At 68.7% G+C, this 458,550-nt stretch carries 407 protein-coding genes, 5 tRNA genes, 1 other RNA gene, 1 pseudogene and 3 riboswitches (2 of these 417 cut by a window edge); of the genes and pseudogenes, 230 read left to right on the plus strand and 184 right to left on the minus strand.

Annotation, left to right across the window (positions count from 1 at the left end; translation table 11 throughout):
• On the plus strand, positions 1–503 hold the 3' portion of the coding sequence (locus E0H92_RS34670; protein WP_131499243.1) for a GNAT family N-acetyltransferase. Its footprint begins 13 nt before the window's first position; 503 of the gene's 516 nt are visible here — the last part of the coding sequence; its start codon lies off the left edge, out of view; it ends in the stop codon at positions 501–503.
• On the opposite strand, the gene E0H92_RS34675 is transcribed toward E0H92_RS34670, so the two are convergent.
• The gene (locus E0H92_RS34675; RefSeq protein WP_165550159.1) at positions 480–1,295 is read right to left on the minus strand and encodes a TIGR03620 family F420-dependent LLM class oxidoreductase; all 816 of its coding nucleotides are present in this window, start codon (positions 1,293–1,295) and stop codon (positions 480–482) included. The genes E0H92_RS34670 and E0H92_RS34675 overlap by 24 nt on opposite strands.
• Before the next feature lie 114 nt (positions 1,296–1,409).
• Between E0H92_RS34675 and ffs the strand changes: the two genes are divergently transcribed.
• Positions 1,410–1,506: signal recognition particle sRNA small type (gene ffs / locus E0H92_RS34680), an RNA gene on the plus strand.
• A 45-nt stretch (positions 1,507–1,551) separates the two neighbouring features.
• On the plus strand, positions 1,552–2,370 hold the full coding sequence (gene nadE / locus E0H92_RS34685) for an ammonia-dependent NAD(+) synthetase (RefSeq protein WP_131499245.1): 819 nt from the start codon (positions 1,552–1,554) through the stop codon (positions 2,368–2,370).
• Here the strand turns inward: nadE and E0H92_RS34690 are convergent.
• The 3 genes from E0H92_RS34690 to E0H92_RS34700 are packed head-to-tail and all read right to left on the minus strand — an operon-like array spanning position 2,363 to position 4,120.
• Entirely contained in the window at positions 2,363–3,211 is an 849-nt protein-coding gene (locus E0H92_RS34690; protein ID WP_131499246.1) for an alpha/beta fold hydrolase, read from the minus strand. The two genes, nadE and E0H92_RS34690, sit on opposite strands and share 8 nt — an antisense overlap.
• Before the next feature lie 25 nt (positions 3,212–3,236).
• Positions 3,237–3,641: an SRPBCC family protein gene (locus E0H92_RS34695; protein WP_131466754.1), complete on the minus strand. Its 405-nt coding sequence runs from the start codon at positions 3,639–3,641 to the stop codon at positions 3,237–3,239.
• Positions 3,642–3,643: 2 nt separating this feature from the next.
• A complete protein-coding gene (locus E0H92_RS34700; protein ID WP_131292777.1) occupies positions 3,644–4,120 on the minus strand; it encodes a MarR family winged helix-turn-helix transcriptional regulator in 477 nt (158 codons plus the stop codon).
• A gap of 163 nt (positions 4,121–4,283) precedes the next feature.
• Here E0H92_RS34700 and E0H92_RS34705 point away from each other — a divergent pair, with 163 nt between their 5' ends.
• A complete protein-coding gene (locus tag E0H92_RS34705; RefSeq protein ID WP_165550160.1) occupies positions 4,284–5,909 on the plus strand; it encodes a long-chain fatty acid--CoA ligase in 1,626 nt (541 codons plus the stop codon).
• Between the two features lie 6 nt (positions 5,910–5,915).
• On the opposite strand, the gene E0H92_RS34710 is transcribed toward E0H92_RS34705, so the two are convergent.
• On the minus strand, positions 5,916–6,731 hold the full coding sequence (locus tag E0H92_RS34710) for an aminoglycoside 6-adenylyltransferase (RefSeq protein ID WP_165550161.1): 816 nt from the start codon (positions 6,729–6,731) through the stop codon (positions 5,916–5,918).
• Positions 6,732–6,801: 70 nt separating this feature from the next.
• On the opposite strand from E0H92_RS34710, the gene E0H92_RS45320 reads away from it, so the two are divergent.
• The 6 genes from E0H92_RS45320 to E0H92_RS34740 all read left to right on the plus strand — a co-directional run bounded on the left by E0H92_RS45320 (position 6,802) and on the right by E0H92_RS34740 (position 13,801).
• On the plus strand, positions 6,802–9,672 hold the full coding sequence (locus E0H92_RS45320; protein WP_131499248.1) for a DNA polymerase III subunit gamma and tau: 2,871 nt from the start codon (positions 6,802–6,804) through the stop codon (positions 9,670–9,672).
• A gap of 178 nt (positions 9,673–9,850) precedes the next feature.
• On the plus strand, positions 9,851–10,519 hold the full coding sequence (locus E0H92_RS45680; protein WP_338068886.1) for a YbaB/EbfC family nucleoid-associated protein: 669 nt from the start codon (positions 9,851–9,853) through the stop codon (positions 10,517–10,519).
• 1 nt (position 10,520) lies between these two features.
• Positions 10,521–11,120, plus strand: coding sequence for a recombination mediator RecR (recR, locus tag E0H92_RS34725; RefSeq protein ID WP_131292783.1), 600 nt, complete (start codon positions 10,521–10,523; stop codon positions 11,118–11,120).
• Positions 11,113–11,757, plus strand: coding sequence for a DUF5063 domain-containing protein (locus E0H92_RS34730; RefSeq protein ID WP_131292785.1), 645 nt, complete (start codon positions 11,113–11,115; stop codon positions 11,755–11,757). The genes recR and E0H92_RS34730 overlap by 8 nt, the downstream gene beginning before the upstream one ends.
• 4 nt (positions 11,758–11,761) lie before the next feature.
• Positions 11,762–12,409 carry a hypothetical protein gene (locus E0H92_RS34735; RefSeq protein ID WP_131499249.1) on the plus strand — a complete coding sequence of 216 codons (648 nt, stop codon included), beginning with the start codon at positions 11,762–11,764 and terminating at the stop codon, positions 12,407–12,409.
• Between the two features lie 21 nt (positions 12,410–12,430).
• Positions 12,431–13,801 carry a serine/threonine-protein kinase gene (locus E0H92_RS34740; protein ID WP_131499250.1) on the plus strand — a complete coding sequence of 457 codons (1,371 nt, stop codon included), beginning with the start codon at positions 12,431–12,433 and terminating at the stop codon, positions 13,799–13,801.
• Here E0H92_RS34740 and dinB read toward each other — a convergent pair.
• Positions 13,798–14,994 (minus strand): DNA polymerase IV, encoded by a 1,197-nt coding sequence (dinB, locus tag E0H92_RS34745; RefSeq protein ID WP_131499251.1) that lies wholly within the window; start codon positions 14,992–14,994, stop codon positions 13,798–13,800. The two genes, E0H92_RS34740 and dinB, sit on opposite strands and share 4 nt — an antisense overlap.
• Positions 14,995–15,075: 81 nt before the next feature.
• On the opposite strand from dinB, the gene E0H92_RS34750 reads away from it, so the two are divergent.
• Positions 15,076–16,287 (plus strand): MFS transporter, encoded by a 1,212-nt coding sequence (locus E0H92_RS34750; RefSeq protein WP_238153275.1) that lies wholly within the window; start codon positions 15,076–15,078, stop codon positions 16,285–16,287.
• On the opposite strand, the gene E0H92_RS34755 is transcribed toward E0H92_RS34750, so the two are convergent.
• Together E0H92_RS34755 and E0H92_RS34760 are read right to left on the minus strand one after the other, a co-directional pair.
• Positions 16,170–16,754 (minus strand): dihydrofolate reductase family protein, encoded by a 585-nt coding sequence (locus E0H92_RS34755; RefSeq protein ID WP_131466748.1) that lies wholly within the window; start codon positions 16,752–16,754, stop codon positions 16,170–16,172. The two genes, E0H92_RS34750 and E0H92_RS34755, sit on opposite strands and share 118 nt — an antisense overlap.
• 31 nt (positions 16,755–16,785) lie before the next feature.
• A complete protein-coding gene (locus E0H92_RS34760) occupies positions 16,786–17,106 on the minus strand; it encodes an ArsR/SmtB family transcription factor (RefSeq protein WP_131292795.1) in 321 nt (106 codons plus the stop codon).
• Between the two features lie 161 nt (positions 17,107–17,267).
• Between E0H92_RS34760 and E0H92_RS34765 the strand changes: the two genes are divergently transcribed.
• The gene (locus E0H92_RS34765) at positions 17,268–18,536 is read left to right on the plus strand and encodes an aspartate kinase (RefSeq protein ID WP_131466747.1); all 1,269 of its coding nucleotides are present in this window, start codon (positions 17,268–17,270) and stop codon (positions 18,534–18,536) included.
• A gap of 5 nt (positions 18,537–18,541) precedes the next feature.
• Entirely contained in the window at positions 18,542–19,639 is a 1,098-nt protein-coding gene (locus tag E0H92_RS34770; protein WP_338068887.1) for an aspartate-semialdehyde dehydrogenase, read from the plus strand.
• Between the two features lie 7 nt (positions 19,640–19,646).
• On the opposite strand, the gene E0H92_RS34775 is transcribed toward E0H92_RS34770, so the two are convergent.
• Positions 19,647–20,636, minus strand: coding sequence for a helix-turn-helix domain-containing protein (locus E0H92_RS34775; RefSeq protein WP_131466746.1), 990 nt, complete (start codon positions 20,634–20,636; stop codon positions 19,647–19,649).
• Between the two features lie 1,219 nt (positions 20,637–21,855).
• Here E0H92_RS34775 and E0H92_RS34780 point away from each other — a divergent pair.
• The 14 genes from E0H92_RS34780 to E0H92_RS34845 are packed head-to-tail and all read left to right on the plus strand — an operon-like array spanning position 21,856 to position 37,830.
• Complete coding sequence (locus E0H92_RS34780; RefSeq protein WP_131466745.1) at positions 21,856–22,722, plus strand: ABC transporter permease; 867 nt, start codon at positions 21,856–21,858, stop codon at positions 22,720–22,722.
• Between the two features lie 16 nt (positions 22,723–22,738).
• Complete coding sequence (locus E0H92_RS34785; protein WP_130386923.1) at positions 22,739–23,527, plus strand: ABC transporter ATP-binding protein; 789 nt, start codon at positions 22,739–22,741, stop codon at positions 23,525–23,527.
• A gap of 3 nt (positions 23,528–23,530) precedes the next feature.
• The gene (locus E0H92_RS34790; RefSeq protein ID WP_131466744.1) at positions 23,531–24,625 is read left to right on the plus strand and encodes a glycosyltransferase; all 1,095 of its coding nucleotides are present in this window, start codon (positions 23,531–23,533) and stop codon (positions 24,623–24,625) included.
• Positions 24,622–25,944: a glycosyltransferase gene (locus E0H92_RS34795; protein ID WP_238153274.1), complete on the plus strand. Its 1,323-nt coding sequence runs from the start codon at positions 24,622–24,624 to the stop codon at positions 25,942–25,944. The genes E0H92_RS34790 and E0H92_RS34795 overlap by 4 nt, the downstream gene beginning before the upstream one ends.
• Positions 25,941–26,588 (plus strand): hypothetical protein, encoded by a 648-nt coding sequence (locus E0H92_RS34800; RefSeq protein WP_131466743.1) that lies wholly within the window; start codon positions 25,941–25,943, stop codon positions 26,586–26,588. The genes E0H92_RS34795 and E0H92_RS34800 overlap by 4 nt, the downstream gene beginning before the upstream one ends.
• Positions 26,588–27,781 carry a hypothetical protein gene (locus E0H92_RS34805; RefSeq protein ID WP_131499252.1) on the plus strand — a complete coding sequence of 398 codons (1,194 nt, stop codon included), beginning with the start codon at positions 26,588–26,590 and terminating at the stop codon, positions 27,779–27,781. The genes E0H92_RS34800 and E0H92_RS34805 overlap by 1 nt, the downstream gene beginning before the upstream one ends.
• Positions 27,778–28,389, plus strand: a complete 612-nt coding sequence (locus E0H92_RS34810) for an acyltransferase (RefSeq protein WP_131499253.1) — start codon at positions 27,778–27,780, stop codon at positions 28,387–28,389. The genes E0H92_RS34805 and E0H92_RS34810 overlap by 4 nt, the downstream gene beginning before the upstream one ends.
• Positions 28,386–29,477, plus strand: a complete 1,092-nt coding sequence (locus tag E0H92_RS34815) for a DegT/DnrJ/EryC1/StrS family aminotransferase (protein ID WP_202874001.1) — start codon at positions 28,386–28,388, stop codon at positions 29,475–29,477. The genes E0H92_RS34810 and E0H92_RS34815 overlap by 4 nt, the downstream gene beginning before the upstream one ends.
• 1 nt (position 29,478) lies before the next feature.
• Positions 29,479–30,480 (plus strand): Gfo/Idh/MocA family protein, encoded by a 1,002-nt coding sequence (locus tag E0H92_RS34820; protein ID WP_131499254.1) that lies wholly within the window; start codon positions 29,479–29,481, stop codon positions 30,478–30,480.
• Positions 30,481–30,482: 2 nt separating this feature from the next.
• Positions 30,483–31,535: a non-hydrolyzing UDP-N-acetylglucosamine 2-epimerase gene (wecB, locus tag E0H92_RS34825; protein WP_131292815.1), complete on the plus strand. Its 1,053-nt coding sequence runs from the start codon at positions 30,483–30,485 to the stop codon at positions 31,533–31,535.
• A gap of 4 nt (positions 31,536–31,539) precedes the next feature.
• On the plus strand, positions 31,540–32,730 hold the full coding sequence (locus tag E0H92_RS34830; RefSeq protein WP_131466738.1) for an acyltransferase family protein: 1,191 nt from the start codon (positions 31,540–31,542) through the stop codon (positions 32,728–32,730).
• A gap of 25 nt (positions 32,731–32,755) precedes the next feature.
• A complete protein-coding gene (locus E0H92_RS34835; RefSeq protein WP_131466737.1) occupies positions 32,756–34,057 on the plus strand; it encodes a nucleotide sugar dehydrogenase in 1,302 nt (433 codons plus the stop codon).
• Positions 34,054–36,678: a glycosyltransferase family 4 protein gene (locus tag E0H92_RS34840; RefSeq protein WP_131499255.1), complete on the plus strand. Its 2,625-nt coding sequence runs from the start codon at positions 34,054–34,056 to the stop codon at positions 36,676–36,678. Before E0H92_RS34835 ends, E0H92_RS34840 begins: the two co-directional genes overlap by 4 nt.
• Positions 36,679–37,830 carry a glycosyltransferase gene (locus tag E0H92_RS34845; RefSeq protein ID WP_131499256.1) on the plus strand — a complete coding sequence of 384 codons (1,152 nt, stop codon included), beginning with the start codon at positions 36,679–36,681 and terminating at the stop codon, positions 37,828–37,830.
• A 59-nt stretch (positions 37,831–37,889) separates the two neighbouring features.
• Here the strand turns inward: E0H92_RS34845 and E0H92_RS34850 are convergent, their stop codons facing one another.
• Positions 37,890–39,779: a CocE/NonD family hydrolase gene (locus E0H92_RS34850; protein ID WP_131499257.1), complete on the minus strand. Its 1,890-nt coding sequence runs from the start codon at positions 39,777–39,779 to the stop codon at positions 37,890–37,892.
• A 147-nt stretch (positions 39,780–39,926) separates the two neighbouring features.
• Here E0H92_RS34850 and E0H92_RS34855 point away from each other — a divergent pair, with 147 nt between their 5' ends.
• Genes E0H92_RS34855 through E0H92_RS34865 form a run of 3 tightly spaced genes read left to right on the plus strand, consistent with a single transcriptional unit; the run spans position 39,927 to position 42,681 of the window.
• The gene (locus E0H92_RS34855; RefSeq protein ID WP_238173730.1) at positions 39,927–40,820 is read left to right on the plus strand and encodes a hypothetical protein; all 894 of its coding nucleotides are present in this window, start codon (positions 39,927–39,929) and stop codon (positions 40,818–40,820) included.
• A gap of 21 nt (positions 40,821–40,841) precedes the next feature.
• Positions 40,842–41,762: a hypothetical protein gene (locus E0H92_RS34860; protein WP_131499258.1), complete on the plus strand. Its 921-nt coding sequence runs from the start codon at positions 40,842–40,844 to the stop codon at positions 41,760–41,762.
• 1 nt (position 41,763) lies between these two features.
• Positions 41,764–42,681 (plus strand): hypothetical protein, encoded by a 918-nt coding sequence (locus E0H92_RS34865; RefSeq protein ID WP_238153270.1) that lies wholly within the window; start codon positions 41,764–41,766, stop codon positions 42,679–42,681.
• On the opposite strand, the gene E0H92_RS34870 is transcribed toward E0H92_RS34865, so the two are convergent.
• Positions 42,657–43,472: a helix-turn-helix transcriptional regulator gene (locus tag E0H92_RS34870; RefSeq protein ID WP_131466729.1), complete on the minus strand. Its 816-nt coding sequence runs from the start codon at positions 43,470–43,472 to the stop codon at positions 42,657–42,659. The two genes, E0H92_RS34865 and E0H92_RS34870, sit on opposite strands and share 25 nt — an antisense overlap.
• 89 nt (positions 43,473–43,561) lie before the next feature.
• Between E0H92_RS34870 and E0H92_RS34875 the strand changes: the two genes are divergently transcribed.
• Positions 43,562–44,308, plus strand: coding sequence for an SDR family oxidoreductase (locus E0H92_RS34875; RefSeq protein ID WP_131466728.1), 747 nt, complete (start codon positions 43,562–43,564; stop codon positions 44,306–44,308).
• 142 nt (positions 44,309–44,450) lie between these two features.
• On the plus strand, positions 44,451–45,392 hold the full coding sequence (locus tag E0H92_RS34880) for a hypothetical protein (RefSeq protein ID WP_202873988.1): 942 nt from the start codon (positions 44,451–44,453) through the stop codon (positions 45,390–45,392).
• On the opposite strand, the gene E0H92_RS34885 is transcribed toward E0H92_RS34880, so the two are convergent.
• Both E0H92_RS34885 and E0H92_RS34890 read right to left on the minus strand, forming a co-directional pair.
• On the minus strand, positions 45,341–46,216 hold the full coding sequence (locus tag E0H92_RS34885) for an NAD(+)/NADH kinase (protein WP_131499259.1): 876 nt from the start codon (positions 46,214–46,216) through the stop codon (positions 45,341–45,343). The genes E0H92_RS34880 and E0H92_RS34885 overlap by 52 nt on opposite strands.
• Positions 46,213–47,211 (minus strand): SPFH domain-containing protein, encoded by a 999-nt coding sequence (locus E0H92_RS34890; RefSeq protein WP_131499260.1) that lies wholly within the window; start codon positions 47,209–47,211, stop codon positions 46,213–46,215. The genes E0H92_RS34885 and E0H92_RS34890 overlap by 4 nt, the downstream gene beginning before the upstream one ends.
• Positions 47,212–47,289: 78 nt before the next feature.
• Here E0H92_RS34890 and E0H92_RS34895 point away from each other — a divergent pair, with 78 nt between their 5' ends.
• Together E0H92_RS34895 and E0H92_RS34900 are read left to right on the plus strand one after the other, a co-directional pair.
• Positions 47,290–47,973, plus strand: a complete 684-nt coding sequence (locus E0H92_RS34895; RefSeq protein WP_131499261.1) for an NUDIX hydrolase — start codon at positions 47,290–47,292, stop codon at positions 47,971–47,973.
• 51 nt (positions 47,974–48,024) lie between these two features.
• Positions 48,025–48,540 carry a hypothetical protein gene (locus E0H92_RS34900; protein WP_131499262.1) on the plus strand — a complete coding sequence of 172 codons (516 nt, stop codon included), beginning with the start codon at positions 48,025–48,027 and terminating at the stop codon, positions 48,538–48,540.
• Between the two features lie 113 nt (positions 48,541–48,653).
• On the opposite strand, the gene E0H92_RS34905 is transcribed toward E0H92_RS34900, so the two are convergent.
• Positions 48,654–49,547 carry a carbohydrate kinase family protein gene (locus E0H92_RS34905; RefSeq protein ID WP_131466724.1) on the minus strand — a complete coding sequence of 298 codons (894 nt, stop codon included), beginning with the start codon at positions 49,545–49,547 and terminating at the stop codon, positions 48,654–48,656.
• Between the two features lie 87 nt (positions 49,548–49,634).
• On the opposite strand from E0H92_RS34905, the gene E0H92_RS34910 reads away from it, so the two are divergent.
• On the plus strand, positions 49,635–50,855 hold the full coding sequence (locus E0H92_RS34910) for an alpha/beta hydrolase family protein (RefSeq protein WP_131499263.1): 1,221 nt from the start codon (positions 49,635–49,637) through the stop codon (positions 50,853–50,855).
• Here the strand turns inward: E0H92_RS34910 and E0H92_RS34915 are convergent.
• The 9 genes from E0H92_RS34915 to E0H92_RS34955 form a co-directional block, all read right to left on the minus strand.
• Positions 50,845–51,474 carry a CoA transferase subunit B gene (locus E0H92_RS34915; protein WP_131499264.1) on the minus strand — a complete coding sequence of 210 codons (630 nt, stop codon included), beginning with the start codon at positions 51,472–51,474 and terminating at the stop codon, positions 50,845–50,847. The genes E0H92_RS34910 and E0H92_RS34915 overlap by 11 nt on opposite strands.
• A 1-nt stretch (position 51,475) precedes the next feature.
• Positions 51,476–52,231, minus strand: coding sequence for a CoA transferase subunit A (locus E0H92_RS34920; RefSeq protein ID WP_131499265.1), 756 nt, complete (start codon positions 52,229–52,231; stop codon positions 51,476–51,478).
• A gap of 130 nt (positions 52,232–52,361) precedes the next feature.
• The gene (locus E0H92_RS34925; RefSeq protein ID WP_131466720.1) at positions 52,362–53,294 is read right to left on the minus strand and encodes a tetratricopeptide repeat protein; all 933 of its coding nucleotides are present in this window, start codon (positions 53,292–53,294) and stop codon (positions 52,362–52,364) included.
• A gap of 43 nt (positions 53,295–53,337) precedes the next feature.
• Entirely contained in the window at positions 53,338–54,036 is a 699-nt protein-coding gene (locus E0H92_RS34930) for a carbohydrate-binding family 9-like protein (protein WP_131466719.1), read from the minus strand.
• Positions 54,029–54,514: a hypothetical protein gene (locus tag E0H92_RS34935; RefSeq protein ID WP_131466718.1), complete on the minus strand. Its 486-nt coding sequence runs from the start codon at positions 54,512–54,514 to the stop codon at positions 54,029–54,031. The genes E0H92_RS34930 and E0H92_RS34935 overlap by 8 nt, the downstream gene beginning before the upstream one ends.
• Positions 54,515–54,523: 9 nt before the next feature.
• Positions 54,524–55,153, minus strand: coding sequence for a lipoyl(octanoyl) transferase LipB (lipB, locus tag E0H92_RS34940; protein WP_131466717.1), 630 nt, complete (start codon positions 55,151–55,153; stop codon positions 54,524–54,526).
• Between the two features lie 4 nt (positions 55,154–55,157).
• Positions 55,158–56,546: a J domain-containing protein gene (locus E0H92_RS34945; RefSeq protein ID WP_131499266.1), complete on the minus strand. Its 1,389-nt coding sequence runs from the start codon at positions 56,544–56,546 to the stop codon at positions 55,158–55,160.
• A gap of 67 nt (positions 56,547–56,613) precedes the next feature.
• Positions 56,614–56,690 (minus strand) — tRNA-Pro (locus E0H92_RS34950).
• A gap of 24 nt (positions 56,691–56,714) precedes the next feature.
• On the minus strand, positions 56,715–57,650 hold the full coding sequence (locus E0H92_RS34955; protein ID WP_131466715.1) for a metallophosphoesterase: 936 nt from the start codon (positions 57,648–57,650) through the stop codon (positions 56,715–56,717).
• 26 nt (positions 57,651–57,676) lie between these two features.
• On the opposite strand from E0H92_RS34955, the gene E0H92_RS34960 reads away from it, so the two are divergent.
• Complete coding sequence (locus E0H92_RS34960; RefSeq protein ID WP_131499267.1) at positions 57,677–58,144, plus strand: GatB/YqeY domain-containing protein; 468 nt, start codon at positions 57,677–57,679, stop codon at positions 58,142–58,144.
• Positions 58,145–58,192: 48 nt separating this feature from the next.
• Here the strand turns inward: E0H92_RS34960 and E0H92_RS34965 are convergent, their stop codons facing one another.
• The 4 genes from E0H92_RS34965 to bagA all read right to left on the minus strand — a co-directional run bounded on the left by E0H92_RS34965 (position 58,193) and on the right by bagA (position 65,247).
• Complete coding sequence (locus tag E0H92_RS34965) at positions 58,193–60,604, minus strand: penicillin-binding protein (RefSeq protein WP_131499268.1); 2,412 nt, start codon at positions 60,602–60,604, stop codon at positions 58,193–58,195.
• 131 nt (positions 60,605–60,735) lie between these two features.
• Entirely contained in the window at positions 60,736–63,087 is a 2,352-nt protein-coding gene (gene lon / locus E0H92_RS34970) for an endopeptidase La (RefSeq protein ID WP_131499269.1), read from the minus strand.
• 94 nt (positions 63,088–63,181) lie between these two features.
• Positions 63,182–64,300: an ArsA family ATPase gene (gene bagB, locus E0H92_RS34975; RefSeq protein WP_131499270.1), complete on the minus strand. Its 1,119-nt coding sequence runs from the start codon at positions 64,298–64,300 to the stop codon at positions 63,182–63,184.
• Complete coding sequence (bagA, locus tag E0H92_RS34980; protein ID WP_131499271.1) at positions 64,297–65,247, minus strand: ATPase BagA; 951 nt, start codon at positions 65,245–65,247, stop codon at positions 64,297–64,299. Before bagA ends, bagB begins: the two co-directional genes overlap by 4 nt.
• 50 nt (positions 65,248–65,297) lie before the next feature.
• Between bagA and E0H92_RS34985 the strand changes: the two genes are divergently transcribed.
• The 5 genes from E0H92_RS34985 (at position 65,298) to E0H92_RS35005 (ending at position 68,606) form a co-directional block, all read left to right on the plus strand.
• Complete coding sequence (locus E0H92_RS34985; RefSeq protein ID WP_130386959.1) at positions 65,298–65,459, plus strand: Sp36 family protein; 162 nt, start codon at positions 65,298–65,300, stop codon at positions 65,457–65,459.
• The gene (locus E0H92_RS34990; RefSeq protein WP_131499272.1) at positions 65,456–65,917 is read left to right on the plus strand and encodes a RidA family protein; all 462 of its coding nucleotides are present in this window, start codon (positions 65,456–65,458) and stop codon (positions 65,915–65,917) included. The genes E0H92_RS34985 and E0H92_RS34990 overlap by 4 nt, the downstream gene beginning before the upstream one ends.
• Before the next feature lie 30 nt (positions 65,918–65,947).
• Positions 65,948–66,766, plus strand: a complete 819-nt coding sequence (locus E0H92_RS34995) for an NUDIX hydrolase (protein WP_131499273.1) — start codon at positions 65,948–65,950, stop codon at positions 66,764–66,766.
• Positions 66,763–67,527: an MBL fold metallo-hydrolase gene (locus E0H92_RS35000; RefSeq protein WP_131466708.1), complete on the plus strand. Its 765-nt coding sequence runs from the start codon at positions 66,763–66,765 to the stop codon at positions 67,525–67,527. Before E0H92_RS34995 ends, E0H92_RS35000 begins: the two co-directional genes overlap by 4 nt.
• Positions 67,528–67,670: 143 nt before the next feature.
• Positions 67,671–68,606, plus strand: coding sequence for a type IV toxin-antitoxin system AbiEi family antitoxin domain-containing protein (locus E0H92_RS35005; protein WP_131466707.1), 936 nt, complete (start codon positions 67,671–67,673; stop codon positions 68,604–68,606).
• Between the two features lie 202 nt (positions 68,607–68,808).
• On the opposite strand, the gene E0H92_RS35010 is transcribed toward E0H92_RS35005, so the two are convergent.
• Positions 68,809–69,486 (minus strand): Crp/Fnr family transcriptional regulator, encoded by a 678-nt coding sequence (locus E0H92_RS35010; protein ID WP_130386963.1) that lies wholly within the window; start codon positions 69,484–69,486, stop codon positions 68,809–68,811.
• A 249-nt stretch (positions 69,487–69,735) separates the two neighbouring features.
• Here E0H92_RS35010 and E0H92_RS35015 point away from each other — a divergent pair, with 249 nt between their 5' ends.
• The 7 genes from E0H92_RS35015 to E0H92_RS35045 are packed head-to-tail and all read left to right on the plus strand — an operon-like array spanning position 69,736 to position 74,955.
• On the plus strand, positions 69,736–70,287 hold the full coding sequence (locus E0H92_RS35015) for a hypothetical protein (protein WP_131466706.1): 552 nt from the start codon (positions 69,736–69,738) through the stop codon (positions 70,285–70,287).
• A gap of 44 nt (positions 70,288–70,331) precedes the next feature.
• Complete coding sequence (gene nth / locus E0H92_RS35020; protein WP_131499274.1) at positions 70,332–71,108, plus strand: endonuclease III; 777 nt, start codon at positions 70,332–70,334, stop codon at positions 71,106–71,108.
• A complete protein-coding gene (locus tag E0H92_RS45325) occupies positions 71,105–71,752 on the plus strand; it encodes a TlpA family protein disulfide reductase (RefSeq protein ID WP_238153266.1) in 648 nt (215 codons plus the stop codon). Before nth ends, E0H92_RS45325 begins: the two co-directional genes overlap by 4 nt.
• On the plus strand, positions 71,749–72,513 hold the full coding sequence (locus E0H92_RS35030; protein ID WP_202873989.1) for an NUDIX hydrolase: 765 nt from the start codon (positions 71,749–71,751) through the stop codon (positions 72,511–72,513). Before E0H92_RS45325 ends, E0H92_RS35030 begins: the two co-directional genes overlap by 4 nt.
• Positions 72,510–73,682 carry a MarP family serine protease gene (locus E0H92_RS35035; protein WP_131466704.1) on the plus strand — a complete coding sequence of 391 codons (1,173 nt, stop codon included), beginning with the start codon at positions 72,510–72,512 and terminating at the stop codon, positions 73,680–73,682. The genes E0H92_RS35030 and E0H92_RS35035 overlap by 4 nt, the downstream gene beginning before the upstream one ends.
• A 54-nt stretch (positions 73,683–73,736) precedes the next feature.
• Positions 73,737–74,249, plus strand: coding sequence for a SigE family RNA polymerase sigma factor (locus E0H92_RS35040; protein WP_238173731.1), 513 nt, complete (start codon positions 73,737–73,739; stop codon positions 74,247–74,249).
• The gene (locus tag E0H92_RS35045; protein ID WP_131466702.1) at positions 74,242–74,955 is read left to right on the plus strand and encodes a hypothetical protein; all 714 of its coding nucleotides are present in this window, start codon (positions 74,242–74,244) and stop codon (positions 74,953–74,955) included. Before E0H92_RS35040 ends, E0H92_RS35045 begins: the two co-directional genes overlap by 8 nt.
• Here the strand turns inward: E0H92_RS35045 and E0H92_RS35050 are convergent.
• The 3 genes from E0H92_RS35050 to nhaA (E0H92_RS35060) are packed head-to-tail and all read right to left on the minus strand — an operon-like array spanning position 74,924 to position 77,547.
• On the minus strand, positions 74,924–75,844 hold the full coding sequence (locus E0H92_RS35050; RefSeq protein WP_131466701.1) for an alpha/beta fold hydrolase: 921 nt from the start codon (positions 75,842–75,844) through the stop codon (positions 74,924–74,926). The two genes, E0H92_RS35045 and E0H92_RS35050, sit on opposite strands and share 32 nt — an antisense overlap.
• Positions 75,841–76,278 carry a phage holin family protein gene (locus E0H92_RS35055; protein WP_131466700.1) on the minus strand — a complete coding sequence of 146 codons (438 nt, stop codon included), beginning with the start codon at positions 76,276–76,278 and terminating at the stop codon, positions 75,841–75,843. Before E0H92_RS35055 ends, E0H92_RS35050 begins: the two co-directional genes overlap by 4 nt.
• 54 nt (positions 76,279–76,332) lie before the next feature.
• Positions 76,333–77,547, minus strand: coding sequence for a Na+/H+ antiporter NhaA (nhaA, locus tag E0H92_RS35060; RefSeq protein WP_131466699.1), 1,215 nt, complete (start codon positions 77,545–77,547; stop codon positions 76,333–76,335).
• A gap of 307 nt (positions 77,548–77,854) precedes the next feature.
• Here nhaA (E0H92_RS35060) and E0H92_RS35065 point away from each other — a divergent pair, with 307 nt between their 5' ends.
• Both E0H92_RS35065 and E0H92_RS35070 read left to right on the plus strand, forming a co-directional pair.
• Positions 77,855–78,301, plus strand: coding sequence for a CBS domain-containing protein (locus E0H92_RS35065; RefSeq protein ID WP_131466698.1), 447 nt, complete (start codon positions 77,855–77,857; stop codon positions 78,299–78,301).
• A gap of 40 nt (positions 78,302–78,341) precedes the next feature.
• Positions 78,342–79,631, plus strand: coding sequence for an ArsB/NhaD family transporter (locus E0H92_RS35070; protein ID WP_131466697.1), 1,290 nt, complete (start codon positions 78,342–78,344; stop codon positions 79,629–79,631).
• Here E0H92_RS35070 and E0H92_RS35075 read toward each other — a convergent pair.
• The gene (locus E0H92_RS35075) at positions 79,613–80,284 is read right to left on the minus strand and encodes a haloacid dehalogenase type II (RefSeq protein WP_131499275.1); all 672 of its coding nucleotides are present in this window, start codon (positions 80,282–80,284) and stop codon (positions 79,613–79,615) included. The two genes, E0H92_RS35070 and E0H92_RS35075, sit on opposite strands and share 19 nt — an antisense overlap.
• A 50-nt stretch (positions 80,285–80,334) precedes the next feature.
• Here E0H92_RS35075 and E0H92_RS35080 point away from each other — a divergent pair, with 50 nt between their 5' ends.
• Positions 80,335–80,916 carry a TetR/AcrR family transcriptional regulator gene (locus E0H92_RS35080; RefSeq protein ID WP_131499276.1) on the plus strand — a complete coding sequence of 194 codons (582 nt, stop codon included), beginning with the start codon at positions 80,335–80,337 and terminating at the stop codon, positions 80,914–80,916.
• On the opposite strand, the gene E0H92_RS35085 is transcribed toward E0H92_RS35080, so the two are convergent.
• Entirely contained in the window at positions 80,909–81,856 is a 948-nt protein-coding gene (locus E0H92_RS35085) for a glutathione S-transferase family protein (protein WP_131499277.1), read from the minus strand. The genes E0H92_RS35080 and E0H92_RS35085 overlap by 8 nt on opposite strands.
• Before the next feature lie 198 nt (positions 81,857–82,054).
• Between E0H92_RS35085 and E0H92_RS35090 the strand changes: the two genes are divergently transcribed.
• On the plus strand, positions 82,055–82,813 hold the full coding sequence (locus E0H92_RS35090; protein WP_131292892.1) for a GntR family transcriptional regulator: 759 nt from the start codon (positions 82,055–82,057) through the stop codon (positions 82,811–82,813).
• A 47-nt stretch (positions 82,814–82,860) separates the two neighbouring features.
• Here the strand turns inward: E0H92_RS35090 and E0H92_RS35095 are convergent, their stop codons facing one another.
• Together E0H92_RS35095 and E0H92_RS35100 are read right to left on the minus strand one after the other, a co-directional pair.
• Positions 82,861–83,535, minus strand: a complete 675-nt coding sequence (locus tag E0H92_RS35095) for an SIS domain-containing protein (RefSeq protein WP_131499278.1) — start codon at positions 83,533–83,535, stop codon at positions 82,861–82,863.
• 133 nt (positions 83,536–83,668) lie between these two features.
• A complete protein-coding gene (locus E0H92_RS35100; RefSeq protein WP_131499279.1) occupies positions 83,669–84,271 on the minus strand; it encodes an NAD(P)-dependent oxidoreductase in 603 nt (200 codons plus the stop codon).
• 73 nt (positions 84,272–84,344) lie between these two features.
• On the opposite strand from E0H92_RS35100, the gene E0H92_RS35105 reads away from it, so the two are divergent.
• Entirely contained in the window at positions 84,345–84,701 is a 357-nt protein-coding gene (locus E0H92_RS35105; protein WP_131499280.1) for a winged helix-turn-helix transcriptional regulator, read from the plus strand.
• A 50-nt stretch (positions 84,702–84,751) separates the two neighbouring features.
• Complete coding sequence (locus E0H92_RS35110; protein WP_131499281.1) at positions 84,752–85,192, plus strand: MarR family winged helix-turn-helix transcriptional regulator; 441 nt, start codon at positions 84,752–84,754, stop codon at positions 85,190–85,192.
• 1 nt (position 85,193) lies between these two features.
• Here E0H92_RS35110 and E0H92_RS44415 read toward each other — a convergent pair whose 3' ends face one another.
• Positions 85,194–85,343 carry a hypothetical protein gene (locus E0H92_RS44415; RefSeq protein ID WP_165550162.1) on the minus strand — a complete coding sequence of 50 codons (150 nt, stop codon included), beginning with the start codon at positions 85,341–85,343 and terminating at the stop codon, positions 85,194–85,196.
• Positions 85,344–85,610: 267 nt separating this feature from the next.
• Here E0H92_RS44415 and acs point away from each other — a divergent pair, with 267 nt between their 5' ends.
• Entirely contained in the window at positions 85,611–87,545 is a 1,935-nt protein-coding gene (acs, locus tag E0H92_RS35115; protein ID WP_131499470.1) for an acetate--CoA ligase, read from the plus strand.
• A 3-nt stretch (positions 87,546–87,548) separates the two neighbouring features.
• Here acs and E0H92_RS35120 read toward each other — a convergent pair whose 3' ends face one another.
• From E0H92_RS35120 to glnII, 3 genes are read right to left on the minus strand one after another with little or no spacing between them, the layout of a single operon-like run.
• On the minus strand, positions 87,549–87,986 hold the full coding sequence (locus E0H92_RS35120; protein WP_131499282.1) for a ribonuclease FAU-1 family protein: 438 nt from the start codon (positions 87,984–87,986) through the stop codon (positions 87,549–87,551).
• 56 nt (positions 87,987–88,042) lie between these two features.
• Entirely contained in the window at positions 88,043–88,759 is a 717-nt protein-coding gene (locus tag E0H92_RS35125; protein WP_131499283.1) for a class I SAM-dependent methyltransferase, read from the minus strand.
• Positions 88,760–88,814: 55 nt separating this feature from the next.
• Entirely contained in the window at positions 88,815–89,834 is a 1,020-nt protein-coding gene (gene glnII / locus E0H92_RS35130) for a glutamine synthetase (RefSeq protein WP_131466686.1), read from the minus strand.
• A gap of 147 nt (positions 89,835–89,981) precedes the next feature.
• Here glnII and E0H92_RS35135 point away from each other — a divergent pair, with 147 nt between their 5' ends.
• The 4 genes from E0H92_RS35135 to E0H92_RS35150 all read left to right on the plus strand — a co-directional run bounded on the left by E0H92_RS35135 (position 89,982) and on the right by E0H92_RS35150 (position 93,687).
• Entirely contained in the window at positions 89,982–90,422 is a 441-nt protein-coding gene (locus tag E0H92_RS35135; protein ID WP_131499284.1) for a hypothetical protein, read from the plus strand.
• 125 nt (positions 90,423–90,547) lie between these two features.
• The gene (locus tag E0H92_RS35140; RefSeq protein WP_238153263.1) at positions 90,548–91,714 is read left to right on the plus strand and encodes an MFS transporter; all 1,167 of its coding nucleotides are present in this window, start codon (positions 90,548–90,550) and stop codon (positions 91,712–91,714) included.
• Between the two features lie 162 nt (positions 91,715–91,876).
• Positions 91,877–93,193: a GGDEF domain-containing protein gene (locus E0H92_RS35145; RefSeq protein WP_165550163.1), complete on the plus strand. Its 1,317-nt coding sequence runs from the start codon at positions 91,877–91,879 to the stop codon at positions 93,191–93,193.
• 77 nt (positions 93,194–93,270) lie between these two features.
• On the plus strand, positions 93,271–93,687 hold the full coding sequence (locus E0H92_RS35150) for a MarR family winged helix-turn-helix transcriptional regulator (RefSeq protein ID WP_131499285.1): 417 nt from the start codon (positions 93,271–93,273) through the stop codon (positions 93,685–93,687).
• Here E0H92_RS35150 and E0H92_RS35155 read toward each other — a convergent pair.
• Positions 93,684–94,595: an SMP-30/gluconolactonase/LRE family protein gene (locus E0H92_RS35155; protein ID WP_131499286.1), complete on the minus strand. Its 912-nt coding sequence runs from the start codon at positions 94,593–94,595 to the stop codon at positions 93,684–93,686. The two genes, E0H92_RS35150 and E0H92_RS35155, sit on opposite strands and share 4 nt — an antisense overlap.
• 98 nt (positions 94,596–94,693) lie before the next feature.
• Here E0H92_RS35155 and E0H92_RS35160 point away from each other — a divergent pair, with 98 nt between their 5' ends.
• The gene (locus tag E0H92_RS35160) at positions 94,694–95,713 is read left to right on the plus strand and encodes an ArsR/SmtB family transcription factor (protein WP_131499287.1); all 1,020 of its coding nucleotides are present in this window, start codon (positions 94,694–94,696) and stop codon (positions 95,711–95,713) included.
• An 83-nt stretch (positions 95,714–95,796) separates the two neighbouring features.
• Here the strand turns inward: E0H92_RS35160 and E0H92_RS35165 are convergent, their stop codons facing one another.
• The 10 genes from E0H92_RS35165 to pseB form a co-directional block, all read right to left on the minus strand.
• Entirely contained in the window at positions 95,797–96,309 is a 513-nt protein-coding gene (locus E0H92_RS35165) for a hypothetical protein (RefSeq protein WP_131499288.1), read from the minus strand.
• A 164-nt stretch (positions 96,310–96,473) separates the two neighbouring features.
• Positions 96,474–100,046: a discoidin domain-containing protein gene (locus E0H92_RS35170; protein ID WP_131499289.1), complete on the minus strand. Its 3,573-nt coding sequence runs from the start codon at positions 100,044–100,046 to the stop codon at positions 96,474–96,476.
• A gap of 184 nt (positions 100,047–100,230) precedes the next feature.
• Positions 100,231–101,871 (minus strand): solute symporter family protein, encoded by a 1,641-nt coding sequence (locus tag E0H92_RS35175; protein ID WP_131499290.1) that lies wholly within the window; start codon positions 101,869–101,871, stop codon positions 100,231–100,233.
• Entirely contained in the window at positions 101,868–102,212 is a 345-nt protein-coding gene (locus tag E0H92_RS35180; protein WP_131499291.1) for a DUF485 domain-containing protein, read from the minus strand. Before E0H92_RS35180 ends, E0H92_RS35175 begins: the two co-directional genes overlap by 4 nt.
• A gap of 80 nt (positions 102,213–102,292) precedes the next feature.
• Entirely contained in the window at positions 102,293–103,129 is an 837-nt protein-coding gene (locus E0H92_RS35185) for a class I SAM-dependent methyltransferase (protein ID WP_131466678.1), read from the minus strand.
• Between the two features lie 38 nt (positions 103,130–103,167).
• Positions 103,168–103,908, minus strand: coding sequence for a cytidylyltransferase domain-containing protein (locus tag E0H92_RS35190; protein WP_238173732.1), 741 nt, complete (start codon positions 103,906–103,908; stop codon positions 103,168–103,170).
• Positions 103,905–104,720: a hypothetical protein gene (locus tag E0H92_RS35195; RefSeq protein ID WP_131499292.1), complete on the minus strand. Its 816-nt coding sequence runs from the start codon at positions 104,718–104,720 to the stop codon at positions 103,905–103,907. The genes E0H92_RS35190 and E0H92_RS35195 overlap by 4 nt, the downstream gene beginning before the upstream one ends.
• Complete coding sequence (locus tag E0H92_RS35200) at positions 104,720–106,108, minus strand: hypothetical protein (protein WP_238173733.1); 1,389 nt, start codon at positions 106,106–106,108, stop codon at positions 104,720–104,722. Before E0H92_RS35200 ends, E0H92_RS35195 begins: the two co-directional genes overlap by 1 nt.
• Before the next feature lie 10 nt (positions 106,109–106,118).
• Positions 106,119–107,243 (minus strand): DegT/DnrJ/EryC1/StrS family aminotransferase, encoded by a 1,125-nt coding sequence (locus E0H92_RS35205; protein ID WP_202873990.1) that lies wholly within the window; start codon positions 107,241–107,243, stop codon positions 106,119–106,121.
• Position 107,244: 1 nt separating this feature from the next.
• Positions 107,245–108,228: a UDP-N-acetylglucosamine 4,6-dehydratase (inverting) gene (pseB, locus tag E0H92_RS35210; protein WP_131499293.1), complete on the minus strand. Its 984-nt coding sequence runs from the start codon at positions 108,226–108,228 to the stop codon at positions 107,245–107,247.
• A gap of 134 nt (positions 108,229–108,362) precedes the next feature.
• On the opposite strand from pseB, the gene E0H92_RS35215 reads away from it, so the two are divergent.
• Positions 108,363–109,379, plus strand: a complete 1,017-nt coding sequence (locus tag E0H92_RS35215; protein ID WP_131499294.1) for a PseG/SpsG family protein — start codon at positions 108,363–108,365, stop codon at positions 109,377–109,379.
• Here the strand turns inward: E0H92_RS35215 and E0H92_RS35220 are convergent.
• Positions 109,372–111,600 (minus strand): hypothetical protein, encoded by a 2,229-nt coding sequence (locus E0H92_RS35220; RefSeq protein ID WP_131499295.1) that lies wholly within the window; start codon positions 111,598–111,600, stop codon positions 109,372–109,374. The genes E0H92_RS35215 and E0H92_RS35220 overlap by 8 nt on opposite strands.
• A gap of 95 nt (positions 111,601–111,695) precedes the next feature.
• Here E0H92_RS35220 and E0H92_RS35225 point away from each other — a divergent pair, with 95 nt between their 5' ends.
• From E0H92_RS35225 to E0H92_RS35240, 5 genes are read left to right on the plus strand one after another with little or no spacing between them, the layout of a single operon-like run.
• Positions 111,696–112,448: an N-acetyltransferase gene (locus E0H92_RS35225; protein WP_131499296.1), complete on the plus strand. Its 753-nt coding sequence runs from the start codon at positions 111,696–111,698 to the stop codon at positions 112,446–112,448.
• Positions 112,449–112,483: 35 nt separating this feature from the next.
• Positions 112,484–114,757: a glycosyltransferase family 2 protein gene (locus E0H92_RS35230; RefSeq protein ID WP_131499297.1), complete on the plus strand. Its 2,274-nt coding sequence runs from the start codon at positions 112,484–112,486 to the stop codon at positions 114,755–114,757.
• A complete protein-coding gene (locus tag E0H92_RS35235; protein ID WP_131466670.1) occupies positions 114,757–115,575 on the plus strand; it encodes a DNA replication complex GINS family protein in 819 nt (272 codons plus the stop codon). Before E0H92_RS35230 ends, E0H92_RS35235 begins: the two co-directional genes overlap by 1 nt.
• On the plus strand, positions 115,568–117,250 hold the full coding sequence (locus tag E0H92_RS44420) for a hypothetical protein (protein WP_165550164.1): 1,683 nt from the start codon (positions 115,568–115,570) through the stop codon (positions 117,248–117,250). Before E0H92_RS35235 ends, E0H92_RS44420 begins: the two co-directional genes overlap by 8 nt.
• Positions 117,247–119,394 carry a glycosyltransferase gene (locus tag E0H92_RS35240; RefSeq protein ID WP_165550165.1) on the plus strand — a complete coding sequence of 716 codons (2,148 nt, stop codon included), beginning with the start codon at positions 117,247–117,249 and terminating at the stop codon, positions 119,392–119,394. Before E0H92_RS44420 ends, E0H92_RS35240 begins: the two co-directional genes overlap by 4 nt.
• Before the next feature lie 256 nt (positions 119,395–119,650).
• On the opposite strand, the gene E0H92_RS35245 is transcribed toward E0H92_RS35240, so the two are convergent.
• Positions 119,651–121,141, minus strand: coding sequence for a class I SAM-dependent methyltransferase (locus E0H92_RS35245; RefSeq protein WP_238173734.1), 1,491 nt, complete (start codon positions 121,139–121,141; stop codon positions 119,651–119,653).
• A gap of 40 nt (positions 121,142–121,181) precedes the next feature.
• On the opposite strand from E0H92_RS35245, the gene E0H92_RS35250 reads away from it, so the two are divergent.
• Complete coding sequence (locus E0H92_RS35250; protein ID WP_131499300.1) at positions 121,182–121,541, plus strand: hypothetical protein; 360 nt, start codon at positions 121,182–121,184, stop codon at positions 121,539–121,541.
• Here the strand turns inward: E0H92_RS35250 and pseI are convergent.
• Together pseI and E0H92_RS35260 are read right to left on the minus strand one after the other, a co-directional pair.
• Positions 121,538–122,587 carry a pseudaminic acid synthase gene (gene pseI / locus E0H92_RS35255; RefSeq protein ID WP_131499301.1) on the minus strand — a complete coding sequence of 350 codons (1,050 nt, stop codon included), beginning with the start codon at positions 122,585–122,587 and terminating at the stop codon, positions 121,538–121,540. The two genes, E0H92_RS35250 and pseI, sit on opposite strands and share 4 nt — an antisense overlap.
• A gap of 10 nt (positions 122,588–122,597) precedes the next feature.
• Positions 122,598–123,107 (minus strand): GNAT family N-acetyltransferase, encoded by a 510-nt coding sequence (locus E0H92_RS35260; RefSeq protein WP_131466665.1) that lies wholly within the window; start codon positions 123,105–123,107, stop codon positions 122,598–122,600.
• A 98-nt stretch (positions 123,108–123,205) separates the two neighbouring features.
• Here E0H92_RS35260 and E0H92_RS35265 point away from each other — a divergent pair, with 98 nt between their 5' ends.
• A complete protein-coding gene (locus E0H92_RS35265) occupies positions 123,206–124,783 on the plus strand; it encodes a glycoside hydrolase family 10-like protein (RefSeq protein WP_131499302.1) in 1,578 nt (525 codons plus the stop codon).
• A 4-nt stretch (positions 124,784–124,787) separates the two neighbouring features.
• Here E0H92_RS35265 and E0H92_RS35270 read toward each other — a convergent pair whose 3' ends face one another.
• Positions 124,788–127,193 (minus strand): hypothetical protein, encoded by a 2,406-nt coding sequence (locus tag E0H92_RS35270; RefSeq protein ID WP_202873992.1) that lies wholly within the window; start codon positions 127,191–127,193, stop codon positions 124,788–124,790.
• A 122-nt stretch (positions 127,194–127,315) separates the two neighbouring features.
• Here E0H92_RS35270 and E0H92_RS35275 point away from each other — a divergent pair, with 122 nt between their 5' ends.
• Genes E0H92_RS35275 through E0H92_RS35290 form a run of 4 tightly spaced genes read left to right on the plus strand, consistent with a single transcriptional unit; the run spans position 127,316 to position 129,725 of the window.
• A complete protein-coding gene (locus E0H92_RS35275; RefSeq protein WP_165550156.1) occupies positions 127,316–127,537 on the plus strand; it encodes a hypothetical protein in 222 nt (73 codons plus the stop codon).
• Complete coding sequence (locus tag E0H92_RS35280; protein ID WP_238153254.1) at positions 127,530–127,745, plus strand: acyl carrier protein; 216 nt, start codon at positions 127,530–127,532, stop codon at positions 127,743–127,745. Before E0H92_RS35275 ends, E0H92_RS35280 begins: the two co-directional genes overlap by 8 nt.
• Positions 127,742–128,983 carry an AMP-binding protein gene (locus E0H92_RS35285; RefSeq protein ID WP_131499304.1) on the plus strand — a complete coding sequence of 414 codons (1,242 nt, stop codon included), beginning with the start codon at positions 127,742–127,744 and terminating at the stop codon, positions 128,981–128,983. Before E0H92_RS35280 ends, E0H92_RS35285 begins: the two co-directional genes overlap by 4 nt.
• Positions 128,976–129,725, plus strand: a complete 750-nt coding sequence (locus tag E0H92_RS35290) for an SDR family NAD(P)-dependent oxidoreductase (protein ID WP_131499305.1) — start codon at positions 128,976–128,978, stop codon at positions 129,723–129,725. The genes E0H92_RS35285 and E0H92_RS35290 overlap by 8 nt, the downstream gene beginning before the upstream one ends.
• Here E0H92_RS35290 and E0H92_RS35295 read toward each other — a convergent pair.
• Both E0H92_RS35295 and E0H92_RS35300 read right to left on the minus strand, forming a co-directional pair.
• Positions 129,722–131,116, minus strand: a complete 1,395-nt coding sequence (locus tag E0H92_RS35295) for an FAD-binding oxidoreductase (RefSeq protein ID WP_131499306.1) — start codon at positions 131,114–131,116, stop codon at positions 129,722–129,724. The two genes, E0H92_RS35290 and E0H92_RS35295, sit on opposite strands and share 4 nt — an antisense overlap.
• Positions 131,117–131,171: 55 nt before the next feature.
• Positions 131,172–132,551, minus strand: coding sequence for an FAD-binding oxidoreductase (locus tag E0H92_RS35300; protein WP_131499307.1), 1,380 nt, complete (start codon positions 132,549–132,551; stop codon positions 131,172–131,174).
• A 152-nt stretch (positions 132,552–132,703) separates the two neighbouring features.
• On the opposite strand from E0H92_RS35300, the gene E0H92_RS35305 reads away from it, so the two are divergent.
• Together E0H92_RS35305 and E0H92_RS35310 are read left to right on the plus strand one after the other, a co-directional pair.
• Complete coding sequence (locus E0H92_RS35305; RefSeq protein ID WP_238173735.1) at positions 132,704–133,909, plus strand: DUF2786 domain-containing protein; 1,206 nt, start codon at positions 132,704–132,706, stop codon at positions 133,907–133,909.
• Positions 133,906–134,424, plus strand: a complete 519-nt coding sequence (locus E0H92_RS35310) for a dTDP-4-dehydrorhamnose 3,5-epimerase family protein (protein WP_131499309.1) — start codon at positions 133,906–133,908, stop codon at positions 134,422–134,424. The genes E0H92_RS35305 and E0H92_RS35310 overlap by 4 nt, the downstream gene beginning before the upstream one ends.
• Here E0H92_RS35310 and E0H92_RS35315 read toward each other — a convergent pair.
• Positions 134,405–134,983, minus strand: a complete 579-nt coding sequence (locus tag E0H92_RS35315; RefSeq protein WP_131466657.1) for a TetR/AcrR family transcriptional regulator — start codon at positions 134,981–134,983, stop codon at positions 134,405–134,407. The two genes, E0H92_RS35310 and E0H92_RS35315, sit on opposite strands and share 20 nt — an antisense overlap.
• A gap of 123 nt (positions 134,984–135,106) precedes the next feature.
• Here E0H92_RS35315 and E0H92_RS35320 point away from each other — a divergent pair, with 123 nt between their 5' ends.
• Positions 135,107–136,582 (plus strand): MFS transporter, encoded by a 1,476-nt coding sequence (locus tag E0H92_RS35320; RefSeq protein WP_131466656.1) that lies wholly within the window; start codon positions 135,107–135,109, stop codon positions 136,580–136,582.
• Here E0H92_RS35320 and E0H92_RS35325 read toward each other — a convergent pair.
• The 4 genes from E0H92_RS35325 to E0H92_RS35340 form a co-directional block, all read right to left on the minus strand.
• Positions 136,571–137,551: a GNAT family N-acetyltransferase gene (locus E0H92_RS35325; RefSeq protein WP_131466655.1), complete on the minus strand. Its 981-nt coding sequence runs from the start codon at positions 137,549–137,551 to the stop codon at positions 136,571–136,573. The genes E0H92_RS35320 and E0H92_RS35325 overlap by 12 nt on opposite strands.
• 36 nt (positions 137,552–137,587) lie before the next feature.
• Positions 137,588–138,628, minus strand: coding sequence for an alpha/beta hydrolase-fold protein (locus E0H92_RS35330; RefSeq protein WP_131499310.1), 1,041 nt, complete (start codon positions 138,626–138,628; stop codon positions 137,588–137,590).
• Between the two features lie 15 nt (positions 138,629–138,643).
• The gene (gene argS / locus E0H92_RS35335; protein WP_131466653.1) at positions 138,644–140,320 is read right to left on the minus strand and encodes an arginine--tRNA ligase; all 1,677 of its coding nucleotides are present in this window, start codon (positions 140,318–140,320) and stop codon (positions 138,644–138,646) included.
• Between the two features lie 117 nt (positions 140,321–140,437).
• Positions 140,438–142,495 (minus strand): bifunctional glycosyltransferase/CDP-glycerol:glycerophosphate glycerophosphotransferase, encoded by a 2,058-nt coding sequence (locus E0H92_RS35340; RefSeq protein WP_131466652.1) that lies wholly within the window; start codon positions 142,493–142,495, stop codon positions 140,438–140,440.
• A gap of 24 nt (positions 142,496–142,519) precedes the next feature.
• Here E0H92_RS35340 and E0H92_RS35345 point away from each other — a divergent pair, with 24 nt between their 5' ends.
• A complete protein-coding gene (locus E0H92_RS35345; RefSeq protein WP_131499311.1) occupies positions 142,520–143,296 on the plus strand; it encodes a Fic family protein in 777 nt (258 codons plus the stop codon).
• Between the two features lie 285 nt (positions 143,297–143,581).
• Here the strand turns inward: E0H92_RS35345 and E0H92_RS35350 are convergent, their stop codons facing one another.
• The gene (locus E0H92_RS35350) at positions 143,582–144,379 is read right to left on the minus strand and encodes an HAD family hydrolase (RefSeq protein WP_131499312.1); all 798 of its coding nucleotides are present in this window, start codon (positions 144,377–144,379) and stop codon (positions 143,582–143,584) included.
• A 417-nt stretch (positions 144,380–144,796) separates the two neighbouring features.
• Here E0H92_RS35350 and E0H92_RS35355 point away from each other — a divergent pair, with 417 nt between their 5' ends.
• Both E0H92_RS35355 and E0H92_RS35360 read left to right on the plus strand, forming a co-directional pair.
• Positions 144,797–146,473: a chitinase gene (locus E0H92_RS35355; RefSeq protein WP_131499313.1), complete on the plus strand. Its 1,677-nt coding sequence runs from the start codon at positions 144,797–144,799 to the stop codon at positions 146,471–146,473.
• Positions 146,474–146,475: 2 nt separating this feature from the next.
• A complete protein-coding gene (locus E0H92_RS35360) occupies positions 146,476–147,378 on the plus strand; it encodes a helix-turn-helix transcriptional regulator (RefSeq protein ID WP_131499314.1) in 903 nt (300 codons plus the stop codon).
• Positions 147,379–147,410: 32 nt separating this feature from the next.
• Here E0H92_RS35360 and E0H92_RS35365 read toward each other — a convergent pair whose 3' ends face one another.
• A complete protein-coding gene (locus tag E0H92_RS35365) occupies positions 147,411–147,860 on the minus strand; it encodes an aminoacyl-tRNA deacylase (protein ID WP_131499315.1) in 450 nt (149 codons plus the stop codon).
• A gap of 4 nt (positions 147,861–147,864) precedes the next feature.
• Complete coding sequence (locus tag E0H92_RS35370) at positions 147,865–149,076, minus strand: MFS transporter (protein WP_131466646.1); 1,212 nt, start codon at positions 149,074–149,076, stop codon at positions 147,865–147,867.
• A gap of 71 nt (positions 149,077–149,147) precedes the next feature.
• On the opposite strand from E0H92_RS35370, the gene E0H92_RS35375 reads away from it, so the two are divergent.
• Positions 149,148–150,035, plus strand: a complete 888-nt coding sequence (locus E0H92_RS35375; RefSeq protein ID WP_131499316.1) for a LysR family transcriptional regulator — start codon at positions 149,148–149,150, stop codon at positions 150,033–150,035.
• 89 nt (positions 150,036–150,124) lie between these two features.
• A complete protein-coding gene (locus E0H92_RS35380) occupies positions 150,125–150,898 on the plus strand; it encodes an SGNH/GDSL hydrolase family protein (protein ID WP_238153248.1) in 774 nt (257 codons plus the stop codon).
• A 36-nt stretch (positions 150,899–150,934) separates the two neighbouring features.
• Here E0H92_RS35380 and E0H92_RS35385 read toward each other — a convergent pair whose 3' ends face one another.
• Positions 150,935–152,476, minus strand: coding sequence for a glycoside hydrolase family 18 protein (locus E0H92_RS35385; protein WP_131466644.1), 1,542 nt, complete (start codon positions 152,474–152,476; stop codon positions 150,935–150,937).
• Positions 152,477–152,504: 28 nt separating this feature from the next.
• A complete protein-coding gene (locus E0H92_RS35390; RefSeq protein ID WP_131466643.1) occupies positions 152,505–154,232 on the minus strand; it encodes a glycosyl hydrolase family 18 protein in 1,728 nt (575 codons plus the stop codon).
• Between the two features lie 202 nt (positions 154,233–154,434).
• Between E0H92_RS35390 and ssd the strand changes: the two genes are divergently transcribed.
• The 8 genes from ssd (at position 154,435) to E0H92_RS35430 (ending at position 160,839) form a co-directional block, all read left to right on the plus strand.
• Positions 154,435–155,505, plus strand: a complete 1,071-nt coding sequence (gene ssd / locus E0H92_RS35395; protein WP_131466642.1) for a septum site-determining protein Ssd — start codon at positions 154,435–154,437, stop codon at positions 155,503–155,505.
• A gap of 14 nt (positions 155,506–155,519) precedes the next feature.
• Positions 155,520–156,698 (plus strand): TadA family conjugal transfer-associated ATPase, encoded by a 1,179-nt coding sequence (locus E0H92_RS35400; protein ID WP_131466641.1) that lies wholly within the window; start codon positions 155,520–155,522, stop codon positions 156,696–156,698.
• Positions 156,695–157,510 carry a type II secretion system F family protein gene (locus E0H92_RS45685; RefSeq protein ID WP_131466640.1) on the plus strand — a complete coding sequence of 272 codons (816 nt, stop codon included), beginning with the start codon at positions 156,695–156,697 and terminating at the stop codon, positions 157,508–157,510. Before E0H92_RS35400 ends, E0H92_RS45685 begins: the two co-directional genes overlap by 4 nt.
• Positions 157,495–158,211: a type II secretion system F family protein gene (locus E0H92_RS45335; protein ID WP_238153246.1), complete on the plus strand. Its 717-nt coding sequence runs from the start codon at positions 157,495–157,497 to the stop codon at positions 158,209–158,211. The genes E0H92_RS45685 and E0H92_RS45335 overlap by 16 nt, the downstream gene beginning before the upstream one ends.
• Before the next feature lie 174 nt (positions 158,212–158,385).
• Positions 158,386–158,841 carry a DUF4244 domain-containing protein gene (locus E0H92_RS45605; RefSeq protein WP_275670122.1) on the plus strand — a complete coding sequence of 152 codons (456 nt, stop codon included), beginning with the start codon at positions 158,386–158,388 and terminating at the stop codon, positions 158,839–158,841.
• 121 nt (positions 158,842–158,962) lie between these two features.
• Positions 158,963–159,601, plus strand: a complete 639-nt coding sequence (locus E0H92_RS45610) for a TadE family type IV pilus minor pilin (protein WP_131499317.1) — start codon at positions 158,963–158,965, stop codon at positions 159,599–159,601.
• Entirely contained in the window at positions 159,598–160,032 is a 435-nt protein-coding gene (locus E0H92_RS35425) for a pilus assembly protein TadG-related protein (RefSeq protein ID WP_131466637.1), read from the plus strand. The genes E0H92_RS45610 and E0H92_RS35425 overlap by 4 nt, the downstream gene beginning before the upstream one ends.
• A gap of 186 nt (positions 160,033–160,218) precedes the next feature.
• Positions 160,219–160,839, plus strand: a complete 621-nt coding sequence (locus tag E0H92_RS35430) for a response regulator transcription factor (RefSeq protein WP_131466636.1) — start codon at positions 160,219–160,221, stop codon at positions 160,837–160,839.
• Positions 160,840–160,959: 120 nt separating this feature from the next.
• Here E0H92_RS35430 and E0H92_RS35435 read toward each other — a convergent pair whose 3' ends face one another.
• Positions 160,960–161,682, minus strand: coding sequence for an SDR family oxidoreductase (locus E0H92_RS35435; RefSeq protein ID WP_131466635.1), 723 nt, complete (start codon positions 161,680–161,682; stop codon positions 160,960–160,962).
• An 88-nt stretch (positions 161,683–161,770) separates the two neighbouring features.
• Here E0H92_RS35435 and E0H92_RS35440 point away from each other — a divergent pair, with 88 nt between their 5' ends.
• From E0H92_RS35440 to E0H92_RS35450, 3 genes are all read left to right on the plus strand, one after another.
• A complete protein-coding gene (locus E0H92_RS35440; protein WP_131466634.1) occupies positions 161,771–162,364 on the plus strand; it encodes a TetR/AcrR family transcriptional regulator in 594 nt (197 codons plus the stop codon).
• A gap of 2 nt (positions 162,365–162,366) precedes the next feature.
• Positions 162,367–163,188, plus strand: coding sequence for an SDR family NAD(P)-dependent oxidoreductase (locus tag E0H92_RS35445; protein WP_131499318.1), 822 nt, complete (start codon positions 162,367–162,369; stop codon positions 163,186–163,188).
• Between the two features lie 104 nt (positions 163,189–163,292).
• Positions 163,293–163,709 carry an NYN domain-containing protein gene (locus E0H92_RS35450; protein ID WP_202873993.1) on the plus strand — a complete coding sequence of 139 codons (417 nt, stop codon included), beginning with the start codon at positions 163,293–163,295 and terminating at the stop codon, positions 163,707–163,709.
• A gap of 13 nt (positions 163,710–163,722) precedes the next feature.
• On the opposite strand, the gene E0H92_RS35455 is transcribed toward E0H92_RS35450, so the two are convergent.
• Entirely contained in the window at positions 163,723–164,382 is a 660-nt protein-coding gene (locus E0H92_RS35455; RefSeq protein ID WP_131499320.1) for a TetR/AcrR family transcriptional regulator C-terminal domain-containing protein, read from the minus strand.
• Positions 164,383–164,515: 133 nt separating this feature from the next.
• On the opposite strand from E0H92_RS35455, the gene E0H92_RS35460 reads away from it, so the two are divergent.
• Both E0H92_RS35460 and E0H92_RS35465 read left to right on the plus strand, forming a co-directional pair.
• A complete protein-coding gene (locus E0H92_RS35460; protein WP_238153239.1) occupies positions 164,516–165,481 on the plus strand; it encodes an NAD(P)-dependent alcohol dehydrogenase in 966 nt (321 codons plus the stop codon).
• Between the two features lie 56 nt (positions 165,482–165,537).
• Positions 165,538–166,161, plus strand: a complete 624-nt coding sequence (locus tag E0H92_RS35465; RefSeq protein ID WP_131499321.1) for a DUF4386 domain-containing protein — start codon at positions 165,538–165,540, stop codon at positions 166,159–166,161.
• A 7-nt stretch (positions 166,162–166,168) separates the two neighbouring features.
• Here the strand turns inward: E0H92_RS35465 and E0H92_RS35470 are convergent, their stop codons facing one another.
• From E0H92_RS35470 to E0H92_RS35505, 8 genes are all read right to left on the minus strand, one after another.
• A complete protein-coding gene (locus tag E0H92_RS35470; RefSeq protein ID WP_131499322.1) occupies positions 166,169–167,416 on the minus strand; it encodes a CehA/McbA family metallohydrolase in 1,248 nt (415 codons plus the stop codon).
• Positions 167,417–167,450: 34 nt separating this feature from the next.
• Complete coding sequence (locus E0H92_RS35475; protein WP_131466627.1) at positions 167,451–168,551, minus strand: ABC transporter ATP-binding protein; 1,101 nt, start codon at positions 168,549–168,551, stop codon at positions 167,451–167,453.
• Positions 168,551–169,372 (minus strand): carbohydrate ABC transporter permease, encoded by an 822-nt coding sequence (locus tag E0H92_RS35480; protein ID WP_131293011.1) that lies wholly within the window; start codon positions 169,370–169,372, stop codon positions 168,551–168,553. Before E0H92_RS35480 ends, E0H92_RS35475 begins: the two co-directional genes overlap by 1 nt.
• Complete coding sequence (locus E0H92_RS35485; protein ID WP_131466625.1) at positions 169,369–170,277, minus strand: carbohydrate ABC transporter permease; 909 nt, start codon at positions 170,275–170,277, stop codon at positions 169,369–169,371. The genes E0H92_RS35480 and E0H92_RS35485 overlap by 4 nt, the downstream gene beginning before the upstream one ends.
• The gene (locus E0H92_RS35490; RefSeq protein ID WP_131499323.1) at positions 170,277–171,704 is read right to left on the minus strand and encodes an extracellular solute-binding protein; all 1,428 of its coding nucleotides are present in this window, start codon (positions 171,702–171,704) and stop codon (positions 170,277–170,279) included. Before E0H92_RS35490 ends, E0H92_RS35485 begins: the two co-directional genes overlap by 1 nt.
• A 529-nt stretch (positions 171,705–172,233) precedes the next feature.
• Positions 172,234–173,001, minus strand: coding sequence for an RICIN domain-containing protein (locus E0H92_RS35495; RefSeq protein WP_165550167.1), 768 nt, complete (start codon positions 172,999–173,001; stop codon positions 172,234–172,236).
• A 330-nt stretch (positions 173,002–173,331) separates the two neighbouring features.
• Positions 173,332–173,766: a hypothetical protein gene (locus E0H92_RS45345; protein WP_238173737.1), complete on the minus strand. Its 435-nt coding sequence runs from the start codon at positions 173,764–173,766 to the stop codon at positions 173,332–173,334.
• 37 nt (positions 173,767–173,803) lie between these two features.
• The gene (locus E0H92_RS35505; RefSeq protein ID WP_165550168.1) at positions 173,804–176,113 is read right to left on the minus strand and encodes a DEAD/DEAH box helicase; all 2,310 of its coding nucleotides are present in this window, start codon (positions 176,111–176,113) and stop codon (positions 173,804–173,806) included.
• Between the two features lie 161 nt (positions 176,114–176,274).
• Between E0H92_RS35505 and E0H92_RS35510 the strand changes: the two genes are divergently transcribed.
• From E0H92_RS35510 to E0H92_RS35550, 9 genes are all read left to right on the plus strand, one after another.
• Positions 176,275–176,634 (plus strand): STAS domain-containing protein, encoded by a 360-nt coding sequence (locus tag E0H92_RS35510; protein ID WP_272948521.1) that lies wholly within the window; start codon positions 176,275–176,277, stop codon positions 176,632–176,634.
• A 237-nt stretch (positions 176,635–176,871) separates the two neighbouring features.
• Entirely contained in the window at positions 176,872–179,175 is a 2,304-nt protein-coding gene (locus tag E0H92_RS35515) for a sodium-translocating pyrophosphatase (RefSeq protein WP_131499325.1), read from the plus strand.
• A gap of 94 nt (positions 179,176–179,269) precedes the next feature.
• Positions 179,270–180,475, plus strand: a complete 1,206-nt coding sequence (locus E0H92_RS35520; RefSeq protein WP_131499326.1) for a DUF4142 domain-containing protein — start codon at positions 179,270–179,272, stop codon at positions 180,473–180,475.
• A gap of 275 nt (positions 180,476–180,750) precedes the next feature.
• A complete protein-coding gene (locus tag E0H92_RS35525) occupies positions 180,751–181,743 on the plus strand; it encodes an ABC transporter ATP-binding protein (protein WP_131499327.1) in 993 nt (330 codons plus the stop codon).
• Position 181,744: 1 nt separating this feature from the next.
• A complete protein-coding gene (locus tag E0H92_RS35530) occupies positions 181,745–182,509 on the plus strand; it encodes a hypothetical protein (protein ID WP_131466619.1) in 765 nt (254 codons plus the stop codon).
• A gap of 176 nt (positions 182,510–182,685) precedes the next feature.
• Positions 182,686–183,480: a DUF2785 domain-containing protein gene (locus tag E0H92_RS35535; protein WP_131499328.1), complete on the plus strand. Its 795-nt coding sequence runs from the start codon at positions 182,686–182,688 to the stop codon at positions 183,478–183,480.
• A gap of 306 nt (positions 183,481–183,786) precedes the next feature.
• Complete coding sequence (locus tag E0H92_RS35540) at positions 183,787–185,091, plus strand: cytochrome P450 (RefSeq protein ID WP_131293189.1); 1,305 nt, start codon at positions 183,787–183,789, stop codon at positions 185,089–185,091.
• 633 nt (positions 185,092–185,724) lie between these two features.
• Positions 185,725–187,296 (plus strand): GGDEF domain-containing protein, encoded by a 1,572-nt coding sequence (locus E0H92_RS35545; protein ID WP_238153236.1) that lies wholly within the window; start codon positions 185,725–185,727, stop codon positions 187,294–187,296.
• Positions 187,297–187,315: 19 nt separating this feature from the next.
• A complete protein-coding gene (locus E0H92_RS35550) occupies positions 187,316–188,884 on the plus strand; it encodes a GGDEF domain-containing protein (protein ID WP_131466616.1) in 1,569 nt (522 codons plus the stop codon).
• Here the strand turns inward: E0H92_RS35550 and E0H92_RS35555 are convergent.
• Entirely contained in the window at positions 188,878–190,320 is a 1,443-nt protein-coding gene (locus E0H92_RS35555; protein WP_131466615.1) for a DUF7059 domain-containing protein, read from the minus strand. The two genes, E0H92_RS35550 and E0H92_RS35555, sit on opposite strands and share 7 nt — an antisense overlap.
• An 83-nt stretch (positions 190,321–190,403) precedes the next feature.
• On the opposite strand from E0H92_RS35555, the gene E0H92_RS35560 reads away from it, so the two are divergent.
• The gene (locus tag E0H92_RS35560; protein WP_131466614.1) at positions 190,404–191,108 is read left to right on the plus strand and encodes an Imm52 family immunity protein; all 705 of its coding nucleotides are present in this window, start codon (positions 190,404–190,406) and stop codon (positions 191,106–191,108) included.
• 43 nt (positions 191,109–191,151) lie between these two features.
• Here E0H92_RS35560 and E0H92_RS35565 read toward each other — a convergent pair whose 3' ends face one another.
• Complete coding sequence (locus E0H92_RS35565; protein WP_131499329.1) at positions 191,152–194,805, minus strand: NPCBM/NEW2 domain-containing protein; 3,654 nt, start codon at positions 194,803–194,805, stop codon at positions 191,152–191,154.
• A gap of 156 nt (positions 194,806–194,961) precedes the next feature.
• Between E0H92_RS35565 and E0H92_RS35570 the strand changes: the two genes are divergently transcribed.
• Positions 194,962–196,356 carry an alpha/beta hydrolase gene (locus E0H92_RS35570; RefSeq protein WP_131499330.1) on the plus strand — a complete coding sequence of 465 codons (1,395 nt, stop codon included), beginning with the start codon at positions 194,962–194,964 and terminating at the stop codon, positions 196,354–196,356.
• A gap of 287 nt (positions 196,357–196,643) precedes the next feature.
• Positions 196,644–199,343 carry a type I DNA topoisomerase gene (gene topA, locus E0H92_RS35575; RefSeq protein WP_131499331.1) on the plus strand — a complete coding sequence of 900 codons (2,700 nt, stop codon included), beginning with the start codon at positions 196,644–196,646 and terminating at the stop codon, positions 199,341–199,343.
• Between the two features lie 5 nt (positions 199,344–199,348).
• On the opposite strand, the gene E0H92_RS35580 is transcribed toward topA, so the two are convergent.
• Positions 199,349–199,762 (minus strand): hypothetical protein, encoded by a 414-nt coding sequence (locus tag E0H92_RS35580; protein WP_131466611.1) that lies wholly within the window; start codon positions 199,760–199,762, stop codon positions 199,349–199,351.
• A gap of 104 nt (positions 199,763–199,866) precedes the next feature.
• Between E0H92_RS35580 and E0H92_RS35585 the strand changes: the two genes are divergently transcribed.
• Both E0H92_RS35585 and E0H92_RS35590 read left to right on the plus strand, forming a co-directional pair.
• Positions 199,867–200,295 carry a Fur family transcriptional regulator gene (locus E0H92_RS35585; protein ID WP_131466610.1) on the plus strand — a complete coding sequence of 143 codons (429 nt, stop codon included), beginning with the start codon at positions 199,867–199,869 and terminating at the stop codon, positions 200,293–200,295.
• An 84-nt stretch (positions 200,296–200,379) separates the two neighbouring features.
• A complete protein-coding gene (locus tag E0H92_RS35590) occupies positions 200,380–203,145 on the plus strand; it encodes a glycoside hydrolase family 2 TIM barrel-domain containing protein (RefSeq protein ID WP_238173739.1) in 2,766 nt (921 codons plus the stop codon).
• Positions 203,146–203,365: 220 nt separating this feature from the next.
• Here E0H92_RS35590 and E0H92_RS44430 read toward each other — a convergent pair whose 3' ends face one another.
• Both E0H92_RS44430 and E0H92_RS35595 read right to left on the minus strand, forming a co-directional pair.
• A complete protein-coding gene (locus E0H92_RS44430; protein ID WP_165550169.1) occupies positions 203,366–203,521 on the minus strand; it encodes a hypothetical protein in 156 nt (51 codons plus the stop codon).
• A gap of 21 nt (positions 203,522–203,542) precedes the next feature.
• Positions 203,543–204,955, minus strand: a complete 1,413-nt coding sequence (locus E0H92_RS35595) for an aminotransferase-like domain-containing protein (RefSeq protein WP_131499333.1) — start codon at positions 204,953–204,955, stop codon at positions 203,543–203,545.
• A 63-nt stretch (positions 204,956–205,018) separates the two neighbouring features.
• Between E0H92_RS35595 and E0H92_RS35600 the strand changes: the two genes are divergently transcribed.
• From E0H92_RS35600 to E0H92_RS35630, 7 genes are all read left to right on the plus strand, one after another.
• Positions 205,019–206,110 carry a pyridoxal phosphate-dependent aminotransferase gene (locus tag E0H92_RS35600; protein WP_131466604.1) on the plus strand — a complete coding sequence of 364 codons (1,092 nt, stop codon included), beginning with the start codon at positions 205,019–205,021 and terminating at the stop codon, positions 206,108–206,110.
• 57 nt (positions 206,111–206,167) lie between these two features.
• Entirely contained in the window at positions 206,168–208,153 is a 1,986-nt protein-coding gene (tmk, locus tag E0H92_RS35605; protein WP_131499334.1) for a dTMP kinase, read from the plus strand.
• The gene (locus E0H92_RS35610; protein WP_131466599.1) at positions 208,150–209,358 is read left to right on the plus strand and encodes a DNA polymerase III subunit delta'; all 1,209 of its coding nucleotides are present in this window, start codon (positions 208,150–208,152) and stop codon (positions 209,356–209,358) included. Before tmk ends, E0H92_RS35610 begins: the two co-directional genes overlap by 4 nt.
• Positions 209,359–209,481: 123 nt before the next feature.
• The gene (locus E0H92_RS35615) at positions 209,482–210,147 is read left to right on the plus strand and encodes a DUF4190 domain-containing protein (protein ID WP_131499335.1); all 666 of its coding nucleotides are present in this window, start codon (positions 209,482–209,484) and stop codon (positions 210,145–210,147) included.
• Between the two features lie 28 nt (positions 210,148–210,175).
• Entirely contained in the window at positions 210,176–211,123 is a 948-nt protein-coding gene (locus E0H92_RS35620; protein ID WP_131499336.1) for a DUF4190 domain-containing protein, read from the plus strand.
• 563 nt (positions 211,124–211,686) lie between these two features.
• A complete protein-coding gene (locus E0H92_RS35625) occupies positions 211,687–212,688 on the plus strand; it encodes a PSP1 domain-containing protein (protein ID WP_131499474.1) in 1,002 nt (333 codons plus the stop codon).
• A 23-nt stretch (positions 212,689–212,711) separates the two neighbouring features.
• The gene (locus E0H92_RS35630; RefSeq protein WP_238153231.1) at positions 212,712–214,223 is read left to right on the plus strand and encodes an alpha/beta hydrolase; all 1,512 of its coding nucleotides are present in this window, start codon (positions 212,712–212,714) and stop codon (positions 214,221–214,223) included.
• Between the two features lie 161 nt (positions 214,224–214,384).
• On the opposite strand, the gene E0H92_RS35635 is transcribed toward E0H92_RS35630, so the two are convergent.
• On the minus strand, positions 214,385–215,014 hold the full coding sequence (locus E0H92_RS35635; protein ID WP_131466591.1) for a hypothetical protein: 630 nt from the start codon (positions 215,012–215,014) through the stop codon (positions 214,385–214,387).
• 89 nt (positions 215,015–215,103) lie between these two features.
• Here E0H92_RS35635 and E0H92_RS35640 point away from each other — a divergent pair, with 89 nt between their 5' ends.
• From E0H92_RS35640 to E0H92_RS35665, 6 genes are all read left to right on the plus strand, one after another.
• Complete coding sequence (locus E0H92_RS35640) at positions 215,104–215,442, plus strand: sterol carrier family protein (protein ID WP_131466804.1); 339 nt, start codon at positions 215,104–215,106, stop codon at positions 215,440–215,442.
• A 46-nt stretch (positions 215,443–215,488) separates the two neighbouring features.
• Positions 215,489–216,775 (plus strand): MFS transporter, encoded by a 1,287-nt coding sequence (locus E0H92_RS35645; RefSeq protein ID WP_131293061.1) that lies wholly within the window; start codon positions 215,489–215,491, stop codon positions 216,773–216,775.
• A gap of 13 nt (positions 216,776–216,788) precedes the next feature.
• Complete coding sequence (locus E0H92_RS35650; RefSeq protein ID WP_131499337.1) at positions 216,789–217,766, plus strand: hypothetical protein; 978 nt, start codon at positions 216,789–216,791, stop codon at positions 217,764–217,766.
• Between the two features lie 30 nt (positions 217,767–217,796).
• A riboswitch (cobalamin riboswitch) is annotated at positions 217,797–217,980 on the plus strand.
• A gap of 27 nt (positions 217,981–218,007) precedes the next feature.
• Entirely contained in the window at positions 218,008–219,030 is a 1,023-nt protein-coding gene (locus tag E0H92_RS35655; protein ID WP_131466587.1) for an ABC transporter substrate-binding protein, read from the plus strand.
• Positions 219,027–220,001 carry a FecCD family ABC transporter permease gene (locus E0H92_RS35660; protein ID WP_238173740.1) on the plus strand — a complete coding sequence of 325 codons (975 nt, stop codon included), beginning with the start codon at positions 219,027–219,029 and terminating at the stop codon, positions 219,999–220,001. Before E0H92_RS35655 ends, E0H92_RS35660 begins: the two co-directional genes overlap by 4 nt.
• Entirely contained in the window at positions 219,998–220,963 is a 966-nt protein-coding gene (locus tag E0H92_RS35665; RefSeq protein WP_131499338.1) for a FecCD family ABC transporter permease, read from the plus strand. The genes E0H92_RS35660 and E0H92_RS35665 overlap by 4 nt, the downstream gene beginning before the upstream one ends.
• 18 nt (positions 220,964–220,981) lie before the next feature.
• Here E0H92_RS35665 and E0H92_RS35670 read toward each other — a convergent pair whose 3' ends face one another.
• Positions 220,982–221,638 (minus strand): TetR/AcrR family transcriptional regulator, encoded by a 657-nt coding sequence (locus E0H92_RS35670; RefSeq protein WP_202873994.1) that lies wholly within the window; start codon positions 221,636–221,638, stop codon positions 220,982–220,984.
• Positions 221,639–221,742: 104 nt separating this feature from the next.
• On the opposite strand from E0H92_RS35670, the gene E0H92_RS35675 reads away from it, so the two are divergent.
• Positions 221,743–223,824: an MMPL family transporter gene (locus E0H92_RS35675; RefSeq protein WP_131499339.1), complete on the plus strand. Its 2,082-nt coding sequence runs from the start codon at positions 221,743–221,745 to the stop codon at positions 223,822–223,824.
• Here E0H92_RS35675 and pdxR (E0H92_RS35680) read toward each other — a convergent pair.
• Complete coding sequence (gene pdxR, locus E0H92_RS35680) at positions 223,817–225,307, minus strand: MocR-like pyridoxine biosynthesis transcription factor PdxR (protein WP_131499340.1); 1,491 nt, start codon at positions 225,305–225,307, stop codon at positions 223,817–223,819. The two genes, E0H92_RS35675 and pdxR (E0H92_RS35680), sit on opposite strands and share 8 nt — an antisense overlap.
• A 28-nt stretch (positions 225,308–225,335) precedes the next feature.
• Between pdxR (E0H92_RS35680) and E0H92_RS35685 the strand changes: the two genes are divergently transcribed.
• From E0H92_RS35685 to E0H92_RS35690, 3 genes are read left to right on the plus strand one after another with little or no spacing between them, the layout of a single operon-like run.
• Positions 225,336–226,136, plus strand: a complete 801-nt coding sequence (locus tag E0H92_RS35685; protein WP_131499341.1) for a methyltransferase — start codon at positions 225,336–225,338, stop codon at positions 226,134–226,136.
• Positions 226,133–226,273: a hypothetical protein gene (locus E0H92_RS44435; RefSeq protein WP_165547302.1), complete on the plus strand. Its 141-nt coding sequence runs from the start codon at positions 226,133–226,135 to the stop codon at positions 226,271–226,273. The genes E0H92_RS35685 and E0H92_RS44435 overlap by 4 nt, the downstream gene beginning before the upstream one ends.
• A gap of 21 nt (positions 226,274–226,294) precedes the next feature.
• Complete coding sequence (locus tag E0H92_RS35690; protein WP_131499342.1) at positions 226,295–227,782, plus strand: CYTH and CHAD domain-containing protein; 1,488 nt, start codon at positions 226,295–226,297, stop codon at positions 227,780–227,782.
• Positions 227,783–227,904: 122 nt separating this feature from the next.
• On the opposite strand, the gene E0H92_RS35695 is transcribed toward E0H92_RS35690, so the two are convergent.
• The 9 genes from E0H92_RS35695 to E0H92_RS35735 all read right to left on the minus strand — a co-directional run bounded on the left by E0H92_RS35695 (position 227,905) and on the right by E0H92_RS35735 (position 237,086).
• Positions 227,905–229,536, minus strand: coding sequence for a solute symporter family protein (locus E0H92_RS35695; protein WP_131466801.1), 1,632 nt, complete (start codon positions 229,534–229,536; stop codon positions 227,905–227,907).
• Between the two features lie 11 nt (positions 229,537–229,547).
• On the minus strand, positions 229,548–229,880 hold the full coding sequence (locus E0H92_RS35700) for a DUF485 domain-containing protein (protein ID WP_131466575.1): 333 nt from the start codon (positions 229,878–229,880) through the stop codon (positions 229,548–229,550).
• A gap of 187 nt (positions 229,881–230,067) precedes the next feature.
• Positions 230,068–231,606, minus strand: coding sequence for a sodium/solute symporter (locus E0H92_RS35705; protein WP_165550170.1), 1,539 nt, complete (start codon positions 231,604–231,606; stop codon positions 230,068–230,070).
• 2 nt (positions 231,607–231,608) lie between these two features.
• On the minus strand, positions 231,609–231,989 hold the full coding sequence (locus tag E0H92_RS35710; RefSeq protein WP_131466573.1) for a hypothetical protein: 381 nt from the start codon (positions 231,987–231,989) through the stop codon (positions 231,609–231,611).
• Position 231,990: 1 nt separating this feature from the next.
• A complete protein-coding gene (locus tag E0H92_RS35715; protein WP_131466571.1) occupies positions 231,991–232,734 on the minus strand; it encodes a LytR/AlgR family response regulator transcription factor in 744 nt (247 codons plus the stop codon).
• Positions 232,735–232,744: 10 nt separating this feature from the next.
• Positions 232,745–233,875, minus strand: coding sequence for a histidine kinase (locus tag E0H92_RS35720; protein ID WP_131293088.1), 1,131 nt, complete (start codon positions 233,873–233,875; stop codon positions 232,745–232,747).
• 17 nt (positions 233,876–233,892) lie between these two features.
• A complete protein-coding gene (locus E0H92_RS35725; RefSeq protein WP_131499343.1) occupies positions 233,893–234,630 on the minus strand; it encodes a metallophosphoesterase family protein in 738 nt (245 codons plus the stop codon).
• Positions 234,631–234,685: 55 nt separating this feature from the next.
• On the minus strand, positions 234,686–235,915 hold the full coding sequence (locus tag E0H92_RS35730) for a hypothetical protein (RefSeq protein WP_131499344.1): 1,230 nt from the start codon (positions 235,913–235,915) through the stop codon (positions 234,686–234,688).
• A gap of 1 nt (position 235,916) precedes the next feature.
• A complete protein-coding gene (locus tag E0H92_RS35735) occupies positions 235,917–237,086 on the minus strand; it encodes a hypothetical protein (protein WP_165550171.1) in 1,170 nt (389 codons plus the stop codon).
• 113 nt (positions 237,087–237,199) lie between these two features.
• Here E0H92_RS35735 and E0H92_RS35745 point away from each other — a divergent pair, with 113 nt between their 5' ends.
• Positions 237,200–238,615: a serine/threonine-protein kinase gene (locus E0H92_RS35745; RefSeq protein ID WP_131499347.1), complete on the plus strand. Its 1,416-nt coding sequence runs from the start codon at positions 237,200–237,202 to the stop codon at positions 238,613–238,615.
• Here E0H92_RS35745 and E0H92_RS35750 read toward each other — a convergent pair.
• Positions 238,612–239,547: a hypothetical protein gene (locus E0H92_RS35750; protein ID WP_131499348.1), complete on the minus strand. Its 936-nt coding sequence runs from the start codon at positions 239,545–239,547 to the stop codon at positions 238,612–238,614. The genes E0H92_RS35745 and E0H92_RS35750 overlap by 4 nt on opposite strands.
• 117 nt (positions 239,548–239,664) lie before the next feature.
• Between E0H92_RS35750 and E0H92_RS35755 the strand changes: the two genes are divergently transcribed.
• From E0H92_RS35755 to E0H92_RS35770, 4 genes are read left to right on the plus strand one after another with little or no spacing between them, the layout of a single operon-like run.
• Entirely contained in the window at positions 239,665–240,999 is a 1,335-nt protein-coding gene (locus E0H92_RS35755) for a dipeptidase (protein WP_131466557.1), read from the plus strand.
• 43 nt (positions 241,000–241,042) lie between these two features.
• Positions 241,043–242,164 carry an NAD(P) transhydrogenase subunit alpha gene (locus E0H92_RS35760; RefSeq protein WP_131293104.1) on the plus strand — a complete coding sequence of 374 codons (1,122 nt, stop codon included), beginning with the start codon at positions 241,043–241,045 and terminating at the stop codon, positions 242,162–242,164.
• Complete coding sequence (locus tag E0H92_RS35765) at positions 242,161–242,466, plus strand: NAD(P) transhydrogenase subunit alpha part 2 (protein WP_131293106.1); 306 nt, start codon at positions 242,161–242,163, stop codon at positions 242,464–242,466. Before E0H92_RS35760 ends, E0H92_RS35765 begins: the two co-directional genes overlap by 4 nt.
• Positions 242,463–243,833, plus strand: a complete 1,371-nt coding sequence (locus E0H92_RS35770) for an NAD(P)(+) transhydrogenase (Re/Si-specific) subunit beta (protein WP_131499349.1) — start codon at positions 242,463–242,465, stop codon at positions 243,831–243,833. The genes E0H92_RS35765 and E0H92_RS35770 overlap by 4 nt, the downstream gene beginning before the upstream one ends.
• Here the strand turns inward: E0H92_RS35770 and E0H92_RS45830 are convergent.
• The gene (locus E0H92_RS45830; RefSeq protein ID WP_420843845.1) at positions 243,820–244,692 is read right to left on the minus strand and encodes a helix-turn-helix transcriptional regulator; all 873 of its coding nucleotides are present in this window, start codon (positions 244,690–244,692) and stop codon (positions 243,820–243,822) included. The genes E0H92_RS35770 and E0H92_RS45830 overlap by 14 nt on opposite strands.
• On the opposite strand from E0H92_RS45830, the gene E0H92_RS45350 reads away from it, so the two are divergent.
• The gene (locus tag E0H92_RS45350) at positions 244,576–245,148 is read left to right on the plus strand and encodes a hypothetical protein (protein WP_238173741.1); all 573 of its coding nucleotides are present in this window, start codon (positions 244,576–244,578) and stop codon (positions 245,146–245,148) included. The two genes, E0H92_RS45830 and E0H92_RS45350, sit on opposite strands and share 117 nt — an antisense overlap.
• A gap of 182 nt (positions 245,149–245,330) precedes the next feature.
• Here the strand turns inward: E0H92_RS45350 and E0H92_RS35780 are convergent, their stop codons facing one another.
• Positions 245,331–246,314 carry a helix-turn-helix transcriptional regulator gene (locus E0H92_RS35780; protein ID WP_238173743.1) on the minus strand — a complete coding sequence of 328 codons (984 nt, stop codon included), beginning with the start codon at positions 246,312–246,314 and terminating at the stop codon, positions 245,331–245,333.
• A 258-nt stretch (positions 246,315–246,572) separates the two neighbouring features.
• Between E0H92_RS35780 and purF the strand changes: the two genes are divergently transcribed.
• A complete protein-coding gene (purF, locus tag E0H92_RS35785) occupies positions 246,573–248,135 on the plus strand; it encodes an amidophosphoribosyltransferase (RefSeq protein WP_131466551.1) in 1,563 nt (520 codons plus the stop codon).
• Between the two features lie 16 nt (positions 248,136–248,151).
• Positions 248,152–249,225, plus strand: a complete 1,074-nt coding sequence (gene purM / locus E0H92_RS35790) for a phosphoribosylformylglycinamidine cyclo-ligase (protein ID WP_131466549.1) — start codon at positions 248,152–248,154, stop codon at positions 249,223–249,225.
• Positions 249,226–249,411: 186 nt separating this feature from the next.
• Here the strand turns inward: purM and E0H92_RS35795 are convergent, their stop codons facing one another.
• The 3 genes from E0H92_RS35795 to E0H92_RS35805 all read right to left on the minus strand — a co-directional run bounded on the left by E0H92_RS35795 (position 249,412) and on the right by E0H92_RS35805 (position 251,514).
• The gene (locus tag E0H92_RS35795; protein WP_131293116.1) at positions 249,412–249,597 is read right to left on the minus strand and encodes a DUF3073 domain-containing protein; all 186 of its coding nucleotides are present in this window, start codon (positions 249,595–249,597) and stop codon (positions 249,412–249,414) included.
• 195 nt (positions 249,598–249,792) lie between these two features.
• Positions 249,793–250,602, minus strand: coding sequence for an ABC transporter permease (locus E0H92_RS35800; protein WP_131499351.1), 810 nt, complete (start codon positions 250,600–250,602; stop codon positions 249,793–249,795).
• 27 nt (positions 250,603–250,629) lie between these two features.
• Positions 250,630–251,514 (minus strand): ABC transporter ATP-binding protein, encoded by an 885-nt coding sequence (locus E0H92_RS35805; protein WP_131499352.1) that lies wholly within the window; start codon positions 251,512–251,514, stop codon positions 250,630–250,632.
• Positions 251,515–251,656: 142 nt separating this feature from the next.
• Here E0H92_RS35805 and E0H92_RS35810 point away from each other — a divergent pair, with 142 nt between their 5' ends.
• Both E0H92_RS35810 and E0H92_RS35815 read left to right on the plus strand, forming a co-directional pair.
• The gene (locus E0H92_RS35810) at positions 251,657–252,874 is read left to right on the plus strand and encodes a sensor histidine kinase (RefSeq protein WP_131466543.1); all 1,218 of its coding nucleotides are present in this window, start codon (positions 251,657–251,659) and stop codon (positions 252,872–252,874) included.
• The gene (locus E0H92_RS35815) at positions 252,871–253,527 is read left to right on the plus strand and encodes a response regulator (protein WP_131293124.1); all 657 of its coding nucleotides are present in this window, start codon (positions 252,871–252,873) and stop codon (positions 253,525–253,527) included. Before E0H92_RS35810 ends, E0H92_RS35815 begins: the two co-directional genes overlap by 4 nt.
• A gap of 144 nt (positions 253,528–253,671) precedes the next feature.
• Here E0H92_RS35815 and E0H92_RS35820 read toward each other — a convergent pair whose 3' ends face one another.
• A complete protein-coding gene (locus tag E0H92_RS35820) occupies positions 253,672–254,532 on the minus strand; it encodes a C40 family peptidase (protein WP_131466541.1) in 861 nt (286 codons plus the stop codon).
• Positions 254,532–254,699, minus strand: a riboswitch (cyclic di-AMP (ydaO/yuaA leader). It overlaps the preceding gene by 1 nt.
• Positions 254,700–254,994: 295 nt before the next feature.
• Positions 254,995–255,951 (minus strand): pyridoxal-phosphate dependent enzyme, encoded by a 957-nt coding sequence (locus E0H92_RS35825; protein WP_131466539.1) that lies wholly within the window; start codon positions 255,949–255,951, stop codon positions 254,995–254,997.
• A 101-nt stretch (positions 255,952–256,052) separates the two neighbouring features.
• Between E0H92_RS35825 and E0H92_RS35830 the strand changes: the two genes are divergently transcribed.
• Positions 256,053–256,415: a YciI family protein gene (locus E0H92_RS35830; RefSeq protein ID WP_131466537.1), complete on the plus strand. Its 363-nt coding sequence runs from the start codon at positions 256,053–256,055 to the stop codon at positions 256,413–256,415.
• Between the two features lie 101 nt (positions 256,416–256,516).
• Here E0H92_RS35830 and E0H92_RS35835 read toward each other — a convergent pair whose 3' ends face one another.
• Both E0H92_RS35835 and E0H92_RS35840 read right to left on the minus strand, forming a co-directional pair.
• Positions 256,517–256,702 (minus strand): YegP family protein, encoded by a 186-nt coding sequence (locus tag E0H92_RS35835; RefSeq protein ID WP_131466535.1) that lies wholly within the window; start codon positions 256,700–256,702, stop codon positions 256,517–256,519.
• A gap of 80 nt (positions 256,703–256,782) precedes the next feature.
• Positions 256,783–257,448 carry a TetR/AcrR family transcriptional regulator gene (locus E0H92_RS35840; RefSeq protein ID WP_131293128.1) on the minus strand — a complete coding sequence of 222 codons (666 nt, stop codon included), beginning with the start codon at positions 257,446–257,448 and terminating at the stop codon, positions 256,783–256,785.
• Between the two features lie 94 nt (positions 257,449–257,542).
• On the opposite strand from E0H92_RS35840, the gene E0H92_RS35845 reads away from it, so the two are divergent.
• The 4 genes from E0H92_RS35845 to E0H92_RS35860 all read left to right on the plus strand — a co-directional run bounded on the left by E0H92_RS35845 (position 257,543) and on the right by E0H92_RS35860 (position 261,329).
• Positions 257,543–258,967, plus strand: coding sequence for an MFS transporter (locus E0H92_RS35845; protein WP_131499353.1), 1,425 nt, complete (start codon positions 257,543–257,545; stop codon positions 258,965–258,967).
• 40 nt (positions 258,968–259,007) lie between these two features.
• Positions 259,008–259,619 carry a tyrosine-protein phosphatase gene (locus E0H92_RS35850; RefSeq protein ID WP_238173744.1) on the plus strand — a complete coding sequence of 204 codons (612 nt, stop codon included), beginning with the start codon at positions 259,008–259,010 and terminating at the stop codon, positions 259,617–259,619.
• Between the two features lie 79 nt (positions 259,620–259,698).
• Positions 259,699–260,748: a serine hydrolase domain-containing protein gene (locus E0H92_RS35855; RefSeq protein WP_131466525.1), complete on the plus strand. Its 1,050-nt coding sequence runs from the start codon at positions 259,699–259,701 to the stop codon at positions 260,746–260,748.
• A 107-nt stretch (positions 260,749–260,855) separates the two neighbouring features.
• Positions 260,856–261,329 (plus strand): GNAT family N-acetyltransferase, encoded by a 474-nt coding sequence (locus E0H92_RS35860; RefSeq protein WP_165550172.1) that lies wholly within the window; start codon positions 260,856–260,858, stop codon positions 261,327–261,329.
• On the opposite strand, the gene E0H92_RS35865 is transcribed toward E0H92_RS35860, so the two are convergent.
• A complete protein-coding gene (locus E0H92_RS35865; RefSeq protein ID WP_131466521.1) occupies positions 261,279–262,475 on the minus strand; it encodes a hypothetical protein in 1,197 nt (398 codons plus the stop codon). The genes E0H92_RS35860 and E0H92_RS35865 overlap by 51 nt on opposite strands.
• Positions 262,472–263,602, minus strand: coding sequence for a helix-turn-helix domain-containing protein (locus E0H92_RS35870; protein ID WP_165550173.1), 1,131 nt, complete (start codon positions 263,600–263,602; stop codon positions 262,472–262,474). Before E0H92_RS35870 ends, E0H92_RS35865 begins: the two co-directional genes overlap by 4 nt.
• A gap of 325 nt (positions 263,603–263,927) precedes the next feature.
• Here E0H92_RS35870 and E0H92_RS35875 point away from each other — a divergent pair, with 325 nt between their 5' ends.
• The 5 genes from E0H92_RS35875 (at position 263,928) to E0H92_RS35895 (ending at position 268,429) form a co-directional block, all read left to right on the plus strand.
• Positions 263,928–264,701 (plus strand): hypothetical protein, encoded by a 774-nt coding sequence (locus E0H92_RS35875; protein WP_131499356.1) that lies wholly within the window; start codon positions 263,928–263,930, stop codon positions 264,699–264,701.
• Between the two features lie 144 nt (positions 264,702–264,845).
• The gene (locus tag E0H92_RS35880) at positions 264,846–266,129 is read left to right on the plus strand and encodes a hypothetical protein (RefSeq protein ID WP_131466515.1); all 1,284 of its coding nucleotides are present in this window, start codon (positions 264,846–264,848) and stop codon (positions 266,127–266,129) included.
• A 105-nt stretch (positions 266,130–266,234) separates the two neighbouring features.
• Positions 266,235–266,756, plus strand: a complete 522-nt coding sequence (locus E0H92_RS44440) for a hypothetical protein (RefSeq protein WP_165550174.1) — start codon at positions 266,235–266,237, stop codon at positions 266,754–266,756.
• 32 nt (positions 266,757–266,788) lie between these two features.
• Positions 266,789–267,451 carry a DUF4386 family protein gene (locus E0H92_RS35890; RefSeq protein WP_131466513.1) on the plus strand — a complete coding sequence of 221 codons (663 nt, stop codon included), beginning with the start codon at positions 266,789–266,791 and terminating at the stop codon, positions 267,449–267,451.
• Positions 267,452–267,472: 21 nt separating this feature from the next.
• Positions 267,473–268,429, plus strand: coding sequence for a hypothetical protein (locus E0H92_RS35895; protein ID WP_131466511.1), 957 nt, complete (start codon positions 267,473–267,475; stop codon positions 268,427–268,429).
• On the opposite strand, the gene E0H92_RS35900 is transcribed toward E0H92_RS35895, so the two are convergent.
• Positions 268,358–270,505 (minus strand): MMPL family transporter, encoded by a 2,148-nt coding sequence (locus tag E0H92_RS35900; protein ID WP_131499357.1) that lies wholly within the window; start codon positions 270,503–270,505, stop codon positions 268,358–268,360. The two genes, E0H92_RS35895 and E0H92_RS35900, sit on opposite strands and share 72 nt — an antisense overlap.
• A 155-nt stretch (positions 270,506–270,660) precedes the next feature.
• Between E0H92_RS35900 and E0H92_RS35905 the strand changes: the two genes are divergently transcribed.
• The gene (locus tag E0H92_RS35905; protein WP_131499358.1) at positions 270,661–271,803 is read left to right on the plus strand and encodes a sensor histidine kinase; all 1,143 of its coding nucleotides are present in this window, start codon (positions 270,661–270,663) and stop codon (positions 271,801–271,803) included.
• A complete protein-coding gene (locus E0H92_RS35910; RefSeq protein ID WP_131499359.1) occupies positions 271,800–272,456 on the plus strand; it encodes a response regulator in 657 nt (218 codons plus the stop codon). The genes E0H92_RS35905 and E0H92_RS35910 overlap by 4 nt, the downstream gene beginning before the upstream one ends.
• 11 nt (positions 272,457–272,467) lie before the next feature.
• Here E0H92_RS35910 and E0H92_RS44445 read toward each other — a convergent pair whose 3' ends face one another.
• The 6 genes from E0H92_RS44445 to E0H92_RS35940 all read right to left on the minus strand — a co-directional run bounded on the left by E0H92_RS44445 (position 272,468) and on the right by E0H92_RS35940 (position 274,955).
• A complete protein-coding gene (locus E0H92_RS44445; protein ID WP_165550176.1) occupies positions 272,468–273,250 on the minus strand; it encodes a VOC family protein in 783 nt (260 codons plus the stop codon).
• A gap of 202 nt (positions 273,251–273,452) precedes the next feature.
• The gene (locus tag E0H92_RS35920) at positions 273,453–273,929 is read right to left on the minus strand and encodes a GNAT family N-acetyltransferase (protein ID WP_165550177.1); all 477 of its coding nucleotides are present in this window, start codon (positions 273,927–273,929) and stop codon (positions 273,453–273,455) included.
• 132 nt (positions 273,930–274,061) lie between these two features.
• A complete protein-coding gene (locus E0H92_RS35925; RefSeq protein ID WP_131499361.1) occupies positions 274,062–274,340 on the minus strand; it encodes a hypothetical protein in 279 nt (92 codons plus the stop codon).
• Between the two features lie 284 nt (positions 274,341–274,624).
• A tRNA-Phe gene (locus E0H92_RS35930) sits at positions 274,625–274,700 on the minus strand.
• Positions 274,701–274,746: 46 nt separating this feature from the next.
• Positions 274,747–274,823: transfer RNA gene (locus E0H92_RS35935), tRNA-Asp, on the minus strand.
• Positions 274,824–274,882: 59 nt separating this feature from the next.
• Positions 274,883–274,955 (minus strand) — tRNA-Glu (locus E0H92_RS35940).
• Between the two features lie 93 nt (positions 274,956–275,048).
• On the opposite strand from E0H92_RS35940, the gene E0H92_RS35945 reads away from it, so the two are divergent.
• Positions 275,049–275,390 carry a metallopeptidase family protein gene (locus tag E0H92_RS35945; protein WP_131499479.1) on the plus strand — a complete coding sequence of 114 codons (342 nt, stop codon included), beginning with the start codon at positions 275,049–275,051 and terminating at the stop codon, positions 275,388–275,390.
• 95 nt (positions 275,391–275,485) lie between these two features.
• The gene (locus tag E0H92_RS35950) at positions 275,486–276,382 is read left to right on the plus strand and encodes a hypothetical protein (protein ID WP_131499362.1); all 897 of its coding nucleotides are present in this window, start codon (positions 275,486–275,488) and stop codon (positions 276,380–276,382) included.
• On the opposite strand, the gene E0H92_RS35955 is transcribed toward E0H92_RS35950, so the two are convergent.
• Together E0H92_RS35955 and E0H92_RS35960 are read right to left on the minus strand one after the other, a co-directional pair.
• Positions 276,379–277,107, minus strand: a complete 729-nt coding sequence (locus E0H92_RS35955) for a polyprenol monophosphomannose synthase (RefSeq protein WP_131466450.1) — start codon at positions 277,105–277,107, stop codon at positions 276,379–276,381. The genes E0H92_RS35950 and E0H92_RS35955 overlap by 4 nt on opposite strands.
• Before the next feature lie 43 nt (positions 277,108–277,150).
• Positions 277,151–277,534, minus strand: coding sequence for an STAS domain-containing protein (locus tag E0H92_RS35960; protein WP_131295316.1), 384 nt, complete (start codon positions 277,532–277,534; stop codon positions 277,151–277,153).
• Between the two features lie 198 nt (positions 277,535–277,732).
• Between E0H92_RS35960 and E0H92_RS35965 the strand changes: the two genes are divergently transcribed.
• Entirely contained in the window at positions 277,733–278,476 is a 744-nt protein-coding gene (locus E0H92_RS35965; RefSeq protein ID WP_131466448.1) for an SDR family oxidoreductase, read from the plus strand.
• Positions 278,428–279,198: a DNA alkylation repair protein gene (locus E0H92_RS35970; RefSeq protein WP_275670124.1), complete on the plus strand. Its 771-nt coding sequence runs from the start codon at positions 278,428–278,430 to the stop codon at positions 279,196–279,198. Before E0H92_RS35965 ends, E0H92_RS35970 begins: the two co-directional genes overlap by 49 nt.
• Before the next feature lie 174 nt (positions 279,199–279,372).
• Here E0H92_RS35970 and E0H92_RS35975 read toward each other — a convergent pair whose 3' ends face one another.
• Positions 279,373–280,851, minus strand: coding sequence for an MFS transporter (locus E0H92_RS35975; RefSeq protein ID WP_131466446.1), 1,479 nt, complete (start codon positions 280,849–280,851; stop codon positions 279,373–279,375).
• 4 nt (positions 280,852–280,855) lie between these two features.
• Complete coding sequence (locus tag E0H92_RS35980; protein ID WP_238153220.1) at positions 280,856–281,581, minus strand: hypothetical protein; 726 nt, start codon at positions 281,579–281,581, stop codon at positions 280,856–280,858.
• Between the two features lie 228 nt (positions 281,582–281,809).
• Between E0H92_RS35980 and E0H92_RS35985 the strand changes: the two genes are divergently transcribed.
• From E0H92_RS35985 to E0H92_RS35995, 3 genes are all read left to right on the plus strand, one after another.
• Positions 281,810–282,625, plus strand: a complete 816-nt coding sequence (locus tag E0H92_RS35985; RefSeq protein WP_238173746.1) for a DUF4397 domain-containing protein — start codon at positions 281,810–281,812, stop codon at positions 282,623–282,625.
• A gap of 110 nt (positions 282,626–282,735) precedes the next feature.
• Positions 282,736–283,269: a class F sortase gene (locus E0H92_RS35990; protein WP_238173747.1), complete on the plus strand. Its 534-nt coding sequence runs from the start codon at positions 282,736–282,738 to the stop codon at positions 283,267–283,269.
• A gap of 11 nt (positions 283,270–283,280) precedes the next feature.
• Positions 283,281–283,898, plus strand: a complete 618-nt coding sequence (locus E0H92_RS35995; protein WP_131295311.1) for an L-threonylcarbamoyladenylate synthase — start codon at positions 283,281–283,283, stop codon at positions 283,896–283,898.
• A gap of 32 nt (positions 283,899–283,930) precedes the next feature.
• On the opposite strand, the gene E0H92_RS36000 is transcribed toward E0H92_RS35995, so the two are convergent.
• The gene (locus tag E0H92_RS36000; protein WP_131466438.1) at positions 283,931–284,578 is read right to left on the minus strand and encodes a nitroreductase family protein; all 648 of its coding nucleotides are present in this window, start codon (positions 284,576–284,578) and stop codon (positions 283,931–283,933) included.
• Between the two features lie 126 nt (positions 284,579–284,704).
• Here E0H92_RS36000 and E0H92_RS36005 point away from each other — a divergent pair, with 126 nt between their 5' ends.
• Together E0H92_RS36005 and E0H92_RS36010 are read left to right on the plus strand one after the other, a co-directional pair.
• Positions 284,705–285,664 carry a penicillin-insensitive murein endopeptidase gene (locus tag E0H92_RS36005; protein ID WP_131499364.1) on the plus strand — a complete coding sequence of 320 codons (960 nt, stop codon included), beginning with the start codon at positions 284,705–284,707 and terminating at the stop codon, positions 285,662–285,664.
• A 13-nt stretch (positions 285,665–285,677) separates the two neighbouring features.
• Positions 285,678–286,325, plus strand: a complete 648-nt coding sequence (locus E0H92_RS36010; RefSeq protein WP_165550178.1) for a nitroreductase family protein — start codon at positions 285,678–285,680, stop codon at positions 286,323–286,325.
• Here the strand turns inward: E0H92_RS36010 and E0H92_RS36015 are convergent, their stop codons facing one another.
• Positions 286,326–286,817, minus strand: a complete 492-nt coding sequence (locus E0H92_RS36015) for a DNA polymerase ligase N-terminal domain-containing protein (RefSeq protein WP_131499365.1) — start codon at positions 286,815–286,817, stop codon at positions 286,326–286,328. It lies immediately after the preceding gene.
• Positions 286,818–286,943: 126 nt separating this feature from the next.
• On the opposite strand from E0H92_RS36015, the gene E0H92_RS44450 reads away from it, so the two are divergent.
• On the plus strand, positions 286,944–287,120 hold the full coding sequence (locus E0H92_RS44450; protein WP_165547402.1) for a hypothetical protein: 177 nt from the start codon (positions 286,944–286,946) through the stop codon (positions 287,118–287,120).
• Positions 287,121–287,149: 29 nt separating this feature from the next.
• Here E0H92_RS44450 and E0H92_RS36020 read toward each other — a convergent pair whose 3' ends face one another.
• Together E0H92_RS36020 and E0H92_RS36025 are read right to left on the minus strand one after the other, a co-directional pair.
• Entirely contained in the window at positions 287,150–288,211 is a 1,062-nt protein-coding gene (locus E0H92_RS36020) for a serine hydrolase domain-containing protein (protein WP_131499366.1), read from the minus strand.
• A gap of 30 nt (positions 288,212–288,241) precedes the next feature.
• Complete coding sequence (locus E0H92_RS36025) at positions 288,242–289,141, minus strand: TIGR03564 family F420-dependent LLM class oxidoreductase (protein WP_131499367.1); 900 nt, start codon at positions 289,139–289,141, stop codon at positions 288,242–288,244.
• 88 nt (positions 289,142–289,229) lie between these two features.
• On the opposite strand from E0H92_RS36025, the gene E0H92_RS36030 reads away from it, so the two are divergent.
• The 9 genes from E0H92_RS36030 to E0H92_RS36070 all read left to right on the plus strand — a co-directional run bounded on the left by E0H92_RS36030 (position 289,230) and on the right by E0H92_RS36070 (position 301,129).
• Positions 289,230–290,081, plus strand: coding sequence for a LysR family transcriptional regulator (locus tag E0H92_RS36030; RefSeq protein ID WP_131499368.1), 852 nt, complete (start codon positions 289,230–289,232; stop codon positions 290,079–290,081).
• A gap of 284 nt (positions 290,082–290,365) precedes the next feature.
• Positions 290,366–292,816, plus strand: a complete 2,451-nt coding sequence (locus tag E0H92_RS36035; protein WP_131499369.1) for an MFS transporter — start codon at positions 290,366–290,368, stop codon at positions 292,814–292,816.
• Positions 292,817–293,426: 610 nt separating this feature from the next.
• Positions 293,427–294,557 carry an SWIM zinc finger family protein gene (locus tag E0H92_RS36040; protein ID WP_238173748.1) on the plus strand — a complete coding sequence of 377 codons (1,131 nt, stop codon included), beginning with the start codon at positions 293,427–293,429 and terminating at the stop codon, positions 294,555–294,557.
• On the plus strand, positions 294,554–295,957 hold the full coding sequence (locus tag E0H92_RS36045) for a DUF5691 domain-containing protein (RefSeq protein WP_131499371.1): 1,404 nt from the start codon (positions 294,554–294,556) through the stop codon (positions 295,955–295,957). The genes E0H92_RS36040 and E0H92_RS36045 overlap by 4 nt, the downstream gene beginning before the upstream one ends.
• A complete protein-coding gene (locus tag E0H92_RS36050; protein WP_131466418.1) occupies positions 295,954–297,036 on the plus strand; it encodes an ATP-binding protein in 1,083 nt (360 codons plus the stop codon). Before E0H92_RS36045 ends, E0H92_RS36050 begins: the two co-directional genes overlap by 4 nt.
• Positions 297,033–299,204 carry a DUF5682 family protein gene (locus tag E0H92_RS36055; protein WP_131499372.1) on the plus strand — a complete coding sequence of 724 codons (2,172 nt, stop codon included), beginning with the start codon at positions 297,033–297,035 and terminating at the stop codon, positions 299,202–299,204. Before E0H92_RS36050 ends, E0H92_RS36055 begins: the two co-directional genes overlap by 4 nt.
• Positions 299,201–300,349: a VWA domain-containing protein gene (locus E0H92_RS36060; RefSeq protein ID WP_131466414.1), complete on the plus strand. Its 1,149-nt coding sequence runs from the start codon at positions 299,201–299,203 to the stop codon at positions 300,347–300,349. Before E0H92_RS36055 ends, E0H92_RS36060 begins: the two co-directional genes overlap by 4 nt.
• A gap of 18 nt (positions 300,350–300,367) precedes the next feature.
• A complete protein-coding gene (locus tag E0H92_RS36065) occupies positions 300,368–300,655 on the plus strand; it encodes a hypothetical protein (protein WP_131466412.1) in 288 nt (95 codons plus the stop codon).
• 42 nt (positions 300,656–300,697) lie between these two features.
• On the plus strand, positions 300,698–301,129 hold the full coding sequence (locus tag E0H92_RS36070; RefSeq protein WP_131466410.1) for a GNAT family N-acetyltransferase: 432 nt from the start codon (positions 300,698–300,700) through the stop codon (positions 301,127–301,129).
• Here E0H92_RS36070 and E0H92_RS36075 read toward each other — a convergent pair.
• Positions 301,126–301,470: a YciI family protein gene (locus E0H92_RS36075; RefSeq protein WP_131466408.1), complete on the minus strand. Its 345-nt coding sequence runs from the start codon at positions 301,468–301,470 to the stop codon at positions 301,126–301,128. The genes E0H92_RS36070 and E0H92_RS36075 overlap by 4 nt on opposite strands.
• Positions 301,471–301,543: 73 nt before the next feature.
• A complete protein-coding gene (locus E0H92_RS36080; protein ID WP_131499373.1) occupies positions 301,544–302,488 on the minus strand; it encodes an aldo/keto reductase in 945 nt (314 codons plus the stop codon).
• 187 nt (positions 302,489–302,675) lie between these two features.
• Between E0H92_RS36080 and E0H92_RS36085 the strand changes: the two genes are divergently transcribed.
• Positions 302,676–303,245, plus strand: coding sequence for a TIGR03086 family metal-binding protein (locus E0H92_RS36085; protein ID WP_131466404.1), 570 nt, complete (start codon positions 302,676–302,678; stop codon positions 303,243–303,245).
• A gap of 1 nt (position 303,246) precedes the next feature.
• Here the strand turns inward: E0H92_RS36085 and E0H92_RS36090 are convergent, their stop codons facing one another.
• From E0H92_RS36090 to E0H92_RS36115, 6 genes are all read right to left on the minus strand, one after another.
• On the minus strand, positions 303,247–304,395 hold the full coding sequence (locus tag E0H92_RS36090) for a hypothetical protein (protein ID WP_131499482.1): 1,149 nt from the start codon (positions 304,393–304,395) through the stop codon (positions 303,247–303,249).
• Positions 304,379–305,431 carry a glycosyltransferase family 2 protein gene (locus tag E0H92_RS36095; RefSeq protein WP_131499374.1) on the minus strand — a complete coding sequence of 351 codons (1,053 nt, stop codon included), beginning with the start codon at positions 305,429–305,431 and terminating at the stop codon, positions 304,379–304,381. Before E0H92_RS36095 ends, E0H92_RS36090 begins: the two co-directional genes overlap by 17 nt.
• Before the next feature lie 100 nt (positions 305,432–305,531).
• A complete protein-coding gene (locus E0H92_RS36100; protein ID WP_131499375.1) occupies positions 305,532–306,080 on the minus strand; it encodes a GrpB family protein in 549 nt (182 codons plus the stop codon).
• 115 nt (positions 306,081–306,195) lie between these two features.
• Positions 306,196–306,399 carry a hypothetical protein gene (locus E0H92_RS36105; protein WP_131499376.1) on the minus strand — a complete coding sequence of 68 codons (204 nt, stop codon included), beginning with the start codon at positions 306,397–306,399 and terminating at the stop codon, positions 306,196–306,198.
• Positions 306,396–307,052: a hypothetical protein gene (locus E0H92_RS36110; RefSeq protein WP_131499377.1), complete on the minus strand. Its 657-nt coding sequence runs from the start codon at positions 307,050–307,052 to the stop codon at positions 306,396–306,398. The genes E0H92_RS36105 and E0H92_RS36110 overlap by 4 nt, the downstream gene beginning before the upstream one ends.
• A 119-nt stretch (positions 307,053–307,171) precedes the next feature.
• Complete coding sequence (locus E0H92_RS36115) at positions 307,172–309,712, minus strand: winged helix-turn-helix domain-containing protein (protein WP_131499378.1); 2,541 nt, start codon at positions 309,710–309,712, stop codon at positions 307,172–307,174.
• A gap of 100 nt (positions 309,713–309,812) precedes the next feature.
• Between E0H92_RS36115 and E0H92_RS36120 the strand changes: the two genes are divergently transcribed.
• The 5 genes from E0H92_RS36120 (at position 309,813) to E0H92_RS36140 (ending at position 315,743) form a co-directional block, all read left to right on the plus strand.
• Positions 309,813–312,695 (plus strand): S8 family serine peptidase, encoded by a 2,883-nt coding sequence (locus tag E0H92_RS36120; RefSeq protein WP_131499379.1) that lies wholly within the window; start codon positions 309,813–309,815, stop codon positions 312,693–312,695.
• Positions 312,696–312,734: 39 nt separating this feature from the next.
• Positions 312,735–313,292 (plus strand): TetR/AcrR family transcriptional regulator, encoded by a 558-nt coding sequence (locus E0H92_RS36125; RefSeq protein ID WP_131466386.1) that lies wholly within the window; start codon positions 312,735–312,737, stop codon positions 313,290–313,292.
• Entirely contained in the window at positions 313,289–314,146 is an 858-nt protein-coding gene (locus E0H92_RS36130) for an LLM class F420-dependent oxidoreductase (protein ID WP_131466384.1), read from the plus strand. The genes E0H92_RS36125 and E0H92_RS36130 overlap by 4 nt, the downstream gene beginning before the upstream one ends.
• A 71-nt stretch (positions 314,147–314,217) precedes the next feature.
• Positions 314,218–315,054 carry a hypothetical protein gene (locus E0H92_RS36135; protein WP_131466382.1) on the plus strand — a complete coding sequence of 279 codons (837 nt, stop codon included), beginning with the start codon at positions 314,218–314,220 and terminating at the stop codon, positions 315,052–315,054.
• 230 nt (positions 315,055–315,284) lie between these two features.
• Positions 315,285–315,743, plus strand: a complete 459-nt coding sequence (locus E0H92_RS36140; RefSeq protein WP_131499380.1) for a hypothetical protein — start codon at positions 315,285–315,287, stop codon at positions 315,741–315,743.
• Here the strand turns inward: E0H92_RS36140 and E0H92_RS36145 are convergent.
• Positions 315,724–316,746: a LacI family DNA-binding transcriptional regulator gene (locus E0H92_RS36145; RefSeq protein WP_131499381.1), complete on the minus strand. Its 1,023-nt coding sequence runs from the start codon at positions 316,744–316,746 to the stop codon at positions 315,724–315,726. The two genes, E0H92_RS36140 and E0H92_RS36145, sit on opposite strands and share 20 nt — an antisense overlap.
• Positions 316,747–316,884: 138 nt before the next feature.
• On the opposite strand from E0H92_RS36145, the gene E0H92_RS36150 reads away from it, so the two are divergent.
• The 11 genes from E0H92_RS36150 to E0H92_RS36200 all read left to right on the plus strand — a co-directional run bounded on the left by E0H92_RS36150 (position 316,885) and on the right by E0H92_RS36200 (position 330,566).
• Positions 316,885–318,186: an ABC transporter substrate-binding protein gene (locus tag E0H92_RS36150; protein WP_165550179.1), complete on the plus strand. Its 1,302-nt coding sequence runs from the start codon at positions 316,885–316,887 to the stop codon at positions 318,184–318,186.
• Between the two features lie 5 nt (positions 318,187–318,191).
• Complete coding sequence (locus tag E0H92_RS36155; protein ID WP_238153212.1) at positions 318,192–319,124, plus strand: carbohydrate ABC transporter permease; 933 nt, start codon at positions 318,192–318,194, stop codon at positions 319,122–319,124.
• Complete coding sequence (locus E0H92_RS36160) at positions 319,121–319,936, plus strand: carbohydrate ABC transporter permease (protein ID WP_131295283.1); 816 nt, start codon at positions 319,121–319,123, stop codon at positions 319,934–319,936. Before E0H92_RS36155 ends, E0H92_RS36160 begins: the two co-directional genes overlap by 4 nt.
• Positions 319,933–321,396: a glycoside hydrolase family protein gene (locus E0H92_RS36165; RefSeq protein ID WP_131499383.1), complete on the plus strand. Its 1,464-nt coding sequence runs from the start codon at positions 319,933–319,935 to the stop codon at positions 321,394–321,396. Before E0H92_RS36160 ends, E0H92_RS36165 begins: the two co-directional genes overlap by 4 nt.
• Positions 321,393–323,423 carry an alpha-amylase family protein gene (locus E0H92_RS36170; RefSeq protein ID WP_238173749.1) on the plus strand — a complete coding sequence of 677 codons (2,031 nt, stop codon included), beginning with the start codon at positions 321,393–321,395 and terminating at the stop codon, positions 323,421–323,423. Before E0H92_RS36165 ends, E0H92_RS36170 begins: the two co-directional genes overlap by 4 nt.
• A 9-nt stretch (positions 323,424–323,432) precedes the next feature.
• Positions 323,433–324,998 carry a malate synthase A gene (gene aceB / locus E0H92_RS36175; protein ID WP_131499384.1) on the plus strand — a complete coding sequence of 522 codons (1,566 nt, stop codon included), beginning with the start codon at positions 323,433–323,435 and terminating at the stop codon, positions 324,996–324,998.
• Between the two features lie 133 nt (positions 324,999–325,131).
• Positions 325,132–326,919: a peptide ABC transporter substrate-binding protein gene (locus E0H92_RS36180; protein ID WP_131499385.1), complete on the plus strand. Its 1,788-nt coding sequence runs from the start codon at positions 325,132–325,134 to the stop codon at positions 326,917–326,919.
• A gap of 1 nt (position 326,920) precedes the next feature.
• The gene (locus tag E0H92_RS36185; protein ID WP_131466366.1) at positions 326,921–327,898 is read left to right on the plus strand and encodes an ABC transporter permease; all 978 of its coding nucleotides are present in this window, start codon (positions 326,921–326,923) and stop codon (positions 327,896–327,898) included.
• Positions 327,885–328,814 (plus strand): ABC transporter permease, encoded by a 930-nt coding sequence (locus E0H92_RS36190; RefSeq protein ID WP_131499386.1) that lies wholly within the window; start codon positions 327,885–327,887, stop codon positions 328,812–328,814. The genes E0H92_RS36185 and E0H92_RS36190 overlap by 14 nt, the downstream gene beginning before the upstream one ends.
• Complete coding sequence (locus E0H92_RS36195) at positions 328,811–329,788, plus strand: ABC transporter ATP-binding protein (protein ID WP_131499387.1); 978 nt, start codon at positions 328,811–328,813, stop codon at positions 329,786–329,788. Before E0H92_RS36190 ends, E0H92_RS36195 begins: the two co-directional genes overlap by 4 nt.
• Entirely contained in the window at positions 329,781–330,566 is a 786-nt protein-coding gene (locus E0H92_RS36200) for an ATP-binding cassette domain-containing protein (RefSeq protein ID WP_131466360.1), read from the plus strand. Before E0H92_RS36195 ends, E0H92_RS36200 begins: the two co-directional genes overlap by 8 nt.
• 86 nt (positions 330,567–330,652) lie before the next feature.
• Here E0H92_RS36200 and E0H92_RS36205 read toward each other — a convergent pair whose 3' ends face one another.
• From E0H92_RS36205 to E0H92_RS36220, 4 genes are all read right to left on the minus strand, one after another.
• Positions 330,653–331,807, minus strand: a complete 1,155-nt coding sequence (locus E0H92_RS36205; protein WP_131499388.1) for a DegT/DnrJ/EryC1/StrS family aminotransferase — start codon at positions 331,805–331,807, stop codon at positions 330,653–330,655.
• The gene (locus E0H92_RS36210; protein ID WP_131499389.1) at positions 331,789–333,564 is read right to left on the minus strand and encodes a polysaccharide deacetylase family protein; all 1,776 of its coding nucleotides are present in this window, start codon (positions 333,562–333,564) and stop codon (positions 331,789–331,791) included. The genes E0H92_RS36205 and E0H92_RS36210 overlap by 19 nt, the downstream gene beginning before the upstream one ends.
• A 69-nt stretch (positions 333,565–333,633) precedes the next feature.
• Positions 333,634–334,938: a transcriptional regulator gene (locus E0H92_RS36215; protein ID WP_131466353.1), complete on the minus strand. Its 1,305-nt coding sequence runs from the start codon at positions 334,936–334,938 to the stop codon at positions 333,634–333,636.
• A gap of 9 nt (positions 334,939–334,947) precedes the next feature.
• On the minus strand, positions 334,948–335,316 hold the full coding sequence (locus E0H92_RS36220; RefSeq protein ID WP_131466351.1) for a cupin domain-containing protein: 369 nt from the start codon (positions 335,314–335,316) through the stop codon (positions 334,948–334,950).
• Positions 335,317–335,377: 61 nt separating this feature from the next.
• On the opposite strand from E0H92_RS36220, the gene E0H92_RS36225 reads away from it, so the two are divergent.
• Positions 335,378–335,599, plus strand: a complete 222-nt coding sequence (locus tag E0H92_RS36225; RefSeq protein ID WP_131466349.1) for a hypothetical protein — start codon at positions 335,378–335,380, stop codon at positions 335,597–335,599.
• A gap of 39 nt (positions 335,600–335,638) precedes the next feature.
• Here E0H92_RS36225 and E0H92_RS36230 read toward each other — a convergent pair whose 3' ends face one another.
• The 4 genes from E0H92_RS36230 to E0H92_RS36245 all read right to left on the minus strand — a co-directional run bounded on the left by E0H92_RS36230 (position 335,639) and on the right by E0H92_RS36245 (position 339,426).
• Complete coding sequence (locus E0H92_RS36230) at positions 335,639–336,295, minus strand: Rid family hydrolase (protein WP_131499390.1); 657 nt, start codon at positions 336,293–336,295, stop codon at positions 335,639–335,641.
• Positions 336,292–337,872: a flavin monoamine oxidase family protein gene (locus E0H92_RS36235; RefSeq protein ID WP_131499391.1), complete on the minus strand. Its 1,581-nt coding sequence runs from the start codon at positions 337,870–337,872 to the stop codon at positions 336,292–336,294. Before E0H92_RS36235 ends, E0H92_RS36230 begins: the two co-directional genes overlap by 4 nt.
• Positions 337,873–337,986: 114 nt before the next feature.
• Positions 337,987–338,745, minus strand: coding sequence for a S1 family peptidase (locus E0H92_RS36240; protein WP_131499392.1), 759 nt, complete (start codon positions 338,743–338,745; stop codon positions 337,987–337,989).
• Between the two features lie 3 nt (positions 338,746–338,748).
• Complete coding sequence (locus E0H92_RS36245) at positions 338,749–339,426, minus strand: DUF4386 domain-containing protein (protein WP_131499393.1); 678 nt, start codon at positions 339,424–339,426, stop codon at positions 338,749–338,751.
• 67 nt (positions 339,427–339,493) lie between these two features.
• Between E0H92_RS36245 and E0H92_RS36250 the strand changes: the two genes are divergently transcribed.
• The gene (locus E0H92_RS36250; RefSeq protein WP_131466339.1) at positions 339,494–340,156 is read left to right on the plus strand and encodes a TetR/AcrR family transcriptional regulator C-terminal domain-containing protein; all 663 of its coding nucleotides are present in this window, start codon (positions 339,494–339,496) and stop codon (positions 340,154–340,156) included.
• Here E0H92_RS36250 and E0H92_RS36255 read toward each other — a convergent pair.
• Positions 340,146–342,266, minus strand: a complete 2,121-nt coding sequence (locus tag E0H92_RS36255) for a bifunctional polysaccharide deacetylase/glycosyltransferase family 2 protein (RefSeq protein WP_238153209.1) — start codon at positions 342,264–342,266, stop codon at positions 340,146–340,148. The two genes, E0H92_RS36250 and E0H92_RS36255, sit on opposite strands and share 11 nt — an antisense overlap.
• Positions 342,263–342,799: a hypothetical protein gene (locus E0H92_RS36260; protein ID WP_131466336.1), complete on the minus strand. Its 537-nt coding sequence runs from the start codon at positions 342,797–342,799 to the stop codon at positions 342,263–342,265. Before E0H92_RS36260 ends, E0H92_RS36255 begins: the two co-directional genes overlap by 4 nt.
• A gap of 143 nt (positions 342,800–342,942) precedes the next feature.
• Here E0H92_RS36260 and glgX point away from each other — a divergent pair, with 143 nt between their 5' ends.
• The 4 genes from glgX to E0H92_RS36280 all read left to right on the plus strand — a co-directional run bounded on the left by glgX (position 342,943) and on the right by E0H92_RS36280 (position 349,533).
• Entirely contained in the window at positions 342,943–345,060 is a 2,118-nt protein-coding gene (glgX, locus tag E0H92_RS36265) for a glycogen debranching protein GlgX (RefSeq protein WP_131499394.1), read from the plus strand.
• The gene (gene treY / locus E0H92_RS36270; protein WP_131499395.1) at positions 345,057–347,453 is read left to right on the plus strand and encodes a malto-oligosyltrehalose synthase; all 2,397 of its coding nucleotides are present in this window, start codon (positions 345,057–345,059) and stop codon (positions 347,451–347,453) included. The genes glgX and treY overlap by 4 nt, the downstream gene beginning before the upstream one ends.
• Positions 347,454–347,458: 5 nt before the next feature.
• The gene (treZ, locus tag E0H92_RS36275; RefSeq protein ID WP_131499396.1) at positions 347,459–349,186 is read left to right on the plus strand and encodes a malto-oligosyltrehalose trehalohydrolase; all 1,728 of its coding nucleotides are present in this window, start codon (positions 347,459–347,461) and stop codon (positions 349,184–349,186) included.
• 158 nt (positions 349,187–349,344) lie between these two features.
• On the plus strand, positions 349,345–349,533 hold the full coding sequence (locus E0H92_RS36280; protein WP_131499397.1) for a hypothetical protein: 189 nt from the start codon (positions 349,345–349,347) through the stop codon (positions 349,531–349,533).
• Positions 349,534–350,130: 597 nt separating this feature from the next.
• Here E0H92_RS36280 and E0H92_RS36285 read toward each other — a convergent pair.
• Genes E0H92_RS36285 through E0H92_RS36300 form a run of 4 tightly spaced genes read right to left on the minus strand, consistent with a single transcriptional unit; the run spans position 350,131 to position 355,257 of the window.
• Positions 350,131–351,756 carry a right-handed parallel beta-helix repeat-containing protein gene (locus tag E0H92_RS36285; protein WP_131499398.1) on the minus strand — a complete coding sequence of 542 codons (1,626 nt, stop codon included), beginning with the start codon at positions 351,754–351,756 and terminating at the stop codon, positions 350,131–350,133.
• A complete protein-coding gene (locus tag E0H92_RS36290) occupies positions 351,753–352,394 on the minus strand; it encodes a helix-turn-helix transcriptional regulator (protein WP_131466324.1) in 642 nt (213 codons plus the stop codon). The genes E0H92_RS36285 and E0H92_RS36290 overlap by 4 nt, the downstream gene beginning before the upstream one ends.
• Positions 352,391–353,662: a type VII secretion protein EccE gene (locus tag E0H92_RS36295; protein WP_131499399.1), complete on the minus strand. Its 1,272-nt coding sequence runs from the start codon at positions 353,660–353,662 to the stop codon at positions 352,391–352,393. Before E0H92_RS36295 ends, E0H92_RS36290 begins: the two co-directional genes overlap by 4 nt.
• Entirely contained in the window at positions 353,659–355,257 is a 1,599-nt protein-coding gene (locus tag E0H92_RS36300) for an AfsR/SARP family transcriptional regulator (protein WP_165550180.1), read from the minus strand. The genes E0H92_RS36295 and E0H92_RS36300 overlap by 4 nt, the downstream gene beginning before the upstream one ends.
• A 53-nt stretch (positions 355,258–355,310) precedes the next feature.
• Here E0H92_RS36300 and E0H92_RS36305 point away from each other — a divergent pair, with 53 nt between their 5' ends.
• From E0H92_RS36305 to E0H92_RS36340, 8 genes are all read left to right on the plus strand, one after another.
• Positions 355,311–355,997, plus strand: coding sequence for a response regulator transcription factor (locus E0H92_RS36305; protein ID WP_131466318.1), 687 nt, complete (start codon positions 355,311–355,313; stop codon positions 355,995–355,997).
• Complete coding sequence (locus tag E0H92_RS36310; RefSeq protein ID WP_238153207.1) at positions 355,994–357,262, plus strand: sensor histidine kinase; 1,269 nt, start codon at positions 355,994–355,996, stop codon at positions 357,260–357,262. The genes E0H92_RS36305 and E0H92_RS36310 overlap by 4 nt, the downstream gene beginning before the upstream one ends.
• Before the next feature lie 81 nt (positions 357,263–357,343).
• Positions 357,344–358,306 carry an AAA family ATPase gene (locus tag E0H92_RS36315; RefSeq protein ID WP_131466316.1) on the plus strand — a complete coding sequence of 321 codons (963 nt, stop codon included), beginning with the start codon at positions 357,344–357,346 and terminating at the stop codon, positions 358,304–358,306.
• A 1-nt stretch (position 358,307) separates the two neighbouring features.
• Positions 358,308–360,362, plus strand: coding sequence for a fibronectin type III domain-containing protein (locus tag E0H92_RS36320; protein WP_131499401.1), 2,055 nt, complete (start codon positions 358,308–358,310; stop codon positions 360,360–360,362).
• Positions 360,359–361,495, plus strand: a complete 1,137-nt coding sequence (locus E0H92_RS36325; protein ID WP_131499402.1) for a DUF58 domain-containing protein — start codon at positions 360,359–360,361, stop codon at positions 361,493–361,495. Before E0H92_RS36320 ends, E0H92_RS36325 begins: the two co-directional genes overlap by 4 nt.
• Positions 361,492–363,609, plus strand: a complete 2,118-nt coding sequence (locus E0H92_RS36330) for a transglutaminase TgpA family protein (RefSeq protein ID WP_131499403.1) — start codon at positions 361,492–361,494, stop codon at positions 363,607–363,609. The genes E0H92_RS36325 and E0H92_RS36330 overlap by 4 nt, the downstream gene beginning before the upstream one ends.
• 88 nt (positions 363,610–363,697) lie before the next feature.
• The gene (locus E0H92_RS36335) at positions 363,698–364,522 is read left to right on the plus strand and encodes an SAM-dependent methyltransferase (RefSeq protein ID WP_131499404.1); all 825 of its coding nucleotides are present in this window, start codon (positions 363,698–363,700) and stop codon (positions 364,520–364,522) included.
• A gap of 676 nt (positions 364,523–365,198) precedes the next feature.
• Positions 365,199–365,678: a pyridoxamine 5'-phosphate oxidase family protein gene (locus E0H92_RS36340; protein WP_131499405.1), complete on the plus strand. Its 480-nt coding sequence runs from the start codon at positions 365,199–365,201 to the stop codon at positions 365,676–365,678.
• A 20-nt stretch (positions 365,679–365,698) separates the two neighbouring features.
• Here the strand turns inward: E0H92_RS36340 and E0H92_RS36345 are convergent, their stop codons facing one another.
• From E0H92_RS36345 to E0H92_RS36360, 4 genes are read right to left on the minus strand one after another with little or no spacing between them, the layout of a single operon-like run.
• Positions 365,699–367,996 (minus strand): fibronectin type III domain-containing protein, encoded by a 2,298-nt coding sequence (locus tag E0H92_RS36345; RefSeq protein WP_131499406.1) that lies wholly within the window; start codon positions 367,994–367,996, stop codon positions 365,699–365,701.
• A 52-nt stretch (positions 367,997–368,048) separates the two neighbouring features.
• Complete coding sequence (locus E0H92_RS36350; RefSeq protein ID WP_165550181.1) at positions 368,049–369,410, minus strand: serine/threonine-protein kinase; 1,362 nt, start codon at positions 369,408–369,410, stop codon at positions 368,049–368,051.
• A gap of 4 nt (positions 369,411–369,414) precedes the next feature.
• On the minus strand, positions 369,415–369,987 hold the full coding sequence (locus E0H92_RS36355) for a hypothetical protein (protein ID WP_131499408.1): 573 nt from the start codon (positions 369,985–369,987) through the stop codon (positions 369,415–369,417).
• Positions 369,984–370,607, minus strand: coding sequence for a hypothetical protein (locus E0H92_RS36360; RefSeq protein ID WP_131499409.1), 624 nt, complete (start codon positions 370,605–370,607; stop codon positions 369,984–369,986). Before E0H92_RS36360 ends, E0H92_RS36355 begins: the two co-directional genes overlap by 4 nt.
• Positions 370,608–370,704: 97 nt before the next feature.
• Between E0H92_RS36360 and eccD the strand changes: the two genes are divergently transcribed.
• Positions 370,705–372,087: a type VII secretion integral membrane protein EccD gene (eccD, locus tag E0H92_RS36365; RefSeq protein ID WP_131499410.1), complete on the plus strand. Its 1,383-nt coding sequence runs from the start codon at positions 370,705–370,707 to the stop codon at positions 372,085–372,087.
• Between the two features lies 1 nt (position 372,088).
• Complete coding sequence (eccB, locus tag E0H92_RS36370; RefSeq protein WP_131499411.1) at positions 372,089–373,510, plus strand: type VII secretion protein EccB; 1,422 nt, start codon at positions 372,089–372,091, stop codon at positions 373,508–373,510.
• A 49-nt stretch (positions 373,511–373,559) separates the two neighbouring features.
• On the opposite strand, the gene E0H92_RS36375 is transcribed toward eccB, so the two are convergent.
• From E0H92_RS36375 to eccCa, 3 genes are read right to left on the minus strand one after another with little or no spacing between them, the layout of a single operon-like run.
• Positions 373,560–375,119 carry a hypothetical protein gene (locus E0H92_RS36375; protein ID WP_131499412.1) on the minus strand — a complete coding sequence of 520 codons (1,560 nt, stop codon included), beginning with the start codon at positions 375,117–375,119 and terminating at the stop codon, positions 373,560–373,562.
• Positions 375,119–375,535 carry a hypothetical protein gene (locus E0H92_RS36380; RefSeq protein ID WP_131466290.1) on the minus strand — a complete coding sequence of 139 codons (417 nt, stop codon included), beginning with the start codon at positions 375,533–375,535 and terminating at the stop codon, positions 375,119–375,121. The genes E0H92_RS36375 and E0H92_RS36380 overlap by 1 nt, the downstream gene beginning before the upstream one ends.
• Positions 375,535–379,479 carry a type VII secretion protein EccCa gene (eccCa, locus tag E0H92_RS36385; RefSeq protein ID WP_131499413.1) on the minus strand — a complete coding sequence of 1,315 codons (3,945 nt, stop codon included), beginning with the start codon at positions 379,477–379,479 and terminating at the stop codon, positions 375,535–375,537. The genes E0H92_RS36380 and eccCa overlap by 1 nt, the downstream gene beginning before the upstream one ends.
• A 154-nt stretch (positions 379,480–379,633) precedes the next feature.
• Between eccCa and E0H92_RS36390 the strand changes: the two genes are divergently transcribed.
• Entirely contained in the window at positions 379,634–379,951 is a 318-nt protein-coding gene (locus E0H92_RS36390) for a hypothetical protein (RefSeq protein ID WP_131466286.1), read from the plus strand.
• 21 nt (positions 379,952–379,972) lie between these two features.
• On the plus strand, positions 379,973–380,275 hold the full coding sequence (locus tag E0H92_RS36395) for a hypothetical protein (protein WP_130388674.1): 303 nt from the start codon (positions 379,973–379,975) through the stop codon (positions 380,273–380,275).
• A 65-nt stretch (positions 380,276–380,340) separates the two neighbouring features.
• Here the strand turns inward: E0H92_RS36395 and mycP are convergent, their stop codons facing one another.
• The gene (gene mycP, locus E0H92_RS36400; RefSeq protein ID WP_238173750.1) at positions 380,341–381,648 is read right to left on the minus strand and encodes a type VII secretion-associated serine protease mycosin; all 1,308 of its coding nucleotides are present in this window, start codon (positions 381,646–381,648) and stop codon (positions 380,341–380,343) included.
• A 120-nt stretch (positions 381,649–381,768) separates the two neighbouring features.
• On the opposite strand from mycP, the gene E0H92_RS36405 reads away from it, so the two are divergent.
• The 5 genes from E0H92_RS36405 (at position 381,769) to E0H92_RS36425 (ending at position 399,431) form a co-directional block, all read left to right on the plus strand.
• Positions 381,769–382,152 (plus strand): YbaB/EbfC family nucleoid-associated protein, encoded by a 384-nt coding sequence (locus E0H92_RS36405; RefSeq protein WP_131466284.1) that lies wholly within the window; start codon positions 381,769–381,771, stop codon positions 382,150–382,152.
• Positions 382,152–382,499 (plus strand): hypothetical protein, encoded by a 348-nt coding sequence (locus tag E0H92_RS36410; protein WP_131466282.1) that lies wholly within the window; start codon positions 382,152–382,154, stop codon positions 382,497–382,499. Before E0H92_RS36405 ends, E0H92_RS36410 begins: the two co-directional genes overlap by 1 nt.
• Positions 382,499–398,095 (plus strand): WXG100-like domain-containing protein, encoded by a 15,597-nt coding sequence (locus E0H92_RS36415; protein ID WP_131499414.1) that lies wholly within the window; start codon positions 382,499–382,501, stop codon positions 398,093–398,095. Before E0H92_RS36410 ends, E0H92_RS36415 begins: the two co-directional genes overlap by 1 nt.
• Positions 398,092–398,607 (plus strand): hypothetical protein, encoded by a 516-nt coding sequence (locus E0H92_RS44455; RefSeq protein WP_165550182.1) that lies wholly within the window; start codon positions 398,092–398,094, stop codon positions 398,605–398,607. The genes E0H92_RS36415 and E0H92_RS44455 overlap by 4 nt, the downstream gene beginning before the upstream one ends.
• A 68-nt stretch (positions 398,608–398,675) precedes the next feature.
• Positions 398,676–399,431 carry a DUF4328 domain-containing protein gene (locus E0H92_RS36425; protein WP_131499415.1) on the plus strand — a complete coding sequence of 252 codons (756 nt, stop codon included), beginning with the start codon at positions 398,676–398,678 and terminating at the stop codon, positions 399,429–399,431.
• On the opposite strand, the gene E0H92_RS36430 is transcribed toward E0H92_RS36425, so the two are convergent.
• Positions 399,412–401,982: a GNAT family N-acetyltransferase gene (locus E0H92_RS36430; RefSeq protein WP_238153203.1), complete on the minus strand. Its 2,571-nt coding sequence runs from the start codon at positions 401,980–401,982 to the stop codon at positions 399,412–399,414. The genes E0H92_RS36425 and E0H92_RS36430 overlap by 20 nt on opposite strands.
• Before the next feature lie 83 nt (positions 401,983–402,065).
• On the opposite strand from E0H92_RS36430, the gene E0H92_RS36435 reads away from it, so the two are divergent.
• Together E0H92_RS36435 and E0H92_RS36440 are read left to right on the plus strand one after the other, a co-directional pair.
• Positions 402,066–402,770 (plus strand): siderophore-interacting protein, encoded by a 705-nt coding sequence (locus E0H92_RS36435; protein ID WP_131499416.1) that lies wholly within the window; start codon positions 402,066–402,068, stop codon positions 402,768–402,770.
• Positions 402,771–402,780: 10 nt separating this feature from the next.
• Positions 402,781–403,242, plus strand: coding sequence for a GNAT family N-acetyltransferase (locus E0H92_RS36440; protein WP_131499417.1), 462 nt, complete (start codon positions 402,781–402,783; stop codon positions 403,240–403,242).
• Positions 403,243–403,260: 18 nt separating this feature from the next.
• Here the strand turns inward: E0H92_RS36440 and arfA are convergent, their stop codons facing one another.
• The 5 genes from arfA to E0H92_RS36465 all read right to left on the minus strand — a co-directional run bounded on the left by arfA (position 403,261) and on the right by E0H92_RS36465 (position 408,995).
• Positions 403,261–404,760, minus strand: coding sequence for an arabinosylfuranosidase ArfA (gene arfA / locus E0H92_RS36445; protein ID WP_131499418.1), 1,500 nt, complete (start codon positions 404,758–404,760; stop codon positions 403,261–403,263).
• A gap of 35 nt (positions 404,761–404,795) precedes the next feature.
• Positions 404,796–405,653 (minus strand): carbohydrate ABC transporter permease, encoded by an 858-nt coding sequence (locus E0H92_RS36450; RefSeq protein ID WP_131499419.1) that lies wholly within the window; start codon positions 405,651–405,653, stop codon positions 404,796–404,798.
• A complete protein-coding gene (locus E0H92_RS36455; RefSeq protein WP_131499420.1) occupies positions 405,650–406,591 on the minus strand; it encodes a carbohydrate ABC transporter permease in 942 nt (313 codons plus the stop codon). The genes E0H92_RS36450 and E0H92_RS36455 overlap by 4 nt, the downstream gene beginning before the upstream one ends.
• Before the next feature lie 11 nt (positions 406,592–406,602).
• Positions 406,603–407,892 carry an extracellular solute-binding protein gene (locus E0H92_RS36460; RefSeq protein WP_131499421.1) on the minus strand — a complete coding sequence of 430 codons (1,290 nt, stop codon included), beginning with the start codon at positions 407,890–407,892 and terminating at the stop codon, positions 406,603–406,605.
• A gap of 92 nt (positions 407,893–407,984) precedes the next feature.
• Entirely contained in the window at positions 407,985–408,995 is a 1,011-nt protein-coding gene (locus E0H92_RS36465) for a LacI family DNA-binding transcriptional regulator (RefSeq protein ID WP_131499422.1), read from the minus strand.
• Positions 408,996–409,087: 92 nt separating this feature from the next.
• On the opposite strand from E0H92_RS36465, the gene E0H92_RS36470 reads away from it, so the two are divergent.
• A complete protein-coding gene (locus E0H92_RS36470; protein ID WP_131460806.1) occupies positions 409,088–410,206 on the plus strand; it encodes a peptidoglycan-binding protein in 1,119 nt (372 codons plus the stop codon).
• Between the two features lie 66 nt (positions 410,207–410,272).
• Here E0H92_RS36470 and E0H92_RS36475 read toward each other — a convergent pair whose 3' ends face one another.
• Positions 410,273–411,310 (minus strand): aldo/keto reductase, encoded by a 1,038-nt coding sequence (locus E0H92_RS36475; RefSeq protein WP_131499423.1) that lies wholly within the window; start codon positions 411,308–411,310, stop codon positions 410,273–410,275.
• A gap of 144 nt (positions 411,311–411,454) precedes the next feature.
• Between E0H92_RS36475 and E0H92_RS36480 the strand changes: the two genes are divergently transcribed.
• On the plus strand, positions 411,455–412,495 hold the full coding sequence (locus E0H92_RS36480) for an aminotransferase class V-fold PLP-dependent enzyme (RefSeq protein WP_131499424.1): 1,041 nt from the start codon (positions 411,455–411,457) through the stop codon (positions 412,493–412,495).
• 9 nt (positions 412,496–412,504) lie between these two features.
• Positions 412,505–412,930 (plus strand): MerR family transcriptional regulator, encoded by a 426-nt coding sequence (locus E0H92_RS36485; protein ID WP_131460803.1) that lies wholly within the window; start codon positions 412,505–412,507, stop codon positions 412,928–412,930.
• 1 nt (position 412,931) lies between these two features.
• Here E0H92_RS36485 and E0H92_RS36490 read toward each other — a convergent pair whose 3' ends face one another.
• The 11 genes from E0H92_RS36490 to alr form a co-directional block, all read right to left on the minus strand.
• A complete protein-coding gene (locus E0H92_RS36490) occupies positions 412,932–414,047 on the minus strand; it encodes a MerR family transcriptional regulator (RefSeq protein ID WP_202873995.1) in 1,116 nt (371 codons plus the stop codon).
• A gap of 19 nt (positions 414,048–414,066) precedes the next feature.
• On the minus strand, positions 414,067–414,558 hold the full coding sequence (locus tag E0H92_RS36495; RefSeq protein ID WP_131499425.1) for an SRPBCC family protein: 492 nt from the start codon (positions 414,556–414,558) through the stop codon (positions 414,067–414,069).
• Positions 414,555–415,412 (minus strand): formate dehydrogenase accessory sulfurtransferase FdhD, encoded by an 858-nt coding sequence (fdhD, locus tag E0H92_RS36500; protein WP_131499426.1) that lies wholly within the window; start codon positions 415,410–415,412, stop codon positions 414,555–414,557. Before fdhD ends, E0H92_RS36495 begins: the two co-directional genes overlap by 4 nt.
• Positions 415,400–416,710, minus strand: coding sequence for a molybdopterin molybdotransferase MoeA (locus E0H92_RS36505; protein ID WP_202873996.1), 1,311 nt, complete (start codon positions 416,708–416,710; stop codon positions 415,400–415,402). Before E0H92_RS36505 ends, fdhD begins: the two co-directional genes overlap by 13 nt.
• Positions 416,707–416,928, minus strand: coding sequence for a formate dehydrogenase subunit delta (locus tag E0H92_RS36510; protein WP_131460799.1), 222 nt, complete (start codon positions 416,926–416,928; stop codon positions 416,707–416,709). Before E0H92_RS36510 ends, E0H92_RS36505 begins: the two co-directional genes overlap by 4 nt.
• A complete protein-coding gene (fdhF, locus tag E0H92_RS36515) occupies positions 416,925–419,747 on the minus strand; it encodes a formate dehydrogenase subunit alpha (RefSeq protein WP_131499427.1) in 2,823 nt (940 codons plus the stop codon). The genes E0H92_RS36510 and fdhF overlap by 4 nt, the downstream gene beginning before the upstream one ends.
• Positions 419,744–421,276: a formate dehydrogenase beta subunit gene (locus E0H92_RS36520; protein WP_131499428.1), complete on the minus strand. Its 1,533-nt coding sequence runs from the start codon at positions 421,274–421,276 to the stop codon at positions 419,744–419,746. Before E0H92_RS36520 ends, fdhF begins: the two co-directional genes overlap by 4 nt.
• Positions 421,273–421,767, minus strand: a complete 495-nt coding sequence (locus tag E0H92_RS36525; protein WP_165550183.1) for an NAD(P)H-dependent oxidoreductase subunit E — start codon at positions 421,765–421,767, stop codon at positions 421,273–421,275. Before E0H92_RS36525 ends, E0H92_RS36520 begins: the two co-directional genes overlap by 4 nt.
• A gap of 314 nt (positions 421,768–422,081) precedes the next feature.
• Positions 422,082–422,702 (minus strand): M15 family metallopeptidase, encoded by a 621-nt coding sequence (locus tag E0H92_RS36530; protein ID WP_131499429.1) that lies wholly within the window; start codon positions 422,700–422,702, stop codon positions 422,082–422,084.
• The gene (locus E0H92_RS36535; RefSeq protein ID WP_165550184.1) at positions 422,699–423,664 is read right to left on the minus strand and encodes a D-alanine--D-alanine ligase family protein; all 966 of its coding nucleotides are present in this window, start codon (positions 423,662–423,664) and stop codon (positions 422,699–422,701) included. The genes E0H92_RS36530 and E0H92_RS36535 overlap by 4 nt, the downstream gene beginning before the upstream one ends.
• Positions 423,661–424,797 (minus strand): alanine racemase, encoded by a 1,137-nt coding sequence (gene alr, locus E0H92_RS36540; protein WP_131499431.1) that lies wholly within the window; start codon positions 424,795–424,797, stop codon positions 423,661–423,663. Before alr ends, E0H92_RS36535 begins: the two co-directional genes overlap by 4 nt.
• Positions 424,798–424,909: 112 nt before the next feature.
• On the opposite strand from alr, the gene E0H92_RS36545 reads away from it, so the two are divergent.
• Positions 424,910–425,452, plus strand: a complete 543-nt coding sequence (locus E0H92_RS36545) for a CGNR zinc finger domain-containing protein (protein ID WP_165550185.1) — start codon at positions 424,910–424,912, stop codon at positions 425,450–425,452.
• Here E0H92_RS36545 and E0H92_RS36550 read toward each other — a convergent pair.
• From E0H92_RS36550 to E0H92_RS36560, 3 genes are all read right to left on the minus strand, one after another.
• Positions 425,390–426,040 (minus strand): GNAT family N-acetyltransferase, encoded by a 651-nt coding sequence (locus E0H92_RS36550; RefSeq protein WP_131499433.1) that lies wholly within the window; start codon positions 426,038–426,040, stop codon positions 425,390–425,392. The genes E0H92_RS36545 and E0H92_RS36550 overlap by 63 nt on opposite strands.
• Before the next feature lie 35 nt (positions 426,041–426,075).
• Entirely contained in the window at positions 426,076–427,221 is a 1,146-nt protein-coding gene (locus E0H92_RS36555; protein WP_131499434.1) for an ROK family transcriptional regulator, read from the minus strand.
• Positions 427,222–427,376: 155 nt separating this feature from the next.
• Positions 427,377–428,075, minus strand: coding sequence for a GAF and ANTAR domain-containing protein (locus E0H92_RS36560; protein ID WP_238173751.1), 699 nt, complete (start codon positions 428,073–428,075; stop codon positions 427,377–427,379).
• Between the two features lie 141 nt (positions 428,076–428,216).
• Between E0H92_RS36560 and nhaA (E0H92_RS36565) the strand changes: the two genes are divergently transcribed.
• The 3 genes from nhaA (E0H92_RS36565) (at position 428,217) to E0H92_RS36575 (ending at position 431,553) form a co-directional block, all read left to right on the plus strand.
• Positions 428,217–430,103, plus strand: coding sequence for a Na+/H+ antiporter NhaA (nhaA, locus tag E0H92_RS36565; protein ID WP_131499436.1), 1,887 nt, complete (start codon positions 428,217–428,219; stop codon positions 430,101–430,103).
• Positions 430,104–430,160: 57 nt separating this feature from the next.
• Positions 430,161–430,598: a rhodanese-like domain-containing protein gene (locus tag E0H92_RS36570; protein ID WP_131499437.1), complete on the plus strand. Its 438-nt coding sequence runs from the start codon at positions 430,161–430,163 to the stop codon at positions 430,596–430,598.
• Between the two features lie 112 nt (positions 430,599–430,710).
• A complete protein-coding gene (locus E0H92_RS36575) occupies positions 430,711–431,553 on the plus strand; it encodes an SAM-dependent methyltransferase (RefSeq protein ID WP_202873997.1) in 843 nt (280 codons plus the stop codon).
• A 5-nt stretch (positions 431,554–431,558) separates the two neighbouring features.
• On the opposite strand, the gene E0H92_RS36580 is transcribed toward E0H92_RS36575, so the two are convergent.
• Genes E0H92_RS36580 through E0H92_RS36590 form a run of 3 tightly spaced genes read right to left on the minus strand, consistent with a single transcriptional unit; the run spans position 431,559 to position 433,723 of the window.
• Positions 431,559–432,062, minus strand: coding sequence for a tetratricopeptide repeat protein (locus E0H92_RS36580; protein WP_238152568.1), 504 nt, complete (start codon positions 432,060–432,062; stop codon positions 431,559–431,561).
• A 7-nt stretch (positions 432,063–432,069) separates the two neighbouring features.
• Entirely contained in the window at positions 432,070–432,420 is a 351-nt protein-coding gene (locus E0H92_RS36585) for a DUF1622 domain-containing protein (protein ID WP_131499438.1), read from the minus strand.
• Positions 432,421–432,436: 16 nt separating this feature from the next.
• The gene (locus E0H92_RS36590) at positions 432,437–433,723 is read right to left on the minus strand and encodes an FAD-binding oxidoreductase (RefSeq protein ID WP_131499439.1); all 1,287 of its coding nucleotides are present in this window, start codon (positions 433,721–433,723) and stop codon (positions 432,437–432,439) included.
• Positions 433,724–433,807: 84 nt separating this feature from the next.
• On the opposite strand from E0H92_RS36590, the gene pdxR (E0H92_RS36595) reads away from it, so the two are divergent.
• A complete protein-coding gene (pdxR, locus tag E0H92_RS36595; protein WP_238173752.1) occupies positions 433,808–435,196 on the plus strand; it encodes a MocR-like pyridoxine biosynthesis transcription factor PdxR in 1,389 nt (462 codons plus the stop codon).
• Positions 435,197–435,278: 82 nt separating this feature from the next.
• Positions 435,279–435,980, plus strand: a complete 702-nt coding sequence (locus E0H92_RS36600) for a GNAT family N-acetyltransferase (RefSeq protein ID WP_165550186.1) — start codon at positions 435,279–435,281, stop codon at positions 435,978–435,980.
• Here the strand turns inward: E0H92_RS36600 and E0H92_RS36605 are convergent.
• On the minus strand, positions 435,970–436,896 hold the full coding sequence (locus E0H92_RS36605) for an MBL fold metallo-hydrolase (RefSeq protein ID WP_238152566.1): 927 nt from the start codon (positions 436,894–436,896) through the stop codon (positions 435,970–435,972). The genes E0H92_RS36600 and E0H92_RS36605 overlap by 11 nt on opposite strands.
• A 115-nt stretch (positions 436,897–437,011) precedes the next feature.
• On the opposite strand from E0H92_RS36605, the gene E0H92_RS36610 reads away from it, so the two are divergent.
• Together E0H92_RS36610 and E0H92_RS36615 are read left to right on the plus strand one after the other, a co-directional pair.
• Positions 437,012–437,884, plus strand: a complete 873-nt coding sequence (locus E0H92_RS36610) for a LysR family transcriptional regulator (RefSeq protein WP_131460782.1) — start codon at positions 437,012–437,014, stop codon at positions 437,882–437,884.
• Entirely contained in the window at positions 437,881–438,753 is an 873-nt protein-coding gene (locus E0H92_RS36615) for a serine hydrolase (protein WP_131499442.1), read from the plus strand. Before E0H92_RS36610 ends, E0H92_RS36615 begins: the two co-directional genes overlap by 4 nt.
• Here E0H92_RS36615 and E0H92_RS36620 read toward each other — a convergent pair.
• Positions 438,750–439,136, minus strand: a complete 387-nt coding sequence (locus E0H92_RS36620) for a RidA family protein (protein ID WP_131499443.1) — start codon at positions 439,134–439,136, stop codon at positions 438,750–438,752. The genes E0H92_RS36615 and E0H92_RS36620 overlap by 4 nt on opposite strands.
• A gap of 60 nt (positions 439,137–439,196) precedes the next feature.
• Between E0H92_RS36620 and E0H92_RS36625 the strand changes: the two genes are divergently transcribed.
• Positions 439,197–441,059: a DUF6807 family protein gene (locus E0H92_RS36625; RefSeq protein ID WP_202873998.1), complete on the plus strand. Its 1,863-nt coding sequence runs from the start codon at positions 439,197–439,199 to the stop codon at positions 441,057–441,059.
• Here the strand turns inward: E0H92_RS36625 and E0H92_RS36630 are convergent.
• From E0H92_RS36630 to E0H92_RS36640, 3 genes are all read right to left on the minus strand, one after another.
• Positions 441,034–441,807, minus strand: a complete 774-nt coding sequence (locus tag E0H92_RS36630; protein WP_131460778.1) for a thiazole synthase — start codon at positions 441,805–441,807, stop codon at positions 441,034–441,036. The two genes, E0H92_RS36625 and E0H92_RS36630, sit on opposite strands and share 26 nt — an antisense overlap.
• A 1-nt stretch (position 441,808) precedes the next feature.
• Complete coding sequence (gene thiS, locus E0H92_RS36635; protein WP_131460777.1) at positions 441,809–442,012, minus strand: sulfur carrier protein ThiS; 204 nt, start codon at positions 442,010–442,012, stop codon at positions 441,809–441,811.
• Positions 442,003–442,114: riboswitch (TPP riboswitch) on the minus strand. It overlaps the preceding gene by 10 nt.
• 15 nt (positions 442,115–442,129) lie before the next feature.
• Positions 442,130–443,074, minus strand: coding sequence for a DUF5937 family protein (locus E0H92_RS36640; protein WP_131499445.1), 945 nt, complete (start codon positions 443,072–443,074; stop codon positions 442,130–442,132).
• Between the two features lie 77 nt (positions 443,075–443,151).
• On the opposite strand from E0H92_RS36640, the gene E0H92_RS36645 reads away from it, so the two are divergent.
• Positions 443,152–443,556 carry a pyridoxamine 5'-phosphate oxidase family protein gene (locus E0H92_RS36645; protein WP_165550187.1) on the plus strand — a complete coding sequence of 135 codons (405 nt, stop codon included), beginning with the start codon at positions 443,152–443,154 and terminating at the stop codon, positions 443,554–443,556.
• A gap of 31 nt (positions 443,557–443,587) precedes the next feature.
• Positions 443,588–444,088 (plus strand): YceI family protein, encoded by a 501-nt coding sequence (locus E0H92_RS36650; RefSeq protein WP_131499447.1) that lies wholly within the window; start codon positions 443,588–443,590, stop codon positions 444,086–444,088.
• Positions 444,089–444,117: 29 nt separating this feature from the next.
• On the opposite strand, the gene E0H92_RS44810 is transcribed toward E0H92_RS36650, so the two are convergent.
• A complete protein-coding gene (locus tag E0H92_RS44810) occupies positions 444,118–444,762 on the minus strand; it encodes a G5 domain-containing protein (protein WP_202873999.1) in 645 nt (214 codons plus the stop codon).
• 178 nt (positions 444,763–444,940) lie between these two features.
• Between E0H92_RS44810 and E0H92_RS36660 the strand changes: the two genes are divergently transcribed.
• The 3 genes from E0H92_RS36660 (at position 444,941) to E0H92_RS36670 (ending at position 448,033) form a co-directional block, all read left to right on the plus strand.
• Positions 444,941–445,016: transfer RNA gene (locus tag E0H92_RS36660), tRNA-Lys, on the plus strand.
• Between the two features lie 242 nt (positions 445,017–445,258).
• Entirely contained in the window at positions 445,259–446,689 is a 1,431-nt protein-coding gene (locus E0H92_RS36665; protein WP_131499448.1) for a helix-turn-helix domain-containing protein, read from the plus strand.
• A 462-nt stretch (positions 446,690–447,151) separates the two neighbouring features.
• A complete protein-coding gene (locus tag E0H92_RS36670) occupies positions 447,152–448,033 on the plus strand; it encodes a hypothetical protein (RefSeq protein ID WP_131499449.1) in 882 nt (293 codons plus the stop codon).
• Positions 448,034–448,058: 25 nt separating this feature from the next.
• Here E0H92_RS36670 and E0H92_RS36675 read toward each other — a convergent pair whose 3' ends face one another.
• Positions 448,059–448,907, minus strand: coding sequence for a hypothetical protein (locus E0H92_RS36675; protein ID WP_131499450.1), 849 nt, complete (start codon positions 448,905–448,907; stop codon positions 448,059–448,061).
• A 103-nt stretch (positions 448,908–449,010) separates the two neighbouring features.
• Here E0H92_RS36675 and E0H92_RS36680 point away from each other — a divergent pair, with 103 nt between their 5' ends.
• From E0H92_RS36680 to E0H92_RS36705, 6 genes and pseudogenes are all read left to right on the plus strand, one after another.
• Positions 449,011–449,247 (plus strand): helix-turn-helix domain-containing protein, encoded by a 237-nt coding sequence (locus E0H92_RS36680; protein ID WP_131499451.1) that lies wholly within the window; start codon positions 449,011–449,013, stop codon positions 449,245–449,247.
• Positions 449,248–449,512: 265 nt separating this feature from the next.
• A pseudogene (locus E0H92_RS36685) lies at positions 449,513–450,949 on the plus strand (DUF2397 domain-containing protein); the annotation flags it as partial.
• Positions 450,946–452,196, plus strand: coding sequence for a TIGR02678 family protein (locus E0H92_RS36690; protein ID WP_131499453.1), 1,251 nt, complete (start codon positions 450,946–450,948; stop codon positions 452,194–452,196). The pseudogene E0H92_RS36685 and the gene E0H92_RS36690, both read left to right, overlap by 4 nt.
• Entirely contained in the window at positions 452,193–455,915 is a 3,723-nt protein-coding gene (locus E0H92_RS36695) for a TIGR02680 family protein (RefSeq protein WP_131499454.1), read from the plus strand. Before E0H92_RS36690 ends, E0H92_RS36695 begins: the two co-directional genes overlap by 4 nt.
• 5 nt (positions 455,916–455,920) lie before the next feature.
• Positions 455,921–456,412, plus strand: a complete 492-nt coding sequence (locus E0H92_RS36700) for an SbcC/MukB-like Walker B domain-containing protein (RefSeq protein WP_165550189.1) — start codon at positions 455,921–455,923, stop codon at positions 456,410–456,412.
• Complete coding sequence (locus E0H92_RS36705; protein WP_131499456.1) at positions 456,412–457,683, plus strand: TIGR02679 family protein; 1,272 nt, start codon at positions 456,412–456,414, stop codon at positions 457,681–457,683. The genes E0H92_RS36700 and E0H92_RS36705 overlap by 1 nt, the downstream gene beginning before the upstream one ends.
• On the opposite strand, the gene E0H92_RS36710 is transcribed toward E0H92_RS36705, so the two are convergent.
• Positions 457,676–458,550: the final stretch of a YobI family P-loop NTPase gene (locus E0H92_RS36710; protein WP_131499457.1), read on the minus strand. It continues 2,809 nt past the right edge of the window; the window shows 875 of its 3,684 coding nt (coding positions 2,810–3,684); its start codon lies beyond the right edge, outside the window; the stop codon is at positions 457,676–457,678. The genes E0H92_RS36705 and E0H92_RS36710 overlap by 8 nt on opposite strands.

Raw genomic sequence — 458,550 nt, forward strand, 5'->3', positions numbered from 1 at the left:
CGATCACCCCGGGGGACGTCGACGCGGTGCAGGAGCTGATCGAGTCGGATCCGGCGTACACGGAGCGGATCACCGGGTACCCGCCCGGCGAGGCGGATGCGCAGAGTCTGTTGATGATGCGGCCGGACGGCCTCGCTGAGGACGCGAAGGTCGTGTTGGGCGCGTTCGCCGGGCGTCAACTCGTCGCCGTTGTCGATCTGCTCAGGGGGTTCCCGAACGAGCGCACCGCGTTCATCGGTCTCCTCGAGGTGCACTCGGACCACCAGGGCCGCGGCCACGGCAGAACGACGTACGAGCTCGTCCAGCGGTACGTCGAGAGCACGTGGCCTGAGATCCGGATGATGCGGCTGGCCGTGGTGGACACGAACGCACAGGTCGCTACCGGTTTCTGGCAGCGCCAGGGTTTTCAGGCGACTGGTGAGGCACGCCCGTACCGCTACGACAAGCTCGAGTCGACCGCCCGCCTGTACGAGAAACAGCTACCCGAGGAGGGTGGGGGCTAGTGCGCGCCACTGCTCGATTGGCTGGGGGCCGGTGACTCCGGTGATGACGTTGACTGCGACGTGGTCGGCGCCTGCGTCGAGGTGCTCGGTCAGCTTGGTCCTGATGTCGGCCGGGCTGCCCCAGGCGGCGAGTGAATCGATCATGTGGTCCGGCAGCGAGGACAGGTCGCTTTCACTGAACCCCTGGCGCTTGAGCGAGCTCATGTAGCCAGGGATGGTCGTAAAGAAGCTGATGGTGTCCCGTGCGATCGCCCGGGCTCGGTCGGCGTCTGACTCCAGTACCACGAGGTGGCTGACGGCGAGGAGCTTGTCCGGCCCCAGGACCTTCCGTGCCTCGGCGGAGTACGCCGCACTGGTCAGGAACGGGTACGCGCCGGCGGACCGGTCCGCAGCGAGCTTCAGCATCCGGGGACCGAGCGCAGCGAGCAGCCGGTGCTCGACAGGTACGTCAAGCTCGTCCAGGTACGCGTTGAGCGTGGCGATCGGCTTGGCCCCATGTGCTCCACCCAGACCGACAGTGAACCGTCCCGGCGCGGAAGCCTCCAGCGCGGCGTACGTCGTACTCACGTCGACCGCGCTGTACTTCACCACCGCCAGGATCCCGCTGACGAACTTGATCGCCGTCGTCGCACCCACCAGATCGGTGATGGTCTGCAACCCGGGCAGCGGCCCGCCGGACAGCCAGATCGCCGGGTACCCGAGCTCCTCGGCCGCCCGCGCCGCCGCAATGGACTCCGCACTGCTGTCGAGCCCTGTCGTGATCCCGAAAGGCCCGAATTGATGATCCGTCACCCACCAAGCTTGACCCTCACACCCGGACCGCGCACGTCTGTTCGCTGAGAGCTCAGAGGCCGGCGAATGCACCGGCGGATTTCGGTCGCGGTGATGGGATCCCGTACACTCATGGCTGGTTCCCCGCGTGGCGGTATCTTGCCCAATCCCCCCAGGGCCGGAAGGCAGCAAGGGTAAGTGAGCTCTTCCGGGTGCGCGGGGAATCCTCATGTCCGGGCACTGTCTAGGCTTGGTCCTCCCGAGACAGAGGAGCGCGATGAACCCCGAGAGCCGTTACCTGCAGGAACTGATCATCGCGGAGCTCGGTGTGCCCGCGGCGTTCGACGTGGACAACGAGGTCGAGCAGCGGGTGGAGTTCCTCGCCGACCGGCTCCGGCGGACCGGCGCGACGGCGTACGTGCTCGGGATCAGTGGCGGTGTCGACTCCGCCACGGCGGGCCGCCTCTGCCAGCTCGCGGCGGGGCGGGTCCGGTCGGAGGGCGGTCAGGCGACGTTCGTCGCGATGCGGCTGCCGTACGGCGTGCAGGCCGACGAGGCGGACGCCCAGCGCTCGCTCGAGTTCATCAAGCCCGACGAGACCCTGGTGGTCGACGTGAAGCCGGCGACGGACGCCATGGTCGAGGCGGTGCGGCACTCCGGTCTGGGCGACCGGGAGGACTTCCACGTCGGCAACATCAAGGCTCGTCAGCGCATGGTCGCGCAGTACCTCGTGGCCGGCGCCCGCGGCGGTCTGGTGGTCGGCACGGACCACGCGGCAGAGGCGGTGATGGGGTTCTTCACCAAGTACGGCGACGGCGCCTGCGATCTGACCCCGCTGTCCGGGCTCTCCAAGCGTCGCGTTCGCGCGGTCGGCGAATGGCTCGGCGCCTCCCCGGAGATCACGGGCAAGGTGCCCACCGCAGACCTGGAGACCAATAACCCGGGCGTCCCCGACGAGGCCGTGCTGGGCGTGACCTACGACGAGATCGACGACTTCCTCGAGGGCCACGACGTGGACGAGAAGGCCGCGACCACGATCATCGCGACGCACCGCCGTACGGCTCACAAACGAGCCGTCCCCCTCGCCTTCAGCTGAGGAACTCGGTCACCAGCCGCGCGAAGAGCTCGCCCTGCTCGGCGTGCACGAAGTGCCCGGCGCCGGCCGCGTAGTAGTAGGTGCCGTCCGGTACGTCGGAACGGAACAGCTCGAACTCCCGCGGGCTGGTGGCCGGGTCGTGCTCGCCCTTGATCAGGAGAGCCGGCTGGGTCAGCTGAGCGAAGTGCTGCAGGAGGGGCTCGACGAAGCTGGGTGACTTGGTGATCTCGCCGGAGAACTGACCGGAGCGCTCGTGGTACTCGTCGGAGAGCTCAGTGCCGGCGGGTAGCTGCAGGTCCTGATAGTCCGGGCCGAGGTACATCCCCATGCGCTTGTCGCCGAGCTGGGCGAGCAGTGCGATCCGCTCGTCCCACATCTGCTTGGTTGCCGGCCCGGTGTGCGGGGGGAGCTCGGCTCCCGGTAGCAGCGGCAGTGCGGCGCGGACGAGGTTCTCGGTGGCGAGTGCCATGTCCCAGGCGGGGTTCTCGAAGACGACCCGGGTGATCGAGCCTGGGTGCCTGACGGCGTACCGGAGCGCCAGGCGTCCGCCGTACGAATGACCGAGCAGCGCCCACCGCTCGATGCCTAGCTGCTCGCGTAGGGCCTCGAAGTCGGCGATCAGGTCTTGTTCGTCGACTGGTCCGGTGAGTGGGTCGGACCGCTGCACGCCGCGCTGGTCGACACCGATCAGGTGGAAGTCGCCGGCGAGCCGGTCGCCCTGGAACGCCATGAAGTCGTACGAGCCCGCACCAGGGCCGCCGTGGATGAAGAGCAGTGGCGGCGCGTCGGTACTGCCGCGCTGGTCGACGTACAGCCTGGTGTCGCGGACCTCCGTCAGCATGAGCGGAGCGTAGTGCGTGCCTGGCTCAGGCGGTGTGGGCGAGTTGGAGTTGGCGGACGCGGTTGGCGAGGCGGGCCAGGCGGATGGTGGCGATGTTCCGGTACGCGGGGCGTAGGACGGTCGCGAGCGGTCCGGACTGCTCGAACGTGTGGGTCACGCGGCTGTCGGCTCCGATGGTCCAGGTGCCGACCTCACGGAAGCCCGGGACCTGCCAGACGATCTCGACGCGGTCCACCTCGACCACCGTGTACTGCAGCTCGCCGGAGAAGCCCGGGCGCACGCGGAGCGCGTAGCGGGTCCCCGGGTTCGTCTCGCGGGGGCCGTCGATCGCGATGAACGCCTCGTTCCACTCCGGCAGGCCCAGGGCGTCCAGCAGCACCTGCCGGATCGCCGCCTGGCCGGCGTGGATGGTCTCGGTGGCCTGTTCCATGACTAGTTCTCCTGGTGGGCGAGTGCGGGACCCCGACGGCGGGCCAGGGCAGCCCCGGTCGGGAAGGCGTCGGCGAGCGAACGAAGGGTCGAGATCGTCTCGTCGAGCGCCTGGCCGGCGAGACGGTCGTCCATGGTGCGGTGCAGCCGGTTCTCCGCGGTGATGATGCGGCGGTGCAGCGCGCGGCCCTGCGGAGTCAGGCTGAGCGCGAGATAACGCCGGTCGATCGTGTCGATGCCCCGTTTCACCAGGCCCTGGGCGACGAGCCGGTCGACGAGACGGCTCGGGCTGTTGCCTGTCTCGCAGACGAGCAGTCCGCCGAGCGCGTTCAGCGTCAGTGGGCCGTGGTCACGGAGCACGCGCAGAACCTCTGCCTGGGAAGGCGTGATGCCCAGCGGGCGCAGCTCCGCGGCGAGCAGGCGGTTGCCCTCACGCTGGATCGCCAGCACGAGATAACGAAGCTCCTCGACAACCTTCATGCCAGACATATTACACGACACGTGTGTCATGTCATCTATTGATTCTGAGTGTCTCGCGGACTGTTGCCTGAGGCGACAGTTCCGGAAAAGTTCCGGATGAGTGCCGGAGAAAGTCCGGTTGAGGTCATGGTCAAGGTGACATCGCGACTGGCACAGTGTCTGCATGAAGGGTCTGATGCAGAGTTACCAGCTGTCCCTGGACACGATCTTCCGGCGGGCTGAGCAGTTCTACCCGGACAAGACCGTCTATACGGGCGGTCCGGCGCCGACAAAGGTGACGTACGGCGAGTGGGCGGACCGGACCAGACGCCTGGGCGGGGTGCTGGACACGCTCGGGATCAGCCCGGACGGCCGCGTCGCCACCTTCGCGTGGAACTCGGGGCGTCACCTCGAGCTGTACTTCGCGGCGCCCTGCACCGGCCGGGTGCTGCACACGCTGAACATCAGACTCTTCCCCGACCAGGTCGTGTACATCGCGAACCATGCGGAGGACGAGGTCGTGTTCGTCGACCGGTCGCTGCTCGGGTTGTTCTTGCCGTTGCTGGAGCGACTGCCGGAGGTTCGTCACGTCGTCGTGATGGACGACCTGCCACCCGGCGCGCCGTCGGCGGAGATCCCGGACGACCCGCGGTTCCACGACTACGAGGAACTGCTCGCCGCGGCCCAACCGGTGGAGTTCCACGTCGAGGACGAGAACCAGGCCGCCGCGATGTGTTACACGAGCGGTACGACGGGAAACCCGAAGGGCGTCGTTTACTCACACCGGTCCACCTGGCTGCACTCGATCGGTGTCCTGACCAACGCCGGGATCGGACTCGCCGAGACGGACACAGTGATGCCGGTCGTGCCGATGTTCCACGCGAACGCCTGGGGTCTGGCGCACGCGGCGCCGATGGCCGGCGCGTCACTGGTGTTCCCAGGACCGGACATGAGCCCGCAGGGGATTCTCAAACTGCTCCAGGAGCAGGAGGTCACGCTGTCGGCGGGCGTACCAACGATCTGGCAAGGGCTGCTGCCGCTGCTGGACGGGGTGGAGCTGCCGAAGCTGCGGCGGATTCCGTGCGGTGGTTCCGCCGTACCGGAGGCGCTGTCGGAGGCGTTCCGTGCGAAGTTGGGCCGGCCGATCCTGCAGGCGTGGGGGATGACGGAGACGAGCCCGGTGGCGACGGCGGCGCACGTCGCCGCGCGGAACAAGGACCTTCCCGAGGAAGAGCAGGCGCACCTGCGAGCGCGGGCCGGTCTGCCGTTGCCGGGCGTCGAGGTGCGGATCGTCGAGCCCGGTTCGATCACGCCGTTGCCGTGGGACGACGACGTGACTGGCGAGCTGCAGGTGCGTGGTCCGTGGATCGCCGCGGAGTACTACCGGCCGGACGACGGGGTGCAGCTGAACACCGAGGACGGGTGGATGAAGACCGGGGACGTCGCCGCGATCGATCAGTACGGGTCGGTGCGGATCGTCGACCGGACGAAGGACCTGGTGAAATCCGGCGGCGAGTGGATCAGCTCGGTCGAGCTGGAGAACCTGCTGATGGCCCATCCCGCGGTGAAGGAGGCCGCGGTGATCGGCGTACCGCATCCGAAGTGGGACGAGCGGCCGCTCGCCTGCGTCGTCCTCCAGGAGGGCGCGAGCGCGACGGGCGACGAGATCCTCGAGTACCTGCAGCCGCTGGTGGCCAAATGGTGGCTCCCGGACGCGGTCGAGTTCATCGACGAGGTGCCGAAGACGTCAGTCGGCAAGTTCTCGAAGAAGGACCTCCGCAGCCGCTTCGCCAACTACCACCTCAAGTAAAAATGGTCAGTCGAAGCTCGTGCCGAAATGGTTCTGGAGGTGGGCGAGGGTCGCCTCCACGAACTTGGTAGGCCATTCGCCACCGGTCCGTTCGGCGAGCGCGGTACCGCGGGTGATGAACTGGCGGCAGATGTACTGATTCGCCGCGATGATGTCGGCGACATCGGTGCCGGCGGCCGGGATCGACTCCAGCGTTGCGCGTTGCTCGTCGGACAGGAACGCGTTCAGGCGTTTGGCGCCGCTGTTTCGGCGTACGCCGCGCTCGGCGAGCATCAGCGCGATGAGTTGGTCGCGGACGGCGCCGATGCCCTGGTTGCCGACGATCCGCTCGTCCCGTCCGAGGACCGTGACCAGGTTCCCGAGGAAATAGAAGAAGAGGTTCACGGTGGCGGCGGGCCAGTACGGCTCGCCGGCCCGACCACCCTGCGGCGGGAGATCGCCCTCTGGAAACAGGGTGCCCTCCCGGTCGAACAGCACCCGCACCCCGTCGTACTGGAACCGGTCGAACGACGCGAGCGGGTGCACGATCAGGTCGACATGCAACCAGTCCGCCGTGATCCCGAGTCCGCCGATCATCCCCGGCAGCCGATCCGCCAGCACAGTCGGCCCGGTGAGCTCCCGCAGTACGTCGGCCCAGTGCTCCCTGAACCACTCGGTGCTGTCGTCCGTCACCACCAGGTGTACGTCGACATCACTGAAGCGGTCGGCTGCTCCTGTCGCGTAACTACCGATCAGGTACACGCCCAGCACCCGCTTGTCGTCGCGCAGTACCTCTCCCGCGCGGGCGATCACCGCCTGCTGCCGCTCATCCCCAGTCGTCACCCGCACCACCCTAGGACGCGCAGCAGGGCGGGGGCAGGGAATTGTCCGGGGGCGGCGCTAGGGTTGCGGCGTGGAAGCGCCCCTTGCCTTGTATCGCCGGTACCGCCCGGAGACGTTCGCGGAGGTGATCGGGCAGGACCATGTCACGGCGCCGCTGCGGAACGCGCTGAGTAACAACCGGGTCAATCACGCCTACCTGTTCTCCGGGCCGCGCGGGTGTGGAAAAACCACCAGCGCGCGGATCCTCGCCCGGGCGATCAACTGCGAGAAGGGACCGATCGCCGAGCCATGCGGGGTGTGCAAGTCCTGCACCGACCTGGCCCGCGGCGGGCCCGGCAGCATCGACGTGATCGAGATCGACGCGGCGTCGCACGGTGGTGTGGACGACGCCCGTGACCTGCGCGAGCGGGCGTTCTTCGCGCCGGTCGAGAGCCGCTACAAGATCTACATCATCGACGAGGCGCACATGGTGACCACGCAGGGCTTCAACGCCCTGCTGAAGCTGGTCGAGGAGCCGCCGCCGCACCTCAAGTTCATCTTCGCCACCACCGAGCCCGACAAGGTGATCGGGACGATCCGGTCGCGTACGCACCACTACCCGTTCCGGCTCGTGCCGCCGAAGGCGCTCGCGGACTACATGGCGACCCTGTGCCAGGCCGAGGGCGTGTCGATCGAGCCCGCCGCGCTGCCTCTCGTAGTGCGGGCCGGCGCCGGGTCGGTGCGTGACTCGCTGAGCGTGCTCGACCAGTTGATCGGTGGCGCGGGGCCGGCGGGGGTGACGTACGAGCTGGCGGTCGCGCTGCTCGGATTCACGCCGGACTCGCTGCTCGACGCGTGCGTGGACGGGTTCGCGGCGCATGACAGCGCGGCGGTGTTCGAGACGGTCGAGAAGGTCATCGAGACCGGCCAGGACCCGAAACGGTTCGCCGAGGATCTGCTGCGGCGGCTGCGGGATCTCGTGGTCCTGTCTGCCGTGCCGACTGCTGTGACTTCTGGGCTGATCGAGGCTGCGGAGGACCAGGCTGAGCGGCTGCAGACGCAGGCCGCCGGGATCGGCGCGGCTGAGCTGACGCGAGCGGCGGACATCGTCGCTGAGGGTTTGCTGGATATGCGCGGGGCGACTGCTCCTCGTTTGCAGCTCGAGCTGATCTGCGCCAAGGTGCTTCTCCCCGGCGCCGACGACTCAACAAACGGCATTCAGGCGCGCCTCGACCGCATGGAACGCCGCCTCGCGATCGGGGTCCCTGGGGGGACGGCAGAGGCTGGCGCGGTCGGCGGAGGTACGCCGGACTCTGCTCAGGCATCTGCTGGTACACCGGGCGCTGCCGCCACAAGCAGAGCAGCCGCCCGAGCAGCCGCAACCTCAGGCAACAGGTCGGCCCCAACCGAACCCCCCGCCGCGGCACAGACCCCAGGCGGCCCAGACGGCAATTCGGCTCCGGTTGGCACGAGTCCCGTTGGCACGAGTCCCGTTGGCACGGCTCCGGGTGGCGCGGGTCCAGGTGGTCCGGCCGGAGTGAGCGATCGGGCCGGTGGTGGTGCGGGGCATGCTGGCGAACAGTCCACCGCGAGCCAGGACGGTGGCGGCGCCGAGTCGACAGGCAGCCTGCAAGGCACGTCCGGTGGTGCCACCGAGTCCGCGAGCGATGGCTCCCGGGGCCCGGCGGGGGTTGGTGCCGAGTCGACAGGCAGCTCGCAGGGTGCGTCCGGTGGTGCCGCTGGATCGGCGGGCGGTGGCTCGCGAGGTGCGGCCGGGCGTGGTGCTGAGTCGGCAGGCGGAGGCTCGGCGGGTGCGTCTGGTGGTGGAGCGCGTACGGGAGCCTGGGGCGACGAACCAGTCGCCCAGGTCAGTCCGCCCGCTCAGGCCGGTCCAGCCGCGCAGGCGGGTTCGCCTGTGCAGGCCAGTTCGCCGGCGCAGTCTGTCCAGGCCCCGGCGGCTGGTGGCGTTGGGGCTGTGGGGTTGGGGGATATTCGGCGGTTGTGGCCTGAGGTTTTGGAGGCTGTGAAGGCTCAGCGGCGGTTCGCTTGGATCATGCTGAGTCAGAACGCTCAGGTGATCGCGATCGACGATCAGACGCTGACGCTCGGGCTGGTGAATGCCGGTGCTCGGGAAAGCTTTGCGCGGTCCGGGAGTGACGAGATTCTTCGTCAGGCGATGATCGACACGATTGGTGTCGACCGTCGAGTCGAGGCTGTAGTGGACCCGTCGACCGATCCGGGGGCGGGAGGTGGCGGCTCTGCGGGGCGGCCAGGTCCGCAGTCCGGCGGACCTGGCAACTCGGGCGGTTCCAGCCCGCAGCCCGGTGGTGGCGGCCCCGCCGTTGCAGGTCCCAGCAGCCCGACAGCCGCTCCAAGCGGCGCAGGCACGACTGGATCCGGCACCGACGGCCCAGCAGCACGTGGTCCGGGGACAGACGGTTCGGGCGCAGCTGGTCCTGCGGCTGACGGCCCGGGTGCAGGTAGGCCGGGGCCGAGTGGTTCGAGTGCAGGCGGGTCCAGTGGGCCGGAAACAGGTGGTGCCGGCGTGAGTAGTTCCGGCGTAGCCGCCGCTGCGGGTCTTGTGGGGGGAGCCGCGGCTGTCGGAGGCGCTGCGGGGGCGGTTGCTTTGCAGGAGCCGCCTGATTCTGAGTACGACGTACCGCCGGAAGATCCTTGGGAGGACGGGCCGGTGGCTCGGCCCTCGCGGCAGCAGGCGGGCGGGGTGGAGCAGCGGGAGCCGGCGGGGAGTAAGCGGCGGGCGGCTGAGGCTGCTGTTGCCGCTGAGCAGAAGCGGCAGGCGGCGTCTGCGGCCGCGGCTGCTCCTGAGGTACCGCTGACGCCGGAGGAAGAGGCGGACTCGATCGGGGAGGACGACATGGTGCTGGAGGAGGACTCCCGCTCGCACACCGACCTCTTGCGCGAAACCCTCGGCGCCCAAATCATCACCGAGGAACCCAACTAGAACCCAACTAGCTGGTGTGGACACTCGGGGTCGTCCACACGGGGTGTGGGGGACTTGCACTGGGGGTCCACAGGATCCACAGGGCTGTGGAAAGAGATGTCCACAGACCTGTGGATAAGTGTGGGGAGACTGGTCGGTTTCTGGGGGTGGGTGGGGTTGTCGGGAGGACCGGCTAGTGTTGAGGCTCCGGTTGTTGGGTGGTTCGGGCGAGGAGATCGCGGTGTTCGACGGTGGCGGTGCTGGGGGCTTCGACATGTCCAACCTGCTCGCGCAGGCGCAGGCGATGCAGAACCAGTTGATGGAAGCGCAGGCCGACCTGGAAGGTCAGGAGATCGAAGGATCCGCCGGCGGTGGTCTGGTGACTGCCCTGGTGTCCGGCACGGGCGAGCTGCTGAGCCTGAACATCAAGAAAGAGGCCGTCGACCCGGACGACACCGAGACGCTGGCCGACCTGATCGTCGCTGCGGTCCGGGATGCCTCGGAGAACGCGAAGCAGGCCGCGGCCGCCGCGATGGGACCGCTGGCCGGTGGGCTGGGCGGCGCGTTCGGCGGTGAGGGCGGCTTCCCCGGTTTCGGCGGTGACGCACCGACGGCTCCCGCGGGCTTCGGCCTGCCCAGCGCTCCCCCAGCGGTCGCGCCGGCTGAGCCGGACAGCGACGCCGACGAGGACAACCGCGCCGGCGGCGCCACGCGGGACGGCGGCGACAAGCTGACCGGTGGCGACAGCCGGGACGGCGGCGACAAGCGAGTCGGCGGCGACAGCCGGGACGGTGGCGACAACCGTGGCGGCGTCGGGTTCGTGAACCCGGGGAATTCGGCCGGCGAGCCCGGCCAGAACCCAGGCTGACGTGTACGAGGGGGCCGTTCAGGATCTCATCGACGAGCTGGGGCGGTTGCCCGGTGTGGGGCCGAAGTCCGCGCAGCGGATCGCGTTCCACCTGCTCGCGGCCGACGAGACCGACGTACGGCGGCTCGCGCATGTGCTCGTGCAGGTGAAGGAGAAGGTCAAGTTCTGCGAGATCTGCGGCAACGTCTCCGAGGAGACGCAGTGCCGGATCTGCCGGGACCCGCGCCGCGACCTGAGCCTGATCTGTGTGGTCGAGGAGGCCAAGGACGTGGTCGCGATCGAGCGCACCCGCGAGTTCCGCGGCCGGTACCACGTGCTCGGCGGGGCGATCTCGCCGATCGAGGGCATCGGGCCGGACGAGCTGCGGATCAAGGAGCTGATGCAGCGGCTGGCGAGCGGTGAGGTGACCGAGATCATTCTGGCCACCGATCCGAACCTCGAAGGTGAGGCGACCGCGACCTACTTGAGCCGCCTGCTGCGGCCCATGGGGTTGCGCGTGACCCGATTGGCTAGTGGACTTCCAGTAGGCGGTGACCTCGAGTACGCCGACGAGGTGACCCTCGGACGGGCGTTTGAAGGGCGACGATCGATCGATGACTGAACCGACAGATATTGCAGAGCGGGCACTGAGCACGGACTCCGAGGATCTGGAGGAGTTCGCCGAGCAGATCGCCGACCAGGTCCGGAGCTTCCTGATCTCGGTCCGCGACATCGCGGCGCAACCGGACGAGGACGGGGTCGACGAGGGCCTCGCCTCGCTGCCGTACCTGCTGCTCGAGGTGAGCCAGTTGCTGCTCGCCGGCGGCCGGCTCGGCGCGTTCGAGGACTTCGTGCCGGAGGAGCGTTTCGAGAGCGACGCCGGCCCGGACCCGGACCTGGACGCGATGCGGGACCGGCTCGCGGTGCTGTTCGAGGGCCTGGACGAGTACGCCGAGGTCTTCGACCCGTACGCCGCTCCGCCGGAGATCACCGTCAACCGGCTCTCCGACGACCTCACCGCGATCGCGACCGACCTGGTGCACGGCCTCGCGCACTACGAGGACGGCCGGGTTGTCGAGGCGCTGTGGTGGTGGCAGTTCTCCTACGTGTCCACGTGGGGTGCGGCCGCGAGCGCCGTACTGCGGGCCATTCAGTCGCTGATCGCGCACGACCGGCTGGAGCCGGCGCACGACGCGGAGACCGAGGCGACCGATCGTGAACTCGTCGAGGTCGCCGAAGAGGCCGTCCAGCGGCGCTGACGGGATGTCTGTTCACGAGCTGGTTCGGCGGTTGCCCGAGCCGGAGGTCGTACGGCGGGTGAGCCGCGCGCTCGCGGTGCTCGATCTGGTGCTGAACGACGACGCGTCGACCAGGTACTACGAGTTCGACGCGCGCTGGTCCGCGACCGAAGAGGCTGCCCTGATGCGGGACGGGTCGGGGAACGAGTACTCGATCGTGTTCTCGCCGGACGGGGCGTTCGCGTACGGGTTCGACCATGAGTCGCCGATGTCGCCGTACGTGAACGAGATGCGGCCGTGGCCCGGACTGCTGGACGGCGTACCCGAGGTGTTCCACGCGCAGCGGGACGACAAGGCATTCTGGGACGAGGCGCCGCGGGCGACGGTGTGCTTCTGGCGTACGACGGACGACACCGCCTGGCGTTGCGGGCCGGTGAAGAACGCCGGTACGGACGGCGCGGATGAGCTGTTCGAGCTGGTCGCGGACGGGCGCCCCGAGGCGTACCTGTCCTTCGCCGAGGACTACTACGAGCAAGCGCTGGACCTCGACGCCGTCCGGCACGTGTACGCGCTGATGCCGCTGACGGAGTACGTCGTCACGTCGCTCAATCGTCAGCGCCGCTTGGCGGATCTCAAGGAATCCATCGCCGAGATCGGTTACCCGCGGTCCTGAGGCGCGTTAGCGTGACGCCTGATGACAACGCATCCACAGGATCCGGCGGTGGTCGGGCCGTTCGCGATCCAGGGGCGGCTCGGCCGTGGTGCGATGGGTGCGGTGTACCTCGCGCGCTCGCCGGGCGGGCGGCTGGTCGCGGTGAAGGTGGTGCGCGACGAGCTCGCCGGCGACTCGGGATTCCGGGCGCGGTTCGCTCGCGAGATCGATGCGGCGCGGCGGGTCAGCGGCGCGTTCACGGCGCCGGTCGTCGATGCCGATCCGTCGGCGGATCGGCCCTGGCTGGCGACGGAGTACCTGCCGGGACCCACGCTGCAGAAGGCGATCGAGACGTCCGGGCCGTTGCCGCCGGACGCGGTGCGATCGCTGGCGAGTGGGCTGGCCGAGGCGCTGGCGGCGATTCACGCGAGCGGTCTCGTGCACCGCGATCTCAAACCGTCGAACATCGTGCTGACCGGCAACGGGCCGCGGGTGATCGACTTCGGGATAGCGCGGGCGCTGGAGGAGGCGAGCCTGACCGCGACCGGGATGGTGATCGGTACGCCGGGGTACTTGTCGCCGGAGCAGATCACCGGGACGGGGGTCGGACCGGCGAGTGACGTGTTCGCTCTCGGCGCGGTGCTGGTGTTCGCCGCGTCGGGGCGCGGTCCGTACGCGACCGGGAGTCCGGCGTCGCTGCTCCATCGGATCGTCAACGAGCAACCACAGCTCCCGCCGCTGCCGGAGCCGGTGGCAGACGTCGTACGCCGATGCCTCGCCCGCGACCCCGCCCACCGGCCGACGCCCGCCGAGGTACTGCGAATCCTCGGCCCCACAACTACAAACCCGCCGACGACCCTGCTCCCACCACCCACCAAAGTCCTGCCACCAACCAAAGTCCCGCAACCGCAGCTCGTCGAGGCGACCTTCGCGACCAGCCGAACGCGACCAACCGTCTTCGCGGCGATCAGCACTTTCCTCTGGCTGGCGTTCATCCCCGCCGACCCACAGGTCAAAGCCCTCCACCCGGTCCTGTCATCGCTCTCCGCCCTGATCTCCCTCGCCTTCTTCTGCCTGGCCGTCCGCTACTGGATCCTCGCCCTCCGACCAAAGGTCGTATTCCGCCTCTCGTCAGCAGGACTGACGGTCAACCGCAGACGTCGCCAGGCCACCGTCCCGTGGCAAGGCGTGACGAGGCTCCGCGTCGGCGGAGACATGAAGCGCCCGTGGCTGGTCGCCTGGCTCGAGCCGCCGTACCAGAACCAGCTCCCGGTCTCCCGGCACCATCACGGCGGTCTCCGCCTCTACCCGATCGCCCACGGCGGATCGCCGAACAACCGCCGAACCCAGGTGAACGAACTCCGCGCCGCCCTCAACTGGTACGCCCCCAACCTCCACGACAAAACCTTCTAGTCCGGCAACATCGGCATCTCCAGGCCCTGCGACTTGCCGAGGAGGACGCCCCGGGTGATCGCGTTGGTGCCGAACTTGTCCTTGACCTGGTCGAGGGCGGAGTCGAGCTCGTTGTTGGCGGCCTTGTCGAACGGGAGCGCCAGCTGGAGGGCGGCCTCGTTCTCCAGGTTGCCGACGGAGATGCCGATCATGGTCAGGCCCTGGGCGGTGATCAGCGGGTTGGCCGCGCGGAGCAGCGCGCGGGCGGTAACCAGGATCGCGCGTGTCTGATCTGTTGCCTGCGGCAACGTATGGGAGCGGGTGGCGCGGGTGAAGTCGTCGAACCGCAGCCGCAGCGTCACGGTCCGGCCGGAGCGGCCCGCGGAGCGCATCCGGCGACTGACGCGATCGACGAGCCCGGCGAGGACGGCGTCCAGCGTGGCCGGGGACTTCGGCGAACGCCCCAACGCCCGTTGCGATCCGATCGAGCGGCGCCGGCGGCCGACTTCGATCGGACGCGGGTCCCGGTTGTGCGCGAGGGCGTGCAGATGCCGCCCGGAGGCCCGCCCGAGCATCGCGACCAGCGCCGCCTCGGGCAGCATCGCGACGTCGCCCACCTTGGTCAGCCCGCGATTCCGCAGCTTCTCCGCGGTCACCTCGCCGACGCCCCACAGCCGCGAAACATCCAACGGGTGTAGGAACTCCAGCTCCCGCTCCGGTGCCACCTCGAGCAGGCCGTCCGGCTTCGCGACGCCGCTCGCCACCTTCGCCAGGAACTTCGTCCGCGCCACGCCGACGGTGATCGGCAGCCCGACCCGGGACATCACCTCGGCGCGCAACCGCACAGCGATCTCCAGCGGCGTACCGCGGATCTTTCGCAGGCCGGCCACATCCAGGAACGCCTCGTCGATCGAGAGCCCTTCGACCAGCGGTGTCGTGTCCTCGAAGACCTTGAACACCGCCTTGCTGGCCTCGGAGTACGCCGACATCCGTGGTTCGACCACGATCGCGCCCGGGCAGCGGCGCAACGCCTGCCCGCCGTTCATCGCGGTCCGCACGCCGAACGCCTTCGCCTCGTAGCTGCAGGCGAGCACCACACCGGCGCCGACGATCACCGGCCGCCCGCGCAGGCGCGGGTCATCGCGCTGCTCGACCGACGCGTAGAACGCGTCCAGATCGGCATGCAGAATCGTCGCCAGCCCGTGCACGAACATATGTTCGCATATACCACCGACAAAACAGATAGGGAGAATTCCTGACGCGGTGGACATCGATGTCAGGAAAGAATGAGCCTTATGGACCTGACGGCATACCGCGATCTCTGGCAGACCCAAGGCGTGATGGCGCTGCTCGCCTCCGCCTTGATCGCGCGGCTGCCGGTGCTGGCGACGATGGTCCCGCTGGCGTTCCTCGCCAAGGACGCCGCCGGCAACTTCGGCTGGGCTGGTGTGGTCGCAGGCGCCTACTCGGTCGGTACGGCGGTTGCGAGTGTCGTCTGGTCCCGGATGGCGGACCGTAAGGGTGCACGCAAGGTAGTGATCGGCACCGGGATGGCCTGGGGCGTCTGGATGGCCGTGCTCGCTCTACTGCCGTACAGCTGGTATCGGGTGCTCCCGGTCGCGGCTGTGCTGGCTGGTGTGTTCGTAGCGCCCGTCACGTCCGCGCTCCGCGCCAACTGGCCGCGGATCGTGCACGGCTCCCGCCTCCGTGCGGTGTACTCGCTGGACGCCACCGCACAGGAGCTGCTGTTCGTCTTCGGCCCGATGCTCGGCGCGATCATGGTCAGTTTCGCGAGTCCACGGGCCGGTCTGCTGGCCTGTGCGGTCACGGCGGCGGCAGCGATCTGGTGGTTCGGTCTCAACCAGCAAGCCGGCGTACCGCATGACGAGGAGGCCGGTCCGCGGCCCACTGCCTGGCAGTTGATCTTCCATCCGCACCGTACGCCGATCCTGTTCGCCTGGGCGTGTCTGGTGATGGGGTTCGCGTCGATGTCACTCGGTATGGTCGCGGTCGCCGACGAGCACGGGAACCGGCTGATCGCCGGCATTCTCGAGACGGTCGCGGCGGTCGGCAGCGTGACCGGCGGTGTGATCAACGGCGCCCTGCCCGGCGGGCGTACGTCGGCCGTGTGGCGGCGGATGTTGTTGCTTGCCGCACTGGTCGCGGTCTGCATCTTCGTGACGTCGTCCGTGGTCGCGCTGGCGATCGCGATGTTCGCCGCCGGCTGCATGATCGCGCCGACGGTCGCCGCGCTCTACGAACGTGTCGGCGCGCTCACGCCGACGTCCGCGCACACCGAGATCTTCGGCTGGACGCAGAGCGGTGGAATGGTCGGGTCGGCCGTCGGATCCGCCGTCGCCGGTGCGGTGGTCGAGGGGTTCGGCGTTCGCTACGCGTGGGTCCTGACCGCGGGCCTCACGGTGCTCGCGACCCTGTCCCTGCTGCGGGTCCCGCCCCATCGGCCGGTCGACACCAGTGCGGTCGACGGCGCTGCGGTCGCGGCGTAGCGCACACGGTAGTTCGCCTCCAGTACGCCGCCGTCGCGGGCGCACATCGAGATCAGCTGCAGGTGCCGCCGGTCCAGGAGCATGCCGCGACCCGCGGCGACCGGGTGGATCAGCAGGGAGATCTCGTCGAGCAGCCGCCAGCGCAGCAGCGAGCGGACCAGCGTCAGGCTGCCGACCACGTGCAGGTCGTCGCCAGGAACGGACTTCAGCGCGTTCAGCACCCGGCGTGTGTCGCCCTGCAGCATCTCGGTGCGGGGGCGAGCCACCACGGGATGGGATCCGACCACGAGGTTCCGGGTGTCGTCGAGTCCCAGCGAGCCGGCGTACCGCTCGAACGTCCGCCGGCCGAACAGCACGCTCCCGGTCGACGGCATCAGCTGGCCGATCGCCGGCCGCGCCAGCCACTGCTCCGGGCGTTCGACGATTCCGTCCTCGGACATGCACAGTCTGGCCACGATGTTCCGCATACCAACTGAGATGCAGCTAATGCCTCGAAGGTTATGTCCGGCGGCCGCGGTGCAGTTCGGTCTCCAGGGCGTCGAGCCGGTTCGTCCAGAACTTGCGGTACCGGTCCAACCAGCTGTCGATCTCCCGCAGCGGCCCGGGATCGACGGCGTACAGCCGCCGGGTGCCGTCGACGGTCACGGTCGCGAACCCGTTGTCGCGCAGCACCCGCAGGTGTTGGGACACGGCCGGCTGGCTGATGCCGAACTCCGCGCCGATCGTGCCGGCGATACTGCCGGCCGGCAGCTCGCCGTCGGCGAGCAGCTCCAGGATCCGGCGCCGGACCGGGTCGCCGAGAATGTCGAACGCGTGCACCGGTACAGTATTTCAGTGATGACTTATATGGACAAGTACCGCTGACCGGTTGCTGGTCAGCCGGTAGGCAACGGTCAGGTCACGGCTAGAATGAACCGAACGACTACGCCTGGTGCAACGCCGCACGGCGTACCGCAACCAGTGGTTTGAGGAGAAACACTGTGGGACGCGTCGTACACAAGTACGGCGGTTCTTCGGTCGCCGACGCCGATTGCATCAAGCGCGTGGCCCAACGGATCGTCGCGACGAAGAAGGCCGGGAACGACGTCGTGGTGGTGATCTCCGCCATGGGCGACACCACCGACGAACTGATGGACCTGGCCCAGCAGGTCTCTCCGCTGCCGCCGCCGCGCGAGCTCGACATGCTGCTCACCTCGGGTGAGCGGATCTCGGCCGCGCTGCTGGCGATGGCGATCGCGAACCTGGGCTACGAGGCGCGCAGCTTCACCGGCTCGCAGGCCGGCGTGATCACGACCGCCGCGCACGGCAACGCGCGCATCATCGACATCACGCCCGGCCGGATCGAGGCCGCGCTGGGCGAGGGCCACGTCGCGATCGTGGCCGGTTTCCAGGGCGTCGCCCAGGACACCAAGGACATCACCACGATGGGCCGCGGCGCCTCCGACACCACCGCGGTCGCGCTGGCCGCCGCGCTGGAGGCCGACTACTGCGAGATCTACACCGACGTGGACGGCATCTTCACCGCGGACCCGCGGATCGTGCCGGCCGCCCAGCAGATCCCGAAGATCTCCTACGAGGAGATGCTCGAGATGGCTGCCTGCGGCGCCAAGGTGCTGCACCTGCGCTGCGTGGAGTACGCGCGGCGTTACAACGTCCCCGTCCATGTGCGTTCCTCCTTCTCGCAGAAGGAAGGCACCTGGGTCGTCGATGCGAAGGAACTGGATCAGATGGAACAGGCGATCATCTCCGGCGTCGTGCAGGACCGCGGCGAAGCCAAGATCACGGTGGTCGGCGTCCCCGACAAGCCGGGTGAGGCGGCCCGGATCTTCGAGACGGTCGCCGGTGCCGACACCAATATCGACATGATCGTGCAGAACGTGTCGGCGGTCGCCACCAACCGCACCGACATCTCGTTCACGCTGCCCCGCGCCGACGGCGCCCGGGCGATGTCCGCGCTGGCGCGGATGAAGGACGAGGTCGGCTACGAGCAGTTGCTGTACGACGACCAGATCGGAAAGGTCTCGGTCGTCGGGGTCGGAATGCGCTCGCACCCGGGCGTTTCCGCGAAGTTCTTCTCCGCGCTCGCCGACGCCGGCGTGAACATCGAGATGATCTCCACCTCGGAGATCCGGATCTCGGTGGTCGTGGACGAGAACCTGGTGGACGCTGCCGTGACCGCGGCGCACACCGCATTCGACCTGGACGACGAGCACACCCAGGCTGTCGTGTACGGAGGAACTGGACGGTGACCCCTGTGAGCGCATTGGACAACGAGATCGACGACCGGACGGGCCTGCCTTCGCTGGCGGTGGTGGGTGCGACCGGTGCCGTCGGGTCGGTGATGCTGGCCCTGCTCTCGACCCGCGAGAACGTGTGGGGAGAGATCCGGCTGATCGCGTCCGAGCGCTCCGCGGGGAAACGGCTGAAGGTCCGCGGCGAGGAGGTCGAGGTCGTCGCGATCAGCGAGCAGGCCTTCGACGGGATCGACGTGGCGATGTTCGACGTCCCCGACGAGGTGTCGGCGCAGTGGGCGCCGATCGCGACCGCCAAGGGCGCCGTTGTGGTGGACAACTCCGGCGCGTTCCGGATGGACCCGGACGTGCCGCTGGTGGTCCCCGAGGTGAACGCCGAGGCGGCCCGGAACCGGCCGAAGGGCATCATCTCCAACCCGAACTGCACGACGCTGTCGATGATCGTCGCGATGGGCGCGCTGCACCACCGCTACGAGCTCGAGCAGCTCGTGGTCGCGTCGTACCAGGCCGCGTCGGGTGCCGGGCAGTCCGGGATCGACGCGTTGCACGACCAGCTGGCGAAGGTGGCCGGGAACCGGGAGCTCGGGAGTACGCCGGGTGACGTGCGGCGGGTGGTCGGGAACGACCTCGGCCCGTTCGCGGCCCCGCTGGCGCTGAACGTCGTACCGTGGGCCGGCTCGCTCAAGGACGACGGCTGGTCGTCGGAGGAGCTGAAGGTCCGCAACGAATCCCGCAAGATCCTCGGGCTGCCGGATCTCAAGGTGTCCGCGACGTGTGTGCGGGTCCCGGTCGTCACCACGCACTCGCTGTCGGTGCACGCCCGGTTCGTCCAGGAGGTCGACGCCGACGGCGCTCGCGAGGTACTGCGGGACGCTCCCGGCGTGCTGCTCTTCGACAACCCGGCCGAGGGCGAGTTCCCGACGCCGGCCGACGTTGTCGGCACAGACCCGACCTGGGTCGGCCGGATCCGCAAGTCACTCGACGACCCGAACGCCCTCGAACTCTTCGTCTGCGGCGACAACCTCCGCAAGGGCGCCGCCCTGAACACGGCCCAGATCGCAGAGGTCGTCGCCAAGGAGTTCATCCCCGCCGAAGCCTAGGAACGGCCTACAACCAGTTCTCCCGGGCTGCGTGCAGGGCTAGTTGGAAGCGGGTGCTGGCGCCAGTGCGGTTCATCAGGCGCTCCAGGTAGCGGAAGAACGTCCGGCGGCTGATGCCGAGGGTGCGGGCGATGGTGTCGTCGGCGGCGCCGGTCGCCAGCAGGGCCAGCAGGCGGCGCTCGATCGGCTCCAGGCGGTCGTCCTCGGCGCCGACGGACGCGTGCAGCGGCAGCGCGTTGCGCCAGCACAGCTCGAACATCCCGATCAGCGCGGACAGCAGGCTGCTCGGCCGGATGATCAGCAGTGACCGGTTCACGTCGGTGTCGCGCGCGGACATCGACACGAACGCGATCGCGCCGTCGATGATCGTCAGCTTCGCCGGTACGTCGGGCAGCACCCGCGCCTGCTCGCCGGCCTCCACACACGGGAGGATGTTCTCGGTCAGGTACCCGGGCACCTCGACCGATTCCGGTGAGTACACGACCCGGTAGGACACACCGCGACGGAGCTGGTCGATCTCCTCCTGGTTCGGTCCGCCGATGTAGTACGGCGGGGAGTCGATGGCCAGGATCTCGCGCTGTACGCCGCTCTTGATCTGGTGGATCCGCTCGACGATCGCGCTGCCGGTGACCACCTCGATCAGGTGCGTCGTCGACTCGTTGTGCACGGTCCGGCGGAACTCGTCGTACGCGTTCAGGACCTCGATCCGGGCCTGCTTCAGCTCGGACTCGCGGCGCAGTGTCATCGCCTCCAGACCCGCGTCCGGCGGCACCGGCAGGTAGCGCGAGTGGTCCGAACCGGATCGCCGTGCCAGCCCGGCCTGCACCAGGCCGCCCAGGGTGGCGTCGATCGAGCGCTCCCGGTCGGGGACCGCCTCGCCCAGTTCGGTGATCGACGACGGGCCGGTCCGCAGCAGATGCTGGTAGACCTTGATCTCGTCGTCGTTGAGCCCGAGCACCTTCAAATGGCCGATACGCTCCGTGTCCGTTGTGCTCACAACGCTCCCCTCCCTTCCGGCTGCTGTCACCGTCCGCTACCGCCCCTCCAGCCTAGACGGGGCGATCCAGAGCCGTCGGCACTGAACGTGTCGACCCAAATGCACGCAGCGATATTTGTTGTCCTGTCAGCATTGTTGTGCCGTGTCACCATCTGGCCACCATTTCCGCGCAGTCGTGAGCGAGAATTGAGGTCCAGCAGCCCGGCGACGGACCACCTGAGCGCCGCCGGGCTGCTGTTCCAATTCTGGCCCGAGTTGGCTGTCTCGTCAGCGGAGCCTGTTTCGGTTGGGTCTCGATCCCGGCGCATCGGTGCCCTCGCACTTCCGTGCCATCACTGGCTGTGCTGGAGGGTGTACAAAATGTGGCATCTCCAATCGTGAGGCCGATGAGGAGGAGTGCCCGATGCGACCGGTTCCGCCCTGTGCCGCCGACCGTACCGGTGCCGCCGTCCCCAGCGCCCGCGGGTCCTTGCAGGGATCCCGGCGGGCGTTGTCCTCCTGCGGTCTCCGGTCCGTCCCCACACCTGCTGCGCGCACCTGCCGGCGAACGCAGCACCTCTGGGGACGGACGAACGAGCTCGTCTCCCGACGGGCTCGATGCGCGATGACCGCCGCCCTGGTCATCGTGCTGCCCGATCCGGCGCGGCTGTCCGCTACCGCCCACTGCGGACGTGCTCCCGGATCGACGGTGGAACCCCAGGGGGTGCTGAAGGGTGCTCCGTGGATGGTGAGGCTGTCCATGGGGAGCGCGGATGTGATGTTGCGTGTCACGTCCGCCGCCCGGCACGCCCCGGCCAGGACGCACTTCCTGGGGTCCCGCTCGTAACACCCGTCCCCGTTGACCTCGCTGATCACACGGCCGGTGTGACAGGTCACGTCAACTTCGCGCGCCGGGGTAGCGTCGTACCTCGTGAATTGACCGCGATTTGACTTGGCTGGAAGGCGTTTTGGTCGTCCCAGGCTGTCAAATGTATATTCCGGATAACGATCGGCGAAGGACGACGCAGGTGTTGTGGACGCAGCGGGGTACGACGTTTGGTAGCCGTCCGTACGTCGTTGCTCACTAAGGAGGACCGCTGTGTCGTCGGCGTCCGTGCCGATCCGCTACTCTGCTTCCCGGTCTGCGTGGCACGTCGCCGTACCCCGGGCGGCTACCGCCGAAACCCAGGTGATCGGCCATCGTGGATCCAACTTTCCGGCAGAGAGAGGCATCGCCTGAATGAACGCGACTAGCGTCGACGAGGAGTTCAACCCGTCGGTGCACGTGTACGAACCACACAAGGTCGGCCTGCCGAAACTGCGCCCGTACTTCAAGGCGCTGTGGCAGCGGCGGGAGTTCGCAGCGGAGATGTCCCGGACCAACATCCGGGCCGCCAACACGAACACCTTCTTCGGCCAGGTGTGGCTGGTGCTGAACCCACTGCTCCTGGCAGCGGTCTACTACCTACTGGTCGACATCATCGCCGGTGGGAGTTCCAAGATCGATGCCGGCGAGCGGTTCGCGCACATGTGCGGCGGCCTCTTCGCCTTCTACTATTTCTCCGGTGCCATGACGGCCGGTGCGGCCAGCGTCGTCGGTGGCGGCAAGCTGCTGATGAACCAGTCGTTCCCGCGGATGCTGTTGCCGTTGTCCGCGGTGCGGACGGCGTTCTTCCGCTTCCTGCCGACCCTGGGCGTTTACCTCGTCATCCACCTGGCGATGCGGCAGCCCTTCCATTGGGCGATGCTGCTGGCTCCGGTGTTCCTGATCATGCTGACGGTCTTCGCCGCCGGCATGGGCATGATCTTCGCGGCCCTGCAGGTGTACTTCCGGGACACGACCAGCTTCCTGCCGTACTTCGTGCGGATCTGGCTGTACCTGTCGCCGGTGCTGTGGTTCGCCGAGCAGGCCCCGGAGAAGTTCAAGGGCTTCATCCAGTACAACCCGCTCTACCCGCTGATCGGCGGCTGGGCGGACCTGCTGGTGCGTGGCGACATCCCGAAGTGGCAGATGTGGGCCGGCGGTGGGTTCTGGGCGATCGTCGCCTTCGTGGTCGGCTCGCTGTTCTTCATGTCGAGGGAGCGTGAGTTCGTTGTCCGTCTCTGACACTGAGAAGAAGCCGATGCAGAAGAGCCCTTCGGACATTCCGGCCGTCAAGGTGCAGGACGTGTCCATCACCTACCGGACCACGTTCGAGCGGGTGCCGACCTTCAAGAGCGCCCTGGTGCGTTTCGGTCGCGGCGAGCGGGCGGTCCGTGAGGTCAAGGCCGTCCAGAACGTCTCGTTCGACGTCAACCACGGGACCACGATCGGCATCATCGGCGCGAACGGCGCCGGCAAGTCGACGCTGATGCGCGCGGTCGCCGGCATCCTGCCGCCGACCTCGGGCCGGATCGAGGTGCACGGCCGGGTCTCCACGCTGCTGTCGCTGGGCGTCGGCTTCAACGCCGCCCTGTCCGGCAAGGAGAACGTGGTCCTCGGTGGACTCGCGGCGGGCCTGAGCCGCAAGGAGATCGAGGCCCGGTACGAGGAGATCGCGGAGTTCGCCGAGCTCGGTGACTTCATGGAGATGCCGATGCGGACGTACTCGTCCGGCATGTTCAGCCGGCTGGCGTTCTCCGTCGCGGTGCACATGGACCCGGACATCCTGCTGATCGACGAGGCGCTGTCCGCCGGTGACGCGTCGTTCAAGACCAAGGCCGCGGCCAAGATGTCGGAGCTCGTCACCAACAGCCGCACGATGTTCCTGGTCAGCCACGCGATGAGCAGCGTCCGCGAGCTGTGCAACGACTGCATCTGGTTGCACAAGGGCAAGCTGATGATGCGCGGCGAGCCGAACGAGGTCATCCAGGCCTACACGAAGTTCCTGCAGGTCGGCGAAGCAGAAGCTGTCTCACTCGAGGACCTCTGACCAATGTCACGCAGCACCGCGCCGGACGTGGGGATCATCACGACCGGCCACGACGTGGCCGATGCGCGCCTGCACAAGATCACCGCTGCCCTGCAGCACCGTGACCTGTCGGTCGAGCTGTGGGGCCTCGGCGACGCCGACGGTGGACCGGCGGGTGCTGTGGTGCACGCCGGACCGCGCGGCAACATGGTGCAGCGGCTCGCGCGTACCGCCGTACTGCCGTGGCGCACGAAGGCCAAGGTGGTGATGACGGTCGACCCGGACATGATCCCGGTCACCCGGCTCGTCACCGCGCTGCGGCGGCGCAAGTTCGTGGTCGACGTGCACGAGGACTACGAGCGGCTTCTCGCCGACCGTGCCTGGGCGCAGGGCCCGGCGGGACTGCCGGCCCGGATGATCGTGCGCGCCGGCTCCAAGCTGGCCGCGGGCGCCGACCTCACCGTCGTCGCCGACTCGCATCTCGCACCGCACCAGGCGAAGCACCGCATCGTGGTGCAGAACCTTCCCAACCGCGGCTTCCTGGCCCCGTCCCCGCCCACCGGCGCCCCGCGCGCGGTGTACGTCGGGGACCTGCGCAGGAGCCGTGGACTGTTCGACATGGTCGAGACCGTCGCCGCGGCGCCGGACTGGTCTCTCGATCTGATCGGCCCGGTCGCACCGTCGGACCGGGACGAGCTGGAGACCCGGGTCGCACGGCCCGACCTGAACGGTCGGGTCCGGCTGCACGGGCGCCAGCCACCGGCGGACGCGTGGCAGCTCACCAAGGGAGCTTGGGCGAGCCTGGCCATGCTGCAGCCGACCCCGGCGTTCGTGGAAGCGATGCCGTCCAAGATCTACGAGTACCTCGCCAGCGGTCTTCCCGTGCTCTCCACGCGCCTGCCCCGGCAGACGAAGGTGATCGAGGAGTCCGGTGGCGGAGTCCTGGTGGACTCGGTGGCGGAGGCGTCCGAGACCCTGCGGCGCTGGTCCGCGGACCCCGGTGAGCTGGAGAAGCTGCGCGACCACGCGCTGCAGTGGGCGGCGGACCATCTGCCCACGAACACGCCGTACGACGACCTGGCCGACGCGATTCTCAATCTTTTAAGAGGAACTGCATGACCGACCGCCCACACCTGCTGTACGTCGCCTGGGGCTTCCCGCCCTGCCGAGGCGGCGGCGTCTACCGGGCCCTGGCCACGGCCAACCGGTTCGCCGCGCTCGGCTGGAAGGTGACCGTGCTGACGGCCGACCGCGACACGTTCTTCCGGTTCACCGGTGCGGACCTGACCCTCGAGGAACGGGTCGACCCGTCCGTCGAGGTTGTCCGGGTCCCGTTCGAGTGGCCGATTCTCGAAGCCGACCTGCGCCGCTGGTCCAAGCGCCGGGCGTCGAACCCGAAGCTCTGGGCCAAGTGGCGCACGAAGCAGGACCAGATCCCGTTCCCGGAGAGCGGCTACGGGCCGTGGCGTTCCGTGATCGAGAAGGCCGCGGAGCGCATCCACCAGGCGCACAAGGTCGACCTGACGGTCGCCACCGCCAACCCGCACGTCGCGTTCACCGCGGCGTACCACCTGCACAAGAAGTTCCAGGTGCCGTACGTCATGGACTACCGCGACGCGTGGCTGCTGGACGTGTTCACCGGTGACCGGCTGCACGAGCCGAACAGCCGGGCGGCCAAGTGGGAGAAGAAGCTGGTCGAGTCCGCCCGCGAGGTCTGGTTCGTGAACGACCCGATCAAGGACTGGCACGAGAAGCTCTACCCGGCGCACGCGAGCAAGATGCACACGGTCGCCAACGGCTTCGACCCCGACCTGGTGCCGGACACGCAGGACCGCGGCGCGGTCACCGACCGGCCGCTGGTCTTCGGGTACGTCGGAACGGTGTCGCCGAAGGTGCCGCTCGCGGACTTCGTCAAGGGCTGGCAGCTCGCCAAGGAGCAGTCAGAGGAGCTCGCCGGCGCGAAGGCGAAGATCTACGGCTACCTCGGGTACTACGCGCAGCCGCGGGCGGACATGCTCGCGACGATCAACGCTGCGACCGAGGACGGGGTCAGCTACGAGGGCCCGGTCGGCAAGGCGGAGATCGCCAAGGCGTACGACGAGTTCGACGCGCAGCTGCTGATGCTGGGCAAGGGGCGGTACGTGACGAGCGGCAAGGTGTTCGAGTACCTCGCCACCGGGTTGCCGGTGGTGTCGGTGCACGACCCGGAGAACGCGGCGTCCGACGTCCTGCGGGGGCATCCGTTGTGGTTCCCGGTCGCGGACGTGACGCCGGAGGCCATCGCGGCGGCGCTGATCGAGGCGGCGCACGCGGCGCGGACCGCGGACGAGGGGATCCGGGCGAAGGCGCGCGAGTTCGGTGCGTCGTACCGGCGGGACCTGCAGCTGGATCCGCGGATCGAATCGCTGGCCGCGAGTGTGAAGGGGGTCGCCGCATGAGCAAGGTTGTTCTGCTGTCCACGCGGAAGTTGCCGCCGACGTACTTCGACCAGGTTCGTGAGGACCTCGGCGACCAGGACATCACCATCGACGTCGTCGGCTGGGTCGCTCCGTCCGCCTGGGTCGCCGACAAGGTCAACACCTTCACGCTGATCGGCCCAGGCCGGATGCCGGCCGAGCCGGCGCCTGAGGAAACAGTTGTTGAGGAGAAGCCTGCTGAGGTAGAGGCCGAGAAGGCTCCTACCCCTGCAGCTCCCACTCCTACCCCGCCGCCCGCGGCGCCAACCCCGAAGCCGAAGCCCACGGGTGCCAAGCGGGTGGTGAAGGCTGTTGAGTGGCGCGCGCGGCGGGCCAAGAAGGTTGCTGGGCGGATGTTGCCTAAGGCAATCAAGACTTCGGCGCCGGTGAAGTTCCTGCGCGGGCAGCGGGCGACCAGCGACCTCGGTAAGACGTACTGGGAGCGGGTGCTCAGCCGTCGCGACGTGCTGTCGACCATCGACCAGGCCGATGTCGTGATCGCGCTCGACGCCGGCGCCATCTGGGCCGGCTGGAACCTCGGCCAGCGGAAGGCGAGCACCCCGGTGGTGCTCGGTCTGCCCGCGGCCCGTCGCGAGCTCGACATGATGAAGGTCCCTTCTGCGTAATGGGTGACACGACGACGATGACGATCCGCGAGCACCTGCCGGCGCCCTTGGCCCGGACCGCTGGAGCGGTCCGGCGGCGCCTGCGGGGCTTGCGGTACTCGTACGCGCAGCTGCCGGCCTTCCCGCCGGCAGCGGCGACACGGGTACGGATGCTGGTCGGACCGACCAACTCCGCCGGTCAGGGGTACGCCTGGGCACAGGCCGCCAAGACCCTGCCGGACGTCAGCGCCGTCGCGTTCTCCCTGCACCGCAAGGGACAGTTCCAGTTCGCCGACGACTACGGCGTACCGCTGGCGTGGTTCGGTCAGCCGCGCTGGCAGCGCGCCCAGGAGCAGTACGTCGTCGAGAACTACACGCATGTGATGGTCGAGTCGCTGCGTCCGCTCTTCGGCGCCCGCGGCGTCTCGGACGCGTCCGCGGACATCGAGACGATGCTCGCCAAGGGCATCAACCTGAGTCTGCTGTTCCACGGCTCCGACATCCGCCTGCCCAGCCGGCACGCGCAGCGCGAGCGCTGGTCGCCGTTCACTCCGGGTGACGAGCTGACCGACCGCCTCGAGCCGCAGGCCCGCCGGCACGCGGAGCTCGTCGAGTCGCTGCAGCTTCCGGTGTTCGTCTCCACGGTCGACCTGCTGGACGACGTACCGAACGCCCAGTGGCTGCCGGTCGCGATCGATCCGGCGCCCTGGCAGCAGGCCGCACGGCCGTTGTTCTCCGGTGCGAAGCCGGTCGTCGCGCACGTCCCGTCGAACGCGAAACTCAAGGGCACCGAGGAGATCGACGCGGTGCTGACCCGGCTGCACGAGAGCGGCGCGGTCGAGTACCGGCGGATCACCGGCGTACCGCACGAGCAGATGGCAAGCGTCATCGGTGACGCCGACATCGTTGTCGATCAGCTCCGGATCGGCCTGTACGGCGTGGCAGCCGCGGAAGCGCTGGCGGCCGGGCGGATCGTGGTTTCGTACGTCGGTGACGGGGTGCGCCACCGGGTGCGTAGTCTGGCCGGGCGAGAGGTGCCGATCGTGGAGGCGGATCCCGACACCCTGGGTGATGTCGTCAGCGGTCTGATCGCGGATCGTGACGCGGCTGCCGAGCGGGCGGCCACCGGCCCCGAGTTCGTGGCGGCGTTGCACGACGGACGCCGCTCGGCCGAAGTACTGAGTAGTTGGCTCACCAAGAAGGAGACCCTGTGACGGCCCGCATCGCGCCCTCCGCCGACGTCGACGACAGCGCCCAGATCGGCGACGGTTCGTCGGTCTGGCACCTGGCCCAGATCCGCGAGAACGCGGTCCTCGGCGAGAACTGCATCATCGGCCGCGGCGCCTACGTCGGGACCGGGGTCCGGATGGGCGACAACTGCAAGATCCAGAACTACGCGCTGGTGTACGAGCCCGCGTCCCTCGAGGACGGCGTGTTCATCGGCCCGGCGGTGGTGCTAACCAACGACTACTTCCCGCGCGCGGTGAACCCGGACGGTACGCCGAAGAGCGGGCACGACTGGGAACCGGTCGGGGTGACGATGAAGGAAGGCTGCTCGCTCGGTGCGCGCAGCGTGTGCGTGGCCCCGGTCACCATCGGCCGCTGGGCGACGGTCGCCGCGGGTGCGGTCGTCACCAAGGACGTGCCAGACTTCGCGCTGGTCGCGGGGGTCCCGGCGCGCCGGCTCAAGTGGGTCGGCAAGGCCGGGGTTCCGCTGCTCTCCGTCGGGGACGGCGAGTGGAAGTGCCCGAACACGGGCGAGATGTACATCGAAACCGACGGACGGCTGCGGCCGGCCGATGAAGCACAGGAGGAGAACTGATGGTGCAGCCGATTCCGGCCGCGAAGCCGATCATCGGGAAGGAGGAGCGCGAGGCTGTCGACCGTGTCATGCAGTCCGGCATGCTCGCCCAGGGTCCTGAGGTGGCGGCGTTCGAGCAGGAGTTCGGCGCAGCGCTGGTCTCCGGCCGTGCGTGCGTCGCGACGAACTCGGGCACGTCGGGTCTCCACCTCGGCCTGCTGGCCGCGGGCGTCGGACCGGGTGACGAGGTCATCGTCCCGTCCTTCACCTTCGCCGCGACCGCGAACAGCGTCGCGCTGACCGGTGCCACCCCGGTGTTCGTCGACATCGAGCCGACGTACTTCTGCCTGGACCCGGTCGCGGTCGAGGCCGCGATCACCGAGAAGACCAAGGCCGTCATGCCGGTGCACCTGTTCGGTCACCCGGCCAACGTCACCGCGCTGCAGGCGATCGCCGACAAGCACGGCATCCAGATCTACGAGGACGCCGCGCAGGCCCACGGCGCCACCTGGAACGGTGCGCCGGTCGGTACCTTTGGCGAGTTCGCGATGTTCAGCCTCTACCCGACCAAGAACATGACGTCCGGTGAGGGCGGTATGAACTCGGTCGCGAACGCCGACCTCGAGCGCCGGATGCGGCTGTTCCGCAACCAGGGCATGCTCAAGCAGTACGAGAACGAGGTCGTCGGCCTGAACAACCGGATGACCGACCTGCACGCCGCCATCGGCCGCGTGCAGCTGACCAAGGTCGGCGGCTGGACCAAGCAGCGGCAGGAGAACGCGGCCTTCCTGGACGCGAACCTGCAGGGTGTCGCCGTTCCGGCGGTCGCCGCCGAGGCGACCCACGTGTACCACCAGTACACGATCCGCGTGACCGAGGACCGCGACGGTTTCGCGAACGCGCTGCGGACCGAGTACGGCGTCGGCTGCGGCGTGTACTACCCGATCCCGAACCACCGGCTCCCGTCGTTCCAGCGTGAGCTGGACCTGCCGGAGACCGAGAAGGCCGCGGCCGAGGTGCTCTCGCTGCCGGTCCACCCCTCGCTGTCCGAGGAAGACCTGAACCGGATCGTGGCCGCGGTGAACACCGTGGCGAAGGCGGGTGCGTGAGATGGCGAACCTGCGTGCGGGCCTGATCGGCCTGGGCATGATGGGCCGGCACCACGCCCGGGTGCTGGCGTCCCTCGAGGGCGTCGACCTGGTCGCGGTCGCCGACCCGGGTGGTGACAAGTTCGGTGTCGCCGGCGGTCGTCCGGTGCACGAGAACATCGAGCAGCTGATCGCCGAGAAGATCGACTACTGCATGGTCGCGGTACCGACGCAGTACCACGCCGAGATCGCGAAGTCGCTGGCCGAGGCCGGCGTGCACGCGATGATCGAGAAGCCGCTGGCCGGCTCCTCGGCCGAGGCGACCGAGATCGCGAAGGCGTTCGAGGCGGCCGGTCTGGTCGGCGCGGTCGGCCACATCGAGCGGTACAACCCGGCGCTGCAGGCGCTGCGGGTGCGGCTGGAGGCCGGTGAGCTGGGCGACATCTACCAGATCACCACGCGCCGCCAGGGCCCGTTCCCGGCCCGGATCGCCGACGTCGGCGTGGTGCTGGACCTGGCCACCCACGACATCGACCTGACCGCCTGGGTGACCCAGTCGCCGTTCGTCTCGGTGTCGGCGCAGAGCGCCCACAAGTCGGGCCGGCAGTACGAGGACCTGATCGCGGTGACCGGCAAGCTGGCCGACGGCACCGTCACCAGCCACCTGGTCAACTGGCTGTCCCCGATGAAGGAGCGGCTCACCGTCGTCACCGGTGAGAAGGGCGCGTTCATCGCCGACACCCTGCTGGCCGACCTGACCTTCCACTCCAACGGAACGGTCGCCACCGCGTGGGACGACGTCGCGCACTTCCGCGGTGTCAGCGAGGGCGACATGATCCGCTACGCGATCAGCAAGCCGGAGCCGCTGAAGACCGAGCACGAGCAGTTCCGCGACGCGGTGCTCGGCAAGGAGGCGGACATCGTCACGCTGCAGCAGGGTCTGACCACCGTGCGGGTCGCCGAGGCCGTTCTGCAGTCGGCGTCCGAGGATCGAACCGTCAAGGTCGCCGGGGAGTCCCAGTAGCCATGAAGGTTCTGAGCGTTGTCGGGGCGCGCCCGCAGTTCGTGAAGCTGGCACCCGTGGCGGAGGCGTTTGCCGCCACGGAGCACCAGCACGTGATCGTGCACACCGGGCAGCACTACGACAAGAACATGTCCGACGTGTTCTTCGCCGACCTGCGGATCCCGGACCCGGACGTCCACCTGGGCGTCGGGTCCGGCAGCCACGGTGTCCAGACCGGCGCGATGCTGGCCGCGATGGACGCCGTACTGGACGAGCACAAGCCGGACTGGGTGCTGGTGTACGGCGACACGAACTCGACGCTCGCCGGCACGCTGTCCGCGGTGAAGATGCACCTGCCGGTCGCGCACCTCGAGGCCGGCCTGCGCTCGTTCAACCGGCTGATGCCGGAGGAGCACAACCGGGTACTCACCGACCACGCGGCAGACCTGCTGCTGGCCCCGACCCAGGTCGCGATGGACCACCTGGCGAACGAGGGCCTGAAGGACAGGTCGCGGCTGGTCGGCGACGTGATGACCGACGTGTGCTTCCGGGTCCGCGACGCGGTGGCGGACAAGCCGCTGGACCTGCCGTTCAAGCGCGGTGAGTACGTCGTTTCGACCATCCACCGGGCCGAGAACACCGACGACCCGGCCCGGCTGGCCGCGATCGTCGACGGTCTCGCCGGGGCCGGTACGCCGGTTCTGCTGCTGGCCCACCCGCGGCTGGTCGCGAAGTGCGCGGAGCACGGCATCAAGCTGGAGCGTCCGGACGGTTCGCTGCACGTCCGGGAGCCGCTGGCGTACCCGGAGATGGTCGCGGCCGTCCTCGGTTCGGCCGGTGTCGTGACCGACTCCGGCGGTCTCCAGAAGGAGGCTTTCCTGCTCGGCCGGGTGTGCACCACGCTGCGCACCGAGACCGAGTGGGTCGAGACGCTGGACGACGGATGGAACGTGTTGACATCCGACGTGAGTAAGCTGCCCGAGTTGGCCGCACGGCCGACGCCCACGGGGGACCGCCCGATGCCGTACGGCGACGGCCACGCTGCAGAGCGTGTCGTCTCCACTCTCGCGGAGTAACTACATGACGAAGGCCGCCGAAGAGAACCAGACGCCGCCGACCCAGGAAATGCCCGGGTCGGCCGGTGTCACGAGCCCGTCTTCGGGCGCGCCTGTCACCACCACCTCACCGCCGGATCCCGGCAAGAGGTTGCCACGAGTCGAGTCGCTCACCGGTTTGCGCTGGTGGGCGGCCTTCTTCGTGTTCTGCCACCACATGACGCAGCTGGCGCCACTGCCGATCTACGACTTCCTGAAGTACGGCACGTCCGGCGTCACGTTCTTCTTCGTGCTGTCCGGCTTCGTGCTCACCTGGTCGTCGCGGCCGGGGACGAAGATCAGCACGTTCTACCGGCGGCGGTTCGCGCGGATCTTCCCGCTGTACTTCCTGACGCTGGTCGCGGCGATCTTCGTCTTCTACCGGTTCGAGCCGCCGACCGGGATGTCCTGGATCAAGCCGGTCTCGATGACCGTGCTGGTGCTGTCGGCGTTCCTGGTCCAGGGCTGGTCGAACAACCCGACCATCCTGTACGGCGGTAACCCGGCCGGCTGGACGCTGTCGGTCGAGGCGTTCTTCTACGCGTACTTCCCGTTCGTCTGGCGGGCCACGCAGCGGCTGAAGACGGTCGGCGGTCTGATCCTGTGTGTCTCGGTGCTCGTGCTCGGCGGGGCGTACCGCCTGGCGCTGTTCCATTACAAGGCCGACGTACCGGTGTTGCCGCAGCCGGTGCTGCACTCGGTGGCGTTCCTGTTCGGCATCGGCCTCGCGATCTCGCTGCGATCCGGCTGGAAGCCGCGGATCCCGGTGTGGTTCGCGTTCCTGGTCACCGGCGGCGGCCTGTACCTGCTCTGGTACTCCGGTGCGCACCCGACGCAGGTCCCGGGCGCGGTCACGATGGGCCTGTGCCAGAAGGAAGTCCTGACGTTCCTGTACGGCTTCCTGATCCTCGCGGTCGCCGCCCGCGACATGCGCGGCGGCCGGTCGATCCTGCGCAGCAAGCCGATGGTGGCGCTCGGCCAGTGGTCGTACGCCTTCTACCTCGTGCACGCCACGATCCTGTACGCGATCAAGGAGCAGCACGGTATCGCCGGCCCGATCGGCTGGTCCAACCTGACGTGGTACGCCGGTGTCCTCGTCCTCTCGATCATTGCCTCGTGGCTGCTCTACAAGTTCGTCGAGCACCCGCTGGAACGAAAGCTCCGAGGCCCCCGATGAAGAATCACTACCTAGTGGAGTTGCTGTGCGTGTCAGTGTTGTTGCCTTAGGCAAGATCGGACTGCCGTTGGCGGTCCAGTTCGCGGCCAAGGGCCATCAGGTCGTCGGCGTCGACATCAACGAGAAGTTCGTCGAGCTGGTGAACGCCGGCCAGGAGCCGTTCCCGGGTGAGGCCCACCTGCAGGAGCTGCTGTCCGAGACCGTGGCCGACGGCCGCCTGCGGGCGACCACGGACTACGCGGACGCGATCCCGAACAGCGACGCGGTCGTCGTGGTCGTGCCGCTGTTCGTGGACGAGCAGACCGGGCAGCCCGAGTTCGGCTGGATGGAGAACGCGACCCGTTCACTGGCCGAGCACCTGAGCCCCGGCACGCTGGTCAGCTACGAGACCACGCTCCCGGTCGGCACCACCCGGAACCGGTGGAAGCCGATGCTCGAGGAGATCTCGGGCCTGACCGAGGGCACCGACTTCCACCTGGTGTTCTCGCCGGAGCGGGTGCTCACCGGCCGTGTCTTCGCGGACCTTCGCAAGTACCCGAAGCTGGTCGGCGGCCTGTCCGAGGAGGGCGCGAAGCGCGCCACCGCGTTCTACGAGGCCGTCCTGGACTTCGACGAGCGCCCGGACCTGGACCGCGCGAACGGTGTCTGGGACCTGGGTTCCGCGGAGGCGGCCGAGCTGGCGAAGCTGGCCGAGACCACCTACCGCGACGTGAACATCGGCCTGGCGAACCAGTTCGCCCGGTTCGCCGGCCAGAACGGTATCGACGTGCACGCCGTCATCGAGGCGTCGAACTCGCAGCCGTACAGCCACATCCACCGGCCGGGCATCGCGGTCGGGGGTCACTGCATCCCGGTCTACCCGCGGCTGTACCTGTACACCGACCCGGACGCCACCGTCGTACGGGCCGCCCGCGAGGCGAACGCCGGTATGCCGGACTACACGATCGGTCTGCTCGAGGGCGCGTTCGGTGACCTCAAGGGCGCCAAGGTCGTCGTGCTCGGCGCGTCGTACCGTGGTGGCGTGAAGGAGACCGCCTTCTCCGGAGTCTTCCCGGCTGTCGAGGCGCTCAAGGCGCGCGGTGCCGAGGTGTCCGTGCACGACCCGCTGTACACCGACGACGAGCTCCAGGGTCTCGGCTTCACGCCGTACACGCTGGGCGCGCCGGTGGACGCGGCGGTGCTGCAGGCGGACCACGCGGAGTACGCACAGCTGAGCCCGGCCGACCTGCCGGGCGTGAAGGTGCTCGTCGACGGTCGCGACCGCACCGACCCGGCCAAGTGGGCCGGCGTGCGTCGGATTGTGATCGGAAGGTCGGTCAGCCAGTGACACATGCCGACCTGCGGGTCGTGATGATGGTCGCCAACGACGTCACCAACGACAGCCGGGTCCGCAAGGAGGCCGCAGCACTGGCCGAGACCGGAGCAGAGGTGACTGTGCTCGGGGTCTCGGCCAGCGGCCTGCCGTCGAGGGAGATGCTCGACGGAGCGCTGATCGTCCGGGTAGCGGTGCCTTTCACGCTGCGTGAGGAACGGAAACGAAGCCGTACGGCGCGCCGCAACTGGCGGCCGCCACTGGTGGGGTACCGGTACCGAGCAACCTATGTGGCGCGCAGCCAGCGGATCGCGGCCGAGCTCAAGGAACTCAAGGCGGACTCCGGGCACGCGATCGCGCGCGCCAAGGCGGGCCAGGGCAACCCGGTCAAGTTCAAGGCCGGTGTCGCCACCCGGCTGCTCCGCCGCGCGCGCTGGCAGGCCGCCGAGCGCGCCGCCTGGGTCCGCAAGGGCGTCGGCAACAAGGCGGACGGACCGTTCAAGTTCGGCTGGCGGGCGTACGACGGCGTACTGCACCGGCTGCCCTGGCCGGCGCCGTGGCGCAAGCTGCACCCGGAGGCGCTGGACCTGGAGATCGCGTTCGGCGACCTGATCGACCGCCTTGAGCCGGATGTCGTGCACGCCCACGACATGCACGTGATCGGCGTCGCGACCCGCGCCGCCGGCCGCGCCAAGCTGCGTGGGCGGACGCTGAAGGTCGTGTACGACGCGCACGAGTACGTCGCCGGACTCTCGCAGTACGGCGCCCGGACCCGGCGTTCGATCGCGGCCTGGGCCAACCACGAGGCCGAGTACATCGGCGACGCGGACCGGGTGATCACCGTCAGCCCGGCCATCGCGACCCGGCTGCGGCGCGAGCACAACCTGCGGCAAGAGCCCACCGTGGTGATGAACACGCCGAACCCTGCTGACGTGTCGGTCGAGGTGTCCGACATTCGCAGCCAGATCGGTCTGGCCTCCGACGTACCGCTGCTGGTCTACAGCGGCGGGGTGACGCGGGCGCGTGGCATCCACACCGCCGTCCAGGCGCTGGTGGACCTGCCGGACGCGCACCTGGCCGTCGTGTGCGTCCCTGGCGTGGCGACGGACGCGGTCCGCGAGCTGCAGGCGCAGGCCGCGCAGCTGGAGGTGCAGGACCGCCTGCACTGCCTGGACCCGGTGAAGCCGGACGAGGTGGTCGCGTTCCTGCGAACCGCCGACGTCGGGCTGATCCCGATCCTGCGCTACCCGAGCCACGAGATGGCGCTGCCGAACAAGCTGTTCGAGTACGCGTTCGCGGGGCTGCCGGTAGTGGTCAGCGACATGCCGAGCATGAAGGAGTTCGTCGACCGCACCAAGATCGGCGAGGTCTTCACCGCGGCCGACGCGCACGACCTGGCGTCGAAGGTCCGCACGGTGCTCGGCGATCTGGACACCTACCGCGAGCGGGTCGCCGATCCGGCGTACCAGCAGGAGGTGTCCTGGGCCGGGCAGGCGACCAAGCTGCGGGAGCTGTACGCCGAGCTGACCGGGCGGCAGCTCGACATCACGCGGCCGGGCGGCAAGGCGCACAAGACCGGGCGGCACCTGCTGCTCGGTCCGGTCAACAGCGCCGGCCAGGCGTGGTTGTGGGCGACGGCGCTCGAGCGTGAGGTGCCGGACGTCAAGGCCGAGTCGCTCACCACGGGCAGCGGCGCGTTCGACTTCCGCGTGCACCGGACGGGCACCTACCGGCAGTACCGGTCGGATCTGCGCTGGCAGCTGGAGCTGACGGCGTACGCGTTGCGTGAGGTCACCCACGTGCTGTTCGAGGCGGGCCGGCCGATGTTCGGCCAGCAGCGCGGGCAGATGTGGACGACCGACGTACCGATGCTCGACCAGGCCGGGATCAAGCACGGTCTGGTGTTCCACGGGTCGGAGATCCGCGATCCCGCCCAGCACCGCGAGCAGTACCGGTACTCGCCGTTCCGCAACCCTGACGACGAGCTGACGGTGCGCCTGCAGGCCGCGAACAACCTGATGCGGCACCACCTCGAGGGCTACCGCGGACCGGTCTTCGTCACCACGCCGGACCTGCTGGAGTTCGTCGACAACGGCATCTGGTTGCCGCTGGCCGTCGACGTCGAAGGGTTCGTGTCGACGCAGCCGGTGCTCGAGCGCGAGGTTCCGGTGGTGCTGCACGCGCCGTCGGCCTCTGCTTTGAAGGGTTCGGCGTACGTCGACCCGGTACTGACGGACCTGGATGCACGAGGCCTGATCAAGTACAACCGGGTCCAGGGCGTACCGCACGCGGAGCTCGCCGAGATGGTGAAGAGCGCCGACATCGTGGTCGACCAGCTGCTGCTCGGTTCGTACGGCGTGTTCGCCTGCGAGGCGATGGCGGCCGGCCGGGTCACCGTCGGGCACATCGCGGACCCGGTCCGGGACCTGCTGCCGACCGACCTGCCGATCGCCGAGGCGACGCCGGACGACCTGTCGGAGGTGATCGAGCGGCTGGTCGCCGAGCGCGACACCGCCCGCAAGATCGCCGACGCGGGACCGTCGTTCGTGCGCGACCTGCACGACGGGCGGAAGTCGGTCGCGGAACTGCTGCCGTTCCTCAACAACGAACTGGTTTATGAGGACGAGAGCGAGTAAGTGCGGATTCTGATGATCGCGCAGTCCCCGATCGCCGGGGACTCGCGGATCCTGCGGGAGGCGACGGCGCTCGCCGCGGCCGGTCACACGCTGCATGTGATCGGCCGGGACGTCCCTGAAGGCTTCGAAGTGGGGCCTGGGATCACGGTGGAGTCGGTCTCCCGCTCTTCCGGTCTGCGGGCCGGGAACGGCGGGCTGACGGTCGGGCACGGGCATACCGGGCCCAAGGTGCTGGCCAAGCGGTTCGGGCGCTGGCTGTTGCTGCCGGAGCACCGTTTGCGCACCGAGAAGCAGTGGCGCGTCGCCGCGGCGCCTCGGGTGGCTGACGCCGGTCCGGTCGACGTGGTGCATGCGCACGACTTCAACACGCTGGAGCTCGCCGCTGAGTACGCAGCTCGTTGGTCCGCGGCGCTGGTGTACGACAGTCACGAGCTGTGGTTCGACCGGGCGCTGCCCGGACGGCCGACGCCGCTGTGGCGGGCGCGCGGTCGGCGGTACGAGGTGTCGTTGGCTTCTCGTGCGCGGGTGGTTTTCACCGTGTCGGACGGGATCGCGGCGCGGCTGCGGTCACGTGGGTTGACCGATGTGCGCGTCGTACGGAACACGTTCCCGCGTGCGGACGACGTACCGCCGGCACCCGAGCAGCCCGAGGGCTTGCTGTACGCCGGACGCGTCGGCGCCGGGCGTGACCTGCCGACTGTTGTCGCGGCGGCCCGTGAACTGGCGCCGTTCCGCACGGTGCTGATGGGGTCGGTGGACCCCAACTATCGCTTGGATCTGGGCCCGGTGGAAACCGTCCCCGAACGCTCCATCGACGAGGTCGACGACACCCTCCGCTCCTACGGCATCTCCCTCGTCACCCTCACCAACACCTGCGAGAACCACCGCCTCGCCCTCCCCAACAAACTCTTCCACGCAGTCCGAGCCGGCGTCCCGGTCGTGGCGGCCGACCTCCCCGAACTGCGCGCGGTCGTCACCCACTACAAACTCGGCGCCCTCTACGAGCCCGGCAACCCCCACTCCCTGGCGACCGCAGTCCGCACGGTGATCGAGAACTACCCGACCTACACCGACGGAATCCGCGCCGCCGCCAAAGAGCTCAACTGGGAACACGACGCAGCCGCTCTGGTCGCAGCGTACGAAGACCTCTGAACCCGCAACGTCCGAAGAAGTGCGGCGTATAGCCCACACTTCTTCGGACGTTAGCTCGGTCAGCGGGACGCTTCGACCATCTGTTGCATCAGTTTGACGGGGTCTTTCTCCGGCTCGGGCTGGGCCAGGCGGGTGGAGGGGACTCGGGCTTGTTCGGCTGTTTGGAGGGACGAGGTGTAGCTCGTCAACGGGAGGGTGAGGGAGGAGCGGGTGGGGTCGAGGGTGATTGTCGCTCCAGTGAAGGGGATGGAGGGGTTGTCGGGCTCGACCGTCAGGACGAGGCCCAGGCGGTGGCCGGCGGTGAAGACCACATCGTCCGCGTTCAGCTCGAATGATAGGTCGTACCAACGGTCTGAGCGGAGCGATTCCTTCACGTACGGGGACTTGTAGTGCCCGATGTCCGCCAGTGTGCGTACGACGACTGACGTGTCGGAGACCGCGGTGTTGATCTGGGTGTTCGCGTAGCAGCCAGTGTCGAGGGCGTTGCCGTCACCCCAGCACACGCGCGTGTCCGGCACGTTCGTGACGTTTACGTACCGGTTCGCCGTACCGTAGTCGACCAGCCGCGCCTTGATGCCTGCGGCAACCTTGTTGACCTTGACCCGCACCGACACCTTCCCGGTGCCGCTGACCCGAACAGCCTTCTCCAGCTCGTCGCTGAGGAACACGGCCCGGTCGGTGCGCGGCGTGGTCGGATCGAGTACGACGGTGTCCGCCGACTCCTTGTCCGTCCCGGTGAAGCTGACCGGGCTGCTCGTACCGGTCAGCTTGCTGAGCTTCAGCATGGTCTGCTTGGCGCCGGCCGCCGGCCACTTCGCCTCGTCGACGAACGAGCCGTCCTCTCGCTGGACCGTCGCCTGCGGTGTGTCCATCACGCCGTTCTTCAGGCCCTGCAGCCAGTAGTCGAACCACGGGTGCAGCTTGTCCACCCACTCGTCGCGGAAGCTGAACCCGTCCAGGTGCACGCCCTGGTGCAGGAAGATCTTCCGCGGCACGTTGCGCTTCGCGAGCTCGTCCCACCACTCGCCGAACTGGCGGGTCTTCACGTTCTCGTCGCCGAGCCCGTGCACGACGTACACACTGGAGTGGACCGTCGAGGCGTCGAGGCGGTAGTTCCGCGGGTCCCACCACTTGCTGTAGGAGCCGGTGCGGGTGTCGGAGTCCTGCTCGATCTCGTTCGTCAGCTCCTCGCACCGCGGCGAGGCGTCGTTGCTGACGTAGTCGTGCAGGAAGCCCATGTACTCGTCGTAGAACGGCACCCCGAAGCCGCGGGTGTAGTCGTACCAGCTGGAGATCGCCGCGATCGGCACGATCGTCTCCAGGCCGCGGACGCCGGTGCTCGCGACCGAGTTCGCGATCGTCCCGTTCCAGGACACGCCGATCATGCCGGCCTTACCGGTCGACCAGTCGGCCTTCGCGGCGCTGCCGTCCGGCTTGTGCCCGGTGGTCCGGTTGTTCAGCCAGTCGATGACGGCCTTGGTGCCGAGTACCTCGAGGTCGGCGCCGACGTCGGAGCAGCCGGTCGACCGGAACGTCCCGGGCATGTCGACGAACGCGACGGCGTACCCCCGGGGCACGAAGTAGTTGTCCAGCCAGCTCCCGAACACCTGCCGGGTGCCGGTCGCGTCGAAGTAGGTGGTCGGGTCCCCCGCGTAGTACGGCGAGGCCTGGATGATCACCGGTACGTCGATCCCGGCCTGGGCCGCCTCGCCCGGCCGGATGATGTCGACGGTGATCTGGTCGGTGATTCCGTTCGCGTCCCCGTCGAGCCGGGGTACGTCGACCTGTACCTTCTCCCGGATCGCGTTGTCGTAGTCGTACGCGGCCACCGTCGCGGTGCCCTGCACGAAGGGTCTGGACGGTACCGCGACCGCGGTCAACGAGGCGGCCGGTGCCACCATAGCCGCGAGCACCAGGGCCATCCCGGCCCGAAACCGAGTTCTGCGCATACGTGAATCCCCCTATGGGCGGTAGGTGAGGCTCTATTCTGTGCACAGAACTCACTCGCGCGCTCACCTTTCGTGAACAGCACGGGTAATACTTCACCCGCAACTTTCCGTGCCCGCCTCGTATCAGATCTTCTGAGAGGGGGCGACATGAACCGACGACTGACTGCCCTGGCGGGAGCCGCAGTACTCACGCTGACCGCGCTGGTTCCGATGAGCGCCCAGGCCGCTAACCCGGTCTGCGCCGTCTGGCAGGGTTCGGTTACCGCCGACGGTGCGCACGGCAAGCTCGGTGTGGAGACGACGGTGCCGATCAGCACGTCACACGACCTGGCGCCCATCGTGTACAAACCCGGGCAGGTCCGGCTCAGCGCGCGGCAGACCGAGGAGCCGGTGCCGCAGGGTACGCAACGCGGCGGGTACGTCGTGATCGGCGACGCGCTCTACTGGAGCGTCTACCTGACCTTCAACGGGCAGGTGATCGACCAACCGGTGCTCCGGCGGATCGGCGGCGGCTGGGGCAACTTCCGGACGCTCGAGGTCTCGCAGTACCAGGCGCCGTACCCGGGCAAGCTCCGCCGGGGGGCGGCGTACGCGCTCCGGAACGACGGCGTGCTGTACCGCTGGACGGTCGACAACGGCACCTGGCGCGCGGCCGGTTCGTACGCCGGATTCGCGGCGGTGAAGTCGATGACGCTGATCGCGAACACGGCGACGTACGACACGTTCCTCGCGAACACGCGAGGTGGTGCGCTCTACACGATCCGGATCCCCGTCGGTACCGCGAAGCCGATCGTGACGCCGGTGCGGACCCGGACCTGGCAGGGTTTCGAGACCCTGTCCGCGGCCGCCTGCGGCCGGAACAGCACGGTCCTGCTCGGCATCGACAGCGACACGAAGACGGCCTACCTGTACGCCGTCGGGCACGCGAACGGCCTGTCGACGCTGATCCAACCCCGCGGCAAGGTCCGCGCGACCTTCGCGGACCCGGTCTACTTCCGCTGGGTCCCGATCCCCGAGTTCGACGTCGCCAACGGCGACTGACCCCCTCCGAAAGGAATCTGCATGATGTTCCGTAAGGCCCTTGGGCTCGTCGGCGCCGCCGGCTTGGCGCTCACGCTCGGCCCGGTGGTCCAGCCGGCCGCGGCCACACCCGCGGCGGCCACGGCGGCCTGCGCACTCGGGCTGGGGTCGTGGGACTCGTCGTCCAACGTCAACAGCCGGGTCGTCACCGCGACCGCGCCGCCGACGGTGAGTCCGGCGCTGCAAACTCCGGACGTGTACACGTCGCCGTACGCCGTGATCAATCCGACCTCCTTCACCGCGGTCCCCGCGGGCAACGGCCGGACGACCCGCAGCGGCAAGGTCGTCTGGGGCGCCGGCTACCTGATGGAGAGCACGTACACCATCGGCAGCGACGGGAAGCTCGTCGGTACGCCGGTGTTCAAGCGGATCGGGAACGGGTGGGGCGGCCGGTTCCTGATCCAGTCGCAGTACAAGGCGTCCGCGACCAGCAAGCCGACCCGGACGATGCTGTACTCGCAGGATATGTACGGCAAGTTCGGGCGCTGGACCGATGTCGGCCAGGGCTTCCGCAACACCGGGTACGTGACCGGGATGAGCACGATGAAGTCGTTCGCGCTGATCGCCACGACACCGACGTACGACATGTTCCTGGCGAACAACCGCGCGGGCGGGCTGTACACGGTCAAGATCCCGACCAGCGTCCCGCTGAAGCCGGTCATCACACCGGTGCGGACGTCGAGCTGGCAGATCTTCGAACAGCTCGTCGCGGCGCCGTGCGGCAAGACCGGTTCGATCCTGCTCGGCATCGACAAGGACACGAAGACCGCCTACCTGTACGCGGTCGGCCACGCGAACGGCGCGTCCACCGTCATCAAGAGCCTCGGCAAAGCCCCGGGCGCCTTCACCGACTGGGAGCACTTCCGCTTCACCCCGGCCTACGACCCCCTGAACGGAGGCTGACATGTGGCGACGCATGGTGGCCGTGGCAGGGTGCGCGGTCCTGGCGGCGGGATTCGTCCCGTCGGCCGCTTCAGGCGCCCCGCAGGCGACAACGCAGGCGTGCTCGGCGGGGATCGGCGCGGTCACGGCGCAGGGTGAGCACGTCTTCCGCGGTTTGAAGGCAACGAACCCGCCGTCGCTCAGCGGGGGCTCAACGGCCTTGAAGCTGTACGCGCCCGGGGCAGTTCGGCTCAGCACCTACTTCGAGGACTACCCAGGGGCCGGCAACGACACCTCGCGGTCCGGGTACGTCGTGATCGGGGACGGGCTGTACAACAGCGGGTACTACCTGAACGGCGACCGCGAGGTCGAGCCGGGATGGGCGCCGACGCGGATCGGCGGCGGCTGGTCGAACTTCACCCAGGTCGAGCGGGCCACGTTCGACAAACCGGTCGGGTCCGGGATCGTCCCGCGGACCGAGCTGTACGGCTTGCGCAAGGACGGGGTGCTGTTCCGCTGGCATTGGACGTCCGCGGGCCTGCGCGCGAGTGGTTCGTACCCGGGCTTCTCCGCCGTCAAGTCGATGGCCGTGATCAGCAAGACGCAGACCTACGACACCTTCATCGCGAATACCCGCAGCGGTGGGCTCTACACGATCCGGATCCCCACCACGTCGCCGATGAAGCCGATCGTGAAGCAGGTCCGGGCCGGCACCTGGCAGGGCTTCGAGACGCTGATCGCCGACGCGTGCGGGCAGTACGGCACGCTGCTCCTCGGCATCGACAAGGACACCGGCGCCGGCTACGCGTATGCCGTTGGTCACGCCAACGGAACCGCCACGGTCATCAACGGCCTGGGCAAGGTGAACGGCACCTTCACCGACCCGGTCCACTTCCGGCTGTCGGGGGTTTCCTTCTACGACTGGCTCAACGGCGAATGAAGGTCGGTCAGCCAGGTTGTGGTGGCGGGATCGGCGGGGGTGTAGGTGATGACGTACTGACCGTCGTCGCCGGGCAGCTGCAGTGACTCCAAGGTGAAGGTCAGCTCGCCGCCCGTCGGGTGGTTGAGGGTCTTCGGGCAGTGCGACCGGTTCTGGACGTTCTGGGTGGTCCAGAACCGGTCGAAGTCGGGGCTGGCGGTGCGGAGCTCGTCGACGAGATCGTCGAGCTCCGTGTCGTCGGCGTACTCCGCCGCTGCTCGCTGAAGCAGTGCGACCGCGTCTTGCGCCACGGTCTCCCAGTCGGCGTAGTACTCGCGTGAGCTGGGGTCCAGGAAGTACAGGCGCGCCAGGTTGCGCTGGGCCGGGTCGTTGAAGTCCGCGACGACCTCCAGCGCGGCGGCGTTCCAGGCGAGCACGTTGCTGAGCCGGTCGACAAGGATCGCCGGCCCGGGCATCGCCTCGATCATCGCCTTCAGCTGCGGCCGTACGGGCGCCGTCGGCGGTACGGCGGGCGGCGCCGAGCAAGCCAACTGGCGGAGGTGGTCACGCTCGGCCTGGTCCAGCCGCAGCGCGTCGGCGACCGCGGTCAGCACGGCGGTCGACGGGTTCCCGGCGCGGCCCTGCTCCAGCCGGACGTAGTAGTCGACGCTGACGCTGGCCAGCAGCGCGACCTCCTCGCGACGCAGGCCCGCGACCCGTCGGTCGTTTCCCGGCCGCAGGCCGACGTCCTCCGGCCGCACCCGGGCGCGTCGGCTCTGTAGGAACTCTCCCAGCTGCGGTCGCGCGCTCATCTGACCAGTATCGCCGACTGGGTGGTACTGCCAGACCTACGGTGGAAGGGGATCTCCTGCGCTCGCGTGATCCCGGCGAGGCTGAAGCCATGAGCACAGCACGCATCGCCCTCGTCACCGGCGCCGCCAGCGGAATCGGCGCCGCCGTCGCCACTCGTCTCGCCGCCGACGGCGCGTCCGTCGCACTCCTCGCCCGGCGCCGCGACCGGCTCGAGAAGGTCGCCGCCGACATCGCGGAGGCCGGCGGAACGGCGCTCGTCGTACCGGCCGATGTCACCTCCGACGAGTCCGTCGCCGCGGCCGCCGACCTCGTCCAGAGCCAGTTCGGCGACATCGACCTGCTGGTGAACAACGCCGGGCTCATGCACGTGGAACCGTTCGCCGATGGTCCGATCGACGCGTGGCGCCGGACGGTCGACGTGAATCTGACCGGCGTCATCAACGTCACGCACGCGTTCCTGCCGGCCCTGCGCCGGTCGGCCGCGGCCCGCACGACCGATCTGATCAACGTGTCGTCGCTGGCCGGTGAGCGCATCAACCCCGGCATGGCGGTGTACGGCGCCTCGAAGGCGGGCGTCAGCCACCTGACCCGGACCCTGCGCGCCGAACTGGCCGGCGACGGGATCCGCGTGACCGACCTCGAGCCCGGCATGATCGACGGCACCGAACTCGCCGACAGCTTCCCGCCCGAACTCCAGGCGGCGGTCAACGACCTCCGCGCAACCCTCCCCGCCGTACCCGTCGCCGAGGTCGCCGAACTGATCGCGTACGTCGTCAGCCGTCCCCGGGACGTGAATCTCCCGCACCTGATCATCCAGCCGTCGAAGGAGGTCTAACGTTTGTTCACCGGGGATTCGTAGGGTCGCGGGCATGATTGCGACGCGACGTACGGTGTTGAAGGCCGGGGCACTCGGGGTTGGGCTTGCGGCTGTGCCGGGGCTTTCGGTGGCTGCTCGGCCCCGGCGGACTCGGGTGCTGTTGGCAACGAATGAGCCGTGGGGGACCTATCACGCGCAACCGTTGCTGGCCGAGGCTGCGCGGCGCGGGTGGGAGCTGGTGCAGGTCGTTCCGGATCTGACCCAGATCAAGCCGGGCGACCCGGTACCGGTCGCGACGCTGAACGACGTACCGCAGGCTGATCTGCTGGTGGTGAACGGCGCTTCGGACTGGCCCGCAGACGTCGCGGCGGCGTTGAAGCGGTTGCCGATGGCGGCCAGTTCGCTGGCGTATCTCAAGCCGGTCGAGGCGCCGCGAGCCAAGGAGTTCCGGTCGCGGCTGGAGCTCGTGACGGCCGCGTCGCCGGCCGAGTCGGACGTGTTCGCGGCGTACCTGGGCTTGCGGCGTCGGGTGCGGATGGTGGGGTCGCCGCAGACCGACAACCTGCCGGCGTACGCGCCGCGGAAGGACCGGGTGCTGGTGCTGACCAGCGTCACGCACCCCGACCAGACCGGCGACGCGGCGCCCGGCACGCAGCTGCTGCTCGACGCGGCCGCGAAGCTGGAGGCAGCGGGCAAACACATCGTGGTCGGCCTGCATCCGCGGGAGGACCGGACGCTCTGGGAGCAGTACGAGATCAGCGCGCTGGGTTCGGTACCGGAGTCGGCGACAGTGGAATGCGCGGTGGGGATCCCCGGCACGGTGTTCCCGATCGTCGCGGCCGTCGGAGTACCGCTGGTCGGCTGCGTCGACCCGAAGCTGCAGGTGCCGGGCTACATCCTGGACGTCTGCTCGTCGACGATCGCCGCGCCCGAGCAGGCCGTCGAGGCGATCGAGAACGCCAAGCCGGCTAGCCGGGGAGCGGTGTTCAACGCGGTCGGCCCGATCGGTGGGTCGGCGCGGCGGCTGTACTCGGCGTGGCACGCCACGATTCAGACCACCAGGTGCAACTTGACCGGGGCGACGCCGATCTCGATCCGCTGACCCCAGCCGATGCTCAAGGTGTCGGACTCCATTCCGTCACCGAACACGACCAGGTCCGACTCGGCCGTGATCGTCAACGTATCCGGTGCCTTCAGCAACCCTTCGGTGTTGTCGGTGCCGGTCGCCGGCGACGGCCAGGCCTCGCGGACGAACCAGCACAGCACCGGATCGGTCGGCGTTGGCAGCGCCAACGGACTGCGGCGTTCCTGCCACGCCGATCGGCACCAGCCGGTCGATCCGGTGCCGGTGCCGACCAGGATCCCGGACGAGGACTGCCGCTCGGGTAGTCCGTCGGGGGAGCTCAGCCGGTAGCGCGCGGACTGGTGCGTCCGGTGGCCGACGTACACCTCGTTCAACGCGATCAGTTGCTGGCCGTCGTCGGTGCTCGCGGCAACCATTGTCCGCTCGGCGACCTGACGCTCGGACAGGAGATCGGCGATAGCGGAGGGCTCGTGCGGGACGAGTACGCCGGGGTTGCGGGCCGGCTCGGGGTTGATCCCGATCACCGGCTGCCCGTCCAGGTACTTCGCCACGTTCGCGACCAGCCCGTCCTGGCCGACCGCGATCACCACGTCCTCCGGCCCGAACCCGAACCTGTCCAGGTCGTTGCGCTCGGCAACGGCACGCCGCCAGTCGAGCGGGATCGCCGCCGACACGGTCGCGAGCGCGTCCTGCTGCGCCTGATGTCGCGCATCCAGTTCCGCCAGATCCCGCCCACGCCCAGCCAAAAAGAACCCAGCCTGCTGCCGCGTCCCATGCCGAGCAACCAACTCCGCCAACTCAGTCGCCCGATGCACAATCACTGCCCGAGGCGGAAGACTCACGCGTCTGCTCCTGCTGTCAGTTTGGTGAGGAGTGGGGTGATGAGGTCTGGGGTCAGGTTGAGGGTGCCGATCTCCGGTAGAGCGCCCTGCTTGATGGCGAGCGCGAGGATGGTTGCCTGGTCGAGGTCGGCGTACGCCTCCAGCAAGGCCTTCTCGGCCGCGGCCTCCGCCGCCCCGATCGCCCGCTTGGCATCCGCTTCCGCCTCGGCCAGCGCCCGCTGACGAGCGGCCGCGGCCTGCGTCTCGATCTGACCCGCCGCCGCGGCCTCGGTGGCCCGCGTGCGTTCGTTCTGACCGCGCTGGTTGACCAGTTGCTCCTCGCGACGGGCGAGCTCGATCTGGTTCTGCAGTTCGTTCTCCGCGATCGACCGCTCGCGCTCGACGGCCATCGCACGGCGTTCGTACGTCGCCTTGTCCGCGGCCTGCTGCACCATCTCGCGCGTCGGCGTCTGCAGCGCCTTCTCCACGTCCCGCTCCGCGCGGACCGCAACCACACGCACGTCCTCCACGCCGATGCCGAGCCCGGTCAGCCGCTGGTCCTCCCGCAGGCCGGTGCCGACCGCCTGACGCAGCGCGGTCATGCCCTCCGACAGCGCCTCGGTGAGCGTCATCCGGGCCAGCAGATCGAGTGCGGTCTGTTGCGCCAGCTCCGTCAGCAGCCCGCCGAGCTGCTCGAGCGGGGTCGACCGCCAGAGCCCGGTGTCCGGGTCGATGCCGAAGTCCAGCCGGGCCGAGGCCAGCGCCGGGTCGGTCACCCGGTACGTGACCGTGGCCTGCACTACGACGTCCTGGAAGTCCTGCGTGCGGCCGTGGAACAGCAGCGGCTGCTCACGGTCGTCCACCGGGATCTCGCTCAGCGACGAGTTCAGCGCCCGGAACCAGAACGCCTGGCCGGCGCCGTCGTGCGCGACCTTGCCGTTGCGCAGGTGCCGCACGTGGGTGGTCGGGTTGGCCCGCAGGTGGCTGATGAACCGGAACCGGGTGATGTCTGCCATCTCTTCGTTCTCCTTGTCGTCACTATGACGATAAGGGGTCGAGTGACTTCTCGTCAAGATGACGATTAGAGTATGACGATGGACTTCGAGCCGCTCGGCCTGGCCACCGACCTGGTCATCCTGACCGTCCGCGACGGCCGCCTCCAGGTGCTGCTGATCCGCCGCGGCATCCCGCCGTACCAGGGCCGGTGGGCCCTACCCGGCGGGTTCGTGCGTCCGGACGAGGACCTGGAGACAACCGCCCGCCGCGAGCTCGCGGAGGAAACCGGGCTGTCCGCGGAGCGCATTCACCTCGAGCAGGTCGCGACGTACGGCGCTCCCGATCGCGACCCGCGCGGCCGGGTGGTCAGCGTGGCGTACCTGGCCCTGGTACCCGATCTGCCCGCGCCCGTCGCGGGCTCCGACGCAGCGTCGGCGAGCTGGGTCGACGCCACCGACGTACTGGACGACTCCGGTCGGCTGGCGTTCGACCACCACCGCATCCTCGCCGACGCCGTCGAACGCGCCCGCGCCAAACTCGAGTACTCACCCCTGGCCACCGCGTTCTGCCCCCCGGAGTTCACGATCTCCGAACTCCGCGGCGTCTACGAAGCCGTCTGGGGCCTCCCGCTCGACCCCCGAAACTTCCACCGCAAAGTCACCAAAACCCCCGACTTCGTCACCCCCGCCGGCACCACCACAACCAGAGACGGCGGCCGCCCCGCCCAACTATTCCACCGAGGCACAGCCACCACCCTCCACCCACCCATGACCCGCCCCTGACCTGTTGACGGTGACTTTGTGCTGTAGATACAGGCACTTAGAGTTCTCTCCATGCCTGCGCACGTGTTTGTCGACGAGAGCAAGGCCAAGGGCCTGCTCATGGCGGCAACCGTTTGCCCCGCGGTGGATGTGAACGCATACCGCCGAACGATGGCAAGCCTTCTGCTGCCTCGCGAGCGCCGGATTCACTTCACCAAGGAGTCCCCGCCTCGGCGGCGGAAGATTCTCGGTGTGATTGCCGAGTTCGGGATCGCGGCGCGGCTGTACCAGGCAGACAAGAACGATGTCGCCGCTCGCCGAGACTGCCTGGCCGCGATGGTGCGTGACATCGCGGGGTCGGCGGAGCGGCTGGTGGTCGAACGCGACGAGTCCACCGCGACCTTGGACAAGCAGGTGTTGTTCCGCGCCGCGCGGCGCTACGACTGCTCCGAGAGTCTGCAGTACGAGCTGCTCGCTGCCCACGCGGATCCGTTGTTGTGGATACCCGACGCGGTGGCCTGGTCGTGGGCGAAGGGTGGTGAATGGCGCGATCTCGTCGCGCCGTACTCGACCGTGATCCGGGTCTAGACGCGCGAAACCCGGCTCGCCAACCGTCCGGATGACTGCCGGGTTCACTTCCCGAGGGCTACTGCCCTGAGCTACGCACCACTATACAGGCCGTCACCTCGATCCACGTGGGTTCATGCGAGCTCTCTGGTGCGGAGGGCGAGGTCTTCGGCGGTTATGAGGTTGGTGTGGGTGCCGGGGGAGGTGCAGGCCCAGCCGGCGGCTACGGTGCCGGCGGTGGCGGCGGCTTGCCAGGGGGCTCCGTCGAGGTAGCGGGCCAGGAAGGCGGCCACGTAGGCGTCGCCGGCGCCGTTGGTGTCGACGACGGGGCGGTCGGGGAACGTGATCGCGGGGACGTGGTGGACCGGTTCGCCGCGGACATGCAGGTAGCTGCCGTCGGCGCCGGCCAGGGCGACCACAACGTCGGCGCGGCCGTTGGCGAGGATCCACTCGACGCCGTCGGGGGGCAGGGCCGCGGCGGAGACGAAGACGATGTCGGACGCGGTCGCGAAATCCTTGTGGTGGTCGTTGCGGCCGTCCCAGTCGTGCAGGTCGGTGGAGATCGAACGGTCCGCGGCGATCGCGTCCCCAAGGGCGTCGCGGGCGAAGTCCATGATCGAGACGTGCACGTGCTGCGCGTGCCGGATCACCGGGCGCCAGAGGTTCGGGTCGACGCGGAGGCCGTGCGGGTGGCGGCCGTCGTACATCGAGAGCCGGCGACCGTCCGGGGAGACCAGGTTGACCGACCGGCGGGTGCCGCTCGGGTGCAGGACGACGCGCAGCGGGATGCCGAGTTCGTCGTACGTACGGCGGATTCGCGCGCCCTCGGGGTCGTCGCCGATCACGTCCACCAGCCCGGCGTTCAGCCCGAGCAGGTGGCAGCCGAGCGCGACGCCGTGACCGGTGTGCGCCAGGTACGACTCGATCGGTTCGACCGGAACCGTGTCCACATCCGCCAACGGCAGGCTGGGCACCCGCACGATCGTGTCGATGCCTACTCCGCCGATGACCAGCACATCCAACTCCACCCGTCCCGTAATACCCGACTTTCGCCAGGGATCACAGGTGTCTTTCGCAAGCTGAACGGATAGTTGGTCTTCGGGCACAGTCGGTCCATGCTCAACCGCCGAAAGCTCATCGCCTCAGCCGTCCTCACCCCACTCGCCGGCCTCGCCGGCTCGTCACTGAGTGGAGGAGCCGCGTTCGCTGCCGCCGGTGCCGTGCCGATTCGCTTGCCTCGACCGACGGGGCCGCATCCGGTCGGCACGACCGAACTGCACCTGGTCGACGCCGGCCGCGACGATCCGTTCGTTCCCGGTCGCCCGCGCGAGCTGATGATCAGCGTCTGGTACCCGGCGAGCCGCGTGACCGCGCCCGCGCCGTACCTGCTCCCGCTGACCGCGGAGGTGTTCGGTGAAGGCGCCGCGATCGCCCTGCAGCAACCGGTCGGGACGGTCGACTGGGCCGGGGCCAAGAGCCACGGTGGGCTGCTGGCCCCGGTGTGCCGGGGGAAGCGGCCGGTGGTGCTGTTCTCGCCCGGGTTCGGTGTGCCGCGGGGGCTGGCCTCGATCGGGGTGGCCGAGTTGGCGAGCCGCGGGTACGTCGTCGTCACCGTCGACCACACGTACGAAGCCGCGGCGGTCGAGTTCCCGGGCCACCGCGTCGAGGTGCAAACCCTTCCGCCCAAGCCGTACGCCCTGCTCGCCCGCAGCACGCGGTACGCCGACCTGCGCTTCGTCCTGGACTGCCTCGAAGGCCTCGACCGCGGCGAGAACCCGGATGCAGAGCAGCGCCGCCTCCCGGCCGGTCTCGGCGGCATCCTCAACCTCGACCGCGTCGGTTCGTACGGCCACTCGGCCGGTGGGCTCAGCTCGATCGACCTCCTGGTCGCCGACCCGCGGGTCCGCGCCGCGATCGACCTCGACGGCGAGCTCGGCTACGGGTACGACGACCCGGCCGACGCGCCGACCGTCGCGCAAGGCACGAACCGCCCGTTCCTGCTGATGGGCTCAGGCGCGATCGGCCCAGGCCCGCACGACCACCACACGGACCCGTCCTGGGGGTTGTTCTGGGACCACTCGAGCGGCTGGAAGCGCGACCTGAACCTGCCGAACGGCCGCCACTACAGCTTCGTCGACTACCAGGCGCTGATCCCGTGGTTCCAGCGCTTCTTCACCGTCCCGCCGGAGCTGATCGCAAACACCATCGGTACGGCGAACACGGACCAGGTACTCCGCGCCATGCGCACCTACATCCCGGCGTTCTTCGACCAGCACCTCCGGCACCGCCCGTACGACTGGACCCGCGCGCTGCCGGAGACGAAGTTCATCGCTTGATCGGGGCTCCGGTCTTTTCCTGGAGTTCGTCGAAGGTGACGCCTTCCGCGAGTTCGACCAGTTGCAGGCCGTCGTCGGTGACGTCCAGGACGGCGAGGTCGGTGATGATCCGGTTCACGACGCCGCGGCCGGTGTACGGGAGGTCGCACTCGGCGAGGATCTTGTGGGAGCCGTCCTTGGCGACGTGTTCCATCAGCACGATCACGTTCTTCGCGCCGTGCACCAGGTCCATCGCGCCGCCCATCCCCTTGACCATCTTGCCGGGGATCATCCAGTTCGACAGGTCGCCCGTGGCCGAGACCTGCATGGCGCCCAGGATGGCCGCGTCGATCGCGCCGCCGCGGATCATCCCGAAGGACAGCGACGAGTCGAAGAACGAGGCGCCGGGCAGCGTGGTGACGGTCTCCTTGCCGGCGTTGATCAGGTCCGGGTCCTCCTCGCCGTCGACCGGGTACGGGCCGACGCCGAGGATGCCGTTCTCGGACTGCAGGACGACGGTGACGCCGTCCGGGATGTAGTTCGGGACCAGGGTCGGCAGACCGATGCCGAGGTTCACGTACGAGCCGTCCTCGAGTTCGGCGGCGGCCCGGGCGGCCATCTGCTCACGCGTGAGTGGCATCTCAGACCTCTTTCCGGACGGTGCGCTTCTCGATCCGCTTCTCGATGTCCTTGCCGACGGCAACCACGCGCTGGACGTAAACCCCGGGCAGGTGGATCGAGTCCGGGTCCAGCTCACCAGGCTGGACCAGCTCCTCGACAGAGGCGATCGTGACCCGGCCGGCCATCGCGGCCAGCGGGTTGAAGTTCCGCGCGCTGCGGTCGAAGACCAGGTTCCCGTGGGTGTCGCCCCTGAGCGCGTGCACCAGCCCGAAGTCGGTGGTGATCGAGTCTTCCAGCACGTACGTCGTACCGTTGATCTCCCGCGTCTCCTTGGGCGCCGACGCCTTCGCGACCGAACCGTCCGCGTTGTACTTCTGCGGCAGCCCACCCTCGGCGACCTGCGTCCCGACACCGGCCAGCGTGTAGAACGCGGCGATCCCGCAGCCGCCGGCCCGGAGCTTCTCGGCCAGCGTGCCCTGCGGGGTCAGCTCGACCTCCAGCTCACCGGACAGGAACTGCCGGGCGAACTCCTTGTTCTCCCCGACGTACGACGACGTCATCTTGGCGATCCGCTTGTCGGCGAGCAGGATACCGAGTCCCCAGTCGTCGACGCCGCAGTTGTTCGACACGACGCTGAGCCGGGAGACCCCCTTGTCGTGCAGAGCGCTGATGAGCTGCATCGGGTTGCCGCACAACCCGAAGCCGCCGACGGCCAGACTCGCGCCGTCCCCGATGTCCGCCACCGCTTCCTGCGGCGACCCGTACGTCTTGTCCATCAGCTGCTCCGTTGCAGTGGCCGGTGTTGTTGTCGTCCGATTCGCTCCGACTCTAACCAGCCGACCCGTGTCCCGCGATGTGGGCGGTGCCACAGTGTGGTGGCGTACCACCGCGAGGTGTGGTCAGGTCCTACGCCGAGGCTTCGGAGGCGTTCAGCGCGGCCAGTTCGAGGATCGCCTCGTCGTGGGCGAGCTCCAGGCCGGGGATCGCGAGGACGGCGGACAGATGCGCACGCGCCGCCGGGAGATTGCCGGCGCCACGAGCGGTCCGCGCGAGCCCGACGCGCGCCGCCGCCACGGTCTCCGGGAGATCGGCGTGCTCACCGATGGAGAGCGCCTGGCCGTAGTCCTCGTGCGCGTCCTCCAGCTTCCCCATCCGCCGGTAGAGTTCGGCGCGCTCACACAGCAGCAGCCCGGTCTCCTCCGCGAGGCACAGGTGCTCCGCGAGCCTCAGGGCCTCCGTCGTGACGTCCAGCGGCTCGTCGACGACCTGACGGAGCGCGTTCACGGCCAGGAACATGCCCCACCGGTCCTCCAGCATCCGGAAGCGGCCCAGCGCCGTACGCAGGCTCTGTGCCGCGTCACCCGGTGCTGCTGTCGTCAGACCGGGGTAGCCACGGCACAGCTCGACGGCTGCGCGCGTCCAGGCGTCACCGGCCTCGTTGCGCTCCAGTACGTCCTCGACCACGGCCGCCGGCTCGAACGGTCCGAACACGAGTGACCACAGCAGCACCGTCACGGAGTACCGGAACGGGCCGGTCGACGTCAGCACGACCTGTTGGGCCAGCTCCACCTGCTCCTGCTCGGCCGACGCCGCACCGTGGATGACGGCGAGCAGGTACTCCTCGTCCAGCCCGACCGGGACGGTCCGGCCGAGCATGCTGAGCACCCGCTCTGCCGCCGCGGCGGCCTCGTCCTGGAGCCCGTTCGACCACCAGTACGCCGAATAACGCGCAACGAGCCGTAGGGCGGTCCGCAGGTCGCTCTCACACGCGCGCTCGATCGCGCTGACGACCTGGTCCGCCTCCAGACTGTGTGGTTCGCCGGAGCCCCCCAAGTTCACGTGCTTCATTGTCGCTCGCCCGTGTTAACGCCGTGTCACGGGGTCAGAAACGGAGCACACCCCAGGTCGCCGGGCGGTGCATGTCCGCGATGCCCTGTGGCGACCAGACCCAGAACTCGCAGTCGTCGCCCTTCACGTACGCACCGTCGACGACCTCGTGCGGCCACTCGCAGCGCATCAGGTTCATCCGCCACTCGTCACCCGGGTTCGGCGGCGTCGCGCGGCCCTTGTTGTACGGCGCCAACTCGGCCCACGGTACGGCGATCTCCGCCGACCATCCCGTATCGGTGTCGGACGGGTCGTTGAGGGTGCCGTCGACGTGGATCGCGGTCCGTAGACCGGCCAGATTCGTCGGGTCGATCGGGACGCCGCCGTCGACGTACGGCTTCGGCAGGGTGAGCTCCCAGATCGTCCCGAGCGGGTTGATCTCGAACTCGTAGTAGTTCTGCCCGTCGCCGTCCGGGTCGAGGAACAGTTCGAAGTTGTTCTCGTGGAACAGCTTGCTGTTGTGCTCGGTCATCGTCGACCAGACGTGCGGCTCCTCGAGCAGGCCGCCGACGTACAGGTACTGGTCGTCGTACATCAGCTTCGCCCGGGTCAGGAACCGCGGCGTGGGGCCGTCGTGGATCGGGACGAAGCCGGTCGTCCACGGCGCGGTCTCCCAGGCCGGGTCGGTCAGGGTGCCGTCGAGATTCGGCGTGGTGGCGGTCCGCGGGCACTCGTAGACGGGCAGGTCAGGCATCGGCACGCTCCAGCAGTCGGGCGAGAAGGTTGGCGAGCAGGAAGGTCACGGCGGTCAGCACCGGTACGACGGCGAGGATCCACGGCGAGTCCAGGTGGCCGGTCAGGAACGCCACGACCAGCGCGACCATGAACGCGACGCCGAGGAACGGGATCAGCTTCGGGTGCGGCATCGCCAGCCGGCTGAGCGCCGTACCGCCGAGCACCATCGTGACGACCACGATCACGATCAGCAGCGGCAGCCCGAGGGCGCCGCAGTTCGTGGTGTCCCGGAACCGTTCGCAGCCGCGCTCACTCAGCCACACCAGCGCGATGGTCGCGAACCCGCACAGCAGCCCGACAACGGCCAGAATCAGCCCCGGCGGCAGCGGCGGCGCGTCGTACCGCCCCGGGCGGGCCTCCTCCGCCTCGTCGTCGGCGGCCTCCAGCACGGCTTCCAGATCGTCCGGCATCCGGTCGCCGTCCTCCTCCTGACTCATTGCGGCAGGCTATCGGGCTCCCAGGTTGTTCGCGATGGCATCGCGCACGTCGGCGTCGGTGGGTGCGGCCAGGCCCTGTTCCGCGGCCAGCTCGGCGAGCGAGACCATCGTGACGTCGTGCAGCCCGCAGCTGGTGAACGTGTGAAACACGGTCATGTCCGGGTTCACGTTGACCGAGAACCCGTGGCTGGTCACGCCGCGCCGGATCCGCATGCCGATCGAGCACAGCTTCCGGCCGTCCTCGGTCCAGACACCGACCAGGCTGCTGGCGCCCTTCGGCGTGTCCCGGCGGACCAGCGGGAAACCGAGCGACCCGAGGGCGTCGATCAGGCCGTTCTCGACCCAGCGCACGATGTCGACCGGGCCGCGCTGACGCAGATTGATCACCAGGTACCCGACCAGCTGGCCGGGGCCGTGGTACGTCGCGAACCCGCCGCGGTCCACCTGCACAGCCGGGATCGCGGCCGCTTCCGCGGGCAGGTCGTCGAGCACCGTCCGCGGTCCGTAGGTGATCACCGGCGGATGACTCAGCAGGAACAGCCGGTCCTCGGCCCTGCCCTCAACACGCTCCTCGACCCAGCCACGCATGTCCTTCGCGGCAACGTCGTACTCCACCTCACCGAGATCAACCCGCTGCATACGTTCACATTAGGCCGTACGGCGCGCGGCGTAGGACGTCGTACAGCAGGCGGCGGTCGAGGACGTTGCCCTCCGGCTCCAGCCAGTTGAGGAGTTCACGATCGGCGGACCGGGCCGACAGGCACGTCACGGCGGCCTCGGAGCCGCCCTGCGTCATGATCCCGCCCTGCCCGTCCACGGTCGGGTGAACGATCAGGAAGCCGCGCACCTGAGCCGTTCGGAGCCGCCCGCTCCAGGCGGTGACAGCGGCCTCGAGCGCGGGCGCCGGGCTGTCGATCGGCTGGCCGTTGAAGACGAGCGACCCGTAGGCGTCGAGGGAGTAGGCACCGGGCGGTCCCGTGAGCGAGACGATCAGCGCGACGCGGTTCCCGTTGAGCAGCATGTGATCGACGGCGACCGCACCGAGCTGCGCACCGTGCACCAGCTTCGCGGCAGGCAGCGCTCCGATCACAGGGTCGAGGAGGTTGGCCGTACGCCGCTGCAGGAGCACGTCGTACGCCGAGATCGGGGCCGCCAGCGCATCGTCGATGAGCGGCTCACCGGGACGGCCCCACAGGTTGAACTCGTACGCCGCGGTCCGGTCGATCGCCTGATCCAGCGCATGCGCCGTCGACCAGCGCCCGGTGAGGATCCGTACGACGATCAGGCCGGCGACCACCACTCCGACCAGAACTCGACCGACTGTGGAGACGCCACTCGCCGCGAACGGGTTGAACGTCAGGAACAGTGCCACGAGGAGGAAGGCCGCCGTGAGGACGCCGAGCACCTTGAACAGGCCGCCGAGAGGCACCCGCCTGCTCCAGTGCGGTGGCATCGCGACCACGATCATCGCGGCGGTGCCGACTCCGAAGACGACGTCCCAGAAGCCGTTGTAGTCGGTGGTGGCGAGGATCCAGATGATCAGGGCGGCGAAGACGGTCAGCGCGACGAGGGCGGGGACTCGCCAGCGGCCGAAGGTCGGGGTGGCGTGGATCGGGCCTGTGTTGACCGGCTGGGTCCGCTCACCGGTTGTCCTGGACTGCTCCGGCTGCTCACTCGACGCCTGCTCGCTGGACGGCTCGTTCGACCAGGGCTGGTCGGTCGACCAGGTCCAGGTGGGCTCAGGCTCAGGCTGTGGATCGGGCTGTGGATCGGGTTCTCGCCGCGGATCGGGCCGGGGCCGCGGATCCGGCTCGCGGGTGGTCGACTGGCCGGCGAGCAGGCGGTCGTACGACGCGCGCTTGACCGGGTCCGACAGCGTGGTCCAGGCCTCCTGCACGAGGCGGAAGAGCGCCGCGTTGCCGCCCTGGTCCGGGTGCACCTGACGGACCAGCTTCCGGTACGCGGTCTTGATCTCGGCGGCGCTGGCCGTGCGCTCGACGTTCAGCACTTCGTAGTGATCGGCCCCGCCCACCCCAGCACCTCCACGACACGACAGAACGCACTGAGGGTCAGTCACCGCAGTGACTGACCCTCAATGGTGGTCGGGCTGACAGGATTTGAACCTGCGACCTCTTCGTCCCGAACGAAGCGCGCTACCAAGCTGCGCCACAGCCCGAAGTCGCGAGTAGCTTACATGGGCTCAGCGTCCGGACGAAATCGGGTTATTGCGCGGGACGAGGGTGAGCAACGTCGCCTCCGGACGGCAGGCGAAACGGACCGGCGCGTACGGCGACGTACCGAGCCCTGCCGACACGTGCAGGGCTGCCTGACGGCCGTCGTACCCCCAGGTCGACAGGCCCTTCACGCGGGACGTGTCGAGGTCGCAGTTGGTCACCAGCGCGCCGTAGAACGGCACCGCGAGCTGACCGCCGTGGGTGTGCCCGGCGAGGACCAGCGGATAGCCGTCGCCGACGAAGCCGTTCAGGACCCGCTGGTACGGCGCGTGCGTGACGCCGATCGACAGGTCCGCCGTCGGGTCGATCTCGCCCGCGACCTCGTCGTACCGGTCGCGCTTGATGTGCGGGTCGTCGGTGCCGGCGAAGTCCAGACGCAGGCCGTTCACCTTCAGCGTGGCCTTGGCGTTGTTCAGGTCCGTCCAGCCGGCGCCGCTGAACGCGCGGCGCATCTCCTCGTACGGCAGGTCGGGTCCGTGCGGCTTGTGGCGCTGCTTGTTCGCGGGCAACAGGTACTTGCCCGGGTTCTTGAAGTGCGGCTTCCAGTAGTCGTTGGAGCCGAACACGAACACGCCCGGCAGGTCGAGCAGGTCGCCGTACGCACGGAGCAGCGGAGGGACCGAGTACTCGCTCGCGAGGTTGTCGCCGGTGTTGACGATCAGGTCCGGCTCGAGCGCGGCCAGTTCGTTGACCCAGCGGATCTTCTTCTCCTGCGTCGGCATCAGGTGCAGGTCGGACAGATGCAGCACCCTGAGCGGCGCGGTCCCCTCGGGCAGCACCGGCACCGTCACTCTGCGCAGCGTGAACCACCGCACCTCGATAGCGGCCGCATACGCGACACAAGCGGCCCCCATGGCGGTTGTCACCGCTGCGGTCTTGAGGGCGGTCCTGACGAAGCTCATTTCACCAGCCTGCCACAATCGTGGTCATGTCCAACTCCGGAATGAAGCAGCGCCTGCACGACGACATGACCGCCGCCCTCAAGGCGCGCGACGAGATCCGCAAGTCGACCCTGCGGATGGCGCTCACCGCGATCACCAAGGCGGAGGTGGCCGGCAAGGAGGCCCGCGAGCTCACCGACGCCGAGATCGTCGACGTACTCAGCTCCGAGGCCAAGAAGCGCCGCGAGTCCGTGGTCGCCTACCGCGACGCCGGCCGCGCCGAGCTCGCCGAGAAGGAGCAGGCCGAGGCGGACATCCTGGCCGACTACCTGCCCGAGCAGCTCTCCGAGGACGAGATCAAGGCCCTGGTGACCGAAACCATCGCCGCCACCGGCGCCGCCGAACTCGGCCCGCGCGGCATCGGCAAGGTCATGGGCGCCCTCCAGCCCAAGGTCAAGGGCAAGGCCGACGGCTCCGTCGTCTCCGCCGAAGTCAAACGCCAACTCGGCGCCTGAGCGAACGACTGAGGGCCTCGTCCAGAGTGGACGAGGCCCTCAGTGCTGTCAGCCTTGGCCGCGGCCGCCGCAGTTGGGGTATTTCGGGTTCCACGGTGGGCAGTTGGGGTTGAGGGTGGTCGGGGTGCCGGGTGGTTTCGTCGTGCCCGGCGGTTTGGTCGTGTTCGTCGGCGTTGTCGGCTTGCTCTTGCTGCCGTTGGAGACGTAGATCGTCACCAGGGAGCCGTCCGGGGCGCCGTCGCGCTGCCGCGGATCCGTGTACGCGACGGTGCCGGCGGTCTCCTCGGAGTTCACCGTGCCGGAGGCGATCGCGACCTCGAAGCCGGCCTGCCGCAGCTTGTTCGCCGCGTCCTCGGGGTTCATGCCGTTCACGAACGGCAGGTCCTTCACGTTGCCGCGCTGGACGACGCTGGACGGCGCGACGAAGCGCGTGGTCGGGAGCCCCTGCAGGGCGGCCTTCATCGCGGCCTCCCAGATCGGTCCGGCTGTGCCGGAACCCGACGGGTCGTTGATCTTCTTGCCGTTCAGGGTCTGACCCTGCAGCTCGTGGTACGGCGGGGACGCGTCGGCCACCGTGGCGGCCGCGGCGAGCTTCGACGAGTAACCGGCGTACCACACGGCCTTGGCCTCGTTGATGGTTCCGGTCTTGCCCGCGAGGTCGCTCTTGCCGAACTTCAGCTTGCTGCCGGTACCGCCGGTCTCCATGACCTGGTGGAGTACGGCGTTGACGCCGTCGGCAACCTCCTGCGACAGCGCCTGCTTGCACTGCGCACCGGGGATGCTCACGGCCTTGCCGGCCGAGTCCTTCACCGCGGTGATCAGCCACGGCTGGCAGTACATCCCGCGGGCCGCGAAGGCGGCGTACGCGTTCGCCAGCTGCAGCGGCGAGATGTTGTCGATGCCCAGCGTCATCGACGGGACCTGATGGAGCGCTTCGCCCGTTTGGGCCTGGTACAGACCCAGGGACGCGGCGATCTTGGCGATCGGGCACAGGCCGGTGCGCTGCGAGAGCTGCAGGAAGTAGGTGTTGGTCGACTTCTGCGCCGCCTGGATCATGTTCGGGACCGCGACGTTCTGCGTCGAGTTCTTCGGGTCGTACGGCTTGGTGATCTTGTACGGGCCGTCGCAGGTGCTGAACGTCTGGCCCTCGAGGTGGACCGGGCTCGGCGAGTTGATCTTGTAGTTGAGCGGGATGCCCTTCTGGATCGCCGCCGCGATCGTGAACGCCTTCATCGTCGAGCCGTTCTGCCAGCCGCCGTACCCGCCCGGGTAGCTCTTCGGGACGTTGTAGTTGTACGACGTCTGCCCGCGCTTGCTGCCGTACCCGCGGCTCTGGGCCATCGCCTTCACCAGACCGGTGCCCGGCTCGACGATCGTGATCGCCGCGACCGCCTGGTCGGTGGTCTGGGAGTGCGTGTCGATGGACCGCTGCGCGTCGGCCTGGATCTTCCGGTCCAGGGACGTCCTGACGGTCAGGCCCGCGGTCTTGATGTAGTTGGCGCGCTCGGCCTTGGTCTTGCCGAATGCCGGGTTGTCCTCCAGCAGCGAGACGACGTACTCGCAGTAGAAGGGGTACGGGCCGTTCGCGCAGCCGAGCTTGTTCGGGCGGACCTTGTTCGGGTCGATGACCGGGGTCTTCAGGGCCGAGTTGGCCTGGGAGACCGAGATGACGTTCAGCTGCAGCATCCGGCGCAGCACCACGTCGCGGCGCTCCTTGGCGCGGCTCGGGCTGTTGGTCGGGTCGTAGCCGGTCGGGTTCTTCACCAGGCCGGCCAGCATCGCGGCCTGCGGGAGCGTCAGCTGGGAGGCGTTCACCGAGAAGTAGTGCTGCGCGGCGGCCTGGATCCCCCACGCGCCGTCGCCGAAGTTGGCGAGGTTGAGGTACTTCTCCAGGATCTCGTTCTTCGAGTACTGCTTCTCGACCGCGATCGCGTAGCGCAGTTCGGCGACCTTGCGCTGGTAGGTGTCGGCGGTCGCCGCGGCCACCTCGGCCGGCGTCTTCGCCTTCTCCACCAGGCTGATCTTCACGTACTGCTGGGTGATGCTCGAACCACCCTGCTGCACCGAGCCCGACGACTGGTTCTGCAGCAGCGCGCGCAGCGTGCCCTTTGCGTCCAGCGCGCCGTGCTCGTAGAAACGGTCGTCCTCGATCGCGACGATCGCCTTCTGCATGATCGGCGCGACGTCCTTGAGCTTGACCGGGACCCGGTTCTGCTCGGCGAGCGTGGCGATCACCGACCCGTCGGCGGCCAGGATGGTGCTCTTCTGCTTCAGCGGCACCTCGTCGAACTGCTGCGGCAGGTCCTGCAGCGTGTCGGAAGTCTTCTCCGTGGTGAATCCGGCGAGGCCGGCGAACGGGATGGCGAGACCGGCGGCCAACGCCCCCGACAGCACGCTCACCCCTAGGAACAGAACCACAGATTGGACGACTCCCCGGTCGCCCTTTTCCCTGACGCGCATGGTTGTTAAGACTACGTGACCGCTGATTCGGGTTACCGCTGCGGCTGTGAGTTCGGTCACTCTGTCTGGACAAAGTTCATCCAAAAGGACGAGGCCCCGAGCAATCGCTCGGGGCCTCGTCCGGTACGTCGTTACGCGGCGTACTGGTGTGCCTGCACCTCGGCCGGCTCCAGGGCCAGCTCCAGCACCTCACGGACGTCGCTCACCGGGTGCACGGTCAGCTCCGCGAGCACGGACGCCGGTACGTCGTCCAGGTCCGGCTCGTTCCGCTTCGGGATCAGGATCGTGGTCAGCCCGGCCCGGTGCGCGGCGAGCAGCTTCTGCTTCACCCCGCCGATCGGGAGCACCCGTCCGGTCAGCGACACCTCACCGGTCATCGCGACCTCCGAGCGGACCGGCCGCCCGGACAGCAGCGACGCCAGCGCCGTCGTCATCGTCACACCCGCCGAGGGTCCGTCCTTCGGGACGGCACCGGCCGGCACGTGGATGTGTGCGTTCCGCTCGGCCAGGTCGCCGACCGGGAGCCCCAGCTCCGCGCCGTGCGAGCGCAGGTACGACAGGGCGATCTGCGCCGACTCCTTCATCACGTCACCCAGCTGCCCGGTCAACGTGACCCCGGTCGGGCCGGTCTCCTTGTCGGCCAGCGACGCCTCCACGAAGAGCACGTCACCACCCGCACCGGTCACCGCCAGCCCGGTCGCCACACCCGGAAGCGCCGTACGCTCCGCCGACTCCGGTGTGAACTTCGGCGACCCCAGGTACTCCTTCAGACCCGTCCCACCGATCGTCAGGCTGCCCAGGTCCTCACCAAGAGCCAGCTTGGCCGTCACCTTCCGCAGTACGCGGGAGATCGACCGCTCGAGCTGCCGTACGCCGGCCTCCCGGGTGTACTCACCCGCGAGTACCCGGAGCGCCGAGTCCTCGATGGTCACCTCGTCCGCCGTCAGGCCCGCCCGCTCCAGCTGACGCGGGAGCAGGTGGTCACGGGCGATGACGACCTTCTCGTCCTCGGTGTACCCGTCCAGCTGCACCAGCTCCATCCGGTCCAGCAGCGGCGCCGGGATGGAGTCCAGCACGTTCGCCGTGGCCAGGAACACCACGTCGGACAGGTCCAGCTCGACCTCCAGGTAGTGGTCCCGGAAGGTGTGGTTCTGTGCCGGGTCGAGGACCTCCAGCAGCGCGGCCGTCGGGTCGCCCCGGTAGTCCGCACCGACCTTATCGATCTCGTCCAGCAGTACGACGGGGTTCATCGAGCCTGCCTCGGTGATCGCCCGGACGATCCGGCCCGGGAGCGCACCGACGTACGTACGCCGGTGGCCACGGATCTCGGCCTCGTCGCGGACACCGCCCAGGGCGACCCGGACGAACTTCCGGCCCATCGCACGCGCCACGGACTCACCCAGCGAGGTCTTACCCACACCAGGAGGACCGACCAGGGCCAGTACGGCGCCACTGCGGCGACCGCCGACGACACCGAGACCACGGTCCGCGCGACGACGCCGTACGGCCAGATACTCCGTGATGCGCTGCTTCACGTCGTCCAGACCGGCGTGGTCCGCGTCCAGCACGGCCCGCGCCTCGCGGATGTCGTAGCTGTCCTCGGTGCGCTCGTTCCACGGCAGTTCGAGGACGGTGTCCAGCCAGGTCCGGATCCAGCCGACCTCGGGAGACTGCTCAGAGGTCCGCTCCAGCTTGTCGACCTCCGAGAGCGCCGCCTTCTTCACGTGCTCGGGCAGGTCGGCCGCCTCGACGCGGGCCCGGTAGTCCTCTTCCTCGGACTCGGCCTTACCGTCGAGCTCGGCCAGCTCCTTGCGGATCGCGGCCATCTGCTGGCGCAGCAGGAACTCGCGCTGCTGCTTCTCCATACCCTCCTGGACGTCCTTCTGGATCGTCTCGGAGACCTCGAGCTCGGCGAGGTGGTCCTTCACCCAGCCGATCAGCTTCTCCAGCCGCTCGGACACGTTCGCGTTCTCGACCAGCCAGGACTTCTGCTCGTTGTTCAGGTAGGACGCGTAGCCGGCCAGGTCGGACAGCTCCGCCGGGTCGTCGACGCCCTTGATGGAATCGATCACCTGGTAGGCGCCGCGACGCTGCAGCACGGAGGTGGTCAGAGTCTTGTACTCGCGGGCCAGCTCGACGGAGCGGTCGTCGGTGATCTCGTGCATCACCGTCGCGCCCACCCAGAGCGCCGCACCCGGGCCGGTGGTCCCGGCGCCGATGCGGACCCGCTGGGCCCCGCGGATCACAGCCGCCTGGGCACCGCCCGGCAGCCTGCCGATCTGCTCGATCTCACCGAGCACCCCGGCCTTGGCATATTTACCGTCCAGCCGCGGCACCAGGAGGACCTGGTCCGAACCCGCGGCCTGCGCGGCGTCGATCGCCGCCCGGGCCTCGCTGTCGGCGAGTCGGACCGGCACGACCATTCCCGGCAGGACCACGACGTCGTCCAGCGGCAGTACCGGAAGATTCAACGTATCGGTCACGCTGTCACACCCTTTTCCAAGTTGAGTCTGATGGGCTCAACCACGGGTGTAAGCAAGTAATTCCCGGCGCTTCAGGTGTTCGCTGACGGTGAAATCAGGCGGTGAGCAGCTCGCCGATCCGGCGCAGACCGGTCAGGTCATGGACGTCGTCGGCCAGTGCGGGCACCTCGACGATCCGGATCGAGCGATGACCTCGCCGGAACCGTTCGGCCCGCTTGTGGTCGCCGACGACCTGCTGCATCTTGTCCGCGTGCAACCGCAGTACGGCGGCCGTCAGCGGCGACTTGTCCGCTTCCTCCAGCTTCTCGGCCGCGGCGAGTGACCGCTCCGCCGACAGTTCCGGCGCCTGCGTGTTCGTCACCCGGTTCAGCACGACGCCGGCCAGCGGCATTCCCTCTGCCCGCAGCCGCTCCGCGAAGTACGACGCCTCCCGGAGCGCGTCGTTCTGCGGCGCGGCTACGACGAGGAACGAGGTGTGCGGCTCCCGGAGCAGCGCGACCGTCTGCTCGGCCCGCTGCCGGAACCCGCCGAACAACGTGTCGAACGCCGCCACGAACGTCTGTACGTCGGTCAGCACCTGGGCGCCGAGGACCTTGTTCAGCACCGACATCGCCATGTTCACGCCGGCCGACATCAGCTTGAACGGGCCGCGCGCCGGCGCCAGCAGTAGCCGGAGGAAACGGCCTTCGAGCAGTGACGCCAGCCGCTCCGGCGCGTCCAGGAAGTCCAGCGCCGACCGCGACGGGGGAGTGTCCACCACGATCAGGTCCCACTCGCCGGTCCGCTCGGCCTGCTTGTGCAGTTGCCCGAGCTTCTCCATCGCCATGTACTCCTGCGTACCGGCGAACGACGAGGAAAGCGCTTGATAGAAGGGATTCGCGAGAATCTGCTCCGCCTTCTCCGGCGTCGCGTGCTGCAGCACGACGTCGTCGAACGTGCGCTTCATGTCGAGCATCATCGCGTCCAGCCGGCCGCCGTTCGCGGCGTTCACCTCGGCCACCGCACGCGGGGTGTTGTCGAGCTCGGTCAGCCCCAGCGACTGCGCCAGCCGCCGGGCCGGGTCGATCGTGAGTACGACGACCTTCCGCCCCCGCTCCGCCGCCCGCAGCCCGAGCGCGGCCGCCGTCGTGGTCTTGCCCACACCGCCCGACCCACAGGTCACGACGATCCGCGTGTCCGGGTCGTCGATCAACGCATCCAGATCCAGATTCATGCCCGGAACTCCTCAGCCAGGTCGAGCAGGACGCCCTGGTCGATCCCGTCCGGCTGGAGCGTCAGCTCCGTCACCTGTTTGCCCAGGGCATCGATCCGGTCGCGGTTCTCGCGTTCGAGCCCGACCCGGATCGCGTGGTCGTGCGCCTCGCCGGCGAGCGTCTCCACCAGGTCGTCGCCGATCGTGAGCCCGGCCGCCTTCAAACCCCTGGTCAGCTCGGCGATGGGCAGTTTCTCCTTCACCGCAAGGGCCAGTGCGTCGTCGTCCAGTGGACTGTTCCGGACCAGGTTCACCACGATCGACCCGATCTGCAGGTCCAGCGCCTCCAGTTGCCCGACCGCGTCGAGGGTCTCCTGGACCGGCATCTCCTCGAGCAGCGTGACCAGATGGATCCGGGTGATGTCCGAGCGCAGCATCCCCATGATCGCGTCCGCCTGGTTGCGGATCGGCCCGACCTTGGCCAGTCCGGCGACCTCGGTGTTCACGTTCAGGAACGGCGCGATCCGCCCGGTCGGCGGGGCGTCCACCACCACGGCGTCGTACGCGAGCTTCCCGTTCACCTTGCGGCGGGTGGCCTCGTACACCTTGCCGGTCAGCAGTACGTCGCGGAGTCCCGGGGCGATCGTGGTGACGAAGTCGATCGCGCCGACCTTCTCGAGCGCCTTCCCGGCGCGGCCGAGGTGGTAGTACATGTCGAGGTACTCCAGCAGCGCGGCCTCGGCGTCCACGGCCAGCGCGAACACCTCACCGCCGCCGGGGCCGTGCGCGATCCGGCGTTCGACGTACGGCAGGGGAGGTACGTCGAAGAGCTGGGCGAGACCCTGACGGCCCTCGACCTCGACCAGCAGGATCCGTTTCCCCTGCTCGGCCAGCGCGAGCGCCATGGCGGCCGCGACGGTGGTCTTCCCGGTGCCGCCCTTGCCGGTCACCACGTGCAGTCGCGCCATAGGTCCCAGGGTAGGGCGTGGTCCACACCACACCGTTAGAGTCCCGTTCTATGAAGAAGTTCGAGTACTTCACCGCGCCGTTGCTGGTCCACTCGACCAAGGAGATCCTGGACAACTTCGGCCAGGACGGCTGGGAGCTGGTCCAGGTCGTCCCGGGCATGAACCCGGAGAACCTGGTCGCCTACTTCAAGCGGGAGATCGAGGACAAATGAGCCACCCCGAGGAGAAGCTCGCCGAGCTCGGCCTGAAGCTGCCCGAGGTGGCCAAGCCGGTCGCCGCGTACGTCCCGGCCGTCCGGACCGGTGACCTGGTCTACACATCCGGCCAGCTGCCGCTGCGCGAAGGCACGCTGATCGCCACCGGCAAGGTCGGCGACGCGGTCACGCCCGAGGTCGCCAGTGAGTGCGCCCAGCAGTGCGCGCTGAACGCCCTGGCCGCGGTCAAGGCGCAGATCGGCGACCTGGGGAACGTGAAGCGGATCGTCAAGGCGGTCGCGTTCATCGCCTCCACGGCGGACTTCACCGGCCAGCCGCAGGTCGCGAACGGCGCCTCCGAGCTGTTCGGCCAGGTCTTCGGCGACGCCGGGCAGCACGCCCGCAGCGCCGTCGGCGTCCCGGTCCTCCCGCTCGACGCCCCGGTCGAGATCGAACTGATCGTCGAGGTCGGCTAAACCCTCGTGCGGGACCTGAAGTCGCAACGGATGACCGGCCGCATGCTCGAGGCAGCCCTCGAGCATGCCGCCGGCACCCGCCCCCCAACCTCCGCCCGCCCCGCCGCCACCGTCATCCTCCTCCGCAACACACCCCCCATCCCTGCGGCGGCCGGACCGGAGGTTTACCTGCTGCGGCGGCAGCGGACGATGGCGTTTGCTGCTGGGATGACCGTCTTCCCGGGTGGGCGGGTCGACGCGACAGACTCGACGGTCGCCGACTCCTGGTCAGGGCCGTCGCCGGACTGGTTCGGCAAGCGCCTCGGTTGCTCCGCGGACACGGCAGCGGCGTACGTCGCGGCCGCAGTACGGGAAACCTTCGAGGAATCCGGCGTACTGCTGGCCGGCCCAACCCCGGACGCCGTGGTGGGCGACACCACCGGCGCCGACTGGGAAGCCGACCGGGTCGCCCTCGAAACCCGCGGACTCGGCTTCTCCGAGTTCCTGCACCGCCGCGGCCTGGTCCTCCGCGCCGACCTGCTCGGCCCGTGGGCGCACTGGATCACCCCAGAATTCGAGCCCAAGCGCTACGACACCGCGTTCTTCGTCGCCGCGCTCCCCGCCGGCCAGGTCACCCGCGACGTCACGAGCGAGTCCGACCAGGTCACCTGGATCCGCCCCGCGGACGCGGTCACCTCGGTCGACGCGGGCGAGATGCTGATGCTGCCCCCGACGTACATCTGCTGCCACGAACTCTCGCAGTACGGCGACGTCGCGGCGATCCTGAACGCGGCCGGCGAGCGCGAGATCCGGGCGATCATGCCCACCGTGCGCGTCGACGGCGACCAGGCCTATCTGGAGACCCAATGAACGTCACCGAGTACGCCACCCTGGTGCGGGCCGACAACCCCGGCCCGATGACTTTGGAGGGCACCAACACCTGGATCCTCCGCGCCCCCGACGCGGAACAGTCGGTGGTCGTCGACCCCGGCCCGATGCTGGAGGACCACCTCCGCGCGGTCCTGGACGCGGCGGGCAAGGTCGCCGTCGTACTGCTGACCCACAAGCACCCGGACCACTCCGAGGGCGCGGCGTGGTTCGCCAACCAGGCCGGCTGCGGCGTACGCGCGGTGGATCCCGAGTTCCGCATCCCCACCGACCACGCCCACGGCCTGTCCGAGGGCGACGTGATCACCGCCGACGGCCTCCGGATCGAGGTCCTCCCGACACCCGGCCACACCCTCGACTCGGTCTGCTTCTGGCTACCCCAGGACGGCTCCCTCCTCACCGGAGATACCGTCCTAGGCCGCGGCACGTCGGTCGTCGCGTACCCGGACGGTGCCCTAGGCCCCTACCTCGACTCCCTGGAACGCCTCCGAGCCTTCGCAACCTCCCCCGCCGACGTACTCCGCCTACTCCCCGGCCACGGCCCCGTCATCGACGACCCCACCGCAGTCCTCACGTACTACCTGGACCACCGCCAAGACCGCCTGAACCAAGTCCGAACCGCCCTATCCGAAGGCCACACCACCCCCGAGTCGATCGTCGCCCACGTCTACGCCGACGTCCCCCAACCCCTCCGCCCCGCCGCCGAACGCTCAGTCCGCGCCCAACTCGACTACCTGAAATAGGGGTTGCCCCCTGAGCTACCGCCTTGCCCCCTCAGATTCTCAGTAGGCAACCCTCCAACTGAGGGGATGCCCCCTGAGCGGAGTTATCCACAGGCGGTGGCAAGCGGCAGCGCGGGCGGGGTGGATCGCCCCATGCTTGGTGGATGAATCCGAAGTTGAAGCTGCTCGCTGAGAAGCAAGGCGGGGTGTACAGCCGTCGTCAGGCCGCGGACTGCGGTTACACCCGGGGGCAGATCCACGACCGGATCCAGGACGGCCGCTGGGAGCGGATCCGCTACGGGCAGTACGCCGAAGCGGTCGAGCTGGGCCTGCTCCAGCCGTGGGACCGGGACCTTCTGAAGCACCGCCGCCTCGTCCACGCGGTGATGAACTCGATGCGCCCCAGCACCGTTGCCGTGAGCCATCAGTCCGCCCTGGCGCTGCACGGCGTACCGCTGTGGGGCCCTGACCTCGCAGAAGTCCAGGTCAGCCGTCTCGACCGGCACCGCGGCGGCCGGATCGCCGGCGTTCGGCACCATCGCGGCAAGCTCACCGACGCGGACCTGACCGTGGTGGCCGGTCTGCCCGCGACCACGGTGCCGCGGGCCCTGTTCGAGATGGGGTGTACGTCGTCCTTCGAAGCGGCCGTGGTCAGCGCGGACGCCGTACGGCGTGATCATCCGATCAACGAGGCCGTCGTACAAAGGTTGCTTCAGGTCACCGAGTTCTGGACCGGGAGCGCGACGGCGCGAGCGGCCCTGAAGTTCAGCGATCCGTCGTCGGAGTCCGTCGGCGAGTCGCGGCTGAGAGTGCTCCTGCACACCCACGGGCTGCCGACGCCGGTGCTCCAGGCCGTGTTCGACGATGCCGCCGGCTTCATCGGGCGGGTGGACTTCTTCTTCGCGGCCGAGCGGACGGTCGTCGAGTTCGACGGCTTACTCAAGTACGGCGACGGCGCGCGGGAGACGCTGATCCGGGAGAAGCTCCGGGAGGACCGGCTCCGCGCCCTCGGACTGCAGGTCGTGCGCGTCACCTGGGCCGACCTCAACCACCCCGAGCAACTCATCGCACACATCCGCCGCGCCTTCGCCCGCGCGTGACTCCCGCCGCGTGGCTCCCGGGGTTGCCCCCTGAGATGCAGCGTTGCCCCCTGAGATTCTCAGTGGGCAACCCTCCAACTGAGGGGATGCCCACCGAGTTGGAGGGTTCGCGCAGCGGGCGGGCGGGGCGTGCGGGGGTGCGGGCCGGCGCGAGGTGCGGGCGCGGGGCGCGCGGCGCGGGCGGGGTGGCGGGCGGTGGGGGTTAGCGGGCTCGGCGTTGGAGGCGGTCTACGTCTAGGAGGACTACTGAGCGGGGCTCCAGGCGGACCCAGCCTCGGGAGGCGAAGTCGGCGAGGGCCTTGTTGACGGTTTCGCGGGAGGCGCCGACCAGTTGGGCGAGCTCTTCCTGGGTGAGGTCGTGGTGGACGTGGACGCCGTCGTCGGCGGTGCGGCCGAAGCGGCTGGCGAGGTCCAGGAGGGCCTTCGCGACTCGGCCCGGTACGTCGGAGAACACGAGGTCGGCCACTACGTCCGAGACCTTGCGGAGCCGGCCGGCGAGCTGCAGCAGCAGGCCGCGGGCGACCGCCGGGCGGCCGTCGAGCCAGCGGAGCAGCTCGTCGTGGGTCAGCGACATCAGCTGGGCGTCGGTGACGGCGGTGACGGTCGCGGACCGCGGTCCCGGGTCGAACAGCGACAGCTCACCGAACATCTGTCCCGGGCCGAGGACCGCGATCAGGTTCTCCCGGCCGTCGGCGGAGGTACGGCCCAGCTTGACCTTGCCCTCGACCACGACGAACAGCCGGTCACCGGAATCGCCCTCGTGGAACAGCACCTGACCGCGGCGCAGCCGGCTCTCGGTCATCGACGCGGCCAGGGCGTCGGCCGCCTCGTCGTCGAGCTGACTGAACAGCGGTGCCTGTCGGAGCACTGCGGCATCCACTTCTGGGCCTCCTAGGACCTTCGACCACGACTACGAACGTGGGATCCGCCACGTCCGTCGACCGATATGTGTACACCCGGTCGCCCCAAAACCGTAGCTCCTCCGGTGTCGGCACCGCCATGTAGGCTCGCCTCGACTCGCCGGAGCACCACACAGTGTGCCCTTCAGCACCCTCGGTAACCCCCGACCCGCCGACTACCGCGCCGCTGCCCCGCTCCCTGCTGGAGGATTGGCGGACGAGGGGGCGAAATGGACGACAAGCGGGACAACGGCGAGCGGATCCTTCGGACCCTGGTCGGGGAAGGCCGGCTCGAGGAGGCCATCGAGTACGCGCAGGACAAGGTGGGCGCCGGCGAGCAGTGGGCGACCGACTGGATTCCGGCCGTTCGGGCGGCCGACCGCGATCAGGTCTCCGCGATTCAGTACTTCCTCACCAAGAGGGCCGATGAAGCGCTGCCCGACCTGCTGGCGAACAAGCAGGGCGGTCGCACGAAGCTCTGGATGGCCGACACCGACTGGGCCGCGTACGGCGACCTGCGCGTACGCCGTACCGAACCCGGACGGGCTGAGATCGCGCTGGCGTGCTGGCACGTCTACCGGGATTTCGCGCGGTACGTAGGGAACAACCCGCCCGACGACGCCGAGACCGAGTTGGCGCCTGAAGGTACGGCAGTTGTGGACCTCGCGCTGACTGTCGGAGTCGTGAACGACCTGGCGGCTCGGCACGAGGCGGTCGGTGTGCCGCGGCCGCTGGGGAACGGCAGCCATCTCGCCGTCGTCGTGCCGTTGCCGACGTCCTAGCCGGGCGGCGCGGGCTGTCGGCGGGCGGACGTAGGCTGGCCTGCATGCCATCCCCGCTTGCCGCGGAACCAGTCCCGGGAGCCCTCCCGACGGTCTCGCTGAACCTCCCTCGTAAGGCCCCGGTGTACGTCGACGAGACGCACACCCAGCTGGTCCGCCGGGCCCGGAAGATGCACAAGGTGCTGACCGAGACCTACCCGGACGCGCACTGCGAGCTGGACTTCACCACCCCGCTCGAGTTGCTGGTGGCCACCATCCTCTCGGCCCAGACCACCGACGTCACGGTGAACAAGGTGACCCCCACCCTGTTCGCGAAGTACCCGACCGCGCAGGCGTACGCCGAGGCCGACCGGGACGAGATGGAGGCGATCCTCAAACCGACCGGGTTCTTCCGGGCGAAGACCAACAGTGTGATGAAGCTCGGTCAGGCGCTCGTCGACGACTACGACGGCGTCGTACCGGGCAAGCTCGAGGAGCTGGTGAAGCTCCCCGGCACCGGGCGGAAGACGGCGAACGTGGTCCTCGGGAACGCGTTCGGTGTCCCCGGGATCACGGTCGACACGCATTTCGGCCGGCTGGTGCGCCGGTTCGGCTGGACCGCCGAGGAGGATCCGGTCAAGGTCGAGCACATCATCGGCGACCTGTTCCCGAAGAAGGACTGGACGATGCTGTCGCACCGGCTGATCTTCCACGGCAGGCGCCGGTGTCACGCGAAGAAGCCGGCCTGCGGCGCCTGCCCGATCGCCCAGTGGTGCCCGTCGTACGGCACCGGTCCCACGGACCCCGAGGCCGCCGCGAAGCTGGTGAAGGTCCCCGCGTGACACCCCCATCCGGTACGCCGCCCCGCACCCCGCCGGCGCACCGCGCCGACAGCGGGCGGGTGTGGCGTACTGCTGTGGGGTTGGCGGTGGCGGTGGTGCTGGTGGGGACTGCGGCTTGTGGGTCGGAGACGCCGGCCGGGGCGGGTACGCCGTCAGCGGGGCGGAGCAAGGTGGCGGGGGCGGACCAGCTCAAGGCGTGTCCGTCGGCGCCGTCGAAGCCGCCGGTGAGTAACGGGCTGCCGGACATCAGCCTGCCGTGTCTCGGCAGCGGCCCGGACGTCCGGCTCGCGGATCTCCGTGGCCCACTGGTGATCAACGTGTGGGCCCAGTGGTGCGGCCCCTGCCGCGACGAAGCGCCGTACCTGGCTGCGCTCGCGAAGTCCGGCAAGGTGACGATGCTGGGAATCGACTACGACGACCCAAGGCCGGAGCTCGCGGTGAAGTTCGCCGGCGAGGAGGGCCTGGCGTACCCGCATGTGACCGACCAGGACAAGGCGATCCAACGGGCGCTCAAGGTCGGCGGCCCGCCGCTCACCGCCTTCATCGACGACAAGGGCACCGTCGCCTACGTGCACCGCGGCGTACTCACGTCCCAGCAGCAGCTAGACCAATTGGTCAAGGACAAGCTCGGGGTGACGCCGTGATCGACGCCGAGATCCCCGACTGGCTGAAGCCGCTGGCGAAGGCCTCCGAGAACGTGGATCCGAACGTGCTGTCCCGGTTCCTGCCGCCCGACGACCCGTCGGTGCGGAAGTCCGCCGTCCTGATCTTGCTTGCTGACGGCAACGACGGGCCGGAGGTGCTGCTCACCGAGCGGGCCTGGACGCTGCGCAAGCACGCCGGGCAGATGGCGTTCCCGGGCGGCGGCGCGGACCCGGAGGACGGCCCCGGGGACAGTGGTCTGGTCCGTACGGCGTTGCGCGAGGCCGAGGAGGAGACCGGTCTCGACCCGGACGGCGTCGTACCGTTCGCGATCTGGCCGGCGCTCTGGGTGCCGGTGAGCAACTTCGGCGTGTCGCCGGTGCTGGCCTGGTGGCGGGAGCCGTCGCCGGTCGCGGTGGTCGACCCGGCCGAGGTCGCGTCCGTGCACGAGGTGCCGATCAGCGCGCTCGCCGACCCGGCGAATCGGATCAGCTGCCTGCATCCGAGCGGTTTCACCGGCCCGGCGTTCACCGTCGGTGACCTCTACATCTGGGGGTTCACGGCCGGGTTGCTGGACAAAATGCTGCAGCTCGGCGGCTGGTACCGCGACTGGGACCCCTCGAACGTCGTACCGTTGCCCGACCGACTGGTCGAGGCGGCCTGGCGGAGCGAGGGACGACGGCCGGAGGACGTGCGGCGGATGACCGCCATCGAGCACGATCTCGGCCGGGCGCCAGGTGACAAGTCGGAAGGCGTGGAATGAGCTGGCTCGACTGGGCGGTGCTGGGTACGGCGGCACTTGTGGCGATCTCGGGGTACGTCGAAGGATTCGTGCTCGGGGCGTGCGCCACGCTCGGCCTGCTCGGTGGCGCGGCCATCGGCGTCTGGGGTGTGCCGAAGGCGCTGGACCATTTCTCACCGAGTGTGACGGTGTCGTTCGCGGCGCTGGTGCTCGTGGTGGGGCTCGCCGCGCTCGGCCGAATGCTCGGGGCGCTGGTCGGCACCAAGGTGCGCAGACAGTTGTCCTGGCGGCCGATCCGGTTCCTGGACGCGCTCGGCGGCGCCGTCCTGGCCGCGGCGAGTGTGCTGATCGTGGCCTGGGTCCTCGGTGTCGCGGTGAGCGGCGCCCGGATCCCGAGCGTGACGTCCGCGGTCCGCGGGTCGGAGGTGCTCGCGAAGGTCGACGAAGTACTGCCGGACAGCGCCGACCGCGCATTGCAGTCCTTCAACGACGTGGTCAACACGGACCTGTTCCCGCGGTTCCTGGACCCGTTCGTGCCGGAGCGGATCCGCGAGACGCAGCCGCCGGACAGCGCGATCGCCCGGCAGCAGTCGGTCCGGGACGCCTACACCCGGATCGCCAAGGTCACCGGGGTCGCCAGCTGCTCGCGCGGCCTGGAGGGCAGTGGGTTCGTCTACGCGCCGAAGCGCGTGATGACCAACGCGCATGTCGTCGCCGGGGTCAGCTCGCCGCAGGTCGAGGTGAACGGGAAGAAGTACGACGCCAAGGTCGTGGTGTTCGACCCGGAGACCGACATCGCGGTGCTGTACGTGCCGAAAATGACCGAGGCGCCGCTGGCGTTCGATCTCACCGGTAAGGCCGACGACCCGGCGGTCGTGCTCGGCTACCCGGAGAACGGCCCGTTCGACTCCGAGCCGGCCCGGATCCGCTCCGAGGAACGGCTCCGCGGACCGGACATCTACGGCGACAAGACGGTCACCCGCGAGGCGTTCTCGATCTGGGCCTCGGTCCGCCCGGGCAACTCCGGCGGTCCGCTGCTGTCCGCGAAGGGCGTCGTGTACGGCGTGGTCTTCGCGGCCTCCGTCGAGGACAACCGCACCGGCTACGTCCTCACCGCCCAGCAGGTCGCCGCCGACGCCCGCGCCGGCGCCAACGCCACCCAAGAGGTCTCCACCCAGTCCTGCACCTGATTTTGCAGCAGCTTGCCGCGGTCACCACGTTGATGTGGTGTGACGGTGCTGATGATGAATGATGTGGGGCCGGTGCTCTCGTACGTCGATCTGGTGCGTGCGAGCGAGCGCCGGTTACTGCGGCTGGGCGTGATGCTGGCCGGGAACGAGCACACCGCGGAGGACCTGGTCCAGACGGTCCTGGCGCGGGCTCATCGCAAGTGGGAGCGGATCAGCGGACTCGACCGTCCGGAGGCCTACCTGCGGACGATGGTGGTCAACGAGTTCCTCAGCTGGCGCCGCCTGCTGAAGAACAACGAGGTACTGCTGGCCGAGCCGATCGAACGGCCGGCCCACGACGATCTCGGCCTCCGGCAGGCGCAGCGCGACGCGACGTGGCAGTTGCTGGCCAGGTTGCCGCGCAAACAACGCGCCGTCCTGGTCCTGCGGTACTACGAGGACCTCCCGGACGCGGAGATCGCTGAAGTGCTCGGCGTCGCGGCCGCGACCGTCCGATCGAATGCCGCCCGCGCGCTGGCGACCTTGCGCGAACATCTGACTGCCGAGGAGGCGAACGGACATGCCTGATCCGACCGACGAAGAGCTGGGCACCCTGCTCCGGGAGACCTTCGCGGCCCGCGAGGCCCTGATCCCCCGCGCGGTCCTGGACGACCGCTCCGTGCAGGCGGCAACGAAACCCGGCAGGGCGATGCCTGCCCTGCTCGCGGCGGCAGTGGTTCTCGTTGTGCTCACGGGAGCCCTCTACGGCGTCCAGCGCCTGCGTCCGGCCGACGCAGGCGAACCTGCCGCCGGCGTGAGTGCGGCGGTGACCCCCACCGCATCATCTGCCTACACGACCAGGGACGCCGATGTCTGGGGCCTGGCGATCGGAACGATGCTCCGGTCGTTCCAGCTGCCGGGCAAGAAGCCGAGAGGCTTCAGCCCTTTCACGAAGGCCATGGTGGTGGACAGCCCGAGCACCGCGCCAGGCCGGGTGCGACCCGGGCCGCAGTTCTCCCCGAACCAGCGCGTGGTCATGTTCTCGCACACGCTCCGGATCATGCCGGTGACGATTCTCAGCCGGTCGCTACCGGAGAACGCGAGTTGTACGACGTACCCCAAGACGGCGATCATCCGGCTCAGCGACGTCCTCGACAAGGGCGACCATCTGGAAGTCGACGTCGCGCTGTCGATGCCGGCTGGGTGCAGTGGGGCGACCTCGGCCAGGTACCGGGTCGAGCCCAGGGACGCGCACTGGGTCATCACCCAGAACCTAGGCCCGTGGAACCGCTGAGCCAGTCCACCAGGAGCGCGTTGAACACGGCCGGCGCTTCCTCGTGCGGGAAGTGGCCGGATGGGGTGATCAGTTCGTGGCGGAGTGGTGCTGTGACCAGGTGGGGCGGTGTGGTCGAGGTGGGGGAGACAGCTGGGTCTTGAGCGCCATGGAGTTGCAGGACGGGTACGGCGATCGGTGTGCGCATCCTTGCCGAGTACTTCCGCCCATCCGGTCGCAATCGTGACCGGGCGAACCAGCGGTGGTACTCGAGCGCACAATGCGGCGCCGGCCAGACCTGGAGCGCCGCGCGGTACCGCCTGGACACCTCCGCGTCGGGGAACGTGCCGCCGGGCGCGGCCCAGGCGCGGAGCAGGCGCTCGATGTGGATCCCGTCCTGCGCGAGCAGCCGGCGTTCGGGCAGGATGGGCAGCTGGAACCACGCGCTGCGTGTCAGCGCCTTCGTCTGGCCGGACCGGGTGAGCAGCAGCGGGTGCGGTGCTGACACGGCAGCCAACCCCCGGACCTGTCGTGGCGTCAGTACGGCGGCCGACCACCCGATGAACCCGCCCCACCCGTGCCCGACGATCACGGCATCGGTCGCCCCGAGCGACCGGATCACGCCGGATACGTCCGCGGCCGCGGTGTACGGGTCGTAACCACGAGGCGTCTTGTCGCTGGCGCCGTACCCCCGCAGGTCCATCGCCACCGCGCGGTACCCGGCGGCCGCGACAACGGGCAGCTGATGCCGCCAGGCCCACCAGAACTCGGGGAAGCCGTGCAGGAACAGGACAAGCGGATCGTTCGCCGCGCCACACTCCGCGACGTGGAACCGGGCCCCGTTGGCCGCGACCAGTGAGTGCGACCAGGGGCCGTCGACCAGGAGGTCGACGACTCCTGCCGGGCTCAGCGCCGTACGCCCGGTTCAGGCAGGGCGTACGTCTCGTCGTCGCCCTTACCGATCGCCTTGAGGGCCTCGACCGATTCCTTCGAGGTCTCGATCGCGCGCGTCGGGCCCTTCGCGCTCTTCAGCGCCCGCATCCCGATGAACACCAGGATCGCGCCGATCAGCAGGAACGCGCCGGCCACGATCAGGAACGCGATCGCCGGGTGCAGCCCGGCCGCGGTCAGGCCGTAGGCCGCGGAGATGCACAGCAGGATGACCGCGAGCAGCGCCAGGAACCCTGCCGCCGCGAACATCCCGGCTCCGGTACCGGCCGCGATCGCGGTCTTCTTCAGCTCGGTCTTCGCGAGTTCGATCTCGCTGCGGACCAGGCTGGACAGGTCCTTGCTGGCATTCGCGACCAGCTGGCCGACCGTGGGCTCGTCCCCGTTCATCGACATCGCGACTCCTTCCCGCACGTCCTGTGGCTCGACACTACCGTCCACGCCCGCGCGTCAATCGGTGTACGCGCGGTTCCGGCGAGCCAGCAGCAGCGCGGCGATCAGGGCAGCCAGCACCGAGGCGATCAGTACGGCGGCCTTCGCGCGTTCGACCTGGGCGATGTCCGACCCGAACGCGAGCTGCGCGATCAGCAGCGCGACCGTGAACCCGATCCCGGCCAGTACCGAGACCGCGGCGACGTCCCGCCAGGCCAGATCGGAGTTCAGCTCGGCCCGGGTGAAGCGCGCGGTCAACCACGATCCGCCGAACACCCCGATCGCCTTCCCGGCCAGCAGCCCGGCGACGATACCGATCGCGACCGGGTCGGTCAGCAGTTGCCGTACGGCGCTGCCGCTCAACGTCACCCCGGCGGCGAACAACGCGAACAGCGGTACGGCGACCGCCGCGGACCACGGCCGCAGCCGGTGCTCGATCCGCTCGGCCGGTGCCTCGTCCTCACCGGGATCGGCGACCACCCGCGTGACGAGCCCGAGCGCGACACCGGCGATCGTCGCGTGGATCCCCGACTCGTGCATGAACCACCAGGCCCCGATCGCGATCGGCACGTAGAGGAACGGCGTACGGACGCGACGGCGCTGGAGGACGTACCAGAGTGCGATCAGGGCGACCGCGGCGAGCAGCTGGAGCGGGTGGAACCCGTGCGAGAAGAACACGGCGATCACCAGGATCGCCCCGAAGTCGTCGACCACGGCGAGGGTGAGCAGGAACGCCCGCAGCGCGCTCGGCAGCGACGAGCCGACGATCGCGAGGACGGCGAGCGCGAACGCGATGTCGGTGGCCGTCGGCACCGCCCAGCCGTGCGGCTTGCCGTCGTCCGCCACCAGGTTCGTGACCAGGTAGATGATTGCCGGGAGCACCATTCCGGCGATCGCGGCCGCCACCGGGACGACAGCTTCGCTGAGCTTCGACAGGGTGCCGACCACCAGCTCGCGCTTCAGTTCGAGGCCCGCCAGGAAGAAGAACAGTGTGAGAGCCCCGTCAGAGGCCCAGGCCTCCACGGTGAGCGGCCCGACCTCGATCTCGCGCAGGTGGTGGTAGGCGTCCTGCCAGGGCGAGTTGGCCCAGACCAGGGCGACCACCGCGGCCGCCATCAGCAGCAGGCCACCGGTCGTCTCGGCCCGGAGCGTATCGGCCAGGAAGGCCCGTTCCCGGCCCAGGATCCGTGGAAACGCGCGCTTCTTCTGCGAGGTCCTGCGGGTCTGGCTCATGCTGGCGGCCCTTTGTTTGGGGTCGTTGCGGACATCGCCGACCAGACTTCCCGGCACACCGTGAGCCCGAGCCGCCGAGTCCGTCGGGCGGCGACTCCGACCGTCCGATTCTAACGGTTGGTGTTTGCCTGCGCCGGGTGTTTCCGGCAGGGTTGGGCGCGGTGCGCCGGGAAGTCTGGTCGGCATGCTCGTGCCCGCCCCGGGTACGAGCCGATGACCGTTGCCCCGGGAGGTCGTGTGCGCACTCTGTGTCAGAGCCGCGTGAGAGAGATCACCAATCGGTTCGCTCCGGACGTACGCTGCTGGCGTGCACGGAGAGCAGATGGCCGAGGAGTTCCCGGTGGTCGGGCTGGACGACGACGCCCGGGAGGCAGTGGAGCTGCTCGCGTCGCGCCGGCTGCCCGGGCTGATCGTGACGCAGGCCGACGGGAGCCCGTGCTGTGTGCTGCCGGCCTCACAGGTGGTCCGCTTCCTCGTCCCGTCGTACGTTCAGGACGATCCCTCGCTGGCCCGGGTAATCGACGAGTCGCTCGCCGACCGGGTCGCGGACAAGCTGACCGGCCTGACCGTTCGCAAGCTGCTCCCGGACGAGCCGCGGGAGATCCCGGTGGTCAACCACGACGACACGATCCTGGAGATCGCCGCGGTGATGGCCCGGCTGCGGAGCCCGCTGGTCGTGGTTGTCCGCGACCGGCGCATCATCGGCGCGGTCACCGCGTCCAGGCTGCTGGAACTGGCCGTCACGCCGCACTGACAGCGGCGACGACCTGGGCGACGGCCGCGGGGACGGTTCGATGACCGTTGTCGCGATCGCGGTCTTCGTGATCGCCTACGTGCTGATCGCGACCGAATGGACGCACAAGCTGCTCGCGGTCCTGGGCGGTGCCGGTGTGCTGTTCGCGCTCGGCGTCACCGACTCCGACCACGCGTTCTACTCGCCCGACACCGGGATCGACTGGGACGTCATCTTCCTGCTCTTCGGGATGATGGTGATCGTCGGCGTGCTCCGGCGTACCGGTGTCTTCGAGTACGTCGCGATCTGGGCGGCCAAACGGGCCAAGGGATCGCCGCTGCGGGTGATGATCCTGCTGACGCTGATCACGGCGACGGCCTCGGCCTTCCTGGACAACGTGACGACCGTGCTGCTGATCGCCCCGGTCACGCTGCTGGTGTGCGACCGGCTCGGCATCGACCCGGTCCCGTTCCTGATCGCCGAGGTGATGGCGTCCAACATCGGCGGCGCCGCGACGCTGATCGGCGACCCGCCGAACATCATCATCGCCAGCCGGTCGGGGCTCACGTTCAACGACTTCCTGCTCCACATGACGCCGCTCGTGGCCATCGAACTGCTGGTGTTCACGCTCGTCCTGCCGTGGCTGTTCAAGGGGTCCTTCACCGTGGATCCGGACCGCGTCAACGACGTCCTGCGGCTGAACGAGCGCGAGGCGATCGAGGACCGCGGGCTGCTGATCAAGTGCGGCGTCGTCCTGCTGCTGGTGTTCGTGGGCTTCATCGGGCACTCGGCCTTCCACATCGAGCCGTCGATCGTGGCGCTCCTCGGGGCCGGTGTGCTGGTGCTGGTCTCGAAGGTGCCGACGCGTGCCTACATGTCCGCGGTCGAATGGCAGACGCTGCTGTTCTTCGCCGGGCTGTTCGTGATGGTCGGCGCGCTGGTGAGGACGGGCGTCATCGCGGACCTGGCCGGATGGGTCGGCGGGGCGACCGCCGGCCACACGTTGCTCACGGCGATGCTGATCCTGGTGGTGTCGGCGCTGCTCTCGGGCGTCATCGACAACATTCCGTACGTCGCGACGATGAGTCCCGTCGTACTGGAGCTGACCAAGGGCGTCACGGACCCGGCGCACTCGGACGCGCTCTGGTGGGCGCTCGCGATCGGCGCCGACTTCGGCGGCAACGCGACCGCGATCGGCGCCAGCGCCAACGTGGTGGTGATCGGTCTGGCGCTCCGCGCGGGTCACCCGATCAGCTTCTGGACGTTCACCCGCAAGGGCGTGGTGATGACCGCGATTACGATCCTCGTCGCGGCGCCGTACCTCTGGTTGCGCTACTTCGCCTTCTCCTGAAGCAGTTCGGCCAGTGCCTCGAAGTCTGCGACCGTGTGATCCGGCGCGCCGAACACCTTCGGGTACGGCGTTTTCCGGCGGTCGATGTAGAAACCCTGCAGCCCGGCGCGCTGGGCGCCGTCGATGTCCCACGGGTGGACGGCGGCCAGGCCCATCCGTTCGATGGGCACTCCGCAGACCTCGGCGGCGTACCGGTAGGCGTCGGCGTGCGGTTTCCACCGTTGCGGCGCCGACACGTCGAGCCGGTGCTCGAGCAACGGCCGGATGCCGCCGTCCCTGAACACGTTTTCTGACATCGCCGCCGCGCCGTTCGTCAGGGTGACGATGCGCACGCCGGCCTCGTGGATCTTGTGCAGGCCCGGTGCGACGTCGGGGTGCAACGGGAGGCGGGTGAATCCGGAAAGTACGTTCTCGATGGTTTCCTCGGTGGGCTCGATCCCGGCGGCGACCAGTTGCGCCTCGAGGAGCTCGGCGGCCAGGTCGCGGAAAGCGCCGTACTTGTTCACCACGGCCAGCGCGAACCCGTCTCGCAACGTCGCGGCGAACCACGCGTCGAGGCTGTGCCGGGGCAGCCCGGCCGCCTCGAACCCGTCCCGCAGCGGCTCCATATCGGTCAGGGTCTCGTTGACGTCGAGCACCAGTACGTCGATCATCACGACTCCTCGCTATCTTGGATCGGTCGTTCCAAGATATGATGCCGGGTATGCCGGATGTCAAACATTTCGACGAGGCGGAAGCGCTGGCCGCCGTCGAGCAGTTGTTCTGGCGCCGCGGGAGTGCGGCGACCGGGATCCAGGACGTGGTCGCGGCGACCGGGCTCAGTCGGTCGAGCCTCTACAACGCATTTGGCGGCAAGGACGACCTGTACGCGGCGGCAGCAAAGCGGTACCTCGAGCATCGGTCGCGACCCATGTTCGACCAGCTGGCCGCGGACGGCCGGGGGCTGGTTGCGGTGCGCGGGTTCTTCGACCAGTTGCTGAGGTTGCGGTGTTCGGGGGAGTACGCCGGCTGGGGGTGCATGATGGCGAACGCGAACGCCGAGAACCCGCCGGACGCCGTACGGGCGGTGCTGTCGGAGCATCACGCCGTACTGCGGGATTCGCTGGCCGCTGCGCTGAAGGTTGCTCAGGGCAATGGGGAGTTGCAATCCGGCGTGGAGGTGAGTGGTGCGGCGGAGTTGCTGACGCTGCTGGCGTACGCGATCAACCTGCGGTCGCGATCCGGGGCGACCCGCGCGCAGTTGAGGTCCGCGGTCACCGCGGCGCTGGCCGCACTCGCTACCTGATCCAGGCCAGCGGGTCCGGGCCCTTCGGGACGATGCCGGTCGGGTTGATGTTGTGGTGGGTGACGTAGTAGTGCCGCTTGATCTGGCCGAAGTCGACGGTCTCCCCGAAGCCGGGCAGCTGGTACAGGCGGCGCGCGTACGCCCACAGGTTCGGGAACTCGGTGAGCTTCTGGCGGTTGCACTTGAAGTGCCCGTGGTACACCGCGTCGAAGCGGACCAATGTCGTGAACAGCCGGATGTCGACCTCGCGGAACGTGTCGCCGAGGAGATACGTGCGGTCCTTCAGACGGTCTTCCAGTACGTCGAGCCGCGCGAACAGTGCGTCGTACGCCTCGTCGTACGCCTCCTGGCTGGTCGCGAAACCGCAGCGGTACACGCCGTTGTTCACGTCCCGATAGATCTCCTCGATCAACTCGTCCATCTCCGCGCGGTCGGCCGGGATCAGCTGCGGAGCATCGGCGCGGTGGAACTCCGTCCATTCGGTGGAGAGGTCGAGAGTGATCTGCGGGTAGTCGTTCGTGACCACTTCACCCGTCGTCGTGTCGACGATCGCGGGCACCGTCACACGGCCGTCGTACGTCGGGTCGGTCCGCAGGTACGCCTCGGACAGGTACGCGATGCCGAGCACCGGGTCGCGGTCCTCCGGGTCGAGCGTGAACCGCCAGCCGCGCTCGTCGCGGACCGGGTCCACTACCGCGAGACTGATCGCGTCCTCGAGCCCGAGCAGCCGGCGGACGATGATCGAGCGATGCGCCCACGGGCAGGCCAGGCTGACCACCAGCCGGTACCGGCCCGGCTCGACCGGCCACCGGCCCTGCGCGTCCGGGCCCTCGCCGGGCGCCGCCGCGGAATCCCGGGAAATCCGGCCGGTGAATCTGTTGCCCTGCCGCTTCCACTCACCGGTCGACGACGTCTCCTGCACGAACTGTCCCGGGGTCATAGCGTTAAAACTACCCCCGCTGGGATTTGGCTGAGCCTGTGGATCGTCACTGGCCGTGAGGCGGCACCGGACGTTACAGTCAGGCTGACAAGGACGTCCGGGACAACGTGGTCGCGGGCCCCTTGCGCGGTACGACACACCGCGGCCCGCGCCCCCCGGCACTGGTTTGCCGGGCAAATTCCCAGGGATACTGACCTCATGGCCCGCCCACGGAACAACCCCGGCGATCTAGCCGAGCTCCCTACCGAGCTGCGGCCCGATCGACCGAAGGGTGACCAGATTCGCGAGATTCTGGAGAACCTCACCCGCTCGCTGGCCGTCGGCACCGTGCTGCCGTCCGAACGCGTCCTCGCCGAACGCTTCGGCGTCGCCCGGATGACCGTCCGGCAAGAGGTCGACCGCGTCGTGGCCGAGGGCCTGGCCAACCGCCGCCCCGGCGGCGGCACCTTCGTCGCCGAACCGCGCCCGTCCCGGATGCTCGCGTCCTCGTTCAGCCAGGACATGATCAACCGCGGCATCGAGCCCGGCGCCAAAGTCCTCGAACACCGCGTCGGCGCCGCCGACGAGCACCTCGCCCGCGAACTCGAAGAGGCCGTCGGCGCGCCCGTCCTGCACCTGGTCCGGCTACGCACGGCGGACGGCGACCCGATGGCGATCGAACGCACCGCCCTGTCACTCAACCGCTACCCCGGGCTGGACGAGATCGACTTCGCGGAGAAGTCTCTCTACACGGTCCTGGCCACCAGGTACGGCGTCTCACTGGGCATGGTCTCCGCCTCCATCGTCGCCGCCCCACCCGAACCAGGCGACGCCGAACTCCTGGAGATCGACAGCTCGACCCCCTGTCTGATCATCACGTCAGCTCCCCGAACCGCCACCGACCAGGTCATCGAATTCGGCCGCTCCATCTACAGGTCAGACCGCTACGACATCACGGTCGCGTACCGCGCTACCTGACAGCGGAAATACCTGGAGGATTTCTGGCTCCAGGTGCGGAAATCCTCCTAGACGTTCAGGCTGCGGAGGACGTTGGGGGTTTGGCCGCGGGCTGTTAGGCGGGTGATTACTTCTACGGTCAGGGCCTGGAGGAGCAGGGCGCCTACGAGGGTGGAGGTGGCACCGGTGGGTTCCGGCGTACCGGGGACTGTGATGAGGGCGTCGCCTGGTACGCCGCAGTTGTCGATGACGACGTCTGCGGTTTCGAAGAGGCGTTGGCCGCCGGGGGCGCGGGACGTGGTCGCGTTGGAGTGGGCGAGTGAGGTCAGGGCGATGACCTTCACTCCACGTGCGCGCGCGCCGAGGGCGAATTCGACGGGTACGGCGTTCCGCCCGGAGTTGGACGCGATGAGCAGCACGTCGCCGGACTCCAACGGGTTGATCTCCAGCAGAACGTCGGCCAGACCCGGAAGGCGTTCGAGGAGGGAGCTTTTCTGCAGGCCCTCGTGGAGCATCAGCCCGGGTTCGAGGATCGCCCGTACGTCGGCCAGTCCGCCGGCGCGCCCGTACAGCTCCTCGGCCAGCGTGTGGCTGTGCCCCGTCCCGAACACCCAGAACCGCTTCCCGTCGGCAAGAGCATCGACGACCAGCTCCGCCGCCACCCGGATCGCGCCCACCTGCGTTTCAGCCGCCTGCTGCGCGATCGCCAACGCCTTACCCAGGTATTCCTCAGCCCCAGCCATACGGCGAACCTATCGTCAATCCCGACTAGACCACTAGCCGCGATCTGCACGCGGACAGTACGTATACGCCCACGGACCCCGCCCGCACGCCTGAAGCTGGCGCAGTGGGCGTATACGTACTGTCGAGCTGCAGCTAAACAGCCACTCCGATCGCCTCGCCGTGATGTGCTGGGTGGTCGACCTCGTCGACGAGCGCGATCGCGAGGTCGGCGTACGAGATCAGGTCCTGGGCGTTCGCCGGTGCCACGCGGTAGCTGCCCTTGCGGGACGGGTCGGCGTGGTTGAAGTCGCCGGTTGGTGCGATCGAGACCCAGTCGAGGGACGACTCCGCGAAGACGTCCAGCGCCGCCTGGTGCGCGAGGAAGAACGAGCGGTACTCCTGTGGATATCCGTCGGTGTTCATCAGCAGCGTGCCGTCCGCGGTCGGGAGGATCGACGCCAACCCGACCCATACGAGCCGCTGTACGCCGGCCTTCTCGAGCCCGTCGACGAGCGCCCGCGCGGCCCGCGGGAAGAACTCACCCGGGTCGCTCCCACCGTCGTACACCCCCGCGATCACCGCATCACACCCCACCGCCAACTCCGCCACCCGCCCCACATCGGTCACATCCCCAACGACCTGACCCGCAGACGCCGTACGAGCGACGCCGATCACGGAATGCCCGCGGTCCCGGGCCTCCGCGACGGCCGCTGATCCGGCGCGTCCGCGGGCGCCGATCACCAGAATCTTGCTCACCGCAACCTCCTCGACAAAGTGGTACGGCGACCGTAGAAGGAGGGGTGGTTACCGATTGGATACCGTGGTGAGCATGGTGGCGTTGCGAGCGGACATGTTCGAGGAGATCTGCCCGTCGACGCTCCTGCCGTTCCGGATCGGCGCCGAGAAATGGGCGGGGATGGTGTTGCGTTGCCTGGAGGACGGCCCGCGCCGGTACTCCGAGCTCCGGATCCCGATGGCCCGCGTCAGCCCGAAGGTCCTGACCCAGTCGCTGCGCACGCTCGAACGCGACGGATTCATCTCCCGGACGATCGACGGCCGGCGCGTGAGCTACGAGCTCACCGCCCTCGGCCGCAGCCTGCTCGAACCGCTGCGGCTGATCTGCGCATGGGCGGAGAACCACTGGGACGAGTTGCTCGACGCCAAAGAATCTGTCAAGGAATCGTAGGTCGAGCCAACATCGACGGAAGCGAACCGTTGACGACCTAGACTGCGCGGGTGGATGAGCAGACCCCGACCGCCCTGACCGAATTGCCGAGCTGGTTGCTGACCCAGAGTGCGGCCCAGGCGCACCGGATCGTCACCGAGTCGTTCGCCGCCGGAGGTGCGCGGGCGTACCACTTCCGGCTGCTCGCGACGCTGGTGGAGTTCGGGCCGGCGAGCCAGGCGACCCTGGGGCGGCGCAGTTCGATCGACCGCAGCGATGTGGTTGCCGCGCTCAACGAACTCGAGGCCGACGGGTACGTCGAGCGCAGCGCCGACCCGGCCGACGGCCGCCGGAACGTCATCACGATCACCACGGCCGGCAAGCGCCACTACCGGCGACTCACGACCCTGGTCGGCAAGGCGCAGGAGGAGATCTTCGCCCCGCTGTCGGCCACCGACCGTACGCGGCTGACCACGATCCTGGGCAAGCTACTCGCGTACCACCAGGAGTAGATCAGAGCGGAAGCGCGGCGCGGGCCGTCTTCTGCGTCCGGCGGACCCGCAGTTCCCGGGCGTGTACCCGGCGGCGCGCGGCCCGCGAGATCTTCCGGCGTCCCTCGGCGTCGAGCGTCTGCGGCTGCGCGATCGGCTGCATCGGGTTCATACCAGGTCCGATGCACGGTGCGGGCGTTTGGTTCCGCCGTACGCCGGAATTCCGCGGCCGCCCGTCCTCTGACGGGGGCTGTTCGGCGCAGATTCGGAGCGGCTGGGCGCTACCGCGGTTCCCGTGGCGGGGTCGGCGTTGGTAGAAAGGTAACCGGGCGCGCCGGCGCGCCGAAGCCAGCGATGAGGAGTCGTCGACGTGACGAATGCAGAGTCACCCCAGGCCGAGGGCCAGTCCGGGGCCCAGTCCGAGGCACTGTCGAACCTGATGCACGAGGAGCGCCGGTTCGAGCCGCCCGCCGAGCTCGCGGCGAACGCGAACCTCAAGGCCGACGCCTACGACCGGGCCGCGGCCGACTTCGAGGGGTTCTGGGCGGAGCAGGCCAAGCGGCTGACCTGGGCGACGGAGCCGACCGAGACGCTGGACTGGAGCAACCCTCCGTTCGCGAAGTGGTACGCCGACGGCAAGCTGAACGCGGCGTACAACTGTGTCGACCGGCATGTCGAGAACGGTCTCGGCGACAAGGTCGCGTACTACTTCGAGGGCGAGCCCGGTGACACCCGCGAGATCACGTACGCGCAGCTCAAGGACGAGGTCAGCAAGGCCGCGAACGCGCTGCTCGAGCTGAACGTGAAGCCCGGCGAGATCGTCGCCATCTACATGCCGATGATCCCCGAGACCGTGGTCGCGATGCTCGCCTGCGCCCGGATCGGCGCGCCGCACACGGTGATCTTCGGCGGCTTCTCCTCGGACGCCCTCAAGGGCCGGATCCTGGACTGCGACGCCCGCGTCGTCATCACCTCCGACGGCGGCTACCGCCGTGGCGCCCCGGCCGCGCTGAAGCCGGCCGTCGACGCCGCGCTGACCGACTGCCCGGACGTGCGCAACGTGGTCGTCGTGAAGCGCACCGGCCAGGAGACCGAAATGGTCGAGGGCCGCGACCTCTGGTGGGAGGACTTCGTCGCCAAGCAGTCGACGGAGCACACCCCGGAGGCGTTCGACGCCGAGCACCCGCTGTACGTGATGTACACCTCGGGCAGCACGGGCAAGCCGAAGGGCATCCTGCACACCACGGGCGGCTACCTCGTCGGTACGTCGTACACGCAGTGGGGTGTCTTCGACCTCAAGCCGGACACCGACGTCTACTGGACCGCCGCCGACATCGGCTGGGTCACCGGCCACAGCTACATCGTGTACGGCGCTCTCGCGAACGCGACCACCTCCGTGCTGTACGAAGGCACGCCGGACACGCCGCACCAGGGCCGCTGGTGGGAGATCGTCCAGAAGTACAAGGTCTCGATCCTGTACTGCGCGCCGACCGCGATCCGGACGTTCATGAAGTGGGGCGCCGACATCCCGGCGAAGTTCGACCTGTCCTCGCTGCGCGTGATCGGGTCGGTCGGCGAGCCGATCAACCCGGAGGCCTACGTCTGGTACCGCGAGCACATCGGCGGGAACAACGCGCCGGTCGTCGACACCTGGTGGCAGACCGAGACCGGTATGCACATGATCTCGCCGCTGCCGGGCGTGACTGCCGGGAAGCCGGGCGCCGCGATGAAGGCGATCCCGGGTGTCAGCGTGGACGTCGTCGACGACGCAGGCAAGCCGGTGCCGGACGGGTCCGGCGGCTACCTGGTCATCACGAAGCCGTGGCCGGCGATGCTCCGGACGCTGTGGGGCGACGACCAGCGGTTCGTCGACACGTACTGGTCGCGCTGGCCGGGCGTGTACTTCGCCGGTGACGGCGCGAAGAAGGACGAGGACGGCGACCTGTGGCTGCTCGGCCGGGTCGACGACGTGATGAACGTGTCCGGTCACCGGTTGTCGACGACCGAGATCGAGTCCGCGCTCGTCTCGCACCCGAAGGTCGCCGAGGCCGCCGTGGTCGGCGCGTCCGACCCGACGACCGGCCAGGCGATCGCGGCGTTCGTGATCCTGCGCTCGGAAGCCGGTGACGGCGGACCGGACGTGGTGCAGGAGCTGCGCAACCACGTCGCGAAGGAGATCGGCCCGATCGCGAAGCCGCGCCAGATCATGGTCGTCTCGGAGCTCCCGAAGACCCGCTCCGGCAAGATCATGCGCCGCCTGCTCCGCGACGTCGCCGAGAACCGTGAGGTCGGCGACGTCACCACGCTCGCCGACTCCACGGTCATGGACCTGATCAAGACCAACCTGGAGGCCGGCAAGTCCGACGAGGACTGAAGGTCAGAGGAACGAGGGGAGTTGTTCGAGCGCAACGACCTCGGGTGGCGGGAACGTCGCGGAGGGCCCGTTCGGGCCTTCTGCGGCGCCCCGGAGGTAGCGGTGCACGAACTGCTGGGTCGCGGTCAGCGCGCCGGCGCATTGGGCGGTCGAGATCTTCCCGTCGGTGAGGGCGTCGGCCAGCTCTTCCAGGTCCAGGATCTGGTACCGGTTCAGGGCGGGCGGAAACAGTAGGTCGACGTACATGTCGTGGACGACCAGCCCGTCATCGGTGCGCTCGATCTCCACCAGGTCGACGTACCACCAGCCCTCGACGGGCCCCTCGAAAACAGCCGGCTTCGTCAGTTGCACCGCTTCGTCGAGCAGCAGGTAACACCGGTCGACAGTCGGCCGCCCAGCCACCTGGTACTGCGGCAAGATCCGCAGGTCGTACGCAACCACATCCCCGACACGCTGCCCCGGACACCACTGTCCGCTGCGATGAAGGACCTGGACGTTCACACCGGCCTCGCGCGGAAAACGATGATTCCGACGTACTGCGCGAGCCATGCCTGCTTGTGCGGAAAACGCTGTTTCTTCTCCTCGGACAGCTGCGGTTCGAGGACCTGCTCGACCCGGAAACCGTTGTCGGTCAAGGAGTTGTGGATCGACGAGAACGTGTCCGTGGTGTGGGTGATGGTCACGTCCTCGTTCCATCGCGACGGGTACGAGTACGGGCCGACCGTGTGGTACGCGTCCCCGAGTCCGATCGCGTCCCGTTCGGAGCGTTCCACGGCCCAGCGGATCGGGTGCGCCATCGAGACGACGAGTACGCCGTCATCGGTCAGGAGCGACCGCGCCGCGCGAAGCGTCCGCCCTCGGTCCTGCGCGTAGGCGAGGCACTGCAGGAACAGCACCACGTCGAACCGGCGGCCGTCGAGCGCCGGGATCTCGTCGAGGGTCGACAGGTCGCCTGGGAGCAGAGTGACGTCGACGCCGTCAGGTGGGGTGAGGAACTGGCCGGCGATGTCGACACCGACCACCGACGTCGCGCCGTGGTCGCGGGCGAGCTCGATCGCCTTCTCGCCGTTGCCGCAGCCGATGTCCAGAACGGTCTTGCCTTCGACCGGGCCGATCAGTGAGCGCTGGGCGTCCCACTCCATCAGCTGGTCGAGGGAGTCTTCGCGGGCCCGGGATTGTTCGTACGCGGTGGTCAGCGTCTGCCACGGGTCCATGGCGGGAGGCTACAACAGCCCCCGGCTACCGGGGGCTGTTGTGCGGGCGTGGATGTCAGACCTGGCCGGCCTTCTCCAGTGCGGCGCAGCAGGTGTTCACCAGGAGGCGCGTCACCTCGTACGGATCGATGTTCGCGTTCGGGCGGCGGTCCTCGATGTAGCCCTTCTTGTCGACCTCCACCTGCCACGGGATCCGGACCGAGGCGCCGCGGTCGGAGACGCCGTAGCTGAAGACGTCGTGCGGAGCGGTTTCGTGTGCTCCGGTCAGACGTTCCTCGATGCCGTGCCCGTAGCCCGCGATGTGCTCGTCGACCTTGCCCGGGGCCCCGAGCGCCTCGCAGGCGGTGATGATCGCGTCGTACCCCTCGCGCATCGCCTTGGTCGAGAAGTTCGTGTGTGCGCCGGCGCCGTTCCAGTCGCCCTTGGCCGGCTTGGCGTCCAGCGTCGCAGCGACGTCGTACTCCTCGGCGATGCGGTACAGCAGCCAGCGGGCCATCCACAGGTGGTCGGCCACGTCGACCGGACCCGCCGGGCCGACCTGGAACTCCCACTGGCCGGGCATGACCTCGGCGTTGATACCGGAGATCGCGAGGCCCGCCTCGAGACACGCGTCCAGGTGCTTCTCGACGATCTCGCGGCCGAAGACCTCGTCGGCGCCGACACCGCAGTAGTACGGGCCTTGCGGCGCGGGGAAGCCCACGGCCGGGAAGCCGAGCGGGCGGCCCTCCTGGAAGAAGGTGTACTCCTGCTCGATGCCGAACCAGGAGTCCTGCGCGGCGTACGCCTCGGCAACCGGAAGTAGCTCGGCCCGGTGGTTCGTCGGGTGCGGGGTACCGTCCACGAGGTAGACCTCGCACAACACCAGCTTGTGGTCTCCGCCGCGGATCGGGTCCGGGCAGCTGAAGACCGGCTTGAGCACGCAGTCGGAGTTGTCACCCGGCGCCTGGTTGGTGCTCGAACCGTCGAAGCCCCAGTCGGGCAACGCGGCGCCGTCAGGCAGGATCTTCGTCTTCGAACGCAGTCGTGCGCTCGGCTCGGTCCCGTCGATCCAGATGTACTCGGCTTTGTAGCTCACCGGCGGTCCTTTCCTCACAGCCGACGCATCGGGCGGCCAGCCTGCTTCGACAGTGCCAACCGGCCATTTCGGACCTGTTGATTCGATGTGACGGGCGTGTTAACCGCGACGTGACCTCGATAACCCCGCTGGCTCTAGGGTCGTGGCATGACTGTGCTTCTGGCGATCGTTCACGTCGGCCTCGCCGCCGCCTGGGTGGGTGGGATGGCGTACTCGTTGTTTGTGGTGCAGCCGAAGTTGAAGAAGTACTTCGGGGCGGACCAGGAAGGTCGCGAGATGCTGACGGCGGTGATTGCCTCGGGCAACCGGTGGAAGGTGGTCGGGTTGATTGCCGCGATCGCGGTGAGCGGTGGTGGGCTGCTCGCGATCAACCACGAGCACTGGTGGATCCACGCGGTCAAAGGGCTTCTGTTGCTGATTGCGACCGCGATCTTCTGGTACGTCTCCTGGCGGCACTGGCCGCAGCGCGTGTTCGCGACCGCGGCCGAGTTGCCCAAGCTGCAGGCGCGGCTCATCACGCTCGCGACCACGATGCTCGGCCTCGCCGGCACTGCCTTCGCGCTGGGCGTCATCGCCGTACACCTCTGAACGACCCACCGGTGCGTGCGCGGGTGGTTGCGGATCGTGGGTATTTTGACGGGGTGACCCGCCCCGCACATCCATCGTCCGCAGATCCCGCCGATCAGCCCGCCACGTACGGCGAGGTTTTCGGCGTGGCCGAGTTCCGGTGGCTGTGGCTGGCGCAGCTCGGGTCGGTGATCGGGGATCAGCTGGCCCGGGTCGCGCTCGCCGTACTCGTCTTCGACCGGACCGGATCGGCCGGGCTGTCCGCGGTCACCTACGCGCTGACCTTCCTGCCCGACATCGTCGGCGGCCCGTTGCTGTCCGGACTGGCCGACCGCTATCCGCGCCGCCGGCTGATGATCGCCTGCGACATCGCCCGGGCGGTGCTGGTCGCGGCGATGGCGATCCCCGGCGCCTCGCTGTGGATCCTGTGCGTGCTGCTCGTCGCGGTGCAGTTGCTCGCGTCGCCGTTCCAGTCCGCCCGAGCCGCCTTGTTGCCGTCGATCCTGACGGGCGACAAGTACGTCCTGGCGAGCTCGGTGTCGAACATCACCGCGCAGGCCTCGCAACTGGCCGGATTCGTGACCGGCGGCACCCTGGTAGCGGCCTTCGGCGTCGGCAACGCACTGCTGGCCGACGCCGTGACGTTCGCACTGTCGGCGCTCCTGCTGAAGCTCGGAGTTCGCGAACGCCCGTTGCCAGGTACGACGGATGCGCGCCCGGGATGGTGGCCGTCGTTGTCGGCCGGTGCACGCCTCGTCTGGGGCGACCGGCGGCTCAGGTACCTGGTCGCGCTGGCGTGTGTCGCCGGTTTCTACGTGAGCATCGAAGGACTCGCCGCGCCGTACGCCGCGGTGGTCGGAGGCGGACCGGCCGCTGTCGGGGTCCTGCTCGCCGCCAACCCGGCCGGGCAGATGGTCGGAATGCTGCTGCTGACGCGGGCCGCGCCGCCGCGGCGGCTCACGCTGATGGGCCCGCTCGCGATCGGGTCCTGTGCACCGCTGATCGGCTGCATCGCCGAGCCGGGTCTGTGGGTGACGGTCGCGTTGTGGTTCGTATCGGGGTTGTGTGCGTCGTACCAGCTGGCCGCGAGTGCGGCGTTCGTGCTGAACGTGCCGGACGCGCAGCGCGGCCAGGCGTTCGGCCTGGCGCGCACTGCGCTGATCGTGTCCCAGGGAATAGGGGTGCTGGTTGCCGGAGCCGCGGCGGACCGGTGGACGCCGGCCCTGGTGGTCGCGGCTGCGGGAATTCTGGGCGTTCTGGTCGCGGCGGGCGCGGCGTACGGGTACGTCGGCGCCACGCGGCAACCTGCGTGACGGTTCACCAGTCGTTGTTCTGCATGGCGGCGGCCTCCTCTCGCGGGATCTGGGCGCATGTGGGGGTGAGCGCAGCGAGGCAATAACAGGGAAGCCATGACATTGCGTGCACATCACGGCTACTCTGTGACAAGGACCGACTGTGAGGCGGAGGTCTTTTTCATGAGTATCCGGCATCGGCTGGCGCGGCGTCGCCTACGCCGGCGTCAGGACGTGGGCTGGAGCCCGGCCAGGTGGGCGTTGTGGTCGCAGCCCCGGAGCGTGCTCGGTTACGTTCTCGCGGTCGAACTCATCACCGTCGTGGTCGTCGCGTCGACGTTCGACCTCGTCCCGGTCACTGGCGGTGACTGGATCCGGCTGCTCGTGCTCGCCGGCGGATCGGCGATCCATCTCGAGGCCGCGCGCGACATCGAGCGGCTGCGCAAGGTCGGCGCCGAAGGCATCCCGTACGTGAACCTCAAGGGGATGTGGACCTTCGCCGGCGTCCTCATCCTGCCGCCGCCGCTCGCCGCGGCGCTGATTTTCAGCACCTATCTGCATTCCTGGCTGCGGGTACGACGGGTTCCGCCGTACCGCTCCGTCTTCACCGCGACGACACTCGTGCTGGCCGGTGCGGCAGGGGCTGTCGTCCTGGCCACGATCCGTCCCGGTGTCTACCCGGGCTACCCGTCCGGCCCGCTCGGACTTGTCGCCGTCGTCGCGGCCGGCCTGGCGTACTGGTTCGTGAACTACGCCCTGGTCGCGGGCGCGATCATGATGGCCAACCCCGACTCCCCGGGCCGCAACGCACTCGGGCGGCTCTCGGACCAGCTGATCGTGGCCGGCTCGCTCGGTCTGGGAGTCGCGACCGCGGCGTTGCTGCTCAGCCAGCCGTGGGCCGTCGCAGTCCTGCTCCTCACCATCCTCGGCCTGCACCGTGCGCTGCTGGTCGAGCAGTTCCAGACCGCGTCCCGTACCGATCCGAAGACCGGCCTGGCCAACGCCGCCTTCTGGCACGAGATCGCCCGCCGCGAGTTCGCCGGCGCCGAACGCACGAACTCCCGGCTCGGCGTGCTCTATCTCGATCTCGACCACTTCAAGGCCATCAACGACACCTACGGTCACCACGCCGGTGACGAGGCGCTGAAAGCAGTCGCGGCCGAGCTGCGTCACGAGGTCCGCGACAACGACCTGGTCGGGCGGCTCGGCGGTGAGGAGTTCGCGATCCTGCTCCCGCAGACCTCGGCGGCCGACACCGCCCTGGCCGCCGAGCGGATCCGCCGCCGCATCGCGGGTCTCGCGGTCACCGTTGCCGCGCCCAACGGCCCGGTGCTGTGTGGGCCCATCACGTGTTCGATCGGCGCCGCGACGTACCCGGAGTCCGGTACCAGCCTCGACGAGCTGCAGATGGCCGCCGATCTGGCCATGTACCAGGCCAAGGACGCCGGGCGGAATCGCGTCGTCGCCGCACCCGCCAACGGCGAGCCGCCGCCCTCCTGACCCCGGCATCGGACCGGCTGGTAGGAGATGTTTGGGTGCCTGTGCCAGGATTGCGCTTCCCGACGGAGGTGATCTGGATGGCGCAGGAGGCACTGCAGCTGCTGGTCAGCATGCACCGAATCGTCAGACATCTGCGCCGGAGCAGGACCACCACGCTCCTGCACCCGACGCAGTTCCTGGCGCTGATGCTGATCGCCGACGAGCAACCGATCCGGATCGGCGAGATCGCCGCCCGGGTCCCGTGCTCGCAACCCACCGCGACCACAACGGTCGCGGGACTGGAGGAAGCCGGCCTGGTCCGGCGCGAACCGGACCCGGTCGACGGCCGGGCGACCGCGGTCGTGCTCACCGACGCGGGCGCCGAGACGGTCGAGGCCTCCGGCCGTCAGGCCGCCGAGGAGCTCGCCAATCTCCTCAGCCGCCTCGACGACGCCGACCGGACCCTTGTTCTGCAGGCAGGAGTGGTTCTGGCGCGGGTCACCGACGATCTCTAACGCAAACCCGGTACGACGGTCACCGTGTACGGCGGCGTACCGGGTGCGATGTCCAGCTGGCTGTTCACCCACAGCAGCCGGCCGTGGTCGCGGGCGATCGTCGTCGGAGTCGCACCGGTCGCACCCGGGCCCGAGTCCGCGACCAGGGTCGCTGCGGTGAGATCGTCGTTCAAGATCGCTAGCCGGGTCACGTACTTCCCGCCGCCGGCGTTGTAGACGGTGTACAACCGGCGTCCTTCCAGCAGGTACCCGTCGCCGGACAGGATCCCGTTCGGGACGTCTAGGACCGTGACCTGCTTGGTGCGGAGGTCGACCCGGTACGTGACGTCCTGGCCCTGCTCGCCGACAAGGAGGACGCGTCCGTCGGTGACGATGCCGTTCAGGAAGTACGGCGTCGGTTTGATCTGGTCGCGGGTGATCCATGGTTCGAGCTCGCCGAGACCGGCGCGGGTGAGCGGTGCCCGCCAGATCTGGTTGTGCGCCGAATCGGTCACGTAGACGGCGTCGCCCGCGATCGTGAAGTCGTTGAGGAACGAACCGTCCGACGCTTTCCGTACGCCGAGCAGCCGGCCGCGGGCGTCGTACAGGAAGAGCTTCGACGTACCCGCGCCGGCGACGAGGACCCGTCCCCAGCGGTCGAGGTGGATGCCGGTCGCGGCGGTCCGTCCGTCGCTGCCGGCCGGGAGGAACAGGCTCAGCCGGGACGAGTGGGTGGTGCCGCGGTACACCGCGCCGGTGGCGACGCTGGTGACGTACATCGTGCCGCCGGGCGTCACCGCGATCCCCTCGAGGTTCTCGCCGGGAGTGGTTGAGACGACGTACTGCGTTGGTCGGTGGACGGCTTGTGCTGTGGCCGATGGGGTGGCGGCGGCGAGGACCAGGACGGTGAGGAGCGCTAGACGTTTCATCGGGCCAGCGTGGGAGCGTACGGCGGCGCGTCGCGACCGGATTCGGTCTGAACCGAAGAGGTCTGTCCGAGGGGCCTAGCGACCGTCACAATCGGGGGATGATCCGCGTCCACTTCACCGCGGCGGACCTCGGCCGAGTCACGTTCCCGACCGCGCCGCACCCGCTGTGGGAGGCCGCGCTCGCGGCCCGCGCGCTCGGTGACCGGTCGATCTCGCCGGTTGCACGGCGCTGGCGGCGTACCGCGGCGCCGCGGGTGCGGGGGTCGATGCGTCCGCTGTTCAAGCTGATCTCGCCGGGCGGACTGTTTCCGGACTTCCTGATTCCGGACGTGGCCGGGCCCGGTCTGGAACCGGCCGTCGAGGCGTTGATGGAGACGCCTGCCTCCGTCATCCGGGACGAGTTGGAGCCGTGGCTGCCGCCGGAGATCGACCGGTACATGCGGGGACTATTGGACGGACGCGCCGGGTCGCGGCGGGCGCTGGGCGGCGCGGTCCGGGACTTTCACCAGGAGGTGCTGGGGCCTTCCTCGGGGGAGTTGCAGCGGCGGTACGGCGCTGACCTCGGGATCCGGTCCCGCGCGGTACTGCACGGTGGCACCGATGCGCTGCTGTCGTCGCTGCATCCCGATGTCGAGTGGACGACCCCGGTGCTGACGACGTACGGGCCGGTCGACGACTGGACCGCGGACATCCACCTGAACGGCCGCGGGCTGGAGCTCTACCCGTCCCCGCTGGTCAGCAACTGCCTCGCGATGGACACCCCCGGCCGGCGTCCCGTCCTCGTCTACCCCTGCGCCGACCTGACCGACCCGACCCCCGACGACCCCGGAACCGACGCACTAGCTGACCTACTGGGCCGCACGAGAGCCGCCGTACTCCGCTCCCTCACCCACCCCGCCACCACCACGCAACTGGCCCGCCGAGTAGGCATCTCCCTCGCCTCCACCTCAGACCACACCAAAACCCTCCGAGCCGCCGCCCTGATAACCACCCACAGAACCCAAGGCACAGCCCTCCACGCCCTAACCCCCACCGCCCACAACCTATTAACCGGGGCATCCAGGGGCATCCCGGGGCAGATCGCAAAAACGGCTGCCCAAACGGATGGCAGCCGCTAAAGTGGTACTTGCTTGCGGACAGAATAGTCCCCTGAAGTGGACCCGGCAGCTCACCGGACGGTGGACGAGCCGGGTCTCGCGTTTCAGAGCTCGCGTTCCTCGCAGAACTGCGCGACCCGCTGTCGCCACAGCCCGCCGCGAGCCCAGGCCCACGCCACCGCATCAGGCATCCACAGCAGCGGGTCGAGCTTGGGGGCGATGAGCGCCCAGCTCAGGTCGTAGCACCTGCGTTGGAGGACCGCGGCATGCAGAGTGCGGCGGTCGTGGTCGTAGCTCGACTCCTCTCGCTCGATCACCAAGCGCTCCGCCGTGCCCGCGACATCGCGCACGATCGCTTGCAGGCAACGCGTGCGGCCCGCCAACGTATCCCGGTCGGCGCGGTAGAGGTCCACCACCGGATGAGACTCGGCCACCACGCCGAGAATCTGCTTACGCCGAGCATCGGTCTCGTGGTTGAAGTGCAGGCGTTCCTGGCCTGGTAGGAGGAGGGCTCGGAGCGACTTTCGGTTGACGGCTACGTCGCCGGCTGGGCAGCGGGCGGCGGCCATCAGGAGGCCCCGGGACTTGGTTTCGTCGACGAATACGTGGATTGGCATTTCCTCGCCTTGGTGGGTGGCAAGGGTTGAGCTTCACACGTGGGGTGACGGGTTGGTGGGTGTGACACCGGGGCATCTCGGGGCAGTGTGGGGCAGATCAGAAGTGTGTGAAACAAGGGGTTGTGGCCCAGGGGCCGCCGGGGGTGGCGGCCCCTGGGATGGGGTTAGTTGCGGTTGATGGTGAAGGTTGTGGTGGTGTTTTGGATGTCTTTGGTGTTGTTGGTGAGGGTTAGGTTGTTGAAGGTGACCGAGCCTACGGCGGGGCCTTGGCCGGGTTCTGGGAGTTCGTTGGCCCAGATGCCGAAGCCGGACTTGGCGTCGAGGGCGTCGCCGGATTTCTGGGCGCCGGAGATGGTCGTGTTGGTGAAGACGGTGTCCGCGACCGGGAACTGCGGCTGGCCGCCGACATAGTTGGTCTGGAACATGATGCCGCTGTACGTCGGATCGACGATGTCCAGATCGCTGACGCGGATGCCCTGGAAGATCTTCGACGCCGAGAAGACCCACACCGCGGGGAACGCCTGGTTGCCCCAGAAATGCCCGCCGGAACGTACGACGGAAACGTTCTGGAACTGTGTCGGCGGCGTCGCCCCGAACCCGTTCATCGGGATCCCGAAGTCCAGCGAACTGATCGTGATCCCGGGGTAGGTGAGCATGTCCGCGGCGTACAGGTTCCGGAAGATGTTGTTCGTTCCGCCGTACACCGCGAACCCGGCGGCCCGCCAGGTCAGCGTTGCGGACAGGTTCTCGAACACGTTGTCCCGGACCTCGCCGCCGCCGTTGTCGGTGGCGTTGAACAGCGCGAAGCTGTCGTCACCCGTCGACCGCGCGTCGTTGTTGCTGACGGTGTTGCCGGCCGACCCGTTGGTCATGTTGATGCCGTCGGCAAACGTGTCCCGGATCCGCGAGTTCTTGATCGTCGAGCTGTCGGTGTTCGAACCCCAGTACAGGCAGACCATGTGCTCGACCCAGATGTTGTCGATGGTCATGTTCGCCGTACCGGAGAAGTCGAACACCTTCCCGGGACCGTCGATCCGCGACGTGTAGTTGCCGAAGTACGCGAACCCGCTGAACGTCGACCCGTTCGCGGACGCCTCGGACCGGAACCCGACGTCGGTGTTGTCCTGCGTGGTCGGCGCGTGGAACCGGGTGAACCACGGACCGGCCCCGACGACCTTGACCGCCTTGCCGTACACCTGGAACTTCGACGACGTGTCGTAGTCACCGGCCGGCAGGTACACGCCCTGCAGGTTGCTGTCCTGCCGTACCTGGTCGAGCGCGTTCTGCACGTCCTGGTGGCTGAAGCCGGCCGGCGTGACGAATCCCGCGCCGGGGTTCGGGACCGGTGTCGCGGCCTCGGTGTCGAGGAAGTCGATCGTGTACGTCAGGCTGTTCGCCGGATCCTTCTGCAGCCGGATCTTCGTCCCGGCCGGGTAGGTCTGGCCGAGCATCAGGTTGGCCTCGTCGTAGATGTGCCGCGCCGGACCCGACCCCGGTGAGTTGTTCGGCGAGGCCTCCGCGCCGTACAGCCAGGCGTACTTCGAGGTCAGTGGCAACGTCTTCGCGAAGCTGCCGTTCACGTACACGCTGATCGACGACGTCTGCCCGCCGCCGCCCGACGAGTCCGGCATCGAGAACCGGGTGACGAGCGTATTCGTGCTGGCGCGGGTGGTGAACTCGACGTACGCGCCGTTCGCGCCGAGGGTGACCGCGCGCCGCCCGGAGGCCTCGCCGGCCAGGTCGCCGATGGTGCGGTTGGGCCCGATCACGGACGCGCCGCCGCCGACCGCGGCGTCTTCCGCCTCGAGGTGGTCGTAGGGCATGTTCGCGCCGCGTCCGACGAAGAACGGCCGCTCACTGGTGTTGTTCGACCGCTTCACCGGCAGCTCGTTGGCGTCCTCGGCCAGCACCACACGCACGGTGTAGCGCCCGTTCGCGGCCGTCCAGTTGCCGAGAGCAACAGCTGGCGTGGTCACGCCGGCGGCGATCGAGCCGTTGTACGAACCGGTCAGCGTCGTCACCACGGACGACCCGTTCAGCACCGTCAGCGTGATCCCGTGCGCACCAGACGCAGAGGCGACACTGCCTTGGTTCTTCAGCGACACGGAAAACGCGACGGAATTTCCGGCCGACGGATTTCCGGGCGTCCAGTTGACCGCGGCGGCGACCAGGTCCGAGCTCGCCACCGGCGTCACCACGAGCGGGCCGGAAGCGGCCGCCGTGTTGTTCCCGTCGTTCTGCTCGATCACCGAGCCGCCCTCGTCGACCTTGGCGCTCAAGGCGTACGAGCCCGCGTCGCGTGTCCCGATCGTGGCGCTGACCGTCGTCGACGCCCCGGCCGCGAGCGCGCCGACCGCCGCCGTACCGACCTTGGCCGTGCCGAGGTAGAAGTTCACGTCGGTCGCCGCGGACCCCGCCGTACCGCCGTTGTTCACCGTCGCGCGGACCGTGATCGCGTCCGTCTCGACCGGTGACGTGGGCGTCCACGTGACGTTCGAGAGCGTGAGATCCGGGTTCGGCGCCGGTACGCCGAGCACCTGCAGCTCAGCGACCTGCCCGGCCGGTGCGCCGGTGTTCCCGGTGAAGTTCAGCCGTACGTCGGCCACGCGCGCGCTGACGGGGATGGTCACGCTGTTGCCGCTCGCCGGATCGAAGGAATAGGTGGCCGAACCAACGATCGTGGTGAATCCGGACGCACTCTGCTCGCGTCCGAGGATCGAGAACGTCTGCGTTCGCGGGCCCCACACCGGATCCGGGTTGAGCCGCACCACGATCGAGCTGAGGTCGGCGTTCGCGCCGAGCTGCGTGGTGAGCGTGGCCGGGTTGGCGTTGCCTTCCCAGTACGTCGTCACGTTGTCGTCGTTCGCGTTCTCCGGGACATAGGTGAACGTGGACCCGGACGCCGTGATCGGCTTGTGCAGCGCCAGGTTGCTGCCCGGACCGCCGCTACCGTTGCGGGTGACCGTGTTGCTGTTCGGCGACTGGTTGCCGGCAGCATCCTTCGCTCGGACGAAGTACGACACCGACACGTTGGCCGGCTGATTGTCCGTGTACGTGAGCCCGGTCAGGCTCGTGCGCAGCTGCCCGTTCGCGTAGACGTCGTACCCGGTGACGCCGACGTTGTCGGTCGAGGCGGCCCAGGTGAGTTTGATCTGCCCGGCGCCGGGCTCGGTGAAGGCCAGGCTGCCCGGGGCGGTAGGAGCCTGGGTGTCACCGGTCGCCGGTCCGTAGACCTCGAGTTCGGAGAGTTGTCCGGCCGGCCAGCCGGTGTTGGCGGTGATCCGGATCCGGACGTACCGCGTGGTGGCGGTGCCGTAGTCGACGGTCACCGTGTTGGTCGGCGGGCTGAACGTGCGCGCCGCGGACGCGGACAGGTCGGTGAAGTTCTGCCCGTCGGTGCTGCCCTGAACGGCGAAGGTCTGGTCGCGGGCGCCCCAGTTCGCGGTCGGCAGCTTCAGCACGACCTGGTTGGTCGCGACCGACGTACCGAGATCGACCTGGACCCACTGCGGGAACGCGTTGTTCGCGCTCTCCCAGTAGGTGCTCTGGTTGCCGTCGGTCACGTTCGGCGCGGCATAGCTCTGGGTGCTGCTACTGGCCGAGGCGGCCTTGCCGGCGGCGAGATTGGGACCGGCGAGTACGGCGGCCTGCGCGGCGGGCGCCGGGCGGGCGAGTGGGGCCGCCGCGAGACTCGCGGCCAGCAAGGCGGTCAGCAACCGCCATTTCGGGATTCGCATGGGCCTCTCCTGGTGGGCGGGACAGGAAGAACCGCCGCCTGAGAGTCCAAAAGTTTCGTAGGCTTGCTCAATTCTTGCGCGGCGATTGGCTCATTGTTACGGCACCGTCAACCGTGCGTCAACGGTTCGTGACAGCGAAGGGCCGGCTCGCAATGAATGCGAGCCGGCCCTTGGGTGTACTGCGTCAGTGCTTGGCGGCACCCTCCGCGCCGGCGCCGGTGAGGGCGCGGACCGAGAGTTCGCTGTAGCGGGTCTCGCTCGACTTGTCCCGGCCGAGGTACGTCCCGAGCACGCCGAACAGGAAGCCCAGCGGGATCGACACGATGCCCGGGTTCGACAGCGGGAACCAGTGGAAGTCCGCGCCGGTGATCATCGACTTGTCGCCGTTGCCGGACACCACCGGCGAGAAGACCACCAGCACGACGGCCGAGATGAGGCCGCCGTAGATGCTCCAGACCGCGCCCGAGGTGTTGAACCGCTTCCAGAACAGGTTGAACAGCAGCGCCGGCAGGTTCGCCGAGGCCGCGACCGCGAACGCCAGCGCGACCAGGAACGCGATGTTCAGCTTCTGTGCCGGGATCGCCAGCCCGATCGCCACCGCGCCGATCCCGATCGCGGCGAACCGCGCGACCCGCAGCTCCTGCTTTTCGGTCGGCTTCGTCTTCGAGATGACGTTCGCGTACAGGTCGTGCGCGAACGACGATGCCGAGGTCAACGTCAGCCCGGCCACCACCGCGAGGATGGTGGCGAAGGCGACCGCCGCGATCAGCGCGAGCAGGATCGCACCGCCGGTCGAGCCGGCCCCGCCTCCGACGGCTTCAGCCAGTAGTGGTGAAGCCACGTTGCCCTTCGACGTCTCGACCGCGGAGCCCTTGGCGGTGTCCAGCAGCGCCGCGGCGCCGAACCCGAGGGCCAGCGTCATCAGGTAGAACACGCCGATCAGGCCGATCGCCCACTGCACCGAGCGCCGCGCGGACCGCGAGTCCGGCACCGTGTAGAAGCGGATCAGGATGTGCGGCAACCCCGCCGTACCGAGGACCAGCGCGAGGCCGAGGGACAGGAAGTCGATCTGGCCGGTGAGGTCCTTGCCGTACAGCAGGCCCGGCTGCAGGAACTCCTCGCCCTTTCCGGACTTGGCGGCGGCCGAGCCGAGCAGCTCGGAGAGGTTGAAGTTGAACTTCAGCAGCACCAGGAACGTGATCACCACGGTGCCCGCCATCAGCAGGACGGCCTTGACGATCTGCACCCAGGTGGTGCCCTTCATGCCGCCGATCGTCACGTAGACGATCATCAGCGCGCCGACGAGCACGATCACGGCGGCCTTCAGGCCCTCGCTCTTCACACCCAGCAGCAGTCCGACCAGCGAACCGGCGCCGACCATCTGGGCCAGCAGGTAGAAGATCGAGACCACGATCGTCGAGGTCGCGGCCGCCGTACGAACCGGTCGCTGCTTCATCCGGAACGCGAGCTGGTCGGCCATCGTGAAGCGGCCCGAGTTCCGCAGCAGCTCGGCGACCAGCAGCAGTGCGACCAGCCAGGCCACCAGGAAGCCGATCGAGTAGAGGAAACCGTCGTACCCGTAGAGGGCGATCTGGCCGGAAATGCCCAGGAACGATGCCGCGGACATGTAGTCGCCGGCCACCGCCAGGCCGTTCTGCGCGCCGCTGAACGAGCGGCCGCCGGCGTAGTAGTCGGCCGCGGTCTTGTTCTGCCGGGACGCCCACCAGGTGATGTACAGCGTCACGGCGACGACGGCGGTGAACAGCGAGATCGTCAGTGTCCGGTTGCCGGGCTCGGTGGCCAGCGGGACGAGAAGGACGTTCACCGGCGGCGCTCCCTCTTGTACTTGGCGTTCAGGCCGTGGGCCAGCGGATCGAGCTTGCGGTTGGCGAACCGGCCGTACAGCGCCGCGATCACGAACGTCGACACGAACTGCAACAGGCCGAAGACCAGCGCGACGTTGATGTGGCTGCCGCCGATCCGGTGGTCCATGAACCCGCGGGCCCAGTTGTTGCAGGCGACATACGCGAGGTACCACGCCATGAAGGCGATCGTCCACGGTACGACGAAGTTCTTGTACCGCCGCTTCAGTTCCTTGAAGTCGGCCGCGTCGTGCACCGCCTCATAGGCGCGGGCGTCCCGCTCGCGCACCACTTCCTCGTCCATGAGTTCCCCTTCACTGGACACGAACAGGTGCACGTTAGCCGCAAGTCGCCTGTTTGTGACCTTCCGCAACCAAAATGTTTCTACAGATGCGGGGCGACCGGGCCGTCGACCGTACGGCGGTAGTTCGCGAACTCGCTGGGGTGGGCCCGGAAGCAGTCGGTGAAGTACGGCATCCGCAGCGCCTCGGGCGGCCGTGCGGTGTGCTCGTAGATCAGGTCGATCTGATCCAGGACCTGATCACGCCGGGTGTCCTTCAGTACGGCGACCCGCGAGTGCGACTGGGCCAGCTGCCGCAACCCGTCGCGGTTCAGGTCGTGCCAGTGCCGGAACCGGCCGCTCTCCAGCAGCGTGAACAGGTTCGACTGTTCGATGATCGGCACCGGGTCGAACCGGTCGGTCCCTCCGAAGCCGTCACCTTGCAGCACCTGGAAGATCCGGCGGACCCACGGGACCACGGTGTCGGCGTTGTTCCAGAGCAGGCCGAGGACGCCATTCGGGCGCAGTACCCGGGCGATCTCCGGCAGCGCGCGGGCGTGGTCGAACCAGTGGAAGGCCTGCCCGACGATCACCGCGTCCACCGAGGCGTGCGCGAGCGGGATCGACTCCGCGGCCCCGACCATCGTGTCGATCCCCGGTCGCCGGCGGCAGACCTCGAGCATCTCCTGCGACGGGTCGACGGCGATCACGTCGTGCCCGAGGCTCGCGGCGACCGCGGCGAGCTTGCCGGTGCCGGCGCCCAGGTCGAGCACCTGCAGACCACGGCCCGGGCCCAGGATCCAGGTCAGCGCCTCGACCGGGAACGTCGGCCGGCCCACGTCGTACGCCGCCGCGACGGCGCCGAACGACTTGGCCCGCGCGGCGTGCGCGCCGTTGTCCGGGGCAGCGGCGGAGTCCCCGGCCGGATCATTGGTGGTCATCACGGTAAATCATGCCGTAGCGCACGGCATGAAACCTGTTACTCGCCGAGTTTCTTCTGTTCGATGTGCGCGTTCAGCGCGGACAGCTCCGGGTGCTCGTCCAGAATCGCGACCAGTTCGGCACAGCCGAGCGTGCTCGCGCCGAAGTCCTCGATGAGGGCGTCGAGCAACTTCCAGTCGTCCGCGGTGTCCAGGGTCAGCCGGTACTGTGCTCCGCCTCCGGACCACGGCAGGTTCAGCAGCCGCATCGCGCCGGACCGGTTCTGGTGCAGGTACGGAGTGACGTGCTCGCGGTCCGCGGTGAGGGTGGCGTTCGCCTCCGCGTCGTACAACCGGGCGGTGGAGAAGATCTCGAAGTCCATGCCGCGCGGGTAGGTGCGCTCGAGGCAGTTCGAGATGTAGAGGTCGGGGTCGTTCTCGGCGCGCCACCGATCGACGCCCGCGGCAACGATCTCCGGATCGATCAGCGGGCAGTCCGAGGTGACCCGGACGATGGCGTCCAGGTCGTGCTCGCGGGCGGCGCCGGCGAACCGGCTGAGGACGTCGTCCTCGCTGCCGCGGAACACCGGGAACCCGTCTTCCTCGCAGAGCTTCTCGACCAGGTTGTCGTTGAAGTTCGTGGTGGTCGCGACGATCACCGGCAGGCCGGTCCGGCTCAGCCGGTCGAGGTGGTGCTCGAGGTACGAGCGGCCGCCGACGGTCAGCAGCACCTTGGCCGGCAGTCGGGTGCTGGTCACGCGGACCTGCGTGACGATGCCGATCTTCAGTGCTGGTGTCACGGGTTCCATCGGAACATCTCCCGGATTTCTGCGGGTCCGGCGACGTGGTCGACGCCCAGTTCGGTGTCGGTGAACTCACGGGCGACCGCCGGCGGGACGTACGGCTGGTCCATCTCCGGCCACAGCCGCTTGATCCGCGCCTGTCCGCCGAACGACGGGTGCTCGTTCTCCAGCACCATGGGATCACCGTAGACCCCTGCCCCGAGTCCGAGCGAGGCGCCGTACAGAACGGCGGAGCTGAGCCGGTTGGAGGCGACCCGCTCGTGCTTGCGGAGCTCGCGCAGCTGCTTGACCAGGAACTTGGCGTCGGTCTTGCGCCAGTGCAGGCCGCGGTAGCCGTGCGTGATGACCCGGAATCCGGCGTTTTCGTAGACGTTCCGGATGGCCGGCTTGTCGAACTCGTTCCAGTACAGGCAGACGGTCACCGGGCCGGTCTCGTGCTCGTTGATCGAGGCAACGATCCGGGCGTGGTCGCCGAGGACGTGCTGGCCTTCCCAGCCGTGGAACGGGTAGAAAATGGTGCCTTTGGCCCGTTTCTCTCGCGTGGCCAGCTCCGGATGGGTCTTCAGCAGGTACAGCCAGACCGAGCCGATCACCGAGTAGTTGCGCAGGCCGAGGGCGTGGCCGCGGCGGCGGACGCTGTCCGACCAGACGAACTTCGGCATCCCGGGCGCGAAGTTCGTGCCGTGCGCGAAACCGTCGAGGATGTTCCAGCCGTGCTGCAGGTAGCCCCAGATCCGCGGCGGTTTCGGGAGTCCGGCGTACGTCGCCATGATGTTGGCGTGCCCGTAGAAGTGGTTGGCGTGGTGCATCAGCGGCGGACCTTCCGCAGCACCCGCTTCAGGCGGCGGCGGATCACGCGGGCCGGGTTGAGTACGGCGTGGCCGACGCGATAGGGGAGTGAGCGTCGGATGCCGCTGACGGTGCCTTCGAACAGGATCGCGCGGGCGCTCGCATGGGCGAGTTCGTCGGCGAGCCGGGCGACGGTGGTCAACTGCTCGGCGCTGCCGCGCGGGCGGACGACCTCGTCCGGCGCGAACTCCTGCTCCGGCACGGTGATCCCGGCCATCGCCGCGAGCCGCGCGGTCAACGCGTGCGGGTCGCCCGCCGCAGGCCACGGCTGCCGCGAGCCACTTTCCAGGGCCCGCCGAGCAAACCGCGCCAGATGCTCCACCACATCCAGCTCTTGCGACTCCCCGAACAGCCGGTACGACGTCCCGTCCACGATCACGTTGTCGGGCGAGCCGGCACCGCCCGTCCCCAGCCACGCCACGTACGCCGGGACCACCCGCCGGAGCTCTGCCTGATCATCACAGCGCAGGGCCGCCAGGAGGTGCTCCTCCAACAGAACGCCTGCGCCCTCGGGCACCACACCTGCAGGCAGTACAGCAGGTGCGTCGGCGCCGATCACGAAGTACCAGGCCGGCGCCAGCTCGAAGGCCAACCCGGCCGCGGCCGCATCCAGCACGACCCGGTACGGGTCCATCAACACCGGACCTTCGTTGCGCGCAGCAACAGCCCGCGCCGCGACAACAGCCGCGAACCCGTCAACCGAGGTAACCGCAACATCAGCCTGCACAAGCGACGGGAAGACGGCAAAGGTCTGAAGGTCGGAGGTGTTCAGAGCAGAGCGGAGGGGTTTGAGACCTGCCGGCGCTCTGTCCTCGACTGCGCGGCCCCAGTCCTCGTCGCGTGGGAGGGCTGCGGTGATGTCCGGCTGGATCAGTCGCTCGAAACCGAAGGAGTTGGTGGCGCCGAGGAACAGCCGTCCGCCCGGCCGGAGCCGCACGCGTAGCCGGTCCAGCGCCTCCGCCCACGGGAAGTTCGCCGTGTCAGGCCCGACCAGCCGTTCCAGTCCGTCCAGCGCCACGATCACGTCGTACGTCTCGCTCCCGTCCTGCGCCGCGAATCGGTCGAGGGAGCCGCAGTGGACCTGGCCCTTCGTCTCGGTCAGGAGTTCGGCGAGTTCCTCGGCGTCGGGCGCCGAGCGGAGCAGGAGGTCGACCGACGTGACCTGCGCGGCGGCAGCCGTGATCAGATCGGCGGCGTGCGGGCCGGCGATCAGGACGGCGTCGTCGGGCTGGAGGGCGGCGGCCAGGAGTGCCGTGGCTGCGGGTCCGGCGGCCGCGGGACGGGCGTCGCCCGGGTGCAGGTCCGACCAGTTGAGCATCTCGCCGCCGATCAGGTTCGACCGGGTCACATCCGACACGTTAACCAACCAAGTTCAAGAGGGTCTCGATCACCCGGTCGACCTCACTGTCGGTGAGGTCCGGGTAGAGGGGGAGGGAGAGTTCTTCGGCGTAGAAACGCTCGGCGTTCGGGCAGAGGCCGCGCTGGTAGCCCTGGTGGGCGAAGACCGGGTGCCAGTACACCGGGATGTAGTTCACCTGGACGCCGATCCCCGCGGCGCGCATCGCCTCGAAGACCTCGCGCCGGCGGCCGTCGAGGACGCGGATCGGGTACAGGTGCCACATCGGGTCGACCCCGGCGCGCTGCACCGGCGTACGGAGTCCGTCGGTTCCGGCGAACGCCGCGTTGTAGCGGGCGGTGATCTCGGTCCGGCGGCGCTTGAACTCCGCGAGCCGACGCAGCTGGGACAGCCCGAGTGCGGCGCCCAGGTCGGTCAGGCGGTAGTTCACGCCGTACTCGTGAACCTCCTGGTGCCACGGTCCTTCGTCCGTGAGCTCGAAGCGCGAAGGATCCCGGACCAGGCCGATGAAGTGGAACTCGTGGGCCCGCTGCCCCACAGCCGGGTCCTTGCAGACGACCGCGCCGCCCTCGCCGGTCGTGAGGTTCTTCGTCGGGAAGAAGGACATGGTGGTGACGTCGGCCAGGTCGCCTACCGGACGGCCGCCGGCCGATCCGCCGACGGAGTGGGCCGCGTCGGCCACCGTGTGAGCGCCTACCTGATCCGCCAGCGTTTGAAGTGCCGGGTAGTCGGCGGCTTGGCCCGCGTAGTCGACTGCGCTGACGACCTTGGTCCGTTCGGAGAGGCAGGAGGCCGCGGCGGCCGGATCGATCAGGCCGGTGTCGTAGTCGATGTCGGCGAAGATCACGCGAGCGCCGAGCATCGCGGCGCAGGAGGCGGTGGCGACGAAGGTCATGGGGGTGGTGACGACCTCGTCGCCCGGGCCGACCCCGAGAGCGGCGTACGCGATGTGCAGTGCCGCGGTGCCCGACGTACAGCTCACTGCCCGGTGTCCGCCGGCGAGCTCGGAGATGGCGTCCTCGAAGGCAGTGACCGCGGGTCCGGTGGTCAGCCAGTCGCCCCGCAGTACGGCGGTGACCGCCTCGATGTCCTCCTCCGAGATCGACTGGCGCCCGTACGGCAGCACGTCAGCAATCGCTCTCGAGGATCTTGCGGATCTCCTCGATCGAGTACCACTGGTCGTTGGTGTCCGACGCGTAGTGGAAGCCGTCCGACACCGCCGCACCGCCGGTCGGCGGCTGGTAGCCCCAGGTGGCGAGGTCGGGCTGCAGGACGAAGCGGTCGCCGAGGGACAGCGCGCGGCGGCCTTCCTCCGGGCTGATCATCTCCTCGTGCAGCTTCTCGCCCGGGCGCAGGCCGACGTCGTGCATGGTCGCGCCGGGCGCGATCGCCTCGGCCAGGTCGGTCACCTTCATCGACGGGATCCGCGGCACGTACAGCTCGCCGCCGGTCATCAGGTCGAACGAGTCGACCACGAACTCGACCGCCTGCGGCAGCGTGATCAGGAACCGGGTGCAGCGCAGGTCGGTGATCGGCAGCGACTCGCCGGCCGCGTGCAGCGCGCGGAACTTCGGGATGATCGAGCCCCGGCTGCCCATCACGTTGCCGTACCGGACGACGCTGAAACGGGTGTCGTACGCCGCCGCGTAGTGGTTGCCGTTGATGAACAGCTTGTCCGCGGTCAGCTTGGTCGCGCCGTACAGGTTGATCGGGCTGGACGCCTTGTCCGTGGACAGCGCCACGACCCGCTTCACGCCGGAGTCGATGGCCGCCTCGATGACGTTCTGCGACCCGATCACGTTGGTCTGGACGAACTCCCACGGGTTGTACTCGCCGCTGTCCACCTGCTTCAGCGCGGCCGCGTGGACGACGTAGTCGACCCGGTGCATGGCCCGCAGCAGCCGGGCCCGGTCGCGGACGTCGCCGAGGAAGAACCGCAGCCGCGGGTCGTCGCCGAACGACTGGCGGACCTCCCACTGTTTCAGCTCGTCGCGGCTGAAGACGATGATCCGTCGCGGGTTCAGGTGGTTCAGCGCGTGCCGCACGAACGACCGGCCGAACGACCCGGTACCGCCGGTGACCAGGATGTCGGAGCCGGTAAGGATTGACACGCGAGCGGGACCCTTCTGACGGACAGTTCCGAACCGCACACACGCGGTACGGACCTCGAAACAATAGCTGCCCGTTGAAGGACCCCTTCAATCCACCGTCTCAGCGGAACGTGATCAAACGTACGCTGGGCCCCGTGAAACGCGTCGGGGTGCGATGTGATGTGGGGCCGTCCCGGGGCGTCGGTCATGTGATGCGCTGTCTGGCGCTGGCCGAGGAGGTACGTCGCCGCGACGTCGAGCTCGTTTTCGTGTGTGACGCGCACACCGTGCCGTGGGCCGCGGAGCAGATCGCGGCCCGTGGGATCGCCGTACATCCCGCGGTCTGGGGGCCGGCCGAGCACGTCGAGCTGGTCGCCCGGTTGGACGCTCTGGTCTTCGACTCGTACGACTTGGACGCGGCGGTCTACACAGCCGTCCGCGCGACCGGTGTGCCGACGCTGGCGATCGTCGACGGTGATCTCCGCGGCGCCGAGGCGGACGTGCTGGTGGACCAGAACCTCGCCGCCGAGCTAGACCACCCGCCGCTGCCGCGGGACTCGATCCGGCTCGCCGGCCTGCCGTACGTGATGATCCGCGACGAGATCCTCGACCATCGTCCCGCCGCGCCACCCAGCGATAGGCGCAGCGCCGTACCGCAGGTGTTCGCGTTCTTCGGCGGCACGGATGCCTTCGGGGCCGGTCCGTACGTCGCTCGTGCGCTGGCCGCGACCGGTCTGCCGTTCGAGGCCACCGTGGTCGCGCCCGGGGCGGATCTCGCCGCGAAGCTCGCTGCTGTCGGGCTGCAATCGCACCAGCACCTCGACGTCATCGGACCCACGACCGAGCTCGCGGCCCGCGTGCGCGAGGCGGATCTGACGATCAGTGCATCCGGTACGTCGACCTGGGAACTGCTGTGTCTCGGGGCGACCGCGGGACTGGTGTGCGTGGTCGACAACCAGGAGATGGGGTACGAGCGCGCCATCGACACCGGCGCGGCGGCGGGACTCGGCCTGTTGAGCGTGCTGCAGCAAGACAACTCCGAAGCGGTCCCGATGCTCAAACGTCTGCTCACCGACACGGCCGAACGCGGGCGACTGGCGAGAGCCGGCTGGGAGCTGGTCGACGGCCGAGGCCGAGAACGAGTAGCCGACGCCCTCCTGCAGCTCATCTGAGTTCGTAGATCGTGGCGTCCAGCGTCGCGTGCTTCAGGCGGACGTAGTTGCGGAGCGCTGGTGACACCTCGCCGGCGCGATGGTCGGCGTACAGCCAGCGCACTCCGGCCTCTCGCAGGCGTTCGATCGCCGCCGGCGTGGGCGCCTTGAACGCGATGTCGTTCGCGGCGAGCTCCTCGCTGTTCCAGTACGGGATGAGGCTCGGGTTGCTGTCGCTGGCGAGAGCGATCCGGTTCGCCTGGTTGGAGTACGACCAGCCCTCGATCAGCACCGGCCGCTCGGACAGGGCGGCGAGCCAGAAGTGCCGGCTGTCGCACAGACCGTCGCGCTGGATGATGCAATGCGCGTTCGTCGCGATCAGGTCCCCGGGATTGCTGTTCCGCCGCAGCCACTGCGCCGCTCCGGCCTCGGCCGCTGTCGCGCCACCGCGGAACGGCCGCGCGAAGACCAAGCTCGACGCCTTGTCCGACACGAACCCCTGCAACGGCACCAGAGTCGCGCCGATCATGCACGCCGCCACCGCGCCCCCGAGCAAGGCGACGAGGAAGTTGCCCGGTCGCCGCGCCACCTTCCAAACAACCGCCACCAGCACCCCGACGGCCCCTGCCGCAGCCAGCGTCCACAACCACGGACCCCTGATGCCCGGCATCGAGGCGGACTGCGAGCGAGCAATCGCGAACGCGACCAGACCCAGCACCCCGGCCACGCCGACGAGGACCACAGCCCGTCGATCCCCGAGCCGCCCGACCAGATTCGCCAGCCCGACAGCCGCGAGTACGGCGATGACCGGGAAGGCCGTCCGCAGGAAGTACAGCTGACTGACGCCCGACTGCGTCGTGAGCACCGTGCCCAGCAAACCCGCGACCGCGACCCCGGCGAGGAACACCGCGCCGGTGTCCCGCCACCTCCGGCCGAGGAAGAACAGCCCCGACGCGGCCAGCGCCCAACTCAGCAGAGTCGTTGCCCCCGACAACAGTTGGGCGTGCGGGTTCGCCATCAGCATCGGGTACGGCGCCAGCTGGACGAACGTCTCGAACGGCTTGATCTCCGTCCCCCACGTGCTCCCGCCGAAGATCGCGATCAACGCCGCCACGAACACCGTCAACGACAACAGCCCACCCAGAAACGCGGGCCGGGTACTCCGCCGCGCCAACCCCAACTGCAGGAACGCGAACGCGAAGCCCGCACCCACCAACGGCAGGATCGTCGACTTCGCCCCGGCCGCGATCAGCGCGAGCAGGACCAGCAACACCCACCGGCCGCGCGGCCTGCCGTCGGCCCGCAGCAGGTCCACCGCCACCACGCAGAGCGCCAGCGCGATCAGGACGCCGAGGTTCTGCGTCGGACTCAGGTACGCCGCCACCGCGGTCGAGATCCCGCCCAGCCCGGAACCGGCCAGCGGCTGCACGGCCCCACCGAGACCGGCGACGAACACCGCCAGCGGTCCGGCCCACGTGGCACCGGACTCGGCGGTCGGCGCCAGCCGGCTGGTGAGCGCGAACACCAGCCCGCACCCTGCGAGGAACAACGGCAGCCAGCTCAGCGAATGGATCAGATCGGTCAGGTCGATCCGCGTCCCCCACTGCGTCGCGGCCGTCGCCTGGTGGAAGAACGTGTGGTACCTCATCGGCTCGCCGCCGAGCCACAACGTCGAGATCGGTACGTCGTACTTCGCGCTGGCGGCCAGCGCCTGCTGGAAGGCGAGATCGGGATACGCGCGCAGCGGATCGGTGTACGCCGGCAGGAACTGTCCCGGACCGCGCCGGTACACGATCAGCAGCACCGCCGCTGTCGACGCCGCGAGCAACCAGGCCTGCAGGGGGCGCAACGGCTGCTCGACCCGCCGCCACACCCGGGCCCGCGCGTCGCCGTCCACGAAGGCGATCACCAGAACCACGGGCGCCCACACCCACGACCACGCCTGCAGCCCGATCGACGCACTGGCGAGGTAGACCAGAACCTGCCCTGCCGTGCCGACCGCGAACCCGGCCGCGAGGTCCTCGACCAGGTTGCGCCCGTACCCGCCGATCAGCCGCCACAGCGCGAACCCGGGAAGCAGCACCGCGACCACCGTGAACAGCGCGAACCGGGCCAGTTCGAAGACCGTCGAATGCAGCGCGAGCAGCACGATCGCCAGCACCGCGACCGCGAGCCCGGCCAGCAGACCGGAAAGGGAAGGCCCCGCGGTCCGCGGCCCCCGCCGCCTCGCTTTCGCGCGCATGCCGTAACACTAATGTGAAATCAGTCGCGCTACGAATGCAACGTGTCGCTGCCAGTGAAGCGCGATCTACCTTGATGCTTTAAGCTCGGCGGCCTATGAGTTGGTACGACGCCCTCGAAGCCGGTGAGCTGACCATTCGGCCGTCTGTGGACGCGGCGAAGCGGTTCGGGGTGTCGATCGACCGCATGTCGGTGTCCGCCTCGGCCGGTACGCCGCTCGCGGAGGTACTGGCCGCCGTCGAGAAGTCGACCGCGGACGTGATCGTGCTGCGCTACCCGGCGCGGGAGACCACCTGGTTCGCCGCGCTGGCCGACGGGCCGCGCCGGGCGCTGCTCGCCGACGCCGTCACCGCCTGGGCGCTGCCGGTCGGCAAGGGCCGGCGCCCCGCGCCGCTGGCCGGCTTCACCGCGCAGCTCGAGCCCGAGGTCGACGACGATCTGGTGGACGACCTGGTCGCGGACGTCTTCGGCGACTCCGGCAACCACTACTGCTCCAACCCGATCTTCGACCGGGCGCTGGCGCTGGCCGGGCGCCAGGAATGGGCCCGGCGGCGGATCGGTGCCGCGGGCGCCGTCGTACTGCGGGGTCCGGACCGGCGGGTGCTGGCGCTGGCGGCCGTCGACGAGCAGCGGTCGTGGACCGAGATCCAGCTGGCCGGTGTCGTCCCCGCCGAGCAGGGCCGCGGCCGGTACGGCCACCTGCTGGCCGCGATCGAGGACGTCTGTACGACGCGACGCCTGGTCGTCACCGCCCAGGCCCACCAGATCGGCATCCAGCGGGTCTGGTCCCGCTACGGGTTCGAACCCGTGCATAACCTCCTGACACTCCACCTCGTTGCGGCTACGTAGAGATTCGTAGCAACCGCGGAGGAGGGCACACCGGAGTGACCCCGCGGTTGAGCGTTGTGGTGCCCTTCTACGGCGTCGGCGAGTACCTCGGGGACTGCCTGGATTCGATCGCCCGGCAGGCCTGGTCCGACTTCGAGGCGATCCTCGTCGACGACGGCTCGCCTGATGACAGTGCTGTCGTCGCCAAGGAGTTCTGCGCCCGGGACCCCCGCTTCCGGCTGATCCAGCAGGACAACGCGGGCCCCGGTCCGGCCCGGGACGCGGGCATCCGGGAGGCCACCGGCGAGTACCTGGCGTTCGTCGACGGCGACGACCTGGTCTCGCGGTACGGGTTCGCCGCGCTGGTCCGGACCCTGGATCGCACCGGTTCGGATATCGCCGGCGGTAACGCGCGGCGGTTCAACAACAGCTTCGGCGTCCGCCCGTCGTGGCTGCACAAGCAGCCGTTCGCGCGCGTCCGGCACGCGACGCACGTCACCGAGTTCCCCGATCTGGTCCTGGACCGGATGCTCTGGAACAAGGTCTACCGCCGGTCGTTCTGGACCGAGAACGGCTACACGTTCCCCCCGATCCGGTACGAGGACTACCCGGTCGCCCTCAAGGCACATCTGGACGCGGTGACCGTGGACACGATCACGCAGGCCGTCTACTACTGGCGCGAGCGCGAGTCCGGCGAGTCGATCACGCAGCAGAAGTTCCAGCTCGGCAACATCCGGGACCGGGTGACCTCGGCCGGGATGGTCGTCGACCTGGTCGAGGACGCCGTACCGGTGGTCCGCCGGCGGGTGCACGCGCATCTCGCGCAGATCGACGTACTGACGCTGATGTCCGCATTCGGCTCGGTCCCGAGTGCGGACGAGCAGGCCCTGGTGGATCTGTCCCGCGAGCTGCTCGACCAGCTCGACGAGGACGTTCTGGCTGCCACCCACCGGTACGACCGGATCCAGCACGCCGCGCTCCGGGCCGGCGACGTGGAGCTGCTCCGGCGGCTCGCGACCTTCCGGAACTCGGGCGGTCTCCGCGGCGGGGCGCGCGCCGTACCGCGGGGCTGGCGGCTTGAGTACAACTACCCCGGCCTGGGCGAGCCCGCCGTACCTCAGGCGCTGTACAAGCTCCGCGACCAGGACCTGACCCTCGCGACCAGCGTGCGCGAGGTCGGCTGGATCGACGGCAAGCTGTCGGTCAAGGGCACCGCGGAGATCCGCCACCTGGAGACGCTGCGTACGTCGACCCTCGAGGTCGCACTGGCCGTCGGTACGACGAAGTACCCGCTGGAGGTACGCCGGTACGACGCGCTGGACCTGCACGGGGACAAGACGCTCGTCGGGTTCGAGGTGCTGCTCGACCAGGAGACGCTCGGCCTGTGCACGGGCGCACCGGCGCATTTCGAGGTGCGGATGCGGTCGGGCCGGCGGGAGCGGAAGGGCATGCTCGGCGGACAGGGCCCGGGGAGCCCCGGCTGGCCGCCTGGCGCTTGGATCGACGCGGAGAACTGGATTCAGCCGGGGCCGGGGAAGTACGGCTGGTTCTCGCTGCGGCGGCTGACCGATCCGTGCCGGTTGACCGCGGTCGAGCAGTCGGGCGACGAGCTGGTGCTGCACGGGCGGGCCTCGTTCGACGAGCCGGAGCTGTACCTGAGCCGGCCGGTCGTCGGCGGTGAGGAAGAGGTTCCGTTGGAGATCGACGGGCGTGACTTCACCGCCCGGGTGCCGGTCCGGGACATCCTCGCGGCCGCGAACCACGACGACCCCTTCGGCCAGCGGACGACCCGGGTGTTCCGGGTCCGCGGGCCCGAGCGCCAGCAGCGCGTGCTGCTGTGGACCGCGAGCGACACCGCGGTCTCGCGGGTCGTCGACGACCGGGTGGTCACGCTGACCCGCTCGACCGGCGGGTACGTGAACCTGCACGAGTCACCGATCCGGACGACCGCAGTTACAGCGTTTTCCGACGGTCGGGAGTTGACGGTGCGCGGGTCGGAGGGTCGCGATGTCGCGTTCGGCTGGCGGCGGTACCTGGCCGACTCCGACGATCATCTCGACGTCGAATGTCGTCGTACCCGCACCGCAGACGGCTGGTCCGCGACGGTTTCCTTGGATGCCTTGATTCCGGTGACCGCGGTGCAGGTCTCGGTCGATCCGCTGGCCGCGCTGGCCGACTGGATCCTGTTCGCCACCCCTCCTGACGGTGCGGCCCACGCCGTACAGTGCGAGCCGTTCCTGTGCAGCCGGTTGCCGTTGGCAATCACTCACGGGTCGCACGCACTCGCTGTCCGACCCCATGCCGGCACTCTGCACGTCGAGGTGCGCTGATGCATCACCACAACCATTACTACGGTCAGACGCACATCCTGTCCCGGTACGCCGGATTCGACTTCGACCACCCGCCGCGGCTACGGGGCTACCTGCAGCACGGCTGGAACATCGGCTGCGGCTGGAACCCGGTACACGAGTTCTACGACGGCGCCTGGCGCTTCACCTGGAGCGACGCGCCGCGACGTCGCGGGCATGCGCTCGGCCGGCGGAACTACCACAGCATCGGTGCGCCGTTCCTTTACCTGCAGGAGCTGGAGCAGGCCGAGCCCGTCGAGCGTGAGGGCACGCTGTGGTTCCTCTTCCACGGGTGGGAGGGCGGCAAGATCCACGGCGACCACCAGCGGCTGATCGACGAGATCCGCGAGACCGAGCCCGGTCCGGTCACCTTCTCGTTGTACTACACGGAATACGACAGGCCCGAGGTGCGCGGCTTCTACGAGGACGCGGGGTTCCGGGTGGTGTCGTTCGGGCGCCGCGGGTTCTCGTACGAGGGCACCGACCGGCGGTTCCTGTTCAAGCAGCTGGCCGAGCTGCGCAAACACAAGCGGGTCGCGGCCAACCGGCTGTCGACCGCGATCTTCTACGGCGTCGCGGCCGGCTGTGAGCCCGCGGTGTACGGCGACCCGATGGAGATGGACGGCGAGAACCCGTTGTTCGGCGGCCAAAGCCGGATCGAGCGGCTGTGGCCGGAGATGCTCGGAAAGACCGTCGATCTCGAGGCGGCCCGGGCGACCACCGACCTGGAGCTCGGCAAACCCTGGATGATGCCGCCCGCGGAACTGCGGTCGCTGTTCGATTGGAGAGAGCGTGTCTGAGCTGGCTTCTGGGGTCCAGGTGGTCCGCGGGGAAATGCAGCCGTGGACCGATCGCACGGCGCCGCGGCCGGCGCTTGCCGCGCTGCTGACCGACGTCGTACCCGCCAACCGGCGGACGCTGATCCTCGGGCCGCATGCCCCGCAGCTGATCGAGTCGGTGCTCGCGCACTCCTCGGACGTGACGATCCTGGTCCGCTCGGTCGCGGACGCGCAGCAGTTGGGCGACGATTTCGGGCCGTGCCTGCAGGTGATCGCCGGTGCGCTGGACGGTCTGCAGACGGAGCCGTACGACGTGATCATCGCTTCCGACGGGCTCGATCGGGTGCTGGGGTACGACAGCGCCGACCTGTCGTGGACCGCGCGTCTGGACGCGCTTGCCGCGTTGGCGGCTCCGGACGCGGTCGTCGTACTCGGGCTGGAAAACGAGTTCTCGCTGCTCAACCTGCTGGACAGCCGTCCCGCGGACGAACGTCACGGCGACGACGAGTGGCGTCCGCTGCATGACGACCCGACCCGCCCGGTGTCGGTCGAGCAGCTCAGGTCCGCGCTTCCGTGGGCGTCCGAGGTGTACGCCGACTTCGGCTCCCGCACCTTCGTCCGGGCCGACGTCGCCGCCACCGCCCGCCCCGGCGAACTCGCCACCCGCCTGGCCGGCGCCGCGCTCGAGACGGTCGACGTCCCGCTGCTGTCCCCCGCCGCCGAGGGCGTAGACACCGCCGCCCGAGCCGGCCTCCTCGCCGCAATCCCCACTGGCTGGCTGGCCATCGTCGGCGCCCAACCCCCACACGACCTCTACGCCCAAACCGCCACCACAACCCTCACCGCCACCCAAACCCTCACCGGCTGGGACACCACCATCCCCACCGACGCCACACCCACCAGCGTCGGCTCGCTCTCCTTCGACCCCTCAGCTGTCCCCGCCACCGTCCCCTCGGGTGTGTCGGTTGAGAGTGTGCTGTTCCGCCTGGCCTCCGCCGAAGACGTGCCCGCTTTCCGCAAGCTGGTCGCCGACCTGGGCGAATGGGTGACAACCTCTCGCGTGATCGTCCGATGGGACGACGTGATCTACGACGGCGACTCCTTCGCATACGGCGTCTCCGGCTGGGTAGCCGAGGACTCGGTCGAGAAGGAGGACCTACTGGCCGCCGCCTGGGCGAGGTTCCACGACCGCCTGATCGGCCAGCACCGCCGCCACCCCTGGCCACCGTGGATGCTGGGCGACGACCTCATCTCCGCCTGGCTCGGCATGTCCGGCGTCGAGGCCCCCGAACAGACCCAGGCCACGTCACCCGACTCCCTCCCCGCCACCACCGAACAAGTTGCCCGCGGCAAAGACCTGGCCGCTGCACTGGACGTCGCACTGGAAACAACCACAACCAAGGTCGACGTCCGCACCGCCCTAGCCGAAGCCGAAGAGGCCAAGCAGGAGCTGTTCGAACTGAAGGGCCATGTCTACGGCCTGGAACGCACCCTCGGCTTCCGCAACAAGGCGATGAAGACCCGCGAGAACCGCATACGCGAACTCCGCGGCCAGCTCCAGCGGCTGACCACTGCCCACGAGCGGATCCGCGGATCCCGCACGTACGCCGTCTCCCGGGTGATCTTCCACGCCGCCCAGGTCCGCAAGCCGAAGGTGGTCGCCCGCAAACTCATCCGCCGGATCCGGAAGCGATGACGACGCCGCGTCTCAGCGTGGTAGTGCCGTTCTACAACGTCGGGGCCTACATCGAGGACTGCCTGGACTCGATCGCGCGGCAGACCTTCGGTGACTTCGAGGCGATCCTGGTCGACGACGGTTCACCGGACGACAGTGCCGTGATCGCGAAGGAGTTCTGCCTCCGGGATCCGCGGTTCCGGATCGTGGAGCAGCAGAACGCCGGGCTCGGACCGGCGCGGAACACCGGCGTCGAGCACGCGTCGGGGGAGTACGTCACGTTCGTCGACAGCGACGATCTGGTGACCCGGCACGGGTTCGGGATGCTGATCCGGTCGCTCGACCAGACCGGGTCGGACTTCGCGGCCGGCAACGCGCGACGGTTCAACAACAGTTACGGCGTACGGCCGTCGTGGTTGCACGCACAGGCCTTCACCGCCGACCGGCCGGCCACGCACATCTCCGAGACGCCACAGCTGGTGCTGGACCGGATGGTGTGGAACAAGGTGTACCGGCGGTCGTTCTGGGACGAGTACGGCTACCGGTTCCCGGCGATCCGGTACGAGGACTATCCGGTCACGCTGAAGGCGCATCTCGACGCGGTGACCGTCGACACCGTCGCGGCGCCGGTGTACTTCTGGCGCGAGCGCGAGTCGGGCGACTCGATCACGCAACAGAAGTTCCAGCTCGCGAACATCCGGGACCGGGTCGTCTCGGCCGGTCTGGTGCTCGACGAGATCGAGGACGCACTGCCGACGATCCGGCATCGGGTACATGCGCATTTCCGGCAGATCGACCTGCACGCGATTCTTTCGGCCTTCGGCACGGTCCCGCCCGAGGAGGAGCAGCACCTGGTCGAGCTCACCACCGAGCTCCTCGACCGTCTCGACGAGGCCGTGCTGGCGAACTCGCCACGCCTCGCCCAGCTGCAGTTCGCGGCCCTGCGAGCGGGCGATCTCGAACTGCTGCACAAGGTCGCACTCGACCCGGACGCGGCCCAGCACCACCTGCAGCTCACCAACGACGACCTGACGATGGCGACCAGCGTGCGCGAGGTGAACTGGATCGACGGCGAGCTGTCGATCCGCGGCACCGCCGAGATCCGCCACCTGCAGTCGAAGCCGTCGAACCTCCGGATCGGCCTGGTGATCGCCGGCAAGAACTACCGGCTTCCGGTACGGCGCTGTCCCGCGACCGACCTCCGCGGCGAGGAAAGCCTGGTGGGGTTCGAGGTTCGCGTCAGTCGCGAACTGCTCGCCAAGTGCACGGCCGGTCCGTCGCACTTCGACGTACGGCTCCGCGTCGGCGGGATCCGGCGACGGGACCTGCTGCGCGGGCAGAAGGCCGGTAGTCCAGGGTGGCCGCCGGGGTCGTGGATCGACGGCACGAACTGGATCCAGCCCGGTCCGGGCAAGGACGGCGCGTTCGCCGTACGGCGGTTGACGGATCCGTGCCGGTTGACGTCGGTCGAGCAGACGCCCGACGCGCTGGTGCTGCACGGGCGGTCGACGTTCGACGAGCCGTCGTTGTTCGTGAGCCGGCCGTTGGCGGGTGGTGAGGAGGCGGTGCCGCTCACGGTGCACGGCCGGGACTTCACCGCGTGGTTGCCGATCGGCCCGATCCTCGCGGAGATCAATCCGGACGACCCGTTCAGCCAGCGAACGACGCGGGCGTTCCGGGTCCGTGGGCCGGAGGGGCAGGAGCAGGTGCTGCTGTGGACGGCCGGCGATCGCCTGGTCTCACACGCCGAGAACGGGCGTGCGGTGATGCTGACCCGGTCGACCGGCGGGTACGTGAACCTGCACGAGTCCCCGATCCGGATGACCGCCACCGCAGCGGTTGCCGCGGGCAACATGTTGGTGGTGCGCGGCCCGGACTGGGGCGACGTCGACTTCAGTTGGCGGCGGTACCTACCGGATTCCGACGACCACGTGGACGTCGCGTGCCGACGTACCGTCTCGGACGACGGCTGGGCCGCCGTGGTGGAGATGGCCGCACTGGAGCCGGCCGAGTGGATCCTGTTCGCCACCGCCCCTGACGGCACGTCCCACGCGGTCCAATGCGAACCGTTCCTCTCCACCCGCCTACCCCTGACCACCCGCCGAGCCCACCACACCTTCACCATCCGCCCCCTAGCCGGCACCCTCCACCTCGAAGTCACGTAACCGACCGGCAGCTCGACAGTACGTATACGCCCACTACGCCGAAAACCCCGCTCACCTGAGCGTGGACACCCCACACCCGTCGCGACACCTCCTGTCGACCTGCACACCCTCACCCGCCTCGTCCCACCGTCCGCAGGCCGATCGCATTTGGTGGGTAGGCCAGGCAAATTCGTGGGTGGGCCAGGCAAATCGGGGGTTTGCTACCCGTGATCAGGGTGTGGAACCCCTCATTTCGCTGGCTGACCCAGCAAATGAGTTAGCGGCGGGCGATCAGCAGTTGGTGGGTGACTGGCCAGTCGATGGGGGCGCCGTCGGGGGTGGCGATGGTGGCTACCGGGGCGATGCGGTGGTCGATGACCCAGTCGTTGCGCCAGGCAGTTGAGGACGGGTCGATGGTGAAGCCGGCGCGTTCGGCGACGGCGGTCCAGCCGGCGAAGTTCAGGCCGCAGAACTGTTCGTGGGTCTCGCTCAGCCAGTTGTCGACGTAGTCCTTCCGGGTGAGGAAGTCCATCGCGTCCGCGAGCCGCAGCACCAGCCCGTCCCCACGTACGGCGTACTCGAACGGCACCCGAGCGTTCCGCCGGAAGTCGTGGGCGAACTGGAAGAAGCGCGCCCGCGTGGACAGCTTGCCGACGTACGCCGCAGGGTCGCCGAGCGCCTCGAGTTCCGCAACGCTGGACGGGTTCGCGCCGTCGCTGTCGTCGAGGCGCAGTACGACGGGACGGTCCGGCTCGTCGGGGCCGCAGACGTCGGAGTTGATCCAGACACCGTTCGGGGCGGTGTGCGCGGCGAGCGCGTCGGCGAACCGCTGGACCGTGGCGGGCCGCGAACCGTCGGCGTACGACCAGATCTCGTGGGTGAGCGCGAGCGTCAGCGTCGTGTCGATCGATCGCGGCGGGAACACGGCGGATCCGAGCATGTTGCGCTGGTAGAAGTAGACGTTCGGGTTGCTGAACAGACCCTGTTCCTTCTTGTGCTCGCATTCCGCGAACAGGTGCCGCGCGACCTCCACGCCGATCAGATCGGATTCGTGAAAGCGCGGGTCCGCATCGACCAGTTGCAGAGTCGCGCCGGTCGCGCAACCGATGTCGAGAATCCGGCCTGGGCGGACAAACGCCTTGATTTGCTGCCATTTCCGGTCGGCGGCGGTCTCGAACGCGTCGGCGTACGTCTTGTAGTCGCGGGTCGTGGTGAGCCCGCCGTCGTCGCCGACCACCGGGTCGTTCACGCAGCGCGCGACGTGCGCGTCCAGGGCGTAGCGCTCGAACACGTTCACGGTCGCCGGGTGCGCGAGCTCCTTCCACTGCTCGTTGCCCGCAGCAATCATCAGCAGCACGTCCCACGGGCGCGCCGTACCTTCGGGCTCCACCCCGATCACGGCGTACCCGAGCTGCTCGTACAGCTTGCTCACCTCAGGCGTCGAGCAGGCGACGACCGTGTTCTCCGGCGTCAACCGCACGAGATCGTCGGTCCCGGCCTCGATCGCCTTCACCGTCACCTCGGCGAACTCGTCCGTCGGCGGCGTGTCGACCACCCCCACCACCAGCGACCGAATCCCCTCCGCCACACTGAACCGCTCGATCGCCGCCTCCCGCCGATCGAACGCCACCGGATTCCGCTTCGTCGTCCGATGATTCGCCGACGTCACCGCCCACACCACAGTCCGATCCGCAAACCGCTGGAGAAACTCGCCCTGAAACCGGGTCAGGACGTGATGCCGTCCCGGAAACAGCAAGTATTCGGCCACGGAAGCCAACCTTTCCTGCGTTGCATGCGTTAGACAGAGCATGATCCTAAGGGCGCGCTGGATCTCGGCGGCCGGATGCCTGGTGCTGGTGCTCGCCGGTTGTACGACGCGGACCGCCGACCCGACCCGTCATCCGTTCCCGGGGCGTCCCCGGCGTCATCGGCGACCTCGTCGATCCGCGGACACCGTCAGCCGGCGGGGATGCCACGGCGTCCGGGCGCGCTACTACGTCCGCACCCTCCCGGTGGGCGACGAGATCTGCACGGAGCGCCTGCTGCAGTACCGCACCGACCAGTACGTCGTATCGATCCGCCTGGACGCCTTCGACAACCCGGAGGCGACATTCCTTGCCTTCGCCCAGCAGACCCGCGATCGGCTCGCCGCTCAGCTGAAGGGCTAGAGCAGGTCCCATGTCAGGGGCGTGCCGGCCTTCACGTCGATCCGGAACGGCCTGCCGTCGACCTGGGTGAAGAGGTCGGGGGCGAGGCCGCCGGCGGGGCGGATGGAGCGGACGTTCTCGAAGGTGATGAGGTCGCCTGCCCGGACGTCCTGGGTGACGAAGAGGGAGCGGCGGAAGCGGAGGACGTTCTGTTCGGCTTGTTTGGGGCCGATGACCGGCTCACCGAGTGACAGTTGTGCGACCCGCGTGCTCTCGACGAGCAGTTCGAGCTCCCACGGCTCCAAGGAAAACGCTGCATCTACGCCGCCGTCGATGCGTTTCAGCGTCACGTGCTTCTCGATCACCGTCGCACCGAGCGCGACCGCGGCCACGGCGGCGCCGATGCCCATCGTGTGATCGGACAGGCCGACCTGTACGCCGAGCGCGTCGCGAAGGACCGGGATGCCACGCAGATTGGACTGCTCGGGCGGCGCCGGGTAGCTCGCCGTACAGGAGAGCACGATGATCTGCTCGTTACCGGTCGACCGCGCGGCCCGGACCGCGGCGTCGATGTCGGTGAGGGTCGCCGAACCGGTGGAGATGATGATCGGCTTCCCGGTCTCCGCCATGCCGCGGACCAGCGGGAGGTCGCCGATCTCGTTCGAGGCGACCTTGTACGCCGGGACGTCGAGCTTCTCCAGGAAATCGATCGCGGTGCTGTCGAACGCGGACGAGAACGCGACCAGACCGAGGGACTTCGCGAGCTCGAAGATCGGCTCGTGCCACGCCCACGGCGTATGCGCCTCCTCGTACAGGTCGTAGAGTCGCGCGTCGCTCCACAGTTCGTGCTCGGCCGGCAGCCGGAACGCCGGCAGGTCGAGGTCGAGCGTCATCGTGTCCGCGGTGTACGTCTGCAGCTTGATCGCCTGCGCACCGGTCTCGGCGACCGCACGGACGATGTCCAGCGCGCGTTCCACGTCACCGTTGTGGTTTCCGGACATTTCCGCGATGACGAACGGCTGGTGCTCGGGCCCGATCGGCACGCCGCCGATCTCGATGGTGCTCATGCCACGCCTTTCATGTGCTCTGCCCCTTGCGTCGATCCTGCTTGCGCAGGCTGATCGGGATCACGGTGATCTCGCGGCCGCCGCCGTACAGCGTCTCCGGCGTACCTTCGACGAACCGGAACCGCCGGTTCATCTGCCGGACCACGGTGTTGTGTTCGAGCACCTCGCCGGTGAGCACCTCGAGGCCGAGCTCGTCGAACGCGTACGCCGTGGCCTCGCGCATGATCTCGATCCACGCCGGCAGTGTCTCGCCGCGCTCCGCTAGCCCGTCCGCGTCGAGGAAGAACCCCCACGCGCCGGTCGTCCCGTCGAGGTCGAAGAAGTTCACGACGCCGGCGGTCGCGCCGTCGCGCGTGTAGATCAGCACCCGCCGGGCTGGATCCACGGAGGTCTTCGCCCACCACGCCGCGTGTTCGTCGGCGGTGATCTCGTGCGAGGTGATGCTCACGTCACGGTTCGCCTGCTGGTTCCGCAGTCGCCGAATCGTGCCGACATCGTTTTCCGTCGCGGCGCGCAGCATGCTCCTAACCTAGCGCCAAGAGACCGAGCACTGTTCTTCAAGCACGTGGATGTGTAAACATCTTTCGACTTCACCTTGAACGACGGTCGGAGAGTGACATGAGAGTCTGGCGAGCCATGGGTGTTCTGGGCGTGACAGCGGGGCTGTTGCTGAGTGGTCTGAGCGGTACGGCGTCCGCGGTACCGGCGCCGGCCGGTCAGCAGACGTGTGCGCCGAGCGCGTCCACCCCGCTCCGGCAGTTCCGGGCGAGCTGGGTCGCGTCGGTGGTGAACATCGACTGGCCGTCGAAGACCGGGTTGAGTGCCGCCCAGCAGCAGGCCGAGCTGGTCGGCTGGCTCGACGACGCGGTCCGGCAGCACCACAACGCGGTCATCCTGCAGGTCCGGCCGACCGCGGACGCGTTCTGGCCGTCCAAGGTCGAGCCCTGGTCGAAGTACCTGACCGGTGTGCAGGGCGGCGACCCCGGCTACGACCCGCTGGCCTTCGCGGTCGCCGAGGCTCACAAGCGCAACCTCGAGCTGCACGCGTGGTTCAACCCGTACCGGCTCTCGATGGACACCAACATCAACGGCCTGCTCCCGACCCACCCGGCGCGGCAGCACCCGGACTGGGTGGTCACGTACGGCGGGAAGCTCTACTACAACCCCGGCATCCCGGCCGCCCGGAAGCTGGTCGAGGACGCGATCATGGACGCGGTCTCGAACTACGACATCGACGGTGTCCACTTCGACGACTACTTCTACCCGTACCCGGTGGCGGGTCAGGTCTTCGACGACGCCGCGACGTTCGCACAGTACGGCGCCGGCTTCGACAACCTGCAGGACTGGCGGCGGAACAACATCGACCTGCTGATCCAGGAACTCAGCCAGAAGATGCACGCGGTCAAGCCGTGGATCAAGTTCGGTATCTCGCCGTTCGCCGTCTGGCGGAACAAGGCGACCGACCCGGAGGGCACCGACACCACGGCCGGCGTGCAGACGTACGACGACCTCGCGGCGGACACCCGCAAGTGGGTCCGCGAGGAGTGGATCGACTACATCGTCCCGCAGGTGTACTGGGCCGGCGGGTTCGCACCGGCGGACTACAACAAGATCGTGCCGTGGTGGGCGGAGCAGGTCCGCGGTACGCACGTCCACCTCTACATCGGCGAGGCGACGTACAAGGTCGGTACGTCGACGCAGTCACCGGACTGGTCGGACCCGGCCGAGCTGAGCGACCACCTGGCGTTCGACAGCGCGATCCCCGAGGTGAAGGGCAACATCTACTTCTCCGCCAAGGACGTCCGCGCGGACCGCCTCGGCGCGACCACGCTGCTCAACAACACCTGGTACACCCGCCCGGCACTGATCCCGGCGATGCCCGCCCTCGACGCCCGGGCGCCGCTCCCGGCACACGCCGTCCACGCGTCGCGCACGAGCAACGGCGTACAGCTCAAGTGGTCCAGAACGTCGAAGGACACCACGTCGTACGCGATCTACCGCCGCGAACTCCGCAGCGGAGACCACTGCCCAGACAACGACGCCCGCAACCTACTAACCACCCTCCGCTCCACCGGCACCACCCAGTCCTACACGGACACCACAGCGACCCCGGGCACGGCGTACATCTACTCAGTAACCGCCCTGGACCGCCTCGCCAACCAGAGCATCCCCATCCCAGCCGTCACCCTCCGCTGAGCCGCTACGGGCTTGTGGGTCCCGGCGTGGTTGTGGATTGCGTCGGGATCGGGGTGGTGGGGAAGGTGCCGGTTGTCGGGAGAGGGCCGGTTGGGGAGGGTTGTGTTGGTTGGGTCTCACCGGGGGACTGGGTGCCTGTTGGGAAGCCGGTTGTCTGGGAGGTGGGCGTGCTCGACGGGGAACTCGGTGTCCCGGGGGTTGGGGTTCGGGTGGGGAAGGGGTTTTCTGGGGGTGGTGGGTAGATCTGGTAGACGCGGACGGTGCCCAGTTGGAAGCGGAGTTCGGTTAGTTTGTCGAGGTTTTTCGGTGGGGCGCTGACGCGTTCGTCGAGCAGGAGCCATTGGACGCCGTACGTCGTTCGCAGCGTCTCGATCAGCTGGCGGCTCGGGTTGCTGAACACCTCGTCGTTCAGGCGCAGCTCGTCCTGGTTCCAGTACGGGCCCTGCACGCCCGCGGGGTAGGTGTCGTCGACGCGTGCCTGGTACGCCCAGCCCTGCACGAGGACGCGGCGTTCGGCGTACCCGGCGATCCAGTACGAACCCGTACCGCAGTGCGACGCGCGCGCCTGGTGGCAGTGGATGTTCGTGGCGATCCGGTCGTTCGAGCCGGAGTTGCGCCGGATGAAGCGCGCCGCCTCGATCCCGCCAGGGGCGATCGACTCGTACGACGTCAGCGGCGGGTTCGCGAACCGCCGTACGGACGCCACCGTCGGGGACACCGTCGTACCGACCAGCACTGCCACCGCGATCACGGCCCAGGTACGCCGGGAACCGCGCAGGACCAGCCCGAAGACGCCGATGCCGAGCACCGCGATCACCAGCGCGACCGCGAGGCCCTGCCCGAAGCAGTCGTTCGACGTGCAGGTACGCGGCGTCTGGTGCCGGCCCCAGTAGATCGCGGCGACCCCGATCGCGCCCGCGATCCCGGCGATCCAGTACTGCCGGCGTTCGAGCGAACCCAGTCCCCAGGTCGCGAGCAGGACGCCGAACACGAACCCGGTCCGCACGAAGAACAGTTGGGTGTCCCCACGATCGGCCAGCAGCGAGGCGCCCAGTACCGCGGCCACGAACCCGGCCAGCAGGAACACCACCATCGGGTCCCGCGCCACCCGCCGCTTGATCAGCAACGCGCCGATCACCGGCATGGCCCAGCCGACGACGACCACGACCGCGATCACCGTGACCGCGGATCCACCGCCCATCCGATCCGCGAGGCTCTCGAACGTCGCGCCCGGATCGAACCGCACGCTCGACGCCGCGCCCCGCAGTACGAAGAAGAACGTCAACGTATAGGCCGCCGCGACGCCGATGCCGAGCACCAGCGCGCGCAGGTTCAGCCGGCCGCGACGAACCGTCAGATAGATCCAGGCCACCGCGAGCCCAGTCGCGTACACAGGCAACGTCGTCGCCTTCGTCAACGCCAACGCAGCGACCAGCACACCCGCCGCGACAAAGAGCCGGAACAACTCGGCCCGCGTCGTCCCCGCCCGCCGTCGCAACAGCACCGTCGTCACCGCGATCAACGGCAGCAGCAACACCGTCGAGAACGCCTGCGGCGGATTCGTCAGCCCACCGAGCGAGAACGGCCCGTCCGCGAACACCCGGTCCGACACGGCCCACGGCCAAGCCACGAGATCGCCACCAGCCACCACGAGCCCGGCAGCGATCGGAGCGGCGACCGCACGACCGGTGAGCAGCATCCCGACCGCAGCGGCCCCCAGCACGGTCAGCAGAATCCACGCGAACGGCGCCATCCGGTGCGTCAGTACGTCGAGCGGGATGCTGGTGATCCAGTGCGTGGACGCGATGTGGTCGTACGCCGCCCAGTGGCTCGTCAGCCACCCGCCGTCGGCGTACGGCACCTTCGGCGGGAAGTGGTGTGTGATCTCACCCGCCAGCGCGAGATTGTGCGGGGTGTCCGAGTTCGGCCGCAGTGCGTCCGGACCGTCGAGCGGGACGAGTTGCGAGCCGACGCGGACGAACCAGGCGGCCGCGACCCCGACCGCGACCATCATGCCGGCCATCGACCACCACGGCGTCGGCCGCTCCGGCAGTGTGCGTCGCGGCAGCGCCCGCCACATCCCGAACGCCAGCGCAGGCATCAGCAACGCCGCGAACGGCATCTTGAAGACCATCCCGAGCGGGTAGAGCAGCGCCTCGACGGCCAGCCCGAACGCCGTACCCAGGATCACGTCGGCCGACAACCAGCCGACACCGCCGGTCAGCCGCCGCCAGAACATCGTGCCCGGTATGACGATCACGACCAGCAGATAGCCGAGGTACGCGGCCGGCATCCACGGCGGGTGCTCCTGCAACGCCACGAACCACGCCAGTGGGAGCACGGGCAAGCTCACCAGCGCCGCGGTCCGCTTCCCGCGCCCGGGCGCGCGCCGCCTGCCCGCTCTGATCATCGCGCAAGTGTATGAGTCGGAGAAGATCGATCTGTGGCCGGTGAGGCGTTTACCGGTGGGAAGTTCACGTTTACACTCTGTAATCTCCCAGCCCCCGCAGCGTTCGGGAGGTTCGAATGGTCGTGCAGCACATCGCCGGCCTGCCGGTGGAGGAGGTCCTGCTGGCGGCGCTCGCCGCGGCGGGCCCGGTGATCGCCCTGATCGGCTGGGAGATCAGCAGCCGAATCAAACGCCTGAAAGCCCGGGTGCGTGGTCGGAGGAACGGAACGGACCCGATCGGGGACGCTAGGCTTCGGACTTATGAGTTCGGTGGATCGGAGTCGGGTCAGGGAGTTGATGGGTGAGGTGATGACGGCCCAGGGCCGGTCATTGCCGGCCGAGGACACGGCGGACCTGCGGGAGATCGGGTTCCGATCGCTGGACTTCTCCGAGCTGGCCCTCCGGGTGGAGGACGAGCTCGGCGACGAGCTGAACTTCGATGCCCCTGGGCTGCGCCGGATCGCGACGGTCGGCGACGTACTGGATTTCATCGAGCAACTCCAGTCAGCGTGAACACGCGGCGCCGCACCACCGCCTTGATCGGTGACGACAACACCGTCGTCGTCGCGGGCAAGCGCCTGACCTGGCGGACGCTGCGCAAACTTCCGCAACTGCCGTCGCCGGCGGCCGTCCTGGTCGACAACGGCGCCGACGCGCTCGCGGCTCTGCGCCATCATGCGGTGCACGGCACCGAGTTGCTGGTCGCGACCGAGTCCCGCGTCGACGAGCGCATGCGAGAGGAACTGGGTGAGTCCGGTTTCGCGATCGTCCTGCCCGATGGGGCAGTCACTCTCCCGCGACTGAAGCGGGTCGAGGAGTCCGGCCGGGCCTGGCTGCTCACCTCGGGCTCGACCGGCCGGCCGAAGCGCATCGGCCACACCCTGGAGTCGCTGACCACCGTCACCGCCGACCAGCCCCCGCGGACCTGGCTACTGCCGTACTCGCCCGGGACCTACGCCTGGTGGCAGGTCGTCACGCTCTCGCTGACCCAGGCCGATCAGGGTCTGGTCGTGATCGAGCCGCACGAGCTGGACGAATGGCCGAAGATCGCCGCCGAGCACGGCGTCACGGCAGCCTCCGGTACGCCGACCTTCTGGCGCCAGGCGATCTACCGCGACGCCGACGCGCTCGCCGGCGTACCGCTGGAGCAGATCACGCTCGGCGGCGAGCCCGTCGACCAGGCGATCCTCGACCAGCTCCGGGAGATCTTCCCGGCGTCGCGGATCTCCTGGATCTACGCGTCGTCGGAGGTCGGCGCCTCGATCGTGGTGCACGACGGCAAGGCCGGGTTCCCGCGGAGCTGGCTCGATCGCGACCCGCACCCGGAACGCCCGGTCCTGAGCGTCGAGGGCGACGAACTCGTCATCCGCTCACCGCACCACGGCGCCGGCCTGATCGGCCCGATCCACACCGGCGACCGGATCGAGTACGACGGGGACCGGGTGCTGATCACCGGCCGCCTGGACACCGACGAGATCAACGTCGGCGGGTCCAAGGTCTCGGCCGGCGTGGTCCGCAACGTGCTGATGGGGCACCCGGGGGTGTCCTGGGCGCGGGTCTTCGCCCGCAAGGCGCCGCTGGTCGGCCGGATGGTCGCGGCCGAGGTGGTCCCGAACCGGTCGCTCGGCCCGATCACGGACGCCGACCTGGTCCAGTGGTGTTCGACCCGGTTGCCGGACTACGGCGTACCGCGGCGGATCAAGTTCCTCGACCAGATCCCGCAGAAGGAAACCCTGAAGAGCGATGTCTGAAGCCCCCAGTACCGTCCCGCCGGCCTCGGTCGTGCTGGTGTCGGGCGGTTCCCGCGGTCTCGGTCTGGCGATCGTCACCGACCTGCTCACAGCAGGTCTCAAGGTCGCCGCGTTCGCCCGGACCGTCACACCGGAGCTGACCGCGCTCGGCGAGAAGTACCCGGACCACCTGCACTACGGCTCCGTCGACGTGAACGACAGCGCGGCCGGGCAGGCGTTCGTCAAGGCGGTCGAGAGCAAGCTTGGGCCGATCGATGCCTTGGTCAACAATGCGGCGATCGGCCAGGACTCGTTGCATGTGCACACGTCCGCCGACCACCTGGCCGAGATCATTCAGACGAATCTGACCTCGCCGCTGATCCTCACCCGCTTCGTCCTGCGCCGAATGCTCGCGAAGGGCCTGAAGGGCCGGATCGTGAACATCACCTCGATCTGCGCGCAACGCGGCTACCCCGGCCTGGTCGCGTACTCGGCCACCAAGGGCGGGATGGACGCGGCCACCCGTTCACTCGCGCGTGAACTCGGTGGCCGCATCCTCGCCAACGCCGTCGCACCGGGCTTCTTCGCCTCGGAGATGTCCGCGGTCCTCGGTCAGACCCAGCTCGACCAGATCGTCCGCCGGACCCCGACCGGTCACCTGACCGAGCCGGAAGACGTCCTTCCGGTCGTCCGCATGCTCCTGCTGGAGAACACGAACCTCAACGGCCAGGTGCTGGTGGTCGACGGCGCCGCTTCTATCTAGGCCGGCTTGATGTTCGCGTTCCGGTGGAAGATGTTCTCCGGGTCGTACGTCGCCTTGATCGCCGCCAGCCGGTCGTACTTCGCGCCGTACGACGCCCGCACCCGGTCGTCGACGTCGATGTCGCTGATCGCGTTCACGTAGCTCCCGATCCCGCGGCCGACCGGTACCGTCGCCGCCCAGAACGCGCGGGCCCACTCCCGGTCGCGCTCGAGCAGTTCGGGCGTCGGGCAGACCGCGATGATGAAGCCGGCGTACCCCGGCGCCCGGCTGCCGCTGAAGGCGGTGGCGTCGTCGGGCACCTCCGAGTAGGCGTTGTCGAGCCGGTACAGCAGCATCGCCGAACCCGGCGACTGCTTCAGCGGTACGTGCTCGGTGATCACCGCGATCGCCTCGTCGGTGAAGTCGTCGAGGTAGAAGCCCTTGTCGTAGGAGTGGAATCCCCAGCCGTTCGCCTCGTCGAGCATCTGCTGCAGCGCGACGTACGGCATCGGGGTCGCGAACTCGAACAGCGGCGGCAGTGCCGCGCGGATCTCCGCCATCACCGCGGCGTGCTCGTCGGCCGACCCGAAGCTCGGGATGATCAACGCGTACCCGGGCCGGAAGTGGTACTCCTCCGCCACGAACGGAGCCGGCGGAGCGCTGATCGCGCCGACCACCATGTTCACCTCGGGCGGCAGCTTCGCGATCACCTCGCGCGCCGTCCGCAGCACCTCGGCGCCCTTGTCCAGCTCCCAGAACATCAGGCCGAACTGGATCATCGGCGCGACCTCGTGCAGCCGGAACTCGAACTCGGTGACGACGCCGAAGTTCCCGCCACCGCCGCGAACGGCCCAGAACAGATCGGGATTCTCGTCGTCGGAGGCGCGCAGGATCCGGCCGTCCGCGGTGACGACCTCCACCGACAGCAGGTTGTCGATGCTGAGACCGAACTTCCGGCTCAACCAGCCCATCCCGCCGCCGAGGGTCAGACCGGCGACACCGGTGTGACTCACCATGCCGGCCGGGGTGGCCAGCCCGTACTCCTGCGCCGCCGCGTCCAGCTGGCCGAGCAACGCGCCGCCGGCCGCCCGGGCCTGGCGGGCCTCCGGGTCGACCGTGACCTCGTTCAGCTCGCTCAGGTCGATCATCAGCCCGCCGTCGACCGAGCTCATCCCGCTGATGCTGTGCGCGCCGCCACGGACCGCGATCTCGAGTCCGTGGTCGCGCGCGAACAGCACCGCCCGGCTGACGTCGGCCGCGCTCCGGCACCGGGCGATCACGGCCGGGTGCAGGTCCTGGTTCGCGTTCCACAGCCGCCGCGCGTCGTCGTACCCGTCGTCGTCCGGTCCGAGCACCGGTCCTTCGAATGTTTGTCGCAGATCGCCGATCCCACTGTCGGCCAGTTGAGTCATGACGAAGCCTCCCCCTGAGAGTTCCCCTCCAGGCAGGATCGTCCTGAAGTGGGGCTCAAAGCAACGGTTTGATGTTCTGATTCCGGTGGAACGCGTTGTCCGGGTCGTATTTCGCCTTTAATTGTTGAAGCCGCAGGTACTTGTCGCCGTACGCGGCCCGGATCCGGTCGTCGTCGCCTTCGGTCATTCCGTTGACGTAGCTGCCGATCCCGAGGGTGTGCGGTCGCAGCGCGTCCCAGAACGAGCGCACCCAGGCACGTTCCGCCGCGTACGGCTCCGGTGTCGGGCAGACGGCGACCATGACGATGGCGTACCGATCGGTCCGTCCGCCGCTGAACGCAGTGGCGTCGTCCGGCACCGCGGAGTAGGCGTGGTCGAGCCGGTACAGCAGGGAGATCGACAGCGGCGAGCTCTTCCGCGGGAACTGGTCGGTGATCACGTCGATCGCGCCGTCACTCAGGTCCTCGAGGTAGCTGCCCCGCTCGTAGCAGTACTGACCCCAGCGGTTCGGCTCGTCGAGCGTTTGCTGCAGGGCGACGTACGGCATCGGGCTCGCGAACTCGAACAGCGGCGGCAGCGCGGTCCGGATCCTCTCGAGCACTTCCCCGTGCTGCTCGGGCGAGCCGAAGCCGACCACGACCAGGCCGTAGCCCTGCTGGAAGTGATGCTGTTCAGGGACGAACGGCGCGGGCGGTGCGTTGAGACAGGCGATCACCACGTTGATCTCCGGCGGCAGCGCCGGAATCAGTTCCCGCGCGAGCCGCAGTACGTCGGCGCCTTGCTCGAGGCCCCAGAACTGCAGGCCGTACTGCACCATCGGCCCCGCCTCGTGCAGCCGGAACTCGAACTCGGTCACGACCCCGAAGTTGCCTCCTCCGCCGCGGACGGCCCAGAACAGGTCCGGGTTCTCGTCCTCGGCCGCGCGCAGAATGCTGCCGTCGGCGGTGACAATCCGGACCGACTCCAGGTTGTCGATGCTCAACCCGAACTTCCGGGTCAGCCAACCCATTCCACCGCCGAGCGTGAGCCCGCCGACCCCCGTGTGACTGATCATTCCGGCCGGTACGGCGAGACCGTGCGCCTGCGTGGCCGCGTCGAGGTCAGCCAGCTTCGCGCCGCCGCCGACCCGCGCCCGGCGGGTTTCCGGGTCGACCGTGACCGTGTTCAGCAAACTCAGATCGATCATCAGGCCGTCGTCCACCGACGACGCCCCGGACAGGCTGTGCGAGCCGCCGCGCACCGCGAGCTCCAGTCCCTGGGCAACCCCGAACCGGACGGCGGCCTGCACGTCCTCGGCCGTCCGCGGTTGCGCGATCACGGCCGGCCGCCGGTCGTGCGCGGCGTTCCACAACCGCCGCAAGTCGTCGTAGCCGTCCTCGCCCGGTGTGATCACGCGGCCGCTGAGGGCCGCACGCAATTCGTCGAAATCCGTCATTCCGTTTCCTCCCCGATTGTGCTGTTGCCAGGCTAGGGAGCGGCGTCGGCGGTGACAGCGGACCTTCGGGCAGACCTTCGGGCGACGAAGTTGTCCACAGGGCGAGCGAACTCCGTTTGGGTCGAAGGACACCGACTGTCAGACTCGTCCGCGTGACAGATCAGGAAATCCTGCGGCTGCTGCCGATCGCGGCGGCCGCAGTGGCCGTCGGCGACGACCGCGCGGACGCCCAGCTGGCCAGGCTGGGGGCGTACGACGAGGTCGACCAGGCGAGTGTGGATCGTTGCCTGCAAGGATTTCTGAACGCGCTGGTCCGCGGCGCCTGGGAGCGTGGCTGGGCGCCGGCTGACGTGGTCCAGCACGGCCGCCGCACGCTGGAGGCCGGCGTCGAGCCGTTGCTGCTGGCAGCGATCTCGGCCGAACACCGCGGCTACCGGCCCTCCACGATCGACCCCAACTGGCTCGGCCAACTGACAGATCTCGGCGTTCCGCAGCCCTTCACCGAGCTGAGCCTGACCGCCTGGGCCGCCGGCGCCCGCGTCGGCCGCTACCTCACGCTGCATCACGCCTTGTCCCTGGCCGGTTTCCTGCAGACTCTGCCGGTCCTGGCCCGGCTCTACCCCCTGCCCGGTACGACGGTCCGCCGCGCGCAGCCCGCCGTACCGGCGAACGGGAAGATGCTGGCGCGGATCCGGGGTCTGCTCGCGAAGGCGGAGGCGACCGAGTTCCCGGACGAGGCGGAAGCGCTGTCCGGCAAGGCGCAGGAGCTGATGGCGAAGTTTTCGCTGGACAGTGCCCTGGTGGAGGCGGAGGTGCAGATCCCGGACGATTCGGCCGGCCGGCGGTTGTGGGTCGAGACGCCGTACGTCTCGGCGAAGGCGCAGTTGGTCGGCGCGGTCGCCGCGGCGAACCGGTGCCGCACTGTCGTGATCGACGACCTGGCCGTCGTCACCATCGTCGGCGCCGAGGTGGACCTGCAGCACACCGAGATCCTCAGCACCTCCCTGCTGGTGCAGGCGAATCGCGCGATGCTTGCCGCTGGCAAACACATCGGCCACCGGGGCGAGTCCCGGACGCGCTCCTTCCGGCAGTCGTTCCTGATGGCCTACGCGCAGCGGATCGGTGAGCGCCTGGAGCAGACTGCCGCGGCGACCCAGGCCGCCGTACCCGAAGCGGCGGCGGACCGTCTCCTGCCGGTGCTGGCGAAGCGCGAGGAGCAGGTCGACGCGTTGTTCGCCCAGCTGTTCCCGAACACGACCACCCGGCGGACCCGCATCACCAACGGCGCCGGGTGGAACGCGGGCGTCACGGCCGCCGACCAGGCCCAGCTCGAGGGTCGCCGGCAGGTGCGCCGGTGAAGGTCGAGGAGACCGCGATCCCCGGCGTACTGCGGATCGAGCAGGAGCTGCAGCCGAACCCGGACGGATGGTTCAAGGAGAACTTCCACCGCGAGAAGCTGGCCGAGCTCGGGATGGACGTCGTACAGCACAACGTCGCGTACTTCGAAACGGCAGGGATCGTCCGCGGGATTCACGCGGAGCCCTGGGACAAGTACTTGTCGCCGTCGTCCGGGCGGGTGTTCGTCGCGATCGTCGACCTCCGCTCCGGTGACGGCTTCGGCCAAATGGAGACGTTCGAGCTGGGTACGTCGGATGCGCTCTACGTGCCCCGTGACGTCGGGAACTCGTTCTGCACGCTGACGCCGCACACGACGTACAACTTCCTGGTGAACGAGCACTGGTCGCCGGAGCGGACCGCCGTGGACCTGTTCGATCCGGAGCTGGCGATCGCGTGGCCGCTCGAGCAGCTCAAGTACACCGAGCGGGACGCCGGGAACCCATCGCTGGCGGAGCTCAGGAGGCAGCGGGCCTGAGCCCGCAGAGCACGATGTCGAGCAGGCGGTGGGCCTGCTCGGGCTCGATGTCGCGGCCCATGTTGATCCCGCCGACGAGCCGCATGACGTCCATCAGGTCCACGTCGGCGCGGACCTCGCCCGCGGCCTTCGCCTTGTCCAGCAGGAGATGCCCGGCCTCCTGCACGTTCGCCTTGCAGATCTGGAAGAACGGCGATTCCTTGCCCAGCGCAACGGTCAGCTCGCCGGCCAGGCTGCCCTTGGACAGCCCGTACCCGAGGAAGCTGCGCAGCCACGCCGCCAGCGCCTCGAACGGCTCCAGCTCCCGGGCGAAGTCGTACGCGCGGTCGCAGACGGACTGGATCTCGTCGACGTAGACCGCCTCGAGCAGCGCGGTCCGGCTCGGGAACCGGCGGTACAGCGTGCCGATGCCGACGCCGGCGCGGCGAGCGATCTCCTCGAGTGAGGTGTCGGTGCCGTGCTCGGCGAACGTCTCCCGCGCGGCCGTCACCAGGCGGTCGTAGTTCCGGGCCGCGTCCGCACGGGTCGGCCGTGCGCACGGCAAGGGTTGTGGCGCCATCCAGCCTCCTCGCAGCGTCCGCCCAACATATCGCTTGCAAAGCGGAGGATGCCTCCGTATCGTATCCGGAGGAGCGCTCCGCTTTTCTCTCACAACTGTAGCCCCTCCGGGGTAAGGAGCAATATGTCGGCAACATCCACGGCGCCAGGCGCCGGCTCCGGCGCGCCTGCTCGGCGTCCGGGGGTAGTTCTCGCGGTCATCCTGGTCACCCAGTTGATGGTCATCCTCGACGGCACCGTGGTGAACATCGCGATGCCGCACATCCAGCAGGCCCTGCACTTCAGCCCGTCCAGCCTGTCGTGGGTGCAGAACGCCTACGCGCTCGCGTTCGGCGGCCTGCTCCTGCTCGGCGCCCGCGCCGGGGACCTGCTCGGACGCCGCCGCGTGTTCATCACCGGTATCACCGTCTTCACGCTCGCCTCGCTGCTCGGCGGGCTCGCACCGAACGCCGAACTGCTGCTCGCCGCGCGCGTGCTGCAGGGTATCGGCGGCGCCATCGCGGCTCCGGCCGCACTGACCCTGCTCATGCTCACCTACCGCGAAGGTCCCGAGCGGATGAAGGCACTCGGCTACTACAGCCTCGTGTCGTCCGGCGGCGGCAGCGTCGGCCTGGTGCTCGGCGGCATGCTGACGGACTGGGTGTCCTGGCGCTGGGGTCTGTTCATCAACGTCCCGATCGGTATCGCGCTGGTCTTCGCGGCCCGTCGTGTGCTGACCGAGACCGAGCCGGAGACCGGCCGGTTCGACGTGGCCGGCGCGCTCACCTCGACGCTGGGCATCACCTCGCTCGTGTTCGGGTTCATCCGGGTCGCCGAGAAGGGCTGGTCGTCGCCCGAGGTGCTGGTCGCGTTCGCGGTCGGTGTCGTGCTGCTGGTCTCGTTCGTGCTGATCGAGCGGCGCGTCAGCCACCCGATCGTTCCGCTGCGGCTCTTCCGGTCGCCGGTGCGTTCGGCGTCGTACCTGACCATGCTGCTGGTGGTCGGCACGATGTTCGGGATGTTCTTCTTCCTCACGCAGTACCTGCAGGGCGTGCTCGCGCTGAGCCCGCTCACGGCCGGCCTGGCGTTCCTGCCGCTCACCGGTCTGCTGTTCACCGCGTCGCGGATCGTGCCGAAGCTGGTCGCCCGGATCGACGGCGGGAAGCTGCTGCTGGCCGGGTCCACGCTGGTCGCGCTCGGTACGGTCTGGCTGACGCGGCTCGACGCGCACAGCACGTACCTGCACGACGTGGTCGGTCCGATGCTGCTGTTCGGAGCGGGCGCCGGGATGATCTTCATCCCGCTGGTCGGCCGTGCCATCGCGGGTGTCGCGCCGGAGGACTCGGGCGCCGCGTCCGGCATGCTGAACGTGGTCCAGCAGGTCGGCGGCGCGCTCGGCCTGGGCATCCTCGTCACGGTCTTCGGTACGGCGAGCCGCAACTCGACGGCGACAGCGCCCCGGGAGGTCCTGGTGGACGGCGTACATGCCGCGTTCATCGGGGCGCTCGTCTACGCGGCGGTGAGCCTGGCGATGATCGTCTTCACCGTCCAGCCGTGGAAGTGGTTCCGCGGCGCGCCGGAGCCGGTCGAGACCCCGGCGGTCGTGGACTCACACGTCTGACTTGATCGGTAGCGCGTAGCTGGTGAACTTGTTGTGAGTGGTGAAACCGAGGTTCTCGTACAGGCCGAGCGCACCGGTCGGGTTGTCGGCGTCCACGCCGAGCGCAGCCCGCTGGTACCCGGCCTGTGCGGCCTCGGTCAGCACCTTCGCGATCGTCGCGCGGGCCAGACCGCGGCCGCGGTACGCACGCCGCGTGCCGACCTGGCCGATGTACAGCTCCCGCACCCCGGTCGCCTCGGTGTCCGCCTCCCACTCGTAGCCGTTGACGTACGCCGCGACGGTCTCCCCGTCGAGCACCAGGTACGACTGCGCGCTGCGGAACGCCCGCGATCCGACGTTCCGGGATCGCCAGACCTCCGGCTTCGGCGGGGCCCAGCCCCAGTGGTCGGAGAAGGCCTCGAAGTGGGCCAGCCGTAGTGCCTCCTCGTACGACGGGTCGTACGACGTCAGCCGCAGCCCGTCGGCGATCGACGCCTCGGGCACGGACTGGTCGAGCGGCCGCCGCATGTCGAAGAAGAACCGCTCGGCCTTGAAACCGAGGCCTTCCAGGAGGCTGATCGCGCTGACGTTGCTGCTGCTCGTTCCGGCGCCGACCTGGCCGGGGAACTCCGGGTGGGTGGCGGCGTGCAGCTCGCCGGCGCGATGGATCAGCCACTGCATCAGCGTCGTACCGAGGCCGCGCCGGCGCCACTCCGGGTCGATGGTGCCCTCGGCGCGCACCCGGTCGACGTCCACCACGGACGGCGAGACGTGGGCGATGCCGTAGCCGATCATCCGGCCGTCGGCCCACAGGCTGATGCTGTTCCTGGTCAGGTCGAGGCCGGGTCTGTCCAGCTGTTCGGCGAGATCGTCCGCGCTGAAGTTCTCGCCCTCCTGGTCGACCTTCTCCTTGGCAGCGGTCAACGCCGCCCATGCCTCGACGTCGCCCTTGTCGATCGGACGCGCCTGGATCCCCTCCGGCCAGTTCATGGCTCGACGGTACGACGTCCGCTCGGGGACAGCACGTCAATTAGTGAGCTGTTCGGCGAGCCACCGCACCGCCATCGGGTACCGGTACTCGATGCCGCCGTGGGTGCCCTCGAACAGCTCGAAGTGCAGTCGCTCGTCCTCGACACCGGCCTGTTTCGCGGCGCGGTGGAACGCGGTGGCGCCGAGGTCCAGGTAGTACTCGTCCTGGCGTCCCGCGTCGATCCACACCGCACGCAGCGAGCGCAGCGCGTCGGCGTACTGCGGCTCCTTCACCATCTCGACCGGGTCGCGGGACAGCCAGCGCGCCCAGATGTCCGGGACGATCGCGCCGAGGTCGTCGAACGGCAGTAGTACGGTGCCGTCGGCCTCGGCGGAGTACGCCGACGCGTAGCCGTACATCTCCAGCAGGTGCAGGTCCTCGTTGGTGGTCCGGCCGGTCTTGGTCGCGAGCACCTCGAAGTACTTCTCGTAGCTGCCGTCGTACTTGTCCCGCAGCGTCCGGGCGCGCTCGGGGAACTCCGGGCGGTAGCAGACCTCGAAGAGCGCGTCACCGGCATGGGTAGCGAGCGCCCCGAACACGTCCGGCCGCAGCAGCGGCGTCACCATCGCGGTGTAGCCACCACTCGACTTGCCAGTGACCGCACGGTGGTCGCGGTCCGGGATGGTCCGGTAGGTCGCATCGACCCACGGCACGATCTCGTCGCAGAGGTACGACTGGTACTGCCCGGTCCCGGGGGAGTCGAGGCACTGGCTGCCGCCGTACTTCGTCCACGAGTCGACGAACACCACGACCGCCCGCGGCACGGACTCGTCCTGGAACATCGCGTCCAGCAGCTCTGGGTACGGCTGCCGGAACGGGACCCGGTTGAACCACATGCCGACGTGGCCGGTGTAGCCCATCGTCACGTAGATCGACGGGTACCGCTCGCCTGAATTGTCAGGGTCGTCGTACCCGGGCGGGAGGTAGACGAGCACCGGGCGCTCGTGCGGGTCGCCCAGCGGGTTCCCGCGGAGCAACTCACTCGTGTACGTCGTCTGGTCCAGGCGTCCCTTGAACTCGGCCGACCACGGCAGCATTGGTCCTCCAGTGACTCACATCGCGTCGGGGGCCTCGATCCCGAGCAGGCCGAGTCCATCCTGCAACACCTTTCGGGTCGCGGTGCAGAGGGCGATCCGGCTTGCTCTGGTCTCGCCTTCGCTGCTCAGCACCGGGCACTGCTCGTAGAAGACGGAGAGCGCGGACGCGACGTCGTACAGGTAGGTGCAGAGCCGGTGCGGCTGGAGCGTCTCGGCGACCTGCTCGACGGTCGCGGCGAAGCCGGTGAGCAGGAGGGCCAGCCGTTGCTCGGCGGGGTCCTTGAGCGTGGTGATGGTTGTTGAGGGACCTGTTTTGGACAGGAGCCGGGTGAGCCGGGCGTGCGCGTACTGGAGGTACGGGCCGGTGTTGCCGGTCATCGCGACCATCCGGTCCAGGTCGAACACGTAGTCGTTGCCGCGGTCGCTCGACAGGTCGGCGTACTTGACCGCGCCGATCCCCACGGCCCGTGCGGTCGCGGCCCGGTCGACACCCTCCCGGCCGGCCAGCAGCGCGTCGGCCCGGGCGACCGCGCTCTCCAGTAGGTCGACGAGTTTGACGGTGCCGCCTTCTCTTGTTTTGAAGGGCTTTCCGTTCGGCCCGAGTACGGTGCCGAACGAGACGTGCTCGGCCGGCACGTCCAGCCAGCCGGCCGTCCTCGCCAGCGTGAAGATCATGTCGAAGTGCAGCGCCTGCCGGTGGTCCACGACGTACACGATCCGGTCGGCGTGCAACGTGCTCACCCGATGCCGTACGGCGGCGAGGTCGGTCGCGCTGTAGCCGAATCCGCCGTCGGACTTCCGCACGATCACCGGCAGCGGATCGCCGTCGCGGCCGAGGAATCCTGGCAGGAACGCGCACATCGCCCCATCGGACTCGGTCAGCAGGCCGTCTTCCTCCAGCTCCGCGACCACCCGCGGCAGGTCGTCGTTGTAGGCGCTCTCGCCGACGACATCGGTCCGCTCGAGGTTGCTGCCGAGCAACTCGTACACCTGGTCGAAGTCGTCCAGCGACACGTCGACCATGTGCCGCCACATCGCCCGCGTCGCCGGATCGCCCGACTGCAGCGCGACGACCCGGAGCCGTGCCTTGTCCGCAAAGGTGCCGTCGGCATCGAAATGTCTCCGGCTCCGCTCGTAGAGCAGCTGCAATCCCTGCAGATCCAGCGAATCCGCGGCGAGATCCTCCTCGAGCAGCTGCTCGATCATCATCCCGTACTGCGTTCCCCAGTCGCCGACGTGGTTCTGCCGGATCACGTCGTACCCGGCGAACTCGAGCACGTTGCACAGCGCGTCGCCGATCACCGTCGACCGGAGATGGCCGACGTGCATCTGCTTCGCGACGTTGGGCTGCGAGTAGTCGACGACGACCCGCCGGCCCTTGCCGGCAAGGGTTTCCGGGCTGTTGACGGCCGTCGCCAGCGTCTGCGGCAACAACGTCAGGTTGATGAATCCGGGGCCGGCGATCTCTGGTGTCTCGCAGAGGTCATCGAGCTGCAGACTCTCCACCAGGCGCGCGGCAACAGCCCGCGGCGGCTGGCCGACGGCGTTGCCGATCCGGAGCGCGAGGTTGCTCTGGTAGTGGCCGAACTCGGGCTTGGTCGCCGCCCGGAGCTCGGGATCGTACGGCGTGCCGAAGGCGGCCGCGGCGGCAGCGGACAGTCTGGCGGACAGGACAGGCAGAAGTGCAGACATAACGTGATCCTTGAAGGAGACGCGACTGGAACAGGCTGAGGTGTTCAGACAGTGCGTCGTCGTCGCAGGCTGAAGCGCACGCGCCGGGCGTGGACAGGCTTCAGGCTGATCGACATGTCAGCCATTATGCACGAAGTACGCCGACGGCGCCGGGGACCGCTCGGCCAGCGGCGCGATCGCCGGTACGTCGGTCTCGCCCAGGAACACCCGCCGTACGACGCGTTCCGCCGCGCGGCCGTCGTCGAACTCGCAGAACTTCTCCCGGTACAGGTGCCGGTGCTTCGCCGCCTCGGGTGCGGCGAACGTGCCGTTCCGGAGCGCGGCGTACAGCTCCTCCGCGGACCGGGCCACCACACCGGGCGGGAACTCGGCGATGTCGAAGTACGTGCCGCGCCGGCTGTTCTGGTCGAGGTGCAGCAGGATCGGCCGGTCGAGGTTGGCATAGTCGAACGTGATCGACGAGTAGTCGGAGATCAGTACGTCCGCCGCGAGCATCAGGTCCTCGATCCGCGGATGCTGCGACGCCACCAGCACGCGGGCGTGCGCACCCGCCGCGGCGGCCAGTTGGCGCAGGTCGACCCGGTCGGGGAGCGTCGGCGCGTACAGGATCACCAGGTGCGAGTCGTCGTACCCGAACCGGGCCCGGATCCCCCGGACCTCGTCGAGCGTCGCGGTCAGCAGCCGGTCGTTGCGCGGGTAGCCGTACTCGAGCTCCTCGAAGTACGACGGGTAGGTGCGCTCCCAGATCTCCGAGGAGTACCGGTTCGAGGACAGGTTGAAGTCCCAGCGGTCGACCTCGCGCATCACCTCGTCCTGGCCCTCGTCCGGCAACGTCACGGTCCTCAGCGGCGTACCGTGCTGGGTCTGCAGGTGGATCTGGCCCTCGCGCTTGTCCAGGTTCTTCGGCCAGTTCATGTTGCTGACGAAGTACGTCGCCTTGCCGAGCAGCTTCTCGTACGCCGGGGACTCCGCGACGACGTACTCGACGCCCTCCGGGATCGCGCCGACGTGCTCGTTGTCGACGACCCACACGCCGCGCAGGTGCGGCGCCAGCTCGGCCGCCTTCTCGTAGATCGCGCGCGGATTGCAGGCGTACTGCTTGAACCAGTAGGCGGCGTACGCGACCAGGTTCGGGTCGAGCTTGCTGCGCCGCAGCAGCTTGCCGACCGTCTTGCGCGGGCTCGGGACCTGCAGCATCCGCGCGCTCAGCTTGAGCGTCGAGTAGGTCGCGTAGTCGTCGTGGATCAGCAGCCAGCGCTTGAACCCCCGGGCCGTCCGGTCGGCGCCGTACCCCTCGGGCTTCCAGCGCTTGGCGAACGCGTGGGCCGCGTGGAAGAACTCGGCCCGGTCGTCGGTGTCGATCCGCTCCGGCTTGGCGAGGACGGCGAGGATGTGGTCCAGCGACCGGTCGAACGCGAACCGGCGCCACCCGGCCAGCTCCGGGTCGGACTGGATGAACGCGTGCACCCGGTCGTACTGGTCGAAGATGTCCCACTGCCGGCGGCCGCTGGTCGCGTGGATGTTGCCGCCGGTCCGGTGCTGCCGGTAGTGCACGACGAGCCGGTCGAGCGTGGCGATCCGCTCGGCGGTCAGCATCGTCGAGTAGGTCCAGGGCGCGTCCTCGTAGAAACCGCTCGTGAACGCGAAGCCGTGCCGGGTGAGGAACTGGCGGCGGTAGGCCTTGTTCCAGACCACCTCGAGGAAGGTCAGGAAGATCGGCCGCTCGGCCGCCGTGAACACCCCGGCGCCCTCACGCGCGAACGCGTCGTGCCGCTGGCTGCCCAGCACCCGGCCGTCCCAGAAGACCCGCTCGTAGTCGAACAGCACGATGTCCGGCCCGCGAGTGTCGTCGATCCGCTGGGAGATCGCCGCCAGGGACCCCGGCGCGTAGGTGTCGTCCGCGTCCAGGAACAGCACGTACTCGCCGCGGCACTCCTTCAGACCGGCGTTCCGGGCCAGTCCGAGGCCGACGTTCTCGTCCAGGTGCAGCGCCCGGACCCGCGCGTCGGCGGCGGCGTACTCGTCCAGGATCCGGCCGGAGCCGTCCGGGTCGGCGTCGTCCACCCCGATCACCTCGAAGTCGGTGAACGACTGCCCGAGCACCGAGTCCAGGCACGGCCGCAGCCAGGCCCGCGAGGCATGACACGGGACCACGATGCTGAACTTGGGGGCCATGCCTCGTCATCTTAAGGTCAGGGCATGAGTGTTGATGTGTTCGAGCCACTGGCCGGTCTCGAGGGGGTCGGGTCGGCGGCCCAGGCGGCCCGGGACGCGGTCGACGTACTGCTCCGGGATCGCGGTCTGCGCCGGGTCGGTTCGGACATGACCGCCGAGGCGCTGCTGCGCGGCGCGCACGCCTCCGCGGCGCTGGCCGGCAGCACGGCTGGTTTGGACGAGGTACGGCGAGGTGACGCCGACGGACTGGTCTCAGGCGCGGTCCGGATGACCAGCGAGCTGATGGCACTGGCGTCGCAGGTGGACAAGGCGCCGGTGCAGGTCTGGACCAGACTGCACCAGTTGGCCGCGGCCGATCTGGTGTCAGAAGACCAGTTGGGCCACCTCCGGACCAGTGCGGAGCCCCTGCCCGACGACATTCCGGGGCTGCCGCCCGCGCCCGGTGCCGACGAGATGTGGGAACGGCTGAGCGCCCTCGCGCAGAACCTGACCCGGCCGACCAAGGCGCCCGGTCTCGTGGTCGCGGCGATCGTCCACGCCGAGCTCGCCGTCCTCCGGCCCTTCCCGGCGGCCAACGGACTCGTCGCCCGGGCCGCCGAACGCCTGCTGTTGGTTGCCCGAGGCATCGACCCGGTGGCGGTCACGGTCCCGGAGGGTGGTCACTATGTGTTGCGGGCGACCTATGTGTCCGGCCTCACCGACTACACAGCGCGAGGATTGACCGGCGTTCGTGATTGGTTGCTGCGGTCCTGCGAGGTCGTGACAAAAGGTGCCGAGCTCTCGCCGCTGTCCACCTCGTGAGTCTGTCTTCGCAGAACGTGCGAACGGCGCTCTCGAGTGAGAACGCCGTCGCTGGCACGTCGCCCTGGTTACCATGCGTGCACCTGTTTGCCGCCACAGGACAAAGCCTGGGTCGCGCTGCCCGTTTGGGATGGGCTGGTCGCCGCGTGGGTACCTGGGTTGCCGTGCAATCTCTACCGGACCCGAAGGCCCTTTGTTGATTCCTTTGTACTCCTGAAACCCCTTTCTGGGAAGGGGATACGGAGTCCTACATGGAGTTGAGAACAATGAAGCCGGCTTCAGGTTTCAGCTCGTCCGCGACCGTCGCCGGGAGGCCAGCAGCAGCGCCCCGGCAGCGATCGCCGCGACCAGACCGGCCGCCAGCGCGGGTCGCCGTACGGCGGGGAGACCGACCCGCTCGCCAGGCTCCGCGAACTCCAGGACCGGCCAGCCGCGCTCGACCGCGACCCGGCGCAAGGCCTTGTCCGGGTTGACTGCGTGGGGGTGCCCAACGGCCGCCAGCAGCGGCTCGTCGGTGATCGAATCCGAGTACCCGTAGGAGCTGGCGAGGTCGTAGCCCTCGGTCGCGGCCAGGACCTCGATCGCGGTCACCTTGAGCGGACCGTACGCGTACTCGGCGATCTCGCCCGTGTACTTGCCGTCGGCAACAACCATCCGGGTGGCGATCACCCGGTCGGCGCCGAGCATCGCGCCGATCGGCTCCACCACCTCGGCGCCGGACGACGACACGATCACCACGTCCCGGCCGGCCGCGTGGTGCTGCTCGATCAGCTCCACCGCCTCGGCGTGGATCATCGGGCGGACGATGTGGTCCAGGGTGTCGGCGACGATCGCCTTCACCGTGGCGACGTCCCAGCCGGTGCACATCGCGGAGATGTACTCCCGCATCCGCTCCATCTGGTCGTGGTCCGCGCCGCCGAGCAGGTAGACGAACTGGGCGTAGGCGCTGCGCAGGACGGTCCGGCGGTTGATCAGGCCGCCGGCGTAGAACGGCCGGGAGAACGCCAGCGTGCTCGAGCGGGCCAGAATGGTCTTGTCCAGATCGAAGAAAGCCGCCGATCGAGCGGTCCCGGGGTGCGCCATGGAGTCGAGAATAGGCAGCCGGGCGAAACGCCGGGGGACCCGGGCTTTTGCGTGGGCCGGTATCCCGTTAGACTGGTGAGCAGTGTGACAGTGACACTGGCTGGAAGCGCCCGATCGGGCGTGACTGGAGCCTGGGCGACACGTAATCAGTTGAAATCGAACTGAGATGTGTGAAGTCCGAACTCGGGGGGTACATACCCCCTGACAGTGGCAGACTGTCGCCTCCTGAACGGCCCCCGGCTCCTCCCCCCGAGCCCGTGGCCGAAGACGGCCCCCGGTCACCCCCCCGCCGGGGGCCGTCGCCTTTCTACGATCAGGCCAAGTATGCGTAAAGATTCTCGCTTTTCTGCGCGTGAGAGCGTTCCCACTTTATGCAGGGTCTTGACAATGTAATTGCCTGGTCACAGGTTGTAGAACATGAAACCGCCTGCGTACCGCCCCCAGGCAGCGGTCGTCATCAGCCTGCTCGCCGTTGTCATGGCCTTCCTGGTCCCCGGTCCGGCCTCCGCGGCCACCAATCTCGTCACGAACGCCGGCTTCGAGTCCGGCACGCTCTCCGGCTGGTCGTGCCCGGCCGGCGGCGTCACGACGTCCGCGCCACACTCCGGTTCCTACGCCCTGTCGGCGACGCCGAGTTCCGGTGACATCGCCAAGTGCTCCCAGTCGATAGCGGTCCAGCCCAATACGGCGTACACGCTGTCGGCGTGGGTGAAGGGATCGAACGTCTACCTTGGAGTGGACGGTGGTCCCAGTACGTGGACGACATCGTCCGGGTGGAGCCAGCTGACCGTGCCGTTCACCACCGGCGCCTCGTCCTCCGTGACGATCTACGTGCACAGCTGGTACGCGCTCCCGGCGTACCAGGTCGACGACGTCGTACTGGACGGCCCCGGCGGCGCTCCGGACACCACGCCGCCGTCGACCCCGGGTGGTCTGGCGGTCGGTAGCCCGACCTCGAGCTCGCTCAAGCTGACCTGGTCCGCCGCGTCCGACGCGAACGGCATCGACCACTACGACGTCGTACGAGGGACCGGGGCCGCGCAGAGCGTCGGCAACGTCACCAGCTGGACCGCGACGGGTCTTTCGGCTGCCACGACGTACTCGTTCAAGGTCCGGGCGTGTGACCCCAGCGGCAACTGCTCGGCGTACGGCGCGGCGGTGTCGGGCACCACGTCCGACGGCGGCACCAATCCTCCGGTCGGCAGCCTGCCCGCCCATGTGCTCACCGGGTACTGGCAGAACTTCAACAACGGCGCGACGGTGCAGAAGATCTCCGACGTACCGGCGGCGTACGACCTGATCGCGGTGGCCTTCGCGGACGCCGACGCGTCGAAGCCGGGCGGGATCACGTTCAACCTGGACAGCGCCGGGCTCGGTGGGTACACGGTCGCGCAGTTCAAGGCCGACATCGCGGCGAAGCAGGCGGCCGGGAAGAAGGTCATCCTGTCCGTCGGCGGTCAGAACGGCACCATCTCGGTCGCCGACCCTACGGCCGCCGCCAACTTCGCGTCGAGCGCTCTCTCGGTGCTGCGGGAGTACGGGTTCGACGGGATCGACATCGACCTGGAGAACGGGGTCAACGCGCAGTACATGGGTCAGGCTCTCCGTTCGCTGCAGAGTCAGTTCGGCAGCGGGCTGGTGATCACCATGGCGCCGCAGACCATCGACATGCAGAGCACCTCGTTCGAGTACTTCAAGCTCGCGCTGGCGATCAAGGACATCCTGACCATCGTCAACGTGCAGTACTACAACTCGGGCTCGATGAACGGCTGCGACGGACAGGTGTACTCGCAGGGCTCGGTCGACTTCATCACCGCCCAGGCCTGCATCATGCTGCAGGGCGGACTGCGGCCCGATCAGGTCGGCCTCGGCCTCCCGGCGTCGTCGCAAGCGGCCGGGAGCGGGTACGTGTCGCCGACTGTGGTCAACAACGCGCTGGACTGCCTCACCAAGGGCACCGGGTGCGGGAACTACAAGCCGAGCACCCCCTGGCCGTCGCTGCGCGGTGCGATGACCTGGTCGACCAACTGGGACGCGTCGAACGGCAACCAGTTCGCGACCCAGGTCGGCGGCCACGTCCACGCACTGCCCTGACCATGCACAACTATCGACCGGCTCCGCTGCTGGAGGCGCTCGGTGTCTGCTCGGAGGACGAGCAGCTCTACCGGGCGCTTCTGGCCCGCCCGGAGTCCACGGCGACTTCTCTGGCCTTGTCAGTCGACTGGCCGGCCAATCGCGTCGGCCGGCACCTCAGGTCACTACTGTCCCTCGGCCTGGCGTCCCGAACGCCAGGCCGTCCCGCCCGCTACGTGCCCGCCGTACCCGAGGCTGCCGTCGAGCTGCTCGCGCTGCGGAAGCAGGCGGCGATCGTGGAGGCTCGACTGGGTGCCGCGGCGCTGACGGCCGAGTTCAGACAGCCCGACGCGTTCCGAGTCATCCGTGGCGCCGAGGCGATCGCCCAGCGGTTCTACCAGGCACAGCAGTGCGCACAGGACGAAGTACTCGTACTGGACCGCCTGCCGTACGCCGTGTCCGCCCCGCACGGCGTGACCTATCGGATGATCTACGACATGGCGTCGCTGTCCGAGCCCGGCGATCTGGTCGCGGCCAGGTCGTCGGGTTGCTGCCGGATGCTGCGTGACGTACCGCTGACACTGGTCGTCGTAGATCGCCGTACCGCGCTCCTCCCGACCGGGCCGGACGTTGTCGTAGAGCTCGGCCCGTCCAGCCTCCTGGACGCGCTCCTGCGGCTGTTCGACCTGCTGTGGAGACAGGCCAGTCCGCTGACTCCGTCGGTCTCGGAAGGGCCTTTGAGCACCGAAGACCAACAGTTGCTGTCGCTGGCAGCCGCCGGCCTGACAGACCAAGCCATCGCCCGCCGCCTAGGCGTGGCCCAACGGACCGTAGAACGCCGAATGCAACGCATCCTCAAGGCCCTGGACGCCACCACCCGCTTCCAAGCCGGCCTCCGAGCCGGCCAACAAGGCCTACTCGTCTAGCCACACTTATATCTTTCTTCTTTCGCCTGAGTTCAGTCGGTTACGTCCGCCACGGTGGCGCCTAGCGCCTTCGTAAGCGCCTCCGCCTCGACGGTGATCCCGACCCCGTGGTCACCGCCGCCGATCGAGATGGTCCCGGTGATCCGCTCGTCCGCGATCACCGGCCACTCACGCGTGCTCCCGAGCGGTGTGATCGTCCCCCGGACGTAGCCGGTGACCTCGAACGCCGTGTCCTTGTCCGGCATCGAGATCCGATTCACTCCGAGCAAGGTCCGCAGCTTCGGCCACGCGATCTCGCGGTCACCCGGCACGAGCACGAACCGGTAGTCGTCGTCCGACAGCCGCACCACGATCGTCTTGATCAGCCGCGCCGGCTCGATGCCACGCGCTGCCGCGGCCTCCTCCAGCGAGTTCACCCGGCCATGCCTGGTCACCTCGTAGGAGAGCCCCAACTGGTCAGCCGCGTCGGTCGCTTTGGTCACCCGCCTAGTTTTGCACCCGACTGGGAACGTTCTTCAGCAGCAGCGCGAGCACCAGCGTCACGAGGAACAACACTCCAGCCTCGCCCGCCACCCCATTCCACTCCGCGCGGCTCCACGCCGTACCGGCAAGCCCTCCGAAGACCGAGGACCCCAGGTAGAACGAGAAGAGGTACATGCTCGACGCCTGGCCGGTCCCGACGCCGCTCGCGTGCGCGCGGGCAGGTACCCAGCCGCTGGCGACCCCGTGCACCGCGAAGAAGCCAGCGGTCATCACAGCCAGACCCAGCACGATCAGCGGCAGCGGAGCCGCCAGAGTGATCGCCACACCAGCCAGCGTGATCAGGCACCCGATCGGCACCACCTTGCGCCTGCCGTAGCGATCCGCCAGCGTCCCAGCGGTGGCGGACCCGGCTGAGCCAAGCAAGTAGACACAGAAGACCAGTCCCGCAGCACCGGCGCTCAGCTCGTACGGCGACCCGGAGAGCCGAAACACCGCCCCGTTGTAGACAGCCACGAACGCGCCGACCGCCGTCGCAGCGATCCCGTACAGCGCGAGCAGCGCCGGGTCCCGCAGTACCCGGAAGAGGTCGTGCGGCCGCGCGGCACTCGGGTGGAAGTTCCGCGACGCAGGCAGCAACAGCCAGACGACAGCTGCGCACAGTACGCCGACCACAGCGATCCCGGCGGTCGCGAACCGCCAGCCGCCGAGGTCCGACAACCCGCCTGCGATGAGGCGTCCCGCCATACCGCCGACCGCCGTGCCTGCGATGTAGAGGCCGCTGGCCCGCGCGTGGCTGTCTTGGTGCACCTCTTCGCGCAGATACGCCATAGCGACCGCCGGGAGCCCTGCCATCGCGATTCCTTGCAGACCGCGCAGCGCGAGCAGCAGGTGCCACGTCGGCGCGAACGCACTGAGCAGCGCGAACACCGACGTCGCGGCGACCGACCAGCGCATCAGATTGGTCCGTCCGAGCACCTCGGACGCCGGACCGGCGATCAGCAACGCCAGACCGAGGCCGAAGGTCGCGAAAGACACACTGAACGCGCTCTGGCTGGGCGAGACGTGGAATGCGTCGACCAGCTGGGGCAGCAACGGCTGGGTGCTGTAGAGCAGAGCGAACGTCGCCAGCCCGGCCGCGAACAGTGCGACCGACAGCTTGCGGTACTCCGGGTCTCCGGGCAGGTACCCGGTCTGGCGGGCGACGGACTGGTGCATGTCTTCGACGGTCGCACGGCTGGAGCGATACGTAAAATGTCGATCTCAGCAGAAATCGATACGATTGCCGCATGCATGTCGAGGATCTGCGGTGGTTCGTCGTCCTCGCGGAGACCGAACACCTCACCGAGGCGGCCGCCGCGCTGGGGACGAGTCAGCCGAACCTGTCCCGGTCGCTGCAGCGGGTCGAGCGGGCGTTCGGGGTGCCGCTGTTCGAGCGGGAGCGTCGCGGCGTACGGCTGAATCCGTACGGGCGGCTCGTACTGGAGGCGGCGCGGGCGGGGACCACGGCGGTGGATACGGCGAAGCGCCGGATCGACGCGTTGCTCGACCCTGAGTCGGGCACGGTACGGCTCGCGTTCCTGCACTCGGTCGCGACCAGCCTGCTGCCGGACCTGCTGAAGGCCTTCCGGGCGGTGGCGCCGAACATCGGGTTCGCGCTGCGGCAGGAGCCGGCGCACGACATCGTTCAGGACCTGGAGAGCGGTGAGGCCGAGATCGCGATCATCGCGCCCCGGCCGGACCCCGCACGCTTCGGCTGGCACCTGCTCGAGCGGCAGCGGCTGCATCTCCACGTGCCGCCAGGTCACGCACTGGCATCCCGCCGCCAGGTCGAGCTGGAGGCGGCCGAGGACGAGGCGTTCGTCGGTCTGCAGCCCGGGTTCGGCTTCCGGCGGGTGACGGACCGGCTGTGCCAGGAGGCCGGGTTCAGCCCGCGGTTGGCGTTCGAGGCCACCGACCTCGCGACGATCGACAGTCTGGTCGGTGCCGGTCTCGGTGTGGCGATCCTGCCCGCCGGTGCGGTCCGCGGGAACGACAGCGGCGCGGTCTCCGTCCCGCTGGCCGGCGTACGGGCCCGGCGGGAGATCGGGATGGCGTGGCGGCAGAGCATGCCGCTGACGCCCGCGGCCGAGCGGTTCCGGACGTTCGTCCGATCGCGCCCGGTGACGGCCAGTTGACTTTTGATGACGGTGACTTCCGTAGCGTTCGTCCCAATTTCGCGGTGTCGACTTGCACAGAGAGGGCTTTCCCCCGCACCCTTGCCCTCGTGAGGAAGCGTCTGGGTTCGTTCCGGCCGAGTCGCCGGCTGCTGTTCGCGGCCGGGACCGCGGCAGCTGCGTCGACGGTCGCCGCCACCGCGGCAGAGGCAGTCCCAGGCTCCCCGGTGGCGACCTCGAGTGGGCTGCTCTCCCTCGGCGCCTACGGCTCCGGTGTGCTCGGTGCGTGGGAGCGCCAGGCGCGGGCGATCTCGAACGAGCAGCAGATCCGCAAGACCCGGGAGACCGACGGCGTCTTCATGTTCGGCGACAGCATCGGCGTCCAGGACGGGCCGGCGCTGGCCAGGCAGCTGACCCAGCTCGGGATCAGCATCGCCGTCCACAACTGGGCCGGACGGCCGGTGACGCCGGCGGTCGACGCACTGGACCTCTGGGCGCAGCAGTACGGCCTGCCGCACCGGATCCTGATGTCGGTCGGGTCCAACGACATCTTCACGCCGCCCGCCGTCGAGGCCCAGGTCGATCGGACCATGGGGATCGTCGGCGAGGAGCGGATCGTGTACTGGGTCAACGTACAGGCGGCCCGCACCGCACACGGCCCCGACATCAAGGTCGCGGACCAGCGCAACAGCGCCTGGATCAACCTGCAGCTCGCCGACGCCCAGCGCCGCTACGACAACCTGCGGATCGTGCACTGGGCCGAGCACCTGGCCTCCAGCCCCAACCGCCTGGCCCGCCTGCTCCGCGACGGCCTGCACCCGTCGGTCCCGCTCGGGCAGAACGCCCGCAACGGCCTGATCATCGAAGCGATCAAGGCCGGCTGAGTGCGGCGCTGACGCCGCACCCAGCCGTCCTGTTTCTCAGAAGCCTGCAGTGATGCGGGTGAAGTCCCAGTCGCCCTGGGCGATACCGCTGCAGTTGGACACCACGCCGCCGCCGGCGCAGCCGCGGTCCCGGTTGACCGACCAGAACGCCAGCCGGCCGAGCCCGTTGCTCTTCGCCCAGTTGGTGATGTTCTGCCAGGTCGCGGTCGTGGTCATCTCCTGCTGGTCGGACAGACCGTTCATCCCGGAGATGCCCTGGTGTGCGTACGCCTCCGCGGTGGACCAGCCGAAGGTGGACTTCAGCTTGTTGTTCAGGCCGGTGGACGCGCCGACCGTGTCGTTGTAGATGTTCGAGCTGCCGAAGTCGAACGGCATCAGCGTGAAGATGTCGATATTCGCGCCGAGTTCCTTCGACCGGTCGATCAGCCGGTTGCCGTAGTACGTCGGACCGGTGGTCGACGTACCGAAGGTGAGGATGGTCTGGATCCCCGGGTTGTTCTGCTTGACGATCTTCAGTGCGTTCAGGATCCGGTCCTGGACGGCCTCGTTCTCGAACTCATCGGAGTTCTCGATGTCAACGTCGATCGCCTTCAGGCCGTACGCGTTGATGACCTGCTGGTACGCGCCGGCCAGCGCCTCGGGCGTGCTGCAGTTCGGCCCGAGCTTGTTGCCGCTCCAGCCGCCGATCGACGGCACGATGTCGCCGCCGGCCGCACGGATCTGCGAGATCGCGGTCGCGTCGGCACTGCCCTGCAGCGGGCGGCTGCCGTCCCAGGCCGGGTTGCAGCCACCGGACGACAGGATGAACGCCATGGTGAACCACTTGATGCCGGTCGCGTTCATCACGGTCGCCGGGTTCGGCGGGTCGCCCCAGCCCATGTAGAGGTACGGCGCGGCCCGTTTGGTCCCCGTGTTCCCGCCACCGGTGCCGGTGGTGACCGAGATGCTGCTGCTCTTCGCGCCCTCACCGGCGCTGTTGGACGCGCTGACCTGATAGCTGTACGACGTGTTCGCGCTGAGACCGGAGTCCGTGTACGACGTACCAGTCGGCGAACCGACCTTCGTACCGTTGCGGTACACGTTGTAGCTGGTGGCTCCGGATGCAGCGGACCAGCTCAGGTTCACCGACGTACCGGACGCCGTACCGGAGAGGCCTGTGGGAGCGCCCGGGACGGTGCCGCCACCGCCGCCTGAGCACGAACCGCCGTTCAAGCGGCACGCGGCGAGGCCGGGGAAGTTCCCCGGGCTGCCGTTGAAGCCGAACGAGACAGTCGCGCCGGGAGCCAGCGGACCGGCCCAGCTCGGCGGTGTGAACGTGTGCGTCTGTCCGCTGCTGGTGTGGATGGCGTCCCACGTCGAGCTGACGCTGTAGCCGGACGGGAAGTCCAGCGCGACCGACCAGGTGCTGAGAGAGCTGGTGGTGCCGTTGGTGACGGTCACCTTGCCCTCGAAGCCGCTGCCCCAGTCGGACACTTTGGTGAAGCTGGCAGTGACACCTGCCGCGTTCGCTGCCTGTGCGGTCAGCAGGGCGATGACCACGGCCGTGACGGCCGCTATCGCCAAGGTGATGCGTTTCATGATGCTCCGATCAGTGGGCGGTACGTGATCAGACCCGGCCCCAGAGTGCGGGGACGTTCGGCGGTTCCCAGCCGACCAGGGACGTGTGGCCCTGGATGCACTTGTAGGTGACGCCGTCGTAGCTCACGAGCGCACCGGTCGCGTACGTCGTGTTCGGGGCCCACGGGGTCGCCGTGCCGGGCGGAGTGGTCGGCGGCGTCGTCGGGGGAGTCGTGGGCGGTGTGGTGGGAGGTGTGGTCGGCGGCGTCGTAGGAGGCGTCGTCGGCGGAGTGGTGGGCGGTCCGCTGCAGCCGGCCGTGTCGGCGTTGACGGAGTCGACCACGTTGTTGAAGAGGGTGACTCCCGGGTCCAGCGCCTCGAGCGAGTACATCATCGCGCCGGCCAGCCCGTTGCAGTGCTGATAGTCGGCCTTCGCCTTGATCGACTGGGCGTTGTCACCGGACCAGAACGTGCCGTTGCTGTAGAACCAGGACGACTTGGTGGCGTCGTCGAAGTGCGTGGCGGACGGGTTGTCCACGAAGCCGGTGAGCTCCTTGTAGAACGAGACCCCCGGCACGTTGCCGCTCAGCGCGTGCCCATCGGCCGGTCCGGTCGCGGTCTGGTACTTACCGTTGTCCGTGGCCGGCACACCCTTCCATCCCCTGTAGTAGAAGGGGTATCCGATGGTCAGCTTGTTCGCGGGGAACCCGCCCGGGATGCCGTACGCCGGGTCGCCGGTGGTCCACGCCTTCACCGCGGAGTCGACCGAGTACTTGCCCTGGCCCGGTGGGATCGGGTTGCTCGGATCGTTCGGCGCCGTGTAGAGCGGGTCCTGGAAGTTCGTCGGCCCGGTGGCCTCCCAGCCGCCGTGCATGTCGTACGTCATCACGTTGTTGTAGTCGAGGTACTGCCCGATCTTGTCGGTCTCGATCGTGGCGATCTTGTCCTGGCCGGCCGGGGTAGCGGCGGTCAGGTAGTACCTCTTGCCGGTCTGGCCGCCGTACGCGTCCAGCTGTGCGCGGAACTCGGCCAGCAGCAGCGTGAAGTTCTGCTTGTCGGCCGCGCTGTAGTGGTTGCCGACGTGACCGTTGGGCGAGCCCGGGTACTCCCAGTCGATGTCGACACCGTCGAAGATGCCGGCCGCCGTACCGGGACCGCCGAAGCCGTCGATCACCGGCAGGTCGCCCTTGAGGAACATGTTCACGCAGGAGCTGACGAACGCCTTGCGCTTGGCGTCGGTGGAGGCGGCGTCGGAGAAGTACTTCGAGTACGTCCAGCCGCCGATCGAGATCAGGATCTTCAGGTTGGGCACCTTCGCCTTCAGCTTCTTGAGCTGGTTGAAGTTGCCCTGGATCGGCTGGTTCCAGACGTCGCCGACGCCGTCGACGCTGATGTCCGCGCCGTACGACTTGCCGTAATCGGCGAACGCGTCCCCGGCGCCGTCACCGGCGTTCGGGTTGTTCTCGTCCTGCGACGCGGCCTTGTTGGCCATGAAGCACGTGTGGTTGACCGGATCGATGTTGGCGAACGCGTAGTTCAGGAAGTCCAGCTTCGCGCCGGCTCCGGTGGTGATCAGGTTCTTGGGATAGAAGGCGTTGGCGTAGATCCCCCACTGGGTGAAGTACGCCGTCTTGACGCCGCCGCTGGTCGCCTGCGGTGCCGCGACGGCTGCGTTCGCCGTGGTGGCGTCAGGGCTTGCGAGCGAGACGCCGGCGGCGGTGATCAGGGCGGTGGCCGCGACGGTGGCTGTGGCGGCGAGCATGCGTAATCGACTCATCTGTTCCTCCGGAGCGATGGGGCGGAAGCGGTCCGGTGAAATTTAGTTAAAGACGCTTCGAAAGGAACGGTAACTGTTCCCGGCGGGTTGGTCGCGGGCTCGTCGTGGCGGGTTCCCGCTGCTGACGGAAACCCGACAATCCTTTGTCCACAAGGAGCCGATCGCGTTCCCGGAAGCGGCCCGGCAACGGCATGTTCTTGGTATGGACACGAATTCACCACCCCCATCGGTGCTGATGGCAACTACCAACGAAACCCTGCTCGACGACCTGCTCCGGCTGTCCGCGGCCGCGTCCGTCACGCCCCAGGTTGAGACGCATCTGCTCGGCCTGCGGCGCAAGTGGCACACAAGCCCACTGGTCGTCATCGGCCGCGACCTCGCCGAGCCGCTGGCCCGGGTTCAACCCGCGCACCGGCCAGGAGTGGTCGTCGTCGGCTCGGCCGCGGACGGCGACGACCTCTACCGGTGCGCCTTCGATGTCGGTGCCGATGCCGTCTGCCGGCTACCCGACGACGAGCCGCTGCTCGCCGGCAAGCTTGCCGATGCCCTGGACGGCGCCGACCGTTCCGCCGTCACCCTGGCATTCGTCGGCGGCTGCGGGGGAGCAGGCTCGACCACACTCGCCGCCGCGGTGGCCGTCCTCGGCAACCGGCGCGGGTTCCGCACGATGCTGATCGACGGCGACCCGCTCGGCGGCGGCGTCGAGCTTGCCCTCGGCATCGAGCACGACCCCGGCGACCGCTGGCCCAAACTCCTCAACGCTTCCGGTCGAGTCAGCGCCGCCGCCCTCCGCTCCGCATTGCCTTCCGTCGACGGACTGTCAGTCCTGTCCTGGGATCAGTCGGGCGTCACGGTCCTGCCGCCGGACACGATGAGCTCGGTGATCGGGGCCGCCCAGCGCAGCACCGACCTGGTCGTCCTCGACCTGCCGCGCCGCGCGGATCCCGCCGTGGAAGAGGGCTTCATCCGCTCCACAGCGACCCTTCTGGTCGTCCCTTGCGACGTCCGCTCGGTCGCAGCCGCCAAACGCCTCTCCGGCCCTCTCCGAGCCGTCGCCGGCGACCTCCGCGTCGTAGCCCGGGATTCCCGCCCCGGCCTGGCACCCACCGACGTCGCCACCCATCTCTCCTTGCCGCTAGCAACAAAACTCGGCCACGTCCGAGGCCTCGCCACCGCCATGGATCAAGGTCACCTCCCCCTCAACCCCCGAAGCTCCCTGACCCGGACCGCCACCACCCTCCTGAACCTCTTCCCTCCACCTAGCCCAGTGTGAAGACGGGTGCCTCCATGACCAACACCGTCGTACCTGCAGGTCTGCTCGACCGCGTCCGCACCACCCTCGCACTCACTGGCGCCGAGCCGACTCCAGTCCACGTAGCAGCAGCTCTTCGCGCCGGCGGCACCGTCTGCGGCGACGCCATGGTCCTGGCCGTGGTCACCGCTCTGCGCCGAGAAGCCCTAGGAGCCGGCCCACTCGACAGCCTGCTGGCCGAGCCCGGCGTCACGGACATCCTCGTGAACGGCCCCGACGAGGTCTACATCGATCGCGGCCGCGGCCTCGAGTTCGTCGCCATCCGCACCGGAGATGAACCCGCCATCCGCCGGCTGGCCACCCGCCTTGCCGCAGCAGCAGGCCGTCGCCTCGACGACTCCACCCCGTACGTCGACGTCCGCCTGTCCGACGGCACCCGTTTCCACGCCGTACTCGCCCCGATCGCCGCCCCAGGAACCTGCCTGTCCCTGCGCGTCCCGTCCCGCAAGGTCTTCACCCTCGACGACCTGGTCACCGCCGGCGCCCTCCCGCAAGCAGGCGCCGCCATCCTCCAAGACCTCCTCGACTCCCGCCTCGCCTTCCTCATCAGCGGAGGCACCGGCACGGGCAAGACCACTCTCCTCAGTTCCCTGCTCTCCTTGGCAAATCCCGCTGAACGCCTCGTCCTGGTCGAAGATGCCAACGAGCTCCGCCCCGATCACCCCCACGTGGTCCGCCTGGAGGCCCGACCACCGAACATCGAAGGGACCGGCGAGATCTCCCTGCGAGACCTGGTCCGGCAAGCCCTCCGCATGCGCCCCGACCGCCTGGTCGTCGGCGAGGTCCGAGGCCCCGAAGTAGTAGATCTCCTGACCGCCCTGAACACCGGCCACGAAGGCGGCTGCGGCACCATCCACGCCAACTCTGCCTCGGACGTCCCCGCTCGCCTGGAAGCCCTAGGCGCCCTGGCCGGCCTGTCCCAGTCCGCCGTCCACAGTCAGGCAGCCTCTGCCCTGCACGCCGTGATCCACCTGACCCGAACCGCCACCGGCCACCGCCGAATCACCGAGATCCACACCCTCACAAGACCCCTCAACGGCTCCCTGACCACCCACCCCGCCGTCACCTTCCACCCCGACAACACCCTCACCCTGCACCCGCCGTCCCACCTCTTCACCAAGCCCGCCCACGCAACCCCCGCAGGCGCCGCATGACCCCAGCCGCCGTCGCCGCATTGCTAACCCTCGTCACCTGCACGTTCGCCCTCCCGCCCCGATCCCCAGGCCTCCACCGCCTGACACCTCCGGCTACCCGCCCCCAACGAACCCGCCACTACCTCAGCTCCCGTATCTGGCTCCTAGCCCCACCAACTGCACTAGCGGCAGCCCTCCTGGGAACCCAAGCCTTCGTCACTGCCCTCGCAATAGCAGCTGTACTCGCCCTGATCGCCCACCAACGAGCCCACCACCGACGACAGAAATCAATCGCAACCCGACGAGCCAACATCATCGAAGCCCTCGACGTACTCTCCGCCGACCTCACCGCCGGACGCCCACCCATCGCCGCCCTGGAAGGCGCCGCTTCCATCAGCCCCGACTTCGAACTACCCCACGCCGCAGCCAAACTCGGCGCCGACGTCCCCGCAGCCCTGACCCGCGCCTCCCGCCGCCCAGGCGCAACCAGCCTCCGCGCCCTCGCCGCAGCCTGGCGCGTCACCGAAGAATCCGGCGCCGCCTTCGCCACCCTCACCGAACGCCTCGCCGACCACCTCCGAGCCGACGAAGCAATCCACCGCCAAACCGAATCCAGCCTCGCCGGCGCCCGCTCCACCGCCCGAATCCTCGCCACCCTCCCAGCCTTCGGCATAACCCTCGGCTACCTCCTTGGAGCCCACCCCCTCACCTTCCTAACCACCACTCCACCCGGCTGGCTCTGCCTAACCACAGGCCTAGCCCTAACCACAACCGGCCTCCACTGGACCACCAAAATCGCCACCCCACGAGACTCCGGATGCTCCACGCCCTGACCGCAGCCACAGCTGTTGCTCTAAGCATCTATTTCCTGATCCCACCCCACCCCAACCTCCGCCGACTGACCCCACCGAAACCTCGCGCCCGCACCCAATCCCCGCGATCCCACCACCTAGCCGCAGCCGCCGCGACCCTCGCCGCACTCACACTCATCGGCCTCCCCTGGGGCCTGCTCCCAGCCGCGATCGCGTACTACACCATCCCCCGAGCCCTCTCCCGCCTAGAACCAGCCACCACCAAACACCGCAACGCCCGCATAGCCCGAGACCTCCCGCTAGCGATAGATCTCCTGACCGCCTGCCTCCGAGCCGGCCGCCCACCCCAACACGCCCTAACCCTCGTAGCCGAAGCCCTCCCCGGACCCCTAGCCGACGTCTTCACCAAAATCGCCCACCACCTGGCGCTAGGAGCCGACCCAACCACCGCCTGGGCCCACCTACGCACCGAACCATCCTGCGCCCCCATGGCCCGAGCCATCACCCGCTCACTCCGCTCCGGAGCCCCACTCTCCAAAACCCTCGAACACCTAGCCGACGAGACCCGCCGATCCCACCACCACACCGCCGACCAACAAGCCCGAGCCGCAGAATCCCGAGCCACCGTCCCCCTAGGCCTCTGCTTCCTCCCCGCCTTCGTCCTCCTCTCAATCGTCCCAACCATCGCCGACGCCCTGATCCCCAACCTCCTCCACCCCTAACCCACCCAGTTGGCGGCTTATGTGTCCACTGCCGGGTGTACGACGCCAGCGGACCAGCAACCCGCCACCCGCCGAGCCCTCTTATCCACAGCCCAGAACTCCTTTGAAAAAAGGAGATCCCACGACGGCATGTTGATAGACAACCCCCGCAGCCCACCCGCGCAGGAGGCCCAAATGCCCACGCCCGCAGTTGCCACCACCAACCAGCCGCACCCCACCCAAGCCACCCCGCACCCCGTCCCCTACCCCCGCAACCAACCGGAGCCCAACACCCCCGACACCAGCACCCGCGTACGCCGCCCACGCCTCACCCCCTTCCGAGCCCTCCGCACCCGCGGCGCAGCAGCCAACCCCCGCCACACCACAGGACCCAGCCTCATCCGCCAAGTGGGAGCTGACCGCACCCGCAGCACGGGCATCAGACGCCTTTACAGCAAAGGCATCAACCGCCTCCGCCACCGCGCAGAACGCGGAGCCGTAACGGCCGAGTACGCCATCATGATCGTCGGCGCCTGCGCCATCGGCGGCGTCCTGGTAGCCCTCCTCAGATCCCCAGCCATGCAGAACGCCCTCAAATCGATCATCAACTACGGCCTGAAACTCGCCGGCGTAGAAGGCGTACACCTCTGACCCGCCCTGCCCGGCACGCACGCACCTGCGGGCGGCCATACGACGCCGCCGAGCCGACACCCCCTCAGTCCGGCGGCCGGTCGATGCCCCCTCCACGACCGGCCGCCACCCAAAGGACCCCATGCCCCACCACCGAGCCTCAACGCCCCCACAAACCCCCACCGCACAACCCACAGCACCCCGCCCGGCCCTCACAATCACCCACGCAACCCGACCCGACCACTCAGGCAAAACCAAGCCCGCAACCCGACCCGACCACGCCGGCAAAGCCAAGCCCGCAACCCAAGCCGAGCCCGCGACCGCAGCCAACCTCGCGGCCCGAGCTGACGACGCAACCCGGGGCGGCCCGGTGACTCGAGGCGGGCGTGCGAGCCGGGCTGGGCCCGTGGTTCGGGCTGGCCGTGGGGTTCGAGGTCAGGGCGGGGCTGTTACGGCCGAGATGGCGTTGGCGCTGCCTGTGCTGGTTTCTCTTCTGCTGTTGGGTATCTGGTCTGTCGGTCTCGTCGTCCTGAACATCCGCTGCATCGATGCCGCCCGCGATGTAGCTCGGGCTGTCGCACGTGGCGAGTCGGTCGATCAGGCAAAGGCGATCGGTCACCGCACCGTGCCCGCGGGGACGATCGTCATCCATCGCGATGCATCAGACATCCAAGTGACAGTCACCGCCACTCCCGCCCACAAACCGCCCCTCCTAGCCTTCCTGTCTCCCACCCGCCTCACTGCAACCGCCACCCTCCAAGCGGAACCGGACACGCCATGACCCGCACCGAACGAGGCAGCGCCACACTCCACACCCTGTTCGCCGTCATGCTCCTCTTCACAGCCCTAACCGCAGCGATCCTCTGGTCAGCGATCTCCACCGCCCGCCACAAACTCACCGCCGCAGCCGACCTAACCGCCCTAAGCGCCGCCCAATCCCTCGCCACCACCCAGCCCCTCGAGACCGAACCATCCCTCAGGACCGCCCCATCCCACGCCACCGCAGAATCCCTCGGCACCGCTGAGCCCGAGGGCAAGGCGCTGCCCGCCGCGCCTTGTGTGACAGCAGAGCGGATCGCGGTGCTTAACAAGGTGCGGTTGGCTGAGTGTGTTGTCGCAGCCGGCGCAGTGACTGTTGAAGTGGCGCTTGAGCTAGACCTCCGGGTGACGCGTCCAACCCTGACCGCGGCGGCGCGTGCCGGGCCGCTGTGAGCTCGTCTCGTCAACCACTCGTTGCGCGCTCGGTTCTGGTGTGATCGCGATCTGGTCGCAATCTGGTAGAGATGCCGCGTTGATGTGGACGACGTACGGGAGGGCGCTCCATGATCGGGAACCGAGTACTGCTCATCTTCCCGGACGTACTTCCCCGACGCCCGGTCGGTTACCTCGGAGGCTCGTTTGCCCAACCGGATTCGGCTGCTGCTGGTCGACGACCAGATCCTCAGCCGAGGCTTGCTTCGCAGCGGTCTCGAGCGCGAGCGCGATCTGGAGATCGTTGCCGAGCTCAACCGATCTGACGATGTCGTCGGTGCGGCCAAACGGCACCGTGCGAACGTCGCGCTGGTCGATGCGGGCGGTCCGGGCAGCGACAGCATCACCGTCACGACCAGGTTGCGTACGTCGATGCCGGAGTGCCGGGTCGTGATGCTCACGACGTACGGGCGGCCGGTGCATCTGCGTCGCGGGCTCGATGCCGGGGCGAAGGGGTTCGCGTTGAAGGGCAGTCCGGCGCCGCAACTGGCGGATGCGGTACGGCGGGTGCACCTCGGTCTGCGGGTGGTCGACGCGAACCTCGCGGCCGAGAACCTCAGGTACTCCGAGACTCCGTTGAATGCGGACGAGACCGACACGCTGCGCGCGGCACGCGACGGCGGATCGGTTGCGGTCATGGCCCAGGAACTCGACGTGTCCGAGCGGGTCGTCCGCACCCGGCTCTGGTCGGCGATCGGCAAGACCGGCGCACACACCCGCTCCGACGCCATCGAGATTGCGGAACGAAACGGCTGGCTCCTTGACTAGGTCCTGAGCCCAAACGTTGGCAACGCCGGTCTGAAGCCAGCGACGCCGGCCCCGGCCGCCCGCGGTTCGTCGGAGGTTTGCTGGCCATGGCGGGCCGGGGCGGCTCGGTGTGCGCGGGGGTCAGGCGGTTAGGCGTGCGCCGCCGTCTGTTTCGAGGACGGTCCCGGTGATGTTGGGATTGGTGGCCAGTAGCACGATCGCCTCGGCGATGTCCGCGGCCGTGGCGATCCGCTTGGTGGGCAGGCTCTCGGCTGCCTGCTTGAAGAAGGTCGTTCGTGCTTCGGGGTCGAGTCCGTCCCACCATGGCGTGTCGACGTACCCGGGTGAGACGGCGTTCACCCGGACGGGCGCCAGTTCGGCAGCGAGTGGCTGGATGAGGCCTTCGATGGCGGCGTTGAGTGAACCGATTCCGGCAGTTCCGGGCATGGCGGCTCGTGCCGTGACTGCGCCGACGAGCGTGATCGAGGCGTCCTCGCTGAGGTGAGCGAGCGTGGCCTGGAGCGCGATGACCGTTGGCCAGTACTTCTGATCGAACGCCTGCCGCAAGCCGTCCAGGGGAAGGTCGCTGAGCGGACCGGCCCCGCCGCTGCCCGCGAGGGTAATGACCAGGTGGCGGATCGGACCGATGCTCGCCGCAAGCGCAGCGACCGCCCCGGCGTCAGCCGCGTCGAGAACGTGCCCTTGGACCTCCCCGGGTACGGCGGCATCGATGGCCGTCATCGCCTTCTCCAAGCGTTCGGGGTTGCGGCCGGCGACGTGGACCAAGCCTCCCCGACGGGCCAGTTGCTCGGCGACCGCCAGACCGATACCCGACGTGCCGCCGATGACAAGTGCTGTAGACATGCTGACTCCTCAATTCGAGACGCTCCGTCTCGTCAACGGTAACACTATTTCTAGACGTCGCGTCTCGTTAGGGGTTAGGGTGAAGCTCATGAGCAGTACTTCGACGCCCGCTCGTGGCCGCAGGCGCAGCGAGCAGACCAGACTCGCGATCCTCACTGCGGCGTACGAGCTCACCACTGAGGTCGGCTACCCAGATCTCACGATCGAAGGCATCGCCGCCCGCGCCGGGGCGGGCAAGCAGACCGTGTATCGCTGGTGGCCCACCAAGGCAGATGTCTTGCTCGAAGCGTTGGCGCTCAAGGCCGATCTGAAGGTGTCGACGGCGGACCAGGGCTCGTTCGAGGCGGAGTTGGACGCGTTCCTGCAGGACTCCGCGGCCCTGTTGGCGTTCCCGGGAGTGGCTCCCGTCCTGCGCTCCCTGATGGCCGAGGCGCAGCGCGACACCGACTTCCGCCGACGCTTCCGCGACGGTTTCCTGAGCAAGCGCAGGGCGGCGCTCGAGACCATCGTCGAGCGCGCCGCGGCCCGCGGCGACAAGCCCGATCGTCTGAGCGGCGCGTTCGCCGCCGACGTGGTGTTCGGTCTGATCTGGTACCGGATTCTCGCCACCGAGCGCCTGCTCGACCAAGACGACATCGTCGGCATCGAGCAACTACTGACCGGCCGTCCTGGGAAGGAGTAGGCATGTCTGAACGGGTCATCGTCGTCACCGGAGCAACCGACGGCCTGGGGCGCGCGCTCAGCGGCGCGCTGGCCCGTGAACCCGCGACAAAGCTGATCCTCCATGGGCGGGACCAGGCTCGGCTCGACGAGCTGGCCGGCACGCTGGCCGACGCCGAAGCATCGGTCCAGACTGTCCGAGCTGACTTCTCCGAGCTGGCGCAAGTACGTCGCGTGGCCGACGAGATCGCAGGGCTGGCCGATCACATCTCTGTGCTGGTCAACAACGCCGGAATCGGTGCCGGCGAACCCGACGGAACGGACCGTCGGGTCACCGTCGACGGGAACGAGCTTCGCTTCGCGGTCAACCATCTCGCTCCGTTCGCCCTGACCCAGCGTCTCCTGCCGCTGCTCGACCGCGGGGCCCCCGCACGTATCGTCAACGTCGCCTCGATCGGCCAAAGCCCGATCGACCTCAACGATCCGTCGCTCGAGCACGGCTATACCGGCGTCCGCGCCTACGGTCAGTCCAAACTGGCGATGATCACCACCGGATTCCTGCTCGCCAGGCGACTCGACCCGCAGCGCGTCACGGTCAACGCCCTGCACCCGGCGACGTACATGCCGACCAAGATGGTCCTGGACTCGGTCGGGTACAGCATCGACTCCCTCGAAACAGGACTGAAGGCGACCTTGCGTCTCGTCCTCGCTCCCGAACTCGAAGGCGTCACCGGGCAGTTCTACGACCGCACCAGCGTCGCTCGGGCCCACCCGGACGCTTACGATGCCAGGGTCCAACAGCAGGTCTGGGATCTCAGCTCAAGGCTCACCACGCACCCCGCATGAACCGCGCCGACGGGACTGGACGCCACCGATGGGCGCGGTCGACGTCATGACCCGCGCCAGCTAGATGCGGTCGATGGTCTGGTTGGAGGGGCAGACTGGGTGTGGTGGATGGTGGGCGGAGTCAGGTCGTTGTTGTTGATGCTGCGAATGTGGTCGGGTCACGCCCGGATGGGTGGTGGCGGGATCGGGTGGGGGCGGCTCGGCGGTTGCTGACTCGGTTGGCGGCGTTGCAGGAGCGGTTGCCTGATACGGACGTGGTTGTGGTGCTGGAGGGTGCTGCTTGCCGGGCTGTGTCGGAAGATGGTGCGCCTGAGATCGGTCGCGTTCGGGTGGTGCTCGCGCCGGCGTCGGGTGACGACACGATCGTGAGCGTGACCGCCGAGGCCGTTGCGCAGTCGCATCATCCTGCAGTCACCGTGGTCACCGCGGACCGCGAACTCCGTCGGCGAGTCGAACAGTCCGGCGCCACCGCGACCGGACCCAGTTGGCTACTGGATGAGCTCGACGCACTACCCGAATAGCTCAGCAGCGTCGTCAGGGCTGCAGGGTTCGTTCCAGGCCGTCGAGGATCAGGTCGAGACCGAGTTCGAAATCTTCCACCCGGCCGGATCGCATCACGTGACCGATGACCTCGGCGACGTACGGGTACTCGTTCGCCGGGATCCCGCCCAGCACGCTGGCTGACACCTGCGGGGCCTCATCGGCGCCGAAGGGCAAGTTGAGCTGCTGGAGCGTGAACCCGAACAGGTGGCTGTCCAGGGTGTGCCACGCGTCGAGCGCGCCGGTGATCGAGAAGCCGCCCTCGCGCAGTCGTCCCAGCGTCGCGTCGAGGTAGCGGGTCATGCCCGGTCCGATGTTGAACCGCGACATGATCTGCATCGCCGCCCAGGGGTGCGCCAGCAGCGTTTCGTGCGCCGAGATCGACCGTCGCCGCATGGCGGTCTTCCAGTGCGTGCCGGCCGGCGGTACATCGATACCGCCCAGGACGACGTCGACGATGCCGTCGAGGATGTCGCTCTTGTTCCTGACGTGGTTGTACAGCGACATCGCTTCGACCCCGACCGCCTGACCGAGCTTCCGCATCGTCAGCGACTCGATCCCGTCCTGGTCGGCGAGTGCGATCGCCGCTCGAAGTACCTGCTCCCTGTTGAGGGGGATGCGGCGCTCGCTCTTCGGTCCGGTCGGGGTTGGCATCGAACTCCTTCTGACAGTCGGCTCTGGACGAGTGCGCCGAACAGGCGTAGCTTACAACGTAAGCATACATTGTAAGTATGCTGCGATGCCGGTCGGAACCGGCGTGTCCGCAGGGGGAAAGCAGATGTTGGCCATGACGCAGGAGGACTACGGCTCGACGGAGGTTCTCGAACTCCGCGAGATCGACAAGCCCGAGATCGGCGACGACGAGGTACTGGTGCGGGTCCGCGCGGCCGGTGTCGATCGCGGGGTGTGGCACCTGATGGCCGGACTGCCCTATCCGATCCGGCTCGCGGGGTACGGCGTCCGTGCACCGAAGAATCCCGTGATCGGCATGGATGTCGCCGGGGTCGTCGAGGCGATCGGCAAGGACGTTACGCGGTTCCGGCCCGGCGACGAGGTGTTCGGCGTCGGCAAGGGCACGTTCGCGGAGTACACCCGCTGCCCGGAGGCCAAGCTCGCCCTCAAGCCGGCGAACCTCACGTTCGAACAGGCCGCGGCGGTCCCGATTTCGGCGATGACCGCGCTCCAAGGTGTTCGCGACCACGGACGCATCAAGTCCGGTGACAAGGTCCTGATCACCGGAGCGTCGGGAGGAGTGGGCAGCTACACGGTCCAGCTGGCCAAGGCGTTCGGGGCCGAGGTCACCGCCGTGTGCAGCACCACGAAACTCGACCTGGTCCGGTCGCTCGGCGCGGATCAGGTCGTCGACTACATCCGGCAGGACTTCACAGCCTCCGGCATCCGGTACGACGTCATCCTCGACATCGCCGGAAACACCCGCCTGTCCCGGCTGCGCCGGATCCTCACCCCGACCGGAACGCTCGTCATCATGGGCGGCGAGACCGACGGGAAGTGGCTCGGCGGCACTGACCGGCAGCTCCGGGCGATGCTGCTGTCCCCGTTCATCGGCCAGCGACTCGGCACCTTCGTCAACACCGAGAAGCACGAGTTCCTTCTCGACCTGACCCCGCTGCTGGAGTCCGGGCAGGTCCGCCCGGTCGTCGACCGGCAGTTCCCGCTCGAAGAGGCACCGAAGGCCATCCGCTACCTGATCGAGGGCCACGCGCGAGGAAAGCTCGTCATCACCGTCCCGTGACGACCCACAGATCCCAGGCCGGGATCAATTCGAACGAGCCGCCCCGAAGGAGAGTCATGTCCAGAAGGAAAATCGCGGTCGCCGTCGGAACCCTGTTCGTCGTCCAGATGGTCACTGCCCTGTTCGGAACCTCACTGATCCAAGCATTCGTGGACGGTGACACCGACCGCGCCCCGCTGACCGCCGGCGTAGTGCTGATGCTGTGTTCAGGCATCGCCGTCGTGGGCATCGGCCTGCTGATGTACCAGGTCCTGAAGGAGTTCAATCGCAGGCTTGCCTTCTGGTACCCGGTCCTCAGAATCACTGAGTTGACCGTCTCAGCTGTGTGCGGGATCTATCTGCTCGCACAGCTGACAGTGGTCCCCTACCACCTGCTGTGGGTCTACATCCCGACGGGTATCGGTGGCTTGATCCTCACCTACCTGCTGTTCGCGTCCAGGCTGGTTCCCCGGCCCATCGCAGTGCTCGGTTTCATCGGGTACCTCTCGCTCTCGGTAGGAGTGCCTCTCGACCTTCTCGGCGTTCTCGACATGAACGAAGGAGCAGGGTTGGCGCTGCTCGCTCCGGGCGGACTGTTCGAGTTCGTGTTCATGCCGATCTGGCTGTTCGCCAAGGGATTTGGGGCACCGCCACTCGTGCGGCGTCAAGCTCGGACTTCGGCTGCCGTCGCGGGTGCTTGACCAGGGGCTAAGCGCAGGTGGAGAGCACCTTGCCGGTGTGGGTGATGAGGAGGTGCGGGCCGGGAGCGGCGGGGAGGTGAGCTCTGTCGGTGCGGATGGCGTGGCGGGTGCCGTCGGGGGAGATGACCAGCGAGTTGGCGGCGTCGAGGGCGATTAGTTCGTCGTCGGCTCGGACCAGGACGGGGGCGGTGTAGGACCACGACAGGGCGGTGCGGCCGGCGGCTAGGGCTTCGAGTGTCGCGACGGGGAGTTCGTCGGGGCCTTCGGCGGAAGCGTCCACTGCGATCCAGGTCGTGGGTGAGCCGGGTGGCGTGATGGAGGTCGGGTTGTGCCAGTCGCTGCCGCCGATGGGGGTCGTGCCTTCGAGGCCCCAGGCCTGCCACCACGCGATGGGGCCGCCCCACGTGTGGTCCAGCCAGGAGGAGTGCCAGATCTCAGCGAGCGGTGGGTGCTCGGGGAGCGGGTGGCGCCAGGAGCAGTCGCCGCCGAGCGGATGGTTGATCGACAGGAGACCCCCGCGGTCGGCGACCTCCTTCACCCAGGTGGCGGCGGGTTGGCGGAAGTCGATCGGGCCGATGGCGCCGAAGGCGTTGGCGTGGCCGGTGTCGGTGGTGACTTCCTGACCGGGGATGAGGCCGAGGTCGAAGCGTTTGCTGAGCGCAGGGAGTTCGGCGTGGTGGGAGACGGTGTTGTGGTCGGTGACGGCCAGTACGTCGAGGCCGGCCGACACACCGAGGGCGGCGAGGTTCGCGATTGGGGTCGAGCCGTCGGAGTGGAGGGAGTGGGCGTGGAAGTCGCCTGCGATCCACTTCAGGCCGGAGGATGCGGGGAGGGTACGGCGCGGTGGTCGCGCGGGTACGGCGATTGCGGCCGAGGCGTCGGCGTACTCCGTGAGGCCGGGGATGGTGTCGACTGGGCCGGTGACTGCTTCGACGAGGAGCTCAACGCCTTCGGTCGGTACTCGGTGCAGGCCGAGGACGACCCACCAGGTGCCGGGTTCGAGTTCCCCGGCTACGTAACCGGGGGTGGCTGCGTTCGGGGTGATCGCGAAGGTTTGACGAGCGCCGCCGGACCATCCGCGCCACCCGGCCGCGCCTTCGCAGCCGATGTCGATGACAGCACCTTCGACCGGCGGGACGGTGAGGGTGACGAGCAGGCCTGGGCAGTCGGCCGGGATGTCGACGGGCAGCGAATGCCAGACCGACTCGGCGCGGTCGTCGAGTGTCCAGCGTCGACGGTACGACGTGACGGCCATCAGGCGATCTCCCCGATCACGAACGAGCTCCGGGTCACGGGCGGGCTCCGGCTGTGTGGTCTGCGGAGGTGAGGAGTTCGCCGGTGTCTTGGGCGTAGAGGAGGACACGCGGGGCGGGGGCGGTGAGGACTACCGGGGTGCCGGGGGCGGGCTCGGTTTCCTCGGGCACGGTGACGCCGATGAGGGTGCCGTCGCAGTCGACGCTGACGAGGGACTGGGTGCCGAGGTTCTCGGCGACGACGACCTCGCCGCGGAGGCTGGGCCCGGAGACGTCGCCGGTCGACAGGGTCAGGTACTCGGGCCGGATGCCGACCGTGACCTCGGCGTCCGCCGGCGTGGAGACGGTTGTCGCAGGCAACGAACCACCGGCGACGGAGACCGTGCCGTCGCCCAGGACCTTGCCGGGGAGCAGGTTCATCGGGGTCGAGCCGATGAAGTTCGCCACGAACGTGTTGGCGGGCCGGGCGAACACCTCCCGCGGAGACCCCAGCTGCCGGAGCTTGCCCGAATCCATGACCGCGATGCGATCGGCGAGCGCGAGGGCCTCGGCCTGGTCGTGGGTGACGAAGACCGTCGTGATGCCCAGGTCGCGCTGGAGCTTCTTCAGGAAGGTACGGGCCTCGAGGCGCAGCCGGGCGTCGAGGTTCGACAGCGGCTCGTCGAGCAGCAGGACCTTGCCTTCGGACGCGATCGCACGGGCGAGGGCGACACGTTGCTGCTGGCCGCCGGACAGTTGCCCGGGCTTGCGTTCGAGGAGGCCGTCCAAGGACAGTTCGCCCGCGGTACGCGACGCGACCTCCAGACGAGTGGCGGCAGCGACCCGCCGTACCTTCAAGGGGTAGGTGATGTTTTCGGAGACGCTCATGTGGGGGAAGAGCGCGTAGTCCTGGAAGACCATCGCCACGCCGCGCTTGCCTGGCTCCACCCGGGTCACGTCCGCAGCGTCGATGCGTACGGTGCCCTCGCTCGCGGGCTCCAGGCCGGCGATCGTGCGGAGCAGCGTGGTCTTGCCGCAGCCGGACGGACCGAGGAGGGCGAAGAACTCGCCGTCGGCCACGTGCAGGTCCAGCCCGTCGACGGCGCGGACGCCGTTCGGGTAGACGGTTGCGAGGCCTTCGATGTCGATGCCCGCCATCAGCTCTTGATCCCTCCGTGGAAGCGGAACCCGTAACGCGAGTTCACCAGCAGGTACAGCACGACGACCGGGATCGAGAACAGCAGCGAGAACACCGGCAGCACCTGCAGGTTCACGCTGCCGCCTTCGTCGGTGAGGGTCTGCATCAGCACCGCACCGGGCTGCTTGTCGATCGATCGGATGAGCAGGAAGGGCACCAGGAAGTTGCCCCAGGAGTTGACGAACGCCCAGACCATGATGGTCGCCAAGCCGGGGCGTGCGACGGGGAGTACGACGTCCCGCAGGATCTGGCCCGTGGACGCGCCGAAGACCCGCGCCGACTCCTCGTAGGACTTGGGGACCGCGTCGACGAAGTCCTTCAGGATGAAGATCGCGGCCGGCAACAGGCCGCCGGTCATCACCAGCGCGACGCCGAACCGGGAGTCGATCAGCCCGAGCTGGAACATCATCACGAAGATCGGCACCATCGCCGCCGTCCCGGTGACGACCGAGGACAGCAGCAGCAATCCGTACAGCAAGGCGTCGCGGCCCGGGATCCGCACCCGCGACAACGCGTAGGAGGCCAGTGCGGCGAAGGCAGTCACCGCGACCGCGGTCGTCACGCAGATCAGCAGCGAGTTGACCATCGAGTGCATCGCATACGGGTGGTCGAGCGTCTTGCGGATGTTCTCGAGCGTCCAGTCCGGCCAGTGCACGCCGAGGCCCGGCGAGGCATCGAACGGCGCCGACGCGATCCACAGCATCGGTACGGCGAAGAACAGCGTGATCGCGCAGATCAGGACGTAGAACCCGATCCGGCGTACGACGTACCCGGGCCTCATGAGCGCCTCCGCAAGAGTCGCAGGTACACCAGTGAGACCAGGAGGTTCGCGATCAGCAGCAGGAACGAGATCGCCGACGAGTACCCGAGCTCACCGCCCTGCAGCGCCACGTTGTAGATGTAGACCGGCACCGTCTCGGACTCGTGGTTCGGCCCGCCCTTGGTGAGCAGGAACGGTGAGAAGTCGTTCGCCGTCCACAGCGAGATCAGCAGCGTGTTGGTCAGCACGTGCCCGCGGATGTGCGGGAACACGATGTCCCGCAGCGTCTGCCACCCCGACGCCCCGACCATCCGCGCCGACTCGAGCTGGGACGGCGGGACGGCCTGCAGCGCCGACGAGTAGAGCATCATCGAGAACGCCGTACCGCGCCACGTGTTGAAGACCACGAGGCACGCCATCGGGTAGTCGATGAGCCACGCGGTCCCCGGCGTACCCAGGATGCTGTTCAGCGTGCCGCCGTCGCGGTCGTAGAACGCGACCCACAGGTACGCGACCACGGTCGACGGCAGGATCCAGGCCAGCAGCGTGAAAGCCTCGACCGTACGGCGGACCGCCGGGCGGGCGCGGCGAAGAACCCACGCGAGTGTGAAGCCGAGGATGTTCTGCCCGATGATCGCGGAGCCGAGCACGAACAGCAGCGTCAGCCACAACGCGTTGTGGAAGAGCGCGTCGTTCAGCGCCTTCGTGTAGTTCGACAGCCCGACCATCGACGGCGACACGGCCTCGACGCCGGTCAACCGGTAGTTGGTGATGCCGATGTAGATGGTCCAGAGCGCGGGGAAGATCAGGAACGCGCCGATCAGCAGCATCGCGGGCGCGACGAAGCCGAGTGCGCGGCCGACCCCGAGGCCCGCGACGTCCCGCGCGGGGGCACGACCCCGCGCGGGTGCGGTAGCAGACGTCATCAGTTGCTGGTGACCTTGTCCTTGCCGCCGGCCGCGGCCTCGACGGCCTTCTCGTAGGCCTGGGCCGCAGCGTCGGTCGACTTGCCGCCGACCACGTCCGCGGTCGCCTGCTGCAGCGCCGCGGAGATCTTCGGGTACTCGGCCCGGCCCGGACGGTACTGCGTGATCGGCAGCACCTTCTCGGCGACGAAGCTCAGCATCGGGTCGCTCTTCAGTACTTCGCTGTTGACGTCGGACCGCTGCGTGATCTTGGCGGCGCCGGCCAGCGACTCCTTCACCATCTCCGCGGAGTTCATGAACTGCAGGAACTCCCAGGCCTGCTGCGGGAACTTCGTGTTCGGGTTGATCGCCGTCGCGCCGCCGCCCGACATCGAGACGAAGTCCTGACCCTTCACGCCGGCGCCGGGCTGCCGGGCCGGGATCAGGGCGTAGCCGACGGCGGTGTCCCGGTCGGCCATCTTCGCGACGCCCTCCTTGGGCTCGACCACGCTGCGCCAGAAGTAGTCGCCTTCGAGCAGAATGCCGATCTTGTTCGCGGCGAACTCGGCGAACGACTTGTCGCGGCCCTTGGCCTCGCGCTGCAGCACCGGGTCACCGAGGCCCGTCGAGTAGACCTGGTGATAGAAGTCCAGGACCTGGCGCAGCTGCGCGGTGTTGCCCAGCCACTTGCCGTCGGAGTTGACGGTGGCGCCGGTGCCGACCAGCAGCGGCAGAATGCCCTGCATGGTGGTCGCCTCGCCCATCGCGGTGCCGGCGTTGATCTGGATCGGCGTCACGCCGGAGATCTTCTTGAGCGCCTGACCCGCGGAGATGATGTCGGCCCAGGACTTCGGCTGCCAGTCGGCGGGCAGTCCGGCCTGCTGGAACAGCTTCTTGTTGAAGTACAGGACGCGGCCGTCGGTGCCACCGGGTACGCCGTACCGCTGGCCGTTGTAGCTGCCGAGCGCCTGGACCGACTCCGGGATCTGCTTCCAGCCGTCCCAGTCGTCCACCTTCGCGGCGTCGCCGACGGTCTCGGTGAGCGGCTTGATGTAGTTGGCCTGGGCGAACTCGCCGACCCAGATGCCGTCGATCTGGAACAGGTCCGGTCCGGACTTGTTCGACAGGTCGAGGGAGAGCTTCTGCTTGTAGACCTCGTCGTCGGAGCCGTCGCCCTGGAACTTGACCGTGACGTCGACGCCCTTGCCCTTCTGCTCGGCGACGAACTTCGGGATCAGCACGTCCTCGATGAAGGTTGCCCCGGCGCTGCTCTTGCCGCCCTTGACCGAGTTCGACCCGAAGGTCAGCTCGACCTTCTTGGCGTCGGCGTTCCGGTTCGCGTCCTGGTCGCCGCTGCCGGAGTCGGACGAGCCGAGGCATCCGGTGAGCAGGGCGAGGGCCGCGGCGCCGAGTACGCCGGCGGTGGTCAACCGCGAGAGTGATCGCATCAGGGCTCCTTGCAGAAGTGGTCCAGCACAGTGCCGGTCAAACATTGGCACTCATCCGCGACTATGTGAAGACTTTTTCCCAACCCTGAGAAGAACGTTGTCAGGTGCTGTAGGCAACCATGTGTGAACTGTCAAGTTCGGATCCCGCCTGATGCGTTGCGGACGAGTTAAAGGATGCTCAAGGTTCTGCGACAACAGGTAATGGAGTAGATACAGAGGGTGACAAGGCGAGCTACTGTCTAGCCGTTCGGATCAGCGGATCGGAGGTGAAAGACGTGAGCCTGCTCCATGGAGTCGCTTGCCTTGTCCACGACCTGCTCGGGCATTGCTGGTGCTGGTGGTGACAGTGGCCGCGCGGTGACGATGCCGGGCTCCCGCTGACGCGCAAGCAGCGGGGCATCCCGGAACTCATCCCCGAGCACCGCTTGGCCCACCGCCGGAGACAACGCGAGAGACAAGGAGTGCGAAACGGCCGGCCCCGACGATGTCGGGGCCGGCCGTCCTCTCGTTGGTCGGTGTCGCAGGCGACTCAGCTCTGAGCGAGCTGCATCATCTGCTTCGGCAGCGTCTCCATCTGCGCCGGGATCGGGACCTGCGGCCTGAGCAGCGACAGCAGGCTCGCGGCCGCGCCGGCGATCGGCAGCGGCAGGGCCAGACCCAGCGATGCCAGCAGCGCGTTCACGAGGGCCAGGACCGCGCCGAGGATGTCCAGCCCCGGCACCGGAAGGCCGCTCCAGGCCTGGATCGGCGTGCCGGCAGCGCTCATCGTGCCGGTCGGTTGTGCCTGCTTGGCCTTCCCCTTGCCAAGCAGTGACGTCAGGGCGAGCCCACTGGCTTCGTTCACGAACGTGCCGGTGTCCTCGTCGTAGTTCCACTTCTGCCCGTCGCCGCTACGGCAGGGCAGGACCAGTAGTGGAGCCGAAGCCGGCACCTTGGCCAGGTCCGCGCCGCTGTCCAGGCAGGCTCCGGTCGTCGCAAGGGCGCCACCGACGCTCTTGCTCATCGCGACCTGCAGCTGGCCGGACTCGGTGTAGATCCACTCCTGGGTCTTGCCTTCCTTGCCCGGGGCGCACGCCATCATGACCGCCATCGGGACCTTCTGGGCCGCGACGAACGTCAGGCAGTAGCGCGTGTCGGAGCGCGTGGCGATCTGTTGTGCCACACCCACCGATACGCCCGGGGTCTTCGAACCGCTGGGTGCCGGGTTCGCGGCTTGGGCCGGAATTGCGGTGGCGATGGCCACGCTGACCGCGAGCACCACTACGCCGGTGCGGCTGAACAGCTTTCGGGTGATCAAGACAACCTCCAGAGGTCGTGCCATCTCGTGGCGTCAGGTCGTCGGGACCCGTGGCGCGAGCCGGGAATGCCGGCAGTGACTCAGCGCGACGTTGACGCCACAACCAGTAAGGCACAGGTGGGACCGAGGGGGTTATGCCGATCTTGCGAAACTTGATGCCAATGGCAACTAACTGCCAGGCAAAGTTCGTTGCGCAAGGCATCTACATCGAGTCGTCGGCTCGCCGTGCGATCGCCGTGCGGAGGTTGTGAGACGTTCGAGATCTTACGGCAATCCGATGGGATGCCGGTAGTCGTCAGTGCATAGTTGATGCCCTAGGCAACAGAGTGGTCAGTGGTGCTGTTTGGTGTCCTTGGGGTCCGGCGCCAGCTCCCGCTCGGTGGCCAGGCGCTCGTCGGCGGGGGTGTCGCCGGTGCTGTCGACGCTGACGGGGAGCTCGGCGGATGCATCACTCTGCGTGATCTCGCCGCCGACCGTGTCACTGCCTGCAGTCGAGGTGACCGCCGGGGTGCCGTTCGTCGCCTGGGCGCGCAGTTCGCGCATCTCCTTGCGGCGGCGCAGGTCGCGCCCGAGGCCCTTCTTCAGCAGCCAGAGCCCGACGACGAGGGCGGCGCCGGTGACCGCGCCGAGGAAGTAGACGGTCGGCACCGAGACGCCGAAGTCGACGCCGAAGACCTCCAGCTTCGTGGAAGCGGTCGACGAGACCGAGACGCCCAGCCCGAACAACACGGCCAGGACGATCAGGACAACTCCGAGAACGGCCATCGCGATCCGCCTCTCCGCCGGCCTCAGCGCCGGCCTTTCAGGCCTCACTGCTCAGTAGTACGGTCAGCAGCGCCACCGCGCCGCTCTTGTCGAGTGGGTTGTTCTGGTTCCCACACTTGGGCGACTGTACGCACGAAGGGCATCCCTCCGTGCATTCACAGTGTGCAATCGCATCGCGTGTCGCCGTCAACCACTCGCGCGCCGCGGCGTACCCGTGTTCGGCGAATCCGGCGCCGCCCGGGTGGCCGTCGTACACGAAGACGGTCAGTTGGCCGGTGTCGGCGTGGCGGGCGGTGGAGACGCCGCCGATGTCCCAGCGGTCGCAGGTGGCGAAGAGCGGGAGCAGGCCGATCGAGGCGTGTTCGGCGGCGTGGGCCGCTCCTGGTACGTCGTCCAGCCCGAGGCTCTCGACAACGGTGTCAGGCATGGTCCACCACACCGCCTTGGTGCGCAGGGTGCGTTCCGGCAGGTCGAGCGGCTGTTCGTCGAGTACGTCGCCGGTCGCGATCAGCTTGCGCTGGTACGAGATGACCTGGCTCGTCACCTGGACCCAGCCGCGCGACAACTCCGCCGTACCCCACGAGCAGGTCTCCTCGGTCGCGAGGATGCTGATCTCGGTCACGTCCCGCGCGAAGGTCGTGTAGTCCGGAGAGGCCGGCTCGACGACCGCGGCGTGCTCCTCGAGGTCGAGCGTGCGCACCAGATACGACTCACCCGCATGGACGTAGACAGCGCCCTCGTGAACCGAGGAGTGGGCCGACCCGCCGTCGACCGTACCGAGCAGACGACCGGTCTGGTCCTCCACGATCTGCACTGTCTTCCCGCCGGCCGACCGGATGTCGATCGCGTCGACGGCGCGCTCGCGGCGTGTCCAGAACCATCCGTGCGGCCGTTCCCGCAGCGCGCCTTGCCGCACCAGCTGCGCGATGACAGTAGACGTGGTCTCGCCGAAGACTTCGAAGTCGTCGGGTGTCAGTGGCAGCTCCTGGGCGGCGGCGCACAGTTGGGGACCGAGCACGTACGGGTTCTCCGGGTTGAACACCGTCGCCTCGACCGGGCGTCCGAAGATCGCTGCTGGATGTCGCACCAGGTAGGTGTCCAGTGGGTCGTCCCTGGCGATCAGCAACGCCACCGCGTCGCCGCCGGCGCGGCCTGCACGGCCAGCCTGTTGCCAGAGGGACGCGCGCGTGCCGGGCCAGCCGGAGAGCAGTACGGCGTCCAGCCCGGCAATGTCGATGCCCAGCTCGAGCGCGTTCGTCGCGGCGACGCCAGTAAGCTCACCGCTCTGCAGCATCCCTTCGAGCCGTCGACGTTCCTCAGGGAGGTAGCCGGCCCGGTACGCCGACACTTGGTCGATCAGCGTCGGGTCGACTTCGGCCAGGTTCTCCCGGGCCGTCATCGCGACCGACTCGGCTCCACGGCGTGATCGGACGAAGGCGACCGTACGGACACCTGTGACGACCAGATCGGTCAGGAGGTCCGCCACCTCGGCCGTCGCGGACCGACGTACCGGTGCGCCGTTCTCGCCGCGTAGAGAGGTCAGGGGCGGCTCCCAGAGACCGAAAGCGATGCCGCCGCGCGGGGAGCCGTCCTTGACGACCTCTTCCATCGGGAGCCCGGTCAAACGTTCGCCTGACAACGCCGGCTCGGCCACCGTCGCTGAGGCACAGACGAAGATCGGATGCGCGCCGTACTGCGCACACACCCGTCGCAGCCGCCGCAGTACGCCGGCGACGTGTGCACCGAAGACACCGCGGTAGTGGTGGCACTCGTCGACCACGACGTACTGCAGGCAGCCCAGGAAGCGCGCCCAGCGTTGATGGTTCGGCAGGACGGACCGGTGCAGCATGTCCGGGTTGCTGAGCACGTACGTCGCGTGGTCGCGCGCCCAGTCGCGCTCGGTCCGCTCCGAGTCGCCGTCCAGCGTCGTGGCCCGCAGACCGGGCACTGTGTACGCCGAGACCGCGCGGAGCTGATCGTGGGCGAGTGCCTTGGTCGGAGACAAGTACAGAACAGAGGCAGTACGGCGGTGTGGTGAAGCCGCCTGCGCGATGCTCAACGTGGCGAAGGCCGGCAGCAGGTACCCGAGGGACTTGCCGGAGGCCGTCCCGGTCGCGACCACCACGTGCTTCCCGCCGTACGCCGCCTCGGCCGTCGCCACCTGATGCGTCCAAGGGGCCGTGATCCCGGCGTCCCGTAGCTGGTCGAGGACCTCGGGCGGGACCCAGCGCGGCCAGTCACACGTTTGACCAACCCGCGGCGGCACCGACTCGACATGCGTCAGCCGGTCGTCGCGACCGGCGGCCAGGCGCTTCAGGACAGCAGCCGCCTCACCACCTGCACGCATACCGGCACCCTAGGCCCTTGCACGGACAGTGCGCTGCTGAGGACCAGCTGAGAGATGCACGTTCGGATGCACGGCCTTTTTCCGGAGGGGAATCGACTTCGGGTGGGCGAGATGAAAGAGTTTTCGGCAACGGGTCTCACTCACGGTCCGTACATGGTTGAATGCAGCAGTTCACGGGATCGGAGGCCGAAGTGGATCTGTCGCTGACCGCGCGCGCCGAGGGCGGGCGCACCGTCATCGAGGTGGCGGGGGAGATCGACGTCTACACCGCACCGAAGCTCCGCGAGAAGATCGCCGCGCTCGTCGAAGAAGGGGTCTACGACCTCGTCATCGACCTGGAACGCGTGGAGTTCCTGGACTCCACCGGCCTCGGCGTTCTCGTCGGCGGACTGAAACGGGTGCGCACCCATGACGGATCCCTGTCCCTGGTCTGTACCCAGGAACGGCTGCTGAAGATCTTCCGGATCACCGGCCTGACCAAGGTCTTCGACATCCACCCGGACGTCGCCTCGGCGATCTGACCCAGCGAAACGGTGTCCACATCACTACGTTCGGTGATCGTTGCGCCCAGGTTCCGGCACAGCACTTGCCGGGCCGACCGGGTATGGCGTAGACCACCCTGTCGTCAGGTCTGGTCGGGAACCCGTTAGAGTAACCCACCGCGCCAGGCCACTGGCGCTGTGTCGTATTTCCCCAACCCTTCGGTTGCGGCAGACGGGGGCCGTCACGCCTGGATGGGTTGCCTACAAGGAGGACGGATGTCCGCGCTGCTTGCTCCACAAGCGGTGGATCTTTCGTCGAGCAACACCACACTGGTGATTGTCGTCGGGGTGATCGCGATTCTCGCGGTCGTCATCGCGATGGTCTTCCGGGGCCAGGTGCTTGCCGCGAACGATGGCACCGAGAACATGAAGACGATCGCCGCGGCGGTTCAGGAAGGCGCTTCGGCGTACCTGAACCGGCAGTTCCGGACATTGTCGATCTTCGCCGTGGTCGCGTTTCTGTTGCTGTTCCTGCTGCCGGCGCACACCGACGGCGGCAACGAGACCACGCTGAAGATCTTCCGCTCCGTGTTCTTCCTGGTCGGCGCCGGCTTCTCCGCCGCGATCGGCTACCTGGGCATGTGGCTCGCGACGCGCGCCAACGTCCGGGTCGCCGCGGCCGCGCGGGACGAAGGCCGCGACCCGGCGATGCGGGTCGCGTTCCGCACCGGCGGCACCGTCGGTATGGCGACCGTGGGCTTCGGCCTGTTCGGCGCCGCGCTGGTCGTGCTGCTGTTCAAGGGCGACGCCCCGACGGTGCTCGAGGGCTTCGGCTTCGGCGCCGCGATGCTCGCGATGTTCATGCGGGTCGGCGGCGGTATCTTCACCAAGGCCGCCGACGTCGGCGCCGACCTGGTCGGCAAGGTCGAGCAGAACATCCCCGAGGACGACCCCCGGAACGCGGCGACGATCGCCGACAACGTGGGCGACAACGTCGGTGACTGCGCCGGTATGGCGGCCGACCTGTTCGAGTCGTACGCCGTGATGCTGGTGGCCTCGCTGATCCTGGGCAAGGCCGCGTTCGGCGAGCAGGGCCTGATCTTCCCGCTGATCGTGCCGGCCATCGGCGCGCTCACCGCGGTGCTCGGTGTCTTCCTGACCCGTCCGCGGACCGGCGAGAACGGTCTGCGCACGATCAACCGCGCGTTCTACATCTCCGCGGTCGTCTCCGGTGTGCTCTGTGCGGTGGCGGCGTTCGTCTACCTGCCGAGCAGTTTCAAGGACCTCACCGGCGCGACCGAGTCGATCGCCGCGACCGACGGCGACCCGCGGCTGATCGCGACCGTCTCGGTGATCATCGGCATCGTGCTGGCGGCCGTCATCCTGGCGCTCACCGGCTACTTCACCGGCACCGAGGACAAGCCGGTCAAGGACGTCGGCAAGTCGTCGCTGACCGGCGCCGCGACCGTGATCCTGTCCGGTATCTCGGTCGGCTTCGAGTCCGCCGTCTACACCGCCGTGGTGATCGCGGCGGCCGTGTACGGCGCGTTCCTGGTGGGCGGGACCGGCGTGGTCGCGCTGTTCGCGATCGCGCTGGCCGGTTGTGGTCTGCTGACCACCGTCGGCGTCATCGTCGCGATGGACACCTTCGGACCGGTCTCCGACAACGCGCAGGGCATCGCCGAGATGTCCGGTGACGTGGACGGCGAGGCGGCTCAGATCCTGACCGAGCTGGACGCCGTCGGCAACACCACGAAGGCGATCACCAAGGGCATCGCGATCGCGACCGCCGTACTGGCGGCGACCGCGCTGTTCGGTTCCTACACCGACGCGATCCGTTCCTCGCTGGCCGACAACTACGCCAAGTTCGAGGCGGACGCCCTGGTGTTCAACCCGGGCACGCTGGTCGGCCTGATCCTCGGTGCCGCGGTCGTGTTCATGTTCTCGGGTCTGGCCGTCAACGCGGTCGGCCGCGCCGCCGGTGCGGTCGTCTACGAGGTCCGTCGCCAGTTCCGCGACATCCCCGGGATCATGGAGGGCACGGGCAAGCCGGAGTACGGCAAGGTCGTGGACATCTGCACCCGCGACTCGCTGCGGGAGCTGGCCACCCCGGGTCTGCTCGCGCTGACCGCGCCGATCGCCGTCGGCTTCGGCCTCGGCGCCGCGGCGCTGGCCGGCTACCTGGCCGGTGCGATCGGCGCCGGCACCCTGATGGCGGTCTTCCTGGCCAACTCAGGTGGTGCCTGGGACAACGCCAAGAAGCTGGTCGAGGACGGCAACCACGGCGGTAAGGGTTCGCCCGCGCACGAGGCCACCGTCATCGGTGACACCGTCGGCGACCCGTTCAAGGACACCGCCGGCCCGGCCATCAACCCGCTGATCAAGGTGATGAACCTGGTCTCGGTGCTGATCGCTCCGGCCGTCGTCGGCATGTCGGCGATCGGCGATGACACCAACACCGCGCTGCGGATCGTCATCGCGGTCGTCGCCGTGGTGATCCTGGCCGCGGCCGTGTTCGTCTCGAAGCGCCGGGAGTCGGTCATCTCCGACACTCCGGCCGAGGTGAACGCCGCAGCCTGATCGCAGGATCTGCCCGAAACGGCCCGCCGGTTCCGACCGGCGGGCCGTTTCGTTCGGCTGGACCCCGGACCGCCCGCTCTCTTACCGTGGTCCTGTGAGGATTGCCCGGGTGCCCGCGCTGCTGCTGCTCGTTGTGGCCGGCTTTCTGGCAACCCTGCAGCCGGCGAACGCGGCCGACCCGCAACCGGATGTCGCCTATCTCAACACGGCCCACCAGCTCAATCTGACGATCATCGACGCCGCCCACACGGCGACGACCAAGGGCCGGACCTCCTGCGTACGACGGGTCGCCGGGCAGCTGGAACGTGACCATCGCAAGCTCTCCGCGCAGGAGCTCGACGTCGCCACGCGGCTCAACATTCTGCTGCCGACGACCCCTTCGGCGGCGCAGCGCCGTCAGCTCGACCTCCTAGCGGCCAAGGCCGGAACCAGGTCGTACGACGCCGCGTGGCTGGCTTTCCAGCGACAGGTGCACCAGCAGTACCTCGCACTGGTGGAAGGCGAGCTGCCGATCAGTGCATCGCCTGCCGTCGAGGCAGTGGCCGACGGCGCCAAGCCAGTGATCCAGATGCACCAGCGCGCGGTCACGGGTACTTGCAAAGCCGAGACCACCACGCCGGTGGTGCCGACCGGTGAGGGCGGTCAGGAGGCAGACGCCAAGCTGGCGCGCACCCGGGCCGCACTGATCCTGATGGGGATCGGTGTGGTGCTGCTCCTGGTCGGCAAAGCGATCCCGGTCAAGCGGCGTCTCCTGGGTATCGCTGCACTGGCTGCGGGTCTCATCATGCTGTTCGGCGGCCAGCCCAACAACACCGGCAAGGTCCCGGACGCGGGTAAGACGACGGCGGACCGAGAGGCCGCCGTACCGCCTGTCCGTCTGAAGCTGCCCGGTGTACTGGAGGCGACGGTGCAGCCGGTTGCGACTGGGGCCACCGGTCAGCTGCAGGTGCCGAAGTCGGCAGCAGACGTGGGCTGGTGGGCCGCGGGTGCGGCGCCGGGCGCTGTTGGCGGCACAGTATTGCTTGCTGGTCATGTGGACACCGTCAAAGGGCGTGGGGTGTTCGCACCCCTGTCCGAGGTGCCTGTGGGTGCCAGGGTCGCGGTGACGGGTGGAGACGGCGACGAGCACTGGTACCGCATCGTCGCGCGTCGTACGTACAAGCAGCAGGCTCTGCCCGCCGACCTGTTCCACGGCGCGGCCAAGCCCCGGCTGGCGCTGGTGACCTGCACGGGTTCGTACGACCACAAGACGCACCGCTACAGCGAGAACCTCGTGCTGTACGGCGTTCCGGTTGACTGATCCGTTTGGTAGTGACTTCCAGACCGAAGTACGGCCTACGTCGACTTTCGGCTGATGTACTCAGCCGCGGCATGGGGGATCGTCGGGGTTGTGGTCAGGGGCATAACCGATAGCAGCCGCCCGCGTACCGGCGGCAGAATCAACCCACGGGTGGACACACCGGATCCGCCCGGGGTCCGATGCTCGGCACCCCTCTGGCCTCGATACTGATCTCATCACGACACAACCCGCCCGACTGGGGACGAATTTCACGCCACCGAATGAGGAGTACGGCGATGATCGAGGCAAAAGGCCTCACCAAGCGATACGGCTCGACAGTTGCCGTTGACAACCTGTCTTTCGAGGTGAAACCCGGCCGGGTGACCGGCTTCCTGGGCCCGAACGGGGCCGGCAAGTCCACCACCATGCGGATGATCCTCGGACTCGACACCCCGACGTCCGGCGAAGTCACCATCGACGGCCAGCGGTACCGCGACCTGCACCGGCCGCTGACCAAGGTCGGCGCGCTGCTGGACGCCAAGTGGGTGCACCCGAACCGCTCGGCGCGAGCCCATCTGCTGTGGATGGCGGCGTCCAACAAGTTGCCGAAGTCATCGGTCGACAAGGCGCTCGACATGGTCGGCCTGACGTCGGTCGCGAGCAAGCGGGCCGGCGCCTTCTCGCTGGGTATGTCCCAGCGGCTCGGGATCGCCGGCGCGTTGCTCGGCGATCCGGAGGTGCTGCTGTTCGACGAGCCGGTGAACGGTCTCGACCCGGAGGGCATCGTCTGGATCCGGACCTTCATGCACCGGCTGGCCGACGAGGGCCGCACCGTGCTGGTCTCCAGCCACCTGCTGTCCGAGATGGCGCTCACCGCCGAGGACCTGGTCGTCATCGGCCGCGGCAAGCTGATCGCGCAGAGCACCACCCAGGAGTTCGTCGACCGTGCCAGCGGTACGACGGTGAAGGTCCGGACGCCGCAGCTCGACCAGTTCGCCGGTGTGCTGAACGAGCAGCACCTGTCGACCCGGATCGAGGACGTCGAGGACCAGGGCAAGGTGCTGTTCGTCGAAGGCGACCTGACCACCGACCAGATCGGCGAGGCGGCCGCCGCGCACGGCATCGTGCTGCACGAGCTGACGCTGCAGCGCGGTTCGCTGGAGCAGGCATTCATGCAGATGACCGGTGACTCGGTCGAGTACCACGCGCACGAGGAGATCGCCGCTGTGACCTCGCTCGACGCCCCTGACGCCGCCGAGGTGGCCGCGGGTCCGAAGGAGGACAACTGACATGTCGGTGATCACTGTCGAGCGGATCAAACTCTTCTCCACCCGCTCGCCGTGGTGGTGCATGATCATCGCGGCTGTCCTGACCGTGGGCTTCGCGGCTCTGACGACCGGCTTCCTCAAGGGCGCCGATGAGCAGCAGGCGACGATCTTCATCACCCAGCCGGGCGCGCAGCTCAGCCAGATGGTGATGATGGTGATGGCCGCGCTGGCCGTCACCACGGAGTACCGGTTCGGCACCATCCGGACCAGCTTCCAGGCCGTTCCGCAGCGTGCCGCGCTGCTGCTCGGCAAGACCGCGGTGGTCGCGTTCCTGGCCGGCGTCATCGGCCTGATCGCGTCCTTCGGCGCCTGGGGGATCGGCAGCCTGTTCGCGAGCAACGCGGACCTGGCGATCAACACCGGCGCCGAGTGGCGGCTGCTGGCCGGACAGGGCCTGATCTTCTCGATCTCCGCCGTGTTCGCGGTGGCGGTCGGCATCCTGATCCGGCAGAGCGCCGGTGCGATCGCGATCCTGATCCTCTGGCCGCTGCTGGTCGAGAATCTGGTCAACCTGATCCCGAAGGTCGGCGACGACCTGGCCCGGTGGGCGCCGTTCGCGAACGGCAGCTCGTTCCTCAACCAGGGCCAGGACTTCGGTCTGGCCGGACAGGGCGCGGGCGGCAGCGACTTCGCGCTCAGCCCGTGGTGGGCGCTGCTGTACTTCGCCGGCTGGGCGGCCGCGCTGATGACGATCGCCCTGCTGTCGGCGAGCAAGCGCGACGCATGACAAAGTCCACCCCGGTCGGAGTTGAGGGGCCCTGACCGGGGCAGGGGCCCGGCCGGGCTGAGGGGTCCTGGCCGCGACGGCCCGTGGTGCATCCGGTCTCCGGATGAACCACGGGCCGTTTCCCTTTGTGGTCCGGGGGTGGCCGGGTGGCCCGTCGACGGATTACGGTGCCGCGCATGACGGACTGGGCACAGGTGCGTGAGGCTGGTTTCGCGGTACCCGAAGGGCGGCCACTCGATGAGCTCGTGGCCGAGCTGGCCGGGATGCTGCGGTCCCCGGATCCCGTCGTACGGGACCGGCACGCGTACTCGATACTCGCGACCTGGATCGGGCGTGGTGTGCTGTCGGCGGACCAGCTGCGGGCGCTCGGCGACGAGATGGTGCCGCGGTTCACGGACCCCGAGATCCAGGCCCGGACGTTCGCCCCGCTGATCCTGGACTCGATCGTGACGGCCGGGGTCTTCGAGCCGAGCTGGGTGCCGCCGTTCGAGCGCTGGTACGTCGCCGAGGAGGATCTCCGCGGGTACGACGAGAAGCTCGGCTGGCTGCACGCACTGGCGCACGGTGCGGACCTGCTCGGAGCGCTCGGGCAGCATGCGGCGGTGGAGCCGGTGCAGATGCTGCGGCTCGGGATCGGGCGGTTGCTGACGCCGACGCCGTACGTGCTGCGGGACATGGAGGACGACCGGCTCGGGTACGCGCTCGCGGCGACGCTGACCCGCGACGAGCTGACCGGCAGCGACGCGACCGACTGGCTCGACCCGGCGATCCGGCAGCTGTCGAACCCACCCGCCGAAGGGATCACGCCCGAGGTGACGAACACGGTCCGCACGTTGCGGGCGCTGTACGTCTTCGCGGATCACGGTCTGCGGGTCGGCGATGCGAAGAAACTCACACGGATTCCCCAGGCCGAGCAGGTCAAGACAAAGCTCGCCGACGTGCTCCGGATCGTCACGCCGTACTATCTCTGAGCCTGAAGTGGTCGGCGGCAACTACCTGATGGGGTAGGACGCATCCGACTTTCGTCTGGACTTTCCCTGAATCCTCCCCGAGGAACGGCATGTCGCGGTCCAGGGCGGAGTACAGGTGGTTTCAGGTGGCAGTGGAGGCTCGGTCCGTGACAAGGTCTCAGCTGGCACGCCATGGCCCCCTCCCATGGTGGTGTCAACGCCACTACCGCAGTAGTGCCAACACCATCAGATCTGGTCCCCGGCGAGGTTAGCTTTGAGTTACACAGCCGTTGGGGGCAGGGGTTTTAGAGAGGGCGCGTGGAAGTCATGGTTGCGACATACCTGAAGAGATGGGTCGGCAACCGCATTCTCAACAGGACCACCCGCAAGGGTGGCCTCGACCTGTCGAAGATGCGGATGTTCCCGCGCCAGGTCTCGATGCCGTTGCGCCGCGAGGGGCTCGATCCGGTCCCCGAGCTGGCCCAGGTGCGCGAGACCGAGCCGGTGCACAAACTGGCTCATCTGTTCGGGCTCAACGTCTTCGTCGTGAGCGGTCACGCCGAGGCGAAGGCCGTACTCGCCGACAGCACGAACTTCAGCAACGACATCCGGCCGCTGGTCGGCTCGGACCCGAACAAGCCGTCGGAGGGTATCGGGGGTCTCGGGTTCACCGATCCGCCGGACCACACGCGGCTGCGGAAACTGCTGACGCCCGAGTTCACCAAGCGCAAGCTGGCCCGGCTGGAGCCCGCGATCGAGAAGATCGTCAACGACCAGCTGGACCTGATGGAGGCCAAGGGCCCGGTCGCCGACATCGTCGCGGACTTCGCCTTCAACGTGCCGTTCCTGCTGATCGCGGACCTGCTCGGCGTCGAGGAGTCCGATCGCGATCGGTTCCGGGCGCTCGGGCCGGCCCGGTTCGATCTCTCCGGGGGCGGGATCGGCGTCTTCGGTTCGGCGTCGGAGTCGCGGGACTTCCTGTTCGAGATCGTCCGCAAGCAGCGGGAGAACCCCGGCGACGGGCTGATCGGGTCGATCATCCGCGAGCAGGGCGACGACCTCGACGACATCGAGCTCGGCGGGCTGGCGGACGGGGTGTTCCTGGGCGGGTACGAGACGTCCGCGAGCATGCTGGCGCTCGGCACGCTGGTGCTGCTGCGCGACCCGTCGAACTTCGAGCGGATCCGCAACGAGCCCGGTGCGGTCGATGTGATCGTCGAGGAGCTGCTGCGGTACCTGACCGTGGTGCAGGTCGCGTTCCCGCGGTTCGCCCGGCACGACCAGGAGCTGTTCGGTCAGCAGGTGAAGAAGGGCGACCTGGTCGCGGTGTCGCTGTCCGGGGCGGATCGGGACAAGCAGGTCTTCGGCGCGGACGCCGAGGACTTCTACCCGCGTCGTACGGTGTCCTCCGCGCATCTGGCGTTCGGCCATGGCATGCACCGCTGCGTCGGCGCAGAGCTGGCCCGAATGGAGCTGCGCGCCGCCTTCACCGCGCTCGCCCACCGCTTCCCCGACCTGTCCCTCGCCGTCCCCGAAGAACAACTCCGCTTCCGAGACTTCTCCATCGTCTACGGCGTCGAGTCCCTCCCAGTCCGCCTCCACGCCACCGCCGCCGAACAGGTCGCCGGCTAAAGGCATCCGCCTCGCCTGAACCAGGCGAGGCGGATGTACTGGTGGGGGCGATAAAGGTCGCCGCTTCGCGGCGGCTGCCTCTTGGCCGCTTCGCGGCGCCGCGACCGCACCATGAGCGCTTGGTCCGGGCGAGTCGGATGTGGCGAGGCGCTAGCCAGACTCGCGTGCCCGCACCGGGTGGACACGAAGGATCCTCAACGCGACAGTCAGCGACGTACCCACCCAACCGACGGCACGTGAGAGCGCGGCAGCACATTCGCCAGTCGATGCTGAGATCACTCAACGAGGACGCCGCCCCGGCGTTGCGAGTCGCTCGGACTCGGTACGACCGGCGCCACCACAGGGCTGTCGCCGCGTGCGGTAGCGCGCAGATGCCGGCGGTAGCCGGCTGATGGGCCGGCGCTGAGCCGGAGGGTGGGTGGGAGCGGTGCGTAGCACGGCGACGGAGGAGCCGCGCGTAGTGGCGCGTGGGAGGCTTCTACTTCCTGTACTGGTGGTTCTTCTAGGTAGTTTTCTTGTGGCACTAGGTGGTCGGTGGCCGGATCGGGTCGTGACAGGAGTGGGGGTGGGTGGTCACAATGGGCGGTCCGGCCCGAGGTGCGGGTGACGGAACAGGGAAGGGCCGTCGGCGGTATGGGGAATGGCGAGATGGCGGCGGGCGACGCGCTGACCGCACGGATCGCCGCCGCGATGACCGCGGCGCAGTCGGGTGGGCATGCGACGGCGGCGGCGGAGATCGAGGCGATCCGGACCGAGCTGGGCGGCGTGCCGAGCTACCGGCTGGCGGCTGCGGAGTACGTCCGGGGTGTGACCGCGCACCATGCCAGCGACGCCGACGAGGCGTTGCGCGCGGTCGACGCCTGTATCGAGATCGCCCGCGCGATCGACGAACCGGGCTGGGAAGCGAACGCCCTGCCGATCCGCATCATCAACCTCGCCCGCAGCGGCCGCGGCGGCGACACCGTCAACGACCTGGTCGCCGCCGAAGCAGCCCTGAACCGCACCCGGGACGCCGGCCTGACCGCCTGGGCACACACCGGCCTCGGCTACGCGTACGACGTCCTGCGGCTTTTCGAACTGTGCATTCCGCATTACGAGCTCGCCACCCAGTTGGACGAGGACGTGTTCGAGCTGGCGGAGTCGAAGGCGATCGACCGGCTGAACCTCGCCGAGACGTACCTGCGCTGGGCGCACGAGCTCGAACGCCTCGGCGATCCTTTGTATACAAGGGAGATTGAGGAGCGTCTGGCGTCCGCCGCGTACTGGGCGCGTGAGGCCGAGCGGGTGGTGGTCGACGACGAGACCCAGGAGTTCTGGAAACTCAGCGCCCGGCTGTGGATCTCCGCCGCCGCGACCGCTGAGGACCCGGATCGGGCCGTCGCCGACCTGACCGAGATCCGCGACGAGATCAGCAAGCTGGGCGAGACCGAGCGGCTCGCGATCGCCGGCGCCTACCTGGCCCGGGCCCTGCAGGCGCAGGGTAAGTCCGAGGAGGCCAAGGCCGCGGCGGACCGGGCGGCCGACGACCTGATTCCGTTGGCCGACCCATCGACCCATGTCCTGGTGCTGCAGACCCGTTCGGAGGTCGAGGCGGTCGACGGTACGCCGGGTGCGCTCGCGGGCCTCGCCTACGCGCGAACGGTCGCGCGGGGCTGGTGGAAGGAGCGGCAGCGCGCGCTGAACGCCGTACGGCATGCGCTTGCCGCGCACGATCTGCCGGCCCGGCACGACGCCGAGTGGCATGCGGCGCGGCAGGATCCGCTGACCGGCGTGGGGAATCGCCGCGCCCTGGACGAGCGGCTGACCGCGGCCCGCGACTCCGGCCGGGCGGTGACGTTGCTGGCGATCGACGTGGACGACCTGAAACTCGTCAACGACACGTTCGGGCACGCCTGCGGGGACGAATTGCTGCAGGTTGTGGCAAATCTCCTGGTAGAACAGGCGCGAGCGACCGATGCCGTGATTCGATCGGGTGGCGACGAGTTCTTCGTGGTGCTGGACCAGCCCGACGCCAAGGGCGGTGCCTCGCTGGCCGAGCGGATCCGGATCGCCGTCGACGCGATCGCGGCGACGACTGAGAAACCATGGCTGCGCCGGCTCGGACTGAGCATCGGGTACGCCGCGACCGCCGAGGGAATCGCCGTTGAGCAGTTGATCTCCCGGGCCGACCAGCGCCTGTACACGGAGAAGCGCCGCAAGAAGTGACGAAAAGTGGGGAGGTGCGGTGCGGGAGACGTCGGGGGTGACGACGCGGATCGCGGCGGCGATGACGCGGGCGCAGTCGGGCAGTCCGGACGAGGCGGCGCTCGACCTGAACGTGCTGCTCGCCGAGCTGGGCCCGGAGCCCACGCACGAACGCGCCGCCGCGGAGTACGTGCGGGCCGTCGCGGCGCATCACGCCACCGACTCGGTCGAGGCGCTGGACGCCGTCGACAGCTGTATCCGGGTCGCCCGCGCGATCGACGAGCCGGGCTGGGAGGCGAACGCGATCGCGCTCCGGATCGTCACGCTGATCCGGACCGGCGAGGGCGGTGACTCGGTCGCCGACCTGGTCGCCGCGGAGAACGCCCTGTCCCGGACCCGCGACCTCGGCCTCGCGGGCTGGGCGCACACCGGCCTCGGCTACGCCTACGACCTGCTCCGGCTCTACGAGTTGTGCATCCCGCACTTCGAGCTCGCCGCCGAGGGCGACCACGACCCGCTGGGCCTGCTCGAGGCGCCGGCGATCAACCGGCTGAACCTGGCCGAGTCGAATCTGCGCTGGGCCCACGAGCTCGAGCGGCTCGGCGACACGTCGTACGCGGAGGAGATCAGGGAACGCCGGCGCGCAGCGCACCGCTGGGCCGGGGAGGCGGTCGAGGTGATTCTCGCCGCTGACCTGCTCGGGTACTGGCCGATGGCCGGGCGGATGTGGCTCGCGGCGAGCAACGACGCTGCCGACGCGGGTGAGGCGGCCGTGATCTTGAAGGATTGCCGGGACCAGTTGGCCAAGCTCGGTGATCTCGAGCTGGCGGCGATCGCGGGCGCGTACCTGGCCAAGGCGTACCTGGCGGGCGACCGGATCGGTGAGGCGATGGACGCCGCGGACCGGGCGGCGAGTGACCTGCCGCCGACGTCGGATCCGCCGGTGGAGGCCCTGATCCGGCATACCGCCGTACAGATCAGTGCGGAGTCCGGGGACGCCGGTGCGTCGTCCGGGCTGCAGTACGCGCGGGCCATCAGCCGCGGCTGGTGGGCGGAGCGGCTGCGCGGGTTGTACGCCGTACGGAGTGCGCTGGCCAACCACGAGCTCTCGATCCGGCACGACGCCGAGTGGCGGGCGGCGCGTGAGGATCCGCTGACCGGCGTGGGGAACCGGCGTGCGCTCGACGAGCGGATGTCGGTGGCGCAGGACTCCGGCCGCTCGATCGCGGTGGTCGCGATCGATGTGGACAACCTGAAGGTGATCAACGACAGCTACGGGCACGCCAGCGGCGACGACGTACTGCGGCGGGTCGGGTCGTTACTGACCGAGCAGTGCCGCGCTGAGGACGTCGTGGCGCGGGCGGGCGGGGACGAGTTCGTCGTCGTCCTCGACAACCCGGACGAGCGGGGTGCGCCCGAGCTGGTCGAGCGGATCAAGTCCGCGGCGGATCGTGAGGCGGAGCGGGCGGAGGAGCCGTGGTTCGCGTTGCTGCGGCTGAGTGTCGGGCAGGCGAGCAGCACGGACGGTACTGCGGTTGCTGAGCTGCTGACCGAGGCGGATCGCCGCATGTACGCCGAGAAGCGCCGGCGCCGGCGTGCTGCTCAGTAGTCCAGGAAGCCTTCGATGACCAGGTTTCTGATCTGGGGGAGGTAGTCGGCGAGTACGTCGACGACGGGACGGTCCATGAGATCAGCCAGCGCGGCGAGGATCTGCCCTGTGCTCAGATCGCCGTCGCAGGCGCCGACGAACCCGGCCAGGACCGTGTCGACCTGCTCCGCTCTCCGCATGCCCCGCTGGCGGCGGAGCACGATCGTGGCCGGGTCCTCGGCTCCGGGCTGCCCGGTGGTCTCCTGGACGACGTCGTCGGCCACGTGCAGGTGGAGCGTGGTGAGGTCGGCCGGGAGGCCTTCCAGGCGCTCGAAGCGGTGCAGGACGTGCGGGCCGATCGGGCGCTCGATCTCGTACGGCCAGGCCTCCGCATGGAGGGAGCCCTCGACGTTGTGCAGCGTGATCCAGCCCATGCCGATCGCCTCGACGCTGTGCTCGTCGAGGTAGCGCATCCATTCGTCGTACCGCGTGGTGTACTGCGGGGAGCCGTGCAGGCCGGCGTCGCGGAGCCAGAGCTCGACGTACTCGGACGGGTCGAGTTGCTCGCGCTGCACCGCCCAGGCGGAGCGGTCGCCCGTCCAGCCGGCGATGCGGTCCTGCCAGTCCTCACCGCGGACACAGGTCCAGTTGGCGAGCAGCTGACACCACCCGCCGTCGGTCAGATGGTCCGGTGCTTGCCTGATCAGCTGCTCGACAACGGAGTCACCGGCGTACGCCGTCTCGCGATAGGTGAGATCGCCGCCGGGAGGGGAGATCACGTACGGCGGGTTGCTGACGATGAGGTCGAAACGCTCGCCCTTCACGGGCTCGTACAGGCTGCCGTCGCGCAGATCGAGATCGAGGTGGTTGAGCGCGGCCGTCGCCTTCGCGAGCTGCAGAGCCCGCGGGTTGACGTCGGTCGCCGTCAGCTGGTTGACCCGGTCGGCGAGGTGCAAGGACTGAATACCGCACCCCGTGCCGATATCGAGCGCCCGGTCTGCCTTGATCGGAACGGTCAGGTGGATGAGGCTGAGGCTGGCCGGCGCGATCCCGAGCACGTAGTCGGACCGCATCGCCTCCCGCCGCCCGTCCAGCCCCGGCGTCAGGTCGGCAACGACCCACCAGTCCCGCTCGTCCTCCGCGAACGGCCGGATGTCGAGCGCCGCCCGTACCTCGTCTCCGCTGCGGGTGACGATGCCCAGGGCAACCAGATCAATCCCCGGAAATGCTTTGATTACCAGGCTTTCCGGCACGGAACGCTGGAGCAGGAACAACCGGATCATCGTGTCGAGCGCATCGCCCGACGCCGTACGACGGGACGCCGCCGAGGTCTCGTTCCGCGCCAACGCCGCGTTCGCCTGGACGCCGAGCCGCTCGGCGACCCCGTCCGTGGTGTACCCCGCGCCGGAAAACGCTGTACGCAACCCTTCGACCACAGTCCCCGTCAGTTCGTGCATGGGCGCATTCTCCCATTCGTGCTCTCCGGTGACCTTGCCGATGGCAGACTTCGGGTGCGACGACGAGGAGCGGGGACAGGCTGATGACGGTGAACGACCTGCTGATAGCGCGGGGATTCTGGGGTCCGAGGCGGGAGTCGCCGGATCAGGTTGCGGACAGGTTGGTACCGTTCCTGGAAGCCCTGAACGAGGTGGTCGGGGAGTCGCTCCCGTGGTCGTCGCACGCCCTTCCGGGGAAGTTGCTCACTGAGCCGGCGAACGCTCGGCAGGTGATCTCCGACGCTTTCGGCGAGAACACGGACGCCCCGCATCTCGGGATCCATCAGGCGTACGATGCGCGCGGCGCAACAGCTGGACAGCTGAGGATCACGATGGGCGTCGGGGGATACTCGGACGCCCCGAACGTGCACAACGCGTTCTTGGTGAAGTGGCGTGCAGCCGACGACGAGCCGCTCGCAGATCCGATTCTCCGCCATCTTGTCGCTGCTTGGGATCCGGACTGGGCCGCCGTGACGTCGAGGTCTCTCATGGACGCTCTGGCCGAGGTGCAGCCTCGCGGAACGCCGGGTCCGAAGGTCGGGTACCTGACGTACCTCTCTGAGGGGAGGGCGCAGGTCTTGCCGGGTGGCTTGGAGGAGCACCTGCTGAGCCTCGAGAGCGGCGGTGTCGTCCTCGGCTCGGGCGAGGGGAACGGTTTCCTGTCCGAGGACAAGGTCGGCGAGTTCGCAAGGGACCTCAGGTCTACCGCCGCCTTCGCGGCGACGCCGACTTCTCGCAGCAAGTTCTGAGCGGACAGGGCGCGCTCCGTGAAGAGCGCGCCCTGCTGATTCGCTACGGGTTGCAGGTGAGTTTGGCGTCGGCCCAGTCGCCGTGGTCGCTGGTGTTGCCATCGCCGCCGTCGGTGACCTGGAGGGTCAGGGTTTGGGCGCCGGTGACGTCGACCGTGGTGGTGGCGGTCGGTGAGGTGCCGGTGAGTTGGTCCGACGTGTAGCGGGCGGTGCCGTCGGTCAGGACCTTGAACGTGACCTTGCCGCGGTCCTCCATTTCGTCGTCGATGCCGAGTTTGCTGGTGAAGCTGGTGCAGTTGCCGCCGAGGCGGACGCTCACCGACGAGGGCGCGTGCGCGCCGAGGCCCTTGGCGTACTGGACGCCGTCGAGTGTGATCGGCCCGCCGTCGCCGGCCGCGTCCTCGCCGTTGCTGTGGTCGCGTTCGACCGGGCCCCACCCGTTGGTGGAGTCAAGGAATTCCAGGTCGCTGACCCAGTTCTCCCCGGTAGGTGCCGGTGGCAACGGCTTGTCGGCGATCGTGGCCGCGAAGAAGCCAAGTCCGCCACCCGGCAGCTTGATCGCCTTCACGGTCTTCCCGGGATCCAGTGGTACGGCGGTGTAGAACACCCGGTAGTCCGTCGTCGTGTTGCTCAACCCGGCGGCTGTGTACCGGCCCTTGACCGCCACGGCCAGCTTGGCACCGCCCGTCGTCGGATCCTGGCAGCACCAGTTCGGAAGCTGGAACGTGCCCTCGGATGTCGACCCGTCGGTGTAGATGATCGTCACCGTTCCACGGGCGTTCAGGCTCGCGCCGGCGCCCAGCAGCGCCAGATGCGATCCCGTACCCGATACGAGGATCGGAGCCGACTGGTTCTTCACCAGGTTCGGCGTACCGGGCGCTCCGCTCGGCCAGGTGAAGTCGGCGCCCTGGACGTTCACGGTCGCACCAGGTGTGTACCCGGCCGCCGCCAGCGCCTCACCGTTGAAGCTGTTGCCCGACCCGTCGAAGTTTCCTTGCTGGTACGTCGACGCGTCGCTCACGCCGACCACGTTCGCGGCCTGCGACACCGAGGCGTACGGCAACTGCGCCGTACCGGTCGCGGTGTTCACATAACTCTTGCCTTGAGCAACGTACGACGCCCGCAACGTCAACGTGAAGCTCGCGGGTTTCACGTCCGCTCCGGGCGTGACCTGCAGCTTCGTCGTCACGGTCTGCCCCGGGGAAACGGCGGAAAACGTGTTCTGGCCGCTGACCGACCAGCCGGCCGGAACCTGCACGTCGAGCCGCACGTTGCGCACCGTTGTGGTGGTGCCGTTGCGGAACGACGCGGTCAGCTCGGTCGCCTGGCCCGGAGCGTTCCACAGCGACGGTGTGGTGAGCTCGGGTGTCCCGAAGGTGTTCGTGACGTCAGGTCCACCGACCGCGGACGTGCCGATGAGTTGGACGACGGCGCTGCGGGACGTCGGGATCGAGGCGGTCTGGACTCGAACCACTCCGTCGGAGTAGGTCCACTTGACCGCCTTGCCGTCGACCAGGACGGTGTGCGGAGCGCTGCCGGTGTGGAGCGTGAGCTCGTACGGGCGTGCGGCCGGCTTGCTGTCGTACGAACCGACGCTCGCCCCGATCTTGACCGTGATGTCGCCGCGGCCCTGGGTCGGTGCGTCGACGGCGAACGTCTGCGTGGCCGACTTGGTCGATCGGGTCACGCGGTCGTCCTCGTACATCGAGAACGACGACTTCCCGGACGGGTAGATGTCGACGCTGATCGGGTCGCCGGGCTTCTGCTCGGCGGCGGTGTTGATACCGGACTTCCACATCGGTACGACCGCGCCCGCCTTCACGAACAGCGGCAGCGTGTCGAGCGGCGCGTGGTACCCGTTCACGGTCGTCGGGCCCTGGTACACGCGGCCCGTCCAGTAGTCGATCCACCGGCCCGCGGGCAGGTAGATCCCGTTCTTCACCTCGTCCGCGCCGTACATCGGCGCGACCAGGAACTCCTTGCCGGCCAGGAACTCGTACTTGGTCGTGTCGTCCCAGGTGCGCGGGTCGTTCGGGTACTCCAGCACCAGCGACCGGTTCAGCGGTGCGCCGGTCCGGTGGGCCTCGGCGGCGTACGTGTAGAAGTACGGCAGCAGCCGCTCCCGCAGTTTCAGGTACTTGCGGTTGATCGAGGTGTACGGATCGCCGTACGCCCACGGCTGCTTGTACGCCGGGGTCGACCAGCCGGACATCGTCATGAACGCCGGGTTGAACACCTTCCACTGCATATCCCGCACGTACGACGTCGGAGAGCCGCCGAAGATCCCGTCCACATCGCCCGCGCTGTAGGCGATGCCGGAGTTGCCGGACCCGGTGATCGCCGGGATCTGCCACTTGATGGCGTCGAGCGAACCGCTGTGGTCACCGGTCCACTGCACCGCACATCGCTGCGCGCCGGCCCAGCCCTCGACCATCCACGCGAACCCGCGGGCGTTGCTGTACTGCTCGATCCCGTCGTGCGCGGTGTCACAGGCAGACAGTGCGTACCGGTAGCCCGGGCCGACCCACGCGACGTCGAGCTTCCGGACGCGGACACCTGCCTCGCCGACCTCGGCCGGCTGGCGGTCCAGGTTCGACTGCGTCCACAGACCCATCTGGATGTTGCGCGCCCGCAGGTCGTCACCGGCCTGCTTCAGCGCCGGGATGTCCCGCTTGCCCCACCAGGTGCCCTCGACCTGCTCGGACTCCGTGTTGGCGGAGTACCCGCAGCCGTAGTCGTCGTTGACGAGCATCCAGCCGCCGGGCATGTCCTCGTCCTTGAAACGCTGCGCGACCTTGACCGCGTCCAGCGTCGTCACCTTGTCCGGGTTGACCTTCCAGTCGTTGCTGGGGTCCGGATCCGTCGCGTAATGACCACGGTTGTAGCAGTCCGAGTCGCCGTACTCGAGTCCGTAGATCGGCGGCATGAACGGCCGGCCGGTGAGCTCGGTGTAGCGGTCGAGCGAGGTCTTCAGGTCGCCGATGAAGTAGTAGGCGTCGAACCGCTGCTCGTCGTGCGTGGTGACAACCGGACTAGTGAAGTTGTAACTACCCGGGCTGAACGTGTTCCGGAGTACGCCGTACCCCGCGGTGCTCATGTAGTACGGCGAGGCGTTCGGGTTGCCGCCGTCCTCCCAGTTGAAGTCCCGCGAGATCTTGATCGTCTGGTCGCGGTGCGAGAAGCGGCCGTTCTGCATGCCGCCGCCGAAGAACTGCTCGTTGGCGCCGCGGCCGAGGGTCTGCGTGGTGGACGTGTCGGTCCAGGACAGCGGTGCCGCCTCGGACCACACCAGTTGACCGTTCGAGCGGTAGACCGAGAACTTCAGCGGCTTCTTCTGCGCTCGCACCTCGATCTTGCCGGTGGTCAGCGAGTAGTACGTGCCGCGGTCCCGCCAGGTCGTCCGCGGGGTCCCGTAGTCGGTCTTGGTGACGATGTTGGACGCGGGGGCGTCCGGATCGGTGGGCGGGGTGTTCGCCGGGTCGGTGAAGTTCCCGTCCGGCGCCATCCACAGCCGGAAGACGTCGTCCTTCAGGAACACCACTCGCACCTTCGCCGCGCCGGCGCTGAGGGTGTACGCCGCTTGGTCGGCCGCGAACCCGGTCACGTCACCGAGCGTGGTGGCGGCGGCCTGTGCGGGAGCGGCGGTGTACACGAGTGCGCCTGCTAAGAGAGCTAGTGCGACTACTGAACGTTTCATGCGGACAAAGATGCTCACGACTGCCTCACTTCACGCATCAATGAACAAGATGCGCACATTGAAACCCAGCGGCCGCGGATTGTCATCAGGTCAGCTTCATCAAGTTGAGACGGTGTCGCTATCACGGAGTGAAACTCCGCGATGACGATGAGTCGCATGACGAACTTTCGTCCCAGCAGCCCCAGCAGTCCCAACCTCACCAGGCGGCACCTCCTGCGGGCCGGTCTGGCGACTGGGCTGACGGCGGGGCTGACGGCGGGGCTGACGGCGGGAATCACGGGTGTGGCACAGGCCCGCCCCGTCGACCCCGACGCCGCGACGACTGACCTGCTGGACCCCGCCCGCGCCGGGCGGCTCCGCCCCCAGGGCGACCCTGACTTCCACCCGGTGAAGTTCCGGCTGCCCCAGCCGACCGGACGGAAGGCGCTCGGGACGACCGCCATCCACCTGATCGACAAGTCCAGGCCGGACCCCAGCATGCCGAGCGGGCAGCGGGAGCTGATGATCAGCCTCTGGTACCCGGCGGGCATGTTCGGCCAAGCGCCGCTCGCGAAGTACATGCCGCCGAGAACCGCGGTGGAGGTCGACGACACCTGGACGGGTGACTATGGCCTCGCCCTCCCGAGCGGGTCGTTCGACTTCGCGAACACCGAGACGCATGCGCGCGTCGACGTACCGATGCAGCGCCTGCGGCATCCCGTCGTACTGTTCTCACCCGGCTACCAGTACAGCCGGTTCGTGAACACAGCTCAGGCGGAGGATCTGGCCGGCCGCGGGTACGTCGTGGTGACGATGGACCACTCGCACGAGACGCCGGTGGAGTTCCCCGGCGGGCGGTTCCTGCCCGGCGCGTCGACCGAGGAGCCGGCCGAGCCGGCGGACATCCGGAAGGCGGTCGAGACCCGGACCGCGGATGCGCAATTCGTGCTGGACCAGCTGGAGCGGCTGGCCGGCGGCGAGAACATCGATGCCGACGGCAAGGATCTCCCCGGCGGGCTGGCTGAAGGGCTGGACCTGCGCAAGGTCGGCATGTTCGGGTTCGCGCTCGGCGGGTACACGGCCGCGAACACGATGCTCGAGGACGAGCGGGTCCTGGCCGGACTCGACCTGGACGGCACGTTGCAGGACGACCGGCTGAAGGGACCGCTCGGTGAGGTCGCGGAGAAAGGACTGGACCGGCCGTTCCTGCTGTTCGGCTCGGCCGAGACGCAGCGGACCGATCCGGGCGCGGAGTACTACGACAAGTCGTGGGCGAGTTTCTGGGCCGCCCAGCGCGGCGGGAAGCTGAACCTGACGCTGGCGAGCACGAAGCAGCGGGCGTTCACCGACTACCAGTTCATCTTCTCCCAGCTGTTCCACGACATCTACGGCGAGGACCCGATCATCACGTCGGTGATGAAGGCGCTGGTGGGCAGCGCCAAGCCGGCGCGCAGCGTGCTGGCCCAGCGCGAGTACGTCGCCGCGTTCTTCGACCAGACGCTGCGCCGGCGCCCGTCCCTTCTGCTGCGCGGAGACTCCGCGAAATTCCCCGAGGTCCGGTTCACGCGCTGAGACGGCGTACTCTCGTTAGGCGCCCCAGGGCGGTCTGTGGCAGTCTCGCGACTCGCGGTGACGATGGGTTGTTCGCCACTTTCTGGAACCCTGAGAGGCATAAAGGGGGCCGCAGCGGTTACCGTGCGTTGAGAAATGCGTTGCCGTCGGCCGTACTCTGTCCTCGGGCGGGGTCGGTCTGTGCCCGGGGGAACAGACGACGGAGTAGGGGCGTTGTCGGCAGGACGAGAGTAGGGAGCGCAGTGGCAGGGGCAGCAGGGACGAAGACAGCCGCAGGGACCCGTTTGGTGATCGTCGAGTCGCCCAAGAAGGCGCGGATGATCGCCGGTTTCTTGGGGTCCGGGTACGTGGTGGAGTCCAGCTTCGGCCACATCCGCGACCTGCCGAGCGGGGCGGACGAGATCCCCGCCAAGTACAAGGGCCTCCCATGGGCCCGGCTCGGCGTCAACGTCGAGGACCACTTCGACCCGCTGTACGTCGTGCCCGCCGACAAGAAGGCCCAGATCCGCAAGCTCAAGGACCTGCTCAAGGGCGCCGACGAGCTCTTCCTCGCGACAGATGAGGACCGCGAGGGCGAGGCGATCGCCTGGCACCTGCTGGAGGAGCTGAAGCCGAAGGTCCCGGTCCGCCGGATGGTGTTCCACGAGATCACCCCGAAGGCGATCCAGGACGCGGTCGGCAACGCCCGGGACATCGACGAGGCGCTCGTCGACGCCCAGGAGGCGCGCCGGATCCTGGACCGGCTGTACGGGTACGAGGTCTCCCCGGTGCTGTGGAAGAAGGTCATGCCGAAGCTGTCGGCCGGCCGGGTGCAGTCGGTCGCGATCCGGATGGTGGTGGACCGCGAGCGTGAGCGGATCGCCTTCCGCAGCGCGTCGTACTGGGACCTCGACGCGACTCTCGACGCCGGTGAGAGCCGGACGCCGCGGCAGTTCGGCTCCCGCCTGGTCTCGGTGGACAGTAAGCGGGTGGCGCAGGGCCGCGACTTCAGCTCGACCGGTGAGATCAAGGGCGCGAACACGGTCCACCTGAACGAGCAGACGGCGACCGCGCTGGCCTCCGCGCTGCGCGACTCGCAGTTCACCGTCCGGTCGATCGAGTCCAAGCCGTACACCCGCCGGCCGTACGCGCCGTTCCGGACCACCACGCTGCAGCAGGAGGCCGGCCGCAAGCTCGGCATGTCCGCGTCGCAGACCATGCAGGTCGCCCAGCGGCTCTACGAGAACGGCAACATCACCTATATGCGTACCGACAGCGTCACGCTGTCGGACACCGCGATCACCGCGGCCCGGGCCCAGGTCCGGGAGCTGTACGGCGCGTCGTACCTGCCGGACAAGCCGCGCGTCTACACCTCCAAGGTGAAGAACGCCCAGGAGGCGCACGAGGCGATCCGGCCGGCCGGTGAGACCTTCCAGACTCCGGCGCAGACCGGTCTGAGCGGCGCCGAGTTCCGGCTCTACGAACTGATCTGGATGCGGACGATCGCGTCCCAGATGAAGGACGCCGCCGGGAACAGCGTGTCGATCAAGATCGACGCGACCGCGGCCACCGGCGAGCAGTGCGAGTTCACCTCGTCCGGCCGGGTGATCACGTTCCACGGGTTCCTCAAGGCGTACGTCGAGGGCGCGGACGACCCGTCCGCGGGCACCGACGACCAGGAGACCCGGCTGCCGAACGTCGAGGAGGGCGACGTCCTGCCCGCGCTCGAGGTGCTCGCCTCGGGGCACGAGACGAAGCCGCCGGCGCGGTTCACGGAAGCGACGCTGATCCGGGAGCTGGAAGAGCGGGAGATCGGGCGGCCGTCGACGTACGCCTCGATCATCGGCACGATCCAGGCCCGCAAGTACATCTACAAGAAGGGCCAGGCTCTGGTTCCGGCCTGGCTGGCGTTCGCGGTCGTCCGGCTGCTCGAGGAGCACTTCACCCGGCTGGTGGACTACGCGTTCACCGCGACGATGGAGGATGTGCTCGACGAGGTCGCGGCCGGTGACCTGCAGCGTGAGGGCGTACTGTCCCGGTTCTACTTCGGCGACGACGATCTCGAAGGCCTGAAGTCGATGGTCACCGACCTGGGCGACATCGACGCCCGGGAGATGTCGACCTTCGGTGTCGGCGGCGACGACAGCGGGATCGTCGTCCGTGTCGGGCGGTACGGGCCGTACGTCGAGGACAAGGACGAGCGGCGCGCGAACGTGCCCGAGGACCTGCCGCCGGACGAGCTGACCGTCGACAAGGCCAAGGAACTGCTGGAGCAGCCGTCGGGCGTCGAGCACGAGCTCGGCAACGCACCGGACACCGGCCTGAAGGTGGTCGCGAAGGCCGGGCGGTTCGGGCCGTACGTGACCGAGGTGCTGCCCGAGGACGCGCCGAAGAGCGCGAAGCCGCGGACCGGGTCGCTGCTGAAGTCGATGACGCTGGAGTCGATCGGGCTCGACGACGCGATGAAGCTGCTGTCGCTGCCGCGCGTGGTCGGGAAGGACCCGGAGTCCGGTGACGAGATCACCGCGCAGAACGGGCGCTACGGGCCGTACCTGAAGAAGGGCACGGACTCGCGGTCGCTGTCCTCCGAGGAGCAGATGTTCGACATCACGCTCGAGGAGGCGCTGAAGATCTACTCCGAGCCGAAGCAGCGGGGTCGGCGAGCTGCCGCGCCGCCGCTGAAGGAGCTCGGCGAGGACCCGGAGTCGAAGAAGCCCGTGGTGGTGAAGGAGGGCCGCTTCGGTCCTTACGTCACCGACGGGGAGACGAACGCGACGCTCCGCAAGGACGACTCGGTGGAGACCATCTCGCTGCTCCGCGCGGCCGAGCTGCTGGCGGAGAAGCGCGCCCGCGGTCCGGTGAAGCGCCCGGCGAAGAAGACCGCCGCCAAGAAGGCCGCTGCGAAGAAGACCACTGCCGCGAAGAAGACAGCGGCGAAGAAGACGGCGGCCAAGAAGACCGCCGCCAAGAAGTCGACCACCAAGAAGGCGCCGGCGAAGAAGAGCTGACGGCGTCAGCCGCCGACGCTGATGAAGCCGCGGATGATGAAGTAGAGAACGAACCCGAAGAGCGCGGCGAAGAGGATCCCGACCGGCACCGCCACCCACAACGGCGGCCGCCGGGCGCGGATCGAGGCGCCGGTCGTCTGGCTGACGACCTCCTTCGCGACGACGCGGCCGTTGCGCCACTTCCCGGCGACGGTCACCTGCTCGCCGTCGGCGACCTGACCCTCCAGCGACACCCCGCGCAGCTCGACCAGCGCGGGCTGCAGCTGCTTGCCGACGGCGTCGTGCTGCTCGAGCTGGAAGGTCAGCACCTGGACGGAGCCGTTCTCACTGCGCAGCTCGGAACGGAACTGCACGTTCCGCACCACACCGCTCAGTTCGGCAGCGCCACGGCGTACGACCGCGTTCGACTGATCACTCATCGCAGTTCCCCAAGGTGTGAGACGTCGTACGCGGAAAGTACATTGGTTTGGTTGCTGACCGGGTGACGGCTCGGTAGCTGAAGGCTGATTGCAAAGGAGCGCCTGTGACGAGTGCTGTCGAGGTCAGTGCGCAGCGGTTGCGGGAGCGGGGCGAGCGGGTCACGCCGGCGCGGCTCGCGGTGGTCGAGGTGCTGGCCGGCACCGAGGAGCATCTGAGCGCCGAGCAGATCGGTGAACGCGCCGAGCAGCTCCGCCCGGGCATCCACCGCGCCACCGTCTACCGGGCGCTGGACGCGCTGGGCGAGTTCGGTCTGGTCACCCACGTGCACCTGGGCCGGGCGGGTACGACGTACCACCTGGCCGGGGACCTCGCGCCGCGGCACCTGCACCTGCGCTGCTCCGAGTGCGGCACCGTGTACGACGCTCCCGGCGACGTCCTCGAGTCCGCCCGGAAGAAGCTCGCCCGCGAACTCGGCTTCCACCTCGCCCCGGAACAAGTCGCCCTGGTCGGAGTCTGCAAGAACTGTCAGTAGCCGGGTGGCCCACTGCGGTCATAGCTGTCCATATCTGTTCATCGGTGTGGATTCATGAACAGAGTTGCCTTAGGGTCGATTCCTGTGACGGACTATGTCGAGGACTTTGCATCGGGCTCGAACGTGCTGGCGCCGCGGGCCTGGCTGGATGACGACTCCGGGCGCGTGGCGCTCAGCGGGGACTGGAGCTTCCGGCTGTCCCCGACCGTGGCGGACGCGCCGGACGACCTGAAGGACCCGGACACCTCCGGCTGGGACACCATCGCGGTGCCGGGCCACTGGCAGCTGAGCGGGTACGGCGCGCCGGCGTACACGAACGTGGTCTACCCGTTCCCGCTCGAGCCGCCGTTCGTGCCGACCGACAACCCGACCGGCGACTACGTCCGGACCGTGACGGTGCCGGCCGACTTCGACGGCGCGCGGATCGTGCTCCGGTTCGAGGGTGTGGACTCGCGGTTCGCGGTGTACGTGAACGGCTCGCCTGTCGGCTGGTCGTCGGGCTCTCGGCTGGCGTCGGAGTTCGACGTCACCTCGTTGGTTGCTCCGGGCAAGGAAGCGCGGATCGCGGTGCGGGTGCACCAGTGGTCGACCGGTTCGTACGTCGAGGACCAGGACATGTGGTGGCTGTCCGGGATCTTCCGCGAGGTCAACCTGCTCGCGCTGCGTCCGGACGCGCCGACCGATGTCTTCGTGAAGGCGGCGTGGGACCACCTCGACGGCGCCGGCACGCTGCTGGTCGAGTCCGACGTACCGGGCACTGTTGTCGTGGACGAGCTGGGTCTCGAGGTGCCGACGGGTGAGCATGTGCGCGTCGAGGGTGTGCAGCCGTGGAGCGCCGAGGTGCCGCGGTTGTACGACGCCGTACTGCGGACCGCGGGTGGTGACGTGCGGCTGCGGATCGGGTTCCGGACGGTCGCGATCGTGGACGGGATCTTCACGGTCAACGGCAATCGGGTGCTGTTCAACGGCGTCAACCGGCACGAGTTCCACCCGGATCGGGGTCGCTCGCTGACCGAGCAGGACATGCTGGACGACGTACTGATCATGAAGCGGGCCGGGATCAACGCGGTCCGCACCAGCCACTACCCGCCGCACCCGCACTTCCTGTCGCTGTGCGACGAGTACGGGCTGTACGTCGTCGACGAGTGCGATCTGGAGACGCACGGGTTCGGGTACGAGCCGCAGCCGCCGAAGCTGCCGAACCCGGTGATGGACGAGCGGTTCCGTGAGGACATGGTCGAGCGGATGCGCCGGACCGTGCACCGGGACAAGAACCACCCGTCGATCGTGCTGTGGTCGCTCGGCAACGAGTGCGGGATGGGCGACAACCTCAAGGCGATGTACGACCTCGTGAAGGAGCTCGACCCGTCGCGGCCGGTGCACTACGAGCGCGACACCGAGGCCGAATGGGTCGACATCTACTCGCGGATGTACACCTCGCCGGAGGGCTGCGCGGAGATCGGCGCCGATTCCAGTCTCTATCGGAACTTGCCGTTCATCCTGTGCGAGTACGGGCACGCGATGGGCAACGGGCCTGGTGGGTTGCTGGACTACCGCGAGGTGTTCGAGAAGTACCCGCGGTGCCAGGGCGGATTCATCTGGGAGTTCATCGACCACGGCCTGCGGACCACGATCGACGGGCGCGAGGTCTACGCGTACGGCGGGGACTTCGGCGAGACCATCCACGACGGGAACTTCGTCTGCGACGGTCTGCTGTTCCCGGACCGGACGCCGTCGCCGGGGATGCACGAGTACATCAAGGTGATCGAGCCGCTGCGGATCGTTGCTGACGGCAACCGCGTGTCGATCACCAACCGCTACGAGGTTCTCGACACCAGCCACCTGAGCTTCAGCTACGTCGTCGAGACCGAGGGTGTGCAGGTGGACGCCGGGACCCTGACGGTCCCGGTGATCGCGGCTGGGGACACGGTCGTCGTCGACCTGCCGTCCGTGGACGCATCGAAGCCCGAGACCTGGGTGACCGTGACTGCCTCGCTGACCGAGGCGACGTCCTGGGTCGAGGCGGGGCACCGCATCGCCTGGGGCCAGATCCGCCTGGACGAGCCGGCCGCCGCCGAGGTTGCGGTGAGCGGTTCACCGGCCGCGGGTGAGGCCGGGATCGACGGGATCACCGTCGCGGGCGTGCAGAACGCCCGGCTGGATGTTTGGCGAGCGCCGATCGACAACGACGCAATCCCGGGCGTCGCGGCCGCGTGGCGCGAAGAGGGACTGCACCGGGTGCAGCACCGGATCGTGTCGCAGGGCGAGCGGGACGGTGCGTGGGAGGTCGTCACGCGGACCGCGCCGCCGCAGCTGCAGTGGGGTCTGCGCAGTACGTGGCGCTGGACCGCCGTCGACGGTGCGGTGGTGCTGGAATTGAGCGTCGTGCCGGAGGGGTTGTTCCCGGAGGTGCTGCCGCGACTCGGCATCACCTTCGAACTCCCGAAGGTCCAGCAGGTCGAGTGGTTCGGCACCGGCCCGAACGAGGCGTACGTCGACACGCGCGAGGCCGCCGCGGTGGGCAAGTACTCCGCCACGGTCGCCGAACTGCAGACGCCGTACGTCCGTCCGCAGGAGAACGGCCACCGCATCGACACCCGCTGGGCCACCCTCGACGGCCTGCGCATCGAGGCCGTCGACCAACTCTTCGGCCTGACCGTCCGCGACTGGACCTCAGCCGACCTGGAAACCGCAACCCATACCGCAGCTCTGGTCGCCGGTGACACCACCTACGTCACGATCGACCTGGCCCAAACCGGCGTCGGCACCGCCGCCTGCGGCCCCAAACTCCCCGACCGCGACAAACTGAAAACGGCCCCAGCCAACCTGACGCTCCGCTTCACCAGCTGATCCGCTTCGGAACGCCGACAGCCAGGCCATCACAATCACCCCAATACGAACGAGTGCCGCGGGGGATGCCGCAGACCCGGCGATTGTGATGGCCCGGCGATCCGTCCAGGCGGTCCTGCACCACTCATCAACCGACTCCGCCGCAGCGAATCAGCGCTCAGCCGCAGGTCGCTCACTGCCGAACGATCGCGTTAGCGAGTGCTGCAGGTCCGCGATCGTGTCAGAGCCTCTCTTCGCGTAGGTCGGAGACGACGTCGGTCGAGTCGATCGACGCGTCTGCCGGACCGGTCGGGGGCGCCGGTGGGCTGGGGTCGCTGGCGGGGATCAGCCGGCCGCGGCGGATCATCTCAGCTCGGGCGGTGTCGTCGTTCGGCATGTTTGCGTGCCTCTCGGCCAGTCAGATGGCGATGGTTGGGCGGGGGTGGGGTCGGGTGGTTGGTGGGTGGTAGGCCGCCCAGGCTTGGGTTAGGCGGTGGACGGCTTCGGTGAGGTCGGTGGGGTTGGCGCGGAAGTGCAGGCGGATGTAGGCGTCGCTGGTGGCGGTGACGTCGAGGCCGGCACCGGGGAGGATGGCTAGGCCGTGGCGGAGGGCGGTTTGGGCGAAGGAGGTGCCGTCACCGTGTGGTAGGCGGGCCCAGAGGCACTGGCCGCCGGAGACGGTCGGGATCTGCCAGGTGGGGAGCGCCTCGGTGAGCAGGGCGTGTAGGTGGTCGTGGCGGGTCTTGAGGGTTTGGTGCAGGGCTGGGCCGTCCAGGAGCGGAAGTAGGTGGACTGCGGCCAGCTGGGTCGGGACATTGCCACCTAGGTCGTGGACGGCGCGGAGCCGGGCCAGGCGGTTGATCAGGGGCGGGGCCGCGCGGATCCAGCCGATGCGCAGGCCGCCCCAGATGCTCTTACTGAGCGAGCCGATCGAGATCACGGAGTCGCCGTACGCCGCGATCGGCGTCGGCAACGCCCCGCCCGGGAACCTGAGGTCGGCCGGCACCTCGTCCTCGATGACCGGGATCCCCGCGCCGGCCACCCGCTGACGGGTGAGTGCGGACATCACCGCGCCTGTCGGGTTCTGGTACGTCGGGATCACGTACGCAAGCGCCGGCCGCCGCTCCTGGACCGCTGCCTCGAGCCCTTCGAGTCCCACGGGCAGACCGCGCAGTACGGCGCCCTCCTCCCGGAACACCTCCAGCGCGCCCGGGTACGTCGGCGCTTCGACCATCACCTGGTCGCCAGGGGACACCAGAGCGTGAGCCAGCAACGACAGGGCCTGTTGACCGCCGTTCGTGACCAGAACCTGCTCAGGACCGGTTGGCACGCCGCGAGCCGTGTAGCGATCAGCCAGCGCCTCACGGAGCGCCGGGTAGCCGTACGGGTAGTAGCCGATGTCGTCGGTGACGCGGGCGAGCTCTGGCGCGATCCTGGCGAACGCGTCGGCCAGTTGCGGCGGCGGGTCACCTGGTGCGGCACAGATGGCCAGCAGTACGTCGTCGTCCCGGGCCTCCAGCGAGTCCAGAAAGATGGGGTCCACCGGAGCGTCCTCGACCTGCCCGCTGCGAGGTGCGCCGGCAACGCGCGTCCCGCTGCCCTGCTTCCGCGTGATGCGCCCTTCGGCCCGGAGCAGGTCGTAGGCAGCGACCACCGTCGTACGGCCGACCGCCAGCGCACCGGCCAGTGCGCGGTCCGGTGGCAGGAGTACGCCCGGCGGCAGTTCGCCGTCGTCGATCAGCTGCCGCAGGCGAGCGGCGAGCAGCACGTACAGCGGGCCGCGGCCGGACGACCAGCGGCCCAAGCGGTCGACAACCTCAATTGGTCTCATCTGCGAACCAATTCTGCCGGATTGGCTCTCCACCCGCCACCGCGCGTCCAGAACGATGGCGGTATGCCGACCTTCCCGAGAAACCCGATCATGTCCCTGACCGCCGAGCAGCCGCGGCACGAACTGGGCGAGAGCTACGGCCCGGACCTCCGGCTCGCGGACCTGCTCACACCCGAACTGGGCGACCTCGAACTTGGCTACGGCACCGCAGCAGGTGACGTGAAGCTGCGTACGGCGATCGCGGACCGGCACGGCGTACGGCCCGAGGACGTGGTCGTCACCGTCGGTGGGATGCACGGGATCTTCCTCCTCGCCTACCTGCTGGAGGGAGAGGTGGTGACGACGGCGCCGCAGTTCCCGATGACACGCAACGCGTTCGACACGGTCGGTGCGCCGGTGCGGGCCGTACCGCTGACCTTCGACGATGGCTACCGGGTTACGGCCGAGGCGGTGCGTGCGCAGCTCACTCCGCAGACCAGGCTGGTCAGCTTGGCGACTCCGCAGAACCCGTCGGGTGTCGCCGTCCCGCCGGAGACCCTGCGCGAGATCCTCGAGGCGATGGGTGAGGTCTGTCCGGACGCGTACTTGATGGTGGACGAGACCTACCGGACCGCGGCGTACGGCGATGACCCGATCGTGGACACGGCGCTCCGGCTCGGGCCGAAGGTGGTGTCCGTCGCGTCGCTGTCGAAGTGCCATGGGGCGGCCGGGTTGCGGATCGGATGGGTGATCAGTACCGATGAGGACCTGATCGAGCAGTTGACGACCGCGAAGTTCAGCACGGTGGTCACCGCGTCCCCGGTCACGGAGGCGCTGGCGGTCCGGGTCTTCGAGCAGGAGGACAAGATCCTCGGCGAGCGAAGGATCTGGCTGGAACAGAACCTCCGCATCACCGAGGACTGGGTGAACGCGAACAGCGCGCTCGTGGAGTGGGTTCGTCCGTCGGCCGGGGCGTTGTGCGTGGTCCGGTTGGCCGCGGACGTGGATCTCGAGCGGTTCCGGCGTACGGCGGCGGAACTCGGCGTACGGCTGGCGGACGGGGACTGGTTCGGGGACGACCCGCGGGTCTTCCGGCTCGGCTTCGGCTTCCTGCCGGTGGAGGACCTGAAGGCGGCGCTCGACGCGCTCCGCGAGGCCCTCCGGGCGGCCCGCTGACCGCGGCCGCCGGATGCGCTGCGACGGCCTGTCAGACCCGCCCACTAGGCTGGCGGTGTGCCGGAGGTTTATGACCCGTTGACCGATCCTGCACCGGCGCACGATGTGCGGGCGGTGTTGCGGATCCGGGCGTTCCGGCGGCTGTGGATCGCGTTCGGGCTGTCCAGCCTCGGGGACTGGATCGGCCTGCTGGCGCTGACCGCGATGGCGAAGTCGTTCGCCGGCGACGACTATCAGGCGGCCAACTTCGCGATCGGCGGCGTGCTGTTCCTGCGGGTGCTGCCCGCGCTCGTGATGGGCCCGGTGGCGGGCTGGATCGCGGACCGGCTGGACCGGCGCTGGACGATGATCGTCGGCGACCTGATACGGGCCGCGTTCTTCGTCAGCATCCCGATCGTCGGCACGCTGACCTGGGTGCTGGTGGCAACGGTGCTGATCGAGATCGTCAGCCTGATCTGGGGTCCGGCCAAGGATGCCAGCGTGCCCAACCTGGTGCCCCGGCACCGGCTCGAGGCGGCCAACCAGCTCAGCCTGATCACCACGTACGGGACGGCGTTGCCGGCCGCGGTCATCTTCACCGCGATCACGCTGGTGTCGCGCTGGGCCGGAGACTTCGCCATCGACCTGGCCGTGTACGTGAACGCCGCGACCTTCGTCGTCTCGGCGTTCGCGATCGTGTCGGTCGCCGAGATCGGCCGCGCGATTCACGAGCACGAGGACCATCCGACGTTGTGGCGGACCGTGGTCGAGGGCTGGTCGTACGTCACCGGCACTCCGGTGGTTCGCGGTCTGGTGATCGGGATCTCCGGCGCGTTCGCGGCCGGTGCGGTCGTGATCGGCCTCGGTCGCACGTACGTCGAAGGGCTGGGCGCCGGCGATCCCGGGTACGGCGTGCTGTTCGGTGCCGTGTTCGGCGGTCTCGCGCTCGGGATGGGGTTCGCGCCGCGGATCTTCTCCGGGCTGTCCCGGCGCCGGCTGTTCGCGGCCGGGCTGGTCGGGTCGGGGATCTGCCTGGCCGGGCTGGCGCTGATCCAGCAGATCGAGATCGCCACGATGATCGCGGTCCTGCTCGGGTTCTGCGCCGGAGGCTCGTGGGTCTCCGGGTACACGCTGCTCGGTCTCGAGGTGCCGGACGCCGTTCGCGGGCGGACGTTCGCGTTCGTGCAGTCCGCGGTTCGTACGGTGCTCGCGATCACGCTGGCGATCGCGCCGTTCGCGGCCGGTGCGATCGGCCGGCACACATGGACGATCGGCGGCCGTTCGGCGACGTACAACGGCGCCTCGATGACGATGGTCGCGGCGGCGGTCCTGGCCGGGGTGATCGGCCTGCTCGCCTGGCGGCAGATGGATGACCGTCCGGGGGTGCCGTTCTGGCGCGACGTACGGCGCAGTTTCGGCAAGACGCGCGGCGACTATCCGACGACCGGCCTGTTCATCGCGCTCGAGGGCGGTGAGGGCGCGGGCAAGTCGACGCAGTCCGCGCTCCTGGTGGCGTGGCTGGAGGAGCAGGGCCAGCAGGTGCTGCTGACCCGCGAGCCCGGTGCGACCGAGCTCGGCAAGACCCTGCGGCAGATCGTCCTCGACCCGGCGACCGGTGACATCTCGCACCGCGCGGAGGCGCTGCTGTACGCCGCGGACAAGGCCGAGCACGTCGACTCGGTGATCAAGCCGGCGCTGAAGGCCGGCGCGGTCGTGATCACCGATCGGTACGTCGACTCCGCGCTGGCGTACCAGGGTTCCGGGCGGGACCTGGACCTGTCGGACGTCGAGCGGGTGAATCGCTGGGCCACCGACGACCTTCGCCCGAACCTCACGATCCTGCTGGACCTGCCGCCGACGAGCGGTCTCGGCCGGTTCGCCGAACGGGACCGGATCGAGGCGCAGTCCGACGCCTTCCACGAGCGGGTGCGGAACGCGTTCCTCGAGCTCGCCGCGGCCGAACCCCAGCACTACCTGGTGCTCGACGCGACCCAGGACCGCGAGGACATCGCGACACAGATCCGCGCCCGCCTCCAACCGATGCTTCCCAAGGTGGGTCTATGAGTATTTGGGACGACCTGGTCGGGCAGGAGCCCGCGGTCGCCGTACTGCGGAAGGCCGTCGACGGCGCCGCCGCCGTACTGCGGGGTGAGCGAGGTCCCGCAGTGGCCGGAATGACACACGCCTGGCTGATCACCGGACCACCCGGATCCGGCCGGTCGAACGCGGGCCGAGCGTTCGCAGCCGCGCTGCAGTGCGCGAACAACGGCTGCGGCGAGTGCAACGAGTGCCGTACGGCGCTCAGCGGTGCGCACCCGGATGTGTCGCTGATCCGCACCGAACTGCTGTCGATCCGGGTCAGCGAGGTCCGCGAACTGGTCCGCCGGGCCGCGATGAGCCCAACCCAGGGGCGCTGGCAGGTGATGGTCGTCGAGGACGCGGATCGACTCACCGAGCAGGCCGCGGACGCGTTGCTGAAGAGCATCGAGGAGCCGGCGCCGCGGACCGTCTGGGTGTTGTGCGCGCCGACGGTCGAGGACGTCGTACCGACGATCCGTTCGCGCTGCCGCCTGCTGGTGCTGCGGACGCCGCCGGTCGCCGCGGTCGCGGACATGCTGAGCCGGACCCTCGACATCGGCCAGGACCTGGCCTGGTTCGCGGCGCGGGCCGCGCAGGGGCACATCGGCCGGGCGCGCGCACTGGCCCGCGACGAGGCGGTGCGGGAGCGGCGGAACAAGGTCCTCGAGGTGCCGTTCGCGCTGCGTGACCTCGGGGCCTGTCTGAAGGCGGCGCAACGGCTGGTCGAGGCGGCCAAGGAAGAGGCCAAGGCCAGCGCGGAGAAGGTCGACGAGAAGGAGCGGGCCGCACTCGAACAGGCGCTCGGCGTCGGCACGAAGGGCGCCCGGCCGCGCGAGGCGAACGCGGCTCTGAAGGAGCTCGAGGACCAGCAGAAGGCCCGCGCCAAACGGTGGGAACGCGACGTCCTGGACCGTTCGCTGGTCGACCTGATGGCGCTGTACCGCGATGTCCTGGTGGTGCAGACCGGGTCCGGCAGCGAACTGATCAACGCCGAACTCCACCGCAACATCGAGCAGCTCGGCAGCCGGACGACGCCCGAGCAGACCGTCCGCCGGATCGACGCGATCGCGATGTGCCGCGAGGCGATCGAGGCGAACGTGGCGCCGCTGGTCGCGCTCGAGGCGATGACGGTCGGCCTGTTCGAGGGCCGCAGCGACGGCTTCACGATCCCGAGGCGCCCACAGCGCTGAGTCGTGCATCACGCCACGTCCGATAAGTGGGCGGAACGTGTAACACCGAGACCAGCCGGTCCGATGACTGGGTGACTGGGCGGAGTTGTCCGCCCGGCCTGACCTTGCCGCGAACGGACCGAAATGACCCAGCCACCCTCCCCGATCCAGCCTGCGCGGCAGCCGTTGCCGTCGGCTGAGTCCTGGCTGGAGGGCATCCCGACGCCGAAGGGCCGGCAGGACGGGTACGCCGTCGCCGCGTTCGCGACCAGTCTGCCCGGGCTGGTACCGATCGCGGTCGTGCTGGCCGGGGTGGCGCTACGGCGGATCAAGCGCACCGGCGGGCACGGGAAACGGCTCGCGTACGGCGCGTTGGCGGTGTCGCTGTGCTGGGTGATCGCGATCGGTGTCGCCGTCACCCTCAACCTGGTCGGTGAGCACCGCCGGGGCATCGGCAAGACCGTGTCGATCTCGCAGGTGGAGGTCGGCCGCTGCTTCGACGCGGACCTGGAGGCCTCGACGCTGCGGCTGGTACGGATCGCGGACTGCGCCGTGGCGCACACCGGGGAGGCGTACGCGAAGGTGCAGGCCGCGCTCGTCGGGTTGTCGACCGCGCAGACCGGGACGGTCGCGACCCAGCAGTGCGCGGGCGCGTTCGTGGAGTTCGTGGGGACGCCGTACGAGCGGTCCGAGCTGGACATGTACTACGTCGTACTCGGCGATCGCGCGGTTGCTGACGGCAACGTCCTGTGCCTGGTCGGCATGCCCGGGACCCACCTGACAGGTACGATGCGCGGATCACAGCGGTAATGCCCGCGGGGGATTCAGTGGGGGTAGCGTGAGTCAGCCACCGTACGGCCCGGAGCCGGAACGACCACAGGACAGGCCACAAGACCGTCCGCACGACCCGACGCGTGCGTTCCCGACGTACGGCCGCCCGGGACAGCCGGAGGCGCCTCGTGCGCAGGGCGGGACGTCTTGGGCGCCGCCTGGGCAGTCGACGTACGGGCAGGTGCCTGGCGGACAGGTGCCGGGTGGGCAGGCGCCGTACGGACCGGGGTACGGGCCGGGGCAGTATCCGTCGGCGTACGGGCAGGCGCCGGGACCGTACGGGTACGGCTATGGGTACGGCGGTTACGGGTACAGCGGCTCTGGCGGGACGAACGGACTGGCCACCGCGGCGCTGGTGACCGGGCTCGGCGGCTTCGTCATCGGGGTGTCCGCGCCGGTGGCGATCGGACTCGGCATCGCCGCACTGGTGCAGATCAACCGCAGCAAGCAAGAAGGCAAAGGGATGGCGATCGCCGGTCTGGTGATGGGCTCCCTGGTGACGCTCGGCTACACGTTGCTGATCGTGCTCGTGATCGCCCTCGGCTCCTCCACCGACGACGACTACAGCGCACCGCGCCCTGGGTCGTCGAACACCGCCCCGACCACGTACGTCGAAGACCTGACCGTCGGCGAATGCTTCGACGAGGCCACCGAAGAGGACGAGGTGATCCGGCAGCCCTGCACGGACGCCCACGACGCCGAGGTCGTAGCGATCCCCGCGATCCCCGGTACGACGTACCCCGGCGACAGCGCCATCAACAAGGCAGCCGACCGAGCCTGCGCTCCTGCGTTCGGCACGTATGTGGGGAAGTCGCGCGACCAGTCCGAGCTGTACCTCGACTGGTGGACACCGAGCAAGGAGGCCTGGGACGACGGCGACCACCGCGTCCTGTGCGCCGCCTTCGGCCCCGACGACAACAAACTCACCGAAAGCGTAAAGAACAGCCACCGGTAAATAAGCCCCACCGCAGACCAGCCCCACGCGTGCTCCCACCCACCCCCGGGCTTAGCGCCCGGAGCATCACTTCCGGCTGACGCCGGGGAGCACCGGCTACCGCCGGAGTATTGCGAGCTGGCGCCCGCGTGCAACTGCTCAGGCGCTGTCCGGTCCTGGGTAACCGTGGTGACGGAAATCGCGGAGCTTGCCCGACTGCTGCGCTGCTCACATCGCGCTCTCGCCAGCAGACATCACCGGGTCGCCGGCCTCCGCCGACCAAGCCTCCGGCAGGGTTGTTGTCTGCGCAGCTCGGGCGGATCCATGGCCCTGTCGTGTTCGGATGCTTGGCATCCCAGCCAGTACATCAGCTGACGCGGGCCTCGCAGTCGCACGCGAGCGCCAGCTCGCAACAAGGCGGCGCCAGCCGGCAAGTCCCGGCGGTAGCCGGAAACAGATGCACCGCGCCAAGCGGGGGTGGGTGGGAGTGCACGGAGCAGGTGCGCTGAGGAGCGGAGCGACGAAGTAAGCGGGTGCGTAGGGCGCGTGGGCTGCATGTCTCCAAGTACTCTGACGGCGTGGGTATGGTGATGGCGGTGTCGTTCGAGCGGTACGGGCGGCTTTACTACCTTGACCCGGGGGAGTTTCGGCCTCGGGTGGGGGACAAGGTGCTGGTGCCTACCGACGACGGGCCTGAGGTTGCGGAGTGTGTGTGGGCGCCGCAGTACGTGACTGAGGACGTCGGCGGGCTGCCGTTGTGCGCGGGGATCGCCAGCGCCACGGATCTGGACCGGGATGAGCAGAATCGGCAGCGGCGGGCGGATGCGCGGGTGATCGCCAAGCGGACCATCCGGGAGCACGATCTGCCGATGAAGGTGGTCGGGATCGATTTCGTCGACCGGCGGCCGGATATCGACCAGCTGGTGATCGTGTACTTCTCGGCGCCGCACCGGGTGGATTTCCGGGAGCTCGTCCGGGATCTGGCGCGGGCGCTGCGGGCGCGGATCGAGTTGCGGCAGGTCGGTGCTCGCGACGAGGCGCGGCTGCAGGGCGGTATCGGCCCGTGTGGGCGGGATCTGTGCTGTGCGACGTTCTTGAAGGACTTCGAGCCGGTCAGCGTGCGGATGGCGAAGGACCAGGACCTGCCGCTGAATCCGTTGAAGATCTCCGGCGCGTGCGGTCGCCTGATGTGCTGCCTGAAGTACGAGCACCCGCTGTACCAGGAGTTCAACGCGAAGGCTCCGGCGCTCGGGACCGCGGTGGAGACCCCCGCGGGTGATGGAGTGGTGGTCGGGCACAACGTGCCGAGCGACACCGTGGTCGTCCGGCTCGCGGCCTCGGGCCGGCGCTGCGCGTGCAGCCGGGCGGACGTCTGCTCGCCGAGGCAGCAGTACGAGGCCTCCGGTACGACGACACCGGACGCAGCACCCGTCGTACCGGAAACCAAGGCCCCCGAAGCCAAGGCACCGGTACCAGAGGCCAAGGCGGACGTTGAGCCGACGGAGAGCCGTGAGGAGCGGCGGGCGCGGAAACCACGCCGCCGGCGCCGCCTGCACCATGACGACGAGGGAGAAACCGCGCAGTGAGATTCCGCAGGTCAACCGTACTGGTGGCAACTCTGGCGGTGCTCGCGAGCGGATGTGGGGTAGCGAGTCGCGCGCAGGACGCGGACGGCGGTACGGCGCCTGGCGTCGGCAGCAACCCGCCCAGCGGGCCGGTGGGTCCGATCCCGGCGGGGCTGGAGAAGTTCTACGAGCAGAAGCCGGACTGGGAACGCTGCGGCTCCAACCAGCAGTGCGCGACGATCGAGGTCCCGCTGGACTACAAGAAGCCGACCGGGCAAACGATTGAGCTGCGCGCCCGGAAGGTGCTCGCCAAGGACCGCGGCGGCCGGATCGGCACGCTGTTCATCAACCCGGGCGGCCCCGGCGCCTCCGGGCAGGACTTCGCCGCGCAGGTGCCGATGCTGTTCGGGTCACCGCTGTTGCGCAAGTTCGACATCATCGGCTGGGATCCGCGCGGCGTCGGTGAATCCACCCCGGTGAAGTGTCTGGACACCGCGCAGCTGGACGCGATGATCGCCGCCGACGGGACCCCGGACACGCCCGCCGAGGTCGCCGACGTCGAGAAGCAGTCGAAGGCCTTCGCGGCCGCCTGCACGCAGCGGGCAGGCGCGCTCCTCCCGCACGTGAACACCAAGGATGCGGCCCGCGACATCGACGTACTGCGAGGCATCGTCGGCGACTCCCAGCTCTACTACCTGGGGATGTCGTACGGCACGTACCTCGGTGCGACGTACGCCGAGCTGTTCCCGAAGAACGTCGGCCGGCTGGTGCTGGACGGCGCCGTCGACCCGGCGATCACGTCGCAGCAGATGGGGATGGCGCAGGCGAAGGGCTTCGACAAGGCGCTGGACGCGTTCGCGGAGGACTGTGCGCAGCGTTCCTGCAAGCTCGGCGGCAGCAAGAACGAGGTACTGGCCAAGGTCGACAAGCTGATCAAGGACAGCGACGCGCACCCGCTGCCGGGTGACGGGCAGCGCCAGGTCACGCAGGCCCTGGTCGTTCTCGGCATGGTCTACCCGCTGTACCTGAAGGAGTTCTGGCCGCGGCTCGAGGACGCCGTCGTCGACGGGCTGGCCGGGAACGGTGCGCGGCTGCTCGCGCTGGCCGACGAGTACACCGACCGCAAGCCGTCCGGGTACTCCGACAACGCGAACGAGGCCCAGATCGCGGTCAACTGTTCCGACCGGCCGGATGTCACCTCGATCGCGCAGCTCCAGGCGGAGGTGCCGGAGTACAAGGCCGCGTCACCGCGGTTCGGCGAGTTCATCGCGTGGTCGTCGGCGTCCTGCATCAACTGGCCGGTGAAGCCGACGGACAAGCCGCATCCCATCAAGGCGGCCGGCTCGAAGCCGATCATGGTCCTCGGGACGACGCGCGACCCGGCGACGCCGTACGAGTGGGCCGTTGGGCTGGCGCACCAGCTCGAGAACGGCGTCCTCGTCACCCGCGACGGCGACGGCCACACGGCCTACCTGTCGGGCAACCCGTGTGTGAAGAACGTCGTCGAGAGCTACCTCGTCCAGGGCAACACCCCAGCCGCCGACATCAAGTGTTAGGCCCTGTCTGGTGGTCCATCGCCTACTGCGGGGCACTCGGCACGGCATCTCGCCGCACGGGTGCAAAGGCCACGATGCTCCGCATCGAGACCTTCGCCCCCGCACGCCGAGCTACCGCACCGAGCACCTCCTCGCTACGGCGCTGGACCACCAGACAGGACCTAGTTCGGCCGCGTGTCCCCCGGGTCGACCGGGAGTTTGAGGGTGTCGGTGGCCTGCTGGAGGACGGCGCGGAGGCCGGCCTCGTCCTGCGGGCGGCCGCCGACGGTGATCTCGACCGCTGACGTCTTGCCGTCGTCGAGGGAGACCCAGCGCGACAGACCCATCCGGGCACCGCGGGTCTTGTCGACGTACGTGTAGATCAGCGTGCCGTTGTCGCGGCTGAGCACCTTCAGGTCGGGCTCGTCGATGCTGCGCTCACGGTTCGCGACCAGCTCGTCCGGGCTCTGCTTGCTGCCCCGGGTGTCGAACCGGATCTGCCAGACGCCGGTCGAGTCGACGAACTTCGGGCGGGTGCCGCTCTGCGCGCTCTTCCACCCGGTCGGGACCTCGGACGACACCGGGTCGTCGTCGGTGCCGAAGTTCTGGACGACGTACTGGAGTCCGTCGGCCTGCAGCCCGTCACCGCGGCTCGGGGTACTGGACGGCGTCGGACTCACGATCCCCACCGGCGTGTCGTGGGCGGTGAACGGATTGCCACCGTTCACGGCGACGACTGTGCCGAAAACGGCTACGCCGACGGTCATTCCCGCCAGCGTCATCAGCAGCGCCTGGTGCCTGGGCGTGAGCATTCCGGCCTCGCTTCCCTCTCTCCCGCCTGATTATCGCCGACGAGAGGGGCGTCACCGCAAACTGCCGCGTACGCTGGCACGTCGTGGAGATGTCCGACCCTGCGTTCCGGCAGGCCTTGCAACGCTACGACGACGGTACGGCGGAACGCGCCGACCTGAAACTGCTCACCAAGGAACTGTTGCAACGCCTGGTCGCGAAGGCGCCCGGCCACGCGGTAGAGGTGCGGATCCCGCCGTACGGCGCCGTGCAGTGCATCGAGGGCCCGCGACACACCCGCGGTACGCCGGGTGCGGTCATCGAGATGCCGCCGGGGCTGTGGATCGACGTGGCGCTCGGCCGCACCACCTGGCCCGACGCCCGGATGACGGGCAAACTCCGCGCCAGCGGCGAACGCACCGACCTGTCGGCGCTGCTCCCTCTCACCTGACGGAAACAGGTTCGTCCAGGCCGGTCGGGCCTGTCACTATGGCTCGGTGGCAGCAAGTCTGAGCGCGCGGCTGGCCCGGTTGCGCGTCGATCTGACTCCGTGGCGTGGTTCCCGCGATTTCCGCATCCTGCTCGTCGCGGGGTCGATCTTCTTCCTCGGCGGCATGGTCGGGTACGTCGCTCTGCCGTACCAGCTCTACCAACTCACCGGCTCGAACTTCGCGGTCGGCGCGATGGGCCTGGTGACGATCGTCCCGCTGGTCGTGTTCGGTCTGTACGGCGGTGCGCTCGCGGATCACGTCGAACGCCGTACGCTGCTCGTCGCCACCGGCCTCGCGCAGGTCGTGATCTCCGCGCTGATGGTCGCGAACACCCTGCTCCCGAACCCGCAGGTCTGGCTGATCTACGTCTGCGGCGCACTGAACGCGATCGCGACCTCGCTGCAGCGGCCGTCGCGGGAGGCGCTCCTCCCGCGGGTGGTGAAGCACGCGGAGATCCCGGCCGCGGTCGCACTGAGCTCACTGACCTCGCAGATCGGGCAGCTCGCCGGCCCGGCGCTGGGCGGTGTGCTGGTCGGTTCGGTCGGCGTGACCTGGGCGTTCTCGGTCGAGCTGGCCGGGATCGTCTTCGCGACGTTGCTCTACACGCGGCTGGGTTCGTACCGCGCCGGCGAGCACTCCACGGCGCCGAGTCTGCGGGCCATCGGCGGCGGCATCGTCTACGCGTTCCGGCGCAAGGACCTGCTGGCGACGTACCTGGTCGACATGGTCGGGATGTTCCTGGCGATGCCGATCGTGCTGTTCCCGGCGTTCGCGACGGACATCCTGAAGGAACCGAAGCTGCTCGGCCTGCTGTACAGCGCGGAGGCGATCGGGGCGATGTGCGCCAGCCTGACCAGCGGCTGGGCGAAACATGTCCACCATCAGGGGCGGGCGGTGGTGCTGGCCACGATCGGCTGGGGCGCCGCGGTCGGGATCGCCGGCCTGGCGCCGAACATCTGGTTCGCGATCGTGTTCTTCGCGGTGGCCGGCGCGGCCGACATGGTGTCGGTGCTGTTCCGCTCGGTGATCTGGAACCAGACGATCCCCGACGAGATGCGCGGCCGGCTGGCCGGGATCGAGATGCTCGGCTACTCGCTCGGCCCGCTCGGCGGTCAGGCCCGCTCCGGGCTGGTCGCCGACCTCACCACGGTCCGGACCGCGATCGTCAGCGGCGGCGTGCTGTGCGTCGCCGGGGTGGTCGCGACATCCGTCTGGCTGCGCGAGTTCTGGCGGTACGACGCCCGTACCGACGAACACGCGGTCCGTGAAAGGGAACTCCGGGCGGCGGGCTAAGGTTCGTGCCATCATGCGTATCCGCCGAGTGACCGCTTCCGCGCTGACCGTCGTACTTCTCGCAGGCTGCAGTGGACCGTCGGACGAGACGTCTCCGAGTGTCCCGCCGCTGGTGTCGGTGAGTACCGCGCCGACCACCGAGACACCGACGCCTTCGGTGACGCCCTCGGCGACGCCGTCCGAGACCTCCAAGGTCGCGGACACGTTGTGCGTGCGGATGAACCCCACCTTGGTGCAGACGACGCTCGGGGTGCCGGTCGCGAACATCCAGCCCAAGGCGCCGCCGGCCGAGCTCGACATCCCGACGTACGACGTGTGCCAGTTCTCGCTCAGTGCCAGCCCCAACGGGCCGGTGCTGAGGGTCGGGGTCTCGGTACTTCCGGCGACGCAGGCGACGCTGGCGGCGACCAAGAAGGCGTACGCCGCGAATCCGCGCGATCCTGCGCTGCCAGCCAAGGTCGGCCAGGGCGGGTACGGCACAAAGACGTTCATCGTGTTCCTGCTGGGCGGGAAGATGTACAAGCTCTCCGGGCCGCAGGCGACGCCCGCGAAGTACGTCGTACTCGCCCAGGAGGTTGTACGGCAGGCGCCCGGGCTGCCGGACGCCGATCGGCTGATCACGCGCTCCGAATGTGACCGCAGTACGGCGGCGGCCGAGAAGGTGCTCGGCGTACCGGCGCAGGCCCGGCGCGACGGTCAGACCCTCGCCGGTGACCTGGTCTGCGGCTGGGTGACCTCGACGAGCGTGATCTCGAGTTCCGCGCGCCGGGAGAAGGACGCCAAGGCCCTGATGGCCCCGATCCGCAAGGCCGCGACCTCGCAGTCGATCCCGCTCGGCGACGAGGGGTACGTCGACACCGCCACCGGCCGGACGACGATCCGCGTCGGCGACGACAAGATCGTCGACCTGGTCCCGCTCCCCGCACGCAAGCTCAACCCGGACCTGATGACCCAGTTCGCCCTCTCGGTCGTCCCGCGCTACACCCGCTGAACCGCCCTACCTGCGACCAGGTCGCGGGTGTTAAGGTGACCGCGCCGTGGTGTTCGGGAAGCCGGTGAAGTACCGGCGCGGCCCTCGCCACTGTGATCGGGATGTGCACCTGTCGTACTCGTAAGAGGACCACTGGCCGCGTGCGGCTGGGAAGGTCAGGCCGGTGGACGCGGTACCCGTCAGCCAGGAGACCGGCCACGGCGTTGACCCGTCCACGAGGTGCTGGAGGCACGGTCCGCCCATGGCCGCCGTACGTGTAGTTGCCGCTGTCCTGTCGTTGTCGCTCCTGGCCGGCTGTGGTCCGGCCGCCGAAGCCGATTCCAGTGCGCGCTCGATCACCGTGCAGAACTGCGGGATCGGCGTCACCGTCGACGGTCCGCCGAAGCGCGTGTTCGCGGCGTACCAGCCGGCCATCGAAATGGCCCACGCGCTGGGTATCTCGGACCGCCTGGTCGGTACGGCGTACCTGGACGCCGAAGTGCTCCCGGAGTACGCCGGCGCGCAGGCGAAGGCGAAGTACTTCAAGAATCTGCCGAGCCGCGAGGAACTGCTCAGTCTGAACCCGGACTTCGTCCTGTCCGGGTTCAACGACGTGTTCAGCGCCGCCGGCAGCGACTCGAGCTTCGGCAGCCGGAAGAGCCTCGCCGACCTCGGCGTCCGGACCTGGATCTTCAGCCCGCTCTGCCCGACCGCCGACGGGAAGGGCGACGAGGCGATCGACCCGTCGACTGTCTCGATGGACAACGTGTACGCCGACCTGCGGGACCTCGGCCGGCTCTTCGGCGTCGAGGACCGGGCCGCGCAGGTGATCGCCGATCAGCAGCGCCGGATCGCGGCGGTCGAGACCGCGGTGAAGGACGCGCCGCGGCCGACAGTGGCGATCGTCCGGCCCGGGCTGGAAGGCGGACAGCTCACGGTCTCGGGCGGTCCGGACTTCGGGACGGTGCTGATCCGGCAGGCGGGCGGCGTGAACGCGTTCGCCGACCTGACGGCGAAGCGGAACGTGAAGATCAGCGTGGAGGAGTTCATCAAGCGGGACCCGGACTACGTGCTGGTCAGCGGTTGCTGCGACGCATCGCTGACGCCCGCGGCCTCACAGCCGGACGTCGACAAGATCCTCGGCAATCCGGCGTACGCGAACCTCAAGGCGGTGCGGGGCAAACGTGTGATCCCGTGGTTGTTCGCCAATCACTCCGCCGGCGTCCGGGGCGCGTACACCACGGAGAACCTGGGCCATCTCCTGCATCCGGACCTGGTCGATTGAGGCGAGCCGCGGGCCTCGCGGTCTGCGTCGGTGTCCTGGCGATGGTCGTGTTGCTGTCCTTGTGTGTCGGCAACCGGTGGGTCGGGGTGAGTGAGGTCTACCGGGCGTTGGTCGACTTCAGCGGTAGCGACACCGACCGCGTGGTCAGGTACCTGCGCGTGCCGCGAACCGTCGCGGGTCTACTTGTCGGGGCCGCGCTCGGGTTGTCCGGCGGGCTGATGCAGGGCGTCACCCGCAACCCGCTCGCCGATCCGGGAATCCTCGGTGTGAACGCGGGTGCCGCGGTGGCCGTGGTCGGGGCGATCGGCCTGCTCGGGGTGCACAGTCTGACCGGCTACGTGTGGTTCGCGATGGGCGGGGCGCTGGTGGCGACGGTCGTGGTGTACCTGATCGGTGGCGCCGCCCCGGTGAAGCTCGCGCTGGCCGGGGCGGCGGTCTCCGCACTGCTCGGCTCGATCACCTCGGCCGCGACGTTGCTCGATCTCTCGACCTTGAACGAGTACCGGTTCTGGGTGGTCGGGTCGTTGTCGCTCGCCACCGGCTCGATCGTCGCGCAGGCCGTCCCGTTTGTTGCTATCGGCACCGTTCTCGCGGTCGTGCTCGGCCGGTCGCTCAACCAGCTCGCACTCGGCGACGAGCTGGCGCAGGCGTTGGGGACGCGGATGCACCTGGTCCGCGTGCTCGCCGGGTTCGCGGTCGTGATCCTGGCCGGTACGGCGACCGCGATCGCGGGCCCGATCGGGTTCATCGGCCTCGCCGTACCGCACGTCGCACGGCGGATCGTCGGTCCGGACTATCGCTACCTGCTGCCGTGGTCGATGGTGCTCGCGCCGATCGTGCTGCTGCTGGCCGACATCCTCGGGCGGATCGTCGTACGGCCCGCGGAGCTGCAGGTCGGGATCGTCACCGCGGTGATCGGCGCGCCCCTGTTCATCGCGCTGGTCCGCCGCCGGCGAATGGCCGAGCTGTGAGAAGCGTCGTGGTCTCGACGGCCGGCTGGCTGCTCACCGCCGTGATCGGGGCGTTCGCGCTCACCCGGGGCGATTACGCGTTGCCGCTGGCCGACGTACTGCGGACCCTGTCCGGGCACGGCACGCTGATCACGTACGACGTCGTCGTCAACAACCGCCTGCCGCGCGTGCTGGTCGGCATCGGCGTCGGTACGGCGTTCGCGGTGTCCGGCGCGATCTTTCAGCGGCTCGCCCGGAACCCGCTGGTCAGCCCGGACCTGATCGGGATCAACGCCGGCGCCGCGCTGGCCGCCGTACTGATGATCACCGTACTCGGCAGCGGCTGGATCCCGCTCGGTGCGCTGACCGGATCGTTGCTGGCGGCAATCGCCGTGTACCTGTTGGCTTATCGCAACGGGGTTTCCGGTCAACGGCTGGTGCTGGTGGGGATCGGCGTGACGGCGATCATCGGATCGCTGACGGCGTACTTGCTCACGCTGGCGGACATCTACACGGCGAAGGCCGCCTCCATGTGGCTGGCCGGGAGCCTCGCTGGGCGGTCCTGGACGCACGTCGTCCTGGTCGGGATCACGGTCGCGGTCGGGCTGCCGGCCGCGCTGGCTTCGACGCGGCAGTTGCGCTTGCTGGAACTCGGCGACGACCTGGCCCGGGCGTTGGGCGGACGGGTCGAACTCGCTCGTGCGGCGCTGATCGCGATCGGCGTCGGGCTAGCAGCGCTAGCGACTGCTGCCGCAGGGCCGGTCGGGTTTGTGGCATTGGTGGCGCCGCAGCTGGCGCGCCGGCTCGTCCCACGACGGCCCGGATTGCTGGTGCCGGCTGCGATCGGGGCCTTGCTCGTGGTCGCGTCGGACCTGATCGCCAGGACGGTGGTCGCTCCGGCGTCGCTACCGGTCGGGGTGGTCACCGCGTTCCTCGGAGCGCCGTACCTGCTCTTCCTCCTCACCCGCACGAACCGGATCTAGCCCAACTTTGAGCACGGATCAACCAGAATCGGCCACGGAAAGTGGTTGGTGGGTGCTCAAAGTTGGGGCTAGGTCGGCTCCAAGGGGGGTGAGGTAGCCGACCAGGGCTTGGTTGAGTTCGGTGATCCATCGTTCGCGGTGGGCGGCGGGGGTGGTGACGATCGTGCCGAGCAGGGCGGCGAAGATCTGGGTGGCGACAGCCGCCGTGGTTTCGAGGCGATCCGTCGGTAGCCCGGGGTAGCGCGCGGCCAGGACCTCGGCGACGCGACCGGTGACGGCCTTCTGAAGCGCGCGGGTCGGCGCGGTCAGCTTGTCCGGTAGGTCGCCGCTGCCGAACAGGGCCTTGAATCCCGGGTTCTCCAGGTTGACCTCGACCATCGGGCGGATCATTCGGTCGACCAGTTCGGGCAGCGGCAGTTGCGCCGTACCCGGGTCGAAGGCCTTCTGGTGCGCGGCGGCGAGCTCGCTGCGGTAGCGCTCCGCGAGCGCTTCGGCAAGGGCCTCCTTGTTCGCGAAGAACTGGTACAGCGTGCCCGGTGAGACACCGGCCTGGCGGGCGATCGCGTTGGTGGTCGCCTTCGCGTACCCGGCCTCGGCGAACACCACCGCGGCGGCGTCGAGCAGCTGCACCATCCGCCGCTGCCCACGTGCCTGGCGACGCGGCTCCTCGGGCATGAGCGGACCTTCCGTTGACAAACACGAGTAAATGCTCGTATTTTCTGTATGCGAGCAACTGCTCGTGTTTGGTCATCCTACCCCCGCTCGCCCGGAGGTCCGCCATGCCCCGAAACACCCCGCCGGAACCCGGCTTGCTCGAGCGTCTCGGTCTGTTGGTGGTTCGGCGCCGGCGTGCTGTCGTGCTGCTCTCGCTCGTCCTGACGGTGCTCGTGCTCGCGGTCGCGGCCGGCGCGCTCAACGCCCTCTCGCTGTCCCGGATCGCCGATCCGGCCGCGGAGTCGGATCGCGCCCGCCGAGTGCTCGCCGACCAGTTCCGGACCGGTCCGCCGAACCTCGCGTTCCTCGTGACGGCGCAGACGGGAACGGTCGACGAACCCGCCGTACGGGCCGCTGGTGTTGGGTTGACCAACGACATAGCGCGGCAGTCCGGGGTCGCCGGAGCAGCGTCGTACTGGTCGCGCGCGGACAGTCCGGCGTTGCGCAGCAAGGATTCCCGGCAGGCGCTGATCCTCGTCCACGTGCCGGGCGACGTGAACGAGGCGCGTCAGCGGGTCGGTGAGCTCGCCGCGCAGTACGCCGGGTCGCGCGACGGAATCACCGTACAGCCGGGCGGTCAGGACGAGGTGTTCCGCGAGATCGGAGCCCAGGCCCGTGCGGACTTCCTGCGTGCCGAGCTGGTCGTGATCCCGCTGGTGCTCGGCTTGCTGATCCTCATCTATCGCAGGGTCTCGCCGGCCCTCGTGACGCTCGGCGTCGGGATCTTCGCGGTCGGCGGCGCGCTGGCCGGGCTGCGGGCGATCGCGACGTTCACCGAGGTCTCGACCTTCGCAGCCAACCTCGCGCTGGTGATGGGACTGGCGCTCGGCGTCGACTACTGCCTGTTCGTGATCGCGAGGTTCCGCGAGGAGCTGGCGGCCGGGGCCGAGGTCGACGACGCCGTGGTGGCCGCGGTCCGTACGGCCGGGCGGACTGTCTTCTTCAGCGGCCTGACGGTCGCGGTCTCACTGCTTACGCTGCTGCTGTTCCCCCTGTCGTTCCTCCGGTCCTTCGGGTACGCCGGTGTACTCGTCGTCCTGTCCGCGCTGATCGGCGCGCTCGTCATCCTCCCGGCCGCGCTCGCGCTCCTCGGCCGCCGGGCGGTCCGGCCCTCGGCGACAGGCTCCGGCTCGGGCCGCTGGGCAGCCCTCGCGACCGCCGTGATGCGCCGCCCGGCACTCATCGGCGGCGCCGTCCTCGCGCTGATCCTGCTGCTCTCGTCGCCCGCCTTGGGCCTGCGCCTCGGCCTGCCGGACGCGCGGATCCTCCCCGCGGACGCGAGCAGCCGGATCATGGCGGACCAGGTGCGCGAGAACTTCGGCCAGGAGGAGTCCGATGCCTTGTACGTCGTGATGCCCGAGATCACCGATCCGACGCGATTGGCGCCGTACGTGAAGACTCTCGGGCAGCTGGACGGGGTGGCGCAGGTCGACACCTACGTCCGCAACGGCGGGGCGTACCTGACGGTCATTCCGACCGGCGAGGTGCTCGAGGGAGACGTCGGGAGCCTCGTTGACCAGGTCCGCGCGGCTGAGGCGCCGTACCCCGCGGTGATCGGTGGATCGCCGGCCGAGATGCTGGACTGGCGTGCGGCACTCATCGAACGGATCCCGCTGGTGCTCGGGTTGATCCTGCTGCTCAGCGTGCTCGTGCTGTATGTCGCGACCGGCAGTGTGCTGCTGCCGTTGAAAGCAACCGTGCTGAACCTGCTCAGTCTCGCGGTGATGTTCGGCGTCATGGTGTGGGTGTTCCAGCACGGCAATCTGTCCGGGCCGCTCGGTTTCACGGCGACCGGCGTACTCGAGGCGAGCATGCCGACCCTCATGTTCTGCATCGTGTACGGACTGTCGATGGACTACGAGGTGTTCATCGTCTCGCGGATCCGGGAGGAGTACCTGCGGACCGGGGACACCGAGCAGGCGGTGGCGACGGGGCTGCAGCGATCGGCGCCGTTGGTCACGAGCGCGGCCGCCGTACTCGCGCTGTCGTTCGCGGTCTATGCCGGCGGCGGGGTCGTGTACCTGAAGATGATCGGGATCGGGATGGCCGTCGCGGTGCTTGTGGACGCGACGGCGGTCCGCGGCGTGCTGTTGCCTGCGTTCATGAAGCTCGCCGGACGCGCGAACTGGTGGAGCCCGATCAGCTGACCTTCGCGATCGTGGCGATGGCTTCGGCGATCTCGGTGGGGGTGCGGGCCGCGTAGCCGAGGACCAGGCCGGGGGCGTGCGGGAGTTGGCAGTGCCATGAGAGCGGGTGCGCTTTCACGCCTGCCTCCAAGGCAGCTGCGGCCAAGGCAGTGTCGTCTCCGTTGGGCAGTGTGATGGTGAGGTGGAGGCCGGCGGCCGCGCCGTGGATGGTTGCGGTGGGCAAATGGTTGCGGATGGCGTTGACCATCGCGTCGCGGCGGATGCGATGCCGGCGGCGGAGGAATCGGAGTTGGCGCTCCAGCTCGCCGGACTCCATCAGGGCGGCGAGGGTGAGCTGCGGGAGACCGGCGTTGCCGAGATCCGCCAGGCGCTTGCGAGCGATCAGTTCTTCCTTGTACTGCGGGGGAGCGAGCATCCAGCCGATCCGTAGCGCCGGGGCGAGCAGCTTGGACACGCTGCCGGTGTAGATCACGTGGTCGGGCAGCATCGCGCGCAGCGCCGGGACCGGCGGCCGGTCGTACCGGTGCTCGGCGTCGTAGTCGTCCTCGATGACCAGTCCGCCGTCCTTCGCCCACTGGATCAGCTCGCGCCGCCGTTCGCCGTCCAGTACGACCCCGGTCGGGAAGTGGTGAGCCGGCGTCACCATCACCGCGCCCGCGCCGGAAGTCCGCAGTACGTCGACCTGCAGGCCGCGATCGTCGACGGGAATCGGCGGCGTCCGCATACCCCAGTTCTGCAGGTGCTGACGGGAACCGAGCGAGCCGGGGTCCTCAACCGCGATCTCGTGAATGCCGTGCCGGTCGAGCATCTGGGCCACCAGCCCGATCGCCTGGGCCACACCGGCCACGATGATCAGGTCGTCCGGATCCGCGGCGATCCCCCGGTACTGCGCCAGCCACGCCGCGACCGCGCGCCGCAACGTCGGCGTACCCGCGGGATCGCCGTACCCGAACTCCGCCGACTTCAGGTCCGCCAGCACGGCCCGCTCCGCGCGCAGCCAGGCTCCCCGCGGGAACGCCGCCAGGTCCGGGACCCCTGGTGTCAGGTCGATCCGCGCCGGGACCGCCCGCAAATTGTCGAAGATCTCGTCATCGAGATCGGCAGCTCGACAGGAGGTAGTGCCTAGAACCTTTTCGTCTGGAGGCACGCTAGGCGGGCGAGGGTGTGTACGTAGACGAGTACGTACTGTCGCGCTGCCCATGACGATGGTTCCGCGGCGGCCGTGGGTGGAGACGTGTCCGTCCTCGGTGAGGCGCTGGTACGACTCGGTGACGACGCCCCGGGAGAGACCGAGGTCGGTCGCGAGGGTGCGGGTCGAGGGGAGGCGGGTGCCGACCGGGAGGTGGCCGGTGGAGATCGCCGTCCGGAGGCGGTCGGTGAGCCAGTCCGCGAGACCGCCGGGCGGCGCTTCGGACGGGTCCAGCTGAAGGAAGTCCGCCCCGCCATTGGACCTGCCACTTATCGCCGGATTGGACCTGTTCACAGGACCATTGTGGCGCGACCTTGGAGGTATGGGAACCGACTACGTCCACGGCTACACCCCGGCGGAGACCCGCCGGCTGTCCGACCAGGCCGGCACGCTCGCCGACCTGCTGCACGGCGGCACCACCTACGCACCCGGCAGTCGCGTACTGGAGGCCGGCTGCGGTGTGGGAGCGCAGACCGTCCAGCTGGTCACTCGCAGCCCCGGCATCGACCTGGTCTCGATCGACATCTCCGAAGCATCGCTCGCCCAGGCCAAGGCACGGGTCGCCGACCACGCGCCGCACGCGACGGTCGACTGGCGGCACGCCGACCTCCACGACCTGTCCGGCGAGAAGTTCGACCACGTCTTCGTCTGCTTCGTCCTCGAACACCTCGCCGACCCCGTAGTCGCGCTCAACCGGCTCCGGGGCCTGCTCAAGCCCGGCGGCACGATCACCGTGATCGAGGGCGACCACGAGTCCGCGTTCTTCCACCCGCGGAGCGCGCAGGCCCAGGCCGTCATCGACTGCCTCGTCGACCTGCAGGCCGCCGCGGGCGGTGATTCGCTGATCGGCCGTCGGCTCCAGCCGTTGCTCGACCAGGCCGGGTACGACGACGTACAGGTCGGGCCGCGCACCGTGTACGCCGACCAGAACCTCCCGCATCTCGTCGACGGGTTCACCCGCAAGACCTTCATCGCGATGGTCGAGTCCGTGCGCGACCGCGCCATCGCCGCCGGCCTGCGGACCGAGGCCGAATGGGCCGCGGGCATCCGCGACCTCGAGAAGTCCGCCGCGCCCGGCGGCACCTTTCACTACACCTTCTTCAAAGGAGTGGGACGGACATGATCGCTTTTCTCGTCCTGATCGCCGTCATCTGCTGGGCCCTGAATCGCAACCAGCGCAGGGAAATCCGCCCGACGGTGGGCGGCGTCACCGACCGGGACCTGGAACGGCTCGTCGCCGATCTCAGGTCTTGTTCATGAACGCCTGGTAAACACTTGGGTATGGCCCCGACTGAGCAGCTCGAGATCGAGACGAAGTACGACGTCGGCACCAGCGTGATCCTGCCGGCGCTGCACGAGTTGCCCGGGGTCGCGAGCGTCGCGCAACCGGTCGAGCTCGAGCTGGAGGCCGTGTACTACGACACCTCCGAGCTCGACCTGGCCGCGAACAAGGTGACGCTTCGACGGCGGACCGGCGGTGAGGACGACGGGTGGCACGTGAAGTTCCCGGGGTCCTCCGGCGGACGGCTCGAGGTTCGGCATCCGCTCGGCCGGTCGGTGCGCAGCGTGCCGATCGCGGTCGTCCGTACGGTCCGCGTGCATGTCCGCGACCGGCCGTTGACGCCGGTCGTGACACTGCAGACCCGGCGCATCGTCCATCGGTTGCTCGACGCGGACGGCGGTGTCCTCGCGGAGCTCGCCGACGACCACGTGACCGCGACGGTCGAGGGCGGCGAGCCGGAGAGCTGGCGGGAGTGGGAGGTGGAGCTCGTCGACGGCGACCGCCTGCTGCTCGAGGACGCGGGTGAGTTGCTGACGGCCGCGGGCGCCCGTCCGGCGAGCGGTCCGAGCAAGCTGGCGCGGGCGCTCGGCGATCGCGTTCCGGCGTACGACGAATGGACCTTGCCGAAGAAGCCGCGGACGTCGGACCTGTTCCGTGCGTACGCCGGCGCGCAGGTGCAGGCGATCCGCGAACGGGACCCCGAGGTACGGCGGGACGTCCCCGACTCGATCCACAAGTTCCGGGTCGCGACGCGGCGGCTGCGGTCGGCGCTGGCGACGTACCGTCCGGTGATCGACCGTACGGCCGGGGACGAGTTGCGGGCCGAGCTGAAGTGGCTGGCCGGCGAGCTCGGGGTTGCCCGGGACGCGGAGGTGCAGCGCGAGCACTTCGCGGCCGAGGTCGCGGAACAGCCGGTCGAACTCGTGATGGGACGCGTCGCGGGGCGGATCGACGACCATCTGCGGCGGGTGTACAAGGACGGGCGTGCCGGGGCGCTTGCCGCGCTGGAGAGCCCGCGGTACTTCAGGCTGCTCGACGCGCTCGACGACCTGATCGCGAAGCCGCCCGTCACCGGCGACGACCGGAAGGCGAGCAAGCAGATCGGCGAACTCCTCGACCACGACTACCGGCGGATGCGCAAGGCAGTACGCCGTTCGCAGCAGGCCGAGACCGTGGCGGAACAGGATCACCAGCTGCACGAAGTACGAAAGTCCTCGAAGCGACTGCGGTACGCCGCGGAGTCCGCCGTACCCGTTCTGTCCGACGCCGCCGACCTGGCCGCCCGCGCCGAAGAGGTCCAGGAGATCCTCGGCGAACACCAGGACTCGGTCGTCTCCCGCGAACTTCTCCACCACCTCGCCCTGGAGGTCTACGCCGAAGGCGGCAACCCCTTCACCTACGGCCGCCTCCACGCCGCCGAAGAATCCCGCGGCAACACCTCCCGCGACGCGTTCTACAAACTCTGGCCCACCCTCAAGTTCCACTGACCTTTCCGGCCTGGAACGTGCGAGACGGACCCGGGGGAGGAATCCGGGTCCGTCTCGTGGGGCGGGGGTGGGGCTGCCAGGCAGGTCCGCGTCGATTCAGCAGGGCCTGCCTGACAGGTCTTTCAGTGGGAGACCGCCTTCTCGGCGCCGGCGCCGGTCAGGGAGCGGACCTCCATTTCGGCGAAGCGGTCGACGTCGACCTGCTCCTTGCTGGTGATCGTTCCGAGCCAGCCGAGGACGAACGCCAGCGGGATCGAGACGATGCCGGGGTTGTCCAGCGGGAACCAGTGGAAGTCGATACCGGTGTCGGTGATCATCGACAGGCTCGCACCGGTCTTCTTGTCCACCTTGCCGGAGACGACCGGGCTGAAGATGATCAGGATGATCGTCGAGGCCAGACCGCCGTAGATGCTCCACAGGGCGCCGCGGGTGTTGAAGCGCCGCCAGAACAGCGAGTACAGGATCGTCGGCAGGTTCGCACTCGCCGCGACCGCGAACGCGAGGGCGACCAGGAACGCGATGTTCTGGCCGTTCGCGAAGATGCCGCCGATGATCGCGACGATGCCGATCACGACCGCGGTGTACCGCGCCACCCGGACCTCGCCGTCGCCGCTGATCTGGCCCTTCTTGATGATCTGGCCGTAGATGTCGTGCGCGAACGACGTACTCGCGGTGATCGTCAGACCGGCGACCACGGCCAGGATCGTCGCGAACGCGACCGCCGAGATCACCCCGAGCAGCACCTCGCCACCGAGTTCGAACGCGAGCAGCGGGGCGGCCGAGTTCGCCTTGCCGGGCGCGGCCCTGATCGCGTCCGGTCCGACGATCGCGGCGGCGCCGTACCCGAGGACCAGCGTGAACAGGTAGAAGATGCCGATGATCCAGATCGCCCAGCTGACACTGCGCCGGGCTTCCTTGGAGTCCGGAACCGTGTAGAACCGCATCAGCACGTGCGGCAGGCCGGCGGTGCCGAGCACCAGGGCGAGCGCGAGCGAGATGAAGTCCAGCTTGGTGACACCGGTGACGCCGTACTGCAGACCGGGGCTGAGCAACTTCTCGCCGGCCGCCGGGCTCTTGTCGACGGCCGCACCGAGCAGGCCGGAGAGGTTGAAGGTGTACTTCGCCAGCACCCAGATCGTCATGATTCCGGCGCCGATGACCAGCAGGACGGCCTTGACGATCTGCACCCAGGTGGTGCCCTTCATGCCGCCGACGAGGACGTAGGTGATCATCAGGATGCCGACCACCGCGATCACGATGCTCTGCCCGGCCCGGTTGCTCACGCCGAGCAGCAGGGCGACCAGACCCCCGGCGCCTGCCATCTGCGCCAGCAGGTAGAAGAAGCAGACGCCGAGGGTCGAGATCGCGGCCGCCATCCGGACGGGCCGCTGCTTGAGGCGGAACGACAGTACGTCGGCCATCGTGAAGCGGCCGGTGTTCCGGAGTAGCTCTGCAACTAGTAGCAATGCAACTAGCCACGCGACCAGGAAGCCGATGGAGTACAGGAAGCCGTCGTACCCGTTCAGCGCGATCGCGCCGGCGATCCCGAGGAACGACGCGGCGGACAGGTAGTCGCCGGCGATCGCGATGCCGTTCTGCGGGCCGGTGAACGACCGGCCGCCGGCGTAGAAGTCGGCCGCGGTCTTGTTGTTCCGCGACGCCCGGAAGACGATCGCCAGCGTGGCCAGCACGAACAGCGCGAAGATCGCGATGTTGACGGTCGGGTTGCCGATATCCGTTGCCATCGGCAACATGAGCGGGGCGGTCACTGCGGTTCTCCCTCGATCTGGTGGCGCAGCTTCTCGGCGTCCGGGTCGATCCGGCGGTCCGCCCAGCGGACGTAGATCATCGTGATCGCGAACGTCGACACGAACTGCCCGAGGCCGAACAGCAGGGCCACGGTGATGTTCCCGCCGACCTTGTGCGACATGAACCCGTGCGCGTAGTCGGCGAGCAGGACGTAGACGAAGTACCAGACCAGGAACAGCGCGGTCATCGGGAACACGAAGCGCCGGAACCGGCGACGCAGCTCGGAGAAGTCCGGTGATAACTGGACATCCCGGTACGTCGTCAGGTCCGGATCGCGCATATCACTCATCGCGAGACCTCCAGAGAGGGGATCGAGCCGGGCGGATTGAGGCCGGCGAGGTTGCTCTGCGTCGTACTGTGGCCTGGCTCACGGCACGTCCGACAGCACCGGCGCGCTCCGGTCGCTCAGCGGAGCACACCAGTCGTTCGGTGGATCACTCAACTGCGCCGAGCGGTAGGAATCACGCGACGAACGGCTACCTGGTCGGCAGGCCGCGATCCACGTCGACCGCTTCGGGCGTGTGCAGGCGGACCATGCTGCGGGCGGTGCCGGCCGGGATGCGGTGCGGGGTGAGCTTCGAGACCACGATGACGGTGAGGAAGGCGAGCGGCATCGTCCACGCGGCCGGCTGACCGACGAGTGCCGCTGCCCAGCCGCCCTGTGGCGCGTCGGACACGTTCACGAGGGCGGCCGCACTGGCCGCGATCCCGCCGACGACCAGCCCGGCCGCGGCGCCGGTCGTCGACATCCGTCGCCACCAGATCCCCAGTACCAGCAGGGGACAGAACGTCGACGCGGCCAGCGCGAACGCGAGTCCCACCGTGTCCGCGAGGCTCAGCGCCCCGGTCACCGTGAACGCCAGGTACGGCACGATCATCGCGATCAGCGCCGCGATCCGGAAGCTGTTCACCGCGACGTAGTCGCCCCCGGTCCACCGGTGCAGCCGGCTCCGCAACAGGTCCTGGTCGATCACTCCGGCGATCGCGACGGTCAGCCCCGACGACGTCGACAGGAACGCCGCGAACGCCCCGGCCGCGACCAGTGCACCGAGTAGATCCCCTGTAGTACCAGGGAAAACTCGCCCGGGCAGCTCGAGTACGACGGTGTCTCCGCCCGCGCTCACCAGGTCGGGCGCGAACATCCGCCCGAGGACGGCGTACATCGGGGGGAAGAGGTAGAACAACCCGAGCAACGCCAGGACGACGACGGTCGTACGCCGGGCCGCGCGGCCGTCGGGGTTGGTGTAGAAGCGGACCAGGACGTGCGGGAGCCCCATCGTCCCGAAACAAAGGGCCAGGAGCAACGAATAGGTCGCGTACAGCGGGTGGTCGCGACCGCCCGCGCGGGACAGCGGCTCGGCCCATTCGGCGGCCGCGCCGTGCAGCGAGTCGAGGACGCCGACGGGATGGTGCCAGGCGAGCAGGATGACGAAGATCGGTGCCGCGAGCGCGGTCAGCTTGAGCCAGTACTGGAAGGCCTGAACGAACGTGATCGACCGCATCCCGCCCGCGGCCACGTTGATCACCACGATCACCGCGACGATCATCGCGCCCACCTGCGGCGGCGCGCCCGTGACGGTTTGGACGGCGAGGCCGGCGCCGTGCAGTTGCGGCAGGAGGTACAGCGTCCCGATACCGACCACGAGCCCGGCGCAGATCCGCCGTACGACGGGGGACTCGAAGCGGGTCTCGGCGAAGTCGGGCAGCGTGTACGCACCGGACCGGCGCAGGGGAGCGGCGACCAGGACCAGCAGCATCAGGTAGCCGACGGTGTAGCCGACCGAGAACCACAGCATGTCGGCGCCGTTCACCAGCACCAGCCCGGCGACGCCGAGGAAGGACGCGGCGGACAGGTACTCGCCGCTGATCGCCGACGCGTTCCAGCGCGGGCTGACCGCGCGGCTGGCGACGTAGAAGTCACTGGTGGTCCGGGAGATCCGTAGCCCGAACAGCCCGATCCCGATCGTTGCCACGACCACCAATCCGATCGCGGTCAGGCTGATCGCCGGCGACACCGCTATTGCCGCCCTACGAACTCGGTGAACTCGGCTTCGATTCGTTCGGCGTTGCGGACGTAGATGCGTGCGGCGACGTACACGACCGGGTACACCAGGATGCCGAGGACGACCCAGGGCAGCGGCAGGCCCAGCACCGACAGTGTGCGGGTCGGCGGGACCAGCCAGAACAGCAGCGGGATGCTGCCGAGCACGAGCACCACACTGCCGATGACGACCAGCGTGAGCCGCAGCTGGGACTGGATCAGCGACTGCATGTAGACCTGGCCGAGGCGGGTCTGCTCGTCGATCTCCCGCGCACCGGTGGGCAGGATGGGTCGCCGGGCCGCGCTGGTCCGTGGACTGGTGACGCGGACCCTGCGCGGTCCTTCCGGTGTACTCATTTCATCTCAACGAGGTCGAACGGACCAGGAGGTCGCGGAGCTCGCGCGTGTGCCGGCGGCTGACCGGGAGCCAGTCGTCACCGACCCGGACCGCGCAACGGCCGCCGTCCACCCGCATCTCGTCCACGTGCTGCAGAGCGACCAGGGTGCTCCGGTGGATCCGGGTGAAGCCTGCGTCGCGCCAGCGTTCCTCCAGCGTGCTGAGCGGGATACGGACCAGATGCGAGTTCTCGCCGGTGTGCAGGCGCGCGTAGTCGCCCTGTGCTTCGACGTACTGGACCGTGGAGCGCTGGACGAACCTGGTGACGCCGGCGAGCTCCACCGGGATCACCTCGTCGTCCGGCTCATCTGGTGACGGCGGCGCGGGCGGTGCGCCCTGGGCGATCACGCGCTGGATCGCTTGGGACAGGCGCTCCGGCCGCACCGGTTTCATCACGTAGTCGGTGGCCGCCAGCTCGAACGCCGCCACCGCGTGCTCGTCGTACGCCGTGACGAAGACGATCTGCGGGCTCCTGGAGAACTTGGACAGCACCTTGGCCAGGTCGATGCCGTCCAGCCCGGGCATCTTGATGTCGCAGAACACCACGTCCAGGTCGCTGGCCTGCAGGATCTTCAGCGCGTCCGGTCCGTTGGTGGCGCGCCGGATCTCGCCGATCCGAGGGTCCTGCTCCAGCAAGTACACCAGTTCGGCCAGGGCTGGCTCCTCGTCGTCCGCAACCAGCGCGCGCAGGGGAGTATCCGCCATAAGGCGAAGACTACGGCGACGCATGCACTCCTGAGGAGTATTTGGGGATTCGGAACGTCACCTTGGTTCCGGCGTCCACGGCGGTCTCCACGACCAGGCCGTACGTGTCGCCGTATACCTGCCGCAGGCGCGCGTCGACGTTGCCGAGGCCTACCGAGTCGCTGCCGGACTCGCCGGACAGGGCCGCCCGGATCACCTCCGGGTCGCTGCCGGCGCCGTCGTCCTCGACGCTGATCTCCGCCTCGTTGATCTGGTCGCGGGCGCGGATCGTGATGTTGCCGACTCCCGTCGTACCTTCCAGACCGTGGCGTACGGCGTTCTCCACGAGGGGCTGGACGACCAGGAACGGGATGACCACCGGGAGCACCTCAGGAGCGATCTGCAGCGACACCTTGAGCCTGTCCCCGAAGCGGGCCTGCTCCAGGACCAGGTAGCGCTCCACGTTGCGTAGCTCGTCAGCCAGCGTGGTGTACTCGCCACCACGCCGCAGGGCGTAGCGGGAGAAGTCTGCGAACTCCAGGAGCAGCTCACGCGCCCGCTCCGGGTCAGTGCGCACGAACGACGCAATAGCCGCCAGAGCGTTGTAAATGAAGTGCGGGCTGATCTGGGCTCGTAGTGCGCGCAGCTCCGCCTCCATGGCACGGGTGCGCTCCTTGTTGAGCTCTGCGAGCTCTACCTGACCAGAGACCCACCTGGCGACCTCCTCGGTCGCTCTGACGAGTGCCGCGGAGGTGTTGTTGCTGTACGCGACCAGTACGGCGACCACGCGCTCTTCGGTGACGATGGGCGTGACGACCGCTGTACGGATCGGGCATTGCGGGTCGCCGCACGCCACGTCATGCGCACCGAGTACCGCCGTACGGCCGGAGCGGAGTGTCGGTGCGGCGAGGTCCTTGGCGTCGCGGCGGTGGTTGCTCTCGTACGGTCCACCTACGCCGTCCCACGCCAGCACGCCGGACGAGTCGCAGATCGCGATGGCCGCCGTACCCAGGAGGTCTCTCAAGTGGCGGCTGGCCTTGCCGGCCGCTGCGGGTGTCAGGCCCTCGCGCAGGTGAGGGCTGGCCAACGAGGCGGTATGCAGGGTCGCATACGTCGCCTTGTCGGCCGGAGTCCCGAAATGCTTCCGCCGCCGCGCGAACACCCCCTGACGGTAACCGCTCAGCTCTCCGCGCGCGGCCTGAACGCCTCCAGCGCCTCCGTGTCGGAGTAGTTGTGCAGGAGGTACTCCGCGACCCATTCACTACGTCCCGGGTACGTCGACTCGCTCTCGATCCTGGCTGCGGCCTTGGCCGCGTCAAGTGGTGCACGCCGCAGCTGTACGCCGTCCTCGGTCAGGAGCGCCCAGCTCGGACCCGGAGCGCCGTACGGCATCCCGACACTGCCGGCGTTCACCACCAGCCGCCGATCGACCTGCCGGGCGAACGGCATGTGCGTGTGCCCGCACACCACCGTCCGCACCTCATCCGGCAGTCCTGTGAACACCTGCGCCCACCGGGAGATCGGGCTGTCCACCAGCACCATCTCCTCGTCGTCGCGCGGAGTGGCGTGGCAGAACAACACGTCCCCGATGGTCACCGTGGTCGGCAGCCCGGCCAGCAACTCGACCTGGTCCTCCCGCAACTGCTCCGCAGCCCAAGGACTCACCGCATCCGGCGGTTGTGCGGAGTAGGTTCCACGGGCCATCTCCACAAGCTCCCGGTCCGCGTTCCCGCGCACCCACACCACCCGCTCGCCCAACGCGCTCAAGACATCCAGCGTCTCCACCGGCTGCGGCCCACTGGCAATGTCCCCCGCCAGCACGATCAGATCAGCCGCCTGTACCTCCGCCTCGCCCAGCACAGCCTCCAGCGCAGGCAGCACCCCGTGAACATCAGCCAGCACAGCAACCGTGGTCATGCCCGCAGTCTGCTCCAGAACCCAAGCAAACACGGGCCAATCTGCTCAAAGCAGATCAGCTGGTGAAGGCGACGTCCTTCGCCGAGGTGATCTCGGTCGCCCGCTCGCAGGTGGCGTTGTCGAGCGAGCAGCGGACGATGGTGCTCTTGGTCGACGGTGCCTGACCGCCGCCGGACACGACCGCGACCATGAGGACGTTCCGGTCGTCTTCGGCGGCGACGCGGTAGAAGCAGCCGCTCCACTGCCGCAGCACCTTGCCAGTGCGCGCGTCCAGCGCGGTCACGATGTTGCTGCAGTAGCTGTCCCCGTACGCCGGAACGCCGAGCGCGACCGCACCGTCAGGCGTGAAACCGCTGATCCGGTAGTCGCAGGTCTGGAATCGCTTCTTGCCGGTCGCGACCTCGACGACCGTGGAGCAGCCGTCGCCGTTGTTGTTCGCAGGCAAGGACGCAGCGAGCCTGCCGTCGCCCGAGACAGCGAGCGCCTCGCCCGGGACCGTCTTCACCAGCACAGGTGCGGTGGCGCCCGGCGTCCAGGTGTAGAGCTTCCCGCTGCGCTCACTGCCCTTGGCCGTGGCTCGGTAGTACACCGTGCCTTTCGCGTACGTCAGGATCTGGATGCTCAGTACGTCGGGGAGCTTCACGGACCGCTCCGAGTCACCGGTGTCGGAGTACAGCGTGGCGCCGTACTCGCCGGACTCCACTGGCGCGGTGACCGCGTACGCGACCGCTGACCCGTCGGGCCGCCCGGCGAGCGTGGTGACGTGTGGGACGCGGCGGACCACTGCTCCGGCTGAGTTCAGCTCTGTCAGCTCGCCGCCTGTGGTTGTCGCCAGCACGCCCTGTCCGAGGCGAGCGATGTCCCCGAGACTCTCCGACCCCGGTACCGTCAGCTGCTTTCCGGCCCCGCGCACCGTGTGCCAGAAGCGGTAGGTCACCTGAGGGTCCTGTCCCTGCGGCAGTTTGGCCGCCTCCAGAGCAATCGGACCGGACGGCTGCTGCGGCGTCGAAGGCGGAGCCGTGGTGGGCTTCGGGGCCGTCGGTGGCGGCGGCTTGGGGGTGGTCTTCACCGGCGTCGGCGTCGGCGTCGGCGAAGAGGTCGCGTGTGGGGTCGCGGAGAGCGTGGGACTTGGAGTCCCGCCCAGCGGTGCGGCGTGGGTCGGGGACTCGGCCTGTGGCACTTGCCGGGCGGCAACAGCTCCGCCCGCGGCAACAGCTGCCACAGCCGTGACCGCCACGACGACGATCAGCCGGCCGATGCCCTGTCGCGCGGGCGGAGTTGTCACCTCATGCGCCGATCAGCAACTGGCCCTTGGCGAGCGGAGTGGCCAGCTCGCAGGCTCCGGTGGTGATGGTGCAACGGACAATCGATGCCGGTGTCTCGTCGCCGTCGTCGGCCAGCAGGAGCAGGTGCTGGTCGTCCTCGGGGATCGCTTGCCGGAACACACCGGACCATTCGTGCAGCAGACTGCCGTTCTTCGCGTCCAGGACCACGGCGATGCCGTCGCCGTACCCGTCTTGGTACTTCGACCCGCCGATGACGGTGGCGCCGTCCGGTGTGAAGCCGGTGATCATGTAGTCGCAGGTGCGCCACAGCCGCTTGCCCGCGGGCACCGTGAGGAGGCTGCTGCAGCTGCTCTGGTCCGCCAGGGTGGTCAGCGAACCCGCCGTACCCGTGCTGGACACCGCCAGTGCGCTCGGGATGCTCTTGAGCAGTGCGGCCTTCGACTCGCCTGGTGTCCACTCGTAGAGCGCGGAGGGCCCGTCTTGAGCGGTGGAGGCGTCGAAGTAGACCTTGCCGTTGACGTAGGCCTCCAGCGTGGTGTTCCAGATGTCCGGGACGGTGATCTTCTGGAGACCGCCCTGCCCCTCGGCCTGCTCGGCGTAGATGGTCGCACCGGCCGTTTCCTCGCCGGTGTCCTTCCGTTTGGTACCGGCGTACGCTGCGGCGCTGCCGTCGTCCGTGGTGACGATCTGGGTGATGTCCGGCGTCCGGCGGGTGACGTTGCCCTCGCTGTCGATGGTCAGCATCTCGTTGCCGAAGCCCTTGGTGACCACCGCCAGCGAGGACCCTCCGAGGCGGGCGACCTCCTGGATGTCGGTGGTGCCGGGAACCTTCACGTCCTCGCCGGCGCCGCCGCGGATGGTCCGGCCGCTCAGGTAGGTGATCTGCGGGGTCCGGCCGGTGGTGAGCTTCTTCAGGTCGATCTTCGTCTTCACCGGACCGGCCGTCGGCTTGGAGGAGGGAGTCGACGACGGGGTCGGCGTCGGCTTCGCCGTGGGCGTGGGGGTCTTCGTCGGGGTGCTCGTGGCCGTCGTCGGGGAGCTGGACAGGGGCGCCGCGTCGGCCTCGTTGGCCTGCGGGCCCTGGCGCCAGGCGAGGGCCCCGCCGCCCGTGACGGCGGCGACGGCAACAGCCGCTACGAGGGCGACCAGGCGGCCGTTCTGCACTCGCATCGTCGATCTCCTCAACTGATTCATGGTCCCGCTGTAGAACATGAGACGTCGGAAAATACTGCTTTGTTCACTCCAGCGAACGGGTCGCAGAACGGATCGAGCATAATTACGCCATGGACCAGCCACCGCGGATCGGCCGGTACTCCCTGGTCCGCCGGGTGGGTGCCGGGGGTTTCGCGACCGTTTGGCTGGCGCGCGACGAGCAGCTGGACGCCGAGGTCGCGGTCAAGATCCTGTCCGACAACTGGGTCGAGGACGAGGACGTCCGCCGCCGGTTCCTGGCCGAGGGCCGGTTTCTGCGCAAGGTCGACTCGCTGTACGTCGTCGGCGTGCACGACATCGGCGAGGCCGACGACGGCCGCCCGTTCATGGTCCTCACCTACGCCGACGGCGGCACGCTCGCGGACCGGATCAAGGCCGGACCGCTCGAGTTCGGCGAGGCGGTCCGGATCATCACGCAGGTCGGCCGCGGCCTGAAGCACCTGCACGCCCGCGGCGTCCTGCACCGGGACGTGAAACCGGCCAACGTCCTGTTCCGCACCGATCCGAACGGCGACCGCGCGATGCTGTCCGACCTCGGTCTGGGCAAGTCGCTCGCCGAGGTCTCGCGGATCACGATGCCCGGCGGCACTCCGGCGTACGTCGCTCCCGAACAGGTGATGGGCGAGCGGCTGGACCACCGTGCCGACCTGTACTCGCTCGGTGCGGTCGCGTACGCCGCCTTCACCGGCCAGGCGCCGCACGGGGTCATGAGCCTCGGTGCGGTGATGCAGATCGACTCACCACCGCCCTCGATGACCACACTGCGCGAAGACGTGACGGACGCGGTCGACGTCGTCGTACGGCGTGCTCTCGAGCCGGACCGGGACAAGCGCTGGCCGGACCTCGACAGCTTCCTCAACGCACTGCGCGAGGCGCACACCACTGGCAAGGTCCCGGCGGGGCTGGTGCCGGCCGCAGACATGCCCACACCGGCCGCCACAACCGCTCCCGTCGACCAGGCCACGGCACTGGCCAGCGCAAGCCAGTCCACCGTGGCTACGAAGCCCCAGCGTCGCAGGCGGGCAGGGGTCTTCACAGCACTCGCTGCGGTGGTGCTGGCAGCAGGCGGCGGGTACGGCGGCTACCAGTACGTCCTGACCCGCCCGGTGACGGTGGAGAACGACGGTCTGTCGGTCAAGGTCCCCCGCCAGTGGGGACAGCAGGCGAACGGGGACAAGTCACTGGTTGTCAGCACGGACACCTCAACGTGGCAGACCGACCCGAACACCGAAGGCGTCTACGTGGGCCTGGTGAACGCCACCAAACTGCCGACGTCTACCTCTACTCCGCCTGGCTGCACGCCGGAAGGTGACCCGGAGACGTCCGGGGATCAGGTCGTCACCTTCAGGTACAGCTGCAACAACGTGCCGACCGTGCTGGAGCAATACAAGAAGGTGAGCGACACGACCCTCCTCCGGGTCCAGGTCCGTGACGACAACCCGCAAGGGCGTCAAGCGGTAGTGGACTCGGCGACGTACGCGCCCTAAGGAACCAGGGACGTCAGGGACGAGATGGTTGCCTTGTGCATGCGGGGGATGACGTTCAGGGTGGCGGGGTCCGACGCGTACAGGTGTGAGCCGGACTCGTAGACCAGGTACGCGGTGCCGTTGTACTCGGTGATGCCCTCGGTCATGCTCGGGGCGCGGAAGCAGCTCAGCGCCGCCGCGTCCAGGTCCTTCTGACCGCGTTTCACCACGTAGATGTTGCTGCGGTTCCCCCGCCCGTACGACGTGCTGTAGATGAAGTGGTTGGCGGTGACCGTCAGCCCCTGCGTCTTCGTCGGGACCTCCCAGGCGCCGGCCAGTGTGGTCAGGGTGCCGTCGTCCGCGATCTTGTACTCGTACATCGTCCCGCGGCCGGTGTCGTTGAACGTCCCGGAGAACAACGAGTCCCCGTAGCTCCCGATGAACGACGATCCGGCCACGTCACGCGCCGTACCGACCTGCGCGAGGTACGGCGTACCGGCGGCCTTCAGCGCGTCCCGCAGTTCCGTCAGCCGGTACTTGCGGATGCTGCTGCCCTGGCCGGACACGAACGCCCAGCCCTTGCTCACGGTGATCCCGCCGACGTGGGACTCGGCGATCGCGACCACGCCGACGGTCGCGCCGGTGGCCGGGTTGATGCCGTAGATCTGCGAGTCGGCGCCCTCGCGGTACGACGCGATCAGGATCAGGTTCGTGCCGGAGCCGTCCCAGTTGTACCAGGTACCGGCGCCCTGCGGGGTGTGCGTGCCGAGGTTGGGGATGCTCGCGCTGTTGCTGAACCGGGCGTCGTACTTGTAGGACGCGGACGGTCCGTCGTAGAACGTCGAGCCGCCGCTGGTCGAGGTGTCGCAGCTGATCGCGGCGTGTGCAGACAGCGTGCTCGTGAGAGCGGCAGCTGTCGTGATGAAGGCGGTCGAGATGGCAAGAATGCGCATGGTGACCTCCGGAGGTTGGGCGGAAACCTACGAGATTTTCAGAGTAAATCGGCAATGAGTAACGCGCGAGGGTTCACCGGGCGTCGGCTTCGCGAACGGACGCCGTACGGTTGTCGCATGAGCGATCTGTCAGCGGCGATCGACCGCGTTCTGCCCAGCGTCCGTGCCGACCTCGAGGACCTCATCCGGATCCCGTCGGTCAGTTACGAACCGGCCCGTGCGGCCGACGTCCAGCGATCCGCGGAGGCGACCGCGGCGTTGTTCGAGGCCGAAGGCTTCACGGTGAAGATCGTCCGGGCCGGTGAGGGCGCGCCCGCGGTCATCGCCAAGAAGGCCGCACCGGCCGGCAAGCCGACAGTGCTGCTGTACGCGCACCACGACGTCCAGCCGACCGGACCGGTCGAGCAGTGGACGTCGGACCCGTTCGAGCCGACCGAGCGCGGCGACCGGCTGTACGGGCGGGGCGCGGCCGACGACAAGGCCGGGATCGCCGCCCACCTGGCCGCCGTACGGGCCTTCGGCAACGATCTGCCGGTGGGCGTGACCGTGTTCGTCGAGGGCGAGGAGGAGATCGGCTCACCGACCCTGCTGCAGTTGCTGGACGAGTACTCCGACGACCTCGCCGCCGACGCGATCGTGATCGCGGACTCGGGCAACTGGGATGTCGGCCGGCCGGCGCTGACGGTGTCGCTGCGCGGTCTGGTCGAGGCGTACGTCGAGGTGCGGACGCTGGATCATGCGGTCCATTCCGGATTGTTCGGCGGGCCGATCCCGGACGCGCTGTCGACGTTGTGCCGGCTGCTCGCGACCCTGCACGACGACAAGGGCGACGTCGCGGTGGACGGTCTGCACGCGTCCCGGGCGGCCGATGTGGAGTACCCCGAGGACCGGCTGCGGGCCGAGTCGAGCGTGCTCGATTCCGTCCGGCTGACCGGCTCGGGTTCGCTCGTCGACCGGTTGTGGACCCGGCCCGCGATCGCCGTACTGGGGATCGACGCGCCGACCGTCGCGGAGGCCAGCAACACGCTCGTGCCGGTCGCGCGGGCCAAGGTGAGCCTGCGGGTCGCGCCGGGCGACGACGCGATCAAGGCCAGCGCGGCGCTCAAGGAGCACCTCGAGAACCACGCGCCGTGGGGTGCCCAGGTCACCGTCACCGAGGGGCAGAACGGTCAGCCGTGCAGCGTGAACGCGCGCGGCGCCGGGTACGAAGCGGCCCGGTCGGCGTTCAAGACGGCGTGGGGTGTCGACCCGATCGACATGGGTATGGGCGGCTCGATCCCGTTCATCGCGGAGTTCCAGCAGACCTTCCCGCAGGCCTCGATCCTGGTCACCGGCGTGGAAGATCCGGACACCCGCGCCCACGGCATCGACGAAGGTCTGCACCTCGCGGAGTTCACCAAGGTCTGCCTCGCGGAGGCCCTGTTGCTGCAGAACCTCGCAAACCAGGCATGACCGGGCTTTTCGGCGACCCAGTGTTTGGCATAGGTTTCGGCGAGTGAAGATCGCAGTCGTACGGGAGACCAGACCGGCGGAGCGCCGGGTCGCGCTGGTGCCGGAACAAGTCGCGAAACTGATCGAGCTCGGCTACGAGGTCGCGGTCGAGCCGGCCGCCGGTGAACGCGCGCTGTTCTCCGACGACCAGTACCGCGACGCCGGCGCCGAAGTGGCCTGGGGCGCCGACCACGCCGCGACCATCGTGGCGTCGGTGCAGCCGCTCGAACGCGAGCGCCTGCAACGGTTGCACGCCGGTACGGCGCTGATGTCGTTCCTGCCGACGAACCCGCCAGACGTGGTCCGGACCGCAACCCGGGCCAAGCTGACGGTGTTCGCGATGGAGCTGATCCCGCGGATCTCCCGGGCCCAGTCGATGGACGCCCTGTCGTCGCAGGCGCTCGTCGCCGGGTACCGGGCCGCGATCGTCGCCGCCGAACGGCTGCCGCGCTTCTTCCCGCTGAACATGACCGCGGCCGGTACCGTCCCGCCGGCCCAGGTCCTCGTCCTCGGCGCCGGCGTGGCCGGCCTGCAGGCGATCGCCACCGCGAAACGACTCGGAGCGGTGGTCAAGGCGTACGACGTCCGTACGGCCGCCGCGGAGGAGATCGCGTCGATGGGCGCCGTACCGATCGAGCTCGAACTCGGCACCCTCGACGGCCCCGGCGGGTACGCCCGCGAGATGACCCCGGAACGCGCGCAGCTCCAGCGTGAACTGCTCACGCCGTACGTCGCCGCCGCGGACGCCCTCATCACCACGGCCGCCGTACCGGGCCGGACCGCGCCGATGCTGGTGACCCGGCAGATGGTCGAGCAGATGAAGCCCGGCTCGGTCGTGGTCGACCTGGCGTCCGAGCAGGGCGGCAACGTCGAAGGATCCGTCGCCGGGACCGAGTTGACGATCGGTGACGCACTCGTCTGGGGCGGCGCGAACGTGCCGTCGCAGATGGCCGGGCCCGCCTCGCGGCTCTACGGCCAGAACATCGCGAACCTGATCCGGCTGATGACCCGCAACGCCGCCTTCGATCCCGACTTCGACGACGAGATCGTCCGCGGCTGCTGCGTCACCCACGACGGCGCCGTACTCCACGAGCCCACCCGAGAGCTTCTGAAGGGCCAGGCATGACGGAATCCATCGCGTTGCTGACGATCTTCGTACTCGCGGCGTTCGTCGGCGTCGAGGTGATCAGCAAGGTCTCCTCGACGCTGCACACGCCGCTGATGTCCGGGGCGAACGCCATTCACGGCGTCATCCTGGTCGGCGCCATCATCGTCACCGGCGCGGCCGACTCCGCGATCGTGGTGATCGTCGGGCTGCTGGCCGTCGTCCTCGCGACGGTCAACATGGTCGGCGGGTTCGTGGTCACCGACCGGATGCTGGAGATGTTCAAAGGTCCGGGGGCTCGCAAGAAGGAGCTGCACAAGTGATCCCCACCTGGGCCCAGATCGGCTATCTGGTCGCCGCGGTCTGCTTCATCGTCGCGCTGAAGGCGCTGTCGTCGCCGCGCAGCGCGCGGACCGGCAACCTGATCGGCGCCGTCGGAGCGGTCCTCGCGGTGATCATCACGTTCGCCGCCTACAAACCCGACCACCTGGTGCCGATCCTGATCGCGCTGGCGATCGGCACCGTCGGCGGTGTGATCGGGTCGCGGCGGGTGCAGATGACCCAGATGCCGCAACTCGTTGCCTTGTTCAACGGCGTCGGCGGCGGCGCGGCCGCGCTGGTCGCCCTGCTCGAACTCGGCGACGTCCCCTCCGACGCGACCGTCGCGGCGATCGCCACGGCGTTCACGATCCTGGTCGGCGCGATCAGTTTCTCCGGCTCGGTGGTGACGTTCGCCAAGCTGCAGGAGCTGATGACGACTCGTCCGGTGACGTTCCCGGGCCTGCCCGTGCTGTTCGTCGCGTCGCTACTCGGCGGTGTCGCGCTCGCGGTCTGGCTCGTGTCGGATCCGCGCGTGTGGGTCGGCGTACTGCTCTGCCTCATCGGTCTCGCGATCGGTGTCATGCTGGTGCTGCCGGTCGGCGGTGCCGACGTACCGATCGTGATCTCGTTGCTGAACGCCTTCACCGGTCTGACGGTCGCCGCGGGCGGTTACGTCCTCGGGAACACGCTGCTCCTGGTCGCGGGCACGCTGGTCGGCGCCGCCGGTACGTTGCTGACCAAGCTGATGGCGGACGCGATGGGACGCTCCGTCTTCAACATCCTCTTCGGCGCGGTCCGCGGCGGATCGACGCTGGGTGCGGGTACGGCGTCCGACCGGCCCGTCATCTCCGGCGGACCGGAGGACGTCGCGATCCTGCTCGGGTACGCGAACAAGGTCATCATCGTGCCCGGGTACGGTCTCGCCGTCGCGCAGGCGCAGCACACCCTCCGCGACCTGGTCGAGGAACTGCAGGGGCGCGGGGTCAAGGTCGACTACGCCATCCACCCCGTCGCCGGCCGCATGCCCGGCCACATGAACGTCCTGCTCGCCGAGGCCCAGGTCCCGTACGAGCAACTGCGCGAGATGGACGACATCAACGGCGACTTCAAGACGACGGATGTCGTTTTGGTGGTCGGCGCCAACGACGTGGTCAACCCCGCCGCCCGCAACACCCCGTCGGCCCCCATCTACGGCATGCCGATCCTGAACGCCGACGAGGCCCAACGCGTCATCTTCCTCAAACGCTCCATGCGCCCCGGCTTCGCAGGAATCGAGAACGAACTCCTCTACGACCCCCGAACCACCCTCCTCTTCGGCGACGCCCGAGACTCCCTCACAAAACTCCTAACCGCCCTCAAAACCGTCTAACCCACCACACCACCAGCCCGGGCCAACACCCGACACTGCGGGCTGTGTCTGGGGGTGAGGGGTGTGTGGGTACTGCGGGCAGCGCCTGGTGTTGCGGACTCCGTCTGGAGCGCACAGGCACCTGACGTGCTGCCCGCGGTCCCAACCAGCTGTCGACGGCTGAAACGGTCTGGACGCGCACCGCCGACGCCTTTGGGGAAACTATTTGCCGCCCACTCGCCAAAAGTTTCCCCAAAGCGGCTGACGGCGAAGCAGGCACGCGTCCGGTGCACGTGGGCGATTGCTTGTGCAGGTAATTGCCGAGCGTCGGCCCGCACACCTGGCCGCTCCCGGCCAACGGCCTGGCCCGGCCACCGGGAGCTGTTGTTCGCCCCGTCGTAGATCTGTTTGACTTCCGCAAGCGGGAACCTCGGGCGGCGCACCCATTCCTCTCGCCAACCCCTTGAAGGAGTCCCTTTGCGCTGCCCACACCGCCCCACAACCCGAGCCTGGGACTGGGGCTAATCCACCCACCCCGCTGCGCCGCCCGAACCCCCAACTCAAACCGCCCCGAAGCCCCCACCTGCTCACTCAACTTCGCCGCCATCCTGCGAACAGTCCGCAGAGAAACTCCGAGCTTCCGCCCAACCTGCTCGTCCGTGGCCCCCTGCACCAGCAGCCGTAGGAGCTCTTTCTCCTGCATGCTCAAGTCGCTGTCGCTGTGCACAGGGCTTTGTGTGAGGCTGCGACCGCGCTGCCAGTAGTGCTCGTAGAGATCTACAGCGACGCGCAGAACCGCCTCGCTGTGATGGACCATCGCACCGATCGAGTTGTTGTCCGGGTCGATTCCTACGACCACTGCATCATCGAAGATGATCATCTTCAGCGGGACCGACGGCACTACCCGGAACTGGCCGCTGTACCGCTGGACGAAGTCGACGAACTCGCGCACTCCACGGAGCTTCACCTGAGACTCGACGATCAGGTACCGGGCGTCGAGTCTGCGGCTCAGTACCGCTTTGTCGCCAGATTCTTCAGGATCGCGTGCAGGCATTACATCAGGTGGAAACATTCCCCACATGCGTTCCGTCGGCGAGAAATGCTGCATCCTTTGATAGGCGCGCTCGCCCTCAAGTACCTCGACACCGCCCGCGTTCTTCTGGACGATGAATTCGGTGTAATCGGCAACGAATCGTCCGGCAGCGGTCCGGTCCGCGTTCAACGCTCCGGCGAGGGAGTCGATCTCAGCTTGCCGCCGGGCGGCCAGCATTTCGAATCCCGCCCGCGGGTGGAGCGGATAATCCTCGTCGGGGATGTTCCAGCGCGGCACAAGTAGCCCCAGTTCGCGCAGCGCATCGAGATGCTTGTCCACGGCACCCTCGGCGATGCCGGCAGCTGAGGCCAACTCGTCCCGATGGGCAGCCCGAATCAGATCCGGACGACGCAGCAATGCCTGGTAGACCGCGAAGTTCGCATCATCCAGCCCAAGCTCTTTGAACATTCCGTGTTTGGCGCCCCTCAGACCCAGCCGCGTTTGGCGGCGGCGACGCCGAGTTCGAAGCGGCTGGCGGCGTCGAGGCGTTCGGAGAGGTTGGCGGTGATGCGGCGGGCGGTGCGGAGGGAGATGCCTAGGAGGCGGGCGACCTGCTCGTCCTTGGCGCCGCCGGCCAGTAGACGTAGCACTTCGGCCTCGTGCGGAGTGAGCGGCGTCTCGTCGTCGCGGTCGTCGGGGTCGAACATTTCTGTTGCCCTGGACCAGTAGGCGTCGAAGAGCGCGAGGGCGACGGAGACAACGGCGGGGGTGCGGTGGATCACCGCACCAGCCGTCGGGCTCTCCGGATCCATCGGCATGACCGCGATCTCCTGGTCGAAGATCAGCAGGCGCATCGGCAGCGTGGGTGTCATCCGGACTTCACCGCCGAGCTTGTGCATCATGGCGGCGTACTCGAGAGCCTGTTTCGAAGCGGTCATGCTCTGGAGGTACACGGTTCGCATCTTGAGGCCGCGCCCCAGGTGCTCGAAGTCGGGCGAGCGTTCCGCCTTCGGGACCGAGTCGTCGAAGTGCGCGGGGACCAGACCCCAGAAGGTGTCTTTGGCCTTCAGCGCCAGCTCCTCGATCCGACGCGAAGCATTCGCACGGCCCTTGAGTACCTCGACATCTCCGCTGCTCCGCGAGGTCAGCAGCTCGTTGTACTGCTCGGCGATGACTTCGGCGGAGGCTTCGGCTTCTCTCAGCTCGCCGAGTGCTCTGTTCAGTTCAGTACGTCGTCGTTCCGCCAGGCCGGTCAGCCCGACGCGAGGATGGACTGCATGCTCGCCGTCCGGATTCGTCCAGGTCGGGACCAGCAGTTCCAGCTTTCGGAGCGTGTCCATCAGCTCCTCGACTTCGCCGGCCGAACGGTCTACTAGCGCCGCAATCTGCCCGGGCGTACTGTCTGGGTGGTTGAGAAGGGCGTGATAGACCGCGAAAGTGGCTTCGTCCACCCCCAGCGGCTCGAGCACGATCTTCTCCTCCAGAACTTGTCGGAACCGACCATATACAGACAGCGTCGACAAAGAGGACACAACGGTCGGAACCGGATTATTTCGAAAGGTCGAATAGTGATCAAGAAGTTGCTGAGTGTAGCCGCTGGCGCCCTCTTCCTTGTAGCGGCTAGCGCGCTCCCTGCCGCGGCGGCGGGCGACGAGCCTGCCTGCGTCCCCATGACCTGCTGGTAGACGCTGGTCTTGGGTACACGTCGCGTCCCGTAGACTGCGGGTGTGGCTCGTGGCGATGGTCGGCTTACTCATGAACTCGACCCGCAGGATCTGGGTCCGCAGGACGCCTGTGGCGTCTTCGGGGTCTGGGCGCCGGGGGAAGAGGTTGCCAAACTCACCTACTTCGGGCTCTATGCCTTGCAGCACCGGGGGCAGGAGTCGGCCGGGATCGCGGTCAGTAACGGGAGTCAGATTCTCGTTTACAAGGACATGGGGCTGGTCAGCCAGGCGTTCGACGAGGCCACTCTGGCTTCGCTCCGCGGGCATATCGCGATCGGCCACTGCCGGTACTCGACGACCGGGTCCAGTGTCTGGGCCAACGCGCAGCCGACGTTCCGGTCCACCGCGACCGGGTCGATCGCGCTCGGTCACAACGGCAACCTGACCAACACCAGCGAGCTCGCCGCGAGCCTGAACGGTGAAGGTGACCTTGATCTCGGTCTGGACGCCGAGGTCGATCACGCGAAGGCGAACGCGAAGCACGGTGCGTCGAGTGACACCGACATCTTGACCTCGATGCTCGCCGGGTACCCGGATCTGACCATCGAGCAGGCCGCCGCGAAGATCCTCCCGAAGGTCAAGGGCGCGTTCAGTCTGGTCTTCATGGACGAGAACACGCTGTACGGCGCCCGCGACCCGCAGGGCATCCGCCCGCTGGTGCTCGGCCGGCTGGAGCGCGGCTGGGTGATCGCCAGCGAGACCGCCGCCCTGGACATTGTCGGCGCGAGCTTCATCCGCGAGGTCGAGCCGGGTGAGATCGTCGCGATCGACGCGGAAGGTCTTCGCTCGACCAAGTTCGCCGAGCCGGACCCGAAGGGCTGTCTGTTCGAGTTCGTGTACCTGGCGCGCCCGGACACCCAGATCTCCGGTCAGCGGATCCATTCGACCCGGGTCGAGATCGGCCGCCGGCTGGCGCGCGAGCACCCCGCCGAGGCGGACCTGGTCATCGCGACGCCGGAGTCCGGCGTACCGGGCGCGATCGGGTACGCCGAAGAGTCCGGCATCCCGTACGGGTCGGGCCTGGTCAAGAACGCGTACGTCGGCCGCACGTTCATCCAGCCGAGCCAGACGATCCGCCAGCTGGGCATCCGGCTGAAGCTGAACCCGCTGCGCGAGGTGATCGAGGGCAAACGCCTGGTGGTCGTCGACGACACGATCGTCCGCGGCAACACCCAGCGGGCCGTGATCCGGATGCTGCGCGAGGCCGGCGCCAAGGAGATCCACGTCCGGATCACCGCGCCGCCGGTGAAGTGGCCGTGCTTCTACGGCATCGACTTCGCCAGCCGCGCCGAACTGATCGCGAACGGCCTGAACACCGAGGAGATCTGCCGCTCGCTCGGCGCCGACTCGCTCGGTTACATCAGCCTGGATGTCCTGGTCGAGGCCACCACCGTGCCGAAGGAGCGGCTCTGCCGGGCCTGCTTCGACGGGGTCTACCCGGTGGCGCTGCCGGATCCGGAGCACCTCGGCAAGCACCTGCTCGAGCTGCCGGTGGCCACCGATGTCGACGGCCTGGCCACGGTCTCCGGCGGTGCCGGCGCCGCGGACGCGCTCAGCCGTCCGTAGTAGGGAGAACAGAAACGTGAGTCAAGGCGCGAGTTACGCCGCTGCCGGCGTCGACATCGAGGCCGGTGACCGGGCCGTCGAACTGATGAAGGAGTGGGTGGCGAAGGCGACCCGCCCCGAGGTGGTCGGCGGGCTCGGCGGTTTCGCCGGGTTGTTCGACGCGACCGCGCTGACGGCGTACCGGCGGCCGCTGCTGGCGACGTCGACGGACGGGATCGGGACCAAGGTCGCGATCGCGCAGAAGCTGGGCAAGCACGACACGATCGGGTTCGACCTGGTCGGGATGGTCGTCGACGACCTGGTGGTGTGCGGCGCGGAGCCGTTGTTCATGACCGACTACATCTGCACCGGCAAGGTGGTGCCGGAGACGATCGCGCAGATCGTGAAGGGCATCGCGGAGGCGTGTGTCGAGGCCGGTACGGCGCTCGTCGGCGGCGAGACCGCGGAACACCCGGGGCTGCTGGAGCCGGACGAGTACGACGTGGCGGGCGCGGCGACCGGTGTGGTCGAGGCCGACGAGGTGCTGGGCGCGGAGCGGGTGCGCGCAGGAGACGTCGTACTGGCGATGGCGTCGTCGGGACTGCACTCGAACGGGTACAGCCTGGTGCGGCACGTGTTCTTCGACCGCGCGAAGTGGACGCTGGACCGAGTCGTGCCCGAGCTGGGGACGACGCTCGGTGAGGTGCTGCTGACACCGACGCGGGTCTACGCCAAGCACTGCCTGGAGCTGATCCAGGAGCTGAACGGCGGCGACGACAAGCCGCTGCACGCGATGTCGCACATCACCGGCGGCGGCTTCGCCGCGAACCTGGCGCGGGTGATCCCGGACGAACTGTCCGTGCGGATCGACCGCTCGACGTGGACGCCGGCGCCGATCTTCGGGCTCGTCGGGCTCCTCGGCGACGTCGCGCTGCCCGAGCTCGAGAAGACGCTGAACATGGGCGCCGGCATGGTCGCCGTACTGGACCCGTCCGCCGCGGACGCAGCCGTGCAGGAGCTGGCTGCGCGCGACATCCCCGCCTGGGTGTGCGGCGAGGTCACCGCGACGCCTGGCGGCACGGTCGCCCTCGAAGGCACCTACGCCAAATAGGTCAGCGCCAAGTAGGTCAGCTCACCACCTGCGAGCGGTTCCGGAGTCCAGCCGTCCGACGCCTCGGGCGGCTGGATCGCTGGTCCCGTCACAGGTGGAGCTGGTGTGATGGAACACGTCGGCACACGGTGAACCGCCCAGCCACCCGCGAGGGGCACCTGAGCAGCTCAGCCGGGCTGATGTTGCTTACCGACGGGGGTGGTAGTCGTCGGCGTCGTCACCGTCGCCGTCGTTGTCACCGTTTGCAGAACGGTCGCCACCCTGGTCACCGGACAGCTCTCGCTTGAGCTGGTCCAAGTCGGTGTCCCAGGTGCGGTACTTCAGGTCGCGTGCGACCTTCGTCTGCTTGGCCTTTGCACGGCCGCGCCCCATAGCGTCGACCCCCTCGCACAAGTCAACCGGGTACGCTGCGTGGCGCCCACGGATCAGTCGTCAGTAATCGTGGTTCAAGGATACCCGGAGCGGCGGATCGACACACGCACCGCCCCCGACCAGAGGTCCGATCACAGCGTCGATGGGGTGGGCCGATCCCCTCAAACCGGCCCACCCCACCGCGTCCGGGCCCCGTTACTTCACTTCGCGACGTGAGCTAGCCCACAGTCCGACGATGGTCGGAAGAACGATCCAGACGCCCACCGCGACCAGCGTCTCGGGCACCATCCCGTGCAGATCACGCTCCGCGATCCGGCCGAGTGCGCCGAACACGTCCAGCCAGTTCGCGTTGTCCTTGAACAGCGCCGGCCCGGCCAGCGACCAGGCGGTCGGCGCGATGAAGTACACGAGGATGCCGGCCGCGGTCTGAGCGATCACGGCACCGAAGGCGGCCGCCATGACGACGTTCAGCGCGGCGCTCAGGTAGCCGCCGGCGAGTTGCCCGCCGAGTCCGGCGTACGTCGTGTCGAGATCGCTGACCGCTCCAGCCAACGCCGTACCAACGAAGGTCAGGCCGACGACGCCCGTCAGTACGGCGGCAGTCAGCACGACGGCCGAGACGAACTTGGCCAGCTGGACCCGGATCCGGCGCGGTGACAGCGTGAAGGTCGTCAGCGCGGTGCGCTGGGTCCACTCCGATGTCATCGCCATCACGCCGATCACCGGCAGCAGTAGCATCACGCCGGTCGAGGCGGCGCCGAAGAAGAAGTCGAACCCGACCGGCCCCTGGTCCGGCAGGTGCGTGAGCTGCCACGTGATGGCGGCGATTGCGAGCAACAGAATCGCGGCGATCAGAAACCGGCCGCTGCGGGTGTTGACGGACTTGCGGAGCTCGATGGTCACGAGCTTCAGGAAGGACTGGCCGCGGGCGGGCGGCAGGCTGGTCGCCACCTCGCTGCGGTGCTTGGCGGTGGTCGCGGGCGCGACGTCGGTCACGGTGGTCATGAAAGTCTCCAGGAAGGAAGAAGTAGGTCAGGCGGCGGCTGGCGTGGCGGTCAGCTGGAAGAACAGGTCCTCCAGGCCGGCGCCGTCGCTCTGGCGGAGTTCGAGAAGGATCTGACCGGCCCCGGCGGCGGCCCGCCCGACCTGCTCGGCGGTGGCGTCGACGCGCAGCGCGCCGTCGTGCAGCGGCTCGAGGTTCAGGCCGGCGGCGGTCAGGGCCTGGTTCAGGCCGATCGGGTCGAGACCGCGGACGAGCGTGCCGGAGCCGGCGAGCAGCTCCTCCAGCGAGCCGTTGGCGACGATCCGGCCGCCGCCGATGACGACCAGCCGGTCGACGGTCGCCTGGACCTCGCCCAGCAGGTGGCTGGACAGGATCACCGTGCCGCCGCGGGAGGCGAAGTCCTGCAGCAGCCCGCGCATCCACCGGATGCCTTCCGGGTCCATCCCGTTGGCGGGCTCGTCGAGGATCAGTACGGCGGGATCGCCGAGCAGGGCACTGGCGATACCGAGCCGCTGCCGCATACCGAGCGAATACTGACCGACACGGCGCTTGGCGGCGTGAGCGAGTCCGACTGCCTCGAGCATCTCGTCGGCGCGTGTCTTCGGTACGCCGAGCAGGCTCGCGTTCAGCAGCAGCGTCTCGCGGCCGGTGCGGCCCGGGTGCTGCGCGGCGGCGTCCAGCATGACCCCGACGACGCGGCCCGGGTTCGGCAGGTCGGCGTACCGCTTGCCGGTGATGGTGGCGGTGCCGGAGGTCGGCGGCGTCAGCCCGGTGAGCATCCGCAGCGTGGTGGACTTGCCGGCGCCGTTCGGGCCGAGGAAGCCGGTGATGCTGCCGGGCTGCACGGTGAACGACACGTCCTGGACAGCCGTGGTGCTGCCGTACCGCTTGGTCAGGTTCTCGACGGTGATCATGACATCGAGTCAACCGTCAGCGACCCCCGTCGCACATCGGACGAGCGGCTGCCGCCACCCCCTACGAAAGTCGTGAGATCGGCTCCGGAACCCACCCGGAAGGGGGACGTGATCGCGTCGACCGTCGAACTACAGTGACGGAATGCGACGGTTGCGCCGGTGGTACGCCTGGTGGGTCAGGCATGCCCCGCGGCTGCGCGACATCCTGTACGTCGGCTTCAGCCTGCTGACGATCGTCGCGCAGGCCGCGTCCGGCAGCGGCTGGGGGGTCAAGGACTGGTGGACTCTCGGAGTCGGCGCGGTGGCGTCGGTGGTGCTGCTCTGGCGCCGGCGCTTTCCGGCGACCGTCACCGCGATCACGATCCTGGCGATGCTGACGACTTCGGTCTTCGTTCCGATGGGCCTCGCGTTGCTGACGCTGGCGATCCGCCGCCGCGATCTTGTGCTCGCGGTCCTGGGTCTTGCCGCGTACGCCGCCTACGTCGTGAACACCGCGGCGACTGGAGACCAGTTCTGGGTGTCGGTGTTCACCGCACCCTTCCTGGTCGGGACCTGGGTGGCCATCGGCGCCTATGTCGGAGCGCGCCGCGACCTGATGGCGTCGCTGCGCGATCGTGCCGAGCGTGCCGAGGCCGAACGCGAACTGCGCAGCGAGCAGGCCCGGCTGGGCGAGCGCGCCCGGATCGCGCAGGAGATGCACGACGTCCTCGCCCACAAGGTCTCGCTGATCGCGCTGCACGCGGGCGGTCTGGAGGTGAATCCGTCCGTCGGCCCCGACAAGGTCGAGGGCTCGGCCCGGCTGATCCGCGAGACCGCACGGCAGGCGATGGAGGACCTCCGGGAAGTCCTCGGCGTACTGCGGTCGGACGTCAGCGTCGACGGGACGGACCTGACACCTGTCCCGAAGGCCTCGGATCTCGAGCGGCTCATCATGGCCTCCCGAGACGCGGGAGTGGCCGTGGGGTACGACGTCTCGCTGCCCGACGACGTACCGGTGTCGGTCGGGCGGACCGTCTATCGCCTGGTGCAGGAGTCGCTGACCAATGTGCACAAACACGCGCGCGGCGCCGCGACCGACGTACAGGTCCATGGTGCCCGGGGTGAAGGGGTGACGGTCAGGGTGACGAACGTCCGTCCGGTGGCTGCTGGTTCACTGCTGCCTGGTGCCGGTGCCGGGCTGGTCGGTCTGCGGGAGCGGGTGCAGCTGGTCGGCGGCAGGCTCTGGACCGGACCGACGACGGAAGGCGGCTGGCGGGTGGAAGCCTGGCTGCCCTGGGCTGACGGCCGTGAGCAGGTCGCGGACCAGGTTGAGGCGTTGCGCGGTGACGCGGTGTTGCACGGAGACGAAGGAGAGCGATGACTCGGCTGCTGATCGTGGACGACGAGGCGTTGGTGCGGGCCGGGCTGAAGATGATCCTCGAGTCCGACGACGAGCTCGAGGTCGTCGCCGAGGCCGAGGACGGCGCGGACGCGGCGCGGATGGTGAAGGAGCATCGGCCGGATGTCGTGCTGATGGACATCCGGATGCCGCGGCTGGACGGGCTGGCCGCCACTCGGGAGGTGCAGGCGCTGCCGGATCCGCCGAAGATCGTCGTCCTCACGACGTTCGACCTGGACGACTACGTGTTCCGGGCGTTGCAGGCCGGGGCCAGCGGGTTCCTGCTCAAGGACACGCCGCCGCGCGAGTTGGTGCAGGCGATCAAGGTGGTCGCGGCCGGGGATGCGATGCTGTCGCCGGCGGTGACGCGCCGGCTGATCGGGCACTTCGCCGGCGATCCGCGCGCCGACCGGAAACGGTCCGCGCAGGAGCGGATCAACAAGCTCACCGACCGCGAGCGCGAGGTGCTGGTCGCGGTCGGCCGCGGCCTGCAGAACGCCGACATCGGCCGAAAGCTCTTCATGAGCGAGGCCACCGTGAAGGCCCACGTCTCCCGCGCCCTGGTGAAGCTCGACGCGACAAATCGCGTCCAGGTCGCGATCCTGGCCTACGAAGCCGGTCTGCTCGACGACTGAGCCAAAGGCAAAGGAAACCGGCCCGATCCGTCGGAGGGGTGGGGGCGACGGTTCGGGCCGGTTCCGGAAGTCAGCGTTCCTGGGGGGATAGGACGCTGACGACCGGCGACGCCCAATGGGGGGAAGGGCGCCGCCGGTCAGGACTCAGACGCGGCCGAAGGCCACGCTGCTGGTCCAGATCTTCGCCTTCGCGACCGGCTTACCCGGCTTCGAGGCGTGCCACAGCATGTTTCCGCCGGCGTAGATGCCGACGTGGTACACGCCGCCGCCACCGTTGCGGAAGAACACGAGGTCACCCGGCTTGGCGGCCTTGCGGCTGATGTGCTTGGTCGCGCTGTACTGCTGGCGCGACGTGCGCGGCAGCTTCTTGCCGGCCTTCTTGTACACGAAGCCGGTGTAGCCGGAGCAGTCGAAGCCGCGGGTCGTCGTGCCGCCGTAGCGGTACGGGGTGCCCTTGAGCTTGGCCGCCTCGCGGAGCACCTTGGCGCGGAACGTGGTCGTGCCGCTGCTGGCGCCGTACTTGCCGTAGAGCACCTTGTGCTTGGCGGCCCAGGTCAGCCGGCCCCAGGTCTTCTTGTCCATGTAGCCGGTGGCCTTCAGGCCCCACGACGTCTGGAACTTCTTCAGGACCCGGACGGTGCTGGTGCCGAAGTAGCCGTCCGGACCCAGGTGCAGGGCCTTCTGGACGTACTTCACGGTCGGGCCGCGGTCGCGGAACCGGAGCAGCGGCTTGCTGGCGACGCTCCAGTACCCACGCGGCGTCGCTGTCGCGGTGGTGGAGGTGGTCGCCGCGTTGGCAGCAGGGGTGGTGGTGACGGTGAGAGCAGCTCCACCGCCCACCGCGAGGCCGACCGTCAGAACGGCGGCTGCGGCCCGGGGAGTCCCCGGACGGGTGGTGGTCCTACGGTGCTTCGCCAGAGTCCGGCCGGTAGGCCGGTTCGTACTGGACTCAGCGGTCTGGCTGACGGCGCGCAGAAGCGACGTCCGTCGGGCAGTGACGGGCATGGTTGTCTCCCGACGCCTGTGAAGTTAGCTGTCGGGTTCGGGCTGGGATTCATAGCCCGGTCCGCTCCCGCGGACTTCACCCCAGGGTCTCGGCCACTCACGGTCGAGACCCAACTTCCTGGGTCCCCCACCCCTGCCATGGTTTTCGAGGGGAGCACATGGGCCCTGGCAGGGCTCGGCGTTGACCCGTGTGCAGTTCGTGTTGTTTACCGAACCGCCGACGACTGTATAACAGAACGATCACGACGCAAACCCTCAGATCGACAAAGTCGCTCCTAAATGGCCCTGAGGGGGCCGCTGACGGGTCAGCAAGCCGTGGTGAACACCAGGTGTCCTGAGCGCGTCTGAGCGGGGCTGAGGCGGCAAATGCGGGCTTCCGCGTGACCCCGGTCACATTCGATGGTGGCTTTCTGTGACAACGGGCACAGAGGGTGGTCAGGGCACCCTAAAGTCCTTGCGTCTTCAGCTAGTTCCGAGCAGCTCCTGGAAGCGCTCCAGCCCCACGTTCCCGCCTGACAGCACCACTCCGACGCGCTCCGGCATCCCGTGGATCCGCCCGGCCAGCAGTGCGGCCAGCGCACTCGCCCCGCTCGGCTCCAGCACGATCTTCAGCCGCTCGAACGCGAACACCATCGCCTCCAGGATCTCGGCGTCGCTGACCAGCTCGAACGACTCCACCAGCCGCTGGTTGACCGCGAACGTCAGCTCGCCCGGCGTCGAGATCGCCTGCCCGTCCGCGATCGTCCGCGGTATGGCGATCTCCACCCGCTCACCAGCCGCCAGCGACCGAGCGTGGTCGTCACCCGCGGCCGGCTCGACGCCGATCATCCGGATCCCGGGCGACAGCATGGTCGCCGCGGTCGCACAGCCGGCCATCAGCCCGCCTCCGCCGACCGGGACGATCAGCGCCCCCAGGTGCCCGACCTCCTCGATCAGCTCGAGCGCCACCGTCCCCTGCCCGGCCATGACGTCCTCGTGGTCGTACGGCGGAATCAGCGTCCGCCCGCGCTCCGTGGCCAGCTCCTGGGCCAGCGCGGTCCGGTCCTGCGTGTACCGGTCGTACGTCACCACCTCAGCGCCGTACCCACGGGTCGCGGCCAGCTTCGTCGGCGGGGAGTCCTCCGGCATCAGGTTCACCACCGAGGTCCCGGCGAGGCGTGCCGCCAGCGCGACGGCCTGCGCGTGATTCCCCGACGAGTACGCCGCCACGCCCGCGGCGAGCTGCTCCGGGCTGAGGCGGCTGATCGCGTTGTACGCCCCGCGGAACTTGAATGCGCCGATCCGCTGGAAGTTCTCCGCCTTGAGGAACACCTGCGCCCCGACGCGCTCGTCGAGCGTCCGCGAGGTGAGGACCGGCGTACGGTGCGCGACACCCTTCAGGCGCTCCGCGGCGGCCTGGACATCTGTGAGACTCAGCACGATCCGACGTTATCCGTGGGCGATGTCAAAGTGCGTGGGGCCGCTCCGTACTGATGGATGAGAGGCGCCCACCACCGGGCACCGTACGAGAAGGAGTCATCGTGAAGTACCTACTGGTCCTGAACGTCAACCCCGACGTGATCGCCGCGCTGCCCGAGGCGGAGCAGCAGGCGATCGGCAGTGGACATCAGAAGTTCATGGACACGATCAAGGCGTCGGGCGAGTTCCACAGCACGGTCGCGCTGCAGCAGCCGGCCGAGTCCGCGGTGGTCAGGGTCCGCAACGGGCTCCCGGCCGTCACCGACGGGCCGTTCGTGGAGTCGAAGGAGTTCCTCGGCGGCTACTACCTGGTCGACGTGGCCTCCCGGGAGCGCGCCTGCGAGCTGGCCGCGATGATTCCGGACGCCGGGATCGAAGGGCTCGGTGTCGAGGTCCGCGGGGTCGAGTTCGCGGACGGTCTCTGAGACGACGAAGGAGGGTTTCCCCACGGACTCGTGGAGAAACCCTCCTTGTTTTACGAGGTTTTACGAGGTTCTGCAGGTTCTACAGGGGATCGCAGGGGGTTTCAGTCGGTCTGGTCGTCGACCTTCGCGTCGGCCGCGTTCTTCTTGATCGACTCGATGCCGTTCTCGGCCGCGGCCTTGGTCTTGTAGCTCTCGCTGCTGGTCGCGATCACCTCGCCGTTGCCGGCCTTCAGACGAAACCGGAACTCGCCGGACTTGTCCTTGTACAGCTCGAACTTCCCCGCCATCGGTGTACCTCCATAGAGAGTGGTATCGCTCCGCTTCGGAGCGTAGCCCTCTCCGGCCGCCTCCGCCGCCCGCACACGCCCTACGACTTGGCGACGCCGCGGATGCCGGCGACGACGAGTTCGAGGCCGAGGTCGTAGTACCGGTCGCGGGACGACGGGCAGATCAGCGCGCTCGCCGCGGACGTGATCAGCGGGTAGCGCTCGGGGGAGAGGGCGCCGAGTGAGGCGCGCTTGCGCCGCAGCGACGCCTCGCGGGCCTCCGGGTCGCTCACCTCGCGGACGATCGGGTCGGTGGTGACCAGCGCGATCAGCGAGCAGATCGACTGCCGGCCGACCTCGGCTGCGTCGTCGGCGGAGAACCCGCCCTCGATCAGCAGTCCCAGCGCCCGCTCGGACAGCGCGAGTCCGGACTCGGTGACCAGGATCCGGGACAGCGTCAGGTCCGCCAGCCGCGGGTGCGCGCGCAATGCGCTGAGGAACGCGCCCAGCAGCGCCTGCAGCTGCACGTCCCACGGCTCGTCGGTCGGCTCCGGGAGTACGACGTTCGCGAGCAGGCGGTCGCCCAGCGCCGCCAGCAGATCGTCCTTGTCCTTGAAGTGCCGGTACAGCGCCATCGGCGTGACGTCGTGCTGCGCGGCCAGCTTCCGGAACGAGACCGCGGCCGGTCCCTCGTCGTCGGCGATCGTCAGCGCGGTGTCGACGACCTTCTCCGGGTCGAGGCGGCGCGAGGTCTCTTTGGTGATCACGTTGACAAGTCTACACCGTACACCTACTGTCTACTCCGTAAGCTTACGCCGTATACATACGGTGTAGACCTAAGACTTCGAATGAGGTACGGCGATGCGACGCAGTCCCTGGGCCACCCTGGCGGTGCTGGCTCTCGCGCAGTTCATCGTGGTGCTGGACGTGACGATCGTGAACGTCGCGCTGCCCCACATCCAGGCGGACCTGAACTTCTCCGCCGACTCCCTGCAATGGGTGATCAACGCGTACACGCTGCTCTTCGGCGGCTTCCTGCTGCTCGGCGGGCGAATGGCCGACCTGCTCGGGCCGCGCCGGGTGTTCACCGCGGGCCTGCTGCTGTTCGGTCTCACCTCGCTGGTCGCGGGGCTGTCGAACTCGCCCGAGTTCCTGATCGGCGCCCGGGCCGTCCAGGGCCTCGGCGGCGCGCTGCTGTCACCGGCCGCGCTGGCGATCCTGACCATGACCTTCGCGCACGGACGCGAACGCAACATCGCGATGGGCGTCTGGGGCGGTCTGGCCGGCCTCGGCGGCACGCTCGGTGTCGTCGCGGGCGGCGTACTTGTCGACTCGCTGAGTTGGCAGTGGGTGTTCTTCGTCAACGTGCCGATCGTGCTCGCACTCGTCGCGCTCATCCCGGTGTTCGTGCCCGACGTACGGCACGCGACGGGTCGCCGTACCTTCGACACGCTCGGGGCGGTGCTCGGTACGACGGGCTTGATGGCCGTCGTGTACGGCGTCGTGCGGTCGGAGCCGTCCGGATGGGGATCGTTCGAGGTCGTCGGTGTACTGGCCGCGGGGGTTGTCCTCCTGGCGGCGTTCGTCCTGGTCGAGACCCGGTCGGCGGCCCCGCTCGTCCCGTTGCGGTTGTTCCGGTCCCGGGCGTTGAGCGTGTCCGGTGCATCGCTCGCGCTGAACGGTGCCGGGTTCCTGTCGATGTTCTTCCTGACGGCGATCTACCTGCAGCAGGTTCGCGGCGACAGCGCGCTCGATGCCGGCATCCACTTCCTGCCGATGGGGGGCGCGGCGATCGTCGGGGCGGTCCTCGCATCGCAACTGGTGCAGCGGTTCGGGACGCGGACGGTTCAGCTCGCCGGTGCGGTTCTCAGTGTGGTCGGGCTGCTGTTGCTGTCGCAGGCGGACGCCGCCGGTAGCTACAGTTCGCAGTTGCTTCCCGGTCTGATCGTCTTCGGATTCGGCATCATCGGCGTCGGCGTACCCGGCCAGATCAACGCGGTCTCCGAGGTCCGTCCCGCCGAGGCCGGTGCGGCGTCGGGTGTCGTCAACGCGATGTACCAGGTCGGCGGCGCGCTGGGTCTGGCGATCGTCACGACGCTCTCCATCACCCACACCACCAACGAACTCACCCACGGCGCGACCCAACTCCAGGCGCTCCAGTCCGGCTACGAACGCGGCCTACTCGCAGCAGCCGCCTTCGCCGTAGCCAACGTCCTACTAACCTTCGCCACCCCACAACTCCAGCCCACAACGGAACAACTCACCGAAGCCACCGCCGCCGCATAAGTTGCCCGAGGCAATGTCCGGCCGATCTAGGGTGATTGCCGTGCACCCCCTGATCTGGCCGGACTGCCGCAACGTCCGCGACCTGGCCGGCCTCCCGACCACAACCGGCGAACTCCAGCCGGGCCGCCTGATCCGCAGCGACAACCTCGACCAACTCACCCCCACCGGCCGCGCCGCTGTCGAAGCCCTCGACATCAGCAGATTCGTGGACCTGCGCAGCGCCTGGGAATGCGAGACGTGGCCGTCGCCGTACGCCGACGACGCCCGGTGGCGGAACGTTCCGCTCTGGGATCCGGGCGACCCGGACGTGTCGGACCTGGACCTGTTCGAGATGTACCGAATCCTGATCGACGACTACAACACTCGCGTCGCGTCCGCCGTGACCGCAATCGCCGATGCACCGCCCGGTGCCGTGGTCGTGAACTGCCACGCAGGCAAGGACCGAACAGGCGTCGTCATCGCCTTGACCCTGGACCTGTCCGGCGTACCCCAGAACCTGATCGCCACCGACTACTCCGACGTCGACGCAGCCACGATGCTGCGTCTGCTTGCCCACGTGCAGAAGCGGTACGGCGGGACGCGGCGGTATCTGTTGAATTCAGGGGTGACCACTGAACAAGTGAATGCGCTGACCAGTCGTCTGACGGGGTGAAACCCAGGGCGATCCCCGATGCCTGTGCTGTCCGCTGCCGGAAGGGTTGAGGCAACGGAACAGACAAGAGGAGATCGGGATGCTGGTGGCATTGGTGACGGCGGCGGTTGTTGGGTTGACGCCGGGGGTGGCTTCGCCGTTGCAGGCGAAGCTCGATGACGTGGTGGGGATCGGGGCCGTTGCCGAGGTACGGGACGGGCGGGCGGTGTGGCGGGGCAGCAGCGGTGTTGCGGAACTCGGCAGTTCGCGGAAGGTTCCGGTGGCGGGGCGGTTCCGGATCGGCAGTATCACCAAGACGTTTGTCGCCACCGTCGTACTGCAACTCGTCGCCGAAAAGCGGATACGTCTCGAGGACTCGGTAGAACACTGGTTGCCGGGCGTCGTGCCGAACGGCGCGAACATCACCGTGCGCCAATTGCTCAACCACACCAGCGGTTTGTACGACTTCAAGAAGACGTTGCCGATGCCGCCGAGCCCGGAGTTCTACGCGCTGCGCTATCGCACCTGGACCGCCGCGGAGCAGATCGAGCGCGCCCTCGCGAATCCGCCGGTGTTCGACACGCCGGGCTCGCGCTACGACTACTCGAACACCAATTACCTGCTCCTCGGCGAGATCATCGAGAAGGCGACCGGCCGGACGTACGCCGAGCAGATCGAACGCCGCCTGATCCGCCCGCTCAAGCTGCACGGTACGACGCTTCCCGGTACGTCGCCGTACATCAAGGGACCGCACGCGCACGGGTACATCCCGAAGGACGGCGCCCAACTCGACTACACCGAGATGAACCCGACGCTGTTCGGCGCGGCCGGCGACATGATCTCCACGACCCGCGACCTGAACCGCTTCTTCGCCGCCCTGCTCGGCGGGCACCTGCTCCCGGCCCGGCTGCTCGACGCGATGAAGACGCCGGGTACGGCGGACAAGGCGTACGGCCTCGGGCTGTCGTGGCACGACACCGTGTGCAAGATCCGGGTGTACGGCAACGACGGCGACGCGCTCGCGTACCAGGCCTACTCGTTCTCGACGGAGGACGCCCGGCGACAGGTCACCGTCGCCGTAACCCCGCACCTCCCGGACAACCCGGACAAGTCGGTCGACGCCTTCGTGGACCAGGCAATCTGTCGCTGAAACCGGTCACCGGATGTGACATTGTCCGCTCGGCGGTTTGGTGATCGAGGGAAACGGCGACACTGGTATGGATGCCTTGTTGCCATCTCCCGAAGGGGTCCGGGACCTTGGAACTCGCCATGCTCGGTGCCGACGACTGGCCGATCGCCCGGGACGTCCGTCTCCGGGCCCTGAAGGACTCGCCGACGGCGTACATCGCCGACTACGAGGACGAGGTAACCGTAGGCGAAGCCGGCTGGCGCGAACGTTTCACCCGCATGCAGTGGGCCGTGGCCCGGGACGCCACCCGGATCATCGGCCTGGCAAGCTCGGTCCGCGTCGCCGCTCGCCCGCCGTACGAGCGTCATATCGAGTCCGTCTGGGTAGACCCGAGATACCGCCGCAACGGCGTACTCCGAGCGGTCTTCGGCCACCTGGCAACGGTCGAACCCGACGTCACCGAGTGGCGCGTCTGGGTTCTGGACACCAACACGATCGCCCGCCAGGTCTACGAGCGACTGGGCTTCTACGCCACCGGAGAATGCCAACCCCTACCCGACGGCTCCGGCCGCCGCGAAATTCGTCTCCGATTCGGTGGGTAGACCGTAGCCACAGGAGATCCATCTGGGCAGCTGGAGCTCGGCCAGCGCGTCCCGTTCCCTCCGGACCTGCGGGAAATGGCCGAGCATCTTCTGCCACCGACGCTCGTCCTCCTGCCAGTTCACGATGAAGTCCGCACACAGATCCGGCGAAATGCTGTCGGCCCGATCCTGTGCGATCTTCAGCGACTTGTTCGCATCGCTGTAGTCCGCCTCGCTGAGCTGGGCGCGCGGAAGGGCTTCGATCGTTTCGGCGATCGTCTTGAGCCGGACGCTCTTGAAGTGCTGCCAGTAGCTCGCCCGAGTCGCGATGGCCAGTTGCTCCTCGAAGCACAGTCCTGAGCGGCGGTCGAAGGCCGCGTACAGCCCCTCGGCGAGGAGGTCGCCGAACTCTTCCCGGGCCGCGCGTTGCGGGTCCGCGAACGGCCGGTACTCCAGTTGGCTGACCTCGCCGATCTTCATCAACGACCGCTCCGCGGCGTGCCGGGCGAAGAAGAACCAGTCCTCGTTGTAGATGTCAGCGAAGAACGACAGATCCGGGTGCTGCAGGTTCACCCCGAGAGTTGCGCCGCTGACGAACACGTCCTGCCGGAAGCCTGCGAGCCGCCGCGCGTGGCATACCACCGAGTTGTCGGGGAAGTATCGGCTGACCATCGATGCCACCGGGTGCCGGTCGAGATAGCCGGCGAGGCGCCGAACGTCGCGTGGGCTGAACCCCCTGATGTCGTCGTCGACGAACAGGAGCTTGTTCCATCCACACATCCGGCCGAGGAGCAGCCCGATGTTGCGCTTCGCGCTGAGATCACTGGATCGATTGGCCGAAGCCGCCTGGAAGTCCGCGCTCGACGTCAGCGGCGCGTCGCAGGGCGGCCGGTAGTTCTGGGGCACCTCGACGACGAGGGCCTGTGCGCCCAAGGTCTTCTCCACGCGGCGCGCGACCTGCTCGACCTGCGCCTGCCGGCTGCACAGAATGACGAGCGGCACGGACAACGCAGCGGACAGGCTGATGACCTCTTGCAAGGCGAAGGCCGGGCGCGCGGCCGGGACCACGATCGCGTCCAGCCGGGTGTTCGCAGAGGCTGCTACCGGAGCGGAGCCGTCACGGAGCAGTCCCGCGTGCGACTGACCGTGCCTGATCTGACGGCTCATTCGCCATCCTCCTCGGGAGACCATTCGAAGAGACGGTTCTCCGAGATTTCGAGATCCGGCGTGACGGCTTCGCCGTTGATCACCGGAACTCGCATCAGCAAGCCGAAGACGCCACCTGGGAACCTGTTGGCCAGGTAGGCCTCGTTGCGCTCGCGGACGGCGTCGTCGGTCAGCATTCGAACAGCGCCGAGCACGCCCCGGCTGTAGACACCGTTGCAGATCGTGATGGTGCGGCTGTGGTTGAAGGGATTGGGCAGTCGCGCGAACAGCGCGACGTCCTCGACGAGTTCCTGGGGCGTTTCGTCTCGCCAGGCGTCCTGCGCCTGGACCAGCTCGAGCTCTTCCTGCGACGGCGCCTCGTCCTCGGGGACGGGTTCCTTGCTCTCCTCCCAGATCGGCCGGTACTCCTGACCGTCACGGGAGCGGAAGATCTCGCCGTCGGCCAGATCCGGGACCGACATCTGCCGGATCGGCAAGTTGTCGAGAACCCGCAACAGCCGGCTGGTGACCCGGTTCCAGGCGATACCGCCGATCAGGATCAGATGGCCGGACAGGTGGTCCGCGCTCACCTCCGTCGGCAGGCGGTGCCGCACACGAAGCTCCGGGTTGGAAGCGCGGACGTGACCCCACATCTCGATCAGCGCGTCGAGATCGGCGTACTTGTAGAGCTTGGTGTGGTTCGGGTTCTTCTCGTCCGCGAGCGGAGAACGCCCCAGTTCCGGGACTTCCGGGCAGATCAGAGTGATGCGCCCGGATTCGAAGTCGAAGGTGTACGAGCTGCTGGACGTCGGCGAGCCTGTTTGCTGCTGGCGGATGTCGTCTCGCAGCCTGACCAGCTCACGGTGCAGGGCGTCGAAGCGCTCGCGCTCGGCTGCGCTCAGATCTCCCTCGCGCGGTTGCCGCTCGGGGACCTCGGACATTGCGAAGAGCAGTGCGTAGGAGCGCAGGCGCTCTTCGGGCGGGAGTTTGGGGTTGGTCTGCGATTCCCATGAGCTGATGGTCGCTACCGCGACGCGGGCGTCGCCGGTGCTCAGGGCACGCGACAGGTCCTTCTGGGTCAGTCGCTCGGTCTCACGAAGATCCCGGAGTCGCCTGGCGAGTCGTACGGCCTCTGGAGAAGGGGCCACTCTCACTCCCGTAAATGGTCGACCAACTTGCGGGTGCGGCGGATCGGCTGATCCTACACCCCGCTCTACCCGACTTCACCGAGCCCTGCTGTACTGCGCTCCGCCGGGGGTCACCCGGCCGACCTGCTGTCCTAGGAATGAGGGCTCTCTTATACGGCTTGGATCGCCATTGCTCCTGACAAACTGGCGATTGACCGCAGTTACACCGTGGATCTACCGTAATACTGAAGTCGACCTGAAGCCAACTGAAACCACGCGACGCGCGGAGATAAGGAGATCCCGAGGATCCGGACGGGGTGTTCGTACCAACCTGAGCAGGTGCCCGATGCGCAGATCATCAGCCACACCGACGATCGCGGCAGGCGATCTCGAGGCGATCGGCGCATTGGAGTCGGGGAACTGGCGAGCCGCCTTGCGGGTGCTCGGTGCGGGCCGGGTCGCGGACGCGTATCTCGGGACGAATCTGCGGACCGTCGCGCGGGCGATGGCGTTCCGCGCGGCCGGTGAGCATGGGCGGGCCTGGGAGACGCTAGGGGTCGCCGCGGCCGGTATCGCTCGCCATCAGCCGGGCGTTCCAGTGGTGAAATCCGATGTCGTACGGCTGGCGCTTCCGCCGGAACATGCCGGTCCTGCCTTCCGGACGATCCGGCTGATCTGGCGGGAACAGAGCGAGCTCAGCAACCTGCGGACCCTCGCTGCCGACCGGCCGAGTGGGATGCCTCAGGACCGGCACATCCTGGTGCTGGCCTTCGTCGAGTACCTGTCCTGGCTGGAGCTCGATCTCGGCACCAGCCTGACCGAACTGGCGACCGACGAGGCCCGGCCGCTCGTCGGGCAGCAGCTCAGTGAGCTGCGGGACCGGCGCCGCGAGGGGTTCCTGCGCAGCGCGACCGACCTGCGGCAGTTGCCGTTGCCGCGGGCGGGCACGATGACGAAGACGGTCTGGGGCCGAGCCGGCGGGTACCACGGTCTGCGCCGGCTGGCCCTGCTGGAGCTGGCGGAGCGCCCGGAACCGCCCTGGACCGAATCGCCGGCGCCGACGAGTTGTCCGGCCCGTACCGGTGCGCGGCTGGCCTGGACGCTGACCCAGGCGGGCTGATCGTCTTTACGTCCCCTTTACCAGGGAGAACTTGGGTCATAACCTTTGGAGATCGTCTCCATCCGATGGTGCGCAGTTCGAGATCGTTGACTTCGACAACGATGGCGAGCGCCGACCGGCCGCGCGTGAAGGGGGTTCGACCTGATGTTGACCCTCCGGACTGCCCCGGGGATCGTCGGGCGCCCCGACGTACGGCTGACGAGATCGACGCCGGCCGACCTGGTGCGGGCGGTGGAACTGGCGCCTGGGGTCGCCGTCGAGATCGATCTCGCCGACCCGTCGCGCTGGCATGCGGTCGACGTACGGCGCTGGGACGCGGCGGACCGGGATCTGCTCGAGGCCTTGCTCGGGCCGGCCGCGGTACGGGAGGTGACCGGCCTGCTCGCGCCGGGTGATGCGAAGGCCGGCGTACCGCTCGAGGTCGCGCCGGCCACGGTCTGGCGGCGGCTCGCGGTCGTCGACGCGTTGGACTGGTGGTTGCAGCTGCCGTTGAACCAGGGGCTCCTGGATGCGGAACGCGCGATCGTCCGCGCCCGTGCCGCGAGGTCGCTGCGCTCGGGCGCGCTCCGGCGTACCTTCGTCGATCGTGCCGTGGTGCTCGCCCGCCGGTCGGCCGGCGAGGTCAGCACGTACCTGAACGGGATCGCCGGCGCATCGTTGCCTAAGGCACTCTCTTCGGGGTTGTCCCGGCTGGCCGCGGGGTATGCGTCGCTGGCTCGTGAGGTCGACGGGCCGGACGCGGCGCTGGCCGCGGTACAGACCGCCTGGGAGCGCGTGTCCCTGGTGCCTTTGAAGTCGGCGGCGTCGGTTGCCGGGGCGTTGCCGGCGCTGGCGAGTTCTGGAGTTGACCCGCGACGAGTGCGTGCTCGTGTCGTCGGTAGCGACGTACAACTAGTTCCCACAGGTACGGCGGTACGCGTCGTCGTGCCCGCTTTCGCGCCGCTGCCGTCGCCTGTTGTCGCCGACCGGCTGATGGTGCGCCTCGTCGACCGTCGCTCCGGTGAGGCTCAGACGCCGGCACTGCTGACGCTCAACACGAGCACTGCTGTTTTTACTGAGGTTGTGCCGCTTCGCGGGGCGTCGGTGGACGACCTGCGCGCGGACGTCTTCGACGCCGACAGTGCGGAGCCGGCCGCGTCCGACACCGACCTGCTGCGTCAGCGACGCGCACAGCTCGTCCTGAGCGAGTGGCGACGTGCCGCGGCAGAGTCGCGGCTCTCGCGCAGTCTGCGGGCCCGCAACCGCCGGCTCACGCGCCTCCTCGACGCACTCGCTCCCACGACCGGACCACTCTTCCTAGGCGGTCCTGCTCGCGAAGACATCTCTGACCTTGTCAACGGCAGCAGCAATCACCCGTGGTTCAGCACCACGGCTGCGACCGGAGGTCCCTTGGTGGCCGAGCTGGCCGCCGCGTACGACCACGACTGACCACGACTGACCAGGTGGTGCCGTCACGGCATCGATGTTCGCCCTGTGTGTGCAGGTCATCGCGTAATGGAATGCGCGACCGATCGACCTCCCGAGGAGCGAGCCATGACCGTCGTCTCTCGAGCCACCAGCCGCCGCACCCGCCCCGGCAACAACCGCCGTACCCGCACCACACCCCGCGCCGGCCGTGGCCCCACCCGCGGCCGGACCCACAGCACCCGGCGCTATCTGGTGCCGGCACTGCTCTCACGCACCTCAGACCGCGCAGTGGTCCGCAAACGCGCCGACGTACGCGCCGCGATCGTTCTGTGGTTCCTGATGGCTGCGGACCTGGCCACAGTGATCTGGATGTACACGCTGGGCGAGTGGCTGGACCACGCCTCCAAGTTCACCGCCACCGCGACCCTGGGCGGCCACCACTACATCGTCTTGGCCACAGCCGCCGCAGCCTTCACTACCCTGGCCGCAGTCACCATCCTCTCTGACGGCTTCACCAAGACCACCCGTCCCCTGACGATCGTCAGAACCGCCGCCTGCATCCTCTCCCTAACAGCCCTGACCGGTCTGGTCGCTCTACTCCTGGCCGCCCTCGTAATTCGCCTGTTGGTGGGTCCACTCCGTCCCTAGCCTCACCTGGACAGTGAGCGCATTCTGAGGGCATGACGGATCGTGACGTATTGCCGGTGCGCGCTGACCCGCTTGCGCGCGTGATCGGGGTGACCGGGCTGGTCGGCGCCGTGGTGCTGTTCGCAGGGTTGATCGCCGGTTCGCCGGGTGAGCCGCCGGTCAATGCGACCGTCGCTCAGGCTGCCGAGTATGTGCGTGGCCTGGACGCGACCTGGATCCGGCTGGTGGAGGTCGTCGCCGACATCGGGATGTTCATACTTCTCTGGTTCCTGGTGGGTCTGGCTCTCCTGCTGCGAAAGGCCGACGGGGAAGTTCCGCTGCGGTCGACGATGGCGCTCCTGTCGGCCCTGCTGTTGGCCGGGTTCGTCATCCTCGACTCGACCGAGGAGGCAGCGGCCCGCCGATCCGCGGACCTCGACGCGGGACAGTTGGCGTACGCGTACGACGTCGGTCACCTGGGGTTCGCCAACGTGTGGCTCCCGATGGGCGGATTCGCCTTCGCCTGCGGATGGATCATGGTGACGTCCGGGACGATGCCGCGCTGGCTGGGCCGGTGGGGTGTCATCAGCGGAATCGCCCTGGCCCTGGCACAGTTCGTCTGGACGGTCGAGGTCGCCTGGCTGGTGCCGTATGTCGCCGTCTGGTTCTGGCTACTCACCACCGCCGTACTCCTGACCCGCCGCAACGAATCGTGATGCTCGGTGCGTCTTCCAGCTATGAGGCACTCGCACTTGGTTCCCGCTGTCGTGCTCGCCGCCCTGACGCTGTCGGCCTGTGGGAACGAGGCAGCGCCAACGTCCAGCCAAAGCAGCGCAACGCCGACCACCACCCCGAGGCCTAGTGACGCGGTTGGGACGCAGATCCCGCAGGGCCCTGCGACTCCGGCGTTTCTCGATCGGGCTCGTGCTGTCGCACAGGCCGTCCGCGCCGCAGGGCTCCCGAAGCCTCCGGAGGGGATCTTCCTGTACGAGTCCCGGACGCCGGGCCTCGCCTTCGACACGACCGAGCAGAAGGTTGCGTGGATGGCGGGGTACGTCGTCATCGCGCCCGGCGTACAACTCAGATCCGCCGGCATGACTCGCATCGACTTCACCGACGGACCGAGCATGTCGGTCGACGTCCTCGCTCCCCGTCCCGCACTGACCGCGGCGATCGGAGCGACGCACGACAACTGCGGCCACATGGCGGTGCCGGTATCGAAATGCAAACTCGTGATCACCAGCGGCTCCCTGAAGACAGTCGAGGTGGACACGAGCGCCGGCCGCGCGACGGTGCCGGCCTGGTCCTTCACCGCGAAGGGCTTGTCGAGACCGATCGTCGCGCTGGCCATCTCCCCGGCGGTGCTCAAACCTTTGCCCCAGCCCACCCCACTGCCTGGTCTCGCCGAGCCGGACCGTGGCCTGCTCTCGGTCGGGAGCCTCACTCGAGCCGACGGCAACACGCTCACCGTCAACCTCCACCACGGCAAGTGCGACCCCGACCTGCGAGCCCACGTCCTCGAGCTCGACGACATGGTGATCATCGGCGGAAGTCACGGCCCGCTGCAGGGCGCCTGCGTAGCCATAGGCCTCAGCACCCCAGCCACCGTCACACTCACCGCCTCACTCGGAGACAAGCCCGTCATCAGCGCCGACACCGGCACGAGACTCGACGTCTACCCTCACCTCAGGTAGGACCTTCGGGGCAGCCCACGAAGGTGTCCACCAGTTCGCGTCGCCCAGGAGTTTCATCAGGGCCGGTACGAGAACGAGTCGCACGATCGTCGCGTCGACGAAGACGGCGGTGGCCAGGCCGAGGCCGAACATCTTGGCCGTCGGATCGTCGGCGAGGGAGAAGCTGACGAAGACCGCGATCATGATCAGCGCCGCCGACGTGATCACGCGGCCGGTGGTGGTGATGCCGTGGATGGTCGAGGCGGTGTTGTCGTGGGTCCGGACGTACTCCTCGCGGATCCGGCTGAGCAGGAAGACCTCGTAGTCCATCGAGAGCCCGAACACCACCGCGAACATGAACATCGGGATGAACGGCAGGATCGGAACGGTCGACTCCAGCCCGATGAGGTCCGCGGCCCAGCCCCACTGGAAGATCATCACCAGGACGCCGAACGAGGCGCCGATGCTGAGCAGGTTCATCAGCGCGGCCTTCAGCGGTACGACGACCGACCGGAACACCACGGTCAGAAGCACCACGGACAACAGGATCACGGCGCCGATGAACCACGGCAGCCGATCGTTGACCTTCGCGCCCACATCCGCGAGCGTCGCGGTCTGACCCCCGACATGTGCCTTCGCCGGGCTGTTCCGCAGTACCGACGGAAAGACCTCCGCGCGGAGCCGTTCGACCGTCGTCATCGTCGCAGCGTCCTGCGGTCCCGTCGTCGGTACGGCGATCAACGACGCGACACCGGCCGCGGTGTTCACCGACGGAGGCGCGACCGACGCGATGCCCCGATCGGCGCGGACGGCCTCGAACAGCGGTTGTACGACGGCAGGATCGCGCGAGATGTCGACGGCGATCACCAGCGGACCGTTGCTACCGGCACCGAATCCCGCGGCCACCAGGTCGTACGCCCGGCGCTCGGTGCGCTGCTCGGGTAGTACGCCGTCGTCGGGCGTGCCGACGCGGAGAGCGAGCACGGGTGCGGCCAGCGCGAGCAGGAGGACGGTGGCGCCCACGGCGTACGCGACGGCGTGTTTGGACACGTGACCCGCCCACCGCGCCCAGCCCACACCGTGTGACGACCGCACGCGACGTACCCGAAGCCGGTTGATCCAGTGCCCGGCCAGGCCCAGGAACGCGGGCAGCAAAGTGATGGAAGCGAGCACCATCGTCAGCACGATCAGCGAGATGGCGATCCCGCCGGCGGTCATGAACGGTACGCCGGCCACCGCCAGCCCGAGGATTGCGATCACCACCGTCCCGCCGGCGAAGAGCACAGCCCGTCCCGCCGTGGCGACGGCACGCCCGACCGAATCGTCGACCGCCAGCCCGCGGGCCAGGTACTCGCGGTGCCGGGTGACGATGATCAGCGCGTAGTCGATGCCCACACCGAGCCCGACCATGCTGCCGAGTACGGGCGCCCAGCTGGGCAGGTCGATGAGGTACGTGACCAGGGACAGGGAGCTGATCGCCAGCGCGAGGCCGAACACCGCCATCCCGATCGGGAGCCCCATCGCGATGATCGATCCGAACGCGAGCAGCAGGATGACCATCGCGGCGATCAGCCCGACCGCCTCGCCGAGACCGGTCGGTGCTTCCTCGAACGCGTAGAAGAGGTCCCCGCCCAACTCGATCCGCAGCGGCGATTCCACCGCGGACAAGGTCTTGAGCTGCTCGAGGTCGCTCGGCTCCAATTCGTCGAGCACCGGATATTGAAGCTGGATCAGCCCCACGCGGCCGTCAGGCGAGACGACGGGTTCGCCGGCTTCCAGCACGTGCGGCACGGAGGCTGCGGCCGAGCGTAATTGCGTCATCGCGGCCTGCAGTTCGGGCGAGCTGAGCGTCGCCTTCTCATCGAGCGGGGTCACGACCACCTTCGCGGTCAGCCCGGCCTGATCCGCGCCCGCGGCCGACAGCAGGTCGGTCGCGTACTGCGAATCCACGCCGGGCGCTCCGAACGATTCCTCGAGCTTCTTTCCGAAGACTCCGGAAGCCGCGACCACGAGCGCGGCGATCACGAGCCACGCCCCGATCACCACCCAGGGCCGGCGTGCGGCGTACCGGCCCAGTCTGTACAGATTCGACCTCATCGTGCGTCCCTTTCAGCGGAGTTGGACTCATGGTGTGGTCGAGCAGGCGGCCCTCACCTCGGGCGATGAGCCGGACTTCCCTCGGCCAAACAGCTGGGGCGCGTCCCGTACTTTGAGCCGATCCGATCCGCGCCTGGAGTCCCTACGCTGTGGTCATGTTGAGAAACGCGGTCCGCTCGGTGCTGGCCGAGCCGCGGGCACTGGACGCACCCAGGCGGGTGTGGCGCGACTGGGTGCTCGTCGCCGGCCTGCTGACGGCGGCCGTTCTCGAAGGCGTACTCCGCGAGGACGTCGTCTGGAGGCCGTTCGCGCTCGTGATCGCCGTCGCGGTCGCGTGTGCGCTGCTGTGGCGTCGTACCCGCCCGTTCGCGGTGGTGGCCGCTGTGTTCGGCACCCTGATCCTGATCAACGTCGCGACCCTGATCAGTGGCGAGGCGACCTTCGGCCTCTACTCGATGATCTGCGTGGTGCTGTTGCCGTACTCCCTCGCTCGCTGGGGATCAGGCCGCGAGATCCTCTGCGGGTTGGTGTTGATCATCGTGGCGATGGTGCTGGGATTCGCCAGTGACTTCACCGGGTGGGGCGAAGTCGTGGGGGGCAGCATGTTCCTGCTCTTCCCCGCGACGCTCGGGCTCGCAGTCCGCTATCGGTGGACCGCCCGGAACCGCGAACTCGGCCAGGTACGGCTCCGGGAGCGCGAGCTGCTGGCGCGGGAGTTGCACGACACGGTCGCTCATCATGTCTCGGCCATCGTCATCCGCGCCCAGGCCGGCCGAGCCGTCGCGGTCACCCGCCCGGAAGCCGCGGTCGACGCGCTCGCCATCATCGAGGCGGAGGGCACGCGGACCCTGGCCGAGATGCGCGCGATGGTCGGCGTACTGCGTGACGACGGTACGGCGGAGCTCGCGCCACAGCCCGGGGTGGCCGACCTGGAACAACTCGCCCGCCGCGCCGGGGATAGGCCGCGGGTCGAGGTCGAGGTGTCGGGCGACCTCGGTGATCTCGACCGCGCGGTCGGCGCAGCGATCTATCGCATTGCGCAGGAGTCGATCACGAACGCCGTACGTCACGCCCGGCAGGCGACGCGCATCGACGTACGGTTGGCGTCGTACGACGACTCCGTCCAGCTGACTGTCCGCGACGACGGGGAAGCGACCTCGCGGAACCCGGGCGGGTACGGCCTGGTGGGGATGACCGAACGCGCGACGCTGCTGGGCGGCACGCTCTCGGCGGGTCCTGATCCGGACCGGGGCTGGTCTGTCGACGTGGTACTTCCGCGGACGGCGGGTGGGCGATGACGATCCGGGTGCTCGTCGCCGACGACCAAGATCTCGTCCGGACCGGGCTGGCGATGATCCTCGATGCTCAGCCCGGTATCGAGGTGGTCGGTCAGGCGGCCGACGGGCTCGAAGCGGTCGAGTTCGCGCGCCGGCTGCGGCCCGACGTGTGTCTGCTCGACATCAGGATGCCCGGGCTGGACGGGATCGCGGCGACCCGCGAACTCGCCGGACCCGACGTCGACGACCCAGTGGCGATCGTGGTGATCACTACCTTCGACCTCGACGAGTACGTGTACGGCGCGCTGAAGGCCGGCGCGCGCGGGTTCCTGCTCAAGGACGCCGGCCCCGACCTTCTCGTCCAGGCGATCCGAGCCGCCGCCAACGGCGACGCCTTGATCGCGCCGAAGATCACCGCCCGCCTCCTGGCCGCCTTCACCGAACCCCCCACCGGCCGCACACCGATCCAGCCCGTCGACCCGCTCACCACCCGCGAAGAACAAGTCCTCCTAGCCGCCGCCACCGGCCGAACCAACGCCGAGATCGCCACCGAACTCCACATCAGCCTCAGCACCGTCAAAACCCACCTAGCCAGCGTGATGGCCAAAACAGCAGCCCGAAACCGAGTAGAAATAGCCATCTGGGCCTACGAAACCGGCCGCATCAAGCCCTAGCGGTGTTCGGCTCACTCGCCCTTGTAGCAAAGGCAGAACGGGTGGCCGGCGGGGTCGGCGTACACCGGGCAGCTGCCGCCCTGCGGTGGTAGCCGTGTCCCTCCTCGCTCGAGTGCGAGGCGTTCTTTCGCGGCCCGGTCGTCGACCCCGATGTCGAAGTGCATCTGGGGCGGGTAGTCGGGGTCCGGCCAGCGTGGTCGTTGGTAGTCGGGGACGCGCTGCAGGGCGAGCATCGGCAGTCGGTCGTCGTCGCGGGCGATCACGATCCGGTCGGGTGAGTCTTCGACCGTACGGGGCATGTCGAGCATGGCGCCCCAGAACTCGGCCATCGGTCGCGGGTCGGCGCAGTCGATCACCACGCGGACGAGCGTGCCGAGTCGATCCGTCGGTTCGGTAAGCCCGGGGTACAAGCAGAAGGGATGGCCTACCGGGTCGGCGTACACCCGCCACCCGGGAAACTCCTCCAGCTTCGTCGCGCCACGCTCCAGCACCGCCTGCTCGGCGGCCTCCAGGTCAGCCACCTGCACGTCGAGATGGATCTGCGTCGGGTACGCCGGATCGCGCCAGCGCGGCGGGCGCATCCGCCCCTCACCCGTCCCGATCCGCCCCTGGGTAAGCATCCTGTAGAACGCCCGCAGCTCATCCTCCCGCTCCTCCGGGCATCCCACGACGACCCAAAACCGTCCGTCCTGCTCGTCGGAGTCCACCGACGTACCAACAACCCTGCCGTCCTCGTCGAGCACCACACTCACAAACGCCCGCCCACGCTCCCCAACCAGAACAACCCGAACCATCCGCTCGTTAACCTGCCGAGCACTACCCACCACGCGCCCCGCCCCCGCAAGCCCCTCCACATCCGGCCGCCACGACCCCGCGATCCAAGGCCCCGGATCCCACCCACCCAACCCACTAACGGCATTGGCCCCCGCCACATCCGCCCGCTCCAACGCCTCAACCCACCGACACGCAACTTCCACAAGATCCCGAGCCATCCCCTCAGCCTCTCGCCCGTGTCAGCACGACGCTGACGGTTTCGAATCCGAGATCTGCATAAAACGCGCGCGCGTTCTGATTTCGTGCGTACGCCGTAACCGACACCGAGACCGCACCACGCTCACCCTCAGCCCACGCTACAAACCGCTCCACGAGCCCGCTCGCAGTGCCGTGCCGACGCGCACGCTCCTCAACGAACAGGCTGCGCAGGTACCCGGTCACCACACCACGGCGTACCTCACTCGCCTCACTCACCCACCCAACCAAATGCCCGCAAGGCCCCAGCGCATCCGTTGCGACCAACACCAGCGCCTTCTCATTCCCCAACAACGCCAAGAAGTCCGCAGCCCCACACCGCTCCGGCCACGTGACATCGACCCCAGGGTCATGCTCACCGGCATCCCCAGCAAACAGTTGCCCCTCAAGCCCAACGAGTCCCTCGACATCAGCCTGAGTCGCAAGGCGAATCTCCGCTGTCACCGCACCAGCAAACCACGCCGAAGGGCTCCATCTCAGCTAAGTCCTGGGCGCGAGGTGACTGGCGATCCCCAGAAGCCGCATGTGAGAAGAGTCCTCACTGGCACTGGAATGCGAGCTGGTGCCAGGCAGAGGTCAGTCGTCCTCGATGTAGCCAGTGGTGGGGTCGACCATCGAGAGGAAGGTCCGGATATTCGCCCGGTGCTGCTCGAGCGAGCCGGGGGACGGGCTCGTGCTGAATCCATAGCCGGCGTTAGGCCCGCTGATCCAGTCGTAGTGTGTCCCACCGAACCCGTCGGACCGTAGCTCGAAGTCCTCACCGTCGACTTCAAGCCTGGACGCTGCCTCGTCGGTCACATTGGAGGGCGCAACGCCTGGACGCGCCGCCCACTCTCCGTCGCCGCTCCCGGTCATGCACCGAGTATGCCGGTCCACGCACCCCTCACCTGCCGCCATCCCTGCTCGGGCCCGGCAGTTGCTGGTTGCACGGTCGCGTTGCGAGAGATGGCCGACGTTGGCCGTCGAGGCGCGCGCTAAGCGCGCAACCGCGAGCGACAGCTCGCAACGATGCCGGCGCTAAGCCGGAGGGTGGGCGGGAGCTCGCGTAGCGGGTGCGCTGAGGAGCGGAGCGACGAAGGTAGCGCCTGCGTAGCGTGCGTGGGAAAGAAAAATCCCTCCCCGGCGGGCGGAGAGGGTGGTGGTGGTCAGGGGCGGTCTCGAACCGCCGACCTTCCGCTTTTCAGGCGGACGCTCTACCAGCTGAGCTACCTGACCGGGGAGAAAATTCGGCGGCGGTGTTGTGGACACCGCCGCCTTCTCCTGGCGACCCAGACGGGACTCGAACCCGCGACCTCCGCCGTGACAGGGCGGCACGCTAACCAACTGCGCCACTGGGCCAAATGACTCGATGATCCTACAGCATCTTCGAGGTACTTCTTGCACCGGTCTTTCGACCGTATCCCCAACGGGATTCGAACCCGCGTTACCGCCTTGAAAGGGCAGCGTCCTAGGCCACTAGACGATGGGGACTCGGACCCGCGGGAGCCGAAGCTCCAGGGACAGCCGTAAGCATAGAGGAGACCGCGCCAGCTTCCAAAACGAGATACTGGCGGGGTGATCGAGATGAGTCGGGCCGACTTCGAGGGGCTCGTGGCGCAGGCGCTGGACGAGGTCCCGCCCGAGCTCACCCAGCTGATCGACAACGTGGCGGTGTTCGTCGAGGACGAGCCGCCGGCGAGCGATCCGGACCTGCTCGGGATCTACGAGGGTATCCCGCTGACCGAGCGCGGGCACGACTACGGCGGCGTGCTGCCGGACCGGATCACGATCTACCGCAGCCCGACGCTCGCGATCTGCGAGACCGTCGACGACGTCGTCGATGAGGTGAACATCACGGTCGTGCACGAGATCGCGCACCACTTCGGCATCGACGACGCCCGCCTGCACGAACTCGGCTACGGCTGACCCTAGGCCGATCGCGGATCGGTGGGGTAGCCTCTGGCGGCCGGTTTCGGGGACCGGATCGCCCTGACTTTTGAACGATCTAGTGAGGCCCCGCCGTGAGCGATCAGCAACCGCCTGCCTGGAAGCCCGACCACCGCCCCAACCAGCCGTACGGCGCCCCGCCCCAACACACTGCTCCACTACCGCAGTACGGCCCACCGCAGTACGCCCCGCCGCCGCAGTACGGCAACCAGCCACCGCAGTACGGCGGTCAGCCGCCCGCCAAACGTCCGAGGGGGCCTTGGCTACTGGCCGGCGCGGCGGTTGTGGTGGTTGCGCTGATCGGCGGTGCTGTCGTGCTCCTGACGGGACGTGGCGACGAAACTGCCGACGCCGGTGCCCCGATCCCGACGGCGACCTTCACCGATGGGGTGGTGACGCCAACCGCCGGCCCGTCCACCGAGCCACCCTCGGCAACGCCGTCCACCACCCCATCCACCAGCTCGACCCCCAAGCCGCCCGCCGAGCGGCGCCGGACGCTGAGAGATGTCGATCAGGGCATCGCCGTGTACGACGACGTGTACATCAAGCCCGCCAGTGGATGGCGGAGGCTCTACACGTCGAAATACACGGTGACGCTCGGGCCTGCGAGCAAGGGATCGCTCCTGCTGGTGGTGGTCAACCCAGTTGGCTATCCGGCCGCCAAAGCTGTCCCGGTCATCGCGCGCGACCTGATCGCCCTGGACAAGTTGGCGGCGGTGGTGAAGGGGCCGGTCAAGTCTCTCAGCCCGGCCAACTCGAACATCCAGAGCCAGGCCCAGATGTCGTATACCGGGCGGCTTCGGCAGAACGGCGCGTCGGTCTCAGTCACCGCTCGGTGCACGACGATGACCGGAGTGGAGTCGATCCACAACGTCACGGTGTCGGTGTGTGTGCAGGCCCGACCGGACGTCGCGGACAAGGCGTTCCGTGACGCGAACCGGATGCTGGCCTCGGTTGCGCGGTCGATCTAGGAGCGGCCGAACAGGAGTTTCCAGGGCATGAGGGCCGACTCGAGTTGGACCTTGAGGGACATCTTGGAGACACCTTCGGTGCGTTCCTCGAAGCGGATCGGGGTTTCGGCGATCTTCAGGCCGCGCTTGACCGTGCGGTAGTTCATCTCGACCTGGAACGAGTACCCGTTGCTCTCGATCGACGCGACGTCGATCCAGCGCAGGGTGTCGGCCTTCCAGGCCTTGAACCCGGCGGTGGCGTCCTTGACGTGCAGGCGCAGGATGGCGTTGACGTAGAAGTTGGCCCACGCGGACAGCGCCCGGCGGTGCCAGCCCCATTCGGCCGCGGCCGAGCCGCCCGGGACGTACCGGGAGCCGATCACGACGCCGGCGTCGGTGGTGCGCAGCATCTCGACCATGGTCGGGACGACCGAGGCGGGGTGCGACAGGTCCGCGTCCATCTGGATGACGATGTCGGCACCTTCGTCGAGCGCGCGGGTGATCCCGGCGATGTACGCGCGGCCGAGCCCGTCCTTCGTGGTCCGGTGCAGTACGCCGACCTTCTCCGGCGACTCCTTCGCCAGTTCGTCGGCGACGTCGCCCGTACCGTCGGGGGAGTTGTCGTCGACGACGAGAAGCTCCAGGCCGGGCAGGTTCAGGTCGGACAGCAGCCCGGCCAGCACGGGCAGGTTCTCCCGCTCGTTGTAGGTCGGTACGACGACCACGATCTTGGCTAGCTCACCCATGACTTTCCTTCGTCGGAGACACCGAAAGCTACCGTATCCGCGGTCAGAGCTGGGTGAGCGCCTCTGTGACCGTGCTGAAGATGCGGAACTGACCGCCGAGGCCCGTGACGCTGAGCGGGCGGTCGACCGGGCGGCCGACGCCGACCAGCGCGAGCGTGATGTTGTGCTGACCGGCGAGGTTCCGGGCCTCGACGAGGTTGCCGAGGCCGGCGGAGCTGCAGAACGTGACCGCGGAGACGTCGATCAGGACCAGCCGGGCCGGCGGTGCGACCGCGGCGCGGATCGCCTCGGCGGCGAAGTCGGTGCTGGCGATGTCGATCTCACCGGACATCCGGACCAGCAGTACGCCGGGCTCCAGCTCCTCGGTGACCGCCTCGAAGGTGGTCCGGATCATCTCGCCGTCCCGTGGCTCTGGATGGCTGGTCACGCGGGTCTCTCCCCCGGGTAGCGCCACGAACGCGGGTCCTGGCGGATATGGAACTGCCCTGTCCTCACACCGTATGCCCCAACGAGCAAGCCGTACAACGGGTCCACCGACGATGGACGCCGGAGCGTGACCTGACGGCTGTAAGCGCTGTCAGAGTCAAACAAACGACGGACCCAGCCGGGTGGTAGACAAGGCGGTATGGGCGTTCTCGACGGTAAGACGGCGCTGGTCACCGGTGGCTCGCGGGGGATCGGCGCGGCGATCGTACGGCGGTTGGCCGCGGACGGCGCCGTGGTGACTTTCACGTATGCGAGCAGCGAAGCGGCCGCGGCCGAGGTGGTCGCGGAGGTGAAGGCCGCCGGCGGCGAGGCGATCGCCGTACAGGCGGATCAAGCCGACCTGTCCGGGATCGACGAGCTGTTCGACAAGGCGGCCGAGCCGACCGGGACGCTGGACATCTTCGTCTGCAACGCGGCGCAGGCGATGGTGAAGCCGATCGCCGAGGTCACGGTCGAGGACTACGACCAGCTGTTCGCGACGAACGTCAAAGGTCCGTACTTCGCGATCCAGCGCGCCGGCCGTGTCCTCCCGGACGGCGGCCGGATCGTCGCGCTGTCGACCCTCAACACCGTGATGCCGGGGCCCGGGATCTCGCTGTACGCCGCGAGCAAGGCAGCGCTCGAACAGTTCGTGAAGGTCGCTGCTCGCGAGTACGGTCCGCGGGCGATCACGGTCAACACGGTGTCGCCGGGCGCGACCGATACCGACATGTTCCACGACCACAATCCGCCCGCGGTGCAGGAGGCCCTGGTCGGCATCACCGCGCTCGGCCGGATGGGTGAGCCTGCCGAGGTCGCGGACGTGGTCGCGTTCCTCGCCGGCCCAGACGCCCGGTGGATGACCGGGCAGAACCTCCGCGCAACCGGAGGGATGCTGGTCTGAGTACGAAGGCTCTGATCGCCGACGTAGACGCGGCCGCGGATCCCGCGGTGGCGGAGGTCCTCGCGCGCTACTTCCAGCTCCAGCCCGGCGGCTACGGTCACGGCGACCAGATGATCGGCGTGAAGCTCTCGACGATCCGCGGCATCCTCAAGCCGTACCTGCGCGCCGACCTCCCGCTGCCCGAACTCGAGCAGGCCCTGACCAGCCCGGTGCACGAGCATCGGCTCGCGATCCTTTGTCTACTGGCCGATCGCGCGACCCGCAGCCTCAAGCCCCGTACGGCGAACCCGCAGGAGCTCGCGGCGATCTACGAGCTGTACACAAGAAGTACGGCGTACATCAACAACTGGGATCTGGTCGACTGCAGCGCTCCGCAGATCGTCGGCGGGTACCTGCTCGACAAGCCGCGCGACCCCCTCTACGTACTGATCCGCTCCGACCAGCTGTGGGAACGCCGGATCGCGCTGGTCGCCACGCAGTTCCTGATCGGCCAGGGGCAGACCGCGGACACATACCGGCTGGCCGCCGAGGTTCTCGACGATCGGGAAGACCTTGTGCACAAGGCCTCCGGCTGGATGTTGCGGGAGGCGGGCAAGCGGGTTTCCGAGGACGAACTGCGCGCGTTCCTGGACCGGTACGCGACCCGGATGCCGCGCACCATGCTCCGCTACGCCATCGAGCGCCTGGACCCCGAAAGCCGCGCGCACTACCTCACAAGATAAGGCCCTGTCTGGTGGTCCATCGCCTACTGCGGGGCACTCGGCACGGCACCTCGCCGCACGGGTGCAAAGGCCACGATGCTCCGCATCGAGACCTTCGCCCCCGCACGCCGATGCACCGCACCGAGCACCTCCTCGCTACGGCGCCGGACCACCAGACAGGACCAAGTCGACAAATCAGCTCGGCGTGCGGCTGTCGGCGTACGGCGGGGCCTCGAGCGCGCAATGGGTGTGGTGGTGTACGACGTCGTGCTTGCGCGGTACGCCGCGGTCGCCGAGCGTCACCCACGCGATCACGCCGCCGGCTGCCGCGAGGACGGCCGAGATCCACAACGCGTGCCCGAATCCGTTGTGGAAGGCAACGGGGTCGCGGTACGCGTCGCCGGTGATACCGGCCGCCATCGGGATCGCCGCGACCGCCATCAGTTGCGCCGATCGGGCGACCGCGTTGTTCACCCCGGACGCGATGCCCGCGTGGTGGTCCTCGACCGACGACAGTACGGTCGCGGTCAGCGGCGCCACGGTCGCGACCAGACCGAGCCCGAGCAGAACGACGGCGGGCAGTACGGCGGTGTAGTAGCTCGTACCGGTGTTGATCCGCAGCATCAACAGGAACCCACCGGCCATCAGCACCGGGCCGACGGTCATCGGGATGCGCGGACCGATCCGGTCGGCCAGACCACCGGCGTACCCGGACAGGCCGAGCATCAGTACGGTCATCGGGAGCAGGGCAGCGCCGGCCCAGAGAGCGGAGTAGTGCAGGGCGGTCTGCAGGTAGACGACGACCAGGAAGGTCGCCGTACCGAGGGCGCCGTACACGACGACGGTGACCAGGTTCGCGCCGGTGAAGCGGCGGTTGGCGAAGATGTTCAACGGCAGCATCGGGTGCGCGCCGCGCCGCTCCACCTCGATGAACGCCAGGAAGGCGACGACGCCGATCGCCAGGCTGGTCAGCACCATCGCGTCGCCGAAACCGTGGTCGCCGGCGCTGATCAGGCCGTACGTGATGCCGGCGAGCCCGACGGTCGCGAGGATCGCGCCGTTGACGTCGAGTTTGCCGGCGGCCTCCTCGTCGCGGGTCTCCGGTACGTGCCGGAGCGTGACGAGAACCGTCACCACAGCGAGCGGCACGTTGAGCAGGAAGATCAGCTGCCACGATCCGCTGTCGACCAGACTGCCGCCGACGAACGGGCCGACGGCCGCCGCGACCGAGGTGAGACCCGACCAGGTGCCGACCGCTTTTCCGCGATCGGAGTGCTGGAACGTCGTCTGCAGGATGGCCAGGCTGCCGGGGGTCAGCAATGCGCCGCCGATGCCTTGCAGCACGCGGCCCGCGATCATCACCTCGAGGTTCGGGGCGATCGCGCAGACGACGGAGGCCGCGGCGAACCAGATCACGCCGACCACGAACGTACGCCGCCGCCCGAGCCGGTCGCCGAGCGAACCGCTGAGCAGTACGAGCGACGCCAGCATCAGCATGTAACCGTTGACGATCCATTGCAGGCCGGCCATGTCGGCGTTCAGGTCCTCGCCCATCGCCGGCAGCGCGACGTTGACGACGGTCCCGTCCAGGAACGCCATCCCCGACCCCAGCGCGGTGGCGGCCAGCACCCACCGCCCTCGCGCCGTGCCCAGCGCGATCCGCTCATCAGTCATGGAGTCAGCGTGGCAGATCCAGTTGGAGTACGACGAGGGCCTTGCCGGCCGGGATGTCGGGCTGGATCGTGAGGTCGGGCGGATCGCCGACCGCGCACCGGGTCTCGGTCATCAACGGGCAGACCGCGTTCAGCAGCCCGCCGGTGACTGTCACGTCGGTCGGCAGCGTGCTGTCCGTGCCCGCGGTCAGGGGACGGATGGCTGCGGCGGCCCGGGTCGACGGTGACGGCAACGGCAGTGCGCGCACCGTCGAGCCGGACAGCCGGTACGTCAGCTGGATCCTGGTCGCCGCGGCGGTCAACGGAAGGTAGTCGGCCGCTGTCAGCGTGGTGGTCTCGAGCCGCACGGACTGGTTGTCGGCGAGGAGTTTCAGGTTCGTCACCCGGGGTGCCGTCCGGGCCATGATTCCGGGCAGGTGCTCACCGGACGCCGGCAGCTGCACCGGCAGGATGTCCGTGGCTTCCGGCAACATCAGGTTCTCGGTGATGTCGAACGAACCGTCCGGCCGCGGCACCGCGGTGAGCGCGATGCCTGGCTTGGTCTCGCCGGTGCCCGGCGTCGGCGTCGGCGACGCCGACGTGATCGGTGCGGGCTGGCCGGAGCTGCCGAGTCCCGGGCTCGGCGCGGCCGGACCGTTGGATCCGGTTGAGCAGGCGACGGTCGCGCTGTACCCCAGCAACAGCGCGACCGTCGTCAGGTAGCGGGTCCTCGTACGTCGCGACTCCTCCACCTCCGCCCCCCCCAATAACGGACCCGACCGCAAAGAAGAATCGCAACCTCTGGCGATCGGGTCGGACTTCCGCATACGATACGCCCGAATTCATGGGGTCGGGCGTTTGTTTCACAATTTTCCGGTGAACTCCGAGGGGGAGACAAAATGCGGAGACGGAGTGTGCCCGAGCAATCTCGGGCGGTGCACAACAATGTTACGAGAATTCACAGTTCGGTAATTCGGAGAGTGCTTCCGTTGCTGCTCGCGGTGCTCATCGCGGCGGCACCGGCGCTACTCACGGTGCCCGCGAAAGCGGCCGCCGGCGCCAACCTGTACTTCGTCCAGGGCCTGCCCGGGCGGAGTCTGGACATCAGCGTCGACGGGCGTCAGGTTGCCAGCAAGGTTGCAGGTGGGAAGCTTGTCGGGCCGTTCGGGGTCGCATCCGGCAAGCGCATGATCACCGCCCGGCAGAACGGCAAGGTGGTGATCCAGCGCGAGGTGTCCGCGGGATCCGGGGCCAGTCTGGACGTCGTCATTCATCAGCCGGTGTCGCCGTCCGGGTCGCCGCTGATCACGACGTACGCGAACAAGTTGGCCGCGGTGCCGAAGGACAAAGCCGCATTGCGGGTCGCGCACGATGCGGCGGTCGGTCCGGCTGACATCCGGGTGAACGGAAAGGTACTTTTCCAGAACGTCGCGAACGGTGAATCCCTGGACGTGGTCGTTCCGGCGGGCACGTACAAGGTCGACATCGTGCCGACCGGTGCGACGTCACCGGTCGTCCTCGGGCCGCTGGACCTACCGGTGCAGGCGGGGTACCTGACCAGGGTGTTCGCGATCGGCGCTCCGGCGCAGAAGACGATGACGGTCGCGCTCGGCACGATCAAGGTTCCGGCGACCGGGTCGGCCAAGCCGTCCGAGGTGAACACCGGAACCGGCGGACAGGCGGCGGGGCTCGACCAGGCGCAGAGCCCCGCCGCCCAGTCCGGCTTGTGGATCGTGGTGTTCCTCGCCGCGCTCGGGGTGGCGGTCTTCACGGGCCGAAAGGTGGTCCGTCGCTGAACCGGCGACTCGCAGGTACGGCACTGTGCTGTCTCGCCTTGGCCGGCTGCTCGGCCGAGGCGGACGGCGCAGTGCCTACACCCACGACCACGGTCAGTTTCAATCACGGCGTGACGCCGTCACCCACCGAGCCGACCGCTCCGGGGTCGGTGCCACCGGGACGCGTCGGTACGCCGGCACCGAGCCAGCGCATCCGTTTCGTCCCGGAGCGGGTGGTGCTGCCCGGCGGCGCCGGCGCACCGGTGCTTAAGGCAACTACCGTCGACGGTCAGCTTCAGGTGCCTGGGGCGCGTCGGGTCGGCTGGTGGGACGGCGGGGCGGAGGCGGGTGACCCGTTCGGTTCTGTGGTGCTCGCCGGTCATGTCGATTCGAAGACCGAGGGGCTCGGGTTCTTCTCCCGGTTGCTCGGCGTACGGCGCGGTGAGGTCGTCGTACTGAACGGGTCCGGGCATACGGCGTCGTACCGGGTCGTCTCGGTCGTGTCGGTGCGGAAGGACGCGCTCGCGACGAAGAGCGGCGCGTTCGACCAGACCACCGACCACAGGCTCGTACTGATCACCTGCACGGGTGCGTACGACGCGTCGCGCGGCGGCTACGAGGACAACTTGGTGGTGACTGCCGTACCGATCGGCCTCGCGCAGTAGGCTCGGCGGTCATGGCCAGGTATTTCGACATCCATCCCGAGAACCCTCAGCGGCGGTCGATCGGGCAGGTGGTGGACCTGCTGCGCGAGGACGGGCTGATCGCGTACCCGACCGACTCCTGCTACGCGCTCGGCTGCCAGCTGGGCAACCGGGACGGTATCGACCGGATCCGCACGATCCGGCACCTGGACGACCGGCACCACTTCACGCTGGTGTGCGAGAACTTCGCGCAGCTCGGTCAGTTCGTACACATCAGCAACGCGGTCTTCCGCTCGATCAAGGCGGCCACGCCGGGCAGCTACACGTTCATCCTGCCGGCCACCAAGGAGGTCCCGCGGCGGCTGCTGCACCCGAAGAAGAAGACCGTCGGTGTGCGCATCCCCGACCACGTCGTCACCCAGGCCCTGGTCGCCGAGCTGGGCGAGCCGCTGGTCTCCAGCACCCTCCTGCTCCCCGGCCACGAGGAGCCGATGACGCAGGGCTGGGAGATCAAGGAAGAGCTCGACAACCAGATCGACGCCGTCATCGAGGGCGAGGCCGGCACCGACCCGACCACCGTCATCGACTTCTCCGACGACGTCCCCGAGGTCGTCCGCGTCGGCTCCGGAGACCCAACCCCCTTCGAGTGACCCAGAGGGTGTCTGAGGACTCTGACACCCTCTTACCAGCGGTCCCAGTGCAGGACGTGCTCGCGGGGGACCCGCTTGGCCGGCCGGAAATCCGTCCCGATCGTGAACGCCAGCGGGATGAACGCCGCCAGCATCACCTTGTCGTACGGCACGCGGAGCACGCCTGCGAGTTCCCGTTCGAGCGGGCCCTGAGCGGTCGTCCAGACGGTGCCGAGACCGCGCTCGCGCGCCGCGAGCATGAAGCTCCAGACGGCCGGCAGGATTGAGCCCCAGGTTCCCGCCTGCTCGGTCGTCGAGGCCCGATCGGTGCGTCCCTCGACGGCCGGGATCACGAACGCCGGAACCCGGTGGATGTTGTCGGCCAGGTAGCGCAGGCTGTCGAAGACCCGCTCCGTCGAGCGAGCGTGATGGTTCATCCGCCGTACGTCGTCCGCGCTCAACGGCTGCCCCGGCGCCTGCGCGAGCGCCCGCCGGAAGATGTCTGCGACGGCCCGCCGCTGCGCGTCGTCGGTAACGACGAGGAAGTGCCACCGCTGCCGATTCCGTCCGGTCGGCGCCTGGGTCGCGAGATCGACGCACTCCTCGATCAGCCGGCGCGGGACCGGGCGGTCGAAGTCGAGCCGTTTGCGGACCGCGCGCGTCGTGGACAGCACCTCGTCGGCCGACAGGTTCAAGGCCATCGCCGAATCCTTCCGCTAATAGATAGTCTATTTCGGAACTATCTCACACTCTTGTGATGTGGTAGCAAATGACCGATGGTGGCGGATGAGCGTTAGTTAGTTACCTCATCCGCCCCGGAGGGACTCATGCGACGTGCTCTGCTTGCTCTGACCGTTCTCCTCATCACCGCGCTCGTGCCGGTGTCCGCCCAGGCCTACGCCAACGCGTTCTTTCCGACGCAGAGCAGTGGCAACCGCGGTGCCGACGTACAGGCCATCCAGTACCTGCTGCAGTACGCCGGGCAGTCTGTCCCCGCGGACGGGGTGTTCGGTGCGTCGACTGTGACGGCGGCCAAGGCGTTTCAAACAGCGAAGGGTCTCGGCGTCGACGGGATCGTCGGACCGCAGACGTGGGCCGCGTTGGCGCCCACCATCCGTTCCGGCGACAGCAATGCCGCGGTGAAGGCGTTGCAGGTCGAGCTGAACGCCAAGCGGCGCCTAAGCCTCCCCGTCGACGGTGTCTTCAGTACGGCGGTCCGCGACGCGGTCGTGTCCTTCCAGTCGCATGCGGGGATCGGCGCGGACGGCGTCGTCGGTCCGATCACGTGGCGCAACCTGGCCTGGCACTACGACTACCCGGACTTCAGTGCGAACCTGTGCGACCAGGACCCGGACGGCAACGGTACGGCGGCCAACTGGGCCGCTGCCGCGCCTGTAGCGCAACTGGAGGCGGCAGCCCGCTCCTTCGCGTCCACCGGCCAGGGCAAGGTGCCGTACGGCGATGCGGGGTTCGAGCACGGTGGTGACATCCCGGGTCACGGCAGCCACGAGAACGGGATGGACATCGACATCTGGCCGGTCCGTACCGACAACGCCCAGTGCACCGCGGGCCGGATCACCTGGGAGTCCTCGACGTACGACCGGGCTGCCACACGCCAGCTCATCCAGGCCGTTCGCGCCGCGGCGCCGGGGCACGTGAAGTACATCTGGTTCAACGACCCGACCCTGATCAGCGAGGGCCTCACCCAGAACTGGCCGGCACACGACAACCACCTACACGTCCGCTACTGCGAGAAGGTCCACCCGAACAGCACGTACGTCTGCTGACACACTGTTCGGCGTGACGTACTCACTCGACCTGAACCCCGACGAGCTGCTGACAACGACTCGTACCGTCCGCAAGCGGCTCGACCTCGAGCGGCCGGTGCCGATGGAGCTGATCCGGGAGTGCATCGAGATCGCGTTGCAGGGCCCGTCGGGGAGCAACCGGCAGACGTGGCATTGGCTGGTGATCACGGACGCTGCGAAGCGCGCTGCGGTTGGTGAGTACTACCGGCGCTCTGTCGAGTCCTACCTGGCCGGTCCGGGCGCAGCGGGGAAGCTCCACGCGGACGACCCCGAGCGTGGACCGGTGCAGCGTCGGGTGGGTGACAGCGTGGCCTACCTGGGTGAGCGGATGGGGCAGGTCCCGGTGCTGGTCATCCCCTGTCTGCAGGTACGAAACCTGCCGGCCGGCAACCAGGCTGGGCTGTGGGGCTCGATCCTGCCGTCAGCCTGGAGCTACATGCTCGCGGCGCGTGCACGCGGCCTCGGTACGGCGTGGACGACGCTGCACCTGAGCTACGAGCAGGAGGTCTCCGAGCTGCTCGGTCTGCCCGAGGATATCCGGCAGACCGTACTGATTCCGACGGCGTACTCGATCGGCACGAACTTCAAGCCTGCGCCCCGGCAGCCGCTCGACGACGTACTGCACATCGACGGCTGGTGATCAGGAGGCGGCCATCTCCTCGATGGTGAGGCCGCTCAGGACCGAGCGAGGCTCGGTGACGGTCAGGTCCAGGGCCGGATCGGCGTCCGCGTCCTTCACCTTGACCAGGAGCCAGTCGCCGCCGGTGCGGGTGAACGCCCAGGCCCCGTTCAGCTTCACGCCGTGCAGTTGCACCTTCAAGTGCCCGCGCTCGATCGCCTCGGCCGGGTCCACCAGCTGCCGCCGGTCGTCGCGGGTGAGGTTCGTGTAGACGCCGGCGTCCCACACGATCACGGCGCCGCTGCCGTACTGCGCGTCGCGGTGCACCCCCTCGTACGCCGCGTACTCGAGATCGTGGTCCGTGGTGAACACCGCGAGCCGCTTCACGATCGGATCCAGCGACGGTCCGCGCGGCACCGCCCACGACTTCAGCACCCCGTCCACCTCGAGCCGTACGTCGTAATGCAGCCGCCTGGCGTCGTGCAACTGCACTACGAAGATCGGCTTGCTCATGGTGCTCCTGATGAATTCGAGTTACCGCTAACGGTCTGTCATGTTGCGGTTGTACGCTTGCGACTGGTCGGGAAACCGGCCCACAAACTTCCTCCATCATCCGCCCCTGTCCCTAAGCAGGTGCTCATGCCCGTAGCCCCCTCACCGGCGCGGCCGATCGCCGTCCAGATCCGCATCGGCGGCCGCTGGATCGCGGGCCAGGAGCTGGGTCGCCGGACCGGGACGGCCGGGACCGACGAGGTTCTCGTCAGTCACCACGGCCATCTCGTCTGGATCGACCAGAGTTCCGTTCGCGCCTCCTGAAAGCTGAGAACCCTTACAGGTAAGGCTTTTCAGCAAAGAGCTTTCGCAACCAGGTTGCCGATCTCGACCGCCGACGCCGCTCCGGTCGGGTCGAACAGTGCCCGGGTCAGCGCGAACGTAACTCCTGACCGCGTATCGGCCCACGCCGCGCTGCCGCCCATCCCCGGCCACCCGAACGACGCCGGGCTCTCTTCCGCGCTCGACCCGAGCCGGCCGATGGCGTAGCCGAGCGCCAACGTCGCCGGGTTGCCGAGCAGTTCGTCCTGCGCGACCAGCGCCGGTCCGGTGATCACCGGGACAGCTTCGGGCCGGACCAGCCGGACCCCGTCCACCTCGCCGATCAAGGCGGCGTACAGCTTGGCGATCCCACGCGCGGTGAGGATCCCGCTCGACGGGTCCTCGACCGCGAGCTGCTCGGGCCGGTTCAGTACGGCGGCCCGCGGCTGCATCGCCCGCGGTACGACGTTCTCGAACATCCCGGCCAGCATCGTGAACGTCTCCTCGGCGCCCTCGGGCTCCACGAGTTCGGCGAGCCGGTGCCGCTGATCGCTGGGCAGCGCGAAGAAAACGCTGTCCTGCAGGTCGAGCGGGGTCAGGATCTCCCGCAGTACGTCGGAGATCGTCCGGCTGGTCGCGCGGCGGACGATCTCGCCGACCAGAACGCCGAACGTCTCCGCGTGGTACGTCATCTTCGTTCCCGGCTCCCACCAGGGTTCCGCGGCGGCGAGCCGATCGGCCTGGAAGGGGAGCGTTTTCCGGGTCGCGTCAGGCGGTAGCGCGGGCAGGCCGACGGAATGTGTCAGGACATGCCGCAGGGTTGCAGTTTCCTTCCCATGCGCTCCGAACTCAGGCCAGAGCTCGACGATCGGCCGGTCGTAGTCGAGGACGCCGCGATCCACCAGCACGTTGGCGACCGTCGCCGACGCGCCCTTTCCGGTGGAGGCTGCGAAATACAGCGTTTCCGGGGTCACGCCGTCGCCGGCCACCGCGTCCACGACGAGCTCGCCGTGCCGATACACCGCGACCTGCAGACCGAGCTCGGTCTCCGCCAGTTCGTCGATCCGCCGCTGCACCACATCCTGAAGCTCCATACCGATACGTCGTAGCAGACGCGGGCCGCTCTACACGTAATCGAGGGCGAACCGGATCGTGCGCTCCCGCTCCGCGTCCGTCCCGACCGGGCAGACCAGGAACTCCGTCGTACCGGCGTCCTTGAAGCGCTGAATCTCCTTGGCCACCGCCTCTTCGTCGCCCAGTACAGCGGTTTCCTCAGGCCCCGCCTTGCCGCCGCGGTCCAGGACGGCCCGGTACGCCGGCATGTCGCCGGCTGCCCCGAACCGGTCGTGGATCCACTGCCGGGTCGTATCCGGGTCGTCCGTGACCGCGACGCAGACGCCTGCGATCACCTGCGGTTCGGGCCGTCCCGCCGCGGTCGCCGCCCGGTCGATCGTGGGCCGGATGAAGTTCTCGATGACCTCAGGACCCGCCCAGCTGGTCGTCGTACCGGCGGTCAGTTCGCCGGCCGTCTTCAGCATCCGCGGACCGAGGGCGGCCAGGATGAGCTCGGGCGCCTCGGTGCCGGGGATGCCGACCTGCCCGCGGGCAGTCAGTCGCTCGCCCACGTAGTCGGTCGGCTCACCCGCCAGCAGCGGGCGGAGCGCCTCGACGTACTCGCGGACGTAGGCCGCCGGGCGGTCCATCGACAGGCCGAGCATGCCTTCCACCATGTGCGGATGGCTCGAGCCGACCCCGAGCGTCAACCGGTTGCCGGTCAGCGCCTGGACGCTGAGCGCCTGCGCCGCGAGCGCCAGCGGGTGCCGCGGGTACACCGGTACGACGCCGACGGCGTACCCGATGGTCGAGGTGTACGGTGCGACGCCCGCGATCAGCGTCAGCGCGTCCCACCCGAGCCGCTGGCTGAACCAGACCCGGTCGATGCCGGCGTCCTCGGCGGCCTTCGCGGCGGCGCCGATCTCGTCGATGGTCCGGTGCTCTTCGTCGATCCACAGTCCGATCCTCATGTCCATCAGTCAACGGGTCCGGAGGCCGCCGACCCAGACGCAGTTACGCTGTGCAGCGATAAGGAATCGTGATCGCCGGAGGTGTCCGATGGAACTGCGGCAGCTGCGGTACTTCGTGACCGTCGCCGAGGAACTGCACTTCGGCCGCGCGGCCGAGCGGCTCCAGATCGTGCAGCCGGCCGTCAGCCAGCAGGTCGCCCGGCTCGAACGCGAACTCGGTCTGCGGCTCCTCGACAGGTCCTCGCGGCACGTCAGGCTGACCGGTGACGGCGAGCGGATGCTGCGCGAGGCGCGCGCGGTCCTGTCCGCCGCGGATCGGGCCGGCGAGGTGGCCGCGGAACTTGTTTCCGGACGTTCCGGCGTCCTGCGCATCGGGATCGCGCCGGGCCTCCGCGACCGGCTCGAACGGGGGCTGACGGCGCTGCGTACCAACACGCCGAACCTCGACGTCCAACTCAACTCCGGGTCGACAGCCGAGTACCTGAAGGCGCTGCGGTCCGGGGAGCTCGACGTCGCCTTCGTCCGGGGCGAGGTGGCGGCCGCTGACCTGCGAGTGGTCGAACTCTGGCGTGATCCCCTCTCTGTCCTGCTGCCGACGGAGTACCGCGCCGACGACGGGGTCAAGCTGCTCGACCTGATCGACCTGCCGCTCCGGCTGCCCAGCGACCCCTGGTTGCACGACCACCTGCTCGCCGCCTGCCGAGCCGCCGGGTTCGAGGCGCGGATGGGCCGCCCGGCGGACGATCTCGAGGCCGCGATCGTCGAGATGTCGACCGGGTCGCCGGCCTGGACCGTCGTGTACGGCACGGCGTGCGAGGCCGCCGAGGGTGCGCTCTGGATGGGGCCGTTCGCGCCTGGGTTGAGCTCGCCGGGGCAGCTGGTCGTCGGCCCGGGGCCGACCGCCGAGTGCGTCGACGTACTGGTCGCAGCGTTCTCTTAGGACCTCCGGCGGGCCCTGACAGCTCCGCCGGAGGCCGGGTGTTGATTACTCAACAAGCACCGGATCGTACGTTGGAAATCGCGTTCCGAGGAGGGCCCGTCTCATAATGCGCCGAACGAGCGCTTGATGGCTCCCGGTGAACGGTTGCTGACGGTGCGGGATTAAAGTTGGTAGTTGCAACCAAATAGTCAGGTCGGGTGAGGGCATCGCCGGCCGTTTCCGCCCCGGAGCAGCACACCCCGCTGCTCCGGTCGTCGCGTTCCCGCCGTACGAAACGGAAGCTGATGTCTGCCACCCAGGCCTCGCCGGCCGCACCTGCCGCCGGCTCCACACCGGACGGCTCCACGCCGCCCCGGTACCGCTCGCGGTACGCCGCCGATGCCCCTGACCCCGCACCGTCCACGGCACCACCGTCGGCCGCCGACCCCGAGCTGTCCCATCGCGAGATCCTGGAGATCCTCGCCGGACTGCTCGCTGCGCTCTTCACCGCGGTCCTCAGTTCGACGATCGTCAGCAACGCGCTGCCGACGATCATCGCGGACCTCGAAGGCTCCCAAACGCAGTACACGTGGGTCGTCACGGCCAGCCTGCTCGCGATGACCGTGTCCACGCCGGTGTGGGGCAAGCTGTCCGACCTGATGAGCAAGAAGCTGCTCGTGCAGCTCGCGATCATCATGTTCGTCGCCGGCTCGGTGCTGGCCGGCGCCGCGCAGAACGTGCCGTTCCTGATCGGCTCGCGGGTGCTGCAGGGGATCGCGATGGGCGGGCTGATGGCGCTCGCACAGGCGATCATCGGCGCCGCGATCCCGCCGCGGTCGCGGGGCCGGTACTCCGGGTACATGGGCGCCGTGATGGCGCTCGCGACCGTCAGCGGTCCGCTGGTCGGCGGCGTCATCGTCGACACCTCGTGGCTCGGGTGGCGGTGGTGCTTCTACGTGTGCGTACCGCTCGCCGTCCTGTCGCTGATCGTCCTGCAGCGGTACCTGCACCTGCCGGTGGTCAAACGTCGTGTGCGGATGGACTACGCCGGCGCGCTGCTGATCGCGGGCGCGGCGAGTCTGCCGCTGATCTGGGTGTCGTTCGCGGGCGAGCACTTCCCGTGGTGGTCTTGGCAGACCGGCGCCTATCTGGGCGGTACGGCGGTGCTCGCTCTGTTGGCTGTGATCGTCGAGACCCATGCGACCGAGCCGCTGGTGCCGATGCGGGTGGTGCGGGAACGTACGACGGCGCTGGCGATCCTCGCGAGTGTCGCGGTCGGGATGGGGATGTTCGGGAGCGCGGTGTTCCTCGGGCAGTACTTCCAGGTGGCCCGCGGGTACAGCGCCACCGAGGCCGGGTTGCTGACCATCCCGATGATGTTCGGGTCGTTCCTCGGGTCGGTCGGGTCGGGGCAGTTGATCACCCGGTTCGGTCGCTGGAAGCGGTACCTCGTGATCGGGGCGCTGTTCCTGACCGCGGGGCTCGGGTTGCTCGGCACGATCGACCACACGTCGCCGTACTGGTATGTCGGGCTCGGGATGTTTGCCATGGGCATCGGGATGGGCATGACGATGCAGAACCTGGTGCTCGCGGTGCAGAACACCGTGGACGTCAGCGAGGTCGGGGCCGCGAGTGCTTCGGTCACGTTCTTCCGCAGTCTTGGTGGAGCGGTCGGGGTGTCGGTGCTGGGGGCGATCCTTGCTACTCGGGTGACCGACTTGATCACTGAGCATCTGCGCGAACTCGGGGCCGGCGCGGCGGTTGGTGGATCGGGCAGTTTGCTGGATGTGAACTCGCTGCCGGCGCCGGTTCAGGAGATCGTGCGGCACGCGTACGGCGACGCGACCGGGCGGATCTTCGTGATCGCTGCCGGGGCTGCTGTGGTGAGCTTCCTGGCGGTGCTGTTCATCCGCGAGGTCCCGCTGCGTCAAACCGTCGCCATGAGTGCGTCGGAGGGTGAACCAGCTGTGGGCGGGACCGTTCCTGACGATCCTGCTGAGCGGGCCGCGGTGGTTGCGCTGGATGTGATCACATCGGCGGAGCGTACGGCGCGTGAACGCGAGCGCGAGGCCGGTGAACGGGTGCAGGCCGCCGCGAACACGATCCGCCAGATGCGAACCGACGTCGCGGACCTGTTCACCCGCGTGGACCAGCAGATCGCCGACCTGGAGAACACGCTGCCCGACACCGAGATCCCGGAGCCGGCCGCCGCGATCCTCGACGCCCACCGCCCCGCGGGCGAACTGGTCGACGAGCTCCGCCGCTACGAACTCAGCGTCCTGAGCGCCAGCCAACGCACCGCCGACCACCTCCGCGAAACCGCCCGCACCGAAGCGGACCACCTCCGCGAAACCGCCCGAGCCGAAGCCGACCATCTCCTCGCCGAAGCCCACGCCGAAGAACAAGAAATCCGCACCCGAATCCAAGAACTCCAAGCCATAGAAACCCGCCTCCTAACCACAGTCCGCACCACCCTCACCCAAACCCCACCCACCCACACCCCACCCCCAACCACGACACCTCTCACTCACACCCCACCCCCCGCACCGCCCACGCACAGGCCCGCCCCGTCCTCCGCCCCGTCCACCGCCCCGTCCACCGCACCGCTCACCCACGAGCCCGCCCCGTCCACCCACGCATCCGAGCACCAGATCCACCCGCCAACCCACACCCGCCCCACCCACCAGCCGACCCCACCCACCACGTCCGGCAACGGCTACCCCGAAGACCTCCACACCCGCCAACCCTTCGGCTAACCCGCATTTCCCTGGCCAACCCACCAATTTGCCTGGCCAACCCACGAAATTGGCTGGCTGACCCACCAAATGCGGGGTTTCGCACCCGCAATCAGGGTGCGAAACCCCGCATTTCGTGGGTGGGCCAGGCAAATGCGCCGGCGGCCCGGACCACGTGCCGCCGACCACGTGCCGCCGACCGCCGCAGGCCACGTGCCGCCGACCGCGTGCTGCGGGCCGCGTGCTGCGGCGGGTGTTCGTTTGCCGAGTCGTGGAGGACGGCTCCGGGGAGGGGCCGCGAGTCGTGGGAACTGGTTGGCTGGGGCGTGCTGCATCCACGACTCGGCGAGCGCATGCCCGGTTCGGGCGGCGGAGTGGGCGGCGGAGTGGGCGGGGGTGCGCGGGGTGGTGGGGGTGGGGTGTCGGTGGGGGGTGGCATGCTTTGGGTGGGTTAAGGAGTGGTGTGGGGTTGTGGGATGTGGAGCGGGTGGTCGGGCTGGCGGCTGATCCTGCGTCCGCTAAGGCTGGGCAGGGGCTTGCTCGGGGGGAGAAGTGGTCGGGGGCCGGGGCTACGGATCGTGCTGTTTGGGGTTTGTGTCAGGGGAGTGGGAAGCAGCCGTATCAGACGGTCGTGGATCTGAGCGGTCCGGCGTACAAGTGCTCCTGTCCGTCGCGGAAGTTTCCGTGCAAGCACGCGCTCGGCCTCCTGCTGCTCTGGGTGAAGCACGAGGTGGCACAAACCGATGAGCCGGACTGGGCGAAGAGCTGGATCGACCAGCGGGCCGAGCGTGCGGAGCGGCCGGAGCGGAAGCCGGGTGAGGTGGCCGATCCGATCGCGGCGCAGGAGCGGGCTGCCCGGCGCGCGGATCGGGTGTCGGCGGGATTGGCCGAGCTTGCCGGGTGGCTGGACGACCAGGTACGGCAGGGTCTCGGCGGTTTCGACCAGCGCGCGTACACCGAGCTGAGCCGCCTCGCCGCACGGATGGTCGACGCCCAGGCACCGGGAGTGGCCGGAGCGGTACGCCGGGCGGCGAATGGGGTCGGACGTGGTCACGGCTGGCCGGGCGAACTGCTCGAAGAGCTGTCCCTCGTCCACCTGATCGTCGCGGCGCACGGCCGTCTAACGGAGCTCCCGCCGTCGCTCGCCGACACGGTGCAGAGCCGGATCGGCTGGACGACCGAGACGGCCCGCGTACGCGAGGAAGGCGAGAAAGTCGAAGACGACTGGCTCGTCCTCGGCCGCGTGATCGAACCGGACGACCGTCTCACAGTCCGCCGCCTATGGTTGCGCGGAGCAACGACCGGTCGGATCGGGCTGATCCTCACGTTCGCGGCCGCCGGTCGCCCGCTGGACCCGCTCCCGGCTCGCCCTGGTGAGTACGTCCCCGGCGCGCTCTCGTTCTATCCCGGCGCTCTCCCGATGCGCGCTCTCCTGACCCAAACCGATCCACGCCTGCCCGCACCACGTCCCGTCGGAGTCACGGTCCGCCAGGCGTTGGCGTCGTACGTCGAATCGCTCGCGGCCGACCCGTGGAACGAACGCTGGCCGCTGGTGCTGCAGGATGTCCGACCCGCACGGCACGGCGACGGCTGGGCCCTGGTCGACGAGGCGGGTGATGGGTTGGAGATCCTGCCGGGCTGGGATGCGTTGAAGCTGCTCGCGGTCTCGGCGGGTGACCCGCTGACCGTCGCCGGCGAGTGGAATCGCGCCGGACTCCGCCCGATGACCTGCTGGCACGGCGATCGGCCGGTGATCTTGTGAAGGGCTGGGACGGGCTGGTCAGCTCGGCGTTGCTCGGTACCGACCGGCGCCCGCCGCACTTCGACGAACTACCCGAGCACATCCAGGAGCGACTCGGCGACGGCAACCTGCTCGACGCTGCTGCGCTGGCGACCGTGTACAAGCGGGCCGGACGCAAGCCGTTGCACGGTCTCGAGCCGCTTCCCGCCGCGCCCGGTGAGGATCGGCCGTTGCCGCGGGCAAACGCGGTGCGGCGGTTGGCCGCGATGCTGGGCGGGTTCCAGACGTCCGCGCTGGGTGAGTGGTTGCGTACGGCGGACGCGCACGGCTGGGGTGTCCCGCCCGAGCATTTGCCCGCGTTGGCGGATTACGCCCGCAACCGCGCGGAGTACCGTCCGCTCGTCATTGCCGCCGCGGGCCGTCGTGCGCGCTGGCTCGCGGAGCTCAATCCCGAGTGGCGATTCCTCCACGCAGCAGTTGCTGAGAGCAACGAGCCGCAACTGTGGACGCACGGCAACGCGATCCAGCGACGTACCTGGTTGCGCGCCGCCCGCCACCAGGACCCAGACGAAGCACGCGAAGCGCTCAAAGAGGTCTGGCCGACCGAGTCCGCCGCCACCCGGGCCGATTTCCTCGGGCTGCTCGCGGACAACCTCGCGTCGACGGACGAGGAGTTCCTGGAGTCGGCGCTCGACGACCGTTCCCGTGAGGTACGGCGGGTGGCGGCGCGGCTGCTCGCCCGGTTGCCGGGATCGCAGTACGGCGCGCGGATGACGGAACGCCTGCATGCGCACCTGGTGCCCAGCCAGGGTGTGCTCGCCGTCGACCTTCCGCGCAGTCTCACCCAGGCGATGGAGCGCGACGGGATCGACTCGCAGAACCCGGAAGGTATCGGCAAGCGCGCGTGGTGGTTCCAGCAGATCGTTGCCAACACACCCTTGTCGGCGATGGAACTCGCCTGGCTCCAGACGCCCGTCGAAGGATGCGCCGCCGAAGTACTGCAGTCCGCCTGGACCGAAGCAGCCATTCGGGAGCGATCAGTCGAGTGGTCGCGCGCCATCCTGCAGGCCGGATCGAATACCGGCAGTCGCGGTCCGGCCGAGTTGTTGCGGCTGCTGCCCGCGGAGGAGTGGGCGAGCGCGGTCGACGTACTGCGGAAGACTGTCGACGTCGCCGAGCTGGTCGGTGGGTTGCCGGTGCCGTGGCCCGCTCCGCTCGCGCGCATGATCCTCGACCAGCTCGCCCAGGTCGGCACCAACCGTGCCTGGGCCCGCCTCGCCAGTATCGCGGCCCGCGCCGCGCCGCCCGACGTACTCGACCATCCGATCACCCGCGAACCCACCGGCGAGGAAGACACCTGGCGCCGCCGCCTAGTCGAAACCCTGACCTTCCGCCGCGAAATGTACGAGGAGCTCACATGACAACCGAAGTACTGCGCCCGCACGCGGAAGTCGAGTACGCCGACGAGCTTCAAGCGCTTCGAGCAACGGACGACAAAGCGCGCCCACCCGCCTGGCTGATGTCACCGGCAGCCGTCGTCACGTACCTGCTCGGTGGGAAGGCCGGCGACGTCGAGATCTCACCGAAGTACGTCGGTCCGCGGCGGCTGATCGAGGTCGCCGTCGCCACGCTCGCGACCGACCGGGCGCTGCTGCTGCTCGGTGTACCGGGGACCGCGAAGACCTGGGTCAGTGAGCACCTCGCGGCCGCGATCAGCGGTGACTCGACGCTGCTCGTCCAAGGTACGGCGGGTACCGCGGAGGAGGCGATCCGGTACGGCTGGAACTACGCCCAGTTGATTGCCCAGGGCCCCAGTGAGGCCGCGCTCGTACCGAGTCCGGTGCAGCGCGCGATGGCCGAGGCGAAGATCGCCCGGATCGAGGAGCTGACCCGGATGCCGTCCGACGTCCAGGACGCGCTGATCACGATCCTGTCCGAGAAGGCGCTGCCGATCGCCGAACTGGCCACGGAAGTCCAGGCCCGTAAGGGATTCAACGTCATTGCCACCGCCAACGATCGCGACAAGGGCGTCAACGAGCTGTCGTCAGCTTTGCGGCGGCGTTTCAACACCGTCGTCCTGCCGCTGCCCGACTCCGCCGAGGACGAGGTGGAGATCGTGTCGCGCCGGGTGTCGCAGCTCGGCTCGGCCCTCGAGCTGCCGCAGCCGGACGACGCGCTGGACGAGATCCGCCGCGTGGTGACGATCTTCCGCGAGCTGCGCTCCGGCCGGACCGAGGACGGCCGGACGGCGGTCAAGTCGCCGTCCGGCACGCTCTCGACCGCGGAGGCGATCAGCGTCGTCACCGGCGGTCTCGCGCTCGCGGCGCATTTCGGTGACGGCGTCCTGCGTCCGACGGACGTGGCCGGCGGCATCCTCGGCGCGGTCGTGAAGGACCCGTCCGCGGACCGCGTCGTGTGGTCGGAGTACCTCGAAACCGTCGTTCGCGAACGTGACGACTGGGCGCCGTTCTACCGGGCCTGCCGAGAGATTTCCGGATGACCGTTCACCTGCTCGGGATCCGGCATCACGGGCCGGGGTCGGCCCGGGCGGTGGCGACCGCGCTGGCCGAACTCCGTCCTGATGTCGTCCTGATCGAAGGTCCGCCGGAGGCCGATAAGATCGTCGAGTTGGCCGCCTCGGAGGAGATGGATCCGCCGGTCGCGCTGCTTGCCTATGCGGTGGACGACTCGACGCGGGCGGCGTTCTGGCCGTTCGCGGTGTTCAGTCCCGAATGGCAGGCGATCAGGTACGGGCTGGCGGCCGGGGTGCCGGTGCGGTTCTGCGATCTGCCCGCGGCTCAGCAGTTCGGTTCCGCGGGCGGGCGGTCGTCGATCGCGATGGATCCGCTCAGGACCCTGGCCGAGGCAGGTGGGTACGACGATCCCGAGCGCTGGTGGGACGACGTGATCGAGTCGCGGCGCGGTGGCGCCGAACCGTTCACGGTGATTGCCGACGCGATGCGGGAACTGCGCCACGGCGAAGAAGCGACAGGTCGCGAGGCGCAGCGTGAGGCCTACATGCGAACCGTTCTGCGCAAGGCGATTCGTGAAGGTTTCGAACGGATCGCTGTGGTCTGCGGCGCCTGGCATGTGCCAGCGTTGGAACTACCGTTGCCTCCAGCAACACATGACGCACGGATCCTGAAAGGCTTGCCGAAGCGGAAGGTTGCCTGTACCTGGGTGCCTTGGACGCACGGCCGGCTGGCGGCGACGAGCGGGTACGGCGCCGGCATCACGTCACCTGGTTGGTACCACCACCTGTTCACCGCGCCCGACCAGATCACGACCCGTTGGCTCTCCAAAGTGGCGCAAGTACTGCGCGACGAGGACCTGCCGGTGTCCAGCGCGCATGTGATCGAGGCCGTGCGGCTCGCGGACACGCTGGCGGCGTTGCGCGAACGTCCGCTCGCCGGGTTGAGCGAGGTGACCGAGGCGACGCGGGCGGTCCTTTGCGGCGGGAACGACGTACTGCTCGACCTCGTGACCCGTGAGGCCGTTGTCGGTGAACTGCTCGGGACGGTGCCGGGCGAGACGCCGCAGGCGCCGGTCGCGGCGGACCTGGCCGCCCATGCGCGGCGGTTGCGGATGAAGCGGGATGCGGCCGAGCGGGTGGTCGAGCTCGATCTGCGGAAGCCGAACGACCTGGAGAAGTCCAGACTCCTGCACCGGTTGCGGATTCTCGGGATTCACTGGGGTGTTCCGGCTGCCGACGAGCGGCGGGCGCAGGGTACGTTCCGGGAGATGTGGCGGCTGGCCTGGGATCCCGGGCTCGAGGTCGAGTTGGTGGCCGCGGGCGCTCACGGTACGACGGTGCTCGGCGCCGCGACGTCCGTGATGCTGAAGGCCGCGGATTCGCCGACCCTGGCCGATGTCACGGCCGCGTTGGAGAAATCGCTCCTCGCTGACCTCGCGGAGGCGCTCCCTCCGCTGCTTCAGGGCATCGACACTCGCGCCGCGGCGGACGCCGACGTAGGGCATCTGATGGCGGCACTGCCCGCTCTCGCGCGAGCCTCGCGGTACGGCGACGTCCGCGGGACCGATACGGCCGGGCTGGCCTCAGTCGCGGGGCGGATGGTGTCGCGCGTGTGCGCCGGTCTGGCGCGGGCCGTACACGGGTTGGATCCGGATGCGGCCGCCGCCGTACAGGACCTGATCGACGGGGTGCAGGACGCGACCGTGCTGCTGGCCGAGAACGTGCGGTCGGAGTGGCTGAACACGCTGCAGGGGTTGAGCGATCGGGCCTCGGTGCCGCCGTTGATCCGCGGTCGGTTGACGCGGTTGATGCTCGACACGTCGCGGTTGCCGGATCACGAGGTCGCACTGCGGCTCGGGCGTTCGCTGTCACCTGGTACGGCGACGGCGGACGCGGCCGGGTACGTCGAGGGGTTCCTCGCCGGTGGCGGGTTGTTGCTGGTGCATGACGAGCGCCTGCTGGCGATGGTGGACGGATGGCTGGCGGAGATCCCCGACGATGCGTTCGTGGAGGTTCTGCCGTTGCTGCGGCGTACGTTCGGCACGTTCGCTGCGCCGGAGAGACGCTCGATCGGCGCGCGGGCCCGGGTGCTGTCGGATCCCGCTGCCGTGATCGTTGCTGACGACAACGAGCTCGACGCCCGGCTGGCGGCGACCGCGTTGCCGGTGGTCGCACAGTTGTTGGGGGTCTCATGAGTGACGAGCGACTCCGCCGCTGGCGGCTCGTGCTGGGTGGTGAGGCCGAGGAGGAGACCGGTACCACGCTTTCCAAGGCCGATCAGTCCGTCGATGCCGCGTTGGCTGCGTTGTACGACGCCGCCGAGGGGGAGGCCGGTACGCAACGGTCGGCCGGGTTGGGTGCGTCGGCGCCTAGGGTGGCTCGGTGGCTGGGTGACATCCGGCAGTACTTCCCGAGCACCGTCGTACAGGTGATGCAGCGGGACGCCGTCGAGCGGCTCGGGATCACCCGGATGCTGATGGAGCCGGAGCTGCTGGGCGCGGTCGAGCCCGACGTCCATCTGGTGTCCACGTTGCTCGCGCTCAACGAGGTGATGCCCGAGGAGACCAAGCAGACCGCGCGGGACGTGGTCGGCCGAGTGGTGGCCGAGCTCGAGGCGCGCCTCGCCGAGCGGACCCGGGCCGCGGTGACCGGTGCGCTCGACCGGGCCGGGCGGACGGCGCGGCCGCGGCATTCGGACATCGACTGGGACCGGACGATCCGGGCGAACCTCAAGCATTTCTCGCCCGCGCTCGGGACGATCGTGCCGGACCGGCTGGTCGGGTACGCGCGGCGGAACCACAGTGTGCAGCGGGACATCGTGCTGGCGATCGACCAGTCCGGATCGATGGCGGAGTCCGTCGTCTACGCGTCGCTGTTCGGTGCGGTGCTCGGGTCGATCCGGACGCTGCGGACCTCGCTGGTCGTGTTCGACACCGCGGTAGTGGACCTGACCGATCAGCTCGAGGACCCGGTCGACGTACTGTTCGGGACACAGCTGGGCGGTGGCACGGACATCAACCGGGCGCTCGCGTACTGCGAGGAACTGGTCACGAAACCGGCCGAGACCGTGCTCGTGCTGATCTCCGACCTGTACGAGGGCGGGATCCGGGAAGAGATGTTGCGCCGGGCGCGTTCTTTGGTGGAGTCCGGCGTACAGGTGATTGCTCTGCTGGCGCTCGCGGACTCGGGCACCCCGTCGTACGACGCCGAGAACGCGGCCGCGCTGGCCGAGCTCGGCGTACCGACTTTCGCCTGCACACCGGACAAGTTCCCCGACCTGATGGCCGCTGCCATCCGCCACGAGGACATCGGCGGCTGGGCGGCGACCAACATCACCTGATCCTGAGAGGTACGTCGAATGTCGACCGTCGAACTGACCCGATTCCGTGTGCTGCCGGCGTTGACCGAGGAGCTGCTCGCGGCGCGCGCGGACATGCTGAAGGACTTCGAAGCGGACCGCGCCGGCTTTCTCGGCGCGCGACTGGTGCAGCTGCCGGACAACGAGTGGCTGGACATCGTCGACTGGGCGACTCCCGCGGACTTCGCCGCGTCGCGCGAGAAGGGCGCCAACCTGCCCGGGATCGCACGGTTCTTCGCGGCCATCGAATCGCTCGTCGTCGCCGAGGAAGGCGTCAGCGCGGCGTAATTCGCCTGACAGCTTGCTGGGTGCGATGCGACGGTGAGCGGCATGGAGATCAGCGAGATCCGGCCGGACGAGTACGACCGGGCCGCCGCGTTGTGGGAGGCGTCGGTCCGGGCGACGCACACGTTCGTCACCGAGGCGGATCTCGACGTGTTCCGGCCGCTGGTCCGGGCGGCGTTCCCGGAGATCGCGCAGCTGGCCGGGCTACGCGGCGACGACGGGCTGCTGATCGGGTTCATCGGGGTGGCGGACGGCAACGTCGAGATGCTGTTCCTCGATCCGGCGTACCGCGGGCGCGGCGGCGGGACCCTGCTGCTGCAGCACGCGTTCACGCACTTCGCCGCCACCTCGGTCGACGTCAACGAGCAGAACCCGGCCGCGGTCGGCTTCTACGAGCATCACGGGTTCCGCTTCGTGTCCCGCAGTACACACGACACCACCGGCAAGCCGTACCCGATCCTGCACCTCAAGCTCTAACCGGCGACCTCCAGGATGTCGATCTCGGTGTACGGGTCGGCCTCGGCGAAACGGAGGGCCCACTGGACGGCTTCCTCCTTGGTGTCGACGCGGATGATCGAGACGCCCGCGACGAGCTCCTTCGTCTCCGCGAACGGCCCGTCGATCACGCGCGGCTGGCCCGGCGCGGGGAACGTCACCCGTGCGCCGCGAGAGCTCGGCATCAGGCCCTCGCCGAGCACCAGCACCCCGGCCTGACGCATCTCCTCGAGCACGGCGTCCGCCCGCTCCAGGATCTCCGGATCCGGCGCGTTCCCGGCCTCCAGGCTGTCGTTGGTCTTGTGCAGCAGCATGTACCTCATAGCGCTGACCCTAGACCGTGTCTGACGGTCCATCGCCTACTGCCGAGCACCTCCTCGCTACGGCGCTGGACCGTCAGACACGGTCTAATGCGGTCCAGAACGCATCCGGCACCTCATATTCGTGCCACGCCGCCACTTCGGCGATCTCCCGCGGGCTCCGCGCTCCCACGAGCACGGCCGGTACGGCGGGATGCGTCAACGGGAACTGCACCGCAGCAGCCAGCAGAGGTACGTCGTATGCGTGGCAGACCTCCCGCAGTACGTCGATCCGTCGCAGCACGTCCTGCGGGACTCGCTCGTACCCGTGGGGCGCACCGTCCGCGGTGTCGGCGAGCACCCCACCGTGGAACACGCCGGCGGCGAGCACCGCCACCCCGAGCTGCTCGCACAACGGCAACAGCTCGTCCGCCCCCGACTGATCGAGCAGGTTGTAGCGCCCCGCCAGCAGGATGACGTCCACGCCGGTGGTTTCGCGGAGGAAGCGGGCGGCGACGTCGGCGTGGTTGACGCCGAGGGAGATGGCCCGGATCGTGCCGCGGCCGCGCAGGTCGACGAGCGCACGGAACGCCTCGGTCGACGCGGTCGTGAAGTCGAGCTCGGGGTCGTGGATGTGCAGGACGTCGACCCGGTCGATCCCCATCCGCTCCAGGCTCGCCTCGAACGAGCGGATCGTCGCGTCGTACGAGTAGTCCAGCCGCGGCCCCATCCCGGCCGGCGGATCCGCCCAGATCGGCTGCACATCCGGCCCGCCCGGCTCGATCAGCCGGCCCACCTTCGTACACAGCACGAACTCGTCCCGCGGCCGCCCCCGCAACGCCAGCCCGGCCCGCTGCTCCGACAACCCGTACCCGTACACCGGAGCGGTGTCGAACAACCGCACGCCCAGCTCCCAGGCCCGATCGATCGTCGCCACCGCCTGCCGCTGCGGCACCGCCGCGAACATCCCGCCGAGCGAGGCGAGCCCCAACCCCAACTCACTGACCCGCAACCCCGTCCGCCCCAGCTCGACCGTCCGCATGCCCCCAGACGTTAGAGGGCCGCACCGACATCCGATGGTCGGCAGCTCGACAGGAGGTGTCCGTCGGCGTGCCCGACGTCCAGGCGTGGAGAGCCGAAGCCAATCCCCGTAGTGGACCTATACGTACTGTCGAGCTGCCGAGGGTGAGGGCTTCCCTCGGCGGGCGCGGGCACGGCACCATGCGGGGATGGGCGAGATCGCGGAGCGGTACCGGCGGCGGGCCGAGGCGTTCGAGCAGAAGGTCGCGGCGGTGCGTTCCGATCAGTGGGAGAACCAGTCACCGTGCGCGAAATGGACCGCGCGGGACGTGGTCGAGCACGTGGTCACGATGCACGCGGTGATGCTGACGCCGGTCGCGCGCAAACTGGAGCCGGCGGACGACCCGCTGACCGCGTTCCAGGAGGCACGGGCCGCGATCGAGGACGTGCTCGACGACCCGGTGGCCGCGCTGACCGAGACCGACACCCCGTCCGGGCGGCTGACCACCGAGCAGCACATCGACCAGGTGGTGTCCGACGACCTCGTACTGCACGGCTGGGACCTGGCCCGCGCCACCGATCAGGACGAGACGATGGACCCGGCCGACGTCCAGCGGCTGTGGGCGGCGGCGGTCGCGATCCCGCCGGAGCTGATGACGAAGTTCCGGACGCCCGGCGCTTTCGGCGAGGGCATCGAGGTGTACGGCGCCGAGGTACCGGTCGAGCCGGAAGCCCCGCTGCAGGACCGCCTCCTCGGCCTCCTCGGCCGCGAGCCCTGAGCTATGCCAGGAGCCGCGTGACGTCGCTCGGGGCGTAGTAGCTGCTCGGGTCGTCGCAGAGCGGCGCCTGGATCAGCTGCCCCGGATCCTGCATGAGAAGGGCATGCCCCTTGGCGATCGCCGGGGCCAGGTACTCGTGGCCGGGGAGGTCCGCAACCGCCGTACGGCAGCCGAGCGCCATGCCCTCGAACAGCGCGGTGGTCGAGACGCCGACCTGGTACGTCGCGGTCGCCAGCAGATCGAGCGTGCTGCCGCCGGTGGACAGCTGGACGCCGGGCGGGATCGGGTAGGGGTGCTCACTCGGGTGCAGGCGGTAGAGGACCTCCAGCTCCGGGTACTCCTTGGCGACGGCGTCAGCGACCTCCACCAGTTCGGTGCCAACCGTGCCTTGGGACAGGAAGACCACCCGCCGCGGGTTCTTGGGCCCGGGCGGCGGCAGGAACGGCGCGCCCATCACCTCGGTCCGCATTCCGGCAGGCAGGTCCGCAACATCGGTCCAGTACGACCCGAAGCACCACAGCTCGTCCGGCTGATCCGCCACAACCGGCTGGCCCGGGTAGCTGTACCCGAGGTGGAACGGGCTGATCGCGCCGTGTTGCAGTTCGACGACGCGGATCCCGAGATCGCGGGCGGCGCCAACGATGTGCTGGTGGAAGTACGCGACCACCAGGAAGACCGTCGTGATCCGGTGCTTCTTGAGGAGCGCGCGGTAGAGAGCGCGGAGCCGCAGGTGCTTCGGGACCTCACGGGCCAGCAGCGCGCCGATCGGGACCCGGACACCGGTGAGTTTCTCCAGCGCGGCGGCGATCCCGCGGTCGTCGGCGGTCCGGGGATGGATCGCTCCGGCGGCCGACGTGAAGAAGTCCAGGTTCTTGCTGCCCGGGAGCGGGGTGCCGTTGATCCCGGAGTCCAGGACCAGGGCGCGGTCGCCGAGCGCCGCCCGGAGCTCGTCGGTGTAGATCTCGACACCGTTCGGTTTCCGCGGATGCGGTACGACGAGGGCGTCGTACCGGCCGGGGAACGGGGTGCGCGTGACGATCCCGGCGACGTGTTTCCCGACCAGGGCGGCCTTGTCGTACCGCGTACGGCGTACCGGATGCGGCGCGCCGTGGATCCCGGTGCGGCGGGTCAGCTCATGAAAGACGCGCATCCGGATGATCGGCCAGGGGTGCGCTCCCCGGATCTGCCACGCGAGCAGCTCCAGGTCCTCCTCCACCGTCCAGATCGCCCGGCACAGCTCCGCCACCGTCGGCCGAACCGTGCCGTTCCCGGTACTCGTCATGGTTGATCCCTACTATCCCCGCGAGACTGCCGACGCCCGAGAAGAACCGGCGGACTGCCTTCAGCAGGTGCGTCTTCCGGCCGAGCAGCAGCCCGGCGAGGGCGAACCCGATCGCCGAGATCACCCGGGCCGAAGCATAGGCCAGTACCAGGACGTAGCTGATCACGCCCGGGCGGATCAGCAGGCGGCTGATCGTGTCGCCGCTGCCCGAACGGAACGCCCGCCGTACCAGCCAGCGCAGCGTGGTGCGGCCCTCCGGGACCTCCTCCGCGATCACCGCCTCCTCGCACCAGACGATGCGGAACCCGGCGCGGTGCACGCGGAGGAAGAAGTGCAGGTCGCTGGAGCCGGTGTACCGGAACGCGGGGTGGAATCCCGGTGTGACCGCGTGGTAGACGCGGCGGCTGACCAGCGTGTTGTTCGTGTACGCCTTGCGGAGCTCCTCGCCGGTGGTGTGCCGGCCGGTAGAGTCGTGGACGTCGCTGTAGGCGTTCCACGGCGGCGCGCTGGGCGGGAGATTGCCCTTCACCGGGCCCGTCACGACGTCGGCGCCGGTGGATTCCCAGGCCTCGAGCAGCGTGGCCAGCCAGCCCGGCGGGGCGACCTCGTCGTCGTCGACGAAGATCAGCGCGTCGTCGTTCCAGCAGAGCTCGACGGAACGCTCCCGCGCGAACGGGATCCCCGGCTCCGCTTCCACGACCGACGCGATCGGGTACGGCGTACCGTCCCCGAACTCCTCCAGCACCCGCGCGGCCGACCCTTCCGCGTCGTTGTCCACCACGACGATCCGGATCGCGTACTCCCCGCCCGAGGGCAGCTCCTGAGCCTGCAAACTGGTCAACAACCCCCGCAACAGAGCAGGTCGCCTGAAGGTAATCACCGCGATGGCGACACTCGTGCTCATGGCGCCCGAGACTATCGGTCCCACCCAACAACCGCCCATCCACCGCGTGTGAGATGACGCGCCACCGCCCAAAGGACACCGCTTCGCGGCGGCAGCTGCGTCAGGCGTCGGAGGGGCCTGGTTCCCAGCCTGTCTGCTGGGACCAGGTGTCGGCTCGGTGGATGGTCTGCCAGAACCAGGGGAGTTTGGCTTCGGTGTAGGCGGCGCTGTCGTGGGGGTGTTGGGCGGCGAGCTGGCGTTTGAGGTGCTCGTACGGCGCGAGTTCGGCGGGATGGGCCCGCAGGTAGTCGCGGAGGAGGAGCGGGAACTGCTGGGAGAAGCTGCCGAGCTTCCGGACGTGGATGTGGGTGCGGGGATCGCCGGGGCGTTCGCGGAAGTAGCGTTTGGTGCGCTCGGCGTTGTCGGCGCGGTAGACGTACCCGAGCCCCTCCAGCGGGACGCGGAACGGGTCGAGCGGATCCAGCGCGGCGACGGAGATCTGGATGTCGACGACGGGCTTGGCAGCGAGTTCGGGTACGGCGGTGGAGCCGATGTGATCGATCCGGAGCGCGACGTCGCCCAGGGCGGCGCGGAGGTGCTGACCGAGCTCGGCGAAGCGGTCGGCCCAGGTAGCGTCGTACGCCTCGATCCGGATCACGCGCCGACTCATGGCGCCCGAGACTATCGGTCACGAGCCCGTCTGAGGTCCGAGAACAACCGCCGGAGACTGGGAACAGGCAATTGCATGTCTCCGCACTCCGTGGGGTGTTCCCAGTCCGGCCGGCTCAGGGGTTGGTGGGGGTGATGGAGATGAGGGGGAGGCCGAGGTCGCGGATTCGGGCGAGGAGGCCGTGGAGTTCGGACTGGTCGGCGATCGGGCCGCGGAGTGTGGTGGTGTCGTCGGGTTCGGCGATGAGCGTGAAGCCGGCGAACCAGCCGGACCAGCTCGGGTCGAGTCGACCGGCGACCCGGACCTCGTAGACGGTCAACTCCCGACCGCGACAGGCTGCCGCACCGACGTCGTCGTGCGCCAGAGCGAGTAGCCGAGGGCGATCATCGCGATGCCGTTCGGGTAGGCAAGCAGGCGGTACAGCGAATCCGGCGCCACGGCCAGCGCTGCCGAGACGAGACCGCCGACGGCCAGCAGGACCGTCGCCCAGCGAGCCAGCACCCGGGCGCGGAAGAGCGCGATTCCGAGCAGCAGGCCACCGGCCAGGTAGGCGAATCCCTGCACCTTGAGGATCGTCCCGAGCGTCCCGATGTCGCCGGTCGCATGGCCGCCGGTCGCGGCTTCGACCACGTCTCGCACGTACCCGGGGCTCGTGTCCGCGATCGACGGCAGGACGTACCCCGAGACGTACGTCGTGCCGATGATCAACAGGTAGCCGAACGCGAGTACGACGTACCCGACGAGGCCGACGACGCCGTTGCGACGGATCTGGCTCAGGTACAGGCCGGTGATCCCGACCAGGGCGAGCGCCGCCATCAGCAGCTTCAGCGTGTTCCGTACGGCGAGCTCGGTCGTGAGGATCGAGTCGGCGTCAACGTGCGGGTGCCCGATCTGTACGCCGATGAAGATCGCTCCGGCAGCGACGGCGGCGGCGCCGGCGGCTCGGGTCAGTGTGGTTGCGGTGACAGTCATTCCCAGCTCCCTCGTTCGTGGTAATCGGAACGTAGGCCGCGAGGTGGGGAGCGGGCGTCACCACATGTGGTGATTCAGGTGGTGACCAAGGTCCTGTCTGGTGGTCCATCAGACAGGACCTAGAGCAGGCCGCGGTCGCGGGCGCGGCGTACGGCGCCGGCGCGGTTGGTGGCGTCGAGCTTGGTGAAGATGCGCTTCGTGTGGGTGCGCAGGGTGTTCAGCGAGATGTAGAGCCGGCGGGCGATCTCCGGGCCGGTGAGCTCGGTGTCGAGGAGGCGCAGTACGTCGAGTTCGCGCTCGGTCAGCGGATCCGGCAGACCGGTCGGCTCCGGCGGTGCGAGACCTTCGTCCAGGAACAGTCGCTTGTACTGCTCGGGTTCGGGTGCCGCCTCCAGCGCCTCGCGCAGTACGGCGAGGGCCGTCGCCCGATCGCCCTGCACGTGATGCGCGAGTGCCTGGAGGACGCCGATCTCCAGCAGGCTGCCCGGCCGCCTCTCGGCATCCGCTCGCAGGCGATCGAGCAGTTCCTGTACGTCGTCACCGCTGCGGATCCGGAGCCGTACCAGCGTGAGCTGGTTGTACTCGTTCAGGTACGACACCTCGTCCGAGATGCCGCGTGCCCACGCCTCGGCCGCCACCAGGTCCTGTGCCGCGAGGTGGACCCGGGCCTTCATCGCCGCGATCGGCCGCAGGTCAGGATACGAACCGCGCCGGTACAACCGCTCTGCTTCGTCGAGCAGGCGCAGCGCATCGGCGAAGTCCCCGCGCGCCACGCGGACCTGCGCCATCGCGACGTACCACCGGTGCCGGTTCTCGGTGATGGAGCCGTGCTCGGCGAGGACTCGCGCGGTCTCGAGGTGGGCCTCCGCCCGATCCAGCTCGTCAAGCTCACGATCCAGCTCAGCGAGACCGACGTGCAGGTCCGCCGTGACCCGCGGATACGGCTCGCCGTTGCGGGTCGCCGCCGCCAGCGCCTCGTCAAACGTTTTCCGTGCCCGCGACGGCCGCCCGGCGGCCATCCACAGGTCGCCCAGCACGACGGCGCCGTCCTGTTCGTCCGTCAGGTTTCCCGCCGCGTGCAGACTGCGGACCGCGGCCGTGTACATCGACAACGCCTCCGGTACGTCGCCCATGGACCAGGCCGCCAACGCCTGGAAGCCGCCCGCCGCGCCGTGGACGAAATGATCGTCGGGACCGGCCAGGTCGAGCGCCCGCTCGGCGCGCAGCACCGTCGTCGGCACGTCCCCGCGTGCCTGCGCCAACGCGGCCCGATAGACCTCGACCATCGCCGGAGCCATCCGGAGATCCTCGGTGTCCGCCCACCTCCCGGCTACCGCGGGATCACGTGCCCCGGCCTCGAGCGCCGCCTCCGCGTCATTGAGCCACCGCTCCATGGGCCCCAGTTCGCCGGCCGTCATCGACGCCCATCCGGCCACGATGCAGAGCACCGGATTCGGCCGGACAACGAATTCGGGCAACGACCCGATCCACTCGACGAGCAACGCGTCCTGCCGGGTACGACGCGCTTCGGGCACCGCTTCCTCGATCAGCCGTCCCGCCCGCTCGTGATCGCCCGCGGCCAGCGCATGCCGGATCGCCTCGGGCACCAGGTGCTGACCGGCGTACCACTCGCTTGCCGCCCGGTGCAGCCGCGGCAGCTCCTCCGGGCGCTCAGCGAGCAGACGCGCACGCAGAACGTCGCGGAACAGGTGGTGGTACCGGTACCAGGTCCGGTCGGCGTCGAGCGCGACCAGGAACACGTTTCCCCGATCCAGCTCGTCGAGGATCCGGGCGCTGCCCGCCGTACCGCTGACCGCGTCGCACAGCGGCCCGGTCAGCCGCTCGAGAACCGCCGTACGCAGCAGGAAATCCCGGGTTTCCGGGCGTTGCCGTGCCAGCACCTCGTCCGCCAGGTAGTCGATGACGAACCGATGGCTGCCGGTGAACGCCTGGAGGAACCCGGAAATATCGGAAACTCCGCGCAACGACAGCGCCGCCAACTGGAGTCCAGCGACCCAGCCCTCGGTCCGCCCTTCCAGCGCCCGTACGTCGTTTTCCGTGAGCCGCAGCCCCATGACGTCGTTGAGAAACGCACCCGCCTCCGCGCCGGCGAACCGCAGGTCGTCGACCCGGATCTCCGTCAACTGCCCGCGACCCCGCAGCCGAGCCAGCGGAAACGGCGGATCCGCCCGCGTCGCCACGACCAGGTGCAGCTGATCCGGCAGGTGATCGAGCAGAAACGCCACCGCCTCGTGGACGTCGAGCGCTTCGATCACGTGGTAGTCGTCGAGCACGAGGACGGACTGAAGGTCGGCCCGAGCGGCGTAGTCGTTGACCAGCGCAGTCAGCGCGGCCGTCGTCGGTACGTCGGCCGCGGGCGGCGCCACCCGGATACCGGGCAGGGCCGCCCAGAGGTGCGCCAGGAACCGGGGAAGCGCGTTGTCGCCGTCGTCGAGCGACAGCCAGCCCACCCGCTCGTGGCCGGCCGCCCACTCGGCGACGAGCGTCGTCTTGCCGAAACCAGCCGGTGCGGAGACCAGAGCGAGCCGATGACCGGGCTCCAGAGTGCTGTCCAGCCGCGCCACCAGCCGTGGTCGCCCCACCAGCCCGGACCGCCGAGCCGGCGGGAACAACTTCGTGGCGAGCACCGTGGTCGGCACCCCCGGATCATAGATCGCGGGAAGTTGTAACGCCGAGGGTCGCTCCAACGATTTAAGGCGAGGACCGAAAGTGGTCGGTTCACTCAACTTGGGGGTCCCGTTGTCCCGTCCCACCCAACTGCTGCGCCTGGCCGTGCCCGCGGCCCTCGTCGCAGCCGGCTTGGTCGCCCTGTCCGGATCGTCCGGCACCGCCGCGATCTCCGCCGGGCCGAACGTCCTGCACGCGAAGTTCCGCCCCGGCACCGCCGACGGCCCCGCGTACGACGCCAAGTCCGTGATCGTGAAGTTCAAGCCGAAGGCAACCACCTCGGCCCGGAAGGCCGCGCTGGCGAAGGCCAAGGGCACGCCTGACGTGTCCGTCACCTCAGATGTGGTCACGGTGACCGGCGACACGTCGGCACCCGAGCTGCTGAAGAAGGTCAAGGCCGACCCGTCGGTCGAGCTCGCCTCGCTGAACTACATCCGGAAGAAGTCCGCGACCCCGAACGACTGGCTGTACACGAACTACCAGAAGTACCTGTCGACCGTCCGCGTCAACACCGCCTGGGACCTCTCGAAGACCGCCGGAACGCAGACGATCGGCGTCCTCGACACCGGCGTCGACGCCGGTCACCCGGACCTGGCCGGGCACCTGCTGCCGGGCTACAACACGTTCAACACGGCCCTGCCCCCGAACGACGGCGACGGCCACGGTACGGCGGTGACCGGCATCATCGCCGCCGGCACCAGCAACGGGATCGGCGTCGCCGGTGTCGCCTGGAACGCCAAGGTCCGCCCGGTCAAGGTGCTCGACGACGGCGGCTCGGGCGACGACTCGAACCTGATCAACGGCATCAACTGGGCGGTCAAGAACGGCGTCCGGGTGATCAACATGTCGCTCGGCGGCGAGGGTGACAACCCCGTCCTGCACCAGGCGATCCAGAACGCGGTCAACGCCGGAGTCGTCCTGGTCGCCGCGGCCGGCAACACCGGCGGCGACTCGTCGAACCACTTCCCGGGCGCCTACCCGGAGGTCCTCTCGGTCGGTGCCACGACCCCGGCCGGCGTACTGACCAGCTTCAGCAGCTACGGCGCCGCGGTCGACATCGCTGCCCCCGGCTACGACATCACCAGCACCGCGCCCCGCGCGCAGACCCCGGCCGGCTACGAGCCGTACTGGCTCGGCCTCGCCGGTACGTCGTTCTCGTCCCCGATCGTCGCCGGTGTCGCCGCCCTGGTCCGCAACAAGTGGCCGTCGTACACCCCCGCCCAGGTGATGGCGCGGCTAAAGGCAACCGCCCGCGACGCAGGCCCGCGCGGCAACGACCCGTACTACGGCGCCGGCATCCTGGACGCCTACCAGGCCCTCGGCGGCAAGTGGACCACGGACTTCGCCCAAGGTGTCGCGGACAAGAACGACCAGCCGTCCCGCGCGGGCGAGCTGATCGCCGGCGTCGCGGTCTCCTCGACGATCAGCGTCGAAGGCGACGTCGACTGGTACAAGCTGCCGACCGACTACGCGCACCAGGTCCGGATCGATGTCAGCGGCCCGATGTTCGACTCGGGCGCCTACGCGCAGAACTTCGGCCCGGTCGTGTCGGCGTACGACGAGAACCTCAAGCCGCTCGCCTTCGTGCAGAACCCGGAGCCTCCCACCGACAGCGACGGGTACGAGATCCCGCAGCCGCTGACCGCATCGACGTACGTCACCGTCCCGGCCGGACCCATGTACGTCGCCGTCCGGAACGCCAACGGGTCGCGGGACAGCCGCGCGTACTCGCTGAAGGTCACCAACGCCGACGGCACCGTCGGCACCGCGCAGCCCGACCCGTACCCGATCCTGGACGCGCTGCCCGGGGACCTGTCCTCCGGCGTCTCGATCCTGGCCAAGCCCACGGTCACCTTCCCGCGGAACGTCGACGAGAACAGTGTCACCAACGGCGGCGTGAAGCTGCTCAACGGCAAGACCGGTGCGATGATTCCGGCGACCGTCACGTACGACCACGACATCCGCAAGGCGGAGATCACGCCGACGTCCCCGTTGGCCGAGGCGACGCCGTTCCGGATCGTCGTCGATGGTGTCGTCTCGCTCGATCCCACGGTGCCGATGGTGCCGTTCAGCTCGGTCTTCAGCACTGAGGACCGCGCTCCGGGTCCGGTGCAGCTCGTCGGGACCGGCGCCTACCTGGCCGCCAACCTGACGTGGACGATCCCGCCGACCACGGATCTCGACCAGGTGATCATCCGTCGCAACGTCGGGAGCAAGGCGCCGACGCCGACGACCGGGACGCTCGTGTACGCGGGCACCGGCGACTGGGTGAAGAACACCGGCCTCGCGCAAGGTACGACGTACACGTACGCCGCCTGGATCAAGGACCGGGCCGGGCACTACAGCACCCAGCCCGCGGTGAAGCAGCTGCTGGGGATGAAGTCGGGGATCGCGGTGACGTCGACGCTGATCAGCTACGGCGGGGCGATCACGATCAAGGGCAGCACGCTGCGGATCGACAATCTGGCGTACGCCGGGTTGCCGGTCAACGTCTACGTACGGCCGAAGAACTCGTCCAAGTTCGCCTTGCTGGCGGCGCTCAAGACGTCGTCGACCGGCACGCTGTCGCTGACGCACAAGCCGCTCGTGTCGTCGGTCTACATGCTGACGTTCCCGGGCAACGCGACCCTGATGGGCACCCGCACGGTCGACGTCACCGTCCAGGTGAAGCCGACGATCTCGGCCACGCTGTCCCCGGCCTCGATCCGCCTCGGCGGAACGACCGCCTTCAGCGGGTACGTCGCCCCGGCACACGCCGGCCAACTGGTCTACCTGCAGCAGTACGGCAGCAAGGTCTGGAAGTCGATCGCCTCGGTGAAACTCAGCACCTCGGGCAAGTACGCCTTCGGCATCAAGCCCGCGATCCGCGGCCAGATCGCCTACCGCGTCTACTTCCCCGGCGACGCCGACCACGCCCCGACCTACACGGTCAACAAGATCGTCACCGTCAGCTGACGGCCCTGCCCCACTGTACCTTTGAGTACAGTGGGGCAGGTGGAGACGGTTGAGCGGTTGATTCGTAGTACGCAGGAGTTGTTGTGGGAGCGGGGGTATGTGGGGACCTCGCCCAAGGCGATTCAGCGGGCTGCGGAGGCCGGGCAGGGGAGTATGTATCACCACTTCGCCGGGAAGGCGGAGCTGGCCAAGGCGGCGATCGAGCGGTCGGGGGCCGAGTTGCGGGCGGCCGCCGACGTGCAGCTGGCCGGTGCGGGTACGGCGGCCGAGCGGATCAGCGGGTATCTCGGCCGGGAACGGGACGTGCTGCGTGGATGCCAGGTCGGGCGGCTGGCGGCGGACCCGGACGTGGTTGCGGATCCGGAGTTGCGGGCACCGGTCGCGGAGACGTTCGAGTGGTTGCGGACGCGGCTGGCCGAGGTGGTTGCTGAGGGCAAGCGTACGGGTGAGTTCCCGGAATCGCTGGACCCGGAGCGGACCGCCGCGACGATCGCCGCCGTACTGCAGGGTGGATATGTGTTGGCCCGGGCGGCCGGATCGACCGAACCGTTCGAGCTCGCGGTCCAGGGACTCGTCGACCTGTTGGGAGCGAAATGAAGATCGGTGCGGTGTTTCCGCAACTCGAGATCGGCGCGGACCCGAAGGTCGTGCGCGACTGGGCGACGACCGTGGAGGACGCCGGGTACAGCCACGTGCTCGCGTACGACCACGTGCTCGGCGCGGATCCGGCGAACCGTCCGGGATGGACCGGATACACCGACAAGTCCTTGTTCCACGAGGTTTTCGTGCTGTTCGGGTACCTGGCGGCGATCACGACGCGGCTCGAGCTCGTCACCGGGGTACTCGTCCTGCCACAGCGCCAGACCGCGCTGGTCGCGAAACAGGCGGCCGAGGTCGACGTCCTGAGCGGCGGCCGTCTGCGCCTCGGCGTCGGCATCGGCTGGAACCAGGTCGAGTACCAGGCGCTCGGCGTACCGTTCAGGCAGCGTGGGGCGCTGCTGGAGGAACAGGTCGACGTACTGCGTCGGCTCTGGGCGGATCCGGTGATCTCGTTCGACGGCAAGTACCACGAGATCGAGGAGGCCGGGCTGAATCCGCTGCCCGGGCGCGAGATCCCGATCTGGTTCGGCGGCAGCGCGGACGCCGTACTGCGACGCACCGGCCGGATCGGCGACGGGTGGATGCCGCAGTCCCCGCCGGACGAGAACGCCCGCCGGCAGATCGCAACAATCCACCAAGCAGCCGAAGCGGCCGGCCGCGACCCCCAGTCCATCGGCATCGAGGCGCGACTGACGCTCGGCGCCGTACCCGAACAGGACTGGCGCGCCTTCGCCGACGGCTGGCGCGACCTCGGCGCAACCCACCTCGGCGTGAACACCATGAAGATGGACCTGACCCGCCCGGAGGAGCACGCCCAGGTCCTCGCAGAGGTGCTCCCGAAACTCACCTGAGAATGTATCTCCCGCGGCTTCCCGGGTATCCGAACAGGTAAGGGAGTTTCGTCAGGGGAGAGGGGACGTCCATGGCCTCCCAGAACAACTTCGAGAAGCGGACGTACAACTATCTGCGGTTGGCGTTGGTCGGGCTTCTGATCATGCTCACGGTCGCGGTACTGCGCGAACGCGCGAAGGCGCCGGGCTGCTGGCAGGGCTCGATCAGCGCGTACTACTACACGCCCGCTCATGCCGTGTTCGTCGGCGCACTGGTCGCGATCGGCGTCTGCATGATCGTGCTGAAGGGGGAGCCGCGGCTGGAGGACGTTCTGCTGAACATCTGCGGGATGCTCGCGCCGGTGGTCGCCTTCGTGCCGACGCCCAACCCCGGCGACTGCTCGTCGGCGCCGGCCGTGTCCCGCGACGCGACGGCGGACATCGCCAACAACATGTTCGCGTACTTCGCCACGGCCATCCTCGGTCTCGTGATCTCGATCGAACTCTGGCGGCGGCAGCGCCGCGGCGGCGAGCGGTGGCTTCCGGCGCAGAATCGCGGCTTGCTGGCCGCGATCGTGCTGCTGGTGGTTGCGATCGTCTGGTTCGCCGCCGATCCGGACAGCTTCGAGGATCTCGCCCATTACCTTTCCGCGGTCCCGCTGTTCATCCTGTTCACCATCATCGTGTTCCAGAACGCCAGGGCGCAGAGCCGGACGTTGTACACCGTGCTGTACCAGGCAATCGCCTGGCTGATGGGCCTCAGCCTCGTCGCAGGACTCATCTGCTGGCGGCTGGACGCCGAACTCTTCGCCGTCGAGGCCGTGTTGCTCGGCCTGTTCCTCCTCTTCTGGGTGGTCCAGACCGTCGAGCTGTGGGACAAGGGAGTGCGTCCAGAATCCGAGGCGTCCACGGTCCCGGCAAAGGTATGAGCGAGGTCCTCAGTTTCTCGGACAAGGTTTGTTTGTTGCCGGTTGCTGTGGTGCGGATGGCGTGCAGTGTTGGGGAGTTGGGTGCGTATTGGCTTGGGAAGCGGGGGCCGGAGTTGTTGCCTGCGCCTGTTCCGCGGGCGACGGACTGGACCCGTGCGGCGGATGAGTTGGCCGAGGATGTTCTGGGTGAGCAGTTCTTGGCGCATTCGCGGCGGGTCTGGGTTTTCGGGATGGCTCTCGCGCACCTCGACCGGGTCGCGCTCAAGCCCGAGCTGTTCTACGTGGCCGCGATGTTGCACGACGTCGGGTTGCGGGAGCCCTTGCCGGATAGGTGTTTCACGGTCGCCGGGGCCGATGCCGCACGAGCGACCGCACCAGAAGGTACTGCGGCCGCTGACATCAAGCAGGTCGAGCGTGCGATCTTCGAGCACGTGGCGATCCGCAAGCCAAAGGCGTTGTTGTCGCGGTATTTGCAGGCCGGGTCGCTGCTGGACGTTGCGGGTCCAGGGATCAGCAAGCTCGGCCGCGAGTTCACGCGCGAGGTCTGCAAGAACCGAGCCGGTTTCCCGGAGGAGTGCCGGACCGCCTGGCGCGCGGAGTCCCGGCGCTTCCCCGACGGAAGGGCGGCGTACGCGCGGTGCCCGGGCGGTCTGCTGATCGCGACTCGGTTCAATCCTTTGCCGCATTGAGCGGACGGTTTGCGGTGGAGCCTCGGATGGCGAGGGGGCAGGGGAGGGTGACGATCTGGGTGGGGCGATCGGGGTCGGTGATGCGGTCGCGCAGGAGGTCGATGCCGGTTTCGACGATGGCGTGGATGGGTTGTTCGACCGAGGTGAGGTCGAAGGATTCCCAGGCGGCCATGTCGGTGTTGTCGAAGCCGATCACCCAGACGTCGTCGGGGACGTGGGCGCCGATCGCGCGGGCGCCGTCGAGGATGCCGAAGGCCAGCAGGTCGGTGACCGTGTAGATCGCGGTCGGCGGCTTCTTGCGGGACAGTAGTTTCTCGGCGGCGGCGTGGCCGTCGGCGTGCGGGACGCCGACCGTGAGCACGTTGCTGGGTTTCAGCTTCACGCCGGCGTCGGCCAGCGCAGCGCGGAACCCGGCGTCGCGGTCGCGTGAGGTGTTCCCGGTCGCCCGGAGCGTCACCAGCCCGATGTCGGTGTGGCCGGCGTCGACGAGGTACCGGCCGGCGTCGTACGCGCCCTGCCAGTTGTCGCCGACGACCTGATCGCAGTCCAGCCCGTCGATCCCGCGGTGCAGCAGCACGGTCGGCGTCCCGGATGCGAGCGCCATCGTGTGCAGCTTCGAGTCGTACGTCGCCGATGTCAGCACGAACCCGTCGACGAGTCGCTGCTGGAGGACCTCGGCGACCGACTCCTCGGGATCGTGCTCGATGTTCCACAGGATCATGTGCAGGCCCATCGAGCTCAGCACCCGGCCGATCTCGTCGAGCAGCTCGGCGTGGAACGGGCTGGTCACCCGGGTCATGAAGACGCCGATGGTGTCGGTCCGCCCGGTCTTCATCGCCCGGGCGAGAGCGTTCGGCGTGTAGTTCGCGTCCTTCAGCACCTGCAGGACCCGGGCCCGGGTCTCCGGGTTGACCTTCGGGTTGTTGGTCAGCACCCGGGACACGGTCGCCTGTGACACCCCGGCCAGACGCGCCAGGTCCCGACTCGTCGGTGGTCGTGTCATCGTCCGCCTCCCCTCGTGATCCCCGAACCCTACTGAAGAGTGTGCGCACCAGGCGTTGACCACGCCAAGAGACCTGTGTATACGTATTCAGTATCTGGAAGTGTATACGTATTCATCCCTCGCGGATGGGAGATTCCGGTGCAGACCAACCTCTCCAACCTGAACCGCCGCAGGTTTCTCGCCGGTCTGACGGGACTGACGGCCGCCGGCCTGCTGGCCGGCTGCGGTGGCAACGGCAACGCAAGCAGCGACGGCAAGAAGAGCCTGACCTTCCTCAACTGGGAACAGGTCAAGGGAAACCCGCTGGAGCAGGCGATCCAGGCGTTCGAGAAGGACTCGGGAACGCAGGTCACCATCCAGCCCGCGGTCACCCAGGAGTACGACACCAAGATGCGCACCCTGATCGCCGGCGGCAGCCCGCCGGACGTGATGCGGATCAACGACGACTTCGTCCGCGGCTTCTCCCAGCAGGGAGCACTGCTGGATCTGAAGCCGTACATCGAGAAGGACAAGCTCGACACGTCCCAGTTCGCCAAGGAGACGTTCGAGTTCCCGCGACAGCCCGACGGCTCGCACACCGCGTGGGTCCTCGGGTACGAGCCGCGGCTGATCTTCTACAACGCCGATCTGTTCAAGCAGGCCGGCGTACCGCTGCCGCCGGCGACCTGGACGTCGCAGGGCTGGACCTGGTCCGACTTCGAGGCGGCCGCGAAGAAGCTCACCGACCCGGCGAAGAAGCAGTACGGCGCTCTCGTGTACCTGGACACCGGCTACGAGCAGACGTTCACCGTCAACCACGGCAGCGAGACCGGCATCTTCTCCCAGGACGGCACGCAGTTCACGCTGCCCGGTGCGAAGGAGACCGAGGCGCTGCAGTGGGCGACCGACCTGACCTGCAAGGACAAGGTGCAGCCGCCGTGGTCGGTGCTGCAGCAGGACAACGCGGAGACACAGATGTTCGCCCAGGGCAAGCTGGCGATGATGTTCGCGACCTTCGGTACGGTGCCGTACCTGCGGTCGACGATCAAGGACTTCACCTGGGACGTCGCTCCGCCGCCTGGTGACGTGGAGCAGAAGACCGAGTCGAGCGTGATCGTGTTCTGCGTCCCGAAGAAGGCGAAGAACCCGGACCAGGCCTGGGAGCTGCTCAAGTACCTCGCGAGCGAGGAGGGCGGCAAGACCTTGCTCCAAGGGGGCGCGTTCACGCCGATCAACCTGAAGGCGGCGGCCGGGCTGGCGCCGAACGGCAAGGCGCCCGAGCACATCGGACTGTTCGCCGAGGCGGCCAAGCATCTCACCGCGACCAACCAGACGAAGAACACGATCGGCGCCCGCGAGCTGTACCGGCCGGCGCTGGACACCGCCTACAACTGCGAGAAACCCGTCGGTGACGTGCTCCAAGGCGTCAAGTCCCAGGTGGAGAACGCGTTGAAGGGTTGATGTCGATGGCAACCATCACGATGGCGCGGGACCGCGGCGGCGTCCAGGTGGCCGACGTCCGCCGGGCGCGGCGCCGGCAGAACCTCACCGGCTGGCTGTTCATCAGCCCGATCGTGGTCGGCGTCGTGGCGTTCCAGTTCTTCCCGATCCTGGTCTCGATGGCCGCGTCGCTGACCGACTGGAACGGGATCGCGGCCCCGAAGTTCGTCGGGCTGCGGAACTTCACCGAGATGTTCGGCGACGATCCGCTGTTCCTGCAGACCTTCAAGAACACCGTCTACTTCACGCTGGCGAGCATCCCGCTGACGATCGGCATCGGCCTGGTGCTGGCGTTGCTCTGCGCCCGCCCGATCCGGGGTGTCGCGTTCTTCCGGACGGCGTACTTCGCGCCGTACGTGACGAACGTGGTGGCGATCGGGTTCGTCTGGTTCTGGTTCTTCCAGCCGGACAACGGGGTGATCAACGGGCTGCTCGACCAGCTCGGGATCCATGGCCCGCAGTGGCTGTCGAGCTCGAGCTGGGCGATGCCGGCGGTGATCATGGTCAGCGTCTGGCAGGGCATCGGGTATCCGATGATCATCCTGCTCGCGGGGCTGCAGGGGCTGCCGGCCGAGTACTACGAGTCCGCGCGGATCGACGGGGCGGGCGCGTGGCAGCGGCTGCGCTACATCACGCTGCCGTTGCTGACACCGCATTTCCTGTTCCTGCTGATCACGCAGTTCATCACGTCGTTCCAGGTGTTCGGCCTGATCTACGTGATGACCAAGGGCGGGCCGGGCCACGCCACCAGCGTCTACATCTTCAACATCTACCAGAACGCGTTCAGCTACGGAAAGGTCGGCTACGCCTCGGCGATGGCGTGGATCCTCTTCGCGGTGATCGCGGCCGTCACCTACCTGCAGTGGAAGCTGCAGAAGAGGTGGGTGTTCTACACATGAGACTCGTCTCCAAGACCTCGCAGTACGTCGTGATGTCCCTGTTCGCCATCGTTTTCCTGGCGCCGCTGGTATGGATGATCAGTGCCTCGCTGCGCCCGGAGGCGAAGGTGCTGAGCGTGCCGCCGAAGTTCCTGCCGACGGACGCGCACTGGGACAACTACCGGCAGGTGTTCGAGCTGATCCCGGTGTTCCTCTGGAACAGCGTGAAACTCGCCGGGCTGAACGTGATCGGGATCCTGATCGTCGCGTCGATGGCCGGCTACGCCTTCGCGCGGCTGCGGTTCGCCGGCCGGGACGCCGCGTTCATGGTGCTGCTCGCCACCTCGATCATCCCGGGGATCGCCTACCTGATCCCGCAGTACATCGTTTTCCGGCAGATCGGGTGGGTGGACACGCAGTACCCGCTGTGGGTGCCGAAGGTGCTCACGCCGGTGTTCGCGACGTTCCTGATGCGGCAGTCGTTCCTGACCGTTCCGCAGGAACTCGAGGACGCCGGCAAGATCGACGGGGCGTCCACGTTCGGCATCTACTGGCGGATCATGCTGCCGCAGACCAAACCGGCGCTGGCCGCGATCGGGGTGTTCACGTTCCTGGAGTCGTGGAACGACCTGTTCGGCCCGCTGATCTACATCAATTCCGAGAACCTGCAGACGCTGCCGGTGGCGCTGGCCCAGTTCCAGGGCGAGTACTTCACCCAGATCAGTCTGCTGATGTGCGGGGCGACCGTCTCGGTGGTTCCCGTCATCGCCGTCTTCCTCTTTGCCCAGCGCTATTTCATCCAAGGCATCACGATGACAGGAATGAAGGGGTGAGCACCGTGCCGGACCGGCTCGTTGCCATGCAGATCGGAGCCATCTCGTTCGTCGACGAAGGTGTCGACCGGACACTCGACATCCTGGCCGAACGCGGCGCGGTGAACGCGTTGTTCCTGGCCACGCCGACCTGGACCCGGGGAACCGGCGGGCGGCAGATCCCCGGGCACCCGCTCCCGGACCACGGGGTGGGCGAGTACGACCTCGGCTGGGTCGGCGGCAACTACGCGACCCCGCACCCGCAGTACTACGGAAATACCGTCCTCGGCGCGGTCGGAAAGGCGCCGGAAAATCCGGAATTCGACTTGCTCGGCGAGGTGCTTCCGAAGGCCCGCGAGCGCGGGATGAAGTCGTTCGCGTGGATGGAGGAGAGCGGCGGCGCGCGCGAGTTGCGGACCTACCCGAACTTCGCCAAGGTGCTCGAGGTCGACGCTTGGGGACGGCCGGGGCGGCGGCCGTGCTTCAACAACCCGGACTACCGCAACTGGCACCTCGGGTTCGTCGAGGACTACCTGCAGAGCTACCAGCTCGACGGGCTGGCCTGGTGCTCGGAGCGGCCGGGGCCGTTGAACATGCTGATGCAGGGCACGGTCGACGTCCCCGAGGTCGGGTGCTTCTGCCAGCACTGCCAGCGGATCGCCCGCGAGCGAGGCATCGACGTCGACCGCGCGCTGCGCGGGTACCGTGAGTTGGTCGACTGGAACCAGCGGGTGGGTGCCGGAGAGCGCCCGGTGGACGGCGCGTTCGTGGCGTTCTGGCGGATTCTGCTGAACTTTCCCGAGGTCCTGGCCTGGCAGACGTTGTGGACCGAGAGCCAGCGGCAGCTGTACCGCGACATCTACGGCGTGGCCAAGGCGATCGCACCCGAGACACAGGTCGGCTGGCACGTGTATCACAACATCTCGTTCAGCCCGTTCTACCGGGCGGACCAGGACTACACCGAGATGGCGAAGTTCTCGGACTTCGTCAAGGTCGTCATCTACAACAACTGCGCGGGACCGCGGTTCTTCACCTGGGTGAAGAGCATCTGCGGCGCGCTGTTCGCCGACGCGGAGCCGGCAGACGTCTACCCGTTGATGATGAAGCTGCTGCAGCTCGACGAAGGAGATTACGAGAAGCTGCCGCAGACCGGATTCACCGCGGACTACGTACGGCGGGAGACCGAGCGGGCCGTGGCGGGCGTCGGCGGGCAGAGCAAGATCTACCCGGGGATCGACATCGACATCCCGGTCGGAGTGGCGAAACAGCGCGGGCTGGAGTCGCCGCGGGACCTCGGTACCAAGATCAACTGGGACGACAACGAGGGCGAGCTGACCCGGTGCACCCGCGAGTCCGTGCGGGACGCGACGCTGGCCGCGTTCGAGGGCGGCGCGGAAGGCGTCGTACTGAGCCGGAAATACTCGGAAATGATGCTGGACAACCTTTCCGGCGCGGGCGACGCGGTCCGGAGCCTTCCGTGAAGCCCTGGTACCAAAGGACAGCGCGGTGGGCGCAGACCAACCTCACCGAGAAGGATCCGGCGCGGTACGACGTCGAGTGGTGGCGGGAGCACTGGCGGCGGACGCGCATCCAGGGCGTGATCGTCAACGCCGGCGGGATCGTCGCCTACTACCCCAGCAAGTTCGAGCTGCACCACCGAGCCGAGTACCTGGGGGATCGCGATCTGTACGGCGAGATCGTCGCGGCAGCGCGCTCCGAAGGGCTGACGGTGCTCGCGCGGATGGACTCCAACCGGGCCCACCAGCCCTTGTACGACGCGCACCCGGACTGGTTCGCAGTCGATGCCGATGGCAACGCGTATCGGGCCGGCCGCTTGTACGTCGCCTGCGTCACGGGCCCGTACTACCGGGAGTTCCTGACCGGGATCCTCGAAGAGATCATCGAGCGCAGCGCACCGGACGGCGTGACCGACAACAGCTGGAGCGGTCTCGGACGGGACTCGATCTGCTACTGCCCGAACTGCCGCGACAGTTTCGGCCAAGAGCTGCCGGCCGCGCCGGACTGGACGGATCCGGTCTACAAGCAATGGATCCGCTGGAGTTACGACCGGCGGCTCGCGGTCTGGGACCTGAACAACGAGGTGACCCGCCGCGCGGGCGGTCCGGACTGCCTGTGGATCGGGATGAACGGGGGCGAGGTCGTTGCGCAGAGCAAGAGACTGCGCGACGACGTCGAGATCTGCAAGCGGGCGCCGATCTTCCTGCTGGACTCGCAGTGGCGGCACGAGGACTCCGGGTTCCAGGCCAACGCCGATGCCGGAAAACGCCTGCACGGAATGCTCGGAACGGAAACACTGATTCCGGAAAGTACGGCGATGTACGACGCCGGCGTTCCGACGTTCCGGCTCGGAAGCAAACCCGAGCCGGAGGCGCGGATGTGGGCGATCGAGGGCTGGGCCGGCGGGATCCAGCCGTGGTGGCACCACATCGGCTCGGTCCATGACGACCGACGGCAGTACGCGACGGCGCAGCCGCTCTTCGAGTGGCACGAACAGCACGAGGAGTTCCTGGTCGACCGCGATCCGGTCGCCACGGTCGGCCTGCTGTGGAGTCAGCGGAGCGTGGACTTCCACGGGAAGGCCGATCCCGAGACGGTGAGCCAACTGCCTTACCGGGGATGGGTGGACGCACTGATTAGGGCGCGAGTCCCGTACCTGCCAACAGCGGTGGTGGACGACCGGTTCGATGTCCTGGTGGTTCCCAACGTGGGGGTCCTGACGTACGAGCAGCTCGCTCAGCTGGCCGCCTACGTGCAGGCCGGTGGAAGGCTGGTGGTGACCGGGGAGTCGGGGCTCTACGACGAGTGGGGCGACCGGCGGAGCGAGTGGGCGTTGGGCGAGCTGCTCGGCGTACGGCACACGGGTAAACGGCTCGGTGACGGGACGGTGACGGACTGGGAGAACTACGACAGCCACAGCTACCTGCGGATCGAAGACCGATCGGTTTTCGACGGTGATACGGATGTACTGCCGTTCGGCGGGCAGCTGGAGGTGGTCGAGTCGCAGGAACGGAAAGCGTTGTCGTGGATTCCGCCGTTCCCGATCTACCCGCCCGAGAAGTCGTGGATGGAGGAGCAGCGCACCGACGTACCCGCACTGGTCCTCGGCGAACGGACGGCGTACCTCGCGGCTGATCTGGACCGGTTGTACGCGAAGTACCACCACCCGGACCACGGGCAGGTCATGGCCAACCTCGTCCGTGACAACATCCCGCTCCAGGTTGAAGGGGCCGGCGTGCTGGATTGCCAGCTGTACCGCCAGGGCGACCGGCACGTCCTGCACCTGGTCAACCTCGATCAAGGCGGCGCCTGGCATGGTCGCCTGCAGGAGCTGACGCCCGCCGGCCCCTTCACGATCAAACTCAAAGCGAGCGGATCACGGGCGCGGCTCCTCGTCTCGGGCAGTGAGGTGGACGTGCGGGAGCAGGACGGCTGGATTACGGTCGGGGTAGACCGGATCACCGATCACGAAGTCGTCGTTCTGAGTTAAGGAGTTCCTGTGGCAGTCGAGGTCAGCGGCCCGATGGGCGAGCGGTACGACGAGATCCTCACCGAGCGTGCACTCGGACTGATCGAGACGCTGCACCGTGCGTACGACGGGCCGCGCCGGGAGCTGCTCGAGCGGCGTACGCAGCGGGTCGCGGAGATCGCGGCTGGGGCGTCGCTGGGGTTCCTGGCGGACACGAAGGACGTTCGGGACGACCCGGAGTGGCGGGTCGCGCCCGCTGCTCCGGGGCTGGTCGACCGGCGGGTGGAGATCACCGGACCGACCGACCGGAAGATGACGATCAACGCACTGAACTCGGGCGCCAAGGTGTGGCTGGCCGACCAGGAGGACGCGAACACGCCGACCTGGGAAAACGTTGTCGGCGGCCAGCTCAATCTGCTCGACGCGATCACCCGGCGGATCGACTTCAGCACCGACACGAAGAGCTACGCACTGAAGCCGGACGAGGAGCTGGCCACGATCGTTGTCCGACCGCGGGGCTGGCACCTGCCGGAGAAGCACGTCCTCGTCGACGGTGAGCCCACCTCCGGCTCGCTGGTCGACTTCGCGCTCTACCTGAGCGCTTGCGGGCAGCTCCAGCTCGACCGCGGCCAGGGGCCGTACTTCTACCTGCCGAAGATGGAGTCGCACCTCGAGGCGCGGCTGTGGAACGACGTGTTCGTCACCGCGCAGGAAGCGCTCGGCATCCCGCGCGGGACGATCCGCGCGACCGTGCTGATCGAGACCTACCCGGCCGCGTTCGAGATGGAGGAGATCCTGTACGAGCTGCGCGAGCACTCGGCCGGGCTGAACGCGGGGCGCTGGGACTACATGTTCAGCGTGATCAAGACGCACCGGACCCGAGGCAAGGACTTCCAGCTGCCGGACCGGAACAGCGTGACGATGACGGTGCCGTTCATGCGCGCCTACACCGAGCTGCTGGTGCGGACCTGTCACAAGCGCGGCGCGCACGCGATCGGCGGGATGGCGGCGTTCATCCCGAGCAAGGACCCGGCGGTGAACGAGGTCGCCTTCGCGAAGGTCGAGGCCGACAAGACCCGCGAGGCCGGCGACGGCTTCGACGGTTCGTGGGTCGCGCACCCGGGGATGGTCGAGACCGCGCTGAAGGTCTTCGACTCGGTCCTCGGCGAGCACCCGAACCAGGTCGACAAGCTGCGCGAGGACGTCGCGGTGACCGCCGAGCAACTGCTGGACGTGGCCGCCACGCCCGGCTCCATCACCGAGGAAGGTCTCCGCAGCAATGTCAGCGTCGCGGTGCAGTATCTGGCCGCCTGGCTCGACGGCACCGGCGCCGTCGGCATCTTCAACCTGATGGAGGACGCGGCCACCGCCGAGATCTCCCGGTCGCAGATCTGGCAGTGGCGCCGCAACCGAGTCACCCTCGACACCGGGGTAACGGTCACCACCGAATTGGTCGAGCGGATCGCCGACGAGGAGATCGCGAAACTCGGTACGCCGGAGCGGTACGACGCCGCTCGCGCCCTGTTCCTGGAGGTCGCGCTGGCCGACGAGTACGTGGACTTCCTGACGCTGCCGGCGTACGAGCGCTTCAGCTGACCTGGAGTCTGCCGCCAGGGGAGACCGATCTAGATCAATTTCGGTAATGGCCGTAAAGCGTTGACATCGACGCTTCCACGGCCCTACGGTCGCGCCATAAGTCGAGTTCAGGACGCCAGAAAGGCGACTCTCCATGGCCCACCGCGCGAGCTCGGTTCCCCCTGTCGGACAGACCAGGCGTGACTTCCTGCGACTGTCCGGTCTGACTCTGGCCGCCCTCGGCGGCAGCTGGTCGCTGACCGGTTGCGGTCTGTTCGGTGACGACAGCAAAGCGGCCGACGGTCAGTCGACGCTGAAGATCGACTACGTCCCGGTCGAGGTGCTGGACCCGCAGGTGATCACCAACGGCATGTGGATCCTCAGCCGTGGGATCTCCGAGGGCCTGGTGACCCAGAACGAGAAGGGCGACGGCGTGCTCCCGGCCGTCGCGTCCGAATGGAAGGTCTCCGACGACCACCTGACCTACACGTTCACGCTGCGCGACAACGCGCAGTGGTCCGACGGTAAGCCCGTCGTCGCCCAGGACTTCGAGCGGACCTACAAGCGGCTGTTCACCCCGGCGGCGACCTCGGCCGGCGGTACGACGCTCGGCGCGAACAGCTACCAGGTGTCGACCGGGATCAAGGGCGGCAAGGACTTCCTGGCCGGCGTACTGACCGACTGGTCGAAGGTCGGCGTGAAGGCGACCGGGGACCACGAGCTGGTCCTCACCCTGTCGAACCCGAACCCGGACTTCCTGCTGGCGCTGACCCACCCGGCGATGCTGCCGCTGCCGATGGACCTGGTCGAGAGCAAGCCGAAGGACTGGCAGAACCCGCCGAACTACGTGTCCAACGGGCCGTACACGGTGACCGAGTGGGTCCAGAACTCGAAGCTGATCCTGGTGCCGAACGAGAAGTACTGGGACCGCGGCAACGTCAAGATCGGCCGGATCCAGGTCAACCTGGTCGAGCCCAGCGCGGCGGCGACCGCCACCGTGGCGTACGAGAACGGCGAGACCGATCTGGTGCAGCTGGCCGGTCCCGACGTACTGCGGTTCCAGAAGGACGCGAACCTGTCGAAGGAGCTCGAGCAGACCGAGAACTACAGCATCCTCTACCTGGCGAAGCTGCGGAGCCAGCACGCCGCGATGGAGGACGTCCGGGTTCGCAAGGCGCTCTCGCTCGCGCTCGACCGCAAGACCCTGGCCGGCGTACAGCCCGGTCAGGAGCCTGGGGTCTCGCTGGTGACCAGCCGAACCGGGGGCTGGGACGCGAGTCTCGGGATCAAGGAGGATGTCGCCGAGGCGAAGCGGCTGCTCGCCGAGGCCGGCTATCCGAACGGCCAGGGCCTGCCGCCGGTGCGGATCCTCGTCGGCGTACCGGACACCACGCTCGCCGACGCGATGGTGGACAGCTGGACCAAGCAGCTCGGGATCAAGGCGAGTGTCGACCACGTCGAGGCCGGCGTGTACACCGAGCGGCGGTGGCAGGTTCAGAAGGGCAACTACATCGGCTTCTACTACGGCACGTTCGCCGGGCTGCCGACGTGGCCGACGATGGTCGGCTCGCTGTGGTCGCCGAAGAACGTGCAGGAGATCAGCCTGCCGAGCGACCAGTGGCAGAAGTACCAGGCCGTGCAGGAGGACAAGAAGCTCTCGCCGGCGGACAAGACCGCGCAGCTCGACGCGATCCTCGCCGGGCACGCCTCGAAACCTGCGCGGGAGATCGGCGCGCTGGTCGACAAGGCCAACACCGAGGTGGACGACGCCAAGCGGATGGACCTGTACAAACAGGCCGCCAAGTTGCGCGAGGAGCAGTACCTGTACCTGCCGGTGCTCTGGCTGAGCCTCTTCCACGCGGTCAAGCCGAAGGTGCACGGGCTGCAACTGCGGGCCTATCCGGACTACTTCTACCTCAAGTCGCTGAGCGTAGGGAGCTGACGTGGGGCTCGCCGGTTACATCGGCAAGCGGGCTGTGCGCCTGGTCCTGTCCTTGATCGCGGTCTCGATCCTCACGTTCACCCTGCTGCAGCTCGCGCCCGGCAACTTCGCCGACCTGCAGCGGGTGAACAGCGGCGCCACCAACTTCGGCGGTGTCGGCACCGAGTCGATGGTCGGCGAGCTCGAGACCCGGTACGGCGCCGACGTACCGGTCTGGAAGCAGTACCTGATCTTCATGAAGGGCGCGGTCGTCTGGGACTTCGGACCGTCGTACAAGTACGCGAGCCGCAACGTGCAGGACATCATCTCCGAGGCGTTCCCGGTGTCGGCGACGCTAGCGGTGCTAGCGGTTCTACTCGCGCTGCTGATCGCCGTACCGGTCGGGGTGTTCGCGGCGTTGCGGCAGAACTCGAAGTCCGACCACACGACGATGTTCGTGGTCACGCTCGGGCACGCCCTGCCCAGCTATCTGACCGCGGCGTTCATGATCCTGCTGTTCTCCGCGACGCTGAAGTTGTTGCCGTCCGGCGGCTGGAACGGCCCGGAGGACATGATCCTGCCGGTGCTCGCGCTCAGCCTCGGCCCGGCCGCGGTGCTGGCGCGGTACGTGCGGTCGAGCATGCTGGAGACGCTCCGCGAGGAGTACGTCACCGCGGCGCTGGCCAAGGGCGGCCCGCGGCGTACCGTCATCATCCGGCACGCCCTGCGCAACTCGTTGATTCCCCTCGTCACCGTGGCCGGTCCGCTGCTGGCGGCGCTGATGACCGGCACGGTGTTCGTCGAGGCACTGCTGCGGATCCCCGGTCTCGGCCTGTACTTCGCGAACGCGGCGGCCAGCCGGGACATGCCGTTGCTGATGGGTACGGCGTTGTTTTTCGCGCTGATCCTGATGGTGACCAACCTGGTCGTGGACCTGATCTACGGACTCCTCGACCCCCGAATCCGTACCGTGGGAGGTGGGTCCCATGACGGCCACTGAGGGCGTCGAGGCCGTGGTCGGTACGACGGGTACCGGCGAACCGGAGCCGATCGAGCGCGGCACCACCGCACGCGGGCCCTGGTCGCGGGCGTGGTCCCGGTTTCGCAAGCACCGGCTGGCGTTCGGCAGTCTGATCTTCTGCGCGCTGCTGATCCTCACCGCGATCGCGGCGCCGCTGATCGCGCCGTACGGCTATGAGGAAACCGACATCCAGCACAAGCTGGCGGGGCCGGGCGCTCCGGGGCATCTGCTCGGCACCGATCTGCTCGGCCGGGACATCCTCAGCCGGCTGATCTACGGTCTGCAGACGGCGCTGACCGTGGCGTTCGGTGCTGAGCTGACGGCGCTCGTACTGGCGTTGGCGATCGGGCTGCTGGCGGGCTATCTCGGCGGCCGGGTCGAATCGTTGCTGATGGCCTTCACCGACGTGATGTACGCGTTCCCCAGCTACCTGTTTGCGGTCGTGATGGTCACCGTGCTCGGGCGCAGCATCTTCGCGCTGGTGGTCGCGATCGGCATCGCGTCGTGGGTCACCCAGGCGCGGCTGGTCCGGGCCCAGGTGATGACGCTGAAGGAACGCGAGTACGTCGAGGCGGCCCGGTCGATGGGCGCCAAGGGCAGCACGATCGCGATCCGGTACATCCTGCCGAACGCGATCGGGCCGATCCTGGTCACCACGAGCTTCGCGATCCCGGCCGCGATCGCCGCCGAGGCCGGTCTCGCTCTGCTCGGGCTCGGTGTCCAGCCGCCGACGCCGTCGTGGGGCGCGATGATCAGCGAGGGCAGCCGGTACCTGCTCGCCGCGCCGCACATGCTGGTCGCGCCGGCGGTGCTGTTTGCCCTTACTTTGCTGGCGTTCACGTGGATCGGTGACGGCGTACGGGATGCTTTCGACCCGAGTGGGGAGCAGCGATGAGTTCTGAGGCGTTGCTTTCGGTCCGTGGGTTGCGGACGACGTTCCGGCGCGACGGCGCCGAGCCGCTGACGGCCGTCGACGGGGTGTCGTTCGACGTACGCCGTGGGCAGGCGCTGGCGATCGTCGGCGAGAGCGGAAGCGGTAAGAGCGTCACGATGCGCAGCGTGATGGGCATCCTGCCGCGGACCGCGCGGATCACCGACGGCCAGGCGATGTTCGGCGGGCGGGACCTGCTGGCGATCGGGGACAAGGAGTTGCGCAAGGTCCGCGGGCGCGACATCGCGATGGTGTTCCAGAGCGCGATGGAGGCGATGAACCCGACGCTGACGCTGGAGCGCCAACTCACCGAACACCTGCTCTGGCACGGGATCTGCAACAAGGCCGAAGCTCGCAAGCGGGCGATCCGGGCGCTGGGTGACGTCGGGATCCCCGACCCGGAGAAGCGGATCCGCACGTACCCGTTCCAGCTGTCCGGCGGGATGCGGCAACGCGCGATGATCGCGATGGCGATGGTGACCGAGCCGGCGCTGCTGATCGCCGACGAGCCGACCACCGCCGTCGACGTCACCGTGCAGCGGCAGATCCTCGACCTGCTGGCGGAGCTGAAGAACCGCGGCACCGGCGTCATCATGATCACCCACGACCTCGGCGTCGCCCGCTACTTCTGCGACGACGCGGTGGTGATGTACGCCGGTCGCGTGGTCGAGCGGGCGCCGATGGACCGGCTGCTCGACGACCCGCGGCATCCGTACAGCGTCGGGCTGCTCGGCTCCGGGGTCGAGGTCGGCGGCCGGGAGCTGCCGTTGCGGCCGATCCCAGGTAGTCCGCCCGACCTGTCTCATCGCCCCGAGGGCTGCCCGTTCCATCCACGGTGTGCGCAGGCCGAAATGCCCCGCTGTGGGACCGAGCAGGAAAGCCTCACGATCGCTCCCGGCCGGGACGCGGCTTGCTGGAAGGTGACGGTCGATGCCTGACGAACTGGTCCACGCTTCATCGGTGACCAAGGTGTTCCGGACCCGTGCCGGTGAGGTGCGCGCTGTCGATGACGTCTCGCTGACCGTGCACCGCGGCGAGACGCTCGGTCTGGTGGGGGAAAGCGGCAGCGGGAAGTCCACGATGGCACGGCTGATGATGGGTCTGCAGACCCCGACGTCCGGGCGGGTCGAGTTCGACGGGCAGGACCTGAGCAAGCTGCCGGCTCGTGAGTTGCGGTTGTTGCGGCCGCGGATGCAGATGGTGTTCCAGAACCCGTACGGGTCGCTGCTCCCACATTTCAGTGCCATCGGCAACGTGATGGAGCCGCTGCGCTTGCACGAACGGGGCGACAAGGAGTCCCGGCGTACCAAGGCCCTTGAGTTGCTGGACTTGGTCGGTATCAATACCGGCCACGCGGAGCTGTACCCCCGTCAGTTCTCCGGCGGTCAGCAGCAGCGCATCGCAATCGCCCGTGCGCTCGCGCTCGAACCCGACCTGCTGGTGTGCGACGAGCCGACGTCGTCCCTCGACGTCTCGATCCAGGCCCAGATCCTCGAACTCTTCACCGACCTCCGAGACCGCCTCGGCCTGTCCTTCCTGTTCATCTCCCACAACCTCGCGGTCGTAGAACGCCTCGCCGACCGCGTGGCAGTCATGAACAAGGGCCGCGTAGTCGAGGAGGGTTCCACCGAGGACCTCTTCCGCGCCCCCCAAGACGACTACACCCGCCAACTGCTCTCCGCCGTACTCCCCATCCGTCAGGCCCACGGACTTTGATGGGTTGACGTCCGAGATGCCGGGTTTGCGTCCGGGATCTTGGACGTGAACCCGGCATCTGGTGGGTGTACCCATCAGATGCGTCCTCAGTCGGCTGCCTGTGCTGCTGCGGTGATGGCGGTTGCGATGGCGTGGGTTTGGGCTTCGGTGCCCAGGAGGTAGGGCTGGGGCAGCCAGATGGTGTCTGTGGAGACCTGGTCGGCGTTCGGGCAGGCCGCCTCGGGGTAGGGCTGGCCTAGGCGGGTGGTGATTGCCTGGGCTTCTTCGAGTACGGCGTGGTTGCGGTGGAGGGGGACGTAGCCGCTGGAGGCTCGGGTGATGCCAGCCTCCGCCAGGGACTCGAGTACGGCGGCGCGGTTGCGGACTCGGAGCATGAAGAGGTGGCGGCCGTGGGCGGTGATTGATGGGTCTTCGGGGGCGAGCTGGATGCCGTCGACGTCGGTCAGCAGGTCCGTGAGGAGCCGGGCGTTACGTTCGCGGACTTCCTGCAGGGCGGGGTGACGCCGAAGCTGGACGCGCAGGATCGCGGCCTGGAACTCGGTCAGCCGCAGGTTGTACCCGACTGCCTCGTGCTGGTACCACCCACCGCCCGGCACCCGGCCGACGTTCACCAGCGAGTACACCGCGCCGGCCAACTCCGCGGAGTCGGTAAGCACTGCGCCGCCTTCCCCGGCGGTGATGTTCTTGCTGCTCTGGAAGCTGAACGTGCCCAGGTCACCGATCGCGCCGACCGGGCGCCCCTTGTACGCCGCCCCGTGCGCCTGCGCCGCGTCCTCGACGATCGTCAACCCGTGCTTGGCGCCGAGTGCGGTGAAGGCGTCCATGTCCGCCGGCCGGCCCGCGAGATGAACGACGACGATCGCCTTCGTCCGTTCGGTGATCGCCGCCTCGGCCGCGGCCGGATCGAGGAGATGGGTGTCCGCGTCCACGTCCGCGAAGACCGGTACCGCACCCACGAAGAGCGCCGCCGAGGCAGTAGCGATGAACGTGTACGGCGGCACGATCACCTCGTCGCCGATGCCGACGCCGGCCGCCCGCAGCGCCACCGCGATGGCGAGGGTCCCGTTGGCGAGGCAGATCGCGTGCCCCGCCTGCTGGTACTCCGCGAACTCCTGCTGGAAGGTGGCGACGACGTCCCCGCTGGTGCTGCCCCACTTCCCGGAGTTCAGCACCTCCAGCAGGGCCTTCGCCTCGTCATCGCCGTACTGCGGCCACTCGGACGTCATGGTGTGATCACCCATCTGTTGTCTCCGGCAACGATATCCGCGGTCAGTTCGACGAAGGTCCGGCCGAGCCGTACCACCGCCCGGGCCGAACCCTCGCCCTCCTTCACGACAGGGTCAGTGGTGCCCGGTACGGCGATCAGCACCGCAGCGCCAGGCACCGGCTCCACAGCCTCTGCTCGTACTGCGAACCCGTCCGGATGCGGCTCGACAGACAGCACGACTCCCCGCCGGCTGCGTTCCCAGCTGTTGATCCGGGTGGCCGTCCACCACGGCATTCCGCGCCGCCGGGCCTCCGCGGCGAGCTCGATACAAGCCGCCCGGGTCGGTGGGCGATGGTGCAGATGCGGCCCGTGGAACAGGAAATGTGCGACGCCGTGTACCGACTGCGCGCCGTCCAGGATCACGTCCCGGACGGAGACATGCCCGGCCCAGGCGAGATCCTGAGTGTGCAGCGGGAGATTGAGTACGTCGTACAACCGATTGCCCTCAGCAACGGGTGCGAGCGGGAACGACACGTGCGAGGCGCCGAACGTGAAGCCCACATCGCCTTGTTTGCTAGGCCCGCGCGACTCGTCGATCTGGAGGCCGAGCCGTTCGCACCAGGTGTAGAACTCGGTCCAGCCTTCCCAGCGCGTGTAGTGGTTCTTGTTCGAGACGATCTGCTCGGTCCCGGTGACGGCCTGCGCCCACGCGTACTGAGCTCGCGCAAACGGCCAGCCCCATACCGCGAGGTCCGCATCGCCCATCGCGTTGTAATGCAGGGCATTCTCATGGCCGGCTGCGGTAATCGCCGTGTACAGCGAAGGGGAGTAACCGCCCGGGAACACGTGGCACCACGTGACCTGAACGTCCGCCTCGGCGAACGCGTCGAGTGCCGCCTGCCCGTGCTCCTCGACGTTCTGGTCGGAGTCGTGCGACATGTGCGCGACGGCGTCGACACCCGCCGGCCAGTACCAGAGCCACGGCACCGCCGCGCCGGCCTGTGCAGTGCCCCACCACAAGCTCTGCGCGAACAACGAGCACCACCAGTCGGCCTGCGGCTGGTCAAACATCGGTACGGCGCTCGGCGGCGGATAGGTGTGCTCGTACGTCGGGAGCAGTTCCGGCTCACCTGGTGGCATCGCGCGGTCCCGCTCGAAGCTGAGCACCATCCCGTCCTCGCATTTGAGGATGCCGTCGTCGATCGGCGCGGTGCCGTCGGCGGCCGGTGCGCCGTCGGCGGTGACGGCGTACCCCTGCTGGATCCGGACGATGGTCTGCCACAGGTCGACGCCGTACGTCAGCACGGCGCCCGCGCCGAGTCGGCGGAGGCTGGCGGCGGCCGCGTCGTTGTCCTGCCAGCGGGCGAGCACCTCCATGTCCTGACCGATGAGTCGATGACCGCCGACGGCATGCAGCGCGACCGGCGGGCGGGATGACCAAACGGGGGTTTCGGACAGTACGACGTGGCCGTCCGCGACCGTTTCTCCCGCTGCGACGCCGGCGAGCGCGGCCAGTGGACCGGGATCGCCGACGAGGATCAGGACCCCGCCGTCGCGCACCCACTGCTCGAGCCCGTCAGCCGGGCCATCAGGAGTGGTGGCGAAGACCAGCACGGATACGTCGTCCGGCGGTGCGGCGGCTGCGCTGAGGGAGATGGACCGGTACGGCAGCCTCAGGTGCCCGAGCACCTCGGCCAGGTAGACCCACCAGGCGTCCTGGCCCGCCTGGTGGGCCCGCTCGGTCGCGGCCTGGTTGTCCACCACTGCGACTGCATGAAGGGGTTCTGGCACGCGACCAACCCTGCCTCAGGCGTCTCCCTTCGGCAAGGCCTAAATAGCTGTTATGGACGACCGTAATAACTATCGCGGAATCTTCTCGACCAGAAGCTGGTACGGGCGTGGAGGCCGGCCGAGTTTGCTCGAGCGGGGTGGGGGCATCGGCCAGGCCAGGCCTTCGTCGACCAGGGTGCTGAGCGTTCGGCGGGCGGTTCGCAGGGTGACGCCGAGGAGTTCGGCGACCTTCTCCGCGTCGACGATCCGCTCGGTGTCGTTGGCGTTCTCCAGTTGCTCGGCGAGCGTGGCGAGGATCTGGAGTGCGCGTGAGTCGCCCGGCACCGCGCGCTCGGCGGCGCGTGTGCGCTCGCCGGGTACCTGCAGGACGAAGCCGTGCGGCCCGACCACGAACGCCGTACCGCCGCCGGCTGCCTTGTCGACGGCGGACTGCGCGTTCACCTCCGCCTCGCGGGTCGACGTACCGAGCCCGATGCCGACCTCGAGCCGGATCCCCAGCTCCTCGGAGATCCGGTCCAGGAAGGGCGCCATCGACAGGTTGTCGGTGGCCAGCCGCAACGAGCCCATCGTCGTGACGATCAGGAAGCTGTGCTCGTCCCGCGGCACCACCGCCGCGTCCATCGGCCGGGCGTCGCGCAGCAGCTCGCGGTGCAGCGACAGCCGCAGCTCCTGGTACCAGTACGCGCTGGCGCTCGCGTGCGCCGGCAACGACGCGGCGGGCACCCGGACGATCATCGTGACGATCCGGGACTCCTCGAGTTTCGCGCCGCTGCCCATCAGGATCGCTGTGGTCAGCGCCTGCCGGATCGTCATCGACGACGGCGTCATCCGCAGCACCGGTACGCCGGCCTTCTGCAACGCGACGTCGACGGTCGGCACCGTGGTCACCGCCCCGGTGGTCCGCCCGCGCTCGTGCAGCGTGCGGTGGAAGTCGAGGAACGTCTCGGCCGACTCCGGACCGGTGTACTCCTTCAGCCGTACGCCGGACGCGCTCAGGCCGATCTCTTCGTAGACGTGGGTGAGATCGCGCCGCGACATCGTGTCGACGCTGATCCGGGCCGGGTCGAAGACCTTCTCGAGCACGCCGCGGAGCAGGGTCGAGAACAACGCCGGCCCGCCGCTCGGCACGTACGTCGCCGGCACCGGCAGGCCGCCCGCGACCGCCACGTCGTACGGCAGCGGTCCCGCGAACAGGAAGGAGTCCACGCGGGACGCGATCCGCGCCGCCTGCTCGTGCGCGTCGTGCTCGTCGGCGTACTGGGCGGTGACCAGTCGCAGGCCGGGGTTGTCCAGCTCGCGGGCCAGATTGATGATCCGGTGCACGATCTGCTCGGCGCCGACAACGCCGACCGTCACCTGTTCATGGGTCGCCACTCCGTCAGGTTAACGGGGTGGGTCGACGTTGACGGTCGGGATCCCGCCGCCCGCGCGGGCGATGATCGCCAGGGACGGGTCGGCGGTGGGGTTGCTCTCGCGGTGCACGGTGAAGGCCGGTACGTGCACGAAGTCGCCGGCGACCGCGTCGAGGTACTCGTCGGTGCCCTCGAACTCGAGCCGCAGCACCCCGGACACGATGTAGAGGCTGCTCTCGTTCCGATCATGGTGATGCCAGCCGGAGATCGCCCCGGGCTGCGTGATGACCTGGCCGGCCCACAGGATCGGGAGCTCGAACGCTCGCATCCGGAGCATGCCGGCCGTCGGGTCGGCGGCGACGAGATCACCCGCCTTGATCACACGCACTGGCTCAGCCATGGCAACAGTCTGCCTCCGCGCGACCTCCTCCGGCCAACGCAGTGGCGCGTAAGGTTCGGCTATGGCGAGGATTGTGTTGCGGGTCCGGCTGATCAGTGGCGACCAACTGGACGTCGCCTACGAGGAGCCCGGGGCGGCGGACGACGTGACGGTGCAGCACGCCGTCACAGCGCTCGCGGGTGATACCGGCGTGCTGCGGTGCAGACACGGCGACCGCGAACTCGTGCTGTACTCCCGCGGAGTCGCCGCCATCGAGATCGCGCCACGAGGCGCCGTGCTGTAGCCGGATGCCCCGGCTGGTGCGCCGGGGCATCCAAGCAACCTAACGCTTCGGGTAGGCCGCGTCGACTTCTACCTCGACGAGCCAGCCGCCGACCGGGAGGTTCTCGATCTCCAGGGCGAAGCGCGACGGGCGGGACTTGTTGACCACGAACGGTTTCGCCGGTGCCGCCGTACCGAGGGGGACGGGGACGTAGGCGCCGGTGGTGAGGTCGGTGTTGGCGAAGTACTGGCGGTACGCGCGATTCCAGCCGGCGAAGTCGGCGACCGTCGCGCCGGCCGGGTTCTGCAGGAAGACGCGCATCGTGTAGACGTCGGCGTACGACAGACCGGCAGCCGCGAGGTTCTCGCCGATCCGCCGCAGTGCGTTGATCCCTTGGGCTTCGGTGATCGTGACGCCCGCGGGCAACGTGCCGCCCGGGAAGACGGCCGTGTCGATGTACGCCGCCTCGGACCCGGCCGGTGCGCCGGTGTTGAGCGCCGACGGCCCGATGCCACTCGTCTTGTAGACCGGAGTGTTGGCGCCGATCCCGACACCGCTCGCGATCATCGGATTGGCCTGTCCGGCGGGCAGGGCGGGTACGACGGTGCCAGGTTTCGGCGGCTTCGGCTTGTCCCACCAACCCGCGGCGGTCGTGGCGCCACCACCGAAGGACAGCGCCACGACGGCGACACCGGCGATCAGAGAGCGGCGCTTCATCGGTTCACCACCCGGGTGTGCAGGGCGGTCACGGCCGCGCGAGCGGACACCATCGCACCGTGCTGCCAGGCGATGGCGTGCGACAGGTGGTCGCCGGCGAAGTAGATGTTGCCGGTGGCATCGAGCAGCCGGGCGTAGATCCCGTCGGTCTGCGACGGCCAGCTGACCCAGGACGCCTCGGAGTACTTGGTGCCCAGCCAGTTGACCGAGAACGACGCCTTCACATCCTTCGTGTAGACGTCACCGTGCATCTTGGCGCCCTGCATCAGCGCGCGCTCCAGCCGGGCGGCCGGTGTCAGAGCGCCGTACGTGTTGGCGTTGGCACCGGTGTTGTAGTAGCCGATCATGGTGCCGCGGTCGCCGTGGAAGCCGTACGACGGATACCAGGTGTTCACCGTGTCGAGGCTGCTGTTGGTGATGCCGCCGTAGATCCGGTGGTCCTCCTCCCACCAGCGCCGGCCGTACTCGATGCCGATCTTGCCCGCGTTCGTCGGCCGGGCGTACTTGAGTGCCTCGACGATCGGTGCGGGCAGGTTCGACGGGACCTTCGCGGCCAGGTGCGGGGGCAGCGTGCAGATCGCGTAGTCCGCGGTGATCATCCTGGTCCGCGATCCGGTCTTGTACGTGACCTGGACACCGTTGCCGGTGTTGCTCAGCCCAGTGACCTCGGCGCCGTACCGGATCTTGTCCTTGCCGACGGCGCGCTCGAACGCGTACGGGATCCGGTCCATCCCGCCGACCGGCTGGAACATCATCACCGCCTGGTCCCAGCCGAACTCGAACGAGAAGTAGTTGCCGACACCGCTGGCGAACACGTCGCTCAGTGCGTACGGCGCCGCCGTCGTACCGCCCTCCATCCCCGCGCCCGGTTCAACCGTGTAGCCGCGCCGCCCGTCGGTGCCGGTGTAGGCGAACCCGGAGGCCTTGTTCCCGATCGAGCCGAAGCTGCTGAGGAATGAGGTCAGCGCTTCCTTGTCGGCCGCGGTCAGCAGGGTGTCGAGCGCGCCCTGATCGGCGGCCGTGGCGAGCAGTTCGGCGACGTACCCGTACACGTCGGCCTTGGCGGTGCGGTGCCGGATCGGCTTGTTCGACAGGCTGGTGGTGCCTTCGCGATAGAGGTACGCGTCCGCGTTCTGGTTGACGAACGGTTCGATCGCGACGCCGAGCTCGCGGCAGTAGTCGAGCGTCACGTGATGCTGCGGCAGCCGCGCCGGACCGGCGTTCATGTACTGACCCGGCGAGAACGTCGCGCGCTGGGTGTGCCCGGCCAGATCGGTCTCGACGGTGCCGCCGCGCACGGTCCAGTTGCGGCCGCCCGGACGCTGCCGGGCCTCGAGCAGCGTGACCTTGTAGCCGGCCTTCAGGAGTTCGTACGCCGACGTGAGTCCGGCGATCCCGGCGCCGAGAATGACGACGTGCTTGGCGCCGCGGCCGTTGAGATCGGCCCGCGACGGGGCGGCGTACGCGGGCGTTTCGGCGACGCCCGTGAGGCCGAGCGCCGACATGGTGGAGTAGAGCACCCCCGCTCCACCGGTGATACCGACCTGCTGCAGGAATTGACGACGTGCCTGCGCCATGCCTTCTCCTCACTGGGCAACTGAGTAGCTGACCAAGAAGGTAAGGACATGGTGTTTTCGTAGCGTGACAGGACCGTAACGTGTTGACGCTCGTACTGACAGGTATGTTTCGGCTTAACGAACCTGTTGGAGCAGCGCCTTCGCCGCGCCGGCGATTTCCGTGTAAACGCCGGGCTTGCCGGGTTGGGCGCAGCCCTGGCCCCACGAGACGACGCCGAGCAGCCGGCCGTTCAGGACGAGCGGGCCGCCGGAGTCGCCCTGGCAGGCGTCGGTGCCGCCCGCGAGATAGCCGGCGCAGACGTTGGTCGCGGCGGCGTACCCGTTGGAGACGTAGCTCTTGACCGCCAGGCAGGCCTGGTCGCCGAGGTCGGGTACGGCGGCCTTCTGCAGGGTCTCGTCCGGACCGGTGCCCTGCGTGTCGCCCCATCCGTAGACCGTCGGTACGGCGCCTCGCCGGTCCGCGCGCGCACGGGTCTCGAGTGGCAGCACCGGTACGCCGACGAACGGCGTCGCCAGCGTCAGCACCGCGACGTCGTACCGGTGATCCTTCGTGTTGTAGCCCGGGTGAACCCACGCCTTGCTGATCGCCGACACCTGTCCGACCGAGTCGTCCTCGAGGTTCGCCCGTCCCTGCACGGCGTAGTACGTCGACACCGCCTCGTCCATGCAGTGTGCGGCCGTCACGATCTTGTCCGGCGCCACCAGGGCGGCCCCGCAGTACCGGCCGCTCGACGACACGGACTGCGTGTTGTTCAACGCGATCGCCCACGGCGCCTCGGTCGTACTCGCGACCGTCCCTCCGACGACCACTGGTTTCGCACCGGCCGTAACAACCAGGAGAACACCGACAAGAAGGACAGCCCGCTTGAACATTCACTACTCCACGTGAGACAACGATCGCTGCAAGTAAAGTCCCACACCGAGCGCGATCGTCCACAGCCCCCACGCCGTACTCCCGAGCAGTCCGGCCGCGTCCCACACCGGAAAGCCGGGGAACGCGGTCGCCAGGACATCGCCCTGGTTGGCGAAATACAGCACGCTCGCCGCGAGCCCCGACCACCCGATCCATCGCGGCAGCGCGCGCGTCCGCAGTACGACGACACCCACCGAGACGCTCCACGCGATCGCGAGCAGTTGCCCCAGGTGCTCGCCTAGCAGTGCGCCGCCGAACTGGTGCTGTGCGGTCCATGCCGCGGCCGCCGTCGGGTCGCCGTCCGCATGTTCGCGGGCCAGCGGCGGTACGACGAATACCCAGCGCAGGAAGCCGATGAGGGACAGCAGAACGGATGCCGCACCTAGCGCGGTCGCGATGCGGAGCGGCTGTTTGATTGCCTGCGGCAACATCAGGATCGGGATCGCGAGCAGGCCGTACGTCCAGGCGGTGGCGAACCAGGTCCAGGTCAGTCCGGTCCCGCCCTCGGCGTACTCGGTCAGCACCTTGCCGGCCGGCTCGCGGAGGATGTCCGGCCAGTCGAAGGTCGCGGACAGGACGGATGCGGCGACGGCGAAGCTCACCGCGGCGACGACGAACAGGATTCCAGTGGTACGGCGCATGACCCCTCCGAAGAAATTGTACGGTGTACAGAGATAGTCTGCGGGTAATTCTGTACGCTGTCCAGAGATGACTCCGCGAGGGCGGCCCGGGCCGCGACGAACCCTGACCGAGGACGAGCTGCTGGATGCCGCGCTCGAGCTGCTGGACGAGGGCGGACAGGCCTCGATCCGCGGGATCGCCGCGAAGGTCGGCGTGGCGCCGAACGCCGTCTACACCTACTTCCCGGACAAGTCCGCGGTGATCGCCGCGCTGATCGAGCGGCTGCTCGGTGACGCCGACAGCGGCGGCTTCGCGGACGAGAGCCGACCGTGGCGGGAGCGGATCGAGGCGCTCGCGCTCGACGTCCGGGCCAACCTGGTCGCGCACCCCGGCGCCGGGGCCCTGCTGATGAGCGGTCCGATGGACGGTCCGCGGACGACGGCGCTGAACGAGCGGCTGCTCGGTCTGCTCATCGACGCCGGTCTCGATCCGGCCGACGCCGCGCGGTCGACGTACCTGCTGATCGTCTACGTTCTCGGGTCGATTGCCCTCGAGGTCGCGGACGAGACCGACCCCGGACCGCTCCCGCCCGAGGACGCCCGGGTGGCTCGGCGGCGCGCGACGTACGACCAGATCCCGGCTGAGGTCTTCCCGCGGTCAGCCGCGGCGGTGCCGACGATGGCGCGGTTCATCACCACCGAGCAGTACCTGTGGGGTCTACGCCGGATCCTGGACGGCATCAAGAGCTGACTGGGGCCTGCAGGCTTCCGTAGCGCTCCATGCGTTGCCAGCGGAGCCTGGTGCCGGCCAGTGCGGTGAAGACCGACTGGATGACCACCAAGTACATCAGCTGGCGGTAGACGAACTGCTGCAACGGCAGCGTCCACAGCGGTCCGGCCCGCTCCCCGTCGAGCCAGAACGCGTAGAAGCCCATGGCGACCTGCAGTACGACGAAGCCGGCCCAGACCGACAGCACGCGGACCGGGTTGAGGAACACCAGGCCGTAGATCGCGAACACGTCGACAACGGGTGCCAGCAGTGGCAGCAGCACCTGGAAGAGCATGAGGTACGTCAGACCGCGACGGCCGAACTTCCCGGCCCGGCCGCCCTGCACCATCGCCCCGCGGTGCTTCCACATCGCTTGGAGCGTCCCGTAGCACCAGCGGTACCGCTGCCGCCACAGTGCGCCCAGAGACGCCGGCGCCTCGGTCCACGCCACCGCACTCTCCTCGTAGACCACCCGCCAACCGTCTCGGCACAGTGCCATGGTCAGGTCGGTGTCCTCGGCCAGCGTCACGTCACTCAGTCCGCCGATCCGCTCCAGCGCCGTACGCCGGAACGCGCCGACCGCGCCGGGCACGGTCGGCATGCACTCGGCGAGATCGAACAACCGGCGATCCAGGTTGAACCCGATCACGTACTCGATGTGCTGCCAGCGACCGAGCAGACCGCGCCGGTTGCCCACCTTGGCGTTGCCCGACACCGCCCCGACGGACGGGTGCCCGAACGGCTGGATGAGCTTGCGGACGGCGTCCGGCTCGAACACGGTGTCGCCGTCGACCATCACGATCAACTCGAACCGTGCCGCGCGCAGCCCGGTGTTCAGCGCGATCGGCTTGCCGGAGTTGGCCTGCCGGATCACGCGGACCCCAGGGATGTGCAGTGCTTCGACAAGGTCCGCCGTACCGTCCGTCGACCCGTCGTCGACGACGATCACCTCGAGCGGGTGGTCCGAGGCCACCAGCGAACGGATCGCGGCCTCGATCCCCGCGCTCTCGTTGTACGCCGGAACGATGACGCTGACCGGTTCCGTCACCGGGGGCCCGTACGACCAGCCGCGCATCCTCACGTGTCTTCGGGCCGCGATGACCGTGGTGATCGCGCGCAGCACGCTCAGCGCGCCGGCGGCGTACAGCAGCCAGCCGATCAGGGCCATCACGGCGTCACTGATCCGCATCACCCAGATGACGGCCAGACCCCGGCCGCGGTCCAGCACACTCGCCTTACGGGTGGGGTCCGGCAGGCCGACCGAGTCGCTGACCGTGGCGAACCGGAAGCCACGGGCCTTCAGCCGGGGGAGCAGTTTGCTCAGCGCCTCGACCGTCTGGCTGCGGTCGCCGCCCGCGTCGTGCATCAGCAGCACCTGTCCGGCTGTGCTGCGCGGCATCGAGTTGGCAATGACCTGTGCGGTCCCGGGCTTCCGCCAGTCCTCACTGTCCTGGCTGGTCAGCACTGCCAGGTACCCGGCCTTACGCGTCTCCTGGAGTGCCTTCCAGTCGCGGTCGGTCAGGGCACTCGGCTCGGAGGAGTACGGCGGCCGCAGTAGCGTCGTACTGACACCCGTCGCACCGGCGAGGATCAGTTGGCTCTGCTTGAGCTCCAGCGAGCGGCGCCACGAGGAGGCGGTCGTCAGGTTCGCATGAGTGAAGCTGTGCACCGCGATCTGGTGACCTTCGGCCACGATCCGGCGGGCCAGGTCCGGATGAGCGGCGACCGCGGTGCCGACGACGAAGAACGTCGCATGGACCTGCTGTTCCCGCAGCAGGTCCAGGATCTTCGGGGTCCAGACCGGATCGGGGCCGTCGTCGAAGGTGAGCGCGATCGTGCGGGCCTTCGGTGACACGGACCGCGGAGTGCCGTCACCGGCGTCGATGACCGGTCCGCCGGTGACGATCTGCCGCGGTACCGATCCGGATCCTCCGGTCGGCTGGACCGCGCCGTCGGGCTCTGTACCGAACATGTGGTGCGTGTAGCCGTTCAGCAACAGCATGCTGGCCAGGCAGACCAGCAGCATGGTCAGCACGATCCAATGGGTGCGGAGCGGGACCTGCTTGGCGCGTCTCGCGGCCGGTCTGCTCACGGTGCGGTCGGCGTCTTGGTCTTACCGGGTGGAGCGGTCGGCTTGTTGCCGTGCGTCGTGGTGGTCGTCGCTGTCGGTGTGGGCGTGGTCGTCGTCGGTGAGTTCGTCCGGCCCGGCGGTGTGGTCGTGGTCGTCGTCGGAGCAGTCGTCGGTACGACGGTCGGCGGCGGCACCGGGGTCACCGGCGGGACGCTGGTCGGGACGATCGTCGGACTCGAGGTCGGTCCGCCGCTGGTGGAGGACTGCGGGGTGGAGTTCGGCTCGTCGTTCGGCGTATCCGAAGTCGTCGTCGGACGGGGTGTCTCGAGTGCGATCTCGGCCGGCGGCGCGGTCGGCCGGTGCTTGGGTTTGGCTGCTTCCGGGAGCGGGATGAGCGGGGTGTCCATCCGCGGTCCGCCGAGCAGACTACTGACCATGAGCACGAGGTAACCGACGGTAGGTACGGCGAGGAAGGCGCCAGTTCTGCGGATGGTGCGACGGCGGCGCCCGGTCGAGTCGAGGAAGACCGGCCGCCGGTGGGAATGCGACTTCACAAGCGCGAGAGCTTAGTCGAACCGAGTCAGAATTGGGACGTTCCAAGTCTTGCAACTTGCTGCAACCCCTTACCCGGTGAATTCTCGCCACCGAAACACCCGGCGGTGCGGTGACCGGGGGTCGGGGTGGCTACTGTCGTCTGGTGCAGAAATGGCCTGGTCGTCCCTACCCTCTCGGCGCCACGTTCGACGGCGCCGGGACGAACTTCGCGGTGTTCTCGGAGGTTGCCGATCGAGTGGACCTGTCGCTGGTCGGCGACGACGGAACCGAGCAGCTGGTGCAGCTGACCGAGGTGGACGGCTTCGTCTGGCACGCGTACCTCCCCGGAGTGCAGCCGGGACAGCGCTACGGCTTCCGGGTGCACGGCCCGTTCAACCCGGCCGAGGGCGACCGGTGCAACCCGTCCAAGCTGCTGCTGGACCCGTACGCGAAGGCTGTCGACGGGCAGATCGACGGTGACGAGTCGCTGTTCAGCTACCGGTTCGCGAAGCCCGATGAGCTGAACACCATGGACAACCGCGAGCACACCATGCTCTCGGTGGTAACCAACCCGTTCTTCGACTGGGGCAACGACCGCCCGCCGGAGCACGCGTACCACGAGACCGTGATCTACGAGGCGCACGTCAAGGGCCTCACCAAGACGCATCCGGGGCTGCCGGAGAACATCCGCGGTACGTACGCCGGGATCGGCCACCCGGCCGTCATCGAGCACCTCAAGGAGCTCGGGGTGTCCGCGATCGAGCTGATGCCGGTGCACCAGTTCGCCCAGGACGGCCACCTGCAGGAGCTCGGTCTGTCGAACTACTGGGGTTACAACACGATCGGCTTCTTCGCGCCGCACAACGCCTATTCGTCGACCGGCACCCGCGGTCAGCAGGTGACCGAGTTCAAGGCGATGGTCAAGGCGCTGCACGAGGCGGATATCGAAGTGATCCTCGACGTCGTCTACAACCACACCGCCGAGGGGAACGAGTTCGGTCCGACGCTGTCGTTCAAGGGCATCGACAACGCGGCGTACTACCGGCTGGTCGACCAGGACAAGTCGCACTACTACGACACCACCGGCACCGGCAACAGCCTGCTGATGCGGCATCCGCACGTGCTGCAGCTGATCATGGACTCGCTGCGCTACTGGGTCACCGAGATGCACGTCGACGGCTTCCGCTTCGACCTCGCGGCCACACTGGCCCGCCAGTTCCACGAGGTCGACCGGCTGTCGGCGTTCTTCGACCTGGTCCAGCAGGACCCGGTCGTGAGTCAGGTGAAGCTGATCGCCGAGCCGTGGGACGTGGGCGACGGCGGGTACCAGGTGGGCAACTTCCCGCCGCTGTGGACGGAGTGGAACGGCAAGTACCGCGACACCGTGCGGGACTTCTGGCGCGGCGAGCAGTACACGCTGGCCGAGTTCGCCTCCCGGCTGACCGGTTCCTCGGACCTCTACCAGGACGACAGCCGCCGGCCGCTGGCCAGCATCAACTTCGTCACCGCCCACGACGGCTTCACGCTGCGCGACCTCGTGTCGTACAACGAGAAGCACAACGAGGCGAACGGCGAGGGCGGCAAAGACGGCGAGAGCCACAACCGCTCCTGGAACTGCGGTGTGGAGGGTTCGACGGACGACCCAGAGGTACTGCGACTGCGCGCCAAGCAGCAGCGCAACATCCTCACCACGCTGCTGATCTCACAGGGCGTGCCGATGATCGCGCACGGCGACGAGCTCGGCCGGACGCAGAGCGGCAACAACAACGTCTACTGCCAGGACAACGAGATCGCCTGGGTGGACTGGGCGCTCGGTGAGCCGCAGAAGCACCTGCTCGAGTTCACCCGGTCCGTGGTCCGCCTGCGCAACAACCACCCGGTGCTGCGCCGCCGCCGCTTCTTCCACGGCGACACGGGGATCGACGGTCTCGGCGACCTGGTCTGGTTCGCGCCGAAGGGCGCCGAGATGCAGAATGGCGACTGGCAGCAGAACGACGCCCGCGCGATCGCCGTCTTCCTGAACGGCGACGCTATCTCCGAGCCGGACCTCCGCGGTGAGCCCGTGGTCGACGACTCGTTCCTGATCCTGCTGAACAGCAACTACGAACCGGTCGACTTCCTCCTCCCACCCGAGGAGTACGGCGAGAACTGGACGGTCGTCGTCGACACGACGAGTGCCACCGGCGCGGGCACCGACGAGCCGCACGCCGCCGGGACGACTGTTCAGCTGGAGGCCCGCAGCACGCTGGTCCTGACCCGCCCGAGGCAGGCAGCCGGATGACGGCGGTCCCGCAGGCTACTTACAGGTTCCAGCTCCGCGGCGAGTTCGGCTTCGACGACGCCGCCGCAGTGGTCCCGTACCTGGCCGGCCTCGGGATCTCCCACGCCTACCTCTCCCCGATCCTCCAGGCCGCACCGGGTTCCACCCACGGGTACGACGTGGTGGACCACAGCCGGCTGTCCGAGCCGATGGGCGGCCGTCCCGCGTTCGACCGGCTGTCCGCGCAACTCACCGAACACCGCATGGGCGCCGTCGCGGACGTCGTACCGAACCATGTCGCCGTGCCGACGCCGGAGAGTCTGAACAAGGCGCTGTGGTCGGTGCTGCGGCTCGGGCCTGGTTCGCAGTACGCGGACTGGTTCGATGTCGACTGGGGTGCGGGCAACCAGCCGTTGCTGATGGCGGTGCTGGGACAGCGGATCGGCAAGGTGCTGGCGGACGGCGAACTGTCGGTCGACGGCGACGTACTGCGGTACTACGAGCACGAGTACCCGCTGCGGCCGGGGACCGAGGAGCTGCCGATCCAGGAGCTCGTCACCGAGCAGTGGTACCGCTTGGCGCACTGGCGGGTTGCTGACGAGGAGCTGAACTACAGGCGGTTCTTCGACGTCGACACGCTCGCCGCAGTACGCCAGGAGACGCAGGAGGTCTTCGACGCGACGCACCAGCTCCTGCTCGCGCTGCTGCACGAGGGCAAGCTCAACGGGTACCGGATCGACCACCCCGACGGTCTGGCGGACCCACGCGGCTACCTGCGCCGGTTGGCCGAGCGCACCGGCGGTGCATGGGTCGTGGTGGAGAAGATCCTCGAAGGCGACGAGCAGCTCCCACGCGACTGGCCCTGCGCCGGCACCACCGGGTACGACGCCCTGCTGCGCGTCGGCGGCCTGTTCGTAGACCCTGCCGGTGCTGCACCGCTTGCAGCACTCCACTCGGAGCTCACCGGCGCACCGGCCGACTTCGGACCCGTGGTGGAGCAGGCGAAGCGCGAGATCGTCCAGCACGGGCAGTACGCCGAAGTGCATCGGCTGGTCGAGTTGCTGGCCCGCATCTGTCAGGACGACGTACGGCTGCGTGACCACACCAGGCGGGCGTTCCACGAGGTCGTGGCCGAGTTGCTGGTCCAGTTCGACGTCTACCGCGCGTACGTCGTACCAGGAGAAGAGGCGCCGGCTACTGCGGTCGCTGCGATGGAGCGCGCGGCCGAGAAGGCGCGGGCCAACCTCGACGACGACCGGCAGGCGACGCTGGACGTCGTACTGCACCTCCTGCTGGGACGGGAGACGAACGCGATCGACGAGCAGGCGCGCGCCGAGCTGATCGTGCGTTTCCAGCAGACCTGTGGTCCGGTGATGGCCAAGGGCGTCGAGGACACCGCGTTCTACCGGTGGCTGCGGCTCACGTCGCTCAACGAGGTCGGTGGAGACCCGGAGCACTTCGGTGTCACGCCGGAGGAGTTCCACGCGTACGCCTCCCAGCTGAACCAGCACTGGCCCAAGACGATGACCACGCTGTCCACTCACGACACCAAGCGGTCCGAGGACGTCCGCGCGCGTCTCGGCGTACTGTCCGAGCAGCCCGCCGCCTGGTCGGAGGCGGTGCGTGAGTGGCGCAGGCTCACGGAAGATCACCGGAACCCGTTGCTGGACGGCAGCACGGAGTACCTGTTCTGGCAGACGCTCTTCGGCACCTGGCACGACGGACCGCTCGCCGAGGACCGCCTGCAGGCGTACCTGTTGAAGGCGATCCGGGAGGCGAAGCGGCACACCTCGTGGACCTCACCCGATGACGAGTACGAACAGACCGTCGCCGCCTTCGCAACAGCAGTCCTGCACGACGACACGCTGCTCGACTCGGTACGCCGCTTTGCAGACGAGCAGACCGACTACGTGCGCGCAGCCACGCTCGGACAGAAGCTGGTGCAGCTGACGATGCCCGGCGTACCGGATGTGTATCAGGGCACCGAACTGGTCGATCTGTCCCTCGTGGACCCCGACAACCGACGTCCCGTGGACTACGAGCAGCGCATCGAGCGGCTGCAGCGTCTGGACGACGGCGGCAAGCCGGAGGACTTGTCCGACGAGAAGCTGCTCGTCACGTCGCGGGCGCTCCGCCTCCGCCGGCAGTACCCGGAAGCCTTTGCCGGCAGCTACACGCCGCTCCCGACGTCCAACGGGCACGCGGTCTCGTTCGCCCGTGGAGACGCGGTTATCACCGTGGCGACCAGGCTGCCCGCCGCGCTGCAGCGTCTGGGCGGCTGGGGTGAGAGCACTGTGGTGCTGCCGAGTGGTCAGTGGAAGAACGTGCTGACCGGCCGCGACGTCGGCAGCGGCGCCGCGCGGATCGTCGACCTGCTGACCGACCTGCCGGTTGCCCTTCTGGTCAGGAGCTGACAGCCATGCACACGTTCCGCGTCTGGGTACCTGAGGCGACCAACGTCGACCTGGTGCTCCGGGACGGGGTGCTGCCGATGAGCTCCGTCGACGACGGCTGGTGGGAACGCCGCGTGGTCGAGGCGCACCACGGCACCGACTACGCGTACTCCGTCGACGGCAGCGATCCCCTCCCCGATCCACGCAGTCCCTGGCAACCGGACGGTGTCCACGGGTTCAGCCGGGTCTTTGACGCGGACCGCTTCGAGTGGAACGACGACAGCTGGACAGGTCGCAACGTACGCGGTGCTGTCTTCTACGAGCTCCACCTGGGCACATTCACGTTGGAAGGCACGTTGGACGCTGCCGCCGAGCACCTGGACTACCTGGCTGTGCTCGGCGTAGAGGTGGTCTCGCTGCTGCCGGTAGCCGCGTTCCCCGGCGTCCGCGGCTGGGGGTACGACGGTGTGGACCTGTACGCCGTCCACGCGCCGTACGGCGGTCCCGAAGCACTGCAGCGGTTCGTCGACCGGTGTCACGTCGCTGGACTCGCCGTGTGTCTCGACGTCGTCTACAACCACCTCGGCCCGAGCGGGAACTACCTGGCCAGCTTCGGTCCGTACTTCACCACGCGCCACTCCACCCCGTGGGGCCCCGCGGTCAACCTCGACGACACCGGCAGTCCCGAGGTACGACGGTGGATCTGCGACAACGCACTGCGCTGGTTCCAGGACTTCCACATCGACGTACTGCGATTGGACGCCGTACACGCGCTGGTCGACGACAGCCCGACCCACCTGCTTCAGCAGCTGTCTACTGAGACCGCAGCGCTGTCCAAGGAAGTGGGACGGCCGCTGGGGCTGGTGGCGGAGTCCGACCTCAACGACCCGCGGACGGTCGAGCCGGTGTCACAAGGCGGGATGGGCATGACCGCGCAGTGGAGCGACGACTTCCACCACGCGCTGCACGCGCTGCTGACCGGCGAGCGGTTCGGGTACTACGTGGACTTCGGGGATCCGGCCGTGTTCGCGAAAACGCTGACGCGGGTGTTCCTGCACGACGGGGAGTACTCGACGTTCCGCGGCAAGGACTGGGGCCGGCCGGTGGATCGACGTACCCACCGCGGCGGTGAGTTCCTCGTCTACACGTCGAACCACGATCAGGTCGGCAACCGCGCCCTCGGCGATCGGCCCGCGTTGACGCCGGGGCAGCTCGCGATCGGCGCCGCGCTGGTGCTGACGTCGCCGTACACGCCGATGCTGTTCATGGGTGAGGAGTGGGGTGCGTCGACGCCCTGGCGGTTCTTCACCGATTTCACCGAGCCTGCACTGGCCGACGCGGTGCGGACCGGGCGGCGGCGGGAGTTCGCGGAGTTCGGCTGGGACGCGGACGAGATCCCGGACTCGCAGGATCCGCAGACGTGGCGGAGTTCGGTGCTCGACTGGTCCGAGCCGGACGAGGCGCCGCATCGCGACGTACTCGCCTGGTACCGGCACCTGCTGACGTTCCGGGCCCGGATGCCCGAACTGCGCGACGACCGGCTCGAGTCCGTCGGGATCGCCTTCGACCCGGCCGGCGCCTGGCTGGTGGTGACCCGCGGCAGCCTGCGCGTGGCCGCGAACCTGACCGCCTCGGACGCGGTGGTTCCGGTCGACGCGATCCCGGAGTACCTCGTGATGTCGTTCGCCGGGGCCGAGCTCACCGACGACGGTGTCCGGTTGCCCGCTCACGGCGTCGCGATCCTCGCCGTCTGAGATTTTCCAGACAAAGTGCACGTTTGTGGGTCATTCCAACACAAGACGGCGTTCGAGCGTGTTGATCCGTGGTGATTTCCGGAATCGCTTGCTGCCGGGGCTCTCGTGACGGACTGTAGATGAGCCAGCAGGGGACGGGGGTTTGACGGGAGGACCGGATGACAGTCGGAGGCGTCGACACTTACTACGACTACGAAGAAAAACAGTGGAAGAGCCGGAAACTGGGCGGCGGCCCGATCCGCCGAGGCCCGGTCTGCCCGGCCCCACGCACCCCGGAGCACACGGCCCACGAAACCCGCCGCGAGCCCCGCCGAGACCACGAAGTACCCAAGCACACCCTCAACTGACCCACCCCGGTGACAGGGCCCGCCAGACCAGGTCACCCCAACCCTCCAGCGACCGTCGCACAACCACCCGACGGTCGCTGAGCCCTGCCTTCAGAACAAACGAAGAAAGAAAAAGAGCCTTTAGAGTGGCGGCTGGCTTCAGCGGTCACCCGGAAGTTTGAAGGTCCCGCGGACCAGCTTCCGGAAGGTAGCTGCCCCTGAGCACAAACTTCCTTCCGCAGAGCAGGCCGGAACCGCCAGCCTCATAGGACAGCCGGGGCGGCGACGTGAGGTTGGGGAGGCTTTTCTGCCCGATTCGGCACACAATCCTCCCCAGGTCCGGTCGTTCCCCAGGCCGGACTTCTTCGTCACCCAGTCCGGCTGCAGGGCCGACCCAGCCCGACGGCGGGCCGGCGCCGCGTATCCCCAGGCGCCAAGCAGACCCAGGCTCAGCCGAAGTCTCCTCTGCATCTTCTCTTCGTTCTTTCCTTGATCTCTGCCTTGCGGGCTCGCTCGAGACTCAGTCAAACCCGCGCCTGCTAGCTGAAGTCAGCCACTACTCTAAATCTCTTCTTTTTCTTGTGATTTCCTCTTCTTTTCGGTTTCTGGGGTTTCTGTTCAGCCGGCAGCAGTTGTTACGTCGGTGGGGAGGAGGGAGCGGAGTTCCTCCAGGGTGGGGCGGCGGCCTAGGGTGCGGAGGCGTTGGGATTGGGCTTTGCGCATGGCTTCTACCAGGCGGCGGGCTTCGCGGGCGTTGCCGAAGTTGGGGCCGTCGGCGATGCGGTCGAAGTACGACGTGAGGGGTGCGCCGGCCGCCGGGTCGAGCAGGTAGTCGCCTCCGGCAACCATTCGGTCGGTGATCAGCAGCAGTTCCTCCGCGCTGTAGTTCTCGAACTCGATCGTCTTCGAGAACCGGGACGCGAGGCCGGGGTTGGCGGCCAGGAAGTCGTTCATCTCGGCGGTGTACCCGGCGACGATGATCGCGATCTCGTCGCGATGGTCCTCCATCAGCTTGACCAGCGCGTCGATCGCCTCCTGCCCGAAGTCGCCGTTCCCGGCCGCGCGGGACAGCGTGTACGCCTCGTCGATGAACAGCACGCCGCCGAGCGCTTTCTCGAAGACCTGCGCGGTCTTCTCCGCGGTGTGCCCGATGTACTGACCGACGAGATCCCGCCGCGACACCTCGATGAACCCGCCGTCGGGCAGTACGCCGAGCGCCTTCAGCAGCTTCCCGTACAGCCGGGCCACCGTGGTTTTCCCGGTCCCCGGCGCACCGGCGAAGATCAGGTGGTGGCTGACCGCGCCGATCGACAACCCGGCGGAGCTGCGCCACTCGTTGACCTGGATCTCGTCGACCAGCGCCCGGACCTCGGCCTTCACACCGGGCAGCCCGACCATCGTGTCCAGCTCGCCGAGCAGGTCGTCCACCGGCCCGTTCTCGGCCGCCGCCATGCTCTGCTCGATTACCTCGACCGTGCTACCGCTCGCGATCGACAGCGCGGGCTCCGCCGTGTTGGTCGCCCGCAGCCCCTCGACCGCCCCGCCGCAGCCGGGCGCGAACGTGATCGCCGACCCGCGGGTGTCGTGCACGGTCGGCCGCCGAATCGTCGGCGTACTGCCGTGCGCGACGCCGATCCCCTCCGTGCCGGTCTGCCCGATCTCGACGTCGGCGAGCTCCGGACGGCTGTACTGGTAGATGTACACGCCGCGCCCGCCGCAGCCGGTGATCGTGCAGCCCCGGATGAGCGGGTCGGCGCCCAGCGCGACGACGATGCCGTCGCCGGAGATCTCCCGGACGGTCGTGTCCAGGATTTGCCCGCCGGCGCCCTCGACCACGATCCCGGTCTCGGCGCCGCTCACCGTGCAGTCCTCGACGGTGAACGACGGACTCGCGTGCACGCTGACCGCCGGTCGCGTCTTCCCGGTCACGGTGCACCGCGAGAGCGTCAGCGCCGTACGGTCGACCGAGATCGCGACCCCGTCCGTCGCGCGGATCTCCAGCCCACGCAGGGTCAGCGTGCCGTCGACCGCACGAATCGTCGGCCAGTCGGCGCCTGATCCGTCCAGTACGACGTCGGCGCCGCTCTCGGCCTGCAGTGTGACCGAGCGCCCGGTGAGTTCGAGCGTCTCGGCGTACGTCCCGGCCGCGATCGCGACCGTGGCTCCGTCCGGCGCCTCGAGGAGCGCCGAGCCGACGGTTTGATAGGCGCCGGGACGATCGGCGGCGACGGACAGGATCCTCATGACGCGCGCTCGAGGAGCCAGCCGCGGTCGGCGGCCTTGACGCCGGCCTGGAAGCGGCTGCGGGCGCCGAGGCGGTTCATGATCTGCGCGACCATCCGGCGTACCGTCCGGACCGAGATGTCGAGGTGCGCCGCGGCCACCTCATCGGTCGCGCCGAGGGCGAGCAGCCGCAGCATCTCCTGCTCACGCAGCGACAGGTCGGCCTCGTGCGGCAGGTCCCGGTCGGCCAGCGGTACGGCGTCCGGCCAGATCCGCTCGAACAGTTCCAGAGCGTTCACGACGACACTGGTCAGCCGCAGTACGGCGATGCTGCCGTTGGTGCTGTCGGCGGGGAGTACGGCGACCGAACCGTCGATCACGATCGCGTTCATCGGCACGTGCGGGATCGTCCGGACGGCGACACCGGCGAGCGACAGCGCACCGAGGTGCCGGCCGACGCTCGGTGTGGTGCGCGCGTGGTCGGGGAAGATCGCCCGGTACCGCACGCCGTGCTTGACCTCGCGCGGCCCGAACGTCGGACCGGCCAGCGTGCTCATGGTGATCACCTCGTCCTGGGCGGACGCGAGCAACTCGGCGAGCCCGCTGTGGGCCGGGATCTGCTGAAAGCCGGAGGGGCGGGGAAGCATTGTGACAGTCATGAGAGAGGGACCCCCAGAGGTAGCGTGGCGGCGACGCCGGCGGCGTGCCGCCCGTCGAGGCGTTCGGGCTCGACCCCGAAGGAGCGGGCCAGGGTGGTGAGGACGGAGAACGCCGTGTCGAGCGTGGCCGGATGGGATGCGGCCAGGCGGAGTACGACGTCGTGGCGGGCGGAAGTCGAGTGGGCGGAGCTGGAGGTGGCGGTGACGGCGATCGTCTGCGCGGCGCCGGTGCCGGTACCGAGCAGGGCGCCGATCAACGCCTGAGTAGTTGCTGCAGGCAAGGAAGCGGAGCCGGCCAGTCGCACGGACAGCTGCCGGACCGGACCGCAGGACCAGGAGGTCCAGCGCTCGTGGAGTTGTCCGCGACCGGCGTTCGCGTGGGCCAGCGCGCCGAGGGACGCGAGTACGTCGGACTCGTCGAGCGGCATGTTCTCGACCTGTTCGCGGTCCAGCCGCCGAACGAGTCGCCGGACCGTGTTGGCGAGCACCTGCCGCAACTGCTCGTCGGTGGCGATGTCCGGTGTCCGCTCGGCCGCGACCGCGATCCATGCCCGCGGCGGCTGGTTCTGCTTGACCCCGGTGTGCAGGATCAGCTGTACGCCGATACCGACCGGCTGCTCGTCCGACGCCTCCGCGAGCTGCCCCAACTGCGGCAGCAACCGGTGCTGTGTCTCCGGACCGAGCCGCAGCGCGACACTCGCCCCAGCAGGTCGACTGAGAACGCCGTACGGCTGCTCGCGGACGACCACCTGGTCGGTCGCGGTCCGGCCGTGGAACGTACTGACCAGCCGGACCGCGATGTCCGTGCCGAGGTCGTGCTTGCGCCGCCGTACCAGGAACACGAGCAGGACGCCCACCCAGCGGTACAGCCACAGGCCGCGGATGCGGATGGCTGTGAGCAGCACCAGCGACACCGCGGCGACCGACGTCAGGATCAGTACGGTCCGGGACGCTGTGGTTGCCGCCCCGACTGCCACCACGGCCAGCTGCCAGCAAATGATCTGCCCGACGTGGACGGCCCGGTCCGGGAGCTCGACCTTGTCGGCGACCGGTGCCGGTGCGGGCGGCTCGGCGGCCAGGTGCAGCTTCTGTTCGGACGGCTTGACCGAACCCACCGACGCGATCAGGGTGCGCGTCGGCGGCTGCTGCACGCGTGGCTGGGCCAGTGGCATCCCGACCGCGGTCGCCTGCGGGAGAGTCGTGGTGGTCGCGGCGTACTCCGCCTCACCCTCGTGCTGAGGCGCCGCGCCGTAGGCCGCGGACTTCACGCGACCAGCTCCGCCTTGGGTCCGGCGATCACCAGCAACTGGCCGGCGTGGTCGCGGACGATCGGGTGGAGCTCGAACCGTCCCGGCGCCGGCTCGGTCACCAGATTGCGGTCCATCAGCTGGTCGACCATCAACTCGGCGTCGGACGGGCTGGTGCCGGTGAGCCGGGCCGCCTGGCGCAGGTCGAAGCGCGGCGTCATCCCGATCTGCCGGTACAGCCGCTGCACCGGACCGGGGAGCGCCTCGTACGCGGCGTCGAAGCGGGCCAGGACCTCGCCCAGCGCCTGGCACCGCGCCGACTGGTCCTCGAGGCGGGCGGCCATCCGCGCGACGGTCCACGGCTGCCGGTTGCGCAATCGTTCGACCAGTTGCCGGATCGCGCCCGGGTGACCGCCGCAGCAGCTCAGGATCTGTTCGAGGTCGGTGAGTTTCGCGGCCTCGTCCGGTGCGAGTACGTCGAGCGTCATCGCCGCCGTACGGTCGAGATCGGACAGCCGGCGGCGGCTGAGCACCAGCACCAGCGCGGCCGGGTCGTTCGGCAGCAGGTGCCGGACCTGGTCGGCGTGCTCGACGTTGTCCAGGATGACCAGGCCCGTTGTTGCGGGCAAAGAAGTCGGGCGCTGGACGTCGACGTACTGCTGGATCTCGAAACCGGAGGCGGCGGCGACCTCGAGCGCGAACGCGGTCTTCCCGATGCCGGGCATTCCGTCGATCGTGACCACGCCGGTGGCGCCGCGCAGTGCCCGGAGCTCCGGGCCGCGGCCGACGAAGGTGCGGACCCGCGGCGGCAGGTTCGAGCTCACGGGCGGCACCGGCGTCGGCAGGACAGCGGGGGACTCCTCGCTAAGGATCTGCTGGTGCAGCGCGGTCAGCTCGGCGCCCGGCTCGATCCCCAGGTCGCGGACCAGCGCGGTCCGGGCCCGCTGGTACGCCGCCAGCGCGTCATGCCGCCGCCCGACCTGGCGGTACGCCGCCATCAGCCGGGCCCACGCCAGCTCCCGGAGCGGCTCCTCCTCGGTCAGCGCCCGCAGTACGGCGATCGCCTCGGCGGGCCGGTCCAGCAGCAGCTGAGCGTCGGCCAGGTCCTCGCGGAGCGCCCGATGCAGCTCGGTCAGCCGGTCCACCGCAGAGGTCGCGTCGGCGGTCAGCCCGTCGTACGGCGCCCCGCGCCAGAGAACCAATGCGCGCTGGACCACGTTGACCGCCTCGGCGGCGTCGCGACGGCTGAGCAACTCGCGGGCCTCGTCGCACAGGGCGGCCGCGACGTCGGCGTCGAGCTCGCCGGGCAGGACGTGCACCCGGTACGCGCCCGGCCGGCTCTCGATCCGCTCCTCCGGAAGCGAGCGGCGGAGCTGCCAGACGTACGTCTTCAGGTTGTTCTGCGCCGAGGCCGGCACGTCCCGGCCGGCCCAGACCGCGTCCACGAGCTGCTCGGTGCTGACCCAGGCGTTGCGGTGCAGCAGGAGCAGCGTCAGCACGGTCGCCGGCTTGCCGCCGCAGAGGTCCAGCGGGCGTTCGTCCGGGCCGTCGACCTCGAGCGGGCCCAGCACCCGGAAGCTCAACCGGTCTGGTGTGTGCGCTGCGTGACCGTTCATGACACATACGATCCGGGGAGACGATGACATTTCGATGACACACGAGGTTGACCGTGCGCGTACTGGTGGTAGAGGACGACAAGGAGCTGCAGGTGGCCGTCCCGGCGGCCCTCCGCTCCGCCAAGCTCGCGGTCGATCTGGCCGTCGACCTGGACGACGCGGATCAGCAGCTGTACGTGAACTCGTACGACTGCGCCGTCTTCGACCGGATGTTCGAGATCGACGGCCGGAAGGTCGACTCGCTCGACTACGTCAGCCGCCGCCGGCGGGAAGGCTGGACCCTCCCGGTACTGTTCCTGACCGGACGGGACACGCTGGCCGACCGGGTGGACGGGTTCGAGCACGGCGGCGACGACTACCTGGTCAAGCCGTTCGCGGTCGAGGAACTCATCGTCCGGGTGCTCAGCCTGATCCGCAGAGGCCCGGCCATCCGCCCACCGATCATCAGGCACGCCGACGTGGAGCTCGACACCGCGCGGCGGACCGTGCAGCGGGCCGGTGTGCTGCTCACCTTGCGAGGGAAGGAATTCTGCGTGCTGGAGTACCTGATGTCGCGGCCCGAGCAGCTCGTGACCACCAAGGAGCTGGTCGACCACTGCTGGGACGGCGACGGCCGGGACTCGAACGTTCTCGCCGTCACGATCACCCGGCTGCGCGCCCGGCTGCGCGGTGGTCCGGATCTGATCCAGGCGGTCCGGGGTCAGGGGTACCGGCTGATCAACCCCGGCGGTGCCGGATGAGTCAGCGCGGGATGCGCGGTCCGTCGGCCGACCGGCTGCGCCGGTTGCGCTGGTGGCTGACCGTGCTGTTCACCGCCACGAACACGGTCGCCCTGATCGTGCTGGCGCCGGTCATCATCGTCCTGGACGCAGACCGCGCGGACGACCAGATCGACCACAGCCTGAACGTGGTGACGCAGTCGGTTCTGCGGTTGGTCGACGAGAGCCGCGGCGCGTTGGTCACGGCCCGGCTGACCGGGGACCCGCTGACGTCGGACTGCCCGGACTTCGTCGTCATGCCGGGAAATTCGGGCGACTTCACTCCGCAGTTCAGTACGCGGGGCTGCACCAGGATCGACCAGCAGCTGCTCGCGGGCATCACCGCCGAGGCAGTGCGGAACGGCAGTCCGGTCTCCCAGGACCGGAGGGCCCAGAACGGGCACGCGATCCGCCTCGCGGCAGAGCCGTTCAAGGATTCCAGTGAGCGCTACATCGGCGCCGTCGTCGCCTGGCAGGACACCGAGGCGCAGGCTCATCGGCATCGGCAGCTCACGATCGCGGTACTGGCCGTCTGCGCGGTCCTGATCGGCGCTGCCGCGCTCGTCGGCTACTGGCTGTCCGGCCGCGCGATCCGGCCCGCGATGGCCGCGCTCGAGCAACAGGAGACGCTGCTCGCCGAGACCGCCCACGATCTTCGTACGCCGGTTGCCGCACTGCGCGCGCTCGCCGAGACCGCGGCGCGGGACCCGGAACAGCGCGCGGAGCTACTGCCCCGGACCGTCCGGCTGGCCGGACGGATGGGCGACATCATCGACGGACTGCTCGTCCGCGCAAGGCTCGCGGCCGGTGTGGAGCACCTCGCGATGCAGCCGGTCTGGCTCGACCAGCTGGTCGCCGGTGTGGTCGAGGACATGCCGACCGAGGGTGCCCGGTTCTCGCTGGTGACCGCGCCGACGATGGTGCGTGCCGACCCGACGCTGCTGCAGCGGGCGATCGGCAACGTGCTGGGCAACGCGATGCGGCACGGCCGGGCGCCGGACGCGGACCAGGCGATCATCACGGTGACGGTCGCCGACGGCCGGGTCACGGTCGCCGACCAGGGGCCGGGGATCGATCCCGAGGTCGGCGCGGACCTGTTCGAGCCGTACACGACCGGCGGCGCCTCGACCGGCCTCGGCCTGTCGATCGTGCGCTGGGTGGTGCTCGCCCACGGCGGCGACCTGAAGGTCTACAACGCCGACGAAGGCGGCGCGATCTTCGAGATCCAACTGCCTACCGTCCAGTAGTAGACCGGTTCTGTACGGCGGATGGACCGGCCCTGAGTATGGTCACTCAGTGCAGTTCGGCGTACACCTGGGGAGATCTCTATGAGCGCGACCATTCCGCCCGGCGAGGCGTATCGGTTGGTGGCGGACAACCTGGCGAAGGTGATCCACGGGAAGCCCGAGGTGATCCGGCTGGCGTTGACCGCGCTGTTCGCCGAGGGGCACCTGCTGATCGAGGACGTGCCGGGGCTCGGCAAGACCACGCTGGCCCGGTGCATCGCCCGCAGCATCGACGCGAGCTGGAACCGGATCCAGTTCACCCCCGACCTGCTGCCCGGCGACATCACCGGCGTGATGGTCTACCACCAGGGCAGCGAGTCGTTCGAGTTCCACCCGGGCGGCATCTTCGCCAACGTGGTGGTCGCCGACGAGATCAACCGCGGCACGCCGAAGACGCAGTCCGCGCTGCTCGAGGTGATGGCCGAGCGCCGCGTGACGGTCGACTCGAACACCCGCGCCGTACCGGACCCGTTCCTGGTCATCGGCACCCAGAACCCGATCGAGATGGAGGGCACCTACCGGTTGCCCGAGGCCCAGCTCGACCGCTTCCTGATGCGGATCGAGATCGGGTACCCCGACCACGACGCCGAGGTCCGGATCGTGCTCGGCGACACCGGCCGGGTCGGACCCGACTCGCTCAGCCCGGTCATCGACGTACCGGCGCTGCGGAACGCGATCGCCGCCGTCCGCTCGGTCCATGTGGACCCCGCGATCAGTTCGTACGCCGTGAAACTGGCCGGAGCGACCCGCGAGCACACCGCGGTCCGGTACGGCGCCAGCCCGCGCGGCAGTATCGCCCTGGTCCGTGCGGCCCGCGCGTTCGCCGCCACCGACGGCCGGGCGTTCACGACGCCCGACGACGTCAAGCAGGTCGCGCATCCGGTGCTCGCGCACCGGTTGGTACTGACGCCGGACGCGGAGCTGAGCCAGCGGCCGCCGTCGTCGGTGGTCGACGAGGTGCTGTCCGCCGTACCTGCGCCGACGGCCGGCGCGACCGCGAGCTGACATGCGGTACCAGGTCAGGGGCAAGGTCAAGGAGTTCCTGCGGCAGGAGGCGTGGCGCTCCAGGGCGGCGCTGGCCGCCGTCGTCACGGTCTGCGTGGTGGCCACGACGCTCGCCGTGACCGGCGCGGGCGCGGACACCAACGGGATGAAGTTCCTGCAGACCGGCCACCTGATCTACAACAGCACGCTGAACCGCGTCTTCCACATCGACGGCGGGACGAAGGCCGTCGACGGGGAGCTGCCGGTTCCGGATCTCGGCCCGGGTGTCCAGACCGTGCAGACCGACAAGCAGGGCTTCATGCTGGCGCGCGGCAGCATCACCGAGTTCGGCAAGTCCGATCTGAAGGTCGAGGACCCGGTCAAGGCGCCCTCCGAGGAACAGCCGACCGCGCTCGAAGCGGCGGGCACGGCGTACGCCGTCTACCGCGACAGCGGTGCGATCACCCGGCTCGGCGAGGACCTGATGACGTTGCCCGGCAGCGGTTCGCTGGGTCCGCCGGTGACCACCGCCGACGGGACATTGTGGGTGCACCGGCTGACCAGCCGCGAACTCTGCCGGCTGCCGGTGAAGGCGGACCGGCTGACCTGCCCGGCCGAGGTGCCGAGCGGTCACACCGGCGCGCTCACTGTGGTGTCGGACCAGGTCGTGTTCGTCGACACCACGGCCCGCGAACTGCGCGCGGTGGACTCCGGTGGCTTCGGCCGGAAGATGCCGGTGCCCGAGGTCGCGATGACGCCGACGTCGATCGTCGCGCCGTACGACGTGAACGGCCGGATCGCGATCGTCGAGCCGACCGGCACCGAGGTACACCTGGTCGACGCCGCCCCGATGGTCGGTGACCGGCAGGCGGCGGCGCCGGTGGCGTGGAAGGTGCGATCGGGCAAGTACTCGCAGATCGCCTCCACCGGGAACGGTCTGGCGCTGATCGACTCGGCCAGCGGCTCGCTGGTGACGTTGGGACCGGACGGCAAGGAGAAGTCCTTCCAGCAGATCCCGCGGCCGTCGCCCAAGGCGAAGGCCGACAGGAAGGACCAGCCGAGGCTGTTCCGCGGTGCGGACAGGCGGGTGTACGTCGACAGCGTGGCCGGCGAGCACTCGATGGTCGTCGACGACGACGGCGAGGTCACCGAGGTCAAGGCGGTCGGACCGGCGAAGAAGCCGGAGAAGTCCCAGCCGCCGCGGCCGAAAGAGACCGTCACACCACCTTCGACACCACCTTCGACACCGCCGTCCACGCCGCCGACCAGCGCGCCGCCGCGGACCGAGGAGAAGCCGCAGCCGCCTGAGAACACCGACGGCGGGGACAAGCGCACGACCAGGCCGCCGCAGCGGACCGAACCGCCGCGCACCGAGCAACCGGAGCGCAAGACCACACCGCCGCCGTCGAAGCCGACGCCGACCAAGCCGACGACCACGAAACCGACGACGACCAAGCCCACTCAGAAGCCGAAACCGCCGCCGGTGAAGGCGACCCGGGCCGCGGCTCCGCCCGGTTTGGAGGCGACCTCGGGCGACAACGAGGTCACCCTCACCTGGCGGCGCCCGAACCTGAACGGCGGGACGTTCGTCAGCTACAGCGTCAGCCAGGACAGCGATCCGGAGACGACGACGTCGTCCAGTTACACGTGGAGCGGGCTGGACAACGGTACGACGTACACGTTCGAGGTTCGCGCGGTGACGACCGGGTCGGACGGCGAGATGCTGATCGGCGTGGCCGCGACGATCACCGCGTCGCCGGGTTCGGGGACGTTCTCGATCAGCTACGGCCCGCAGGCCGACGACGGCCCCGACTCGGACTGCCCGGCGGGTACCGAGCAGGACTGTCATTACATGGTCTTGCATGCCAGAAACTTCGAACCGGACACCGACTACACGTTCCGCGCGTACTCGAACGGCAAGCAGATCCACGACGCGTACACGTTGAGCACGGACAGCAACGGCTACCTGGAGCGGAAGAAGTTCCACAACTCCCGGGTCGGGGAGACGGTCTACGTCACGGCGACCGGACCCGGTGGGCCGTACCGATCCAACTCGTTCAAGTGGCCGGCCGGATGAGGCTCACGGGACGCGGGGTGGCCGTGCTGCTCGGGTCGATCGCCGCCTACGTGCTGGGTGAATTGGCGGGGTACTCCGTCTTTCGCGCACTGGCCGGGATCGGGCTCGGGGCGTTGATCGCAGCGACCGTACTGACGGTGCGGCAGCCGCAGGTGACCGTGCAGCGCGTGCTGTCACCGGATCGCGTCGAGCGCGGTCGTCCGGCGCTGGCGACGTTGCGCGTGCGGAACGAGGGCACGCGGTGGCAGGCCGCATTCGCGGCCCACGACTCGGCGGGTGACGAGCGGCAGGAGGTCAAGATCCGGCGGCTCGGTCCCGGCAGCGAGGCGACGTACCGGTATGAGCTGCCGACCTTGCGGCGCGGGAAGATCGCGGTCGGGCCGCTGACGCTCGAACGCCGCGACCCGCTCGGCCTGGCCAGCAATCGCAAGGCGACCGGCGAGGTCGCGACGTTGTGGGTGCATCCGAGACGGCACCCGACCAAGACTGTGGTCGCCGGCCGGCCGCGGCACCACCACGTCGGACGGACCGCGGACGACTCGCTGCGCGGATCGGCCGACCTGCGCGACGTCCGCCCGTACGTCGTCGGCGACGAGGTCCGTCACCTGCACTGGAAGGCGACCGCGCGGACCGGGCAGTTGATGGTCCGCGACTACGCCGATCCGGATCAGCCGCGGCTCACCGTGCTGCTCGACACCCGGCCCGAACCATTGCCCGAGGCAACATTCGAGGAGGCGACCGAGGTGGCGGCCTCGATCCTGTTCGCCGCGTCCACGGCCGGTCACCGCTGCCGGTTGGTGACCACGGCCGGTGCCGACCTCGCCGCTCCCGGCGGTGCGGTCGCGTCCCGGATGTTCCTCGACGAGCTGTGCGTGGTGGAGCAGCGGGACGACAAGTCGGGTCTGGTGCCTCCCGTGCTGACCACCGGAATGTCCGCGGGCGGCGCGATCGTCGTGGTCACCGGTGCGCGCGGATCCGCCGCGGACTTCGCGCCGCTGCTCAGCCGGTACTCGTCGGTGACCGTGATCGGCCTCGGCGAGGCGCAAGGTGTCGCGCCGATCCTCAGTGCGCAGGTGGTCCTCGGTGGCTCCGCCCAGGAAGCGTTGCAGCAGTGGACAGGAGTCCTGCGATGAGCCGTCGGCAGACGATCGCGGTGCTCGCCGCAGTCCTCGTCGGAGGACTGTGCTTCGGGCCGGTGTTCGGCCTGCGCAACCTGTGGCTGCCGGTGGGAGCGGTGTGCCTGATCACCTTCGTCGTCACGGAGATCTGCCGGCACTGGCTCGCGGCGTGGCGGCCGGTCCTGATCGTGCTCGGCGGCCTGCTGGCCGTGACCGAAACGGTGCTACGGGCAACTACTGTCGCCGGATTGCCGACGGCGGCGTCGATCCGCGCGCTCGGCGACGGGCTGACCGGCTGGCGGTTGACGTTGGAGTCGACCTGGCCGGCGCGGCCGGATCCCGAGCTCGTGGTCTTCGTGCCGCTGCTGACGCTGATCGCCTGCCTGCTCGCGGTCGAACTGCTCGACCGTACGCCGCCGCTGGTCGCGTTGGTTCCCGGGCTCGGGGTCATCGGGGCGAGCCAGTTGTACATCGCTGCCGACGGGTGGAGCGCCGTACTGATAGCCGCAGCGCTCGGGCTGATCGTGGTGGCGCTGCTGATCCCGGACAATCTCGAGTACCGGCGGATCGCGCCCTGGGTCGCGACCGCGGTCGTGACCGTCGCCGCGATCGTGTGCGGGCTCGTCGTGAGCACGATCGATCCCGCCGGGCGTACGCCGTACTCGCTGCAGAAGGTGCAGTCCGCGACGGCGCCCGGCGTACGGCAGACGAGTCCGCTGGACGAGCTCGCCAGCCGGTTGAGTGCGCGGGAACGCGACGAGGTGGTGTTCAAGTACACGGCGTCGAAGCCGGTCGACCGCTGGCGGCAGGTCGCCCTCGACGACTTCGACGGAGCGAACTGGACGACCGATCACCCGTTCCTCCGAATGGGATCCGAGGTGGGGTCGGACGTAACGGTGCCGACGTCGCTGGAGTCGGCGAGCGTGCGGCTCGAGGACCTCGACGGGCCGTGGCTGCCGAGCCAGTTGCTGCCGGCAACGGTCAGCGGCGTGACGGATCCGCAGGTGGAGCCGATCGGCGGGACGCTGATGGCGTCCGGCCGGCCGGACGACTACCAGCTGACCTGGCGGAAACCGGACATCGACGCACAGTACCTGCTGGACGCGGGGATCGACGGCGACGTGATGAACCGCTTGAGCGACCTGCCTCCGGTGCCGCCGGAGATCGCGTCGATCGACCCGTTGCAGGGGAAGCGGGCGACGTTCGCGACGGCGATCGCGCTGGAGAAGTACATGCGGCAGCACTACACGCTGGCGGTCGGCGAGAACCTGCCGACCGGGTACGGGTGGCCGCAGCTGAAGAGTTTCCTCCTCGACGAGAAGCCGGGCGGGGCACAGGCCGAGACCAAGCAGCCGGGTACGAGCGCGCAGTTCGCCGCGGCGTACGTCGTACTCGCCCGGCTGAACGGGATACCGGCGCGGTTGGTGGTCGGGTTCCGCGCGCCTGCGAAACCGGAGGCGGACGGGTACTACACCGTGCGGAACTCCGACGCGTTCGCGTGGCCCGAGGTAGCGGTCGACGGCCTCGGTTGGTGGCCGCTGGATCCGGCCGAGGACGCGGCCACCGGGAAGACCACGGTCGCTGGTTCGATCGACGACATCACCAGCCAGGCGCGGGCCGCCGTACCGTCGGTGGAGAAGATCAAAGACCCGGAGGTCCCGCCGCAGACCGACCGGGGCGACGACGGCGGGCGGCCGATCCTGCCGCCGATTTCGCTGACTGCCGTGTTCGCGGTGTCGGCGGGGTTGTTGCTGCTGTGGCTGGCCGGCGTACCGCTGCTGAAGCTTGTCCGGTCGGCGCGACGCCGGCGCCGGGGCGGGAGTGCGGCCGTGGTCGGGGCGTGGGCCGAAGCGCGGGATCGGCTGCGCGCGCACGGCGTACCGGTGACTGCAGGGATGACGGTGCGGGATCTCGCCGACGCGGCCAAGGAGCTGCCGGAGACCGCTGGCGGGCTGACTCGGGTCGCGCAGGCCGTCGATCACGCGCTGTGGTCAGGGGGAGCGACCACGCCGGAGGTGCAGAACGACGCGTGGACCGGGGTTCGCGAGCTGCGGAAGGCCTTGCGCGGACGGCCGTGGGTCGACCGGTTCCAGGCGTCGCTCGAGCTGCGAACACTGTTCACCCGTTAGCGTCGGCCGGGACTTGCCGGGGCCGGGAGCGCGGTAGTTTCCGGGTCGCATAGAGTGACATCTGTCGCGACAGGAAGGAATCCGCTCGATGGCCGACGCAGACAAGCACGTGACGGACAACTCGCCGTTCCCGAGCTTCGACACGACCAAGCCGAGTATCGCGCGGACCTACGACTACCTGCTCGGCGGCAAGGACAACTTCGCCGTCGACCGCGCGTTCGGGGACCGGTTCATCAACGAACTGCCCGGGTCCCGGGTGATCGCGTACGACAACCGCGGCGCCTTGATCCGCGCGGTCCGCGAGCTGGTCCGGACGACGCCGGTCCGGCAGTTCATCGACCTCGGCAGCGGCCTGCCGACCGCGGACAACGTGCACCAGGTCGCCCAGCGGTACGCGCCGGACTCGAAGGTCGTGTACGTCGACAACGACCCGATCGTGCTCGCGCACGGCCGCGCCCTGCTCGCCGAGAACGACAACACCACGGTCATCCAGGCCGACCTGCGGGAACCGAAGGCGATCATCGAGCACCCCGAGACCGTGCGGCTGGTCGACTTCGGCCGCCCCGTCGGCGTGATCTTCAGCGCCACCCTGCACCACGTGAACGACGACGAGGACCCGGCCGGCATCGTCCGCTTCTGGAAGGACCGGATCGCCTCCGGCAGCCACGTCTTCATCAGCCACTTCCGCAGCGAGAACGACCCCCGCAGCCAGGAACTCGAGCAGGTCCTCCAAGGCTCCCTGGGCCGCGGCCGCTGGCGCACCGACGAACAGATCCTCGCCCTCTTCGGCGAAGGCTTCACCGTCCTGGACCCCGGCATCGTCCCCGCCACCAACTGGCGCAACCCAGAACCCCCCGACGACCTCACCGACTACCAGCACCTGATCGCCGCAGCCCTCGCCGTCAAGAACTAACTACGGATATCCGGCTCTTCTGTTGTATGTGTGGGCGATCTGTCGGGCCGCAGTCCTGCACGGCCGCGGCCCGGGTTGGGTTGGGTTCCAACGCTGCAGCGTGCGCACCGAACCGGAGGGTTGCCCACTGAGCTGACGGGTTGCCCCGCCGGATTCTGAGTGGGCAACCCTCCAACTGGGTGGGCAACCCGCCGAACATCCGGTCCTCGTCGCCGCGACGGCGACGCCGGCGGGCCCCGGTGCCGGGCCGGGGAGTTCTACTGGTCACTTCAGGTGCGTCACGCTCCCCACCCCACGACCAGCCCGTCCTGTCCACAATGCACCTTCCCGCACGACCCGCCCACACCCGAGCACACCTGGAGCACGGTCGGCTGGGTTGCCGAGGGTAGAGACACGATCTGGCACCGCAGACAAGGAACATCAGGTCTCAGCCCACCACAACCTGTCCCACGCCACCGCAACTCACCCACACATACCGCAGGAGAGCCGGATATCCCCTGGTGCTGGGGGTTCTTCGCTGGTGTGCGAGGGGAGACCCCCAAGTCGAGGGGTTAACCCACCTGCCGACGCGCCCTGGCTCGGCGGGTTGGTCGGGAATTGATAAGCGGGTGGGTGGGGTCGCGGTTAGCGTTGGCGGCAGGTAGGTGGCCGCGAACGTGATGCCGGGAGGGTGAGCATGGTTGAGGTGCTGGCGGAGTTGCAGGATCGGACGTTCGAGCGGGCGACGGCGGCGACGGCGCGCACCTATCCGCCGGAGCGGCGGCTGACGCCCGAGCAGTTGACGAGTTATCTCAGCCGGCGCGAGTACGCGGTCGTCGGTACCACTCGCCCTGATGGTCGCCCGCATGCGTCGATGTCGATGTACATCCGCAGCGGCAGCGCGTTCTGGCTGCCGACGGTCGACGGATCGGTCCGCGCCCGCAACCTGCGCACCAACCCCTGGCTCACCATGGTCATCGCCGAGAACGACGACGAAAGCCACATCGCCGTCATCGCCGAAGGCCCCGCCGAACTGGTCCCCCTCGACGACCTCCCCGCCGACCTCCGCACCGCAGTCGACCAGAACTGGCCCCACGTCTGGAAATGGGTAGGCCTCTGGATCGTCCTCAACACCGAACGAGTCCTCTCCTACGCCGCCGAAGACGCCGAACCGTAAACACGCCCACCGCGGTTCTTTCAGTCGTCGGCTTTCCAGAAGAATCTGTTCGAGGTGTAGGTGCCTTCGGGGCCTGTGACGGTGACCCAGGTGAGTTGGCCCACGGCGCTGCAGGGGAACTGGTCGGGGACGAGGAGTTGGCCCTTGGAGTCGGTCTTGGTGCTGTAGCCGGGGTTGAAGTTGCCCCACTCGGAGGTGTACGGCTTGATGCTGTACGTCGTATCCGGTGTCAGGTTCTCGATCCGGACCTGGACGTACGCGCACTCGGGGTGCTGGCAGTCGTCGCCGTACGTCGTACCGTCGCCTCGCGAGGCCACGATCCGCTTGGTGGGCTGCTCCTTGCCGACTGAGGTCGCCCGGAGAAGGGTGTACTTGCCGACCACCTCCTGCCCGTCCGACGCCTTGGTGATCGCGCGGACGTAGAAGTCGGAGTACTTCCCGTCGGTCAATCCGCTGATCGTCGCGGTGGTGGTGGTTGACCGCACCCGGACCGGCGCGGTCTTCGACCCGATCGACACCTCGTACCGCAGGAACGTGCCGTCGCCCATCGTCGGCTGCATCCACTCGAGTGTCAGCGACCCGCTCGTACCGTCGTTCCGCACCAGGAGTTCGCGCGGTGACTCGGCCGGGTTCCACTTCAGCTCGACCCGGTTGGACTTGACCGCGGGCCCGTTGCCGGCGCTGTTCACCGCGTAGATCGTGAAGTAGTACGGCGTTTTCGTCTTCAGGCTCGGGATCAGCGCGGACCGCGTCGAGCCGCTGACCGTCGTCGATCCGCCGGTCCAGCTCAGCTTGTACGACGTGATCGTCGCGCCATGGGCCGCGGCCGCACCCCACGAGACGACCGCCCCGCCGTCGATGATCCGGGCCACCACGTTCAGCGCCGCACCGGGCCGCCCCGGCTTCACCGGCGGCGGAACCGGCGGGATGGTCTTGCGGGTCGGCGGTGGCGTCTTCGTCTTACCGGGATCCGGTTTGTCCGGCGTGTGTTCGTTGCCGGGCCGATTCGTCGGCGTGGTCCGCCGCGGCTTCTCCGGCTTGTGCGTACTGGGCGGAGTGCTAGGCGGAGTACTCGGCGGAATGGTCTTCGGCGGCACCTTGGTCTCAGGTTTGACCGGTGGCGTGATGGTCGGCTTACCCGTGTTCTTGGGGCTGGGCTTGTCGCCGCGATCGTCACCGGTGCCGATGTCCACGGACTCGGTCTCGCCGTCGCGGTCGACCACGACGACGCGGTCGCCGATCCCGTTCTCGACGTACACCCGGGAGTCGTCACCGCGGTACAGGTTCGCCTCGGGCTTCTCGCGCCCGTCGGCCGGGCGGGTCGGGATCTTCGCCTCGGCGACCTGCTTGCCGTCGCGGCCGAGGGTGATCAGGTGGGAGTTCTTCCGGTCCAGCAGCGCGATCCCGTCGCCGGAGGACGCGACTTTGTCGAAGGTCCCCTTCGGGAGCGGTGTGCTGATCGGCGCCTCTGGCTTGTCGGGGTGCGTGATGTCGACCAGGTGCAGCCGATTGTGGTCCCGATCGACGATCGCGAGCCGGCCGTCGACGTCGTTGCCGGCGACGAGCGCGTCGTCGGGTACGTCGATATCGCCCAGATCGGGACCGGTGTCCATCCCGCCGGCATTCAGCGTGTACACCTGCCGCGCGGTCAGGTCGACGAACACGGCGTTCGCACCGACCGCGGTCAGCGCGCCCTTGTGTCCTTTAGGAGTCGTCGCGGGACAGGACATCCGGTCGGCGCTCATCGGCAGCCGGCACAGGTCGCCCTCGCCGACGCGGTGCACCCACAGCGTGCCGTCCGACGTCACGATCGGGTCGCCGAGCGGCCCGGCCGGAAAGGCGATCGTCTCCTTGTCGCCGAACCGTACGACCCGCCCGGCCTGCTTGTACACGGCGAATGCCGCACCGGCCGCCTCGAGGCCGACCGGCTGCTCGTTCGTCGCCGGCGGCTGCACCGGGTCCAGGACGGTCAGGTCGGACTTGCCGAACTGGTCGATCCGCGACCGGGACAGCACGTACCCCTGCTTGTCGGTCTGAACGACCTGCGCACCCGGTGTCGCGGTCTTCACCTCGGTGTCCGCGTCCACCTTGCCGGTCGCGCCGTCGAGGTGGAAGATCCGTCCGACAACGCTGTTGTAGACCCAGTGACCGGACTGCGTGAACTTCACGCCGCTGTCCGGGTCCCCGGCGCCGGTCAGCACGACCACGCTCATCAGCGCGACGCAACCGGCCACCACCGCGGCCAGTGTGGCCTCGGAGCGGCCACGCCTGCGGAGCAGTTCGGTGATCCGCCGGGGGCGGAACGGGATCGGCCTCACGGACTCAGACTAGGCGATCGGGGTCCAGAACCGGTCCATAGTCCGTCCAGCGTCAGCCGCTGCAGGTAGCACCGCGGATGGCCCGCGGCGCGCTCTCGAACTTGTCCACGCCATCGGTGCCCTGCACAAGGAAGCAGTACTTGAGGCCGCTGCTGACTTGCACAGTCAGTGAAGTCATCTCGCCGCGCAGCGTCGTCTGCGGCTGTTTGGCGCCCTGCTCCGCGACGATCACGGCGTACGTCAGCCGCGGCGGGCCCGACCAGGTCAGGACGACCGAAGTGCCCTTGTCCACAGGCGGGTTCAGCTTGATCGTGGCCTGTTTCGGGGCGGTCGGCGTCGGGGCCGGCGTACTGATGGCGGGCGGTGGCGCGGCCACCCGATCGGCCGGGTCGTCACTGCCCGGGCGAAACACCACCGGTACGACGGCCACCAGCGCGACCGCGGCGCCCGCGCCGATCAGCAACGGTTTCCGGGACTTTCCGGGCGCAGGCTTGATCTTGTCCGGCTTCTGCTTGGCCGGCTTCTTCTTCGGTGCTTCGACGACGGCCAGCGGAACGCTCCGGCCCGCGGCCAGTTCGTCGCGGAAGTCGTCGAAGTCCAGATCGTCCTCCGGCTCGGCCCCCGCCCCGGCCAGCAACGCCTCGAACTCGCGGAGCACGGTCGCCGCCTCCGGACGGGCGTCCGGTTCCTTGGCCAGCATCCGCTGCAGCAGCGCCGACAACGCCGGCGGTACGTCCCGGCCGGTCACCTCCGCGGGCGGTTCCCGCAGGACCCGCAGTACGACGCCGTCCGGCGGCTCACCGGTCCGCGCCGGGAACGGCGGCCGCCCGGTCAGGGCCAGATACAGTACGGCGCCCAGCCCGTACACGTCGGCCGCCTCGGACAGCTCGCCTTCCCGCAGTACCTCCGGAGCCGTGTACGCCGCGTCGCCCATCAGGTCGCGCGGGAATCGCAGGCGGAGCGCGAGCCCGAAGTCCGACAACGCGGGCTGCCCACTGGACCGTTCGAGCACGTTCGCGGGCGTCACCCCGCCGTGCACCAGCCCGGCATCGTGCGCCTCGGCCAGCACCGAGCTGAGGATCTGCCCGAGGACGATGACGTCCCCGATCGGCAGCGGACCTCCTGCGACCAGATCCGGCAACGCCTGCGGGCAGAACTCCATCCGCAGCGCGGTCCGCCCGTCCGGCAGGTCGTCCAGCGACTCCACCCGGACGATCGACGGCGCCGACCGCAACTGGGCCAGCTTCGCCTGCTCGACCTCGATCCCGTTGTAGGTCCGCCGATCGAGCGGCTGCGGGTAGACCTTCACCGCGACCGTCCGCCCGCCGGGAGGCGCCAGCAGGTACACCGTGGCCACCGGCCCGGTGGCCCGCGGCACCAGCGCATCGGGGGAGATCTCAGCCATCAGGGTCATCTTGTCATCCCGCAACGTCCAGGTACGCGCATCCGCGTGCCACCAGGAACCGCAGGTCGCCGAGGATCTCGGCCAGGGCCGCATCGGGATCGGGCTGCCCGGATGGCTCCGCGGTCACCGTCGCGCGGACCTCGCAGCTGTGCCACAACGTCGGCGCCACCGAGCCCCATTGCCACAGCTCGTAGCAGTCCGGGTCGAGGATCGCGGCGGTCCCGAGGCCGGGAATCCCCACCGCGTGGCCTTCGAGCCGGTCCGGAGCGTTGCCGAGGCCAACGAACATCACGTCAAGCCGGTGGTGCTGCGCAAACGTTCTACCTTCGTCGACGACCGCGAGCAGTCCCGCGCCGGCGAGCCGTTCGACGTACGCCGCCGCTTCCGCGATCCCGGCCCGCTGAGCATGGACGACGACATCGTCGACGGTCCACGCGCCCTTGCCGACCTCGGGCAACCCGTGGGCCAGCACCCAGACCGCGAACGCGTCCGCATCGATCCGGTGCTGCCGCCACCCGACCCGGACGACCTGCTCCTGTTCGCGAATCCCGTTGTAGTGCCCGATCGGGAAAACGAGTGCGGTCATCGGAGCCTCCGACGGTCGAAGTACGCCGCTCGCACGCAGAGCAGACCGTGGATCTGCCCGAGTACGCCGGAAAGTACGTTCCGCGGATCCGTTTCCTCGGGTGCCGTAATCCCTGCCTGCACGGCAACCTTGGCCGCGTCGTGGCAGCCGGTCCACAGCTCCGGTGCGAGCTGCGCCCACATCAGAACGTCGTACACGGCGACCGAGACCTGCGCGACCGGCTGGTTCAGCAGTCCGACGGTCTGCATCCACGGCTGGTCCGGATCCGGCCCGAGTCCTTGCAGTAATGGGAAGAGCTGATGTTCGGCGGCGAACTCGACCGCGTCGTCCGCTTCCGGATCGACCGCCGCCAGCAGCCCGTCGCGCAGGAACCGTTCGGCGACCTCGGCCGCCTGCCCCGCCCCCAGCCCGACGGTGACGGCGCGATCCGTCAGCGACGACCGGGTCGGCCGGTCCTGGTCGTCGATCCCGTGCGCCAGCAGCCAGACCACGAACTCGTGGTCCTGCAACTCCGCGACCTCGACGCCGACCCGGACCTGCTGCCGACGCTCGTCCGCTCCCGAATACACCGCTCCCAGGTCGTGTCCCACCGGGATCAGCAGCTCTCGATCAGTCGTCACGAACAGCACGCTAAGGCGGCCTGGCGGACGGCGGTCGTGGACGGCAGGAAGCTGTCGCGCGCGCTCCCGCTCGCCCGATCGCCAAGACAGTGGGGGCATGAACATCACAGGTCTGGTCCGGGTGACAGTCGTGGCTCCCCAGCGGCGCCTCGACCTGGCCTTACCCGAACAAGCAGCAATAGCCGAGGTTCTCCCCGGCCTCCTGACGAAATCCGGCGAGCACCTCGCCGACCAGGGTGCTCCGGGCGGCGGTTGGGTGCTGCGGCGCAGCGACGGCATGGAGCTGAACCTCGGGCGAACGCTCGGCTCGCACCGCATCCGGGACGGCGAGATCCTGCACCTGGTGTCCCGCGGGCTCGACTGGCCGGAGTTGGAGTACGACGACCTGGTCGACGCGGTCGCGTCCGGCGCCGGGAAACTCGGCGTACCGTGGACCGCCCGGCACACCCGGATCGCCGGCCTGACCGGCGCCGCGCTCGCCCTGCTGGTCGTGATGGCCGTCGTGCTCCGCCGCGGTGCCCCATGGGCCGACGCCGCGAGCTGGTTGTTGCTCACGTCGGCGCTGCTGGTCGCCGCCGGGGTCGCGCTGGCCCGCGTGGTCGGAGACTCGGGCGCGGGCGCGTTGCTCGGCGGTCTCGGGCTCCCGTTCGCGGCGATCGGAGGCGGCCTGTTGTTCGCCGGTACGTCGACGTGGCCGGCGATCGGCGCGCCCCAGGTCCTGTCCGCCGGTACGGCGCTGATGCTCGCCGGAGTCGCATGCTACCTGGGGATCGTGGACAGCGGCTCGTTGTTCGCGGCGGCCATGAGTACGGGCCTGCTCGGCCTGATCGCCGGCTGGATCGGTACGGCGGAATCGTTCGACGGCCCCGACGTGGCCGCGATCCTCGGCGCCGCGACGTTCGCGTTCTCGCCCCTGCTCGGACCACTCGCGCTCCGGCTCGGGCGACTCCCGATGCCGATCCTGCCGCGTACGACCGCCGACCTGGTCCGCGACGATCCGCAACCGCCGCGCCGGCACGTGTACGGCGCGGTGGTCCGCGCCGACGGGCTGCTCACCGGCATGCTCACCGGCGTCGCGCTCGCGGTCTCGGTGTGCCTGGTGCTGCTGACCACGGACCGCAGTACGCCGGCCACCGTGCTGACCGGACTGCTCACCCTCGGATGCTTGCTGCGGGCAAGGATCTACCCGGTGGTGAAGCACCGCCTGATGTTGCTCACCACCGCCCTGACCGGAATCGCCTGTCTGGTCCTCGGTCCGCTGAGCGCCTCGACCGCCGACCCGGTCTCGCTGATCGTCCCGCTGATGGTCATGCTGGCCGCGATCACGATCTTCTGCGGCCTCCGGTACAGCACCAAGCTTCCGAGCCCGTACCTGAGCAGGTACGCCGAGATCCTCGAAGTACTCGTCACGCTGGCGCTGATCCCGCTCTCCTGCTCGGTGCTCGGCCTGTACGCCGTCGTACGGGGATGGGGAGGCTGACATGGCGACCAGGAAAGATCAGCTGCAGTCCCACCAGTTCTCGGTGCAGCGGATGGTGTCCGCGCTCGTCACCCGGGAGACCGACCCGGAGCAGCCGCCGTTCAAACGAGCCACGTCCGCGGCCTTCGGCGGGGTCGCGATCATGATCCTCGCACTGGCCGTCGTCTGGGTGTACGGAATGGTGGTGCCGGGCGGTAACAAGGCCTGGAGCAAGGGCGACAGCGTCATCGTCGAGAAGGAGACCGGCACCCGGTACGTGTACCTCGACGGCCATCTGCATCCGGTCGCCAACTACGTGTCCGCGTTGCTTGCCATCGGCAAACGAGGGCAGACACTGCGGGTGTCGCAGCGGTCGCTCGCCGGTGTCCCGCGCGGTCCGCGGATCGGGATCCAGGACGCACCCGACGCGCTGCCGCCGGCGTCCAAGCTGCTCGGCGGCGGGTGGACGCTGTGCTCGCAACCGTCCCACGACCAAGCCGGTACCCGGACCAGCGAGTCGGTGCTCATGATCGGGCAGCGGCCGGACGCCGGTACGCCGATGACCGAGGACGCGATGCTCGTCCAGGTGCTCGAGACCGGTGACCAGTACCTGCTCAGCGAGGGGTACCGGCATCGGATCGCCAAGAACGACGTCGCCACCGTCGCGGTCGCGCTGCATTCGCAGCCGGTCACCCGCGTGGGCGCGGCGTTCGTGGCGGCGCTTCCCGACGGTCAGCCGATCGCCCCGTTGCGGCCGGCAGAGGTCGGTACGCCGACGGGCGTCGTACCCGGCCGGCCGAAGACGCTGGTGGGGCAGCTGTTCTTCGTGCAGACGTCTGCGGGACGGCAGTACTACCTGGCGACGAAGAAGGCGTTGCTGCCGATCAGCGAGGTTCAGTACGACATCCAGCGCGCGTACGGTCCGCTCAAAGCGGCGTACAACGGTAAGTCGCCGACGGCGATCGAGCTCAACCTGACGGCCGTCAGCGAGGCCGAACTGCCGGCCGTCAGCACCGAGGAAGGCGCGGTGCCGCGTGATTGGCCGCGCTTCGTCGGGCCGCGGGACGGCATCGGTACGGTCTGCGCCATGTTCACCCCGGGCCAGTCGCTCCCCGCGATCCTGATCGATCCGGCGATGCCGCTGCCGGACGCGATGACCGCGACCACGAAACGCACCCGGCGCGACACCGTCCTCGCCGACCGCATCCTGATCACCCCCGGCACCGCCGCCGTCGTCGAGTCCCGCCCCTCGGACCGCGCCCCCGCCGGCACCATCTCGGTAATCACCGACATGGGACGCGCCTACCCCCTGTCCGACCCCAAGCTGATCCAGACCCTCGGCTACGGCGCAGTCAAGCCAATCCCTATCCCCGCCGCCCTGATAGCCCGAATCCCCCAAGGCCCCGGCCTCAACCCCACCACCGCCATCCAACCTGTTCCCTGAGCATCCAAAAGCCCGGCCCGAGATCCTCGGGCCGGGCTTTTTCAGTGATTCAGTTGGAGGGTCGGCGTTCCTGGCGCGTGGCTGGGGGAGCTGCCTTCGTGTCGGTGGCCTCCACCTTCCAGAGGTCCTCGTCGAGGAGTTGGAGAGTGTTGGCAGCCTCGGTCTTCTCCTTGCGCCTCCGGGTGTTCACCGGTACGGCGGGGAACGCGCCAGGCAGGTCCTTGCCCGCCCTGCCCCGCAGCCCGACCGGAACGCCCGGTGTATCGCCCTGCTGCCGATCACGCCGGCGGTTCCCGGGCGCGATCACGCCGTTCCCAGGCCGTCCGGCCTTGCTGCTACCGGCACCCGCCGCGCCACCCATCGGCGGCATCATCGGCGGCATCCCGCCACCAGCGCCGGCACCGGCAGCACCGGTCCCACCGGCAAGCCCACTCGGGGCACCCGGCGCACGCCCGCCGGACAGCGGCCCCTGCGACGACCCGGTCTCGGGGACCGCACGCGGCAACTGGGAGTCGACGCCGCCCTTCTGGCCAACACCTCCGCCACCAGGAACGCCCGGCAGCCCACCGCCGCCGACCCCACCGCCGCCAGGAACCTTGCCGACACCGCGTCCGCCAAGGGCCCCGCCCGGTACCGCTCCAACCGGCAGCGTACTCATCGGCGGCACACCCGGCGTCTGAGTCGTAGGCACGCTCGGCACGTTAGGCAGCGAACCTTCGAACCGAGGGACCATCGTCGAGGCCGCAGGCATCCCGGCCAACCCGGTACCGCCACCGGGCACCCCAGGAACCGACCCCGCACCGGAGCCACCGGCTCCGTCCATCCCGCCTGCGCCCTCACCCGCACCGGCGCCGGCCTCCTGCGCCCCGCCGCCTTGGTCGGCCGGGCCCGCCTGCTGACCACCGGGATCGGTGGCCGCCGGGTCGGCGCCCGTAGGCCCGCCCGGTGAGCTGGGCGCCGAGGGCGTGCTGCTCGGCGTACTCGACGTAGGCGCACCGTTCCGGCTGCCCGGACCGTCCCACTTCAGCTTGGCCGCGTCCTCAGTAAGAAACGACCCAGCGACGCTGAACTTCTCCGCGAGCCCAATCATCGCGTCGCCCGCCGCACGCAACGGAACCCTTGCCTTTTTCGCCCAGCCGGCCTCGAACTGTGCGGCAGATTGCCGTATCGGCTGCGACGAGTTGTAGGTCTCCACCAGCTTGTTGAGTTCGTCTACTTTCGTCTCGACGGTCGCCGCCGTCGTCCTGATCTGCCCCGCCAGGGTGTTGAGCACACCCTGCACCGGAGCCATGCCGTTGTACGACGTCTCGAGTGAGGTCTCGGTGATGGTCCGCGCAGCCACGAAGTCCTTGGAATCCTCGCTGTGCCAGTCGTGCAGCAGGGTGTCGGTGACCGAGCGCAGCTCCAGGCGGGCAGTGTTCACTGCATCCGCGGACGAGTTCCACATGATTGCCGCTGTCTCCAGCGGGCCGCTGAGTTGCGCGTCCGTCCGCATCATCGTGCTGAGTTTCGTCATCAGCTCAACGCATACCTGGATCGACGGCGCGGCGTCGATCTTGCTGGTCCAGGTGGTGATGGACTCAGCGCCTCCGCCTTCTTGGTCTGCCATCAGTGGCCTCCTGCCGGTGCGGGGTTCGGACGGGGGTGGTCGATCTGGTAGATGATCGCGTGGCCGGGATCGAACACCTCGTTCGGCCGGACGTTGCCTTCCTGCGGTTTGAGCAGCTTGGACAGCCGGGCCTTGGTCACCTCGACGTTGCGGTCCAGCGCGCCGCCGATCTCGGTGATCGCGGACTGGTAGCCCTGCAGGCCGTCGGCGGTGTTCGACATGTACTGAACGAGCGTGTTGCGGGCCGCCCGTTCGACCTTCATGAAGGCGACGCTCTCCGCCGTTCCGCCGCCGGCGGCCGGCGATGCCGAGTTGTTCCCGGCGGTCCGCATCTTCGCGGAGAAGTCGTCGGTCACGTCGGCCAGGCCGCTGCCGGCGGTCTGGAATGCTTCTGTTCTGGCGTCTAGGTCCGCCATCAGTCCTCCTTGATCGGTGGTTGGGTCAGTTGGATCAGTTGGTTGGTGCCTTGACGGGTGATCAGCCAGCCGCGGCCGGGTGGCATCGGCTGGGCGCGGAGGCCGCCGAGGAGGGGACCCTCCTCGCGGCTGCCGGACATCAGCAGGCCTGGTGAGCCCACGTCGCGCATCCGGGCCAGGACGGGCTCGAAGAGCCCGCGCATGGCGCCGCCGGTCCGGCGGGCCACGTAGATCCGCAGCCCCAGATCGGCGGCCTGCGGGATGAACGGCAGCAGCGGCATCAGCGGATGGTTCTCCGCGGAGGCCACCAGGTCGTAGTCGTCGATCAGGACGAACAGCTCGGGCCCTTCCCACCAGCTGCGTTCGCGCAGCTGTTCGGCGGTGACCTCGGGACCGGGCAGGCGTTCCTGGAGCACGTTGGCGAGGCCGTTCACGAGTTCGGCCGTGACCGCGTGGTTGGTGCCGTACCCCAGCAGATGCTTACTCTCGACGTCGCCCAGCAGGCTGCGCCGGTGGTCGACGACCAGCAGCCGTGCCTGTTCCGGCGTGTAGGTCTCGCGAATGCGATGCGCCATCGTCCGCAGGAAGCCCGACTTCCCGGCGCCGGTGTCACCCAGGAGGATGAACGTCGGATCGGCGTTCGGGTTGAGCAGCACTGCCTCGAGGCTGCGTTCCGCGACACCCACAGCCAAGCCGTGTTCGCGGGAGCTCGCGCCGTCGTTGGTCGCGTACGGCACGTCACCGGGCAGCAGTTTGACCTCCGGCGCCGGCTTGCCCTGCCAGGCTTCCTTGACAGCGGCAACGAGTTCGCCCAGTCCGACGGAGACGCGGTCCTCGCTGTCGGTGAGTCGCGGCGCCGCGATCAGGAAGTGGTGCTTGCTCGTCGTGACACCGCGTCCCGGTGCATGCTCGGGGACGAGCGCCGCCGTACGGCGGTCGATCAGCGAGTCGATCGGATCGCCCAGGCGCAGTTCGAGTTTGGTACCGCACAGGTCGCGGATGTTGGTCCGCAGGTCGAACCAGCGCGCGACGCTGATGATCAGGTGCACGCCGTACGCCAGGCCGCGGGTGGCCAGGTCGCCGAGGGCCTGCTCGAGATCCTCGAAGTCGTTGCGGATCGTCTGCCAGCCGTCGATCACCAGGAAGACGTCGCCGTACGGCGAATCGCCCGCCTCGCCGCGCCGCCGCCGTTCGCGGTACGTCGCCATGCTGTCGATCCCGTCCTGTGCGAAACGCTTCTCCCGCTCGGCGATGATGCCGAGCAGCTCGATGACGGTCCGCCGTACGGCGTTGGTGTCCTGGCGGCCCGCTGTCGTTCCGATGTGCGGGAGGTCGCGGAGACTGGACAGCACGCCACCGCCGAAGTCGAGGCAGTAGAACTGCACTTCCTCGGGGGTGTGGGTCAGGGCGAGACCGGTGATGATGCCGGCCAGCGCGGTGCTCTTGCCGGTGTGCGGTGCGCCCGCGACAGCGACGTGGCCTGCTCCGCCCGACAGGTCCAGCAGCAGCGGGTCGCGGCGCTGGTCGAGCGGGCGGTCGACGACACCGGCGACGGTCTGCAGCCGTCCCGAGACGAACGAATTGTGGGGATCCGCGGCGAGTTGCGACAGGACCTCGCCCAGCGCCGGCGGCTTGTCCAGCGGAGGCAGCCAGATCTGGCGGGCGGGCGTACCCCGGCCTTCCAGGCGTTCGACGAGGATCTCGAGGAGGGTCTCGCCGCCGGACTCGTCGAAGACGCCATCCGGGTCGTCGTCCTCCTCGACCTCGTCGGTGACCGCGGGGGCGACGTACCGGCTGGAGTAGTCGAGCAGTTCGACCGTGTTGTCGTCCTGCAGCGGCAGGCTGTCCGCAGTCGGCCGCCGATGGACGCCGGACACGTACGCCGAGCGGAACCGATCCATCTGTTCGGTGCCGACTTTGAGGAAGCCATGGCCCGGGGCGCGCGGCAGCTTGAACGCGTCGCTGACGCCGAGCACGGTCCGGCTGTCGATCTCGGAGAAGGTCCGCAGACCGATCCGGAACGACAGGTGCGTTTCCAGCCCGCGCAGTCTGCCTTCCTCCAGTCGCTGGCTGGCCAGCAGCAGGTGTACGCCGAGCGACCTGCCGACTCGTCCGATCTGAACGAACATGTCGATGAAGTCGGGACGGGCGGTCAGCAACTCGGAGAACTCGTCGCAGATGACCAGCAGGGTCGGAACCTCCTCGAGCGGCGCTCCGGCCGTCCGCGCCTTCTCGTAGTCGCGCAACGACGCGAAGTTGCCGGCGGCCCGGAGCAGCTCCTGGCGGCGCAGCAGCTCACCGTTGATCGCATCGCTCATCCGGTCGACCAGATGGAGTTCCTCGGCCAGGTTGGTGATCACGGCGCTGGTGTGCGGCAGCGCGTCGAGTCTGGTGAACGTCGCGCCGCCCTTGAAGTCGACGAGTGCGAAGTTCAGCGACCGCGGCGGGTGCGTAATGGCGAGCGCCAGGACCAGCGTCCGAAGGAGCTCGCTCTTGCCCGAACCGGTCGCGCCGATCAGCAGCCCGTGCGGCCCCATACCCTCCTGGGCCGACTCCTTCAGGTCGAGTTCGATCGGCTGCCCGTCGGCACGCAGACCGAACCGGACCCGGAGCCGCTCCCGCATCGGCCGCGGCAGCCAGGTGTCGTCGGGATCGAAGTCGAACGGATCGCCCAGGTCGAGCAGCTCGGCCAGGCCGAGGTCAGCGCTCAGCGGCTGGTCGCCCTGCGAGCCGGCGGTGAGCCGGAGCGGAGCCAGCTGCCGGGCAAGTCCTTCCACAGCAGCGATGTCGAGGCTGTCGGCTTGTCCGAGATGCTCTTCGCCCTCCATGGTCTCAGCGGCAATGGCACCGTCGGCGGCGATGTCGAGGCTGATCGCGGTCGAGTCGATCGCCCGCGGCGGCGGCACGGTCAGGTCGAGCACCGTCACGCCTTCAAGCCCGGGGCCGACCAGCAGGTGGTCGGATCCGTCGATGTCCCCACCGGCGACGACCACCACCAGGTGCGGGCCGGTGACCCGTCCGGCGACGTCCGGATCGAACCGCGGACGATTGCTCACGACGTCGTCCAGCATCGCCTCGATCGCGGTGATCGATCCGGCGATCAGCCGGAGCGGTCCGAGTGCGTCGCTGCGTTCCGGGTGCAGGGTGTGCGGCAGCCACTTGGCCCACTCCCAGTCGTCGAGATCCTCCGCCGCGGCACAGATCGCGATCCGCAGGTTGTCCGGCGCCTGCAGCGTCACCAGTTGCGCGATCATCGCCCGGACCATCGCCCGCGACCGTTCCCGGTCACCCGGCAGATAGATCCGGCTGAACCCTGTGACCGCGATGGCGAGCGGCAACCCCGGCACGGTCGAGTACGTCGCCACGAACCGGCGCAGCGCCAGCGCGGACAGCGGTTCGAGGCGTTCGAGCGGCTGGGTATCCGGTGGGACCACTGTGGTGGCGGGGTTCTGCGAGCCGACGCCGATCCTGGTGGCGCCGAAGTCGATGTCGTCCTGACGGCGTTCCCACAGGCGATAGCTGCCGGCCAGCGCCCACAGCGTCTCGGGCGCCGGATGCAGGTAGCCCAGAGCTTCCCGTTGCTGTTCGATCGACCTGCTGAGGCGCATCCGCTGCTGCGCCAGGTGCCGCAGATACGTCCGCCGCGCCTGGCTCATCTCGGCCTTGCCGCCGCCGGTGCGGCTGAAGAACGCCATCACGATCATGCCCAGCATCGCCAGGCCGAAGAGCCCGAAGATCACATAGCGCAGGCCGCTGCCGATGCTCCCGGAGAACATCAGCATCATCGCGCCCATCATCGCGACCATTGGCAGCACCATCAGCATCTGCATCCATTGCCGGCCGCCCGGCTCCGGCACCTCGGGTGGTGCCTCGAGCAACAATTCGCCGCTCGGGAGCTCCGGGGCGAGCCGCCGCATCGGACGCCGGACCAAGATGGTCGCCATCGTCGAACCCCTTCCGTGAGGTCTGTCCATCAGGATCCTCACGCGCCCGTACGGGTCCGTGGACGCGGATGGCAGGAACGTGCCGCCCGGACCTCGCGATGTCCTGCGCTCCTTAGCTTGTGAGCGGAAGCACCTGACACGAAAGGAGACAGTCATGGCCGGAGCCTTCATTCAGGGCCTCACGCCCGAGATGGCGCACCACGCCAACCAGACTGCGGCGTACGCCGAAACGCTGGGGGACAACGTCCGCCGGTCCGCGGCGAACACCATGGATCTGGGCGGGTCGATGCGCGGTGAGGCGTACCAGACCAACGTCGCCGGGCACGAGAACTGGAGCCAGGCCGCCAGCCTGAAGGGCCAGAACCAGGCCGGAATGCAGTCCGACGGAATGATGCAGATCACCAACATCTACGACCAGCTGAGCGCGGGCAACGTGCACTCGTTCGGCACCGTCAACATGCCCACGGCCTGATCGGACAGAGAGGAGACACCGATGGCTGAGATCTTCCAGCAGTTCGGCGGCATGATGGACGCCGCCCAGGGATACCGGAACCTCGGTCAGGAGCGGATGACCGCCGCTCAGGACCAGGCGAGTGCCGCGAACGCACTCGCTTCCGGTGCGTGGTGCAGCGAGGACTACACCGACTATTTCGCCAACGTCCAGCTGCAGACCAACGAGACCCACGCACACGGTACGGACGCCGTGCAGCGAGGCACCGTGATGGACCAGGTCGTCGCCGACGGCCAGTCCACGCTGGCGACCTGCCGCGGCATCGCGGGCAGCCTGCGGGTCTGACCGCGACAGCATCCAGCGGATGAGCCCCAGCCGGAGATCCGGCTGGGGCTCGTCTGTTGGTGGACTCAGGCGTCGCGTTCCGGACGGGTGAAGAGGAACTCCGGCGGCAGATCCGTCGGTTCGCCCTTGGCGGTGCGGGCGATCGCCGATCGGCCGACGGCCCAACGGCGACGGTGCCCGGCTGTCATCAAACACGCCAGCAGGACGACGACCGCCATCGCGCCGGCGGCCAGTACGGCGGTACTCCGCGCCAATGATCCGCGCGACTGCCACCAGGCCGCGAGCGCGAGTGCGTGCTCGTCAGGTGGCGGAACATGGGCCGCAGGCAACTTCTTCGCCGCGCCGACCGCCATCCCTTCCGTGACGGCTCGATACGGGTCGACGATGCCGGCGCCGTACTCCTGGCTCCCCGTGCCACCGCGGGCTGGGTCGGCGGTCGCCATCAAGCGCTGGGCGACCTGCGCGGCGGTCAGCTTGGGCCAGGCGGCGCGCACCAGAGCCGCCGTACCGGCGACGAACGGCGCGGCGAAACTCGTACCGTCCTGGTAGGCGTGCCCGGCGACGCGGGTCGGTGCCAGCACCGAACCGCCGGGTGCGACCAGGTCGACGTACGGACCGACCTGGGAGGCGGTCAGCCGGGCCCCGGCGTTGTCGATCGCGCCGACGCCGATCACTCCCGGGTAGGACGCGGGGTAGGAAGGAAGTTTCCCGTCACCGCCGGAGCCTTGCCCGTTGCCGACGGCCGCGACCACCACGACGTCGTGCGCGACCGCGTACGCGATCGCCTGCCGGACTGGTCGTTCGTCGCGGAAGCCGGCCAGCGAGAGGTTGATCACCCGGGCGCGGGCGTCGACGGCGTACTTGATGCCCTTGGCAAGGATGTTCGGGTTGATCTCCTCGGTGTTGCCGGTGTTGTCCGTCTCCCGCTCGCTGACCCGCACGGGCAGGATCCTGGCTCCCGGGGCGATGCCTTCGAAGCCGACCCCGGGCCGGCCGTCGGCGGCGATGATGCCCGCGACCCCGGTCCCGTGCGAGATGCAGTCGTAGTTACCGGGCAGCTTGCCCTTCAGGTAGAAGTCGTGCCCGGGCAGAACCTTTCCGGGGCGGCGCAGCTGCGGATGGTCCGCGTCGACCCCCGAGTCGATCACCGCGACCGTCACCCCGCTGCCGGTACTGAACGGCCACGCGCGCTGCGGCATCAGCAGCTGCTGCGCCCAGGGCAGCAGCGTCTGCACGGGATGGGCCGGTTCGGCGTTGCGGCACGCGCCCTTGGGAGGCGCGGCGTACGCCGGTACGACGGTCGCGGCCGGCCCGAAAGCCAGCGCGGCGGCCACGGCGGCGGCCCCGAATCGGTTCTTCGCGTGGGATCTCACCCCCCGAGCGTCGGAGATCTCCGGTGGACCTGGCTCCGGGTGGCCGGAAGAGGTCAACCGCCGGAACGTGGCGCTTCCCGGCCACAGACTCTCGTTCGTCCCCAGATTCGAGGAGGCAACATGAGTTCCTTCGGCGCTGAGCCGGGCAACGCGCAGGTCAGCCGGCTCGAGGACCTGAACCGCGAGACCCGCCGGATCCGCACCACCATGGAGGGCAGCACCGGCACGGCCGAGTCCGCCGACGGCCTGGTCGAGGCCACCGTCGGTGTGTACGGCGAATTGGTCGACCTCGTGCTCGACGCCCGGATCTACCGCGCGCCGGACGCGGAGGTGCTGGCTTCGCAGATCAGGACCGTGATCAACGACGCGCACTCGAAGGCCCAGGACGCCGTCCGCACGACGCTGACGGATCTCTTCCCGAAGGATCTCGGCGGCCCCGAGGACTTCGCGTTCGAGCCGTTCCTGCGGATGGCCGGCCGAGCGGCCGAGGGCGGCACCCGCTGATGGCCGGCGAGCGGATCAGCCTGCACGGCAGCGGCGCGGACCTCGACATGCTCCCGTCCGAGACGAACGCGGCGGCGCACGAGATCGGCGACGCCGGCCGCATCATCGGCGACACCTGGAAGGTGATCGGCCCGGCCCTCGCGGCCGACGAGGCCGCGGTCGGAACCGGGCTGGACGATCTCAGTGCCACGTTCCGGCGGGACTACAACGCCAGCAAGCCGCAGCTGGAGCAGCTCGCGTCCGGTGCCGAGGAGAACTTCACCAAGATGGGCACGAACGCGAACGACATCGTGGCCAAGTACGTCGAACTCGCCCGCCAGCAGGCCGACCGGTTGCGCAGGGTGTAGTGATTCCCGAGCCCTCCGGTCCGCTGTGGGACTGGCTGCAGAAACTCGTCGACTCGACCCAGATCTTCCCCAACGTCGACGAGGACGCCGCGGACCGGATGGGCGCCAATTGGAAGACGGTCGAGAAGGCGATGGCCGACACCATCGCGGCGGCGCAGGCGGGCAACGACCGGATTCCGGCCGTGTGGGGAGACGGGAACGGGCAGCTCTACCACCAGAACCTCCAGCAGGCGCTGGGCAGCGACGGGTACCAGACGGCGGTCCAGTCGTTCGCGGACATGTCGGCGATGTGCACCAACTTCGCCGTGAACGTACGGCAGACCAAGAACCAGATCTGGTCCGAGCTGATCATGAACGCGATCTTCTTCGCCGCGACGTTCCTGCTGCCGCCGGGGATCGGCGACCTGTTCCGCTGGCGGCTCGTCGCGATCCTGGTCGAGCGCTTCTCCGCGCTGATCCGGGCGGCGGCCGAACTCACCCACGCCGCCGCCGCGGGACTCGGCGCGCGGGCGCTGTCGCTGGTCGGACACACCGCCTGGGAAGGCGTCGAGGAGGTCCTGACCGAACTCGTCGCGCAACAGCTCGACATCTGGCAGGGCGCCCGCAAGAACATCGACTGGACCCAGGTCGGGATCTCCGGGCTGGCCGGCGTCCTGGGATCGCCGATGAGCGGCGGCCTGAACGCGGCGAACAAGATCGGGCGAAGGATCGTCGGTCTTCCGGACGCGAGTCGGGTCGGGAGCCGGGTTCCGTACATCTTCCAAGGCAGCGGCAATGCCTTTGCCACCAACGCGATCACATCGCCGGTTTCCAGTGAGCTGGCGAACTACCTCGTCACGGGGAAGCCGCCGGAGTTCGGCAAAGCGTTGTCCGAGGGCTGGTTCCAGGCCGGTGTGCTCGGGGCCAGCCGCGTGCACTCGGTCCATGCCGGCGACGCCATGGGCCAGAGTGTCTTCAACCAGGTACGCGAGGCCCGCGGTATGGCGCCGTACGTCGATCCACATGGCGGGCCACCAAGTACTCCGGCCGGGCCGAACCCGGGGAGCACGACACAGTCGCCGGCGCCCGTGTCGAACCCAGCTGGATCGACTACGGCTCCCACCGGTAGCACGGCTGCTGGTGCGGGTTCGTCGACCGGTGGTGGACAGGGGTCCGCGTCGGGCGGTTCGTCCAGCGGCGGCACGTCGCAGGATGTGCAGGTCGATCGGCATGTGCAGCCCCACAGGGCAGCGCAGTCGGACCAGCAACACGACGAACAGCACCAGGAAGCCCAGCATCAGGAAGCCCAGCATCAGGACGAGCAACACCAGGACGAACAGGTCGCCGACCAGCAAACACCGGGCGCCCCGGGATCTCCCGAGCTCGCGGATCCGACCGCACAGCAGGCCAGCGACGCATCCCCGCCGGGAGGACCACCCACCGCCGACTCGCACCACGCTGTGAACGACGTGCCGCCCGGTGGAGCGGACTCGGTCCAAGGCGATCATGTCCAGCAACACGTTGAGCAGCCAGGAGCACAGGAGAGCGGCCAGGATATGAGTGCTCCGGTCGCCCCGGTGGCTGGTGGAACTGCCGCGCCTGCGCCTGTGGCGACTCAGGTGACCGGTGCGGGATCGCATCTCGCCGGCCAGGCGCCGGCACCTATCGCCGTCGCTCAGCCGACCGCTCCGCCCAGCGCCATCCCAGCCGTCCAGAAGGCGGATCCGGCCGACACCGCCGCACCAGTTGCTCCAACTGTGCAGGCAGCACCGGAGAACGACGTACCCCGGAAGCCTGGTACCAGCGAGGCAACCACCACGCCCGAGGCGGACGAGGCGACGGTGCCCGCGGTGCCAGCGGCGGACGTGGATGCGAGCGTGATGACGCCTGGCGGCGCGGCGTTGGTTGGAGAGGCACAGGCCCAGGCGGCCGCCCTGCCGGCGGAGGTGACCGAGGAGTCGAATGACGCGCCCAAACCGCTTCCGGCGCACACCACCTCGAATCGTTCCGAAGGCCCTGGCGTGGATAACACCGAGACGACTGAGGACCCCGGTGAAGTGCTCGCTCAGGACGGCGACAACGTCGTACGGCGAACCTTCGGTCCCGATGGCAAGCCGACCGAGGTACGCGTCGAGTTCCGCGGCGCCAACCAGCACGGTACGCCGAGAACGAAGCGGAGCAACCCGTTCTCCTGGGTGGCCGGCAAGGTGCGGCACCGTGACATCGTCCCGTTCGGCACGCAGTTCCAGATGTGGGCCTTCCACACCATGCAGCAGCAACTCGCCGCACTCGCCCGCGCTGGGCATACGTTTGACCTGGTCTTCCGCGCCGTACAGAACCCGGAGACCGGAATCACGGAGCTGCACGCCGAGGTCACGGTGTTCCGCGCCGGTGGCGAGGTCGTCCACGTAGCCCAGACAAACCTGTCCGAAGCAGCCACGGCCGTACGCCGCGGCGCCTTCGACACCGGCCACCCGCCGGCGCCGCGGACCGCACCGGGCGACCTGAACGTCGGAGAGTCGGCGACCTTCCGCCCGCGGGTGATCGACGTACGTACGGCGATACCGGACCACCTGGTCGCGAACCCGGAATCCCTCGACACGCTCCACGAACGCCTGACCCTGCTGGAGAAGGCCGGCCTCGACGTCAGCGTCGAGGTAACCCGCGTACCAGGACCTGACGGTGTACAGCTGGCTGTCGAAGTGAGCCATCCGAAGGGTAAGCACACGTTCGGTCCTGCCTCGATCGAGGATCTGGCGCAGGCGCTCGGCCCGACTGCCCGCGTCGAGGAAGTCACCGAGGTCTACGAAGCTCACGTCGATCAGGACGAGCAGCCCGTGGCCAGGCTGTTCCGGACGGACGATCCCGAGACGACGCCCGAGGAGTTCAGCCGGGTCGATCCGGACGCCTACACCGCCCTCCGGGACCACGCCGACGCACTCGTCCAGTCGGGCCATCAGGTGTCGCTCCAGGCGGTTCAGAACGGCGTAGAGCTCGAGGTCACCTCGCCCGACGGGACGACCGAGAAGATCACCGGTACGGCCTGGGAGGTCCTCGACCAGGTCAGTCCGATCCCTGCCGTGGTTGTCGACGCGGCGGCGGTGGCGGCCGCTGGTTCGGTCGAGGCTGCTGCGTATCAGGAACTGTTGGCACGGCTGAACGAGCGGGCCGCGGACGGCGCGTTGACGGCCGCCGCCGGCCGGATGCGTAAGGCCTTCTACCAGGTCGGGCCGGACAGCAAGCCGCGGCGAGGAATCATGTCCCGGCGCGGCGGGCTCACCGAAGCCGCGCCGGAGCGGACGTTCCCGGTCCGCTTCGGAGACCAGGAACTGTCGGTGCGGCTGCCCTGGGTCGAACAGCGCCCCCACCCGACGATCCACGACCGGAACCTCCGGCCGACCGTCCTCGAGCTCGCCCAGGTGGTCGACGGTCACCCGATCGGCACGACGCGGGTCGAGTTCTCCGACCCGGTTCTCGAAGTGTCCGAGAAGGTGATGGAGGCGTTGTCGGCGTCCCTCGAGGCGTGGCAGGACGGCACGCCCGGTCTGGGACCCGACCAGCTCGGCGACGACTTCGCTCGCACCATCGAAGGCTGGCTGGCGGACAGGCATTCCGGCGACCGCGTGTTCCGGGTGTATCTGGAGCTGGGCGGACGTGGCACCTTCGACCAGCTCTACGTACGGCTGAGCGCCGACGGCACGGTGACCGGCTTCGCGATCGTCGAGGCGAAGGGACCGAACGCCGATCTCGGCGCCCGCATGGGGGTCGACGAGGAGACCCGGTACGCCCAGGGCCATCGGGAGTATGTGCGCTCGCTGCTCGCCGCGCTGAGCGATCCAGAACGCCAGGACCGGGTCGGCGTCCTGATGGCGGAGATCGTCACGGTCGAACAGTCGGCGGAGGAGTACGCCGACCGGTACGCCTCGCGGACGGTCGCCGAGATCGAGAACTACATCGACGAGCTGCGTCATGCTCACGCCCAACGTGTTGCCGACCAGGCCGTGGCCGACCAAGTGGAGGCGCTCCGCGCGGCGCAGGGGGCTGCCAAGCAGGCTGCCCGCGACGCCGGTCTGAGCGCCAAGGAGGTGAAGCGGGCGGGCACAGTCGCGTACGCACAGGCAAAGACCGCCACGGCCGCGGCAGCCTATGCGAAGGCCGTCGACGAGTTCTCGGAAGCTGACGTCGACAGGGCTGTGCTGGCCGCGGCCGAGCGTGCCGCCGAGCTCACCGAGCAGGAACCGGCCGAGCCGACCCCTCGGCCGAAGGAGCCGAATCCGGCTTGGGAGAAGTACGTCGCCGCAGCTCGTGACGCGGGGAAGGCCAAGGTGGTGGCCGACTGGGCGTCCCGCCACGCGGACACCGTGCGCGAGTTCCTGGCTGATCCCGGCGAGGCCCGGCGGGCCTGGTACAACACGGCGTACGAGGCTGCAGCCGCTGAGGGCGGGCTCCGGACCAAGGTTCCAGCACGACCGGAGATCCAGAATCCCTTCAGCGACAGTGCTCAACTCGCCGCCGCGCTCCAGCCGTTCCTGGACGATGGTTCGCTCGAGTACTTCGTCGTACGGGCGCTGATCGCCGACGAGACCGGTGCCCGGTCGGCGCACGGGATCGAGATCACCGAGTACTCGATGGATCCGGACAGTGCCAACGAGCCGGCGACCGTCGACGTACCTGAGCACACGGCCGTGGCTGCCGAGCACGAGCACGAGCACGAGCACGAGCACGAGCATGCGGATCCGGGCGGGCGGCGGATCAACCAGGAGGCCGTGGACAACGGTCGTGGTTTGGAGCGTACGGCGGAGACGGTCGAGGAGGTCGCGGCGGCGGCGGGGGTCGATCTGACCGGCGTCGACGTGGTCATTCTCAGCGAGGCCGCCGAGTACGCGTACCTCGACGACCGGCCGGCGATGGCGAGTACGGTCCAGTTCGCCGACGGGACGGTCCGGGTCGAGCTGGGGCCGGCGAGCTTCGCCGACCGGAAGACGCTGGCGGCGACGCTCGCGCACGAGAAGACCCACGTGGACCAGTTCCACGCCGGCCGGGTCACCGGCGCCAACACACCGGAGATGGAGCACGAGGCGCACGCGAGCGAGGCGCCCGCGCTGGAAAGGTTGCAGGCCCATGACCAGATTCACGATCGAAGCGACGTACGACCTGACGAGCCGGCCAGGGCTCGTGACCCCCGGCACGATCCAGAGCGGGGCGGTCCGGGCCGGCATGGTCCTCCGGATCCTGGGAACGGACCGGGACGTGAAGGTCCTGGGCGTGGAACTCACCTGTACCGCGGGATCGGAGAGGACTCAGATGGCACTGATGATGGATCGCAGCCACGCTCCGCTGCTCCGGCCGGGGACGGTTCTCGTCAGCCCGGCCTGAACCGGAACGAGGTCGTCGTCGGCGAGAACGGCGAGCTCACCCTCCGGATCCGCAATCTCTCGCGGGAAGGCGGCGTACGTCGGCTGGTCGTCGACGCGATGCTCGCGGGCTGGGGCGCCTTCCGCGGCACGGGCGAGAGCTCTTTCCCCGCCGACGCCCGAGTCCCGTGGCAGGACTTCGGGCCCCTGCAGGAGGCGGTCGAGTCTGCAGTACGCCGCGGTCTCGAGGTCGAACTCACCTTCGTCGTCAACCCGGCCACCAAGTTGCTAGAAGCAACAGCCACCATCACCAACCCGCGCACGGGCGAAACCGCCACCCACCGCCAATCCACCATCGCCGACCTAGCCACCCACCTACACCCCACCACCGCCCGCACCGCAAACCTCACCCAACCGACCCCGCCCACACAACCAACCCCACCGTCTCGAACGACCCCGCCGGGCGGGCGGGATCGGACTTCTGGACCGGTCGCGCCCTCTGAAGCGGTCCCGCCGGCTCGGACCTCTCGACCGGGCGCGCCCTCTCAAGCGGTCCCGCCGGGCGGGTCGGCTCGGACCTCTCGACCGGGCGCGTCCTCGCGGACATCTGCCGTGGTCGGCGATCGCGGTCAGCGGCTGTCCGGTGGCGCTGCCGGGCAGGCGTCCGTCGTGCCGGAGGGGACCAACCTCCCCGCCGCGCCGCCTGGGAGCCCGCGGGTGGAGCGATCGCGGAGTGAACGGTTCCTGCCGGGGTGGTTGTTGGTGGGGGTTGAGGCCGCACGGGTGATCATGCTGGCTGAGGTCCACCGCGCCGCGGCGGTCCGCGCGGTCGTCCAGTTCGAAGCCGACCGGTATCGCGTCACGACCACCGCCGGCCGCACGTTCGTCCTGCACCTACGGATCGCCCCGCTGACGTCCACCACAGTCGCCCACTACATCGCCGTACCAGGACAAACCCCCACGGCCGAGGTGACCCTGTCCGACCGCCTCGCACTGACCGAACTGCCACAGGTCCTGGCCCGCGTGCTCGCCGAGACAGCAGCCGCGACCCTCAACCCAACACCCGCCCAACTGACCGCCACCGCCGAAACCCCCGCCCTCCAACCGGACAGCGACCCAGCACTCGACCCCCTCCTCAAAGCCGAGGACCGCGGCGCCTTGGCCGAGGCGCGAGTACTCGCCGCCGAACACGACACCACCCGCTCAGCCACGCGGAAACGCCACATCCGCGGCCTGATGGCCGCCCTGATCGCCTCGATGAGCCTCGGCAAGCAGCAACCGAACTCGGACCTGCTGCACACCATGATCACCGAACACGACAGCGAGCTGGCCCAACGCTTCGAGGACCGTCGCTCCCCGAAGGACGACCGGCTTCCGGCGAAGGCGTACGTCGTCAAGTCGCTCCGCAGTTCGGTCCTGTCCGCGGTCCTGATCGGATCCTCGGCGTACCTGGCCACCGGCAGCATCCTGACCGGTGTCGCGCTGTCGGTCCCGACGATCGTCAACTCGCTCGTCGGCGCACTGGCCGAACGCTGGCTCGACGGCCGCAAGGAGATCGGCAGGCAGCCGGCGTACGACGCCGACCGGGCGGTGCGGGACCGTGACAGTCCCGGGATGAAGGGTCTGCTCGACGGAGCACCGGAGCAGGCCCCGGACCAGGTCGTCAAGCCCCCGCGAGCCACCAAGCAGGTGCACTACCTGGTGCGTCACGCCGTACCGCTGCTCGCCGCGACCGGTACGGCCGCCGCGCTGACGGTGGCCGGTATCCCGGCGATGTCGGCGATCGTCGCGATCAGCCTGTCCGCCGTCGCGAAGTCACTGGCCGAACGCCTGGTCGACATCAAGAAACTCGATTTCCGCCTCGGCCGGGTCGATGCCACCGTCCGGAACCAGGCCGCCGACCCGGCGGCTCTGCAGAACCAGTTGGTCGCCCTCCTCCAGGACTACCGCGCGCAGTTGGAGACCCTGCGGGCCCACCTCGCCGGTACGGCGCCCACCGCCGTTCAGCGGATCGGCGAGCCGGCGACGGCCGAGTCACCCGGTACGCCGGGATTCGGCGTCCACGCGGCGGCGCAGGCGATCGACAACGTGACGGCGGCCGCCCGGCGGTTGATCAGCCATCTGACCGCGACCCAGAGCCAGGACCCGTCGAAACCCGTTGTGGACAACGATCCTACGGAGATCGCGAAACATCTGAACCTGTTCGCCGAAGGGCTGATCAACGCGGTCGGCCCGGCGATCACCAGCCTGCTGCTGGGGGCTGTTGGCGACAAGATCTTCGTCAATCTCGAGGAGCGGGCCGGCGACGCGCAGAAGAACTGGGACCACGCTCAGCGCGAGGCGGTCCGCGGCCAGGCGCTGCTCGACGTACTGGCGGACCAGTTGCAGCAGGTCGACGAGGCGATCGGGCAGTTGCGGCAACTGGTCGCCACCCACCGGCCGGGTGTCGATCTGTCCGACCGTACGGCGGATCGCGCGAGCTTCCCCGTCGCGCCGGAGCTTCCGGAGGGAGCGCGGCCGCCGGGACAGTCGAAGTACTGGGTCTATCTGTTGCAGGTCGGGTTCGCGGCGGTCGGTGCCGCGGGCGGCGTACTGGCGCTCGACCAGATCTTCGATCTCGACACCGTGAGCGTGGTCATCACGCTGGCCGGTGCTGTGGGCGGCGTGACCGGTACGCCGGTTGCGCGGATGCTGTTCCGCCGGGGCGAGCTGGAGCGGAAGGAGGCGAACGCGACCGATCTCGCGAAGCAGGCCGTCGATCGGCGCGAACTCGGGCGGCAGGCGGCGATCGGGAAGTATCTGGTCGCGCAGCTGCTCGATCAGATCCAGCAGTTGCGGGAGTTGGTGGTCGCGTCCGGACAGCCGGTCGTGGAGGTGCGGCCGGGCGATGCGGAGTACACCGACCGGGTCCGGGCGGCGGCCGAACGCGCGTACCTCGACAACCTGACGCCGGGGCCGGCGGCCACGGACCTGGACGCGCGGGCGCAGCGGGTCGCCGCGCTCGAACGGATCGACCGGATGGCGGCGGCGCTGGACTGGGCGGAATCGTCCGGTTCCGATGTCGTTTCCGCTCGGTCCCGGCTGGTGCACGCGATCGCTTTGTACGAAGGGATTGCGGACGAGAATGGCTCGCGGAAAACGTTCCCGGATCTGGCGCAGGTGTCGCCGGAGCGTGGCCGCCGGGTGACGGGCGGGCCGACCGATCAGGTACGCGCCGGCGCCGGCCGCGCCCTGGCGCGGATGCTCGGCGAGCCGGCCGGAAAACAGTTCCTCGAGGAACGCCTGGTCGCCCTGGAGGAGATCGTCCGAGCCGCCGACGCGGTCGACGCACACACGGCGGCAGGCACCCCGGAGTCCCTCGCCCACGTCCAACAACAACTCGCAGACCGCATCGCAGAATACGAACAACTCCTCCAACGAGCCGCCCTCCCAGGCAACTTCCCCCGTCCCGCAACCAGCCCCGCATCAGGTGTTCTCGGGCGGGTTGGGGACAGTGTGCTGATTTCTGTGACGGAGGGTGGGCTGGGGCAGGTGCTGCCCGGGTCTGACCCGCAGGCGCTGGGTTTGTTGGAGGCGCGGTGGATCGCGCTCGTGCGGGACGGCTACCAGGTGAACGTCACCGTCACGAAGGTCGCCGGCCGGCACGCGACGGTTGATTCGCTGGAGTTCACAGTCGAGGTCACCGACCCGCACAGCACCGTGGACGCGGAAGCAACAGACGTCTACGGGCCGGCCGACGTCCACACGCTTGTCGAGCAAATGATCACCGACCAGCAGTCATCAGGCCGCCACCGCCAACCTGACACCGCATCCGGGAACCCGCACCTCACCCCGGCCGCGTTCAACCCGGCCGACGGCCCGGTGTCCGGCCAGGTCGCCTCCAACGAGTCCGCCAACCGCGCGACCTGGAGCTTCGGTACGCCGGGACAACCCGACGAGGTCGTACTGCACCTGCAAGAAGTCCACCGCCCCGAAGCCCTGGTGAACCCGAACGGAAAGCCCGAGCCCCTGCCCCGGATCCCGCTCGACTGGGCGTTCGCCCGCGATCGCGCCCGCGGCCTGATCCCGCCGGGTGTAGCGATCTCGCAGCAGGAGTTCGCGGCGCTGGAGCAACGCATCCAGCAGCTGATCGCGGACGGGCACGCGGTGAGCGTTCGCCTCCGTGTCCTGAACGGGCAGCTGCGTGTCGACGCGTACGTACGGGAGACGACGTCCGACCGCAGCGCCGTCCACCAGGACCTGTCGCTCGCAGAACTGGTCACCGCACTCGACCAGCAGGTCCTCGCCGTTCAACCAGGCGTGGCGACCGATGCCGTACTGGCCGCTGTCGCAGAGCTCGGCGCGATCCACCTGCAGGACGGCAGCGTCCGCGTGACCGCACCCGATGGACGCCAGGTCGTGATTCCCGCCGCAACCCTCGAACGCATCACCTCCGAACTTCCCGAGGCGCCGCAGAAAACGCTGGACGCGGAGGCCGTACGACGACTCGCCGAGCACCTCGATCAGTCCGGTACTCGCCCGGCCCCGCGATCGCCCGCGGACCTGCTCCGCGCCGCGGCGCACGGTGTGGCGGCCGACGAGGTCACCCGCCGCGCCCAGGAACTCACCGGCAACCCGGCACCGCCGACGACCGGCCGAAACGAAACGGAGGACGGAGGATCCGGCGGACACCGGACACACGCGCCGCAGGTCAAGGGCACCAGATTCGTCGCGAACGGACGCGCCGCGACCGAGGGCGCGTTGACTGTCGGTCGGGTGCTGGCGGCGGTCAACGGCGTCCTCGGCTCGGATCTCGGCGGATTGAGTGTTGGCGATCCTGCTGTTGTAGGGCAGCTGGTCGTGGTCGGTTCGCAGCATTTCCGGGTCAGGATCGGCCGGGTACGGCGCGGCAAGCTGGCAGCGACCGAGGCGCGCAGTGGCACCGCGCAGGATCCGCATATCGTCACGGTCGCCGCCGGCGTCGCGGACAGCCAGCTGGCGCGGGTCTGGGTGCATGAGCTCAGCCACACCCTTCAGGAGCTGCAGTCGCCCGAAGGCGGACCGCTGCGTCGGCTGTGGGGTCGCCTGACCGGCACCGGCCCGAATGCCTGTGTCGACGCCCAGTTCAACGAGTTCCGCTACCTCCAGCGGCAGTGGGCGATGGGCGATCGGCCGGAGCTTCGTCAAGACATCGAAGGACTTGTCAATGCGATCCGACGACGCGGTCACGTCCCGCCCACCCTTCCGTGGAACACGCCGATCCCGCTCGACCCACGGGCGGAACTCAAGGCGGCGATCACCCGCCAGCTCGCCGGTCTCGACGAGACCATCGCGTCGCTCAAGGCCCTGATCGCCAGCAAGCACACGGCCGCCAAGAAGGCGATCGACGAGGCCCGCGAAGCTGCCGGGAAACGCGATGAAGTTGCCAAGGACAACGGTGCGATCGCGCGCCGTCGCGCGGCCGAGGCCGAAGTGCAGAAGCAGGCTGAACTCGCAGCCTGGCACCACCAGATCGCCACCGACTACCAGCGGGCACTCGACAGGCTGACCGCAGCGCGCGCCGGATACGCCCAACTCCTGCAGAACGCCGCAACCTCCGCACCCCGGAGCCTTGTCGCCGAAGCGCACAAGTTCGCCGCCGAGGTCGCGGCGTACCAGCTGGCTCTGGAGGGCCTTGCGCCGCCGGACGCTGCGCTGCCGAGCATGCAGCCGACCGGTCGTCTCCCGCACCTCACCGCGCTCGCCGAACGTGTCAACGCCACCTTGGTCGCGAACGGCATCGACCACACGTTCACCGCCGACGAGCTGCAGCAGCTGCTCAGCGCCGAGTTCGGCCGCGTCCTGACCGACGACGGCGTCGTACTGCGCGTCGGTACCAAGCATCCCGCCGATCTCCGCATCAAACTCGGCGTCGACGAACTGGTCGAGGTCCCCGATCCGAAGGTCAAGGCCTCCGAGATCATCAACGGCCTGTTCCCCCAGGGCGGCCGGCGTCTCGCCACCACTGCGACGTCCCGTTTCGGTACGACGTTCACGGTGCCGATGAAGGCGCTGCTGCAACTCCTTGGCCGGGTCATCCACCAGCCGTGGATCGGCGACCTCACGCTGAAGGGCGAGGTCGGCACCGGGCGCACCCGCTCCGTCACCGGGAACGCAGCCGAGTACTCCCAGGTCGGTGCGGTCGAGGACAACCGCGGCGAGTCCGTTCTCTATACCGGCAAGGCGTCCTGGCAACTCGACGTCCGCACCGACCGGACCTGGTCCGCCACCGAGACAGTTGCCGAGGGCAATGCGGAGGACGCGACAGACCTTCGCGCCTGGGTCTCGCACGCCTACACCGTCGACGCTGCCCAGGATCTCGAGCAGCGACTCGACCTCGCGAACGGCCGGCTGCCCGCGCACCTCCTGACCTCGGTCACCGGCCTCGAGCAGCTCACCGACGACGTGATCGAGGCGAACGAGGACCGTCTCGCCAAGCTCGGCTCCGACCGCACGCAGGTCGAGGACCAGCTCCACGCCATCCTGAACAACGACCTCCCGAGCCGGCTGGCCGAGTCCACCGACCACCCCGTACTGCGGCCGCTGACCGTTGACGGAAAGCCGGTCGGGCACGTCGAGGTCACGACCCGCATCCGTTACGAGAAGGTCGAGCTGGTCGGCGCGCAGAGCACCACGCACTGGCAGGAGTCGGTCCGGATCGGCTTCAGCACGGCCAGTACGCAGCAGTCCTTCGGCGCCTCGACGTCGGTGTCCCTGAAGGGCGGGTACGACGGTGAAGCGGTACACGACATCGACCCGGACGGCACGGACGTCGGACCGACCGTGAGCGGCGGACGGACGGCGACGCGGTCGGAGGCGCTGTCCGGAGGTGGTACGTCGATCCATGTCGGCGTACACCGCTTCACCGGACCGACGCAGGCCTACAGCATCGTGCTGGAACACGTCGTGAAGGTGGTCCTGGACGGCAAGGCGGCGACCACGCCCGGGGACAGCACGGTCGTGGCGCGGGTGCGGGTCAAGGACGCGTACCGGCATGGGTTGCCGGTCGATCGGAACGCGGTGCACGACGGCGGGCAGACCGTCGACGGCGAGGTCGACCCGCAGGCCGTCGTACCGGGCCGGAAACTGGAGTTTCCTGCGTGGGCCCAGGACGACGCCGGCCGGCTCAACACCGCTGGGCCGTGGAACGTGCAGGCGGTCACCGGTGGGAAGGCGGCGTTCGAGGCCATCGTGGCGCGACTGGCCGATCGCGGATTCGTTCCGCCGCTGGACGGCAACGGACATCCGGACCTCACCAAGCTCTCGTCCGACCCGGTCGAGCGGCACGCACAGCTGCGCAACCTCGAGGAACTGCGCGAGCAATTGTCGACCGAGCGTCTGGAGGCCGGGTACGACATCGCCGCCCGCGACGGGATCCTGATCACGCTCACCCATGCGCGGACGGCGCAGCCGACGGAAAACGTCGTACTTAGGATCGGGATCCAGCCGCACGCGACGAAACCACTGGGTGTCACCAGCGACGAGTCCGTCGTCCTGCTCAACATCGGATCGGAAACCGCCGGCCGGTCGGCGTCGCGGTCGAAGGCGTGGCCGTGGCGGGCCGATCCGCTGGCGGTGAGTTCGACGACCGGCCTGGACGGAAAGGCAGCGCTTTCCTACGGGCGGCAGGCGCTCGGCCGCGTCCTGGCCTGGTTCACCGGCGGCACGGTCAACCAGGTCACGCTGATCGAGAGCACGTCGCCGGTCGCGGTCTTCGAGGTCCAGCACACGCTTTCCGTCGCGGAGGGCGAGCAGACCTTCTACACCAGTGCGCCGGACGAGACCGCGCGCATCCTGATCGACAGCGACCTCCTGCCGTACGACGACGCGCTCCCGCCGACCCCGCCCACCGGCCCCGTGCGGCCGGTCGTTCTGCAGCGAATGATGTTGCTCGCCCTCGGTGCCACCGAGTTCACCGCGAAGTTGCCCAAGGCAATTAGGGATGAGGCCGCCGCGCTCCAGCAGCTCGCTGTGTTCCTGAATCCGCGGAACCTGCTGGCCCACCCGGAATGGATCGGCGGCAGGTACAGCACGACCCTTCTGGTGCCCGGAATCGGCGGCATCTCACGACGGATCGCGGTGTCGCTCACCGGCCGCCTGCAGAACCCGCAACTGGTCGCCGTGACGGAAGGCGTCAGCGGCGACATCAACCTCGCCCTCGGCAGCCACGGCTCGGGGACCGGACGCTCGCACGGCGGCAGCACCCAGGCGTCGTTCGGCGCCTCGGAGAACTCGGCCGGCGGCGGTGTCAACGCGTCGCTTGGAACCAGCGGCTCCACGTCCCGGACGGATCAGGACATCTGGGGAGTCGAGCGGCTGACGATCGAGACCGGACGGCACTACGTCTTCACCGCCGACGCCGAGGTATCCCTTGCGATAGGCAACCATCAGCCGACCGGGTCGACCGTCGGCACGGTGTTCCAGCTCGCCGAACGGGAAGCGCTGCGGTTCTACGCGCAGAACGAACTCGCGCTGCCGCTGCAGCAGGTCGCCGACGCCGTAGAACGCTTTCTGCACGGGAACCTGCAGCTCGACCGCCGGGCGGCCACGGGTCTGGTACGGCGCTACCGCGCGGAACTCGCCGCGGCCCGTCGGAGCGGAACGCCCGTACCGGCCTTGTCGGCGGAACACACCGCGCAGGCCCTCGCCGCGAAGCTGCGACCGAGCCCACGACCGCAGCCGGGGACCCCCGAGCAGCGGTTGGACGAAATCCTTCGCGATCAGCCCCCGCCGCGGATCGACTTGCCGGAGCACTACCGGGAGCACCTCGGGTTCAGCCTGATCGAGAGCACGGAACTCGACGCGAACAAAGACTTGCTGGCGGAGGTGTACGACGTACTGCGCAACGAGTTCGGTGTCGATCCGGCGCAGGATCCGGCGTTGGCGCAGGCGCTGTTCGTGGACCTCGCCGGGACACGTTGGTGGGGGCGGCTCGAGGACATGCTCGGGCGCACCGGGTTCGTGCGGAGCTATCCGGTCGGGCGTCCGGGGGAGCTCTCGGCGGAGCGGGTCACGCTGCGGATCCGGGCCGAGTTCGCGGACGAGGCCAAGAATCTGGGCGAGGCGAAGGACGTCGTCGGGATCGTGCAGCGGTACCTGTACGGCGATCGGAGCCGGTCGTGGGGCAGCGGACGGTCGTCCGGGCTGGGAGCGGACGGGTCGGTTGATCCCACGCGGTCGGGGTCGGCCAGTACGGATCGGAGCACGGGTACGTCGACGAGCGCCGGCGATCAGGTGACGCGGCTGGAACGGATCGCCGGGTTCGACGGGATGACGCGCGTCGGGCGGCGGATGCGGTTGCGGATCGAGGTGGAGCACGACGCGGCGGCGCCGAAGGTGCGGGTGCTGACCGGGAAGGTTGTGCAGTTGATTCCTACCGCTGCGGTGGGGCGGAAGGTGCCGTCGGTGCCTGTTGTTCCGGGGGAGGTCCGGTTGCCGTCGATGTACCACGTCGAGGGTGTGGGGGCGGTTGCCGGGCGAGCCGATCTGTTCGATGTGGTTGTTGACGCGTTGGCTGATGAGGAGATGCTCGGGGTTGACGGCGTACGGGCGCATCTCGCGGAGCTCGAGAACAAGTTGTCGGCTTCGGCGCGGAACGCACAGTTCAGTCGGATGGCGTCGGAGGAAGGGTTCACGCTTGCTCCGTTGGAGGTTCCTGGGTCGAAGCGGGACACGGTCGAGGTGACGATTCGCGCGCGGGTGTCCGCGGTCGAGGCCGTTTCGGCGCCGTTCGCCGGGGAGTTGGGGGAGGTCAACCGTCATCAGGAGACGGCTTCCACCACCACGACCACGGGACGGTTGCTTCCGGTCGCGGCGTCCGGGACGTACGCGATCGGATCGGTCAGCGTCGGCGACCAGGTCTCGGATGCCACGACCGACGTCCGCGGCGCCCGCACCGAACGCAGCCACTTCGAGAAGGGCGACCTGGTCACAGTCCGAGCCCGCATCACCTACGACCTCACCATCACCCGCACCCGCCACACCCCCTCCGGCGCCCCCCGCCACCGCTCCACCACCCATCACCCCGCCGCCACCACCGGCCGCGCGCACCTGACCCTCCACGCCTCCGACCACCAATCCCTAACCCCACCCACCCCACCAACGCCGCCTACTCCACCCACCCCACCGACTGCACCGCCCCAACCCACGGTGCCGATGCCGCCGACCCCGCGTCCTGCGCCGACGTCGCGGTGGCGGCCGATTCATACTGGCTTCTCGGACGACGACCGACGGAGGGCGGAATGATGTTGCCTGTAGCAAGGACCCGTGACGAGGCCCGGCTCTACCTGGATCTGACGCCCTGCACCTGCGGAGAAGCAGACGCGGACTGGCAGCATGCGACCGGCCTGCTCGACGGCGAGCTGGTGAGTGTGTACGACGCAACCTGCCCGAGCTGCACCACCGAACGAGAGTACGCCTTCGCCCTCCCCGACCAGGAAACCATTGCCGACTTCCCGAACTTCGGCGGCCCTGAACCATCGCAGCTCATCGACCCAGGCCGCTGGATCACCCTGGCGGATCACCTGGCCGGCAACCTCCCAGCAGACGACCCCGAAACATCAACCCAAGCCCTACAGATCGCCGCCGCCGCACTCACCGAGGTCATGAAGTTCATTCCGCCAGGCGCAACCGCCGTACCCGCCGAAGCCTTCAAAACCCCCGAAACCCAAGCCACCTACAACACCGCCCCCGGCCGCTTCGACCGCACCCGCCTCGAGGTCGTCCGCCGCACCTACGAGGGCACCGCGCTGACATGAAGCGGTCATCTGGCGCCGCAAGCGCTCCTCCGTCGCCAGAGTGGAGGAAAGCGAGCTGAGGAGTAGTCATGAGCGCCAGTCCGTACGGTGGTCCTCCGGTGAGCCGGAGCGGAGCGTTGCCGGTCGGACATCTCCGGCAGATTCGGGGCGTCGGGCGCGCGGCGCAGGTGGCGGCCGGGGTGGTCGTAGCCGCCAGCGTCGTCACCTCCTACACCGACGTACACCTCGCCGGAGCCGTCCGGGATTACACGTACGGCGACGACCTGACAGCGCTCAACGACGCGGACGTGCTGAACCGACTGGCCTCGATAGCCAATCTGCTGCTGTACCTGGTGGCCGGCGTCCTGGTCATCGTCTGGCTGTGGCGGGCGCGGGCGAACGCGGAGTTCTTCTGCGATGCGCCGCATCGCCGCCGGCGTGGCTGGGTCATCGGCGGCTGGATGGTCCCGATCGTCAGCTTCTGGTTCCCTGTGCAGGTCGTCGACGACGTCGTCCGCGCGAGCAGCCAGTACGTCCCGCCACGGGACGGCGCGCTGCAGGCTGCCCCGCAGGCCGCAGTGGTCCGCAGGTGGTGGGGCACCTTTCTGGCGATGAATCTCACCAGCGTGTTCGCGACCAGCCAGCAGTCCAACGGGTTGGCGGCCTCGAGTCTCTCGGCAGCTCGGAGCGCTCTGGACACCGGAGCGGCGCTGTCGATCGCCAGCACGGTTCTGGCTGTGTTGTCGGCGAGCTTCCTGAGTCAGGTGATCGCGCTCGTTGATGAGCTGCAGACTGTGCGTCCGCCGGTCCCGTGGTGGCAGACGCCTACTCCGCCGGCCTGGTGAGGAACGCGAACTGAGCCGTCTTGGTACTGCCGTCCGGTTGAGTGATCTTGGCTTCAGGTCCGAGGACGAAGCCGCTCCGCCGGAAGCGCTCGATCGCCCGGGTGTTGCGTACGTCGGGCTCGACCACGATCCGTGGATGCCCCAGGTGGTCGAACGCGAACCGCCCGAGCGCGCCGATCAGCTGTCCCGTGAATCCGGCACGCGCCGGCCCGGGCGCGATCAGCAGATGCACCCCGAGATCACCGGCCGCGACGTCGTACGCCGCCCCCGCCGGATCCGCCCGCGGGTCATAGGTCTGCAGTAGCGCGACCGGTACGTCGTCCAGCCGTACGACGTACACGTGATGCGTCGGCACCGAATCCAGGAACTCGTACGTCGCCGCAATCTCCTCCCGCGACAACGCGCCCATGCCCCAGAACGCGGCCCGCTCCTCCGTCACCCACGTATGGATGAGGTCGAGGTCGCGCGCCGGATCCGCCTCCTCGATCCGCACGGTCCCGAACCCGTCGACGGCGACGGAGTACGTGCGATCCTCCCGGACCACAGCACCGTCCGCGGGCACGAGTGAACCGCGCAACCACGACGGCAACTGGTCGTGGTGATGCGGATCTCCGAGTACGCCGGACGCGCCGAGCGGCACCACCCACCGGCTGGCCGAGCGGTCCGCGACGTCCCACGCGTAGCGCGCCGCGGACGCGCGGATGCAGACGTCGGTGAGCCCGGGCAGGCTCGACGTCGACATCACGCAGTGGTGGTCTCCGGACAGGCTGAGGTCGTACGGCTCCTCACCCGGCGCGAACACCGGACCGCGCAACGCGTGCAGCGGTGTGAGCTGGTGCGTCTCGCCCCAGGGCGGGCGCGGGCTGTTCGCGGCGACCTCCTCCAAGGCCTCGCGGGCCAGCCATTCGACGTTGACGTGCGGGATCAGGTCGGTGGCCAGGAGGTTCTCGAGCGCGTACGAGACGTGGGTGAGCGGGTCCATCCACGGGGTGAAGATGTCGGCGACGTCGGCGTTCTCGAGCATCGTGAAGTGGTCGGTGAGGCGGGAGACGAGCGCCTTGCGGATCGCGGCGTACGACGAGGCCGTCGTGCTCGTGGCGTCCATGTGGCGGTCCCACGCGAGCAGTTCGGTGCGGAGGGCAACTGCTGGTGACGAGAGGTCTTCGAGGCCGGTCAGCAGGTCCAGGACGGAGCCGGCCGAGCCGACGTACGTGTCCCGGTGGATGGTCGGCATGTCGTCGAGCGTCCAGTCTCGGCGGGCTTCCACGAGCTCGCGGATGCGGTCGACACGGTGCGGGGCGGCGAACTCGACCCCCAGCGGCGTCGCCAGTCCCCGCGCGTTGGCCATCACCGCCGGGCCGTCCACCTCCGCGCGCGGCATCTCATGCCAGCCGTCCCATTCGTAGCCGGCCTCCCACGCCGGCACGACCCGCAACCTGTTCTCGTGCCGACGCTGCGGCACCACCCCAGCCGTCCGATGCAACAGCCCACCGGAGGTATCGGCCGCCAGTACGACGTTGACCGGCTCGACCCACTCGTCGAACGCCGCGTCGACGTCGCCGACGCTGGTTGCCCGAAGCAACCGAGCCATCACCTCGAATCCAAGCCGTCCCGTGACTCGGGGCGGATAACGAAGGCTGATTCCGTCCTGGATGATCGGTCCCCGGTCGGTCTCGATCACCTCGATCTCGAGGGAGGGTGCGTCGGCGATCTCGACCATCTCGGTGTGCACCGACGCGGGCTGCCAACCGTCCGGACCCAGCGCTTCGACACCCGATTCGGTCCGCCGGAGTTGTTCGGCGTACAGGTCCTGGTAGTCGGCCATGGCGTTGGTGATGGACCAGGCGACGCTGCCGGTGTGCCCGAAGTGCGCGAGCCCCGGGATGCCGGGAACAGCAAGCCCGAGTACGTCGTACTCAGGGCACGTCAGCCGGATCTGCTGATACACACCGGGGCTCTCGATGTACCGGTGCGGATCGCCCGCAACGATCGCCTGACCACTGGCGGTGTGCGACCCGGGGATCAACCACCCGTTGCTCCCCGCCCCATGCGGCCCCTCCGACGAGAACAGCTCCAGCGACGCGTCCCCGAGCTGCTCGGCGACATGAGTCCGCCACAGCTTCGAAGGGAACCCGGCGAACAGGATGTGCACCGCCAACCAGATCCCGAGCGGCGTCCACGGCTCCCACTCCTGCAGCGTCAGCCCGGTCTCGGCGAACTCCGGCGCGCGCATCGCCCCACCCGGCAGCGCGTGGTTTACCCCCTCGACGTACGCCGTGACCCACTCGCGCGTCTCGTCGTCGAGCGACTCGAAGCACCGCTGCGCCGTGTCCGCCAACCGCGCCTGCCGTGCGAACACGTCCCACCCGACGGCCTCCGCGCCGAGGAACGCCGCGCTCGTCCCGAGGTACCGCCGGCGCTCCAGCTCGATCTGCCAGGCCCGGTCCCGGGCGGCGTTCACGCCTTGCAGGTACACCAACGCGAGCGGATCCCCGGCCTGCAGGTGCGGTACGCCGTACGTGTCCCGGAACACCCTCGCGTTCACAAACATCCCCCACATCATTTAGGTTAGGCTGCGCTAACTTACAAAGCAGCAATCCGAGTCGCAAGAGCAATTGTCGCTGGAGGTGTGCAGTGGGGCACGGCTGGGAAGGCGTGGTGCTCAAGCTGTTCCGCGGGAAGGACTTCACCTTCACCGTGACCGGTGCCGAACAGGTCACCGAGCGCTACCGCCGGGTGCACTTCACCGACGGCGGTCTGCTGGAGACGCTCGGCGTGCACCCGACGATGTGGGTGCGGCTCTGGTTCGACAACGCCGGCAAGCCGCACCAGCGCGCGTACACGCTGGTCGATCCGGACGTCGAGGCCGGCACGTTCAGCCTGGAGTTCGCGCTCCACGACGGCTGCGCGAGCGACTGGTCCCGCAAGGCCGAGCCCGGCGACACGATCGAGGCGACGGTGCAGGGGACCGGGTTCGAGATGCCGGACCCGCTGCCGCCGCGGCTGCTGGTGGTCGGTGACCCGGCGTCGCTGCCCGCGATCAACTCGCTGCTCGCCGTCGCGCCGAAGCTGCCGGCCACGATCTGGTTCGAGACCACGCACGACGCCGACGGCGAGCTGCCGTTCCGGATCGAGGACCATCACGATCTCCGGACGGTACCGCGGACGCAAATGGTCGAGCAGGTGAAAACGGATCTCCGCGACTTGGTCGCCCCGGACACCTACGTGTGGATCGCGTGCGACACCACGACCACCCGCGAACTCACGTCGTACGTCCTGAAGGATCTCGCCGTCCCGAAGCACCGGGTGAAATCCCTCGGCTACTGGAAGGCCGCGTAATCTGGCGCCCGTGATCACGCCGCTCGACCTGACCGACCGCGCTCTCGCGGAGCGGCTGCTGACGATCCAGCACGCCGCGTACGCCGTGGAGGCCGAGCTGATCGGCTTCGACGGGATCCCGCCGCTCCAGGAAGACCTCGACGGCCTGATGTCCTCGACCGAACTCTGGCTCGGCCGGTACGACGGCCCGCTGCTCGTCGGCGCGATCGCGTACGAACTGTCTGCGGACTCGGTCGAGATCAGCCGCCTGATCGTCGACCCCGCGCACGCCCGCCGCGGCCACGGCCGAGCCCTCCTCGACCACCTCGACCGGATCGAACCGCGACCGATCAGCCTGGTCTCCACAGGCTCGGCCAACCTCCCGGCCGTCAACCTCTACAAGTCCCGCGGCTACACCCCGGCCGGCGAGGTAGAAGTTGCCCCCGGCATCCACATCACGCAGTTCCGCAGGTCCGGCTCAGCACAGCGCTGAGCCGGACCTGCAACAGGCTCAGTCGGCGGACAGTGACAGCGCGACCCAGCTGATCGCCGGAAGCGTCATCGTCAGACGGCCGTCGACGAGCTGTGCGTCGACCTGTTGTGGGGTAATGCGGTCGGGGTGCTCGGGGGTGTTCGTGGCCAGTCCGTCCGTGTCGTGCACGATGACCGCCTCGTCGATGGTCGACACCCCGCTCCGGCTGACGTCGATCGTGACCTCGATCGGGCCCTCGGTCGAGCGGTTGACCGCGAACACCGCGAGCTTGCCGTCGTCGTAGGTCGCGACCGCGTCGACGGCGGGCACCTCGCCGAACTTGGCCGTCGTGACCGTGGGGGAGTCGGTCTCGACCCGCAGGACCTGGCCGGCCGCGAGCCGGGACGTGATCGCGAACGGGTGGAACGTCGGCTGCCGCCAGGCCGCGCCGCCGGGCTCGGTCATGATCGGCGCGATCACGTTCGCGAGCTGCGCGAGACAGGCCACACCGACGCGGTCGCTGTGCCGCAGCAACGAGATCAGCAGGTTGCCGACCACCACCGCGTCGGTGACGTTGTACTCGTCCTCGATCCGCCGCGGCGCCACCTCCCACTGGTCGCCCGGTCCGTCGGTGCGGCGGGAGCGCTCGCCGTACCAGACGTTCCATTCGTCGAACGAGATGCCGATCTTCTTGCTGCTCTTGAGTTCCGCGCCGACGTGGTCGGCGGTCGCCACCACGGACTCGATGAAGTGGTCCATGTCCACCGCGGACGCGAGGAACGACGCGGTGTCGCCGTCGTCGTTGCCGTAGTAGGCGTGACACGAGATGTACTCGACGAACTCGTACGTCTCCCGCAGCACGTCCCGTTCCCAGGTGCCGAACAGCGGCATCTTCGACGACGACGAGCCGCACGCGACCAGCTGCAGGTCCCGATCGATCATCCGCATTGCGCGAGCGGTTTCCGCCGCCAGCCGCCCGTACTCCGTCGGCGTCTTGTGGCCCACCTGCCACGGGCCGTCCAGCTCGTTGCCGAGACACCACAACTTGATCCCGTACGGCGACGCGCCGTGCTGCTCGCGCAGGTCGGAAAGCGTCGTACCGCCGGGATGATTCGTGTACTCGAGGAGGTCGAGCGCCTCCTGGACGCCGCGGGTCCCGAGGTTGATCGCCATCATCGGCTCGACCCCGGCCTTTGCGCACCAGCGGCTGAACTCGTCCAGCCCGAACTCGTTCGTCTCGACGCTGTGCCAGGCGAGGTCGAGACGGCGCGGCCGGTCCGGGCGCGGGCCGACGCCGTCCTCCCAGCGGTAGCCGGAAACGAAGTTTCCGCCCGGGTAACGAACCACGGAAACACCCAGCTCACGGGTCAGTTCCAGGACGTCCTTGCGGAAACCGTCCTCGTCGGCGGTGGCATGGCCGGGCTCGTAGATACCGGTGTAGACGCACCGGCCCATGTGCTCGACGAAGGTTCCGAAGGTCCGGCGGTTCACGGGCGCGATCGTGAAGGCCGGATCGATGGTCAGTATGGCAGCGGGCACCAGGTTGCTCCTGTCTTGGTGTTCAAAAGCAGTGTCTAGCCCTTGATCCCCGCGTCGCCGACTCCGCGGACGACGTGGCGCTGGAACAGGGCGTAGACGATCAGCAAGGGAAGGCCACCCAGCACGGCCGAGGCCATGATCTGGGCGTAGCGCAGGCCGTACGAGCCCTGCACGTTGGCCAGGCCGACCGGGATCGTCATCATTGACGGGTCGGTGGTCACGATGAAGGGCCAGAGGAAGTTGTTCCAGGCCCCGATGAAGGTGAAGATGCCGACGGCGACCAGGATCGGTCGCGACATCGGGACCATCACGCTCCAGACGATCCGCCAGCGGGACGCGCCGTCGACCCGGGCGGCGTCCTCGTAGTCGTGGGAGATGCCGTCGAAGAACTTCTTCAGTACGAACACCATCACCGGCGCGACCACCTGCGGCAGCACCATGCCCCAGTACGTGTCGACCAGGCCGAGCCCGGTCATCTCCTGGAACAACGGCACGATCAGCACCTGCGGTGGTACCAGGATGCCGGCGATGATGAGTCCGAACAGCACCTTGCGCCCCGGGAACTTGGTCCGGGAGAAGCCGTACGCCGCCAGCACCGACACGATCAGCGTCAGCGTCGTCACGAGCACCGACACGATCGTGCTGTTGAAGAACCAGCGGACCAGGTCGCCCTGGTCGATCACACTCCGGTAGGCGTCGGTGGTAGGAGACTCAGGCAACCAGGTGATCGGGGCGCGGGTCGTCTCCGGCTCCGGCTTCAGCGACGTGTCGAGCGCCCAGAGCAACGGAACCAGCCAGACGACGGCGAGGATCACCGCCCCGACGGCACTCGCCGTCCTGGGGAAATTCCAGCGCGGCGGCTTTGTTGCTGCGGGCAACGTAGCGGTCGTCATTCCGCCTCCCCTCGGCCGGAGAAGAGTTTGAACTGCGCGACCGCGACGATCACGATGATCGCGAAGAAGAGGTACGAGATCGCGGACGCGTAGCCGATCCGGTAGCTGGTGAAGCCGGTCTCGTAGATGTACATGATGATCGGCCGGGTCGCGTGGTTCGGCCCGCCGGTCGTCATCAGGTAGATCTGGTCGAAGATCTTCAACGACGCAACGAGTTGCAGTACGACGATCAGCCCGGTCGTACGGCTCAGCAACGGCAGCGTGATCCGGAACAGCTGCTGCCGCCCGTTCGCTCCGTCGATGGCGGCAGCCTCGTACACCTGCGCCGGAATCCCTTGCAGGGCGGCCAGATAGAGCAGGAAGTTGAACCCGACCGTCCACCAGACGGTCGTGATCACCACGGCGAGCATCGCCCGGTTCTCGGTGTTCAGCCAGTCGATCTCGGTGAACCCGCCGGCCGTCAGCAGGCCGTTCACGAGGCCGAATCCGGGCTGGTAGATCCACACCCAGATCAGCGTCACGACGGTGGCCGGCAGGACGAACGGAGCGAAGTACGAGAACCGCAGGAGCCAGCCGAGCAGACCTTTGCGATTCGCGAGCAGCGCCATCACGAGCGCGATGATCACCAGCGGCGGCGTACTCATCGCGGTGAAGACCAGGGTGTTCTTGAGCGACGACCAGACGGCCGGGTCGCCGAACAGGTCCCGCCAGTTCTGCAGGCCGAGGAACTCCTGCTTGACGCCGGCCAGGCTGGTGTTGAAGAAGCTGTTCCACAGGCCGGAGACGATCGGCCAGAGCATGAACAGGACGAACAGCAGCAGGAACGGCGCCACGAAGAACAGCCCGCCCCAGCGTTCCTTCCAGGGCTGTCCGGTCTCCGGCTTCGCCGTGGTCGACGGCGTACCGGTAGTGACGCGTGGGGGTGTCTCTACGGCCATGACCGACCTCCTTAGACCGGGGACGGGGTGTCGAGGAGCTTCTGGGTGGCGGCCTTGAACTGCGCGAGCGCGTCCTTCGGCGTCGCCTGACCGGAGAAGACACCGCTGAACGCCGCGGCGGCCTCGTTCTGCAGTTGCGCACCGGATCCGCTGAACCACGCGTCCGGGTCGAACAGCACGTCCGGCGCCACGCTGCGGTACTCCGCCTGCGGCTTGAGGTTCAGGTACTCCTGGCTCTTCGCCACCGGCTGGTACGCCGGAACGTGACCGCCGGCCGCCCATTCCGCGCTGTGCTTGAGCATCCAGGCGATGTACTCGACCGTCGCCTTCGTGTCGTCCTTGTTCCGGTTGCTCTGGTGCGGCAGCACGAACGTGTGCGCGTCACCGGCGTACTTCGGGACGTCGTACACGACCGGGAACGGCGCCATGCTGAACGGCATCTTCGCGGTCTGGTACGTCGTGACTTCCCACTCCCCGTTGAAACTCAGGCCGGCGTCACCGTTGGTGAACTGCGCGACCAGCGCCGAGTAGTTCGACGACCGCGGCGTGAGCCCGTCGGCGGCGAGTTTGGCCATCAGGGTCAGGGCTTCCAGCGCCTTGGCGTCGTCGAGCACGAGCCGGGTGCCGGTCTCGTCGAAGAACTTCCCCTCGAGCTGCCCGTACAGCGTCCACCAGAGCCGCCACGGGTTGGTGGTCTCGACCGACGCGCCGAACTTGCCGGTCACGTCCTTGACCGCCTTCAGCATGTCGAGGAACGCGTCGACGCCCTGGACGGTCTTGATCTTCCCGTCCGCGCCGAGCAGCCCGGCCTTCCGGCAGATCTCGGTGTTGTAGTAGAGGACGAACGGATGCGTGTCCAGCGGTACGGCGTACAGCTTGCCGTCCACGACCGCGCGGTTCCAGGACGTCGGCAGGAAGTCGGACTCGGTGACGCCGGCGTCCGCCAGCAGGTCCACCGGGATCGGGTCGAGCATCGTCGTCGGGCTGAAACCCTTCAGCCGGGACAGGTGCAGGGTCGCCACCTCGGGCGCCCGGCCACCGGCCGCGGACATCGCGAGCTTGGTGTAGAACGGCGGGCCCCAGGCCAGCGTGTGCGCCTCGAACAGGACGTCCGGGTGCTCGGCGATGTACTGCTGGTGGATCTGCAGGAGGCGGGCGCCGTCACCGCCGCCGAACAGGTTCCACTCGCGGACCTTGGGTTTGGACTTGAGGGCGCCACAGCCGGTGAGGGCGAGGGTGCCGAGCAGGCCACCAAGTACTGCTCGACGCCCCGGGCGAAAGGGGGCGTGGTCAGGGGGCATCTGTCCTCCAGGCGGAAGTGGAGCACGGATTTACATCGGTGTACTACATCGGTGTAGAGAGGATGCCCGAGTGCTCCGGGACCGTCAAGGTGTCAGCTCGCGCCGAGCGTGGATTCCCTGGTGTGGAGCTCGTACGGGGCGACGATCTCGTGGTGCTCGGAGTCGTCGCCGGCCATCCGCTGGACCAGCAGGTCGACCGCGGTCCGGGCGATGTGGACGCGGTCGGGGTCGACCGTGGTCAGGGTCGGGCTGCTGTAACTCGCCTCGTCGATGTTGTCGAAGCCGGCCACCGCCACGTCGTCCGGGATCCGCACGCCGTGCGCGGCCAGCGCCCGGATCGCGCCGAGCGCCAACGTGTCGTTCAGGGCGAAAACGGCGTCGAATCGTTCCCCGGTCGCGAGCAGCTCCGCCGTTGCGTCCGCCCCGCTCGACCGATGCCATTTCCCGCCCGAGACGGCGAGCCCCTCCGGCACCTCAACGCCGTACTCCGCCAGCGTCTCGGCATAGGCGCCGTACCGGATGGCCGCGGTGCCGACGCCCTCGCGGGGCCGGATCCCGATCACCGCGATCCGCCGACGGCCCTGGTCGAGCAGGTGCCGTACGACGGCCTTGGTGCCCGCGACGTTGTCGATCATCACGTGGTCGACCGGGCCGTGGAAGATCCGCTCGCCGAGCAGCACCATCGGCGTCTCCGTGCGCAGCAGGTCGACGTCCTCGGGGCCGAGGCCGAGCGGGCTGTACAGCAGGCCGTCGACCAGGTGCCCGCGCGGCCGGGTGAGTGCGGTCAGCTCCCGTTCGCGGTCGGCGCCGGTGGTCTCGATCATCACCGTCAGGCCGTGCTCGCCGGCGGCCGCGATCGCCGCGTCGGCGAGCTCCGCGAAGTACGGGTTGCTGAGCTCCGGGACGGCCAGCCCGATCACGCCGGTCCGGCCGGACTTGAGGTTCCGGGCGGAGAAGTTCATCCGGTAGCCGAGGGCGTCGATCGCGGCGAGCACCTTCACCCGGGTCGCCTCGCGGATGTACGGGTACCCGTTCATCACGTTCGAGACCGTCTTCGGGGACACCCCGGCCTCTCGCGCGACATCGCGCATCGTCACCGCCATGGCCACAGACTAAGGGCTGTCAAATAGTAACCATCGCCTGTACCGTGTTGGGCGAAAACCTTCATCTTCCGTTCCGCCCCTCGGAGGTTGCGATGGTTCGCCGATCGATTGTGGTTTGTCTTGCCCTGGCCCTGACCGGGCTGGCGTTGCTGGTTCCGCTCCGGCAGTCCCAGGCCGACGAGCAGGCCGGCCCGACCGCCGACCAGCTACGGTCCAGAGCGTCGTGCGAGTCGCAGGTGTCGAACGGGAAGTACGCCCACGACTCCGGCGGATCCAGGACGGCCGCGGTCTGCCGGTCCGGGGACGCGGTGCACTGGACCGCCGACTTCGACATCGACTGCGACGGGCAGCGCACGACGCAGTGCAACGAGAACACCGATCCGTCGTTCCAGCCGGACACCTCGTGGCACCAGTCCGACGGACGTCCGCTGAACTCGGCCGGGTTGCCGTTCATCGTCGTACCGCTGCCGAGCTCGATCTGGGATTACCGTACGGCGGGGATCGGCGGCGCCACCGTTGCCGCGGTCGTGTATCAGGACAAGGTCGCGTACGCCGTCGTCGGCGATCAGGGCCCGACCGGGATCGTCGGCGAGGGCTCGTACAAGCTGGCGCAGCAGCTCGGGATCAACCCCAACCCGGCGTCGGGTGGGGTGGACGGCGCGGTCGTCACCTACATCCTGTTTCCCGGCGTGACGTCGGCGCCGATCGAGAACGCGGCGGACGCGGTCAGCAAGGGCGAAGCGGCTGCCCAGGCCTTCGTGAACAGCACGTCGACGTGCGCAAGTACGAACCTGGACTTCACGTCGTACCCGACCATCCAGTCCGGCTCAACCGGTGCCGCGGTGAAGGCGGCGCAGTGTCTCCTCGGCGCCGACGAACCGTCCGGCACCTTCGACACCACCACTGTCGACGCCGCGAAGTCCTTCCAGACCCGCGTCGGCCTCCCCTCCGACGGCGTCATCGGCTCCGCGACCTGGACAGCCCTCCTGGCCGCGGGAGATCAAACCACTGTCCGCCTCAACTCCACCGGCGCCGCCGTCCGTCGCCTGCAACGCGCCCTCACCGCAGCACTCGGGCGAACGGTAGCCATCGACGGCCAGTTCGGCCCCCTCACCGAAACCGCCGCGAAGGACTACCAGCGCACCCGGCAACTGGTCGTCGACGGGGTGGTAGGCCCCGTCACCTGGACAGCCCTCCAGGCAGGCAAGTAGACGATGACCTGGGTTGGGGAGGTTTGTGCGCCCGGATCGGCACGAAATCCTCCCCAACCCGGATGTTCAGCGGTCGGCGAGGGGACGGCGGCGGCGGGTGATGTCGGTGAGGGACTGGGGTTGCCAGGCGGCGTCGGCGCGGTAGACGTCGGTGCCGGGTTGGATGATTTCGTCGATTCGGTCGAGGGTCTTGTCGTCGAGGGTCAGGTCTGCGGCGGTGATGAGGCCCTGTAGTTGCTCCATCGTGCGGGGTCCGGTGATGACCGACGTGACCGCGGGATGCGTTGTGACGAAGGCGAGTGCGAGTTCAGGCAACGTCGTACCGATGCCGTCGGCAACTTCGACCAGTTGCTCCACCGCGTCGTACTTCGCCGCGTTCGCGGGCAGTGCCGGGTCGAACCGATCCGGAGCGAGCGAGGCCCGCGCGGACAGGTCGAGCGGCTGGTTCTTGCGGACCTTCCCGGACAGGAACCCGAATGCGAGCGGGCTGTACGTCAGCACGCCCATCCCCAGCCGGTGGCAGGTCGGAAGGACGGAGCGTTCGATGCCGCGGGCCATCATCGAGTACGGCGGCTGGTTCGTCCGGAATCGCCCGTACCCGCGCCGGTCCGCGACGTGGTACGCCTCGACGATGTCCTCCGCCGGGAACGCCGAGCACCCGAACGCGCGGATCTTGCCCGCACTCACCAGGTCACTCAGCACCCACAACGTCTCCTCGATGTCGGTGGTGTGGTCGGGCCGGTGGATCTGATAGAGGTCGATCCAGTCCGTGCCGAGCCGGCGCAGGCTGTCCTCGACCGCCCGGGTGATCCAGCGCCGCGAGTTCCCGCTCCGGTTCCGGCCCTCGGTGAACGGGAAGTGCACCTTGGTGGCGAGTACGACGTCGTCGCGGCGATCCCGCAGCGCCTTGCCGACGATCGTCTCGGACTCGCCCGCGGAGTACATGTCCGCGGTGTCGACGAAGTTGATCCCCTGGTCCAGCGCGGCGTGGATGATCCGGACACAGTCGTCATGATCGGGGTTTCCGACCGCACCGAACATCATCGCCCCGAGACAGTGCGTACTGACCTCGATCCCGGTCCCACCCAGCGTGCGATAGCGCATCAACATCCCCTTCGTAGTAGCTGCCCCGCACGCTAAGAGCTAGACCGCGCTCTAGGTCAAGTCGCACCTTGAGCCCCCACCAACCAAATCCCAGCCGGCAAAACGGTTGGTGGGTGCTCAAGGTCGGGTCCGTAGGGTGGAGGAGTGGAGATCGCGGAGCTTTGGGATGCTGAGCCCGGCTGGTTGAACACCGCGTCGTACGGGCTGCCGCCGCGGCCGGCGTGGGAGGCGTTGCAGGCCGCGCTGTCGGACTGGCGGGTCGGCGCGACGAGCTGGGAGCCGTGGGACAGGTCGACGACGCGGGCCCGGGAGTCGTTCGCGCGGCTGGTCGGCGCGGAGTCGGAAAACGTGTTCGTCGGCAGCACGGTGTCCGCGGCGCTGGCACCGATCGCGGCCGCGCTGCCGGACGGTGCGAAGGTGCTGACCGACGACGTCGAGTTCACGTCCAACGTTTTCCCGTGGCAGGTGCACGCGGATCGTGGCATCGAGGTGATCGCCGTACCGGGTGACGACGTCGTCGGCCGCATCACACCGGGGATCGACCTGGTCGCGGTGAGTGCCGTGCAGTCGTCGACCGGCGTCGTCCTCGACCTGCCCGCAGTGGTTGCCGCCAGCAAGCAGATCGGCGCGCTCGTGGTGATCGACGCGACCCAGGCGGTCGGCTGGCACCCGATCACGGTCGACGGCGTCGACGCGCTGATCGCCCACAGCTACAAGTGGTTGATGGCACCGCGCGGCGCGACGCTCGGGTACCTGTCGCCGCGGTTGCAGGAGCGATGCCGGCCGTCGGCGGCGGGCTGGTACGCCGCACGCGACATCCACGGGTCGTACTACGGGCCGGTGATGGAACTCGATCCGGCCGCGCGGAGGTTCGACCAGTCGCCGGCCTGGTTCAGCTTCGTCGGCGCGGCGCCCGCGCTCGAGCTGATCGAGGAGATCGGCGTCGAGACGATCAACCGGCACAACCTCGCGCTCGCGAACGAGTTCCGCGCCGGGCTGGGCCTCGAGCCGTCGAACAGCGCGATCGTCAGTACGCGGCTGCCCGGGGCGCAGGAGGCGTTCGCGGCGGCCGGGATCCGGGCCGCCGTACGGGACGGGAAGCTGCGCGCGTCGTTCCACATCTACTCGACCCGTGACGACGTACAGCAGGCTCTGTCCGCGCTGAAGCCTTTGATCCGAGGTTAGGGTGCGGGCATGGACGGACTGAGCATCGGGCAGGTCGCGGAGCGGACCGGGTTGAGCGTGCACGCGCTGCGGTTCTACGAGCGTGAGGGGCTGCTCGCCGACGCGGTACGGCGGGAGTCGAACGGGCGGCGCGTCTACACCGAGGACGACGTCGACTGGCTGAACATGTGCATCAAGTTCCGCTCGTCCGGGATGCCGCTGGACACCATCCGCAAGTACACGGAGCTGGTGCGGCGGGGAGCCGGCAACGAGGCGGACCGGTTGGCCCTGCTCAAGAGCCATCAGGACTACGTGCGCGCGCAGATCGAGGAACTCAACGAGTGCCTCAACGTGATCACCTGGAAGGTCGACATCTACCAGCAGCACGTGGACGCCGGCACCGCCGACTGCCTGTGGGTCGCTCCGTCCACACAGACAGCCAGCGAAGCCTCCTGATTCAGGCGATCAGCAGCCGGAGACCGAGGTCTGCCGCGTCGAGGTCGACGAGTTCGTTGTTGCGCTCTGCCCACCGGCCCGACGCCAGGTCCTCGTCGAGGCGTCGTACCGCCCGCTGCTCTGCCTCCGGGCCCACGCGCGTCCACACCGACATCGCGCGGCGCACCCGGTCCTCCAAATAGGCCTCCGGCCGCCGCCAGTACGCCTCGAACAAGCCGTCCGCGCAGTCCCAAGGCACAGGCACCGGCTCGGCGCGGGCTCCGATCGCGTCGCCCATCCCGGCGATCGAGGGGAAGCCCTCGAGAACCGACGCGAACTCCGGCAGATAGTCCCGAGTGAGCCAGAACCGGTCCTGCCATCCAGGCTCATCGGTATCGAACGTGAAGACCACCACGCGGCGAGCCACCCGGCGCATCTCGCGCAGCCCCGCAATCGGGTCCGCCCAGTGATGAACGGTCGACACAGCCATCGCAACGTCGTACGAGTCGTCCTCGAACGGCAAACTCTCCGCGGCAGCAGCCACACACGGCGCCGCGTCCGCCGGCCGCTGGCTCCGCATGACCTCCGACGGCTCGACCGCGGTCACGTCGCGATCGGCGGGCTCGTACGATCCGGTGCCCGCTCCGACGTTCAGCACCGTCTCCGCATCCCCGAGCGCCTCCCAGATCCGCGCGGCGATCCGCGGCTCGGTACGCCGCGTTGCCGGGTACGCGCCGCCGATGACGTCGTACAGCCGCGCACCGAGTACCTCCAGCTGCTCCTCCGGTGTCACGCTCAGTCCCTTCGCCCGCGTCTCGAGTTCCCTGTCGATGGCCCGCACCATGGCGTCCGTACGATCACGCCGCTCCACCAGCAGCCCGCGCAGTTGGCGCAGGCGCGCGACCGCATCGGTGGACGGGTCACCGACCAGTTCGCCGACCTCCCGCAGCCCGAAGCCGAGCCGCCGATAGGCAAGGACCTCCCGCAGCCGCTCGACGTCAGCCGCCGAATAGGCCCGGTAGCCGGCCGATGTCCGCGCCGACGGTCGAACGAGCCCGATCTCGTCGTAGTGATGCAGCGTGCGGACACTCACACCGGCCAGATCGGCCACCCGCCCCACGGTCCAGTGATCGTTCACGCCCACCGACTATGGAGCCTCACGCCACGTCAGGGTCAAGTGCCGACTCCATAGCGGCGAGGGTGGTGCGCATGTTCGCAGACAGCTGGTCGAGCCGGCCTTGGATGGCCTGTGATGCCCGGTGCGAGTGCTGTACGACGTGCATCCGCATCCCGCTGTTGCCGGGTCCGTGGGTGAAGGACTGCTGGACGAGGGTCTCGGCGCCGCGGTCCTCCAACTCGTACTCCCAGTGCGCGAACGGGACGGACTCGTCGCCGTACACGTCCCACCCGAACCGCCTCGGCTGCTCGAGGACGGTGACCGTGCAGGTCACGTAGGTCTCCAACCCGTTCGGAAAACGGTTGCGTGCCTCGAAGCGGACGTCCTTCTCCAGCCAGGCGCCGTAGATGCACTCCGGGCTCCACTCGCCGTACCTGTCGATCGCGGTGATGCCGGACCAGACCTCGTGGATCGGCAGCTTGATCAGTACCTCGACACCGGTGGTCGCACCGGTCACTCCGTAGTCGTTCATGACCGGTACGTCGTGTGCACCTCGGCGGACTCGACATTTACCCGTTCGGGATGGCTGTAGAGATTCAGGTTGCCGTTGCGGATGAAGCCAGCCAGGGTCAGGCCGGATTCGGCCGCGAGGTCGATGGCGAGGGAGCTGGGAGCCGAGACCGCGCCGAGGACCGGGATTCCGGCCATCACCGCCTTCTGGGCGAGCTCGAACGAGGTCCGGCCGGAGACGATCAGGATCAGGCCGCGAGCCGGGATGCGGCCGTTGAGCAGGGCCCAGCCGACGACCTTGTCGACGGCGTTGTGGCGACCGACATCCTCGCGGACGACGAGCAGCTCCCCGGTCGGCGTGAACAGACCGGCCGCGTGCAGTCCGCCGGTTCGGTCGAAGACCTGCTGCCTGGCGCGGAGCGCGTCGGGGAGGGTCGCGAGTACGTCGTACTTGATGGTCACGTCGTCGGCGGCCGGGGAGTGGCGCGTCTTCGTGCGGACCGCGTCGAGGGACGCCTTGCCGCAGACGCCGCAGGACGAGGTCGTGTAGAAGTTGCGCTCGACACCGGTCACGGGCGCGGGTACGCCGGGCGCGAGACCGAGGTCGAGGACGTTGTACGTGTTGCGGCCCTCGTCGTCGCGGGAGTCGCAGTACCGTGCGTCGCGGATTTCCTCGGCATTTCCGATCACGCCCTCGGTGTGCAGGAAACCGTGTGCGAGCTCGACATCGTGTCCCGGCGTCCGCATCGTCACGGCGAGCGGCTTCCCGTCGACCCGCAACTCGAGCGGCTCCTCGACCGCGATCGAGTCCGGCCGGGAACGGCTACCGGCCGGGGTGACTCGAATCACCGGCCGCCGTGCAATCAGCCGCCCCATGGACGCGACCCGGGATCGAGGGGGAGGAGGCGGGCGGCGATGGCTTCGCTGGGGCCGGGGGCTACTACAGCGAGGGCGTCGGCGGAGGCAGGACCGCGGAGCATGGCGGCGCCGCCGTGGCCGACTGGTACGGCGCCTTGTGCGGTGAGGCGGATCGGGACGAGCCGGGTGCTGGTGGGGTGGCAGGGAAGGCCGCCGGGGACTGCGATGTTGGTGAGCTCGGGGAGCGGGAGGCCGCGCATCCGGGTGATGGCCGCGACGCCGAGCGTCAGGAACGCGACCAGCGCGGCGAACGGGTTGCCGGGCAGGCCGATCACGAGGCGTCCGTCCGGTAGTTGCGCGAGCGCCTGCGGGTGGCCGGGACGACATGCGACCCCGTCGACGATCATCTCGGCCCCTAGCGCGTTGAGAGCCGGCCGGAGGTGATCGGCCGGCCCCGCGGCGGAGGAACCGGACACGAGGACGAGGTCCGCCCGCGTGTCCCGCAACGCCCCCACCAACCCCTCGAACGAATCCCCCAAATGCCGAACCGAGGTGGTTGTTGGGTTGGCGCCGGCTCTGGTGATCAGGCCGGGGAGCATGGGGCCGATGGCGTCGCGTACCCGGCCGGGGGACGACGGGCCCTGGTGGACCAGCTCCTCGCCGGTGATGAGGGCTGCGACTGTGGGTTGCGGGATGACGGTGAGTCGGTTGAGCCCGACGGTCGCCGCGAGCCCGAGCACCGCCGGATCGATGACCACTCCAGCCGGCAACAACTGATCCCCAGCTCGGCACTCCTCACCCGCCCGCCGAATATGCCGCCCGTCCTCAGCCGGCCCCTCCAACCGCGCGCCCGTCACGGTGGCGTCTTCTGTGCGGAGGATGGAGGTGGTGCCGGCGGGGACGGATGCGCCGGTGACGATGCCGGTTGCTTCGCCGTCCGCTAGCTCGCCAGGGTCTGCGGTCCCGGCCTTCACCTGGCCGATCACATGCCATGGGCCGGCGCCGCGTACGGCGTACCCGTCCATCGCCGCTCGATCCACCGGCGGCACCGCGACCGGCGACACCAACGGCGTGGCCAGTACGCACCCGTCCGCCTCGTCCAGCCCGCGCCGTACGACCGCTCCCGGTCGCGCCACCGCGTGCGCCAACGCCCGAGCCACGTCCCACGCCATCACATCCCGCCGCGCCCTCGCGGCACGGCCTTCAGCAGTTGTGCGCCCAGGCCCGTCCTCCACAGGCCCACCCTCTCCGACCCGCCCCCACTTGTCGAACCGATCCCGCACGCCGGACGGGTCACCCGCGTCGGGTTGGGTCATGCGGGCGCCTGGAGTTGCTGGGCGGCGAGCGCGGCGGCGGGGTCGAGGTCGGTGGCGCCGGAAGCGGCGTGGGCGATCAGGGCCTGCTTCATGCGCGGGTCCCAGACGGCGTTCATGTGGTTGGCGATGGCAGTGGCGGCGTCCGCGGGTGGGCGATGCGCGAACTGGGCCGCGATCTCGTTCGCCAACCGCACGTACGACGGTACGCCGCCGCTCATCGATTGCCGCCGGCAACGACAGGTTCACGGGCGGACTCGTCGGCGACCGGCTCCGGGATCAGGTCGACCTGGACCGCGGTGACCTTGTACTCGGGGCAGTTGGTCGCCCAGTCGGAGTTCTCCGTGGTGACAACGTTGGCGCCGCTCACCGGATGGTGGAACGTGGTGTAGCAGACGCCCACCGGCATCCGGTCCGAGATCGTCGCGCGCAGCTCGGTCCGCCCGACCCGGCTCGACAACGCGACCGTGTCGCCGTCCGTGATGCCGCGCACCTCGGCGTCGTGCGGATGGATCTCCAGCACGTCCTCGGCATGCCAGGCGACGTTCGCCGTCCGCCGGGTCTGCGCCCCGACGTTGTACTGCGACAGGATCCGCCCGGTGGTCAGGATCAGCGGGAACTTCCGTGTCGAACGCTCCGACGTCGGAACGTACACGGTCTCCATGAACCGTCCCTTGCCGCGGGTGAACTCGTCCTCGTGCATGATCGGCGTCCCGGACGGATGCTCGACGTTGCACGGCCACTGGATCGACCCGAGCTCGTCGAGCTTGCTGAACGACACTCCCATGAACGTCGGCGTCGTCATCGCGATCTCGTCCATGATCTGCGCCGCCGAGTCGTAGTGCATCGGGTACCCCATCGCCTGCGCGATCTCGCAGATGATCTCCCACTCCTGCTTCCCGGTCTGCGGGGCCATGATCGGCCGCACCCGGTTGATCCGCCGTTCCGCGTTCGTGAAGGTGCCGTCCTTCTCCAGGAACGAGGTCCCCGGCAGCAACACGTGTGCGAACTTCGCCGTCTCGTTGACGAACAGGTCCTGTACGACGAGCAACTCGAGTGCACCCAGCGCCGCGAACACGTGCTGCGTGTTCGGGTCCGACTGCGCGATGTCCTCGCCCTGCACGAACAGCGCCTTGAACGAGCCCTCGATCGCCGCATCGAACATGTTCGGGATCCGCAACCCGGGCTCGTTGAGGATCGGCGTACCCCACAACTTCTCGTAGATGTCGCGGACGTCCTCGTTCGACACGTGCCGGTACCCGGGCAGCTCGTGCGGGAACGAACCCATGTCGCACGAGCCCTGCACGTTGTTCTGCCCGCGCATCGGGTTCACGCCGACGCCCGCCCGGCCGATGTTGCCGGTCGCCATCGCGAGGTTCGCCATCCCCATCACCATGGTCGAGCCCTGGCTGTGCTCGGTGACGCCGAGACCGTAGTAGATCGCCGCGTTCCCGCCGGTCGCGTACAGCCGGGCCGCTTCCCGGATCTTTTCCGCCGGTACGCCGGAAATTTCGGAAACCGCTTCCGGGCTGTGTTCCGGCTGCGCGATGAACGTCTCCCAGGCCTCGAAGTCCTCGCACCGGCTCGCGACGAAGTCCCGATCCACCAGGCCCTCGGTCACCACCACATGCGCGAGCGCGTTGATGATGGCGACATTCGTCCCGGGTGCCAGTTCCAGGTGGTACGACGCCTCGATGTGCGGCGACCGGACCAGGTCGATCCGCCGCGGGTCGATCACGATCAGCTGGGCGCCGGCGCGGATCCGCTGCTTCATCCGGGAGGCGAACACCGGGTGCGCGTCGGTCGGGTTCGAGCCGATCACCAGGATCACGTCGGACTCGTCGACGGAACGGAAATCCTGTGTTCCGGCGGATTCCCCGAAGGTCTGCTTCAGCCCGTAGCCGGTGGGCGAGTGGCAGACCCGCGCGCAGGTGTCGACGTTGTTGTTTCCGAACACCGCGCGGACCATTTTCTGGACCGCGTACACCTCCTCGTTCGTGGTCCGCGACGAGGTGATCGCGCCGATCGAGCCCTGGCCGTGGGCGGTCTGGATCTCCCGGAGGCGGCGCGCGGTGAACGAGATCGCCTCGTCCCAGGAAACTTTCCGCCACGGTTCCGAAAGCGTGTTCCGGACCATCGGCTCCAGCACCCGGTCCGGGTGCGACGCGTACCCGAACGCGAACCGGCCCTTCACACACGAGTGGCCCTCGTTCGCCCCGCCGTTCTTGTACGGCACCATCCGGACCAGCTCGTCGCCCCGGAGTTCGGCCTTGAACGAGCACCCGACACCGCAGTACGCGCAGGTCGTCAGCACGGTCCGGGTCGGCATCCCGAGCTCGACCACCGACTTCTCCTGCAATGTCGCGGTCGGACAGGCCTGCACGCACGCGCCGCAGGACACACAGTCCGACTCGAAGAACGACACCCCGGCACCGGCCGCGACCTTGGAATCGAACCCACGCCCCTCGATCGTCAGCGCCAGTGTTCCCTGGACCTCGTCACACGCACGCACGCACCGCGAGCACGCGATGCACTTGGACGCCTCGAAATCGAAGTACGGGTTGGAGGTATCGGTCGGCAGGTCCATGTGGTTCGCGCCGGCCTCGACGCCGGAGCCGTAGCGGACCTCGCGCAGCCCGGTGACGCCGGCCATGTCCTGCAGTTCGCAGTCGCCGTTCGCCGAGCAGGTCAAGCAGTCGAGCGGGTGGTCCGAGATGTACAGCTCCATCACGCCGCGGCGCAGCTTCCCGAGCCGTTCGTTCTGCGTCCGGACGACCATGCCGTCCCGGCACGGCGTCGTACACGAGGCCGGAGTGCCTTTCACACCGTCGATCTCGACCACGCACAGGCGGCACGACCCGAACGCCTCCAGGTTGTCGGTCGCACACAGCTTCGGTACGTCCACGCCCGCTTCCTTCGCCGCGCGCATCACCGACGTACCGGGTGGGACCTTCACCGGAACCCCGTCGACGGTCAGCTCGATCGTGGCGGCGCCGGCGCGGGCCGGCGTACCGAAGTCGGGTTCTTTCAAGAGCGTCATACGGTGAAGTCCTCTCCGAAATGGCGGACGGCGCTGCGTACTGGCATCGGGGTGAGGCCGCCCATGGCGCAGAGCGAGCCGTCGGTCATCAGTTCGCACAGGTCCTCGAGCAGGACCAGGTTCTGCGTGCGGTCCTCGTCGGCGACGATCCGGTCGATGGTCTCGACGCCGCGGACCGCGCCGACCCGGCACGGCGTGCACTTGCCGCACGACTCGGCCGCGCAGAACTCGAACGCGAACCGCGCCATCGCCGCCATGTCCACGGTCTCGTCGAACACCACGATCCCGCCGTGCCCGACCATCGCGCCGGCCGCGGCGAACGCCTCGTAGTCCATCGGCAGGTCGAACTGCTCGACCGGGAGATAGGCGCCGAGCGGACCGCCGACTTGGACCGCCCGCACCGGGCGACCCGACGACGTACCGCCGCCGAAGTCGTTCACCAGCTCGCCGAGCGTGATCCCGAACGCGGTCTCGACGATGCCGCCGCGGGCGACGTTCCCGCCGAGCTGAAAGACGCTGGTGCCGAGCGAGCGGCCGGTGCCGTACGCCGCGTACGCCGCGGCCCCGTTCGCCAGAATCGTCGGAACGGTTGCCAAGGACAACACATTGTTGACGACGGTTGGGCGGCCGAAAAGCCCTTCCAGAGCAGGGATCGGAGGTTTCGCGCGGACCATGCCGCGTTTTCCTTCCAGGCTTTCCAGCATCGAGGTTTCTTCGCCGCAGATGTACGCACCCGCGCCGACCCGGACGTGCAGGTCGAAGCCGAACCCTGAGCCGAGAATGTCCGGCCCCAACCAGCCTTCGTCGCGCGCTCGCGTGATCGCGTCCTTGAGTGTCGCGACCGCGTCCGGGTACTCCGAGCGCAGGTACACGTAGCCTTCCGCGGCACCGACGGCGTACGCCGCGATCGTCATCCCCTCGATCAGAGTGAAGGGGTCACCCTCGATCAGCATCCGGTCCGCGTACGTGCCGGAGTCGCCCTCGTCCGCGTTGCAGCACACGAACTTGAGGTCGGCCTCGGCGCCTAGGACGGTCCGCCACTTGATCCCGGTCGGGAACCCGGCCCCGCCCCGTCCGCGCAGGCCTGAGTCCACGACAGTCTCGACCACATCGGCCGGTGTCATCGTGAGCGCCTTGCGCAACCCGCTCAGACCGCCGTGGGTCTCGTAGTCCGCGGTCGACAGCGGATCGACCACTCCGACCCGCTCGAACGTCAACCGTTGCTGCCGTTTCATCCACGGCAGTTCCTCCACCAACCCGAGCGAGGCGCCCGCACCGTCGAGCATCCCGCTCGCGATCAGCCCGTCGACGTCCTCCGGCGCGACCGGCCCGTACCCGATCCGCCCGGCCGCCGTCTCCACCTCCACCAACGGCTCCAACCACAACATCCCCCGCGACCCGGTCCGCACCACCTCGACCGCACCGGATGCAGAGATCCGCTCGGCAACCTCATCCGCCCCGACCGAACAGGCCGCGGAGTCCCGCGGCACGAACACGCGGGTGATGTGGGAAGACGGCTCGGGTGTCATCGGGTTTCTCCCAGCAGCGCGTCGAGGCGGGTGGGGGTCACGCGGCCGTGGAGCTTGCCGGCGACTTGCACGGCCGGGCCGAGGGCGCAGTTGCCGAAGCAGTAGATCTCTTCGAGGGTGACGCGACCGTCGTACGTCGTCTCGCCGAACCCACACCCGATGGTGCGTCGCGCGTGCTCGGCGAGTTCGACCGCGCCGACCGAGCGGCACGCCTCCGCCTGACAGATCGCGACGGTGGTCCGGCCGGCCGCCGTACGCCGGAAGTCCTTGTAGAACGTGACGACGCCGTGCACCTCGGCGACAGCGAGGTTCAGTACGTCGGCGATCACCGCGACATCGGGCTGGTCGACGTACCCGAACTCCTCCTGCACCGCATGCAGGATCGGTATCAGCGCACCCCGAAGACCGCGCAGTGCCTCCGCGATCTCCCGCACTCGCTGGGCACGCCCGGGAACCGGGACGGGAGCGGCGGCCACGACCTCACTCGTCATGTATACAACATTCCGTCGCCAATCCACCCCGGTCAAAGCAATGCTGCCTATCAACTGATAGACACCAGCTATCAAGTCAGGCGGCTGGGCTGTCGGTCGCCTTCGCGTGGGGCCTTGTCCGCGCTGCCCAGGTCCTGTCACCTGTCCCGCGGGCGGCCCGTCCGGTGTGGTTTCGGGCTGGGGACTGCTACCCACCTGCAACGACCAGCAAGATTCCCCACCTCCAGGCCCCGGCGGGGTGCAGGTGTGCGGTGAACTGTCGTGGTGGGGGATAGAAATGGTCACTCCGTGCACCTTTGTTCCCCACACTTGGGTTACGTCAGGCTGTACGCCGGGCCGTAGAGCGCGGCGGGGTGGTTCTCGGTGTAGGCCCAGTAGCGGTCGCCGTAGGACCAGTGCCACCACTCGGTGGGGTAGTTGATGAGGCCGGCTGCGGTGAGTACGTCGGCCAGGAGGGCGCGGTTCGTGCGGGCCTCGCGGGTGATGTTGGTGGCTGCGAAGAAGCAGGCGCCGTTGCTTTGTTCGGGGGTGGCGTCGATCGGGGTGCCCAGGTCGAGGGGGCCGTTGGCGCCCACCAGGGTGAGGTCGACCGCCGCGCCGGCCACATGCGGTGCGACCTCGATCGGCGAGACGAAGCGGCTGGCGAGCACGTGTACGTCGGCTACGGAGATCCCGGGATGAAGCCGCTCGAGCTCCGAGCAGTACCCGTCCCAGATCTCCTGCTGGCTCTCGATCGGGCGCAGTCCCTCGACGACCTGCAGCCGGATACCCACCGGCAAGAACGTGTCGGCCACCGCGAGCCGATCGGCGACGGTCCCCCGTGCGAACTGGCGACCGGTCGTCAGCAGATCCCGTGTGTACAGGTCGACCAGTGGTTCGCCGTTTTCGATTGATGGGATGCTGGTGATGCGGTCGTCGCTCAGCAACACGGTCATGCGCGGGCCACCGCCGTGCGGATCAAGGTGTTGACGACCTCGGCGTACGACAGGCCGGCTGCGGCCCACATCCGGGGGAACTGCGATGCCGGTGTGAAGCCGGGGAACGTGTTGATCTCGTTGACGACCGGCTCGCCGTCAGGCGGTACGAAGAAGTCGACCCGGGCCAGCCCCTCGCAGCCGAGGACCTCAAAGACGTCGATCGCCGTACGTCGAAGTCGCACCGCGAGCTCGGGATCGACGCGGGCCGGTACGACGAACCGCGTCGCGCCGCTGTCGTACTTCGCGGTCGCGTTGAAGAACGGCTGCTCCGGATCCGCGTGGATCTCCAGCGCCGGCGCGGTCTCCACCCGCCCGTCCGGGAACTCCAGTACCGCGAGGTCGATCTCGCGACCGGCCATCTCCCGCTCCACCAGGACCTGCGGACCGAACGTGGCGGCTTCCGCGATCGCGGCCAGCAGCGTCGGCAGGTTCGTCGCGCGGGTCACGCCGAAACTCGAGCCGCCGTTCGCCGGTTTCACGAACAGCGGGAAGTCCAGCCCGGCCACCTTCAGCTTCTGTAGTGCCGCTTCGGTGTCGGTCAGCTCGGCGCCGCGCAGCGTGACACCCGGCGTCACCGGGATCCCGTGAGCCTTCAGAACCGCCTTGGTCAGGTGCTTGTCCAGCCCGACCGCGCTGGCGGCGATCCCGCTACCGACGTACGGGACGTGTAGCTGGTCAAGGAAACCTTGCAGGCTGCCGTCCTCGCCGCCTTCGCCGTGCAACGCCGGGATCGTGACATCGCACGCCTGCAGGATCTCGATCGCCTCGTGCTGCCCGTCCAACCAGTTGCCATCGGCATCGATCACCAGCGGGACCGCCATGTGGCCGAGCAGTTCGACCGCTTTCACGATGCCCTTGCCACTGGCCAGCGAGACGTCGTGCTCCGGACTCGCCCCACCCATCACCACCGCAACCTTCATCGGTCCCCCTCCTCGTAGCTCCTGCGCACTCGGGAACCGATGCCGCAGTAGATGTCGTGCGGGATCGTGCCGGCCCATTCGGCCCACTCGGCGGCGGTCGGCTCGCCGTGGGAGCCGTCGCCGAAGATCGTCACCGGTTCGCCGGGCTCGACCCCGAGGTCACCGGCGTCGACGACGAACTGGTCCATCGCGATCCGTCCGATCACCGGCATCCGTACGCCGCGGCACAGCACGCTCGCCTGCCGTACGGCGGCTCGCGGGACACCGTCGGCGTACCCGATCGGAACCAGGCCGATCGTGGTGTCCCGGTCCGCCACGAAGTCGTGCCCGTACGAAACCCCTTCGCCGGCGCGGATTCGCCGTACCTGGGTCAGCTTGCTCAGCAGCCGCATCGCCGGCCGCAACCCGATCCCCAGCTCGTCGATCCCGTACAGGCCGGCACCGATCCGGACCAGGTTCGTGTCCGGTGCGTCGAGGGTGATCGCCCCGGCCGAGTTGGCCAGGTGGACGACGCTCGGCCGCAGCCCGGCTCGGTGCGCGAGACCCACCCCGGTCCGCAGGAGCTGGAGTTGCCGCTTGCTCTGCACGGCGTCGGCGGAATCGCCGTGTGAGAGGTGCGACCAGATCCCGCGGACCGTGACGGCGCCGAGCGCCTCGTAGTGCGCCGCCGTTCGGGTGAGCTCGATCCACTGATCCGGTGCACTGCCGGCCCGGTGCAAACCGGTGTCCAGCTTGAGGTGCACGGAGTGGACGGACGGAGTGGAGACGACATGGTGCAGTTCGGCGACGGTCGAGACGCTGACGTCGACGTCCAGGTCGCCAAGCAGCATGAGTTCCGTGGCGTCGTACAGCCAGAGCAGGATCGGTACGGTCAGCCCGGCCGCGCGCAACTGCAGCGCTTCGTCGGCGTGCGCGACGCCGAGCCAGGTCGCGCCGGCCTCGACGGCCGCCCGGGCGACCGGTACGGCGCCGTGCCCGAAGGCGTCGGCCTTCACGACCGCCAGAACCTGCTGCGGAACACGTTTTCTGAAGCTGCGGATGTTGTCGCGGACGGCGGACAGGTCGACGACGGCCTCCGACAGTCCGGTGATCCCACGTGCTGCCGGGCGGTGGCGGGACTGAACCAGGGTCATACCCGTCATTGTTGTTTCTGGCAACGATCGGGATCATCGGAGTGCGGACGGATGTCTGCCTACGACCCTGGTATGACGGACCTCCTCCACAAGAATGAGCGATACTGGGCGGGTGCAAGCCACCGATCATCTGCAGGCGTCCTTGCAGGCCGCGATCGCGCTGGCCAACAGCTTCGGATCCGCCGAGCGGCAGGGTCGCCCAGCGGTTCCGCCGGACGCGGCGGCGGTCGACACCATCCTGCGGCTGACCACAAACCGCCCGCCGGCCGTCGATCCCGCCGACTACGCCGCCGGCGGGAAAACGCTGTACGACGCCCTCGGCAGCCTCCCCGACGTCGATCGAGCCGTCGAACTGGTGAACGCGCTGCTCAAGGACACCAAGGCCGCGCCGCAGCTGACCCGCGACGGGGGAGCGCCGTGGCACCTGCACTTCGGCAGCCCCGACGATGCGAACGGCTGGCTGGCCGAATTCGCGACCGCCGTCGCGATGCTGCTCGGGAGCGACGAGGCGGAACGGCTCCGCCGGTGCGGAGCCGACCGGTGCGACGACCTGTTCCTGGACTCGACGCGAAACGGGAACCAGCGGTTCTGCTCAACCGCGTGTCAGAACCGCGCCAAGGTCGCCGCTCATCGCACGCGGGCCCGCAACTCCTGATGCCGTGACCATGGTCGCCTCCGACGACCACCCGAGCTTGCGATAGAGATGGAAGCCGTCGGTCGTGGCCATCAACAGTCCGGTCCGGGCCCCACGCTCGAGCGCTCGTCCGGCCAGCGCGCCCATCACCACGCTGCCGAGTCCCCGTCGCCGGTACGCCGGATCGGTCTGGATGTCGTGCATGACGGCGTCGTCGCCGACGATTGCGACCATGCCATGCGCCGCGACGGTGCCGTCCATGACAATGCGAACGTACTCCAGCGGCCCGTCCGTCGAGGTCTCGGCCGTCGCGCGCGGGTGTGCGAGCAGGTCGATCGACATCAGCGTCTTCTGTTCCTCGAACGGCTGCGTCCCGGCAGCGGCCAGGAGGCGGGCGATCTCCGCGCCGTGCTGCGTGGTGACGGTCAGCCAGGTGTCCGCGGGCAGGTTCCGGGCCAGCCGGTCCACGGTCGTCGGGTCGTCGGAGCGGGTGAACAGTTCGCGGTCGCGCCCGGGGAGTCGCAGTACGGCGGCGTACGCGTCGTCGTACCCGATCACCGGCGCCAGGCCGCGGCACAGCCGCCAGCCTTCCAGCCATCGCCTCATCATGACGCCAGTGTAACTGGCTAGTGAGAAATAGCCAGTTACTCGATGCCGAGCACGAAGGTCTGGATCGCGACCACGGCCGCGCCCCGGGCCCACTCGCCGAAGTCGGCGGGCTGCAGGACCATCGACAGCTCGGCGGCGGACGGGTGCCGGTTGGCGTGCAGGCCCGCCAGCAGTTCGTCGTGCGCGACCTCGGCCAGCCGGACGCCTTCGCCGCCGAGCACGACCAGTTCGGGCATGGTGAAGTTCGCGGACGCCGCGATCAGTTTGCCCAGTGCGCGACCGGCCCGGCCCACGATCTCGCGCGCCGCGGGGTCGCCTTTCGCCGCGAGATCGAGCGCCTCGTCGTACCCGACCTCCCGGCCGAGCGCCGCGCCGACCTGGCTCGTGACGGCGCCGACCGTCAGCAGGCTGAGCGCACAGCCGCGGTGGCCGCGGTCGCAGCGCGGGCCGTCGTGCAGCAACGGGTGATGGCCGACCAGGCCGAGCGTGATGTCCGGACTGTCGACCACCCGGTTGTGGATGACGAGCCCGTACCCGACGCCGGCGCCGATCGTCAGCAGGACGAAGCGGTCCGAGTTCCGGCCGGCGCCGAACCAGTGGGTGGCCTCGACGAGCGAGGTCAGGTCGTTCGCGATCACGATCGGGACGTTCGTGTGCGCGGCGAGGAGCTCGCCGAACGGTACGTCGACCCAGTTCAGGTACTGCGCCAGGCGGACCTCGGACCGGTCGACGACGCGGCCGCCGAGCGAGACGCCGAGGCCGCTGACAGGCGTACCGCCCGGGACCTGGATCGCCAGCTCGTCGGTCAGCGCGAGCACCAGGTCGACGACCGCCGACGGCGTGGCGTCGGTGATCGGGCGCTCGACGGTCGCGAGGACGTCCGCGCGCAGCGTCGTCAGTACGCCGATCGCGGAGTCACCGGTGAGTTTGATGCCGACGAAGTGGTGGGCGTGCGCGTCGAGGTCGAGCGGCTGCGAGGGCCGGCCGACGCGGGCGTCCGTGGGGCCGCCCTCGACCTCGACCAGCAGACCGGACTCGACCATCGGTTTCGTCAGCCGGGTCAGGCTGCCGGGCGACAGGCCGACCCGGCGCGACAGTTCGGCGCGCGACAACGGCCCGTCCAGCAGGATCTCCAACGCGACCTGCCGCGAAGGCCCCGCCAACGGCCGCCACTCACCCATTGCGTCAGACTAGCGCGGGCTTGAGAGGGTGTCTGAGGACGCCGGGACGTGACCCGGTCCGCGGTACTGGCCGCACAAGTCCCGGCGTCAGGCTCACCCCGAAGTATGCAACCGTTTGAGGTGGGTGGCGTCGGGACAACGCTGTCAGATTCTCTTCAGTGCGGAAGCTTGCGCGTATCGATGAGTTGCTGAGCGACGTCGCGCAGTTTGGTGTTGGTGTCCTGCGAGTACCGCTTGAGAATCGCGAACGCCCGGTCGCCGTCCACGTCGAAGCGCTCCATCAGGATCCCCATCGCCTGACCGACCAGCTTCCGCGCGTCGACGGCCTCCGCCATCGTCTCCTCGTGCCGCGCGGACGCCACCGCCACGGACGCGTGCCGCGCGAGAATGTGCGCGATCGCCTCGTCGTCGGTGCTGAACGCGTCAGGCTCGGTGCTGTACAGCCCGAGCACGCCGACCGTACGCCGGGGCGTGTCACCGGTCGCCAGCGGTACGTCGAGCACGCTGCGGATCCCGAGCGCGGCGACCTTCGTACTCCACTCGGGCCAGCGCTCGTCGCAGGTCGTGTCCCGGATCAGGACCGTGGCGCGGTCGCGCAATGCCGTGACCAGCGGACCACTGTCCGCAGCGATCTGCAGCTCGTAGATGTCCGTGACGGCCTGATCCGTGACTGCGGCGATTTCGGCCTGTGAACCACGTGTGTAGAAAGCCACACCGGCGTACGTGCAGTTCACCGCCTGCAAGGCGAACTGCACCACGGCGTCGAGGGTCTCCTCGACACCAGGCGCATCGTGCAACTCGATCGCCAGCCGGGCAAACGTATCCGCCGAATGGGCAAGCTCAGGCTCAGTCACTGGAGGCTCCAGGGCATGGTCACGCAGTAAGGGCACAGCAATCATGCAGCCCAACCCGCCGCCAGCGTTAGCCGCCACGAAAACCCGCCACTCGGCGCCGCGAGACCCACCGCCGCGGCGGTCCCGATTACAGTGAGCGGCATGGCGGACGTCGTGGGTCTGTTGGGTGGGCGGACTGACTGGCGGCGGGGGTTTGCGGCGCCGATGCGGGCGTTTTTGCGGACCGAGGCGGGGAGTTCGGGGGTGCTGGCGGCCGCGATCGTGGCGGCGTTGGTGTGGGCGAATGTGGCGCCGGGGTCGTACGACGAGGTGTGGCGGACCGAGTTGTCGGTCGGGCTCGGGCCGGATGTGCTCAGTCTGCCGCTGCACGAGTGGATCAACAGCGGGTTGATGACGCTGTTCTTCCTGGTCGTGGGCCTGGAGGCGCGGCGGGAGTTCGATCTGGGCGATCTGCGGGATCGCAGCCGGTTCGTGCTGCCGATGCTGGCCGGGATCGCGGGGATGGTCGCGCCGGTGCTGATCTACCTGGCGTTCAACGCCGGCGGTCCGGGGTCGCACGGCTGGGGTGTCGCGATGTCGACCGACACCGCGCTCGCGCTCGGTCTGCTCGCGCTGGTCGGTCGTGGGGTGCCGGACCGTGTGCGGGTGTTCCTGCTGACGGTGTTCGTGGTCGACGACCTGCTCGCGCTGGTCGTGATCGCGGTCGTCTACAGCGCGGACATCCGGGTGATGCCGCTCACCGCGGCCGTCGTCGCGTTCGCGATCGTCCTGGTGCTCTCCCTCTTCCACGTCCGCAAGGCCTGGATCTACGTGATCCTCGGCGTACTCATGTGGGCGGCCCTCCTGGAGAGCGGCGTGGATCCGGTCGTCGCCGGGCTCGCGATCGGGCTGACGGCGCCGGCGTACTCGCCGGGCAGGGAGCAACTGGAGGAGGCGACCGGGCTGTTCCGGCTGTTCCGGGAACAGCCGACGCCGGAGCTGGCGCGGTCCGCGACCGTCGGACTGACCACGACGATCTCACCGAACGAGCGCCTCCAGTACCTGTACCACCCGTGGACCAGCTACCTGATCGTCCCGCTGTTCGGGCTCGCGAACGCCGGCGTCACGATCGACGCGGCGTTCCTCGGCCAGGCGTTCACGTCGCCGATCACGCTCGGCATCCTGCTCGGGTACATCGTCGGCAAGCCGCTCGCGGTGACGACGGTGTCCTGGTTGCTCGAACGTTTGAGCGGCGGGCGGATCCGGCCGGGGGTGGGCTGGGCCGCGGTCGTCGGCAGCGGGACGATCGCCGGCATCGGGTTCACGGTGTCGTTGCTGATCGCAACGATCGCGTTCGACGGGCCGCAGCTGGCCGAGGCGAAGGTCGGTCTGCTGTCCGCGGTGATCGTCGCGTCGGCGCTGACCTGGGCGGTGTTCCGCGCGGCCAAGCTGCTGTCCCCTCCGAAGAAGGCACTGGCGCTGCTGGGCAAGGCGGAGCAGCTGCAGGACCTGACGGACCCGGTGGATCCCGAGCGGGACCACATCCGCGGCCCGGAGACCGCGTCGGTGACGCTGGTCGAGTACGGCGACTTCGAGTGCCCGTACTGCGGAATGGCCGAGCCCATCGTTCGGGACATCCTGCAGGACGACGACCTGAGGTTCGTGTGGCGGCACCTGCCGCTGTCCGACGTGCACCCGCGGGCCCAGATCGCGGCCGAGGTCGCGGAGGCGGCGGCCGCGCAGGGGGCGTTCTGGGAGATGCACGACCTGCTGCTCGCGAACCAGGAGAAGCTCCAGCCGAAGGACCTGATCGGGTACGCGGAGCAGCTCGGCCTGGACGCCGACCGGTTGCACGACGACGTGAAGCGGCACGTGGCGGCGGCGCGGGTCGCGCAGGACGTTGAGTCGGCGGACACGAGCGGCGTGTCGGGTACGCCGACGTTCTTCGTGAACGGGCAGCGGCACTACGGGGCGTACGACGTGGAGACGCTGAAGCAGGCGATCAAGGTGGCACGGGCGCGCGCGAAGATCGGCGTGGCGGAATCTTGATGTACTAGGTCGTTTCTGCCACTGTTGTCGTACCGCCAGGTCGAAGAGGCTAGCCCCATGACCAAGCAGATCGATCAGGCCGCCGTCGCGCACTTCGCCGAGCGGCTGGCGTACGAGACGGATGTGTCCGATGTAGCCGCCGACATCGGGGCTGAAGTGCAGGGATGGGTGCTGATCGACAGCCGTAGTCAGGAGAGCTGGGACCAGGGTCATGTGCCGGGTGCCGTCCATCTGCCGACGCGGGAGATCGCGGCGCGGGCGGCGAGCGTCGTACCGAACGACGTCGCGGTCGTGACGTATTGCTGGGGACCCGCGTGCAACGGGGCGACGCGGGCGGCTCTGGAGTTCGCCAAGCTCGGGTATCCGGTGAAAGAGATGATCGGCGGGTTCGAGTACTGGGTCCGTGAAGGGCTGCCGGTGGAGACGGCCGACGGGATCGAGCGCCGCGAGTCCGACCCGCTGACGGCGCCGCGCGGGATCGCCTGCGCGTGCTGAAATCCCTGTGAGGGTTGAGTTTTACAAAGATTGAACTCGTCGTGGTGAAACGCTGACTCTCCGTGGGTTACCCTCGTGATGAACGTGCGCCCCCGCGTCGCGAGGAGACAGTGTGACCGATCAGCCGATGTATGACGGCGGGCTGGTCGCGCACGGGATCGACACCACCCGCCCGAGCGTCGCCCGCGTCTACGACTACTTCCTCGGCGGCAAGGACAACTACGAGTCCGACCGGCAGCTGTACCAGCAGATCATGAAGATCGCGCCCGAGGCGCCGGAGTGGGCGCGGGCCAACCGGCGCTGGCTCAGCCAGGTCATCACCTGGCTGGCCGGCGACGTCGGCGTACGGCGGTTCATCGACGCCGGCTCCGGCCTGCCGACCGCCGAGAACACGCACCAGATCGCCCAGAAAGCGAATTCCTCGGCGTCGGTCGTCTACATCGACAACGACCCGTCAGTCGTCGCGCACGGCCGGGCGCTGCTGGTGGACAACGACCGGACGCAGTTCACCGCCGCGGACCTGACCAAGCCCGACGAGGTGCTGGCGGACCCGGCGGTCGCCGAGCTGCTGGCCGGCGGGGAGCCGGTCGCGCTGGTGATGGCGCTGATGCTGCACCACATCTCCGACTACGAGCAGACGCGGGCGATCGCGCAGACGTACGTCGACGCGCTGCCGCCGGGGTCCTATCTGGCGATCACGCACGCGTGCAAACCGGGTGACGGCGGCCCGGTCGACGAACTGGTGACCGAGCTGGCCGAGAAGGTCCGGAGCGCGTTCCCGACGCTGGCGTTCCGGTCGGTCGCGGAGATCTCGTCGCTGTTCGGTGGGCTGGAGATCCTCGAGCCGGGGGTCGTGCGGCTGGCCGACTGGCATGTTCCGGACGGCCGGGTCGAGGACGACCCGCCGACCGGTGTTCGCGACGTCATCTTCGGCGGCGTCGCGCGCAAGTCCTGAACGGTTTAGCTCAGGCCCGCCAGGTAGTCGGCGTTGCCGCGGATCGCGGCCTCGTAGCGCTTGATCTCGGCGGAGTCGACCTTGTCGGCGATCACCAGCAGGAGCGTCGCGAGCGCCTTGTCCTTCATCCCGGCGGCGTGCAGGGTCAGCGCCTTGAACACCCGCAGCGAGTCCGACTCGGGGAACTCCGCGCACGCGCTCTTGAACATCGCGAGCGACTCGTCGAAGCGTTCGAGGTTGCGCAGCGTGCTGCCGTACTGCAGCAGGCACTTGCGGCGGGTCTCCCCGGTCAGCCCGGGCAGCGCGCGCTCGTAGTACCCGACGGCCGTCTCCTCGTCGCCGGCGGTGTCGTACGACCCGCCGACCTCGTACAGGACGTAGGGATTGTCCGGGTGCTCGGTCAGCAGCTTCTCGAAGAAGGCGATCGTCGGCCCCATGTTCGCCCGGTCGCGCCGCGCGAACGCCTCGTCGATCGTCGCCGCCAGCTCCGGTGTCAGTTCAGTTGTCACCTGTCCATCATGCCGCGTCGGCCCGGCGAGTCTGCCACGGCCATGACCCGGAGATCTCGACTTCGAGCGCGAAACTGAGCACGGTCCGGATCACCACGATCAGGCCCAGCACCAGCACGCTCTGCACGGACGTCTCGACGATGATCGTCCGGATGATGTCGCCGACGATCAGGATCTCCAGCCCGAGCAGGATCACGCGTCCGAGATTCACCCGCAGCTGCCGGTAGCTCCCGGTGCCCTTGCGGAGGACGTCGACGCAGTACCGCACCAGGACGACGGCGAGTCCGATCGCCATGATGACCACGCCGGCACCCTCGATCACCCGCGCGACATCGGCGAAGACCTGCTCGAAGTCCATCCCTCACAGTTACCAGTCAGGCAGCGGACTCGTCGTCCGGCTCGCCGGGCCGGATGTTCTGGTTCAGGTGGAACACGTTGTCCGGGTCGTACGCCGTCTTCAGCGCGATCAGCCGCTTCAGTGTCGCGGGCGGGAACGCGCGGTTGATCGGGTCGTCGTTCAGCGTGTTCACGTAGGCCCCGCTCGCGTACGGCGCCACCGCCGCGGCGTACCCGCGCAGCCTGCCGATCAGCTCCTCGTCCTCGGCCGGGTCCTCCCACCGGGTCGCGGTGACGAACTCGAACAACGTGTCCCGGTGGCTGAATGCAGCGTTTTCCTCCGGCACGTCGGCGATCGCCCCGCCGTACGCCTGCAGGCTCGCCGAGATCCCCGGATTGTCCACCAACGCGCGGATCGCCTCGTCGGGCAGCGACTTGAAGTAGTGACCTTTCCAATATCGCCGAAAACGGTGTCCTTGGACGTTGTCGTCCCGCGTCTGCAGCTTCAGGTACGTCGTCTCCTCGACCATCTCGCCGCTCACCGGCCCCAGCCCGCGGAACGCCGGCAGCAGGTCGTACCCGCCCTCGCCGACCCACACGTACCCGACCGTCACCGAGTCTCCCGTGATGTTGGCGGTGAACGTCGCTTCCCGTGGCGCGTCGACGTTCAGCTCCCGCCACGCGCGCAGTACGTCGAACCCTGCCGAGATCGGATACGTGAACTCGACGATCAGCGCCCGCGTCCCCACCTGGTGCAGCTGGAACTCGAACGACGTCACGATCCCGAAGTTGCCGCCGCCCCCACGCAGTCCCCAGAACAGCTCGGGGTTCTCGTCCGCGCTCGCCCGTACGACGTCACCGTCCGCGGTCACGACCTCGTAGGACACGACGTTGTCGCAGGACAGCCCGAACCGCCGCGCCAGCCACCCCATCCCGCCGCCGAGCGTCAGCCCGCCGACCCCGGTGTGTGAGACGTTCCCAGCCGTCGTCGCCAGCCCGTACTCCTGCGCCGCCCTGTCCAGCTCGCCCAGCAGCGCACCGCCCTGGACCCAGGCCCGCTGCGCCGACGGATCCACGCGGACCGCGTTCATCGGCGTCAGGTCGATCATCAGCCCGCCCTCAGGGACGGCGAGACCGGCGATGTTGTGCCCGCCGCAGCGGACCGCGATCTCCAGCCCGGCCGCGCGCCCGAAGCGCACCGCCTCGGCGACATCCGCGGCCGAAGCGCAGCGCGCGATCACGGCGGGACGGCGGTCGATCATCGCGTTCCAGACGGTGCGCGCCTCGTCGTACCCGGCGTCGCCGGTGCGCAGAAACTCGGTCATGGGAGCTCTCCTGGGTGATTTTGGTCTGTCCCATAACCCTGACAGTGCAGCGGTCCGCCGATAAGGTCCAGTTCTGTGAGCCGAATGAGGACCAGTTCCGGGGCCGGTGAGCTCCTGGTCGAGCTGCAGCGGGACAGCGGCGTGCCGCTGCACCAGCAGCTCGAGAGCGGGATCCGGACCAGGATCCGGGCCGGTCTGCTGCGCGCCGAGACCGTGATGCCGTCGACGCGCGCCCTCGCGCAGGACCTCGGCCTGTCCCGCGGCGTGGTCGTCGAGGCGTACCAGCAGCTCGTAGCGGAGGGGTACCTGATCAGCCGCGCCGGCGGGTACACGCAGGTCGCCGACATCGCCGTCGTCGAGGCTGCGAGCGCTCTGAAGACCGATGCAGGTCCGCCGCGGATCGACTTCCGCTACAGCCGCCCGGACGTCTCCGAGTTCCCCCGCGCCGCGTGGCTCCGGTCGGTACGGCGAGTGCTCAACGAGACGCCGTACCGCAGCCTGGCCTACATCGACGGACGCGGCACGGTCGAGCTCCGTACGGCGCTGTCCGACTATCTGAATCGCGTCCGCGGTACGGCGGCGCGCCCGGAGAACATGCTGATCTGCAACGGGTTCGCGCAGGGCTCGCGGCTCCTGCTGCAGGTGCTGGCCGCGCACGGGCGCCGGCGGCTCGCGGTCGAGGACCCGTCCGACAACGACCTGCGGGATGTCGCGCGGGCGGCCGGGCTCGAGGTGGTCGGCGTACCGATGCTGGAGACGGGCATCGACGTCAACGCGTTGGAGCGGTCGGGTGCGGACGTCGTACTCGTGACGGCCGCACATCAGTTCCCGACCGGAGCGGTGGCGTCGGCGGAGACCCGGGCGGCGCTGGTCGCGTGGGGCGGACTGGTGATCGAGGACGACTACGACGCGGAGTACCGCTACGACCGGGAGCCGATCGGCGCCATGCAGGGGCTCGCGCCCGACAACGTCGCGTACGCCGGGACCGCGAGCAAGACGCTGGCGCCCGGGCTGCGGCTGGGGTGGCTGATCCTGCCGACGTGGCTGGTCGAGCCGATGGCGCAGGCGAAGCTGATGGACGATCGCGGGTCGCCGGTGTTCGATCAGCTGGCGTTCGCGGATTTCGTGGCGCGCGGCGAGTTCGACCGGCACCTGCGGCGGATGCGGCCGAGGTACCGGACGCTGCGGGACACGCTGGTCGAGCGACTGGCGGCGCGGCTGCCGGAACTCGAGCCGGTGGGCATCTCGGCCGGGCTGCACGTGATGACGTGGCTGCCGCCCGACCTCAGCGAGGATGCGTTGCGCTCCGCGGCCCTGCAGCGCGGGCTCGGCGTGTACGGGCTGGCGCCGTACTGGGTGTCAGGAGAAGGGCCTGCCGGGCTGGTGTTCGGGTACGGGTCGCTCTCCCAGAAGGAAGTTGTCGAGGGCATCGAGTTGCTCGCGGACGTGGTCGCCACCGTCCGCGGACGATGAATAACTATCCATTCCGTTGCAATTCGATCCGGACGGTTCTACCCTTGGTGGAGTGATCGCCGAAGCTCGTATGGATGCCCTGATGAACCAAGGCTGGCCCGCCGCGCACAGCACCGAGCTGGACGGCTGGCTGGTCCGACACAACGCCGGGGTCACCCTGCGAGCCAACTCGGTGCTGCCCGCGAGTGCGCCGTTCGACCTCGACAGGGCCTTGGAATACGTGGAGAACCTGTACGTCGCGCACGACATCAGGCCGTCGTTCCAGATCAGCCCGGCGGTTCAGCCGAGCGACCTGGACGCCCACCTCGCAGCGCGCGGGTACGAGCTCCGCAACCCGACGCTGGTGCAGTGCGCGGCGATCTCCGACGTACTCGCGAAGCTGCCCGCGCCGACGTTCGTCGTGGATATATCCACGACGCCGTCGACCGGCTGGACGGACCGCTGGTGGAGCGTCGACGGTCGCGGGGACGACTCCCGCCCGATCGCGGAGCAGATCCTGGTCCGCGGGAAGGCGCTCTACGCGATGGTCCCGGACGGCGCCCAGGCGAAGGCGATCGGCCGGCTCGCGCTCGTCGACGACACGGCGGGCCTCTACTGCCTCGCCGTCGACGAACGCTTTCGCCGCCAGGGCCTCGCCTCCGCGGTCATTCACGGTTTGTTGCAGGCGGCAACAACCAAGTGGGTGTGGCTGAGCGTCCTCGAGGACAACGAGCCGGCCCGCGCCCTGTACGACCGCCTCGGATTCCGGACCGTCTCGCGCTACCACTACCGCGTCAAAGCGTGACCTTCTGCAGGTGATCGAGGACGACGAACTCGGCGCCGGTCTTCTCGACGGACGTGCGGAGCGGAGTCAGGTCCGTCCACGGGATGCCAGGGTCGTCGAGGGGCTTGTCGAAGTCGTCCCAGTGCGTGGCGATCACCTTCCGGACCGGCTTGATCGTCTGCAGCAGCCGATCGGTGATGCCGGGCTCGCCGCCCGGAGCGGCCAGTACGACGTCGACCTGGAGGCCGCGCAATGCGTTCGGGTCGAAGTTCGCCGTACTGAGGCTGAGGATGCGCAGGCCGGCGATCGTGATCACGAACGCGAGCGTGCCGCCCTCGACCAGGTCCTCGATGTGGCGCGGGCGCGGCGGGACGGCGTACCGGTAGCCCGGGTACGCGTACGTGTGCCGCTTGCCGCCGCAGGAGTGCAGCGACGGGAACACCTCGATCGTGAAGCCCTCGAACGGCAGGTACTCGCCGCCGCGGACCGCTGAGAGCAGGTCGTTCGGCGTCTTCATCGCGCGCAGCATGTTCGCGTGCGTCTCGGTGCAGAGCACGGTGGCCTGCGTCTTCTTCGCGACGTACGGTACGTCGGCCATGTGGTCGTAGTGCCCGTGGTGGACCAGGATCGCGTCGGCGGTGCTCAGGTGCCGGTCGATCACGTCGGGCTTGATCACCAGTTTCGTCTTCGGATCGGCGCCCTCCGGCGTGAACGTCCCGGTGTGGAAGCGCGTCAGCCACGGATCGGTCAGTACGACGCTCTTGCCGCACCGGATCTGCCACGCGTGCGTCCCGAACCAGGTCAGCTCCACCGGCTCCCTGGCCTCCGGGGTTGTTGTCGCCGCCTCACTCTGGTTCTCGAGCCCGACCGCCCCGACCACGCCCGCGGCACCGGCCGCCGCCGCGCCTGCCAGCATCCCTCTCCGACTCACCTTCACGCTGTTTCCTCTCGTCGTCTGAAACGTCAGTCAAGGCGAGCGCTATGGAGCGTGTCGAATATGCTCTTGCGTATGAAGCGATTGGCTGGAGATATCACTGCAGGTCAGTCACGTCATGATCACTGAAAGACATCTGCAGATCTTCATCGCGCTCGCCGAGGAGCAGCACTTCGGCGACGCGGCCCGGGCCGTCGGCATCACCCAGCCGCCGCTGTCCCAGGGCCTGCGCCGCCTGGAGGCGCTGGTCGGCGCGAAGCTCTTCGAACGCGGTGCCGGCGGCGTCGCACTCACGCCCGCCGGCGTCGCGCTGCTGCCCTATGCCCGGCGAGCACTGACCTCGATCGAGGAACTGCACCAGGCGGCGATCGCGCGCGATCCGGAAGGTCCCGAGATCCGCCTCGGTCTGGCGCCCGAGGTCCCGCCGTCGGCGGGTGCGGCGGTGGCGGCGGCCTGCGGTTCGGCGATTCCGGGCAGTCGGGTGACGGTGGTGACCGCGCCGACGAGTTCGCTGGTCAATCAAGTCGGTACGGGCCGGTTGACGTTGGCCGCCGTACTGCATCCCGCGGTACTGGATGGCCTCGAGGCCGGGCCGGTGTCACTCCTGCCGACCTGGGCGCTCGTGCCGGCGTCGACCGTCGACACTGAGGTCGTGGCGCTACGGCAGCTGAAAGGGTTGCCGATCGCGGTGCGGCCCCGGGCCGAGGCGCCGGCCGCGCGGGACCTGTTCCTGGACACGTTGGCGTTGCACCGGCCTGACGGCGGGACGGTCGTGGTGACCGACGAACGCGCTGGCCTGGCGATGGCCGCGGCCGGCCAGGCGATCGTGGTGACGGCAGACCCGGCACTGATCGCACCGGGCGTCGGGCGGCATCGACTGGCCGACGATCCGCTGCCGCTGCGTCTCCGCCTTGTGTGGTCGAGGACGCGTACGCCGTTCCTCCGCCCGAACGACGTGATGGCTCAGCTCACGGAAGCGCTGGCCTCGTGAACGCCCGGATCCGTGGGATCTTCGAGGACGCCGGTGTCCGCGGCTGGATGCACGCGATCTCGCTCGACGAGCCTGAGGCGAGTGTCGAGCTCGACGCGGACGTCGTCGTACCGCTGGCGTCGGTCTACAAGCTGCCGCTGCTCGCCGGATTCAGCCGGCTGGTGGACCTCGGCGAGCTCGATCCGCGCGAGCAAGTGACCCTCGAGCCGGCGTCGCGGACCGCCGGACCGACCGGGCTGTCCATGTTCGCGGACCCGGTTACGGTGTCGCTGCGCGATCTGGCCCTGTCGATGGCGACGGTGTCGGACAACGCGGCCGCCGATGCGCTGCTGGACATCGTCGGGCTGCGCCGGCTGGCCGGAATCCTGGAGTCCTTCGGCTTGCGCCGCACCTGGGTCCGCCGCGGCACGGCGGCCAACCTGCGAGACCTGCAGCGCCGTACGGGCGCCGACAACGCGGATGCGGCGCTCGCCGTACTCGCGGACAACGACCGGACCGACCCGATCGGCGTGTACGAGGCTGCGAACGGGTCAGCGGCCAGTGCGCGCGACCTGACCTTGCTGCTGCGGCAGTTGTGGGCGGGGGAGTTGCTGTCGGCCGAGCAGACCGAGTTCGTCAAGGCGACGATGCACCGGCAGATCTTCCTGCAGCGGGTGGCCTCCGGTTTCCCGCACGACGGCGTACGGATCGCGGGGAAGACCGGAACGTTCGGCGCGCTGCGGCACGAGGCGGCGGTGGTCACCCTGCCCGACGGGGCGGCGTTCGCGATCGCGATCCTCACGCTCGCCGCCCGCGGCGACTTCCGCCAGCCACGCGTCGAGGCCGCGATCGGCGAGGCGGCCCGGGTCGCAGTCGACGTACTGCGTTAGACGATCGCGAAGGCCTCGATCTCGAGCAGAGCCAGCGGACTGAACAGGGACGCCACCTGCACCGCGGAACTCGCGGGCTTCGGGCCCGGGATGTATTTGTCGCGGACGATCCGGATCTCCGGCAGGTAGTACATGTCGGTGACGAAGTACGTCAGCTTCACCACGTTCTCGAACGTCGCGTCGGCCGCTGTCAGGCAGCGCGTCAGGTTCGCGAACACCTGCTCCGCCTGCGCCGCAGGGTCGTCGCGGCCGACGAACTGCCCGTTCGCGTCCAGTGCGACCTGCCCGGAGATCGCCACCCACTGGCCGATTCCGGTCACCACATGGCTGTACCCGTTGCCCGGCGCAACCCCGTTCACCTGCGGATAGTCCAACTCAGTCATGGACCAGATATACCCCGGACGGGGTTGAGAAACCGGTTTCCATCGGGAGAGGATACGGGGGTGGGACGGACACCGAAGGACTCGATCACGATTGCCGACGTCGCGCGGGCGGCGGAGGTGTCGCGGGCGACCGTGTCCCGGGTGATGAACGGGCGGCTCAGTGTCGCACCCGAGATCGTCGCCCGGGTGCGCGCCGCGGCGGAGCGGCTCAACTACCGGCCGAGCGACCTCGCCCGGAGCCTGTCGCTGGGCCGGACGAACATGGTCGCGCTGGTCGTCCCGGACCTCGGCAACCCGCTGTTCCAGCAGATCCTGCGCGGCATCACGAACGCGTCCGCGGCGGCCGGGTACAAGGTGCTGGTCGCCGAGACCGACGAGGACCCGGACGCCGAGGCGGCGATCGCGATCGAGGCGCGGCGCCGCTGCGACGCGCTGATCATGGTCTCGCCGCGGATGGACGAGGAGGCGTTGCTCGAGCTCCTGCCGCAGGTGCAGCCGGTGATCCTGGTCAACCGTCAAGGGCCGGCGGAGGTGGCGTCGGTGGTCGTCGACTACGGCCGCGGCGTACGGATCGTCGTCGATCACCTGGTCGGTCTCGGGCACCGACGGCTCGCGTTCCTGTCCGGCCCGGCGGCGAGCGCGTCGAACGTGCTGCGGCTGCAGGCGCTCGCGGTCGCCGAGCGGGAGATCCCGGGGCTGGAGCTCGTCCGGCTCGAGTGCGGCCGGTCGATCGAGGACGGGTACGCCGCCGTGGAGCGGGTGCTCGACGCGCAGGTCACCGCGGTCGTCGCGTTCAACGATCTGGTGGCGTTCGGGTTGCTGGCGCGGTTGAACGAGGTCGGGGTCGCCGTACCGGACGATCTGTCGGTGACCGGGATGGACGACATCGGCCTCGCGCGGTTCGCCGTACCGTCGCTGACAACCGTGCGGGTGCCGCAGACGGACCTCGGCGAGCTTGCGTGGCAGCGGATGCACGCGTCGATCAGTGGGTCTTCGGATGGCGTTGACGCCGTACCTGAGTTGCGGCTGGCGGTGCGGGCGAGTACCGGTCCGGTGCCGCCGGAGCCGCGGATGCAGGGCGACGGTGCGGCCGACCGGATCGGGTGGCAGCAGCAGGGGGACATCTTCGCGCTCGGAAGTTCGGAGGGGCTGCTCGCGCGGTACGAGTTCGGCCGGCGGATGCCGCAGGTGCACGCCCCGCGGCCGTACCTGCACCCGGTCCGGACGCTCGCCGGGCACCCGCTGACCGAGGTCAGCCCGGTCGACCATCGGCACCACTACGGGCTCTCACTGTCGATCGCGCAGGTCAACGGCACCTCGCACTGGGGCGGCCGGACGTACGTCCGTGGTCAAGGCCCGACCCTCCTCACGAACCACGGTCAGCAACGCAGCCGAGGCGTCACCGTCGACCGTCATGAGCTGGTCGACGACATCACCTGGTACGACGAACAGGGCCGGCCCCAACTGGTCGAACGCCGGCGCCTCACCGGTGATCTCGCCTTCGGTGGCTGGCGCCTTGACTGGCACAGCGTGCTGACCGCCCGGTACGGCTCGATCCGGATCGACAGCCCGGCGACCTGTGGACGCGAGGGCGCAGGGTACGGCGGGATCTTCTGGCGACTGCCGTCCGGAGCGACGACCGTGCTGAGCGCCGACGGCGACGGGCGGGACGCGGCCTTCGGATCGAGCAGTCCGTGGCTCGCCCTCGTTCAGGGTGGTGTCAGTCTGCTGTTGTTCCAGCCGGAGCGGGTGCGGCCGTGGTTCCTGCGCACCGCCGAGTACGTCGGCGCGTGCCCGGCGCTCGCGTGGGACGAGCCGTTGACGTTGCAGCCGAACCAGGACCTGACGCTGTCGCTCACCGCGCTCCTGCTGGACCGTGCGGTGGACGCGGCGGAGGCTAAAACGTTGGCAGGCCAGTTGTAGGCGACGACGCCAGCGCCGACTGCCATCTCTTCGGCACACGGCCGGCGAGGCGTGCGTTCCGGCCTGCCGAGACGGCGTCGCGCATCGCGGCCGCCATCAGGGCGGGCTTCTCCGCGCGGGTCACCGGGGTCGCGAGCATCACGGCGGCGCAGCCGAGTTCCATCGCGAGCGCGGCGTCACTCGCCGTACCGATGCCGGCGTCCACGATCACCGGGACGTTCGCCGCCTCGGCGATCAGCGCGATGTTGTGCGGGTTCCGGATCCCGAGCGCCGAACCGATGGGTGCGGCCAACGGCATCACGGCCGCACAACCGGCCTGCTCCAGGCGGCGGGCCAGGATCGGGTCGTCGTTCGTGTACGGCAGCACGGTGAAACCGTCGGCCACCAAGGCGTCCACGGCATCGAGCAGCTCGACCGGGTCCGGCAGCAGCAGATGGTCGTCGGCCACGACCTCGACCTTGATCAGGTCGGTCCCGAGCGCCTCACGGGCCAGCTTCGCGGTCAGCACGGCCTCGGCCGCGGTGTGGCAGCCGGCCGTGTTCGGCAGGACGTCGATACCGTGCTTCTTCAGGACGTCGAGCACCGAGCCCTCGTGCCCGGTGCCGAGGCGGCGCATCGCGACCGTGGTCAGTTGGGTGCCGGAGGCAATCAATGCCTCCTCCATCACTTCCAGGTTGGCCGAACCGCCGGTCCCCATGATGAGTCGCGACGTGTACGTCCGCCCGCCGAGCTCCAGTGGATCATCCATGTCAGCCTCCCTGGGTCGCGCTGACGATCTCGACCCGGTCGCCCGGCTCGAGCGTGGTCTGCGCCCACTCGGCCTTGGTCAGCACGTTCTGGTTCACCGCGACCGCGATCCCGGTGGCACGATCGGAGTACTCCGCGATCAGCTCGGCCACCGACTTGCCGGGCGGTACGTCGATCGCCGTACCGTTCACCCAGACGGATTCCATCGCTTCCTCCCTACGCCGGAATTACCCGATTCAGGTTCAGCGGTCGGTGACGGCGCAGTCACCCTCTCAGCCCACTCCCTGCGAGCTCCCGCGGACCTCTCGACTATAGCTGACAGCTCAATCGACGACGGTCCCGGTTAGCAGGGTGGCGAGCTCGGTCGGCCGGTAGAGGACCTGTTTGCCGGTGCGTTGCGGTTCGACCAGCCCGGTACGGCGCAGCAGCTGGAGATGCTGGCTCACTGCGGACGGCGTCACCTTCAGTTCGCCGGCCAGGTCGGTCGTCGTCCGGGGATGGGTGAGGAGCGCGAGGATGTGCGCTCTCGGCGTACCGATCAGCTGGGCGAGGTCGTCGCGGGACGGCGGCTCGACGACGGACCACAGGTGGGCCTGACCGCGTGGCGGGTAGCCGAGCAGCGGCTCGGCGCCGGGGTCGAACGGGATGACGGCGTGCGGTCCGAACAGGGTCGGCTGCAGTACGAGCCCGCGACCGTCGACGTGTTCGGTGCGGCTCTGCTCGGCCACACGGTCGACCTCGAGCAGCCCATCGGCGTACGTGATCGCCGGGCCCAGACCGTTGAGCATCGCGCCGGTTCCTTGCTGGGTGACGACGTGACCGCGGTAGCTGATGTCGGCGGACAGGAGGGTGCGCATGCGGCCCCAGTACGGCGCCATGACGGCGTCCCAGTACTGGCTCAGGGTTTGGACCACCTTGTCTCTGGTTAGATCTTCTGGCAGCTCGCCGTTGACCGCTACGAGTTGGCGCTCGAAGGTCTCAGGTGCGACGTTTGCGATCACGTCGAGCTCGTCGGAGAGCTGGGTCAGCGGTGAGGTCGGTCGTGGCGTCAGGAAGTCCGGGCTGCCCATGGTGTCGTTGACGAGCCACTGCAGTACGGACCAATCCAGCGCGGCGACCTGCGGCTGAACGGCCCGAACCCAGCCGAGCTGCAGCGGGAACCGGCCGGGATCCTTCAGCGCACGCAACGACAGCACCGTCTCCGCCACCGGCGACACCGCGAACCTGATGTCGGCCAGATCCTGCGAGTTCAGGACATAGGTGAGCACCGCATCTCCCTTTCCACGACATGAAGTATGGATTGTCGGTGGCAGGTGGGAGCGTTGATTTCATGGGTTTCCGAGCGATGGACGACGATGAGATAGCCGAGTTCCTGGCGCAGCCGCTGGTGGCCGTGCTGGCCGTCGACGACCCGGGGTGGTCGCCGCATGTGACGCCGGTGTGGTTCCACCACCTGCCTGACGAGAACAGATTCCAGGTGATGACACCGGCTAAATCCAAGAAGACCCGGCTGCACCGGACCGGCACGGGTGAGCTGTCACTCTCGATCCAGTCGGCCGACGGTGCAACGGCTCGGTACGTCAACATGCAGGGCGTGGCGCGGTTCTTCCCGCTTGATCCAGACCTGCTGAACGCGATGGTGGAGAAGTACCTACCTTCGGAGCACCGCGCGGCCTACCTGGCGCACCCACCCGAGGACTCGATGTTCGACATCACGCCACGGCGCATCACCACCGCTGTGATCGACTGACAGTTCCGCGGGCTACCTCGTCGTACGGGGTATGAGCGACGATTACGTACTCGATGGGGAGCGGACCCGGATCGGGTTCGTGGCCGCGCACCGCGTGGGCGGCAAGGTGCACGGCCGCTTCACGACGTTCGAGGGCGCCTTTTTTGTGAACGCCGCGGACCCGGCGGCGTCGACCGGCTGGCTCACCGTCCAACTGGAGAGCGTCGACACCGGCAACGCCCGCCGCGACTCTCAACTACGCCAGGACTTCTTCGGTACGTCGACGTACCCGGCGATGACGTTCGTCGCCACCGACGTCGTACCGACCGACCCAGACCACGTCGACGTGACCGGCGACCTGACAATCCGCGGCGTGACCCACCCGCTCACCATCCCGTTCGCCCTCACCCAAACCCCCGACGAACTCCACCTACAAACGTCCCACCCCATCAACCGCCACACCTGGCACGCCAACTGGAACGCGCTGACCACGGCCCTCATCCACCCGCAGGTAGCCCTCTCCGTATCCCTCACCGCCACCCGGCGCGCTTGACTCGTTCGCCGCGACCCGCGCGCGCTGAGCTACTCGCAGGCGATCCCGTCGTGGTCGGCGTCGAGACGGTAAGTATCTGAGCCGACAACCTCGATCGGACCGTCGACGTACTCCGGCCCGTTCCCACTCCCGCCCGAGCAGTCGACGTCACTGGCAATCGGAACGCACCCTGAGTAGTTCGAATCGCACCCACCCGACTGCTCCGGCTCCTCAACCTTCGTCCCCACCGCCGTCACCTGCGACCGAGGCGCCTTCGCCACCTCCTGCCGAACCAACCGCTTACCGGTCTGTACGCCGTTCACGAACGTGACCCGGTAGATGAGCCGCCGCGTACCGTTCACCCCCGCCGTACGAACCTCCTTCTCGCCCTTCGGCAAAGAACTGTCCGTCACCGTCTTCTTCTTGAACGGAATCACCCGAAACTCCACGACCTCCTTCGTGGTCGTCACAGGCACCGCCTTGACCGTCACGGTCGGCGGCGCCGGCGTCCCGTACGGCGGGATCGTGGTGACCGGAGCCGCCGGCCCCCGCGTGGTGACCGAACCGGACGAGACGCTGCCCTCCAGCCTGGTAGTCGGTTCCGGCTCATCCCCCGCCGACGTACCCGACTCCGCCCCACACCCACCCACCAGCACCACCAGAGCAACCGCCCCCAGCGCACCACGCAGCAACACGATCCATCCCCCCAAACCCGCCGTCGGTTCCCCCCGCGGCAAGATCTGTCAGCACCCGGCCCACCCGAGCGAATTCCGATCTGTACCACCACCCCCACCACCCCCGCAACCCCTCACCCCAACCCCCCACCAAGCAAACCCCCACCAAACCTGACACACTGTTCCCCTCACCAACCGAGGGCCTCTAGCTCAACTGGCAGAGCAGCGGACTTTTAATCCGCGGGTTGTGGGTTCGAGTCCCACGGGGCCTACCACTTTCCGCAGGTCAGGCGCACATCGGCGCCTCGGTCTGGAAAGTTGGGTCTGCGCAAACTCTGCCAATACTCAGAGTGGCCGATGCATGCCCATCTGAGGGGGATCGGCGGCTCCGCGCAGCCAGCTGGCGGCGCGTTGCTGAGCGACGTATCGCATCCTGTCGCACTGCTCCCGTTTCGTCCGATCCCCGCCCCGCCCAGACGTTGAGCTGCCACGTGCAGCTGGACTGTGGAGGGCTGAGATGAGCAGACCGCACCTTCCGATCGGAACGTGGGGCAACGTCCGATCCCGTGCTGAGAGGAAGGACGCCGAGGGCAAGGTGGTCTCCTGGCGCGCATCCGCGTACTTCCGTGACCACGACGGACGCACCCGTGAGGTCACCGCGTCTGCCAAGACCAAGGGCGCAGCCGAGCACCGCCTACTCACGAAGCTGCGAGACCGGGCAAAGCTCACGCAGTACGGCGAGCTGAGCCCGACGGACAAGATCAACGACCTCATCGACCTGTGGATCGAGAAGCTCGAGGAACGCATCGAAGACGGCCGTCGATCACCGACGACGCTGACGACCTACCGCACGGCCATCAAGAACCACGTACGCCCCGCCCTCGGCGAACTCCTGGTCGGCGAGGCAACCACGCCCCGCATCGACAGAGTGATCGGAACCATCAAACGCAACGCCGGCCGCCCCACCGCGAAGACCTGCCGCGCGGTCATCTCCGGCATGATGCAACTCGCCGTCCGGTACGGCGCCCTGACGGTCAACCCGGTCCGCGAAGTCGAAGCGGTCGAGTCCCGCCCGAAGAACCCGCCGCGCGCTCTGACCAACGAGGAGATCGCAGGCCTACGCCAGCTCTTGACCACCGACGAGGCCGCCGTGCACGCCGACCTCCCGGACCTGGTGCTCTTCATGCTCGGCACCGGAGTCCGAATCGGCGAATCGCTCGCGGTCCTCTGGTCCCAGGTCAACCTCGAATCCGGCGCAGTCGAGATCACCCACACCATGGCCCGCGTCCCAGGCCAAGGCTTGATCCGCAAGGCCCCGAAGTCCAAAGCCGGCGAACGCGCCCTACCCCTTCCAGACTGGGCCGTCACCATGCTCCGCCGACGCCACGCAGCCGGCATCCACCCCGACGCCCCCATCTTCGCCGACTCCCGCGGAGGCTTCCGAGACCCCTCCAACGTCCGCCGAGCCCTCCGCCGCGCACTGTCCCCCGTAGCCAGCACCGCCCGCCGCGACCTCGGCCAGGTACTGCGATCCGCGCGCCTGCAGGCCGGCCTGACCCGCAAAGAGGTCGTCAAGAAACTCGGTTGGCCCAAGACCAGACTCGAGCTGATCGAGAGCGGTCGCATCAAGGTCGACCGCGAACTGGTGGCCACCCTCGTCAAGACCTACCGCATCAACCTCGACGCATCACCCACCCTCAGCGCCCAAGTCGACCAAGCAGCCCAACCCTCACCCTCAGACGCCCTCACCTGGATCCGCTCCCACACCTTCCGCAAAACCACCGCCACCGCCCTAGATCGCCGAGGCCAATCCGCCCGCCAAATAGCCGACCACCTAGGCCAAGCCCAAGTCTCCATAACCCAAGACGTCTACATGGGCCGCCGAATCCACAACCCCTCCGCAGCAACCGCCCTGGACCAGGAGTTCGCCGACCTCGACCTCTGGTGAGAACGGCACCGCGCGTTTGGTCTCTGGAGGTTGGGGCCGAGCTCGCGCTGGCCGTTGACCGCGTCACCTGCTCGGAGCCGGGTACCCGTCGTGCACACCGCGGGCGGCCACCTGACAGGCGCGGAGTAGTTCTGGACCGCCGTCGGCCGCGGTGTACCCGGCGGCTACAGACGAGCATTGCTGCACCCACCTGCCGAGACCAGTCGCAGCTCCGCAGGCAGTCTCAACCTGCCAAGATTTGGGTGATTTTGGCGTCGCCAGCCATAGCCGACCGCAAACACGCTGATACGCCGCCCGCCTGCCATCATAGTGCTCGTCGCTACCCATCATTTCTCGAACCTTTGTCAACGTACGACGGAGCAGCAACGGAGCTGGCGGGAGCTTTGTCGACAATTTCGGCCGCCAGGTACTCCACCCACCGAGGCACGCGATGCGTGATGCTCCCGCGCTAGCATCCAGCCCGTGGCCAATGTCGCCGTTCCCGAAAAGACGCTCGAACACTGGGCAAGCCAGTACTTGCTGTACCGCTACAGGTCCAAGGTCGCGCTGTGGTGGCCGGTTGCTGGACAAGACATCGACATCGCCTGGCTTCCGAACCGGCCCGGGAAGGCCGTCCAGATCGAGCTCAAGACCGTGACTGTGTCCGGAGCTGGCTTGCAGGATGTGAAAGTCGACCTGGGGCAGCTTTGGGAGTACTCCCACCTCCCGCCGAGCCAGCAACCGTTCTACGCGTTCCCACGACCTGACTGGACTGGCGAACTGGCAGCGGAGGCCAGACGACACCGCATTCCGGTGACTGACCTGGCGTTCAGCCGCAGCGGTCCAGGCTGGTGGTTCGCGGACTGGATGGTGGTCCTCACCACGGCCCAAGTCGCTCGGGTACTCGCAACTGACCTCGCTCGGCATGGCTCGCGGTCACGCAAGGCGTCCAAACGCTTGGTGCGCTACGACTTCACACATGGCAGCACGCCAATCATCACCTGGAGCAACGGGAAGTCACCATCACCGCGCCCCCTTCCCTGGCGTCAGTTCTGGGACACCATCCAGAACTGCGGCCAGGTCGGCTGGCCTCAACTCATCCGGTTGCCCTACCAGTACCTGACAACGACGGCTCACTACAGCGCTGACCAGGTTCGCGGCCTGCTTCGGACAGCGGCCAACGACGCCGAACTCCGAGGCGCCGACCTGATCACCCTCGTTCCAGACGCTGATGGAGGATTCCAGGTCGCACCCGAAGACACGGTCAATCTGGCACCTGACTTCGGTTCAGCCGAGCCGGAGGACGGTATCGAGGACCACCGCCAACTCGTGTACCTCGACGCGAACGCCATGTCGGGCACGTAGGAGAGAGGAGGCAGTCGAGCCTGGGCTACCGGCGCCGGCCCGGCCGCCGCGACGGCATCAGCTTGTAGAGGTTGGCACGATCGGTGTGGAGCTTGCGTGCGAGCTCTGAGAGGTTCGCCCCGTCGCCGCCCGCTTCGGCAACTCGATCGACGCCTTCCATCGACACCCGGAGAGACTGACGAGCCTGCGCCAGCAACGCGTTGGCGGCATCCCGCTGCACGAAGGCCGCGGCTACCTTCCGGGCGAACGGCCCCATCTCGTTGCCCACGAGCTCCAACGTGTACTCAATGTCTCGAGACAGGTCGCCGCAGGCCTTCGCATAAGTCATGTGAGCATTCAGTGGCTCCTCGTTCACCTTGAAGTCGATTGTCCCGTTGCCGTGGGTACGGATGGTGTACCAGTCGATTCCACGGACCAGAAAGACCATGTCTCGGTCCCAGCCGGTCGCGAACCGCAGCTCGTCGGACCTAATCGTTGCAGCGACCAACAATCGGCGTCCGTCAGCCCTGGCTTCATCAGCTGATGCGTAGCCAGCGCGGACCGAAACCACCTCACTCGTCTCGTCGAACTGCCAAGACGGCAGCGCGTCGATCTCTAGACCCATCTCCACGAGGTCACGTAGCCGGTTCGCGAGCTTCTCACGACTGCCGGCGACCTCGGAGTACCCAAACTCGATCACCACCGGCCCCGGCGAGAGAGTCCAGATCTCGATCAACCGATCGTCAACGCGGTAGTACTCCGGCGGATCCAGCGCAGGCACGCCGCCCTCCCCGTCAACGACTCCTTGAATCTCGGCGAGCAGTTCGTCTCGTGCGCTGCCGTCGAGAGGCGCCGAGCGCGGCGTCGTGAACGGCAGCATGAAGTCGTACTTCATCGGCCTCCTCTGTGTAATGTGTAACGAGGACACACTACACGCCGAGTCAAACCTCCGAACGCCAAGTCGTTGATCACGAGTGGATCCTGGCGAAGGAGGCTGTATGAACGACCCCAAGGACGGTTCATGCGATTGGCTGACCGTCGCCGAGGTAGCCAGTGCTTTGCACGTCTCGCGGATGACGATCTACCGCGAGATCAGCGCGAATCGATTCCCGGCGCTCCGCATCGGTCGACGCATCCTGGTACCCGCCCGAGTTCTCGACCAACTGGCTGACACCGCTCTAGCCACCGGTACATCGGTCTCCCCCGAAGCTCTTGGCCAGGACTCGAGCACGTGAGTCTCTCGGCTGTCGTGGCCCCCACGGCGTGTTGTCCCGATGAGCGATCGGGATGCACCGGCGGGACCTGGTGACAAACCGTGCCGTTGGTTACATACTGCAATGACTACGCCGCGTGTCCGCCTTGACGCGTGGTGTGCGAGGGGACGCTGTTCGAGGGGGGAACGTGGGGGCTGCGCCCGAGGACGGCGCCGACGAGATCGTCACCGGCACGCGGAGCGATCTTTTCCGGTATCTGACCGCCAAGTGATCAGAGGAATACCGGGCAATTTTCGATCTGTTCGCGCGACGACTGTTGGCGGACCTCTCGCCCTCTGAAGTTGCCGAGGAACTACGGGCGGCTGGCATCGTGCTGTCCGATGACGAGGTCTATCAGCGCTGCGAGAAGCTCGAGAAATGGGGGAACTTGCTCCGTGGCGTCCGCGACACGCGCGCGACCTCCGTTCGTGATTACCACCGTGGCCGGAGCCGGTTTCACGCGTCAAAGCTCGGTGGCCGGTTGCACCGAGTGGCAGAGGACATCCTCGCAGCCGGCGACGGCGTCCAGGAAGTCGCCCGCGAACTCCTGGGAGGTATCGCTGCCAGCCTCGAGCGGATCCTTACAGCGCTCGGCGGTCCCGGTACGCCGGACGCGGAGCAGCTCGCGACCGAAGTGACCTCGGTGTTCACGAGTCAGGCGGTGTTCGACGAGTCGGTCAAGGAGTTCTATCGCTATCTGAACCAGATCCTCACCAGGTACGACCTCGCCGGTGAGGAGTACCTGCAGTTCAAGACTCTGCTGCTCGAGTACATCGAGCTCATCACCGCAGATGTCTCCCGGCACGAGCCGACCGTGCTCGAGCGCTTGAAGCGGGTCCAGGCACAGTCCGGCCGGCTCATCGAGGTCCTGGATTCGCTGCCCAGCCTGATCACGCCCGAGGGCGGTCAAGCAGAGCGACAACCAGGTCGGACAGTCGAGGAGTGGGCGGAGCTCGTCGCGTGGTACGACGGGTCGCGGGGCCGATCCGGACCGGAGACGTTGCGGTCGGCTGCCGACCAAGCGCTAGGCCAACTGCTCGCCAACACCAAGCGCATGCTCGCCGCAGCCGGAACCGGACTCTCGAGGCGTGCCGACCTGCTGAAGCTGGCCGGCTGGTTCGATCACGCGGACGCCGACACCGCGCACCGTCTCTTCGCCGCTGCCTTCGGAGCGTATCCGGTCCGGCATCTACTCGCGGGGCCCGAGGATCCGAACGTCATCGACGGTCCGTCCACGTCGTGGTGGGACGCCGAGCGCGTCGACGTAGCGGTCAGCCTTCGCGAGCGCGGTGACCGTACGCCGAGGGGCAAGAACTCCGCCGTACCGGATCCAGGCCTGACTCGCCAGCGTCTGCTCGATGAGGCCGAGCGGGAACACGACCGGCGGCGGCTCGCGGCCAGCGAGCTGGTTGCGGCCGCAGATCTCCATGGCGCCTACCTCAGCCCAGCGGCTCGGGATCTGGCACTGGAGTACCTCGGCCGCCTCCTGGCGATGTATCGGGTGATTCCGAAGGGAGCGTCGATCGTGGATGCGGATCTCGCACTCGAGATCGAATTCAGTCCGTCGGCTGGGCGCACACTGATCAGCGCACCGGACGGCGATCTGGTGATCCACGGTCTGCGCGTCACGGTCGCCGGGCTGACCGGTCTGCGGGGACTCGAGACCGGAGATGGTGCCGGATGACGGTCAGTACGGCGAGCCACGAGGCAGCCGAGCGTCGGACGGCGGCGCGTGCCCTACTGAAGACGCCCATCCTGACGACAAACGCTCCGGCAGAGCTGACGCTCGTCCGGCGGCACGCCAAGACGCTCAAGCAGTTGTTCTTCAGCAGATTCGGCTACAACCTCATTGTCGAGACGAGTTTCGCCCGGCTGTTCAAGGCGGGTCTCGACGCGGGCACACCCACGCGGGCGGCCCAACGGAGTACCGAACAAGATTTCACGCCGAGGCACTACACCTACCTCGCGCTGACGTGTTCAGCGTTGCTGTCACCAACGGTCGGTGAACAGGTCCTGCTCTCGGCGCTGGCCGACCAGATCCGGGCTGACGCCGTACTCGCCGGGCTGAGCCTGCCTGACACGATCGAGCAAGCCCGCCATCTCACCCAGGCCCTGTACCTGTTGATGGAGTGGGGCGTGATCAGCGAGACAGACGGGGCGATTGCCTCCTGGGGCACTCGTCAGGAGGAATGCCTGCTGGATGTGAACAGGCCGCTCCTTCCGCATCTCCTCGCCACGACGCTTCGCGAAGCTTCGACGCCTGGGGAACTTCTGACGGTGCGAGAGGACCATTTCAATCCCGAAGCTCCACGGCGCAGCCTGCGCCGCAAGCTCGTCGAGAACCCGCTGGTACGACGCGAAGACCTGAGCGAGGCCGAGCGCGACGTGCTGTCCCGCGAACGGCGTGACCTGGCGCGGCGACTCGACGAGGACTTCGGCCTGATCCTCGAGGTGCGCTCAGAGGGCGCGCTCGTGTACGACCCGGATGAAGAGCTCACCGACGTGCTGTTTCCTGGAAAGGGCACGGTTGCCCATGCGGCGTTGCTGCTGCTCGATGCCTTGACCGACACTCTCCGACCGACGGCCGAGTCCCGGGCACAACTCGACGGCGCGGATGTGCCGGGTGTATTCGCGCCTTCGGAAACAGTCTGGGAAGAGATGCTGCTGATCATCGAGCAGTACGGCTCAGCCTTCGCCGAACGCTACAAGCACGCCCCGGACACATTGATCGACGAAGCGGTCTCGCTGCTGAACTCATTGAGTCTGACGCGGTCCGTCAAGGACGGCCTGATACTCCATCCCGCCTGTGCCAGATACAGGCCCGAACCACAGAAGCTGCCATCACGTCCGCGCCACGTGGTGGACCACGCCGCGGATTCTCTCGATGGGTTGTTCACCGACCCGGACTCTTCAGAGCAGGGGGAACGATGACTGTCACATTGCCGCCACGGCCCGGTTCGGCAGACGGCCTTGACGAGCGGGCTCCCACCCATCACCCCGACCGCTGGCGGCTGCATCGCGCCGGTATCACGAACGTCTGGTACTACTACGACAACGAGTTCGACTTCTCCGGCGGCAGGATGATCCTGCGTGGGACGAACGGCTCCGGAAAGAGCCGCGCCCTGGAGATGCTCCTGCCTTTCTTGCTCGATGCGGACCGACGCAGGATGGATTCGACCGGTTCAGGGACCGTCAAACTCGAGACCCTCATGCGGTACGGCGGTGAGGAGCAGCCCAACCGGCTCGGATATCTGTGGCTCGAACTGACTCGGGAGAACGACGGCCCGGAGTTCCTGACGGTGGCGGCGCTGATCCGGTACTCGGCGAGTACGTCGCGCGCCAAGGTGTGGTACTTCATCACGCCACAGCGAGTCGGCGAGGACCTCGTTCTGCTCGACGCCGGACGCCATCCCCTCGGGCTCAAGAACCTCACCGACCTGATCGGCGAGGAGAACATCACCGAGTCTCCTTCGGTCCACTGCGATCGAGTTGCGCACCGCGTCTTCGGTCTCTCCGGGCAGTCGGGCAAAGAGCGCTACAGCGGGCTTCTGCAGCTCCTCCACACACTCCGATCACCGGATGTCGGGAACCGCATCGAGGACAACAAGCTCGCGAAGATCCTCTCCGATGCGCTTCCCCCGCTGTCCGAGCATGCCCTCGACACCGCCGGCTCCCATCTCGACTCCCTGTCCGAGGCAAGACAGGCACAACAAGACCTGGCCCAGACTCAGGACCAGGTCCGCACGTTCATGGCCACTTATCGGCGCTACGTCAGAACTCTGCTGTCCAGCGCGATCAGCACGGTCGAAAATCAAGCCGGCTCGGTTCGGGCAGCCGCGACGGCGGCGGCCGATCTGCGGCGGGAAGCCAGGAGGCTCTACGAGGACGCCACCAGCGAGGACCGGCAAGCTGGGGAGCTCGCCTCCACCGCGGAGGACCTGCGGGCAGATATCGAAGGCTGGACGAAGCTTCCCGCCTACCAAGCCGGCCTACAGCTGGAGGGTCTAGCAGAACGAGCCTCGGCTCTGAGAACCGCCATGCAAGCACGAATCGACGCAAGCGAGTCAACGAGGGAAACCGAGTCCGACGCTGTTGGCGCTGCCAACAGATCGGCCGGCGAACTCACGCTGGCCGTCTCCACGGCCGAGGACCTCCGTACGAGGTGCCGGGAGAGTCTGCTGAGCGCCGGCGTACCCGTCGGTGCGTTGCCCGGTCCGATCCGCAGCACAAGGATCGAAGCCGAACCCCTGGAAGAGTTCGTCCGGATGTCCGCAGAGGACGAGCTGCAACCGCTGCTGCGGCCCAGACCGGATGTCCTCACGGTTTCGCCTGGACAGCTCGATGCCGCGGCGGTCACGGTCGATACCTTGAAAGAGAGCGCCGAAAGACGTGCCGCGGCCGCCACGAACCGTGGTCTCACGGCTCAGAAACTCGTCCGTGAGCAGGCCGAGGTCGAGCGAGCCGACGAGGCGGCCGGCCGCGCCGAGGACAAAGCGTCCGACGCTGTAGAACTCGCAGAGCAGAACGCGGAAGAGCGGGACGACGCCGCGAGGTCGCTCGCCCGCGAGTGGCGGGACTGGACTACGTCCGGCCACTCAGCCGAGGTGCTGGGAGAGGTCGACTGGTCTACCGGTCCAGTGGCCGGTCTGCTGTTGGACATCAATGCACTGATCGGCGACAGCCTGGAACCAAGGCTCGAGCAGTTGGACCAAGCGGCTCAGGCGGCTGCAAGTCCGGCACGACTGCGGCTGGCAGGGTCGTTGGCAGAGCTCGACATGGCCGACAAGAACGACACGCAGCGGCGTGGGCAACTTGAGAGCGAACAGAGCGCACTCAGAGCTGATGAGGACCCCGAGCCCGAGCTCCTCCCGTGGGCGCAGACGATGCCTGCGGGCGCCGTGCCGCTCTGGCGCTGCATCGACTTCACGGACGCAGCAGACATTGACGACACCCGTGGCGCGATCGAGGCCGCTCTGCAGGCCAGCGGGCTGCTCACTGCCGCTGTGACTGCGGACACAACCCTGACAGCTGCGAACGGGCAGGTACTCCTCACCCACGAGTCGAAGATTGCGCGGCAGCCGGTGACGTCGCTGCTCAGACCTGACACGGAGAGCCCGGTCGCAGCCGAGACGGTGGGCGAGATCCTGTCGAGGATCGGACTTGGCTCGGATGGCCATGCCACCTGGGTCGACGTCGACGGCCGCTGGGGCAACGGCCTGCTCTCCGGCCGGTACCGTGCCGATCACCCACGACACATCGGCGCTGCGGCGCGCCAGGCGGCGCGACAGGCCAGGCTGGCCGAGATCGCGATCGAACTGGTGTCGTTGGACCGGGTGGCCGAGGCCCGGCAGGTTGAACGGGAAGCGATCGAGTCCGCGGTATCCAGGCTCGAGTCTCACCTCATGACCTCGCCGAGGAGCGGCCCTCTGGAGAATCTGCGGTGGGCGGCGAAGATGTCGTACCAGGCCGCAGAGGTGGCCAAGGAGGAGGCAGCTCGCGCGCGCGGCCTCGCCGAGCAGCTGCGCCAGGCCTGGACGCAGGCCTCCGACGAACATCGCAGGCTGTGCGACCACAGCAATCTGCCGCAGACGGTCGACGATCTGGCCGCTGTCCAGCGGAACGCCGAGGAGAGCGCGCGGCAGTGCGGCGGCCTGAGTACGGCGATCAGAACCACGAGCAGGCATCGCGATGTGCACGCCGAGGGCCTCGGCAGGGTTGATGCGGCGGCCGGCCGACGCCGCGTCGCAGAGGGCGAGGTTCAGGGCGCGTGGCGCCGCTGGCGGGATGTCGCGCAGCAACTCGAGACGATTCGGAAGGACTTCGGGACTGGAACCGACGAGATCATGCGCCGCATCGATGAGGCGAAGCGGCAAGCCGACGAGTTGGAACTGAAGGTGGCCGCGGGCCGCCGGCGGGCCGGGACGTTGGTGACGAACGCCGCAGTTGTCGAGAGTCAGGCGAACCAGGCCGAACTCACGGCACAGCAAGAACAGCAGATCCTCGCTGGGACTCTCGGCCACCTCCGGACGCAACTGACGCTTCCCGGCGTCGTCGAGGCCGCCACCCACAGACGATCCGCAGCAGGTTCTGAGGACATGGAACAGGCTGTTCGCCTCATCACGGATCTCAGTGAGGAGTCGCCGGATCTCGCACGGGCCTGCCGGCAGCTTCGGGAGACAGTCCAGGCTGGAGACACATCGGCGCCCATCGATGAGAACAGCTTGCTGAAGGCACAGCAGACACTCGATCGTGAGCTGTCGTCCAGCTTCGACATCGTTCTCTCGGTGGTCGAAGGCGTGCGCCTCTTCGAGCTGATCGATGCCGACGGTCGGTTCCCGATTGCGCTCGCCGCCCAGCGCCTCGACGAACGGGTCGATCAGGCCCGAGCTGCCCTCTCGGAGCGCGAGTACCAAGTGTTCTCGGAGTATGTCGTCGGCGGGGTCGCTGATGAGCTCCGCAGAAGGCTCGGTGATGCGGACCAGTTGGTGCGGGCCATGGACGGGACCCTGAAGGGGATCACGACAAGTCAAGGCATCCGGGTACGGCTGAAGTGGGAGCTGCTCCACGAGGACGCTTCGGCGATCGGCAGGATTCGTACGTTGTGCATGAGGTCCTCGGCGTTCCGCTCCAGAGCGGACACGGCGAGCTGATCCAGTTGCTGAAGGAGCGCGTCACCGCGGAGTTCGAGACGGACCCCGCGGCAGGCTACGTGGCCGCGCTGGAGTCTGCCCTGGACTATCGGCGCTGGCACCACATCAACGTCAACATCACTCGTCCGGGCCAAGAAGACGCCGCGGTGAATCGGCGAAGCAGGCTGTCCCAGGGCGAGCGGCGGTTCGTCTCGTACGTGGTACTTTTCGCGGCGGCGGATACGTACTTCTCAAGCCTTCCCGAAGCAGATCGGGCCCTGCGACTGATCACCCTGGACGATGCGTTCGCCAAGGTGGACGACCGGACCATCGCCGAACTCCTGGGCCTGTTGGTCCGGCTCGATCTGGATTTCTGTCTAACTGGACACGCTCTGTGGGGAACCTACCCTGAGGTGCCGGCTCTCGATGTCTATGAGGTACGGAGGGAGACAGGTACGCCGGCGGTCACCACGCACGTGCACTGGGACGGCAGGACCAGGTACCTGAGGCCGGTGTGATGAGCACACCGATGCCGGACCCCGTACGCCGGCAACTGGCTTCCCCTGCGCTGGCAGGGATCTGGCGCCGGGCACGGTCGCATGTCGAGCAGAATGGCTTGTCGCCTACCGGCAAGATCACCGTGGATCTGGAGACAGCCACCGCCGAGGTACTGGGTGGTTTGCTCGGAAGGACGATTGCGGCCCGAAAGACCAAGATCGATATTGCTGACCTTGACCAGGCCCTTCGTGGCTCCGCTGCCCAGTGTGGTCTGCTCAGCGTCCTCGAAGTGCTCGGCGGTCCCTTGAAGGATCGGTCCGCGCTACGCACGGAGAAGGCGGCTCAGACCGCCTCGCTATGGGCGCAGTTGGACACCGAACTCAAAGCTGTGGGTCTCCAGGACCGCCCATGGGTACCGCGATGGATCGACGGTCTTCGCAGAGCAGGCCTGCTGGCCCGCGCGCGGGGCGATGCCAGCCTGCTGATCAGCCAAGTGTGCGCGGTCCTTGGAGCGCTGCGGCCCGCGCTTGACGGCGGGGAGTCGACCGGCCGATGGGAGCTGGGCCAGTTGGCCTCCAGTCACACCAAAGGCGCCCACGGTCTCGACAGCCAGGCACTGGCCGCTGCCGCAGTGCTCCGTGCCGTCGCGGCTGCCACCGACCGGCCGGACCCAACCACCGCACAAGAACGTCGTGATCTTTGGCTGAGTGTCGGCGTGAACCCGGACAATGTGTCGGGAACAGTGATTGTCTGGGGACTGCGGCCGCCCGGAAAAGGGTCCTGGGCGACGATGATGAGATCCCGGGCCGATCTTGGACTCGTCACCCACATAACGCTCCAGGAGTGGGAGGTCGCCGCCGGGCTCGAGCCTTGGGCAGCGCCGGCCGAGCTGATCCGGATCTGCGAGAACCCTCAGGTACTCCAGGCCGCGGCGGCCGCTCGCGTCAGTCGGCCTCTCCTCTGCGTCTCCGGCAATCCATCCATCATCGGCTTACTCGCCATCGCGGCCTTGGCCGCGCAGGGGATCCCGGCCGCGTACCACGGGGACTTCGATGCCGCCGGTATCGAGATCGCGAACCGGTTGCATCGTCTCGGCGTCGAACCGTGGCGGATGAGCCGACGGGACTATCTGGATGCCGTGGCCACCCTGAGTCCCTTGAACAGCATCGCGCTCGCCGGAGACGTCCCATCGTGCGAGTGGGATGCTGAGCTGACAGCGACGATGAACCACATGGGCCTCGCAGTCCACGAGGAAGCACTGCTGGATGCCCTACTCGGAGACCTCAGCTGAGCCCGGGCGTATCCTTGTTCCAGGCAACAGTCACGGTCATTTCCGGTTTGACTCGCCGTACGGACACCTTGCTGAGGCGGCCGGCCCGGCGAAGTCGGTTGAAGACCGCCTGATGGTGAGGATCGTTCGGCACAGTGATCTCGGCGCCGGGCTTGGACAGGTCGGTGTACGGCGCACCGAGGGCGACCAGTGCGAGAACCATCGCCTCCGGCGTGATCGTGTCACCCAACTGGTCGACCAGTCTGATCACCAGGGCACGGTCCGTCGTGACGCGCGCGATCCGTGCCACCTGATCGGCCGCCAGGCCAGAACCCGAGACCGCCGCGAACTTACCTGCGGCTCGAAGCGCCCCCTTGTCGTCGGACGGAACGAACTCAGACAACCTGGCAACGACGACCTCCTTGATGCCCTCATCAATGGACGGACTGCTCAGGAGACGTGCCACCACCTGCTCATCCAGCAGTTCTGGAACGACGAACTTGGCGAAGTTCTGCGAGCGTTCGATCCCGAAGCTGAGCGTGTTCCAGTCATCGGTGCGGAAGCGCTGGAACACTTCGACTGTGTCTGTACAGATCCGATTCTCCAATAGCAGCCCGAGAAGGTGGCCCTCTTCAGGATCGATCTCGTCGGGGCGCACAGCTCGCTGTAGATCGAGCGAGGTCACCAAGCCAACCCGGGTCTTCGGAGACGGGATCGTCGCGGAACTGTTCAACACCACCTTGGCCATCTCGAGCTTCTGCTCTTCGTAGGCCTTGCCCCCTCGCGCGCCAACCTTGATCGCGCCGGCCTCGGTGAGCAGTCCCGCCAGGTCGGCGTCCATCCCCTGGGCATACTCCACGTAGCGAGCGACGTTGCTGAAAGTGGGGG

The sequence above is a fragment of the Kribbella speibonae genome, from assembly GCF_004331375.1.
Classification (GTDB): domain Bacteria; phylum Actinomycetota; class Actinomycetes; order Propionibacteriales; family Kribbellaceae; genus Kribbella; species Kribbella sindirgiensis.

Excerpts from the sequence above, each read along its gene's own strand:
- nadE (WP_131499245.1), top strand. The coding sequence starts at position 1,552 with ATGAACCCCGAGAGCCGTTACCTGCAGGAACTGATCATCGCGGAGCTC.
- E0H92_RS34690 (WP_131499246.1), bottom strand. The coding sequence starts at position 3,211 with ATGCTGACGGAGGTCCGCGACACCAGGCTGTACGTCGACCAGCGCGGC.
- E0H92_RS34695 (WP_131466754.1), bottom strand. The coding sequence starts at position 3,641 with ATGGAACAGGCCACCGAGACCATCCACGCCGGCCAGGCGGCGATCCGG.
- E0H92_RS34700 (WP_131292777.1), bottom strand. The coding sequence starts at position 4,120 with ATGAAGGTTGTCGAGGAGCTTCGTTATCTCGTGCTGGCGATCCAGCGT.
- E0H92_RS34705 (WP_165550160.1), top strand. The coding sequence starts at position 4,284 with ATGAAGGGTCTGATGCAGAGTTACCAGCTGTCCCTGGACACGATCTTC.
- E0H92_RS34730 (WP_131292785.1), top strand. The coding sequence starts at position 11,113 with ATGACTGAACCGACAGATATTGCAGAGCGGGCACTGAGCACGGACTCC.
- E0H92_RS34735 (WP_131499249.1), top strand. The coding sequence starts at position 11,762 with ATGTCTGTTCACGAGCTGGTTCGGCGGTTGCCCGAGCCGGAGGTCGTA.
- E0H92_RS34740 (WP_131499250.1), top strand. The coding sequence starts at position 12,431 with ATGACAACGCATCCACAGGATCCGGCGGTGGTCGGGCCGTTCGCGATC.
- dinB (WP_131499251.1), bottom strand. The coding sequence starts at position 14,994 with ATGTTCGTGCACGGGCTGGCGACGATTCTGCATGCCGATCTGGACGCG.
- E0H92_RS34750 (WP_238153275.1), top strand. The coding sequence starts at position 15,076 with ATGGACCTGACGGCATACCGCGATCTCTGGCAGACCCAAGGCGTGATG.
- E0H92_RS34755 (WP_131466748.1), bottom strand. The coding sequence starts at position 16,754 with ATGCGGAACATCGTGGCCAGACTGTGCATGTCCGAGGACGGAATCGTC.
- E0H92_RS34780 (WP_131466745.1), top strand. The coding sequence starts at position 21,856 with ATGAACGCGACTAGCGTCGACGAGGAGTTCAACCCGTCGGTGCACGTG.
- E0H92_RS34785 (WP_130386923.1), top strand. The coding sequence starts at position 22,739 with ATGCAGAAGAGCCCTTCGGACATTCCGGCCGTCAAGGTGCAGGACGTG.
- E0H92_RS34790 (WP_131466744.1), top strand. The coding sequence starts at position 23,531 with ATGTCACGCAGCACCGCGCCGGACGTGGGGATCATCACGACCGGCCAC.
- E0H92_RS34795 (WP_238153274.1), top strand. The coding sequence starts at position 24,622 with ATGACCGACCGCCCACACCTGCTGTACGTCGCCTGGGGCTTCCCGCCC.
- E0H92_RS34800 (WP_131466743.1), top strand. The coding sequence starts at position 25,941 with ATGAGCAAGGTTGTTCTGCTGTCCACGCGGAAGTTGCCGCCGACGTAC.
- E0H92_RS34805 (WP_131499252.1), top strand. The coding sequence starts at position 26,588 with ATGGGTGACACGACGACGATGACGATCCGCGAGCACCTGCCGGCGCCC.
- E0H92_RS34820 (WP_131499254.1), top strand. The coding sequence starts at position 29,479 with ATGGCGAACCTGCGTGCGGGCCTGATCGGCCTGGGCATGATGGGCCGG.
- wecB (WP_131292815.1), top strand. The coding sequence starts at position 30,483 with ATGAAGGTTCTGAGCGTTGTCGGGGCGCGCCCGCAGTTCGTGAAGCTG.
- E0H92_RS34830 (WP_131466738.1), top strand. The coding sequence starts at position 31,540 with ATGACGAAGGCCGCCGAAGAGAACCAGACGCCGCCGACCCAGGAAATG.
- E0H92_RS34850 (WP_131499257.1), bottom strand. The coding sequence starts at position 39,779 with ATGCGCAGAACTCGGTTTCGGGCCGGGATGGCCCTGGTGCTCGCGGCT.
- E0H92_RS34855 (WP_238173730.1), top strand. The coding sequence starts at position 39,927 with ATGAACCGACGACTGACTGCCCTGGCGGGAGCCGCAGTACTCACGCTG.
- E0H92_RS34860 (WP_131499258.1), top strand. The coding sequence starts at position 40,842 with ATGATGTTCCGTAAGGCCCTTGGGCTCGTCGGCGCCGCCGGCTTGGCG.
- E0H92_RS34865 (WP_238153270.1), top strand. The coding sequence starts at position 41,764 with ATGTGGCGACGCATGGTGGCCGTGGCAGGGTGCGCGGTCCTGGCGGCG.
- E0H92_RS34870 (WP_131466729.1), bottom strand. The coding sequence starts at position 43,472 with ATGAGCGCGCGACCGCAGCTGGGAGAGTTCCTACAGAGCCGACGCGCC.
- E0H92_RS34875 (WP_131466728.1), top strand. The coding sequence starts at position 43,562 with ATGAGCACAGCACGCATCGCCCTCGTCACCGGCGCCGCCAGCGGAATC.
- E0H92_RS34890 (WP_131499260.1), bottom strand. The coding sequence starts at position 47,211 with ATGGCAGACATCACCCGGTTCCGGTTCATCAGCCACCTGCGGGCCAAC.
- E0H92_RS34895 (WP_131499261.1), top strand. The coding sequence starts at position 47,290 with ATGGACTTCGAGCCGCTCGGCCTGGCCACCGACCTGGTCATCCTGACC.
- E0H92_RS34900 (WP_131499262.1), top strand. The coding sequence starts at position 48,025 with ATGCCTGCGCACGTGTTTGTCGACGAGAGCAAGGCCAAGGGCCTGCTC.
- E0H92_RS34910 (WP_131499263.1), top strand. The coding sequence starts at position 49,635 with ATGCTCAACCGCCGAAAGCTCATCGCCTCAGCCGTCCTCACCCCACTC.
- E0H92_RS34915 (WP_131499264.1), bottom strand. The coding sequence starts at position 51,474 with ATGCCACTCACGCGTGAGCAGATGGCCGCCCGGGCCGCCGCCGAACTC.
- E0H92_RS34920 (WP_131499265.1), bottom strand. The coding sequence starts at position 52,231 with ATGGACAAGACGTACGGGTCGCCGCAGGAAGCGGTGGCGGACATCGGG.
- E0H92_RS34930 (WP_131466719.1), bottom strand. The coding sequence starts at position 54,036 with ATGCCTGACCTGCCCGTCTACGAGTGCCCGCGGACCGCCACCACGCCG.
- E0H92_RS34935 (WP_131466718.1), bottom strand. The coding sequence starts at position 54,514 with ATGAGTCAGGAGGAGGACGGCGACCGGATGCCGGACGATCTGGAAGCC.
- lipB (WP_131466717.1), bottom strand. The coding sequence starts at position 55,153 with ATGCAGCGGGTTGATCTCGGTGAGGTGGAGTACGACGTTGCCGCGAAG.
- E0H92_RS34955 (WP_131466715.1), bottom strand. The coding sequence starts at position 57,650 with ATGAGCTTCGTCAGGACCGCCCTCAAGACCGCAGCGGTGACAACCGCC.
- E0H92_RS34960 (WP_131499267.1), top strand. The coding sequence starts at position 57,677 with ATGTCCAACTCCGGAATGAAGCAGCGCCTGCACGACGACATGACCGCC.
- E0H92_RS34965 (WP_131499268.1), bottom strand. The coding sequence starts at position 60,604 with ATGCGCGTCAGGGAAAAGGGCGACCGGGGAGTCGTCCAATCTGTGGTT.
- bagB (WP_131499270.1), bottom strand. The coding sequence starts at position 64,300 with ATGAATCTGGATCTGGATGCGTTGATCGACGACCCGGACACGCGGATC.
- bagA (WP_131499271.1), bottom strand. The coding sequence starts at position 65,247 with ATGGCGCGACTGCACGTGGTGACCGGCAAGGGCGGCACCGGGAAGACC.
- E0H92_RS34985 (WP_130386959.1), top strand. The coding sequence starts at position 65,298 with ATGAAGAAGTTCGAGTACTTCACCGCGCCGTTGCTGGTCCACTCGACC.
- E0H92_RS34990 (WP_131499272.1), top strand. The coding sequence starts at position 65,456 with ATGAGCCACCCCGAGGAGAAGCTCGCCGAGCTCGGCCTGAAGCTGCCC.
- E0H92_RS34995 (WP_131499273.1), top strand. The coding sequence starts at position 65,948 with ATGACCGGCCGCATGCTCGAGGCAGCCCTCGAGCATGCCGCCGGCACC.
- E0H92_RS35000 (WP_131466708.1), top strand. The coding sequence starts at position 66,763 with ATGAACGTCACCGAGTACGCCACCCTGGTGCGGGCCGACAACCCCGGC.
- E0H92_RS35005 (WP_131466707.1), top strand. The coding sequence starts at position 67,671 with ATGAATCCGAAGTTGAAGCTGCTCGCTGAGAAGCAAGGCGGGGTGTAC.
- E0H92_RS35015 (WP_131466706.1), top strand. The coding sequence starts at position 69,736 with ATGGACGACAAGCGGGACAACGGCGAGCGGATCCTTCGGACCCTGGTC.
- nth (WP_131499274.1), top strand. The coding sequence starts at position 70,332 with ATGCCATCCCCGCTTGCCGCGGAACCAGTCCCGGGAGCCCTCCCGACG.
- E0H92_RS35035 (WP_131466704.1), top strand. The coding sequence starts at position 72,510 with ATGAGCTGGCTCGACTGGGCGGTGCTGGGTACGGCGGCACTTGTGGCG.
- E0H92_RS35040 (WP_238173731.1), top strand. The coding sequence starts at position 73,737 with ATGAATGATGTGGGGCCGGTGCTCTCGTACGTCGATCTGGTGCGTGCG.
- E0H92_RS35045 (WP_131466702.1), top strand. The coding sequence starts at position 74,242 with ATGCCTGATCCGACCGACGAAGAGCTGGGCACCCTGCTCCGGGAGACC.
- E0H92_RS35055 (WP_131466700.1), bottom strand. The coding sequence starts at position 76,278 with ATGTCGATGAACGGGGACGAGCCCACGGTCGGCCAGCTGGTCGCGAAT.
- nhaA (WP_131466699.1), bottom strand. The coding sequence starts at position 77,547 with ATGAGCCAGACCCGCAGGACCTCGCAGAAGAAGCGCGCGTTTCCACGG.
- E0H92_RS35070 (WP_131466697.1), top strand. The coding sequence starts at position 78,342 with ATGACCGTTGTCGCGATCGCGGTCTTCGTGATCGCCTACGTGCTGATC.
- E0H92_RS35075 (WP_131499275.1), bottom strand. The coding sequence starts at position 80,284 with ATGATCGACGTACTGGTGCTCGACGTCAACGAGACCCTGACCGATATG.
- E0H92_RS35080 (WP_131499276.1), top strand. The coding sequence starts at position 80,335 with ATGCCGGATGTCAAACATTTCGACGAGGCGGAAGCGCTGGCCGCCGTC.
- E0H92_RS35085 (WP_131499277.1), bottom strand. The coding sequence starts at position 81,856 with ATGACCCCGGGACAGTTCGTGCAGGAGACGTCGTCGACCGGTGAGTGG.
- E0H92_RS35090 (WP_131292892.1), top strand. The coding sequence starts at position 82,055 with ATGGCCCGCCCACGGAACAACCCCGGCGATCTAGCCGAGCTCCCTACC.
- E0H92_RS35095 (WP_131499278.1), bottom strand. The coding sequence starts at position 83,535 with ATGGCTGGGGCTGAGGAATACCTGGGTAAGGCGTTGGCGATCGCGCAG.
- E0H92_RS35105 (WP_131499280.1), top strand. The coding sequence starts at position 84,345 with ATGGTGGCGTTGCGAGCGGACATGTTCGAGGAGATCTGCCCGTCGACG.
- E0H92_RS44415 (WP_165550162.1), bottom strand. The coding sequence starts at position 85,343 with ATGAACCCGATGCAGCCGATCGCGCAGCCGCAGACGCTCGACGCCGAG.
- acs (WP_131499470.1), top strand. The coding sequence starts at position 85,611 with ATGCACGAGGAGCGCCGGTTCGAGCCGCCCGCCGAGCTCGCGGCGAAC.
- E0H92_RS35125 (WP_131499283.1), bottom strand. The coding sequence starts at position 88,759 with ATGGACCCGTGGCAGACGCTGACCACCGCGTACGAACAATCCCGGGCC.
- E0H92_RS35135 (WP_131499284.1), top strand. The coding sequence starts at position 89,982 with ATGACTGTGCTTCTGGCGATCGTTCACGTCGGCCTCGCCGCCGCCTGG.
- E0H92_RS35145 (WP_165550163.1), top strand. The coding sequence starts at position 91,877 with ATGAGTATCCGGCATCGGCTGGCGCGGCGTCGCCTACGCCGGCGTCAG.
- E0H92_RS35150 (WP_131499285.1), top strand. The coding sequence starts at position 93,271 with ATGGCGCAGGAGGCACTGCAGCTGCTGGTCAGCATGCACCGAATCGTC.
- E0H92_RS35155 (WP_131499286.1), bottom strand. The coding sequence starts at position 94,595 with ATGAAACGTCTAGCGCTCCTCACCGTCCTGGTCCTCGCCGCCGCCACC.
- E0H92_RS35160 (WP_131499287.1), top strand. The coding sequence starts at position 94,694 with ATGATCCGCGTCCACTTCACCGCGGCGGACCTCGGCCGAGTCACGTTC.
- E0H92_RS35165 (WP_131499288.1), bottom strand. The coding sequence starts at position 96,309 with ATGCCAATCCACGTATTCGTCGACGAAACCAAGTCCCGGGGCCTCCTG.
- E0H92_RS35170 (WP_131499289.1), bottom strand. The coding sequence starts at position 100,046 with ATGCGAATCCCGAAATGGCGGTTGCTGACCGCCTTGCTGGCCGCGAGT.
- E0H92_RS35180 (WP_131499291.1), bottom strand. The coding sequence starts at position 102,212 with ATGGACGAGGAAGTGGTGCGCGAGCGGGACGCCCGCGCCTATGAGGCG.
- E0H92_RS35185 (WP_131466678.1), bottom strand. The coding sequence starts at position 103,129 with ATGACCACCAATGATCCGGCCGGGGACTCCGCCGCTGCCCCGGACAAC.
- E0H92_RS35195 (WP_131499292.1), bottom strand. The coding sequence starts at position 104,720 with ATGCACCACGCCAACCACTTCTACGGGCACGCCAACATCATGGCGACG.
- E0H92_RS35220 (WP_131499295.1), bottom strand. The coding sequence starts at position 111,600 with ATGCGCGCGAAAGCGAGGCGGCGGGGGCCGCGGACCGCGGGGCCTTCC.
- E0H92_RS35225 (WP_131499296.1), top strand. The coding sequence starts at position 111,696 with ATGAGTTGGTACGACGCCCTCGAAGCCGGTGAGCTGACCATTCGGCCG.
- E0H92_RS35235 (WP_131466670.1), top strand. The coding sequence starts at position 114,757 with ATGCATCACCACAACCATTACTACGGTCAGACGCACATCCTGTCCCGG.
- E0H92_RS35240 (WP_165550165.1), top strand. The coding sequence starts at position 117,247 with ATGACGACGCCGCGTCTCAGCGTGGTAGTGCCGTTCTACAACGTCGGG.
- E0H92_RS35250 (WP_131499300.1), top strand. The coding sequence starts at position 121,182 with ATGATCCTAAGGGCGCGCTGGATCTCGGCGGCCGGATGCCTGGTGCTG.
- pseI (WP_131499301.1), bottom strand. The coding sequence starts at position 122,587 with ATGAGCACCATCGAGATCGGCGGCGTGCCGATCGGGCCCGAGCACCAG.
- E0H92_RS35260 (WP_131466665.1), bottom strand. The coding sequence starts at position 123,107 with ATGCTGCGCGCCGCGACGGAAAACGATGTCGGCACGATTCGGCGACTG.
- E0H92_RS35265 (WP_131499302.1), top strand. The coding sequence starts at position 123,206 with ATGAGAGTCTGGCGAGCCATGGGTGTTCTGGGCGTGACAGCGGGGCTG.
- E0H92_RS35270 (WP_202873992.1), bottom strand. The coding sequence starts at position 127,193 with ATGATCAGAGCGGGCAGGCGGCGCGCGCCCGGGCGCGGGAAGCGGACC.
- E0H92_RS35280 (WP_238153254.1), top strand. The coding sequence starts at position 127,530 with ATGGGTGAGGTGATGACGGCCCAGGGCCGGTCATTGCCGGCCGAGGAC.
- E0H92_RS35290 (WP_131499305.1), top strand. The coding sequence starts at position 128,976 with ATGTCTGAAGCCCCCAGTACCGTCCCGCCGGCCTCGGTCGTGCTGGTG.
- E0H92_RS35295 (WP_131499306.1), bottom strand. The coding sequence starts at position 131,116 with ATGACTCAACTGGCCGACAGTGGGATCGGCGATCTGCGACAAACATTC.
- E0H92_RS35300 (WP_131499307.1), bottom strand. The coding sequence starts at position 132,551 with ATGACGGATTTCGACGAATTGCGTGCGGCCCTCAGCGGCCGCGTGATC.
- E0H92_RS35315 (WP_131466657.1), bottom strand. The coding sequence starts at position 134,983 with ATGGCGCCACAACCCTTGCCGTGCGCACGGCCGACCCGTGCGGACGCG.
- E0H92_RS35320 (WP_131466656.1), top strand. The coding sequence starts at position 135,107 with ATGTCGGCAACATCCACGGCGCCAGGCGCCGGCTCCGGCGCGCCTGCT.
- E0H92_RS35325 (WP_131466655.1), bottom strand. The coding sequence starts at position 137,551 with ATGAACTGGCCGGAGGGGATCCAGGCGCGTCCGATCGACAAGGGCGAC.
- E0H92_RS35330 (WP_131499310.1), bottom strand. The coding sequence starts at position 138,628 with ATGCTGCCGTGGTCGGCCGAGTTCAAGGGACGCCTGGACCAGACGACG.
- argS (WP_131466653.1), bottom strand. The coding sequence starts at position 140,320 with ATGTCTGCACTTCTGCCTGTCCTGTCCGCCAGACTGTCCGCTGCCGCC.
- E0H92_RS35340 (WP_131466652.1), bottom strand. The coding sequence starts at position 142,495 with ATGGCCCCCAAGTTCAGCATCGTGGTCCCGTGTCATGCCTCGCGGGCC.
- E0H92_RS35345 (WP_131499311.1), top strand. The coding sequence starts at position 142,520 with ATGAGTGTTGATGTGTTCGAGCCACTGGCCGGTCTCGAGGGGGTCGGG.
- E0H92_RS35350 (WP_131499312.1), bottom strand. The coding sequence starts at position 144,379 with ATGGCGCACCCCGGGACCGCTCGATCGGCGGCTTTCTTCGATCTGGAC.
- E0H92_RS35355 (WP_131499313.1), top strand. The coding sequence starts at position 144,797 with ATGAAACCGCCTGCGTACCGCCCCCAGGCAGCGGTCGTCATCAGCCTG.
- E0H92_RS35360 (WP_131499314.1), top strand. The coding sequence starts at position 146,476 with ATGCACAACTATCGACCGGCTCCGCTGCTGGAGGCGCTCGGTGTCTGC.
- E0H92_RS35370 (WP_131466646.1), bottom strand. The coding sequence starts at position 149,076 with ATGCACCAGTCCGTCGCCCGCCAGACCGGGTACCTGCCCGGAGACCCG.
- E0H92_RS35375 (WP_131499316.1), top strand. The coding sequence starts at position 149,148 with ATGCATGTCGAGGATCTGCGGTGGTTCGTCGTCCTCGCGGAGACCGAA.
- E0H92_RS35385 (WP_131466644.1), bottom strand. The coding sequence starts at position 152,476 with ATGAAACGCATCACCTTGGCGATAGCGGCCGTCACGGCCGTGGTCATC.
- E0H92_RS35390 (WP_131466643.1), bottom strand. The coding sequence starts at position 154,232 with ATGAGTCGATTACGCATGCTCGCCGCCACAGCCACCGTCGCGGCCACC.
- ssd (WP_131466642.1), top strand. The coding sequence starts at position 154,435 with ATGGACACGAATTCACCACCCCCATCGGTGCTGATGGCAACTACCAAC.
- E0H92_RS35400 (WP_131466641.1), top strand. The coding sequence starts at position 155,520 with ATGACCAACACCGTCGTACCTGCAGGTCTGCTCGACCGCGTCCGCACC.
- E0H92_RS45685 (WP_131466640.1), top strand. The coding sequence starts at position 156,695 with ATGACCCCAGCCGCCGTCGCCGCATTGCTAACCCTCGTCACCTGCACG.
- E0H92_RS45335 (WP_238153246.1), top strand. The coding sequence starts at position 157,495 with ATGCTCCACGCCCTGACCGCAGCCACAGCTGTTGCTCTAAGCATCTAT.
- E0H92_RS45605 (WP_275670122.1), top strand. The coding sequence starts at position 158,386 with ATGCCCACGCCCGCAGTTGCCACCACCAACCAGCCGCACCCCACCCAA.
- E0H92_RS45610 (WP_131499317.1), top strand. The coding sequence starts at position 158,963 with ATGCCCCACCACCGAGCCTCAACGCCCCCACAAACCCCCACCGCACAA.
- E0H92_RS35425 (WP_131466637.1), top strand. The coding sequence starts at position 159,598 with ATGACCCGCACCGAACGAGGCAGCGCCACACTCCACACCCTGTTCGCC.
- E0H92_RS35435 (WP_131466635.1), bottom strand. The coding sequence starts at position 161,682 with ATGTCTACAGCACTTGTCATCGGCGGCACGTCGGGTATCGGTCTGGCG.
- E0H92_RS35440 (WP_131466634.1), top strand. The coding sequence starts at position 161,771 with ATGAGCAGTACTTCGACGCCCGCTCGTGGCCGCAGGCGCAGCGAGCAG.
- E0H92_RS35445 (WP_131499318.1), top strand. The coding sequence starts at position 162,367 with ATGTCTGAACGGGTCATCGTCGTCACCGGAGCAACCGACGGCCTGGGG.
- E0H92_RS35455 (WP_131499320.1), bottom strand. The coding sequence starts at position 164,382 with ATGCCAACCCCGACCGGACCGAAGAGCGAGCGCCGCATCCCCCTCAAC.
- E0H92_RS35460 (WP_238153239.1), top strand. The coding sequence starts at position 164,516 with ATGACGCAGGAGGACTACGGCTCGACGGAGGTTCTCGAACTCCGCGAG.
- E0H92_RS35465 (WP_131499321.1), top strand. The coding sequence starts at position 165,538 with ATGTCCAGAAGGAAAATCGCGGTCGCCGTCGGAACCCTGTTCGTCGTC.
- E0H92_RS35470 (WP_131499322.1), bottom strand. The coding sequence starts at position 167,416 with ATGGCCGTCACGTCGTACCGTCGACGCTGGACACTCGACGACCGCGCC.
- E0H92_RS35475 (WP_131466627.1), bottom strand. The coding sequence starts at position 168,551 with ATGGCGGGCATCGACATCGAAGGCCTCGCAACCGTCTACCCGAACGGC.
- E0H92_RS35480 (WP_131293011.1), bottom strand. The coding sequence starts at position 169,372 with ATGAGGCCCGGGTACGTCGTACGCCGGATCGGGTTCTACGTCCTGATC.
- E0H92_RS35485 (WP_131466625.1), bottom strand. The coding sequence starts at position 170,277 with ATGACGTCTGCTACCGCACCCGCGCGGGGTCGTGCCCCCGCGCGGGAC.
- E0H92_RS35490 (WP_131499323.1), bottom strand. The coding sequence starts at position 171,704 with ATGCGATCACTCTCGCGGTTGACCACCGCCGGCGTACTCGGCGCCGCG.
- E0H92_RS45345 (WP_238173737.1), bottom strand. The coding sequence starts at position 173,766 with ATGGCCGTTCTCGGAGTTGTCCTGATCGTCCTGGCCGTGTTGTTCGGG.
- E0H92_RS35505 (WP_165550168.1), bottom strand. The coding sequence starts at position 176,113 with ATGCGTGCAGGTGGTGAGGCGGCTGCTGTCCTGAAGCGCCTGGCCGCC.
- E0H92_RS35510 (WP_272948521.1), top strand. The coding sequence starts at position 176,275 with ATGCAGCAGTTCACGGGATCGGAGGCCGAAGTGGATCTGTCGCTGACC.
- E0H92_RS35515 (WP_131499325.1), top strand. The coding sequence starts at position 176,872 with ATGTCCGCGCTGCTTGCTCCACAAGCGGTGGATCTTTCGTCGAGCAAC.
- E0H92_RS35525 (WP_131499327.1), top strand. The coding sequence starts at position 180,751 with ATGATCGAGGCAAAAGGCCTCACCAAGCGATACGGCTCGACAGTTGCC.
- E0H92_RS35530 (WP_131466619.1), top strand. The coding sequence starts at position 181,745 with ATGTCGGTGATCACTGTCGAGCGGATCAAACTCTTCTCCACCCGCTCG.
- E0H92_RS35535 (WP_131499328.1), top strand. The coding sequence starts at position 182,686 with ATGACGGACTGGGCACAGGTGCGTGAGGCTGGTTTCGCGGTACCCGAA.
- E0H92_RS35540 (WP_131293189.1), top strand. The coding sequence starts at position 183,787 with ATGGTTGCGACATACCTGAAGAGATGGGTCGGCAACCGCATTCTCAAC.
- E0H92_RS35545 (WP_238153236.1), top strand. The coding sequence starts at position 185,725 with ATGGGGAATGGCGAGATGGCGGCGGGCGACGCGCTGACCGCACGGATC.
- E0H92_RS35555 (WP_131466615.1), bottom strand. The coding sequence starts at position 190,320 with ATGCACGAACTGACGGGGACTGTGGTCGAAGGGTTGCGTACAGCGTTT.
- E0H92_RS35560 (WP_131466614.1), top strand. The coding sequence starts at position 190,404 with ATGACGGTGAACGACCTGCTGATAGCGCGGGGATTCTGGGGTCCGAGG.
- E0H92_RS35565 (WP_131499329.1), bottom strand. The coding sequence starts at position 194,805 with ATGAAACGTTCAGTAGTCGCACTAGCTCTCTTAGCAGGCGCACTCGTG.
- E0H92_RS35570 (WP_131499330.1), top strand. The coding sequence starts at position 194,962 with ATGACGAACTTTCGTCCCAGCAGCCCCAGCAGTCCCAACCTCACCAGG.
- E0H92_RS35580 (WP_131466611.1), bottom strand. The coding sequence starts at position 199,762 with ATGAGTGATCAGTCGAACGCGGTCGTACGCCGTGGCGCTGCCGAACTG.
- E0H92_RS44430 (WP_165550169.1), bottom strand. The coding sequence starts at position 203,521 with ATGCCGAACGACGACACCGCCCGAGCTGAGATGATCCGCCGCGGCCGG.
- E0H92_RS35595 (WP_131499333.1), bottom strand. The coding sequence starts at position 204,955 with ATGAGACCAATTGAGGTTGTCGACCGCTTGGGCCGCTGGTCGTCCGGC.
- E0H92_RS35600 (WP_131466604.1), top strand. The coding sequence starts at position 205,019 with ATGCCGACCTTCCCGAGAAACCCGATCATGTCCCTGACCGCCGAGCAG.
- E0H92_RS35610 (WP_131466599.1), top strand. The coding sequence starts at position 208,150 with ATGAGTATTTGGGACGACCTGGTCGGGCAGGAGCCCGCGGTCGCCGTA.
- E0H92_RS35615 (WP_131499335.1), top strand. The coding sequence starts at position 209,482 with ATGACCCAGCCACCCTCCCCGATCCAGCCTGCGCGGCAGCCGTTGCCG.
- E0H92_RS35625 (WP_131499474.1), top strand. The coding sequence starts at position 211,687 with ATGGTGATGGCGGTGTCGTTCGAGCGGTACGGGCGGCTTTACTACCTT.
- E0H92_RS35635 (WP_131466591.1), bottom strand. The coding sequence starts at position 215,014 with ATGCTCACGCCCAGGCACCAGGCGCTGCTGATGACGCTGGCGGGAATG.
- E0H92_RS35640 (WP_131466804.1), top strand. The coding sequence starts at position 215,104 with ATGTCCGACCCTGCGTTCCGGCAGGCCTTGCAACGCTACGACGACGGT.
- E0H92_RS35650 (WP_131499337.1), top strand. The coding sequence starts at position 216,789 with ATGCGTATCCGCCGAGTGACCGCTTCCGCGCTGACCGTCGTACTTCTC.
- E0H92_RS35655 (WP_131466587.1), top strand. The coding sequence starts at position 218,008 with ATGGCCGCCGTACGTGTAGTTGCCGCTGTCCTGTCGTTGTCGCTCCTG.
- E0H92_RS35670 (WP_202873994.1), bottom strand. The coding sequence starts at position 221,638 with ATGCCCGAGGAGCCGCGTCGCCAGGCACGTGGGCAGCGGCGGATGGTG.
- E0H92_RS35675 (WP_131499339.1), top strand. The coding sequence starts at position 221,743 with ATGCCCCGAAACACCCCGCCGGAACCCGGCTTGCTCGAGCGTCTCGGT.
- E0H92_RS35685 (WP_131499341.1), top strand. The coding sequence starts at position 225,336 with ATGGGAACCGACTACGTCCACGGCTACACCCCGGCGGAGACCCGCCGG.
- E0H92_RS44435 (WP_165547302.1), top strand. The coding sequence starts at position 226,133 with ATGATCGCTTTTCTCGTCCTGATCGCCGTCATCTGCTGGGCCCTGAAT.
- E0H92_RS35690 (WP_131499342.1), top strand. The coding sequence starts at position 226,295 with ATGGCCCCGACTGAGCAGCTCGAGATCGAGACGAAGTACGACGTCGGC.
- E0H92_RS35695 (WP_131466801.1), bottom strand. The coding sequence starts at position 229,536 with ATGTTGCCGATGGCAACGGATATCGGCAACCCGACCGTCAACATCGCG.
- E0H92_RS35700 (WP_131466575.1), bottom strand. The coding sequence starts at position 229,880 with ATGAGTGATATGCGCGATCCGGACCTGACGACGTACCGGGATGTCCAG.
- E0H92_RS35710 (WP_131466573.1), bottom strand. The coding sequence starts at position 231,989 with ATGAGTACACCGGAAGGACCGCGCAGGGTCCGCGTCACCAGTCCACGG.
- E0H92_RS35715 (WP_131466571.1), bottom strand. The coding sequence starts at position 232,734 with ATGGCGGATACTCCCCTGCGCGCGCTGGTTGCGGACGACGAGGAGCCA.
- E0H92_RS35725 (WP_131499343.1), bottom strand. The coding sequence starts at position 234,630 with ATGACCACGGTTGCTGTGCTGGCTGATGTTCACGGGGTGCTGCCTGCG.
- E0H92_RS35735 (WP_165550171.1), bottom strand. The coding sequence starts at position 237,086 with ATGCGAGTGCAGAACGGCCGCCTGGTCGCCCTCGTAGCGGCTGTTGCC.
- E0H92_RS35745 (WP_131499347.1), top strand. The coding sequence starts at position 237,200 with ATGGACCAGCCACCGCGGATCGGCCGGTACTCCCTGGTCCGCCGGGTG.
- E0H92_RS35750 (WP_131499348.1), bottom strand. The coding sequence starts at position 239,547 with ATGCGCATTCTTGCCATCTCGACCGCCTTCATCACGACAGCTGCCGCT.
- E0H92_RS35755 (WP_131466557.1), top strand. The coding sequence starts at position 239,665 with ATGAGCGATCTGTCAGCGGCGATCGACCGCGTTCTGCCCAGCGTCCGT.
- E0H92_RS35765 (WP_131293106.1), top strand. The coding sequence starts at position 242,161 with ATGACGGAATCCATCGCGTTGCTGACGATCTTCGTACTCGCGGCGTTC.
- E0H92_RS45830 (WP_420843845.1), bottom strand. The coding sequence starts at position 244,692 with ATGATCATCTTCGATGATGCAGTGGTCGTAGGAATCGACCCGGACAAC.
- E0H92_RS35795 (WP_131293116.1), bottom strand. The coding sequence starts at position 249,597 with ATGGGGCGCGGCCGTGCAAAGGCCAAGCAGACGAAGGTCGCACGCGAC.
- E0H92_RS35800 (WP_131499351.1), bottom strand. The coding sequence starts at position 250,602 with ATGACCACCGTGACCGACGTCGCGCCCGCGACCACCGCCAAGCACCGC.
- E0H92_RS35805 (WP_131499352.1), bottom strand. The coding sequence starts at position 251,514 with ATGATCACCGTCGAGAACCTGACCAAGCGGTACGGCAGCACCACGGCT.
- E0H92_RS35810 (WP_131466543.1), top strand. The coding sequence starts at position 251,657 with ATGCGACGGTTGCGCCGGTGGTACGCCTGGTGGGTCAGGCATGCCCCG.
- E0H92_RS35815 (WP_131293124.1), top strand. The coding sequence starts at position 252,871 with ATGACTCGGCTGCTGATCGTGGACGACGAGGCGTTGGTGCGGGCCGGG.
- E0H92_RS35820 (WP_131466541.1), bottom strand. The coding sequence starts at position 254,532 with ATGCCCGTCACTGCCCGACGGACGTCGCTTCTGCGCGCCGTCAGCCAG.
- E0H92_RS35835 (WP_131466535.1), bottom strand. The coding sequence starts at position 256,702 with ATGGCGGGGAAGTTCGAGCTGTACAAGGACAAGTCCGGCGAGTTCCGG.
- E0H92_RS35845 (WP_131499353.1), top strand. The coding sequence starts at position 257,543 with ATGCGACGCAGTCCCTGGGCCACCCTGGCGGTGCTGGCTCTCGCGCAG.
- E0H92_RS35855 (WP_131466525.1), top strand. The coding sequence starts at position 259,699 with ATGCTGGTGGCATTGGTGACGGCGGCGGTTGTTGGGTTGACGCCGGGG.
- E0H92_RS35865 (WP_131466521.1), bottom strand. The coding sequence starts at position 262,475 with ATGAGCCGTCAGATCAGGCACGGTCAGTCGCACGCGGGACTGCTCCGT.
- E0H92_RS35875 (WP_131499356.1), top strand. The coding sequence starts at position 263,928 with ATGCGCAGATCATCAGCCACACCGACGATCGCGGCAGGCGATCTCGAG.
- E0H92_RS35880 (WP_131466515.1), top strand. The coding sequence starts at position 264,846 with ATGTTGACCCTCCGGACTGCCCCGGGGATCGTCGGGCGCCCCGACGTA.
- E0H92_RS44440 (WP_165550174.1), top strand. The coding sequence starts at position 266,235 with ATGACCGTCGTCTCTCGAGCCACCAGCCGCCGCACCCGCCCCGGCAAC.
- E0H92_RS35890 (WP_131466513.1), top strand. The coding sequence starts at position 266,789 with ATGACGGATCGTGACGTATTGCCGGTGCGCGCTGACCCGCTTGCGCGC.
- E0H92_RS35895 (WP_131466511.1), top strand. The coding sequence starts at position 267,473 with ATGAGGCACTCGCACTTGGTTCCCGCTGTCGTGCTCGCCGCCCTGACG.
- E0H92_RS35900 (WP_131499357.1), bottom strand. The coding sequence starts at position 270,505 with ATGAGGTCGAATCTGTACAGACTGGGCCGGTACGCCGCACGCCGGCCC.
- E0H92_RS35905 (WP_131499358.1), top strand. The coding sequence starts at position 270,661 with ATGTTGAGAAACGCGGTCCGCTCGGTGCTGGCCGAGCCGCGGGCACTG.
- E0H92_RS35910 (WP_131499359.1), top strand. The coding sequence starts at position 271,800 with ATGACGATCCGGGTGCTCGTCGCCGACGACCAAGATCTCGTCCGGACC.
- E0H92_RS44445 (WP_165550176.1), bottom strand. The coding sequence starts at position 273,250 with ATGGTTCGGGTTGTTCTGGTTGGGGAGCGTGGGCGGGCGTTTGTGAGT.
- E0H92_RS35925 (WP_131499361.1), bottom strand. The coding sequence starts at position 274,340 with ATGACCGGGAGCGGCGACGGAGAGTGGGCGGCGCGTCCAGGCGTTGCG.
- E0H92_RS35945 (WP_131499479.1), top strand. The coding sequence starts at position 275,049 with ATGAGTCGGGCCGACTTCGAGGGGCTCGTGGCGCAGGCGCTGGACGAG.
- E0H92_RS35955 (WP_131466450.1), bottom strand. The coding sequence starts at position 277,107 with ATGGGTGAGCTAGCCAAGATCGTGGTCGTCGTACCGACCTACAACGAG.
- E0H92_RS35965 (WP_131466448.1), top strand. The coding sequence starts at position 277,733 with ATGGGCGTTCTCGACGGTAAGACGGCGCTGGTCACCGGTGGCTCGCGG.
- E0H92_RS35975 (WP_131466446.1), bottom strand. The coding sequence starts at position 280,851 with ATGACTGATGAGCGGATCGCGCTGGGCACGGCGCGAGGGCGGTGGGTG.
- E0H92_RS35995 (WP_131295311.1), top strand. The coding sequence starts at position 283,281 with ATGGCCAGGTATTTCGACATCCATCCCGAGAACCCTCAGCGGCGGTCG.
- E0H92_RS36000 (WP_131466438.1), bottom strand. The coding sequence starts at position 284,578 with ATGGCCTTGAACCTGTCGGCCGACGAGGTGCTGTCCACGACGCGCGCG.
- E0H92_RS36005 (WP_131499364.1), top strand. The coding sequence starts at position 284,705 with ATGCGACGTGCTCTGCTTGCTCTGACCGTTCTCCTCATCACCGCGCTC.
- E0H92_RS36015 (WP_131499365.1), bottom strand. The coding sequence starts at position 286,817 with ATGAGCAAGCCGATCTTCGTAGTGCAGTTGCACGACGCCAGGCGGCTG.
- E0H92_RS44450 (WP_165547402.1), top strand. The coding sequence starts at position 286,944 with ATGCCCGTAGCCCCCTCACCGGCGCGGCCGATCGCCGTCCAGATCCGC.
- E0H92_RS36020 (WP_131499366.1), bottom strand. The coding sequence starts at position 288,211 with ATGGAGCTTCAGGATGTGGTGCAGCGGCGGATCGACGAACTGGCGGAG.
- E0H92_RS36025 (WP_131499367.1), bottom strand. The coding sequence starts at position 289,141 with ATGAGGATCGGACTGTGGATCGACGAAGAGCACCGGACCATCGACGAG.
- E0H92_RS36030 (WP_131499368.1), top strand. The coding sequence starts at position 289,230 with ATGGAACTGCGGCAGCTGCGGTACTTCGTGACCGTCGCCGAGGAACTG.
- E0H92_RS36035 (WP_131499369.1), top strand. The coding sequence starts at position 290,366 with ATGTCTGCCACCCAGGCCTCGCCGGCCGCACCTGCCGCCGGCTCCACA.
- E0H92_RS36050 (WP_131466418.1), top strand. The coding sequence starts at position 295,954 with ATGACAACCGAAGTACTGCGCCCGCACGCGGAAGTCGAGTACGCCGAC.
- E0H92_RS36055 (WP_131499372.1), top strand. The coding sequence starts at position 297,033 with ATGACCGTTCACCTGCTCGGGATCCGGCATCACGGGCCGGGGTCGGCC.
- E0H92_RS36060 (WP_131466414.1), top strand. The coding sequence starts at position 299,201 with ATGAGTGACGAGCGACTCCGCCGCTGGCGGCTCGTGCTGGGTGGTGAG.
- E0H92_RS36065 (WP_131466412.1), top strand. The coding sequence starts at position 300,368 with ATGTCGACCGTCGAACTGACCCGATTCCGTGTGCTGCCGGCGTTGACC.
- E0H92_RS36070 (WP_131466410.1), top strand. The coding sequence starts at position 300,698 with ATGGAGATCAGCGAGATCCGGCCGGACGAGTACGACCGGGCCGCCGCG.
- E0H92_RS36075 (WP_131466408.1), bottom strand. The coding sequence starts at position 301,470 with ATGAGGTACATGCTGCTGCACAAGACCAACGACAGCCTGGAGGCCGGG.
- E0H92_RS36080 (WP_131499373.1), bottom strand. The coding sequence starts at position 302,488 with ATGCGGACGGTCGAGCTGGGGCGGACGGGGTTGCGGGTCAGTGAGTTG.
- E0H92_RS36085 (WP_131466404.1), top strand. The coding sequence starts at position 302,676 with ATGGGCGAGATCGCGGAGCGGTACCGGCGGCGGGCCGAGGCGTTCGAG.
- E0H92_RS36090 (WP_131499482.1), bottom strand. The coding sequence starts at position 304,395 with ATGCGCGTCTTTCATGAGCTGACCCGCCGCACCGGGATCCACGGCGCG.
- E0H92_RS36095 (WP_131499374.1), bottom strand. The coding sequence starts at position 305,431 with ATGAGCACGAGTGTCGCCATCGCGGTGATTACCTTCAGGCGACCTGCT.
- E0H92_RS36100 (WP_131499375.1), bottom strand. The coding sequence starts at position 306,080 with ATGAGTCGGCGCGTGATCCGGATCGAGGCGTACGACGCTACCTGGGCC.
- E0H92_RS36110 (WP_131499377.1), bottom strand. The coding sequence starts at position 307,052 with ATGACTGTCACCGCAACCACACTGACCCGAGCCGCCGGCGCCGCCGCC.
- E0H92_RS36130 (WP_131466384.1), top strand. The coding sequence starts at position 313,289 with ATGAAGATCGGTGCGGTGTTTCCGCAACTCGAGATCGGCGCGGACCCG.
- E0H92_RS36135 (WP_131466382.1), top strand. The coding sequence starts at position 314,218 with ATGGCCTCCCAGAACAACTTCGAGAAGCGGACGTACAACTATCTGCGG.
- E0H92_RS36140 (WP_131499380.1), top strand. The coding sequence starts at position 315,285 with ATGGCTCTCGCGCACCTCGACCGGGTCGCGCTCAAGCCCGAGCTGTTC.
- E0H92_RS36145 (WP_131499381.1), bottom strand. The coding sequence starts at position 316,746 with ATGACACGACCACCGACGAGTCGGGACCTGGCGCGTCTGGCCGGGGTG.
- E0H92_RS36155 (WP_238153212.1), top strand. The coding sequence starts at position 318,192 with ATGGCAACCATCACGATGGCGCGGGACCGCGGCGGCGTCCAGGTGGCC.
- E0H92_RS36160 (WP_131295283.1), top strand. The coding sequence starts at position 319,121 with ATGAGACTCGTCTCCAAGACCTCGCAGTACGTCGTGATGTCCCTGTTC.
- E0H92_RS36180 (WP_131499385.1), top strand. The coding sequence starts at position 325,132 with ATGGCCCACCGCGCGAGCTCGGTTCCCCCTGTCGGACAGACCAGGCGT.
- E0H92_RS36190 (WP_131499386.1), top strand. The coding sequence starts at position 327,885 with ATGACGGCCACTGAGGGCGTCGAGGCCGTGGTCGGTACGACGGGTACC.
- E0H92_RS36195 (WP_131499387.1), top strand. The coding sequence starts at position 328,811 with ATGAGTTCTGAGGCGTTGCTTTCGGTCCGTGGGTTGCGGACGACGTTC.
- E0H92_RS36200 (WP_131466360.1), top strand. The coding sequence starts at position 329,781 with ATGCCTGACGAACTGGTCCACGCTTCATCGGTGACCAAGGTGTTCCGG.
- E0H92_RS36205 (WP_131499388.1), bottom strand. The coding sequence starts at position 331,807 with ATGGGTGATCACACCATGACGTCCGAGTGGCCGCAGTACGGCGATGAC.
- E0H92_RS36220 (WP_131466351.1), bottom strand. The coding sequence starts at position 335,316 with ATGGCTGAGCCAGTGCGTGTGATCAAGGCGGGTGATCTCGTCGCCGCC.
- E0H92_RS36225 (WP_131466349.1), top strand. The coding sequence starts at position 335,378 with ATGGCGAGGATTGTGTTGCGGGTCCGGCTGATCAGTGGCGACCAACTG.
- E0H92_RS36230 (WP_131499390.1), bottom strand. The coding sequence starts at position 336,295 with ATGAAGCGCCGCTCTCTGATCGCCGGTGTCGCCGTCGTGGCGCTGTCC.
- E0H92_RS36235 (WP_131499391.1), bottom strand. The coding sequence starts at position 337,872 with ATGGCGCAGGCACGTCGTCAATTCCTGCAGCAGGTCGGTATCACCGGT.
- E0H92_RS36240 (WP_131499392.1), bottom strand. The coding sequence starts at position 338,745 with ATGTTCAAGCGGGCTGTCCTTCTTGTCGGTGTTCTCCTGGTTGTTACG.
- E0H92_RS36245 (WP_131499393.1), bottom strand. The coding sequence starts at position 339,426 with ATGCGCCGTACCACTGGAATCCTGTTCGTCGTCGCCGCGGTGAGCTTC.
- E0H92_RS36250 (WP_131466339.1), top strand. The coding sequence starts at position 339,494 with ATGACTCCGCGAGGGCGGCCCGGGCCGCGACGAACCCTGACCGAGGAC.
- treY (WP_131499395.1), top strand. The coding sequence starts at position 345,057 with ATGACGGCGGTCCCGCAGGCTACTTACAGGTTCCAGCTCCGCGGCGAG.
- treZ (WP_131499396.1), top strand. The coding sequence starts at position 347,459 with ATGCACACGTTCCGCGTCTGGGTACCTGAGGCGACCAACGTCGACCTG.
- E0H92_RS36280 (WP_131499397.1), top strand. The coding sequence starts at position 349,345 with ATGACAGTCGGAGGCGTCGACACTTACTACGACTACGAAGAAAAACAG.
- E0H92_RS36285 (WP_131499398.1), bottom strand. The coding sequence starts at position 351,756 with ATGAGGATCCTGTCCGTCGCCGCCGATCGTCCCGGCGCCTATCAAACC.
- E0H92_RS36290 (WP_131466324.1), bottom strand. The coding sequence starts at position 352,394 with ATGACTGTCACAATGCTTCCCCGCCCCTCCGGCTTTCAGCAGATCCCG.
- E0H92_RS36300 (WP_165550180.1), bottom strand. The coding sequence starts at position 355,257 with ATGAACGGTCACGCAGCGCACACACCAGACCGGTTGAGCTTCCGGGTG.
- E0H92_RS36310 (WP_238153207.1), top strand. The coding sequence starts at position 355,994 with ATGAGTCAGCGCGGGATGCGCGGTCCGTCGGCCGACCGGCTGCGCCGG.
- E0H92_RS36315 (WP_131466316.1), top strand. The coding sequence starts at position 357,344 with ATGAGCGCGACCATTCCGCCCGGCGAGGCGTATCGGTTGGTGGCGGAC.
- E0H92_RS36320 (WP_131499401.1), top strand. The coding sequence starts at position 358,308 with ATGCGGTACCAGGTCAGGGGCAAGGTCAAGGAGTTCCTGCGGCAGGAG.
- E0H92_RS36325 (WP_131499402.1), top strand. The coding sequence starts at position 360,359 with ATGAGGCTCACGGGACGCGGGGTGGCCGTGCTGCTCGGGTCGATCGCC.
- E0H92_RS36330 (WP_131499403.1), top strand. The coding sequence starts at position 361,492 with ATGAGCCGTCGGCAGACGATCGCGGTGCTCGCCGCAGTCCTCGTCGGA.
- E0H92_RS36335 (WP_131499404.1), top strand. The coding sequence starts at position 363,698 with ATGGCCGACGCAGACAAGCACGTGACGGACAACTCGCCGTTCCCGAGC.
- E0H92_RS36340 (WP_131499405.1), top strand. The coding sequence starts at position 365,199 with ATGGTTGAGGTGCTGGCGGAGTTGCAGGATCGGACGTTCGAGCGGGCG.
- E0H92_RS36350 (WP_165550181.1), bottom strand. The coding sequence starts at position 369,410 with ATGACCCTGATGGCTGAGATCTCCCCCGATGCGCTGGTGCCGCGGGCC.
- E0H92_RS36355 (WP_131499408.1), bottom strand. The coding sequence starts at position 369,987 with ATGACCGCACTCGTTTTCCCGATCGGGCACTACAACGGGATTCGCGAA.
- eccD (WP_131499410.1), top strand. The coding sequence starts at position 370,705 with ATGAACATCACAGGTCTGGTCCGGGTGACAGTCGTGGCTCCCCAGCGG.
- eccB (WP_131499411.1), top strand. The coding sequence starts at position 372,089 with ATGGCGACCAGGAAAGATCAGCTGCAGTCCCACCAGTTCTCGGTGCAG.
- E0H92_RS36375 (WP_131499412.1), bottom strand. The coding sequence starts at position 375,119 with ATGGCAGACCAAGAAGGCGGAGGCGCTGAGTCCATCACCACCTGGACC.
- E0H92_RS36380 (WP_131466290.1), bottom strand. The coding sequence starts at position 375,535 with ATGGCGGACCTAGACGCCAGAACAGAAGCATTCCAGACCGCCGGCAGC.
- eccCa (WP_131499413.1), bottom strand. The coding sequence starts at position 379,479 with ATGGCGACCATCTTGGTCCGGCGTCCGATGCGGCGGCTCGCCCCGGAG.
- E0H92_RS36390 (WP_131466286.1), top strand. The coding sequence starts at position 379,634 with ATGGCCGGAGCCTTCATTCAGGGCCTCACGCCCGAGATGGCGCACCAC.
- E0H92_RS36395 (WP_130388674.1), top strand. The coding sequence starts at position 379,973 with ATGGCTGAGATCTTCCAGCAGTTCGGCGGCATGATGGACGCCGCCCAG.
- E0H92_RS36405 (WP_131466284.1), top strand. The coding sequence starts at position 381,769 with ATGAGTTCCTTCGGCGCTGAGCCGGGCAACGCGCAGGTCAGCCGGCTC.
- E0H92_RS36410 (WP_131466282.1), top strand. The coding sequence starts at position 382,152 with ATGGCCGGCGAGCGGATCAGCCTGCACGGCAGCGGCGCGGACCTCGAC.
- E0H92_RS44455 (WP_165550182.1), top strand. The coding sequence starts at position 398,092 with ATGATGTTGCCTGTAGCAAGGACCCGTGACGAGGCCCGGCTCTACCTG.
- E0H92_RS36425 (WP_131499415.1), top strand. The coding sequence starts at position 398,676 with ATGAGCGCCAGTCCGTACGGTGGTCCTCCGGTGAGCCGGAGCGGAGCG.
- E0H92_RS36430 (WP_238153203.1), bottom strand. The coding sequence starts at position 401,982 with ATGTTTGTGAACGCGAGGGTGTTCCGGGACACGTACGGCGTACCGCAC.
- E0H92_RS36450 (WP_131499419.1), bottom strand. The coding sequence starts at position 405,653 with ATGACGACCGCTACGTTGCCCGCAGCAACAAAGCCGCCGCGCTGGAAT.
- E0H92_RS36455 (WP_131499420.1), bottom strand. The coding sequence starts at position 406,591 with ATGGCCGTAGAGACACCCCCACGCGTCACTACCGGTACGCCGTCGACC.
- E0H92_RS36460 (WP_131499421.1), bottom strand. The coding sequence starts at position 407,892 with ATGCCCCCTGACCACGCCCCCTTTCGCCCGGGGCGTCGAGCAGTACTT.
- E0H92_RS36465 (WP_131499422.1), bottom strand. The coding sequence starts at position 408,995 with ATGGCGGTGACGATGCGCGATGTCGCGCGAGAGGCCGGGGTGTCCCCG.
- E0H92_RS36470 (WP_131460806.1), top strand. The coding sequence starts at position 409,088 with ATGGTTCGCCGATCGATTGTGGTTTGTCTTGCCCTGGCCCTGACCGGG.
- E0H92_RS36475 (WP_131499423.1), bottom strand. The coding sequence starts at position 411,310 with ATGCGCTATCGCACGCTGGGTGGGACCGGGATCGAGGTCAGTACGCAC.
- E0H92_RS36485 (WP_131460803.1), top strand. The coding sequence starts at position 412,505 with ATGGACGGACTGAGCATCGGGCAGGTCGCGGAGCGGACCGGGTTGAGC.
- E0H92_RS36495 (WP_131499425.1), bottom strand. The coding sequence starts at position 414,558 with ATGAACGACTACGGAGTGACCGGTGCGACCACCGGTGTCGAGGTACTG.
- fdhD (WP_131499426.1), bottom strand. The coding sequence starts at position 415,412 with ATGGGGCGGCTGATTGCACGGCGGCCGGTGATTCGAGTCACCCCGGCC.
- E0H92_RS36505 (WP_202873996.1), bottom strand. The coding sequence starts at position 416,710 with ATGACCCAACCCGACGCGGGTGACCCGTCCGGCGTGCGGGATCGGTTC.
- E0H92_RS36510 (WP_131460799.1), bottom strand. The coding sequence starts at position 416,928 with ATGAGCGGCGGCGTACCGTCGTACGTGCGGTTGGCGAACGAGATCGCG.
- fdhF (WP_131499427.1), bottom strand. The coding sequence starts at position 419,747 with ATGACGCTCTTGAAAGAACCCGACTTCGGTACGCCGGCCCGCGCCGGC.
- E0H92_RS36520 (WP_131499428.1), bottom strand. The coding sequence starts at position 421,276 with ATGACACCCGAGCCGTCTTCCCACATCACCCGCGTGTTCGTGCCGCGG.
- E0H92_RS36525 (WP_165550183.1), bottom strand. The coding sequence starts at position 421,767 with ATGACGAGTGAGGTCGTGGCCGCCGCTCCCGTCCCGGTTCCCGGGCGT.
- E0H92_RS36530 (WP_131499429.1), bottom strand. The coding sequence starts at position 422,702 with ATGACCGTGTTGCTGAGCGACGACCGCATCACCAGCATCCCATCAATC.
- E0H92_RS36535 (WP_165550184.1), bottom strand. The coding sequence starts at position 423,664 with ATGAAGGTTGCGGTGGTGATGGGTGGGGCGAGTCCGGAGCACGACGTC.
- alr (WP_131499431.1), bottom strand. The coding sequence starts at position 424,797 with ATGACCCTGGTTCAGTCCCGCCACCGCCCGGCAGCACGTGGGATCACC.
- E0H92_RS36550 (WP_131499433.1), bottom strand. The coding sequence starts at position 426,040 with ATGATGAGGCGATGGCTGGAAGGCTGGCGGCTGTGCCGCGGCCTGGCG.
- E0H92_RS36555 (WP_131499434.1), bottom strand. The coding sequence starts at position 427,221 with ATGGGTGAGTGGCGGCCGTTGGCGGGGCCTTCGCGGCAGGTCGCGTTG.
- nhaA (WP_131499436.1), top strand. The coding sequence starts at position 428,217 with ATGGCGGACGTCGTGGGTCTGTTGGGTGGGCGGACTGACTGGCGGCGG.
- E0H92_RS36570 (WP_131499437.1), top strand. The coding sequence starts at position 430,161 with ATGACCAAGCAGATCGATCAGGCCGCCGTCGCGCACTTCGCCGAGCGG.
- E0H92_RS36585 (WP_131499438.1), bottom strand. The coding sequence starts at position 432,420 with ATGGACTTCGAGCAGGTCTTCGCCGATGTCGCGCGGGTGATCGAGGGT.
- E0H92_RS36590 (WP_131499439.1), bottom strand. The coding sequence starts at position 433,723 with ATGACCGAGTTTCTGCGCACCGGCGACGCCGGGTACGACGAGGCGCGC.
- pdxR (WP_238173752.1), top strand. The coding sequence starts at position 433,808 with ATGAGGACCAGTTCCGGGGCCGGTGAGCTCCTGGTCGAGCTGCAGCGG.
- E0H92_RS36600 (WP_165550186.1), top strand. The coding sequence starts at position 435,279 with ATGAACCAAGGCTGGCCCGCCGCGCACAGCACCGAGCTGGACGGCTGG.
- E0H92_RS36610 (WP_131460782.1), top strand. The coding sequence starts at position 437,012 with ATGATCACTGAAAGACATCTGCAGATCTTCATCGCGCTCGCCGAGGAG.
- E0H92_RS36620 (WP_131499443.1), bottom strand. The coding sequence starts at position 439,136 with ATGACTGAGTTGGACTATCCGCAGGTGAACGGGGTTGCGCCGGGCAAC.
- E0H92_RS36630 (WP_131460778.1), bottom strand. The coding sequence starts at position 441,807 with ATGGATGATCCACTGGAGCTCGGCGGGCGGACGTACACGTCGCGACTC.
- thiS (WP_131460777.1), bottom strand. The coding sequence starts at position 442,012 with ATGGAATCCGTCTGGGTGAACGGTACGGCGATCGACGTACCGCCCGGC.
- E0H92_RS36645 (WP_165550187.1), top strand. The coding sequence starts at position 443,152 with ATGGACGACGATGAGATAGCCGAGTTCCTGGCGCAGCCGCTGGTGGCC.
- E0H92_RS36650 (WP_131499447.1), top strand. The coding sequence starts at position 443,588 with ATGAGCGACGATTACGTACTCGATGGGGAGCGGACCCGGATCGGGTTC.
- E0H92_RS36665 (WP_131499448.1), top strand. The coding sequence starts at position 445,259 with ATGAGCAGACCGCACCTTCCGATCGGAACGTGGGGCAACGTCCGATCC.
- E0H92_RS36675 (WP_131499450.1), bottom strand. The coding sequence starts at position 448,907 with ATGAAGTACGACTTCATGCTGCCGTTCACGACGCCGCGCTCGGCGCCT.
- E0H92_RS36680 (WP_131499451.1), top strand. The coding sequence starts at position 449,011 with ATGAACGACCCCAAGGACGGTTCATGCGATTGGCTGACCGTCGCCGAG.
- E0H92_RS36690 (WP_131499453.1), top strand. The coding sequence starts at position 450,946 with ATGACGGTCAGTACGGCGAGCCACGAGGCAGCCGAGCGTCGGACGGCG.
- E0H92_RS36695 (WP_131499454.1), top strand. The coding sequence starts at position 452,193 with ATGACTGTCACATTGCCGCCACGGCCCGGTTCGGCAGACGGCCTTGAC.
- E0H92_RS36705 (WP_131499456.1), top strand. The coding sequence starts at position 456,412 with ATGAGCACACCGATGCCGGACCCCGTACGCCGGCAACTGGCTTCCCCT.